Source organism: Acidovorax sp. 100 (assembly GCF_003688355.1).
In the GTDB taxonomy this organism is placed as follows: Bacteria; Pseudomonadota; Gammaproteobacteria; order Burkholderiales; family Burkholderiaceae_C; genus Acidovorax; species Acidovorax delafieldii.
In genome coordinates this window covers 2,042,529-2,497,864 of the sequence record NZ_REFD01000001.1, presented here as the reverse complement: position 1 = coordinate 2,497,864, position 455,336 = coordinate 2,042,529, and the positions used below count along the sequence as shown (strand labels likewise).

At 65.6% G+C, this 455,336-nt stretch carries 397 protein-coding genes, 1 tRNA gene, 3 pseudogenes and 1 riboswitch (2 of these 402 cut by a window edge); of the genes and pseudogenes, 216 read left to right on the top strand and 185 right to left on the bottom strand.

Annotated features, from left to right (window positions below; all coding sequences use genetic code 11):
* Window positions 1–834: the 5' portion of a malate dehydrogenase gene (locus tag C8C96_RS11520; RefSeq protein WP_056064888.1), read on the bottom strand. Its footprint begins 153 nt before the window's first position; 834 of the gene's 987 nt are visible here — the first part of the coding sequence; it begins with the start codon at window positions 832–834; the stop codon falls past the left edge of the window.
* 236 nt (window positions 835–1,070) lie between these two features.
* On the opposite strand from C8C96_RS11520, the gene C8C96_RS11515 reads away from it, so the two are divergent.
* The 11 genes from C8C96_RS11515 to C8C96_RS11465 all read left to right on the top strand — a co-directional run bounded on the left by C8C96_RS11515 (window position 1,071) and on the right by C8C96_RS11465 (window position 11,584).
* On the top strand, window positions 1,071–1,859 hold the full coding sequence (locus C8C96_RS11515; protein WP_056064891.1) for a GntR family transcriptional regulator: 789 nt from the start codon (window positions 1,071–1,073) through the stop codon (window positions 1,857–1,859).
* 133 nt (window positions 1,860–1,992) lie between these two features.
* Complete coding sequence (gene sdhC / locus C8C96_RS11510) at window positions 1,993–2,427, top strand: succinate dehydrogenase, cytochrome b556 subunit (protein ID WP_056064896.1); 435 nt, start codon at window positions 1,993–1,995, stop codon at window positions 2,425–2,427.
* Window positions 2,428–2,490: 63 nt separating this feature from the next.
* A complete protein-coding gene (gene sdhD, locus C8C96_RS11505) occupies window positions 2,491–2,856 on the top strand; it encodes a succinate dehydrogenase, hydrophobic membrane anchor protein (protein WP_121942398.1) in 366 nt (121 codons plus the stop codon).
* 22 nt (window positions 2,857–2,878) lie between these two features.
* Window positions 2,879–4,684 (top strand): succinate dehydrogenase flavoprotein subunit, encoded by a 1,806-nt coding sequence (gene sdhA, locus C8C96_RS11500; RefSeq protein ID WP_121942397.1) that lies wholly within the window; start codon window positions 2,879–2,881, stop codon window positions 4,682–4,684.
* Window positions 4,685–4,709: 25 nt separating this feature from the next.
* A complete protein-coding gene (locus tag C8C96_RS11495; protein WP_056642496.1) occupies window positions 4,710–5,414 on the top strand; it encodes a succinate dehydrogenase iron-sulfur subunit in 705 nt (234 codons plus the stop codon).
* A gap of 25 nt (window positions 5,415–5,439) precedes the next feature.
* Entirely contained in the window at window positions 5,440–5,766 is a 327-nt protein-coding gene (locus C8C96_RS11490) for a succinate dehydrogenase assembly factor 2 (RefSeq protein ID WP_121942396.1), read from the top strand.
* A gap of 59 nt (window positions 5,767–5,825) precedes the next feature.
* Complete coding sequence (locus tag C8C96_RS11485; protein ID WP_056064903.1) at window positions 5,826–7,136, top strand: citrate synthase; 1,311 nt, start codon at window positions 5,826–5,828, stop codon at window positions 7,134–7,136.
* A 218-nt stretch (window positions 7,137–7,354) separates the two neighbouring features.
* Window positions 7,355–7,621 (top strand): metal/formaldehyde-sensitive transcriptional repressor, encoded by a 267-nt coding sequence (locus C8C96_RS11480; RefSeq protein ID WP_056064906.1) that lies wholly within the window; start codon window positions 7,355–7,357, stop codon window positions 7,619–7,621.
* Window positions 7,622–7,667: 46 nt separating this feature from the next.
* Complete coding sequence (locus C8C96_RS11475) at window positions 7,668–8,783, top strand: S-(hydroxymethyl)glutathione dehydrogenase/class III alcohol dehydrogenase (RefSeq protein WP_015015063.1); 1,116 nt, start codon at window positions 7,668–7,670, stop codon at window positions 8,781–8,783.
* Between the two features lie 173 nt (window positions 8,784–8,956).
* Window positions 8,957–9,829, top strand: coding sequence for an S-formylglutathione hydrolase (gene fghA / locus C8C96_RS11470; protein ID WP_121942395.1), 873 nt, complete (start codon window positions 8,957–8,959; stop codon window positions 9,827–9,829).
* A 36-nt stretch (window positions 9,830–9,865) separates the two neighbouring features.
* Entirely contained in the window at window positions 9,866–11,584 is a 1,719-nt protein-coding gene (locus C8C96_RS11465) for a phosphoethanolamine transferase (RefSeq protein WP_121942394.1), read from the top strand.
* A gap of 76 nt (window positions 11,585–11,660) precedes the next feature.
* Here the strand turns inward: C8C96_RS11465 and C8C96_RS11460 are convergent, their stop codons facing one another.
* A complete protein-coding gene (locus C8C96_RS11460) occupies window positions 11,661–12,695 on the bottom strand; it encodes an NAD(P)H-quinone oxidoreductase (RefSeq protein ID WP_233584221.1) in 1,035 nt (344 codons plus the stop codon).
* 137 nt (window positions 12,696–12,832) lie between these two features.
* Between C8C96_RS11460 and C8C96_RS11455 the strand changes: the two genes are divergently transcribed.
* The 3 genes from C8C96_RS11455 to C8C96_RS11445 all read left to right on the top strand — a co-directional run bounded on the left by C8C96_RS11455 (window position 12,833) and on the right by C8C96_RS11445 (window position 15,316).
* The gene (locus C8C96_RS11455; RefSeq protein ID WP_056064917.1) at window positions 12,833–13,702 is read left to right on the top strand and encodes a LysR family transcriptional regulator; all 870 of its coding nucleotides are present in this window, start codon (window positions 12,833–12,835) and stop codon (window positions 13,700–13,702) included.
* A gap of 100 nt (window positions 13,703–13,802) precedes the next feature.
* Window positions 13,803–14,090 (top strand): GNAT family N-acetyltransferase, encoded by a 288-nt coding sequence (locus C8C96_RS11450; protein WP_121942393.1) that lies wholly within the window; start codon window positions 13,803–13,805, stop codon window positions 14,088–14,090.
* A 185-nt stretch (window positions 14,091–14,275) separates the two neighbouring features.
* Window positions 14,276–15,316 carry a DMT family transporter gene (locus tag C8C96_RS11445; RefSeq protein WP_121942392.1) on the top strand — a complete coding sequence of 347 codons (1,041 nt, stop codon included), beginning with the start codon at window positions 14,276–14,278 and terminating at the stop codon, window positions 15,314–15,316.
* Window positions 15,317–15,438: 122 nt separating this feature from the next.
* On the opposite strand, the gene C8C96_RS11440 is transcribed toward C8C96_RS11445, so the two are convergent.
* Complete coding sequence (locus tag C8C96_RS11440) at window positions 15,439–16,338, bottom strand: LysR family transcriptional regulator (protein ID WP_056064920.1); 900 nt, start codon at window positions 16,336–16,338, stop codon at window positions 15,439–15,441.
* 89 nt (window positions 16,339–16,427) lie between these two features.
* Here C8C96_RS11440 and C8C96_RS11435 point away from each other — a divergent pair, with 89 nt between their 5' ends.
* Window positions 16,428–17,510, top strand: a complete 1,083-nt coding sequence (locus C8C96_RS11435; RefSeq protein ID WP_121943981.1) for a sodium-dependent bicarbonate transport family permease — start codon at window positions 16,428–16,430, stop codon at window positions 17,508–17,510.
* Between the two features lie 61 nt (window positions 17,511–17,571).
* Here C8C96_RS11435 and C8C96_RS11430 read toward each other — a convergent pair whose 3' ends face one another.
* Window positions 17,572–18,831 (bottom strand): PA0069 family radical SAM protein, encoded by a 1,260-nt coding sequence (locus C8C96_RS11430; RefSeq protein WP_233584220.1) that lies wholly within the window; start codon window positions 18,829–18,831, stop codon window positions 17,572–17,574.
* A 211-nt stretch (window positions 18,832–19,042) separates the two neighbouring features.
* Between C8C96_RS11430 and C8C96_RS11425 the strand changes: the two genes are divergently transcribed.
* Both C8C96_RS11425 and C8C96_RS11420 read left to right on the top strand, forming a co-directional pair.
* Window positions 19,043–20,245, top strand: a complete 1,203-nt coding sequence (locus C8C96_RS11425) for an ammonium transporter (RefSeq protein WP_056064922.1) — start codon at window positions 19,043–19,045, stop codon at window positions 20,243–20,245.
* 148 nt (window positions 20,246–20,393) lie between these two features.
* The gene (locus C8C96_RS11420) at window positions 20,394–22,331 is read left to right on the top strand and encodes a phospholipase D family protein (protein ID WP_121942391.1); all 1,938 of its coding nucleotides are present in this window, start codon (window positions 20,394–20,396) and stop codon (window positions 22,329–22,331) included.
* Window positions 22,332–22,351: 20 nt separating this feature from the next.
* On the opposite strand, the gene C8C96_RS11415 is transcribed toward C8C96_RS11420, so the two are convergent.
* Window positions 22,352–23,329 carry a tRNA-dihydrouridine synthase gene (locus tag C8C96_RS11415; protein ID WP_121942390.1) on the bottom strand — a complete coding sequence of 326 codons (978 nt, stop codon included), beginning with the start codon at window positions 23,327–23,329 and terminating at the stop codon, window positions 22,352–22,354.
* A 270-nt stretch (window positions 23,330–23,599) separates the two neighbouring features.
* Here C8C96_RS11415 and C8C96_RS11410 point away from each other — a divergent pair, with 270 nt between their 5' ends.
* Complete coding sequence (locus C8C96_RS11410) at window positions 23,600–24,133, top strand: hypothetical protein (RefSeq protein WP_056064929.1); 534 nt, start codon at window positions 23,600–23,602, stop codon at window positions 24,131–24,133.
* A gap of 16 nt (window positions 24,134–24,149) precedes the next feature.
* Here C8C96_RS11410 and C8C96_RS11405 read toward each other — a convergent pair whose 3' ends face one another.
* The 3 genes from C8C96_RS11405 to C8C96_RS11395 all read right to left on the bottom strand — a co-directional run bounded on the left by C8C96_RS11405 (window position 24,150) and on the right by C8C96_RS11395 (window position 26,786).
* Complete coding sequence (locus C8C96_RS11405) at window positions 24,150–25,316, bottom strand: class I SAM-dependent methyltransferase (protein ID WP_121942389.1); 1,167 nt, start codon at window positions 25,314–25,316, stop codon at window positions 24,150–24,152.
* Between the two features lie 175 nt (window positions 25,317–25,491).
* Entirely contained in the window at window positions 25,492–26,013 is a 522-nt protein-coding gene (locus C8C96_RS11400) for a GNAT family N-acetyltransferase (protein WP_056065189.1), read from the bottom strand.
* 167 nt (window positions 26,014–26,180) lie between these two features.
* On the bottom strand, window positions 26,181–26,786 hold the full coding sequence (locus C8C96_RS11395; protein ID WP_056064932.1) for a hypothetical protein: 606 nt from the start codon (window positions 26,784–26,786) through the stop codon (window positions 26,181–26,183).
* A gap of 163 nt (window positions 26,787–26,949) precedes the next feature.
* On the opposite strand from C8C96_RS11395, the gene C8C96_RS11390 reads away from it, so the two are divergent.
* Window positions 26,950–27,585, top strand: coding sequence for a response regulator transcription factor (locus tag C8C96_RS11390; protein ID WP_099730786.1), 636 nt, complete (start codon window positions 26,950–26,952; stop codon window positions 27,583–27,585).
* Window positions 27,572–29,470 carry an ATP-binding protein gene (locus C8C96_RS11385; RefSeq protein ID WP_121942388.1) on the top strand — a complete coding sequence of 633 codons (1,899 nt, stop codon included), beginning with the start codon at window positions 27,572–27,574 and terminating at the stop codon, window positions 29,468–29,470. Before C8C96_RS11390 ends, C8C96_RS11385 begins: the two co-directional genes overlap by 14 nt.
* On the opposite strand, the gene C8C96_RS11380 is transcribed toward C8C96_RS11385, so the two are convergent.
* The 3 genes from C8C96_RS11380 to clpB form a co-directional block, all read right to left on the bottom strand.
* Window positions 29,442–30,881 carry a coniferyl aldehyde dehydrogenase gene (locus C8C96_RS11380; RefSeq protein WP_121942387.1) on the bottom strand — a complete coding sequence of 480 codons (1,440 nt, stop codon included), beginning with the start codon at window positions 30,879–30,881 and terminating at the stop codon, window positions 29,442–29,444. The two genes, C8C96_RS11385 and C8C96_RS11380, sit on opposite strands and share 29 nt — an antisense overlap.
* A 146-nt stretch (window positions 30,882–31,027) precedes the next feature.
* Window positions 31,028–31,381, bottom strand: a complete 354-nt coding sequence (locus tag C8C96_RS11375) for a hypothetical protein (RefSeq protein ID WP_099730789.1) — start codon at window positions 31,379–31,381, stop codon at window positions 31,028–31,030.
* 75 nt (window positions 31,382–31,456) lie between these two features.
* The gene (gene clpB, locus C8C96_RS11370) at window positions 31,457–34,063 is read right to left on the bottom strand and encodes an ATP-dependent chaperone ClpB (protein ID WP_121942386.1); all 2,607 of its coding nucleotides are present in this window, start codon (window positions 34,061–34,063) and stop codon (window positions 31,457–31,459) included.
* A 522-nt stretch (window positions 34,064–34,585) separates the two neighbouring features.
* On the opposite strand from clpB, the gene C8C96_RS11365 reads away from it, so the two are divergent.
* From C8C96_RS11365 to C8C96_RS11330, 8 genes are all read left to right on the top strand, one after another.
* Window positions 34,586–35,140, top strand: coding sequence for a GspH/FimT family pseudopilin (locus tag C8C96_RS11365; protein ID WP_121942385.1), 555 nt, complete (start codon window positions 34,586–34,588; stop codon window positions 35,138–35,140).
* Window positions 35,141–35,155: 15 nt separating this feature from the next.
* A complete protein-coding gene (locus C8C96_RS11360; protein WP_121942384.1) occupies window positions 35,156–35,734 on the top strand; it encodes a GspH/FimT family pseudopilin in 579 nt (192 codons plus the stop codon).
* Window positions 35,722–36,399, top strand: coding sequence for a type IV pilus modification protein PilV (gene pilV, locus C8C96_RS11355; RefSeq protein WP_121942383.1), 678 nt, complete (start codon window positions 35,722–35,724; stop codon window positions 36,397–36,399). The genes C8C96_RS11360 and pilV overlap by 13 nt, the downstream gene beginning before the upstream one ends.
* Before the next feature lie 64 nt (window positions 36,400–36,463).
* On the top strand, window positions 36,464–37,357 hold the full coding sequence (locus C8C96_RS11350) for a PilW family protein (protein WP_121942382.1): 894 nt from the start codon (window positions 36,464–36,466) through the stop codon (window positions 37,355–37,357).
* Window positions 37,358–37,393: 36 nt separating this feature from the next.
* Window positions 37,394–38,206 (top strand): PilX N-terminal domain-containing pilus assembly protein, encoded by an 813-nt coding sequence (locus C8C96_RS11345; protein ID WP_121942381.1) that lies wholly within the window; start codon window positions 37,394–37,396, stop codon window positions 38,204–38,206.
* 108 nt (window positions 38,207–38,314) lie between these two features.
* Window positions 38,315–41,995 carry a pilus assembly protein gene (locus C8C96_RS11340; RefSeq protein WP_121942380.1) on the top strand — a complete coding sequence of 1,227 codons (3,681 nt, stop codon included), beginning with the start codon at window positions 38,315–38,317 and terminating at the stop codon, window positions 41,993–41,995.
* 13 nt (window positions 41,996–42,008) lie between these two features.
* Entirely contained in the window at window positions 42,009–42,458 is a 450-nt protein-coding gene (locus C8C96_RS11335; protein ID WP_121942379.1) for a type IV pilin protein, read from the top strand.
* Window positions 42,459–42,735: 277 nt separating this feature from the next.
* On the top strand, window positions 42,736–43,128 hold the full coding sequence (locus C8C96_RS11330) for a hypothetical protein (protein ID WP_233584219.1): 393 nt from the start codon (window positions 42,736–42,738) through the stop codon (window positions 43,126–43,128).
* A gap of 78 nt (window positions 43,129–43,206) precedes the next feature.
* Here the strand turns inward: C8C96_RS11330 and C8C96_RS11325 are convergent, their stop codons facing one another.
* The 9 genes from C8C96_RS11325 to C8C96_RS11285 all read right to left on the bottom strand — a co-directional run bounded on the left by C8C96_RS11325 (window position 43,207) and on the right by C8C96_RS11285 (window position 54,012).
* Window positions 43,207–44,289: an acyltransferase gene (locus tag C8C96_RS11325; RefSeq protein ID WP_233584316.1), complete on the bottom strand. Its 1,083-nt coding sequence runs from the start codon at window positions 44,287–44,289 to the stop codon at window positions 43,207–43,209.
* Between the two features lie 276 nt (window positions 44,290–44,565).
* Complete coding sequence (locus C8C96_RS11320) at window positions 44,566–45,696, bottom strand: ABC transporter substrate-binding protein (RefSeq protein ID WP_108498993.1); 1,131 nt, start codon at window positions 45,694–45,696, stop codon at window positions 44,566–44,568.
* A 281-nt stretch (window positions 45,697–45,977) separates the two neighbouring features.
* Window positions 45,978–46,931: a nitronate monooxygenase family protein gene (locus tag C8C96_RS11315; protein ID WP_099730798.1), complete on the bottom strand. Its 954-nt coding sequence runs from the start codon at window positions 46,929–46,931 to the stop codon at window positions 45,978–45,980.
* A gap of 134 nt (window positions 46,932–47,065) precedes the next feature.
* Window positions 47,066–48,856 (bottom strand): acyl-CoA dehydrogenase, encoded by a 1,791-nt coding sequence (locus tag C8C96_RS11310; protein ID WP_099730799.1) that lies wholly within the window; start codon window positions 48,854–48,856, stop codon window positions 47,066–47,068.
* A gap of 76 nt (window positions 48,857–48,932) precedes the next feature.
* The gene (locus C8C96_RS11305) at window positions 48,933–49,865 is read right to left on the bottom strand and encodes an electron transfer flavoprotein subunit alpha/FixB family protein (protein ID WP_121942004.1); all 933 of its coding nucleotides are present in this window, start codon (window positions 49,863–49,865) and stop codon (window positions 48,933–48,935) included.
* A complete protein-coding gene (locus C8C96_RS11300) occupies window positions 49,866–50,615 on the bottom strand; it encodes an electron transfer flavoprotein subunit beta/FixA family protein (RefSeq protein ID WP_015015119.1) in 750 nt (249 codons plus the stop codon). It lies immediately after the preceding gene.
* 225 nt (window positions 50,616–50,840) lie between these two features.
* The gene (locus tag C8C96_RS11295; protein WP_121942377.1) at window positions 50,841–52,163 is read right to left on the bottom strand and encodes a mechanosensitive ion channel family protein; all 1,323 of its coding nucleotides are present in this window, start codon (window positions 52,161–52,163) and stop codon (window positions 50,841–50,843) included.
* An 11-nt stretch (window positions 52,164–52,174) separates the two neighbouring features.
* Window positions 52,175–52,966 carry an enoyl-CoA hydratase gene (locus C8C96_RS11290; RefSeq protein ID WP_121942376.1) on the bottom strand — a complete coding sequence of 264 codons (792 nt, stop codon included), beginning with the start codon at window positions 52,964–52,966 and terminating at the stop codon, window positions 52,175–52,177.
* 140 nt (window positions 52,967–53,106) lie between these two features.
* Window positions 53,107–54,012, bottom strand: coding sequence for a histone deacetylase family protein (locus C8C96_RS11285; RefSeq protein WP_056058384.1), 906 nt, complete (start codon window positions 54,010–54,012; stop codon window positions 53,107–53,109).
* Between the two features lie 101 nt (window positions 54,013–54,113).
* Here C8C96_RS11285 and C8C96_RS11280 point away from each other — a divergent pair, with 101 nt between their 5' ends.
* The 6 genes from C8C96_RS11280 to C8C96_RS11255 all read left to right on the top strand — a co-directional run bounded on the left by C8C96_RS11280 (window position 54,114) and on the right by C8C96_RS11255 (window position 61,422).
* Window positions 54,114–55,034, top strand: coding sequence for a MoxR family ATPase (locus tag C8C96_RS11280; protein WP_015015123.1), 921 nt, complete (start codon window positions 54,114–54,116; stop codon window positions 55,032–55,034).
* A 3-nt stretch (window positions 55,035–55,037) separates the two neighbouring features.
* Window positions 55,038–56,081: a DUF58 domain-containing protein gene (locus C8C96_RS11275; RefSeq protein ID WP_121942375.1), complete on the top strand. Its 1,044-nt coding sequence runs from the start codon at window positions 55,038–55,040 to the stop codon at window positions 56,079–56,081.
* Between the two features lie 115 nt (window positions 56,082–56,196).
* A complete protein-coding gene (locus C8C96_RS11270) occupies window positions 56,197–58,236 on the top strand; it encodes a DUF3488 and transglutaminase-like domain-containing protein (RefSeq protein WP_121942374.1) in 2,040 nt (679 codons plus the stop codon).
* A gap of 137 nt (window positions 58,237–58,373) precedes the next feature.
* Window positions 58,374–59,486, top strand: coding sequence for a lytic murein transglycosylase B (gene mltB / locus C8C96_RS11265; RefSeq protein WP_121942373.1), 1,113 nt, complete (start codon window positions 58,374–58,376; stop codon window positions 59,484–59,486).
* A 176-nt stretch (window positions 59,487–59,662) separates the two neighbouring features.
* Window positions 59,663–60,655, top strand: coding sequence for an ABC transporter ATP-binding protein (locus tag C8C96_RS11260; protein ID WP_121942372.1), 993 nt, complete (start codon window positions 59,663–59,665; stop codon window positions 60,653–60,655).
* A 5-nt stretch (window positions 60,656–60,660) separates the two neighbouring features.
* Entirely contained in the window at window positions 60,661–61,422 is a 762-nt protein-coding gene (locus C8C96_RS11255; RefSeq protein ID WP_056640850.1) for an ABC transporter permease, read from the top strand.
* Between the two features lie 60 nt (window positions 61,423–61,482).
* Here the strand turns inward: C8C96_RS11255 and C8C96_RS11250 are convergent, their stop codons facing one another.
* Entirely contained in the window at window positions 61,483–62,826 is a 1,344-nt protein-coding gene (locus tag C8C96_RS11250) for a branched-chain amino acid ABC transporter substrate-binding protein (protein ID WP_121942371.1), read from the bottom strand.
* Between the two features lie 92 nt (window positions 62,827–62,918).
* Here C8C96_RS11250 and C8C96_RS11245 point away from each other — a divergent pair, with 92 nt between their 5' ends.
* Window positions 62,919–63,317, top strand: a complete 399-nt coding sequence (locus C8C96_RS11245) for an Hsp20/alpha crystallin family protein (protein WP_121942370.1) — start codon at window positions 62,919–62,921, stop codon at window positions 63,315–63,317.
* Between the two features lie 130 nt (window positions 63,318–63,447).
* Here C8C96_RS11245 and C8C96_RS11240 read toward each other — a convergent pair whose 3' ends face one another.
* From C8C96_RS11240 to C8C96_RS11215, 5 genes are all read right to left on the bottom strand, one after another.
* Entirely contained in the window at window positions 63,448–64,653 is a 1,206-nt protein-coding gene (locus C8C96_RS11240; protein ID WP_015015131.1) for an ABC transporter permease, read from the bottom strand.
* A complete protein-coding gene (locus tag C8C96_RS11235; protein ID WP_121942369.1) occupies window positions 64,653–65,429 on the bottom strand; it encodes an ABC transporter ATP-binding protein in 777 nt (258 codons plus the stop codon). The genes C8C96_RS11240 and C8C96_RS11235 overlap by 1 nt, the downstream gene beginning before the upstream one ends.
* Complete coding sequence (locus C8C96_RS11230; RefSeq protein ID WP_121942368.1) at window positions 65,426–66,790, bottom strand: efflux RND transporter periplasmic adaptor subunit; 1,365 nt, start codon at window positions 66,788–66,790, stop codon at window positions 65,426–65,428. Before C8C96_RS11230 ends, C8C96_RS11235 begins: the two co-directional genes overlap by 4 nt.
* Window positions 66,791–66,946: 156 nt before the next feature.
* Complete coding sequence (locus tag C8C96_RS11220; RefSeq protein ID WP_370107354.1) at window positions 66,947–68,398, bottom strand: efflux transporter outer membrane subunit; 1,452 nt, start codon at window positions 68,396–68,398, stop codon at window positions 66,947–66,949.
* Window positions 68,399–68,595: 197 nt separating this feature from the next.
* The gene (locus C8C96_RS11215) at window positions 68,596–69,591 is read right to left on the bottom strand and encodes a helix-turn-helix domain-containing protein (RefSeq protein ID WP_121942366.1); all 996 of its coding nucleotides are present in this window, start codon (window positions 69,589–69,591) and stop codon (window positions 68,596–68,598) included.
* Between the two features lie 220 nt (window positions 69,592–69,811).
* Here C8C96_RS11215 and C8C96_RS11210 point away from each other — a divergent pair, with 220 nt between their 5' ends.
* From C8C96_RS11210 to C8C96_RS11180, 7 genes are all read left to right on the top strand, one after another.
* The gene (locus tag C8C96_RS11210) at window positions 69,812–71,029 is read left to right on the top strand and encodes an amino acid ABC transporter substrate-binding protein (RefSeq protein WP_121942365.1); all 1,218 of its coding nucleotides are present in this window, start codon (window positions 69,812–69,814) and stop codon (window positions 71,027–71,029) included.
* A 4-nt stretch (window positions 71,030–71,033) separates the two neighbouring features.
* Window positions 71,034–71,912 carry a branched-chain amino acid ABC transporter permease gene (locus C8C96_RS11205; protein ID WP_057270748.1) on the top strand — a complete coding sequence of 293 codons (879 nt, stop codon included), beginning with the start codon at window positions 71,034–71,036 and terminating at the stop codon, window positions 71,910–71,912.
* Entirely contained in the window at window positions 71,909–72,838 is a 930-nt protein-coding gene (locus C8C96_RS11200) for a branched-chain amino acid ABC transporter permease (protein WP_121942364.1), read from the top strand. Before C8C96_RS11205 ends, C8C96_RS11200 begins: the two co-directional genes overlap by 4 nt.
* On the top strand, window positions 72,831–73,589 hold the full coding sequence (locus C8C96_RS11195; protein WP_121942363.1) for an ABC transporter ATP-binding protein: 759 nt from the start codon (window positions 72,831–72,833) through the stop codon (window positions 73,587–73,589). Before C8C96_RS11200 ends, C8C96_RS11195 begins: the two co-directional genes overlap by 8 nt.
* Entirely contained in the window at window positions 73,586–74,296 is a 711-nt protein-coding gene (locus C8C96_RS11190) for an ABC transporter ATP-binding protein (RefSeq protein WP_121942362.1), read from the top strand. The genes C8C96_RS11195 and C8C96_RS11190 overlap by 4 nt, the downstream gene beginning before the upstream one ends.
* Before the next feature lie 47 nt (window positions 74,297–74,343).
* Window positions 74,344–75,795: an aldehyde dehydrogenase gene (locus C8C96_RS11185; protein WP_121942361.1), complete on the top strand. Its 1,452-nt coding sequence runs from the start codon at window positions 74,344–74,346 to the stop codon at window positions 75,793–75,795.
* Between the two features lie 551 nt (window positions 75,796–76,346).
* A complete protein-coding gene (locus C8C96_RS11180; protein WP_158605753.1) occupies window positions 76,347–78,071 on the top strand; it encodes a choice-of-anchor J domain-containing protein in 1,725 nt (574 codons plus the stop codon).
* A 22-nt stretch (window positions 78,072–78,093) separates the two neighbouring features.
* On the opposite strand, the pseudogene tsaD reads toward C8C96_RS11180, so the two are convergent.
* Window positions 78,094–79,125: pseudogene (gene tsaD, locus C8C96_RS11175) on the bottom strand (tRNA (adenosine(37)-N6)-threonylcarbamoyltransferase complex transferase subunit TsaD); the annotation flags it as partial.
* A 44-nt stretch (window positions 79,126–79,169) separates the two neighbouring features.
* Complete coding sequence (locus tag C8C96_RS11170; RefSeq protein WP_056743995.1) at window positions 79,170–80,330, bottom strand: branched-chain amino acid ABC transporter substrate-binding protein; 1,161 nt, start codon at window positions 80,328–80,330, stop codon at window positions 79,170–79,172.
* Between the two features lie 257 nt (window positions 80,331–80,587).
* On the opposite strand from C8C96_RS11170, the gene C8C96_RS11165 reads away from it, so the two are divergent.
* The 5 genes from C8C96_RS11165 (at window position 80,588) to C8C96_RS11145 (ending at window position 87,386) form a co-directional block, all read left to right on the top strand.
* A complete protein-coding gene (locus C8C96_RS11165; RefSeq protein ID WP_056058325.1) occupies window positions 80,588–81,214 on the top strand; it encodes an ANTAR domain-containing response regulator in 627 nt (208 codons plus the stop codon).
* A gap of 516 nt (window positions 81,215–81,730) precedes the next feature.
* Window positions 81,731–82,975, top strand: a complete 1,245-nt coding sequence (locus tag C8C96_RS11160; RefSeq protein ID WP_056743994.1) for a CmpA/NrtA family ABC transporter substrate-binding protein — start codon at window positions 81,731–81,733, stop codon at window positions 82,973–82,975.
* A 63-nt stretch (window positions 82,976–83,038) separates the two neighbouring features.
* Window positions 83,039–84,001 carry a nitrate ABC transporter permease gene (gene ntrB / locus C8C96_RS11155; RefSeq protein ID WP_099730821.1) on the top strand — a complete coding sequence of 321 codons (963 nt, stop codon included), beginning with the start codon at window positions 83,039–83,041 and terminating at the stop codon, window positions 83,999–84,001.
* Window positions 83,998–84,831 carry an ABC transporter ATP-binding protein gene (locus tag C8C96_RS11150; RefSeq protein ID WP_121942359.1) on the top strand — a complete coding sequence of 278 codons (834 nt, stop codon included), beginning with the start codon at window positions 83,998–84,000 and terminating at the stop codon, window positions 84,829–84,831. Before ntrB ends, C8C96_RS11150 begins: the two co-directional genes overlap by 4 nt.
* 128 nt (window positions 84,832–84,959) lie before the next feature.
* Complete coding sequence (locus C8C96_RS11145; RefSeq protein ID WP_121942358.1) at window positions 84,960–87,386, top strand: tetratricopeptide repeat protein; 2,427 nt, start codon at window positions 84,960–84,962, stop codon at window positions 87,384–87,386.
* Between the two features lie 55 nt (window positions 87,387–87,441).
* Here C8C96_RS11145 and C8C96_RS11140 read toward each other — a convergent pair whose 3' ends face one another.
* Window positions 87,442–87,879, bottom strand: a complete 438-nt coding sequence (locus C8C96_RS11140) for a CBS domain-containing protein (protein ID WP_121942357.1) — start codon at window positions 87,877–87,879, stop codon at window positions 87,442–87,444.
* A 42-nt stretch (window positions 87,880–87,921) separates the two neighbouring features.
* The gene (locus tag C8C96_RS24620; protein ID WP_147455664.1) at window positions 87,922–88,176 is read right to left on the bottom strand and encodes a hypothetical protein; all 255 of its coding nucleotides are present in this window, start codon (window positions 88,174–88,176) and stop codon (window positions 87,922–87,924) included.
* Between the two features lie 240 nt (window positions 88,177–88,416).
* Between C8C96_RS24620 and C8C96_RS11135 the strand changes: the two genes are divergently transcribed.
* Both C8C96_RS11135 and C8C96_RS11130 read left to right on the top strand, forming a co-directional pair.
* Window positions 88,417–88,707 carry a DUF4148 domain-containing protein gene (locus tag C8C96_RS11135; protein ID WP_121942356.1) on the top strand — a complete coding sequence of 97 codons (291 nt, stop codon included), beginning with the start codon at window positions 88,417–88,419 and terminating at the stop codon, window positions 88,705–88,707.
* Between the two features lie 84 nt (window positions 88,708–88,791).
* Window positions 88,792–89,085 carry a hypothetical protein gene (locus tag C8C96_RS11130; protein WP_056058309.1) on the top strand — a complete coding sequence of 98 codons (294 nt, stop codon included), beginning with the start codon at window positions 88,792–88,794 and terminating at the stop codon, window positions 89,083–89,085.
* Between the two features lie 163 nt (window positions 89,086–89,248).
* On the opposite strand, the gene C8C96_RS11125 is transcribed toward C8C96_RS11130, so the two are convergent.
* From C8C96_RS11125 to C8C96_RS11110, 4 genes are read right to left on the bottom strand one after another with little or no spacing between them, the layout of a single operon-like run.
* Window positions 89,249–90,268: a TRAP transporter substrate-binding protein gene (locus C8C96_RS11125; RefSeq protein WP_056058306.1), complete on the bottom strand. Its 1,020-nt coding sequence runs from the start codon at window positions 90,266–90,268 to the stop codon at window positions 89,249–89,251.
* A gap of 48 nt (window positions 90,269–90,316) precedes the next feature.
* Window positions 90,317–91,609, bottom strand: a complete 1,293-nt coding sequence (locus C8C96_RS11120; RefSeq protein WP_056058302.1) for a TRAP transporter large permease — start codon at window positions 91,607–91,609, stop codon at window positions 90,317–90,319.
* A 2-nt stretch (window positions 91,610–91,611) separates the two neighbouring features.
* Complete coding sequence (locus C8C96_RS11115) at window positions 91,612–92,124, bottom strand: TRAP transporter small permease (RefSeq protein WP_121942355.1); 513 nt, start codon at window positions 92,122–92,124, stop codon at window positions 91,612–91,614.
* Window positions 92,121–92,642, bottom strand: coding sequence for a gluconokinase (locus C8C96_RS11110; RefSeq protein ID WP_233584217.1), 522 nt, complete (start codon window positions 92,640–92,642; stop codon window positions 92,121–92,123). The genes C8C96_RS11115 and C8C96_RS11110 overlap by 4 nt, the downstream gene beginning before the upstream one ends.
* 168 nt (window positions 92,643–92,810) lie before the next feature.
* Between C8C96_RS11110 and C8C96_RS11105 the strand changes: the two genes are divergently transcribed.
* The 7 genes from C8C96_RS11105 (at window position 92,811) to C8C96_RS11075 (ending at window position 100,703) form a co-directional block, all read left to right on the top strand.
* A complete protein-coding gene (locus C8C96_RS11105; RefSeq protein WP_121942353.1) occupies window positions 92,811–93,836 on the top strand; it encodes a LacI family DNA-binding transcriptional regulator in 1,026 nt (341 codons plus the stop codon).
* A 534-nt stretch (window positions 93,837–94,370) separates the two neighbouring features.
* Window positions 94,371–95,138 carry a 2-hydroxycyclohexanecarboxyl-CoA dehydrogenase gene (gene badH, locus C8C96_RS11100; protein ID WP_121942352.1) on the top strand — a complete coding sequence of 256 codons (768 nt, stop codon included), beginning with the start codon at window positions 94,371–94,373 and terminating at the stop codon, window positions 95,136–95,138.
* A gap of 37 nt (window positions 95,139–95,175) precedes the next feature.
* A complete protein-coding gene (gene badI, locus C8C96_RS11095) occupies window positions 95,176–95,958 on the top strand; it encodes a 2-ketocyclohexanecarboxyl-CoA hydrolase (RefSeq protein WP_099730828.1) in 783 nt (260 codons plus the stop codon).
* Window positions 95,959–95,978: 20 nt separating this feature from the next.
* On the top strand, window positions 95,979–97,136 hold the full coding sequence (gene aliB, locus C8C96_RS11090) for a cyclohexanecarboxyl-CoA dehydrogenase (protein ID WP_056058286.1): 1,158 nt from the start codon (window positions 95,979–95,981) through the stop codon (window positions 97,134–97,136).
* A 70-nt stretch (window positions 97,137–97,206) separates the two neighbouring features.
* Window positions 97,207–98,850: a cyclohexanecarboxylate-CoA ligase gene (gene aliA / locus C8C96_RS11085; RefSeq protein WP_121942351.1), complete on the top strand. Its 1,644-nt coding sequence runs from the start codon at window positions 97,207–97,209 to the stop codon at window positions 98,848–98,850.
* 60 nt (window positions 98,851–98,910) lie between these two features.
* Window positions 98,911–99,903, top strand: a complete 993-nt coding sequence (locus C8C96_RS11080) for a tripartite tricarboxylate transporter substrate binding protein (RefSeq protein WP_121942350.1) — start codon at window positions 98,911–98,913, stop codon at window positions 99,901–99,903.
* A 23-nt stretch (window positions 99,904–99,926) separates the two neighbouring features.
* The gene (locus C8C96_RS11075) at window positions 99,927–100,703 is read left to right on the top strand and encodes an enoyl-CoA hydratase-related protein (RefSeq protein WP_121942349.1); all 777 of its coding nucleotides are present in this window, start codon (window positions 99,927–99,929) and stop codon (window positions 100,701–100,703) included.
* Between the two features lie 50 nt (window positions 100,704–100,753).
* On the opposite strand, the gene C8C96_RS11070 is transcribed toward C8C96_RS11075, so the two are convergent.
* The 3 genes from C8C96_RS11070 to C8C96_RS11060 form a co-directional block, all read right to left on the bottom strand.
* Window positions 100,754–101,251 carry a MarR family winged helix-turn-helix transcriptional regulator gene (locus tag C8C96_RS11070; RefSeq protein ID WP_056743974.1) on the bottom strand — a complete coding sequence of 166 codons (498 nt, stop codon included), beginning with the start codon at window positions 101,249–101,251 and terminating at the stop codon, window positions 100,754–100,756.
* An 18-nt stretch (window positions 101,252–101,269) separates the two neighbouring features.
* Window positions 101,270–101,476, bottom strand: a complete 207-nt coding sequence (locus tag C8C96_RS11065; RefSeq protein WP_121942348.1) for a hypothetical protein — start codon at window positions 101,474–101,476, stop codon at window positions 101,270–101,272.
* An 89-nt stretch (window positions 101,477–101,565) separates the two neighbouring features.
* Window positions 101,566–103,215: a methyl-accepting chemotaxis protein gene (locus C8C96_RS11060; RefSeq protein WP_121942347.1), complete on the bottom strand. Its 1,650-nt coding sequence runs from the start codon at window positions 103,213–103,215 to the stop codon at window positions 101,566–101,568.
* 488 nt (window positions 103,216–103,703) lie between these two features.
* On the opposite strand from C8C96_RS11060, the gene C8C96_RS11055 reads away from it, so the two are divergent.
* The gene (locus tag C8C96_RS11055; RefSeq protein ID WP_121942346.1) at window positions 103,704–104,918 is read left to right on the top strand and encodes a nitrate/nitrite transporter; all 1,215 of its coding nucleotides are present in this window, start codon (window positions 103,704–103,706) and stop codon (window positions 104,916–104,918) included.
* A gap of 266 nt (window positions 104,919–105,184) precedes the next feature.
* On the opposite strand, the gene C8C96_RS11050 is transcribed toward C8C96_RS11055, so the two are convergent.
* Window positions 105,185–106,966, bottom strand: a complete 1,782-nt coding sequence (locus C8C96_RS11050; protein ID WP_121942345.1) for a bifunctional protein-serine/threonine kinase/phosphatase — start codon at window positions 106,964–106,966, stop codon at window positions 105,185–105,187.
* A gap of 332 nt (window positions 106,967–107,298) precedes the next feature.
* On the opposite strand from C8C96_RS11050, the gene nirB reads away from it, so the two are divergent.
* The 7 genes from nirB to C8C96_RS11015 all read left to right on the top strand — a co-directional run bounded on the left by nirB (window position 107,299) and on the right by C8C96_RS11015 (window position 116,889).
* Complete coding sequence (gene nirB, locus C8C96_RS11045) at window positions 107,299–109,746, top strand: nitrite reductase large subunit NirB (protein WP_121942344.1); 2,448 nt, start codon at window positions 107,299–107,301, stop codon at window positions 109,744–109,746.
* Between the two features lie 20 nt (window positions 109,747–109,766).
* Entirely contained in the window at window positions 109,767–110,579 is an 813-nt protein-coding gene (locus tag C8C96_RS11040; protein ID WP_121942343.1) for a type IV pili methyl-accepting chemotaxis transducer N-terminal domain-containing protein, read from the top strand.
* Between the two features lie 68 nt (window positions 110,580–110,647).
* Entirely contained in the window at window positions 110,648–111,049 is a 402-nt protein-coding gene (gene nirD, locus C8C96_RS11035; protein ID WP_005798149.1) for a nitrite reductase small subunit NirD, read from the top strand.
* Between the two features lie 127 nt (window positions 111,050–111,176).
* Complete coding sequence (locus tag C8C96_RS11030; RefSeq protein ID WP_121942342.1) at window positions 111,177–114,023, top strand: nitrate reductase; 2,847 nt, start codon at window positions 111,177–111,179, stop codon at window positions 114,021–114,023.
* A 166-nt stretch (window positions 114,024–114,189) separates the two neighbouring features.
* On the top strand, window positions 114,190–115,113 hold the full coding sequence (gene ybiB, locus C8C96_RS11025) for a DNA-binding protein YbiB (RefSeq protein ID WP_121942341.1): 924 nt from the start codon (window positions 114,190–114,192) through the stop codon (window positions 115,111–115,113).
* Window positions 115,110–115,943, top strand: coding sequence for a uroporphyrinogen-III C-methyltransferase (gene cobA, locus C8C96_RS11020; RefSeq protein ID WP_099730841.1), 834 nt, complete (start codon window positions 115,110–115,112; stop codon window positions 115,941–115,943). The genes ybiB and cobA overlap by 4 nt, the downstream gene beginning before the upstream one ends.
* Before the next feature lie 241 nt (window positions 115,944–116,184).
* The gene (locus C8C96_RS11015; RefSeq protein WP_121942340.1) at window positions 116,185–116,889 is read left to right on the top strand and encodes a type IV pili methyl-accepting chemotaxis transducer N-terminal domain-containing protein; all 705 of its coding nucleotides are present in this window, start codon (window positions 116,185–116,187) and stop codon (window positions 116,887–116,889) included.
* 88 nt (window positions 116,890–116,977) lie between these two features.
* Here the strand turns inward: C8C96_RS11015 and C8C96_RS11010 are convergent, their stop codons facing one another.
* On the bottom strand, window positions 116,978–117,466 hold the full coding sequence (locus C8C96_RS11010; RefSeq protein ID WP_121942339.1) for an acyl-CoA thioesterase: 489 nt from the start codon (window positions 117,464–117,466) through the stop codon (window positions 116,978–116,980).
* 118 nt (window positions 117,467–117,584) lie between these two features.
* Here C8C96_RS11010 and C8C96_RS11005 point away from each other — a divergent pair, with 118 nt between their 5' ends.
* On the top strand, window positions 117,585–118,718 hold the full coding sequence (locus C8C96_RS11005) for a sterol desaturase family protein (RefSeq protein WP_056743951.1): 1,134 nt from the start codon (window positions 117,585–117,587) through the stop codon (window positions 118,716–118,718).
* Window positions 118,719–118,737: 19 nt separating this feature from the next.
* Here the strand turns inward: C8C96_RS11005 and C8C96_RS11000 are convergent, their stop codons facing one another.
* The gene (locus C8C96_RS11000; RefSeq protein WP_056058397.1) at window positions 118,738–119,220 is read right to left on the bottom strand and encodes a DUF4124 domain-containing protein; all 483 of its coding nucleotides are present in this window, start codon (window positions 119,218–119,220) and stop codon (window positions 118,738–118,740) included.
* A gap of 233 nt (window positions 119,221–119,453) precedes the next feature.
* Between C8C96_RS11000 and C8C96_RS10995 the strand changes: the two genes are divergently transcribed.
* Both C8C96_RS10995 and C8C96_RS10990 read left to right on the top strand, forming a co-directional pair.
* On the top strand, window positions 119,454–120,638 hold the full coding sequence (locus C8C96_RS10995) for an ABC transporter substrate-binding protein (protein WP_121942338.1): 1,185 nt from the start codon (window positions 119,454–119,456) through the stop codon (window positions 120,636–120,638).
* 319 nt (window positions 120,639–120,957) lie between these two features.
* The gene (locus C8C96_RS10990) at window positions 120,958–123,180 is read left to right on the top strand and encodes a TonB-dependent siderophore receptor (protein ID WP_121942337.1); all 2,223 of its coding nucleotides are present in this window, start codon (window positions 120,958–120,960) and stop codon (window positions 123,178–123,180) included.
* Window positions 123,181–123,266: 86 nt separating this feature from the next.
* Here the strand turns inward: C8C96_RS10990 and C8C96_RS10985 are convergent, their stop codons facing one another.
* Window positions 123,267–125,363: a hypothetical protein gene (locus C8C96_RS10985; protein WP_147455663.1), complete on the bottom strand. Its 2,097-nt coding sequence runs from the start codon at window positions 125,361–125,363 to the stop codon at window positions 123,267–123,269.
* Between the two features lie 186 nt (window positions 125,364–125,549).
* Here C8C96_RS10985 and C8C96_RS10980 point away from each other — a divergent pair, with 186 nt between their 5' ends.
* Window positions 125,550–126,800, top strand: coding sequence for an NAD(P)/FAD-dependent oxidoreductase (locus tag C8C96_RS10980; protein ID WP_121943977.1), 1,251 nt, complete (start codon window positions 125,550–125,552; stop codon window positions 126,798–126,800).
* A gap of 115 nt (window positions 126,801–126,915) precedes the next feature.
* On the opposite strand, the gene C8C96_RS10975 is transcribed toward C8C96_RS10980, so the two are convergent.
* Window positions 126,916–130,167 (bottom strand): EAL domain-containing protein, encoded by a 3,252-nt coding sequence (locus C8C96_RS10975; protein ID WP_121942335.1) that lies wholly within the window; start codon window positions 130,165–130,167, stop codon window positions 126,916–126,918.
* A 309-nt stretch (window positions 130,168–130,476) separates the two neighbouring features.
* Here C8C96_RS10975 and rpsU point away from each other — a divergent pair, with 309 nt between their 5' ends.
* Together rpsU and C8C96_RS10965 are read left to right on the top strand one after the other, a co-directional pair.
* Window positions 130,477–130,689: a 30S ribosomal protein S21 gene (rpsU, locus tag C8C96_RS10970; RefSeq protein WP_007833691.1), complete on the top strand. Its 213-nt coding sequence runs from the start codon at window positions 130,477–130,479 to the stop codon at window positions 130,687–130,689.
* Window positions 130,690–130,902: 213 nt separating this feature from the next.
* Window positions 130,903–131,349: a GatB/YqeY domain-containing protein gene (locus C8C96_RS10965; protein WP_121942334.1), complete on the top strand. Its 447-nt coding sequence runs from the start codon at window positions 130,903–130,905 to the stop codon at window positions 131,347–131,349.
* Window positions 131,350–131,438: 89 nt separating this feature from the next.
* On the opposite strand, the gene C8C96_RS10960 is transcribed toward C8C96_RS10965, so the two are convergent.
* A complete protein-coding gene (locus tag C8C96_RS10960; RefSeq protein WP_121942333.1) occupies window positions 131,439–132,383 on the bottom strand; it encodes a LysR substrate-binding domain-containing protein in 945 nt (314 codons plus the stop codon).
* A 124-nt stretch (window positions 132,384–132,507) separates the two neighbouring features.
* On the opposite strand from C8C96_RS10960, the gene C8C96_RS10955 reads away from it, so the two are divergent.
* Complete coding sequence (locus C8C96_RS10955; protein ID WP_121942332.1) at window positions 132,508–133,611, top strand: tartrate dehydrogenase; 1,104 nt, start codon at window positions 132,508–132,510, stop codon at window positions 133,609–133,611.
* A gap of 91 nt (window positions 133,612–133,702) precedes the next feature.
* Here the strand turns inward: C8C96_RS10955 and C8C96_RS10950 are convergent, their stop codons facing one another.
* A complete protein-coding gene (locus C8C96_RS10950) occupies window positions 133,703–134,092 on the bottom strand; it encodes a VOC family protein (protein ID WP_121942331.1) in 390 nt (129 codons plus the stop codon).
* Between the two features lie 435 nt (window positions 134,093–134,527).
* Here C8C96_RS10950 and C8C96_RS10945 point away from each other — a divergent pair, with 435 nt between their 5' ends.
* Window positions 134,528–135,424, top strand: a complete 897-nt coding sequence (locus C8C96_RS10945; RefSeq protein ID WP_121942330.1) for a LysR family transcriptional regulator — start codon at window positions 134,528–134,530, stop codon at window positions 135,422–135,424.
* A gap of 22 nt (window positions 135,425–135,446) precedes the next feature.
* Here the strand turns inward: C8C96_RS10945 and C8C96_RS10940 are convergent, their stop codons facing one another.
* From C8C96_RS10940 to C8C96_RS10930, 3 genes are read right to left on the bottom strand one after another with little or no spacing between them, the layout of a single operon-like run.
* Entirely contained in the window at window positions 135,447–135,704 is a 258-nt protein-coding gene (locus tag C8C96_RS10940; RefSeq protein WP_121942329.1) for a hypothetical protein, read from the bottom strand.
* The gene (locus tag C8C96_RS10935; protein ID WP_121942328.1) at window positions 135,701–136,126 is read right to left on the bottom strand and encodes a VOC family protein; all 426 of its coding nucleotides are present in this window, start codon (window positions 136,124–136,126) and stop codon (window positions 135,701–135,703) included. The genes C8C96_RS10940 and C8C96_RS10935 overlap by 4 nt, the downstream gene beginning before the upstream one ends.
* Window positions 136,126–136,659, bottom strand: a complete 534-nt coding sequence (locus C8C96_RS10930; RefSeq protein ID WP_121943976.1) for a helix-turn-helix domain-containing protein — start codon at window positions 136,657–136,659, stop codon at window positions 136,126–136,128. Before C8C96_RS10930 ends, C8C96_RS10935 begins: the two co-directional genes overlap by 1 nt.
* 237 nt (window positions 136,660–136,896) lie before the next feature.
* Between C8C96_RS10930 and C8C96_RS10925 the strand changes: the two genes are divergently transcribed.
* The gene (locus C8C96_RS10925; RefSeq protein WP_056058204.1) at window positions 136,897–137,658 is read left to right on the top strand and encodes an NAD(P)-dependent oxidoreductase; all 762 of its coding nucleotides are present in this window, start codon (window positions 136,897–136,899) and stop codon (window positions 137,656–137,658) included.
* Between the two features lie 115 nt (window positions 137,659–137,773).
* On the opposite strand, the gene pmbA is transcribed toward C8C96_RS10925, so the two are convergent.
* Window positions 137,774–139,216, bottom strand: coding sequence for a metalloprotease PmbA (gene pmbA / locus C8C96_RS10920; RefSeq protein WP_121942327.1), 1,443 nt, complete (start codon window positions 139,214–139,216; stop codon window positions 137,774–137,776).
* Window positions 139,217–139,280: 64 nt separating this feature from the next.
* On the opposite strand from pmbA, the gene yjgA reads away from it, so the two are divergent.
* The 3 genes from yjgA to C8C96_RS10905 all read left to right on the top strand — a co-directional run bounded on the left by yjgA (window position 139,281) and on the right by C8C96_RS10905 (window position 141,663).
* Window positions 139,281–139,952 carry a ribosome biogenesis factor YjgA gene (gene yjgA, locus C8C96_RS10915; protein ID WP_099730855.1) on the top strand — a complete coding sequence of 224 codons (672 nt, stop codon included), beginning with the start codon at window positions 139,281–139,283 and terminating at the stop codon, window positions 139,950–139,952.
* Complete coding sequence (gene mog / locus C8C96_RS10910; RefSeq protein ID WP_121942326.1) at window positions 139,945–140,544, top strand: molybdopterin adenylyltransferase; 600 nt, start codon at window positions 139,945–139,947, stop codon at window positions 140,542–140,544. The genes yjgA and mog overlap by 8 nt, the downstream gene beginning before the upstream one ends.
* Window positions 140,545–140,607: 63 nt before the next feature.
* A complete protein-coding gene (locus tag C8C96_RS10905) occupies window positions 140,608–141,663 on the top strand; it encodes a hypothetical protein (RefSeq protein WP_121942325.1) in 1,056 nt (351 codons plus the stop codon).
* 32 nt (window positions 141,664–141,695) lie between these two features.
* Here the strand turns inward: C8C96_RS10905 and cysE are convergent, their stop codons facing one another.
* Window positions 141,696–142,478: a serine O-acetyltransferase gene (gene cysE / locus C8C96_RS10900; RefSeq protein ID WP_056058188.1), complete on the bottom strand. Its 783-nt coding sequence runs from the start codon at window positions 142,476–142,478 to the stop codon at window positions 141,696–141,698.
* A 36-nt stretch (window positions 142,479–142,514) separates the two neighbouring features.
* On the bottom strand, window positions 142,515–143,327 hold the full coding sequence (locus tag C8C96_RS10895) for an RNA methyltransferase (RefSeq protein ID WP_121942324.1): 813 nt from the start codon (window positions 143,325–143,327) through the stop codon (window positions 142,515–142,517).
* A gap of 176 nt (window positions 143,328–143,503) precedes the next feature.
* Here C8C96_RS10895 and C8C96_RS10890 point away from each other — a divergent pair, with 176 nt between their 5' ends.
* A complete protein-coding gene (locus C8C96_RS10890) occupies window positions 143,504–144,457 on the top strand; it encodes an inositol monophosphatase family protein (protein WP_121942323.1) in 954 nt (317 codons plus the stop codon).
* Window positions 144,458–144,657: 200 nt separating this feature from the next.
* Here C8C96_RS10890 and C8C96_RS10880 read toward each other — a convergent pair whose 3' ends face one another.
* Genes C8C96_RS10880 through C8C96_RS10870 form a run of 3 tightly spaced genes read right to left on the bottom strand, consistent with a single transcriptional unit; the run spans window position 144,658 to window position 153,273 of the window.
* A complete protein-coding gene (locus C8C96_RS10880) occupies window positions 144,658–145,788 on the bottom strand; it encodes a two-component system response regulator (RefSeq protein WP_121942321.1) in 1,131 nt (376 codons plus the stop codon).
* 24 nt (window positions 145,789–145,812) lie between these two features.
* Window positions 145,813–150,681 carry a PAS domain S-box protein gene (locus C8C96_RS10875; protein WP_121942320.1) on the bottom strand — a complete coding sequence of 1,623 codons (4,869 nt, stop codon included), beginning with the start codon at window positions 150,679–150,681 and terminating at the stop codon, window positions 145,813–145,815.
* A gap of 45 nt (window positions 150,682–150,726) precedes the next feature.
* Window positions 150,727–153,273, bottom strand: a complete 2,547-nt coding sequence (locus tag C8C96_RS10870) for a bifunctional diguanylate cyclase/phosphodiesterase (protein ID WP_233584216.1) — start codon at window positions 153,271–153,273, stop codon at window positions 150,727–150,729.
* Between the two features lie 198 nt (window positions 153,274–153,471).
* Between C8C96_RS10870 and mutS the strand changes: the two genes are divergently transcribed.
* Window positions 153,472–156,090, top strand: a complete 2,619-nt coding sequence (gene mutS / locus C8C96_RS10865) for a DNA mismatch repair protein MutS (protein WP_121943974.1) — start codon at window positions 153,472–153,474, stop codon at window positions 156,088–156,090.
* Window positions 156,091–156,130: 40 nt separating this feature from the next.
* Here mutS and C8C96_RS10860 read toward each other — a convergent pair whose 3' ends face one another.
* Window positions 156,131–156,595 (bottom strand): hypothetical protein, encoded by a 465-nt coding sequence (locus C8C96_RS10860; RefSeq protein ID WP_147455662.1) that lies wholly within the window; start codon window positions 156,593–156,595, stop codon window positions 156,131–156,133.
* Between the two features lie 198 nt (window positions 156,596–156,793).
* Between C8C96_RS10860 and C8C96_RS10855 the strand changes: the two genes are divergently transcribed.
* The 8 genes from C8C96_RS10855 to C8C96_RS10820 all read left to right on the top strand — a co-directional run bounded on the left by C8C96_RS10855 (window position 156,794) and on the right by C8C96_RS10820 (window position 168,046).
* Window positions 156,794–157,621: a proteasome-type protease gene (locus C8C96_RS10855; protein WP_056067065.1), complete on the top strand. Its 828-nt coding sequence runs from the start codon at window positions 156,794–156,796 to the stop codon at window positions 157,619–157,621.
* Between the two features lie 81 nt (window positions 157,622–157,702).
* A complete protein-coding gene (locus C8C96_RS10850) occupies window positions 157,703–158,524 on the top strand; it encodes an alpha/beta fold hydrolase (RefSeq protein WP_121943973.1) in 822 nt (273 codons plus the stop codon).
* Window positions 158,525–158,698: 174 nt separating this feature from the next.
* Window positions 158,699–159,520: a carotenoid biosynthesis protein gene (locus C8C96_RS10845; RefSeq protein WP_056067063.1), complete on the top strand. Its 822-nt coding sequence runs from the start codon at window positions 158,699–158,701 to the stop codon at window positions 159,518–159,520.
* Entirely contained in the window at window positions 159,517–161,040 is a 1,524-nt protein-coding gene (locus C8C96_RS10840) for an oxygenase MpaB family protein (RefSeq protein ID WP_121942318.1), read from the top strand. Before C8C96_RS10845 ends, C8C96_RS10840 begins: the two co-directional genes overlap by 4 nt.
* A 116-nt stretch (window positions 161,041–161,156) precedes the next feature.
* Window positions 161,157–162,839, top strand: coding sequence for a diguanylate cyclase domain-containing protein (locus C8C96_RS10835; RefSeq protein WP_370107353.1), 1,683 nt, complete (start codon window positions 161,157–161,159; stop codon window positions 162,837–162,839).
* Window positions 162,840–162,844: 5 nt separating this feature from the next.
* A complete protein-coding gene (locus tag C8C96_RS10830) occupies window positions 162,845–164,635 on the top strand; it encodes a diguanylate cyclase (protein ID WP_121942316.1) in 1,791 nt (596 codons plus the stop codon).
* Window positions 164,632–166,428: a diguanylate cyclase gene (locus C8C96_RS10825; protein ID WP_121942315.1), complete on the top strand. Its 1,797-nt coding sequence runs from the start codon at window positions 164,632–164,634 to the stop codon at window positions 166,426–166,428. The genes C8C96_RS10830 and C8C96_RS10825 overlap by 4 nt, the downstream gene beginning before the upstream one ends.
* Window positions 166,429–166,558: 130 nt before the next feature.
* A complete protein-coding gene (locus tag C8C96_RS10820) occupies window positions 166,559–168,046 on the top strand; it encodes an FAD-binding oxidoreductase (RefSeq protein ID WP_121942314.1) in 1,488 nt (495 codons plus the stop codon).
* 44 nt (window positions 168,047–168,090) lie between these two features.
* On the opposite strand, the gene C8C96_RS10815 is transcribed toward C8C96_RS10820, so the two are convergent.
* The 3 genes from C8C96_RS10815 to C8C96_RS10805 all read right to left on the bottom strand — a co-directional run bounded on the left by C8C96_RS10815 (window position 168,091) and on the right by C8C96_RS10805 (window position 171,314).
* Complete coding sequence (locus C8C96_RS10815; protein ID WP_056067042.1) at window positions 168,091–169,416, bottom strand: diguanylate cyclase domain-containing protein; 1,326 nt, start codon at window positions 169,414–169,416, stop codon at window positions 168,091–168,093.
* Window positions 169,417–169,585: 169 nt separating this feature from the next.
* Entirely contained in the window at window positions 169,586–170,479 is an 894-nt protein-coding gene (locus tag C8C96_RS10810; RefSeq protein WP_121942313.1) for a MipA/OmpV family protein, read from the bottom strand.
* 10 nt (window positions 170,480–170,489) lie between these two features.
* Window positions 170,490–171,314 (bottom strand): undecaprenyl-diphosphate phosphatase, encoded by an 825-nt coding sequence (locus C8C96_RS10805; protein WP_121943972.1) that lies wholly within the window; start codon window positions 171,312–171,314, stop codon window positions 170,490–170,492.
* A 216-nt stretch (window positions 171,315–171,530) separates the two neighbouring features.
* Between C8C96_RS10805 and C8C96_RS10800 the strand changes: the two genes are divergently transcribed.
* From C8C96_RS10800 to C8C96_RS10770, 7 genes are read left to right on the top strand one after another with little or no spacing between them, the layout of a single operon-like run.
* Window positions 171,531–171,941, top strand: a complete 411-nt coding sequence (locus tag C8C96_RS10800; protein ID WP_056067036.1) for a DUF2306 domain-containing protein — start codon at window positions 171,531–171,533, stop codon at window positions 171,939–171,941.
* 40 nt (window positions 171,942–171,981) lie between these two features.
* Window positions 171,982–172,551: a DUF6622 family protein gene (locus tag C8C96_RS10795; RefSeq protein WP_121942312.1), complete on the top strand. Its 570-nt coding sequence runs from the start codon at window positions 171,982–171,984 to the stop codon at window positions 172,549–172,551.
* 36 nt (window positions 172,552–172,587) lie between these two features.
* Window positions 172,588–172,881, top strand: coding sequence for a 2TM domain-containing protein (locus C8C96_RS10790; protein ID WP_108499812.1), 294 nt, complete (start codon window positions 172,588–172,590; stop codon window positions 172,879–172,881).
* Between the two features lie 37 nt (window positions 172,882–172,918).
* Entirely contained in the window at window positions 172,919–173,995 is a 1,077-nt protein-coding gene (locus tag C8C96_RS10785) for an alpha/beta hydrolase family protein (RefSeq protein ID WP_370107352.1), read from the top strand.
* Between the two features lie 57 nt (window positions 173,996–174,052).
* Window positions 174,053–174,343, top strand: a complete 291-nt coding sequence (locus tag C8C96_RS10780) for a 2TM domain-containing protein (RefSeq protein ID WP_056748347.1) — start codon at window positions 174,053–174,055, stop codon at window positions 174,341–174,343.
* Entirely contained in the window at window positions 174,340–175,428 is a 1,089-nt protein-coding gene (locus C8C96_RS10775; RefSeq protein WP_121942310.1) for a sensor histidine kinase, read from the top strand. Before C8C96_RS10780 ends, C8C96_RS10775 begins: the two co-directional genes overlap by 4 nt.
* Window positions 175,425–176,300, top strand: a complete 876-nt coding sequence (locus C8C96_RS10770) for a LytTR family DNA-binding domain-containing protein (RefSeq protein WP_121942309.1) — start codon at window positions 175,425–175,427, stop codon at window positions 176,298–176,300. The genes C8C96_RS10775 and C8C96_RS10770 overlap by 4 nt, the downstream gene beginning before the upstream one ends.
* A gap of 16 nt (window positions 176,301–176,316) precedes the next feature.
* Here C8C96_RS10770 and C8C96_RS10765 read toward each other — a convergent pair whose 3' ends face one another.
* From C8C96_RS10765 to C8C96_RS10710, 11 genes are all read right to left on the bottom strand, one after another.
* Window positions 176,317–177,780 (bottom strand): efflux transporter outer membrane subunit, encoded by a 1,464-nt coding sequence (locus C8C96_RS10765; RefSeq protein ID WP_199737466.1) that lies wholly within the window; start codon window positions 177,778–177,780, stop codon window positions 176,317–176,319.
* Window positions 177,777–180,950, bottom strand: coding sequence for an efflux RND transporter permease subunit (locus tag C8C96_RS10760; protein WP_121942308.1), 3,174 nt, complete (start codon window positions 180,948–180,950; stop codon window positions 177,777–177,779). Before C8C96_RS10760 ends, C8C96_RS10765 begins: the two co-directional genes overlap by 4 nt.
* Window positions 180,951–181,812: 862 nt before the next feature.
* The gene (locus tag C8C96_RS10750; protein ID WP_121942306.1) at window positions 181,813–184,923 is read right to left on the bottom strand and encodes an MdtB/MuxB family multidrug efflux RND transporter permease subunit; all 3,111 of its coding nucleotides are present in this window, start codon (window positions 184,921–184,923) and stop codon (window positions 181,813–181,815) included.
* Between the two features lie 54 nt (window positions 184,924–184,977).
* On the bottom strand, window positions 184,978–186,762 hold the full coding sequence (locus tag C8C96_RS10745; protein ID WP_121942305.1) for an efflux RND transporter periplasmic adaptor subunit: 1,785 nt from the start codon (window positions 186,760–186,762) through the stop codon (window positions 184,978–184,980).
* 150 nt (window positions 186,763–186,912) lie between these two features.
* The gene (locus C8C96_RS10740; protein ID WP_116747667.1) at window positions 186,913–187,554 is read right to left on the bottom strand and encodes a LysE family translocator; all 642 of its coding nucleotides are present in this window, start codon (window positions 187,552–187,554) and stop codon (window positions 186,913–186,915) included.
* A 143-nt stretch (window positions 187,555–187,697) separates the two neighbouring features.
* On the bottom strand, window positions 187,698–188,318 hold the full coding sequence (locus tag C8C96_RS10735; protein ID WP_121942304.1) for an ABC transporter ATP-binding protein: 621 nt from the start codon (window positions 188,316–188,318) through the stop codon (window positions 187,698–187,700).
* A gap of 30 nt (window positions 188,319–188,348) precedes the next feature.
* Window positions 188,349–189,266, bottom strand: coding sequence for an EamA family transporter (locus C8C96_RS10730; protein WP_121942303.1), 918 nt, complete (start codon window positions 189,264–189,266; stop codon window positions 188,349–188,351).
* Window positions 189,263–190,273: an SDR family oxidoreductase gene (locus C8C96_RS10725; protein WP_121942302.1), complete on the bottom strand. Its 1,011-nt coding sequence runs from the start codon at window positions 190,271–190,273 to the stop codon at window positions 189,263–189,265. The genes C8C96_RS10730 and C8C96_RS10725 overlap by 4 nt, the downstream gene beginning before the upstream one ends.
* Window positions 190,270–191,205, bottom strand: coding sequence for a bile acid:sodium symporter family protein (locus C8C96_RS10720; protein WP_082565127.1), 936 nt, complete (start codon window positions 191,203–191,205; stop codon window positions 190,270–190,272). The genes C8C96_RS10725 and C8C96_RS10720 overlap by 4 nt, the downstream gene beginning before the upstream one ends.
* A gap of 4 nt (window positions 191,206–191,209) precedes the next feature.
* A complete protein-coding gene (locus tag C8C96_RS10715; protein WP_121942301.1) occupies window positions 191,210–192,559 on the bottom strand; it encodes an NAD(P)/FAD-dependent oxidoreductase in 1,350 nt (449 codons plus the stop codon).
* 33 nt (window positions 192,560–192,592) lie between these two features.
* Entirely contained in the window at window positions 192,593–193,423 is an 831-nt protein-coding gene (locus C8C96_RS10710) for an SDR family oxidoreductase (RefSeq protein ID WP_121942300.1), read from the bottom strand.
* Window positions 193,424–193,512: 89 nt separating this feature from the next.
* Here C8C96_RS10710 and C8C96_RS10705 point away from each other — a divergent pair, with 89 nt between their 5' ends.
* The 6 genes from C8C96_RS10705 to C8C96_RS25010 all read left to right on the top strand — a co-directional run bounded on the left by C8C96_RS10705 (window position 193,513) and on the right by C8C96_RS25010 (window position 197,964).
* A complete protein-coding gene (locus C8C96_RS10705) occupies window positions 193,513–194,265 on the top strand; it encodes an IclR family transcriptional regulator (protein WP_121942299.1) in 753 nt (250 codons plus the stop codon).
* Between the two features lie 45 nt (window positions 194,266–194,310).
* Window positions 194,311–194,679: a hypothetical protein gene (locus C8C96_RS10700; RefSeq protein ID WP_056066989.1), complete on the top strand. Its 369-nt coding sequence runs from the start codon at window positions 194,311–194,313 to the stop codon at window positions 194,677–194,679.
* A 162-nt stretch (window positions 194,680–194,841) separates the two neighbouring features.
* Window positions 194,842–195,810: an MBL fold metallo-hydrolase gene (locus C8C96_RS10695; protein WP_121942298.1), complete on the top strand. Its 969-nt coding sequence runs from the start codon at window positions 194,842–194,844 to the stop codon at window positions 195,808–195,810.
* The gene (locus C8C96_RS10690) at window positions 195,782–196,456 is read left to right on the top strand and encodes a histidine phosphatase family protein (protein WP_233584215.1); all 675 of its coding nucleotides are present in this window, start codon (window positions 195,782–195,784) and stop codon (window positions 196,454–196,456) included. Before C8C96_RS10695 ends, C8C96_RS10690 begins: the two co-directional genes overlap by 29 nt.
* A gap of 306 nt (window positions 196,457–196,762) precedes the next feature.
* Window positions 196,763–197,686 carry a transglutaminase family protein gene (locus tag C8C96_RS10685; RefSeq protein WP_121943970.1) on the top strand — a complete coding sequence of 308 codons (924 nt, stop codon included), beginning with the start codon at window positions 196,763–196,765 and terminating at the stop codon, window positions 197,684–197,686.
* A 107-nt stretch (window positions 197,687–197,793) separates the two neighbouring features.
* On the top strand, window positions 197,794–197,964 hold the full coding sequence (locus C8C96_RS25010) for a hypothetical protein (protein ID WP_008902830.1): 171 nt from the start codon (window positions 197,794–197,796) through the stop codon (window positions 197,962–197,964).
* A gap of 88 nt (window positions 197,965–198,052) precedes the next feature.
* On the opposite strand, the gene C8C96_RS10680 is transcribed toward C8C96_RS25010, so the two are convergent.
* From C8C96_RS10680 to C8C96_RS10665, 4 genes are all read right to left on the bottom strand, one after another.
* Window positions 198,053–200,590, bottom strand: a complete 2,538-nt coding sequence (locus tag C8C96_RS10680; RefSeq protein WP_121942296.1) for a PAS domain S-box protein — start codon at window positions 200,588–200,590, stop codon at window positions 198,053–198,055.
* A gap of 1 nt (window position 200,591) precedes the next feature.
* Window positions 200,592–201,404 carry an ABC transporter substrate-binding protein gene (locus C8C96_RS10675; protein WP_121942295.1) on the bottom strand — a complete coding sequence of 271 codons (813 nt, stop codon included), beginning with the start codon at window positions 201,402–201,404 and terminating at the stop codon, window positions 200,592–200,594.
* Window positions 201,405–201,475: 71 nt separating this feature from the next.
* Window positions 201,476–202,252 carry an HD-GYP domain-containing protein gene (locus C8C96_RS10670; protein ID WP_199737465.1) on the bottom strand — a complete coding sequence of 259 codons (777 nt, stop codon included), beginning with the start codon at window positions 202,250–202,252 and terminating at the stop codon, window positions 201,476–201,478.
* On the bottom strand, window positions 202,249–202,620 hold the full coding sequence (locus C8C96_RS10665) for a response regulator transcription factor (protein ID WP_116747678.1): 372 nt from the start codon (window positions 202,618–202,620) through the stop codon (window positions 202,249–202,251). The genes C8C96_RS10670 and C8C96_RS10665 overlap by 4 nt, the downstream gene beginning before the upstream one ends.
* Before the next feature lie 148 nt (window positions 202,621–202,768).
* Between C8C96_RS10665 and C8C96_RS10660 the strand changes: the two genes are divergently transcribed.
* The 5 genes from C8C96_RS10660 to C8C96_RS10640 all read left to right on the top strand — a co-directional run bounded on the left by C8C96_RS10660 (window position 202,769) and on the right by C8C96_RS10640 (window position 206,479).
* The gene (locus C8C96_RS10660; protein WP_199737464.1) at window positions 202,769–203,443 is read left to right on the top strand and encodes a response regulator; all 675 of its coding nucleotides are present in this window, start codon (window positions 202,769–202,771) and stop codon (window positions 203,441–203,443) included.
* On the top strand, window positions 203,440–204,174 hold the full coding sequence (locus tag C8C96_RS10655) for a response regulator (protein ID WP_121942294.1): 735 nt from the start codon (window positions 203,440–203,442) through the stop codon (window positions 204,172–204,174). The genes C8C96_RS10660 and C8C96_RS10655 overlap by 4 nt, the downstream gene beginning before the upstream one ends.
* A 251-nt stretch (window positions 204,175–204,425) precedes the next feature.
* Window positions 204,426–205,193, top strand: a complete 768-nt coding sequence (locus C8C96_RS10650) for an MHYT domain-containing protein (RefSeq protein ID WP_121942293.1) — start codon at window positions 204,426–204,428, stop codon at window positions 205,191–205,193.
* 71 nt (window positions 205,194–205,264) lie between these two features.
* On the top strand, window positions 205,265–205,954 hold the full coding sequence (locus C8C96_RS10645; RefSeq protein WP_199737463.1) for a glutathione S-transferase family protein: 690 nt from the start codon (window positions 205,265–205,267) through the stop codon (window positions 205,952–205,954).
* 15 nt (window positions 205,955–205,969) lie between these two features.
* Window positions 205,970–206,479, top strand: coding sequence for a low molecular weight protein-tyrosine-phosphatase (locus C8C96_RS10640; RefSeq protein WP_121942291.1), 510 nt, complete (start codon window positions 205,970–205,972; stop codon window positions 206,477–206,479).
* Between the two features lie 13 nt (window positions 206,480–206,492).
* Here C8C96_RS10640 and C8C96_RS10635 read toward each other — a convergent pair whose 3' ends face one another.
* From C8C96_RS10635 to C8C96_RS10605, 7 genes are all read right to left on the bottom strand, one after another.
* Window positions 206,493–207,566, bottom strand: a complete 1,074-nt coding sequence (locus tag C8C96_RS10635; protein ID WP_121942290.1) for an XdhC family protein — start codon at window positions 207,564–207,566, stop codon at window positions 206,493–206,495.
* Between the two features lie 29 nt (window positions 207,567–207,595).
* Window positions 207,596–208,228, bottom strand: a complete 633-nt coding sequence (locus tag C8C96_RS10630; protein WP_121942289.1) for a CoxG family protein — start codon at window positions 208,226–208,228, stop codon at window positions 207,596–207,598.
* Window positions 208,229–208,322: 94 nt separating this feature from the next.
* A complete protein-coding gene (locus C8C96_RS10625) occupies window positions 208,323–209,537 on the bottom strand; it encodes a VWA domain-containing protein (RefSeq protein ID WP_121942288.1) in 1,215 nt (404 codons plus the stop codon).
* Between the two features lie 10 nt (window positions 209,538–209,547).
* A complete protein-coding gene (locus tag C8C96_RS10620; protein WP_121942287.1) occupies window positions 209,548–210,474 on the bottom strand; it encodes a MoxR family ATPase in 927 nt (308 codons plus the stop codon).
* A gap of 109 nt (window positions 210,475–210,583) precedes the next feature.
* A complete protein-coding gene (locus C8C96_RS10615) occupies window positions 210,584–211,375 on the bottom strand; it encodes a xanthine dehydrogenase family protein subunit M (RefSeq protein WP_121942286.1) in 792 nt (263 codons plus the stop codon).
* An 11-nt stretch (window positions 211,376–211,386) separates the two neighbouring features.
* Window positions 211,387–213,774 (bottom strand): xanthine dehydrogenase family protein molybdopterin-binding subunit, encoded by a 2,388-nt coding sequence (locus tag C8C96_RS10610; protein ID WP_056748176.1) that lies wholly within the window; start codon window positions 213,772–213,774, stop codon window positions 211,387–211,389.
* A 46-nt stretch (window positions 213,775–213,820) separates the two neighbouring features.
* Complete coding sequence (locus tag C8C96_RS10605; RefSeq protein ID WP_056748178.1) at window positions 213,821–214,291, bottom strand: (2Fe-2S)-binding protein; 471 nt, start codon at window positions 214,289–214,291, stop codon at window positions 213,821–213,823.
* 488 nt (window positions 214,292–214,779) lie between these two features.
* On the opposite strand from C8C96_RS10605, the gene C8C96_RS10600 reads away from it, so the two are divergent.
* Complete coding sequence (locus tag C8C96_RS10600; protein WP_110960363.1) at window positions 214,780–215,928, top strand: helix-turn-helix domain-containing protein; 1,149 nt, start codon at window positions 214,780–214,782, stop codon at window positions 215,926–215,928.
* A gap of 150 nt (window positions 215,929–216,078) precedes the next feature.
* Here C8C96_RS10600 and C8C96_RS10595 read toward each other — a convergent pair whose 3' ends face one another.
* Complete coding sequence (locus tag C8C96_RS10595) at window positions 216,079–216,525, bottom strand: helix-turn-helix domain-containing protein (protein ID WP_015015242.1); 447 nt, start codon at window positions 216,523–216,525, stop codon at window positions 216,079–216,081.
* 116 nt (window positions 216,526–216,641) lie between these two features.
* On the opposite strand from C8C96_RS10595, the gene C8C96_RS10590 reads away from it, so the two are divergent.
* From C8C96_RS10590 to C8C96_RS10580, 3 genes are read left to right on the top strand one after another with little or no spacing between them, the layout of a single operon-like run.
* Window positions 216,642–217,106, top strand: coding sequence for a DUF2938 domain-containing protein (locus C8C96_RS10590; RefSeq protein WP_121943967.1), 465 nt, complete (start codon window positions 216,642–216,644; stop codon window positions 217,104–217,106).
* A gap of 47 nt (window positions 217,107–217,153) precedes the next feature.
* Window positions 217,154–217,762: a flavodoxin family protein gene (locus C8C96_RS10585; protein WP_121942285.1), complete on the top strand. Its 609-nt coding sequence runs from the start codon at window positions 217,154–217,156 to the stop codon at window positions 217,760–217,762.
* The gene (locus tag C8C96_RS10580; protein ID WP_099730902.1) at window positions 217,759–217,989 is read left to right on the top strand and encodes a DUF2798 domain-containing protein; all 231 of its coding nucleotides are present in this window, start codon (window positions 217,759–217,761) and stop codon (window positions 217,987–217,989) included. The genes C8C96_RS10585 and C8C96_RS10580 overlap by 4 nt, the downstream gene beginning before the upstream one ends.
* 118 nt (window positions 217,990–218,107) lie before the next feature.
* Here C8C96_RS10580 and arsB read toward each other — a convergent pair whose 3' ends face one another.
* Genes arsB through C8C96_RS10560 form a run of 4 tightly spaced genes read right to left on the bottom strand, consistent with a single transcriptional unit; the run spans window position 218,108 to window position 220,547 of the window.
* On the bottom strand, window positions 218,108–219,172 hold the full coding sequence (arsB, locus tag C8C96_RS10575; RefSeq protein ID WP_121942284.1) for an ACR3 family arsenite efflux transporter: 1,065 nt from the start codon (window positions 219,170–219,172) through the stop codon (window positions 218,108–218,110).
* Window positions 219,169–219,675: an arsenate reductase ArsC gene (locus tag C8C96_RS10570; RefSeq protein ID WP_121942283.1), complete on the bottom strand. Its 507-nt coding sequence runs from the start codon at window positions 219,673–219,675 to the stop codon at window positions 219,169–219,171. Before C8C96_RS10570 ends, arsB begins: the two co-directional genes overlap by 4 nt.
* Before the next feature lie 9 nt (window positions 219,676–219,684).
* The gene (locus C8C96_RS10565) at window positions 219,685–220,188 is read right to left on the bottom strand and encodes an ArsI/CadI family heavy metal resistance metalloenzyme (protein WP_121942282.1); all 504 of its coding nucleotides are present in this window, start codon (window positions 220,186–220,188) and stop codon (window positions 219,685–219,687) included.
* A 32-nt stretch (window positions 220,189–220,220) separates the two neighbouring features.
* Window positions 220,221–220,547 carry a helix-turn-helix transcriptional regulator gene (locus C8C96_RS10560; protein WP_056748191.1) on the bottom strand — a complete coding sequence of 109 codons (327 nt, stop codon included), beginning with the start codon at window positions 220,545–220,547 and terminating at the stop codon, window positions 220,221–220,223.
* A gap of 180 nt (window positions 220,548–220,727) precedes the next feature.
* Here C8C96_RS10560 and C8C96_RS10555 point away from each other — a divergent pair, with 180 nt between their 5' ends.
* From C8C96_RS10555 to C8C96_RS10530, 6 genes are read left to right on the top strand one after another with little or no spacing between them, the layout of a single operon-like run.
* Window positions 220,728–222,434, top strand: a complete 1,707-nt coding sequence (locus C8C96_RS10555) for an EAL domain-containing protein (protein WP_121942281.1) — start codon at window positions 220,728–220,730, stop codon at window positions 222,432–222,434.
* 5 nt (window positions 222,435–222,439) lie between these two features.
* On the top strand, window positions 222,440–223,564 hold the full coding sequence (locus C8C96_RS10550) for a saccharopine dehydrogenase NADP-binding domain-containing protein (RefSeq protein ID WP_121943966.1): 1,125 nt from the start codon (window positions 222,440–222,442) through the stop codon (window positions 223,562–223,564).
* Between the two features lie 4 nt (window positions 223,565–223,568).
* Window positions 223,569–224,093, top strand: a complete 525-nt coding sequence (locus C8C96_RS10545; RefSeq protein ID WP_121942280.1) for an SRPBCC family protein — start codon at window positions 223,569–223,571, stop codon at window positions 224,091–224,093.
* Window positions 224,090–224,488 (top strand): DoxX-like family protein, encoded by a 399-nt coding sequence (locus C8C96_RS10540; protein WP_121942279.1) that lies wholly within the window; start codon window positions 224,090–224,092, stop codon window positions 224,486–224,488. The genes C8C96_RS10545 and C8C96_RS10540 overlap by 4 nt, the downstream gene beginning before the upstream one ends.
* Window positions 224,485–224,979, top strand: coding sequence for a DUF2269 domain-containing protein (locus C8C96_RS10535; protein ID WP_121942278.1), 495 nt, complete (start codon window positions 224,485–224,487; stop codon window positions 224,977–224,979). Before C8C96_RS10540 ends, C8C96_RS10535 begins: the two co-directional genes overlap by 4 nt.
* A 15-nt stretch (window positions 224,980–224,994) precedes the next feature.
* The gene (locus C8C96_RS10530; RefSeq protein WP_121942277.1) at window positions 224,995–226,692 is read left to right on the top strand and encodes an AarF/ABC1/UbiB kinase family protein; all 1,698 of its coding nucleotides are present in this window, start codon (window positions 224,995–224,997) and stop codon (window positions 226,690–226,692) included.
* A 100-nt stretch (window positions 226,693–226,792) separates the two neighbouring features.
* On the opposite strand, the gene C8C96_RS10525 is transcribed toward C8C96_RS10530, so the two are convergent.
* Genes C8C96_RS10525 through C8C96_RS10510 form a run of 4 tightly spaced genes read right to left on the bottom strand, consistent with a single transcriptional unit; the run spans window position 226,793 to window position 229,931 of the window.
* Window positions 226,793–227,626 (bottom strand): molybdate ABC transporter substrate-binding protein, encoded by an 834-nt coding sequence (locus C8C96_RS10525; RefSeq protein ID WP_121942276.1) that lies wholly within the window; start codon window positions 227,624–227,626, stop codon window positions 226,793–226,795.
* Between the two features lie 9 nt (window positions 227,627–227,635).
* Window positions 227,636–228,472 carry an extracellular solute-binding protein gene (locus C8C96_RS10520; protein ID WP_121942275.1) on the bottom strand — a complete coding sequence of 279 codons (837 nt, stop codon included), beginning with the start codon at window positions 228,470–228,472 and terminating at the stop codon, window positions 227,636–227,638.
* On the bottom strand, window positions 228,469–229,197 hold the full coding sequence (locus C8C96_RS10515; protein WP_056066886.1) for a phosphate ABC transporter ATP-binding protein: 729 nt from the start codon (window positions 229,195–229,197) through the stop codon (window positions 228,469–228,471). The genes C8C96_RS10520 and C8C96_RS10515 overlap by 4 nt, the downstream gene beginning before the upstream one ends.
* Entirely contained in the window at window positions 229,194–229,931 is a 738-nt protein-coding gene (locus C8C96_RS10510; protein WP_099730913.1) for an ABC transporter permease, read from the bottom strand. The genes C8C96_RS10515 and C8C96_RS10510 overlap by 4 nt, the downstream gene beginning before the upstream one ends.
* 63 nt (window positions 229,932–229,994) lie before the next feature.
* Between C8C96_RS10510 and C8C96_RS10505 the strand changes: the two genes are divergently transcribed.
* From C8C96_RS10505 to C8C96_RS10495, 3 genes are all read left to right on the top strand, one after another.
* Complete coding sequence (locus C8C96_RS10505) at window positions 229,995–231,122, top strand: substrate-binding domain-containing protein (RefSeq protein ID WP_056066877.1); 1,128 nt, start codon at window positions 229,995–229,997, stop codon at window positions 231,120–231,122.
* A 182-nt stretch (window positions 231,123–231,304) separates the two neighbouring features.
* A complete protein-coding gene (locus C8C96_RS10500; protein ID WP_056748212.1) occupies window positions 231,305–231,925 on the top strand; it encodes a TRAP transporter small permease subunit in 621 nt (206 codons plus the stop codon).
* 27 nt (window positions 231,926–231,952) lie between these two features.
* The gene (locus C8C96_RS10495) at window positions 231,953–233,740 is read left to right on the top strand and encodes a TRAP transporter large permease subunit (protein WP_099730915.1); all 1,788 of its coding nucleotides are present in this window, start codon (window positions 231,953–231,955) and stop codon (window positions 233,738–233,740) included.
* A gap of 536 nt (window positions 233,741–234,276) precedes the next feature.
* Here the strand turns inward: C8C96_RS10495 and C8C96_RS10490 are convergent.
* From C8C96_RS10490 to xseB, 4 genes are all read right to left on the bottom strand, one after another.
* Window positions 234,277–235,359, bottom strand: a complete 1,083-nt coding sequence (locus tag C8C96_RS10490; RefSeq protein WP_015015263.1) for a TRAP transporter substrate-binding protein — start codon at window positions 235,357–235,359, stop codon at window positions 234,277–234,279.
* Between the two features lie 244 nt (window positions 235,360–235,603).
* Entirely contained in the window at window positions 235,604–237,499 is a 1,896-nt protein-coding gene (gene dxs / locus C8C96_RS10485) for a 1-deoxy-D-xylulose-5-phosphate synthase (protein ID WP_121942274.1), read from the bottom strand.
* A gap of 91 nt (window positions 237,500–237,590) precedes the next feature.
* Window positions 237,591–238,565 (bottom strand): polyprenyl synthetase family protein, encoded by a 975-nt coding sequence (locus tag C8C96_RS10480; RefSeq protein ID WP_121942273.1) that lies wholly within the window; start codon window positions 238,563–238,565, stop codon window positions 237,591–237,593.
* Complete coding sequence (gene xseB / locus C8C96_RS10475) at window positions 238,562–238,804, bottom strand: exodeoxyribonuclease VII small subunit (RefSeq protein WP_056066864.1); 243 nt, start codon at window positions 238,802–238,804, stop codon at window positions 238,562–238,564. The genes C8C96_RS10480 and xseB overlap by 4 nt, the downstream gene beginning before the upstream one ends.
* Window positions 238,805–239,079: 275 nt before the next feature.
* On the opposite strand from xseB, the gene C8C96_RS10470 reads away from it, so the two are divergent.
* The 5 genes from C8C96_RS10470 to flhC all read left to right on the top strand — a co-directional run bounded on the left by C8C96_RS10470 (window position 239,080) and on the right by flhC (window position 243,554).
* Window positions 239,080–240,234: an aromatic ring-hydroxylating dioxygenase subunit alpha gene (locus C8C96_RS10470; RefSeq protein ID WP_121942272.1), complete on the top strand. Its 1,155-nt coding sequence runs from the start codon at window positions 239,080–239,082 to the stop codon at window positions 240,232–240,234.
* A 140-nt stretch (window positions 240,235–240,374) separates the two neighbouring features.
* The gene (locus C8C96_RS10465) at window positions 240,375–241,286 is read left to right on the top strand and encodes a DMT family transporter (protein WP_121942271.1); all 912 of its coding nucleotides are present in this window, start codon (window positions 240,375–240,377) and stop codon (window positions 241,284–241,286) included.
* Between the two features lie 101 nt (window positions 241,287–241,387).
* Window positions 241,388–242,293: a sulfurtransferase gene (locus C8C96_RS10460; RefSeq protein WP_121942270.1), complete on the top strand. Its 906-nt coding sequence runs from the start codon at window positions 241,388–241,390 to the stop codon at window positions 242,291–242,293.
* 326 nt (window positions 242,294–242,619) lie between these two features.
* Window positions 242,620–242,946, top strand: coding sequence for a flagellar transcriptional regulator FlhD (gene flhD / locus C8C96_RS10455; protein WP_015015270.1), 327 nt, complete (start codon window positions 242,620–242,622; stop codon window positions 242,944–242,946).
* A 44-nt stretch (window positions 242,947–242,990) separates the two neighbouring features.
* On the top strand, window positions 242,991–243,554 hold the full coding sequence (gene flhC / locus C8C96_RS10450) for a flagellar transcriptional regulator FlhC (protein ID WP_015015271.1): 564 nt from the start codon (window positions 242,991–242,993) through the stop codon (window positions 243,552–243,554).
* Between the two features lie 167 nt (window positions 243,555–243,721).
* Here the strand turns inward: flhC and C8C96_RS10445 are convergent, their stop codons facing one another.
* Together C8C96_RS10445 and C8C96_RS10440 are read right to left on the bottom strand one after the other, a co-directional pair.
* On the bottom strand, window positions 243,722–244,303 hold the full coding sequence (locus tag C8C96_RS10445; protein WP_121942269.1) for a FlgO family outer membrane protein: 582 nt from the start codon (window positions 244,301–244,303) through the stop codon (window positions 243,722–243,724).
* A complete protein-coding gene (locus C8C96_RS10440; protein WP_121942268.1) occupies window positions 244,300–245,034 on the bottom strand; it encodes a hypothetical protein in 735 nt (244 codons plus the stop codon). The genes C8C96_RS10445 and C8C96_RS10440 overlap by 4 nt, the downstream gene beginning before the upstream one ends.
* Before the next feature lie 140 nt (window positions 245,035–245,174).
* Between C8C96_RS10440 and C8C96_RS10435 the strand changes: the two genes are divergently transcribed.
* The 3 genes from C8C96_RS10435 (at window position 245,175) to C8C96_RS10425 (ending at window position 248,403) form a co-directional block, all read left to right on the top strand.
* Window positions 245,175–246,422 carry a spherulation-specific family 4 protein gene (locus C8C96_RS10435; protein WP_121942267.1) on the top strand — a complete coding sequence of 416 codons (1,248 nt, stop codon included), beginning with the start codon at window positions 245,175–245,177 and terminating at the stop codon, window positions 246,420–246,422.
* 238 nt (window positions 246,423–246,660) lie between these two features.
* On the top strand, window positions 246,661–247,758 hold the full coding sequence (locus C8C96_RS10430) for an AI-2E family transporter (RefSeq protein WP_121942266.1): 1,098 nt from the start codon (window positions 246,661–246,663) through the stop codon (window positions 247,756–247,758).
* 351 nt (window positions 247,759–248,109) lie between these two features.
* Entirely contained in the window at window positions 248,110–248,403 is a 294-nt protein-coding gene (locus C8C96_RS10425; RefSeq protein ID WP_116747710.1) for a DUF4148 domain-containing protein, read from the top strand.
* 206 nt (window positions 248,404–248,609) lie between these two features.
* Here C8C96_RS10425 and ppc read toward each other — a convergent pair whose 3' ends face one another.
* Window positions 248,610–251,399 (bottom strand): phosphoenolpyruvate carboxylase, encoded by a 2,790-nt coding sequence (ppc, locus tag C8C96_RS10420; RefSeq protein WP_121942265.1) that lies wholly within the window; start codon window positions 251,397–251,399, stop codon window positions 248,610–248,612.
* A 128-nt stretch (window positions 251,400–251,527) separates the two neighbouring features.
* On the opposite strand from ppc, the gene hemC reads away from it, so the two are divergent.
* The 8 genes from hemC (at window position 251,528) to C8C96_RS10380 (ending at window position 258,875) form a co-directional block, all read left to right on the top strand.
* Complete coding sequence (gene hemC / locus C8C96_RS10415; protein ID WP_121942264.1) at window positions 251,528–252,460, top strand: hydroxymethylbilane synthase; 933 nt, start codon at window positions 251,528–251,530, stop codon at window positions 252,458–252,460.
* A 1-nt stretch (window position 252,461) separates the two neighbouring features.
* Entirely contained in the window at window positions 252,462–253,289 is an 828-nt protein-coding gene (locus tag C8C96_RS10410) for a uroporphyrinogen-III synthase (protein WP_121943965.1), read from the top strand.
* Window positions 253,286–254,419 (top strand): uroporphyrinogen-III C-methyltransferase, encoded by a 1,134-nt coding sequence (locus C8C96_RS10405; RefSeq protein ID WP_121942263.1) that lies wholly within the window; start codon window positions 253,286–253,288, stop codon window positions 254,417–254,419. The genes C8C96_RS10410 and C8C96_RS10405 overlap by 4 nt, the downstream gene beginning before the upstream one ends.
* A gap of 4 nt (window positions 254,420–254,423) precedes the next feature.
* Entirely contained in the window at window positions 254,424–255,701 is a 1,278-nt protein-coding gene (locus C8C96_RS10400; protein ID WP_056066830.1) for a heme biosynthesis protein HemY, read from the top strand.
* Between the two features lie 377 nt (window positions 255,702–256,078).
* Window positions 256,079–256,651: a cytochrome b gene (locus C8C96_RS10395; RefSeq protein ID WP_121943964.1), complete on the top strand. Its 573-nt coding sequence runs from the start codon at window positions 256,079–256,081 to the stop codon at window positions 256,649–256,651.
* A 119-nt stretch (window positions 256,652–256,770) separates the two neighbouring features.
* A complete protein-coding gene (locus C8C96_RS10390) occupies window positions 256,771–257,346 on the top strand; it encodes a YceI family protein (RefSeq protein WP_121942262.1) in 576 nt (191 codons plus the stop codon).
* Between the two features lie 117 nt (window positions 257,347–257,463).
* Window positions 257,464–258,039 (top strand): YceI family protein, encoded by a 576-nt coding sequence (locus C8C96_RS10385; RefSeq protein WP_121942261.1) that lies wholly within the window; start codon window positions 257,464–257,466, stop codon window positions 258,037–258,039.
* A gap of 212 nt (window positions 258,040–258,251) precedes the next feature.
* Window positions 258,252–258,875, top strand: a complete 624-nt coding sequence (locus tag C8C96_RS10380; protein ID WP_121942260.1) for a VOC family protein — start codon at window positions 258,252–258,254, stop codon at window positions 258,873–258,875.
* 80 nt (window positions 258,876–258,955) lie between these two features.
* On the opposite strand, the gene C8C96_RS10375 is transcribed toward C8C96_RS10380, so the two are convergent.
* The 3 genes from C8C96_RS10375 to C8C96_RS10365 all read right to left on the bottom strand — a co-directional run bounded on the left by C8C96_RS10375 (window position 258,956) and on the right by C8C96_RS10365 (window position 263,376).
* Window positions 258,956–260,269: a choice-of-anchor Q domain-containing protein gene (locus C8C96_RS10375; RefSeq protein ID WP_121942259.1), complete on the bottom strand. Its 1,314-nt coding sequence runs from the start codon at window positions 260,267–260,269 to the stop codon at window positions 258,956–258,958.
* A gap of 113 nt (window positions 260,270–260,382) precedes the next feature.
* Window positions 260,383–261,363: a helix-turn-helix transcriptional regulator gene (locus tag C8C96_RS10370; protein WP_121942258.1), complete on the bottom strand. Its 981-nt coding sequence runs from the start codon at window positions 261,361–261,363 to the stop codon at window positions 260,383–260,385.
* A 156-nt stretch (window positions 261,364–261,519) separates the two neighbouring features.
* Window positions 261,520–263,376, bottom strand: a complete 1,857-nt coding sequence (locus C8C96_RS10365) for a M48 family metallopeptidase (protein ID WP_121942257.1) — start codon at window positions 263,374–263,376, stop codon at window positions 261,520–261,522.
* A 467-nt stretch (window positions 263,377–263,843) separates the two neighbouring features.
* Between C8C96_RS10365 and C8C96_RS10360 the strand changes: the two genes are divergently transcribed.
* Window positions 263,844–266,741 carry a valine--tRNA ligase gene (locus C8C96_RS10360; protein WP_121942256.1) on the top strand — a complete coding sequence of 966 codons (2,898 nt, stop codon included), beginning with the start codon at window positions 263,844–263,846 and terminating at the stop codon, window positions 266,739–266,741.
* A gap of 126 nt (window positions 266,742–266,867) precedes the next feature.
* Window positions 266,868–267,755 carry a UTP--glucose-1-phosphate uridylyltransferase GalU gene (gene galU, locus C8C96_RS10355; protein WP_116747721.1) on the top strand — a complete coding sequence of 296 codons (888 nt, stop codon included), beginning with the start codon at window positions 266,868–266,870 and terminating at the stop codon, window positions 267,753–267,755.
* Window positions 267,756–267,838: 83 nt separating this feature from the next.
* Here galU and C8C96_RS10350 read toward each other — a convergent pair whose 3' ends face one another.
* The 3 genes from C8C96_RS10350 to cysM all read right to left on the bottom strand — a co-directional run bounded on the left by C8C96_RS10350 (window position 267,839) and on the right by cysM (window position 269,683).
* A complete protein-coding gene (locus tag C8C96_RS10350) occupies window positions 267,839–268,066 on the bottom strand; it encodes a sulfurtransferase TusA family protein (protein WP_121943963.1) in 228 nt (75 codons plus the stop codon).
* A gap of 5 nt (window positions 268,067–268,071) precedes the next feature.
* Window positions 268,072–268,656, bottom strand: coding sequence for an NUDIX domain-containing protein (locus C8C96_RS10345; protein ID WP_056748250.1), 585 nt, complete (start codon window positions 268,654–268,656; stop codon window positions 268,072–268,074).
* Window positions 268,657–268,780: 124 nt separating this feature from the next.
* Window positions 268,781–269,683, bottom strand: coding sequence for a cysteine synthase CysM (cysM, locus tag C8C96_RS10340; protein WP_015015341.1), 903 nt, complete (start codon window positions 269,681–269,683; stop codon window positions 268,781–268,783).
* 39 nt (window positions 269,684–269,722) lie between these two features.
* Between cysM and C8C96_RS10335 the strand changes: the two genes are divergently transcribed.
* Window positions 269,723–269,807 (top strand) — tRNA-Leu (locus tag C8C96_RS10335).
* A gap of 272 nt (window positions 269,808–270,079) precedes the next feature.
* Here C8C96_RS10335 and C8C96_RS10330 read toward each other — a convergent pair.
* From C8C96_RS10330 to C8C96_RS10320, 3 genes are all read right to left on the bottom strand, one after another.
* Complete coding sequence (locus tag C8C96_RS10330) at window positions 270,080–270,958, bottom strand: DUF6279 family lipoprotein (protein ID WP_121942255.1); 879 nt, start codon at window positions 270,956–270,958, stop codon at window positions 270,080–270,082.
* 175 nt (window positions 270,959–271,133) lie between these two features.
* Entirely contained in the window at window positions 271,134–271,349 is a 216-nt protein-coding gene (locus C8C96_RS10325; RefSeq protein WP_121942254.1) for a hypothetical protein, read from the bottom strand.
* Window positions 271,350–271,436: 87 nt separating this feature from the next.
* Window positions 271,437–272,381, bottom strand: a complete 945-nt coding sequence (locus C8C96_RS10320; protein ID WP_121943962.1) for a LysR family transcriptional regulator — start codon at window positions 272,379–272,381, stop codon at window positions 271,437–271,439.
* A 179-nt stretch (window positions 272,382–272,560) separates the two neighbouring features.
* Here C8C96_RS10320 and C8C96_RS10315 point away from each other — a divergent pair, with 179 nt between their 5' ends.
* From C8C96_RS10315 to C8C96_RS10305, 3 genes are all read left to right on the top strand, one after another.
* Window positions 272,561–273,757, top strand: a complete 1,197-nt coding sequence (locus C8C96_RS10315; RefSeq protein WP_015015345.1) for an acyl-CoA dehydrogenase — start codon at window positions 272,561–272,563, stop codon at window positions 273,755–273,757.
* A 109-nt stretch (window positions 273,758–273,866) separates the two neighbouring features.
* A complete protein-coding gene (locus C8C96_RS10310) occupies window positions 273,867–275,141 on the top strand; it encodes a CaiB/BaiF CoA-transferase family protein (protein ID WP_121942253.1) in 1,275 nt (424 codons plus the stop codon).
* 333 nt (window positions 275,142–275,474) lie between these two features.
* Window positions 275,475–277,076 carry a methyl-accepting chemotaxis protein gene (locus C8C96_RS10305; RefSeq protein ID WP_233584212.1) on the top strand — a complete coding sequence of 534 codons (1,602 nt, stop codon included), beginning with the start codon at window positions 275,475–275,477 and terminating at the stop codon, window positions 277,074–277,076.
* A gap of 89 nt (window positions 277,077–277,165) precedes the next feature.
* Here C8C96_RS10305 and C8C96_RS10300 read toward each other — a convergent pair whose 3' ends face one another.
* From C8C96_RS10300 to C8C96_RS10290, 3 genes and pseudogenes are all read right to left on the bottom strand, one after another.
* Entirely contained in the window at window positions 277,166–277,714 is a 549-nt protein-coding gene (locus C8C96_RS10300) for a 6,7-dimethyl-8-ribityllumazine synthase (RefSeq protein WP_056066768.1), read from the bottom strand.
* 150 nt (window positions 277,715–277,864) lie between these two features.
* Window positions 277,865–278,034, bottom strand: a riboswitch (FMN riboswitch).
* Window positions 278,035–278,173: 139 nt separating this feature from the next.
* Window positions 278,174–278,656 (bottom strand): annotated as a pseudogene (locus C8C96_RS10295) (hypothetical protein); the annotation flags it as partial.
* Between the two features lie 115 nt (window positions 278,657–278,771).
* Window positions 278,772–279,746 carry a LysR family transcriptional regulator gene (locus tag C8C96_RS10290; RefSeq protein ID WP_121942252.1) on the bottom strand — a complete coding sequence of 325 codons (975 nt, stop codon included), beginning with the start codon at window positions 279,744–279,746 and terminating at the stop codon, window positions 278,772–278,774.
* Window positions 279,747–279,901: 155 nt separating this feature from the next.
* On the opposite strand from C8C96_RS10290, the gene C8C96_RS10285 reads away from it, so the two are divergent.
* The 5 genes from C8C96_RS10285 (at window position 279,902) to C8C96_RS10265 (ending at window position 285,965) form a co-directional block, all read left to right on the top strand.
* Complete coding sequence (locus tag C8C96_RS10285) at window positions 279,902–280,921, top strand: TRAP transporter substrate-binding protein (protein WP_121942251.1); 1,020 nt, start codon at window positions 279,902–279,904, stop codon at window positions 280,919–280,921.
* Between the two features lie 70 nt (window positions 280,922–280,991).
* Window positions 280,992–282,773, top strand: a complete 1,782-nt coding sequence (locus C8C96_RS10280) for an IlvD/Edd family dehydratase (RefSeq protein WP_121942250.1) — start codon at window positions 280,992–280,994, stop codon at window positions 282,771–282,773.
* A gap of 52 nt (window positions 282,774–282,825) precedes the next feature.
* Window positions 282,826–284,055, top strand: coding sequence for a fumarylacetoacetate hydrolase family protein (locus tag C8C96_RS10275; RefSeq protein ID WP_199737462.1), 1,230 nt, complete (start codon window positions 282,826–282,828; stop codon window positions 284,053–284,055).
* Between the two features lie 26 nt (window positions 284,056–284,081).
* Window positions 284,082–284,651, top strand: a complete 570-nt coding sequence (locus C8C96_RS10270; RefSeq protein WP_121942249.1) for a TRAP transporter small permease — start codon at window positions 284,082–284,084, stop codon at window positions 284,649–284,651.
* Between the two features lie 33 nt (window positions 284,652–284,684).
* Window positions 284,685–285,965, top strand: a complete 1,281-nt coding sequence (locus C8C96_RS10265) for a TRAP transporter large permease subunit (protein WP_121942248.1) — start codon at window positions 284,685–284,687, stop codon at window positions 285,963–285,965.
* Between the two features lie 92 nt (window positions 285,966–286,057).
* Here the strand turns inward: C8C96_RS10265 and C8C96_RS10260 are convergent, their stop codons facing one another.
* Complete coding sequence (locus C8C96_RS10260; protein WP_121942247.1) at window positions 286,058–286,699, bottom strand: NAD(P)-dependent oxidoreductase; 642 nt, start codon at window positions 286,697–286,699, stop codon at window positions 286,058–286,060.
* Between the two features lie 113 nt (window positions 286,700–286,812).
* Between C8C96_RS10260 and C8C96_RS10255 the strand changes: the two genes are divergently transcribed.
* The 7 genes from C8C96_RS10255 to C8C96_RS10225 all read left to right on the top strand — a co-directional run bounded on the left by C8C96_RS10255 (window position 286,813) and on the right by C8C96_RS10225 (window position 292,320).
* A complete protein-coding gene (locus C8C96_RS10255) occupies window positions 286,813–287,715 on the top strand; it encodes a LysR family transcriptional regulator (protein WP_121942246.1) in 903 nt (300 codons plus the stop codon).
* A 261-nt stretch (window positions 287,716–287,976) separates the two neighbouring features.
* Complete coding sequence (locus tag C8C96_RS10250; protein ID WP_121942245.1) at window positions 287,977–288,381, top strand: hypothetical protein; 405 nt, start codon at window positions 287,977–287,979, stop codon at window positions 288,379–288,381.
* A 29-nt stretch (window positions 288,382–288,410) separates the two neighbouring features.
* A complete protein-coding gene (locus C8C96_RS10245; protein ID WP_121942244.1) occupies window positions 288,411–289,289 on the top strand; it encodes a LysR family transcriptional regulator in 879 nt (292 codons plus the stop codon).
* Between the two features lie 34 nt (window positions 289,290–289,323).
* Window positions 289,324–289,626, top strand: coding sequence for an antibiotic biosynthesis monooxygenase (locus C8C96_RS10240; protein WP_121942243.1), 303 nt, complete (start codon window positions 289,324–289,326; stop codon window positions 289,624–289,626).
* A 139-nt stretch (window positions 289,627–289,765) separates the two neighbouring features.
* Window positions 289,766–290,725, top strand: a complete 960-nt coding sequence (locus C8C96_RS10235; protein WP_015015359.1) for a chemotaxis protein — start codon at window positions 289,766–289,768, stop codon at window positions 290,723–290,725.
* Between the two features lie 339 nt (window positions 290,726–291,064).
* Complete coding sequence (locus C8C96_RS10230) at window positions 291,065–291,616, top strand: hypothetical protein (RefSeq protein WP_121942242.1); 552 nt, start codon at window positions 291,065–291,067, stop codon at window positions 291,614–291,616.
* A gap of 44 nt (window positions 291,617–291,660) precedes the next feature.
* Window positions 291,661–292,320 carry a DUF4124 domain-containing protein gene (locus C8C96_RS10225; RefSeq protein WP_121942241.1) on the top strand — a complete coding sequence of 220 codons (660 nt, stop codon included), beginning with the start codon at window positions 291,661–291,663 and terminating at the stop codon, window positions 292,318–292,320.
* Window positions 292,321–292,370: 50 nt separating this feature from the next.
* Here the strand turns inward: C8C96_RS10225 and C8C96_RS10220 are convergent, their stop codons facing one another.
* Entirely contained in the window at window positions 292,371–293,315 is a 945-nt protein-coding gene (locus C8C96_RS10220) for an SDR family oxidoreductase (protein ID WP_121942240.1), read from the bottom strand.
* Between the two features lie 48 nt (window positions 293,316–293,363).
* Here C8C96_RS10220 and C8C96_RS10215 point away from each other — a divergent pair, with 48 nt between their 5' ends.
* The 4 genes from C8C96_RS10215 to C8C96_RS10200 all read left to right on the top strand — a co-directional run bounded on the left by C8C96_RS10215 (window position 293,364) and on the right by C8C96_RS10200 (window position 298,413).
* On the top strand, window positions 293,364–294,428 hold the full coding sequence (locus C8C96_RS10215; RefSeq protein ID WP_121942239.1) for a CDP-6-deoxy-delta-3,4-glucoseen reductase: 1,065 nt from the start codon (window positions 293,364–293,366) through the stop codon (window positions 294,426–294,428).
* A gap of 42 nt (window positions 294,429–294,470) precedes the next feature.
* Entirely contained in the window at window positions 294,471–296,702 is a 2,232-nt protein-coding gene (locus C8C96_RS10210) for an ATP-binding protein (RefSeq protein WP_233584211.1), read from the top strand.
* Window positions 296,671–297,357 (top strand): response regulator transcription factor, encoded by a 687-nt coding sequence (locus C8C96_RS10205; protein WP_121942238.1) that lies wholly within the window; start codon window positions 296,671–296,673, stop codon window positions 297,355–297,357. Before C8C96_RS10210 ends, C8C96_RS10205 begins: the two co-directional genes overlap by 32 nt.
* A gap of 72 nt (window positions 297,358–297,429) precedes the next feature.
* On the top strand, window positions 297,430–298,413 hold the full coding sequence (locus tag C8C96_RS10200; protein WP_056748292.1) for a tripartite tricarboxylate transporter substrate binding protein: 984 nt from the start codon (window positions 297,430–297,432) through the stop codon (window positions 298,411–298,413).
* Window positions 298,414–298,690: 277 nt separating this feature from the next.
* Here C8C96_RS10200 and folK read toward each other — a convergent pair whose 3' ends face one another.
* From folK to hda, 4 genes are all read right to left on the bottom strand, one after another.
* Window positions 298,691–299,218, bottom strand: coding sequence for a 2-amino-4-hydroxy-6-hydroxymethyldihydropteridine diphosphokinase (gene folK / locus C8C96_RS10195; protein WP_233584210.1), 528 nt, complete (start codon window positions 299,216–299,218; stop codon window positions 298,691–298,693).
* Window positions 299,215–300,804 (bottom strand): polynucleotide adenylyltransferase PcnB, encoded by a 1,590-nt coding sequence (pcnB, locus tag C8C96_RS10190; RefSeq protein WP_121942236.1) that lies wholly within the window; start codon window positions 300,802–300,804, stop codon window positions 299,215–299,217. The genes folK and pcnB overlap by 4 nt, the downstream gene beginning before the upstream one ends.
* 37 nt (window positions 300,805–300,841) lie before the next feature.
* Window positions 300,842–301,546 carry an HAD family phosphatase gene (locus C8C96_RS10185; protein ID WP_233584209.1) on the bottom strand — a complete coding sequence of 235 codons (705 nt, stop codon included), beginning with the start codon at window positions 301,544–301,546 and terminating at the stop codon, window positions 300,842–300,844.
* 179 nt (window positions 301,547–301,725) lie between these two features.
* On the bottom strand, window positions 301,726–302,424 hold the full coding sequence (gene hda, locus C8C96_RS10180; RefSeq protein ID WP_056748298.1) for a DnaA regulatory inactivator Hda: 699 nt from the start codon (window positions 302,422–302,424) through the stop codon (window positions 301,726–301,728).
* A gap of 268 nt (window positions 302,425–302,692) precedes the next feature.
* Here hda and C8C96_RS10175 point away from each other — a divergent pair, with 268 nt between their 5' ends.
* The 3 genes from C8C96_RS10175 to C8C96_RS10165 all read left to right on the top strand — a co-directional run bounded on the left by C8C96_RS10175 (window position 302,693) and on the right by C8C96_RS10165 (window position 306,171).
* On the top strand, window positions 302,693–303,910 hold the full coding sequence (locus C8C96_RS10175) for an MFS transporter (protein WP_121942234.1): 1,218 nt from the start codon (window positions 302,693–302,695) through the stop codon (window positions 303,908–303,910).
* A 77-nt stretch (window positions 303,911–303,987) separates the two neighbouring features.
* Entirely contained in the window at window positions 303,988–305,037 is a 1,050-nt protein-coding gene (gene purM / locus C8C96_RS10170; protein WP_056066695.1) for a phosphoribosylformylglycinamidine cyclo-ligase, read from the top strand.
* A 33-nt stretch (window positions 305,038–305,070) separates the two neighbouring features.
* Entirely contained in the window at window positions 305,071–306,171 is a 1,101-nt protein-coding gene (locus tag C8C96_RS10165; RefSeq protein WP_056066692.1) for an AI-2E family transporter, read from the top strand.
* A gap of 109 nt (window positions 306,172–306,280) precedes the next feature.
* Here the strand turns inward: C8C96_RS10165 and C8C96_RS10160 are convergent, their stop codons facing one another.
* A complete protein-coding gene (locus tag C8C96_RS10160) occupies window positions 306,281–307,402 on the bottom strand; it encodes a PHB depolymerase family esterase (RefSeq protein ID WP_121942233.1) in 1,122 nt (373 codons plus the stop codon).
* Window positions 307,403–307,726: 324 nt separating this feature from the next.
* On the opposite strand from C8C96_RS10160, the gene C8C96_RS10155 reads away from it, so the two are divergent.
* The 5 genes from C8C96_RS10155 (at window position 307,727) to C8C96_RS10135 (ending at window position 310,912) form a co-directional block, all read left to right on the top strand.
* Entirely contained in the window at window positions 307,727–308,287 is a 561-nt protein-coding gene (locus C8C96_RS10155) for a cysteine hydrolase family protein (protein ID WP_121942232.1), read from the top strand.
* The gene (locus tag C8C96_RS10150; RefSeq protein WP_121942231.1) at window positions 308,284–308,901 is read left to right on the top strand and encodes a DJ-1/PfpI family protein; all 618 of its coding nucleotides are present in this window, start codon (window positions 308,284–308,286) and stop codon (window positions 308,899–308,901) included. Before C8C96_RS10155 ends, C8C96_RS10150 begins: the two co-directional genes overlap by 4 nt.
* Window positions 308,902–308,930: 29 nt before the next feature.
* A complete protein-coding gene (locus tag C8C96_RS10145; RefSeq protein WP_056066681.1) occupies window positions 308,931–309,926 on the top strand; it encodes a GlxA family transcriptional regulator in 996 nt (331 codons plus the stop codon).
* A gap of 93 nt (window positions 309,927–310,019) precedes the next feature.
* Complete coding sequence (locus C8C96_RS10140; protein ID WP_056748308.1) at window positions 310,020–310,526, top strand: GAF domain-containing protein; 507 nt, start codon at window positions 310,020–310,022, stop codon at window positions 310,524–310,526.
* Window positions 310,523–310,912, top strand: coding sequence for a histidine kinase (locus tag C8C96_RS10135; RefSeq protein ID WP_056066676.1), 390 nt, complete (start codon window positions 310,523–310,525; stop codon window positions 310,910–310,912). Before C8C96_RS10140 ends, C8C96_RS10135 begins: the two co-directional genes overlap by 4 nt.
* 35 nt (window positions 310,913–310,947) lie before the next feature.
* Here the strand turns inward: C8C96_RS10135 and ppk2 are convergent, their stop codons facing one another.
* Window positions 310,948–311,862, bottom strand: a complete 915-nt coding sequence (ppk2, locus tag C8C96_RS10130; protein ID WP_056067080.1) for a polyphosphate kinase 2 — start codon at window positions 311,860–311,862, stop codon at window positions 310,948–310,950.
* Window positions 311,863–312,011: 149 nt separating this feature from the next.
* Here ppk2 and C8C96_RS10125 point away from each other — a divergent pair, with 149 nt between their 5' ends.
* Window positions 312,012–313,052, top strand: coding sequence for a transporter (locus tag C8C96_RS10125; protein ID WP_233584208.1), 1,041 nt, complete (start codon window positions 312,012–312,014; stop codon window positions 313,050–313,052).
* A 95-nt stretch (window positions 313,053–313,147) separates the two neighbouring features.
* Entirely contained in the window at window positions 313,148–313,993 is an 846-nt protein-coding gene (locus C8C96_RS10120; protein WP_121942230.1) for a plasmid replication/partition related protein, read from the top strand.
* Window positions 313,994–314,020: 27 nt separating this feature from the next.
* On the opposite strand, the gene C8C96_RS10115 is transcribed toward C8C96_RS10120, so the two are convergent.
* Window positions 314,021–314,872: a SirB1 family protein gene (locus tag C8C96_RS10115; protein ID WP_056066673.1), complete on the bottom strand. Its 852-nt coding sequence runs from the start codon at window positions 314,870–314,872 to the stop codon at window positions 314,021–314,023.
* Window positions 314,873–314,963: 91 nt separating this feature from the next.
* On the bottom strand, window positions 314,964–316,523 hold the full coding sequence (gene murJ / locus C8C96_RS10110; protein WP_121942229.1) for a murein biosynthesis integral membrane protein MurJ: 1,560 nt from the start codon (window positions 316,521–316,523) through the stop codon (window positions 314,964–314,966).
* 244 nt (window positions 316,524–316,767) lie between these two features.
* Between murJ and rpsT the strand changes: the two genes are divergently transcribed.
* On the top strand, window positions 316,768–317,067 hold the full coding sequence (gene rpsT, locus C8C96_RS10105) for a 30S ribosomal protein S20 (protein WP_056066666.1): 300 nt from the start codon (window positions 316,768–316,770) through the stop codon (window positions 317,065–317,067).
* A gap of 251 nt (window positions 317,068–317,318) precedes the next feature.
* Here rpsT and C8C96_RS10100 read toward each other — a convergent pair whose 3' ends face one another.
* Window positions 317,319–317,645: a DUF3579 domain-containing protein gene (locus tag C8C96_RS10100; protein WP_056066664.1), complete on the bottom strand. Its 327-nt coding sequence runs from the start codon at window positions 317,643–317,645 to the stop codon at window positions 317,319–317,321.
* A 242-nt stretch (window positions 317,646–317,887) separates the two neighbouring features.
* Here C8C96_RS10100 and C8C96_RS10095 point away from each other — a divergent pair, with 242 nt between their 5' ends.
* The 3 genes from C8C96_RS10095 to C8C96_RS10085 are packed head-to-tail and all read left to right on the top strand — an operon-like array spanning window position 317,888 to window position 320,720.
* Window positions 317,888–319,084: an aspartate aminotransferase family protein gene (locus C8C96_RS10095; protein ID WP_056066661.1), complete on the top strand. Its 1,197-nt coding sequence runs from the start codon at window positions 317,888–317,890 to the stop codon at window positions 319,082–319,084.
* A 17-nt stretch (window positions 319,085–319,101) separates the two neighbouring features.
* Entirely contained in the window at window positions 319,102–320,031 is a 930-nt protein-coding gene (argF, locus tag C8C96_RS10090; RefSeq protein WP_121942228.1) for an ornithine carbamoyltransferase, read from the top strand.
* Between the two features lie 8 nt (window positions 320,032–320,039).
* Complete coding sequence (locus C8C96_RS10085) at window positions 320,040–320,720, top strand: hypothetical protein (protein ID WP_121942227.1); 681 nt, start codon at window positions 320,040–320,042, stop codon at window positions 320,718–320,720.
* 325 nt (window positions 320,721–321,045) lie between these two features.
* On the opposite strand, the gene C8C96_RS10075 is transcribed toward C8C96_RS10085, so the two are convergent.
* The 4 genes from C8C96_RS10075 to C8C96_RS10060 form a co-directional block, all read right to left on the bottom strand.
* Window positions 321,046–322,971, bottom strand: coding sequence for a ferrous iron transporter B (locus tag C8C96_RS10075; protein WP_121942225.1), 1,926 nt, complete (start codon window positions 322,969–322,971; stop codon window positions 321,046–321,048).
* Window positions 322,968–323,297: a FeoA family protein gene (locus tag C8C96_RS10070; RefSeq protein ID WP_121943959.1), complete on the bottom strand. Its 330-nt coding sequence runs from the start codon at window positions 323,295–323,297 to the stop codon at window positions 322,968–322,970. The genes C8C96_RS10075 and C8C96_RS10070 overlap by 4 nt, the downstream gene beginning before the upstream one ends.
* A 133-nt stretch (window positions 323,298–323,430) precedes the next feature.
* Window positions 323,431–323,865, bottom strand: a complete 435-nt coding sequence (locus tag C8C96_RS10065) for a copper-binding protein (RefSeq protein WP_233584207.1) — start codon at window positions 323,863–323,865, stop codon at window positions 323,431–323,433.
* Complete coding sequence (locus C8C96_RS10060; protein ID WP_158605752.1) at window positions 323,853–325,838, bottom strand: S9 family peptidase; 1,986 nt, start codon at window positions 325,836–325,838, stop codon at window positions 323,853–323,855. Before C8C96_RS10060 ends, C8C96_RS10065 begins: the two co-directional genes overlap by 13 nt.
* Before the next feature lie 122 nt (window positions 325,839–325,960).
* Here C8C96_RS10060 and C8C96_RS10055 point away from each other — a divergent pair, with 122 nt between their 5' ends.
* The 6 genes from C8C96_RS10055 (at window position 325,961) to kynA (ending at window position 331,554) form a co-directional block, all read left to right on the top strand.
* Complete coding sequence (locus C8C96_RS10055) at window positions 325,961–326,626, top strand: response regulator transcription factor (RefSeq protein WP_121943957.1); 666 nt, start codon at window positions 325,961–325,963, stop codon at window positions 326,624–326,626.
* Window positions 326,623–328,047, top strand: a complete 1,425-nt coding sequence (locus C8C96_RS10050; RefSeq protein WP_233584206.1) for a HAMP domain-containing sensor histidine kinase — start codon at window positions 326,623–326,625, stop codon at window positions 328,045–328,047. The genes C8C96_RS10055 and C8C96_RS10050 overlap by 4 nt, the downstream gene beginning before the upstream one ends.
* Before the next feature lie 54 nt (window positions 328,048–328,101).
* On the top strand, window positions 328,102–328,449 hold the full coding sequence (locus C8C96_RS10045) for a YkgJ family cysteine cluster protein (protein ID WP_121943956.1): 348 nt from the start codon (window positions 328,102–328,104) through the stop codon (window positions 328,447–328,449).
* 125 nt (window positions 328,450–328,574) lie between these two features.
* Entirely contained in the window at window positions 328,575–329,231 is a 657-nt protein-coding gene (gene kynB / locus C8C96_RS10040) for an arylformamidase (protein ID WP_121942222.1), read from the top strand.
* Window positions 329,232–329,328: 97 nt separating this feature from the next.
* A complete protein-coding gene (gene kynU / locus C8C96_RS10035) occupies window positions 329,329–330,639 on the top strand; it encodes a kynureninase (RefSeq protein WP_121942221.1) in 1,311 nt (436 codons plus the stop codon).
* Between the two features lie 18 nt (window positions 330,640–330,657).
* Window positions 330,658–331,554: a tryptophan 2,3-dioxygenase gene (gene kynA, locus C8C96_RS10030; protein WP_121942220.1), complete on the top strand. Its 897-nt coding sequence runs from the start codon at window positions 330,658–330,660 to the stop codon at window positions 331,552–331,554.
* 137 nt (window positions 331,555–331,691) lie between these two features.
* Here the strand turns inward: kynA and C8C96_RS10025 are convergent, their stop codons facing one another.
* On the bottom strand, window positions 331,692–333,707 hold the full coding sequence (locus C8C96_RS10025) for a beta-propeller domain-containing protein (protein WP_158605751.1): 2,016 nt from the start codon (window positions 333,705–333,707) through the stop codon (window positions 331,692–331,694).
* Between the two features lie 180 nt (window positions 333,708–333,887).
* Here C8C96_RS10025 and C8C96_RS10020 point away from each other — a divergent pair, with 180 nt between their 5' ends.
* Both C8C96_RS10020 and C8C96_RS10015 read left to right on the top strand, forming a co-directional pair.
* Window positions 333,888–334,715 (top strand): DUF6502 family protein, encoded by an 828-nt coding sequence (locus tag C8C96_RS10020; RefSeq protein ID WP_056066629.1) that lies wholly within the window; start codon window positions 333,888–333,890, stop codon window positions 334,713–334,715.
* Window positions 334,699–335,241 carry a hypothetical protein gene (locus tag C8C96_RS10015; protein WP_147455660.1) on the top strand — a complete coding sequence of 181 codons (543 nt, stop codon included), beginning with the start codon at window positions 334,699–334,701 and terminating at the stop codon, window positions 335,239–335,241. Before C8C96_RS10020 ends, C8C96_RS10015 begins: the two co-directional genes overlap by 17 nt.
* A gap of 96 nt (window positions 335,242–335,337) precedes the next feature.
* Here the strand turns inward: C8C96_RS10015 and C8C96_RS10010 are convergent, their stop codons facing one another.
* The gene (locus tag C8C96_RS10010) at window positions 335,338–335,700 is read right to left on the bottom strand and encodes an MliC family protein (protein ID WP_056066623.1); all 363 of its coding nucleotides are present in this window, start codon (window positions 335,698–335,700) and stop codon (window positions 335,338–335,340) included.
* A 674-nt stretch (window positions 335,701–336,374) separates the two neighbouring features.
* Here C8C96_RS10010 and C8C96_RS10005 point away from each other — a divergent pair.
* The gene (locus tag C8C96_RS10005; RefSeq protein ID WP_121942217.1) at window positions 336,375–337,553 is read left to right on the top strand and encodes a nitrate/nitrite transporter; all 1,179 of its coding nucleotides are present in this window, start codon (window positions 336,375–336,377) and stop codon (window positions 337,551–337,553) included.
* On the opposite strand, the gene C8C96_RS10000 is transcribed toward C8C96_RS10005, so the two are convergent.
* A complete protein-coding gene (locus C8C96_RS10000; protein WP_121942216.1) occupies window positions 337,525–338,007 on the bottom strand; it encodes a hypothetical protein in 483 nt (160 codons plus the stop codon). The genes C8C96_RS10005 and C8C96_RS10000 overlap by 29 nt on opposite strands.
* 93 nt (window positions 338,008–338,100) lie before the next feature.
* Between C8C96_RS10000 and C8C96_RS09995 the strand changes: the two genes are divergently transcribed.
* A complete protein-coding gene (locus tag C8C96_RS09995; protein ID WP_121942215.1) occupies window positions 338,101–338,487 on the top strand; it encodes a MerR family transcriptional regulator in 387 nt (128 codons plus the stop codon).
* Between the two features lie 98 nt (window positions 338,488–338,585).
* Here C8C96_RS09995 and C8C96_RS09990 read toward each other — a convergent pair whose 3' ends face one another.
* The 8 genes from C8C96_RS09990 to C8C96_RS09955 all read right to left on the bottom strand — a co-directional run bounded on the left by C8C96_RS09990 (window position 338,586) and on the right by C8C96_RS09955 (window position 354,606).
* On the bottom strand, window positions 338,586–340,217 hold the full coding sequence (locus C8C96_RS09990; RefSeq protein WP_121942214.1) for a SpoVR family protein: 1,632 nt from the start codon (window positions 340,215–340,217) through the stop codon (window positions 338,586–338,588).
* Window positions 340,214–341,482 carry a YeaH/YhbH family protein gene (locus C8C96_RS09985; RefSeq protein WP_121942213.1) on the bottom strand — a complete coding sequence of 423 codons (1,269 nt, stop codon included), beginning with the start codon at window positions 341,480–341,482 and terminating at the stop codon, window positions 340,214–340,216. The genes C8C96_RS09990 and C8C96_RS09985 overlap by 4 nt, the downstream gene beginning before the upstream one ends.
* 47 nt (window positions 341,483–341,529) lie before the next feature.
* Window positions 341,530–343,452 (bottom strand): PrkA family serine protein kinase, encoded by a 1,923-nt coding sequence (locus C8C96_RS09980; protein WP_015015409.1) that lies wholly within the window; start codon window positions 343,450–343,452, stop codon window positions 341,530–341,532.
* A 317-nt stretch (window positions 343,453–343,769) separates the two neighbouring features.
* Window positions 343,770–344,981 (bottom strand): FAD-dependent monooxygenase, encoded by a 1,212-nt coding sequence (locus tag C8C96_RS09975; protein ID WP_121942212.1) that lies wholly within the window; start codon window positions 344,979–344,981, stop codon window positions 343,770–343,772.
* A gap of 49 nt (window positions 344,982–345,030) precedes the next feature.
* Window positions 345,031–347,544, bottom strand: a complete 2,514-nt coding sequence (locus C8C96_RS09970) for a bifunctional diguanylate cyclase/phosphodiesterase (RefSeq protein ID WP_099730986.1) — start codon at window positions 347,542–347,544, stop codon at window positions 345,031–345,033.
* Window positions 347,541–350,873 carry an EAL domain-containing protein gene (locus tag C8C96_RS09965; protein WP_233584205.1) on the bottom strand — a complete coding sequence of 1,111 codons (3,333 nt, stop codon included), beginning with the start codon at window positions 350,871–350,873 and terminating at the stop codon, window positions 347,541–347,543. Before C8C96_RS09965 ends, C8C96_RS09970 begins: the two co-directional genes overlap by 4 nt.
* A gap of 209 nt (window positions 350,874–351,082) precedes the next feature.
* Complete coding sequence (locus tag C8C96_RS09960; protein ID WP_121942210.1) at window positions 351,083–354,001, bottom strand: aconitate hydratase; 2,919 nt, start codon at window positions 353,999–354,001, stop codon at window positions 351,083–351,085.
* Between the two features lie 197 nt (window positions 354,002–354,198).
* Window positions 354,199–354,606: a hypothetical protein gene (locus tag C8C96_RS09955; RefSeq protein WP_121942209.1), complete on the bottom strand. Its 408-nt coding sequence runs from the start codon at window positions 354,604–354,606 to the stop codon at window positions 354,199–354,201.
* A 110-nt stretch (window positions 354,607–354,716) separates the two neighbouring features.
* Between C8C96_RS09955 and C8C96_RS09950 the strand changes: the two genes are divergently transcribed.
* On the top strand, window positions 354,717–355,592 hold the full coding sequence (locus C8C96_RS09950) for a helix-turn-helix domain-containing protein (RefSeq protein ID WP_121942208.1): 876 nt from the start codon (window positions 354,717–354,719) through the stop codon (window positions 355,590–355,592).
* A 249-nt stretch (window positions 355,593–355,841) separates the two neighbouring features.
* On the opposite strand, the gene C8C96_RS09945 is transcribed toward C8C96_RS09950, so the two are convergent.
* On the bottom strand, window positions 355,842–356,144 hold the full coding sequence (locus tag C8C96_RS09945; RefSeq protein WP_056058651.1) for an H-NS histone family protein: 303 nt from the start codon (window positions 356,142–356,144) through the stop codon (window positions 355,842–355,844).
* A 159-nt stretch (window positions 356,145–356,303) separates the two neighbouring features.
* Window positions 356,304–357,599 (bottom strand): hemolysin family protein, encoded by a 1,296-nt coding sequence (locus C8C96_RS09940; RefSeq protein WP_121942207.1) that lies wholly within the window; start codon window positions 357,597–357,599, stop codon window positions 356,304–356,306.
* 35 nt (window positions 357,600–357,634) lie between these two features.
* Here C8C96_RS09940 and C8C96_RS09935 point away from each other — a divergent pair, with 35 nt between their 5' ends.
* Window positions 357,635–358,477 carry a symmetrical bis(5'-nucleosyl)-tetraphosphatase gene (locus C8C96_RS09935; RefSeq protein ID WP_121942206.1) on the top strand — a complete coding sequence of 281 codons (843 nt, stop codon included), beginning with the start codon at window positions 357,635–357,637 and terminating at the stop codon, window positions 358,475–358,477.
* Window positions 358,478–358,532: 55 nt separating this feature from the next.
* Here the strand turns inward: C8C96_RS09935 and C8C96_RS09930 are convergent, their stop codons facing one another.
* Both C8C96_RS09930 and C8C96_RS09925 read right to left on the bottom strand, forming a co-directional pair.
* Window positions 358,533–359,579, bottom strand: coding sequence for an FAD:protein FMN transferase (locus C8C96_RS09930; protein WP_121942205.1), 1,047 nt, complete (start codon window positions 359,577–359,579; stop codon window positions 358,533–358,535).
* An 11-nt stretch (window positions 359,580–359,590) separates the two neighbouring features.
* Window positions 359,591–360,001: a cytochrome c5 family protein gene (locus C8C96_RS09925; RefSeq protein WP_121943955.1), complete on the bottom strand. Its 411-nt coding sequence runs from the start codon at window positions 359,999–360,001 to the stop codon at window positions 359,591–359,593.
* 569 nt (window positions 360,002–360,570) lie between these two features.
* Here C8C96_RS09925 and nosZ point away from each other — a divergent pair.
* The 7 genes from nosZ (at window position 360,571) to C8C96_RS09885 (ending at window position 369,596) form a co-directional block, all read left to right on the top strand.
* Entirely contained in the window at window positions 360,571–362,496 is a 1,926-nt protein-coding gene (gene nosZ / locus C8C96_RS09915) for a TAT-dependent nitrous-oxide reductase (protein WP_121942203.1), read from the top strand.
* Between the two features lie 213 nt (window positions 362,497–362,709).
* Window positions 362,710–365,331, top strand: a complete 2,622-nt coding sequence (locus C8C96_RS09910) for a NosR/NirI family protein (RefSeq protein ID WP_121942202.1) — start codon at window positions 362,710–362,712, stop codon at window positions 365,329–365,331.
* Window positions 365,331–366,617, top strand: coding sequence for a nitrous oxide reductase family maturation protein NosD (locus tag C8C96_RS09905; RefSeq protein ID WP_199737460.1), 1,287 nt, complete (start codon window positions 365,331–365,333; stop codon window positions 366,615–366,617). Before C8C96_RS09910 ends, C8C96_RS09905 begins: the two co-directional genes overlap by 1 nt.
* A complete protein-coding gene (locus tag C8C96_RS09900; RefSeq protein WP_121942201.1) occupies window positions 366,592–367,536 on the top strand; it encodes an ABC transporter ATP-binding protein in 945 nt (314 codons plus the stop codon). The genes C8C96_RS09905 and C8C96_RS09900 overlap by 26 nt, the downstream gene beginning before the upstream one ends.
* 2 nt (window positions 367,537–367,538) lie before the next feature.
* Window positions 367,539–368,354, top strand: a complete 816-nt coding sequence (locus tag C8C96_RS09895; protein WP_121942200.1) for an ABC transporter permease — start codon at window positions 367,539–367,541, stop codon at window positions 368,352–368,354.
* On the top strand, window positions 368,351–368,932 hold the full coding sequence (locus tag C8C96_RS09890; protein WP_121942199.1) for a nitrous oxide reductase accessory protein NosL: 582 nt from the start codon (window positions 368,351–368,353) through the stop codon (window positions 368,930–368,932). The genes C8C96_RS09895 and C8C96_RS09890 overlap by 4 nt, the downstream gene beginning before the upstream one ends.
* A gap of 7 nt (window positions 368,933–368,939) precedes the next feature.
* Window positions 368,940–369,596, top strand: a complete 657-nt coding sequence (locus tag C8C96_RS09885) for a nitrous oxide reductase accessory protein NosL (protein ID WP_121942198.1) — start codon at window positions 368,940–368,942, stop codon at window positions 369,594–369,596.
* An 81-nt stretch (window positions 369,597–369,677) separates the two neighbouring features.
* Here the strand turns inward: C8C96_RS09885 and C8C96_RS09880 are convergent, their stop codons facing one another.
* The 3 genes from C8C96_RS09880 to C8C96_RS09870 form a co-directional block, all read right to left on the bottom strand.
* Complete coding sequence (locus C8C96_RS09880; protein ID WP_056746757.1) at window positions 369,678–371,159, bottom strand: DEAD/DEAH box helicase; 1,482 nt, start codon at window positions 371,157–371,159, stop codon at window positions 369,678–369,680.
* Between the two features lie 352 nt (window positions 371,160–371,511).
* Window positions 371,512–374,031, bottom strand: coding sequence for an ABC transporter permease (locus tag C8C96_RS09875; RefSeq protein ID WP_121942197.1), 2,520 nt, complete (start codon window positions 374,029–374,031; stop codon window positions 371,512–371,514).
* A gap of 65 nt (window positions 374,032–374,096) precedes the next feature.
* The gene (locus tag C8C96_RS09870; RefSeq protein ID WP_121942196.1) at window positions 374,097–375,797 is read right to left on the bottom strand and encodes a C13 family peptidase; all 1,701 of its coding nucleotides are present in this window, start codon (window positions 375,795–375,797) and stop codon (window positions 374,097–374,099) included.
* A gap of 407 nt (window positions 375,798–376,204) precedes the next feature.
* On the opposite strand from C8C96_RS09870, the gene C8C96_RS09865 reads away from it, so the two are divergent.
* Both C8C96_RS09865 and C8C96_RS09860 read left to right on the top strand, forming a co-directional pair.
* On the top strand, window positions 376,205–376,444 hold the full coding sequence (locus C8C96_RS09865) for a hypothetical protein (RefSeq protein ID WP_192420591.1): 240 nt from the start codon (window positions 376,205–376,207) through the stop codon (window positions 376,442–376,444).
* 117 nt (window positions 376,445–376,561) lie between these two features.
* A complete protein-coding gene (locus C8C96_RS09860; RefSeq protein ID WP_116747782.1) occupies window positions 376,562–376,912 on the top strand; it encodes an RNA-binding protein in 351 nt (116 codons plus the stop codon).
* Window positions 376,913–377,110: 198 nt separating this feature from the next.
* Here C8C96_RS09860 and C8C96_RS09855 read toward each other — a convergent pair whose 3' ends face one another.
* From C8C96_RS09855 to apbC, 15 genes are all read right to left on the bottom strand, one after another.
* Complete coding sequence (locus C8C96_RS09855; protein ID WP_121942195.1) at window positions 377,111–378,058, bottom strand: formate dehydrogenase accessory sulfurtransferase FdhD; 948 nt, start codon at window positions 378,056–378,058, stop codon at window positions 377,111–377,113.
* Between the two features lie 208 nt (window positions 378,059–378,266).
* On the bottom strand, window positions 378,267–378,659 hold the full coding sequence (locus tag C8C96_RS09850) for a hypothetical protein (RefSeq protein ID WP_121942194.1): 393 nt from the start codon (window positions 378,657–378,659) through the stop codon (window positions 378,267–378,269).
* Between the two features lie 11 nt (window positions 378,660–378,670).
* Window positions 378,671–379,891, bottom strand: coding sequence for a formate dehydrogenase subunit gamma (locus C8C96_RS09845; protein ID WP_121942193.1), 1,221 nt, complete (start codon window positions 379,889–379,891; stop codon window positions 378,671–378,673).
* An 8-nt stretch (window positions 379,892–379,899) separates the two neighbouring features.
* Window positions 379,900–380,142, bottom strand: a complete 243-nt coding sequence (locus C8C96_RS09840) for a hypothetical protein (protein ID WP_056058622.1) — start codon at window positions 380,140–380,142, stop codon at window positions 379,900–379,902.
* Window positions 380,139–380,756 carry a formate dehydrogenase FDH3 subunit beta gene (gene fdh3B / locus C8C96_RS09835; protein WP_055402827.1) on the bottom strand — a complete coding sequence of 206 codons (618 nt, stop codon included), beginning with the start codon at window positions 380,754–380,756 and terminating at the stop codon, window positions 380,139–380,141. The genes C8C96_RS09840 and fdh3B overlap by 4 nt, the downstream gene beginning before the upstream one ends.
* A 23-nt stretch (window positions 380,757–380,779) precedes the next feature.
* On the bottom strand, window positions 380,780–383,746 hold the full coding sequence (locus tag C8C96_RS09830) for a formate dehydrogenase subunit alpha (RefSeq protein ID WP_121942192.1): 2,967 nt from the start codon (window positions 383,744–383,746) through the stop codon (window positions 380,780–380,782).
* A gap of 14 nt (window positions 383,747–383,760) precedes the next feature.
* Complete coding sequence (locus tag C8C96_RS09825) at window positions 383,761–383,970, bottom strand: hypothetical protein (protein ID WP_056058615.1); 210 nt, start codon at window positions 383,968–383,970, stop codon at window positions 383,761–383,763.
* Window positions 383,971–384,118: 148 nt separating this feature from the next.
* A complete protein-coding gene (locus C8C96_RS09820) occupies window positions 384,119–384,751 on the bottom strand; it encodes a molecular chaperone (protein ID WP_056058612.1) in 633 nt (210 codons plus the stop codon).
* Window positions 384,748–386,817: a 4Fe-4S binding protein gene (locus C8C96_RS09815; protein WP_121942191.1), complete on the bottom strand. Its 2,070-nt coding sequence runs from the start codon at window positions 386,815–386,817 to the stop codon at window positions 384,748–384,750. The genes C8C96_RS09820 and C8C96_RS09815 overlap by 4 nt, the downstream gene beginning before the upstream one ends.
* A complete protein-coding gene (locus C8C96_RS09810; protein WP_121943953.1) occupies window positions 386,777–387,511 on the bottom strand; it encodes a DUF3306 domain-containing protein in 735 nt (244 codons plus the stop codon). Before C8C96_RS09810 ends, C8C96_RS09815 begins: the two co-directional genes overlap by 41 nt.
* Window positions 387,504–388,118 (bottom strand): DUF3305 domain-containing protein, encoded by a 615-nt coding sequence (locus C8C96_RS09805; protein WP_121942190.1) that lies wholly within the window; start codon window positions 388,116–388,118, stop codon window positions 387,504–387,506. Before C8C96_RS09805 ends, C8C96_RS09810 begins: the two co-directional genes overlap by 8 nt.
* Window positions 388,119–388,201: 83 nt before the next feature.
* Window positions 388,202–391,105, bottom strand: a complete 2,904-nt coding sequence (gene fdhF / locus C8C96_RS09800) for a formate dehydrogenase subunit alpha (RefSeq protein ID WP_121942189.1) — start codon at window positions 391,103–391,105, stop codon at window positions 388,202–388,204.
* Complete coding sequence (locus C8C96_RS09795; RefSeq protein ID WP_121943952.1) at window positions 391,102–393,084, bottom strand: NAD(P)H-dependent oxidoreductase subunit E; 1,983 nt, start codon at window positions 393,082–393,084, stop codon at window positions 391,102–391,104. The genes fdhF and C8C96_RS09795 overlap by 4 nt, the downstream gene beginning before the upstream one ends.
* 192 nt (window positions 393,085–393,276) lie before the next feature.
* Window positions 393,277–394,233 carry a LysR substrate-binding domain-containing protein gene (locus C8C96_RS09790; protein ID WP_121942188.1) on the bottom strand — a complete coding sequence of 319 codons (957 nt, stop codon included), beginning with the start codon at window positions 394,231–394,233 and terminating at the stop codon, window positions 393,277–393,279.
* Between the two features lie 24 nt (window positions 394,234–394,257).
* Window positions 394,258–395,349 carry an iron-sulfur cluster carrier protein ApbC gene (gene apbC / locus C8C96_RS09785; protein WP_056746768.1) on the bottom strand — a complete coding sequence of 364 codons (1,092 nt, stop codon included), beginning with the start codon at window positions 395,347–395,349 and terminating at the stop codon, window positions 394,258–394,260.
* Window positions 395,350–395,469: 120 nt separating this feature from the next.
* On the opposite strand from apbC, the gene C8C96_RS09780 reads away from it, so the two are divergent.
* Together C8C96_RS09780 and C8C96_RS09775 are read left to right on the top strand one after the other, a co-directional pair.
* The gene (locus C8C96_RS09780) at window positions 395,470–396,042 is read left to right on the top strand and encodes a restriction endonuclease (protein ID WP_056746975.1); all 573 of its coding nucleotides are present in this window, start codon (window positions 395,470–395,472) and stop codon (window positions 396,040–396,042) included.
* 385 nt (window positions 396,043–396,427) lie between these two features.
* Window positions 396,428–397,699 carry a patatin-like phospholipase family protein gene (locus C8C96_RS09775; RefSeq protein WP_121942187.1) on the top strand — a complete coding sequence of 424 codons (1,272 nt, stop codon included), beginning with the start codon at window positions 396,428–396,430 and terminating at the stop codon, window positions 397,697–397,699.
* Between the two features lie 12 nt (window positions 397,700–397,711).
* Here C8C96_RS09775 and C8C96_RS09770 read toward each other — a convergent pair whose 3' ends face one another.
* Window positions 397,712–398,827: an SMP-30/gluconolactonase/LRE family protein gene (locus C8C96_RS09770; RefSeq protein ID WP_199737459.1), complete on the bottom strand. Its 1,116-nt coding sequence runs from the start codon at window positions 398,825–398,827 to the stop codon at window positions 397,712–397,714.
* A 174-nt stretch (window positions 398,828–399,001) separates the two neighbouring features.
* Between C8C96_RS09770 and metG the strand changes: the two genes are divergently transcribed.
* On the top strand, window positions 399,002–401,101 hold the full coding sequence (gene metG / locus C8C96_RS09765) for a methionine--tRNA ligase (RefSeq protein ID WP_121942185.1): 2,100 nt from the start codon (window positions 399,002–399,004) through the stop codon (window positions 401,099–401,101).
* A 116-nt stretch (window positions 401,102–401,217) separates the two neighbouring features.
* Here metG and C8C96_RS09760 read toward each other — a convergent pair whose 3' ends face one another.
* The 3 genes from C8C96_RS09760 to C8C96_RS09750 form a co-directional block, all read right to left on the bottom strand.
* Entirely contained in the window at window positions 401,218–403,554 is a 2,337-nt protein-coding gene (locus C8C96_RS09760) for an integrin (protein WP_121942184.1), read from the bottom strand.
* 251 nt (window positions 403,555–403,805) lie between these two features.
* Window positions 403,806–404,447 carry a YitT family protein gene (locus C8C96_RS09755; protein ID WP_121942183.1) on the bottom strand — a complete coding sequence of 214 codons (642 nt, stop codon included), beginning with the start codon at window positions 404,445–404,447 and terminating at the stop codon, window positions 403,806–403,808.
* A gap of 154 nt (window positions 404,448–404,601) precedes the next feature.
* Window positions 404,602–405,114, bottom strand: a complete 513-nt coding sequence (locus tag C8C96_RS09750; protein ID WP_121942182.1) for an outer membrane protein assembly factor BamE — start codon at window positions 405,112–405,114, stop codon at window positions 404,602–404,604.
* A gap of 76 nt (window positions 405,115–405,190) precedes the next feature.
* Here C8C96_RS09750 and C8C96_RS09745 point away from each other — a divergent pair, with 76 nt between their 5' ends.
* The 10 genes from C8C96_RS09745 to C8C96_RS09700 all read left to right on the top strand — a co-directional run bounded on the left by C8C96_RS09745 (window position 405,191) and on the right by C8C96_RS09700 (window position 413,109).
* Window positions 405,191–405,397: a DUF3460 family protein gene (locus C8C96_RS09745; protein ID WP_056058580.1), complete on the top strand. Its 207-nt coding sequence runs from the start codon at window positions 405,191–405,193 to the stop codon at window positions 405,395–405,397.
* Window positions 405,398–405,461: 64 nt separating this feature from the next.
* Entirely contained in the window at window positions 405,462–406,325 is an 864-nt protein-coding gene (locus tag C8C96_RS09740) for a ScpA family protein (protein ID WP_199737458.1), read from the top strand.
* 62 nt (window positions 406,326–406,387) lie between these two features.
* Window positions 406,388–407,977: an L-aspartate oxidase gene (nadB, locus tag C8C96_RS09735; RefSeq protein ID WP_121942181.1), complete on the top strand. Its 1,590-nt coding sequence runs from the start codon at window positions 406,388–406,390 to the stop codon at window positions 407,975–407,977.
* On the top strand, window positions 407,974–408,609 hold the full coding sequence (gene queE / locus C8C96_RS09730; protein ID WP_056746775.1) for a 7-carboxy-7-deazaguanine synthase: 636 nt from the start codon (window positions 407,974–407,976) through the stop codon (window positions 408,607–408,609). Before nadB ends, queE begins: the two co-directional genes overlap by 4 nt.
* A gap of 25 nt (window positions 408,610–408,634) precedes the next feature.
* Window positions 408,635–409,009: a 6-carboxytetrahydropterin synthase gene (locus C8C96_RS09725; RefSeq protein ID WP_121942180.1), complete on the top strand. Its 375-nt coding sequence runs from the start codon at window positions 408,635–408,637 to the stop codon at window positions 409,007–409,009.
* Window positions 409,010–409,076: 67 nt separating this feature from the next.
* Window positions 409,077–409,457 (top strand): aspartate 1-decarboxylase, encoded by a 381-nt coding sequence (gene panD / locus C8C96_RS09720; protein ID WP_056058565.1) that lies wholly within the window; start codon window positions 409,077–409,079, stop codon window positions 409,455–409,457.
* A gap of 2 nt (window positions 409,458–409,459) precedes the next feature.
* Window positions 409,460–410,785 (top strand): adenosylmethionine--8-amino-7-oxononanoate transaminase, encoded by a 1,326-nt coding sequence (gene bioA, locus C8C96_RS09715; protein ID WP_121942179.1) that lies wholly within the window; start codon window positions 409,460–409,462, stop codon window positions 410,783–410,785.
* Window positions 410,785–411,456: a dethiobiotin synthase gene (gene bioD, locus C8C96_RS09710; RefSeq protein WP_121942178.1), complete on the top strand. Its 672-nt coding sequence runs from the start codon at window positions 410,785–410,787 to the stop codon at window positions 411,454–411,456. Before bioA ends, bioD begins: the two co-directional genes overlap by 1 nt.
* Window positions 411,453–412,673 (top strand): 8-amino-7-oxononanoate synthase, encoded by a 1,221-nt coding sequence (gene bioF / locus C8C96_RS09705; protein WP_121942177.1) that lies wholly within the window; start codon window positions 411,453–411,455, stop codon window positions 412,671–412,673. The genes bioD and bioF overlap by 4 nt, the downstream gene beginning before the upstream one ends.
* Before the next feature lie 76 nt (window positions 412,674–412,749).
* Window positions 412,750–413,109 (top strand): 5-carboxymethyl-2-hydroxymuconate Delta-isomerase, encoded by a 360-nt coding sequence (locus tag C8C96_RS09700; RefSeq protein WP_110960097.1) that lies wholly within the window; start codon window positions 412,750–412,752, stop codon window positions 413,107–413,109.
* A gap of 21 nt (window positions 413,110–413,130) precedes the next feature.
* On the opposite strand, the pseudogene C8C96_RS09695 reads toward C8C96_RS09700, so the two are convergent.
* The 6 genes and pseudogenes from C8C96_RS09695 to nadC form a co-directional block, all read right to left on the bottom strand.
* Window positions 413,131–413,417, bottom strand: a pseudogene (locus C8C96_RS09695) (SDR family oxidoreductase); the annotation flags it as partial.
* 195 nt (window positions 413,418–413,612) lie between these two features.
* Window positions 413,613–414,362 (bottom strand): hypothetical protein, encoded by a 750-nt coding sequence (locus C8C96_RS09690; protein ID WP_121942176.1) that lies wholly within the window; start codon window positions 414,360–414,362, stop codon window positions 413,613–413,615.
* 96 nt (window positions 414,363–414,458) lie between these two features.
* Window positions 414,459–414,659, bottom strand: coding sequence for a hypothetical protein (locus C8C96_RS09685; RefSeq protein WP_056746779.1), 201 nt, complete (start codon window positions 414,657–414,659; stop codon window positions 414,459–414,461).
* 440 nt (window positions 414,660–415,099) lie between these two features.
* A complete protein-coding gene (locus C8C96_RS09680) occupies window positions 415,100–416,932 on the bottom strand; it encodes a chorismate-binding protein (RefSeq protein ID WP_121942175.1) in 1,833 nt (610 codons plus the stop codon).
* Between the two features lie 75 nt (window positions 416,933–417,007).
* The gene (gene nadA / locus C8C96_RS09675) at window positions 417,008–418,138 is read right to left on the bottom strand and encodes a quinolinate synthase NadA (RefSeq protein WP_121942174.1); all 1,131 of its coding nucleotides are present in this window, start codon (window positions 418,136–418,138) and stop codon (window positions 417,008–417,010) included.
* A complete protein-coding gene (nadC, locus tag C8C96_RS09670; protein WP_121942173.1) occupies window positions 418,135–418,986 on the bottom strand; it encodes a carboxylating nicotinate-nucleotide diphosphorylase in 852 nt (283 codons plus the stop codon). Before nadC ends, nadA begins: the two co-directional genes overlap by 4 nt.
* A gap of 166 nt (window positions 418,987–419,152) precedes the next feature.
* On the opposite strand from nadC, the gene panB reads away from it, so the two are divergent.
* Complete coding sequence (gene panB / locus C8C96_RS09665; protein ID WP_121942172.1) at window positions 419,153–420,034, top strand: 3-methyl-2-oxobutanoate hydroxymethyltransferase; 882 nt, start codon at window positions 419,153–419,155, stop codon at window positions 420,032–420,034.
* Window positions 420,035–420,070: 36 nt separating this feature from the next.
* Window positions 420,071–420,910, top strand: coding sequence for a pantoate--beta-alanine ligase (gene panC, locus C8C96_RS09660; protein WP_121942171.1), 840 nt, complete (start codon window positions 420,071–420,073; stop codon window positions 420,908–420,910).
* 70 nt (window positions 420,911–420,980) lie between these two features.
* Here panC and C8C96_RS09655 read toward each other — a convergent pair whose 3' ends face one another.
* Window positions 420,981–421,703 (bottom strand): alpha/beta fold hydrolase, encoded by a 723-nt coding sequence (locus C8C96_RS09655; protein ID WP_121942170.1) that lies wholly within the window; start codon window positions 421,701–421,703, stop codon window positions 420,981–420,983.
* 161 nt (window positions 421,704–421,864) lie between these two features.
* Between C8C96_RS09655 and C8C96_RS09650 the strand changes: the two genes are divergently transcribed.
* From C8C96_RS09650 to C8C96_RS09635, 3 genes are all read left to right on the top strand, one after another.
* A complete protein-coding gene (locus C8C96_RS09650; protein WP_121942169.1) occupies window positions 421,865–425,362 on the top strand; it encodes a DUF2126 domain-containing protein in 3,498 nt (1,165 codons plus the stop codon).
* Between the two features lie 161 nt (window positions 425,363–425,523).
* The gene (locus C8C96_RS09645; RefSeq protein ID WP_121942168.1) at window positions 425,524–428,169 is read left to right on the top strand and encodes a circularly permuted type 2 ATP-grasp protein; all 2,646 of its coding nucleotides are present in this window, start codon (window positions 425,524–425,526) and stop codon (window positions 428,167–428,169) included.
* A 168-nt stretch (window positions 428,170–428,337) separates the two neighbouring features.
* Window positions 428,338–429,318 carry a transglutaminase family protein gene (locus C8C96_RS09635; RefSeq protein ID WP_121942167.1) on the top strand — a complete coding sequence of 327 codons (981 nt, stop codon included), beginning with the start codon at window positions 428,338–428,340 and terminating at the stop codon, window positions 429,316–429,318.
* On the opposite strand, the gene C8C96_RS09630 is transcribed toward C8C96_RS09635, so the two are convergent.
* From C8C96_RS09630 to C8C96_RS25285, 9 genes are all read right to left on the bottom strand, one after another.
* Window positions 429,284–430,243 (bottom strand): alpha-E domain-containing protein, encoded by a 960-nt coding sequence (locus C8C96_RS09630; protein WP_116747811.1) that lies wholly within the window; start codon window positions 430,241–430,243, stop codon window positions 429,284–429,286. The genes C8C96_RS09635 and C8C96_RS09630 overlap by 35 nt on opposite strands.
* Complete coding sequence (locus C8C96_RS09625) at window positions 430,237–430,392, bottom strand: alpha-E domain-containing protein (protein WP_082522527.1); 156 nt, start codon at window positions 430,390–430,392, stop codon at window positions 430,237–430,239. Before C8C96_RS09625 ends, C8C96_RS09630 begins: the two co-directional genes overlap by 7 nt.
* Window positions 430,393–430,394: 2 nt before the next feature.
* Window positions 430,395–431,927, bottom strand: a complete 1,533-nt coding sequence (locus C8C96_RS09620) for a circularly permuted type 2 ATP-grasp protein (protein ID WP_121942166.1) — start codon at window positions 431,925–431,927, stop codon at window positions 430,395–430,397.
* 92 nt (window positions 431,928–432,019) lie between these two features.
* Window positions 432,020–433,201 carry a putative zinc-binding metallopeptidase gene (locus C8C96_RS09615; protein WP_121942165.1) on the bottom strand — a complete coding sequence of 394 codons (1,182 nt, stop codon included), beginning with the start codon at window positions 433,199–433,201 and terminating at the stop codon, window positions 432,020–432,022.
* 184 nt (window positions 433,202–433,385) lie between these two features.
* Window positions 433,386–433,703, bottom strand: a complete 318-nt coding sequence (locus tag C8C96_RS09610) for a BON domain-containing protein (protein ID WP_056066545.1) — start codon at window positions 433,701–433,703, stop codon at window positions 433,386–433,388.
* A gap of 169 nt (window positions 433,704–433,872) precedes the next feature.
* Window positions 433,873–434,265 carry a hypothetical protein gene (locus tag C8C96_RS09605; RefSeq protein WP_056065917.1) on the bottom strand — a complete coding sequence of 131 codons (393 nt, stop codon included), beginning with the start codon at window positions 434,263–434,265 and terminating at the stop codon, window positions 433,873–433,875.
* Between the two features lie 78 nt (window positions 434,266–434,343).
* Complete coding sequence (locus C8C96_RS09600; RefSeq protein ID WP_010463174.1) at window positions 434,344–434,508, bottom strand: DUF1328 domain-containing protein; 165 nt, start codon at window positions 434,506–434,508, stop codon at window positions 434,344–434,346.
* A gap of 362 nt (window positions 434,509–434,870) precedes the next feature.
* A complete protein-coding gene (locus C8C96_RS09595) occupies window positions 434,871–436,277 on the bottom strand; it encodes a CHASE3 domain-containing protein (protein WP_121942164.1) in 1,407 nt (468 codons plus the stop codon).
* Window positions 436,278–436,281: 4 nt separating this feature from the next.
* On the bottom strand, window positions 436,282–436,407 hold the full coding sequence (locus tag C8C96_RS25285) for a hypothetical protein (protein WP_255424896.1): 126 nt from the start codon (window positions 436,405–436,407) through the stop codon (window positions 436,282–436,284).
* Between C8C96_RS25285 and C8C96_RS09590 the strand changes: the two genes are divergently transcribed.
* Window positions 436,400–437,032: a response regulator transcription factor gene (locus tag C8C96_RS09590; protein ID WP_056065924.1), complete on the top strand. Its 633-nt coding sequence runs from the start codon at window positions 436,400–436,402 to the stop codon at window positions 437,030–437,032. The two genes, C8C96_RS25285 and C8C96_RS09590, sit on opposite strands and share 8 nt — an antisense overlap.
* A 125-nt stretch (window positions 437,033–437,157) precedes the next feature.
* Here C8C96_RS09590 and C8C96_RS09585 read toward each other — a convergent pair whose 3' ends face one another.
* The 4 genes from C8C96_RS09585 to gpmA form a co-directional block, all read right to left on the bottom strand.
* Complete coding sequence (locus C8C96_RS09585; RefSeq protein WP_099732203.1) at window positions 437,158–437,595, bottom strand: response regulator; 438 nt, start codon at window positions 437,593–437,595, stop codon at window positions 437,158–437,160.
* Window positions 437,596–437,707: 112 nt separating this feature from the next.
* Window positions 437,708–438,457, bottom strand: a complete 750-nt coding sequence (locus tag C8C96_RS09580; protein ID WP_121943950.1) for a HesA/MoeB/ThiF family protein — start codon at window positions 438,455–438,457, stop codon at window positions 437,708–437,710.
* Window positions 438,458–438,562: 105 nt separating this feature from the next.
* A complete protein-coding gene (locus C8C96_RS09575) occupies window positions 438,563–439,999 on the bottom strand; it encodes a S41 family peptidase (protein WP_121942163.1) in 1,437 nt (478 codons plus the stop codon).
* Window positions 440,000–440,121: 122 nt separating this feature from the next.
* On the bottom strand, window positions 440,122–440,865 hold the full coding sequence (gpmA, locus tag C8C96_RS09570) for a 2,3-diphosphoglycerate-dependent phosphoglycerate mutase (RefSeq protein ID WP_015015479.1): 744 nt from the start codon (window positions 440,863–440,865) through the stop codon (window positions 440,122–440,124).
* Between the two features lie 87 nt (window positions 440,866–440,952).
* On the opposite strand from gpmA, the gene C8C96_RS09565 reads away from it, so the two are divergent.
* From C8C96_RS09565 to C8C96_RS09550, 4 genes are all read left to right on the top strand, one after another.
* A complete protein-coding gene (locus C8C96_RS09565; RefSeq protein ID WP_121942162.1) occupies window positions 440,953–441,360 on the top strand; it encodes a rhodanese-like domain-containing protein in 408 nt (135 codons plus the stop codon).
* A 78-nt stretch (window positions 441,361–441,438) separates the two neighbouring features.
* Window positions 441,439–441,696 (top strand): glutaredoxin 3, encoded by a 258-nt coding sequence (grxC, locus tag C8C96_RS09560; RefSeq protein WP_015015481.1) that lies wholly within the window; start codon window positions 441,439–441,441, stop codon window positions 441,694–441,696.
* A gap of 108 nt (window positions 441,697–441,804) precedes the next feature.
* The gene (gene secB, locus C8C96_RS09555; protein ID WP_056746795.1) at window positions 441,805–442,263 is read left to right on the top strand and encodes a protein-export chaperone SecB; all 459 of its coding nucleotides are present in this window, start codon (window positions 441,805–441,807) and stop codon (window positions 442,261–442,263) included.
* A gap of 52 nt (window positions 442,264–442,315) precedes the next feature.
* Entirely contained in the window at window positions 442,316–443,332 is a 1,017-nt protein-coding gene (locus tag C8C96_RS09550) for an NAD(P)H-dependent glycerol-3-phosphate dehydrogenase (RefSeq protein ID WP_121942161.1), read from the top strand.
* A 328-nt stretch (window positions 443,333–443,660) separates the two neighbouring features.
* On the opposite strand, the gene lysA is transcribed toward C8C96_RS09550, so the two are convergent.
* On the bottom strand, window positions 443,661–444,905 hold the full coding sequence (gene lysA, locus C8C96_RS09545; protein WP_121942160.1) for a diaminopimelate decarboxylase: 1,245 nt from the start codon (window positions 444,903–444,905) through the stop codon (window positions 443,661–443,663).
* A 236-nt stretch (window positions 444,906–445,141) separates the two neighbouring features.
* On the opposite strand from lysA, the gene C8C96_RS09540 reads away from it, so the two are divergent.
* A complete protein-coding gene (locus tag C8C96_RS09540) occupies window positions 445,142–446,080 on the top strand; it encodes a LysR family transcriptional regulator (protein WP_233584204.1) in 939 nt (312 codons plus the stop codon).
* A 112-nt stretch (window positions 446,081–446,192) separates the two neighbouring features.
* On the opposite strand, the gene coaD is transcribed toward C8C96_RS09540, so the two are convergent.
* The 4 genes from coaD to C8C96_RS09520 all read right to left on the bottom strand — a co-directional run bounded on the left by coaD (window position 446,193) and on the right by C8C96_RS09520 (window position 450,335).
* Window positions 446,193–446,699: a pantetheine-phosphate adenylyltransferase gene (gene coaD / locus C8C96_RS09535; RefSeq protein ID WP_056065946.1), complete on the bottom strand. Its 507-nt coding sequence runs from the start codon at window positions 446,697–446,699 to the stop codon at window positions 446,193–446,195.
* Window positions 446,700–446,819: 120 nt separating this feature from the next.
* Window positions 446,820–447,524, bottom strand: a complete 705-nt coding sequence (rsmD, locus tag C8C96_RS09530) for a 16S rRNA (guanine(966)-N(2))-methyltransferase RsmD (RefSeq protein WP_121942158.1) — start codon at window positions 447,522–447,524, stop codon at window positions 446,820–446,822.
* Window positions 447,521–448,879: a pitrilysin family protein gene (locus C8C96_RS09525; protein WP_121942157.1), complete on the bottom strand. Its 1,359-nt coding sequence runs from the start codon at window positions 448,877–448,879 to the stop codon at window positions 447,521–447,523. The genes rsmD and C8C96_RS09525 overlap by 4 nt, the downstream gene beginning before the upstream one ends.
* 22 nt (window positions 448,880–448,901) lie before the next feature.
* Entirely contained in the window at window positions 448,902–450,335 is a 1,434-nt protein-coding gene (locus tag C8C96_RS09520) for a pitrilysin family protein (RefSeq protein WP_121942156.1), read from the bottom strand.
* A gap of 28 nt (window positions 450,336–450,363) precedes the next feature.
* Here C8C96_RS09520 and ftsY point away from each other — a divergent pair, with 28 nt between their 5' ends.
* Together ftsY and C8C96_RS09510 are read left to right on the top strand one after the other, a co-directional pair.
* Window positions 450,364–451,791: a signal recognition particle-docking protein FtsY gene (ftsY, locus tag C8C96_RS09515; protein ID WP_121942155.1), complete on the top strand. Its 1,428-nt coding sequence runs from the start codon at window positions 450,364–450,366 to the stop codon at window positions 451,789–451,791.
* A 70-nt stretch (window positions 451,792–451,861) separates the two neighbouring features.
* Window positions 451,862–454,246 carry a glycosyltransferase gene (locus C8C96_RS09510; RefSeq protein WP_158605750.1) on the top strand — a complete coding sequence of 795 codons (2,385 nt, stop codon included), beginning with the start codon at window positions 451,862–451,864 and terminating at the stop codon, window positions 454,244–454,246.
* A gap of 356 nt (window positions 454,247–454,602) precedes the next feature.
* On the opposite strand, the gene C8C96_RS09500 is transcribed toward C8C96_RS09510, so the two are convergent.
* Window positions 454,603–455,336, bottom strand: partial view of a UbiA family prenyltransferase gene (locus C8C96_RS09500; RefSeq protein ID WP_121942153.1) — the 3' portion only. 334 nt of this gene lie beyond the right edge of the window; only the last 734 of its 1,068 coding nucleotides appear in the window; its start codon lies beyond the right edge, outside the window; the stop codon is at window positions 454,603–454,605.

Below are 455,336 nucleotides of genomic sequence, written 5' to 3'. Positions count from 1 at the left end.
GGGAATGCCGTATTCGCCGTTGGATGGAACACCCATGGTGACCCACTTGCCGTTGGTGCCCAGGGCCCAGTCGCGCATGTGGTCGATGGCTGCATTGGCTGCAGACGCTGCCGACGACAGGCCACGGGCTTCAATGATGGCGGCGCCGCGCTTGCCAACGGTGGGCAGGAATGTGTTGGCGTTCCACTCCTGGTCGTTGATCATCTTGGCCACGCTCTCGCCCTTGATGGTGGCAAAACGGTAGTCAGCGTACATCGTGGGCGAGTGGTTGCCCCACACGGTCAGCTTTTCAATGTCGGCCACAGCCTTGCCGGTCTTGGCAGCGATCTGGCTGGCAGCGCGGTTGTGGTCCAGGCGCAGCATGGCCGTGAAGTTCTTGCGTGGCAGGTCAGGGGCCGACTTCATGGCGATGTAGGCATTGGTGTTGGCAGGGTTGCCCACCACCAGCACCTTCACGTCACGCGAAGCCACGGCATTCAGGGCCTTGCCTTGTGCCGTGAAGATGGCGCCGTTGACGGCCAGCAGCTCGGCACGCTCCATGCCAGGGCCACGTGGGCGCGAGCCGACCAGCAGTGCGTAGTCGGCATCCTTGAAGGCTGTCATGGGATCGCTGTGGGCGGTCATTTCGACGAGCAGCGGGAAGGCGCAGTCGTCCAGCTCCATCATCACGCCCTTGAGCGCCTTTTGAGGGCCTTCGACAGGGACTTCGAGCAATTGCAGAATGACCGGCTGGTCCTTGCCCAGCATTTCGCCGGAGGCGATACGGAACAGCAGTGCGTAACCGATTTGACCGGCGGCGCCGGTGACAGCAACGCGAACGGGCTTCTTGCTCATGGTGAAAACTCCAGGAAGTGAGGAAAACAGGTGTGAGTGCAACGCAAGCACCAGCGCCTGTCACCAGTAGCCCGTGCCCCGCAAAACAGCATTGGAGTTTACCCCTGATTGGACACCCCGGTCAATTTGTCTTATGTCTTATATAAGATATGATTGCACCCCGTTTGTCGTTCGATTGTCATGTGGCAACCGCACTGCCGCACCACAACACACGCACAACTTACAGATCCCACACCATGTCATCGCTTCCGTTCGCAGCAGACAGCCCCGCGCCCCCCCAGAGCGCAGCGGGAGCCGCCACGCCAGCGTTCAGCCCGCTGTACCAACAGATCAAGGGGCTGATCCTGCAAAGCCTGCAGCAGGGCGAATGGAAGCCTGGCGAGGCCATTCCGAGCGAAATGGAGCTGGCTGCACGTTTTCGCGTCAGCCAGGGCACCGTACGCAAGGCGATTGACGAACTGGCCGCAGAGAACCTGGTGATGCGCCGGCAGGGCAAAGGCACTTTTGTTGCCACCCACGCCGAGCAGCATGTGCAGTACCGATTTCTCAAGCTGCTGCCCGACACCGGAGACGCGCGCGTGGAAGGCCCTGCGCAGCGCCGCGTGATCGATTGCCGCCGCGTGCGGGCCAACGCCGATGTGGCCCGCGCACTGGCGCTGCGCAGCGGCGATGCCGTCATGCAGGCCCGGCGCATCCTGTCGTTTGCTGGAGTGCCCACCATTTTGGAAGACATCTGGCTGCCCGGACAAGCCTTCAAAGGCCTCACGGCCGAGCAGCTCGCCAACTACCAGGGACCGACCTACGCCATGTTCGAACTCGACTTTGGCGTGCGCATGGTGCGGGCCGAAGAAAAAATCCGCGCCGTGCTGCCCGACGAGGAACAAGCCCAACTGCTGCAAATCACACCCGTGACACCGCTGCTGAGCGTCGAGCGCATTGCCTACACCTACAACGATGTTCCCATGGAGTTACGCCGTGGGCTGTATCGCACCGATACCCACCACTACCGTAATGAATTGAGCTGACAGCAGGCTGGCACCCGAGCATTAACGTCGAAAATTTCAAGCCCGGCTAAACCCTTGTGTTGCGTTGCAATAGAATTTTGCGTTCTTTGCATCTTCAAATTACAAAGCAGTTACATCCACGAAAGCACCAGAAATGACAGAACTAGCCAAAAAACGGCCTGAATTCCGCAACATCAATGCCTTCAAGGACTTGACGACCTACCGCATGACACCTGCCGCGTGGGTTTCGATCCTGCACCGCGCCAGCGGACTGATCATGTTCCTGCTGCTGCCTTTCATCATCTGGATGTTCGACACCTCGGTGTCTTCCGAAATCTCGTTCGCCAAATTCTCGGCGGCCTTCAATATCGGCATCGGTTTTGTGCCCGGCTGGTTCATCAAGCTGGTCGCTCTGGCCCTGATCTGGGCCTATCTGCACCACTTCACTGCCGGCCTGCGCCACCTGTGGATGGACGTGAGCCACAGCGCCGTGAACAAGCAATTTGGCAAAAGCTCTGCCCTGACCGTTCTGGTCATCAGCATTGGGCTGGCCCTGGTGCTGGGCGCCAAGCTTTTCGGCCTGTACTGATCAACCCACAAAAACGGCGGTCGCTGCCAGCCAGCGCCTGTTGAAGAACGAGAGGAAATTTCCATGTCCGTCAATTACGGTTCCAAGCGCGTCGTCGTCGGCGCCCACTATGGCCTGCGCGACTGGCTCAGCCAGCGTGTCACGGCAGTCCTGATGGCACTGTTCACCCTGGCCCTGCTGGCCCAGGTCATCTTCTCCAAAGGCCCCATCGGCTACGACAAATGGGCGGGCATTTTCTCGGCCCAATGGATGAAGGTGCTGACCTTCTCCGTGATCATTTCTCTGGCTTGGCATGCCTGGATCGGCCTGCGCGAAGTCCTGATGGACTACATCAAGCCCGTGGGCCTGCGCCTGGCACTGCAAGTGCTCAGCATTGTCTGGCTGGTCAGCTGCGCTGGCTGGGGCATCCAGGTTCTGTGGCGTCTCTGATTCCCGCGATTGAAGGTACACAATGAGCTATACAAAAGCCAATATCACTAAGCGCAAGTTCGACGTTGTCATCGTCGGGGCCGGCGGCTCCGGCATGCGTGCCGCGCTTGAACTCTCCCGCGCAGGCCTGAACGTGGCCTCGCTGTCCAAGGTGTTCCCTACCCGCTCCCACACCGTGGCAGCACAAGGCGGCGTGAGCGCATCGCTGGGTAATATGTCCGAGGACAACTGGCACTACCACTTCTACGACACCATCAAGGGCTCTGACTGGCTGGGCGACCAGGATGCCATCGAGTTCATGTGCCGCGAAGCACCCAACGTGGTGTATGAGCTGGAACACTTCGGCATGCCGTTCGACCGCAACCCCGACGGCACGATCTACCAGCGCCCCTTCGGCGGCCACACCGCCAACTACGGTGAAAAGCCCGTGCAACGCGCCTGCGCTGCCGCTGACCGCACCGGCCACGCGATGCTGCACACGCTGTACCAGCAGAACGTGAAGGCCAAGACGAACTTCTTCGTGGAGTGGATGGCCCTGGACCTGATCCGCGACGCTGACGGCGACGTGGTGGGCGTGACCGCCATCGAGATGGAAACCGGCGACCTGTACATCCTGGAAGCCAAGACCGTGCTGCTGGCCACCGGTGGTGCCGGCCGCATCTTCGCCGCATCGACCAACGCCTTCATCAACACCGGTGACGGCCTGGGCATGGCCGCACGCGCGGGCATCCCGCTGCAGGACATGGAGTTCTGGCAGTTCCACCCCACCGGCGTGGCCGGCGCTGGCGTGCTGCTGACCGAAGGCTGCCGTGGCGAAGGCGCCATCCTGCTCAACAGCAACGGCGAGCGCTTCATGGAGCGCTATGCGCCCACACTGAAGGACCTGGCACCGCGCGATTTCGTATCCCGCTCGATGGACCAGGAAATCAAGGAAGGCCGTGGCTGCGGCCCCAACAAGGACTACGTGCTGCTCAAGCTCGACCACCTGGGCGCAGACACCATCCACAAGCGCCTGCCCTCGGTGTACGAAATTGGCGTCAACTTCGCCAACGTGGACATCACCAAGGAACCGATCCCTGTGGTGCCCACCATCCACTATCAGATGGGTGGCGTGCCCACCAACATCAACGGCCAGGTCGTCACCCATGACGGCACCGGCAACAAGGTCGTCAATGGCCTGTACGCCGTCGGCGAATGCTCCTGCGTGAGCGTGCACGGCGCCAACCGCCTGGGCACCAACTCGCTGCTGGACCTGCTGGTGTTCGGCAAGGCCGCTGGCCGCCACATCGTCGAGTTCAACAACAAGAACAAGGAGCACAAGCCCCTGCCAGCCGATGCGGCCGATCGCACGCTGGAGCGCCTGAACCAGCTCGACCAATCCACGGGTGGCATCTACTCGCAAGCCCTGGCAGGCGACATCCGCTCTGCCATGCAGCAGCACGCTGGCGTGTTCCGCACCCAGGTCAGCATGGACGAAGGCGTCAAGAAGATCGCCGAACTGCGCAGCCGCGTGGCCGGCATCACGCTGCAGGACAAGTCCAAGGTGTTCAACACCGCACGCATCGAAGCGCTGGAAGTGGACAACCTGATCGAAGTGGCCCAGGCCACGATGGTGTCGGCCGCTGCCCGCAAGGAATGCCGTGGCGCCCATACGGTGTACGACTACGAACAGCCTGCCGACCACCCCACGGCACCGCTGGGCCGCAACGACGCCGAGTGGATGAAGCACACCCTCTGGCACAGCGCCGACAACAGCCTGACCTACAAGCCAGTGAACCTCAAGCCCCTGACGGTAGACAGCGTTCCCCCCAAGGTCCGGACGTTCTAAACAGTAGCCCCACGAGAGCAGAACCATGCAAAAGCGCACATTCCAAATCTACCGCTACGATCCGGACAAGGACGCCAAGCCCTACATGCAGACCATCGAGATCGAACTCGACGGCCACGAGCGCATGCTGCTGGACGCCCTGGTCAAGCTCAAGGAACAAGACCCTACGTTGTCGTTCCGCCGCTCCTGCCGCGAAGGCGTGTGTGGCTCTGACGCCATGAACATCAATGGAAAGAACGGCCTGGCCTGCTTGACCAACATGAACACGCTCAAGGGTGTTATCACGCTCAAGCCATTGCCCGGCCTGCCCGTGATCCGCGACCTGATCGTGGACATGACGCAGTTCTTCAAGCAGTACAACTCGATCAAGCCCTACCTGATCAACGAAGGCCTGCTGCCCGAGAAAGAACGCCTGCAAAGCCCCGAAGAGCGCGACGAGCTCAACGGCCTGTACGAGTGCATTCTTTGCGCGAGCTGCTCCACCAGCTGCCCCAGCTTCTGGTGGAACCCTGACAAGTTCGTGGGCCCTGCCGGCTTGCTGCAGGCCTACCGCTTCATCGCCGACAGCCGCGACGATGCCACGGGCGAGCGCCTCGACAACCTCGAAGACCCGTACCGCCTGTTCCGCTGCCACACCATCATGAACTGCGTGGACGTGTGCCCCAAGGGCCTGAACCCCACCAAGGCGATTGGCAAGATCAAGGAACTGATGGTGCGCCGCGCCATCTGACCCTGCACCCTCCGAGCCACCGGCCATGCAATCACCGTCCACCACCTCCATCGCACCAGAGGCGGCGTCGCCGCTGCTGGACGAGCGTGAGTTGAGCAAGCTGCACTGGCGCTGCCGGCGCGGCCTGCTCGAGAACGATCTGTTCATCGAGCAGTTCTTCACCCGCTACGAGTCCACGTTGACCCAGCGCCACGCGCAAGGCATGCGTGCGCTGATGGATCTGGCGGACAACGACCTGCTGGACCTGCTGCTGCGGCGGCGAGAGCCCTCGGGCGAACAAGACACACAAGAAGCGCGTGAAGTGCTCGGCATGCTGAGACAAAGCGGTGGCGCCACGGCAGTGCATGCCTGACACCCAGCCCTCGCACCAAGACCGGATTCGTATCGGCAACCTACCCAAGGAAAGTAACAATGAAGCTAGCTGACAACAAAGCCACCCTGTCGTTCAGTAACGGCAGCCCCAGCGTGGACCTGCCGGTCTATCAGGGCAGCATCGGCCCGGACGTCATCGACATCCGCAAGCTGTATGCGCAGACGGGCATGTTCACCTATGACCCGGGCTTCCTGTCCACAGCAGCCACCCAGTCGGCCATCACCTACATCGATGGCGACAAGGGCGAGTTGCTGTACCGCGGCTACCCCATTGAGCAGTTGGCTGAGAACTGCGACTTCCTGGAAACCTGCCACCTGCTGCTGTACGGCGATCTGCCCAACGCAGCACAAAAGACCGACTTCACCAGCCGCGTGACCAACCACACCATGGTCAACGAGCAGATGCAGTTCTTCCTGCGTGGCTTCCGCCGCGACGCGCACCCCATGGCTGTGCTGACCGGTCTGGTGGGTGCCCTGTCGGCCTTCTACCACGACAGCACGGACATCAACAATCCGCAGCACCGCGAGATCGCCGCGATCCGCCTGATCGCCAAGATGCCTACCCTGGTCGCCATGGCTTACAAGTACGGCATGGGCCAGCCTTACATGTACCCGCAGAACCACCTGAGCTACGCAGGCAACTTCCTGCGCATGATGTTCGGCACGCCCTGCGAAGAGTACAAGGTCAACCCCGTGCTGGAACGCGCGCTGGACCGCATCTTCATCCTGCACGCTGACCACGAGCAGAACGCCTCGACCTCCACCGTGCGCCTGTGCGGCTCGTCGGGCACCAACCCGTTCGCCGCCATCGCCGCGGGCGTGGCCTGCCTCTGGGGCCCTGCCCACGGCGGCGCCAACGAAGCTGCACTGAATATGCTGTACGACATCCAGGCCCAAGGCGGCGTGGAAAAGATCGGCGACTTCATCAAGCAGGTCAAGGACAAGAACTCCGGCGTCAAGCTGATGGGCTTTGGCCACCGCGTGTACAAGAACTACGACCCCCGCGCCAAGCTCATGCAAGAGACTTGCAATGAAGTGCTGGCCGAGCTGGGCCTGGAAAACGACCCGCTGTTCAAGCTGGCCAAGGAACTGGAAAAGATCGCCCTGGAAGACGACTACTTCGTGCAGCGCAAGCTCTACCCGAACGTGGACTTCTACTCCGGCATCGTGCAGCGCGCCATCGGCATCCCGGTGAACCTGTTCACCGGCATCTTCAGCCTGGCCCGCACCGTGGGCTGGATCGCCCAGCTGAACGAGATGATCGGCGACCCCGAGTACAAGATCGGCCGCCCCCGCCAGCTGTTCACCGGCTCCGTGCGCCGCGACGTGCCTCCCCTGGCCAGCCGCTGATCGGTTCGGCGCACTGCGCCGCTCCCGCACCCCACAAAGCCCGCAGGCAGTGCCTGCGGGCTTTTTTCATGGCTCATCAAGAGGTGCTCACTGCCAGTTCCTGAATACTCCCCCTGAGTAATAGCTCTTTTAATGCCCGTAGCGCAATCAGCATATGTGCTTGTCTTTTATACTGCCACCCAGTACACCCCAGTGAACGACCAGCCAGCCGCCTGACCATGCCCCACACTGCCGAAGACAAACAACGCGCCATCACACGCCTGCGCCGCATCAAGGGCCAGGCCGAGGCGCTGGAGCGCGCGGTGGAGGCGGGCAGTGACTGCGCCCCCATCCTGCAGCAGCTGGCGGCCATGCGTGGCGCCGTGCACGGACTGATGGCCGACCTGCTCGACAGCCACGTGCGAGAGACGCTGGCGGAAAAACCGGCCCCGTCCCAGCAAGCCATTGACGAAACGCTGGCGCTGCTTCGCTCCTACCTCAAATAGACCGCCCACCCGCATTCCCTACCCGATTGACCGAAAGGACCACCCCATGAAATCCCGCGCCGCCGTTGCCTTCAAAGCCGGAGAACCCCTGCAGATCGTCGAGATCGACGTCGCCCCGCCCAAAAAGGGCGAAGTGCTTATCAAGATCACCGACACCGGCGTGTGCCACACCGACGCCTTTACCCTGAGCGGTGACGACCCCGAAGGCCTGTTCCCCGTGGTGCTGGGCCATGAAGGCGCGGGCATCGTGGTGGAAGTGGGCGAAGGCGTGACCAGCGTGAAGCCCGGCGACCACGTCATCCCGCTCTACACCGCCGAATGCGGCGAGTGCCTGTTCTGCAAGAGCGGCAAGACCAATCTGTGCGTGAGCGTGCGCGCCACGCAGGGCAAAGGTGTGATGCCCGATGGCACCACGCGCTTCAGCTACAACGGCCAGCCCATCTACCACTACATGGGCTGCAGCACGTTCAGCGAATACACCGTGGTGGCCGAGGTCTCGCTCGCCAAGGTCAACCCCAACGCCAACCCCGAGCAGGTCTGCCTGCTGGGCTGCGGCGTGACCACGGGCCTGGGCGCCGTGAAGAACACCGCCAAGGTGCAAGAGGGCGACACGGTGGCCGTGTTCGGCCTGGGTGGCATCGGCCTGGCCGTGATCCAGGGCGCCAAGCTGGCCAAGGCCGGGCGCATCATCGCCATCGACACCAACCCCTCCAAGTTCGACCTGGCCCGCACCTTTGGCGCCACCGACTGCGTGAATCCCAAGGACTTCGACAAGCCGATCCAGCAGGTCATCGTGGAGATGACGACCTGGGGCGTGGACCACAGCTTTGAGTGCATCGGCAACGTGAACGTGATGCGCGCGGCACTGGAATGCGCGCACCGGGGCTGGGGCCAGTCGGTCATCATCGGCGTGGCAGGCGCGGGGCAAGAGATCAGCACCCGCCCCTTCCAGCTCGTCACGGGCCGCAAGTGGCTGGGCACGGCGTTTGGCGGCGTCAAGGGCCGCAGCGAGCTGCCCGGCATGGTCGAAGACGCAATGGCCGGCAAGATCCAGCTCGCGCCCTTTGTGACCCACACCATGGGCCTGAAGGACATCAACGAAGCCTTTGACCTGATGCACGAAGGCAAGTCCATCCGCTCGGTCGTCAAGTACGCTGCTTAACCCTGCACAGCGCCAGCGCCCACAGCCCCTGAGACCACAGGGCACTCCGGGTGCTGGCCCCGACGGGCCATGAAAAACGGCTTGGAGCCGTCTTTTAGGGTCCCTACCAGCGAAAACTGCCTCAAGCGCTACGAAATATTGCCTGAGCAGCTATCAATTCAAGAGCAAACACCATGACCACTCCCCTGGACCTGCTCAGCCAGCACGCCTGTTTTGGCGGCGAGCAGCGCTTTTACCAGCACACCTCCACCACCATCGGCCTGCCGATGAAGTTCTCGGTGTACCTGCCGCCCCAGGCACAACAGGGCCCTGTGCCCGCCGTGTTGTACCTGGCCGGGCTGACCTGCACCGAGGAGACCTTTGCCATCAAGGCCGGAGCCCAGCGTCTGGCTGCCGAACTGGGCCTGGCCCTGATCGCGCCCGACACCAGCCCGCGCGGCGAGGCCGTTTTGGCCCTGCCCGGCGCCACGGCCAGCTGGGACTTTGGCGTGGGCGCGGGCTTCTACCTCGACGCTACGCAGAGCCCATGGAACACGCACTGGCGCATGGAGAGCTACCTGCTGCAAGAGCTGCTGCCCTTGGTGGGCCAGCACCTGCCCATCGACGGGCAGCGCCTGGGCATCTTCGGCCACAGCATGGGCGGCCATGGCGCTCTCACGCTGGCCCTGCGCCACCCCGGCCGCTTCAAGACGGTGTCGGCCTTTGCGCCCATCTGCGCGCCCACCCAGTGCCCCTGGGGCGAAAAGGCCTTCACCGGTTACCTGGGCCCCGACCGCACCACCTGGCTGGAGCACGATGCCACGGTGCTGATGCAGCACCAGCCCATCGCGCCCTACCCGGCGGGCATCCTCATCGACCAGGGGCTGGACGACAAATTCCTGGCCGACCAGCTGCACCCCCACCTGTTCGAGGCCGCGTGCCAGGCCATCGGCCAGCCGCTCACGCTGCGCCGGCATGCGGGTTACGACCACGGCTACTACTTTGTGCAGAGCTTTGTGGGCGACCATTTGGCCCACCATGCGCGGGGTCTTGGCGCCGGACATTAATGCGCACTTAAGCAACTGGCAGCACACTAGCGGGCTATGCTTTTGTCCCTGCGGCGCCTGCTGCCCTTTGCCTCGGCTTCACGCTCGGAGCCTCCCTCCGCCTCCCCTACACCCCGCCCCCTGCACCCCGCATGGGTGGTGGTGCTGGTCAGCACCTGGCTGGCCACGGCCTGCAACGTCCCGCTGTGGCAAGAGGTGGCCCAGCTGCCCGGCCAGGGCAGCCTGCGTGGCTGGGGCTTTGCACTGGCGTTTGCGCTCATCGTCGCGGCGGGCAACGCCGCGCTGCTGAGCCTGCTGGCCTGGCGCTGGACGCTCAAGCCCGCCGTGCTGGTGCTGGTGCTGATGGCCGCGTTTGGTGCGTACTTCATGCTGGCCTATGGCATCGCCATCGACGCCAGCATGCTGGTCAACGTGATGCAGACCGACGTGAAGGAAGCAGGCGACCTGCTCAACCTGCGCATGCTGGGCACCGTGCTCATCCTGGCCGTGCCGCCCCTGTTGTGGCTGTACCGCCGCCCCGTGCAGCGCCTGACCGCGCTGCGCCATGTGGCGCACAACGGCCTGCTGCTGGCAGGCTCCATCGCCGTCATCGTGGTGTGCCTGCTGCTGGTGTTCCAGGACTTTGCATCGACCATGCGCAACCACACCAAGCTGCGCTACCTGATCAACCCGCTCAACAGCGTGTACGCGCTGGGCAACATTGCCACCAAGCCCCTGCGCATGGACACCAGCAAAATCCTGCCCCTGGGCCGTGACGCCCAACTGGGCGCCAGCTACGCCAGCCAGGCCAAGCCCCCGCTGCTGGTGCTGGTGCTGGGCGAGACGGGCCGTAGCGGCAACTTTGGCCTGAACGGCTATGAGCGCGATACCACCCCCCGCCTGTCGGCCCGCAAGGACCTGGTGAGTGCACGCAACGCCTGGTCCTGCGGCACCAGCACCGCCGCGTCGGTGCCCTGCATGTATTCGCACCTGGGCCGCACAGGCTACGAAGGCCGCTCGGCCAACTACGAAAGCCTGATCGACGTGCTGCACCACGCCGGCCTTGCGGTGCTGTGGGTGGACAACCAGTCGGGCTGCAAGGGCGTGTGCGACCGGGTGGGCGAGACCATCACCAGCACCCAGAAAGACCCGGCGCTGTGCACTGGCGGCGAGTGCCTGGACCGCGTGATGCTCAAGGACCTGGACGCCCAGATCGCCGCCCTGCCCGCCGAGCAGCGCCAGCGTGGCACCGTGGTGGTGATGCACCAGATGGGCAGCCACGGCCCCGCGTACTACAAGCGCTCTGCGCCCGAGAACAAGAAGTTTGGCCCCGAATGCACCTCCACTGCCTTGCAGGAATGCCAGCGCGAGCAGGTGGTCAACGCCTACGACAACAGCATCGTCGAGACCGATCATTTCCTCGATTCAGTGCTCCAGTGGCTGGGAGCGCAGGAAAAACATGCCCAGACAGCTATGATTTACGTAGCAGACCATGGCGAGTCGCTGGGTGAGAACAACATCTACCTGCACGGCCTGCCCTACTCCATTGCCCCCGACGTGCAAAAACACGTACCCTGGATCACCTGGCTGTCACCCACCATGCAGGCGCGCACCCACCTCGCCACGGGCTGCCTGCAGCAAGACCTGGGCGAGCGACGCATCACGCACGACCACTACTTCCACTCGGTACTGGGCCTGATGGATGTGAAGACCGAGGCGTACAACACCGAGCTGGACATGTTTGCCGCGTGCCGCAAGCCCGCCGCGGCGGGCTGAGGCGGACCGAAGCGGGGCCAGGCGGACGGCCCCGGCAGCCCTGTGCCACAAAGGTGTGGCGCAGGGCGCAGACAGCTCAGCTCCCTTGGGGCAACAACAGAATCTTGCCGATGCTGGCGCCAGACTCCATGCGCCGATGGGCCTGTGCGGCATCGGCCAGTGCAAACGTGCTGTCGATCACCGGCCGGATCACTCCGGCGGCCAAGGCTGGCAGCCACTGCCGGGCAAACCGCTGCACCATGGCCTGCTTGACCTCGGGCGGGCGGGACTTCATCACGGTGCCAAAAATCTGCAGGTGGCGGTACAGCAGCACATCCATGGGCAGCTCCGCACCCTGCGCACCGCCCAGCAGCCCCACCGACACCAGGCGTCCGCCGTTGGCCAGCGACCGCACGTTGCGCTGCAGGTACGGAGCCCCGATAAAGTCGATCACCACATCCACGCCCCGGCCCTGCGTGGCCTGGTCCACCACCGCCTGAAAGTCTTCGCTGCGGTAGTCGATAAACACATCGGCCCCGCAGCCCAGCACAGCGCCGCGCTTGTCGCCCCCCGCCGTGGCAAACACGCGCGCTCCCGCCGCATGGGCCAGTTGCACGGCGGCTGAGCCCACGCCGCCCGCTGCGGCATGGATCAGCACCGACTCGCCCGCGTGCAGGCGGGCCAGGTGGAACAGCGCCTCGTGCGCGGTCACGAACACCTCGGCCACGGCGCCAGCGGCTACCAAGTCCATGCCCGCAGGCACCGGCATGGCCATGCGGTGATCAATGCGTGACAGCTCGGCGTAGGCCCCGCCGCCCACGATGCCCATCACGCGGTCGCCCACGGCAAAGCCTTGCACCTCGAGCCCCATGGCGACCACCGTCCCCGCAATCTCCAGCCCCATGGTGTCGGCATCGCCAAAGTAGGCGCGACCATAGGCCCCTTTGCGGTGCAGCAGGTCGGCCCGGTTGACGCCGATGGCGGCGTTGCGCACCAGCAGGTCGTGCGGGCGCACCTCGGGGACAGGGATCTCGCGCGCCACCAGCACTTCGGGGCCGCCGAAGTCATCGAACACGATGGCTTGCATGGTGCGTTGGGGGTTTGCAGGTTGTTCGGCCGCTGGTGTGGACATGGGTGTTGCTCCTCAAGCAATGGTTTCAGTGCCTTCAAGGATAGGGCGCCCCGCAGTGATTTAAACGCAGCAATTTCGTTCTACAGCGATGCAAATTTGCATCACACTCACCAATCATCCGCAACCTCCATACGGCCATGAACTGGGACGACACCCGCATCTTTCTTGCCCTGACCCGCGCGCCCTCCTTGCGCGCCGCCGCGCGCAGCCTGGGCGTGGACCAGGCCACCGTCGGGCGGAGGCTGAACGCGCTGGAGGCCGAACTGGGCGCCAAGCTGTTTCTGCGTGCCAAGGACGGCTACCTGCTCACCGCTGCAGGCGAGACAGCGCTTGCCGCGGCCCGCCGCATGGAAAGCGCGGCCCTGGACCTGCGCACCCGCATCGAGGGCCAGGACACCAGCCCTGGCGGCCTGGTGCGTGTGACCAGCACCGACTCGATCGCCATCGACCTGCTGATGCCCGCCATTGAGCGCCTGCAGCAGCACTGGCCCCACATCCGCGTGGACCTGGAGGTGTCCACCCAGTTGCTCAGCCTCAGCCGCCGCCAGGTGGACATCGCTTTCCGCAACGTCCGGCCCGAGACGCCCGACCTCGTGGTGCGCCGCGTGGTGTCGTGGCCTGTGGGCCTGTTCGCCAGTGCAGGCTATGTCGAGCGTTTTGGCATGCCGGTGCCAGAGGACGAACTGCGCGGCCACCACCTGGTGGCCTACGCACCTTACCTGGAGCAAAGCCCGTTTCTGACCATGGCGGGCGTGCCTGCGCGCCAGGCCCGGATTGCGCTGGCCGTGCGCTCCAGCCTGCTGGTGCGCAAGGGCGTGGCAGCGGGCATTGGCCTGGGTGAAATGCCGGTGTGGATGGGGGCGCGCGAAGGCCTGGTGCGCATCTGGCCCGAGCGCCGCCGGGCGACCGACTACGAGGTCTGGCAAGTCATGCACCCCGACCTGCAACGCACGGCCCGGGTGCGCGCCACCGCAGAGTTTCTGTCCGAGGCATTCCAAGTCCAGTAGGCGCCCCAAGCCGATGGAGCCCGCCCCGCCGGGCCGGGCCGCCACTGCAGCACCGGATGCACCATACTCTGACGCAGACCCATACCCCTTGCGACCCACCATGCCACACACCATTCACCACCAGGAACAGGACGCCAAAGGTGCGTTCTACATCGAGCACAACGGCCAGCGCCTGGCCGAGATGACCTACAGCCGCACCAACGCCACGATGATCATCGTGGACCACACCGAGGTGGACCCATCGCTCGGCGGCCAGGGTATGGGGCGCGCGCTGCTCGACGCACTGGTCCAATGGGCCAGGGCCACGGGCACCAAGGTGGTCCCGCTGTGCCCGTTTGCCAAGGCGCAGTTCGACAAGGACGCGTCTTTGCGGGACGTGCTGGTGTAAACAGGCCCGCTGACAGCGGTGCCCGCCCGAGGCGGTCCATTGCTGGTCACTGCGGGTCATGGCAAAGAACGCGATTGCCCGTGGATGGGCGGCGCAACCCGCGCGCGTCGATGGTGGAGTGACTCCAGTCCTGTCGGCCCATAGCCGCTGAAGACGCCAGGCGCCTTCAGGTAGAAAATTCCGCCATGAATCAAAGCGTCATTTACGCCCTGAGCGCAGCGGTGCTCTTTGGCGCCAGCACCCCATTTGCCAAGCTGCTGACGGGCGACCTGCCACCGGTGCTGCTGGCAGGCCTTCTGTATCTGGGCAGCGGCCTGGGACTGGCCCTGGTGCGTGTGGTCCGCGATGGCGGGCTCAAGCCCTCTGGCATTCCCTTGAATGAATGGCCATGGCTCCTGGGCGCCGTGCTGTTTGGAGGCGTGGTGGGGCCGGTGGCGCTGATGCTGGGACTGCGCTCCACCAGCGGCGCCACGGCTTCGCTGCTGATGAATCTGGAAGCGGTGCTGACCGCAGTCATTGCCTGGTGGGTGTTCAAAGAAAACGCCGACCGGCGCATCGTGGGGGGCATGCTTGCCATCGTGGCGGGAGGCATTGCCCTGGGCTGGCAGACCGGCTCTCCGTGGCAACCCGGCGGCACGGGCTCCTGGCTGGTGGGCCTGGCCTGCTTGTGCTGGGCCATCGACAACAACCTCACACGCAAGGTTTCTGCCTCCGACGCGCTCTTCGTTGCCAGCATCAAGGGCCTGATCGCGGGGTCGGTCAACACCACGCTGGCCATCAGCATGGGCGCCGCCTGGCCTTCGTGGGCCACACTGTCTGCAACGATGGCTGTCGGCCTTTTGGGATACGGACTGAGCCTTGTGCTGTTTGTGCTGGCATTGCGCGGGCTCGGCACAGCCCGCACGGGAGCCTACTTCTCCACCGCGCCCTTCATGGGGGTGGTTGTGTCCTTGTTGGTGTTCTCGGAGCCAACCTCGTGGGTGTTCTGGATGGCCGCTGCGCTGATGGGCCTGGGGGTGTGGTTGCACCTCACGGAACACCACAGCCATGAGCACCAACACGAAGCGCTGGAACACGAGCACGAACACGAACATGACGAGCACCACCAGCACGCGCATGGCGTAGAGCATCGCGGCAGCGGCAAACACAGCCACCGACACACGCACCTGCCACTGAAGCACACGCACCTGCACTACCCGGACATCCACCATCGGCATGTGCATTGAGACCGAACACCCGCTTGTGGCGGGGCCGTCCCTTTGCAGGCAGTACGGCATTCGGCGTTAAGCGCCCTCCCCCACAGTCATCACCAAGGGACGCGCCGTCGGCGAGCCCGTAGGGTGTGCAATCACCGCAGTGCCATCCAGCCCTCCACCTCTCCCACCAAATGTGCCCGGAACACCTCGGCGATCGGTGACAGCTGCTTGCCCTTGGGCCAGACCAGGTGCCACTGCGACTGGATGGGAAAGCCCTGCACGTTGAGCACGGCAAGCCCCTCGTGGTGCGGGCCCAGGGCGTGGTGGGAGACGATGGAGACGCCCAGCTGGCCCTCCACCGACTCCTTGATGGCTTCATTGCTGCCCAGCTCCAGCAATGCGCTGGGCGCAAAACCCAGTTGGCGCAGGTGGGCGTCGGTGGCCATGCGGGTGCCGGAGCCTTTTTCGCGCAAGATGAAACGCTCCGTCTGCAATTGCGCGAGCTTGATGCGCTTTTTGGCGGCCAGGGGGTGGCCTGCGGGGGCGATGACAACCAGCGGGTTCGGCATGAGGATCTGGTCCTCCAGCGGCAAATCCGCAGGCGGCATGGACATGACGTAGAGGTCGTCCAGATTGCTGCGCAAGCGGGTGATGACGTGGTCGCGGTTGAGTACCTCCAGCGAGATATCGATCTGCGGGTGCAGCTTGCAGAAGCTGCCCAGCAGGCGGGGCACAAAGTATTTGGCGGTGCTGACCACGGCGACCTTGAGGCGCCCGCTGGTGAGGCCCTTGGCGCCCGACACGCGCTGCTCGAACGCATCCCACTCGCCCGCAATGGCACGCGCAGTGCGGGCCAGGGCGTGTCCCGCCTCGGTCAGGTGTACACGGCGTGAGACCACCTCGTACAGCGGCAGGCCCACGGCCTGGGTCACCTCACGCAACTGCATGGAGGCCGTGGGCTGCGTGACATGCATGACCTTGGCAGCGGCGCTGACGCTGCCCGTCTCGGCCAGCGCCAGGAACAGCCGCAGCTGGCGAAAGGTGATGTTCATAGATTTTTATCTATAGATAACTGCGTTCGAATCGATTTTACTTTGCAGCCACACATCCCTAGCATCGGCCCCCAACAAGGAGTTGAATGATGCAAAGCTTGCTGGACCCCGCGATTTTGTTTTTTGCCCTGGGAGTGTTTGCGGGCCTGGTCCGATCCAACCTGGAGATGCCGGCGGCGATCTCGAAGTTCTTGTCCATCTACCTGCTGATGGCGCTGGGCCTCAAGGGCGGGTTTGCCTTGGCGGCTTCAGGCCTGACACCCAGTGTGGCCAGCAGTCTGGGGCTGGCGGTGCTGCTGGCCGTGGTGGTGCCGCTGGTGGGCTATGTGCTGCTGCGGCGGGTGCTGTCGGGCTTTAACGCGGCGGCGGTCGCAGCCACCTACGGATCGGTCAGCGCCGTGACCTTTGTGACGGCCACGCAGTACCTGGAGTCACAGCACATTGCCTACGGCGGCTACATGGCGGCAGCCATGGCGCTGATGGAGTCGCCCGCCATCATCCTGGCGGTGATGCTGGCCAATGCGATGCGGCAGCGGCAGTCAGTGGCTCAGTCGTTGGCAGTCACCCCCTCAAGCCCCCTCCTGCGCGTGTCACCGGTGGTCGCCATGGCGTCGGCAGCGGGCCCCGCACTGGGTGGCGCAAGCGCAGGGGGCGCACCTGGCAAGCCGGGGCCTCACCTGTCGGTGGGCAAGATCCTGCACGAGTCGTTCACCGACGGCACCCAGTTGCTCCTGCTGGGCGCCATGGTGATCGGCATGGTGACTGGCGATGCCGGCAAGGCGGCCATGCAGCCGTTCTCGGGCGATCTGTTCAAGGGCATGCTGTGCCTGTTCTTGCTGGACATGGGCCTGTCCACGGCTCGCAACCTGCCTGCGGTGCGCAAGCAGTCGCCATGGCTGCTGGCTTACGCGGTGCTGGGGCCGCTGACGCACGCCAGCCTGGCCCTGGCGCTGGCCTGGCTGCTGCAGGTGCCCACGGGGGATGCCGTGCTGCTCATGGTGCTGGCCGCCAGCGCGTCCTACATCGCGGTGCCTGCCGTGGTGCGCTATGCCATCCCCGAAGCCGACCCGTCGCTGTACGTGAGCCTCTCGCTGGGGGTGACGTTTCCGCTGAACATCCTGGTGGGTATTCCGCTGTACACCCAGATAGTGCAGCGGGTGTGGGGGGGCTGACGAGGCAACGCATTGCGGCCTGCGGCGCGCAGTGCAAAGTGCACGGAGATGGGCGCGGGATCTAGAAAAGGCTCCCCTGCCCTTTCAGCAGTCCCGGCCTGAACTGCCCCAGGTCCAGCCCCTCGCGCTCCCGGTTGAGCCCCAGGCGGCGGCAGGTGTTGGCAAACCGCTGGCGCAGCAAATCGGCCCACAGCCCGCTGCCCTTCATGCGGGTGGCGAAGTCGCTGTCATAGGTCTTGCCGGCGGCGCGCTGCGCATCGGTGAGGTGGTGCAGGTCTTGCACCCGCGCCATGACGCGCGCTGCACGCTGCGGGTAGTGCACCGTGAGCCACTCGCGAAACAACGCGTCCAGCTCCCACGGCAAGCGTAGCACGGTGTAGAACGCGGTGCGCGCACCGGCATCGCGCGCGGCCTCCAGCACCTGCTCCATGTCTTCGGTGATGAAGGGGATCTGGGGCGCCACGCTCACGCCCACCGGCACTCCCGCCTCGGCCAGGGCACGGATGGTGCGCAGCCGCCGGTGGGGCGCGGCGGCGCGGGGTTCCATGCGGCGAGCCAGCGCAGCGTCGAGTGTGGTGATGGTGATGTACACCGCCGCCAAGCGCTGCGCTGCCAGCGGGGCGAGCAGGTCCAGGTCGCGCTCCACGCCGCTGGATTTGGTGATCAACGAAAACGGGTGGCGCGCCTCGCGCATCACTTCGATCACGCTGCGCGTGAGCTTCAGGTCGCGCTCCACGGGCTGGTAGCAGTCGGTGGCGGAGCCGATGTTGAGCAAACGCGGCAGGTAACGCGGCTGAGCAAGCTCTTGACGCAACACCTGCGCCACGTTGTGCTTGGCCACGATCTGCGTCTCAAAGTCGAGCCCGGGCGAAAAATTGAGGTAGCTGTGCGTGGGCCGGGCGTAGCAGTAAATGCATCCGTGCTCGCAGCCCCGGTAGGGGTTGACCGAGAGCTCAAAAAAGATGTCTGGCGAGTCGTTGGCGCAGATGGCACTGCGTGCCGTTTCGAAATGCACGCGGGTGGCGGGTGAGGGGCTGGCGCAGGCGCCCTCGTCGCCCCCGCCCCATGCATCACCCTCTTCAGCCCCCCCGCCGTTCGGCTTGCCATCCTGAGCCGTACCCGTGCCACCCTGCTCCACGCCCTCGGCCCTGCCAAGGGCGCGCGGATGGTTCCACCCATCATCCTCACGTTCGCGCTGGTCTTTGGCAAAGCGGTGGGCCATGGCCGTGGAGGCACCGCGCCCGCGGATGGCCTGCAGCGGAATCCGGATGTCCTGCGGCTGTGCAGGCAGGTCGTCGTCGGGAGGGTCAAGTGAACTCATGGCCATCGAGTGGTGGAGCAGCATGCACAATAAAACTGTTTATTTATACAGTATTTATCCACCACCTACAAACCTACCCCTCTGGCAAAGCCCCAATTCGGTGCAAAGCCTCGCACCAACTCCTGGCGCACTTCTTGCTTCAACTTGGTGCAAATCTGTGGCGTCGGATGAAAACGCACCAGAGTCGATCAATCACTATCGCGAGGACGTTATGGAAGCACTCAAACAGGGCACAGATGCCTTGTTCATCTTGCTCGGGGCGATCATGGTATTGGCCATGCACGCCGGGTTTGCGTTTCTGGAGCTGGGCACAGTCCGCAAAAAGAATCAGGTGAATGCGCTGGTCAAGATCCTGGTGGACTTTTCGGTGTCCACGGTGGTCTATTTTGTGGTCGGCTACACAGTGGCCTACGGCACGCATTTCTTCATCGGTGCCGAATCGCTGGTGCAGCAAAGCGGCTATGCGCTGGTCAAGTTCTTCTTCTTGCTCACGTTTGCGGCAGCCATTCCAGCCATTGTGTCGGGCGGCATCGCGGAGCGCGCCAAGTTTTGGCCGCAACTGCTGGCAACAGCAGTCATCGTGGGCTTTGTGTACCCGTTTTTTGAGGGTATTGCCTGGAACCAGCATTTTGGTGTGCAGGGCTGGATCAAGGCGCTGACGGGCGAAGAGTTCCACGACTTTGCGGGCTCGGTGGTGGTGCACGCCATGGGCGGCTGGATTGCGTTGCCGGCGGTGATCCTGCTGGGCTCTCGCGCCAACCGCTACCGCAAGGACGGTGCGATCTCGGCCCACCCGCCGTCCAACATCCCGTTTCTGGCGCTGGGCGCCTGGGTGCTGGTGGTGGGCTGGTTCGGCTTCAATGTGATGAGCGCGCAGACCGTGGACAAGCTTTCGGGCCTCGTCGCGGTGAACTCGCTGATGGCCATGGTGGGCGGCACGCTGGCCGCCCTGGTGCTGGGCAAGAACGACCCCGGGTTTGTGCACAACGGCCCGCTGGCGGGTCTGGTGGCCGTGTGTGCGGGCTCGGACCTCATGCACCCGCTGGGTGCGCTGGTGGTCGGCGCGGTGGCCGGAGCCATTTTTGTGCTGATGTTCACCCTGACGCAAAACAAATGGAAGATTGACGACGTGCTGGGCGTATGGCCGCTGCACGGGCTGTGCGGCACCTGGGGCGGACTGGCTGCGGGTATCTTTGGCAGCAAGGCGTTGGGCGGGCTGGGCGGGGTCAGCCTGTCGGCCCAGCTCATCGGTACCGGCCTGGGCGTGCTCTGGGCCCTGGTTGGCGGCGTGGTGGTGTACGGCATCCTCAAGCAGACGGTGGGTATCCGCCTGACACAGGAAGAAGAGTTTGACGGCGCCGACCTGAGCATCCACAAGATCAGCGCCACGCCCGACCGCGAAGTGAGCTGGTAGCCAGCCCAACCGGCGGCGGCCCGGGCCCGGCACCACGCCTGGTGCAAGGCCCAGCCGTCGCCTTGGCGCCCCGTCTGACATCGCCTGGGCCGGCGCACGGCTATACCTGAGCCCTGCGCCCCAGCGGCTCCACGGTCACAATCGCGCCATGTTGTCTTTGCCCTCCTTGTCCTTGACCCTGCCCCTGCGGGCCCGCCCCGGCTGGCTGGGCATGGCGCTGGTGGTGGTTGCCATGGCCCTTGCCGGTTGTGCGGGCCTGCCCAAGGATGTGGACCGCCCGGTGTCGGCAGCCTGGTCGGCCCCTGGCGATACCCCCCTGGGCCAGTTGGTAGCAGCACGCAGGGTCGCCGAAGGGGCGCGGCACGCTTCGGGGTTTGCGCTGCTCAGCGGCCCGCAAGCCGCCTACAGCAGCCGCCTGGCACTGGTGGACGCCGCACAGAAAACCCTGGACCTGCAGTACTACGCGATTCACGCAGACGCCAGCAGCGAACGCCTGCTGCTCAGCGTGATGGCAGCAGCCCAGCGCGGCGTGCGGGTGCGCGTGCTGCTGGACGACTTCCACAGCACCGGGCGTGATGCGCAGGTGATGCGGCTGGCGTTTGTGCCCAACATCGAGATGCGCATGTTCAACCCCCTCACGGGCGCAAGGGGGTCTCCCATTGGCCGCATGCTGGGCCTGCTGGGCGACTTCTCGCGCGTGCAGCAGCGCATGCACAACAAGCTGTTCATTGCCGACAACGCCATGGCTGTGACCGGGGGCCGCAACCTGGGTGACGCCTATTTCGGCAATGCCGACTCGGGCAACTTTGTGGACCTGGACGTGCTGGCTGCAGGCCCCATCGTGCGGGACCTGTCGCGCAGCTTTGACAGCTACTGGAACAACGAACGCGCCTACCCGGTGCAGTCGCTCATCACACAGGGCGAGCTTGACCATCTGCGCGACAGCATCCGTGTGGCTGACGAAGGGCGAAGACGCCGTGTCGCAGGCCAGGGTGGCACCACCGCCCCAGACCGCCTGCCGCCCGACATGGGGCCAGGCACTACCGCAGCGCAGCGCGCACGGATCTGGAACTACGAGCCCATGGACCTGGAGCGCACCCCGTTCGTCTGGGCTGCGGCGGCCGTGCTGGTGGACCAGCCTGCCAAGATCCCGGCCGACAGCGCAGGGATGGGCAATGGGGCTGCTCTGGCCTTGGCAGCACCGCCGCCGGGCCCAGGCGCCAGCGCCGCCGCAGGGGCGACCCGCAGCCCCAAGGCCGCTGCTGCCGCCTTGGTCTCGGGGTCCCGCACGATACCGGCGGCTGACAGCGCGGCAGCCTCCCCACCCCGCGTGCTGCCGGCGGCCGATAGCGCCACCGCATCTTCCAACGGCGCGCCACCCGACAGCCCCCGCGCAAGCCCCGAAGCCACCGAGGCCCAAACCGACACCGTGGTGGACGGGCTGTTGCAGCTCATGGGCCAAGCGCGGCGCGACCTGCTCATCATCTCGCCCTACTTTGTGCCGGGGCCGGACATGGAGGCCGCCTTTGCGGCGGCGAGGGCACGCGGCGTGCGGGTGCGGGTGCTGACCAATTCGCTGGCCTCCAACGACGCGCCCATTGCGCATGCCGGCTATGCCCGCCACCGGCCGCAGCTGCTTGCCATGGGGGTGGAGCTGTACGAGATGCACAGCGAACTACCAGGGGTGCTGCGGGGAGCGCTGGGCGTATCGGGCAGCATGGGCGGCGGCGCGGGTGCCGTGGGTTCGCAAGGCAGCTCGCGCGCCATGCTGCACTCCAAGCTGATGATCGTGGACGGCCGACTGCTGGCAGTGGGGTCGATGAACCTTGACATGCGCTCGCAGCGGCAGAACACCGAGGTGGCGCTGCTGATCCGCAGCATGGAGCTGTCTCGCCGCGCCCTCACTCAGATCGACACGGCGCTGAAAGAATCCGCGTGGCAGGTGCAGGCCACCGACCAGGGCCTGCGCTGGCGCGCCCCCGAGGGCAGCGGGCTGCCAGACGCCACGACCGAGCCCGACGCCAGTGCCCCGCTGCGGCTGATGCTGCAGCTGCTGGGCCCCCTGGCGCCCGACCACCTGCTGTAGCAGCGGCCTGAGAACCTGTCCTAAGCGCCGTGGGCGCTCTGGGCTTGCGCCTGCAAGTCCGCCACCCACACGGTGATCGCCCGCTGGTCCGTCATAGTGCGCACATGCTGGTATGCCACCTCGGCCTCGGCAAACCGGCGGCGCAGCAGATTAAGCCATTGCTTGAGGCGCCCCGCGCGCTGGCGCGGCTCCAGGTCGTCGCACACCAGCTGCCAGAAGGCGGCCAGGTGTGGCACCAGATCGGCCCACACCACGGTGTCCGTGTCCGGACGCCCAGCATCGGCGGCGCGAATGGCGCGTGCAAGACCGGGGTCCGCCACGATGCCTCGGCCCAGCATCAGCGCGTCGCAGCCCGACACTTCACGGCAGCGCTGCGCGTCCGCCACCGTCCAGATCTCGCCATTGGCCACCACCGGGATGGAGACCGCCGCGCGGATGGTGGGGATGTGCTCCCAGTAGGCCGGTGGGCGGTAGCCGTCGGCCTTGGTGCGCGCGTGCACCACCAGCTCTGCAGCGCCCCCTGCCTGCATGGCCTGGGCGCATTCGCGCATCAGGTGGATGTCATTGAACCCCAGGCGCATCTTGGCCGACACCGGCAGGTGCGCCGGCACGGCGCAGCGTACCGCAGCCACTACGGCCGCAATGCGCTCAGGCTCCTGCAGCAGTGCCGCGCCACCGCCGTGGCGGTTGACCACCTTGGCGGGGCAGCCGAAGTTCAGGTCGATCCCCTCGGGGCCCAGCGCCGCCAGGCGCGCCGCGTTCTCGGCCATGCTGACCGGGTCGGAGCCCAGCAACTGGGCCCGCACGGGCACCCCGGCCAAGGTACGGCTGCCGTTGCGCAACTCCGGCACGTAGCGCAGGAACACCTTGTCGGGCAGCAGGGTGCCGGTGATGCGGATGAACTCCGACACGCAGCGGTCCACGCCGCCCACGCGGGTCAGCACATCGCGCAGCACAAAATCCAGAAGCCCCTCCATCGGGGCGAGCAGCAAGGTCATCTCAGGGGGACTGCTGGCTCGATGAGCCCTCTCCGAAAAAAGAGCCTCCACAGGCACTCAGCAGCAAAAATCAAACAAAAATAGCACCAAGCGCTAGTGCAATATGCCCAAGCAGCTATCAAATAAGGAGCAATTGCGCGGGCATGCGGCGCTTGAGGCAGCGCCAGCCAGCCCACGATTGTGATGCAGGACATCCCAAGGGGTCATCACGGCGTCACGCCCGGCTGGTGGAATCGTCGCTCCAGAGACCGACCGCCACGGAGACACCCCATGCTGCTGCAAAAAACCGACAAAGCCCGCCTGGAACTCTCCCCTGGCGTGCGCACCCTGAGCCTGCGCGAACGCTCCCTGCTCCTGCTGGCCGACGGCAAACCGCTGTCAGACCTGCAAGCCATGTACAACGGCATTGGCGCGCAGATTGTCGAGAACCTGATGCGCCAGGGCTACCTGACCGGGCCGGCAGACCTGCCGCCCACGCCGGAGCCCACCGCCCCCTCCATCGAGCGCCCGGCACCGGGTGAGTCCCTGCGGTCGCTGGCCGGTGCGCGCATGTACCTGTTTGACACCTGCGAGCGCCTGTTTGCGCGCCGCGACCCCGTGCTGGCACAGCATTTCCGCGAGGCGCTGCGCGCCGCCAAGGACCGCACCAGCATGCTGGACGTGGGCGAAGCCATGTTTGAAGAAGTGGCACTCGCTGCAGGCGCCGAGCGTGCCGCCAGCCTGCGTGAGCGGCTGGACCAGTTGCTGCCAGCCAGCCCGGTGGCTGAAAACTTTGCCACTACGCAGCCCGCGCTGCTGGATTGAGCCGGTCTGTGCGGGTTCAGGCCGCAGCAAGCCGCCACAGAGACGTGACCTCGGCCGCACGCGCAGCGTGCAGCGCATCCTGCGCGTCGGCAGCCTTGGCATGCACCGGCTTGACGTCGTGGCGGCCACGCACCACCAGGCCCGCCTCGGCAATCCAGGCCAGCAGATGTTCGCGCGGGCGCAGGCCCAGGTGTTCGGCCAGGTCCGACAGGATCAGCCAGCCCTCGCCGCCGGGCTCCAGGTGTGCCGCCAAACCCGCCAGAAAACCCTTGAGCATGCGGCTGCCTTCGTCGTACACGGCGTGTTCGATGGGCGAGTTGGCGCGCGCCGGCACCCAGGGGGGGTTGCACACCACCAGCGGCGCCCGGCCCGGTGGAAACAGGTCCGCTTGCTGCAACTCGACACGGTCGAGCAGCTGCAGGCGCTGCAGGTTCTCGCGCGCACAGGCCAGTGCCCGGGGGTCCTGGTCGGTGGCCACCACTCGCTGCACGCCACGGCGCGCGAGCACGGCCGACAACACCCCCGTGCCCACGCCAATATCAAACGCCAGGGCCTTGCTGGGCAATGGTGCTGCTGCTATCAGCCCCACGTATTCGCCACGCACCGGCGAGAACACACCATAGTGCGGGTGAATGCGGTTGAGCGGCGGGGCACCCAGCGCAGGGATTTCGACCCCTTTCTTGCGCCATTCATGCGCGCCCACCAGCCCGAGCAGCTCGCGCAGCGTGGCCACCGAGCGCTCGCCGGTCGCAGGCCCCCAGGCCTCTGTACAGGCCTGGCGCCAGTCGGGCGCGCGACGCAGCGCAATGCTGTAGTCCCCCTCCAGCGGAATCAGCACCGACGCCAGCACCCGCGCGCGCTGCGCTTGTGCCTGGCGGTGCAGGTGAAACGCTTCGGCCGCCGTGGCCGCCGCCAGTTTCTGGGACGCCTTTGCAGCCGCCTTGCGGGGCTTCTTGTCGGCCCGGCGCATCAGCGCTTGCAGCAGGTGCCGCGCGTTCTGGAAATCACCCTGCCACAGCAACCCCGTCCCCTCACAGGCCATGCGGTAAGCCGTGTCGGCGGCCAGCGTGTCGTCAGCCCCCTCTACCCGGCGCGGCGTTGAGGCGCCACTCTCGGAGCGCCACAGGGCTTGCTGGGGCTGGCCCTGGTGGGTCCAGTGGATGGTGGAAGGATTTGTTGGCATCAGAGTCTGACAGTGCCGCGCACAGTCCGTAGTATGGGAAACAGGCGCGCGGCAGGCCGGGGATGCCGAGCAAGGGCCGCCCTGCAGCGAAGGCATCGTCCCCCTGCCCGCGCAGCGCAGCGAAGCCAGAGCGGAGGGAACGAGCGCAGCGACGCAGGGGGGGTGTCGTCGCACTTTATGCGTTGATCGGGCGCTTCAGGCGCACTTCTTCGATCTTCACGCCGCCGATCACGGCGGTCTTGGCAGTGGACAGCTCGCGCTTGAAGCCGGCCAGCTCATGAAAGCGCAGCGCGCGCTCATTGCGTAGCGGCACCCAGGCGGTGACGTTGGTGCAGCCTTCTTCTTGCAGGCCGTCACGGGCGGCGTCCCACAGGGCCAGGCCCACGCCCTGGTTCCAATGGGTGGGGGCCGCGTAGATGGCCCAGATTTCACCAGTGGTGGGGCGGGACTTTTCATCGCGCGAGCGGTCGTAGCCGACAAAGCCGACGATCTTCTCGCCATCGACCGCCACCTGGACCTGGGGCTCGCAATATTCAATGGCCTCGCGCCAGTAGGCCTGGCGCTTTTCGACCGACATGGATTTCAACTGCTCGTCTGGCACCAGCCCTTTGTAAGCCTCTTGGGCAGAGACAGTGTGGATCTGGGCGATGGCTTTGGCATCGCGAAGCGTAGCGGGACGAACCTGGATACTTGACATGAAAAAACCGAACGAAAACGGGGAATGAAAAAACAAAAGGACCGGCATTGTCGCCGCAAACGGTTTTTCCACCCTGACAGGCGGGTAGCGCAGCCCTGTCGGTCACGCCTCCCAGCCTGGCTTTTCGCCCCCCACGCCCCGCATGCGCAGGGGCCCGCAGCCGACCCTCAGGCCATGACCATGGCGCCCGACAAGGCGCTGCCCGCAGCCGCAGTGGCCGCTGCCGCTGCGCGCTGCACCATCGCGCGCTTGTTGCGGGGGCGGGGCACATGCACTGCCGGTGGGGCGCCGTTGATGGCGGCGAGGCTGAGCACCAGGGTGACGGTGCGCGAACCGCCATCGCGGTCTTCGCTGGCATACGCACGGTAGCTGCCGTTGCCCTGGCCATGGCTGCGCTGCACCGTATGGAACGCCACCCGCGCCCCCGTCACCCGGTGGCCGCCAAAGGGCAGCACGCGCAGGCGCGCGTCGCGGTCCAGCGCCAGGCCCAGGTTGCCCGGCCGGTTGATCAGGTCGGTGCGGATGCCGCGCCAGGTCTGCCCAGCGTCGGCCGAGAACTGCCAGGTGCCAGCCTGGGCGTCCAGGTGCTCGATCACCACGCCGGCTGCCGCCAGCATGTCGGGGCAGTGCTCCTGCACGATGAGCGCCACGCTGTTGCCCCCCAGGCCGGTGCCCGCATGGGCTGCTCCGGGGCTGGCCGCGGGTCGTCGTTCGCTGTGGTGCAGGCCTGCTTCGGAGGTGCTGGCGCCATGGGTGTGTGCATTGATCGTCATGGGAACCCTTTGAAAACGGAGTGTGGTTACGAAGGTTTGCGCATTGGTGCGCACCCAAAGTGCTTTTCAATGCTTGACGGAAAGTCTAGAAAGTGCACATCCGTGCGTCCATCGCACAAATGGACTAGCCCGCAACACCCGGTTGTGCGCAATACTTGGCTGTATGACTGCCCGTCTTTTGCTTGTGGATGACCACACCCTGTTCCGCACGGGGCTACGCCTGATCGTGCAGGACCACCCCAGCGTGGGCAGCATTGCCGAGGCCGGATCGATCGCCGATGCCTGCGCACTGCAGCAGGCGGAGATCGACCTGGTCCTGCTGGACATCCAGTTGCCCGGCATGAGCGGGCTGGACGGCCTGAGGCTGCTGCGACAGGCATGCCCCCGGGCGCGCATCGTTCTGGTGTCGGCCAGCGTGGCACCCGATGCCATCCACGAAGCGCGCGCGCGGGGGGCCGATGGCTTTTTGCCCAAGTCCGCCAGCGCCGAGGACATCCTGGAGGCCATCAGTTGCGCGCTGTCAGGCCAGCCGTGTTTTCCGATCAACAGCGGCAACAGCGCCACGGTGCGGGGGCCCGACACGCCATCCCTCACGGCACGGCAGCTGGATGTGCTGTCGCTGCTGTGCACGGGCAGGCCCAACAAGGTGATCGCCCGCGACCTGGGGCTGAGCGAGAACACGGTGCGTGTGCATGTGGCGGCCATCTTTGCGCAGCTGGGCGTCAACAGCCGCAGCGCTGCGCTGCTGGCGGCCCAGCGCCTGGGCCTGTCCACCCCGCAGCTCCATGACCCCCTCTGAAACCAGTCCGCTGCCCCTCGAACCGGTGATTCCACCCACGCGCTGGGGCTGGCCGGTGTGGGAGCGCGACGAGGTCCTGCGCGAACAGGTGGCCCTGCTGCGACAGAACTTTCCTATGACGCTGCTGGCATCGCTGGCCACGGCCCTGGGCACGCTCTGGGTGATGGCCCGCGTGGCAGACACGCAGGCCATCACCGTATGGCTGGTCTCGCACACGCTGGTGGTGGCCGGGGTGTACCTCGCGCTGCGCAGCATTGCACCGTTTGTGGACCCGGCGCCGCAGGCCGCACGCAAGCTCATCGCCTGCATGGCGGCCATGGGCCTGAGCTGGGGCAGCCTGGGCTATGTGGTGCTGTACTGGGGCAACTCCGACAGCGTCATCTACGCCATCGGCATCATCAGCACCGTCTCGTCGGGAGCGCTCGGGCTCGGCGCGCCGCTGTACCGGGCGTACGTCACCTACCTCTCCAGCGCCATCGGCGGCGTGATGCTGTCAGTGGCGTTGGCGGGTGGGCCCGTGATGTGGCCTGCGCTGTTCCTGACCGGGGTGTATTACGCGCTGACCTGCCTGCAGGCACGCACGGCCGACCGTGCCACCAGGCGCAGCATTGCGCTCAAGCTGGAAAACGAACGCCTCGTCAGCCAGCTGCGGGCCGAATCGCAGCGGGCCCTGGCGGCGCAAGAGGCCGCCGAGCAGGCCGACCGGGACAAATCCCGCTTTCTCGCGGCTGCCAGCCATGACCTGCGCCAGCCCTTGCATGCCATGGGTCTGTTCCTGGAATCGCTGCACCGCAGCCCGCTCAATGACCACCAGCGCACCGTGCTGAAACATGCGCATGCCGCATCAGGCGCTGCGGCCGAGATGCTCACCACCCTGCTCGACTACTCCCGGCTGGAGGCCGGCGTGGTCAAGGTGCGGCCAGCCGCGTTTGCGGTGCAACCCTTGCTCACCGCGCTGGAGCAGGAGTTTGGCGTGCAGGCCGACACGGCCGGCCTGGTGTACCGCACCCGCGAGACCTCTGCCGCCGCGTTTGCCGACCGATCCCTGGTCGGTCTGGTGATGCACAACTTCATCTCCAACGCCTTGCGCTACACCGCCCAGGGCGGTGTACTGATTGCCTGCCGCACGCGTGGAAAACGGCTGGCGCTGGAGGTGTGGGACACCGGGGCGGGCATCCCCGAGCACCAGTGGGAACACATCTTCAAGGAGTTCCACCAGCTCGGCAACCCGGAGCGCGACCGCCGCAAAGGCCTCGGCCTGGGCCTGGCCATCGTGCAGCGCCTGGCGCGTGAAATGCGGACCTCCGTGGAGTTGCGCTCGCAGCCTGGCAAGGGGTCTGTCTTCAGGCTGTGGCTTGACCGCTGGCAGGGAGCGCTGGAGGACGATGCCACCACACCCCAGGACGGCCGCAGCCTGGTAGGCCTGAAGGTGCTGGCCATCGACGATGACGAGGCCGTGCGCCTGGGCATGCAGTCATTGCTGCAAAGCTGGGGCTGCCAGTGCATGACGGCTGAATCCAGCGCAGATGCCCTGGAAGTCCTGGAGGACGTGACGCCCGACATCATCATCACCGACTTCCGTCTGCGCCATGAAGAAACCGGCAAACAGGTACTGCAGGCGCTGCGAGCCTACCTGGGAACCAACGTGCCCGCGATCATCATGACCGGTGACACCTCGCCCCAGCGCCTGCGCGACGCGCAGTCCACCTCCGCGTTGCTGCTGCACAAGCCGGTGTCCACCGGCCAGCTGCGCGATGCGATGGTGCAGCTCATCACCCAGCCGCCGCTGCCTGCTGCCAGGGTGGACGACGAACCGGAAGACGGTCAGACAGCACCCGGGCAACTCACACAAAGCACTACAACCAGCGGCGCAGCAGCCCCATGACCTGGTCGAACTTGGCCCCATAGGGCGGGTAGAACAGCGAGCCCATGGCCCAGCGCGACTGCACCAGCACCGACTTCTGGTGACAGAAGCGCAGGAACCCCTGCTCGCCGTGGTAAGCGCCCCAGCCACTGTCGCCCACGCCGCCAAACGGCAGGTTGTCGTGCGCAATGTGCATCAGCGTGTCGTTCACCGTCACCCCGCCGCTGACGGTGCGGCGCAACACGTCGTCGCGCACGGCCTCGCTCTGGCCAAACCAGTAAAGCGCCAGCGGGCGGGGCCCACTATTGATGTGGGCAATGGCATCGTCCAGGCGCTCATACGAGATCACGGGCAGGATGGGGCCAAAAATTTCCTCCTGCATGAGCTGCATTTGCGACGTGGCACCAAACACCAGCGTTGGCAGCATCTGGCGGCTTGCACCGTCGCCCAGCGTTCCCACGGTGGGCACCATGGGTTTGCCGTCGGTAGGGTCGATGGTGTGCACCTCTGCCCCTTGTGTTTGCGCCTGCTGCAGCATCGTGCGCAGGCGGGCATGGTGGCGGGGCGTGATGATGGAGGCGTAGTCGGCGTTGCCCTCGATGGTGGGGAACAGGCGCGCCACTGCAACCCGGTAAGCCTGCGCAAACTCGCCCTCACGTCCACGCGGCAGCAGCACATAGTCGGGGGCAATACAGGTTTGCCCCGCGTTGAGCAGTTTGCCGTGCGCAATCTTGAGAGCCGCATCCGCCATGTCGCAATGGCCGTCGATAATGCAGGGCGACTTGCCGCCCAGCTCCAGCGTGGTCGGTGTCAGGTTCTGCGCTGCCGCCTGCGCCACCTTGCGGCCCACCGCCGTGGAGCCTGTGAACACCAGATGATCGAAAGGCAACGAGGCAAACAAGGCGGACAGGTTGGCGTCTCCCTGCACCACACAGAATTCGTCGGGGGCAAAGAACTGCGCCACCAGTAGCGCCAATTGGGCCGAGGTATGGGGCGTCAACTCGCTGGGCTTGAGCATCACGCGATTGCCCGCAGCCAGCGCGGTGATGGCAGGTGCCAGGGCCAGTTGCACCGGGTAATTCCACGGTGCAATCACCCCCACCACCCCCATGGGCTGGCGCTGGATGAAGGCGTGGGCCGGCTGAAGGTGAATCGGCGTATGCACCTTTCGGGGCTTGACCCACTTTGCCAAGTGGCGCAGCGTATGCGACAGCAAGGTGCGCAGCACCAAGAAGTCTGCCACCTCCGTGAGGCGGGGTGACCGCATGCCAAAGTCGGCCTGCACGGCCGCCGCCAGCACAGGCCCATTCTCATCGAGCAACTTGCGCAAGCGCAGCAAACGCTCTCGCCGCAGGAGCAGCGGCACGTCCACGTGCGCACGGCTGGCCTGGAACTGAAGATCGAAATGTGCGCGGATATCGGCTGGTGTCATGGACGGATGATAGGAGACACCCCGATGGGCGCGTCACAAAAAGGCAGGCGCCCTAGGGTTGATGCCCGTAGGCTTACGCTCGTACCACGGGACTCTCATGAGATGGGGTTGGTTGCAGCCAAAGTGCAGCGGCCGCCACTGCCACATCAACGCACTTCGCGTGCTTCTACGTCAGTGACCTGTGCCGCCCCCGGCAGGATGCCGCCACGGCGCGATGCGGCGGCGTCTTCACTGGCGCCTTCAGGCGCACTATTGCCTCGGCGGCCAGCAGACCACCGCTGCGTAGACCGAAAGACCGTGCTGAAGCCTGTGCGTGGGTCCACACCCATCACCCACGGCGTCACCGGTCGCCCCGTCAGGCGCGCCCAGCCTGCACGCAGCACCCACACCAGCGCAAGCAACATGGCCGCGACCAAAAGGCTGGCAAACAGGACCAACCCCATGGCAATGACGACCAGACGCAACAGAAAGCTCACGACACCCGCAACAAAATCATTCAAACGACACCTCTCCTTCACAACTTGGGATGCAGATTGCGGTGCTGAATCACACCGCAACCGCCTCCCGAGCCCACATTACTCTTGCGGGGCAACTCCGAACTGGAACACACCAGGCTCCAGGACAGGGTTGACGGTGACCGGAATCACACTCTTGGGCGGGAATCGCCCTTCCAGCAACAGCTTGGACAACGGGTTCTCTATGCGCTGCTGAATCGCCCGCTTGAGCGGCCGCGCACCAAACACGGGGTCGAACCCCACCTTGGCCAATTCTGCCAAGGCAGCGTCGGACACCTGCAACTCCAAATCCATCTTCGCCAACCGGGATTGCAACAGCTGCAACTGGATCTTGGCAATCGAGGCAATGTGCTGGGCATCCAGCGCATGGAACACCACGGTCTCATCGATGCGATTCAGGAACTCAGGCCGGAAGTGGTTCTTGAGTTCACCCCAGACGGCTTCCTTGATGTCTTCCGAATCCTGCCCCACCATGGCCTGGATCAGATGCGAGCCGATGTTGCTCGTCATCACGATCACCGTGTTCTTGAAGTCCACGGTGCGGCCCTGGCCGTCGGTCAGGCGGCCGTCGTCCAGCACCTGCAGCAACACGTTGAAGACGTCCGGGTGGGCCTTCTCCACCTCGTCGAGCAGCAGCACGCTGTAGGGCTTGCGGCGCACGGCCTCGGTCAGGTAGCCGCCCTCCTCGTAGCCCACATAGCCGGGCGGCGCGCCGATCAGACGGGCCACCGAGTGTTTCTCCATGAACTCGCTCATGTCGACACGGATCAGGTGGTCTTCGCTGTCAAACAGGAAGCCCGCGAGCGCCTTGCACAGCTCGGTCTTGCCCACGCCCGTGGGGCCGAGGAACAGGAAAGATCCGGTGGGCCGATTGGGGTCACTGAGCCCTGAGCGCGAACGGCGAATCGCATTGGCCACTGCGGCAATCGCCTCTTGCTGGCCCACCACACGCTCGTGCAGCTTGGACTCCATCTGCAGGAGCTTGTCTTTTTCGCCCTGCATCATCTTGGCCACGGGAATGCCCGTAGCGCGGCTCACCACTTCAGCGATTTCCTCGGCGCCCACCTGCGTGCGCAGCAGGCGGCGCGTGGCGGGCGCGCCGTCCTTGCCAGCCTCTTGCGCTTGGGCTTCCTTCAGCTGCTTTTCCAGCTCAGGCAGCTTGCCGTATTGCAGCTCGGCCACCTTGTTGAAGTCGCCTTTGCGAGTGAATTCCTCGATCTGAAACTTGAGTTTGTCGATGGCCTCGCGCACATGAGCGCTACCTTGCGCCTGGGCCTTTTCAGACTGCCAGATCTCGTCGTAGTCGGCGATTTCCTTTTGCAGCTTGGTGATCTCCTCCTCGATGAGCGCAAAGCGCTTTTGTGAGGACTCGTCCTTCTCGCGGCGCACCGCTTCGCGCTCGATCTGCAGCTGAATCAGGCGGCGGTCGAGCTTATCCATCACCTCAGGCTTGGAGTCCATCTCGATCTTGATCTTGGACGCGGCCTCATCGATCAAGTCGATCGCCTTGTCAGGCAGGAAGCGATCCGTGATGTAGCGATTGCTCAGCTCGGCCGCAGCGACAATCGCCGGGTCGGTAATGTCCACGCCGTGGTGGACCTCATATTTCTCCTGCAGGCCGCGGAGGATGGCAATGGTCGCCTCCACGGTGGGCTCGCCGACCAGGATCTTCTGGAAGCGCCGCTCCAGTGCTGCATCCTTTTCGATGTACTTGCGGTATTCGTCGAGTGTGGTGGCCCCCACGCAGTGCAGCTCGCCACGCGCCAGCGCGGGCTTGAGCATGTTGCCCGCGTCCATCGCGCCCTCGCCCTTGCCCGCGCCCACCATGGTGTGCAGCTCGTCGATAAAGACGATGGTCTGACCTTCGTCCTTGGCCAGTTCGTTGAGCACGCTTTTCAGGCGCTCTTCAAACTCGCCCCGGAACTTGGCACCCGCAAGCAGCGCGGCCATGTCGAGGCTGAGCACGCGCTTGCCCTTGAGGCTCTCGGGTACTTCGCCCGCCACAATGCGCTGAGCCAGGCCCTCAACGATGGCGGTCTTGCCCACACCGGGCTCGCCGATCAGCACGGGGTTGTTCTTGGTGCGGCGCTGCAGCACCTGGATGGCACGGCGGATTTCGTCGTCGCGGCCAATCACGGGGTCCAGCTTGCCAAGGCGAGCGCGCTCGGTGAGATCCAGGCAGTACTTGGCCAGAGCACCGCGCTGGCCTTCGGCCTCTGCGCTGTCCATCTTCTGACCGCCGCGCACGGCGTCGATGGCGGCCTCCAGGCTCTTGCGCGAGAGGCCGTTGTCCTTGGCGATCTTGGCGGCTTCGCCCTTGCTATCGATCACCGCCAGCAAAAACAGCTCGCTGGCGATGAACTGGTCGCCGCGCTTGATGGCCTCTTTCTCGGTGGCTTGCAACACACGCCCCAGCTCGGGGCCGCCTTGTACCTGGTCGTTGCCTTGCACCTGGGGCAGGCGCTTAACCGCCGCCTCGGCCCCTGCCAACATACCGGGCACATTGGCGCCCGCACGCTGCAGCAGCGCCTTCGGGCCATCGTCCTGTTGCAGCATGGCCTGCAGCACATGTACCGGCTCGATGTAGGCTTGGTCATTGCCTAGTGCAATGCTCTGTGCATCGCTCAGGGCTTCCTGGAATTTGGTGGTGAATTTGTCGAGACGCATGGTCTATGTCCTCCGAATTGCACTGAACTTGAGGCAGGGGGTGCCTGATTTCAAGGCAATGCAAAGAAGACGAATTGACATGCCTCAATAAATTTTTGACGCAGAATCGGATTTCGATACTTACTTGCGACACCAACCGCACACAGTGACAACACAATAGAGCGCCACGGCGGCACACGGCAACACCTAATAGGCTGACATCTGAGATCTGTGCCCCCCTATGCCCCCGCCACTGGCAACAATGTCTCGGCCGCAATTTGAGGTATTTCCGAACAGAATGCTTTGCTGAACACGGCCGCTCCCATCAAGGACTGTGGCTACATGCTCACCAATAACATCGTTAATTTGCCCCTTGAAGCAAATTTCAACCACACACCATCCATGCCATAAATGTGTGTATGAACGTCGGAAAAAATCGGCGACCGCTTGGAATCTCCGCAGCCGGTCACCGCTTGTCCCGACCCTGGGACCATTTGTCATCGGCTTCTTGGCGGAATGGTGACGACTTTGTAGGATGAAACCATGCACGCATTGAAGTCCCGCCATACGGTCAACAACGCAGCTGCGATCCGCCCTCACAGTTGGCAGCAAGGATTCACAGCCATTGAGTTGATGGTTGTTGTAGCCATTCTTGCCGTCCTGGCAGCGTTGGCAGGTCCCAGTTTTACTCTCTTGATCGAGCGCTGGCGTGTGCGCGATGCAGCCGAAGCACTGACATCCAGTTTGTATTTGGCCCGCTCAGAGGCAATCAAACGCGGCGGTGGAGTGACCGTCGATGCGACTGGCGGCTGGAATACCGGCTGGAAATTGACTTACACCCAGAACAGCACCACCACCGACATTAAAGTCAACGCGGCCCCCTCGCGCGTGACTATCGCCCAGAACAATAACAAAACAGCACTATATGTGGATCGCTGGGGCATGCTGACAGAAAACAGTGGAGGCGTAGCCGTAGCGATGAGTTTTTTGCTCTACCCTGAAGGCAAATCTTCAACCGACCAGGCGGCCATTAGGCTGTGTGCGAGCATGGGAGGTCGCATCGTGCAAGTGCCGCACGGTGCTGCCTGCCCAGTATGACTTGCAAGCGTAGTCATGAAGTTTGACAACTTTTCCGTATCGCAAAATCCCTGCCATCGTGCGGGAGGATTCACTGCCATCGAGTTGATGGTGGTGATCGGAATTCTGGCAGTGCTGGCGGGTCTTGCAGGGCCCTCCATGACCCTCATGATCGAGAGCTGGCGGGTGCGTGACGCCACAGAGGCGCTTCGCTCATCCCTTCAGATGGCACGCTCTGAGGCTATTAAGCGAGGGGGCATGGTAGCGATACAAAAGCTGCCAAACAACACCAATGGATGCAACACCGCCACAAGCACTCGCGACTGGGATTGTGGCTGGATCATCTGCCACGACACCAATGGCAACGGTGTTTGCAATGCCAGCGAGCCTGTGCTGCAGCGCATAGACACACCATCGAATGTGCAAGTCACCCGCACAGGAGGTGGGGCCGCTATCAAGTTGAACCGCTGGGGCCTGGTGGACGGAGCTTGGCTAGGCTTCAGTTTGGTTCCCTTAGATAAATCCACCACGCACCCTGGCGCTCGGGGTGTCTGCATGAGTTCAGGTGGACGTATACGCACTATTCCCCCAGAGGCTATTCCATGTACCAGCTGACATCTTTAAACCCTGCTACACAACGACGCCAACGCGGCATTAGCCTGATCGAGTCGCTGGTTGCCATCGTGGTGATGGCGCTGGGCATCTTGGGGATATTAGGCGTCCAAATGCGGACCTTGACAGATACGTCCACCACCGTCCGTCGGGCTCAAGCCATCCGTTTGATTGAGGACCTGAGTGAACGCATGAAGGTTAGCCCCAATGCATTGCTGAGTATCAAAAGCTACGAATCGGGGTATAACAAAAAAGCCAGCGATCTGACTGCATCCAACTGCGATAGTGCCACTTGTACCCCAGCAGAGCAGGCAGTTTATGACTTGAAACAGTGGAAAACGACGGTGGAGCAGTCTCTTCCAGGGGGACAAGCCAGCATTTTTCTGGCTCCGGGAGAAACAGTCGAAGCCAACCGTCGTCAATTGGGAATCATGATTGCGTGGCGAGAGAACGAGCGTGACACCGCTGCCGCCTACAAGGACGATATCGATGCGACTAAATTCCGAGCAACGACCAATAACGGTACTGCAGGTGCACTGAGTTCTGGAACCGACGCGGCCAATGCCTGTCCCGCCGACAAAACCTGCCACTTGCAATACATCACCGTCGCGGCGCGCTGCGCCCCTTATGACGACGGGAGTGGCACTAAGACGCTTTATTGCTCATAACTCCGCTCCGTCGCGTTTTTGCAAAAGATAAAGAATTTGGCGCGTATTTGACGAGCCCTAAACCATGAAAACTCTCCACAACCCCCTCCAGCAGCGCGGTGTAACACTGATCGAGTTAATGGTCGGCATAGTCATTGGGCTACTCGTCGTGGCCGTAGCCATGGGGGCGCTGATGGTGTCACGCGGAATCTCAGGCACCGTGAGCGACGCTAGCGCCATACATCAGCAGGGTGCATACGTGATGCGGGTTATTGGCCAACAACTTCGCCAAACCGGTTCGCTGTACCTTAACCCCAACCCCACCGGAGGCAGCAACGCTGATGTGCTTAGCCCTGTGGCTTTTGAAATCAAAGCAGCCGCGGTGAGCGGTGGGAACAGCTTCGCACAAGAAAGCACACTTGCGGGCGCAAGCGATACGGTGACCACTGGCTTCCGACGCTACGCGGACAATGTGTTCATGGTCGCAGGCACGCCTGCCAGCGGGGCCTCCGCTGCGACATTTGGCACCGATTATCTGGCTCGCAACTGCGTTGGCGCCCCTGGCAATAGCAGCACCGATCAGTTGATTGAGAGTATTTTCAGCTTTGACAGTGCCAAAAGCGAGCTGCAATGCCGAGGCAACGGTGTTACCACCCCTCAACCCATTGTGCAAAACGTCGCGCAATTCCAGGCCCTTTACGTGGTCCAAACTACCGATGCCGCTGGATCCAAAGTGCAGTACACCAAGGGAAGCGATATGCCAGCGGCCGCAACTGATCCAACCTGGCGACGCGTGCAAGGCATTCAAGTCTGCCTAGTGCTTTACGGTAGCGAGCCCATCAATATGCCTGCAGGTAGCACCTACACCGACTGCTCAGGCACCAGCGTGGACATGACCACACTTGCCGGCACTCGAAAAAACCGCATGCATCTGGTGTTCCGTAACACCTTCCAATTGCGCAGCCAAGGGCTGATCTGACGCGCGCCCCTTGTAGAACATCGCAAAGCAGCCATCATGCAAAACTTACTGCGCCCTGCCGCCCTCCATCCACTCGCTCGCAGGCGACAACCGACCCCAAACATTGCCAAGCACCAGCGTGGCGTGGCGCTGTTTGTGGTCATTGTCTTCGTCATGCTGTCAATGCTGCTGGCGCTGTGGGCCTCACGCACCTCGCTCTTTAACGAAATGGTGGTGGGCAATGATGCAGATTACCAACGCGCCCTGGAAGCTGCCCAAGCGCTATTGCAAGACGCCGAGCTGGACATTCGTGGCGAAATGGCCAATGGAAGTCCATGTGCGGGACCTCCATGTCGTGCCTACACGAGCGGAGCAATGCAGTTTCCGGGTGACACCAATGAAATCAATCCTCTGATTACCTCGCTGGAGGCGGAAACCAAACGCTGCAAGGATGGACTGTGCACGCGACGCATGGGGCGGCAAGACTTCTGGAACTACGCCACCGACACGACCCCGATTACGCCCAGCGCCGACGCAACCCTTGGAGAAGTACCGCTTTCTGAACTGATAGCTGTCGGTGCCCGCTACGGCCAGTTTACGGGGGCGACTAATAAAACTACTGCCGGCCAACTCAACCCGATCCTCACAGAAACTGCCGCGGGATTGGGGGGGTGGTACTGGATCGAAATCATGCGATACAGCGATGCAGCCAAAAGCGCCAATCTGATTGTCGATACCAGCACTAGCCAGTTGCCTCTGAACCTTGATGTTTATGTGGTCTTCCGCATTACCGCTGTCGCCAAGGGACGCAAGCCCGAGACCACCGTCGTCTTGCAGGAAACATACGCGCGACAACGGACAAAAGATTGAAACCATGGACTCAACTACTACAAATTTAATAGCAAACAACGCTTACAAAGCAAGAGATACAAGCTTGTTTTATTTTTTTTGCTGAACCCATCTCTGAAGGAGCAAGCCATGCCCCGAACCAATCGCATCCCCTTTCGGAAAAACCTACTGGCCATTGCCGTAGGTGCGGTGTTGACCCCTGCCTGGGCACTGAATCTGGTGCAGGAACCACCTCTTCCCACTTCCAAATCGGCTTTTGTAGCGCCGAATGTGATTATCTCTATCGATGATTCAGGGAGTATGAATTTTGGCGTCAAAACGGGCAGTGATGGCTCAACCGCTACCGGCCCAGGCTACACGGAACCGGATGGCAGTGGCAAATGGAAAGATGATGCAAGACGCGTCAAGGTTCTGCAGTATGCATTGAAAAAGGTCTTTAATGACAAAGCCCTGATACCAGAAAATAAACTGCGCATTGCCTGGCAGTCCATGAATAACGGTACCCAAAAGAATGTCAACGCAGCGGGTATGGTCACCAACTCCATGCGCCCTATCGACGCTGTTGTTGGCACCAACAAGGCGCACCGCGATAATTTTCTTGCTTTCGTTGATGGTTTAGCACCGGGCAGTGGGACGCCTTTGCATCGGCTACCCAGTCAAGCAGATGCCTACATGCGACGCACCCTTAACAGCAGTAGTCCATGGGCCACCGATCCTGGTGGTACCGGCAGCAAGGCCACCGAATATTTGGGGTGCCGCCGCAATTACCACATTTTGATGACAGATGGTCGCTGGAATGGCGCTGTCTCCGGCGGCACGCAGGACGGCGTGGATTGGGCGGCCCTAGGTGATCGGAAGGCTTACAGCACTACCTCAGATCAGACTAAGGTTTACTATGATAACTATTCGGACACGATTTCCGACTGGGCATTCAAAAGCTGGATGGAGCCTTTGCAGACGGCGTCTCTTTTGAAAGACTCAAACAAGCTCAAACCCTCAAAAGTTTATGATGAGGCCCCTATTTCTGAATTTTTTACCGCAACCAGACCTAAATACAAATATATAACAATCTCAGGGACCGGCAAAAAAGCCAAATGCGAAGCGTTACCGGGAGTATGGGACAGTGGCACAAGCCTATGCCGGGTGCAAGATGGCACTGAAACCAAATCGGTAAATTTAGAGAAATATTGGAATCCAAAATACAATCCTGCAACATGGCCACACATGGTCACGTACACTATCGGCTTCAGCGATGATGCTACTACGTGGCCTGGTGCAAGCAGCATTATTGGGCCAACGGACAAGGTTCCTTTTGGTTACGATAACAGTTTCATCGATATCGTAACGGGCTTCCAAGCTTGGCCGGCGATGGATAGTGAAGACAAGCGTGCACTAGATTTGTGGCATGCCGCCATCAATGGGCGTGGCCGCTTTTATTCCGTATCAGAGGCTCAAGACCTCGCTAAAGCATTTACCGAAATTATCGGCAAAATCAACGAAGAAAGCGCTCCACTGCCCGACGAGATCGCCGGCGGCGGCAGTACCAGCGGATATAACGTGTCGCAGAGCAATGCAGGAATTTTTGCATCCACCTACAGCCCGAAACGAGGCTGGAGTGGATCAATTACCGCTACGCGCGCCATTGAACCCGAAGAATATGCATGCCCCACTGAAGCAGATCCTGGGCTTAAATGCATTCGTTTTCCAGACACTGTTGCTGGCTGGCAGGGTAAATCCACAGCTGATCGACTCGACGAAGCTTGGCCTGCAGATGGCGCCGTAGACAGCCGTCTTGTTTTAAGCTGGAGTGACACAACCAGCGCTGGCATTCCCTTTAAATGGTCTTCTGGCACCCCGGTAGGTTACAGCACAGAGCAAAAGTGGGCATTGCTGGGTATTACTTCGGGTGACACCACGACCGATCCGTTGAAGACCAATGGCATCAATATCGTTAATTACATCCGAGGTGATCGCAGACTGGAGGGCACAACCCCCGCCAAGCCATTGCGGGAACGGTTCAGCCGTCAGGGTGACGTGGTCAACTCTGAAATCTGGTACACCGGGCGCCCAAGCAGCAACTACGCCATGGGTTATTCGACCTTTGTCGCCGCCCAGAAAAACCGCACGCCTGTTCTTTACGTGGGTGGCAACGACGGCATGCTGCATGGGTTCTCGGCAACCGACGGCAAAGAGTTGATTGCCTATGTGCCCCGTGGCGTGGTCGGCGGGCTGAAAGACCTGACCGATAAGGACTATCAGCACCGCTACTATGTTGACGGCTCACCCATGACCGGTGACATCAAGGACGGTAGCAACTGGAAGACCCTGCTGGTGGGTGCACTGGGTGCTGGTGGCAAAGGCTACTTTGTGCTGGACGTCACCAACCCAGGCAGCTTTGGCACGGCCAACGCAGCTGACTTGGTGGTGCTGGATAAGACCCGTGCCCAAAATGAGGCCGAGCCTAACTGCGGCGCGCTTTCAGGATTGGCAAAAAGCGACTGCGAAAAGGGCGTAGCCGATATGAGGGATATTGGCAACATCACCGCCGTGCCAGGGCGTAACCCCGCCAACAAGCAGGAGGCTACGCAAATCACCCGTCTGAACAATGGGCGTTGGGCGGCAGTGCTGGGCAACGGTTACAACAGCACCAACCAGCGCCCGGTGCTACTGGTGCAATATCTTGATGGAGACAGGACGCTCAAACGTATTCAGGCCGTCCCAGCGACAGTTGCCACGGGCACAGGCAACGCCAACGACAATGGCTTGGCCTCGCCCACGTTGGTAGACCTGGATGGTGATGGCAAGACCGACATAGTCTATGCCGGTGACAACCTGGGCAACCTCTGGAAGTTCGACCTTACCAGCGCCACCGATGGCGATTGGAAGGTCGCCTTCGGTGACAACAAGCCGCTGTTTACTGCCCGTGGTCCGGTCACACTATCCAGCACCACACGCGACCAAGTGCAACCAATCACCGCTCCACCCATCGTGCGCCCTAATGATCGCAGCATGACGGTAGGCTCAGGCCCAAGTGCAAAAACGGTACCCATAGGGGGAATGATGGTCGCCTTCGGCACAGGACGTAACCTTACGGCCAACGACCGCCGAACTGACATCACACAACCGGTACAAACCCTTTATTCGGTGTTAGACAACACGCGTTACCGCATGAAGTCTGACAAGAGTTCACTCGAAGTGCATCCAGGTGCAGGCGACTGTGTCGCTGCACCCACAACCTGCGTGCCAGCTCCCGCGCAGGTCGGCACCATTGCGAACAGTGGGGCTCCGCTGGCCAAACAATCCATCACGACCGTATCTGGCGATGACGCTACCGTAACTGCAACCCAAGAACTGAAAAAAGAGACATGGAAGGATTACAAAGGCTGGTACTTGGACTTGCCGTTCAGCGGTGAGCGTCTGCTCAAACCCATGCAGTTCTTTGATGGCAGTAATATCCTCGCGGTTTACAGCGAATCACCCTCTGGCACCAAGAACAGCGAGAGCGATAACATCAATGAAAGCTGCGTGCCGGTGAAGGTTGACACTAGCGCGGGTAGCCAGTTCCGCACCTTTGTCAATATCATGGATGGCAAAATCCCGACGGTTCAATTGGTGGACACCGACAACAACGGTATTTACAACGCCACTGCCGACAAAAAGGTGGCCCGGGTTGCTGTCAAGACAGGCACACCGGTTCTGATTACTAAGCGTGACCGCATTCAGGACTTAACAGGGGGCGGCGGCGCACGTGATACGTTGAATCGCATGCCCGAGCAATCCATGCGGCCCAGCTGGCGCCAACTGAAGTGAAAGACGCATAATAATGATTCAACCATCGCATGGAGCACAACGTGGCTTCACGCTCATCGAAGTGATGATCGTGGTGGCCATCGTGGGCATTCTTTCGGCCATTGCGTACCCTAGTTACGCTGAATACATCCGGCGTGGTCACCGGGCAGACGCGCGTGCCGGATTGCTACAAGCGCAGCAGTACTTAGAGCGCGCCTCCACGGCTACGGGGGTTTACCCGACGACTCTGCCAAATGCGCTCAGATGGCGCCTTCCCGATGGAACGGTCGACCCGACAAAGCGCTACACCATTGACTTCCAAGCGGGAAATAACAACGCAACCTTCACACTGGTCGCCACGCGCAAAGCGGGAGGGCCTCAGGCAACGGATAGATGCGGAGATTTCACACTCACCAATACTGGTATCCGCAACGTCGTGAATTACGCCAGCGGCACAACAGCGACGGAGTGCTGGAATAAATAGCCGGCCTACCATTTGTGGTAGTTGGGATTGACTTGTTCGACTTGGTGTACCCAATTTCTCTTTGTAGATGGCGAGTTGCAGGTCTTGACTGAATCCCTGTTTGGACTCCGACCGGGGTAAGTCTCCTGCTTCATTGCAAATTGCGTTTAGCCCCACACAAGGATGAGCCTTAATCAGTGTCCCCCTAAGGCGAGCCCCACGGCCGATCCTCATTCCCCGCCAATTGCAGGAGCTACAACCCAAAGTTTGTTTGGCGTTATCAGTTTCTGCGGAGACAATGCTGTGCGTCATGACCTCCCTACAGCACCCCGATACCTGTACCCCAACCGACCCGTTTGACCCGGATTCCACCCTGGCATTCCAGCGCCGCATGGAGCGAGCGCCGGAGTGGTTTTGTTCTTTTCTCGCGGGCAACAGCAGAGAAAAGAGCCGCTTGCGCCGCGAGATGGCCACCATGAAAGGCTCGGTGGTCTGGCTGGCGCAGCAGCGCCGCCAGGGCACCTGGAGTGCCGAGGAACGAGCCCACCTGCGGGATGTGATGCGGTCCGCGTCTTCGGTCAGCCCTTATCTTTTTATCTGGGTGATCCCCGGCTCGATGCTGCTGCTGCCCTTCATGGCGTGGTTTCTGGACAAGCAACGCAAACGGCGGGAACGCAAGCTTTTGCGATAGCACTGCACTAGGCTGAAGGATATAGCGCGCTCAAAAAGACAGCCCAGTCGGCCTGCCCCTGCGGTCTCAGCCTAGGGGCTACGCCCAGTTGCTGGTAATGACCACCAGCATGCCCGCCCCCACCAGCCCCAGTTGCCAGCGCAGGGCCGTGGACCACGATGGCACATGACGCTCCACTCGCAGATACAACAGACGCCCAGCTGCCAGCGACAACCCAAACGCCAGGAGCATGCCCACGGCGTTCAGCGCTGGTGATGTAGGCCAGAGGTGGCTGACCACCGCGTTCACAAGCAAGCACACGGCAAAGTGCACCAGAAACACCGAGTACGACATCTGGCCGAGCTTCACGAGCGGCGACACACCGGAAAAGCTGCGCATGCGCGCAGAGCGCATCGCCACCACCAGGCACAAGGCCGTGACGGCAGCCACGGCAATGCGTGCCCGGAAATCCACTGCCAGCGCTGCCCCCACCAGCAGCGCCATGAGGCAGACCCATGCCTGCGCCTGCGGCGCCCCCACCGCCCAGTAGGCCAACATGCCCAGGCCGTAGGCACCAAAAAAGTACAGCGCCCACATGTCCAACCCCGCGATGCGGTTGAAAACCCATAGCGAGGCAGCAGCCACCAACAGCACCAGCCCCTGCGACAAGACCGCTGCATGGTGCTGTACCCAGCGCACAGGCAGCGCGCGTACACCGGCCAGCATCAGCACAGTCAGCGCAAAGAGTTGAAAGTCGATGGCCACGTACCACACGCCAGCCGACAAAGCACCTTCACCCACGATGTCCTGCAGCAGCAAAGCGTTCGCCAACAGTTGTGACAAGGTGGGTTGATCGGGCACAGAGTGGTGCTCCATCCAAGGCCGCACGAGGGCGGCGACCACCACCGCCAGCATCAATGCCACGGCGTAAGGCACCACCAGCCGCACGAAGCGTTTGGCAATGGCGGTGCCCGCATGGTCGAAACGCGCAAAGCCCTGGGGCGCAAGGCTCGCAGCAGCCAGGTACCCACCCAACACCAGAAACACCTGCACCGCCATGCGCCCATAGTCATATAGCCACGCTATGAGTGCCGGAGCCAAGGGATGGGCGATGTCGGACATCGGGCCATAAAAAGCCAAGTGGTGCCACACGATGGTGGCGCAAGCCATGCCCTTGATCATGTCGATCAAGGGTGTTCGGGATGTGGACGAAGACATAGGGTGAGGTGTTGAATCCCTGCGGACAGTGCGCCGCTGGATATCCGGCTTCCCTCCGCGCTAATTCGCCTGCTGCAAAAAGCAGCAAGACGAACTGGACCGAGGATGGAACAACAAAACCCGCTATTGTCCTCCGTTAGAGGATTTTTTGCACAGCTGCACTGTCTCCCGCTGGTCTGCCATCACCTGCAGCGGGCTCGATGAACAAGAGTCCGTCCACCGCGCGAAGCGTGGAGACCCTCAGTAACGCAGACTGCCTTCCGCGTCCACGATAGCCAGCTCCACATAGGTCGATCCATTGTGGTTGCGCGGCGAATACTTCACGCTGAAACGACCAAAAGCAATTTCACCCGCGTCTTCCATCGTTTTGGAGAACGACTCGGTAGTCAGGTTGCGCCCCGTGCGGCGCAGCCCTTCCACCAGCAAGCGTGCGTGGACAAAACCTTCAAACTGCGAAGCCGAGGGCTGAGCGCCGGGCGACTTGGCACGCAGCAGGCTCAGATATTCGGCCACCACCGGGATAGTGGTGTTGCGCAGCGAAGGCATGATCTGCGCCAGGATGATGCCCCGCGCCTTGTCCCTGAGTTCGCGCTGGATCACGTCCATGCTGGCCACGGAGAACCCGTAGTAGGCAGGACGCGCCGCCGTGGCCTGCACCGCCTTGATGTAGCTCGTGAAAGTGGTGCCGCCGGTCGCCACGATCACAGCCTGGGGCTGGGCTTTTTCGGTCGCCTGTGCGGCGGCGGCAAAGTCGGGCTGTTTGGGGTCCACCTTGATCTCGGCCACAAAGGGCAGCTTCTCCTCGTCCGAAGCTTTCTTGAGCTCACCTGCCAGAGTCTTGCCCAGGCCGTCGTCCTGAAAGAACACCGCCACACGGGTGATGCCTTGCTGACGCAGCTGCGACACGATCTTGCTGGCCTCGTTCGCATAACCCGCACGCACATGGAACACATACGGATTGAACGCCTCCCGGAACACCGAGGCACCTGTGACGGGGCCAAACAGCACAGTGCGCTGCTCCTTGATCAGCGGCAGGATGGCCGCCGTCTGCGCCGTACCGGTGCTATGGAAAATCATGAACACCTTGTCGTTCTCCAGCAGCTGGCGCGTGTTTTCCACGGCCTTTTGCGGGTCGAAAGCATCATCGAGCGTGGTGTACCGGATCATGCGGCCATGTACCCCGCCCTGCGCGTTCACCGCGTCGAACAGCAGTCGCGAGCCCTCGCCATACTGCGCCGTCTGCGGCCCGAGCGGCCCCGACAGCACGACCGAGGCACCCAGCCGGATTTCATCGGCGGTCACGCCTTCATTGCGGGCATGAACCAGGGTGGTGGCGCATACGGCCAGCAGGCACACAAAAGCACGGAACATCAGGCATCTCCCTCGCAATATGGTGACAAGGCCGGCAAACGTGGCACCGGCATTCATTGATTATTTTTCATCACCATTATCTGTAGGGGACTTCTCCCCCTCACGCGGGTTTCCCCTTGGGTGCGTCACCGCAAAGACACCGCACAAACACCTCCCACAAAGACATTCGCCCGCCTTGTGAGATACACATGGCGGGCGAAACAAACGACGGGGTGAGGGAAGAAAGATGGCCGAACGCCCCTAGAGGCACAAGGCCACCGCCCCTTACACAGAGCGCAGATTCAGAGCTTGAGACGGGCGCGGGCCGCCTCGTATTCACCGCGCAGCTTGGCGACCAGTTCGGCGGTGCTGGTCACGGCGTTGATGGAGCCGATGCCCTGGCCGCAGCCCCAGATATCTTTCCATGCCTTCTTGGCGTCGCCGCCAAAGTTCATCTTGCTGGGGTCGGACTCGGGCAGGTTGTCCGGGTCCATGCCGGCCGCGCGGATCGAGGGCGCCAGGTAGTTGCCATGCACGCCCGTGAACAGGTTGCTGTAGACGATGTCGTCCGAGTTGCCGTCCACGATGGCTTGTTTGTAGGCCTCGCTGGCGCGGGCCTCATGGGTGGCGATGAAGGCCGAACCGATGTAGCCAAAGTCTGCCCCCATGGCCTGTGCAGCCAGCACCGCGCCGCCACTAGCGATAGAGCCGCTGAGCGCCAGCGGGCCGTCGAACCACTGGCGGATTTCCTGGATCAGCGCAAACGGGCTCTTGGTGCCAGCATGACCACCAGCACCGGCCGCCACGGCGATCAGGCCGTCAGCGCCCTTCTCAATCGCCTTGTGTGCGAACTTGTTGTTGATGATGTCGTGCAGCACCACGCCGCCCCAGGCGTGTACGGCCTGGTTCACGTCCTCGCGCGCCCCCAGGCTGGTGATGATGATCGGCACCTTGTACTTGGCGCACACCTGCATGTCGTGCTCCAGCCGGTCATTGCTCTTGTGCACGATCTGGTTGATGGCGAAGGGCGCTGCGGGCTTGTCCGGATTCGCCTTGTTGTAGGCGGCCAGCGTCTCGGTGATCTCGGCCAGCCATTCGTCGAGCAACTCGGCGGGGCGGGCATTGAGCGCGGGCATGGAGCCCACCACACCGGCCTTGCACTGCTCGATCACGAGCTTGGGGTTGCTGATGATGAACAGCGGCGACCCGATGACGGGCAGCGACAGGTTTTGCAACACGGGAGGCAGTTTGGACATGGCAACAACTTCCAGAACAAGAATAGGGATGGAACAGGCCGGATGCGCTAGTGAATCATGCGTCCGTAGCTATCATTTTTATATCAAGGCCCCTGCCCCGCAGGTGGCCTGTCTCCTCACGGCACGTCAGTCCTTCAGAAGGCTTCCAGCGCCAGCTCGGTCACGCTGGCCGCGCCTTCCACAATGCTGTCGCGCAGGCCCGGGGCCTTCACCAGGATGTGGTCGGCATAGAACTGGGCCGTGGTTATTTTTGCGCGCATGAAGGCTTCGTCCTGTCCCTTGTGCAACAGGTCTTGCGCCACCAGCAGGCTGCGTGCCAGCTGCCAGCCCGCCACCACATTGCCCGCCAGCATCAGGTAGGGCACGCTGCCCGCAAACACGGCGTTGGGCTGGGCCTTGGTGCCACCGGCCACGAAGTCGATCACGTCGAGCAGCGCCTTGCGCGCCGCCGTGAGGCGTTTGGCCACGGCCAGCGCAGCGGGCGTGCCGCTGGCCAGCAGGTCGGCCTCGGTCTTCTCGATCTGCGCGGCGATGCCCTTGGCCACTTGGCCGCCGTCCCGCGCCGTCTTGCGGCCCACGAGATCGTTGGCCTGGATGGCGGTGGTGCCTTCGTAGATGGTCAGGATCTTGGCGTCGCGGTAGTACTGCGCCGCACCGGTTTCTTCGATGAAGCCCATGCCGCCGTGCACCTGCACGCCCAGGCTGGTCACTTCCAGGCTGGTCTCGGTGCTGTAGCCCTTGACCAGCGGCACCATGAATTCATAGAACGCCTGGTTCTGCTTGCGCGTGTCAGCATCGGGGTGGTGGTGTGCGGCATCAAACGCCGCCGCCGCCACCGTGGCCATGGCGCGGCAACCCTCGACGGTAGCGCGCATGGTCATGAGCATGCGCTTGACGTCAGGGTGGTGAATGATGGCGGCGCTGGCGTTGATGCTGCCGTCCACGGGGCGGCTCTGCACGCGGTCTTTCGCGTACTGCACAGCCTTTTGGTAGGCGCGCTCGGAGATCGCGATGCCCTGCATGCCCACGGCGTAGCGGGCTGCATTCATCATGATGAACATGTACTCCAGGCCCCGGTTCTCCTGGCCAACCAGGTAGCCCACCGCGCCGCCGTGGTCGCCAAACTGCAGCACGGCCGTGGGCGATGCCTTGATGCCCAGCTTGTGCTCGATGCTCACGCAATGCGCGTCATTCCGCGCGCCCAGGCTTCCATCCTTGTTGACCATGAACTTGGGCACCACGAACAGGCTGATGCCCTTGACGCCCTCCGGCGCGCCCTGCACGCGGGCCAGCACCAGGTGGATGATGTTTTCGGCCATGTCGTGCTCACCGTAGGTGATGAAGATCTTGGTGCCGAAAATCTTGTAGGTGCCGTCGGGCTGGGGTTCTGCACGCGTGCGCACCAGGGCCAGGTCCGAGCCCGCCTGGGGTTCGGTCAGGTTCATGGTGCCAGTCCACTCGCCGGTCACCAGCTTTTCGAGGTAGGTGGCCTTGAGTTCATCGCTGCCTGCTGTCAGCAGCGCCTCGATGGCGCCGTCGGTCAGCAGCGGGCACAGCGCAAAGCTCATGTTGGCGCTGTTGGTCATCTCGATGCAGGCCGCGCCGATGGTCTTGGGCAGGCCCTGGCCGCCAAAGTCGGCGGGGTGCTGCAGGCCTTGCCAGCCGCCTTCGCCATATTGGCGGAAGGCTTCCTTGAAGCCGGGGGTGGTGGTGACCACGCCGTCTTTCCAGCTCGACGGGTTCTTGTCGCCTTCCCAGTTGAGCGGCGACAACACCCCTTCGTTGAACTTGGCACACTCTTCCAGCACGGCGGCGGCCGTGTCCAGCCCGGCATCTTCAAAACCAGGGATTTGCGCGATCTGTTCAATGTTGGCCAGGTGCTCGATGGCGAACAGCATGTCCTTGACGGGGGCGGTGTAGCTCATGGGTGTCTCCGGGAAAGCGAAATTTCGTCAAAAAAAAGGCATCGCGAGCGATGCCTTTGTGTGCACAGGGGCGTTCTTACAGGGCCTTGACCAGTTCAGGCACAGCCGTGAACAGATCCGCTTCCAGCCCATAGTCGGCCACGCTGAAGATCGGTGCCTCAGGGTCCTTGTTGATCGCCACGATCACTTTGGAGTCCTTCATGCCCGCCAAGTGCTGGATGGCGCCCGAGATACCGGCGGCCACATACAGCTGCGGTGCCACGATCTTGCCCGTCTGGCCCACTTGCCAGTCGTTCGGTGCGTAGCCTGCGTCCACCGCCGCGCGGCTGGCACCCAGGGCGGCGCCCAGCTTGTCGGCCAGGGGCGTCATGACTTCGTCGAACTTTTCCTTGCTGCCCAGCGCACGACCACCGGAGACGATGATCTTGGCAGCGGTCAGATCGGGGCGGTCGCTCTTGGCGATTTCGCTGCCCACGAAGCTGCTCTTGCCTGCGTCGGCCGTGGCAGCGGCGGTTTCAACTTGTGCGCTGCCACCGGTGGCGGCTGCGGCGTCAAAGCCGGTGGTGCGCACGGTGATGATCTTGACGGCATCTTGGCTTTGCACGGTGGCAATGGCGTTGCCGGCGTAGATGGGGCGCTCAAACGTATCGGCTGCGATCACTTTGGTGATGTCGCTGATCTGGGCCACATCGAGCTTGGCCGCCACGCGGGGGGCCACGTTCTTGCCGCTGGCAGTCGCGGGGAACAGGATGTGGCTGTAGTTGGATGCGATGGCGAGCACTTGCGCGGCCACGTTTTCTGCCAGGCCGTGTTCCAGGCCAGGGGCGTCGGCGTGGATGACCTTGGCAACACCGGCTATTTTGGAGGCGGCTTGTGCAGCAGCGCCGGCGTTGTGGCCGGCCACCAGCACGTGCACGTCGCCACCGCAAGCCACTGCGGCCGTGACGGTGTTCAGCGTGGCGCCCTTGATGGACGCGTTGTCGTGTTCAGCAATAACGAGTACCGACATTTAGATCACCTTCGCTTCGTTCTTGAGTTTTTCGACCAGGGCGGCCACGTCGGCCACCTTGATGCCTGCGCCGCGCTTGGCAGGCTCGGTCACCTTGAGGGTCTTCAGGCGCGGCGCCACGTCCACACCGAGGTCTTCGGGCTTGACGGTATCGAGCTGCTTTTTCTTGGCCTTCATGATGTTGGGCAAGGTGACGTAGCGGGGCTCGTTCAGGCGCAGGTCGGTGGTGATGACGGCGGGGAGCGTGAGGGCCAGGGTTTCCAGGCCGCCGTCGACTTCACGGGTCACGCTGACTTTGTCGGCTGCGAGTTCGACCTTGCTGGCGAAGGTGGCCTGGGGCAGGTCGGCCAGGGCTGCCAGCATCTGGCCGGTCTGGTTGGCGTCGTCGTCGATGGCTTGTTTGCCCAGGATGATGAGAGAAGGTTGCTCTTTGTCCACCAGGGCTTTGAGGAGCTTGGCCACTGCCAGGGGCTGCAGTTCCACGTCGGTCTCGACCAGGATGGCGCGGTCGGCGCCGATGGCCATGGCGGTGCGCAGGGTTTCCTGGCACTGGGCCACGCCGCAGGAGACTGCGATGACTTCGGTCACCAGGCCTTTTTCTTTCAGGCGCACGGCCTCTTCAACGGCGATTTCGTCAAAGGGGTTCATGCTCATCTTCACGTTGGCGATGTCCACACCCGTGTTGTCCGACTTCACGCGGACCTTCACGTTGTAGTCCACCACGCGCTTGACAGGGACCAAGACCTTCATTGCTGCGGCTCCTAGAGAGTTGGTTGAATTGACGTTTACGTAAACTAGAACATTCTATGTCGCACTGCAGCGAAAGCGCTACGGAGCCACCACACAGACTGCACAATCACAAAAAAGAACGATCGTGCTTTTTGTGAATTATAGGCGAGTGAACCAGGCCAGTGTCTAGAGTTTGCTGTCGCCTGCGCTACCGAGCACCCGCCGGGGTATCACCCTGCAACCGGATCAACTCGCCGAAGCCGGTGCTGGCGCCCCGCCCGGCGACATCGCTGCAGGGACTGCGCCATCGACCTGCACATGCATGACCCGCTGGGGGTAAGGGATTTCGATCTGGTGGGCCCGCAGCGCACTCAGGATGGCCCGGTTGATGTCCGAGCGCAGTCCCAGGGATCCGTTTTCAGGGTCTGCAATCCAGAAGCCCACGGTGAACTCCAGCCCATCGGCCCCGAAGGCCGACAGCGCGGCGCTGGGGGCGGGGTCGCGCAGCACGCGCGGGCTGACCAGGGCGGCATCGGTGAGCAACTGGGCCACCTGGTCCACATCGCTCTCATAGGCCACGCTGACCACGGTGGACATCCACACGCGCGGGTCTGACAGCGACAGGTTTTCCACCCGCTGGGTGATCAAGAGTTCGTTGGGCACGATGGATTCGCGCCCCGAGGGCGAGCGTATGACGGTGTAGCGGGCATTGATCTGCGTGATGCGCCCCTCGAACGTATCGAGCTTGACGTTGTCGCCGATGCGCATGCTGCGCTCGGCCAGGATTACAAAACCGCTCACATAGTTGGCCGCCAGCTTCTGCAGGCCAAAGCCAATGCCCACGCCGACCGCACCGCCCAGCACCGACAGCGCAGTCAGGTCGATGCCCACCGACGACAAGGCCACCAGCAAGCCCACAAACACCAGCAGCGCCCGCACCGCGTTGCTCACCGCCTTGCGCAGCGACAGCTCGGCACCTGTGGCCGAGCGCAGCAGCCGCGACTCGATGGCCGCCGAGATCCACAGGGCAATCAGCAGCACTGCCGCTGCGGTGACCGCCCCTTCGATGATGGTGCGCACCGACAGCGTCGCCCCGCCCACTTTCCAGTGGATCTGGTCCAGCTCGTCCAGCACCAGCGGCAGCAGCCCGGTGACCCACAGCACCATGCCCAGCCACGCCATCCAGGAGATGGAGCGCTCGATGGGCCGCACCCAGGCCGCGTCCGGGTAGGCCACCTGCAGCACCTTCACGCCAATGCGAATGACCACCAGCGCCACCAGCACCGGGATCGCAATCTTGAAAGCCGCCAGCGCCACCCAATGGTGCAGCAGGGTGCGCGCGATGTAGGCCAGACTCAGCAGCACCAGCGGGAACAGCGCGCCATCCACGATGCGCACACCAAACAGGATGGAGCGCGGGTCGCCCCGGCGCAGGCCGCGCTGCAGCAGCGCCACCAGCCCCCAGGCCAGGCCCACGCAGACTGCCAAAACAGCCAACTCCACCAGCACCGTGGGGCTGAGAAAGGCCTGCACCCACAGGCCCACATCGTCGAGCATCGGCTTGTCCATCGTGCGGCGCCTCAACGCTTCCAGGCGGGCTGGCGTTTTTCGGCAAACGCACGGGCGCCCTCCTGGGCGGCCGAGTCCATCATGTTGGTGGCCATGGTCTGGCCTGCCAACTGGTAGGCCGCGTCCATGCCCAGCTCACGCTGCTGGTACACCAGCGCCTTGCCCATGGCCACGGCCACACGGGGCTTTTGCAGGATGGATTGCACCAGTTGCTCGACCTCGGCATCCAGCGCATCGGCGGGCACCACCCGGTTCACCAGCCCTTGCGCGAGTGCAGTGGGCGCATCCATGAAGTCGCCGGTGAGCAGCATTTCCATCGCACGCTTGGCGGGCACATTGCGCACCAGCGGCACGCTCGGCGTTGCGCAGAACAGGCCGTAGTGGATGCCACTGGTGGCAAAACTCGCGCTGTCGGCCGCCACGGCCAGGTCACACTGCGCCACCAGCTGGCAGCCTGCGGCCGTCGCCATGCCCTGAACCCTGGCAATCACGGGTACTGGCAGCTTGTGGATGGTCAGCATCATGCGGCTGCATTGCGCAAACAGCTTTTGGTAGTACGCCAGGTCCGGGTTCGCCGCCATGTCCTTGAGGTTGTGCCCCGCACAGAAGGCCTTGCCTGCTGCGGCCAGCACCACCACGCGCACAGATTCGTCGCGGCCCGCTTCGTCCAGCGCCTGTTGCAGGGCTGTCAGCATTTCAGAGCCCAACGCATTGAAGCGTGCAGGGTCGTTCAAAGTGAGGGTGATCACACCGCGCGTATCACGGGTGATCAGCAGCAGCTCGTCAGAATTTGGAATCGTCATGTTGTTTCTCCTGTGCACAGCAATGCGAGGGGCGTTTGAAACAGGCGCGCATGAGGCCAGTGCCACCGTGGACCTGGCTCCGCCAGGCCACGGGTGGCGTCCCCCTCCGGGGGAAGACGCCGCAGGCGGCTCAGGGGGAGTCAAAGATCAGCCAGGACCCGCAAATGCGCCTCCACACTGCGCGCCAGCGGCCCCATCACGTAGCCACCCTCCAGGCACGACACGATGCGGCCCTTGGAGTAGCGCCGGGCCACGTCCTTCACGCGCTGGGTGATCCAGGTGTAGTCCTGCTCGGTCAGGCCCAGCTGGCCCATGTCGTCCTCGCGGTGGCCATCAAAACCGGCGCTCACAAAAATCATCTCGGGCTTGAAGGCCTCCAGCCGGGGCATCCACATCATCTCGATGATCTCGCGGATGTCCATGCCGCGTGTGTACGCGGGCACTGGCACGTTGACCATGTTGGGGGCGGGATCGTGGTCGCCGCTGTAGGGGTAGAACGGATGCTGGAAGATGCTCACCATCAGCGCCCGCGGGTCATTGGCCAGGATGTCCTCCGTGCCATTGCCGTGGTGCACGTCAAAGTCCACCACCGCCACGCGCTGCAGGTTGTAGCGCTGCAGCGCATATTTCACTGCCACCGCCACGTTGTTGAAAAAGCAAAAGCCCATCGCTTTGTCGCGGCAGGCATGGTGCCCCGGGGGGCGCACGGAGCAAAACGCATTTTCGACCTCGCCTGCCATCACCGCGTCGGTGGCGGCCAGCGCAGCACCCGCAGCACGCAGCGACGCCTTCCAGGTGTGGGCGTTGATGGAGGTGTCGGTGTCAATCTGCGCATAGCTGGGGCCGCCGGCCATCAGCTCTTCGTTGAGCCGGTCAGACATCCCGCGCAAGGCCGCGATGTGCATGCGGCCATGGGCCAGTTCGATGTCGGCCAGCGAGGCTTCCGGGGCTTCGTAGCGCTCCAGCGCATCCCCTACGCCAGTGACCAGCAAACGGTCTTCAATCGCATCCAGCCGCTCGGGGCATTCGGGGTGGCCCGGGCCCATCTCGTGCTTCCAACAATCCCGATGGGTGAAATAGCCCGTCTTGCTCACAGTCTTGTCCCCGCGTCTCGCATTTTTTGCCGTTTTTCGGATAACGTCGTGCCATGAATGCACAGCACAAGATCAAATCGCTTCTGGATCAGCTTAACACGGTGATCGTGGGCAAAAAGGCCCAGGTTCAGGACTGCGTGGCCTGCCTGCTGGCGGGGGGGCATCTGCTCATTGAAGACGTGCCGGGTGTGGGCAAGACCACACTGGCGCACGCGTTGTCCCACACCTTTGGGCTGCAGTTTTCGCGCGTCCAGTTCACTGCCGACCTCATGCCCAGCGACCTGACCGGCGTGTCGGTGTACGAACGTGGCAAGGAAGCCTTTGTGTTCCACCCCGGCCCGGTGTTTGCCCAGGTGCTGCTGGCCGACGAGATCAACCGCGCCAGCCCCAAGACGCAAAGCGCCCTGCTGGAAGCCATGGAAGAAAAGCAGGTGTCGGTCGAGGGCGAAACCCGCGCACTGCCCCACCCGTTCTTCGTGATCGCCACCCAGAACCCGCACGACCAATTGGGCACCTTTGCGCTGCCCGAGTCGCAGCTTGATCGCTTCTTGATGCGCATCTCCATCGGCTACCCCGACCGCGCCGCTGAGCGCCTGCTGCTGTCGGGCGACGACCGCCGCGACATGGTGAGCAGCCTGCTGCCTTTGCTGTCGGCCGAGGAGCTGACCGAGCTGCAACGCCAGGTGCAGGCCGTGCACACCGCCGACCCGCTGCTCAACTATGTGCAGGACCTGATCGCCGCCACCCGCTCGGGCCGATGGTTCTTGCAGGGCCTGTCGCCCCGCGCGGGCATTGCCCTGCTGCGTGCCGCCAAGGCCCAGGCCCTCATCAGCGGGCGCGACTACGTGGCGCCGGACGATGTGCAGGCCGTGCTGCCGCAAACCATCGCCCACCGCCTGGTGCCTGTGGGCGACGCCGGGCGCGGCGCAGTCGAGCAGGTGCGCGCCATGGTCGATGCCGTGCCGCTGCCCTGACCGATGGAATCCGCCGCCCCCCCTTCCCTCACCACGCCTACGGGCTGGCGCGGCCTGGCTGCGCGGCTCAGCCCCGTGGCACGCCTTCGCAGGCGCTTCCAGCGCTGGTGGCAGGCGCGCCTGCCGCTGTCCGACACGCTGCAGCTCACCCAGCGCAATGTCTACATCCTGCCCACCAGCTCGGGCTGGATGCTGGCGCTCACGCTCGTGGTGCTGCTGGTGGCCTCCATCAACTACCAGCTCAATCTGGGCTACCTGCTGACCTTTTTGCTGGCCGGCAGCGCGGTGGTGGGCATGCACATCTGCCACGCCAACCTGCGCGGACTGACGCTGCACCTGAAGGCGCCCGAACCGCATTTTCTGGGCACGAGCACGGCGTTCGAGATCCAGCTGTCCAGCGATCGCAAATCGCCCCGCTATGGCATTGCCCTGGCGGTGCACGGCACCGGCAAGGCCGAACACCACTGGGCCTGGACCGATGTGCCTGCCCAGGGCCAGGCCAGCGTGCAGGTCGCCTTCCAGCCCGGGCGCCGGGGGCTGCACCGCGTGCCCACCCTGACGGCCGAGACGCGGTTTCCGCTGGGCACCTTCCGCGTATGGACCTACTGGCGCCCCGCGGCCGAGGTGCTGGTGTACCCCGCGCCCGAGGTGCCGCCACAGCCCTTGCCGCCGGGCGAGCCCCGCGCCGGGGGCACGGGCAATGCGCCGTCGCAGGGCATTGGCGAATTCGACGGGGTGCGGGCCTATCGGCGGGGCGACCCACTCAAACTGGTGGTCTGGAAGAAGGCCGCCAAGTCGCTGGCCACCGGCACCGACGACCTGGTGAGTCGCGATGCGCAGCAGGCGCAGCGGCATGAGCTGTGGCTGGATCTGGCCCACGCCGCGCTCCCCAACCACGAGGCACGCGTGTCGCGCCTGACGGCCTGGGTGCTGCAGGCCGACCGCCTGGGCCTGGACTATGGCCTGCGCCTGCCCGGCACCGAGATAGCGCCCGACACCGGGGCAGCCCACCGCAGGCGCTGCCTGGAGGCCTTGGCCCTGTGTTGACCCGCTGCCGCTCATTTCAGCCCATAGTGGCACCAAGCGCATGTTCATATTGCCTTGACAGCTATTAAATACATAGCAAAATGAAATCCATCGACCTCCACACCGCCACGCAGCCATGAGCCTGCGCCAGACGCTCCACGCCCTGCCGCGCGATGCGCGCGACACGCTGTTTCTGCTCGTCGTGATTGCGTGGGTCATCGCCCCGCAGGTCAACGTGTTGCCCGCATGGGCGAGCCTGCTGGCGGCCGGGCTGATGCTGTGGCGCGGCTGGCTGGCCTTCACGGGGCGCCCGCTGCCCACGCGCTGGGTGCTGGCCGTTCCGCTGGTGATCGCGGTGGCCGGCACGCTGTACACCCACCGCACCATCCTGGGCCGCGATGCCGGGGTGACGCTGATCGTGATGCTGCTGGCGCTCAAGATGCTGGAGCTGCGCGCACGGCGCGATGCGCTGGTGGTCTTCTTTCTGGGCTTCTTCACGATGCTCAGCAACTTCTTCTTCTCGCAGTCGCTGTTCACGGCCGCTGCCATGCTGGTGGCCCTGCTGGGGCTGCTCACGGCCCTGGTCAACGCCCACATGCCCGTGGGGCGCCCTCCGCTGTCGCAGGCACTGCGCACCGCAGGCACCATGGCCCTGCTGGGCGCGCCCATCATGGCGGCGCTGTTCATGCTGTTCCCGCGCATGGCGCCCCTGTGGGGCATGCCCAGCGACACCATGAGCGGGCGCAGCGGCCTGTCGGGCGTGATGAAGGTGGGCAATATCGCCGAACTGGCGCTGGACGACACGGTGGCCATGCGCGTGCGATTTGACACCCCTGACGGCGCCGCGCCACCGCAGAGCGACCTGTACTTCCGTGGCCCGGTGTTCGGCACCTTCGACGGTGTTGAGTGGCACCCGGTGTCGCCCCGCCCTGGCGATTATTCGCAGGCACGCGCCAACACTGTCGCCAATCTGCGCGTGCAAGGCCAGCCCGTGCGCTACGAGGTCACGCTGGAGCCTCACCAGCGCCCCTGGCTGCTGCTGCTGGATGCTGCGGTGGACAAACCCGCCGTCGCAGGCATGGACACCTTCATGACGCAGGACCTGCAGTGGCTGACCACCCGCGCCGTGACGGATGTGGTGCGCTACAAGGCCGAAAGCTACACGCAGTTTGCCCACGGCCCCAGCACCCCCAACGCCGCCCTGCGCATCTACACCGAGCTGCCCACCGGTTTCAACCCCCGCACGCTGGCGCTGGCCCAGCAAATGCGCAACGACCCCGCACTCAACCCCAACCCGGCGCAGGACAACACCGAGGCGCTGGTCAATGCCGCCCTGACCCGCCTGCGTACCGGCGGATATGTCTACACGCTGGAGCCCGGCGTGTACGGCCAGCACACGGCCGACGAGTTCTGGTTTGACCGCAAGGAAGGGTTTTGCGAGCACATTTCCTCGGCATTTGTGGTGCTGATGCGTGCGCTCGACATCCCGGCCCGCATCGTCACCGGCTACCAGGGCGGCGACCGCAACCCCGTGGACAAGCTCTGGACCGTGCGCCAGAGCGACGCCCATGCCTGGGCCGAAGTCTGGCTCTCCGGCCGGGGCTGGGTGCGGGTGGACCCCACGGGTGCCGTGTCGCCAGGCCGCACCGGGGCCTTCCAGCGGCTGCGCGCCCCCCAGGGGGCCTTTGCCACCGCCATGGGCACGGTCATCAGCCCGGGCCTGGCGCAGAACCTGCGCGCCGTGTGGGAGGCCGTCAACAACAGCTGGAACCAGTGGGTGCTCAACTACACCCAGAGCCGCCAGCTGGACCTGCTCAAGTCGCTGGGCTTTGATTCGCCCAGTTGGCAGGACCTGACCATGGTGCTGGGCATCCTGATCATCGTGGCGGCCCTCGGGGGCATGGGCTGGAGCCTGTGGGAGCGCAGCCAGCACGACCCGTGGCTGCGTCTGCTGGCACGCGCGCGTCAGCGCCTGGCCCGCGCCGGGCTGGTGGTGCCCGACACCTTGCCGCCCCGGGCCATGGCCGAGCGGGTGCAGGCACAATTCGGCGCACCCGCTGCGGCGGTGGCCGAATGGCTGCTGCGGCTGGAACGCGTGCGCTACGCCCCCCACCCGGAGACCGCGCTGGGCGATTTGCGGCGGGAGTTCCGCAGCATCGCCTGGCCGAGAAGTTGACCCCCCTGAGCGGCGTTGCCGCTTCCCCCCAGGGGGACGATGCCCTCGCTGCGGGGCGGCCCTTGCTTGGCATCCCTGGTCTTGGAGCGCGCCGGTATCGGACGCTCGAGGGAGCCATAACATGACGAACCATTGACATGAAGAAGACAGCACCATGGACCGCAGCAGCTATTTTTTTGATAGCTGCCTGTGCATTACCCGCTAGCGCAAAGCCCGAAAATCAACCCAAATCAGCAGCCCAGAAGGCGCATGCCAAAGCCGGCCAGGCCCACCAGGGGCAGGCCAGTGCCAAGGCCCCGGTGCTTTACGCATCGCGCCCCGAGGCCATGGAGTTTGCCGACGACCTGGCCACGCGCCGCGACCTGGACCGCGAATGGGTGCGTCAGGCCATCGGCCAGGCGCATTTTCTGCCCCAGGTGCCGCGCCTCATGCTGCCGCCGGCCAAGGGCATGGCCAAGAACTGGCGCGTGTACCGCAGCCGCTTCATCGACCCCATTCGCATCCGTGCAGGCGTGCGTTTCTGGCAAGAGAACCAGGCTACGCTGGAGCGTGCCGAACGCGAGTTTGGCGTGCCGGCCGAGATCATCGTGGGCATCATCGGGGTGGAGACGATCTACGGCCAGCAGATGGGCACCTTCCGCGTGATGGACGCGCTGGCCACGCTGGCGTTCGACTTCCCCTCTGCCCACCCGCGCGCCAAGGAACGCACCGAGTTCTTCCGCCGCGAGCTGGAGCAGTTCCTGAGCCTCACCAACCGCAGCAACACCGACCCCTTGGAGCCACGCGGCAGCTACGCGGGCGCCATGGGCCTGGGCCAGTTCATGCCATCGAGCTGGGTGCGCTACGCGGTGGACTTTGATGGCGACGGCCGCGTGGACCTGTTCAAGAGCCCGGCCGATGCCATTGGCTCGGTGGCCAACTACTTCCGCGGCCACGGCTGGACACCCGGCATGCCCACGCACTTTGGGATGCAGTTCGACAACGCGCGCCTGCAGCTGGACGACCTGCTCGCCCCCGACATCCTGCCCACCTTCAGTGCCGCCAGCATGTTGGCCAAGGGCGCTGTACTCGATGCCCAGGGTGCGCAGCACACGGGCCCGCTGGCGCTGGTGGAACTGCAGAACGGCAACGATGCGCCCAGCTACGTGGCGGGCACCGAGAACTTCTACGCCATCACGCGCTACAACTGGTCCAGCTACTACGCCATGGCGGTGATCGAGCTGGGCCGCGAGGTGGCGGCAGCGCGCTGATGGCGAACCCCTGCGCTGCTAACCCAACACCTACCGGCTGAACCCGGAGGTTTCTGCGGGCACGGAGCCCCTGCCCTGCACGCTTGCGCAAGTCAGTCCACAATGCCCGACTCCGACCGCTTGCACAGCGGCCCGGCCACGGCGGCGCGCCCTGGCCCTCCAAGAGAACCTTCCCCATGCCTGCATCACCTTCTCCAGCACCCGACAAGGACGCCATCGTCAGCGTACGCGGCCTGAGCAAAACCTACGCCGGCGGCTTTCAGGCACTCAAGAACATCGACCTGGACATCCGGCGCGGCGAGATCTTTGCCCTGCTGGGGCCCAATGGCGCGGGCAAGACCACGCTGATCAGCGTGATTTGCGGCATGAGCAATGCCACGGCTGGCACCGTCACGGCAGATGGGCACGACACGGTACGCGACTACCGCGCAGCGCGTGCTGCGATTGGCCTGGTGCCCCAGGAGCTTCACACCGACTCGTTCGAGACCGTGTGGGCCACGGTGAACTTCAGCCGAGGGCTGTTTGGCAAGGCCCCCAACCCCGCTTACATCGAGAAGATCCTCAAAGACCTGTCGCTGTGGGACAAGAAGGACAACAAGATCCTTGCGCTGTCGGGCGGCATGAAACGCCGCGTGCTGATCGCCAAGGCGCTGTCGCATGAGCCCAAGATTCTGTTCCTCGACGAACCCAGCGCGGGCGTGGATGTGGAGCTGCGCCACGACATGTGGCGCCTGGTGCGGGCGCTGCGCGACGCGGGCACCACCATCATCCTGACCACCCACTACCTGGAAGAAGCCGAGGACATGGCCGACCGCATCGGCGTGATCCGCAAGGGCGAGCTGATCGTGGTGGAAGACAAGGCCGTGCTGATGCGCAAGCTGGGCAAGAAAGCGCTGGCCATCACGCTGCAGCAGCCCATGGAGCAGGTGCCCGCATCGCTCGCCCGCTGGCCCCTGGCGCTGAGCCAGGGTGGCACCGTGCTGACCTACACCTTCGACACGCAGCGGGAAGACACCGGCATCGCCGCCCTGCTGCGCGCCCTGACGGAGCACGGCATCGACTTCAAGGACCTGCATTCCAGCGAGAGCTCGCTCGAAGACATCTTCGTGAGCCTGGTGCACCAGGACATGGCCCCCACCCCTTCGGCCCAGAAAGCGATTCCAGCATGACCGGTGTGAACCTGCATGGCGTGCGCGCCATCTACCGCTTTGAGATGAACCGAGCCTTCCGCACCTGGATGCAGAGCCTCATTGCGCCCGTGCTGACTACCGCGCTGTACTTCATCGTCTTCGGCTCCGCCATCGGCTCGCGCATGGGTGACATCGGCGGGGTGAGCTATGGCGCCTACATCATCCCCGGCCTGCTCATGCTGTCACTGCTCTCCGAGAGCATTTCCAACTCGGCCTTCGGCATCTACATGCCCAAGTGGTCAGGCACCATCTACGAGCTGCTGAGCGCGCCGGTCAACTGGGTGGAGGTGCTGCTGGGCTATGTGGGCGCAGCGGCCAGCAAGTCGCTGCTGGTGTCGGTGCTCATCCTGTCCACCGCCCGGGTGTTCGTTCCGTACGAGGTGGCGCACCCGGTGTGGATGGTGGGCTTTCTGGTGCTCACGGCCGTCACGTTCTGCCTGTTCGGCTTCCTGATTGGCCTGTGGGCCGACAGCTTTCAAAAGCTGCAGGTGATACCGCTGCTGGTGATCACGCCGCTCACCTTTTTGGGCGGTGCGTTTTACAGCATCAGCATGCTGCCGCCGTTCTGGCAGACCGTGTCGTTGTTCAACCCGGTGGTGTACCTCATCAGCGGGCTGCGGTGGGCGTTCTACGGCCACGCCGACGTGCACATTGCGGTGAGCACCAGCATGACGCTGGTGTTCATGGCCCTGTGTCTCACCGTGGTGTGGTGGGTGTTCAAGACCGGCCACCGCATCCGGCGCTGAGCGCGATCACCTCGGTCGCCCCGACAGCCCGGGGCGGCCCCACGCATCAGTAGCGCAGCATCAATAACGCTGCATCTGGCAACTGTGCGGCTGCTGCGCCTTGGTGGCTGCAATCTGCCGCACCACGCGGAAGCCGTAGCCCGAGCCTTCCACGTCGAACTTCACGCCGGGCGCGCCTTTCTTGTCCATCACGCCCACCGCCAGCGCCTGCTGGAACTGGTGGTCGGCGGCGCGCATGGTGCCTCCCTGGCCGGCCAGTTGCACGTTGGCCGACTCCATCTGGCGCGCGACGGCCACCACGTCGGTGCTGCCCGCACGCTCGATGGACTGGGCCAGTGCCTCCACCATCAGCTGCATGCGCATGTGCACGTAGTCGTCCTGCGGCTTGGGAAAGCGTGTGCGGAAGGATTGGTAGAACGCCTCGCTCTGCGCGCCCGGCACGTTGGGCAGCCAGTCGGCCACGGCCACTACCTTGCCAATGCCTGCGTCGCCAATGGCTGCGGGCGCACCCAGCGCGTTGCCGTAGAAGGTGTAGAAGCTGCCCTCGTAGCCCACGTCCCGCGCGGCCTTGACCAGCAGCGTGAGGTCGTTGCCCCAGTTGCCGGTGACCACGGCCTGCGCGCCGCTGGTCTTGATCTTGACGGCATAGGGCGCAAAGTCCTTCACGCGGCCGATGGGGTGCAGCTCTTCGCCCACCACGGCCACATCGGGGCGCTGGGCGGCCAGCTGCTTCTTGGCCTCGCGCAGCACGGCCTGGCCAAAGCTGTAGTCCTGGCCGATGAGGTACACGCTCTTCAAGGCCTTGTCCTCGCGCATCACTTCCATCAGCGCGGCCATGCGCATGTCGGCATGGGCATCAAAACGAAAGTGCCAGAAGCTGCACTTTTCGTTGGTAAGGATGGGGTCCACCGCCGAGTAGTTGAGGAACAGCACGCGCTTGTTGGGCTCGCGCTCGTTGTGCTTGTTGATGGCCTCGATCAGCACGGCCGCCGTGGACGACGAATTGCCCTGCAGGATGACCTGCGCACCATCGTCGATCGCGGCGCGCAGGGCAGACAGGGCTTCTTCGTTCTGGCCCTTGCTGTCGTAGCGCTCCAGCACCAGCGGGCGGGGACCGCCACTGCTGGCAGGCAGCTGCACGCCGCCGCGCGCGTTCACACGCTCCATGGCCCAGTAGATGTTGCGGTACACGGCCTCGCCGGTGTTGGCGAACGGGCCCGAGAGGCTTTCGATGAGTGCCAGCTTGACCGGCTTGGCCTGGGCCACGGCGGCAGGGGCTGGGGCCTGCGCCTGCGCGGCAGGCGCCAACGCCACGGCGCCTGCAAGGGCCACTGCGGCCGCCCAAACGGTGTGACGTAATGCCGCAGCGCCTGATTTCAAGCCCACGGATTGCAATTTATTCATGGCATTTTTCCCTTGAAATGCGGCGTGGCCGCACACAACTCTCTGCCATGCGGCGACCACGTCGAGAGCCGCGCAGTGTATAGGAGTTACCCATGATCTTCGCCCCCGTGATCCGCCGCGCCGCTTATGCCCAAGCCCCCCGTTCCGCCGACCTGGCACTGCAACGTTTTCTGATGGGCGCGCTGGCACAGCCTGCATCCGCAGCGGCAGCACCCGCCGGTGGCTGCACCGTGACGCAGGACGAAAAGGCCACCACCTTGCAGCTGGACGTACCCGGCCTGGCCCGCGAACAGCTCTCGATCAGCATTGAGGGCCAGGTGGTGCAGGTGCAAAGCGTGGAAGGCGCACCGCGCAAGGTGCAGCGTGCATGGGAGCTGCCCACCGAGATCGATGCCAGCGCCAGCACCGCCAAGCTGGAAAACGGCGTGCTGACCCTGACGCTGGTCCGCCTGGAGCCCGTGAGCAAGGCCACCACGCTGACCATTCACTGAAGCGGGCAGCTCCCCAAACGATGGCGCGTAACGGCCATCGCTATATTTTCAATAGCATCTAAGGCATGATGCACTAGCGCTTCATGCCTTTTTTGCTTGCATGTCTGCTCAGAACCCTCTGCAAACGCCCTCACTCATGCCGTAGCGCATCGATGGGGTCCATGCGCGCCGCGCGCCGCGCCGGGAAGTAGCCAAACACCACACCGATCCCGGCCGAGAACAGGAACGACAGCAGGTTCACCCCCGGGTTGAACAGGTAGGGCACCCCCATCAGCCCCGACAGCGCGAGCGACGCGCCCGTGGCCAGCACGATGCCGATGAGCCCGCCCAAAGCGGCCAGCACCACGGCCTCGATCAGGAACTGCAGCAGCACCTCGCGCTCCAGCGCGCCAATGGCCAGGCGCAGGCCGATCTCGCGCGTGCGTTCGGTCACGCTCACCAGCATGATGTTCATGATGCCGATGCCGCCCACCAGCAGGCTCACGGCCGCCACAGCGCCCAGCAGCGTGGTCAGCACCTTGGTGGTGCCCGAGAGCGTGTCGGCCAGCTGCTTGGTGTCCAGCACGTTGAAGTTGTCTTCGTCAGAGTCCGACAGCTTGCGCAGCTCGCGCAGCAGTTGGGTGAGGCTGGCCTTCACCCGCTCGGGGTCGCTGCCGTCCTTCATCGACACCAGCAGCGTGTTCACCCGCGTGTTGCCCGTCACGCGGCGCTGCAGCGTGCGCAGCGGCACCAGCACGGTGTCGTCCTGGTCGTTGCCAAACGCACCCTGCCCTTTGGACGCCAACACGCCCACCACCTCGCACGAAAACGCCTTCACGCGCAGCTGGCCGCCCACGGCATCGGCCGTGCCAAACAGCTCGCGCCGCACGGTCTCGCCGATCAGGCAGACGGCAGCACCCGCGCGCAATTCAGCGTCGGTAAAGACGCGGCCCGTGCGCACCGTCCAATTGCCGGTCTCCAGCCAGGCGTTGGTGCTGCCGATCACGCTGGTCGTCCAGTTGCGCCCGCCCACCACCGCCGTGGCGGCGGCACGCGCCTCGGGCGCCACGGCCAGGATGCCGCCGATCTGCTGCGCGATCATGTCGGCATCGGTGTCCTTGAAGGCCGGGGCGCCGGTGCCACCGCCGGGCCCCATGCGCTGGCCGGGGCGTACCTGCAGCAGGTTGGTGCCCAGGCCCGAGATCTGGTTCTGAATGGCCAGCGTGGCGCCATTGCCCAGCGTGACCATGGTGATCACCGCGCTCACGCCGATCACGATGCCCAGGATGGTGAGGAAAGAGCGCATCAGGTTGCGCCGGATGGAACGCAACGCCAGCAGCAGGGTGTTGAGCAACATCAGTGGCCTCCCGCATCCGAACCGGCCACCGCCGGCAGGGCCGATGCTGCATCAGCGTCCAGGCCCTTGGGGTGTGGGTTGGCTGCATCGCTGTCCACCACGCCATCGACAAACCGCACGATGCGCCGCGCGTACTGCGCCATGTCGGGCTCGTGCGTGACCATCAGCACGGTGATGCCGTGGTCGGCGTTCAGGCGCCACAGCAGCTCCATGATCTCGACACTGCGCTGGGTGTCGAGGTTGCCGGTGGGCTCGTCGGCCAGCAGCACATCGGGCTCGGTGACGATGGCTCGCGCAATGGCCACGCGCTGCTGCTGCCCGCCCGACAGCTCGGCGGGCGTGTGGTGTTCCCAGCCCTTGAGGCCCACCGCTTCCAGCGTACGCGCGGCCGCTGCGTGGCGCGCGGTGGCCGACTCGCCCCGGTACAGCAGGGGCAGCTCCACATTCTCTTGCGCCGAGGTGCGCGCCAGCAGGTTGAAGCCCTGGAACACAAAGCCAAAGTAGCGCCGCCGCAGCCGTGCCCGCTCGTCGCGCGAGAGCGACTCCACATGCACGCCCTTGAACAGGTATTCGCCCGTGGTGGGCCGGTCCAGACAGCCCAGCGTGTTCATGGCGGTGGACTTGCCCGAGCCGCTGGGGCCCATGATGGCCACAAAGTCGCCCTGCGCAATGTCCAGGTCCACGCCCTTGAGCGCCTGAAAGGCCAGAGCCCCTTCACCATAGACCTTGGTCACGCCACGCAGGCGGATGATGGGGGTGTCGCCCGCCACGCTCATGGCTTGGCTCCCGCCGCGCGCTGGTCGGTGATCACGGCCATGCCGGGCGTGAGGCCCTCGCCCGTGACCTCGGTGTGGCGGCCATCGCTGATGCCCACCTGCACATCGATGGGCTTGGCGGCACCGTCCTGCAGCACCCACAACTGCCGCGCCTTGCCCGCGCCATCGCCCGCCTCGCCCCCCGCACCCGGTTTGCGTGGGCCCGAGCCAGACCGTGGCATGCGCGGCATGAGCTGCGACATGATGCCGCCACCACTGCCGCTGCCCGACGCGCCGGGCTTGGCGCCACCCGCCCCGGGTTTCGCATCGGCCCCTGCGGCCTGCGCAGGCGTGAAGCGCAGCGCCGTGTTGGGCACCAGCAGCACGTCCTTGCGTTCAGTGGAAGTGATGGTGGCAGCGGCCGTCATGCCGGGGCGCAGGCTCATGTCGCTGTTGTTCACCTCCAGCCAGGTGATGTATGTGACCACGTTGTCCGTCTTGGTGGAGCCAAACGACACCCGCGTGACCTGGGCCGGGTAGCGGCGCGAGGGATAGGCACTGACCGTGAAGCTCGCGTCGTGACCCACCTTGACCGAGCCCACGTCGGCTTCGTCCACGCTCACATCCAGCCGCAGCCGCGTGAGGTCTTCGGCCACGGTGAACAGCGTCACAGCCTGCAGCGATGCGGCCACCGCGTTGCCGGGCTCCACCGTGCGGGTCAGCACCACACCGTCGATGGGCGAGCGGATGGAGGCCTTGGACAGGTTGGTTTCGTCGGTGGACAGCGCGGCGCGTGCGTCTTCCACCGTGGCGCGGGCGCTGGTTTCGTCGGCGCGGGCGCGGTCCAGCGTGGCGCGACCTGCGTCCAGCTCGGAGGCCGAGGGCACCTTGCCGCCGGACAGGCGGGCCACTTCTTCGAGCCGGCCAAAGTTGGCAATGGCCTCCTTGGTGGTGGCCACGGCCTGGGCCAGGCGGGCCTGCGCCGACGCCAGCGAGGCGCGCGAGCGCAGCACCTGCGATTCGAGCTTGGCGGTGTCCAGCTCCACCAGCAGCTGCCCCTTCTTGACCTTGTCGTTCACATCCACCAACACGTTGCGCACAGTGCCCGACAGCTCGCTGCCAATGGTGACCGAGCGCGTGGGCTGCAGCGTGCCGTTGGCCGACACAGTGAGTGTGAGATTGCCCCGGCGCAGCTCTTCGGTGACATAGGTGGGTGCAGTGCTGGCGCTCTGGCGCGATTGCCATGCATACAAGCCACCGCCCACCACCACGAGCGCGGCCACCCCCAGCCACACGGTAGTGCGCTGCCACCAGCGGCGGGGACGGTCGGCACCCAGGAGTGCTTCGAGGCTGGACGGGGGAGAGGAAGGTTTATCAGTCATAAGATCAAATCAGTTACTCATAGCGCATGAAACTGGCGCGGCCAAAGTGCAGGCAGCAAGCCAAGGTCCGCCCCGCAGTGAAGGCTGCGTCCCCCAGCCCGCATTGCGCAGCAATGCGAGAGCGGGGGGAAGGCGCGCAGCGACTCAGGGGGGGCTTCATGTCTTCCAGCCGCCGCCCAGCGCCTTATAGAGGCGCACATGGTCTGCCGCGACCGCAGCGGTAGTGGTGGCCACGCTCTCTTGCGTGGACAGCAGCGTGCGTTGCGTCTCCAGCACCGCTTGAAAGTCAATCAGCCCACTGCTGTAGCGCTGCTGCGCCAGCAGGGCGGCGTTGCGGGCAGCGTCTGCAGCGGCCGTCAATCTTTCCAGTTTTTCCCGGTCGCCACGCAAGGCCACCAGCGCGTTCTCCACATCCTGCAGGGCCGTGAGCACGGTGGCTTCGTAGGCCACGCGGGCCTGCTCCAGCGCGGCAGACTGCACACGCACCTGCGCGCGGGCGGCGCCCCCATCCAGCAGCGGGATAGACACGCTGCCCAGCAAGGCGCTGGTTACCGCACTGCCCGCCGACAGTGCGCCCAGGGTGAGGGCACGCAGGCCCAGCGAGCCACCGAGGGAGAAGCTGGGGTAGCGCGCCGCATCGGCCTGCGACACGCGCGCCAGGGCGGCTGCAATGCGCTGCTCGGCCGCACGCACATCGGGGCGTTGGCGCAGCGTCTCGGCCGGGATTGCCAGCGCCAGTTCTGCGGTGGGCTGCGGCACGGGCGCGCTGGCGGCCAGCGTGGCATCCAGGGCACCTGGCACCTGGCCTGTCAGCACGGCCAGGCTGTAGCGCGACTGCGCCAGGCTGGCTTCCAGGCTGGGAATCTGCGCGGCGGTCTGCTCGGCCGCTGCACGGGCCTGCTCGGTGACGAGCGAGGTGGTGAGCCCGGCCCGCAGGCGCCACTGGGTGAGCTGCAGGGTCTCTTGCTGGCTGGCCAGGTTGCTGCGTGCAATGGCCAGGCGCTGCTGCAGCCCGCGCAGCTCGATGTAGTTGACGGCCACCTCGGCGGCCAGCGATACCTGAACGTCAGCCAGGCTGGCCTCTGCCGCGCGGGCGTCAGCCTCGCTGGCGCTCACGCCGCTGCGCAGGCGGCCAAACACATCGGGCTCCCAGCTCGCATCAAAACCGGCCTGGAACGTGTTACCGGTGCTGTTGCTGGCCCGGCTGCGCTGCGCCGAAGCCGATGCACCCACGCTGGGCAGCAGGCCGGCCGACTGCACATCCACCTGCGCACGCGCCTGCTGCAGCGCGGCCTGGGCGGTGCGCACGCTGCTGTTGGCGCGCAAGGCTTGCTCGACCAGCGAGGTAAGCACCGCATCGTCAAACCGCTGCCACCACTGGGCCAGGGATGTAGCCGTAGCCCCTTGCGCTGTGCCGTTGCCCCCCGCAGACCAGGCCGGGGGAACGGCCACTGCGGGCAATGCGCGATCCGTGGGTGCCAGGCTGGCACACCCGGCGGTAGCTAGCACGCACAAAAACAAGGCCGTTTGCCTCCACGGCACAGCACGCAAAGGTTGCGCTGCGCGGGCAGTGGGTGTGCCGGGAGAGGCCAGTGGGAGAAAACGCATGGGCAATGGCTACGCAGGGGAAAACCCCATTGTGAGCAGCGATTGCGCCCTCAAGGTACCCACTGGGTCAAGCCCGCGTAAAGAATTGATGCAAGGCAAAGCTCACGCCACTGCATGCCGATGCATGCGTATGCGTGGAACGGGTGTGCGTGCTGTGCCGCGCAGACGGCCCCACACGCAAGGGGCCGGGGTGCCGCTCAGTGCGCGAGCCGCGATTCGTCCCGCAACAGCACCACCGGCGCCAATACGCGGGCCCGGTATTCGCTGGGGCTGCACCCCACATGGGTGCGGAACACGCGGCTGAAATGCGCGCTGTTCGAAAAGCCCCAGGACAGCGCGATGTCCGTCACCGACCGCTGCGCCTGCGTGCTGCTGCGCAGGTCGCGCAGGCAGGCCTCCAGCCGCCGCCGCTGGATCATGGCGGCCAGCGTTTCCTCGTCGTCGGCCACCGCGTTGTACAGGTGCCGCTTGCTGCAGTTGAGCGCCTGCGCCATCCGGTCGATGGTGAGCTCGGGGTCGCCCAGGTGCCGGTCGATGAACTGGCCGATACGGTCGCGCAGGGCCTCACGCTGCGACACGGCGCTGTGCTGGCCGTTGCGCTCCAGCAGTGACAGCTGCACCAGGTGCGTGATCACGTCGGCCACCCCGTCGGCAGCGGCGTCGGACATGCTGGGCAGCTCGGTGAACGCCGCGCGCATGGTGTCCCACGCCAGGCGCGACACGCCCGTGGTGCCTGAAAACCGCTGCACCATCAGGTCGTCGAGCTTGAGCTTGCGCTCGGGCAGTTGTTCCTTGGGGATCATCAGCACCATCTGGCGCACGGCCTCGGGGTTGCTCACGGCGTAGGCACGCGTGGTGTCGTACACGCTCCATTCGCCGGGCGACAGCCACACCTGGCGGCCGTTCTGCTCGAAGCATGCGCGCCCTTCGAGCTGCGCCACCACCTTGATGTAGGCCCGGTCGCTGCTGCGGATGAGGCTGGGGGTGCGCACCACGCGGTGGCGGCTCACGTCCAGCTGGCACAGGTTGACGTAGCCCGCCTGGCCCGAGGTGATGTGGCCCGCGAAGGCCTCGTCGCCAAACGCATCGGACTCCAGCCCGCCAATGAGGCGCCACACCGCATCGCCCCACAGGTGCAGGCGGTCGCGCGGTGGCACGGTGTCGGTCGATACCTCTGTCAGAGGGTGGGCCATGGGTGTCTCCAGTCGTCATGCAGACGGTGCCGCCTGTCTCAGCGGGATTATCGGCCGCGCCGCTATTCCTGCGGCGGGCACGGAAATCCGGGTAAACCCCCTGCGCCATGCACGCTGGGACAAGGCTTTTGTGCACGCTCAGCGCAGCGTGCCAGGCGGCGTCTTCCTACGATCCGGGTACGGCCTGCACTGCGCGGGCCTCCATCCGAGGAGACACACAATGACAACGCATTCACCGTCCCAACCCTCCAAGCGCCAATGGATCAAGGGGGCCGCCGCCACCGTGGGCGCATTGGCCGTGGCGCCGCAACTGCTGGCCCAAGGCAATGGCAGCGGCCCTGTGCGCATCGGCTACGCGATCGCCCGCACGGGCCCCTGGGCCGCAGGCGCCCAGGTCAGCCAGGAGCCCAACTACCTGCTGTGGGCCGAACAGGTGAACGCGGCGGGCGGCCTGAGCATCAAGGGCGCCAAGCGCCCCATCGAGCTCATCGGCTACGACGACCGCAGCGAGACCGAGACCTGCGTGCGCACGTTTGAAAAACTCATGGGCAGCGACAAGGTGGACCTGATCCTGCCGCCCTGGGGCTCGGGCGCCAACTTCGCCATCGCGCCGCTGGCCAACCGCTTCGGCTACCCGCTGCTGGCGCCCACGGCGCTGTCGCGCAAGCTGATCGACATGAACCTGCCCTACTTCTTCTCGCTGCTGCAGCAGCCCGACAAGATGATGGGCGCGCTGGTGGACATGCTGGTGGCCAACGGCGTCAAATCGGTCGCCATCGTCTACATGGACGACCTGTTCGGCCTGGAGAACTTCGCGGCGCTGAACAGCGCGCTCAAGAAGACCAGCATCCAGGTGGTGGAACGCAAGAGCTACCCGCTGGGCGTGAAGGACCTGGCGCCCGTGCTGCGCGGTATCAAGGACCTGAACCCCGACGCCTTCATCGGCATCACCTACCCGCCCGACACCATCCTGGCCAGCCGCCAGGCGCGCGAGGTGGGCCTGAACCCCAAGTTCTTCTACGCATCGGTGGGCACGGCCTTTCAGCTGTACAAGAACGTGATGCAGGCCAACACCGAGGGCGTGATCGGCATGGGATCGTGGAGCGTGAAGACCAGCCCCGAGGCCAAGGCCTACTTCGACGCCCACGTGAAGAAGTTCAACAAGGAGCCCGACCGCTGGGCCAGCGGCCATGCCTGGGCGGGCCTGCAGATATTGCAGCAGGCGGTGGAGAAGGTGGGCCTGGACCGCAAGGCGCTGCGCGAGCACATCGCCAAGAACGAGTTCAAGACCATCCTGGGCGGCATCCGCTTTGCAGGCAGCGAGAACGCCTCCATCCCCGGCACGGTGAGCCAATGGCAGGGCAGCGACTTCGAGGTGGTGTGGCCCAAGGACCGCGCCACGGCGCAGCTGAACACCGCAAAACCAGCGTGGAAATAACACAGTGTCTTTGACTTCCTGGGCCGAACTGGTCGCCAGCGGCCTCATTACCGGCGGCATCTACGCGCTGGTGGCCATGGGCCTGAACCTGCAATACGGGCTGATGCGCATCATGAACATCTCGCATGGCGAGTTCCTGATGCTCGGCGCCTTCCTCACCTGGTGGGCGCACACTGCCTGGGGCTGGTCGCCGTTGCTGCTGATGCCCATCGCCTTCATCGCGCTGTTCGTGCTGGGCGTGGCGGTGCATGCGCTGTGCTTCAAGCGCCTGGCGGCGCGCGCACCCAACGTGGATGTCTTCGAGGCGCGCAGCCTGATGGTGGGCTTTGGCCTGATGTTCCTGGTGCAGAACACCGCGCTCTTGATCTGGGGTGGCGACCTGCGCGGCTACGAGTACCTGGCCGACCCGGTGCAGGTGGCGGGCATGCGCTTCACCGAGAACAAGCTGGTGCTGTTCGGCGTGGCACTGGCGCTGTCGGCCGCGCTCATCGCGCTGCTCAAGCTCACGCTGCTGGGCAAGGCCGTGCGGGCGCTGATGCAGTCGCCCACGGGCGCGCAGTTGGTGGGCATCAACACCCGGCGGCTGCACCCGATGATGTTCGGCATTGGCCTGGGCCTGTCGGGCGTGGCCGGGGCCCTGCTGTCGATGACCTACGAGATCTCGCCCTCAATGGGCGAGCCCTACACCGTGACGGCGCTGATCGTGATCACCCTGGGCGGCTTCGGCAGCCTGGCGGGCAGCCTGGCCGGGGGCCTGCTGCTGGGTGTGGTCGAAGCCCTGGGTATGCACTTCAGCAGCCCGTCTCTCAAGATGCTGCTGAGCTACGCAGTCTTCATCGGCGTGTTGATCTGGCGCCCCAACGGGTTGTTTAGCAAAAAATGAAACTCCATTCCAACAAGCCCTGGCTAGCGCTCGCAGCGGGCACGGCCGTGGTCGGCACCCTGCCCTGGCTGGTGTCCGAGTTCATGGCCTCGGTGCTGCTCAGTTGCCTGATGTACATCGCGCTGGCCACGAGCTGGTCGCTGTTCTGCGGGGCCACGCGCTACCTGTCGCTGGCGACGTCGGCCTTCTTCGGCATCGGGGCATATGCCAGCGCCACGTTGCTCGGCAGCCTGCCCTGGCCACTGGTGATCGTGGCCGGCGCGCTGATCGCCGCTGCGGTGGCCATCGTGATGGGTGCAGCGGTGCTGCACCTGCGCGGCACCTACTTCGCCGTGCTGACCTTCGGCATGACGGAGCTGATCCGCCATGCGGTGACCTTTGTCGAGAAGCAGGTCTCGGGCACCGTGGGCCGTGTGCTCACGGTGGTGCCCAGCAACGAGACGGTGTACCTCACGGTGCTGCTGATCGCGGCGGGCGCCATCGCCACGGCCGTGTCCGTGAAGCGCAGCCGCTTCGGCCTGGCGCTCTCGGGCATCGGCGCCGACGAGCAGCGCGCGCAGACGCTGGGGGTGGACACGCGTCTGGCCAAGATCGCGGGCTTTGGCATCACCGCCGCCTTTGCAGGCGCCGTGGGCGCTGCCATGGCCGTGCGCTGGACCTACATCGAGCCCGCAGCCGTGTTCAGCCCGTTCATCGGCTTCCAGACCGTGCTGATCGCACTGATTGGCGGCGCGACCAGCATTGGCGGCCCCATCCTGGCGGCCATCGTGTTCAGCCTGCTGGCAGAAACCCTGCGCCTGCAGCTGCCCTACGGCTACATGATGGTGCTGGGCCTGCTGCTGATTCTGTGCGTGATGTACTTGCCCAATGGCCTGGCCACGCTGTGGCAACGGCGCAAGCCTGCTGCGGAGGCGCACCATGGCTGAAGCACTTTTGACCATTGACAGCGTGACCGTGCGCTTTGGCGGCCTGACTGCCGTGGATGGCGTGAGCGCCGCGCTGCACACGGGCGAGCTGATCGGCATCATCGGCCCCAACGGTGCGGGCAAGACCACATTCTTCAACGCCATCTCGGGCGTGCAACCGCCTACCTCGGGCACGCTGCACTGTGGTGCCGACAACCTGACCGGCAAGGGCCCGCACCACTATGCGGCCCACGGCATTGCTCGCACCTTCCAGACGCCGCGCGTGTTCCCCGACATGACGGTACGCGACAACGTGCGCTTTGGCATGCAGTTCGCGGGCCGCCACCGCCAAGGGCCCGAGGGCCTACGCAGCGAGGAGGAAATCCTCGCCATGCTGGGCCTGGCGCACCTGGCCGACCGCCCTGCCGCCGATGTGACGCCGTCGCAGCAGCGCCTGCTGGAGATCGGCATGGCCCTGGGCACACGCCCACGCCTGTTGTTGCTCGACGAGGTGGCTGCGGGCCTGACAGAAGCGGAGGTTGATGCCATGGCCCAGCGCATTCGCCGCCTGCGCGACGACTGGGGCCTGACGGTGGTGTGGATCGAGCACGCAGTGACCACCTTGCTCAAGTACGTGGAGCGCGTGCTGGTTCTGCACCAGGGCCGCAAGATCGCCGACGGCACGCCCGCCGAAGTGGTGCGCGACCCGCATGTGATCGAGGCCTATCTGGGCGACGAAATGACAGCCACTAGCGAAGGAGTCACGGCATGAGCGGCGCCCACCTGCAAGTGCAGAACCTGACCACGGGCTACCACGGCTTTCAGGTGCTGCAAGACCTGGCACTGGAAGCCGCGCCCGGCATCACCGTCATCGTGGGCCCCAACGGCGCGGGCAAGACCACGCTGCTCAAGGCCCTGGCGGGCCTGCTGCCGCGCCAGGGCGCGGTGACTCTCGATGGCCAGGCCGTGCCTGCGATGAACGCCACGGCCTGCGTGCAACGCGGCCTGGCGCTGGTCGCCGAAGGTCGCCAGCTGTTTCCGCAAATGACAGTGACCGAGAACCTGGAGTTGGGCGGCTGGCTGGTGCCATCGCGCGTGCGCGCCGAGCGGTTGCACCAGGCGTTTGAAGACTTTCCCCGCCTCAAGGAACGCGCCACACAGCTCGCCGGCACCATGAGCGGCGGCGAGCAGCAGATGGTGGCCGTGGCCCGCGCCATGATGAGCGGCCCGCGCCTGCTGATGCTGGACGAGCCCTCGCTGGGCCTGGCACCCCGCATGGTCGATGAGCTGCTCGCCATCGTGCAGCGCATCGCCGCACAAGGCGTCACCGTGCTCATGGTGGAGCAGAACGTGCGCAAGGCGCTGCAGGTGGCCCAGCGTGGCTATGTGCTGGAACGCGGGCGCATCGTGGCCTCGGGCGAAGCATCAACCCTGCTGCAGTCCGACGTGGTGCGCCAGGCCTACCTCGGCGTGGCCTGAATACCTTCCCCCTTTCTTCATCTATTCTTTTTCAGGAGCTTTCATCCATGACTGCCATTGCCATGTTGATCAACGGCGAGCGCGTGCAAGCCACCGGCGGCGCCACGTTTGAGCGTCGCAACCCGCTCGATGGTTCGGTCGCCACCACGGCACCCGCTGCCAGCGTGGCCGACGCCAAGGCCGCTGCAGACGCAGCCGCCAAGGCCTTCCCGGCCTGGTCCGCCCTGGGCCCCAACGCGCGCCGCGCGCTGCTGCTCAAGGCGGCACATGCGCTGGAGGCCCGCACGGCCGACTTTGCGGTGACCATGGCGGCCGAGACCGGCGCGTCGGGCATGTGGGCGGGCTTTAACGTGCACCTGGCTGCAGGCCTGCTGCAGGAAGCCGCAGCCCTGACCACGCAGATTGCAGGAGAAGTGATTCCGTCCGACGTGCCCGGCAGCCTGGCCATGGGCGTGCGCCAGGCAGCGGGTGTGGTGCTGGGCATTGCACCGTGGAACGCACCCGTCATCCTGGGCGTGCGCGCTATCGCCACGCCACTGGCGTGCGGCAACACGGTGATCCTGAAGGGGTCGGAGCTGTGCCCCGCCACGCATGGCCTCATCATCGAGGCGCTGCAGGAGGCCGGTTTGCCCCCCGGTGTGGTGAACTTTGTGACCAACGCACCGGCGGATGCAGGTGCCGTGGTCGAGGCCATCGTGGCCCACCCTGCGGTGCGCCGCATCAACTTCACCGGCTCCACCAAGGTGGGCCGCATCATTGCGCAGACCTGCGCCAAGTACCTCAAGCCCGTGGTGCTGGAACTGGGTGGCAAGGCCCCGCTGCTGGTGCTGGACGATGCGGACATCGATGCTGCCGTGGCAAGCACCGTGTTTGGCGCATTCGCCAACTCGGGCCAGATCTGCATGTCCACCGAACGCATCATCGTGGACAACGCCGTGGCCGACGCGTTCGTGGCGAAGCTCGGCGAGCGCGCCAAGGCCCTGCCCCTGGGCGACCCGCGCAAGGGCCCGGTAGTGCTGGGCTCGGTGGTGGACATGACCACGGTGCAGCGCTGCAACGCCCTCATCGACGACGCACTGGCCAAGGGCGCCACGCTGGTCTGCGGCGGCAAGAGCGACGGCACGCTGATGCAGGCCACGGTGCTCGACCATGTGACGGCCGCGATGGACATCTACCGCGAAGAATCCTTCGGCCCCGTCAAACCCGTGGTGCGCGTGAATGGTGTGGAGGAAGCCATTGCCTGCGCCAACGACAACGAGTTCGGCCTGTCATCCGCCGTGTTCAGCCGCGACGTGGCTAAGGCCTGGAACGTGGCCGCACGCATCGAGTCGGGTATCTGCCACGTCAACGGCCCCACGGTGCATGACGAAGGCCAGATGCCGTTTGGCGGCGTGAAAAGTTCGGGCTATGGCCGCTTTGGCGGCATGGCCGGGGTACGTGAATTCACCGAACTGCGCTGGATCACCGTGCAGACCAAGCCGCGTCACTATCCGTTCTGAGGAAGTTGGAATTGCCCCTGCTCAGAGTAGATGGCCATGGGCATCCACCCAAAAATGTCTGTGCTTGGTCAAGGTCGGCCATACCACTACCGGCCTCCTTTCGTTCGACTTTGAGGGGCATCTTCCAAATCGCCTGATGGAGAGCGCCAAGAATTCAGTGTCCGCCGCACAACACTGCAGGAGGCGCAACACCTGCGCAATTTTTCTTGACAGCTGGCAACCAGCCTCATAAGGTCGTTACCGATTGTTTCAGCATTCATCGGCTAGTGTGCCGTCCCGAAAACAGCTGCATGCAACGACGCCGATGGACTCATGTTCAGTAACAAGGCACAGCCCTTAGTGACCACCCCAGCGGTCTCGAGGATTTTCAGTGCGGTACCGAGTATGAAACCCCGACTTCGTGAACACGTGGGTTGAGGGGCAACAGCACACTAGATTTGCGCTATGTGCTGTCCAGCGTACGTGGCGTGGCAAGCAAACCGCCGCACATGCACCTCCCACTGGAGCGGACAAGCACCGGCGTTGTCAATCACTACAGCGGACCGCCAGACATGAGCAGGATTTGTTTTCGTATTGCCGCATTGATTCTCTTTGTGGTTAGTTTTTCGAGCCACGCCTGGGCCCAGGCGTTCACAGAAGATTTTGACGACATCACGTTGCTTGCGGGTAACGGATGGTTCATACAGAACAACAGCACCCCGGCCGGCTCAACCACCTGGTTCCAGGGAACAGCAACCACTGCTACGCCAACCCCCGGCCCCTTCAACGCATATAACGGCGCAGCCAATGCATACATTGGCGCCAACTTCAACAGCACCGGCAGCACCGGCACCATCAGCAATTGGCTGGGGATGCCAAACCGGACGCTGCGCAATGGAGATGTGCTGACCTTCTTCACCAGAAAACCCACGATAGGCGCGGGTATGACCGACTATCCCGATCGGCTGGAAGTCCGGCTGAGCACCAATGGCGCAAGCACGAATGTTGGATCAGGCGCTGCCGCCGTGGGGGACTTCACAGCACTGTTGCTCAGCGTCAATCCAACGCTGGTGACTGGCGTTTATCCCCAGACGTGGACGCAATACACCATCACCATCTCGGGACTTCCTGCGCCCACCTCCGGACGCATGGCGTTTCGCTATTTCGTCACCTCGGCCGGTTCTCTCGGAACGAATTCCGACTACATCGGTATCGACAATGCGGTTTACACACCCTATGTGTGCCCTGCGTTCACGATGACACCGGGGGGAGCATTGACACCGGCCGTCTGGGGCCAGACCTACAGCAACTCCCTATCACAGACTGGCGCACTGGGAGCGCCAGGCTATGCCGTGACTGCTGGAGCGTTGCCCCCCGGGTTGACGCTGGGCGTTGGTGGCACCATAACCGGCACGCCAACGGCCACTGGCACCTTCAACTTCACAGTGACCGTCGCGGACGCCAGCGGATGTTCGGGTTCGCAGGCCTACTCCATCCAGGTCGGAGCAAGCGTGCCCGGCGCGCCCCAGAACGTTAGCGCCACAGCTGGCAACGGCCAGGCGGCCGTGAGCTGGCAAGTACCAGCCAACGATGGCGGCAGCGCCATCTCCAGCTACACGGTGACAGCGGTACAAGACAGCAGCAAAACATGTGCGACCTCGGGTGCGCTCAGCTGCACGGTTTCTGGCCTCACCAACGGAATGTCGTACAGCTTCCGCGTCGTGGCTACCAATAACAAGGGCCCCTCCGCCGCAGGCGTCAGCAATGTGGTGACGCCAACACTCTCAACCGTCACAGGCACGGTACCTGGCATGTCAGGTACCGCATCCGTCACACTCACAGGTGGAGGCGCAAGCTGTACGCTGGATCCCAGCTCTGCATTCACGGTCCCATCCACCGCCCCTGCCAACCGCAACTTGCCCCATGGCGCTTTTGGATTCCTCGCCACTGGCTGCACTGGCAGCATCACTATCGCCATCAACTACCCTGATCCCTTGCCTGAAGGCGTACAGTTCTGGAAGTTCGGACCTGCTACTGCGGGAGCGCCGACTTCCACCTGGTTCTTGTGGTCGGGAGCAGTACTCAGCCCAGACCGCCGCACAGTAACGTACAGCGTCACCGACAACGGCATCGGAGATTCTGACGCTGCCACAGGGCGTATCCGCGATCCGCTGGCTCCGGCATTAGGCTCTGACCCAACCAACATCCCGGTCAACAACCCTTGGGCGCTGGCTGCACTGGCTGCTGTCCTGGGGTGGGTAGGTCTGCGCAAGCAACGGCGCAGCTTTGCAGGATAGGCTTTATCGGAAGGGCTGAAATGATGGCATCCAGCGGCCAACGCGGCTTCACGTCAAAGGCGTAGTCGGTGTTGGCCTGCTGCTGCCCCGCCTGCAGCCGCATGGCCGCCGCCATGGCAATCATGGCGCCGTTGTCGGTGCACAGGTGCAGCTCAGGGTAGTGCACGCGCACCTTGGCCGCAGCGCAGGCCGCATTGAGTTGCGCACGCAGGTGCCGGTTGGCCCCTACGCCACCGGCGACCACCACACGTTTCAGGCCGGTCTGCTTGAGCGCGGCCAGCGTCTTCTTCACCAGCACTTCGACAATCGCAGCCTCGGTGCTCGCCGCCAGGTCGGCCTTGCGTGCCTCCTGCTCATCGCCCAGCTTCTTGGCCTGCGTGAGCACCGCTGTCTTGAGCCCGGCAAAAGAGAAGTCGAGATTGCCACTGTGCAGAAGCGGGCGTGGCAGCTTGAAGGCCGTGGCATCGCCCTGCTCAGCCAAGCGCGACAGCGCAGGGCCACCGGGGTAGCCCAGGCCCATGAGTTTGGCGGACTTGTCAAACGCCTCGCCAGCCGCATCGTCAATGGTCTCGCCCAGGATCTCGTAGCAGCCCACGCCATCCACCCGCATCAGCTGCGTGTGGCCGCCCGAGACGAGCAGGGCCACAAAAGGGAACTCTGGCGGGTCGGCGCTGAGGAAGGGCGACAGCAGGTGCCCTTCGAGGTGGTGCACGCCCAGCACCGGCTTGTTCAGCGCCGCACCCAGCGCACAAGCCACGCCCGCCCCCACCAGCAGCGCACCCGCCAGGCCCGGCCCGCGCGTGTAGGCCACCACGTCCACATCGGCCAGCGACTGGCCAGACTCGGTAAGCACCTGCGTGGCCAGCGGCAGCACGCGGCGGATGTGGTCACGGCTGGCCAGTTCGGGGACCACGCCGCCATAGGCCTGGTGCATCTCGATCTGGCTGTGCAGCGCGTGCGACAGCAGCGTAGGCACGGCATTGCCCGTGGAACGGACCAATGCCACGCCCGTCTCGTCGCACGAAGATTCAATACCCAGGATCAGCAAGCTCATGCCCCGAGTGTAAAACCCGGGGCCGATCCGTCCCGGAGGGCTGTTTACCAGCGGTCCGACCGCATGCGCAACTCCCAGTTGCCGCTGCGCAGCTCGTACACACCCACGGCACCGTAGCGCTGCTCGCCCTTCTCATCCCAGGTCATGGTGCCAATCACCGGGGCATAGCCGTTGATGCTGTGCAGTGCCTTGGTGATTTCCTTGGGGTCGGCGGACTTGGCTTTCTGGATGGCTGCCGAAAGCACATACGTGCTGTCGTAGCTGTAGTGGCCGCCATAGGCAGGAGGCTTCTTGAAGGCGGCGATGTACTTTTCAAGGAAGGGCTTGCCGGTGGTGAACTCCTTGGCTTCCAGCACTGGCGAGGTGGCGTACAGCCCCTGCACGATGCCTGCGCCCTTGGTCATGTCGGTGGTCTTGATGGTGTCGCCACCCAGCAGGCTGACCTTGGTGTGGTCTACCTTCTTGAGCGCTTCGAGCAGCGCCAGGGCCTGGAAGTCGTTGAGGGTCGAAACAATCACCTCCACGTTGGCGGCCTTGAGTTCTCCGGCCAGCTCGTCGAAGGCCACGGTCTTGTCGTCGAACGACTTGCGCACCACGACTTCCTTTTTCTCGGCCTTGAGCTGTTCGGCAGCGCCATCGGCGAGGCCCTTGCCGTACGGGGTGCCGTCGTCCAGCGCGGCGTAGCGGTTGGCGCCCAGCTGCGTGGCCGCAAAGGAGCCGATGGCGCGCGCCTGCAAGGTGTCGTTGGCCACCATACGGAACGTGGTGGGGAACCCGAGTTGCGTGAACTTGGGATTGGTGGAGATGGCGATCTGTGGAATGTCCTTGGCGGCGTAGATGGGGGCGGTCTCAATGCTCACGCCCGAGTTGAGGTGGCCCACCACGGCTACCACGCCCGCATCCACCAGCTGCTGGGCGACCGCCTTGCCGGTGGTGGCGTCGGCCTTGTCATCCACGGACACAACCTCCAAGGTCACGCGCTTGCCGTCCACGGTGTAGCCGGACTTGTTGAGTTCCTCCACCGCCAGCTTCACGCCATTGAGCAGATCCTGCCCCAATGCGCCCAGCGGGCCGCTCAAGGGCTGTGCAACACCAATTTTGATGGTGTCCGGCACCTTGCCGCATCCGGTCAGGAGTGCAGCAGTCGCCACTGCGGTCAAGGCCAGGCTGGCCGAGAAGCGGCGCCGGTTCATGTGCTTGTTCATGCAAAAAACTCCATTTCAGTGTGTCTGTGTGACCAGATGTATATGCGACGCCCTGCTGAGCGGGCTACCGGGTATGCCCTCCCACGGTGTCAGTATTAGCAACTTTCAGGCCCCACAACGGGGGCCAGGGCACCCAGGCGTGGCGGGCCTGGGGCCGTTATTGCCCCTGGGTGAAAGCCCATCGCAGCGGCCCTCTGAGGCCATGCACCACCCCAGCGCACCAATTTGTGGCGTAAAAATTGCTTATGCTTACGGGTATGAATGAGGCTTTGCGCATCGTGGTGGTTGCCCCGGATCTGGCAGTCGCCGACCCTGACGACGAACACGCCGTGGAGCAGGCGGAGCGGTCGCGGGCGCTGCGCATCGGGCTGCTGGAGAACAACTTCAACCTGGTGGCCACGCTACCCGCCGACGTGTTTCTGAGCGAGCGCATTGCCCAGCTGCAGCCCGACCTGATCATCGTGGACGCCGAGAGCGAGGCCCGCGACGCGCTGGAGCATGTGGTGATGGCCACACGCGACGAACGCCGCCCCATCGTGATGTTCACCAACGATGAAGACACCTCGCACGTGAAGGACGCGGTGGCGGCCGGTGTGTCTGCCTACATCGTGGCGGGCTTGGCACCGCAGCGCATCCGCCCCATTCTGGACGTGGCCATGGCCCGCTTCCAGCACGAACAGGCCTTGCGCGCCGAGCTGGCCGACGCCAAGACCGAGCTCAAAGACCGCAAGACCATCGACCGCGCCAAGGGCCTGTTGATGCAGCGCCAGGGCCTGACCGAACAGGCCGCCTACGAAAAGCTGCGCAAGACCGCCATGGACAAGGGCCTGAAGCTCGTGGACGTGGCCCAGCGCATGCTGGACGTGATGGATCTGCTGGGGTAAAACCAGAGAACAACCCCCTGAGCGGCCGCGCCGCTCCCCCCTTCCCGAATGACTGCGTCATTCGGGAGGGGGGACGATGCCCTCGCTGCGGGGCGGCCCTTGCTTGGCATCCCTCGCCTGGGCCGCGCCCAATTCCAAGGCCCCTCCCAAATGGTGCGCCGCACAAAGGCAGTGCGACCACACTGATCACAACAAGAACATCCCTGCTGCAAGCCCCGCAGGCGTGTAGCGCTTATTGATCAAGCGCAGATAGCTATTCATTCCATAGCAACCAGCGCTCCAACATGGCGCAGCGCGCGCTGGCACGCGCTTTGCATTGCACAGTGCAAGACCAATGCAGGTCTGACCACTGACAGCACTGACCCAACGGCGGGCCGGTGCTGGCAAGGAGCCCCGGACCCGTTCCAGGCTCCACCCAGGACAAAGGCGTCCCCACCCGCTCCCGGCGTTGCTTTGATGCAGCCGGGCGCGGTGTGAGGACGCCTTTTTTGTTTTTCACGCCACCAGGGATGCCCCATGACCGATCTGTTGAAAACCAGCCTCAACCGCCGCACCGTGCTGCAGGCCGCCACCGTGGGCGCTGTGGGTGTGAGCCCCGCGCTGCGCGCACTCGTCCACGCAGCGGGCTCCGACGCCCCCGAGAAGAAGGAGGTCAAGATCGGCTTCATCCCGCTGACCGACTGCGCCAGCGTGGTCATGGCTTCGGTGCTGGGCTTTGACAAGAAATATGGCGTGACCATCGTCCCCAACAAGGAAGCCAGCTGGGCCGGCGTGCGTGACAAGCTGGTCAACGGCGAACTGGACTTTGCCCATGTGCTCTACGGCCTGGTCTATGGCGTGCATCTTGGCACCGCTGGCCCCAAGAAGGACATGGCCGTGCTGATGAACCTGAACAACAACGGTCAGGCCATCACCCTATCCAAGGCCCTGGCCGACAAGGGTGCGGTGGATGGCCCGTCCTTGGCCAAGCTCATGGCCAGCGAGAAGCGTGAATACACATTTGCGGGCACCTTCCCCACCGGCACCCACGCGATGTGGATGCACTACTGGCTGGCAGCGGCGGGCATCAACCCGCTGTCGGGCGCCAAGCTCATCACCGTGCCCCCGCCGCAGATGGTGGCCAACATGCGCGTGGGCAACATGGACGGCTTTTGTGTGGGCGAGCCCTGGAACCACCGCGCCATCATGGATGGCATTGGCATCACGGCCAACACCACGCAGGACATCTGGAAGGACCACCCCGAGAAGGTGCTGGGCACCACGGCCGAGTTCGTCAAGAAGTACCCCAACACCACGCGCGCCGTGATGATGGCCGTGCTCGAAGCCAGCCAGTGGATCGACGCCAGCCTGTCCAACAAAATGAAGATGGCCGAGACCGTGGCCGGCAAGGCGTATGTGAACACGGGCGTGGATGCCATCAACCAGCGTATCCTGGGCCGCTACCAGAACGGTCTGGGCAAGACCTGGGACGACCCCAACCACATGAAGTTCTTCAACGACGGCGCGGTGAACTTCCCCTACCTGTCGGACGGCATGTGGTTCCTGACCCAGCACAAGCGCTGGGGCCTGCTCAAGAGCCACCCCGACTACCTGGCCGTGGCCAAGGAAGTGAACCAGGTGGACCTGTACAAGTCGGTCGCCAGCGCCATGAAGATCAGCGTGCCCAAGGACGTGCTGCGCACCAGCAAGTTCATCGACGGCGTGGTGTGGGATGGCAAGGACCCCGCCAAGTACGCCGACGGCTTCAAGATCAAGGCCTGACGGCAACCCTGCCCCAGAGCCCGCCCGGCCACCCCGCAAGCAAGCCCTGCACAGGAGAACACCATGGTCAGTGCCGTCTTTCATTCCCCGTTGGATGCAGCCCCCGTGGCCGCACAGAATGCTATGAATACTGTAGCTGCAAGCGCATCATCCACTAGCGCAAGAAGCCAAAAGGCTGCGATATCTGCCCCCAAGGCACCTGCAACGCCCTCCAGCGTGGCCACTGGCCGCGACTGGTCCGCCCTCTCGCGCAGCTTCTGGCTGGCCGTGCTGCCACCGCTGTGCGGCCTGGGCCTGCTCATCGGCCTGTGGGCGGTGGTCTCCACCACCACGGGCGGCAGCATCCCCAGCCCCAAGGACACCTGGCTACAGGCGCTGGAAGTGTTCAGCAACCCCTTCTACCGCAACGGCCCCAACGACCAGGGCGTGGGCTGGAATGTGCTGATGAGCCTGCAGCGCGTGGCCATCGGCTTCGGCATGGCGGCGCTGGTGGGCATTCCGGCGGGGTTTGTGATCGGACGCTTCAATTTCCTGTCGCGCATGTTCAATCCGCTCATCAGCCTGCTGCGCCCCGTGTCGCCCCTGGCATGGCTGCCGATCGGTCTGCTGGTCTTCAAGGGCGCCAACCCGGCGGCCATCTGGACCATCTTCATCTGCTCCATCTGGCCCATGATCATCAACACCGCCGTGGGTGTGCAGCGCGTACCGCAGGACTACATGAACGTAGCGCGCGTGCTCAACCTGAGCGAATGGAAGATCGCCACCAAGATCCTGTTCCCCGCCGTGCTGCCCTACATGCTGACCGGTGTGCGCCTGGCCGTCGGCACCGCGTGGCTGGTGATCGTGGCGGCCGAGATGCTGACCGGCGGCGTGGGCATCGGCTTCTGGGTGTGGGACGAGTGGAACAACCTCAACGTCAAGAACATCATCATCGCGATCTTCGTGATCGGCATCGTCGGGCTGCTGTTGGAGTTTGCACTCATCAAGCTGGCCACCGCATTTACGTTTGAAGAGGTGAAAGCATGAACACGACAGCTCCATCCACCCACCCTTCCATGAGCACCAAGTTCATCGAGATCCACGGCGTCGAGCAGACCTTCAAGACGGCCAAGGGCCTGTTCCCGGCGCTGCGCGACATTCACCTGACGATTGCCAAGGGCGAGTTCGTGGCGCTCATCGGCCACTCGGGCTGCGGCAAGTCCACCTTGCTCAACCTGATTGCCGGCCTGACCACGCCCACCAACGGCGCGCTGCTGTGCGCCAACAAGGAGATCAAGGGCCCGGGGCCGGAGCGCGCGGTGGTGTTCCAGAACCACTCGCTGCTGCCCTGGCTCACCTGCTTTGACAACATCTACCTGGCCGTGGAGCGCGTGTTTGGCGCCAAGGAAACCAAAGCCCAGCTCAAGGCCCGCACCGACGCCGCATTGGCGCTGGTGGGCCTGACCCACGCGGGGCAAAAACGTCCGGGCGAGATCTCGGGCGGCATGAAACAGCGCGTGGGCATCGCCCGGGCCCTGAGCATGGAGCCCCAGGTGCTGCTGATGGACGAGCCCTTCGGCGCGCTCGACGCCCTGACCCGCGCCAAGCTGCAGGATGAGCTGCTGGAGATCGTGGCGCGCACCCAAAGCACCGTGGTGATGGTGACCCACGACGTGGACGAAGCCGTGCTGCTGTCCGACAAGATCGTGATGATGACCAACGGCCCGGCCGCCACGATTGGCGAGGTGCTGACCGTGGACTTGCCCCGCCCCCGCAGGCGCGTGGAGCTGGCCGAGGACCCGCAGTATGTGCACTACCGCAAGGCGGTGATCGACTTTTTGTACACCCGGCAGGGGCATGTCGAGAAGGCGGCCTGACCCCGACCCAACGCTTGGCTCACTCGCGAATCGGCGTGACCGCCGGTGGTACTGCACAATTCAGCCTCCCCGCGCCGCCTGCTTGCGGCGTCCGGTAGCAACTTTTTTGTGAACCACCGCGTCACACCATGGCATCGCAGTTCCCATTTTTCCCGCGCTCGCCCGCATCAGGCAACAGCTTCAATATCGATCAGGCGTACCAACAGGCGCTGGCCTTGCATCGGGGAGGGCAAATTCAGAATGCCGCGAACCTGTACCAGCAGATCCTGCGAAAAAAACCTGAGCATGCGGGCAGTCTGCACATGCTGGGAGTGGTCGCACTCTCCAGCAGTGCTTTTGGGAAAGCCAAAGAGCTGCTGACCGAAGCCCGAAGGCTGCTACCCCAGGATGCTGGCGTCCACGTGAATCTGGCGCTGGCTCTGGCGGAATGTGGCCTCACCGACGAAGCACTTCAGTGCATCGACGAGGCTTTGGCCTTGAACCCGGCCATGCCGGCAGCACGCGTCAACCGGTTGGCGTTGCTGGTCAAGGCGAGCCGCTATGACATGGCGCTGCAGGATGCGGAGGCCCTGGCTTCGGCAGGCATTGATCATCCGGAAATTCAGATCAACCGGGGCATAGCCCTGCTGGAGCTCCAGCGCCCTGAAGAGGCGGCCCGTTGCTTCGAAAAAGTATTGCAGGGCACCCCTCAGCATGCCAAGGCCCACAACAATCTCGCCAAAACCCTGATCGCCCTGGACCAGTTCGACGCGGCCATTGGCCACGCCAATCAGGCGCTGTCGATTCAGCCCCACTACCCCGATGCGGTGAGTACCAAAGCCCGCGCATTGGTCAGGCAACGCCTGCTCCCCGAAGCAGAGCTGCTTCTGAAAAACGCCTCGGAGACCTTCCCGCCAACGCCGGCATTGCTTCTGGACCATGCCAACTGCCTGATCGACCTTCGACGGTTCAAGGACGCCATCGCTCAGGTGGAACGCGCACTGGCCGGCGACCCGGAAAACGCTGTGGCCTACACGGTGGGCGGCCGCGCTCTCGCCGCCCTGGGCAGGCACGAGGATGCCATTGGAAATTTCGACAAGGCCTTGTCCATCGACCCCGGGCTGCATGCTGCGCGTTTTGCAAAAGCAGCATCGGAAATTGATTTGAAGCGGTTTCCCCAAGCCATTGCCAATTTGAAGGCCTGCGACACCGATCCATCCACACTGCTTCCCATCCAGATGCAGATTTGTGACTGGCAAGATTTTCAGAAGCGCAGGGAGGAACTGGGTGGGATCGCCATCGAAAACCAACGCAATCCTTTCCCGTTTCTGGCCATGCTGGACAGTCCAGAGACGCATCTGCGGATTGCGCAGGCACACCTCGAACATCTGAATGCACGGCAAGCGCAACTGGTCGATTTTCCCCGGCGCGCGCCGGGGAAAATCCGTGTCGGCTACTTTTCCGCCGACTATTTTCATCATGCCACCACGCACCTGATGATGGAACTGCTGGACAGCCACGATCGAGAACGATTCGAGATACATGCTTTCTCCCTGGGACCTCAACGTTATGACGCTGCCAGAGAAAAAGTGGTCCAAAGTGTGGATGGATTTCACGACATCAGCGGCTTGACGGACAAGGAAGCCGCAGCGCTGAGCAGGTCGCTGAACATTGACATCGCCGTAGATCTCAAGGGATTCACCATGGACGGGCGATTGGGCCTTTTTGCCGAACGCTGCGCTCCCATCCAGGTCAGCTACCTCGGCTATCCGGGCACCACCGGCGCGGATTACATGGACTACGTCATCGCGGATGAAATCGTCATTCCATTAGACAAGCAGCGATTCTTCACGGAAAAGCCGGTCTACATGCCGCACAGCTACCAAGTGAACAACAGCCAGCGGGTGATCTCCTCACGCCAGTTCACGCGCACCGAATTGGGTTTGCCAGAGAACGCCTTCGTGTTCTGTTGCTTCAACAACAACTACAAGATCCTGCCAGATACCTTCGACAGCTGGATGCGCATCCTGCAAGCAGTACCGGGAAGTGTTTTGTGGCTTTTCAAGGACAACGATGCTGCAGCTGAAAATCTGCGTAAGGAAGCCGAGCGCCGCGGCATCAGATCAGACCGCCTGGTGTTCGCGTCACGCCTACCGGCAGACGAGCATCTGGCCCGCCACGGAGCTGCGGACCTCTTCCTGGACACCCTGCCCTATAACGCTCACACCACTGCCAGCGATGCGTTATGGGCTGGTTTACCTGTACTGACGCTGGCGGGCCAATCGTTCGCGGCCCGCGTGGCTGCCAGCCTGCTCACCGCCGTGAACCTGGACAGCTTGATTACGCAGACGCAGCAGGAATACGAAGCCACAGCCATTCATCTTGCAAACCACCGAGAAGCACTCACGGCGTACCGCACGGTGCTCCACGCGCAGCGCTCACTGTCACCCCTCTTCGACGGACGGCGATTCACCCATGACGTGGAGACCGCGTATCGCATGATGGTGGAACGCCACGAGTCAGGTTTACCGGGGGAAACCATTGTGGTACCACCTTGGTCACACACGGGTGGTTGAGTGCAGTGACGGAAGTGGCGTTCTTGGCCCTTTGCGGGAACTGAGCTGAATTCAGTCAGTGCCCCCCGGTGATGTAGTTCTCCAACTGCTCAATGATGAATTTCTGCTCGGAGATGATGTCCTTAACCAGGTCGCCGATGGAAATCATGCCCACCAGCTTGCCGCCATCCACCACGGGCAGGTGGCGCAGGCGGTTGTTGCTCATGAGCTGCATGCACTGCTCGCTGGTCTGATCCGGGCGCACAAACATCACGGCCGAGGTCATCACATCCTTGACCTGGGTGACGGCTGAAGTGCGCCCCATGAGGGCGATTTTTCGGGCGTAGTCCCGCTCGGTAAAGATGCCGACGATGGACGCGCCCTCGGTCACGATGAGCGCGCCAATGCCCTTGTCGGCCATGAGCTGGAGGGCGTCCAGCACAGAAGCAGCAGGGCTGATGGTATGGACGGTGGCGTCGGGTTTGGACTGAAGAATCTTGGCGACTGCGGTCATGGAAACCTCCCTCGTGAAAACGGAAACGGGCACAGGGAGATTTCAGCCCATAAGGCCCGTGCGCGCAACCCACGCAAGCCCCATGTGCAGCGCTTTTTGATCATCTGTTGCACGGCGAATGCAATGGATGTTTCTGCGCCGTTGCATACCGCCTTGCGCGAAACAAACTGAAAAGAAGCGAAACCGCGGCGAGACGACGCCCCCGGCCTGCCCCGGCACGATGGAGCCCATGTTCAACGCACCGACCACGTTCACCTCTGCGGCATCTGTTGCCTGCCTGCGCCCGGCGGATTCCATGGCAAACCGCCAGGGTTCCGAGGGCAGGCAGACACGGCAGACGGCCCGGGAGATTGTTTCCAATACTGGAACAGTTAGTTCGCGACTCAGTGGTTTTTCTCTGAACAGCACCGGCGTACAGTTCATCCCATCGATGAGCCGAACCCGCAAGGCGACTCACCGAACCCGGTGCGAAGCGAGTCGTTTCTGATCTTCACCCGGTTTTTTTGAGACGCTTTTTTAACTTCAAGGATTTCCATCATGAACAACACCGCACGTTTCCTGTCTATCGCCGCTGTTACTGCTTTCGCTTCTTTCGGTGCCCAAGCCGACGAAGCTGACGCTTCGCAGTTCGCCACCCAATTCGAAACCAGCCGCACCCGCGCCGAAGTGATCGCCGAAGCCGCTACGGCTGTGCAAATGCGCAGCCAAGAGCCCGCAGGCTCCCGCGTGGTGACCTACAAGTCCACGGCTGATCGCGCTGCCGTGCGTGCCGAAGCTGCCGCACAAGCCATGCGCACTGGCCGCGTGGGCCCTGCTGAAGGCGGTTGATTCAATTTCTTGAATCCACAGCTTCACCCATCGCGTATTCCAGATACCTCGTCCCCATTTTTCGAATTTCACAGGAGTTTCATCATGAACAAGACTGCCCGTTTCCTCTCTATCGCTGCTGTTGCTGCTTTCGCTTCTTTTGGTGCCCAGGCTGACGAAGCCGATGCTTCGCAGTTCGCCACCAAGTTTGAAACCAACCGCACCCGCGCTGAAGTGGCTGCCGAAGCCGCTACTGTGGCCCAGACCCGCTCCATCGAGCCCGCTGGTTCGCGTGTGGTGACCTACAAGTCCACGGCTGACCGCGCTGCCGTGCGTGCCCAGGCCGCTGAAGCACTGCGCACCGGCCAGATCTCGTCCGGCGAAATCGGCTCCATGTAATTCGCTGGGCCTGCACCACGGTGCAGGTAGAAGGTTGCAAATGCCAAAAAAGGCCGAGGCCCCTGCAGGGGCCTCGGCCATTTTTTGATGGTACTTCGCTAAAAAGAGAAGCTCGAGGCCCGCCCCCGACAGCTTGGCGGCCGCCGAGGGTCTCCGCCAAGATTTACTTGCCCGCGCGCGCCTGGGCCACCGCTGCCTGTACGTCCTTCCACAGCGCTTCGCCCACGTTGGCGGCAATGCTGGCGTTCACGGCACTGAGCTTGTCGCGCATGCGGTTGGCTTCAGCTGCGGGCAGATCATTGACCTGCATGCCTTTGCCCTTGAGGTCAGCCAGCGCCTTGTCGGCCTCGGCACGGGTGTCCTGGCGCTCGAAGTCGCGGCTCTTCTTGGCGGCGTCGAGCAGCACCTTCTGCTCGGCCTTCGACAGGCCATCCCAGTACTTCTTGCTCACCAGCACGATCCAGGGGCTGTAGACGTGGTTCGTCACCGTGAGGTACTTCTGCACCTCATAGAACTTGCTCGACAGGATGGTGTTGTAGGGGTTCTCCTGGCCGTCCACCGTCTTGGTTTCGAGGGCAGTGAAGAGTTCCGAGAACGGCAGCGGCACCGCATTGGCGCCCAGGGTCTTGAAGCTGTCGAGGAACACGTTGTTTTGCATCACGCGCAGCTTGATGCCGTCCATGTCTTCCAGCTTGTTGACCGGGCGCTTGCTGTTCGTGAGGTTGCGGAACCCGTTCTCCCAGTACACCAGGCCCACCAGGCCCTTTTCCTGCAGCTTGTCCATCACCTTCTGGCCCACAGGGCCGTCCAGCACCACATCAGCTTCCTTGGCGTTGTTGAACAGGAACGGCGTGTCCCAGATCGCCATTTCCTTGGTAATGCCCACCAGGGTCGCGGTGGAGCCCACCATCATCTCCTGCGCACCGCCGATCAGGGCCTGCTGCATCTGTACGTCCGAACCCAGTGCGGCGGCACCGATGGCGCGAATCTTCATCTTGCCGCCCGAGGCCTTTTCCACTTCCTGCGCAAACAGCTTGGTGGCCCGGCCCTGGTTGGAGTCTTCGTTCAGGCCGTAGCCAAAACGGATGATGCGCGGCTTGAAGTCTTGCGCTGCGGCCTGGAACGAGCAGGTGATGGCAGCGACCGACAAGGCGGCCAGCAGGGTGCGACGGAAAGTTTTCATGGTTGTCTCCATTGGCAAGAAAAACGGGGAAGAGGAGCAGGCAAACGGCTAGCGCAGCCAGACGACGGGAGCAGTCACGATCTGCGGGAAGACCACCAGCAGCGCCAGGATCAGCACGTAGGTGATAAGAAACGGGTTCACGCCCTTGATGACGCTGTGCATCGAGATGCGCCCCACCCCGGCCACCACGTTGAGCACCGTGCCCACCGGCGGGGTGATGAGGCCGATGGCGCCGTTGAGCACGAACATCAGGCCGAAATACACCGGGTCAATCCCCGCCTTGACGGCGATGGGCAGCATCACGGGCGCAAAGATCAGGATGGTGGGCGTGAGGTCCAGCGCCGTGCCGATGAGCACCAGCACGATCATCATCACAGCCATCAACAGGCGCGGGTTCTCCACCAGGGGGCCCAGCCAGCTCGTCAGCACGTTGGGCAGGTCGGCCAGCGTGATCATGTAGCTGGCCACCTGAGCACCCGCACACAGGAACATCACGATGGAGGTCGTCTTGGCCGCCCGCACCAGCACGCCGTAGATGTCGGCCAGCTTCATCTCGCGGTGGATGAACAAGGCCACCACCAGGGCGTAGAACGCAGCCACCACGGCGGCTTCGGTGGGGGTAAACACGCCCGTCTTCATACCGCCGATGATGATGAGCGGCATCAGCATGGCCCAGAAGGCGCGCACGGTGGCGCGCAGGCGGTCCTTGACGGGCAAGGGCTCGCCCTGGGGCAGGTCCATGCCGCGCAGCACCCAACGCCAGGCAAAGATGAGGCCCACACCCATCATCAGCCCCGGCACGATGCCGGAGACAAACAGCGCCGAGATCGAGGTGTTGGTCGTCACACCGTAGATCACAAAGGGCATGGACGGCGGAATGATGGGCGCGATGATGCCGCCCGAGGCAATCAGCCCGGCGGATGTGTTCATGGGGTAGCCCTGCTGGCGCATCATGGGCAGCAGGATGGTGGCCAGCGCGGCGGTGTCGGCCAGGGCCGAGCCGCTCATGCTGGCCATGAGCACCGCAGCGCCAATGGCCACATAGCCCAACCCGCCCCGGATATGCCCGACCCAGGCCTGCGCCATGTCGATGATGCGGCGGCTGATGCCGCCCGAGTTCATCAGCTCACCGGCCAGGATAAAGAAGGGCACGGCCAGCAGCGGAAAGCTGTCCACCCCCGCCACCAGGTTCTGGGCCAGCAACTGGGCGTCCCAAAAATCGAGCACCCATGCCATGCCAGCGCCTGTGAGCACCAGGGCCAAGCCCATGTTCATGCCCGTGCCCATCAGCACCAGCATGCCCAGCGAAAAAACGAGAAAAGCCTGCGCTTCGGGTCCCATGGTCACTCCACCTCAGCGCCATGACCGAGGTCCAGCGGCTTGCGTTGAATCAATTCGATGGTTGCCATCACACCAATGGCCACCGCGCACAAAAAGGCCGGCAACGGCAGCAGCGCCGCCGGGTAGGCCATGACGACCGAGCGGCTGCCCATGCCCACCACCACCTGCTGCCAGGCACCCCAGGCCAGCATCGCGCTGGCGGTGATCACCAGCAGCCGGATCACGGCCGTCAGCAGGCCAAAGGCCACCGGGCGCTTGGCCAGCAGGCCAGCCAGGCTGGTGAAGGCCATGTGTTCGCCTGCCGGATAGGCCGCTGAGGCACCGATGAACACCATCCAGACGAACAACAGGCGCGACAGTTCTTCACTGGCTGCCACGCCGCTGCCAAAGCCGTAACGCAGCACCACGTTGATGAACACGGCCACGGCCATCACGCCCAGGCAGCTGGCCATGAGCACCTGGGAGATCCGCGCAAAGCGGCTCTCTGGCACGGCATGTTGTGCAGGGGAACTCATGCGGTCTCCTTCGTTGCCAGCCAGGCCGAGGCCTGTTGTTGCAGCGTGGGCAGGTCCAGCAATGCATCCAGGCGCAGCACGCCCGTTTCGCCCACGGGGGATTCCAGCGTGGCGAACTGGCTGTCCACCAAGGCACTGGAGAAAAAATGGGTGCCTGCGCGGGCGGCCACGCGTTGGCCTGCGCTCGCGCGGTCGATTTCCAGAAAGACGAACCGCAACCCGGGGCAGGCGTTGCGCAAGCGGTCGCGGTAGACCCTCTTGAGCGCCGAGCAGGTCAGCACCGCGCCCTGGGGCTGGTCCTGTAGCAGCTGTCCCAACGTGGCCAGCCATCCTTCACGGTCCGTATCGGTCAATGCAATGCCCTGGCGCATCTTTTCGCGGCTGGCGGGGCTGTGGTGGTCGTCCCCTTCGATCAGAGGCAGGCCCTCGGCCTGGGCCAGGGCGGAACCCAGGCTCGACTTGCCGCAGCCCGCCACGCCCATGACGACCACAAAAGCCGGTGACGCTTGAAAACTCATATTGGTAGCGCTATCCAAACAATCCATAAAAAAGGCATCCGCTCTGGATGCCGCTCCATCTGTGGCAACTTCTGCAACTTCATCCAAAATGGCTCCTGTTGCGTTGCCCATCAGCCTGGACAGCGCTATCCTAACCAGATCAAATCCAACCCCCATGAGGGTTAACCCTTGAACAAACCCGAGACAAAACGCCGCTCCAGCGGCCGCATCACGCTGAGCGACGTGGCCAAGGCCGCCGAGGTCAGCCCCATCACTGCCTCCCGCGCCCTGCGGGGAGAACGCGGCGTGGCGCAAGAACTGGTGCAGCGCGTAAAAGTCGCCGCTGAGCAATTGGGCTATGTGCCCGACCCCGCAGCGCGCGCACTCGCTTCACAGCGCAGCGTGCAGGTGCCTGTGCTGGTGCCGCTGCTGTCCAACGCGCTGTTTGTGGACGTGCTGGAGGCCGTGCATCGCACGCTGTTCCCGCAGGGCTACCAGGCGCTGATCGGCGTCACGCACTACGACCCGCAAGAGGAGGAGCAGCTGCTGCGCACCTACCTCGCGCACCGTCCGGCCGGGCTGCTGGTCACCGGCTTTGACCGCACCGAGGCCGCGCGCCACCTGATTGCCGCCAGCGGCGTGCCCTGCGTGCACCTGATGGAGATGACCTCGGCCCCCGGCGTGTTCTGCGTGGGGTTTTCGCAGCAGGATGCAGGCCACAGCATGACGGACCACCTGCTGGCGCGTGGCTACCGAAAGATCGCTTTTGTAGCCGCCCAGCTGGACCCCCGCACCATGCAGCGCGCAGAGGGCTACCGCCGCTGTCTGCGCGAAGCGGGCCTGTACGACCCCAAGCTGGAGCTGCTGAGCCCGCAGCCTTCATCGATGCGGCTGGGTGGGGAACTGCTGGAAGAGCTGCTGCGCACCCGCCCCGGTGTCGATGCCGTGTTCTTCTGCAATGACGACTTGGCCCAGGGCGGCCTGCTGGCCGCGCAGCGCCTGGGTCTGTCGGTGCCCGGCCAAGTGGCCATTGCGGGCTTTAACGACCTGGCAGGCAGCGACCAGATGCTGCCGCCGCTGACCACGGTACACACGCCACGCTCCGCCGTGGGCGAGGCCAGCGCACGCATGCTGCTGGCGCTGATGCGCGGCGAGGTGCCAGAGCACAACTCGGTGAATCTGGGGTTTGAGCTGACGGTGCGCGAGAGCACCTGACCCCTCTCTCCGCGGCGCCCACCGGAAGCCACAGCGCCGCCCAGACCTACGCCAAGACCCGGCGGCAACGCGGTCGCTCGTCTCGCGCAGACAACCCATCCCCTCACTATCGCTCAGGCCAGGGTGAGCGCCGTCGCACGCCACAACCGTCGCGTGCGCCCCCCCTTTGCCCACCTCAGAGCTCACACCTCCCACCGGCTCTGCAGACGGGACGAAACCCTGACAGTCACGCAGCGCACGCCGTCGCAGCGGTACCTCCTACCCAGCATGCGACTCGGAGTCAGCGCACAGAGACCTCACCCCAATTTAAGACAATATATTTTCATAAAAACAACAAGAAGTTTTTATCAAAGGTGTTCTTATCTACGGGAAAATCCATCGCTTATTTCAAAAATTCGGGTTAACACCTACCACGCCGTAAACGACAACTGTTTGACACATCAAATTCGCGTCACTACGATAAGCAAATATGTTGTCTTAATTACCCCTGCTGTTGTAGCAGGGGGTGTGCCCCGAACTACTCAGGAGAGAACCATGCGCAATCTGAATGGAAAGACCGTGATCGTGACCGGCGGCGGCGGCGGCATTGGTGGGGCCACCAGCCGCCGCTTTGCCGAAGAAGGCGCCAAGGTGGCTGTGTTCGACATGAACCTGGAGGCTGCGCAGAAAGTGGCCGAAGGCATCCAGGCTGCAGGGGGCGTGGCCCAGGCCTTCCAGTGCGATATCACCCAGCGCCCCCAGGTAGACACCGCCGTGGCAGCGGCCGAAGCTGCCCTGGGCCCCATCGATGTGCTGGTCAACAACGCCGGCTGGGATGTGTTCAAGCCTTTCACCAAGACCGTACCTGCCGAGTGGGACAAGCTCATTGCCATCAACCTGACGGGTGCACTGCACATGCTGCACGCCGTGCTGCCCGGCATGGCAGAGCGCAAGACCGGCCGCATCGTCAACATCGCGTCCGATGCGGCGCGCGGTGGTTCGTCCGGCGAGGCGGTGTACTCCGCGTGCAAGGGAGGGCTGGTGGCCTTGTCCAAGACGCTGGCCCGGGAGCACGCCCGCCAGAACATCACCGTCAACGTGGTCTGCCCCGGCCCCACCGACACCGCACTGCTGGCCGGTGTGGCTGAAGGCGCCCGCGACCCCGCCAAGCTGCTGGAAGCGTTTCGCAGCGCTATCCCCCTGGGCCGCCTGGGCCAGCCCGATGACCTGGCCAGCGCCATTGCCTTCTTTGGCAGCGATGACGCGGGCTTCATCACCGGCCAGGTCATCAGCGTGTCGGGCGGCCTGACCATGCACGGTTGATCCCCGGATACCTCCTTACCTTTACCGAGAGAACACCATGAATTTCGAAGACATCCTGTACGAAGTGCGCAACGGCGTGGCCTGGATCACCATCAACCGGCCCGACAAGATGAACGCCTTTCGCGGTCAGACCTGCGACGAAATCATCAAGGCGCTGAACAAGGCCGGCTATGACCGTGATGTGGGTGCCATCGTGCTGGCTGGCGCTGGCGATCGCGCTTTCTGCACTGGCGGCGACCAATCGGCCCACAGCGGCAACTACGACGGCCGCGGCACCATTGGGCTGCCTATGGAAGAGCTGCACACCGCCATCCGCGACGTGCCCAAGCCCGTGATCGCCCGCGTGCAAGGTTTTGCGATCGGCGGCGGCAACGTGCTGGCCACCATCTGTGACCTGACCATCTGCTCCGACAAGGCGCAGTTCGGTCAAGTCGGTCCCAAGATGGGCTCAGTGGACCCCGGCTACGGCACGGCTTTCCTGGCCCGGGTCGTCGGAGAAAAGAAAGCGCGCGAGATCTGGTACCTCAACCGCCGCTACAGCGGCGCCGAGGCCGTGGCCATGGGCCTTGCCAACTTCTGCTTCCCGCACGACGAGCTGGATGCAGAAGTGCAAAAAATTGGTGAAGAGCTGTGCGAGCGCAGCCCCACCGCGCTGGCCATTGCCAAGCGCAGCTTCAACGCCGACACCGCCCACCAGGCCGGCATTGCGGGCCTGGGCATGTATGCGCTCAAGCTGTACTACGACACCGAAGAGTCGCGAGAAGGCGTGAACGCTTTGAAAGAGAAGCGCAAGCCCGAATTCCGCAAGTACGTGAAGTAAGCAACCGCCGGAGAAGAACGATGAACCCGAACCCGTACATCAACGAAGACCTGCAGGCACTGGCTGAAACGGTGCGCCGCTTTGCGCAGGAGAAGGTCGCACCTGGCTTTTTGGAGCGCGACAAGACCCGGGTGCTGGACCGCGCCCTGCTGCGTGAAATGGGATCGCTCGGGTTCATCGTGCCGGAGTTGCCCGAGCAGTTCGGCGGACTGGGCATGGGGTGTCTGGCTGCGGGCGTCATCCACGAAGAGATTGCCCGTGCCGACCTGAGCTTCTCGTACCTGAATCTGCTGGCATCGCTCAACGCGCAGATCCTGTCCAAGTATGGCAACCCTGACGTGGTCGGCCCCTGGCTGCAGAAGCTCATTCAAGGCGAAGCGATCTGCGCCATCGCCCTGACCGAGCCGCGCGGCGGCTCCGACGCCGCCAACCTGCGCCTGAAGATCGACCGCGATGGCGACCATTACGTCATCAACGGTGAAAAGACCTCCATCTCGGCCGCCGACCAGGCCGACATCACCGTGGTGTTTGGTCGCACCGGCACACCCGAGCAGGCCGCGCATGGTGTGACCGCCGTGCTGGTGCCCATGGATACACCTGGCATCACCACCAACCGCTTTGACTGCCATGGCCAACGCGCCATTGGCCGCGGCTCGATCTTTTTCGAGAACGTGCGCGTGCCCATCAGCCACCGCCTGGGCGACGAGAACAAGGGCTTCGTGCAGGTAATGCACGGCTTTGACTTCTCGCGCTCGCTCATCGGTCTGCAATGCCTGGCCGTGGCGCGCGTGGCACTGGAGGAAACCTGGGAATACATCACCCAGCGCCAGGCCTTCGGCCAGCCGCTGTCGGCGTTCCAGGGCGTGACGCATCCGCTGGCGCAGTACGACACTGAGGTCGAAGGCGCTCGCCTGCTGTGCCTGCAGGGCCTGTGGCTCAAGGACAAGGGCCTGCCGCACACCGCAGAAGCCGGCATGGCCAAGTGGTGGGGCCCCAAGCTGGCCTACGACGTGATCCACCAATGCCTGCTGTGCTTTGGCCACGGCGGCTACGACCGCGGACTGATGGAGCAGCGCCTGCGCGACGTGCTGGGCTTCCAGATCGGAGACGGCACGGCGCAGATCATGAAAACCATCATCGCCCGCGCCCGAGCCGGCCGCAAGTTTGTGCCTGCCTGAGCGCCCCCCCAAGTCACCACAGCTCACTGCAGGCCACGGATCACCCACAACAACACCAGGAGACAAGACCATGGAATTTGACGCTGTACTGCTCCCCCCGCGCCGCACGCAGCGGGTGGCCGAAGGCCACTGGCGTGACCGCACCATCAACGATGCGCTGGACGCCTGCGTGGCCACCTGCCCCGACAAGCGGGCGCTGACCGCGCTGCAAGTGGAAACGGGAGCCACCACCCGCTTTACCTACCGCGAGTTAGCACGCATGGCTGATCGCATTGCCGTGGGCCTGTCGCGCCTGGGCGTGGGCCGGGGCGACATCGTGGCGTGCCAGTTGCCCAATTGGTGGCAGTTCACGCTGACCTACCTGGCCTGCTCGCGCATCGGTGCCGTAATGAACCCGCTGATGCACATCTTTCGCGAGCGCGAACTCTCGTTCATGCTGCAACATGGCGAGGCCAAGGTGGTGATTGCGCCCCAAACCTTTCGGGGCTTTGATTTTGAGCAAATGATCACCGCCCTCCAGCCCACCCTGCCGCACCTCAAGCACGTGGTGGTGGTCGGTGGCAGTGGTGCCAACAGCTTTGACGCCCTGCTCAGCGGTCCCGAATGGGAACAGCAGCCCGATGCGCAAGCCATCCTGACCGCCCACCGCCCCAGCCCCGACGAAGTCACCCAGCTCATCTACACGTCGGGCACCACGGGCGAGCCCAAGGGCGTGATGCACTCGGCCAATACCGTGATGGCCAACATCATCCCGTACGCCGAGCGCTTGCACCTGGGTGCCGACGACGTGGTGTTGATGGCCTCGCCCATGGCACACCAGACGGGCTTCATGTACGGCCTGATCATGCCCATCCTCCTACAGGCCAGTGCCGTGCTACAGGACGTGTGGGAGCCCACCAAGGCCATTGCACTGATCAATGCAGAGAAGGCCAGCTTCACCATGGCCTCCACGCCGTTCCTCACCGATCTGGCGCGTACGGTGGCCGACAGCGGCGTAGCCGTACCCAGCCTGCGCACCTTTTTGTGCGCTGGCGCGCCCATCCCCGGTCCGCTGGTGGAACAGGCGCGCAAGGCGCTGGGCGCCAAGATCGTCTCGGCCTGGGGCATGACCGAGAACGGCGCTGTCACGCTCACCCGTCTGGAGGACGACGATGAACGCTCTTTCAACACCGATGGCTGCCCGCTGCCTGGCGTGGAGATCAAGGTGGTGGATGTGGACGGCAACGCCTTGCCGCCAGGCGAGCCCGGCAAGCTGCTGCTGCGCTCATGCTCCAACTTTGGCGGCTACCTGCACCGCGCGCACCTGAACGCCACCGACGCCGACGACTGGTTCGACACCGGCGACCTGGCCCGCATCGACGAGCGCGGCTACCTGCGCATCACCGGCCGCAGCAAGGACGTGATCATCCGCGGCGGCGAGAACATTCCGGTGGTCGAAGTCGAGTCGCTGCTCTACCGCCACCCCGCCATCGCCATGGCGGCCATCGTGGCCTACCCTGACGAGCGCTTGGGCGAGCGGGCCTGCGCCGTGGTGGTGCCCAAGCCCGGGCAGACCATCGACCTGCCAGGCCTGGTGCAGTTCCTCAAGGACCAGAAGATTGCCGTGCAGTACATCCCCGAGCGCCTGATCGTGCGAGACGTGATGCCAGCCACACCGTCCGGAAAGATCCAGAAGTTCAAGCTGCGCGAAATGCTGCGCGAACAGGTTGCCTGAAGGTTGCCACCGTTTTCCCGTCGATCACTACTACACAACAAACCAGCAGGAGACAACGACATGCTTACACACCAAGCTTCCCCCATCCGCAGACGCCTCATCCAGTCTGCCGCCCTGGCACTCTGTGCCCTGGGCGCCATCGGCACGGCGCATGCGCAGGCCTGGCCCACCAAGCCGGTCAAGATCGTGGTCGGCTTTGCCCCAGGCGGCACCACCGATGTGATGGCACGCGTCATGGCCCAGTCGCTCACCGAAGCGCTGGGCCAGCCCGTCGTGGTGGACAACAAACCTGGCGCCAGCGGCAACGTGGCAGCGGCCGAAGTGATTCGCGCACCTGCAGACGGCCACACCTTCCTGATTGCGCCTACTTCGTTCGAAACGGCCAACCCTTTCCTCTTCAAGCAGAGCATTGCCCCGGCCAAGGACCTCACGCCCATCGCGGGTGTGGGCCGCAGCCAGATGTACCTGGTGGTCAAGCCCCAGTCCACCTTCAAGGACGCCAGGGAGTTTGTGGCTTATGCCCGCGCCAACCCGGGCAAACTGTCGTACTCCTCCGCAGGCCCCGGCACGCCACCGCACCTGGCGGGCGAGCTGTTCAAGAAGGTCACTGGCGTGTTTGCAACGCACATCCCTTACCGGGGCGCAGCGCCTGCATTGCAGGATGTGATGGCCAACCAGGCGGACTATGTCTTTGACCCAGGCATTGCCTTCCCGCACGTGCGCGCAGGCAAGGTACGCATGCTGGCCGTGGCGGGGGCCAAGCGGTCGTCGTTCTTCCCGGATGTACCCACGCTGGCAGAGCTGGGCTTCAAGGGTGCGGAGCTGGACATCTGGTTTGGCATGTGGGCCCCCAATGGCACGCCTGCAGACGTCACGGCCCGCATGGCCCGGGAGATCGGCAAGGTGCTGGCCCTGCCCAGCACCAAGAACCGATATGAATCGCTGGGCGCCGAGCCCGTGGGCCTGGACAACGCCGAGTTCCGCACCCTTCTGACCGAAGAGACCAAGCTGCTGTCTGGCCTGATCCAGGAAGCCAAGATCAACATCGACTGACCCGGCCACCCGCCACACCCACCATGAATGATGCTTTGGTACTGACGGAAACCCGGGGCCGGGTGGGCGTGATCACGCTCCACAGGCCCCAGCAGCTCAACGCACTCAACGACGCCCTGATGGACCAGCTGGGCGCCGCCCTGCTGGCCTTCGATGCGGAAGACGATGTCGGCGCCATCGTCCTCACCGGCAGCACCAAGGCATTTGCGGCCGGTGCAGACATTGCGGCCATGGCCGACTGGTCGTTCATGGATGTGTACAGGGGCGCCTTCATCACCCGCAACTGGGAGACCATTCGCCAAGTGCGCAAACCGGTGCTGGCGGCCGTGGCAGGCTTTGCCATGGGCGGCGGCTGTGAGCTGGCCCTGGCCTGCGACATCATCGTTGCCGCTGAATCAGCCCGGTTCGCGCTGCCTGAAATCAAGCTCGCCATGCTGCCGGGCGCGGGGGGCACGCAGCGCCTGCCGCGCGCCATCGGCAAGGCCAAGGCGATGGACATGTGTCTGTCGGCCCGCATGCTTGATGCGCAAGAGGCCGACCGCTATGGTCTGGTCTCGCGCGTTGTACCCGACGCCGAGTTACTGGACCGCACGCTTACCCTCGCGGCGCAGATTGCCAGCTTCTCGCTGCCCGCACTCATGGCCATCAAAGCATCGATCAACCGCGCCTGGGAAAGCCCGCTGACTGAAGGCATTCTGTTTGAGCGCCATGCGCTGTACGAGCGCTTTGCCAGTGCCGACGCCCACGAGGGCATGCACGCGTTCCTGGACAAACGCGCCCCAGCGTTCGAACATCGCTGAGCTGAAGGCCCCGGTCACCCCCAACCGGCAGCGGGAAGTCCTTAGCGGGCTCAGCCCTCGGACTCCGCGCCAGTATCCAGCCGCTGCATGTTGTCCAGCAGCTTGAGCAGGTAGTGCAGCGTGTGGGTGATGTCTCCCACCGAGAATTCGTCCAGCGCCTGCTCGTAATATGCATCGATCTTGGGCCGGGCCTTGACCAGCCACGTCATGCGTCCGGACTCGGTCATCTTGATCAGGCGGGAGCGGCGGTCCTTCTCATCGGTCTCCATACAGATGTGGCCATCGCGCTCCAGGCGTCCAATCACCCCCGCGAGGTTCTGGCGGCTGACCAACAGGTAGCGCGCCAGCTCGTTCACCCCCATACCCTGCTGCGCTTCCTCGCGCGAAAGGGCACCCAGCACCGCCCATTGCTGCGTGGTCAGCCCCTCGCTCTCGACCGCTCGCGAACCGGTTTTATGCAACAAGTTCGCACATTGGTACAGCCGAAAAAACAACCGGTTAGCCAGCTCCATACGGGCAATCTGTGCTTTGGAATCAGGGTGGTGCATGCGTGAGTTCTTAGTGGGTTATGCAGACTGCAACCGCGCGGCAATCAAGTCAACATATTGTCTCACTTCAACATCCACCCCGCACCACACCATCACGATCAACCCAACCACCGGCTTTGTCTCTTGCCCTTCGGACTGCATGAATTCAAGCACCCGGTGCGCAACACAATCATTGGCGATCTTCTGCTGATCGAAATCCACAACCCACCGAAAGCGGTCGCGCAACGGGCCAACGCCCTCGGCACTGCGAGCGGGCGGACCATAGGGGCGACAACACCGTCATCGCGCGCTGTAGCGCATGCGGCTGTGTGGGCTCAGGCCGCCGCCAGCGCCCGGCTGCTGGATGAGGCCTTCATCTCCTTGCGCAGCGCTACCGCATCGCGCGACTGGGCGGGCGCCGACGCGTCGATGCGGAACACCTGCACGGTCTCGGTCATGGTCTGCGCCTGGCCATTGAGCTGCATGGCCGATGCGGCGTTCTCTTCCACCAGCGCGGCGTTCTGCTGCGTGATGGTATCGAGCTGCGCCACCGCAGAGTTGACCTGCGAGATGCCGCTGAGCTGCTCGTTGGAAGCACTGTGAATCTCGCCAATCAGTGTGTTGACCCGGCGCACCAGCTCCAGCGACTCGGTCATAGTTTTCTGCGCAGCGTCGGTTTTTTCATGGCCCTCGGTCACCTTGGTGGCCGAGTCGTCGATGAGCTGGCGGATCTCCTTGGCGGCCGAAAGCGTGCGGTGCGACAGGCTGCGCACCTCGGAGGCCACCACCGCAAAGCCCCGCCCCTGGTCCCCGGCGCGCGCAGCCTCCACTGCGGCGTTGAGGGCAAGGATGTTGGTCTGGAAGGCAATGGAGTCGATCAGCTGCGTGATCTCGCTGATGCGGCCGGATGCGGCCTGGATCTGCTTCATGGTGCTGGCCACACCGTCCACAGCGGCACTGCTGCGCTCGGTGACCTGGGTGGCCTGGGTCGCCAACACCGTGGCCTGGCGCGCGGATTCGGCGGTTTGCTTGACGGTGCCGGTGATTTCCTCCATCGACGCGGCTGTCTGCTGCAGGTTGCTGGCCTGCGCCTCGGTGCGCGACGACAGGTCCTGGTTGCCCTGGGCAATCTCGCGGGTGGAGATCTGCATGTGCTCGCTCTCCTGCCGGGCGTCCCGCACGATGGACAGCAGGTTCACGTTGAGCTGCGCCAGCGCCTTTTGCAGCTGGCCCACCGTGTCGCTGCGCGACGCCGATATCTTCTGGGTAAGGTCGCCCGCGGCCATGCGGTTGGCCCACAGCAGCATCTGCGACAACGGCGCCACCGTGACCTGGTGCAGGTAGACCGCCATGCCCAGCGCCAGCACCACCACCCCCAGCCACGCGGCCCCTGACGCCAACGACAGCGTGTGCCCGCCCAGCAAGGCGGCGCACCACGAGGCCACCACCAGCAGCAAGGTACACACCATCATCTTGCCCATGGGCCCCAGCGCCAGAGCCCGGGCCACACGGCCCCACAGGGTGTCTTTGACCAGTTGCCCGGCCGACAGCCGGTGCACCAGCGTGCCCGCCTGCTTTTCGGCCTGCATTTGCTTGTACAGCGACTCGGCCGCCTGGATCTGTTCGCGCGTGGCTTCGGTGCGCACCGACATGTAACCCGTGGGCTGGTCGCCCTGCATGAGCGGGGTGACGTTGGCCATCACCCAGTAAAACGTACCGTCCTTGCGCCGGTTCTTGACTGGGGCCGACCAGGGGATGCCTTTGGCGATGGTCTCCCACATGTCGCGGTAGGCCTCCTCGGGCATGTCGGGGTGTCGCACGATGTTGTGGGGCTGGCCCAGAAGCTCTTCTTTTTCGTAACCGCTGACCTCGATGAACATCGGGTTGCAGTACAGGATGCGGCCCTTGAGGTCCGTGGTGGACACCAGAGTCTGGCCCTTGGGAAACGCATATTCGTGCTGGCTGACCGGCAGATTGACGCGCATGGGAACCCCATTTCGTAGATGCCTTGATGCTCCCTGACCGGGCAACACGGCAGTGGAAAAGCCGAACACATCCTAAGACGAATGCAATGGATTTGAAACAAATAAATAGCGCCTCTATCGCCAACTCACCAACTCAGTGCGCAACACCAACACTGTGCGTCGCACTCCGCTGCAATGCACCAAAGTGAGCACTTGGCAGAAAATGTGCTTCATTTTTGATAGCTAAAAGTACCCAATTTACAAGCGCTTCCTGGCAATTTCATCAAAATTCCTCCCCCATATCGGCACTGGCATAGCCATTGCTTGCCATAAGGCGCGGCCAACGCTGGCCGCGTGTCAGCCCGGTGCAATGGCGGATTGGGCGAACAGGACGTTGGCGTCTTCATGGAGTGCGTTGGGGCTGGTCAGCCCGCGCGGTCCGTGTGGACGCCTTTTTGTTTTCTGGCCGGGCGAAGGGGTCACCCCCTCAGCCCTTTGCACTCACACCCATGCATTACTTCAGAGAGTTCCTCAAATCCGGCCACGCACCCACGCTGTGGGCGTCGTTTCTGTACTTCGGCTTTTCGTGCGCGGTGTGGGTCATCAACGGTGCGATGGCGCCGTTCATCCGCGAGAGCTTCCAGCTCTCCCCCACCCAGATGGGCATGATGCTGTCCATACCGATTTTTGCGGGAGCGCTGATGCGGTTTCCGCTGGGCATCCTGGCGCAGTACATCGGCCGCAAGCGCGCCACCCTGGTCGAGATGGCCGGCATCTTTTTGGCCATGGGCTATGGCTACCTGTTCGTGCACACCTTCAACGATCTGCTGGCGCTGGGCATCCTGCTGGGCGTGGCGGGGGCGAGCTTTGGCGTGGCGCTTTCGCTGGGCTCGGGCTCGTTTCCACCGCGCTACAAGGGCCTGGCCATGGGTATCGTGGGCGCAGGCAATGTGGGCACTGCCGTGGCAGCGCTGCTGGCGCCTGCCCTGGCGCAGAAGTTTGGCTGGCAGGCGGTGTATGGCTTTGCCGCCGTGAGCGTGGCCGTGCCCGCCGTAGTGATGGCGGTGTATGCGAAGGAACCGCCGGACCTCGCGCCCCACGCCACGTTTCGCGAACACATTGCCTGTCTCTTTGAAAAAGATGGCTGGGCGTTCAGCCTGATCTACGCCGTGACCTTTGGCGGCTTCATCGGTCTGACGGCCTTCCTGCCCAGCTACTTCTACGACCAGTTTGGCGTGAGCAAGGTGCAGGCAGGGCAACTGACCATGCTGGCCGCCTTTCTGGGTGCGGCACTGCGGGTGATGGGCGGCTGGCTGTCCGACCATTGGGGCGGCGTCAACACGCTCACTGGTGTGCTGGCCATCACCGCCGTGAGCATGGTGCTGTGCGGCCTGGCCGAAAACTCCTTGCCGGTGACGATGCTGCTGTTCCTGGTGTGTTTTGCGGCACTGGGCGCGGGCAACGGCGCGCTGTTCCAGCTGGTGCCGCTGCGCTGGCCGCTGTCCACGGCCGTCGCCGGCTCGATGATTGGCGAGATCGGCGCGCTGGGTGGCGGCCTCATCCCCAACGGCATGGGCTTTTCGCGCCAGTACACCGGCACCTACCTGTGGGGCTTTGTGGGCATTGCGGTGTGCGCCTCTGCCATGCTAGTGCTGTTGCGGGTCATGCAGATCCGCTGGACCCGTACGTGGGCGGAAAAGGGCGGTCGGGCACGCAGTGCCTGAGCTGGCGTAGCCAGCCAATGCGCAGCATTGCCCGCGCTTTCGCCAGAAGGGTGGCCGTGCGCGCAGCGCATGACTTGCGTTGAGCAAGTAAGCGCGACAGCGACAGCGCTTGCCACACTTTCGCCAGAAGGGTGGCCGCGCCCGGGGCGCGTGAACGTCCGTAGTCAGTCAACGCGCCGGCCACCCCACATTTCAAGCCCAATCGCCGCCAAGCGCATTTCCCATATGCATCGATAGCTATATTTTCAATAGCAAATCAATCACTCTCATCGCGGCAGAAACAGCAGCCAATACACCAGCAACAGGTTCACCAGCACACTCACCGCCAGCGCGATCTTCCACAGCGCCGTGGCATCGCGCTGCATCAGCGGCTGCGGGCCAGGGGCGGACAAGGGACGCGAAGCCCCCCGCTCGAGGGCCAGCAGCAGTTCCTCGGCGGTTTCAAAGCGTTGTGTGCGCTGGCGGGCCACAGCCTTCAACGCGATCTGGTCGAGCCAGATGGGCACGCTGGGGTTGTGGCGGCTGGGGGCCAGGGGGTCGCGGTGGTAGCGGCCCAGCTGGTACTGCACCACCTCGCCATAGGGCAGGCGCCCATGGCTCAGCAGCTGGTACAGCGTGACGCCCAGGGCGAACAGGTCGCTGCCCGCATCGGGCAACTGGCCGGCGGGGTCCCCGTTCTTTTCATAGCCCGGCCACTGCTCGGGGTTCATGTAGCTGGGGGTGCCTGCGTGCAGGCGGCGCGTGGCCTCGGGCTCGCGGCCCGACAGGGCCACGCCCAGGTCCAGCACCCGCAACACGCCGTCGTCGCCCAGGTGCAGGTTGTCGGGCTTGATGTCGCGGTGGACCACCCCTTGCCGATGCAGCCAGCCCAGCACCTGCGCCGCCTGCATCACCACCGACACGGCCTGCGGCACGCCCAGGTGCTGGCGGCCGCGCAGGCGCTGGCCCAGGGTCTGGCCCGCATGCCAGTCATAGAGCAGATAAAACGCACTGGCGCCGGGGCTTGCACCGCCCTGCTCTGGCGGCCAGGTGTTCAGGCGCGCAAGGTGCACCGCCGCATGGCCGGACTGCATGCGCCGGGCCACCCAGGCCTCATGCGCCAAAGTGGCGCGCTCCTGCGCATCGTGCGCGCGGGCGGGCACCAGCGTCTTGAGCGCGTACAGCCGCTGTGTGGCCGGGTCGCGCACCTGGTAGATGCGGTGCACGCCGCTGTCGGCCACCAGCGCGGTCACCACCAGGCCATCCACCGGCTCGCCCACCTTGAGCAACGGCAACACTGGCAAGTGCTGCGCCCGGCGGGACTCATCCTGCAAGGTGGCTTCCAGCGCCCCCTGCACCCGCACCACCAGCGCGGTCACGTTGTCGGTGCTGCCCCGGCGCAGGGCTGCGCGCGTGATCTCCTCGCTCAGCGCCTGGGCGCCGACGGCACTGGGGGTGTTGGCATCCTGCGGCTGCAGCAGCAACTGGCGCAGTTCACGCTCGGGCAGGCTGCCGTGCACACCATCGGATAGCAGCACTAGCAGGTCGCCGCTGTGCAGTTCGCCCTGGCTGTAATCCACCACCACATGGTCGTCCAGGCCCATGGCGCGGGTGAGCTGGTGCGCCAGGTCACGCTGCGCCATCACATGGTCGGTCGTCAGCAGTTGCAGCCGGCCGCCCCGCAGCAGATAGGCGCGCGTATCGCCCACATGGGCCAGCGTGTACGACTGGCCGCGCAGCACCACGGCGGTGAGCGTGGTCAGGCCCACGGCGGGCTGGCGGCGCCGGTTCATCGACGCCAGCCAGCCATTGTGCGCGCTCAGGATGCGGTCCAGCGCCACGGTGGTGTCCCAGGTGTCGGGCGTGGCGAAGTAGTCGTTCACCAGCGTGTTCACCGTGGTCTGTGCGGCTTCGCGGCCCTTGCCTCCGGTGCTTACACCATCGGCAATGGCAGCGATGGCGCCGCGTTCGCGGTCGCGCCCCTGCCCCTGCACCAGGGCGGCAAAGTCTTCATTGACTTCGTTGCGCCCGGCCTGCGAGGTATGGCCGATGTCCAGTTCAAAACTCATGCACCACCTCCATGCAGGTTCCATGCCCAAGGTGGTGCATGCACGCACCGCGCCGCGCAGCCGAGCCACCCGTCAACACCCAAAACTCCGCCCTCTGCAGGGCGGACAACACCGGATCACCCCACATCAGTGCACAAACTCTGGCACGGGCATTGCTTACCCGAAGCAACGGCCCAACTGGGCCACGCAATTCAGCGGTGCAACGGCGCACCAAGGGGTTGTATGGACGAAGGCGTCCCCACATGCGGTTTCGATGGAATGTCGGAGCTGCATCGTGTGGACGCCTTTTTTGTTTTTTGCATCGCCCAGGCGATGGAACCGACGGAGTCACGATGAAAAAGCTCAAACTGGTGATGGTGGGGAACGGCATGGCCGGTGTGCGCACGCTGGAAGAGCTGCTCAAGATTGCCCCCGATCTGTATGACATCACGGTCTTCGGGGCCGAGCCGCACCCCAACTACAACCGCATTCTGCTGTCGCCGGTGCTGGCTGGCGAGCAGACCATCGACGAGATCATCCTCAACGACTGGCAGTGGTACGCCGACAACCACATCACGCTGCACACCGGCTTCACCGTGACCGATGTGGACCGCGTGCGCCGCGTGGTGAGCGCAAGCAGCAAGGACGGCGATGTGATCACCGCCGAGTACGACCGCCTCATCATGGCCACGGGCTCCAACCCCTTCATCCTGCCCGTGCCCGGCAAGGACCTGAAAGGCGTGCTGGCCTACCGCGACATCGCCGACACACAGGCCATGATCGACGCAGCCGCCACGTACAAGCACGCGGTGGTCATCGGCGGCGGCCTGCTGGGCCTGGAAGCCGCCAATGGCCTCATGAAGCGCGGCATGACCGTGAGCGTGGTGCACGTGATGCCCTCGCTGATGGAGCGCCAGCTCGATGACGTGGCGGGCAAGATGCTGCAGAAGTCGCTGGAAGACCGTGGCATGCGCTTTTTGATGGGTGCGCAGACCCAGGAGCTGGTGGGCAATGCCGAAGGCCGGGTGGCCAGCGTCAAGTTCAAGGACGGCACCGAAGTGCCAGCCGACCTGGTGGTGATGGCCGTGGGCATCCGCCCCAACACGCAGCTCGCCGAAAAGATGCGCCTGCACGTAAACCGCGGCATCGTCGTGAGCGACACGCTGCAGACCACCACCGACGCCCGCATCTATGCCGTGGGCGAATGCGCGGCACACCGGGGCATTGCCTATGGCCTGGTGGCCCCGCTGTTCGAGCAGGGCAAAGTGCTGGCCAACCACCTGGCCGAGTTCGGCATCGGCCGCTACCAGGGCTCCCTCACCTCCACCAAGCTCAAGGTCACGGGCATCGACCTGTTCAGCGCGGGCGACTTCCAGGGCGGCGACAACACCGAAGAGATCGTGATGAGCGACCCCTTTGGCGGCGTGTACAAGAAGCTGGTCATCAAGGACGACAAGCTGGTGGGCGCCTGCCTCTATGGCGATACGGTGGACGGCAGCTGGTACTTCAAGCTGCTGCGCGATGGCCGCAGCGTGACCGACATTCGCGACAAGCTGATGTTTGGCGAATCGCACCTGGGCGACACCGGCCACCAAGGCCAGAGCAAGGCCGCCGCCATGCAGGACACCGACGAAGTCTGCGGCTGCAACGGCGTGACCAAGGGCGCTATCTGCAAGGCCATCAAGGACAAGGGCCTGTTCACGCTGGATGAAGTGCGCAAGCACACCAAGGCCAGCGCATCATGCGGCTCGTGCACGGGCCTGGTCGAGCAGATCATCATGTTCACTGCCGGTGGCGACTACAGCGCCACGCCAAAGACCAAGGCCATGTGCGGCTGCACCGACCACGGCCACCAGGCGGTGCGCGACGCGATCCGCGCCAACAAGCTGCTGAGCATTGGCGATGTGTTCAAGTTCATGGAGTGGAAGACGCCCAACGGCTGCGCATCCTGCCGCCCCGCCGTCAACTACTACCTCATCAGCACCTGGCCCAAGGACGCGAAGGACGACCCGCAAAGCCGCGCCATCAACGAGCGCAGCCACGCCAACATCCAGAAAGATGGCACCTACAGCGTCATCCCCCGCATGTGGGGGGGAGAGACCACGGCCGACGAGCTGCGCCGCATTGCCGATGCGGCCGACAAGTACAACATCCCCACCATCAAGGTCACGGGCGGCCAGCGCATCGATTTGCTGGGCGTGAAGAAGGAAGACCTGGTCAATGTGTGGAAGGACATCGGCATGCCCAGTGGCCATGCCTATGCCAAGGCACTGCGCACCGTGAAGACCTGCGTGGGCAGCGAGTGGTGCCGCATGGGCACCCAGGACAGTACGCAGATGGGCAAGGACCTGGAGCGCGCCATGTGGCGCATGTACGCACCGCACAAGGTCAAGTTCGCAGTGTCGGGCTGCCCGCGCAACTGCGCAGAAGCCGGCATCAAGGACGTGGGCATCATCGGCGTGGACAGCGGCTGGGAGATGTACGTGGCCGGTAACGGCGGCATCAAGACCGAGGTGGCGCACTTCTTCACCAAGCTGAAAACCGCCGAGGAAGTGCTGGAGTACACCGGCGCGTTCTGCGAGCTGTACCGCCAGGAAGGCTGGTACCTGGAGCGCACCGTGCACTACGTGAGCCGCGTGGGCCTGGACTATGTGAAAAAGCGCATTCTGGAAGACCACGAAGGCCGCAAGGCGCTGTGGGAGCAGCTGCAGTTCGCGCTGGACGGCGAGCCCGACCCCTGGTTCGAGTTTGACAAGGCAGCCGTGGACACGCGCCAGTTTGCCCCGCTGACCGCTGCCTGAAGCGCCCGGAGCCCCACACCATGCAACGCCGCACCTTGCTGACCGCCGCCGGCTACACCACGGCCTGGAGCACCCTGGGCATCATGTCGCTGGGCACCGCCCAGGCCCAGGTCACCGACCTGAACGACGCCATCAACAAGGCAGGTCGCCAGCGCATGCTGAGCCAGCGCATGGGCAAGGCCTGGCTGGCGTTGGCGCACAAATCCGACACGCCTGCTGCACGCGCCGTGCTGGACCAGTCGTTGGCGCTGTTCGAGCGCCAGCTGGGCGAACTCAAGGCCTACGCGCCCTCGCCCACCATCCGCGACACCTACACCAAGCTGGAATCGGCCTGGACCGACCACAAGGCCACGCTGCTGGGCACCAGCCCGTCGCGCGACGGCGCTGCCGCCTTGCTGCAGGCCGACGCCAAGGTGCTGGCCCTGGCCCACCAGGGCACCGTGCAGTACGAAGCCGCCTCGGGCAAGCCCGTGGGCAAGCTGGTCAACGTGGCAGGCCGCCAGCGCATGCTGAGCCAGCGCATGGCCAAGTTCTGCCTGTCGGCCATGCTGGGGGTGGACACCTCCACCGCCGCCACCGAGATCGCCAAGGCGCGTGACGAGTTCATCAGCGCCACCGAGCTGCTGCGCAATGCCCCACAGGCCACCGATCGCATCCGGCAAGAGCTGCTGCTGGCCGATGGCCAGTGGGTGTTTTTTGACGCCGCGTTGCAACGCCTGGGCACCAGCAACAACACCTTCCGCCAGGTGTCTGAAGTGTTTGTGAGCAGCGAAAACCTGCTCGCCAGCATGGACCGCGTGACCGGCCTGTATGCAGCGCTGGGCAGCAGCTGAAGGCCTGTCCTGCAACGGCCCCCTGCGCGCCCCTGACATCCCACCGAACAACACCAAGGACGATTCCCATGACCACCAACAACCCAACCCCTGAATGGAAGCTGATCTGCCGGGTGGACGACATCCCCGTGCTGGGCTCACGCCGCGTGGCGCGCCCCCAGGGCCTGGACGTGGCCATCTTCCGCAACGACGCCGGTGGCGTGTTCGCGCTGCTGGACCGCTGCCCGCACAAGGGCGGCCCGCTGAGCCAGGGCATCGTGTTTGGCACCCATGTGGCGTGCCCCCTGCACAACTGGACCATTGGCCTGTGCGACGGCCAGGCCTCGGCGCCCGATGAGGGCTGCACGCCGAAGTTTGCCGTGAAGGTGGAAGACGGCGCGGTGTACCTGGACGCGAGCGAGCTGGCGACGGTGGCCACGGATTTGACGCGCCCCATCGCAGGGCCTGCGCGCAGAACGGTGGGCGTGTGAGCGGTGGAGAGTGTTGCGCCCCAGGCGCCGCATGCGTACCCGGCGAGGACACGACAACACTATCAAAACAATAGCTGACAGCGCAACATGCACTAGCGCCTGAGGCCAAAACAACCCCAACCACGCCATGCAAGAAACCAAATCCACCTGCCCCTACTGCGGCGTAGGCTGCGGCGTGATCATCGAAAGCACAGGCACCCAGATCACCGGTGTGCGCGGCGACCCCACACACCCCGCCAACTTTGGCCGCCTGTGCACCAAGGGCTCGACCCTGCACCTCACAGCCACCAGTCCGGTCACCCTGCAAACCCGCCTGCTGCACCCCCTGCAACGCGCACAGCGCAGCGAAGCCGCCCTGCCCGTGACCTGGGATGCCGCACTGACGCTGGCGGCCGACCGGTTCGCCCACACCATCGCCCAGCACGGCCCTGACGCCGTGGGCTTCTACGTCAGCGGCCAGTTGCTCACCGAGGACTACTACGTCTTCAACAAGCTCGCCAAGGGCCTGATCGGCACCAACAACATCGACACCAACTCGCGCCTGTGCATGAGCAGCGCTGTGGCCGGCTACAAGCAAACGCTGGGCGCCGACGCGCCGCCCGCCTGCTACGACGACGTGAACCACGCGCAGTGCCTGTTCATCGTGGGCAGCAATGCGGCCTGGGCCCACCCCATCCTGTTCCGCCGCATCGAAGACGCACGCGCCGCCAACCCGGGCATGAAGGTCATCGTGGCCGACCCGCGCCGCACCGACACGGCGGGCATGGCCGACCTGTTCCTGCCCATCCAGCCCGGCAGCGACGTGATGCTGTTCAACGGCATGCTGCACATCATGCTGTGGGAGGGCTGGGTCGACACCGCCTACATCGCCGCCCACACCACGGGCTTTGACGACCTCAAGGCCCTGGTGCGCGACGCCACGCCCGAGCGCGTGGCGCAGACCTGCGGCATCAGCGTGGCCGACCTGACCACCGCCGCCAAATGGTTCGCCACCTCCAAAGCCACCCTGAGCCTCTACTGCCAGGGCCTGAACCAGAGCAGCAGCGGCACGGCCAAGAACGCCACACTCATCAACCTGCACCTGGCCACCGCGCAGATCGGCAAACCCGGCGCGGGCCCCTTCAGCCTGACGGGCCAGCCCAACGCCATGGGCGGGCGCGAAGTGGGCGGCCTTGCCAATTTGCTCAGCGCCCACCGCGACCTGGCCAACCCGCAGCACCGCGCCGAAGTCGCCGCGCTGTGGGGCGTGGCCGATGTGCCCAGCAAGCCCGGCAAGACGGCCGTAGAGATGTTCCAGGCCGCTGCCGACGGCGAGATCAAGGCCCTGTGGATTGCCTGCACCAACCCCGCGCAAAGCATGCCCGACCAGGCCACCGTGCGCCGCGCTCTGCAGCGCGCCGAGTTTGTGGTGGTGCAAGAAGCCTTTGCCACTGCCGCCACCTGCAACTACGCCGACCTGCTGCTGCCCGCCACCACCTGGGGTGAAAAGACCGGCACGGTGACCAACAGCGAGCGCCGCATCTCGCGCGTGCGCACTGCCGTGCCCGCACCCGGCCTGGCGCGCCACGACTGGGCCATTGCGGTGCAGTTTGCGCACCAGCTGGAGGCACGCCTGCGGCCTGGTGCACCCACGCTGTTCCCCTACGCCACAGACGCTGCCGATATGGGCGCAGAAGCCGTGTGGAAGGAGCACCGCGAGAGCACACGCGGGCGTGACCTGGACATCACGGGGCTGTCCTGGGAGATGCTCGAGGCCCAAGGCCCGCAGCAGTGGCCGCTGGAAGATGGCACCACCACCGGCAAGGCCCGCCTGTACGAAGATGGCGTGTTCCCCACCGCCGACGGCCGCGCGCGTTTTGCTGCGCATGCATGGCAACCCACCGCCGAGCCCCGCGAATCGCGCTACCCCTTCAGCCTGACCACGGGCCGGCTGCGCGACCAGTGGCACGGCATGACCCGCACCGGCACGCTGGGCCGCCTGTTTGGCCATGTGGCCGAACCCAGCCTGCAGATGCACCCGCAGGACATGGAGCGGCGCAAGCTGGCCAGCGGCGACCTGGTGCATGTGACCAGCAAGCGCGGCTCTATCGTGGTGCCCGTGTTGGCCGACACCACGCTGGGCCTGTCGCAGGTGTTCATGGCGATGCACTGGGGCAGTGAATTTTTGAGCGGCGTGTCCTCCACCGGCGAACGGCTGGCGGGCGTGAATGCGCTCACCACCTCGGCGTTCTGCCCCACCTCCAAACAGCCCGAACTGAAACACGCGGCCGTCAAGGTGCTCAAGGCCGAACTGCCGTGGACGCTGCTGGCCATGGCCTGGCTACCTGCTGAAGGTGCACTGGTAGCGCGCGAAACCTTGTCCGCACTGATGGCGCAGTTTCCCTATTTTCAGTACACGAGTTGCGTGCCCTTCAGCAACAACACCCCGCTGGATGAGCCCGGCCGCGAGCGCACTGGCGTGCTGCTGCGCGCCGCCGCCCACGAGGCACCGCCCGATGCGTTGATCGCACAGATCGAAGCCCTGCTGGGCATGGCAGGCGCCGACACGCTGCGTTATGCCGACAAAAAACGCGGCCAGCGCCGCGCCGCACGGCTGGCCCGCCAGGGCGACAACACCACGCTCGAAGGCATCGTGCTCGCTGGCGACACCAGCGCCGAAGGCTGGCTCAAGACCCTGCTGCAGGAAGAGCTTCCTACACAGACCTACGGCCGCCTGCTGCTGGTGCCCGGCGCCAAGGCCCCCGTGGCCGTGCAGTCGCGCGGCAAACCGGTGTGCACCTGCTTCAACGTGACAGACGCCGCCATCACCGCCCAACTGGCGCACTGCCATGGCACTGACGACGACCGCCTGGCGCAACTGCAAGGCCAACTGCGCTGCGGCACCAACTGCGGCTCGTGCGTGCCCGAACTCAAGCGAATGGTGAGATCCACGGGACCGCTGGCATCCAAACCGTTCGCGCAGGCCGTCATATAACCAAAAGTTGTCTGAGCTCAAGGAAAATAGCGCACCAACACCCCACAGCATCAGGATGGGTGCAACAGGGCTCCAGCTAGGCATCGCGGCGCAGACAGTACTTGCGTACGGCAAGCCGAGATAACGACGCTGGAGCCCTGTTTCACCCATCCCGCCAACACAGACCATGGGCATTAGCCAGTACATCAAGGAAATCGGCCGCGGCGCGCGCGGCGCCAAGCCGCTGACGCGCGAGCAGGCCACGGACCTGTTCGGCCAGGTGCTGGACGGTGCCGTGACCGATCTGGAGATTGGCGCCTTCTGCCTGGCCATGCGCATCAAGGGCGAGACGTCCGAAGAGATGTGCGGCTTTCTGGACGCCACCCACCAGCGCCTGGCGTTGCTGCCCGCCACCGACCGCCCGCTAATCGTGCTGCCCAGCTACAACGGCGCACGCAAGCTGCCGGTGCTGACGCCGCTGCTGGCGCTGCTGCTGGCCCGTGAAGGGTTGCCCGTACTGCTGCACGGCATGCGCACCGAGGCGCGGCGCGTTTTGGCATCGGATGTGCTCAATGCGCTAGAAGTACCTGCCCTGATAGCTCCTGAAAAGATAGCAAATGGCACAGTCCGCCATATCCACACCCAGCACCTGCACGCAGGGCTGGCACGCCTGCTGGCCGTGCGCGAGGTGGTGGGCCTGCGCAACCCAGGGCACAGTGTGGTCAAGCTGATGAGCCCGTGCGCGGGGCCGTCGGTGGTGGTCACGGCGTACACACACCCCGAATATTTCGAGATGCTGCAGAGCACCTTCCGCACCCTGGGGATGAACGCCTTGCTCTCGCGCGGGCTGGAGGGCGAGGTCGCCACCGACCCACGCCGCACCCCCCGCTACGACGGCTTTGTGCACGGCGTGCATACGGTGCTGGAGGCACAACAACCGGGCACGGCCAGCGAGGTGCCCGGTCTGCCCGCCGAGATCGATGTGGCCACCACAGCCGCCTACACACGCCAGGTGCTGGCGGGCGATTTGCCCATTCCACACGCCATTGAACGGCAGGTGGAACATATCTTGCGACTGGTCGATCAAACCGTTTCGGAGACATCCCCATGAGCCGCCCCACGCCTTCCACCACATCGCCCACAGCCCCACCCCACCTGGGCACCGGCGGCAGCTGCACGTTGGTGGGCGCAGGCCCGGGCGACCCGGAGTTGCTCACCCTCAAGGCGCTCAAGGCCATCCAGGCGGCCACCGTGCTGCTGGTGGATGACCTGGTGAGCGATGCCATCGTGGAGCACGCATCGCCCACGGCGCGCATCGTCTACGTGGGCAAGCGCGGCGGCTGCAAAAGCACGCCACAGGCCTTCATCGAAAAGCTGATGCTGATGGCCGTGAACGAAGGCGAGAACGTGGTGCGCCTCAAGGGCGGCGACCCCTTCATCTTCGGCCGGGGTGGCGAAGAGGTGGAGCACCTGCGTGCCGCCGGTGTGCAGGTCACCGTCATCAACGGCATCACCGCAGGCCTGGCGGGCCTGACCTCGCTGGGCGCACCGCTCACGCACCGTGAGCATGCCCACGGCGTGGTGTTTGTCACCGGCCACGCCAAGCCCGGTGACGCGGGCACCGACTGGCGCCAACTGGCCGCCACGGCGCGCGACGCCAAGCTCACGCTGGTCATCTACATGGGTGTGAGCGGCGCCGCCACCATTGAGCAAGAACTGCTCACCGGCCTGCCTGCCGACACACCGGTCGCCGTCATCCAGCACGCCAGCCTGCCGCACCAGCGGCATGCCATCACCACCCTGGGCGCGCTGCACGCCACCATCACCCGCGAAGGGCTGGCCAGCCCCTCGGTGATTGTGGTGGGCGATGTGGTGCGTGGTGTCGCACTGGCAGTGCAGGACGCTGGCGCAGTGCCGTTGCAGGCCCGGCGCGCGGGCTGAGCACACACAACGACCCCCACAATTCCACAGTCCCGATTGCGCGCTGCGCAGGTCGGAGATGCACCGTGCGCGAGCGCAAACCAATGTGCTTCAGGGCACGCCCACGCGCTGCGCAGCCGCGTGTTTGATCAAGCCTGGCCTCCCGCTACACAGCACCGCATTGGGTCACGCGGCTGTACACACATTGGCCCGGGTATTGCTTGACGACATGCATCTGAATGCAACACGCACAAGGAACACCATGGCAGCCTTCCCCCTCCCCGCACGCACTTCCAGCATGCCCACGCTGTCGTCCCCTGCACAGGCTCCATCGCGCGATGGGGGTATGTCGCTCGTCAATCTTGCAGCGCGCCAGCGCATGCTGTCGCAGCGCATGGTGCTGCAAACCGTGCTGGCCGCGCGCGGCAGCGACCTGCACCTGAAGGCCGCGCGCAGCTCGCTCACGCTGTTCACCGACAGCCAGGCCCGGCTGGTCGACACGCCCCGCCACCTCGATGCCGTCAGCGGCGAAATCATCCGCAAGGCCTACCACGGCCCCCTGGGCGTGGGCGCCACCATCGACGCGTTTGCCCAGCAGGTGGGCACGGCGCTGGACCTGGCCGAGCGCCAGAGCCCGCGCGTGGAAGACGCCCTGGCTAGGCTGGTCGAAACCACCGACGGTGTGCTCGACGCACTCAACGCGGCCACCACCGCGTTCGACCAGGTGAGCAAGGCGCAGTCCGAAACCCTGATGAAAGAGCTGGCCGGCATCGTGGCCTCGATCCAGACCGTGGCACGCGAGGCCAAGGTGGTCAGCTTCAACGCCCAGGTGATGGCAGCGCGTGCCGGGCAGCACGGGCGCGAGTTTGCGGTGGTGGCCAATGTGCTGTCAGGCATCACCAACGAAATTGACGGCCTGTCCCTGCAGGCGGTGTCATTGGCCGGACGCAGCCGCAACGCGGCCTGAGCAGCACAGCGTGAGGGGCAGAGAAAAGGCCCGGGGCGATGCGCCCAAGGCCTTCGAAGGCGTCCATTCAAGGCGCCCACTCAACGGGTTACTGCCCGGCGGTTTCTCGCACTTGCTGAAACTGCTGTGCCAGTTCCTTGCGCAGCGTCTTGCGGATCACCGCAGCGTCCCAGCGGCGGCGTTCGTCGGGGGTGGAAGGCGACAGTGCCGGCACCTGCACGGGCTTGCGCGCCTCATCCACCGCCACCATGGTGAAGAAGCAGCTGTTCACATGCCGCACCACCTGCGAACGGATCTCTTCGGCCACCACCTTGATGCCGACTTCCATCGACGAGCTGCCCGTGTAGTTCACGCTGGCCAGAAAGGTCACCAGCTCGCCCACATGGATGGGCTGCAAAAACATCACCTGGTCCACGCTCAGCGTCACGGTGTAGCAGCCCGAATAGCGGCTGGCGCACGAGTACGCCACCTGGTCCAGCAGCTTGAGGATGGCGCCGCCGTGCACGTTGCCCGAAAAGTTGGCCATGTCTGGCGACATGAGCACGGTCATGCTGAGTTGGTGTGAAGGGATGTTCATGCAGCGATTTTAGAAAGCTGCGTGTGCTGCGTCGCGTGCAAGTTGAGCCCGGTGCACTGCGGGTGGCAGCTTCGCTACACTCGCGCAGCACCTGCTGACCGGGTGCGAGGAGGAACCGATGATCGAACTAGAAAAACTCAACGAATTCACCGAAAGCCACGGCGCATTGCGCACCGGCAAAGGGCTGGTGTCGGGCGTGATTGCACTCACGCTGGCCATCCTGTGCCTTCTGGGCGTGTTGGCCTTTCACTTCCCCGAGTACCTCACCACGCCGCAGCTGCGCAAGAGCTACGACGTGGCGGTGATACGCAACATCATGCTGGTGGCCATGGCAATTGCGGGCGGCATCTCGTTGGTCAACATCCTGTTCAACCGCGCCCGCTGGCTGGCCACCTTCGCGTTTGCCATCGTGGCCATTGCCGCGCTGCTGGGCGGCCACAAGGTGGAGGTGGACCCGAACTTCCCCGACAACACCCCCTATATCGGCCTCGACTGGTTCATCCTGGACCTGCTGGGCAGCTCGCTGATCTTCATCTTCATCGAGAAGCTGTTTGCGCTGCGCAAAGACCAGCCCATCTTCCGCGCCGAGTGGCAGACGGACTTTCACCACTTCATCGTCAACCACATGGTGGTGGGTTTTGTGCTGCTGGCCACCAACCTCATCGTGCACAAGTTCTTTGGCTGGGCGGCCAGCGACGGCATTCGCGGCTGGGTGCAGGGGCTGAACTTCTGGGTGGCACTGTTCCTCATCATCCTGGTGGCCGACCTGGTGCAGTACTGGACCCACCGCGCCTACCACGAGGTGCCCCTGCTGTGGCGCCTGCACGCCGTGCACCACAGCGTCAAAAGCATGGACTGGATGGCGGGCTCGCGCCAGCACATCCTGGAGCTGCTGATCACCCGCACGCTGGTGCTGGCCCCCATCTATGTGCTGGGCTTCAGCAAGGAAGTGATCGACGCATACATCGTGGTGGTGGGCTTCCAGGCCGTGTTCAACCACGCCAATGTGAGCGTGCGACTTGGGCCGCTGCGCTACGTGCTGGTCACGCCCAACTTCCACCACTGGCACCACAGCCAGGACCAGGAGGCGCTGGACAAGAACTACGCCGCGCACTTCGCGTTTCTGGACTACCTGTTTGGCACCGCCGTCAAAAGCACCAAGCTCTGGCCCGAGCACTATGGCGTGCTGGGCGACTACGTGCCCAACGGCTTTGTGAAGCAGTTCAAGTTTCCGTTCACCTGGAAGGGATGAGGACTCCTCAGCTGCAGGGCTAGGGCATCGCCGCCAGCTCTCGCTCCAGCACCCGCAGTTGCTCGCGCAAGGCCTCGGTCCGTTCTTCACACGCGGCTTTGGCATCGGCGGCCTTTTCCGCACCCTCCTGCACAAACTGGTTGCCCGACGGCAGGTTGCCGCGCCGCAGCGGCCCTGCCGTGGCCACGGCATTGGGCTGGGCTGTGCATTCACGCTGGTTGCGCTCGATAGCGGCGCGCGCCTGGGGGATGCCCTGGGTCTGCAGGTAGTTCTTGCGCTGCCAGGTGGGGCCAAACGCGCCCTCGGCCAAAGGCGCTACGGGTGGCTGCACCGGGGTGGCGCCACGGGTGGTGGGGCGCACGTCGATCTTCTCGCCCTCGCCCGCACAAGGCGCGTCCTGGAACGACACCTTGCCATTGGCGTCCGTGCACTTGTTGATGGCCCAGGCGGGGGCCAGGCAGCCCAGCGCCAGGGCACAGAGGGCGTAGCGGATCAAAGTCATGGTGTTGTCCTCGGCAGGTCCATGCCACATGCTACCGCGCCGCATGGGGCGGGGCGAATCGCACCGTCTTGCGCGGGTGCCGTCAGAGCCGTGGGTGGATAGACACATGTCCCTAAGATGACGCGCCCCCGGTAGAAACCCGGTGCGTGCGGGGCACAGCGCCCTCCTACCATCGCCGCTCTTCGGGGCCTCGCAGCCCTTTGAATCGGTTTTTTTGCTGGAGATGCTGTGTGATGAAGACCCCGAATGCAAATGCATGGCCCGCCGACCAGGGGCTACCCCTGGCGCGCCGCCGCAGCCTGGTCCTTGCGCTGGCCGGTAGCGCGGCCCTGGCTGGCCTGCCCGCCCGCGCACAGCCCGCCGGCGGCGGCAAGGGAGACATCCTCATCGGCCGCTCAACCGCACTGTCAGGCGGCATGGCGCCGTTTTTGTCGCCCATCCACGAGGGACAGGAGGCCGCCGTGGAAGACGCCAACGCCAAGGGCGGCATCGGTGGCCGCAAGATCCGGCTGGTGTCGCTGGACGATGGTTTTGACGCCCGCCGTGCGCTGGACAACGCCAAGCAGCTGAGCGAAAAAGACGGCGTGCTGGCACTGTTTGGCGTGGCCGGCACCTCGCAGGTCATGACGCTGCTGCCCTACCTGGCGCAGGCCAAACTGCCGCTGATCTCCGTGTACACCGGCAGTCCCGCCGTCCGCGCGCAGCAGCACCCCTACCTCTTCACCACCCGCGCCAGCTATGCCGACGAACTGGTGAAGATCGTGCGCAACCTGGTGGCCGTGCAGACCTCGCGCATTGCTGTGGCCTACGAAAACAATGACTTCGGCAAACTGCTGCTGCCCCTGGTCGAAAAAACGGTTGCCGCCGAGGGCGCTACGCTGGCGGGGTCGCATGCGCTGGCCTCGTCGGGTGAAGACGCGAACGAAGCCGCCAAGGCCCTGGCCACACAAAAGCCGCAGGCCGTGCTGCTGGTGGCGGCAGGCCCGTCGGTAGTGGCCTATGTGCGGGCCAACCGGGCTCACCTGGGCGTGCCCATCTACACCCTGTCGCTGGGCGCAGGCACCGCTGTGCTCAAGGCGCTGGGCGACGATGCGCGTGGCCTGGCGGTGGCGCGAACGGGCCCCTCGCCCACCAAGCCCACCATTGCGCTCACGCGCGACTTTCAGGCCTCCATGAAGCGCTACGACAAGCCCGTGGACTACGACCGCTACACCGGCTACATGGACGCGCGCGTGCTCATTGAAGGCCTGCGCGCTGCGGGGCCTGGCGTCACGCGCGCCAGCCTGGTCACTGCCATGGAGGGCCTGGGCAATCTGGACCTGGGCGGCTTCAGCTACCAGTTCAGCCCGCAGAACCACCACGGGTCCAACTATGTGGACATTGCGGTGGTGGGCACGGGCGGGGTGTACAGGCAGTAAGCGCCGCATCAGCAGTCGCTGGCGGCTTCGGCGCCAGCGGGCCTGCAGGACATGGCACACAGCGTGGCCGTGCCGCAGTGACCACCACAGCGCCGCGCAAAGGCATCACTCTGGCTACCGGGTGCAGCGGGCTGCGTCCCACCCGGTGCGTTGTGCCGCCAGAACAACAAAAACCCGCACCTTGGATGCCACAGTGGATGCATTTTTGCGAATAATTCCCATTTGTATTTAAAATTTTACAAATCCCAGCCAGCCGTGCGTCCCGTCGGAGAAGCGTTGCCAGCCAGCCTGTCATCGCATTTCCCCCAGGAGCCCTTTCATGCACGCACCCCGCAGACACCTTGTCTGTGCCCTCCATCCTCTGGCCGTGGCCGCCTTCCTTGCAGCCAACCTAGCGGGCACCGCCAGCGCCCAGACCGCAGCCGAGCCACCAGCGCCCGCCGCCGAAACCTCCCTCTCAGGCGCAACCAGCGCCGACCAGGTCGTGGAGCCCAAGGCGCTGGACAGCGTCACCGTGTCGGGTGCGCGCGAGAGCGCATCCACCCGCCTCCAGCTCACCCCGCGTGAAACGCCGCAGTCCGTCAGCATGGTGACGCGCGCGCAGATCGAGCGCCAGTCGCTCACCAGCATCGACGCCGTGCTGCGCAATGTGAACGGCATTGCCGTGAGCTTCTACGACACGCAGCGCCCGCTGTACTACGCGCGCGGCTTCCAGATCACCGACTTCCAGACCGACGGCCTGCCCAGCTACAGCAGCAGCACCAACCAGGAGTTCGACACCGCGCTGTACGAGCGCATCGACATCGTGCGCGGCGCCAACGGCATCCAGACCGGTGTGGGCGTGCCTTCGGCCACCATCAACATGATCCGCAAGCGCCCACAGCGCGAGTTCGCGGCGTCTGTGGCGCTCACCGCCGGGTCGTGGAACCTGTACCGGGGCGAGCTGGACATCAACGCACCGCTCAACAGCGACGGTAGCGTGCGCAGCCGCCTGGTCGTGGCCCCGCAGAAGAAAGACAGCTTCCGCGACCGCTACTCCGAGGACAAGACCGCCCTGCTCGCCGCGGTGGAGGCCGACATCGGCACCGCCACCGTGGTGTCGCTGGGCTACCAGCGCCAGTCCAACGACCCCAAGGCGCCGATCTGGGGCACCATCCCGCGCTTTGCCACCACGGGCGCGCCCATCGACCTGCCGATCTCCACCAGCTTCTCGCCGCCCTGGACGCGCTGGGAGCGCACCTCGGGCACGCTCTATGCCACGCTGGACCACCAGATCAACGACGACTGGAGCCTGAAGGCCGCGCTGAACCACACCGAGGGCGACACCTTCCGCCTGAGCACCTACGGCTATGGCGCCACCACCGGCCAGGCCCCATTCATCAACCCGGTCACCGGCGCGGGCACCACGCTGTATGCCGCCGTGAGCGGCAGCAGCGAAAAGCAGGACACGGTAGACGCCTACCTGTCAGGCAAGTTCGAGCTGGGTGGCCGCAAGCACGACCTGGTGGTGGGCATGAGCTCCACCCGCACCGCCACGCGCACCGATGACTACACGTCCGTGGCGGGCTGGAGCTATGTGATCCCCAACATCTACACCTGGGACGGCAACGCACCTGCGCCCACGTACTCCAAGACCGGCGCCTGGCGCACACAGATCACGCAGCAGACGGGCCTGTTCGCCTCGGCACGCTGGCGCTTGGCCGACCCGCTGTCGGTGCTCACCGGCCTGCGCCTGACCGACTGGCACCGCCACTCCGACACCTATGGCACCACCGGCAGCTATGCAGGCCGCTCGGCCATCCAGGACGAGAACCGCAAGGTCACGCCCTTCATCGGCGCGGTGTACGACATCACGCCCACCCTGTCGGCCTACGCCAGCTACGCGCGCATCTTCAACCCGCAGAACTACAAGGACCGCAACAACAATCCGCTGTCGCCCGTCATCGGCAGCAATGCCGAGGCTGGCCTCAAGGCCGAGCTGTTCGAGCGCCGCATCCAGGCGCACTTTGCGGTGTTCCAGACCAAGCAGGACAACTTCGGCGTGCGCGACAGTGCCATCACCACCCCGCTGCCCGACGGCAGCCTGCCCTACGTGGCCGTGAACGGCACGAAGTCCACCGGCTTCGAGCTGGAGTTCGCAGGCATGGCCACCCGGCAATGGCGCGTGAGTGCTGGCCTGACCCGCGCCAAGGTCACGCGTGCCCCCACCGACCTGATCTACGCCAACATGCCCGACTACCTGCTGCAACTGGGCACGGACTACCAGCTGTCGGGCGCGCTGGCGCCGCTGTCGGTGGGCGGCAACCTGACCTGGCAAAGCGCCATCGAGGGCTTCAACATCCCGCACCCCAGCGGCACGGTGACGGTGAAGCAGTCGCCCAAGGCCATCCTCAACCTGCGCGCGTCCTGGCAGTTCAACCCCAAGGTCAGCGCGACGGTGGCCGTGAACAACGTGACCAACCAGAAGTACTGGGCCAACCTGGACTACGGCAACTATGCCGACCCGCGCAATCTGAGCGTGACCTTGCGCGCAGCGTTTTAGGTGAAAACTAAACCTTCCGCGTCCGGCCGTTGGTAACACCTGTCGATGCTCGCTGCCAGTGCGTGACGAACGGCCTGCAACGCGGGTTAATCAGGTAGCACCAGCTTCAGCACACTGTTTTCGCTACCCACATACAGGCTACGCCGGTCAACCCCGGGGGCCAGGAACTTCACCAGGTTCAGTCCTGCCGGCAACTGCCCAAGCAAGACGCCGCCGGGCGTGAACTCGGCCTGGCCGGCCAGCAGTTCCAGCCCTTTGGCCTGCGTCCACCGATGCACGCCGCAGGCGCTGGAAAGAAACACCTCGCCGGGCCGACCGGGCAGAACGCAGATTTGCTTGAAGGGTGCCTCGGAAATTGGCAAATTTCGGTCTATTTCCAATGACAACGCGAATCTCTGGATCCCCTGGGTGTCGATGCGCACCAGCTCGGGATGGAACCGCACAAAGTTGGTGGCGCCATCCAGCTCCACACGGTTGCACAACACCCACGACACCTGCGCAGTGCCGCCCTCAAAGGCCATGTCAGCAATGTCCATGTACCAGGGGCGCTGCGCCAGCGGAGGATAGCTCTGAGGTGTGTAGAGAGCCTGCGGATCCCCTGCAACAATCTTCACCTGCCCATTGGCATCGATCGCGCCAACCAGCGCATTCCCATTGGCCCTACCGAAGTACGCATCGCCATCGCCAGGTTGTGGCGAATAGCGCGTGGCAAACCACAGCAGCCCCGTCGTATCGGTACGTAAAACTTGCACGCCAGGATCATGCCTCCCTCCAGACGCGAAATAGCTGGAGCTGACCCAGGTCTGCCACGCGGACTGGCCATTCGTAGAAGTCCGAATCAAAGCGCGGTTCTGGGTGTCATAAGCGATCAGATGCCCATAGGCGATGGCCATGCGGTTCCCACGAGGCTCCAACGACCATGTGCTCACCTGGCCCGAGGCGCTGACCGACCGGAGGGCCGGTGCAGGTGCAGCCTCCGACGAGTTGCCTCGCTGGTTCTCCAACAAGATCAAACCGCCAGCCCCGTCAGGCAACGCCTCGACACCCCTGACAAAGCTGAACCGTGCTTGGCTCTGTCCGTCCACCTCGCCTGCATTGGCTGGCGCTCCCAGCCATCGAGAGACCGCCGTCGTCGGCATCTCCAACCTGCACGCCACAACCTCCGTCCCACCCTCAAGTGGATCGCTGCATGCAACAAACAAAGCGCCCGGAGCCGTGTTCGACGGCTCTCGAACAACCGTTACTTTGCGCCCCCGTAGCTTCCATACTCCCGATGGCGTGACGCCCGACAAATCGATGTGTGCGATGACCCATTCCCGCGTTCCCAGCCCCTCAGTCAGCGCCCAATACACATCCTGGTCCCGCTGGACTTTCATCAAGGGAGTCCAATGATCAAAAGGCCACTGGTTGGGAAGGACGCGCCATTGATACTCACCGCCTACAAGCACCAGATCAGCCCACTCATACGGGTCGCCCGCGAACTTGGTATGACGCCGCACGCCGCCCGTAGCGGACTCGAGCAGCAGGCTACCCCGGGGCAGCGGCAACAAGGTCTTCACCGTGCCATCCGTCCCAAGGGTACGCAACATGGGTTGGAAGCCCTTCTGGGGATCTTGGTCAATGAAGTACACAAGCCCATCTCGGGCCAGCAAGGGTGAGTCAAAGTAGAAAAGAGAAGCGCTCGCGCCCACTCCATCCACCAAACCGGTGTTGGTCCCGCCTCCCGCCAAGAGTACGGGCGTTTCCCCCTGCAAATAGTGCACGCTTCCGCCACCCGTCGTCACAAGGTAACGGTCCATGGCGTCAAACAGATGGCCAGTGAAATAGTGGGGATACGTTGGAGCAAACGAAGACACACCATCATGGGTTCTGCGCCCCACACGACTGTCCCGGCCATACACCCCAACAAACTGAAGATCGCGCTTGCTATCGAAGCTCAGTCCCGTCAGCTCTGCGGGTAGCCGCACCATTTCGCCCTTGCTGATTGCAAATCCGCCACCGCCCAAGGCGCCAGCCACTATTTCCAGTGTGCCGGCTTTGGCGGGCGGCTCCACGATGGGCTCTCCCCCCCCTCCACCGCCACAGCCGGCTACGCCGGAGGCTGCTGCTGCCAGGCCCCATTGACCAAATCGGCGGCGCGTGATGGCCTGTACTTGGATATCGAATCGAGACGTCATGTCCACAGGTTCTCCTTTGATCGATCGCCCATTATTGGTGCGTCACAGCAGAGAAAAGCCACGGCTGCCGATTCGTTACCAACAGAAACACTCCCAATGCGGCACGTACCCATCAGCTCCCTTGGCCAGAGCACTGCCACAAGCAATGGCGGCACAATCAGCCTCTTTTTGCGCCCCACGCATCCGAACGAAGTGCCGACGACTCCATTTTTTGACGCCATCATCATCGGCGCCGGCGCTGCCGGCCTGTTCTGCGCGGGCCAGGCGGGCCAGCGGGGCCTGAAGGTCTTGCTCATCGACCATGCCGACAAGGTGGCCGAAAAGATCCGCATCTCGGGCGGCGGGCGCTGCAACTTCACCAACCGCGACCTGGACCCGGCCGCGCCGCACAAACACTTTGTGGGGCAGAACCCGCAGTTCTGCCGCTCGGCGCTGTCGCGCTACACGCCCGCCGACTTCATTGCGCTGGTGCAAAAGCACGGCATCCCGTTTCATGAAAAGCACAAGGGCCAGCTGTTTGCCGACCGCTCGGCCGAGGACATCATTGCCATGCTGCTGGCCGAGTGCGAGGCGGGTGGCGTGACCCGCTGGCAGCCCTGTAGCGTCAAAAAAATAGACTTTTTGGCATCAAGCGCTAGTGAATCATGCCGGGGCAGCTATCAAATTGATACTGATCGTGGGCCGGTGTCGGCGGGTGCGCTGGTCATTGCCACCGGCGGCTTGTCCATCCCCAAGATCGGCGCCACCGACTTTGGCTACCGGCTCGCGCAGCAGTTCAGCATCCCGCTCATCGAGCGCAAGCCGGGCCTGGTGCCGCTGACCTTTGACGGCGCGGGCTGGGCGCCGTATGCGCAGCTGGCGGGGCTGGCGCTGCCGGTGCAGATCAGCACAGGGGCCAAGAAAACCCGCATGGCGTTTGACGAAGACCTGCTGTTCACCCACCGGGGCCTGTCGGGCCCCGCGGTGCTGCAGATCTCCAGCTACTGGCAGGAGGGCACGCCCCTGGCCATCAACCTGGCGCCCACGGTGGACCTGCCCGCTGCGCTGGCGCAGGGCAAGGCCCGCTCGCGCAAGCTGGTTGCCAACGAGCTGGCCACCTTGGTGCCCAGCCGCCTGGCCGACGCCTGGGCCGGCCGCGAGGCTGATTGGCAGCGCCCCATCAACGAGGCATCTGACAAGGCCCTGGCGCGCCTGGCGGAGCAGCTGGCGCGCTGGGAGCTGACGCCCACGGGCACCGAGGGCTACAAGAAAGCCGAGGTAACGCTGGGCGGCGTGGACACGCGCGCGCTGTCGCAGCAGACCATGGAGTGCAAGACGCAGCCCGGCCTGTACTTCATTGGCGAGGTGGTGGACGTGACAGGCTGGCTGGGCGGCTACAACTTTCAGTGGGCCTGGGCCAGCGCGCATGCCTGTGCGCAGGCGCTGGCAGTGACACCCCCCTGAGGCCCTACGGGCCTTCCCCCTGCTCTCGCTACGCTGCGCGGGCAGGCGGACGACGCCCTCTCTGCGGGGCGGCCCTTGCCCGGCGTCCCGCGCGTGCGCAGCGCCCGCTTGACCGTTACGCTGCCGCTGCCTCTCGCGTCAACAATCCGCAATGCTGTCGGGCCCAGGCCTCCAGCTCCGGCACCGGCAGCGGCCGGCTGAAGTGGTAGCCCTGCAGCTCCTCGCAATCGAGCGCACTCAGCACCTGGGCCGTGGCCAGGTCTTCCACGCCCTCGGCCACGATGCGCAGGCCCAGCGTGTGGCCCAGCGCGATGATGGCGCGGGTGATGGCCATGTCGGCAGGGTTGGCGAGCATGTCGCGCACAAAGGACTTGTCCACCTTGAGGCGGTCGATGTCAAAGCGCTTGAGGTAGGCCAGGCTGGAATACCCGGTGCCAAAGTCGTCGATGGACAGTTGCACACCCAGCGCCTTGAGCGCCGCCAGTTGCTGCTCAGCCGCATGGGCGTTGTCCATGAGCTGGGACTCGGTGATCTCCAGCTCCAGCCGGTGCGCCGGCATGCCGGTGCGCAGCAGCAGTGCCTCGATGTCGGTGACCAACGCGGGGTCGGACATCTGCGCGGCCGAGAGGTTGACCGAGATCGACACCCGGGCCAGCGGGTGTGGCATCAAGGCATCGCCCGGGCCCGCCTCCAGCGCCAGCTGCTGCCAGCGCACCCACTGCTCGCAGGCTTGCTGCAACACCCAGCTGCCAATGGCGCGGATCATGCCGGTCTCTTCGGCGATGGGGATGAACTCGCTGGGAGGGATGGAGCCCAGCACCGGGCTGGTCCAGCGCAGCAGTGCCTCCACGCCCAGCAGCTGGGTGCCCTGGGCGCTCAGGCGGGGCTGGTAGTGCAGGCTCAGCTCGTGGCGCTCCAGCGCGCGGCGAAGTTGCTGCTCCATGGTCTGGCGGGCCACCGCACGCTGGTCGGTCTCCATGGAATAGAACAGCGCCATGTCGCGGCCGGTGGTCTTGGCCTCGTACATGGCGGCGTCGGCGCGGCGCATGAGTTCGTCAATGTCGCTGCCATCCTCGGGGTACACGGCGATGCCCACGCTGCAGGACACATTGAGTTCATGCCCCTCCACCGGGTGGCTCTGGCGGATGAGCGGGATCAGCCGCCGCTCCACCAGCTGCTGCACATCCTCGCGCCCGGCCACGTCGCGCATCACCACCACAAACTCGTCGCCGCCCAGGCGGCTCACGGTGTCGCGGCTGCGCACGGCCTGCGTGAGGCGCGCGGCCACCGAGCGCAGCAGGCCATCGCCAATGTGGTGGCCCAGCGTGTCGTTGATGGCCTTGAAGCGGTCCAGGTCGATGAACAGCACCGCGACCTTTTCACCCGTGATGGGCGCCTGCGCCAGCGCCATCTGCAGGCGCTGCACGCACAGTGATCGGTTGGGCAGCTCGGTGAGCACATCGTGGTGCGCCAGGAACTGGATGCGCTCCTCGTTGAGCTTGCGGTCGGTGATGTCGATGGCAATGCCGATGTGGTTGGCCACCGCACCGCCCTTGCCCTCGCGCACAGCCGACACCATGAGCCAGGCCGGGTAGGTCTCGCCCGAGCGGCGGCGAAACCGCACCTCGCCCTGCCACGACTCCTTGTCGAGCATGGTGCGCTGGATCTGCACCGACAGCGGCTCGGCGCCCGCCTCTTCCAGCAGAAAGCCCAGGTCTTCGCCAATGACCTCGTAGAAGTCGTAGTGCGTGCTGCGGCAGAACGCCTTGTTCACGCTGATGATCTGCTGCTCGGCGTTCATGATGATGATGCCCTCGGACGAGGCCTCGAACACCTTGGCCCAGAGCTCCAGGCGCTGCTCCATCACCTTGAGCACGTTGATGGGCGTGAAGGCCGTGAGCACCGAGTCGCGCCCCTGGAACTGCAGGCGCCGCGCCGACAGCACGGCCCACGAAGGCTCGGGGCTGCCCTTCCAGCGCACTTCAAATTCATCGACCGAGCCCTGGTCCGCCAGGCGCTGGAAGAAGCGCGCGCGCACGCCGGGCTCCAGCCCCACGGCCCATGGGTCGGTCTTGCGGCCCCCCAGCCAGTGGGCTGCGGGTGCGTTGGAGTGCAGCACCTCGTGCTCGGGAATCGACGTGACCACCATGGGGATGGGGAAGGCCTCCACCAGTTCACGCTGCGCCTCGGCCGCACGGGCGCTGGCGGCCAGCTCCTGCTGCAGCACGCGGTCGCGGTCGAGTTGGGACAGCATCTCATTGAACGCGGTGACCAGGCGGCCGATCTCGTCGCGGCTGGCCCAGTGCGCACGCAGCGTGTGGTCACCGCTCTTGCGCACCTCGTCGGCCACACGCGCCAGCTGCTGCAGCGGCTTGGCGATCTGGCGCGCGACCAGGGTGACGAGCGAAAGGATGCAGCCCAGCAGCACCAGCGCCGTGCCCAGGTGCAACCACATGCGGGCAAACAGGCTGTCGGCGCGCTGGTTCAGCAAACGCTCCAGGTCCACAATGCCCACCGACCAGGCATCGCGCAGCGCGCCCAGCACCTGTGCCTCCTGCACACCCACTTGCGCCACCGTCAGGCGCGACTCGCCCGACGCAATGCCCTGCAGCAAGGCCTGAAAGCCCTCCTGCGCCGCCTTGAGCGCCTCGCGCTGGCGCACCAGCGCGGCCCGCATCTCGGGCGAGCCTGCAATGAAGGCCTGGTTGTAGTCCGACTCGATGCCCAGCATCACCGCATCCAGCCGCCCCACCAGCGTCAGCAGCTCGGACGACCACTGCGGCCCGCGCCGCGACGGCGCCGCGTTCAGGAAGCTGACGGTGTCATGCACCGCCTGCAGCAGCTCGGGAAACCGCAGCACCACCAGCGACATCACGTAGTAGCTGTCCAGGTCCGGGTCCAGGATCAGGTTGGACTGGTTGCCCACCGTGGTGAGCAACTCACGCCCCTCGCGCAGCAGCTGGCTGCGCAGCCGGGTGAGCGTCTGCGGATCAGCAGCTGGAGCGCCCCCTTGGGGCTGGCCCGTCAGCTGCTGCAGCGCCACGCCAAACCGCTGCCCCACATCGGCCGTGTGCAGTTGTTCGTCGTGGGCTGCCCGTACGGCGTCCAGGCGGGTCAGCACGTCGGCCACCAGCGGAGGCTGCTGCGAAGCATCCAGGAACTGCCCCATCAGCCCATCGCGCACCACGGCCGCGTAGGTCGTGCCCACCACCTCCTTGCGCGTGAAATCAATCGCCAGGTACTTTTCGTGGATCAGGATGCTGGAGACGTAGATCACCGCCGTCAGGTCCAGCAGATAGATGAGCATGAGCTTGCGGCCCACACTGAGCCGGCCCAGCCAACCCGATACGCGGTGCATGAATGCCATGGTGTCTGCGGCGGGGCCGCCCGGGCGGATGGCCAGGGCTCTCCACCGGTGAATAGGAGTGTTACAACGTGAAGCAACTTCCGCGCCATTGCGGTGCGGCCCGGCTGTCAGCAGCCCACTGGACGCCCTGTTCGGGGACAGACCGGCAATCCTTGCGCTCTGGGCGTGGATAAAGGCTATAATCTCCGGCTTTGCTGGCAATGCCCCGTCGGCCAAATACTAGTTACAGACGGGGAAACCGCTTTGTACGGACTTGAGGCCCGATCTCCCCAAGCCCCTCTGCAGGCACCATTTGGAAAACATTAGCTAATGACTACGATCCGCGTAAAAGAAAACGAACCCTTTGACGTTGCACTGCGCCGCTTCAAGCGCACCATTGAAAAGCTCGGCCTGCTGACCGACCTGCGCGCCCGTGAGTTCTACGAAAAGCCCACCGCCGAGCGCAAGCGCAAGAAGGCTGCTGCCGTGAAGCGTCACTACAAGCGCGTTCGCAGCATGCAACTGCCCAAGAAGCTGTACTAAGTACCGCTTTGGCCCCGTCCTGATACGGAGTGCCGACAAACCCGCGCTAGGGACGCCAAGCGCGGGTTTTTGTTTTTGGGGTTTGCCAAAAGGCTTTCTGGCGTCGTTGCAACGCCTTGCCGTAGCAGCACTACTGTCTGCGGCGTTGACGCCTAGCCAGAAAGCCTTTTGGCAAACCCCTGTTCTTGTCTAAAACCAACCAAGGAAGCCGCCATGAGCCTCAAGGACCAGATCACCGAAGACATGAAAACCGCCATGCGCGCCAAGGACAGCGAGCGCCTGGGCACCATCCGCCTGCTGCAGGCCGCGATGAAGCAAAAGGAAGTGGACGAGCGCATCGTGCTGGACGACGCGGCCGTGGTCGCCATCGTGGACAAGCTCATCAAGCAGCGCAAGGACTCGATCACCGCCTTTGAGGGCGCAGGCCGCCAGGACCTGGCCGACAAGGAAAAGGCCGAGATGGCCGTGCTGCAGGCCTACCTGCCCGAGCGCATGTCGGCCGAAGAAACGCTGGCTGCCGTGAAGGCCATCGTGGCTGAGGTGGGCGCATCGGGCCCTGGCGACATGGGCAAGGTCATGGGCGTGGTCAAGACCCGCCTGGCGGGCAAGGCCGATATGGGCCAGGTGTCGGCCGCCGTGAAAGCGGCACTGGCGGGCTGATCGCCCCTGCGGTCGTGCCCACGGTACGACCGGTATCTTTTTGATAGCTGTCAGCGCATGTGAGACGTGCGCTGGCAGCTATTTTTGCTTCAAACCGAGGCGTTTGCGCCCACACCGGTCTTTGCGCTGCGCGACGCCCACCCGTCGCGAAAGAGCGCCTGCAAAAACTCCACGCACACCCGCACTTTGGCCGAGCGCTCCAGCCGCGTGGGGTAGACGGCCCACACATTGGCTTCTTGCTGCCACTGCGGCAACACCTGCACCAGGCGCCCGGTCTGCAGGTGCGCGCCCACATCCCACAACGAGCGCAGCACCACGCCACGTCCGTCCACCGCCCACTGCACGGCCATCTCGCCGTTGTTGGCCGACAGCGGGCCACGCACCTTCACCGACTCCTCCTGCGCACCGCTGCGCAGGCGCCACACGCCAAATGGATGGTCACGCTCCTTGATCACCAGGCAGTCGTGCGCGGCCAGGTCGGCCACCGTGCGCGGCGTGCCCTTGCGCTGCAGGTAGGCAGGCGCCGCGCACAACACACGGTGGTTGTCCGCCAGGCGGCGTGCGATCAGGTGCGGCGCAATTTCGTCGCCCACGCGCACGTCCAGGTCAAACCCTTCGCCCGCCACATCCACCAGCCGGTCGAACACTTCCAGGCGCACCTGCAGCCCCGAGTGCTGCTCCACCAACCGCGACAGCGCGGGCGCCACGATCTGCCGGCCAAAACCAAAGCTGCTGCTCACCCGCAACAGCCCGCGCGGCTCGCTGCGCGTCACCGCTACCTCCTGCATCAGCTGCTCCATGTCGTCCAGGATGCGCTGCGCCCAGTGGAAGACGCGCTCGCCCTCCTCCGTCACCGCCACGCGGCGGGTGGTGCGGTGCAGCAGCTTGACCTGCAGGTCCTGCTCCAGCAGGCGGATGCGTTTGCTGACGTAGGCGGGCGAAGTGCCCAGCTCGGTGGCGGCGCCGCCAAAGCTGGCCTTGCGCACCACGGCCGTGAACACGCGCAGGTCTTCCGCTGCAGGATTTTTATGCACGATGTGTGAAGGATAAGGCCACAGTTAGCGGATTGTAGTTATCGGAAGCGTTGGGAACAATGCAGGCAATGCCGCTGGCTGCGCCCTTCAGCCGCACCCTCGAAGCCATTGCAAGGACCGCTTGATGACCTCCTCCACTGCCCCCAAAACCTACCGCATCGCCCTCATCGCCGGAGACGGCATTGGCAAGGAGGTGCTGCCAGAAGGCCTGCGCGTGGTGCAAGCCGCCGCAGCGCGTTTTGGCATTGCACTCGAAACCACTGCCATCGACTGGGCCAGCTGCGACTACTACGCCGCCCATGGAAAAATGATGCCCGACGACTGGAAGGCGCAGCTGGCGGGGATGGACGCTATCTTCTTCGGTGCCGTGGGCTGGCCCGCCACCGTGCCGGACCATGTGTCGCTGTGGGGTTCGCTGCTCAAGTTCCGCCGCGAGTTCGACCAGTACATCAACCTGCGCCCGGTGCGCCTGTTCGAAGGCGTACCCTGCCCCTTGGCGGGCCGCCAACCCGGCGACATCGACTACTGCGTGGTGCGCGAGAACACTGAGGGGGAGTACACGTCACTGGGCGGCCTCATGTACGAGGGCACCGACCGCGAGATCGTGATCCAGGAATCCGTCTACTCCCGCCACGGCGCCCACCGCCTGCTGAAGTTCGCGTTCGACCTGGCGCAAAGCCGCCCCAAAAAGCACGTCACCCTGGCCACCAAAAGCAACGGCATCGCCATCAGCATGCCCTGGTGGGACCAGCGTGCCGACGACGTGGCCCAGGCCTACCCCGAGGTCACGCTGGACAAGCAGCACATCGACATCCTCACCGCCCGCTTTGTGCTGCAGCCTGGGCGCTTTGACGTGGTGGCCGCCACCAACCTGTTTGGCGACATCTTGAGCGACCTGGGCCCGGCCACCACCGGCACCATTGGCCTAGCGCCCTCGGCCAACCTGAACCCCGAGCGCACGTTCCCCAGCCTGTTCGAGCCCGTGCACGGCTCGGCACCCGACATCTATGGCCAAAACATCGCCAACCCGATTGCGATGATCTGGTCGGGGGCGCTGATGCTGGACTTCCTCACCCAGGGTCAGGGCGCAGGACGGGCAGCGCACGATGCCATCGTCAACGCCATCGAAGAAGTGATCAAAAGCGGGCCGCGCACGCCGGACCTGAGCGGCACGGCCTGCACCACGCAGGTGGGCGAGGCGATTGCGGCGCGGGTGGCTGGGCAATGAGCCACGGCCCTCGTCAAAAATGCTCCTGTTTTTTATAGCTTAAAAGGTATACCCACCAAGCGGTAACGGCCTTTTTGCTTGAAAAAAAGGGTTATGTGGCAATGTCCTCGTGCAGACAGAGGTAGTTGCCCTCGGTGTCCTTGAACCACGCAGCCTTCTCGGCGCCCAGCACACACACGTGATTGACGGTCTTGAGGCCCGGGAAGTCGTAGTCCTCGAAGACCACCTTCGCGCGTTTCAGTGCCTCGATGGTGGCGGCCATGTCGGCCACCTGAAAGCTGATGGCCGTGTGGTCGGCCTTGGTGCCTTCCGGCTTGGGGAACAGCGCCAGCGTGCTGCCCCCCACCGCATAGACAAACTTGCCATCGGGCCGGAACCCGCCGGGCTTGAGCCCCAGGCAACCCTCGTAGAAGGCGCGGGCGCGGTCCATGTCCATGTCCATCACAGGCAGCATGGTGGTTACGGAAGCATCGGACAACATACCAGGTCCTTTCGCTCAATCCGGCCCCGGGCCTTGCAGCCCCCTGGTGCACACCAGGCCCCGGTCCGGGCCGCCTGACCGGTGGTGCAGTGTAGGCCGATCCCCTCCGCCTCACCAGTGCAGGCAGTGAGGAGGCCCGCCCCCGTCACCCCCCATGGGGCGGCACCCGGAAATTCTCGCTGATGTGTTTTTCCGCCCGCGCGAGGGCGGCACCCAGCGCCCGCAGCCACCGCCCGCCCAGACGCCGCATCCGCCGGGGCCATCGGCCCCCACGGGCCGGGTGCCCTGGCACAACCCCCGGCGGCTGGCAGGCCTGGGATTGGCGGGTCGTGCTTTCGGGGTCCAAACGGGTGGGATGCAACATGGCCCGCATGCTCGGGCTTGGCTTACCATCTGTAAAGTTGAATTCAATGACGATTCACTTCATAAAAGCTGATGCGTAACCTCAATCTCGACCAGTTGCAAACCCTGATCGCCATCACCGACCTGGGCACCTTTGCGGCCGCCGCGCAGGCGTTGCACCTCGCGCCGCCCACGGTGAGCATGCACATCAAGGAACTGGAATCGCGCCTGGGCGCCGAGCTGGTGGTGCGCGGACGGCGGCAGGCCGACCTCACCCCCGCTGGCGAGGTGCTGGTGCGCGAAGGCCGCCAGCTGTTGCTGGCCAGCGATGACCTGGTGGAACGCGTGCGGCGCCACGCATCGGGCCGCGAAGGCATGGTGCGGGTGGGAGTGTCGGCGGGTGTCAGCACCCGGTTGCTGCCACGCATGCTGGAGGCGCTGGCGGCACGCAGCCCCGGGGTTGAAATCCGCCTGGAGGCAGTGGGCTCGGCCGAGTCGATGCAGCGGCTCAAGGCCGGTACGCTGGACATTGCCATCGTCGCCAGCCCCCAGCCGCCGCTGGCAGAGGTGCGCCAGACCCCCTGGCGCAACGACCCCATGGTGGCCCTGCTGCCCGCCGCGTGGGACGCGCCAGACCACGTCGGCCCCGACTGGCTGGCCAGCCGACGCTGGGCATCGTTTGCGCCCGCCACGCAGATGCACGGATTGATTGCCAACTGGTTTGGTCAGGCTGGGCACCATCCGCGCCCGTTTCTGGCGCTGAGCTACCCTGGCGCCCTCAAAAGCCTGGCCGTGGCCAGCCAATGCGCCGCACTGCTACCGATGGAGGAGGTGGAGGACCTGCAGGGCACGCCCGATGTACAGATCCGCCCGCTGCAACCGCCGCTCATGCGCCCCATGGCCGTGGCGCACCGCCACCAGCCACCGCCCTCGCCCGCCGTGGAGGGCGTGCTGGAGTTGCTGGCGGACTTTGCAGATTTCGCAGAGTGATGGCGGTACACACCGCGCGCCGTCACGCGGGCGGCAAGCCCTGGGCGCCCGGGGCAGGCCGAACAGAAGACCGGACAGCAAGCCGCTGCAGGTAGGGTTGCACGAACAGGTACAACCCCGTCAACAGCAGCAGTGCCAGCGGCGGCAGGGGCGCGTACGTGACCCAGTCCGGCGGGTTGCCTGCACCCTGGGCGCGAGCCAAAAAATTGGCGATGACGGCCAACGTGAACGCCATCGACACCCAGCGATGGAACCGCCGAATTCCCGCACCGGCGCTCATTGCACACCTCCAGCGGCGAGCTGGATCATCTTCCAGCCGTTGCCCGCCGGGTCCCGGAAGCCCGCGTCCACGTTGCCGTACCGGTCCACGGGCTCCTGTGTGAACTCCACGCCCAGGTCGCGCAGCCGGGTATACGTGCCGCGGCAGTCCGACACATGCAACACCAGCGGCGGCATGGCGCCCTTGGCCACCATGGCGCGCAGGGCTTGCGCCGTGGCCTCGTCGTGGATGGGAGGGCCAGGCCTGAACAACCCCAACTGAAAGCCCGGCTGGTCGGGGTGCTGCACCGTCAGCCAGCGGTAGGGGCCATTGCGCACATCCGTGTGCACCTGAAACCCGAGCTTGCCCACATAGAACGCGAGCGCTTCGTCCTGATCGTCCACATACACGCCCACCACGCCAATGCCTTGGTTCTTCGCCATCAGATCTCCTTGGTTGTTGCTGATGTCGGCTTTGTACCTGCGGGCTGGCGGCGGCGCTTCTCCGAAACTGCGGTGGTGAGGTCAGGGCGTTGTGCGGCTTTCAATACGCAGGCCGGCACCTTGTCCAGTGGCTCCAAGCGGGCCTGGGCCTGAAGGCGCACCGCACTGGGGCTCTGCCCCGTGATGTCGCGAAAGGTGCGGCCGAAGGTGCCCAGGCTCTCCCACCCGGTGGCAAACGCAATCTCGGTGATGGGCAAGTCCGTGTCGCGCAGCAGCGTGGTGGCCTGTTCGATGCGGCGGGTCAGCAGGTAGCGGTGGGGCGGGATGCCAAACGCCTGCCGGAAGGACCGTGCGAAATGCGCGTCGGAGACGCCGCTGACCTCGGCCAGCCGCTGCACCGGCCAGGCCTCATGCGACGCAGCGTCCATGCGGTCCTTGGCGCGCAGCAGACGGCGCAACAGGGCCGGGTCTTGCGGCGCAATGGGGTCAGCGGTATGGCCGTTGGCTGGGGGCTTCGAGGGCACGACAGGCATGGTGGGCACAGCATATCGCGTGTCCGTCGGCGTTCCTGCACCACCTGTACGGCGGCAGGCAAGACCCGCGAGAACCCGCAGGCAAAGACAAGCACTGTGAACAAAGTCACCGTCTTCGCGATGGACCTCACCCGCCGTTAGTGCTGCAGAGACGATGGCATGGAATCATCGCGGCATCGCCCGTCGATGACTACCCGGCCATCGGCAGACCTTTCCTCAATCCTCTCGCGAATCATCATGAAGCGTCTTCTCATCCTGGGAGCCACGGGCTCCCTCGGCCGCCACGTACTGCAGCAAGCTGTTGCGGCGGGCCACCAGGTGTCAGTGCTAGTGCGCAACCCTGCCCGGCTGCCCCAGGACCTTCGATCACGCATCACGGTGCACCAGGTGGACCTGGGGTCCGTGGCAATCAGCGCCTTGGCAGACATCATCCGGGGCCACGAGGCGTTGATCAACTGTGCGGGGCTGGTCACCGAAGGTCGCGCGTTTGTCGACCTTGTGGACCGCATTGTTTCCAGCGTGGAGTCCCTGGCCCCCGCAGAGCGGCCAACCTGCTGGTTTCTAGGGGGCGCTGCGGTGCTCGACATCGGCCAGACAGGCCGCCGGGGTGTTGAACTGCCCAAGGTGCGCGACACCTATTGGCCGCACAAGAAGAACTTTGAGCGCCTGAACACCTCGTCCCTCGATTGGCGCCTGCTGTGCCCGGGACCGATGGTCGACCAACCCGCGCTGGGGATCGCCCGGCTGCGCATCGCCGCGGACCAGCTGCCGGTCTCCGTGCCAGCCTTTGCGGGCAGGCTACCCAGCCCATTGATGCTGCTGCTGTTCGCATCGAAGGTGCCGCAGATGATCGTTCCCTATGCCGACGCAGCTTCTCTGATGCTGGCCCATCTTGAGCCCCGGGATGCGATGTCCCGGCACCGCGTCGGACTCGCGCTGCCCGTGGGCATGCGTGGGAAGAAAGACACCTGGGCGGCCAAGCCCCGCAGTGCCACCTGACGAAACCCTCCATGAAAAAAGGCCCTCGCAGTCACGAGGGCCTGGGGCGGGAGAGTTGCAGAAAACCCGCATCACAACAGCAACTGGCGGTATCCGCCTGCTGCGGGCACGAAGATCAGCTGCCCGCCACCTTCATGCGGTTGACCAGGATCGAACCCACCGTCTTGGCACCATAGTTGTAGGCATCGGCACCCACGGCCTCGATGCCCTTGAGCATGTCCTTGAGGTTGCCTGCAATGGTGATCTCGTGCACTGGGTAGGCGATCTTGCCGTTCTCGACCCAGAAGCCGCTCGCGCCGCGCGAATAGTCGCCCGTGACGTAGTTCACGCCCTGGCCCATCAGCTCCACCACAAACAGGCCCGTGCCCAGCTTTTGCAGCATGGCGTCCAGGCTGTCGCTGGCTTGCGTGAGGCGCGATGTCATCACCAGGTTGTGCGAGCCTCCGGCGTTGCCCGTGGTCTTCATGCCCAGCTTGCGGGCCGAGTAGCTCGACAGGAAGTAGCCCTGCACGCGACCACCCTGCACCACCTTGCGCGGTGCCACGCGCACGCCTTCTTCGTCAAACGGCGAGCTGCCCTTGCCACCCAGGATGAAGGGGTCTTCCAGGATGTCGATGTGCTTGGGAAAGACCATCTTGCCCAGCGAGTCGAGCAAGAAGCTGCTCTTGCGGTACAGCGAGCCGCCACTGATGGCCTGCACAAAACCGCCCAGCAGGCCAGCGGCCAGGGTCGACTCAAACAGCACGGGGCATTGCGTGGTAGGGATCTTGCGGCTGCCCAGGCGGCTCAGCGCACGCTGCGCGGCGTAGCGGCCCACGGCCTCGGGCGAGGCCAGATCGGCTGCGTTGCGCATCGAGCTGTACCAGGCGTCGCGCTGCATTTCGGCGTTCTTGCCGGGCAACGAGGCGATGGGAGCCACCGAGAAACTGTGGCGCGAGCTGGCATAGCCCCCGCGAAAGCCGCGTGTGTGAGCGCTGAAGAAATGGCTTTGCTGGGCCGACACGCCAGCACCTTCGCTGTTGGTGATGCGGCGATGCGTCTTGAAAGCCGCGGCCTCGCAGGCCTTGGCCATCTCTGCGGCTTCTTCGCTGGTGATGGCCCAGGGGTGGAAGAGTTGCAGGTCGCGGTGCGTCTCCTGGGGCGCGATATCGTCGGCATCGGGCAGGCCAGCCACGGGGTCTTCGGCCGTGAAGCGGGCGATGTCGTAGGCCGCTTGCACGGTCTGCTCGATGGCCTTGGTAGAAAAGTCCGACGTGCTGGCGTTGCCTCGGCGGTGGCCGATGTAGACCGTCACGCCCAGCGACTTGTCGCGGTTGCGCTCCACATTCTCCAGCTCGCCCTTGCGCACGCTGACCGACAGGCCACAGCCCTCTGACGCCTCGGCGCCCGCGTCGGTCGCACCGAGCTTTTTGGCATGGGCCAGGGCGCGGTCCACCAGGTCTTCAAAAAACGGGCGGCTGTAGCTGAAGCCGCTGTCAGGGGTGCGGGAGGTGGCAGCTGCGGGCACAGCAGCCAGCGCGCCGGGGGTGCGCGGGGCGCGGTTGGAGGGTTTGTTCATAGCGGCAGCTATGATACTTGCCACTGCGGCGCACCCTGCGCCCGCCTCTCTTTGCCCCCACCCCATGTCACGCAAACCCAAAAAAGGCTACTTTGTGCGAGGCCAGTTTGTTGCCGAAGGCAGCGAACTGGACATTCAGCTCAAGGCCGAACTCAAAGGCACGCCCGATGCCAGCCGCACCGATCTCAAGCGCGAGAGCGACGAACTGCAGGACCTGGGCAAGGAGCTTTTGAACCTGCGCGCCGACCTGTTCGACGCCGTGGGCCTGCCCGACAAACTGGTGGAGGCGCTGGCCGAGGCCAAGCGCATCACCAACTTTGAAGGCAAGCGCCGCCAGATGCAGTATGTGGGCAAGCTCATGCGCAAGCTCGAACCAGAGCTGGTGCAGGCCGCCCGCCAGGCGCTGGAAGAACAGCACAAAGGCTCTGCCACCGAAAAGCTGCAACTGCATCTGGCCGAGCAATGGCGCGACCGCCTGATTGCCGACGACGATGCACTGGCCCCCTGGATGGCCGAGCATCCCGACACCGACACCCAGCAACTGCGCGCGCTGATCCGCCAGGCCCGCAAGGATGCGCAGCCTGCGGGCAAGGAGGCCAACGTCCAGGTCTCGCAAGGCCTGGCGCCCCGCAAGGGCCGTGCATACCGCGAGCTGTTCCAACTGGTGCGCGAGCACCTGGGCGGCACCGGCACGGCAGATGCCAGCGACACCGACGAGGACAACGACGATGAGTGAAGCCGTCCACGACGCCGTCAAGATCGGCATCGTCTCGATCAGCGACCGCGCCAGCACCGGTGTCTATGAAGACAAGGGCCTGCCTGCCTTGCAGGACTGGCTGACGCGCGCGCTGCACAACCCCATCACCTTCGAGCCTCGCCTGATCCCCGATGAGCAGGCCGGCATCAGCGCCACGCTGATCGAGCTGGTGGACGCTGGCTGCAGCTTGGTGCTGACCACCGGAGGCACCGGCCCCGCGCTGCGCGACGTGACGCCGGAGGCCACGCTGGCCGTGGCACACAAGGAGATGCCGGGCTTTGGCGAGCAGATGCGCCAGATCAGCCTGAAGTTTGTGCCTACCGCCATCCTCTCGCGCCAGGTCGCTGTGATCCGAGACCAGAGCCTGATCATTAATCTGCCTGGTCAGCCGAAGGCGATTGCCGAGACGCTGGAGGGGCTGAAGGACGCCAACGGCCAGCAGATCGTGCCGGGCATCTTTGCCGCCGTGCCTTACTGTGTGGACCTGATCGATGGGCCGTACCTGGAAACGCGGGATGAGGTCTGCAAGGCGTTCCGGCCCAAAAACGCTGTCCGACCCAAGACCGCCTGAACCGCCTGCGGGCCAGCGCTGGCCCACGGGCGGAAGCTCCCCCCATCGCCCATCACGCAGACGATGAAGTACCTTGCCTTCGCCCTCCCCCATCTGCTGATAGTCGCCCTGGCCTTGTGGATGTATGTGCGCATACGCGCCATGAAACAGCGCCAGGATGCGCTGGTGAAAGACCTCAAGGGCCGGCACTACTGGCGTATCAACCTGGCCCGCCCCGCATTTTTTGGACGCTGGATGCGGCTTATGGCTTTCGAAGCCAAGGGCGTGCTGATCGACGATGGAGAAGCATTCCGCATCCGGGGGCATTGGGCCAAGACGGGCAAGGCTTTCGAGTCGTTGGTGCCCAAATCGGGGCTGAAGGTCGAGTGGCTGGGCAACCAATCCATCAAGACGGGCAACATCCACTGGGCTCGGCTGGACACCCCCAAAGGCCAGGTGCTGTTCACCGCCGATACCGGCTGGAGCGCCGGGCCGTCGCGCGAGGCCTTGTGCGACATCTTCCGCTCGGCGTTCCCCGACTATCCGCTGGACGAAGAGAACACACACGATTTCGCACTGGAGAAGAACCCTCGCAGCCTAGGCGCGACGGTGCTGTTCCTGGGCCTGATGCTGTTTGCGCTGCTCGACAGCTTTGTGTTCTCCGGCTACGAGCTGACGGATGCGCAGCTCTTCAGCATCCTGCGCTCGCCCCTGACCTGGCTGGTGGCGTCGGTGGGCATCGCAGCGTTGGTGGCACTGTGCTACCGCTTCTTCGCTGCAGGGCGCATCCCCTCGCGCGAATCGATGGCGCTGGCCCTGATGCTGGGCGCCGTATCGGCCGGGGCTGCCCTGCCGGTGCTCAAGCGGGTAGACCAAATGCTGGCAGGCTCGGTGTCAGAAGACCACGCATACCGCCTGTCGGGCACCTATCGGCTGGAGCCCATCGACACCGCGCAGGGCCTGCCGCCACTGAAGTTTCCGCGCATGCGGGACTATTGGGAGCAATGGCCCGATGGCAGCGAACACCGCATTCCGCTGATGCACGGACCGCTGGGGCTGTGGCAACTGGACCACGCAAAGTTTGATCCGCCCATCGTGGCTTTCTACGAAAAGAAGAGCAGCAAGCCTGGCAAGCACTGAGCCCGCAGTGCCCCCACGCAACGGCAGGAAGCCTACTTGCCCACCAGCTCGTTGAGCTTGCCCGCCTCGAACTGCTCCTTGATCGCCGCGTCACAGGGCACGCAGTCCTTGGCCTGCAGGTTGGCGGCAGAGAGCTTTTCGATCGCCTGCCACAAGAGCGCGATCTGGTGCTCTTGTGACGAGGCGTTGTCGATCAGCCCACGCATGGCCTGCGAGAGCGGATCGTCCTCCTGCGTGATGCCATAGGCCGTGAATTTGCGCGATGGCTGGGGTTCGGTCACGTCGGCGCTCTGGCCTTCCTTGGACGGAATGATGCGTGCCGGGATGCCCACGGCCGTGGCGCCAGCGGGCACGGGTTTGATGACCACGGCATTGCTGCCGATCTTGGCGCCGTCGCCCACTTCAAAGCCGCCCAGCACCTTGGCGCCTGCACTCACCACCACATCTTTGCCCAGCGTGGGGTGGCGTTTGGTGCCCTTGTAGAGCGAGGTACCGCCCAGGGTCACGCCCTGATAGATGGTGCAGCCATCGCCGATCTCGGCGGTTTCGCCCACCACCACGCCCATGGCGTGGTCGAAGAACACGCGCTCGCCGATCTTGGCGCCGGGATGGATCTCGATGCCGGTGAACCAGCGCGCAAAGTGCGAGATGAAGCGCCCCAGCCACTTAAGGCCGTGGTGCCAGCACCAGTGCGCGGGGCGGTGCAGCCAGATCGCGTGCAGGCCCGGATAACAGGTGATCACCTCCCACGTGCTGCGCGCGGCAGGATCGCGGTCGAGGATGCACTGGATATCGGAGCGCAAGCGGGCGAGCATTGGTTGTTATGGTTATTTGTAAATGGGCTGCACAGTCTATCGTTTCGCCTGCGCCGTCTCGATCATGGCTTTGGCGACACCTCTCAAGATGTGGATTTCCTCGGGGCTGAGCTGCGCGCGGTTGAAAAGCTGGTTAAGGCGGGGCATGAGCTTCTTGGGCGCGGCCGGGTCCAGGAAACCGATGGATGTGAGCGCCTGCTCCCAATGGCCCAGCATGCCCGCCACCTGGGCAGCGTCGGCCAACGCACGCGGCGGGGTGGCGTCCTGCACCGCAAAGCCGCCCAGCGCCTGGCGCCACTCGTAGGCGATCACCTGGATGGCCGCCCCCAGGTTGAGCGAGCCGAAGCCGGGGTTGGTGGGAATCGACAGCGCCACGTGGCAGCGGTACACATCCTCGTTGGTCATGCCAAACCGCTCCGAGCCAAAGAGAAAGGCCACACCGGCCTGTGGGGCTGCACTTGGGTCTGCAGCGGTGTCGTCGGCTGCGTTTTGAGGGGTTTTGGCCTCTTGTGCCAGTGTTTCATGCCTGAGTAGCTCACTTTTTAATAGCGCTTCAAAGTGCGTGCGCGGCGCTGCGGTAGGGGGGCCAAAATCGCGTGGCGTCATGGCCGTGGCGCACAGGTGGCTGATACCGTCGAGCGCCTCGTCCAGCGTGGCGACGATGCGTGCGTTGTTCAGCACATCGAGGGCGCCGCTGGCGCGCTGGATGGTTTCCTCGCGCCTGAGCACGTTAGCCCAGCGGGGAGCGACCAGCACCAGGTCGTCAAACCCCATGGTTTTCATGGCACGGGCGGCGGCGCCCACATTGCCGGCGTGGCTGGTGTTGATCAGGACAAAACGGGTCTTCATGGACAGGCGGAGCGAGAGGGGGGAAAGCGGCCGGTTAGGCAAAAAAGGGCACTGCGGGTAAAATCCCGCCCTCTATTGTCGCCGCCCGCATCGCCGGGACGGGTCGGACCTCCCCGCTCATCCTGTACGCAGACGCCCGCGCCATCTTGGCCGCGCGCTGCCAACCACCACAATTTATGTCGTCCAATCTGCACCCCATGCTCAACGTGGCCATCAAGGCCGCACGCGCCGCCGGCGCCATCATCAACCGCGCGGCCCTGGACGTGGAATCGGTGCGAATCTCGCAAAAGCAGATCAACGACTTTGTGACCGAGGTGGATCACGCCTCCGAAAAGATCATCATCGAGACGCTGCTGACGGCCTACCCCGGCCACGGCATCCTGGCTGAAGAGTCGGGCAAGGAATACGGCGCCAAGGATTCAGAATTTGTCTGGATCATCGACCCGCTGGACGGCACCACCAACTTCATCCACGGCTTCCCTGTGTACTGCGTGAGCATCGCGCTGGCCGTCAAGGGCAAGATCGAGCAGGCCGTCGTGTACGACCCCACCCGCAACGACCTGTTCACCGCCACCAAGGGCCGCGGCGCCTACCTCAACGAGCGCCGCATCCGCGTCTCCAAGCGCACCCAGCTCAAGGACTGCCTGATCTCCACCGGCTTCCCCTTCCGCCCAGGCGACAACTTCAAGAGCTACCTGAACATGATGGCCGATGTCATGCAGCGCACCGCCGGCCTGCGCCGCCCCGGCGCCGCTGCTCTGGACCTGGCCTACGTGGCTGCGGGCTTCACCGACGGCTTCTTTGAAACGGGCCTGTCGATCTGGGACGTGGCAGCGGGCTCGCTGCTGGTGACCGAGGCCGGCGGCCTGGTGGGCAACTTCACGGGCGAGGCTGAATTTCTGGAGCAGCGGGAGTGCCTGGCAGGCAACCCCCGCATCTACGGCCAGCTGGTGCCGATCCTGGGCAAGTACAGCAAGTTTGCGAGTGCTGGCGACAAGGCGGCTGTGCGCCAGGCGGCTGCGGCTGATGCGCCTGCCACCGACACCCAAGACACCAATGAAGGCGCGGAAGCAGCAGAACCAGCAGCCCCGAAGGCCGACGCCGCCAAGGGCGAAGACGCGCCCTTCTAAATCCATTCCCGCACGCAGCCATGAAGCCTGGGCACGATGTGCCCTAGGCGGGTCTCGTAGCTGGACCGTGCAGCGGGCGGGGCATACACGAGTGCAGCGGCGCAAGGGCCGCCCCGCCGCGCTGGCTGCGTTCCCCTTCCCGCATTGCGCAGCAATGCGAGAGAAGGGGGAAGCGACGAAGTCGCTCAGGGGGTTGTCCGCTACGCCGGGTCGGGATACTTCTGCGCGATGCTGCGGAAGTCTTCTGCAATGTCCACAAACGCGTCCACCATGTCGGGGTCAAAGTGCGTGCCCTTGCCCCGCACGATGGTGTTACAGGCCTGGTCGTGCGAAAACGCAGGCTTGTACACGCGTTTGCTGATGAGCGCGTCGTACACATCGGCCACCGCCATCAGGCGCGCCGACACCGGGATGGCGTCGCCCGCCAGGCCCTGCGGGTAGCCAGAGCCGTCCCACTTCTCCTGGTGGCTGTAGGCGATCTCCTTGGACACGCTCAAAAAGGCCACGCGCATGCCCAGGCGCCGCTCGGCCTCGTCAATGGCATTGCGGCCCAGCGTGGTGTGGGTCTTCATCACCTCGAACTCCTCCACCGTGAGCTTGCCGGGCTTGAGCAGAATGCTGTCGGGGATGCCGATCTTGCCGATGTCGTGCAACGGGGCCGACTTGTACAGCAGCTCGATCATGCGGTCATTCAGCACATGCTCAAAACGCGGGTGGTGGCGCAGGCGCTCGGCCAGGGTCTTCACATACAACTGGGTGCGGCGGATGTGGTTGCCGGTCTCGTTGTCGCGCGTTTCGGCCAGGGAGGTCATGGCCATGATGGTCACGTCCTGGATGGCCTGCACCTCCAGCGTGCGCATGGCGACCTCCCGCTCCAGGTAGGCGCTTTTGTCGCGCAGAAAATCGGCCGTGGCCTTGAGCGCCAAGTGCGTGTTGACGCGCGCGAGCAGGATCGGCGGACTGATGGGTTTGGTGATGTAGTCCACAGCACCCAGGGCCAGTCCCATGCGCTCGTCGTCGGTGTCGGAACGCGCCGTCAGGAAGATCACCGGGATGTCGCGGGTGGCAGGCGCCTCCTTGAGGCGACGACAGACCTCGTAGCCATCCACCTCGGGCATCATGATGTCCAGCAGGATCAGATCGGGCGGCGTGGCCGACTGGGCAATCTTGAGGGCCTTCTCTCCATGGTTGGCCACCTTCACCAGATAGTGCTCGCGCAGCAGGCTGCCCATGAGCGTGAGGTTCTCGGGCGTGTCGTCCACCACGAGCACGGTGGCAATCGGCTTGTCAACCAAGGTCGCCGGGCTGGAGGCAAAAGGCGCGTTGTCCATGCAAATGTCCTGCGTGAATGCCGTTCATGGGGTTTCGAGGGCCGGAGATTCAGAGCCTGGCACCGCAGCCAGGGCTTCCAGCGCCTGCTCGAAATCGAAATTCAGGGTGTGCTTTTCAACGACCTGGAAGGCGCTGCCCAGCGCCGCCTTGAGCACCACACCATTGTGTTGGAAAAATTCAGTGGCTGCAGGATCGTCCTGCTCCAGCAGGTGGCGCAAGTGCTGCCCTGCCTCGGCGGGCGTCATGCCGGCCCCCGGCGCCCTCGCAGTGGGCGCCAAACCTGATTCAGGTGTCGTTCCCGCCTGCACGGCCTGCAGCACCCAGTCCTGCAGCCCGTGCAGCAAGGGCTGCAGCGCAGCCCGCAGCTCAGCCAGCAGCGGCACGATGGCCTCGTTGCCATGGCGAAAGCGCAGCGCGTGCTCCAGCGCCTGCGCGCGGTCCGACACGGCCTGTGCGCCAATATTGGCTGCCACTGACCGCAGCGTGTGGGCCAGGCGTTCGGCCAGTGCGACATCGTGCACCGCCAGCGCACGCTGCAGCTCTGGCAACACCGGAGCCTGCCCTTGCACAAAGCGGCGCAGCATCTCGGCGTACAGCCCTGTCTTGCCCAACGCGCGCTGCAGGCCCAGTTGGGTGTCCAGCCCCGGCAGATCAGGGACATCCACCGGCAGCCACCCTGCGGCCGCTGCACTGGTGGCCGCTACCGGCGCGGCCACTGGAGCCGCACTGCTGCGAGCGGGCACAACCGCCGCACCGAGACCCTGGCGGGGGCGGATCCAGCGTGCCAGCGCGGCCCACAGGGCCGCAGGTTCGATGGGCTTGGCAACATGGTCGTTCATGCCCGCCGCAAAGCAGCGCTGGCGGTCCGCCTCCATGGCGTTGGCCGTCATGGCGATGATGGGCAACTGCGCGTAGCGCGGGTTGCCGCGCAGCAGTCGTGTGGCCGTCTCGCCATCCATGATGGGCATCTGCATGTCCATCAGCACGGCGTCGTAGTGCTTGCGCTCGATGTGGTCGATGGCGATCTGCCCGTTCTCGGCCACGTCGACGGCAAAGCCCGCGTCAAGCAGCAGCTCCATGGCCACCATCTGGTTGAGTTCGTTGTCCTCGACCAGCAGCACGCTGGCGCCCCGGATGTCCAGCGGCAGCTCGTCAGCAGCGGGGGCGGGAGTGGCCGCACGGCGCCCCTCCGTGCCCGATGCCTCCAGCGGCTGCATCAGGGTGTCGAACAGCAGCGAGGCATTCACGGGCTTGATGAGCACGGTTTCGATGCCCTGCGCACGCGCGGCCCGCATCACGTCCTCGCGCCCGTAGGCCGTGACCATCAGCATCTGCGGCACCTTGGGCATGCCCAGGCTGCGAATGTGGCCCGCCAGCTCCACGCCGTCCATGCCTGGCATGTGCCAGTCCAGCAGCAACAGGCCAAACGTCTGGTGCTGTGCCATGGACTCGCGCAGCCGGTCCAGCGCCTCCAGGCCCGAATGCGCCTGCTCCACCACAAAGCCCATCGCCTGCAGCATGTCGGACAGCACCGTGGCAGCGGTATGGTTGTCGTCCACCACCAGCACCCGGGTGCCCCGCAGGTCGGGCGGAGGTAGCAGCACACGCGCCGCTGCACCACGCTCCAGCGGCACCGACACCCAGAAGGTGGAGCCCTTGCCGAAACGGCTCTCCACGCCCACCTCTCCGCCCATCAGCTCTGCCAGGCTCTTGCAGATCGCCAGCCCCAGGCCCGTGCCACCATAACGGCGCGTGGTCGAGGTGTCGGCTTGCTGGAAGCTCTGGAACAAGCGCCCCATCTGCTCGTCCGTGAGCCCGATGCCGGTGTCGCGCACCTCGAAACGCAGCCGGACCTGGTTGCCCATCTCCTCCAGCAAGCGCACGGCAATGCTGATCTCTCCGGATTCGGTGAACTTGATGGCGTTGTTGGCGTAGTTGATGAGGATCTGGCCCAGGCGCAGCGCATCGCCCACGAGGTTAGGGGGCACATCGCTGGCTACATCGCAGACCAGCTCCAGCCCCTTGGCTCCGGCCTTGTAGCCCACCACATCGGACACGCTCTCCAGCATGCGGTCGAGCAGAAACGGCTGACGCTCCACCACCAGCTTGCCCGCCTCGATCTTGGAGAAGTCCAGGATGTCATTGATGACCCCCAGCAGGTGCTGGCCCGCCTGCTGGATCTTGCTCACGTAATCGTGCTGGCGTGGACTCAGGCCCGACTTGAGTGCCAGGTGCGACATGCCGATGATCGCGTTCATGGGTGTGCGGATCTCGTGGCTCATGTTGGCCAGGAAGTTGGACTTGAGCGCGGTGGACTCCTCGGCCAACTCCTTGGCACGGCGCAGCTCCTGTTCAGCACGCTGGCGGTCGGTGATGTCCACGAACGTACCAATGGTGCCGCCGGGTGTGCCATCGGGGCGCGCAAAGCCATGCAGCCAGAACAGCGTATGGTGCAGCTCGCCGTCGGCATAAGGCAAATCGACCTCGCGGTGCACCTTGCGCTCGCCCTCCATGGCCTGTATCGCGTCCTGCTCGAAGCGCGTGCGGGTCTCCTGCGGCAGATAGTCCAGATCCATCACCGTCTTGCCGATGAGCGCCTCGCGCGAAACGCCAAAGGCGTGCTCATAAGCACGGTTCACGCCGATGTAGCGCCCGTCCGCGCCCTTGTAGAAAAGGGGCACCGGGATGGCGTCGATCAACGCCTGCTGGAAATCGAGCTGCCCGGCCACCTGCTCCTCCAGGAGCTTCTGGTCGTGGATGTCCACATTGACGCCCACCACCCGCACCGGCTGGCCCTGGGCGTTGCGGAAGATGCGCGCGGCCTCCAGAAACCAGCGCACCTCGCCATCGGGGCGCACGATGCGCCAGGAGTCGCGCAGGTAGTCCTCGGTGCCTGCAAGGCAACTGTCGAAATAAGCGCTTGCCTGGTCGCGGTCTTCCGGGTGCAGGCAGTTGAGCCAGAAGTCGCGCCCATCAGGCTGGGTTCCGGGGGGCAGGCCCATCATCTGGGCCAGCTTGTCCGACCAAAGGATCTCGCCGGTGACCAGGTTCAGGTCGAACACCCCGATCTTGCCCGCTTCCTGCGCCAGCTCCAGGCGTTCCTGGGCCTGCTGGATCACGCGCTCGGCACGCCGCTGCTCGCTGACATCTTCAATGACCCAGATCGAGGCGGTGCCAAAGTCGTCCATCTTGACGCTGCGGCCCGCCAGGCGCGCCTCGAACTGGCTGCCATCCAGCCTGCACAGGGTAGCGGTCTCGCGCAAGGCCTGGCCCGAGGCCAGTGCCGGCGTGACGCGGGCAGTGAACAGGTCGGCATGGCCCGTCCCGCCAAACAGCACCGACACCCCCAGACCCAGCAGCTGTGATGCGGTACCACCCATGAGATCCACAAACGCCGGGTTGAACTGGCGGAACTGTCCGTCGCACACCATCACGATGGGCGGTGCGTTGTCGAAGATGGCAGTTTGCTGCTCCAGCAGTTCGTTGAGCAGGCGTTCGCGACGCTCCAGCTCCTTTTGCGCCTGGATGCGTTCGGACACGTCCTCGTGAAGGCCCACGATGCCGATGCGCTTGCCCCGCCCATCAAACACGGGCGATAGCGTGGCCTCGTCGTGGTAGATGCTCCCGTCCTTGCGCCGGTTGACGAACTGGCCCTGCCAGGACTTCCCCGACAGCAGCGCGGACCACATCAGCTGGTAGGTCTGCGCGGGCGTCTGTCCACTGGCGACCAGCGATGGCTTTTTGCCACGCACCTCGTCCAGCGAATAGCCCGTGTTGCGCTCATACTGGGGGTTGACCCAGTCGATGCGGCCGTCGCCATCGGTGATGACCACGGACACCGGGCTGCTCTCCAGCGCCGTACCCAGCACCCTGAACCGCTCCAGTGCACTGGCCACCCGGGCACGACTGCGCAGCAAGTCCAGCAGCAGCAGGCCCAGCAGGCACAGCAGCACAAAGGCCACCGCCCCAATGCGCGCGCGCTGCGTCGACGACATCAAGGCGCTGATATCGTCCAGCGCCACCAGCTGCCACTCGCCCCCCGGGTCGTGCCAGTCAATGGCCCGGCGTTCGACAGCGTAGGTCACGCCGTTGATCTGGACATCTCCGGTATCGGCCGCAAAGGGCAACGCCGAAGCCACGCCATTGTCGAAATGCCGGCCGAACTGGCGTGTGGCGCGGATGGCATCGATACGCGCCTGCGTGAGCGGCGGCGCCACCGCGAACTGCCATTCGGGGCGCGTGGCGGCAAACGCCACGCCCTGCGGCGACAGCAGCACCATGGGCAGGCCCGCGCGCTTGAGCAGCAGGTCCACCGGCTCAAAACCCACCTTGAACATCACCACACCGATGATGTTGCTCGATGGCGTGTCGCTTTCATAGAGTGGCGCTGCGTAGTACAGCCCACGCTCCTGGGTATTGCTGCCAATGGCGGCATACACACTGTTGGCGCCCTGGATGGCCTGCTGGAAGTACGGGCGGAATGCAAGGTTCAGGCCCGTGGATCGTTCGCCAGGCGTCTCGTGCGCTACCACGGTGCCATCGGCAGACATTACGTACACGCCTTGCACCAGAAAGCGCCCGCGCGCCACGGCCAGGCGGGACAGTGCCTCGGGGTGGTCAGGGGGCAAACGGCCCAGCGCCATGTCCTTGAGCAAAGGCTCGCTCAGGCCCATCAGCGACACCGCCCCGAGCATGGAGCCGCCAGTGGTCTGGGCTTGCAGGGCATCTGCCGTCTGGTGCAACACGCGTGAACGCTCGGTCGCCCGCTCGCCCGCACGCCAGTGCTGTGCACCCTGCACCACCATCACTGCGCCGATCAATGCCAGGGCCACCACCAGCAGCAGGCCACGGATGCCGGGGGCGTTACGGTCCACAAGCTTGTCAAACCACATGCCTACGCCCTTGCCACGCAGGCCAGCCACACCGCAGACGTACCGTCAACCAGCTGGATACAGCAATGCATCGATAGCCTCCGCTGGCCCCGGCCTTCCAAACAGATACCCCTGGAACCCCTCGCACCCGTGCAGCCTCAGGAACGACAGCTGCCCCGTCGTCTCCACCCCCTCCGCCACCACCTCCAAATCCAGGCTCTTGGCCAGCGCCAGGATCGTCCGCACGATCGCCGCGTCGTTCGGGTCCGTCAGCACGTCCCGCACGAAGCTCTGGTCGATCTTCACCTGGTCCAGCGGCAGGCGCTTGAGGTAACTCAGGCTGGAATAGCCAGTGCCAAAGTCATCGAGCGCAAAACCCACGCCTTCGCTCTTGAGCTGCACCATGCGCGCGATGGTGTCTTCGATGTCGCCCAGCAGCAGGCTTTCGGTGAGTTCGAGCTTGAGTTGCCGGGGGTCTGCGTTGTGGTTCTTCAAGGTTTGCAGCACTTCGGCCACGAAGCCGGGTTGCCGGAATTGACGGGCGCTGACGTTGACGGAGATGGACAGGTGGGCGGTGTCCGGGTGTTGGCTCCAGCGCTGCAGTTGTTCACAGGCGGTCTGGAGCACGTATTCGCCCAGGGGGAGGATGAGGCCGGTCTGTTCTGCCAGGGGGATGAAGTCGCCGGGGCTGATCATGCCGCGCTGGGGGTGGCGCCAGCGCACCAGGGCTTCTGCGCCCAGCAGGCGGGCGTGGTGGTCCACGACGGGCTGGTAGTGCACGAGCAATTCGCCCCGGGCCAGGCCCTGGCGCAGGTCGGCTTCGAGGTTGGAGCGGGCGTTGACGGCCGCCTGCATGTCGGGGTCGAAGAAGCGCTGGGTGTTGCGTCCTGCGGCTTTGGCCTGGTACATGGCCAGGTCGGCGCGCTTGAGGAGTTCGTCCACGGTGAGGCGTTCGTCGCCAAAGAGGGTGATGCCGATGCTGGGGGTGCTGTAGTGCTGGGCGCCGTCCAGGTCAAAGGGCTGGTTCAGGCTGGCCAGGAGTTTTTCGGCGACGGTTTCTGCCTGGGTGGCGGCGTTTTGCAGGTCGGGGGCCAGGGCTTCGAGCATGACGACGAATTCGTCGCCGCCGAAGCGGGCCACGGTGTCGGCTTCGCGCACGCTGCCCACCAGGCGGGCGGCGACCTGGGCCAGGAGCTGGTCGCCCATGTCGTGGCCCAGGGTGTCGTTGAGGTCTTTGAAGTTATCGAGGTCGATGAACAGCAGGGCCCCGAGGTTCCTGGTGCGCTGGCAGGCGGCGATGGAGCGTTGCAGGCGGTCCAGCAGCAGGCGGCGGTTGGGCAGACCCGTGAGCGCGTCGTAGAACGCCAGGCGTTCGATCTCTTGTTCGGCCAGCTTGCGGTCTGTGATGTCCATGGTGAAGCCATGGGACACCACCGAGCCATCGGCCTCGCGGTGTGGAATGGCGTTGGTCATGTGCCAGCGCACGCTCCCGTCATTCATCCGCACACGGTATTCGCACTGCCAGGGCACCAGCTTGCGCACCGACATCATGGCCGAGCGCTGCACCAGCGGCAGGTCTTCAGGCACCACGCGGTGCATGAGCACGCCGTGGTCGGCCGTGACCTCGTGTGGCTCCACGCCCATGAATTCGCGCACGGCATCGCTGATGTACTGCACGCTGGTGCCACCATCGGTATGCAGCCGGTATTCGTAGATGAAGCCGGGGATGCGGCTGGCAATGCGCTGAATGAACAAGAGTTGCTCGCGCAATTGCTCCGCAGCGCGGTGCTCGTCCGTCACATCCTGCACCACCCCCATGACGACCTGCACGCCATCGCGCGGCAGCGTGCGTTGAACCCGCGAACGCATCCAGCGCACCTCGCCATCTGGCCGGCGCCAGCGGTACTCCACATCCAGGCCAGATCCCCGTTCTCGGATCTTGTCGAACACATGCCGGTCTTCCGGCAGGATGCCACTCACCGCGCGCTCGGGGTCCACCCATTCCTGCTGCTCAAACCCGGCGATGTTGCACAGCCCTGGCGACCAGAGCAGCACGGTTTCGCCTGGGTCTTCAATGCGCCGCCAGTGGCCGGTGCGCGCCAGGCTCTCCATGGTGTTGAAAACGTCGGTCTGCTCGCGCAACTCGCGCCGCACTTCTTCCAGCGCACGCTCGGATGCGGCCAGTGATACCCGCAAATTCTCGGCTTCAGAGGCATCGCGCACCGTGACCACGATGCAGTCATTGGTCACGCGGCGGGCCGACAAGTCCCAGGCCAGCAACAGCCGACCGGGCTCGCGCACCACCTGGCGGCACTCCAGCGGAGCCCCCACGCGCACCACGCCGAGCAACTGGTCCAGCAGCGGCGTGTTGGCCAGCAGGTCAAACACCTCGGACGCATCCACGCCCGGATGCCGTACCGCTCCCAGCCCTGGCATTCGCCGTGCCGCAGCGTTGGCGGCCAGCAGCAGCAGGCGGCCGTCTTGCAGACGAAACTCCATGAGCGCCACCGGCACCGCGTCCACCAGCGCTTGAAGGCGCGCCTGCGCCATGGGCTCAATGAGGCCTTCCCCGGTAGGGGCGAGGAGGTCGGTCAACAGTTCGGACGAAATCACGGTCGCTCTGAAGCCTCTGAATCCTGGGGTTGAAACACCAACTCTCGACGGAGGGTGGCTCCGTTCAGGGTCAAGCTGCCAGCATACAGCCAAGAGTATGTCAAAACGTAACATCTTGGCAGAACGCAGTGGAATTGCCCAGGGGGAAACCCGATGACCAAACTGCTACAGTCCACGCCTCATTCCCGCCACCCCTGCATGTCCGACACGCTCGAACACCACACACCCATGATGCAGCAGTACCTGGCCCTCAAGGCCGGGTACCCCGAGACGCTTCTGTTCTACCGCATGGGCGACTTCTACGAGGTCTTCTGGCAGGACGCAGAAAAGGCGTCGCGTCTGCTCGACATCACGCTCACCCAGCGCGGCCAGTCGGGCGGCCAGCCCGTGCTGATGGCGGGCGTGCCGTTCCATGCGCTGGAAAACTACCTGGCCCGCCTCATCAAGATGGGCGAGTCGGTGGCCATTGCCGAGCAGGTGGGCGAGGTCGGTGCGACCAAAGGCCCCGTGGAGCGCAAGGTGGTGCGCGTGGTCACACCCGGCACGCTGACCGATACCGAACTGCTGTCCGACAAATCCGAATCGCTGCTAATGGCCGTGCACCAGGCGCCCCGCGCGCGCTGCGGCCTGGCCTGGCTGAGCGTGACGCAGGGCCGCGTCTTCCTGGCCGAATGCGCGCACGATGAACTCGGCGCCTGGTTGGCCCGCGTGGCGCCCAGCGAGCTGATCTACAGCGCGGGGGTGACCGAACGCTTCGAGCAGCAACTGCAGGTGCTGCGCCAGGGCGGCGCCTTCACCTGCCCCATGAGCCCCCGGCCCGACTGGCAGTTCGACAGCGCCCTGGGCGAACGCAAACTGCTCGAAAACCTGGGCGCCGCTAGCCTGCAGGCCTGGGGCGCGCAAGACCTGGGCGAGGCCCACGCCGCCGCCGCCGGGCTGCTGACCTACGCCGAGCACACGCAGGGCCGCACCCTCACCCACGTGCACAGCGTGCAGGTGCAGCGCAACGACGACCTCATCGACCTGCCCGCCACCACGCGCCGCAACCTGGAGCTGGTCAAGACCCTGCGCGGCGACGACGCACCCACCCTCTTTTCGCTGCTCGACACCTGCATGACCGGCATGGGCAGCCGCCTGCTCAAGACCTGGCTTCTGGAGCCCCAGCGCGACCGCGCCGAGGCGCGCCAGCGCCTGTCGGCCACCACGGCCCTGCGCGGTGCGGGTGGCGCGGGTGGTGGCAGTGGCCCCTGGGCGACGCTGCGCAGCGAACTCAAGGGCGTGAGCGATGTGGAACGCATCACCGCCCGCATCGCCCTGCGCCAGGTGCGCCCGCGCGAATTGGTGGGACTGGGCAAAACGCTACAAAAAGCAGAGCTACTAGCGCTTAATGGACAGGCGCTGGAGCCTTATTTGATTCAAATTTTTGGCCATCTGCAGCCGCCCGAGGGCTGCACCGGCCTGCTGCAGGCCGCCATTGCCGAGGAGCCCGCCGCCCTGGTGCGCGACGGCGGTGTGATCGCCAACGGCTTCGACACCGAGCTGGAGGAACTGCGTGCCATCCAGACCAACTGCGACGCCTTTCTGCTGGACCTCGAAACGCGCGAAAAAGCCCGCACAGGCATCCCCAACCTGCGCGTGCAATTCAACAAGGTGCATGGTTTCTACATTGAAGTGACCGGCAGCCACCTCGACCGCGTACCCGACGACTACCGCCGCCGCCAGACGCTGAAGAACGCCGAGCGCTTCATCACACCCGAGCTGAAAACCTTCGAGGACAAGGCCCTGTCGGCCAACGAGCGGGCCCTGGCCCGCGAAAAGTGGTTGTACGAGCAGATCCTCGACCAGCTCCAGCCCCACGTGCCCGCCCTCACCCGCCTGGCGCAGGCGCTGGCCACGCTGGACGTGCTGTGCGCGTTGGCCGAACGCTCGCTCACGCTGAACTGGTGCGCGCCGCAGTTTGTACCCGAACCCTGCATCGAGATCGAAGGCGGCCGCCACCCCGTGGTCGAAGCCCGGCTGGCCGAGACATCGAGCGGCAGCTTCATCGCCAACCACACGCGCCTGAACGCCAACACGCGCATGCAGGTCATCACCGGCCCCAACATGGGCGGTAAATCGACCTACATGCGGCAGGTCGCGCTCATCGTGCTGCTGGCCAGCATGGGCAGCCATGTGCCCGCCGCCAGTTGCCGCCTGGGGCCCATTGACGCCATCCACACCCGCATCGGGGCAGCCGACGACCTCGCCAACGCGCAATCCACCTTCATGCTGGAGATGACCGAGGCCGCGCAGATATTGCATGCCGCTACGCCGCACAGCCTGGTGCTGATGGACGAGATCGGCCGGGGCACCAGCACGTTTGACGGGCTGGCCCTGGCCAGCGGCATTGCCACGCACCTGCACGACAAGACCCGCGCCTTCACGCTGTTTGCCACGCACTATTTCGAGTTGACAGACCTGCCCGCCAAGGCGCGCCACGCCATCAACATGCATGTGAGCGCCACCGAGAGCGGCACCGACATCGTGTTCCTGCACGAGATCCAGCCCGGACCGGCCAGCCGCAGCTACGGGATTCAGGTGGCCAAGCTGGCGGGCATGCCGTCGCCCGTGCTGCACCACGCAAGGCATGCGCTGGCGGCGCTGGAAGAGCGGGCGGGTGAAGATGAATTGCAGGTGGACCTGTTCGCCGCGCCCGAGGTGCCCGAGAGCGCGGGCGCCAGCCCTCTCGAGGCCGCGCTGGCAGGCATCAACCCCGACGCTCTGAGCCCGCGCGAAGCGCTGGATGCGCTGTACCAGCTCAAGAAGATGGCAGGCTGACCCGTTCCCCACGGGCACAGGCCGGCCCAGCGCACACCCGTTATTGCTTGACCACGGACACCAGTGTGTCTGCCACCATCTTGCCCGTCTTCATATCCATCCAGGGGTTCTGCACCGTGACGTGGTGGGTGCAGCCAGTGCTCATTTTTTTCTTCAGCACGGCGTTGAACTCCTCCTTGCAGCCGGCCGCGAATGCGGCCGATTCCTTGGTCGCGTCGCCCATGGGCTTCATGCCCGGCTGCTGCTGGTAGAAGGCGGCCACTTTCTGCAGGCTGTCGTTCGTGCGGTAGGCCACGCCTTCCACCCCCAACTGGCTGCGCAGGAATTCGCTCACGGCGGCATCCTGCTTAGCCCCCGGATAGGCCGCAATGCCGCCGCCCGCCGCCTGCGCGGCCGCCAGGCCCGGCGATAGCGCGACCAGGACGGTCAGCGCCATTGCAACGCAGGGCTTCCTCAGCACACGGGATGGCAAGGTTTTCGGGGCTTTAGTCATGTTCGGGTTCACATTCTTCTCCTGTGGTGGCTGCAGTGGCTCGGGTGATCCGCCCGATGTCAGGCAGATTATTGGCAGGAGCATGCATCCCGAAAAGCACTCTGCGGCACGCGGCGTGATCTTTTGGGCATATCCGGCGCCCCCGTGGCTGCGCCAGCCCGGCGCAGCGGCACACTACACTCGCAGGTTTTCTCTCTTGCTGCACTTCCCATGACGTACTGCGTCGCCATCAAACTCAACGCCGGGCTGGTTTTCCTGTCCGATTCCCGCACCAATGCCGGCCTGGACCAGATCAGCTCATTTCGCAAGATGATGGTCTATGAGAAGGCGGGTGACCGCTTCATGGTGCTGCTGTCGGCGGGCAACCTGTCCATCTCGCAATCGGTGCGAGAGATCTTGCAGACCGAACAGATCAAGGACGGCGAGTCGGGCGAAGCCATCACCATCTGGAATGCCAAAAGCATGTTCGACGCCGCCCGCGTGCTGGGCGCCGCCGTGCGCCACGTGCACGAGCGCGACGGCGCGGCGCTCAAGCGCTCGGGCGTGGACTTCAATGTGTCCATGGTGTTTGGCGGCCAGATCAAGGGCGAGGGCATGCGCCTGTTCCAGGTGTACTCGGCAGGCAACTTCATCGAGGCCACATCCGAAACACCATACTTCCAGGTTGGCGAATCCAAATACGGCAAACCCGTGCTCGACCGCGTGCTCACGCCCGAGACCCCACTGGACGAGGCTGCCAAGTGCGCGCTGGTGTCGATGGACAGCACGCTCAAGTCCAACCTGTCGGTGGGCCTGCCGCTGGACCTGGTGGTGTACGAGGTGGACCGCTTTGCCACCGACAAGGTCATCTGCATCGACGAGAACAACCCGTACTTTCGGATGCTGCACGACAGCTGGGGACAAAAGCTGCGCCAGGTGTTCGACAGCATCGAAGACCCCGCCTGGACCGGCGGCGCTACCGAGGTGCCGATCATGGTCAGCCCGGCGCGCAGCAAGCCACTCAAGAAGATCACCAACCATACCGACCGGCTGATCTGACGCCCTGCAGGCCAGCGCACTCCACGGCACCTGGCCGCGTGCGCGCCTGCACCCCGGCCCTGCCACCCCGCCATGCCCTCCATGCTCCCCATCGTTTTCTCGCACGCCAACAGCTTTCCGGCCAGCACCTACCGCGTGCTGTTCAAGCACCTCAAGACCCGGGGTTTTGAAGTCAGCGCGGTCGAACGCTATGGCCACGACCCGCAGTACCCGGTGACCAGCAACTGGCCACACCTGGTGCAGCAGCTGGCCGACTTTGCAACGGTGCAGGTGCAGCGCCTGGGGCTGCCGGTGTTTCTGGTGGGTCATTCGCTGGGCGGCTTTTTGAGCGTGATGGCCGCCGCCCGCCACCCCGAACTGGTGCGCGGCGTACTGCTGATCGACTCGCCCCTCATTGGCGGCTGGAAGGCCAACGTGGTCAGCGTGGCCAAGCGCACCCAGGTGGTGGGTTCGATATCGCCGGGCCGGGTGAGCCGCCAGCGGCGGTTCAGCTGGGCCAGCAACGAAGAGGCGCTGGAGCACTTTCGCAAGAAGAAGGCTTTTGCACGCTGGCACCCCGATGTGTTGCACGATTACATCACCCACGGCCTGCAAGACCAGGACGGCAAGCGGGTGCTGGGCTTTGACCGCGCGGTGGAAACCGCCATCTACAACACCCTGCCACACAACCTGGGCCGCCTGCTGAGCAAGCACCCGCTGCAGTGCCCGGCCGCCTTCATCGGCGGGCGCGATTCCGAAGAGATGAAACAGGTCGGCATGGCCATGACGCTGCGTGTCACCGAGGGCCGCACCATGATGCTGGACGGCAGCCACCTGTTTCCCATGGAGCAGCCCGTGGCCACTGCAGCAGCCATTGAAGCAGCACTGCTCAACCTGGCCATGCTCACGCCCCGCCAGACTTAAGTCGTACTGGCAGATCCCCGCGCAGGGTCGCCTGCGTTCCGCCTTACCACCAAATTCGGATCGCAGGGCGCGAAAAAACGCGCCACACCGCCCCCGGATCAGGGCAAACAGGGGACACACACGCCGCGCCAATCCCCTACACTGGCGAAATTGTTACAGCGTGATACACCCGACATGTCTGCACAGCCCCCGACGGCCGGGCGCCTACCCGCGCTCAGCTTTGCCTTGCTGGCCGCCTTTGTCATCGCAACAGCGGTGCGCACCCACAATGACACCACCATCGCCATCGTCATCGCCTCGGTGCTGATGTTTGCCTGCTGCTGGACCAGTGCAGCGCATCTGCTGGGCACCCGCGCTGCCCTGCAGTTTGTGTTGATCGCGGTCAGCCTGGGCTGGTTTGCCGAACAGATGGGCTCCAGCCGGGGCTGGTTCTTCGGGCACTACACCTACACCGATGTGCTGGGCCCCCGTCTGCTGGACGTGCCACTGGTCATTCCGATGATGTGGTTTGCACTGACGTATGCGGGCTATGTGATCAGCAACCTCATCGTCTGGCAATCGGCGGTGGACGGGGCTCCCGGCCTGGGCAATGCCGCCATGCTGTCATTTCTGGCTGCCATGATCGTGACCGCGTTCGACCTGGGCGCAGACCCCTACTTTGTGTACACCCTCAAGGCGTGGATCATGGCCAAGACCGATGGGGCCTGGTTTGGCGAAACCGTGCAGGGCTTCTTCGGCTGGGTGTTCGTGGCCTTTGTGATCATCTTCAGCTTTCGCATGTCGGCGCGCCAGCTCCCCTTGCAACCCGCCAGCCCCTTCCTGCGGCGCCACGCCATGGTGCCGCTGACCATCTACGCGGCTGGCATGGTGTTCCAGATGATTCTCGGCAGCCCGGTGGAAATCCGGACCATTGCAGCCTTTGCCATGGGGATTCCGCTGCTCTGCGCGCTGGCGGGCTTCCAACGCTGGCGCGCACCGGGTAAGGTCGCGGCATGACCAGCAAGCCCCACAACCCTCTGCTGCCAGCTGCCGATCTGGCACCCATGCAGCACCACGCCGACCCCTTGGCTGATGCAACGATTGCCAGGATCCTTGGGCCCTGGCCCCCCGGCGACGTCGCCGCCGACGCTCCGCAATGGGCGCACATCAACACGGTGAACCTGCTGTTCAGCCAGTGGACCGACAACGCCACGCTGGCCACCTGGCAGGCAACCGAAGGCCCGGTGCAGGTGGGGGATGGTGACAAGGCCGCCAAAGGCTATGTGACCGCCGAGATGGCCAAGGCGCTCAACGACTATGTGCAGGCGGCGCAGGTGCTGCCGCCCTGGGCCGATGCCCGCAAGATCGAGCGTGCCGAAAAACTCTTCATGGACCACGGTGCGCTGTCTTGCATCCTGCTGTTCTGTGCCAGCCTGCCCGAGTGTTATGTGGTCCCGGACCTGTCGAGCGTGTTGCACACGACCGGCCAGCTGGAACAGAACACCGAATACCGCATCCGTTCCACAGCGGCCATGATCTTCCCGGTGATGCTGCACGGAGGCCTCAGCCCACGGGGTGCCGGTGTGGCACAGGTGCTCAAGGTGCGATTGATCCACGCCACGGTGCGCAATCTCATCTTGCACGGCTGCCCCGAACATGCCATCGCGCAATGGAAGGCCGGCGGAGACGGCTTGGTCGTGCCACGCGCAGCCCCCGCTGGTGGCGGCCGGTCCGTGATGTACCAGACCCTGTATGCACGTGGCTGGAACCTGGCCGCCAAAGGTCTGCCCTGCAACCAGGAGGAGCTGGCCTATACGCTGCTGACCTTCGGCTACGTGTTCCTGCGCAGCATGCGTCGGCTGGGTCTCGGTCTGCCGCCCGGCGACGAAGAAGCCTACCTCCACGCCTGGAATGTGGTGGGTCACGTTCTTGGCATCGACCGCTCCCTGATGGTGGAAACGATGGCGCAGGGCGATGCACTGATGGCACTGATGCAGGCCCGTGGCCGCGCAGAGCCGGTCACGCCCGACCCGCGCCCGGCCCTGGGGCAGGCCCTGATGCAGACCATGGCCAACGCGCTGCCGTGGCGCATCGTCAAGCCCTTCCCGCAGCTCATGACCCGTTACCTGTGCGGGCGAGAAACCGCCGAGGACCTGGGGTTGAACCAGCCCGTGCCGTGGCTGTCGGCCTTGCTGTTCTGGTGCGTTCTGCTGCTGGCCCGCGCCATCGATGCGGTGGTGGGTTTGCTGCTGCCGCGTTTTTCGATCGTGCGCATGCTCACGCGGGCGCTGGGCTACCACTTCATGAGCCGGGTGCTGATGAGCCAGACGCGCCCGCTGCAACTGCCCACCGAACTGCTTAACCAGGTGGACACCGTGGTGCACAGCTGGAGCGACGACCCCCACGCCCCCGGCTGGCTCAACCGCATCGAGGATAGGCTGACCACCTCTGGCAGCTGGAGCCGGGGCCTGGCTGGCAAGGCAAAGCCCGCGCAGGCGGGCCAGACAGGCCAGGCACAGCAAGCCACATCGCCGTAGCCACCACGCCAATGCAGCCGCTGCCGCGCAACCTCCCGATGCTGGCCCGCTTGCGGTGCATGTGTTGCGGCGTGGCAACGTGGGTGCTGTGTCTGCTGGTACTCCTGGCTGCAACCTTGCCCCGGAGCGCACAGGCGGGCGAACCCTTGGTGCTCACACAGGACAGACCGCAGGTGGATGCCTGGGAGGCCGTCACCCTCAAAGCCGACCCCACCTACGAGCTCTCGGTACAGGACATGCTGGACCGCCTGGACGAGTTCAAGGCTCCAGCACGGAGCAACAACTCGCTGGGCGTACACAAGGCGGCCATGTGGCTGCATATCCCCCTGGTTGCGCCCGAGGCGCTGCGCACCCCGTGGGTGGTCAACATTGGCTACAGCTCGCTCAGGGCCGATTTGTACCTGGCCCGGGGTGGCAAGCTGCTTCAGCAGGCCCGAGCACGCCAGTCCGATCCAGCGCAGCTGGCTGGCCGCACGCCTGCGATGGCCTTCGACCTGCAGCCGGGGCAACGTTACGACCTGCTGATACGGGTCCAGGCCACCGGCCCGCTGATTCTGCCCATCACGGTCAGCGAAATGCCCATTCACCTGCGCCAGGCCCTGCGCGAGCAGATGCTGCAGGGCCTGCTCAACGGGCTGGCCTTCTGCCTCTTCGCGTACAGCCTGATCCAGTGGGTCACTCAGCGTGATCGCATGTTCGGCTTTTATGCGTTGGTGGTGCTGGGCAGTGCGGGCTTTTCGCTGCAGTTCTTTGGCGTCGGCCCGCAGTATCTGTGGCCCGATAACCCGTGGATGGACCGGTATTCGGGTCCGGCAGCAGGACTGATGGCGCTGGCGGGATCGTTTCTGTTCCTGGGCCACACGCTGGCCGGCGACACTCCGGGCAGCCGGTATGCGCGCACCATGCGGGTGGGTGCGGCCGTCACCGCAGCGGTCTGTATCGCGTTGGTGGTGGGCTGGTTGACCGTGCCCCTTGCCATTGCCTTCATGAGTCTGGCGGGCGCCCTTCCCTCGCTCATCAGCCTGCCTGCTGCCATGGCGCGAGTGCGGCACAAGGACCCTATTGGCGCCACCCTGCTGGTGGCGTGGATCGCCTTTGGCGTGGCCGCCGGAACGATGGTGTGCCTGGTGCAAGGCTGGATTCCTGCCAATTTCTGGACACTCCACTCGTTCCAGATTGGCGCCACGCTGGACATGCTGCTGTTCTTCCGCGTGATGGGCTTGCGCGCCCGCGCGGCCCAGGCCCAGGCCCAGGAGGCCATGCGCGAGCGGGATCTGATGCAGTCACTGGCCAACACCGATCCGCTCACCGGCCTGAGCAACCGGCGCGGCCTCCAGCACGCATTGCATGCCGCGCTGGCCCACTGTTCCCCGCAGCGGCTGGTCGCGGTCTATCTGATGGACCTGGATGGATTCAAGCCCGTCAATGACGCGCACGGCCACGATGTGGGCGACGACCTGCTGGTGGCCGTGGGCCACCGCCTCTTGGCCAATGTGCGGCACCAGACCGACCTGGTCGCTCGGCTCGGCGGTGACGAATTCATCATCATGGCCCGCGACCTGGCCACGCCCGAGCAGGCGGAGGACCTGGGCCGCTCGCTGCTGCGGGCCTTTGAGCACCCTTTTACGCTGAGCCATCTGCGCATCCAGGTGGGCCTGACCATCGGGTACGCGCTGGCCCCCCTCGACAGTGACGACCCGCAGGGCTTGCTGCGGCATGCAGACACGGCGATGTACGCGGGCAAACAAGGCGGCAAGCACTCGGTGCGGCGCATCCCCGCCACGGCTGCACTGGCATGACAACGATGCAACGCAACGCCCTGCTCCCCAGTCGGCCGACACCCTGGCACCCCCTGCTGTGGCTGCTGGTACTGGCACTGTGGCAGGTGCTGGCCCTGCCCACTGCGCGGGCCGCTGAACCCGGCCCGCTCGTTCTGCCAGCCGATGCCCGCCCGGTGAACGTGTGGTCGGTGGCCACGTTGCTGGCCGACCCATCTTTGCAATGGGGCGTGCAAGACGCACTGGAACGCTTGCCTGACTTTGCAGAGCCCCCCAGCCGTGGCGGCAGCCTGGGTGTGCGCAAGGAGGCCATCTGGCTGCGCGTGCCGCTGATGTCGCGCGTGGCGTCGGGCAATGAATGGATCGTGAACATCGATTTTGCGGTGCTCAACGAAGTCGACATCTACCTGACCCAGCAAGGCCGTCTGACTCAACACGCCGCGCTGGGCAACCTGCGCCCCTATTCCGAGCGCCCGCTGCGGGGCCGTACTCCGGCGATGACGCTGGACCTGGCGGCCGACACTCCCTATGAACTGCTGATCCGCGTGCAGACCTCGGGCGCGATGATCGTGCCCATCACCCTGAGCAAGGCGCCCTACCTGGTGCACCGGTCACTGCGTGAGCAGATGTTCCAGGGCGTGCTGGCCGGGCTGGCCCTGTGCCTGGTGGTCTACAGCTTCACCCAGTGGGTCAGCCAGCGCGAAAAGCTGTTTCTCTACTACTGCATGCTGGTGGTGGGCAGTGCCGGGTTCTCGCTGCAGTTCTTCGGCGTTGGCACCCAGTTCCTCTGGAGCGACCGGCTCTGGATCGAAGTTCACGCAGCAGGGGCGGCGGGGCTGCTGGCCATTGCGGGCTCGTTCCTGTTCATGGGCCATGCGCTGATGGGCCACATGCCACACAGCCGGTTCCTGAGGGTGATGCAGGCGGGAGCAGTGCTGAGCCTGGTGCTGCTCGCGGCCTTCCTGGTCGATCTGATCAACACCCGGACCACCACCGCCATCATCAGCGTCCTGGGCCCCCTACCCTCTCTCATCAGCCTGCCCATCGCCGTGGCACGGGCGCGCAAGGGAGATTCGGTCAGCGCCACGCTGCTGGCTGCCTGGGTTGCGTACTTCACGGCAGCTGTGGCCATGGTGTGCCTGGTGCAAGGCCTGCTGCCGGTCAACTTCTGGACGCTGCACTCCTTCCAGCTCGGCGCTGCAGCCGACATGCTGCTGTTCCTGCGGGTGCTGGGTCAACGCTCAGCCGCCTTGCGCCACGCGGCCTCTGAAGCGCTGCGCGAGCGCGACACCATGCGCTCGCTGGCCTACACCGACTCACTGACCGGGCTGTGCAACCGCCGCGGCATGCAAATGGCGCTGCAATCGGCGCTGGCGCAGGCCAGCCCCCAACGCCTGGTAGCGCTCTACCTGATGGACCTGGACGGTTTCAAGCCAGTCAACGACACCTACGGCCACGATGTGGGCGACGACCTGCTGGTGGCGGTAGGCCACCGGCTGGAGGCCAATGTGCGACAGCACACCGACCTGGTGGCAAGGCTGGGCGGGGATGAATTCATTGTCATGGCACGCGAACTGGCCACCCCCGAACAAGCCCAGGAACTGGGGCGGGCCTTGCTGCATGCATTTGAAAAGCCGTTCCGGCTGAGCCACCTGTCCATCCAGGTGGGCCTGACCATCGGCTACGCGCTGGCACCGCTGGACAGTGACGATGCACAGCACCTGGTCCGGCTCGCGGATGCAGCCATGTATGCAGGCAAGGAGAGTGGCAAACACTGCATCCGCCGCAACCCGGGCGAACTGGCGCTGGCCTCATGACGTACACGCGCTTGAGTGGGTTTGTGCATCGCCCGGTTCTTGCCAACTGGTGGCAAGTGGCCTGCCTGCTGTCGGCACTGTGTCTTCTGCTGGCAGCCCTACCGACCAGTGCGCGGGCAGCCCCTCTCGAACTGCGGGATGACCTGATTTCCATCGAGGCCTGGCCCGCCGTCACTGTGCTGCCAGACCCCTCCGGCACCCTGCTCGTGAATGATGTCCTTGCGGAGTTGTCACGCTTTCAGGCCCCACCCGGCACCAGCGGCACCCTGGGCGTGCGGGCCGAGCCGGTGTGGGTGCGCATCCCGGTCACCGTGCCCGTTTCATCCAGCGGCCTGTGGGTGCTGGACATCGACTACCCCGTGCTGCAACGCATCGAGGTGTACCTGGCTGCAGACGGCCATGTGACCCAGCAGGCCACGCTGGGCAGCCTGCAGCCTTACACCCAGCGCCCGCTGCGCAGCCGCACCCATGCACTGCCCCTGGCCATGTTGCCCGGACACACCTACGACCTGCTGCTGCGCGTGGAGACCCGGGGTGCAATGGTGCTGCCCATCACGCTGAACAAGCCCACCACCTGGCACAGCAAGGCTCTGAACGAGCAGATGCTGCAAGGCATTCTTACCGGACTGGCGCTGTGCCTGCTGATCTACAGCCTGGCGCAGTGGCTCAATCTGCGCGACGTGCTGTTCATACAGTACGCACTGCTCATTGCGGGGAGCCTGCTGTTTTCGCTGCACCTGTTCGGCCTGGGCACGCAGTACCTGTGGCGCGATATGCCGTGGGTGGAGTTGCATGCAGCCAGTCTGGCTGCGCTCACGGCCACCTGCGGCTCCTTTCTCTTCATCAGCCAGGCCTTGGCGGGTGACAGGCCCCGCAGCTGGCTGCTGCGCAGCATGCGTGGCGGCGCAGTGCTGTGCGTGGTGCTGGCTGCTCTGTATGCCCTCGACCTGCTCAGCACCCGCGCAGTGACAGGCATCGTCAGCATCCTGGGGCTGGTGCCAGCGCTCATGGGCATTCCGGGGGCGGTGCGCCGCGCAAGGCTGGGCGACCCGGTGGGATCCACCCTGCTGCTCGCCTGGCTGTTGTATTTTTTGGCCACCGCCACGGTCATTGGCGTGATCCAGGGTTGGGTGCCGGTGAACTTCTGGACCTTGCACTCGTTCCAGTTTGGCGCCACGCTGGACATGCTGCTGTTCATGCGTGTGCTGGGCTTGCGCACCAAGGCGCTGCGGCTGGAGGCGCTGGACGCCAACCGCGAGCGCGACGTGATGCGCTCACTCGCCCACACCGATCCGCTCACCGGCCTGCCCAACCGGCGCGGGCTCAATATCTCGCTCGCATCGGCCCTGTCGCGCTGTAGCGCAGAAAAAATGCTGGCTGTGTACGTGATGGACCTCGACGGATTCAAGCCCGTCAACGATCAGCATGGCCACGACGTGGGCGACGAGCTGCTCGTGGCCGTGACCCGGCGCCTGCAAGGCCATGTGCGCCAAAGTGACCTGGTGGCTCGCCTGGGTGGCGACGAGTTCGTGGTGATGGCTGGACAGCTGCACAGCCTGCAGCAGGCGCAAGAGCTGGGCCACAAGCTGCTGGATGCATTCCGCTCACCGTTTTCGCTGAACAACGTGCAGGTGGAGATCGGTCTGACCATTGGGTATGCCATCGCGCCGCACGACAGCACCGACGCCATTGGACTGCTCAAGCTGGCCGATGCCGCCATGTACAGCGGCAAACAGGGCGGCAAGTTCTGCCTGCGGCGCAATACGGGCGACCTCGCGCTGTCCTCGTCCTGAGATCGTTTTCACGATCCAGAGGTGGCTGCCCAGCAGCGGGCTGAAAGACACGCCTGCCATTTCCCTCTGGTCAAAGCGCTCCTGCTCCGGTACACCCGGGGCTTCGCAACTTCCTGAAGGATCGCTCGCCATGGCCCATCGCAAAAGTTCGGCCCGCCTTGCCAAAGACGCACGCGTCGCGCACTTTTTATCTTTGGCGGCAAAACAGCCGGCGTTGAGCGCTGCGCAGGCCAGCACGCCGGTGCTCACATGGGAGGCGGTGGCCGCTCTGGAGGCGCGCATCGTAGGACGCATCGTGCTGCCCTCCAGCCCCGACTACAACGCAGCGCGGCAGGAGTCAAACCCCGCCTTCCAGTCGTATCCGGAGATCATCGTCTTTTGCGCCTGCGAAAACGATGTGCTGGAGTGCCTGGCCGTGGCCCGCACCTACGGCGTGTGGGTGGCCGTGCGTTGTGGGGGCCACAGCACCGCGGGTTACTCGGTCAACAGCGGCATGGTGGTGGACCTGAGCGACTTGCAGGGCGTGGTGCTGGACCCTGCGCGCGAACGCGTGCACGTGCTGCCGGGCACCGACTTTGACCACTTTAACGGTGCCATGAACCACACGGGCTGGCATGTGCCCACGGGCGCCTGTGGCAGTGTGTGCGTGGGGGGCTTTGTGCAAGGTGGCGGCTACGGCTACACATCGCGCGCGTTCGGCATCCAGAGTGACCTGGTCGATTCCTTCCGTGTGGCGCTGGCCGACGGCACCATCGTCACCGCCAGCGCGCAGGAGCATTCCGACCTTTACTGGGCCCTGCGCGGCGGCACGGGCGGCAACTTTGGCGTGGTGCTGCAGGTGACCTACCGCATGCAGCGGCTGGACCAGGTCTGGGCCTGGGCCATCAGCTGGGACGCCATGCACGCGGCCCAGGTGCTCACACTGATGCAGGCCGGCTACATGAAGACCGGCGCGCCCGACGCATTGGGCTACATGATGAACCTGGGCTTCCAGAACGGTGTGCCGGTGTACATGGTGCAGGGCATGTTCTGCGGCAGCCGCGAGGACGGGCTGGCAGCCATTGCACCGCTGATGGCCATCCCCAGCGCGCAGCTGCTGGTGGACAAGACCGGCACCTACCCCGACATGAACGTGTGGCTGGAAGACCACCCCTACACGCTGCCCGACAACCTGCCGGACGGGATCGCCGAAACCAAGGCCAGCGGATACATCAATACCCGGCTCTCGCCCGCCGACTGGCAGCGCATCATCGACTACTTCAAGACGTCGCCCAACCCCTGGTCGCTGGCCTATCTGGAGCCCTATGGCGGCGCCATCAACCGCTACCCGGTGGCCGACAGCGCCTTTGTGCATCGCAATGTCGACGCCGACCTGGTGGTGGATGTATTCTGGCGCAACCCGGCGGAGCGCGCCCAGATGGAAGCCTGGCTCGACGGCTTCATGCAGCTCGTGCGGCCCTTCCTGAACGGCCACGTGTACCAGAACTACCCGGATGCGCGGCTGGCCGACTTTGCCTCCGCCTACTGGGGCCCGGCCTACCCGCAGCTTCAGCGGGCCAAGGCGGCCTACGACCCCGGCAACTTCTTCCACTTCCAGCAAAGCATCCGACTGCCGTGATACCTCGCCCCTGCTCTGCGGGGGCGCAGAGGGAGGAAAAGGGCTCAGGCCGTCAACGCGTAATGCAGACGGCCCTTACCCGCCCGTTTGGCAGCGTACATGGCCTGGTCGGCACGGTTCATCAGCGCGTCGATGTCTCCCTCCAGCGGAGGGTACACCGCCACACCAATGCTGGCGCCAATGCGCAGCTCGCGCCCGTCCACCGTCATGCCCTGCTGCAGGGCGTCGATGATGCGGTGGCCGATGGTGTCGGTCACTTCGCGGGTCACCTCGTGGTCCAGCATCACCAGAAACTCATCACCGCCCAGCCGCGCCATGGTGTCGCCCGCGCGCACCGTGCTGGCGATGCGCTGGGCCACGATGCGCAGCACCTCGTCACCCGCGCGGTGGCCTTCGGCGTCATTCACGTGCTTGAAACCGTCCAGGTCAATGAACAACAGCGCCACCGACCCCTCGGTGTGCCGCGCATGCAGCAGCGACTGCTCCAGCCGCCCCTGAAACGCGGCCCGGTTGAGCAGCCCGGTCAGTGAGTCGTGGTTGGCCAGGTAGTGCTGCTGCCGCGCGATCTGGATCTTGGCGGAAACATCCTGAACCAGCGCCATGATGGAGGTCACCTGGCCGTCGGCGTCGGTCAGGGCAGAGTTGAACCACTCGCAGTGCACCTCTGTGCCATCGCTGCGCACAAAACAGGTTTCGGCTCGGTTCTGGGACTCCTGGCCGGACTGCAGCCGCTGCAGCGCCTGCTGCAGGCTGTCGTCCATCGAGGCAGGTGCCAGCAGGTCCGTCAGCAGCCGCCCTTCCAGTCCCGCCACATGCAGCCATCCCAGCAGCTGCACCGCGCGCTGCGAGCAATGCAGCAGCTGCAGCTGGTGGTCCATCTCCACCACGGCCAGGGGGCTGTTCTCCATGTGGGAGGACAGGCGCTGGTTGGCCGCGCGCAGCGCATTCATGGTGACCTGCAGCTCGTGCACGTCCAGCGCCGTGGTGATGAAACCGTCAATCGCGCCTTGCGGGTTGTGCCAGGGCGTCAGGCAGATGGTGCGCCACTCGTCAAAGCCGTAGGGCGTACGCAGCATGCGCTGGTACTGCACCCGCTCGCCGCTGAGCACGCGGTTCACAAACGGCATGAACCGGGCGCAGTCCTGCTCGCCATAAACCTCCACCAGTGTCTTGCCGACCAGCTCCTCCGGCACGGTGCCGAACCAGCGCGCGTATTCGTCGTTCACATAGATCATCGACAGGCTGCGGTCGATCACAGCCATGGTGGCGCCTGCGCTGCGGGTGATCACATCAAGCAGGTCCGCCTTGGACCACACCTTTTGGCGGGCGGTCTCCGGGTGCGTGGACAACTCGGGCGCTTCTGGCGTCATGCGGCAATACCCCAGTGGGGGAGAGGATCAGCGAAGGGGCAGCTTCACACACCACGACAGGGTGATGGCACGGGGTGCGGCCGCCTGGGCGTAACTGTCTGTGAGCGGCAGCTTAGCACTTTCGCCAGGCACAACCGCTCCCGTTGAACCCTTGCCACAGCGGATGCGCCTAGCGGCAGCACCGGTAGGCCAGCCCCACGGAGACCGAATAGCCCACAGGCTGCACGGTCAAGGGGCTGCGGCGCGCATCGCCCTGCAGCTGCGACACGCGGGCCGCGCCCAGCACCACCCAGTGCCGGTTGAGAGCCGTCATCACCTCCACCCCGGCATCTACGCTGTACAGCCCGCCGCGTGGCTCGAACGCAGGCAAGGGGCTGCTGCCACCGGCCGGCACCCCAAAATGCCCCCGCACGTAGGTGCGGTCCCCAAAGCTCGCGCCCGCCCCGAAGCTGACCTTGGTCTGCTCCGTCACGGGCCAGGTGTAGCCAATGCTGGTAGACCATTGCGCGCCACCGTCGCGGCCCAGGATGTCTTGCGAAACCCCGGCCCCCACGGCCCAACGGTCGGTGATGGCATAGCCCGCGCTGATCCGTGCCCGCAGGGTGGACCGCACTGACGGCAACCCCACCAGGATGGGGGCATCCGAGCCGTCACGGCCCTTGTCAATGCGCAAGGCTGCACTCAGGCTGAAGCGGTCGCTTTGCGCCAGCGTGGCGCTGGCGCCGGACTCGCGGGGCCCCAGGCCGTGGCCCATGAAGGCGCTGCCGCGCGAAGTGCTCAGGCGAAACCGGCCGTACTCGATGGCCCAGGCGGGCCGCAGGCTGTTCTTGCGGCCATCGCCCCCGGCGTAGTCGGGGCTGCTGCCCACGATGGCACCAATCGCGTAGTTGAATTTGGGAGCCGCAGCCTGCTGGCTCTCTGCCTTGTCGGACACCGTGGTTTCGGTGCTGGCCGCCTCTGGCAAGCCCTGGGCGCCCACCCAGGGGCTGACCGACAAGCCGGCGAGCGCCAGCGCCCGCAAGGAAATCAAGGGAAAGGAAACCCGACCGGTAGTGAAACGCATGGCCTGATTATCAGTCGGCCCACTGCACCCAGCCGGTCCACGCGGTCACCAGAACGATGACGCCGAACACGATGCGGTAGTAGGCAAACGGCACAAAACTGTGACTGCTGATGTAGCGCAACAACCAGCGCACACACAGCCACGCGCTGAGGAAGGAGAACACCAGCCCCGTGGCAAACAGCGGAATGTCGGTCGCCGACAGCAGCGCGCGCTCTTTGTACAGGCTGTATACCCCGGCGCCAATCAACGTGGGGATGGCCAGGAAGAACGAAAAGTCCGTCGCCGCCTGGCGCGACAGGCCCAGCAGCATGCCTCCGATGATGGTCGCGCCGCTGCGGCTGGTGCCAGGAATCATGGCCAGGCACTGCACCAGGCCGACCTTGATGGCATCGAGCGGCGTCATTGCGTCCACGCTGTGGATGCGGGTGGCCGAGGGCGGCCGCCGCTCGGCCCACAGGATGATGAAGCCACCAATGATGAAGGTGCTGGCCACGACCACCGGCGTGAACAGGTGTGCCTTGATGGCCTTGCCAAACAGCAGCCCCAGCACCACGGCAGGCACGAAGGCGATGAACACGTTGAGCGCAAACCGCTGGGCCTGGCGCTCGGTGGGCAAGGCGACCAGCGTGGAGCGGATCTTGGCCCAGTACACCAGGATCACCGCAAAAATGGCGCCCGTCTGGATGGCAATGTCAAACACCTTGGCCTTGGCATCGTCAAACCCCAGCAGCGACCCGGCCAGGATCAGGTGCCCGGTGGAAGAGATGGGCAAAAACTCCGTCAACCCCTCGACGACCCCCATGATGGCGGCCTTGACCAGCAATACAACGTCCACGCGCACTCCTTGCAAATAGGTGCGGGATTATCCGCCGTGGGCTCCAGCCCCCTGGCAATACGCCCGCCGCGTTGCCTCTGGCGGCCCAATCCGCCCACCACTCACTCCGCGTGGCGGCATTTCACGCCCGGTGGGCTGCATTTCGTCGCAGGGCTGTGGCGCCCCGGGAAGGGCATCGGCACAGTTCGTTCCATCGAACCCGCCAGGAGCCCCGCCATGCAAATCACCCCCGTCATCGCCATCCATCTTGCAGCCGCGCTGGCGGCCGTTGCCATCGGCCCCATTGCCCTGTGGGCCCGCCAAGGGGCCACACAGCGCCCCCGCCTGCACCGCGCGGCCGGCTACGCCTGGGTCACGCTGATGGTGGCCACTGCCGTGTCGGCCCTCTTCATCACCGGCGGCCCTGGCCCGCGCTGGGGCAGCTTCGGACTGATTCACCTGCTGATCCCCGTCACCCTGGGCATGCTGGCCATGGCCTTTGTGTTCCTCGCCCGCCGCAACATCGTCGGCCACCGCAAGATGATGCAACGCACCTACATCGGCGCCTGTGTGGTGGCTGGCGGCTTCACGCTGCTGCCCGACCGTTTTCTGGGCCACACGGTCTGGTCCGCACTCGGACTGATCTGACCCCACCCCTCCATTCATTGTTTACAACAGGACGACCACCATGCTGCTCAACCTCCTTGTCCAACAACCCCAGATGCTGGGTCGCATCATCGAAAACACGCCCTACTGGGTCTGGGCCCTGCTGGCCGGTCTGCTCTGGCTGGGCGGCAGCCAGCTGCTGGCCCGCAACGTGAGTCTGGTGCGGGCCATGGTCATGCCGGTGGCGATGACCGGCCTGTCGGTGTACGGCATCGCCTCGGCCTTTGGCGCTGCGGGCCAGGCCCTGCTGCCGGTGGGCGCCTGGCTGGCCGCCGCCGTGCTGATTGCCGGCGTGGCGCTGTGGCTGCAACCAGCGGCGCCCCAGGGCACGCTGTACGAAAGCAAGTCACGCTGCTTCTACATTCCGGGCAGCGCCATGCCGCTGACCCTGATCCTGGGCATCTTCCTCACCAAGTACCTCGTGGGTGTGGAGCTGGCCCTGCAACCCGCCCTGGCACGCGACAGCGGCTTTGCGCTGCAGATCGCTGCGCTGTATGGCGTGTTCAACGGTCTGTTTGCGGCCCGCGCGCTGCGGCTGTGGAAGCTGGTGCAACGCAGCGCCCCCTTGGCCACATCACCCGCCACCGCCTGAGCCCCCCGTAACGATCCCTCCGCACAGGAGCACCCCATGCGCAACCACACCTTCACTACCGATCCCCTCGAACGTCTGGCACGCCGCCGTGCCGGGGCCAAAATGGGCTGGTACATCCATGCCAGCGTGTACCTGCTCGTCAACCTGCTGCTGGTCGCACTGTCGGTGGGCAGCGGGCGGCACTGGGCGGTGTTCCCGGCCCTGGGCTGGGGCATCGGCCTGGCCATCCATGGCGTGGTGGTGTTCGTTCTTGCGGGTGGCAGCGACCTGCACGAGCGCATGGTGCAGGCGGAACGCGACCGACTGGCTGCTGCGCAAAACCCCCGCTGATCGGCTGATGATGACTCCTCCCAACAAAAACACGGCCATGACAAAAACCTGGATGGCCTGGTGCCTGGCCTTGCTGGCCGCAGCCGTCATCACAGCCAGCCCCGCCCATGCAGGCGTGGGTCTCGCAGAGTTGCCAGGGCAACAGGGCGACGGCCCCGTCACGGTGTTCTATCCGGCACAAGAGGCCGACCAGCCCGTGCAGCGCGGCACTTTTGCGCTGCAGCTGGCCTGGCAGGGCACACCTGTGGCGGGCAACGGCCGTCTGGTGGTGGTGTCGCACGGCTCGGGCGGCAGCCCCTGGGTGCACACCGACCTGGCCCGTGCGCTGGTGCAGGCCGGCTTTGTGGTGGCCCTGCCCGAGCATGCGGGCGACAACTACAAAGACCACTCCACCCCCGGCCCGGAGAGCTGGAAGCGCCGCCCCGCCGAGGTCTCCCGCGCAGTGGATGCCGTCGCACAGGATGCGCGCCTGGCGCCGCTGCTGGCGCTGGACAAGGTGGGCGTGTTCGGTGGTTCGGCCGGAGGCCACACCGCCCTGGTGTTTGCCGGGGGGCAATGGTCTCCCGCCCGCTTCAAGCAGCACTGCGAGGCCCATCTGGCGGAGGATTTTTCGTCCTGCGTCGGCTTCACCACCCGCCTGCACGGCAACTGGCTGGACAGCATCAAGAAGGCCGTGGCCATCACCATCATCCGCCACCGCTTTGACGACGAAACGCTGCATGCACACACCGACCCGCGCGTGGCGGCCACGGTGGCCGTGGTGCCGTTTGCGGCCGACTTCGACATGGACAGCCTGGCCACCCCCCGCATCGCGCTGGGGCTCATCACTGCGGGCAAGGACGTCAACCAGATTCCACGCTTTCACAGCAGTGCCGTGCTGACCACGTGCCAGGACCGCTGCACGCACATTGCCGACCTCCAGGACGGCAGCCACGGCATCATGCTGTCGCCCATGCCACCGCTGGACCGCATGAACGACCTGACCCGCGCGCTGCTGGGCGACCCGCCCGGTTTTGACCGCAGCGTGCTGCCGCAGGTGGACGCAAGCACCGTGGCATTCTTTGCCAAGCACCTGCAGCCGCTCAAGCCGGTCTCACTCACGCCACGCCCATGACAGCACCCGTGCGGACGCGTTGCTGCGCCCATTGAGCCGCCTAGAATGCAAAGCTCCATGCCCATGACACCCGAAGACCTCGACCAACTCGCCCGCCGCCGCGCCAACGCCAAGCTGGGCTGGTACCTGCATGCGATGGCCTTCGTGCTGGTCAACGCCCTCATCTTTGCCATGTCGCGCTATGCGTTTGGCACACGCCCGTGGTCGGTGTACCCGCTGCTGGGCTGGGGGCTGGGGCTGGTGCTGCATGGGGTGTCGGTGTTTCTGCTGGGCTCCGGCAGCGGCCTGCGCGAGCGCATGGTGCAGCGCGAGCGCGAGGCCCTGCAGCGCCGCCAAGACCGGCCATGAAGCTGCGCCACGAGTTCAACGGGGTCAGCAAGCTGCGGCACTACCTGCAGGTGGTGGCCTTCACACTGGTCGTGGCCACTATCCAGTGCACGTTCATGCCCGACAAGCCCTATGGGCCGCCCGTGGTGTATTCGGTGCTGATCGGCACCTTCACCTGGGCCATCATTGACCTGGGGCGGGAGTTGATATCGTCCGCCGCCGAAACGGGCTGGCCACACGGCTGGCAGGGCATTGCGCTGGTCCTGGTGGGCATCGTCGTGGGCTATCTGGCGGGCACCTTGCTGGCCGACGCGCTGTGCGTGCACTACTTTCACTTCTACCCGCCGGGGGCGTTGATCTCCGGAGCAGACCAGCGCACGTCCATCCTCATCACGGCCATTGCCGGGCTGGTGGGCACGTTCTACTTCTACGCCGTCAACAAGTCGGCCTACCTGGAGAGCAAGATGGCCGAGGCGCGCATGCACGCCAGCGAATCGCGCCTGAAGCTGCTGGAGACCCAGCTGGAACCCCACATGCTGTTCAACACCCTGGCCAACCTGCGCGTGCTCATCGGCACCGACCCGGCCCGGGCGCAGCACATGCTGGACCGCATGATTGCCTACCTGCGCGCCACGCTCAGCGCATCGCGCAGCACCCAACACCCGCTGGCGCTGGAGTTTGAGCGCCTGCGCGACTATCTGGAGCTGATGGCCGTGCGCATGGGCCCACGCATGGCCTACACACTGGACCTGCCCGACACGCTGCGCGACGTGCCCGTGCCACCGCTGCTGCTGCAGCCGCTGGTGGAGAACGCCATCCGCCACGGGCTGGAGCCCCAGGTGGAAGGCGGCCACATCACCGTGCGTGCAAGCACCCAGGCAAGCCCCCAAGGCCTGTTGCTGGTCATCGAGGTGCAAGACACCGGGGCGGGCCTGCCCGCCACCCTGCCCGTCCCAGGCCCCGGCCAGAGCTTTGGCCTGGCCCAGGTGCGCGAGCGGCTGGCCACGCTGCACGGTGCTGCAGGCGCTCTTGAATTGATAGCAATAGAGCCAAATGGTACTAGCGCTACCGTCACGTTTCCCTTGAAATCTGCCGCCACACCATGACAGAGCGAGCCCCGCGTGCCCTGATTGCCGAAGACGAACCGCTGCTGGCCGCTGCCCTGCAGCAGGACCTGGCCCACGCATGGCCAGAGCTGCAAGTGGTGGCCCTGGTGGGCGACGGCCGCTCGGCGGTGCGGCAGGCGCTGGACTTGCGGCCCGACGTGCTGTTCTTCGACATCCGCATGCCCGGCCAGAGCGGCATCGAGGCGGCCGCCGAACTGGCCGACGCATGGCCGGATGACATGCCCTTTCCGGCGCTGGTGTTTGCCACGGCCTACGACCAGTACGCCGTGCAGGCGTTTGAAGCGCAGGCGGTGGACTACCTGCTCAAACCCATCCAGGCCGACCGGCTGGCGCGCACCGTGGCCAAGGTGCAGGGCCTGCTGGCCCAGCGCGCCTCAGCCGCTGCAGCAACCGGTGCACCACCCGCTGCACCTTCGGCGGCGTTGCCCTCGCCCGAACTCGAAGCCACCATGGCCCAGCTGCGCGCGCTGCTGGGCGCTCCTGGCGTGGGCACTGCACCCGCCGCCGCGCCCGCCACTGCCGCAACGCGGCTGAGCGTGATCCAGGCCAGCCATGGCACGCAGATCCACATGGTGCCGGTGGCGGACGTTGTGTACTTCGAGGCGGCCGACAAGTACGTGCGCGTGCTCACGGCTGAGCGTGAATACCTGATCCGCACCGCGCTCAAGGAGCTGATCGAGCAGCTCGACCCGCAGGAGTTCTGGCAGGTGCACCGCAGCACCCTGGTGCGCGCCACGGCCATTGCCACCGTCACGCGCGACGAGGCGGGCAAGCAGCACATCAGCCTGCGCGGGCGGCCTGAGCGGCTGCCGGTGAGCCGCCTCTACGCGCACCTGTTCAAGGCCATGTAGGGGCCTGACGTGGGCTTCAAGCGGGCGGCAGCGCCTCCCAGCGCCCCGCCACATTCTTCAACAGCGCATTCACCGCCGTCAGGCGGCGGCTCTTCACGTCGATCAGGCTGCGCTGTGACGACAGCACGGTGGTCTGGGCCGCCAGCACATTCAGGTAACCCACGGTGCCCGCACGGTACTGGTTCTCCACCACGTCCAGCGCACGCTGGGCGGCCGCGGTGGCCTCGCGCTGCAATTGTTCCTCCTGCGCCAGCGCAGCGGCGGCCGTGAGGTTGTCCTCCACCTCCTGCAGCGCGGTCAGCACCGTCTGGCGGTAGGCGGCCGTGACCTGCGCGTGGTTGGCGCGGGCCGTCTCTACGGCGGCACTGCGCGCGCCGCCATCAAAAATCGACGCCGCCAGCGCAGGCCCCAGCGACCAGAACAGGTTGGGCGCGCTGAACAGGTCGGCCAGCGACGCCCCGCGGTATCCACCCGCTGCCGACAGCGTGAGCGTGGGGAAATACGCCGCGCGCGCCACGCCGATCTGCGCGTTGGCCGCGGCCACGCGGCGTTCTGCAGCGGCAATATCGGGGCGGCGCTGCAGCAGGTCGGACGGCAAGGCCTGGGGCACGTCAGCCGGTGCGGGCAACGTGGCGGTGGGCTCCAGCGCAAAGGCAGCAGGCGCCTGCCCCAGCAGCGCCGCCAGCGCGTGCTCCAGCTGGCTGCGCGTGGTTTGGGCCTCCAGCAGCTGCACCTGGGTGGACTTGTACTGCGCCTCCGCCTGCGCCACATCGGCGCTGGACGCCACACCGGCCGCCTGGCGGTTGCGCGTCAGCTCCCAGCTGCGGTCGTAGGCCTTGAGCGTCTCGCCCAGCAGCGCAGCCTGGGCCTCGGCCGCGCGCAGCGAAAAATAGGTCTGCGCCACGGCAGCCTGCAGCGACAGGCGCGCAGCGGCCAGGTCGTCGGCGCTGGCCTGGGCGCTGGCCTGCGCCGCACTCACCCCGGCAGAGATGCGGCCCCACAGGTCCAGCTCCCAGCTGGCAGACAGGCCCAGCGAATGGCTGGTGCTGATGCGCGCGGTGCTGCTGCCATCCGCCTGGTTGCTCAGCTGCGTGCCGCTGCGCGCGCGGCTGCTGCTGGCATTGGCCCCCACGGTGGGCAAGGCCGCAGCGCCACTGCTGGTCACAGCCGCCTGGGCCGCACGCAGGCGGGCAGCGCTCTGCGCCAGGGTGGGGCTGTTGGCCTCGGCCTGCTGCTGCAGGCGGTCCAGCACAGCGTCGCCGTACACGGTCCACCAGGTCTCGGGCAAGGCGGTGGAGGCCTGTGGCTGCGCGGGCTTCCAGATGCCCTGGGCCTGGGCGGCGGCCTGCTCTTTGTAAGCGGCAGGAATGTCCATGGTGGGCCGCTCGTACGGCGACGTCTGCGCGCAGCCCGCCAGCCACAGGCCGCTGGCCACGAGCGCAGGCCAGGCGACCCGACGTGAAAAAGTGAAAGAAGTCATCCGTCGTTTCCTTGCAATACCACCGGGGCCGCAGGCGCGGCGCCCGCTGGCTTGCGGAGCCGCCCCACCGCCCGCAGCACGCGCGCACGCAGCCTGTCGAGCGCCACATACACCACCGGCGTGGTGTAGAGCGTGAGCCACTGGCTTACCAGCAGGCCGCCCACAATCGCAATGCCCAGCGGCTGGCGCAGCTCTGCACCATCGCCCCGCCCCAGGGCCAGCGGCAGGGCCCCAAAGATGGCGGCCACGGTGGTCATCAAAATGGGGCGCAACCGCAGGTTGCAGGCGCGGTAGATGGCCTGCGCGGCTGTGACGGGCGCCCGGCCCGGCTGCCCCTGCTGGCGTTGCCGCGTGAGGGCAAAGTCAATCATCATGATCGCGTTCTTCTTCACGATGCCGATCAGCAGGATCACGCCAATGAGTGCGATGAGCGAGAACTCGGTCTTGAACAGCATGAGCGCCAGCAACGCGCCCACACCCGCGGAGGGTAGCGTGGACAGGATGGTGATGGGGTGCACCAGGCTCTCGTACAACATGCCCAGCACCAGGTAGATGGTGATGATGGCTGCGAGGATCAGCAATGGCTGACCCGCCAGCGCGTCCTGGAACGCCCCTGCCGTGCCGCTGAACGAGCCACGCACCGACACCGGCACGCCCAGCTCGGCCACCGCGTTGTTCACCGCCTCGGTGGCCTGCGACAGCGACACCCCCGGCGCCAGGCTGAAGCTGATGCTGCTGGCGGGTGTGCCCCGGTCGTGGTTGACCGACAGCGGTGTGTTGGTAGTGGTGATGCGCGCAAACGCCGTGAGCGGAATCTGCTGCCCCTGGCTGTTGACGAAAAAGAAGCCGCGCAGCGTCTCGGGGTTCTGCAGGTAGCGCGGCGCGGCCTCCATGACCACGCGGTACTGGTTGAGCGGGTTGTAGATCACGCCCACCTGGCGCTGGCCGAAGGCGTTGTTGAGTGTGGCGTCGATCTGCGCCATGGTCAGGCCCATCCGGGTCACGGCATCGCGGTCGATGACCAGCGAGGTCTGCAGGCCAAAGTCCTGCACGTCGCTGTTCACGTCCTCCAGCTCGGGCAGCTGGCTCAGCACCTGGCGGATGCGTGGCTCCCAGGTGCGCAGGTCGCCAATGTCGTCGGCCTGCAGGGTGTAGTCGAACGAGGCACCGCTCTGCCGCCCGCCAATGCGGATGTCACGCTGCGGCACCATGAAAAGGCGCGCGCCCGGCTCGTTCTTGAGTTGCTCGCGCAGCCGCGTTATCACGGCCTCCGAACTCTCCTGCCCGGGCCCACGCTTGAGGGTCATGAACATCTGCGCCGCATTGCGCTGCCAGCCCCCCGTGAAGCCGGTCACATGCTCCACGGCCGGGTCGGCCTGCACGATGGACAGGAAACGCTGCAGCCGCTGCTCCATGGCTTGGTAGGACGTGGCCTGGTCGGCCCGGATGAAGCCCGAGATGCGCCCGGTGTCCTGCTCGGGCATGAAGCCCTTGTCGATGGCGGTGTAGAGGTACACGTTGAGCCCCACCACACACACCAGCGCCAGCAGGGCCACGGGCTGGTGGCGCAGGCACCAGGCCAGGCTGCGGCGGTACAGGCGCATGCCCCGCACCTGCATACGATCCACCCAGCGACCGATCCGATGGCTGAAGGCCGCAGCCCAGCCCCTGCGCCGCGCCGTTGCCGGACTGTGGGGCTTGAGCAGTGCGGCGCACATCATGGGCGTGGTGGTGAGCGACACCACCATCGACACCAGGATGGCCGAGGACATGACGATGGCGAACTCACGGAAAAACCGCCCCACAATGCCACCCATGAACAGGATGGGCACGAACACCGCAATCAGCGAAATGCTCATCGACACCACCGTGAAGCCGATCTCGCGCGCGCCGTCGAGCGACGCCCGCAGCGCGGTCTTGCCCCGCTCCATGTGGCGCATGATGTTCTCCAGCACCACAATGGCGTCGTCCACCACAAAGCCCGTGGCCACCGTGAGCGCCATGAGCGAGAGGTTGTCGAGCGTGTAGCCCGCCAGGTACATCACGCCAAACGTGCCTGCCAGCGACACCGGCACCGCCACGCTGGGGATCAGCGTGGCACGCCCGTTGCGCAGGAACAAGAACACCACCAGCACCACCAGCGCCACGGCAATCAGCAGCGCGCGCTCCACCTCCTTGACCGAAGCCCGCAGCGTGGGTGTGCGGTCGGACACCACCTCGATGTCGATAGCCGCCGGGATGGACGCCTGCAGCGCAGGCAGCAGCGAGCGCACGCGCTCCACGGCTTCGAGGATGTTGGCGCCGGGCTGCTTGTACACCTGCAGCAGTACCGCCGGCTTGCCATTGGCCACGCCGAAGTTGCGCACGTCCTGCACCGAGTCCACCACGTCGGCCACGTCCTGCAGGCGCACGGCCTGCCCGTTCTTCCAGCGCAGCACCAGGGGCGCGTAGTCGGCCGCCACACGGGCCTGGTCGTTGGTGGCCACCTGCCAGTAGTGGTCTTCCCGCTCCACCGCGCCCAGCGGGCGGTTGGCGTTGGTGCTGACGATGGCGCTGCGCACCTGCTCCAGCGAGATGCCATTGGACGCGAGCCGCACCGGGTCCAGCTCCACACGCACAGCAGGCAACGCGCCGCCGCTCACCGTGGCCTGGCCCACGCCCTCGACCTGCGAGAGCTTTTGCGCCAGCACGGTGGAGGCCGCGTCGTACATCTGCCCGCGTGTGAGCAGGTCCGACGTGAGCGCCAGGATCATGATGGGCGAGTCGGCCGGGTTGACCTTGCGGTAGGTCGGATTGCTGGGCATGCCCGTGGGCAGCAGCGTGCGCGCGGCGTTGATGGCGGCCTGCACATCGCGCGCTGCGCTGTCCACGTTGCGGTCCAGGTCGAACTGCAGCGTGATGGAAGTGCTGCCCAGGATAGAGCGCGAAGTGATCTCGGTCACGCCCGCAATGGCGCCCAGCGACCGCTCCAGCGGCGTAGCGACGGTGGCGGCCATGGTGTCGGGGCTGGCCCCGGGAAGGCTGGCGCTGACCGAGATGGTGGGGTAGTCCACCTGCGGCAGCGGCGCCACGGGCAGCAGGAAGAACGACACCGCACCCGCCAGGGCCAGGCCCAGGGTGAGGAGCATGGTGCCGATGGGGCGGTGGATGAAAGGGGTGGAGAGGCTCATGGGTGGGCTCTCTGGGTGGTTTTTGGATGTTTTTGGCTTGATGCGCTAGTGAAATATGCGCTGGCAGCTATTGATTTTGTAGCGTTTTGTTGCGTGCACTGACTGAGCCGCGTGCCTTTGTTGAGGGCGGAGGCCGGGAGTCGCCCGGCAGGCGAGGTACTTTTCTTTGCTTCGCCAAAGAAAAGTACCCAAAAGAAAGGCGACCCCACTGTCTGCGTCCCCTGCGCTTCGCTACGGGGCAACCTGCGGTGCTCGGGTTTGGCGGGGTCTCGCTCAACTCGCGCCGCTGCGCGTCGCTCAGACACACGCGAGCCCTGATCCGCCAAACCCTGCGCTCCTCGGCGCATCCAGAGGGGCCTGAGGAGCAGAACAGCCACACGGGCCATTGCTGCGCTCGGCCCCGGATCGCGGGCGCAAGCGCCTCGCGCTGCGCAGGCGCGGCCGAGCGCAGCAATGGCCCGAATGGTTGTTCGGCTGTTGGATGTTCGGCTGTCCCACCCCCGCTGGCTGCGCCTGCGGCGGGGCGGTTGTGGGGTGGCACGCGCGTCGGAGCGCGCGTGCTTCGTGAACTGACTCGCAATGGATGTCTGAACGAAGCTGCATCGCAGCGCAGTGAGTTCCAAGGCGCACCCCGCAACCGCCCCGCCAAAGGTTTGCCCCGTAGCGAAGCGCAGGGGTCGCAGACTGGGGGTCGCCTTTCTTTTGGGTACTTTTCTTTGGCGAAGCAAAGAAAAGTACCTCGCCCGCCGGGGCGACTCCCGGCCTCCGCCCCCAGCCAAGGCACGCCTTCTAACCAAGCACACCCCAGCTTCAACAAAACCAGTTCGCAAGGTAGACGACAAAGCGAAACCAACGGAAGCCATCACGCCACCTCACCGTGCCGCCCACGCCACCGCTGCGCCCACCCCTCAAACGTGAGGTAAATCACCGGGGTCGTAAACAGCGTGAGCAACTGACTCAGGATCAGCCCGCCCACCATCGTCACCCCCAGCGGATGCCGAAGCTCACTGCCCACCCCTGTCCCCAACATCATCGGCAACGCCCCCAGCAAGGCCGCCAACGTCGTCATCAAGATGGGCCGGAACCGCAGCAGACACGCCTGATAAATCGCATCGCGCGCACTCAGGCCTTCGTCCCGCTGCGCCTCCAGCGCAAAGTCGATCATCATGATCGCGTTCTTCTTCACGATGCCAATCAGCAGCACGATGCCGATGATGGCGATGATGTCCAGGTCCAGCCGCGCTGCCATCAACGCCAGCAACGCCCCTACCCCAGCCGAGGGCAGTGTGGACAAAATCGTGACCGGGTGCACCGTGCTCTCATACAGCACACCCAGCACGATGTACATGGTGACCACCGCCGCCAGGATCAGCAGCAGCGTGTTCGACAGCGACGCCTGGAACGCCAGCGCCGCCCCCTGAAAACTCGTCTCCACCGACAGCGGCAACTGCCCCTCGGCCTGCACGGCGGCCTTCTCGCGCTCGATGGCCGCCACTGCGTTGCCCAGCGACACGCCCGGCGCGGTATTGAACGAAATGGTGGCGGCGGGCAACTGGCCCACGTGGTTGACCACCAGCGGCATGTTGCGCTCCTCGATGCGCGCCACCGATGACAGTGGCACCGGCGCACCAGTGCTCGACGGCACATAGATGCTCTGCAACGCCTCGGGGCCCACCTTGAACTGTGGCGCCACCTCCAGCACCACGCGGTACTGGTTGGACTGCGTGAAGATAGTCGAAATCAGCCGCTGGCCAAAGGCGTTGTACAGCGCGGCATCGATGCCCGCCACCGTCACCCCCAGGCGGCTGGCCTGGGCGCGGTCGATCTGCACATAGGCCTGGCGGCCCTGGTCCTGCAGGTCGCTGGCCACATCCGTCAGCTCGGGCAAGGCGCGCAGGCGGCGCAGCAGCTCGGTGGTGCTGGTGGTGAGCTGCTGCATGTCGGGCGATGACAGCAGCCACTGGTACTGCGTGCGCGCCACCCGGTCTTCAATGGTCAGGTCCTGCACGGGCTGGATGAACAGCCGGATGCCCGGCAGGTTCTGCACGCGCTCGGCCAGGCGCTGCTGCACTACACCGGCCTTGTCGCGCTGTGCATGCGGCTGCAGGTCGATCAGCAGGCGGCCGGTGTTGAGCGTGGTGTTGGCGCCATCAACGCCGATGAACGACGAGACGCTGCGCACGGCGGGGTCTTGCAGCAGCCGTTCGGCCACCGCCTGCTGGCGCTCGGCCATACCGGCAAACGAGATCGACTGGTCGGCCTCGGTAGTGGCCTGCAGTGTGCCAGTGTCCTGCACCGGAAAGAAGCCCTTGGGGATGAACAGATACAGCACCACGGTGAGCGCCAGCGTGGCCGCAAACACCAGCCAGGTGGTGCCCCGGTGGTTCAGCACCCAGCCCAGCATGCGGCCATAGCCTGCGATGGTGCGATCAAAAAAATGTCCCGTGGCGCGGTACAGGCGGCCATGGCTCTCCTCGGGCGTGTGGCGCAGCAGGCGCGCGCACAGCATGGGGGTGAGCGTGAGCGACACCACGGCCGAGATCAGGATGGACACGGCCAGCGTGATCGCGAACTCGTGGAAAAGCCGGCCCACCACATCGCCCATGAACAGCAGCGGGATCAGCACGGCGATCAGCGAGATGGTGAGCGAGATGATGGTGAAGCCGATCTGCTGCGAGCCCTTGAGCGCAGCCGCGAGGGGTGCCTCGCCCTCTTCCACATAGCGGGCAATGTTCTCGATCATCACGATGGCATCGTCCACCACAAAGCCGGTGGAGATGGTCAGCGCCATCAGCGTGAGGTTGTTGATGGAGAACCCCGCGAGGTACATCACCCCACAGGTGCCGATGAGCGACAGCGGAACGGCCACGCTCGGGATCAGCGTGGCCGAGGGGCTGCGCAGGAAGACAAAGATCACCGCCACCACCAGCAGCACGGCCAGGCCCAGCTCCACCTGCATGTCGCGCACCGAGGCGCGCACCGTCACCGTGCGGTCCGTCAGCACCTGCACATCCAGCGACGCGGGCAAGGTGCTTTGCAGCTGCGGCAACAGGGCCTTGATGCGGTCCACCGTGTCGATCACGTTGGCACCGGGCTGGCGGCGGATGTTGAGGATCACACCGGGCTTAGCGCCCGTGTCTGCCGTCCCCGCCCAGGCCGCGAGGCGCGTGTTCTCGGCATCGTCCACCGTTTCGGCCACGTCCTTCAGGCGCACAGGGGCGCCGTTCTTGAAGGCGATGATGAGGTCACGGTATTCAGCGGCCGACTGCAGCTGGTCGTTGGCATCGATGGTGGACGCGCGGGCCGGGCCGTCAAAGCCGCCCTTGGCCTGCTTGACGTTGGCCGCCGCGATGGAGGTGCGCACGTCCTCCAGCGTCAGGCCCAGCTGCGCCAGCGCCGTGGGGTTGGCCTGGATGCGCACGGCAGGGCGGCGCCCACCCGCAATCGCCACCAGACCCACACCCTGCACCTGCGAGAGCTTGGGCGCGAGGCGGTTTTCCACCAGGTCGTTCACACGGATCACGGGCAGCGAAGGCGAGGTGATGGCCAGCGTGAGGATGGGCGCATCGGCAGGGTTGACCTTGCTGTACAGCGGCGGCATGGGCAGGTCGCTGGGCAGCAGGTTGTTGCCCGCGTTGATGGCCGCCTGCACCTGCTGCTCGGCCACATCCAGCGCCATGTCGAGCGCAAAACGCAGCGTGATCACCGAAGCCCCGCCCGAGCTGGTGGACGACATTTGCGACAGCCCCGGCATCTGGCCGAACTGCCGCTCCAGCGGGGCGGTGACATTGGAAGTCATCACGTCCGGGCTCGCGCCCGGGTACAGCGTGGTGACCTGGATGGTGGGGTAGTCCACCTCGGGCAGTGCCGAGGTGGGCAGCAGCCGGTAGGCCATCAGCCCCGCGATCAGGATCGCCACCATCAGCAGCGCAGTGGCGATGGGGCGCAGGATGAAAAGGCGCGACAGGTTCATGGCGGCGGGTGCGCTGGCAAGACAGGCAGGGGAGAAACCGGGGTGCCGCTGCGCTCAGCGCGCCGGGCTGGCTGCGCCACCCTGGGACGGCGGCTGCTGTTGCAGCCGCTCGCGGATGTAGGCACGGCGCTCCTCCTGCGGCATCGCCATCACGCGGGCGCGCTCGTCGGCGGGCATCTGGTCCAGCAGTGCCTTCACCTGCGGAGGAATGCCCCGTAGGGGTTCGGAGCTACGGTCTGCAGGCGCTGCGGGGGCTGCATGCGGTGCAGGCGGTGCAGCGCCTGGGGATGCTTGCGGTGCAGCTGCTCTGGGTGGTGCTTCGCTGCGCTGCTGTTGTGGCACTGCAGAGGCCTGCGGGGCAGACGCCGGGGCAGCGGCGGGAGCACCCACACCCGACGCCGAAGAGGCTGCAGCAGACGCCGCCGACGCTGGAGCCGCTGCGCCGCTCGCGCCCATCTGCGCTCGCCGCTCGCGCAAGAAGGCGCGACGCTCTTCTGGGCTCATCTTCTGCAGCTTTTCACGTACATCGGGGGGCAGGGATGCCATGAAGGCGCGGCGCTGCGCGGCCTGGTCCTGGGCTGCCTGGTCGGCGCGGGTGACGGCACCGGCATCGATAACCGCGACCTTGGCGCCTTCGCGCAGGCGGTCGATGCCGTCCGTGACCACCTGCTCGCCCTCGCGCAGCTCGCCTTCGACGCTCACACGGTCGCCATCGGTCACGCCCACGCGGATGCGGCGCTGGGTCACGGTGCTGTCTTCCTGCACCAGGTAGACATAGTTGTTCTGCACGGCCGTGGCCGGTACGGTCAGCACGCCCTGGAGCAGGTTGACCTGCAGGCGCACGTTGACGAACTGGTTGGGGTACAGGGCGCCGTCTTCATTCGCAAAAGCGGCCTTCACCTTGATGGTGCCGGTGGCGCTGTCGATGGCGTTGTCCAGCGCCACCACACGGCCCTTGGCCAGCTGGCGGCGGCTGTCGCGGTCCCACAGCTCCACGCTCAGCTCTTCGCCTGCGGCCATGCGGCGACGCATCTGCGGCAGGTGCGCCTCGGGCACGGAGAACGCTGCATCGATGGGCCGCACCTGGTTGATGGTGACGATGCCGTTCGCGTCGCTCGGCCCCACCACGTTGCCCCGGTCCGCCTGGCGCAAGCCCAGGCGGCCGGCAAATGGTGCGGTGACCTGGGTGTAGCTCAGTTGCAGCCGCGCGGCGTCCACCTGCGCCTGGTCCGAGGCCACGGTGCCTTCCAGCTGCCGCACCAGTGCGGCCTGGGTGTCCACCTGCTGGCTGGCGATGGAGTCGCGCGCCAGCAGGTCTTGATAACGCTTGAGGTCGAGCTGCGCATTCTTGAGCAGCGCCTGGTCACGCTGCAGCGTGCCCTGTGCCTGCGACAGCGCCGCCTGGTAGCTGCGCGCATCGATCTCGGCCAGCACCTGGCCTGCACGCACCTCGTCACCTTCCTTGAAGCGCACCGACGTCAGCTCGCCGCCGACCTTGGCGCGCACCACGGCGGTGGCGCGGGCGCTCATGGTGCCGATGGCGCTCACCACCACCCGCACATCGCCCCGCTGCACGGTGCCTACCGACACGGGCTGTACGTTGCCGCCACCAAAGCGCCCGGGCCCACTGCCGGGCTTGCGCGCCGCGTTGGGCCCCGTGGCGGCACCGCCAGCGTTGGTCGCGGCCGCTGCATCCTGGCGCTGCTTCCACCACCAGGCACCACCTCCCACCGCAGCCAGCGCCACGGAGGCCAGTAACAACGCGGAGATCCAGCGCAGCTTGCCGGACTGCAATCTTGCGGGCCTCTGTGGACGGGTCAACGAACGGTTCAGGGGCATGGTGGGGCGCAACGAGGAATGAGCGAACGGGTATGGTAGCCAGCGCACCCCCCGGGGCTGCCGCCCGGCGGGTACCCTTTACCGGGGATTTACGCGCGCTTTGGGCGGGGTTTACCGATGTATCGGCTCAGCCCCGCCAGGGGGCAGCAATCAGCGGTTGGTGGCCAGCAGAAGGCCGCCAGCACCCATGAAGAAACCGCCGGTGGCCTTGTTCAGGCGGGCCACACCGCGCGAGGTGCGGATGAAGCGGCGGATCTGGCGCCCGAAGCTGGCGTACACGGCCGTCGAGACGAATTCGCTGCCCAGATAGATGGAGCCCAGCACCAGAAACTGGCGCGCGGCAGGCTGCGCGGGGTCGATGAACTGCGGAAAGATCGCCGCGAACAGGATGATCGCCTTGGGGTTGGTGATGCCCAGCAAAAACTCCTGCGCAATGAGAGCACGCAGATGGAACTGGGCCTGTTGACCCGATGCCTGGCCACTGCCAGGTGCATCCTCCAGCGCCAGGCCGCTGAACTCGCGGCTGTGCCAGGCCTTCCAGCCCAGCCAGAACAGGTAGGCAGCACCCACCCACTTCACCGCCGTGAACGCCGCTTCGGACGCCAGCAGCATCGCCCCCAGCCCCACCGCAGACACCGTCAGAAAGATCGCGAACGCCGCTGCCCGGCCCACCGTGGCGATCATCGCGGGGCCCACGCCTGCGCGGATGCCGTTGTTGAGGCCACAGAAGTTGTTGGGCCCCGGGGTGAGCGAGATGGCGATGGCAACCGGAACAAATAGCAGCGCATCCATGGGACGGTCCTTGCAGGGTGAGGCGTGTGTGAGGGGAAACGGTCAGCACCGCAGTCTACGGCAGACCCTGCCTACACGGCCGACCCCAGGGCACATGCCCCCAAGGCGCCCTCTACCACCTCATAACGCCTTAGAACAGGTTCTTACAGATCCAGCACCGAGCCCCAGGGCACATCGGGCAGGGCTTCGCAATGTGCCACCACGGTCAGGCGGTCTGGTCTGGCCGCTTGGGATGCCAGGGCCTGCGCCAGATAGCGAATGGAGGGCTTGTCCAGCCCGCCCACAGGCTCGTCGATCAAGGTCAGCGGTGCATTCGAGGCCAAGGCCCCTGCCATGAGCACCTTGCGCTTGCTGCCGGTAGAGAGGGCGTAAAAGGGCTTGTCCAGGTGCTCGTGCAGACTGAACCCGTTGATATGTTCCACCAGGGCTGCCGCATCCCACTGGGGGTAGCGCGCGGGCAGGCTGTCGAGCCAACCCCTGGCAGTGAGCCGGTCCCACTCGCTGGATCGCGGGTCCGCCCAGAAGACCCGTGGTGCCGAGGGCTTGGCGGCCAGGTTCAGGTCCACCCCTTGCAGCGTGATGCTGCCAGCCTGCGCCGTCAGCTCGCCAGCCAGCAGACGCAGCAACGTGGTCTTGCCGGTGCTTTCATCACCCCGCACCAGAGCCAGGCCCGGGGGCCAGGCCAGCGACAGGTTGTCCAGCACAGCACACTCCGGGTACGCAAACCGCAACCCCTTCACCCACAAAAACACGCTCTCAGCCACCCTGTCTCCTCGATGCGGAAAGCGAACATTCTAGGAAGCTGCCGCACGCCGGGCCCACCACAAGCCTCCCACCTGGTTCACCACCAGCCCGCAGAGCACTGCGGCTGCGCCCAACCACTGCAGAGGCGCCGGGGTTTCACCCAGAAAGGCATAAGCCGCCCACAGCCCCACCACCGGCACCAGCAGCGAGAACGGCGTGACCCGCCCCGCCGCATGGCGTTGCAGCAGCTGCGTCCACAGCGTGTAGGCCAGCAGCGTGGCCAAGAAGGCCAGGTAGGCCACGGCCAGCAACCCGGTGCCGTTCAAAGACTGCAGCTGTGCCCACACGGCGGTGGAGCCCTCGCTCCAGAACGCCAGCGCAAAGAACGGCCCAATGGGCACCACACTGCTCCACACGATGAACGGAAACGGCGCATACGCCCCGGCCTGTGCCGCGCGGCGCGCCACCAGATTGGACACCGCCCACATGAATGCTGCGCCAAGGGTGAGCACAAACCCCGCCAGCGTCATCTGGCCCGGCCCCTCACCATGCGCGAGGCCGATGGTCATCAAGCCGCCGAACGCCAGCAACAAGCCCCCCCACTGCCAGGGCTTGGCACGCTCTCCCAGCAATGGCGCGGCCAGCAGCAAAGTGAAGAACGCCTGGGTCTGCATCACCACCGACGCCATGCCCGCCGTCATGCCCAGCTGCAGCCCCAGAAACAGAAAGCCGAATTGCCCCAACCCCTGCGCCATCCCGTAGCCCACCACAAAGTGCCAGGGCAAGGCCGGACGCGGTACGAACAACAAGAAGGGCAGCGATGCCGCCGCAAAGCGCAGCGCGCCCAGCAGCATGGGACTCAGGCCCTGCAGGCCGAGCTTCATCACCACAAAGTTCAGCCCCCAGATGACCACCACCGCCAGGGCGCGCAGCAGGTCGCCACGGCTCAAGGCCGCTGGCGTACTCATGCGGCCGCCACGGACACGCCCGCAGCTACGGGGCGGCCCTGCAGCGCCCGGGCAGCGACGAAGGCGTCAAACGCCTGGCCACTGGTCTTGCCCGGCACATAGCCCAGCACCTCCTTGAGTGCAGTGTTCAGCAACACGGGCCGGTAGCGCAGAAAGTCGAGCTGTTCGGGGCCGTAGCGGCTCACGCCGAGCGCGGAGCCCACGGCCAGCGCGATGCGCAGCAGCCCGGCGGGCAGCTCCAGCACGGGCTTGCCCAAGCGCTGGGCAATCTCGCGCAAGGGCAAGGCACCGTCGCCCGCCAGGTTGAAACAGCCAGCCCGCTGCGTGCGCAGTGCATGCAGGATGGCACCAGTCACGTCTTCGTCCCAGATGAACACGAACGGGCTCTCGCTGCCCCGGATGGCGAGCAGGCGCGGCTTTTCAAACAAGGCGGTGATCTGGTTGTCCACCCGCTCGCCCAGGATGGTGCCGATGCGCAGCACCGTCTGCGCCAGCGCCGGGTGCTGCGTGCGGTATTGCGCCAGCATCTCTTCCACCAGCCGCTTGTGGTGCGAATAGGCAAAGACCTCGTTGCCCCGCAGCGCGTCCGTCTCGCGCAACCACGCGGGGTTGTCGGCGTGGTAGCCATACGCGGCACCGCTGGAGCTGACGACCAACTGCGTCACGCCGGTGGCCACACAGGCATCCAGCACGTTCTGGCTGCCCAGCACGTCCACCGAATATTCAAACTCGCGGCTGGAGCCCTTGCCGGGCGTGACGATGGACGCCAGGTGCACCACGCTATCGATGGCATGGTCCGCCAGCGTCTGCGCCAATGCGGGGTCGCGCACGTCCTGCACCCGGTACGTCACACCGGGCAGGCGACGCTCGGCGGGCACATCGCGCACATCGGTCGCCACAATGGTCCCGACCCCTTCACGCGCCAGTGCAGCCACCACGCTGCGGCCCAGAAAACCGTCGGCGCCTGTGACCAGAATGCGGCGGCTTATCCACCCCATGCCGGTCATGTGCGCTGCTCCTTGCGGGCATCGGCCGCCGGTAGTTCGGCGGGCCTGCGCCCCCACCAGCCTGCCAGCGCCAGCCCCGCGATGATGTCCCAGAAGCCCCACACGCCCGCCACCACGGCCATCCCGCCTAGCCCGCCAAAGAAGCTGAAGATCAGCACCAGACCCAGCCCTGCGTTGCGGATACCCACCTCGATGCTCACCGCGCGCCGGTCGTAGTCCGGCAAGCCGCTGAGCCGCGCGCAGGCGTAGCCGGTGCCGAAGGCCAGCGCATCGTGCAGTGCCACGGCCAGCAGCACCAGGCCGACGTAGTCCAGAAAGTAACGCCAGTTGCCCGCCACCGCGCCCACGATGAAACCGATGAGACACAGAAAGCTGAGGATGCGCACGGGCTTGTTCACGCGCTGTGTGAAGCGCGGCAGCTTTTCTGCGCACAGGATGCCCAGCACAAAAGGCAGCCCGATGATCACCACGATGTGACCCGCCATCTCCAACGGGTCAAGCGCAATACTGCGCAGCAGCGGCGCCGCCGTGGGGTGCATGCCGCCCCAGAACGCGAAGTTGAGCGGCATGAGCACGATGGCCAGCGCGTTGGAGATGGCCGTCATCGACACCGACAGCGCCACATTGCCTCCTGCGCGGTGCGTGAGGATGTTGCTCACATTGCCGGGCGGGCAGCAGGCGACCAGAATCATGCCCAGCGCGATGCTGGGCCCGGGCTTGAGCAGCAGCGTGAGCACAAAGGTCACCGCAGGCAATACGATGAACTGCGCGGCAATGCCCACCGCCATGGCACCGGGCATGCGCAGCACGCGCTTGAAGTCCGCCACGCGCGTATCCAGCGCAATGCCGAACATGAGAAAACCCAGCACCACATTGAGCACCACCAGCGACGCGGGGTTGAAGTTGAGGCGAATTTCGTCCACAGGCAGCATGGCGTCAGTCCTTTCTGGCGAGGGCTGCGGCGGCAGCGCGCACCGCGTTGCGGTAGGTGTCCTTGTGCACGTAATACGCCATGCGTTCGAGCTGGAGGTACTTGAAGCCACCCGACAGATCGGGCGGCGGCCCGGCCTTGGCCTGTCGTAGCGCCTCGGCGCGCGGCGATCCCTCGGCCTGCGCCTTGAAAAAGCGCGCCACCAGCTCTGCCTGTTCATAGCGGCCCTGCCAGCCGATACCACTGGCCTCGATCATGCCCATCACGGCCAGGTTGTCGAAACGGGGTGACAGGATGTTGAGGTAGAGCTGCGGCGCCATGCCCTGCCAGTTGAGCAGGTTGTGGTCGATGAAGGGGTAGTGCAGCTTGTAGCCCGTGGCACAGAGCACCAGGTCATAGTCCTGCGCGCTGCCGTCCTTGAAGTGCACCGTATGGCCTTCAAAACGCGCGATGTCGGGCTTGACGTGGATGTCGCCATGGCCCAGGTGGTGCAGCACCAGCGAGTTGACCACCGGGTGCGACTCGTACATCTTGTAGTCGGGCTTGGGCAGGCCAAAGCGCGCAGGGTCGCCAGTGAACCATTGCAGCACCACGCTGTCCACCTTTTGCTTGAGCCAGGGCGGCATCTTGAACTTGCCGCCCAGCGTGTCTGCGGGCTTGCCGAACACATACTTGGGCACGAAGTAGTAGCCGCGCCGCACCGAGATGTCCACGCTGCGCGCGTAGTGCACCGCATCCACCGCAATGTCGCAGCCCGAGTTGCCCGCGCCCACCACCAGCACGCGCTTGCCTTTGAACAGCTCGGCGCTCTTGTAGGCGCTGGTGTGCAGCAGCTCCCCGTCAAAGTGCCCCTCAAAGCGCGGCATGCTGGGTTCGGCCAGCGTGCCGTTGGCAATCACCACGCCCTTGAACTCTGCCGTTTGCGCGGGCCCACCGTGCTGCGTCCACGTCACGCGCCACAGCGGCGCAGTGCCCTCCCCCACCGGTTCGACCCGGAGAACGCGCGTGCCAAACCAGAAGTGCTGGCGCAGGCCAAAGTGCTCTGCAAAGTCGAAGAAATACTGGCGCATGTCCCGGTGGCTCGGATAGTCGGCCACTTCGGGGCGCATGGGGAACTCGGTGAACTCGGTGGTGTGCTTGCTGGAGATCAGATGCGCCGATTCGTAGACCGTGCTGCGCGGGTTGTCGATGTTCCACAAACCACCCACGTCGGTGTGTGCTTCAAAGCCCTGGAAAGGCACGCCCAGCTTCTGCAGATTGCGCGCGGCGGCCAGCCCACTGGGGCCGGCGCCGATGAGGGCGATGTGGTCGCGCATGTCCTGTGCGAGCGGCGTCGAAGGGCTTGTCTCCGGCATCGTTGTTGTTGTCGTCATTCGCTTTGTTCTCTCTCAGGTGTCGATGTTCTTGTCTGCGCGCACTGGCAACCCCGGAATGGCGGTGGCCCCCGCCTCGCCCACGCGCGGCTTGCGCGGCTGGCCCAGCAACAGCCGGTCGTGCAGGGCATCAGGCAACAGGTTCAACAGGCGCGCCAGCCAACCGATGCGCGCGGGCAGCACGATGTGGGTGCGCCCCCGGGCCACAGCGGCCAGCAGGGCACGCGCGGCGTCCTCGGGCTCCATCAGGCCGGGCATGGCAAAACGGTTGCCTGCCGTGAGCGCGGTGCGCAGGTAGCCAGGGCTGACCGTGCTCACCACGATGGAATCGCCGCGCAGCTCGGCACGCAGACTCTCCAGGTAACGGATGAGCCCGCCCTTGCTGGCGCAGTACGCACCATTGCCCGGCATGCCCCGCCAGCCCGCAATGCTGGCCACCCCCACCAGCGCGCCGCGCCGCTGCGCGCGCAGGGCCGACACAAAGGGCTGGAAGGTGGTGGCGGCGCCCAGCAGGTTGATCTCCAGCATGCGCCGCATCACAACCAAGTCGTCGACCTGGGCGGTGTCAAACCCCCCGGCCACCCCAGCATTGGCGATGACGAGGTCAGGCGCTCCCCGGCGGCCCATCCAGTCGACGGCCATGGCCTGCATGGCGGTAGCGTCGGCCACGTCGGGCGTATAGACAGCGCAGCGCTCTGGCGCCAGTGCGGCCAGGGTTTCCAGCGCGGGCCGGTTCAGGCCCACCAGCGCCACGGCAGCGCCCTGGCCGATCAGCTCGCGCGCCAGCGCCTGGCCCAGCCCACCACAGGCGCCGGTGAGCACTACGTTCTGGAAAAAGGCGGACATGAAGCTCCCGGTGAATTGGGTTTGCAGCTTAGCCACAATGCTGAATAATCCCGAAATGTTTTATGAATTCGTCTCGAATTCCGAGATTTATGACCAACACACCGCCCAGCCTGCGCTTGTTTGAACTGCTGGAAACGATGTGCGCCCAGGGCCAGCCCTTCAGCCTGGGCGATGCCATCGAGGCCACCGGCTGGCCCAAGCCCAGCGTGCACCGCATGCTGGGCCAGCTGGAGGCCGGTGGCCTGCTGGCGCGCGAGCCAGACGGGCGGCGCTACACCCCCGCACCACGTCTGCTACGCCTGGCCGAAAGCACGCTGAGCGCGGGCACCCAGCATGGAGTGCGCCACGCTGTGCTGCGGCAACTGGTGGCGGACATTGGAGAAAGCTGCAACCTCACGGCGTTGAGCGGCGCAGAAGTGATCTACCTGGACCGGGTGGAGTCAGCCTTTCCGCTGCGCATGGAGCTACGGCCCGGCACCCGCGTGCCCATCCACTGTTCGGCCAGCGGCAAGCTGTTTCTTGCCCACCTGTCGTCCGCACGCCGGGCCGCCATCCTGGACGGCCTGCCCCTCACCCGCCACACGGCCACCACCCTGACCGACCGCGCCGCCCTGGAAGCCGAACTGGAGCAGATCCTGCGGCAAGGCTATGCCACGGACGCCGAGGAGTTTGTGGACGGCCTCGTCTGTGTGGCCGTGCCCGTGTTGGCCGGCGGGCGGCGCCAGGTGCGCAGCGCCGTGGCACTGCAGGCACCCTCTGCCCGCATGCCGCTGGCGCGCGCGCTGCAACTGGTGCCCCGGCTGGGAGAAGCCGCGCAGGCCCTGGGCCGGACCTGGGCTTGATCCATCGCGCAGCAACTCCCGACACATTCATAACCTGCTCTCACCATGCAACTGAACTACCTCGACTTTGACTACAGCGAAGACGCTGACGGCAACGGCACCCTGGATGCCATGGCCAGCGTCTTGCCCGCGCAACTGCCTGCCTTGCAGAACGAGATCGCTGCCGTGCTGGCCTGGGCGCATGCACACTGGCCCGGCGCTTGCGCACCGCAGGAAGACGGCGGCGCGTGGCACTATGACCTGCACGGCGTGCAAGAGGTGCAGAGCCCCTTGACCTTGTCCTTTGACGATGCGACGGGGCAACTGCACATGACCACAGGCAGTGCCGCGCCGCCGCGCACCACGCTGACCCTCACCCTCAGTGGCAGCAGCGACTTCTGTACCGCTTTGCGCGAAGCCTTCGATATGGAATGAGCCTCCTCTTCATGGCCTCCAACCCGGTCAACCCAAAGGGTTAACCCCAATTAGCGACCAAAAGCCCCACGTTGCAAACAGGTTAGTGCGCCAGCCCACGCTTTCCTGAGGTCCAGCGCTACAGTTGCGACTCATTAGTTCAACCCGAGACTGGAGAGTTTCATGCTGTCACGCCGTCACTTCCTGGGCGCAAGCCTGGCCACCACCGTTTACGCTGCGGGCTCGTTCGTGCCCGTGTGGGCGCAGAACGCACCCAATTTCAGCACGCCCACCTTGCCCAGCCCTGGTTTCCGTCGCATGAAGGTGGGGGACGTGGAGGTGATTGCACTGAACGATGGCATCACTCGCCGCCCGCTGGGAGAAGAATTTGTGAAGAACGCACCGCTGGCCGAAGTGCGTGCGCTGCTCGCATCGCAAGGCCTGCCCACCGACTACATCGATGTGCCGTACACCCCCTTCCTGGTGGTGGCGGGCGCACGCAAGATCCTGATCGATACCGGCCTGGGCGAGTTTGGTGGTGCCACCACCGGCAAGCTGCTGGACAGTCTGCGCGCTGCTGGCATGCAGGCCTCAGACATCGATACCGTGCTCGTCAGCCACTACCACGGCGACCACATCAATGGAATCCGCAACAAGGCGGGTGAGCTGGTGTTCCCGAAAGCCAAGGTGATGGTGCCTGCAGCCGAACATGCCTTCTGGATGGACGACGCGCGCATGGCCGCCGCCCCCGCCGGCATGAAGGGCGCGTTTGACAATGTGCGCCGCACCTTTGCCACCATGCCAGCCGATACGCTGTTGCGGTTTGAAGCGGGCACCGAGGTTGCACCGGGCATCCAGTCGGTGGCCGCCTACGGCCATACGCCGGGCCACACGCTGTTCGAATTGAAGTCGGCAGGCCAGAACTTCTTCTATGTGGCAGACCTGACCAACGTGCCCGCATTGTTCGCGCGCAACCCCGACTGGGCCGTGACCTTTGACATGGACGCAGAGGCTGCGCGCAAGGTCCGCCGCGAGGTGTTCCAGCGCATTACCACCAGCAACGCCATGCTCGGCGGCTTCCACTTCCCCTTCCCTGCGTTTGGCCGCGTAGCAGCGGCGGGCAATGGCTATGCCTTCCAGCCAGCTGCCTGATGCCGAAGCAGCCGGGGATCAGGCTGCAACGCAAGGTACGCGCGTCACACGGCGCACCTTGCTGGGCAGTGGCGTGGCAGGCGCATTAGGTGGCGGACTGGCCCTCACAGCCCTGCAGACCTGGGCGACCCAGGAAGCGGGTGCCGAGGTCTTACTGCGCCAGGGCGGAGTGGTGGCGTTGTTTCGCCACGCGCTGGCCCCCGGCACCTTCGACCCCCCGGGTTTCCGCCTGGGCGACTGCGGCACCCAGCGCAACCTGAACGATGAAGGCCGGACCCAGGCCCGGCGCATTGGCGAGTGGTTCCAGACGCGGCAATTGCGTCCGGAGAAGGTGCTGTCAAGCCCCTGGTGCCGCTGCATCGACAGTGCCACCCTGGCTTTCGGTGCACCACAGGTGTGGACGGCTCTGGGTTCGCCCACGGGCTACTCCGAGACCACGGGGGAGAGCCACCTGCGCGAACTGCGCCAGGCGCTGGCCGCAGCGTCTGCGCGCAATGGCCGGTTTGAGGTGTGGTTCAGCCACATGTTTGTGCAGTCCGATCTGGCACGCGACAGCACCAGCTCGGGCGATGCGCTGATCTTGCGAGCCCCCCGAGGTGGCGACGTGCAGGTGCTGGCGAAGCTCTCGGTCACAGGATCAACCTGACCAGCGCCTGCTGATGCTGGCGGGAGATCGCGCTCCCGCGCACCGTGGTGCACGGGCCATCGGACTACACGCTGGCGATGCCCTGGGGCGTATCCTGAAGATTCCCAGCCCTGCCAGATACCCCGGCGCGGCGCACACCCAGGAGCCGCCGATGACACCGTCCCACACACTGGGTGAACCCGCAGCCTGCAGGCCCCGTCGCTGAGAGCTGCTATGGCCTTCCTCTCCAGCGCCCCCCGCCTTACCACCGCGTCCAACGAGCCTGCGCGATGGCCCGCGACTGCCGGCGCGCCCCTGGCGCAGGCAATGCCAGGCAGCCAGCGTGGTGTTCGCATGGACCTGCAGATTGACCTGCGCTATGAGATCGACAGCTACGGTGCCGATTTCGTGTTCAACATCCACGCCGCACAAACACCCCACCAGATCGTCCACAACGAGCGCCTGGTGCTCAGCCAGGACATTCCCCACCAGATCCACACAGACCCTGCGACGGGTAACCGCTATCTCCGGCTGCATGGCGAGCCTGGCATGCTGGAGCTGACCTACAGCGCTACGGTGGACATACGCCACTACCGTGCCGACCCCACCCAACTGGCCGAGGTGCCTGTGCGACACCTGCCGCCGCATGTGATGGGCTACATCTACCCCAGCCGATATTGCCAGTCTGACCGCCTGCTGCGGCTGGCCCTGAACGAGTTCGGCGCCTTGTGGCAGGGCCACAGCCGCGTGCAGGCTATCCGTGACTGGGTGAACCGGCATGTGGCGTTCACGTCCAACACCTCCAACTCCAACACTTCGGCCGTCGACACGCTGGTGGAACAGGTCGGGGTGTGCCGGGATTTCGCCCACCTGATGATTGCACTGTGCCGCGCCGTGAACATTCCGGCCCGCTTCACCACGGGCACCGACTACGGTGCCGACCCAGCGCTGGGCCCGCCAGACTTTCATGCCTACGTGGAGGTGTATCTGGGCGACCGCTGGTATCTCTTCGACCCTTCCGGCACGGCCATCCCCATGGGGCTGCTGCGTTTTGGCACCGGCCGAGATGCCGCCGACGTGGCGTTTGCCACCATCTTTGGCGGAGTGCGGGCACAGCCCCCCACCATCCACACCCGCGCGGTAGAGGCCCCTGCCCAGGGGTGGGTGCTGCCGCACCACTGCGCCGAGGCGCTGTCCACCGACCAGGGGACGTCGTACGGGGCGCGTTTCGTCGCGCAATCGGGAGTTTGACCTTCCGCCTGCCGCCTCTGGCGGGGCGGCAGAAAGGCCTGTTGGCTACCCCTGATTGCGGCTGTGGCCTAATATGCCCCTTTTCTCCACTTTCTCAGAGACCTACCATGGGCAACAAGATCGTCACCGAAGCAGACCGCAAGCGCACCCCCCAACCCAAGCCAATGCCCGGCGTGACGCTGAACACCCCTGGCCGTGGCCAGCGCGTGAGCCTGGAGCGTGGTGTCGCCACGCGCAGCAAGAAGAACCCTGGCAAGCGCTCGCGCAAGGGCGGCTGATCAGCCCTCCGGGGGCGCTGCGGCGCCCCGCCAGCACCCACAAAAAAAGCCCTCGTCAGAGGGCTTTTTTTGTGGGCGATACAGCCGTTTATTGCAACGGGGCCGGCATGGTTTCCACATGGCCTCTGGCGGGCAGGATGATGTGAAACGCTGCACCGCTGGCCGGAACGTTCTCGGCAAAGATACGCCCGCCCATGGCCTCGACGATCTTGCGGCAGATGGCAAGGCCCAGGCCCGTGCCCCCAGATCCATCCTTGGTTTTGCTGGACTGCACAAAGGCCTCAAAAATGCTCTGTAACTCCGAAGGAGGGATGCCCGGGCCCTCATCCCGCACCACCAGATGCGTCTGGCCCTGCGGGTCCGCATAGCCCTCCAGGGTGATCGTGCTGCCAGGCGGCGAAAACTTGATGGCGTTGGCCACCACGTTGCGGATCACCTGCTGAAACCGCAACGGGTCGGCCTTGGCCACCAGCGGAAGGTCAGGCATGCGCAAATCCATCATCAGGTGGCTGCGTTCCAGCAAAGGCTCCAGCTCGCGGATCACCGGACGCACTACGCCGCGCAGGTCGATGCGCTCCATGTGGAACGTTCCCACCGTGCTTTCCAGCTTGGACACTTCCAGCAGGTCGTTCACCAGCGTGAGCATGCGCTGGCCAGCGGAATGGATGTCTTCAAACATGCCCGCCAGCTTGGGCTGCGCGCGACCACGCAGCATGCCCAGCTCGGCAAAGCCCAGAATGGACTGTAGCGGCGTGCGCAGCTCGTGGCTCATGTTGGCCACAAACTCCGACTTGGTGCGGGATGCCTCTTCGGCCGCGTCACGCGCCTCCCGGGTGGCGCGCTCGGCCTCTCGGAACTCGCTCACATCCATCAGGATGGTGAGCACACCGCTGACCTGACCATGCTCATCGGCAATGGCTGCCTTGGCCAGGCGCGTGTCACGGCGCGATCCGTCGCCATGGCGTACCTGGGTCTCGACCAGGGCGCGCCCACCCCAGCGCAACAGCTGCCTGTTCGCCGACTCATGCACCTTGACCTCGTCCGGTGGCAGGCACTCGGCAACGGCCTTTCCCAGCACGGTGGAGCGCGTACGGCCCTTGTATTCCTCCCAGGCCTTGTTGACGCGCACGAAACGGTCCTGTGCGTCGGTCACAGAGATGGGCAGCGGATTGGTCTCCAGCAGCAGGTCCTGGAAAGCGATCTGCGCCTGCAGCTGCTGCTGGGCCATCCAGCGCTCGGTTTCATCCACCGCACTGCCTGCAAAACCGATCACACGTCCAGAAGCCACCAGAGGCACCACCGCCACCTGGAACATCATTTCCTTACCCTCGGCAGAACGGGACACCACCTGGCATACCCGCACTCCATCCGGCGACCGGGGGTCGATGGCCCGGACCACATCATTGCGGCTTTGTGGCTCGACCAGGTCGTGCAGGCGTTTGCCGATGGCACGGTCAGGCGCGGTGCCCGTCATCACAGTCCAATGGGCATTCACGTAGGTGATCACGCCCTGCGCATCGGTGCGAAAAATCAGCTCCTGCACGCTGCGCATCAGCACCGACAGATCCCGTTCGTTGCGGGCAATGCGGGCCTGTGCAGCATCAATGGCCAGCCGCGCCCGCTCGCGGGTGCGCAGGCCACGCCACACGGCAAAGGTCAGGCCCAGCACCAGGGCCACCAGGGCCAGGCCAATACCGATCAGCGCGCGGGCATCCGCCAGCCAGCTCTGCACGGCTGTTCGGTACGAGGTCTCGACCACCACCACCAGCGGCATGGCGGCAGAGGCCCGAAAACTGACGATCTGCCGCTCACCCAGCACACCCACGCCCAGGTAGGTGGCGTGCTCCTGCCGGGGCAGGAACTGGCTGAAGACGGGGATGTTGTTCACCCGCGTACCTGCCAGAGCAGCTGCTGCCCCCGAAGTGGCCAACACCTGGCCGTTGTACGAGGTCACCACCGAGTCAAAAACCTCGGACTCCAGCGTCAGGTGCTGAAAGTTGGACAGCGAATCGGGATTGACCAAAGCCACCAGCACCAGCGCCTGCCCGGCTTCGTTCTTGTAGCCGTGCATCACAGGGATAAAAGCGACACCCGCAGGAGCCGCCGCCGCTGCGCCTCCCAGCCGCACACTTTGCAGGCTGCGGCCCGGTGTGAGGCCGCCCTGAACCGTCCGCCCCATGGCCACCAGGGGGCCGAGCTTGGCCAGGTCCACAAAACTCTCGGCATCGCCCGGCGTTGTGCTTGCAATCACCCGTCCGCCTGGGTCCACGACGGCCAGCCCCCGAAGAAACGACAGTGCGGCCAGTGCCTGGCCCAGGGCGTCCTGCATGCGCCGGGGCTCGGAGGCCACGGCCGTGAGGGCGGGCGATGTGGCCAGTGACTCCAGAGCCAGCTCGGCCGTCTGCATGGTGCGCGTGGCCTGATCTTCCAGCACCCGAGCCAGCATGGCGGCATGGTTCTGGTGGCTGGTACGCACCGTGCGAAAGTCGTTCACGGCCAACGCGCCGACGGCCACCAGTGCCGCCAATGCCGACAGCCCTCCGGTGATGAGGACCAGATGGCTGGTCTGCGACACCCACGTGCGCAGCCTGGTCCAGACCGAAGGGAGCGCCTGGAGGTCGGCCATATCAGCGCACCACGATGGCGTTCAGGCCATTTTGAGAGGCCGCGCGCTGCAGGCGGCCGTCGGCCTTGATGCGCGCCACAAAGGCATCCACCATCGCCAGCCAGGCGGCATCGCCGCGCTTGACTGCATAGCCATAGGGCAGCACCGAAAATGGTTCGGGAGACTCGATGAGCCGGGCCCAGTCGGCGTTGTCCATCAGGCGCCGGCTGTAGGGATAATCGGTCATGAACACGTCAATGCGCCCGGCAGTCAGTTCGCGCTCGCGGGTAGCGGGCGGCTGGATGCGCACCAGCGTGGCCTGCTTGAGGCGCTGGGCCATGATGGGTTCCATGAACGTGCCTGCCTGCACGCCCACCAACACACCCGGCTTGTCAATGTCGCCCCACTGCTTGATGACCGTGTTGGATTTGGTGGTGATGCCGTAAATGTCGCTGCGCATGTAGGGCTGGGTAAAAGCCAGCTTTTCCATCCGCTGGGGCAGCATGCCAATGGCAAACATGGCCACATCGCAACGGTCCTGGTTCAGGTCGTCAATGAGGGTGGGAAAAGAAGAGTCCACATATTCGACCCTGGCCTTGAGGTCTCGCGCCAGCTCGGCAGACAGGTCGATGTCGATACCCCCGAGTTGCTGTGTACGCGGGTGCCTGTAGGTCACGCCGTAGTAGTCCGGCCAGACACACACACGCAACACCGACTGGATCTGGACCCGCTCGGCCACAGGCCCCGCCAGCGCGCTGGTCGCACACACGGCCAGCGCCACGCGGGTGACGGTCAAAGCCCACGGTTTCAGCCACTGCATCATCGTCATCATCATTGAGAATCCTTGGATCAATAACACCACCGTGCCCGCAGTGGCCTGCCGCTGAGCGGTCAGAAAAAAGGGGATCAGGGCGCGTCGATCAGTGCATCAAAAGACGGACATTCCTGCGTGATCTTGCACCGCAGCGCATCGATGGCTTCAGCATGCGCCAAAAACGTGTCCACGATCACCGGGTCAAAAGCACGGCCGCGCTCGGCCGCCAGCATCTCCAGCGCCACCGGCACCGCGAAGGCGGGGCGGTACACCCGGTCCATGGTCAGCGCGTCAAAAAAATCCACCACGGCGGTGATGCGGCCCGACAAAGGAATCGCCTCGCCCGACAGGCCCGCCGGGTAGCCCTGGCCGTCGTAGCGCTCGTGGTGCGTGAGCGCCACCTCGGCCGCCATGCGAAACACCGGAATGTTTGAACGCCCCAGGATCTCGGCACCCATCGCAGCGTGGCAGTTCATGGTCTGGCGCTCCTCTGGGGTGAGCTTGCCAGGCTTCTTGAGTACGCTATCAGGGGTGCCGATCTTGCCGATATCGTGCATGGGCGCGGCCTTGCGCAGCATGCGTGCGTAGCCCACCGTCTGCCCCAGAGCCAGGGCAAGGGCCTCGGCCAGGTAGCCGATGCGCACGATGTGCACGCCGGTGTCGTCGTCCTTGAGGTCGGCCGCAGCCGACAGGTGCAACAGTGCGGCATGGTGCGCGCGGGTGACCTCGCGCAGGGCTTCGTTGCGCTCTCGGTACATGCGTCCGAAATCGCGCACAAACCGCTCCATCTGCGCCGCCGCGGCCTCGTCAAAGCAGCGCGTGTCTGGCGGCACCTGAGACGCAGGTTCCAGCAATGGCAGCGAGGTCAATGCGCTGCCTCCATGCGGTAGATGGTTTCCAGCACCTGCAGGGTGCTGAAGGGCTTCATCAGGTAGTCGTCGGCCCCCGCCGCGAAGCCTGCTGCCCTGTCGTCCGACTGCACCCGGGCCGTCAACATGATCACCTTGGTGTGGCGCATGCCCGGGTCGGATTTGATGCGGCGGCAGACGTCCAGGCCGTTCAGGGTGCCCGGCATCATCACATCCAGCAGCACGATGTCGGGCTGCAACTCGCACGCCAGCACCCAGCCCGCATCGCCCGTAGCGGCTTCGTGGATCTCAAAGTCATCAAACTCCAGCGTCATCTTGAGCAGTTTGCGGATATCGATGTGGTCTTCGACGATCAGGATCTTTTTCATTGCGGTAGCCTTTGTGGGGCGGGGAATCGGCTTGGAATACAAAAAAACACGTTTTAACGTGATTTCTTGCCATTGATTGAATCATATCAATCATTTTTATCAAATGCAAGTCGAGTAAAAATAAAAATTAGGAGAAAATGCGCGATCTATGCAATCTGACAATTCCCTCGCGGAGCACGCCATGGCCGACCACTACACCACGCTAGGAGTCGCCAAGATGCTGGGCATGGCCGTGCGGTCGGTCCAGCTGATGGTGGACCGCAACGAACTTGAGGCCTGGAAGACCCCTGGCGGGCACCGCCGCATCTCGCGTGCATCGGTGGAACGCTGGATGACCGCCCATGGCGCCGGTGGCGCTGCCCAGGCACCCGCCGTCGGCGCTCCGGTCGCCGCCCGCGCGCCCCTGGCCGCACCGGTGGGACCAGCCAAAGGGCGTGCACCACAAATCCTGCTGATCGAGGACTCCATCCATTTCCAGAACCTCGTGGGCCTCATCGTGCAGCAGCACCTGCCAGGAGTGCAGCTGCAGGTGGCGAACGATGGCATCACCGGCCTTGCGCTGTATGGGCAGATACAGCCCGAGGTGCTGATCGTGGACATCCTGCTGCCAGGCATCGACGGCGCCACCCTGATCACCACGCTGCGCTCGCACCCTCAATTTGCGCGCAGCCACCTCATCGTGGTCACCTCGCTCGACGAGCAACAGCGCGAGCCTTATGCATTTGCCTTGCAGGGTGTGAAGGTGATCCACAAGCCCCGGCTGGTGGCCGAGTTACCCAGCGCTCTGGCCGCGTGCATTCCACAGGCCCAGGTACCCGCATGAGCGCGCCTAAGGTCCTGCTCGTGGAAGACGACAGCTCCATCGCACGCTTTGTGCAGATGGCGCTGGAGGAACTTCCCATCGAGCTGGTGACCTGCGCCAACGTGCCTGACGCCATGCAGGCGCTGCATGCAGGGGGTGTGGAACTCATCATCACGGACCTCATGCTGCCGGGCGAATCCGGCATTGACCTGGTGCAGCGGCTGCTGCAGGAGCCTGTGCACGAACGCCGAATTCCGGTGGCGGTATTCAGCGCGGGCCTGACGCCGCCAGTGCGCGAGCAACTCCAGGCCATGAAGGTGTGGCGCATGCTGTCCAAACCTGCATCGGTGGCAGAACTGGAGGCCTGCGTGACGGATGCGCTGGCGTTGGTGGCGGATACCCCTGCCAATGCGCCAGCCACAACAGCCACGCCTGCCGATGAAGCGGCCGACGATGAGGCAAAGGCCATTGCCACCCACTTTGCGGGCGACGAGTTTCTGTTCAAGGCGTACCGCGCCAGTTGCCTGCAGCAGTTCCCCGCCGACGTGCGGCAAGGTGACACGGCCAGCGCAGCGCAAGACTGGCCGGCGCTGCGGCGCTTGGCTCACAGCCTGGCCACCGTGCTGCTCACCCTGGGCCACCCGACCCAGAGCGTGCGCGCCCGCCAGCTGGAAAACGCAGCCGCCCAGTCTGCCGCAGAGGCATGCCAGGAACATTGGCGCATGCTGCGCGCTTTCCTGCTGCAGCTCTGACCCAACGCCAGCAGCGCGGCTGGCTGAACACCCTTGCCTTGAGAACCCCGATGGCGGGCGATTGACCCACCCCATCGCCTTCTGGAAGGCGAATGTGAAGACCCATGAACAAGCCGGGGTGGGCTCTTATTTCTGAAACATAACCATTCAGAGCAAAAAATAACCAATTGGTCTAATATATAAACAATTGGTTTCAATCGCCTCAGATGCGGTGTGAAGCTCTCCTCCACCCCCTTCTCAGGCAGCGCTCCATGGACCCCACCGTCGTTTCCGAATACCGCCCCCACCTTGTCGCCATCTCGTTCGCATTGGCGTTCATTGGTTCATTGATCGCACTAATGGTCACACGCCGCATCCGCCACAAGGACGGATCGCTCAACCGCGCAGCGACTTTGACGGCCGGCGTGGCGCTGGGCGGCATCGGGGTGTGGTCCATGCACTTTGTGGGCATGGTGGCGCTGCGGCTGGATGTGGCCAGCAGCTACGGCATCGTTGAAAGCGCTGTATCTCTGCTGGCGGCCGTGGGCTGCACCTCGGCTGCACTCATCGTGGTGTCCAAGGCCCCCCGGGAGCCGGCACGGATTCTGGGCGCAGGACTGCTGCTGGGCCTGGGTGTGGCGGGCATGCACTACCTGGGCATGTCCGGCATGAAGATTGGCGGCTACATCCACTGGGACCTGCGCACCGTGGCGCTGTCGGTGCTGATTGCGGTGGCAGCAGGCACGGCCGCCCTGTGGCTGGCCTTCAACACCCGCCGCCTGGGCAGCCGCGTGGGGGCCTCCCTGCTGATGGCCGCCGCCGTGTGCGCCATGCACTACACCGGCATGGGCGCGGCCGAATTCGTCTGCACCACCCCCAACCGTTTTGCCACCGTGCAGGGCGTCGGGCTGGTCAGCTCGCTGGGCCTCGGCCCCATCGTGGCCGCCTGCGCATTTGCCATGGCCGTGCTGATTTCGGTGGATCTGTATGTGCAATGGATGCAACGCTCCATCGGCCAGCAGCGCCGCCGTGCGGCCTGAACCAGACAGCAACCGCAAAACAAGGGCTGCACCAGGGTGCATTCGGCCCACTCTTCAATAAGATGGCGACCATGATCACCCTGCACCACCTCGAAACCTCGCGCTCGCAACGCATTCTCTGGCTGCTGGAAGAGCTGGGTGTGCCCTACGAGCTCAAGATCTACCCACGCGACAAGGCCACCAAGCTGGCCCCGCCTGCGCTCAAGGCCATTCACCCCCTGGGCAAGTCGCCAGTCATCACCGATGGCGACGAAGTGATTGCCGAGTCGGGCGCCATCATCGAATACCTGGTGGACACCTATGGCGAGCAGGCCCGGGGCGACCTGGCCCACCTGCAGCCAGCACCCCGCACCGCCGAACACCGCCAGTGCCGCTTCTGGATGCACTATGCCGAGGGCTCGCTGATGAACTGGCTGGTGATGAAGCTGGTGTTCAAGACCATCCCCACGCAGCCCATGCCGTTCTTCGTGAAGCCCATTGCACGCGCCCTGTGCGGCACGGTGCAGCAAAAGCTCATCGACCCCAACGTGGACACGGCGCTGGCGTTCATTGAAGCGCACCTGGGCACCCACCGCTGGTTTGCGGGGGAGCACCTGACCATGGCGGACTTTCAGATGAGCTTTGCGGTCGAGGCGCTGATGTCACGCGCCAACGACGCAAGCCGCTGCCCGCACCTGCAGGCCTACCTGGAGCGCATGCACGCACGCCCGGCCTACCAACGGGGCATCGCCAAGGGCGGCCCAGTGGTGATCGAGGCCTGAACGCACGCCACCACCATGTCTCGCTACGCCATTCTCTTCGTGTGCATGGGCAACATCTGCCGCAGCCCCACAGCCCACGGTGTGTTCCGCCACAAGATCACCCACAGCGGCCTGGCGCACAGCGTGGTGGTGGACTCGACCGGCACGCACAACTACCACCCCGGCGAGCCGCCCGACACCCGCACCCAGCGCCACGCGGCGCAGCGCGGTTATGACCTGTCAGACCTGCGGGCCCGGCAGATCATTGATGCGGACTTTGCCCGCTACGACCTGATCCTGGCCATGGACTGGGACAACCTGGCCCTTGCGCAGGACCAATGCCCGCCCGCACACGCGCACAAGCTGCGGCGCATGACGGAGTTCTGTCTGCAATTCGACAGCCCGGTGGTGCCTGACCCGTACTACGGCGGCAGCCAGGGGTTTGAGGAGGTGCTGGACCTGGTGGAAGACGCCTGCGAAGGGCTGCTCAGGCACGTGCAGCGGCAACTGCAGGCGCAGGCGCAGGAACCCAAAGCCCGACACTGACCTGCCTGCGTGGCTACCGCACTCCGCACACCAGAGCGCCGGGGTCGTTGTGCGCCTGCTCGCGGTCGTTCTTGGCCTGGGCCACTTCCATGTCGCGCGGCAGGGTCACGCCGTTCTTGACGGCCAGGATCTCGGCCATCACGCTCACCGCGATTTCGGGCGGCGTCTTGCTGCCGATGTAGATGCCAATGGGCCCACGCAGGCGTTGCAGGCTGGCTTCGGTCTGGTCAAAGTGCTCGATCATGCGGGCACGCCGCGCCTCGTTGTTGCGGCGCGAGCCGATGCCGCCCACGTAGAACGCCTCGGTGCTCAAAGCCTCCAGCAGCGCCAGGTCGTCCAGCTTGGGGTCGTGCGTGAGGGCCACCACGCAGGTGCGGCGATCGGGCTTGAAGGCCAGCACCACATCGTCGGGCATGTCGCTCACCACGGTGGCACCCGGCACGCTCCAGCTGCCCCGATACTCCTCGCGCGGGTCGCACACCGTCACGGCAAAGCCGTTGAACAAGGCCATGGTGGCCAGGTACTCGGTGAGCTGCCCCGCCCCGATCAGCAGCATGCGGTACTCGGGCCCGAAGGTGTTGGTGAGCTGCTGTGCATCCACCTTCAGATCCTCGGGTGCCTGCGCAGGCGCCAGGGTCACGGCGCCATCGGACAGGCGCACGGTGCGCTGCACCAGGCGCCCGGCGGACAGCTGGGCAATCAAATCGGCCAGCAGCGCGGGATCTGGGTCGTATTCCAGCAGCAGCTCCAGCGTGCCGCCACAGGGCAGGCCAAAGCGGTGGGCCTCGTCGGCGCTGATGCCGTATTTGACAAACGATGGCGGCCCGCTGGGGATGCGGTGCTCGGCACCGTCTGCCGCAGCGCCCGCCTGGGCATAGGCGCGGGTGTGGCGGTCGATCAGGTCGTCCTCAATGCACCCGCCCGACACCGAACCCACCACCGCGCCGTCTTCGCACAGCGCCATGATCGAACCCACCGGCCGGGGCGACGAACCCCAGGTGCGCACCACCGTGGCCAGCAGCGCACGGCGCCCTGCGGCACGCCAGCCCTGCAGCGTGCGCAGCACGACGACGTCCAAATTTTCCATGACTCACTTCCTTCCGGTACCCATAGCACTCAACCCCGATTGAACCACCAGGCCAGCAGTACGAGGGCCGCCACGCCAACACCCCACATCCACGCAGGGATACCGCCGCCCTGGGTGGCACTCCCCCCTTCCACGGTGCCTGGCTGAGTGACGGCATCGGCACTGGCTGCTGCATCTGCCGGGGGGGCTTCAGCACGCGGAAAGCGGCGCTGCATCTCGTCATCAAACCGCTTGAAGAAGTCTTCGGCCATGCTCTTGGCGGCGCCGTCGATGAGGCGCTGGCCCAGCTGCGCGATCTTTCCGCCCACGGAGGCATGCACGGTGTAATGCAGCTCGCAGCTGGCCTGCCCCGCCGCATCGGCAGGCAACGGCACCAACTTGACCTGGGCATTGCCCTTGCCAAAGCCCGCCACGCCGCCGGAGCCATCGAAGGCGATGTTGTAGCTCTCGGGCGGCACGATGTCGGACAGCGTGATCTTGCCGGCGAACTTGGCCGACACGGGCCCGATCTTGAGCGCCATGGCCACCGAATACTGGTTCTCGGCCGTGGGCTCGACCTTGTCGCAGCCGGGAATGCACAGCTTGAGCACCTCAGGGTCATTGAGCGCCTCCCAGGCCTGTTGCTGGCTGACGGCAAGGGTTCGGCTGGCTTGCATTTCCATGGTGGGTCCTCTCGGTCTTCAATGGGTGTGAATGTTGTGGGAATTCAATCGGTCCGCTGCATGGCTGGGCTCGATGCGGTGCGGTGCCGCGCCCTCATTGCCGCAACACGCTTGCCAGGCTGGCGGCCAGGTCCTTCAGGTGGCTCAGGTTGTGCACGGCCACCATGCCGTGGGCCTGGCGGTGCAGGGCCGACGCACCGCGCGCCGTGGGGGCATACCCCTCGTAGCGCAGCAACGGGTTGAGCCACAGCAGGCGGCCACAGTGGCGACGCAGCCAGGCCAGCTCGCGCTCCAGCACCTCGGGGGCGCCCGTGTCCAGCCCATCGCTGATCAGCAGCACCAGCGTGCGCCGCCCCACCAGGCGCCGCGCATGCTGCAGGCGCAATTGGCCCAGGCTGTCGCCCATGCGGGTGCCGCCCGCAAAGTCGGTGATGGCATGGCTGGCCGTCTCAAGCATGGCGTCGGTGTCGGCGAGGCGGAAGGCGGGCGTGAGGTCGGTCAAGCCAGTGCCAAAGGCAAACACGTCCCGGCGCACGGCAGCCCCGGTGTGGCGCGGCGCGGTGGCGGCGTGCAAGAAGGCCAGCAGTAAACGCGCGTAGCGCTCCATCGAGCCCGACACGTCCACCAGCACCAGCAGCGGCAGCGGTTGCTGGCGGCGCTGCAGCAAGGGGATGTGCAGCACCTCGCCCCCACTGCGCGCCGCATGGTGCATGGCGCCGGGCCAGTGCGGGCGGCTGCCGCGCACACCCGGCCGGGTGCGGCGGGCCGCAAAGCGCGGCAAAGGCAAAGGCACGTCGCGTGCCAGGCGCTCCACCAGGATGTATTCGCTGGCCGAGAGCTGGTTGAAGTCCGCCTGCCGCAGGCGCTGCAGGTCACTGGCCGTCATGGCGGCATCGAATTCGATCTTGTCTTCTTCGCGCGCGGGCGGTGCGTTGCGCGCGGCACGCACGGGCGCCAGTGCCTCGCTCACGCGCGGGCGGCGTTTGACGGGCTCGGCCTTGGATTCTGCGCTGGGCAGCATCTGCGCCAGCAGCTTTTGTGCGACGTTGGGATTGCGAAAGTAGGCATCGAACAGCTCGCGGAACACCACACGGTCTTGCTCGCGGCTGACCAGCACGGCCTCCAGCGCAGCACCGAAGTCCTCGCGCTGCAGGCCCACCAGCATCACCGCCTGCTGGGCCAGCGCCATGCGGGCCGCATCCACCCGCACGCCAGCGCGGCGCAGCGTGCGGCCAAAGCCGCTCAGGTTGTCGGCCAGCTTGCCAGTGCGGGCATCGCCGAGTTGGGAGAACATCGCGCCCTCGGCCATCGGCCGGTTCTCATGCATCGGCATCGGCGGGCTGCAGCAACTGCACCGCCATGTCGCGGGTGAGCGCAGCCACATCCTCGCGCTGCTTGAACAGGATGCCTGCGGTATCGGACACCACCTCGGGGTCCACCACGATGGTGTCGAGCGCCACCAGCGCCTTGGCCCATTCCACGCTCTCGGCAATGCCCGGTGCGCGCTGGAAGGCGTTGGCAAACGGCTGGCTGCGCAGGCGGCCCACAAACTCTGCAACCTGCACGGCCAGCGCCTCGCTGGCACCGGGCACCTGCGCGCGGACGATGGCCAGCTCGCGCTCGCGCTCGGGGTAGTCCAGCCAGTGGTACAAGCAGCGGCGCTTGACGGCGTCGTGCAGATCACGCGTGCGGTTGCTGGTGAGCAGCGTGACCGGTGTGGCCGTGGCGCGCACCGTGCCGATCTCGGGGATGCTGACCTGGTACTCGCCCAGGTATTCGAGCAGGAAGGCCTCAAAGGGCTCGTCCGCGCGATCCACCTCATCGATCAGCAGCACGGCGCCCGGCGCTGGTGCCTGCAGCGCCTGCAGCAAGGGGCGGCGGATGAGGTAGCGGTCTTGGTAGACCTCGCGCTCCACCTGCGCCATGTCGGCACTGCCCTGCCCTTCCGCTGCCCGCATGTGCAAGAGCTGGGCGGCGTAGTTCCACTCGTACAACGCCTCGCGCTGCTCCAGGCCGTCGTAGCACTGCAGGCGAATGAGGCTGCGCGACAGCACTTCCGAGAGGGCTTTGGCCAGCGCCGTCTTGCCCACGCCAGGCTCGCCCTCCAGCAACAAAGGCCGCTGCAGCGTGAGCGCCAGAAACACCGCCGTGGCCAGGCGACGGTCGGCAAAATAGCCCACGCTTTGCAGGGCCTGCACCAGGGCGTCGATGGAAGCCGGAACCGGCGCGGCGTTCAACGAGTTCATTGCTATCCAATTCATAGCTGCCAGCGCTTATTCCTCTAGCGCTTGCAGCCAATTTCACTCAAAAACCCGCCAACGGGTGCCGTACCACGGTGGCGGGGTTGCCTTCACGTCATCCCAGCATTTGCTGCACAGCGCGCTGCGTTTGCACGCTGATGAGGTTGGCGCGGTAGGCGGCACTGGCGTGGATGTCGGCGTTCAGATCGTTCGCGTCGATCTTCACGCTGGCAGCCGACTGCGGGGTGAAGCTCTGGTTGAGCGCCGCCTCCAGCCCCGCATGGCGGAACACGCTGCTGGCCGCACCGGTCACGGCCACGCGCACGCCGCTGTCGGTCTGCGCCACAAACACCCCCACCAGCGAGAAGCGCGAAGCCGCCTGCTTGAACTTCATGTACGCAGCGCGTTTCGGGATCGGGAAGCGGATGGCGGTGATGATCTCGCCCTCATCCAGTGCCGTGGTGTACATGCCCACAAAGAAATCGTCGGCCTTGATCTCGCGGCGGTTGGTGATGACCGTGGCGCCCAGGCCCAGCACCGCACTGGGGTAGCAGGCGGCAGGGTCGTTGTTGGCCACCGAGCCGCCCAGCGTGCCGCGTGCACGCACCTGGCGGTCGCCAATGTGGGCGGCCAGGTCGGCCAGCGCAGGGATGGCGGATTTCACATCCGCACTGGCTGCCACGTCGGCATGGCGCGTCATGGCGCCGATGACCAGCGCGTTGCCCTCGCGGCGGATGCCCGCCAGTTCGGCAATGCTGTTCAGGTCCACGATCTTTTCAGGGTTGGCCAGGCGCAGCCGCATGGACGGCAGCAGGCTTTGCCCGCCCGCGAGCAGCTTGCCGCCCTGGTCGATGAGCTGCGCGGCAGCGGCGGTGGAGGAAGGCGCTTCAAAAGTGAATGCGTACATGGTGGATCTCCTTATGCCTTGGCGTGTTGAATCGCTTCCCAGACGCGGTGCGGCGACGCGGGCATGTCGAAGTCCTTCACACCCAGGTGTCGCAGCGCATCCAGCACGGCGTTGATCACCGCCGGTGGCGAGCCAATGGCCCCGGCCTCGCCGCAGCCCTTGGTGCCCAGCGGGTTGTGGGTGCAGGGCGTGCACACATGGCCCAGTTTGAACTCGGGGAAGTCATCGGCACGCGGCATGGCGTAGTCCATGAAGCTGCCGGTGAGCAGCTGGCCCGTTTCGCGGTCGTACACGCAGTTCTCCAGCAGCGCCTGGCCAATGCCTTGCACCAGTCCGCCATGCACCTGCCCTTCGACGATCATGGGGTTGATGATGGTGCCGAAGTCGTCCACCGCCGTGAACTTGTCCACCCGTGTGTGCCCGGTGGCCGGGTCCACCTCGACCTCGCAGATGTAAGTGCCTGCCGGGAAGGTGAAGTTGGTCGGGTCGTAGAACGCGGTTTCGTTCAGGCCCGGCTCCAGCACGTCCAGCGGGTAGTTGTGCGGCACATAGGCTGCCAGCGACACCTGGCCGAACGGGATCTTCTTGTCGGTGCCACGCACCGTGAATTCGCCATTCGCAAAGTCGATGTCGGCATCGCTCGCTTCCATCAGGTGCGCAGCAATCTTTTTGGCCTTGGCCTCGATCTTGTCCAGCGCCTTCATGATGGCCGCGCCGCCCACGCTGATGGAGCGTGAGCCATACGTGCCCATGCCGAACGGCACGCGGCCCGTATCGCCGTGCACGATGTCCACGTTCTCCACCGGGATGCCCAGGCGCGCGGCCACCACCTGCGCAAAGGTGGTCTCATGCCCCTGACCGTGGCTGTGCGAGCCGGTGAACACCGTCACGCTGCCGGTGGGGTGCACACGGACCTCGCCGCATTCGAACAGCCCTGCGCGTGCGCCCAGGGCGCCGGCGATGTTGGACGGCGCGATGCCGCAGGCCTCGATGTACGACGAATACCCAATGCCCCGCAGCAGCCCCTTGGCCGCACTGGCGGCCTTGCGCTGCTCGAAGCCCGCCACGTCGGCCAGCTTGTTCGCCCCATCCATGCAGGCCTGGAAGTCGCCGGTGTCGTACTGCAGCGCTACCGGCGTCTGGTACGGGAAGGCCTTGATGAAGTTGCGGCGGCGGATCTCGTCCTGCGGCAGTCCCATCTCCCACGCGCAGCGGGTGACCAGACGCTCCAGCAGGTAGGTGGCCTCAGGGCGGCCTGCGCCCCGGTAGGCGTCCACCGGTGCGGTGTTGGTGAACCACGAGTCCACCTCCACATACACCTGCGGCGTGCTGTACTGCCCCGCCAGCAGCGTGGCATACAGGATGGTGGGCACCGCGCTGGCAAAGGTGCTGAGGTAGGCGCCCAGGTTGGCGTGGGTGTGCACACGCAGCGCCAGGAACTTGCCGTCCTTGTCCAACGCCATCTCGGCGTGGCTCACGTGGTCGCGGCCGTGGGCATCGCTCAAGAACGCCTCACTGCGGTCGGCCACCCACTTGATGTTGCGGTTGAGCTTTTTGGACGCCCAGGTCAGGCACACGTCTTCGGCGTACAGATAGATCTTGGAGCCAAAGCCGCCGCCCACATCGGGTGCAATCACGCGCACCTTGTGCTCGGGCAGGCCCATCACAAAGGCCGTCATCAGCAGGCGCTCGACGTGCGGGTTCTGGTTGCTGACGTACAGCGTGTATTCGTCGCTGGCCCGGTTGTAGCTACCGATGGCCGCACGGGGCTCCATGGCGTTGGGGATCAGGCGGTTGTTGATCAGATCGAGCTGGGTGACATGCGCTGCGTTGGCAAACGCGGCGTCCACGGCGCCCTTGTCGCCGATGGCCCACTTGAAGCAGTGGTTGTCAGGCGCGATGTCGTGCAGCGCCGCACCTGCCACGGCGCCCGATGCGGCGTCGGCCACATTCACCACGGCGGGCAGCACGTCGTAGTCCACTTCTACCAGCTCGGCCGCATCGCGTGCCTGCTGCTGGGTCAGCGCAACCACCATGGCCACGTGGTCGCCCACATAGCGCACCTTGCCCTGCGCCAGGATGGGGTGTGGCGGCTCCTTCATGGGCTGGCCGTCAGTGCTGGTGATGAGCCAGCCGCAAGGCAGGCCGTTGATGTTGTCGGCGGCCACGTCGGCACCGGTGAACACGCCCAGCACGCCGGGCGCGGCCTTGGCAGCGTCAATGTTGATGCTGTTGATCTTGGCGTGGGCGTGCGGTGAGCGCACGAACACCGCATGGCTCTGCGCGGCCAGCACCACGTCGTCGGTGTACTGGCCCGCGCCGGTCAGGAAGCGGTAGTCTTCCTTGCGCTTGAGCGATTCGCCGATGTGCGGCAGCTTGGAAAAGTCGGATGCACCCATGGTCTTGTCTCCTTGGATTGTTCTGGCGTGGGGACGGCGGGCGCGCTCAGGCGCCGGCCATGGCCTTCTGGCCGACCTGCACCGCGCGCACGATGTTCTGGTAGCCGGTGCAGCGGCAGATGTTGCCTTCGAGCAGCTCGCGGATCTCGCCTTCGCTGGCGTTGGGGTGGTTCTTGCACAGGTCCACCGCACTCATCACCATGCCCGGCGTGCAAAAGCCGCACTGCAGGCCATGGCACTCCTTGAACGCAGCCTGCATAGGGTGCATGGTGCCGTCAGGGGTGGCCATGCCTTCAATGGTGGTCACCTCGGCCCCCTGGGCCTGGACCGCCAGCATCGCGCAGGATTTGACGGCCCGGCCATTCACATGCACCGTACACGCCCCGCACTGGCTGGTGTCGCAACCCACGTGGGTGCCAGTGAGCAACAGGTGCTCTCGCAGCGCATGGACAAGCAGGGTATTGGGGGGGACGTCAACACTGGCAGCGCGCCCGTTGACCGTGAACTGGACTTGCATCTGGCTGTCTCCTGGAGTGGTTTTGGCTGGATAGGAGCGCGCTCACGACCTCGCGGAGGGATCGGGATCACGCTCATCGCTCGCGCATCTTCTGCCGCGCCCCAACGCGCATCCCTAGGGACAACCCTAGATTTCCGGCGGCCCTGGCTGGATATTCTCAAAATGAAACATGCTGCAATGCACACTAGTCCACTGAATCCGGGAAATCGGGGGTGCGCCAGGGCTGCGGCGGGATGCACGGCAAGACGCCTGGCGCTGCCAAGGCTGGCTGCCTTGGCAAGTCAGGCAACGCCGCCGGGTACCCGCCGCAGCCCTGGCCCGCAGGGTGAGGGTCTGGCAAGGCCGCACTCGTTGTTGCCGTGCTCGCCGGGTGTACAACACGGCTGCGCCCGGCGCCTAGATTGCGGCCTTGCCAGACCCTCACGCACCCCCGATTTCCCGGATTCAGTGGACTACCGCATCATGCGGACCTCCAGGAGCCCATTCACATGCTGATCTCCGCGCCCCACCCCGCTGCTGACCGCCACGCGCTGATTGCGCAGGCGCGCCAGAGCCTGCTGTCCGACGGTGCAGCGCCCGTGCGCGCCGAGGTGGAGCCGTGGATTGCACGGTCCTGGCAACGCTGCCTGGCACGGGGCCTGGAGCCCACACGGCGCGTGGCGTTTGACGCCGTCAGCGCCACGGCGCTGCGCCACAGCCAGGAGCAGAACCACCACCTGCTGCGCGCGGCCCGGCCGGTGCTGGAGCAGCTGACCCGGGCCATTGCGGGCATGCGCTACTTCGCCATGCTCACCGACGCACGCGGCATCGTGGTCGATGTGCAAGGCCATTGCGACCGGAGCGACCCGCGCGCCAGCGCCATTGGCCGCGTGGGCATTGATTTATCGGAAGCAGCCGTGGGCACCACCGCCATTGGCGCCGCACTGGAAGAGCTGCAGCCTGTGTGGTTGCACCGGGGCGAGCATTTTTTTGACGATAACGCCAGCTACAGCTGCGCCGGAGCCCCGCTGTTCGACCCCCAGGGCCGCTGCATGGGCATGCTGGACCTGACGGGTGTGGATGTGCCCGAACGGCCCGAGCTGCGCCACCTGGTGGCCCGGTCGGCCCGCGCCATGGAAGACGCACTGCTGCTGCAACTGCCCCATGCCCTGCTGCTGCGTGTGAACTGGCCAGGCTGCCCGCTGGGCGGCGAAGGCGACGGCCTGCTGACGCTGGACGCCGACGGCTGCGTGGTGGGTGCCAACAGCATGGCCCGCCAGCTGGTGCCACAGCCCCTGCGCGCCCCCGGCCTGCCCGGTGCCCGCACCCACTGCAGCGACCTGCTGGCCATGCCCTGGACCATGCTGTTCGACGCGGCCCGCCAAAAGCGTAGGGAGCCGCTGGATTTGCCGCTGTGGTCGGGCCTGCGGCTGCACGCGCTGGCGCAGTTGCCTGCGCACGCCCGCACCGTGGGCGACACCCACACAGCGGCGGTGCCAGGCATTGCATCCGCGCCCGCCCCGCTGCGCGAGGCCGAAGTGGCCATGATCCGTCGCGCGGTGCAGGAAGCGCGCGGCAACGTGGCCGAGGCGGCGCGCGCGCTGGGCATCAGCCGCGCCACGGTGTACCGCAAGCTGGGCGCCCCCAAAGGCGGGTGACGGGCCCGCGCCGCTGCCCACACCGCTGTGCAAGCTTCCAACGCCTCCACTTCAAGCCTTTTTGGCCGATAGCGCTAGTGCAATATGCCTGAGCAGCTATCAAATAGGTAGCAACTCAATCACCCAATCAACCGAGGCGTCTCGGGCCGCTCAGGCACGCGGCCGGCGCAGCCCCACCACCGGCTGCGCGCTGCGCCGCTGCTGACGCTCCAGCGCTCCGTCAGCGGCGGCTTTCAGCAGCCGCTGGAAGGACGGGCACTGGGCGTGGCTCTCGGCCGGGCAGGCGGCCGCATGCCGCAGGCCGTTGCTCATGGCCTTGAGGCGCTTGACCATGGTGTCAAGCTCGTCGGCCTTGCTTGACAGCAGCTGCCGGTCAATGTTGGGCTCGCCGCTGGGCAAGAACATGGACCGGATGTCGTCCAGCGAGAACCCGGCCGACTGCCCCAGCGCAATCAACGCCAGCTGGTCCATCACGCCGGGAGCAAACCGGCGGCGCTCGCCGGGTTGCCCCACCGACTGGATCAAGCCCTTCTCTTCGTAATACCGCAGCGTGGACGCCCGCAGCCCGGAGCGTTTGGCGACTTCGGCAATGTCCATGAAAAAACCTCTTGACCTCAAGTTGACTTGAACTTCTATATTCCGTTCAAAACCTTCTTCCGTCAACTTTCCGAGGTGTTTTGATGACTCTCTCACTGCAAGACATTCCCCTCGCCATGCTCCTGGGCATCGGCGCCACCGCCGTCATGGATGCCTGGCTGTTGCTGCTCAAAAGGCTGGGGGTGCCCACGCTCAACTTCGCTTTCATCGGCCGCTGGGTGGGCCACCTGTTGCGCGGGCAGGTCGCCCACGCGGCCATTGCCAAGGCGGCTCCGGTGCGCGGGGAGCTGGCCTGGGGCTGGCTCACGCACTACGCCGTGGGCGTGGCCTTTGCGGGGGTGCTGCTGTCTCTGCAGGGCGCCACCTGGGTCCACAGCCCTACCCTGTGGCCCGCGCTGGCCGTGGGCATGGGCACCGTGGCGGCGCCGCTTTTGGTGATGCAGCCCGCCATGGGCTCTGGCTTTGCGGCATCGCGCACGCCCACCCCGCTCAAGAACTGCCTGCGCAGCCTTGCCAACCACACCGTGTTTGGCCTGGGCTTGTATCTCTCCGCGCTGGTCATCGCACTGATTTCACGCTGACCTGCCCCGCGCCTCCTCCCCGAAATCACTCCCAAGGAACCCACACCATGCAACACATTGCCATCGTTTATCACAGCGCCCACGGCCACACCGCACACATTGCCCACCACGTGTTGGACGGCGCCCGCGCCGTGCCGGGCGTCCTCGCCGAACTGGTCTGGGCCGAAGACCTGGCGCAGGCGCCCGACCGCCTGCTGAGCTACGACGGTGTCATCCTGGGTTCGCCCACCTACCTGGGCGGGGTGTCCGGGCCGTTCAAGACCTTCATGGATGCCACGGGCCGCCTGTGGAAGACGCAGCAGCTCAAGAATAAGCTGGCGGCGGGCTTTACCGTGTCGTCGCTGCCCGCGGGCGACAAGCAGTCCACGCTGATGTCGATGTGGGTGTTTGCCATGCAGCACGGCATGGTGTGGGTGGGCAACCCCATCCTGCCCGAGCAACACGCCGGGGTGCCGTACGACGAGGCGGCCAACCGCCTCGGCTCCTGGTCGGGCCTGATGGCGCAGGCGGGCCATGGGACGGCCGCCGATGCGTTTGTCCCCGGCGACACCAAGACCGCCCGCATGTTCGGCCAGCATTTCGCAGAGACACTGCAGCGCCTGGGCGGTGCGGGCGGTGCAGACGCACGCCAGACTGGCGAAGAGGTGGCGGCATGATCCCCGCGCGCTACGGCCCGGTGCTGTTCAGCTTGATCTTGTCGGGTGCGATGTCGCTGCTGGTGTCGGGCATCTCCACCTTTCGCGCGCTGCAGCCGCAGCAGGACTTTGTGAGCCTCTGGGCGGGCGCGTGGCTGACCGGGTGGCTGTTCGCCTTCCCGGCGGTGATGCTGGCAGCGCCGCTGGCCCGCAAGGCGGTGGCGTTGCTCACCACCGCCAAGGGCTGAGCACCTGCGAGCGGCTGACAAAACTCAGCGAAGCGGCCCTGGCTAGGCGTTTCGTAGCAGGCAGTACAAGCAGTACGACAAGGCGAGACAACGACGCCAGGGGAGTTTTGTCAGTCGCTCACGCCCGCTCGTACCAGCCCTTGCTGCGGTTGACGATGTGCACCACCAGCAGCATCACCGGCACCTCGATCAGCACGCCCACCACGGTGGCCAGCGCGGCGCCGGAGTGAAAGCCGAACAGGCTGATGGCGGCCGCCACCGCCAGCTCGAAAAAGTTGGAGGCGCCGATCAGTGCCGATGGGCAGGCCACGCTGTGCTTCTCCCCCACCGCGCGGTTGAGCCAGTAGGCCAGCCCCGCGTTGAAAAACACCTGGATCAGGATGGGCACGGCCAACAGCGCAATCACCAGTGGCTGCTGCAGGATGGCCTGGCCCTGGAACGCAAACAGCAGCACCAGCGTGGCCAGCAATGCGGCGATGGACCAGGGCCCCATGCGCGCCATGACGGCATCGAACACCGCCTGCCCCTTGGCCAGCAGCGACCGGCGCAGCCACTGGGCCAGCACCACCGGGATCACGATGTAGAGCACCACCGAGGTCAGCAGGGTGTCCCACGGCACGGTGATGGCCGAGATGCCCAGCAAGAACGCCACCAGCGGCGCAAACGCAACCACCATGATGCTGTCGTTCAGCGCCACCTGCGACAGCGTGAACAGCGGGTCGCCGCCCGTGAGGCGGCTCCATACAAACACCATGGCCGTGCAAGGCGCAGCCGCCAGCAGGATGAGGCCTGCGATGTAGCTGTCCAGTTGGTCCGCAGGCAGGTAGGGCGCAAACCAGTGGCGAATGAACAGCCAGCCCAGCAACGCCATCGAAAACGGCTTGACCAGCCAGTTCACCACCAGCGTCACGCCAATGCCCCGGGCGTGCTGGCGCACCTCGCCCAGCGCGCCGAAGTCCACCTTCACCAGCATGGGGATGACCATCACCCAGATCAGCAGGCCCACGGGCAGATTGACCTTCGCGATCTCCATGCGGCCGATGGCCTGGAACACTGACGGCAAGTACTGCCCGAGCGCAATGCCCACCACGATGCACAACAGCACCCACACGGTGAGGTAGCGCTCGAACACGCTCATAGGGGCCGGGACGGCGGCTCCGGCCGGGTTGCACTGCGCCGTCATGGCGTGGCGGCGGCACGCGACAGCTCGCGCGCGGTGTGCTGCAGCAGGGTCTTTTCGAGCTTGTCGGCGGGCAGGTTGATGAGCAGCTCCAGCCGCTGGTGGATGGCATGCAAGGTCTTGCGGAAAGCCTCGCGCTTTTCATCGTCCGTGCCGTCCCCTGCGGACGGGTCGGCGTAGCCCCAGTGCGCAGTGGCGGGGTGGCCGGGCCAGATGGGGCAGACTTCGCCGGCCGCGTTGTCGCAGACGGTGATGATGAGGTCCATCACGGGTGCGCCCGGGGCGGCAAACTCGTCCCAGCTTTTGCTGCGCAGGCCTTCGGTCGAGATGCCCGCGGCACGCAGCACCTCCAGGCCCAGCGGGTTGGGTTGCTGGTTGTCGCGCGGGCTGCTGCCCGCCGAGTACGCGTGGAACCGGCCCGGTGCCATGTCGTTGAGCAAGGCCTCGGCCAGGATGCTGCGGGCCGAGTTGTGGGTGCAAAGAAAAAGAACGTTTAAAGCGGTCATGCGGCGCTCTCAGCAGCAGCTGGTTTTGGCGGTTGTGGCCGTGGCCGGGCCGCAGCACGCCGCCCGAGGGGCCGCAGGTGCAGGGGCTGCCACCGCCGCTGGCGCGCAGCAGGCGCCCGCTGATGAAGACGGTGTGACTTCGTTGAAAACGGGGATGTCGCCCAGGGTGTGAAAGTGCTCCCATGCAATGCCCTGCGGGTCGGTCACCCAGTGCTTTTCGCTGCGGGCGTAGCAGCAGGTGGTGTTGCCCTCGTCGAGCAAGGCCATGTCGGCGGCCTCGGCGCGCGCCTTCAGTTCGGCCAGCTCCTGAGCGTCGTCGGTCTGCATGCCAAAGTGGTCCAGGCCTGGCTTGGCGCCGCGCGTGGAGATGGCGAAATTGACGCGCGGGTCCTCCAGCATCCACTTGGCATAGTCCGCCTCCACCCGCGCGGGGGCGGCGGCAAACAGCTTGGAATAGAAGGCGATGCTCTGTGCCAGATCATCGACATGCACATGGGCGTGGAAGCGTTTCATGGGGTTCTCCTTGGGGCAACGGTGAGGAACGGTCAGCAATGGCAGGAAGCAACCGCGCCGTCAGGGGTACAGGCCTGGCCTTCGCAGCAGTTTTCGGTGAGGTAGGCCAGCAGCGCATTCATGGTGTCGAACGCGGCGCGGTAGATGAGGTTGCGGCCCTGTCGCTCCTGGCTGATGAGCCCGGCATGCGACAGCTCCTTGAGGTGAAAAGACAGGGTGTTGGGCGCCACCTCCAGCTGGGCGGCCAAGTCGCTGGGGGTCAACCCTGCAGGGCCCGCCACCACCAGCGCACGGAAGACCCGCAGGCGGACCTCCTGGGCCAAGGCTGCGAGGGCACGGACAACATCGGTTTCTTGCATGAATCGATAATACAACGATTGTTGAATTATTGTAAATGGCATCAAAAAAATCACTGGAAACCCACGCCCTTCCCAGATGGCAGCCAATCGCCCGGGAGCACGCACCCGCCACAGGCTGTTACGCGTTGGCCCCGCCCCACGGTCGTATGATGACCCGCATACAAAAAAGGGCGGGAGCACGTGGACGATTTGGTTTCAATCTGGCAGGGCGCCATGCAGGTGTTTGTGGTGGGGTTTCCGCCACTGCTGCAGAGCCTGCTGTTCTGGGTTTTTGCGGCACTCGTCGTGCACGTGTGCCAGCAGTTGGTGGAGCACACCGCGTATTCCGTGGACCCGTCCAGCCGCCGCATCAGTGCATCGCACGCAGCCCTGTGCATTGGCTCCATCGTGTGGGCGCTGGATGTGGTGGGCCTGTTCCTGTACAACGAGCTGTCGCACCATGTGCTGGAGCTGGTGCCCGCGCTCAGCGGCCTGGTCATCATGGTGGTGAGTGCGCGGCTCACCATCCCCACCCTCAGCACCGGCGCCAGCAAACGCCGCATTGCGCTGGCCAGCTTGTGGCTGGCGATGGGCACGCTGGCAGGGCACTTCACCATCACCAGCAGCCACGTGCAGAGTTTCGGGCAGATCAACCTGCTGGCCACTGCACTGTCGCTGGGCATTGCCACCGGCATTTCGTGCTACTGCGCCATCCGCCATCGCGCCGCCAAGCTCAGCGTGCTCACCCCCCGCTACCGGGCCCAGAACTGGGCGGACAAGCTGCTGTGCGGCGGCGCGATCCTGGTGCTGCACTGGCTGTTGGTCAACACCTTTGCCATGCACCTGGGCGACCTCGAGGGTGCGTCCGATGGCGCCGCGCTGCTCTTCGTGATGCTGGTGTTTGCGATGGCAGTGGCCATGGAGCATCTGAGCAACCTGCGCTCGGACGCGGGACGCCAGCAGTTGCTGCGGCGGGGGTTGTCGATGATGCGTACGTCGGCATTGGCCCACAACGCCCACAGCGATATTCAGCAGTCGCTGATTGCCGACCACCTGGACCGTCTGCTGCATCCCGACAACCTGGCCCTGCATTTCCAGCCCATCATCCACACCCAGCGCAGCGGGGTACAGCTGGAGGCGCTGCTGCGCGTGACCGACACCACCCTGGGCCGCATCAACCCCGAAACCTTCTTGCTGGTGTGCGAGCTGCAGGGCAAGACGGCGGAGGTGGACCGCACGATTGTGTGCAACGCACTCGATCATCTGTGCCACTGGCGAGCGCAGGGGATGGACGCACTGTCCATCAGCGTCAATGTGGCGCCGGTCACGCTGATGCACGAAAGCTTCGCGCCTTGGCTGGGCCTGCAGCTGGCCCAGCGCGCCCTGCCCCCGCGCACCCTGAAGCTCGAAATGACCGAGCATGCCGTGATTGCGCTGGGCCCCCAGATGGTGGCGGCCATCAGCGCGCTGAGCGCCCTGGGTGTGGCCGTTTTGATGGACGACTTTGGCGCCGGGTATTCATCGCTGGGCATGCTGGCCGAGCTGCCGATTGCGGGCATCAAATGCGACCGCCTGTTCGTACGCCAGCTGCCACACGACCGCCGCCGCCAGAAGCTGCTGCGGCACATCAGCTCGCTGGCGCGGGACCTGGGCCTGTCGGTGGTGGTTGAAGGCGTGGAGACGCCCGAAGAGCTGCGGGCCCTCGCCGCCGCCGGGCTGCACCACATCCAGGGCTACCTGTTCAGCCGCCCCATTGCAGCGCCTGACGTGCCCAATTGGCACCGAACGCAACTGCAGTCGCAGCGTGCCGCATTGCAAGTACTGCTGCACACGCCGGGCAGTGGCCGGGACAGCGATACCTCTTTTGTGCCCACGCAGCCCAGCATGCATTGGGCATCAGGCGCATGACCCCCATGGCTGCATTCAAAACCCTGGTCCTGGGCGGCTACGGCAACTTTGGGGCACGCATCTGCCGCGCCCTGGTGAGCGACGAGGCCACACGCCACCACATGGCCCTGCTGGTGGCGGGCCGGGACGCCTCGCAAGCGAAGGCCCTGGCCGCCACGCTGGGCCACGGTGCACAGGGCGTGGCGCTGGACCACCAGGCGCCGGGCATGGCCGCCACCTTGCACGAGTGGGGTGTGGGTCTGGTGATCCACACGGCGGGCCCTTTTCAGGCGCAAGCCTACAACGTGGCCCAAGCGGCGGCCGAGGCGAGGGCGCACTACATCGACCTGGCCGACGGCCGCCGGTTTGTGTGCGACTTTCCGGCCGCCATGCAGGCTGCATTCGCTGCCGCCGGGCGCACGGCCATCGCTGGCGCCAGCACGGTGCCCGCGCTGTCCTCGGCCGTCATCGAGCACCTGTGCGCGGACTGGCGACACATCCACAGCATCGACATCTGCATTGCCCCGGCGCAACGGGCGCCCCGGGGCCAGGCCACGCTGGCGGCCGTGCTGAGTTACTGCGGCCTACCCATCGAAGTTTGGGACGGTGGCCGGTGGCAGCCGTACCGGGGCTGGGCGCGGCCCAGCCCCGTCCAGTTCCAGCGGCTGCGCCCTCGCCTCGGGGCGGTCTGCGACATCCCGGACCTGGAGATCTTTCCCGCCCATTACCAGGTCCGCGACCGTGTCACCTTTCGCGCGGCCCTGGAGGTCGGCCTGGCGCAAAGAGCCTTCGCCACCCTGGCAACGTTGCGCCGTTGGGGCGTGCTGCCCCACCCCGAAAAGCTGGCCTGGCTGATGCACCACGCGGGCGGCGCGCTGGACTTTCTGGGCACGCCGCTGGGCGGCATGGTGGTGCGTGTGGCGGGCGCGGATGCGCAAGGCCAGCCCCGGCGCCGCGCATGGCACGTTGCGGCCGACCACGACCATGGCCCCGAGATCCCCTGCATGGCCGCCATCCTGCTGGCCCGCCAGCTCGCAGCCGGGCAACCGCTGCCCAGCGGGGCGCACACCAGCACCAGCCTGCTGCTCCTGGAGGCCTTTGCCCCCGAGTTTGCGAAGTGGGGCATGGTGACCGATGTGGTGGAGGAATGACGCCATGGCCCACCGGAAATTGACCTTCCCCATGCCAGCGCGTGCCGACATTGTTTTTGATGCCTTCCACTACCACGAGTGGCGGTGCCAGTGGGATTCGCTGGTGCGCCGTACCAGCGTGGAAAGCGGTGCGCCCTGCCCCAGTGTGGGCGCCACCACCGAGAACCTGGGCGCCGGCGCGTTGCGGGCGCTGTCCATGCGCACACAGTTCGTCAGCTATGACCGCCCCGTGCTCGCAGCTGCGGCCATGGTTGGCCGTTCGTTCCCTTTCTCCCAGTGGGCCGCCTCCATGCGCCACCAGGAGCAAGGCCCCCACCAGTCCCTGCTGATCTACACCTATACCTTTCAAGTGGGCCCCGCAGCCTTGCGGGCGGTCATGGAGCCTGTGGTGGACTGGGTCTTTGTCCGCAAGACGCGCCAGCGGTTCCAGCGCCTGGCGCAGTTCCTGGCGGTCCGTGCTGCCGACATTGCAGCCTGGCAACAGGCGCAGGGCCCTGCGCCCTCTGCAGCGCAGAAGGCCAGCCCATGAACCACGCGTCAGCCCGCCTGCTGCGCGCCAGCCTCGTGGTCGTCTGGCTTGCCACCGCCGTGGTCAGCGTGTGGGAACTGCACGGCCAAAGCCGCGAGCTGCTGGCGGGCCTGCCCACCGCGTGGACCGAGGGCAACACATCGTGGCTACCCACCGCCATCATCCTGGCCGGGGCGGCTGCCGATGCGGTGCTGGGGCTGTGGCTGGCGCTCCGCCCCGGCCGCAAGGCATATGGTGCGGCCCTGATGGTGATGCTGGCCATGACAGTGCTGGCCACAGCCATACATCCTGCATGGTGGCTGCACCCCTTCGGGCCGCTGACCAAAAACCTACCGATTGCCGCCATCCTGTGGGTGCTGCTGCAAGACGAGGCCACTTCATTGCAAAACCCATGAGCCTGTACCTCACCCTCAAATGGCTGCACATCATCTCCAGCGTGCTGCTGGTGGGCACCGGCCTGGGCTCGGCGTTCTACATGTTCTTTACCAACCGCAGCGGCAATGTGCAGGCGCAGGCGGTGGTCACGCGCCTGGTGGTGCGGGCGGACTGGTGGTTCACCACGCCCACGGTGTTCCTCCAGCCCGCCACGGGGCTCGCCATGGCTGCGATGGCAGGCCTGCCCTGGAGCACGCCGTGGCTCGCGGTGTCTATGGCGCTGTACCTGGTGGCCGGTGCCTGCTGGCTGCCCGTGGTGTGGCTGCAGTTGCGCATGCGCGACATGGCGATAAAGGCGGCAAAGGCGGCGCAGTCCGCACAAGGCGACGGCGTGCTGCCGCCCTTGTACTGGCGCTACGCCCGGTGGTGGGAGGCGCTGGGCTACCCGGCCTTTGTGGCCATGGCCGTGGTGTTCTACCTGATGGTGAACAAACCCGCCCTGAACTTCTGAACCTATCATCGCCCCATGCTGATCGAGACGCTGGACACCGCCCGCGACCTGGGGCGCCTGAAGGAAATCCTGGGCGTGATGGTGCGCCACGGGTTTGGCGACACCGTGCGCCGCCTGGGCCTGGCCGACCGGCTGGAGCGCGCGGGCCAGGCGCTGAACTGGACCCACGCCGCCGACCTGGCCCGCGTGGAGCCCCCCGTGCAGGTGCGGCTGGCACTCGAAGAGCTGGGCCCCGCGTTCGTCAAGTTTGGCCAGATCCTTGCGGGCCGGGCTGACCTGTTTGGCCCGGAGTGGATTGCAGAATTCGAGAAGCTGCACAGCCAGGTGCCCGCCGTGCCCATCGATGCCCTGCGCCCGCAACTGCGCGAAGACCTGGGCGCCGATCCCGAAGCCGTCTTTGCCTGGTTTGACACGACACCGCTGGCCGCCGCATCGATTGCGCAAGTGCACCGCGCGCGCCTGCAGGACGGCAGCGAAGTCATCGTCAAAATCCGCCGCCCCGGCATTGCGGACACCATCCAGGCCGACCTGCGCCTGCTGCAGCGCCTGGCCGCGCTGGCCGAGGCAGAGCTGCACGCGCTCAAGCCCTACCGGCCCCAGCAACTGGTGCGCGAGTTCGCGCGCTCGTTGCGCCGCGAGCTGGACCTGGCCGCCGAATGCCGCCAGGCCGAACGCATTGCCACCAACATGGCCGCACTGCCCTACATCGTGATCCCGCGCGTGCACTGGGCCTACACGCGCGAGCGCATCAACGTGCAGGACTTCATCGACGGCACACCCGGGGGTGCGCTGGCCGCGCTGACCCCCGAGGCAGGCTTTGACCGCACGGTGCTGGCGCAGCGCGGCGCGCAGGCGGTGCTGCAGATGATCGTCAAGGACGGCGTTTTCCACGCCGACCCGCACCCGGGCAACGTGTTCTACCTGCCGGGCAACCGCATTGCCTTCATCGACTTTGGCATGGTGGGCCGCCTGTCGCAGCGCCGGCGTGACGAGCTGCTGCAGCTACTGCTGGGCTTGGTGGAGCACCAGCCCCAGGCCGTGGCCGATGTGCTGCTGGACTGGACGGGCGACGCGCAGGGCCTGAACCTGGGCCAGCTCGAAACCGAGATCGAAGCCTTTGTGGACCAGTACCACGGCGTGCCCCTGGCGCAGCTGAGCCTGGGACAGATGCTGGCAGATGTGACGGCCATCCTGCGTGAACACCACCTGGGCCTGCCGTCCGATCTGGCGCTGCTGATCAAGGCCTTTATCTCGCTCGAAGGCATGGGCCGCAACCTCGATCCGGACTTCCACATGGCGACCGAAGCCTTGCCGCTGCTCAAGCAGGTGGTGCGCGCACGCTACGAGCCCAAGGTGCTGGCCGGGCGGGCCTGGAGCACCTTGCGGCGCGCACTGGCCACGGTGGAGCAGTTGCCGGACGACATCGGGCGGCTGCTGCGCAATGCGCGGCGCGGGCACCTGCAGGTGGGCATCGAGCTGGCCCACCTCAAGCGTGTGGGCGACCAGATCGACCGGTCGGCCAACCGGCTGGCGATGGCGCTGGTGATTGCCGCGCTCATCATTGGCTCGTCCATCGTGATGACCGTGAAAGGCGGGCCCACGCTGTTCGGCCTGCCAGCGTTTGGGTTCCTCGGTTTCTTTGGTGCGGTGGTGTGTGGCCTGTGGCTGGTGCGGGCCATCTGGCGCAGCAGCCACCACCGCGATGATGACTGAACGCTGCATACCACTGGTTTAAAAAGCACACGCCGCGCTACCCCACCAGGCAGACAGACGCGGCGTGTGCACACACTCGCAACCAGACGGCCGCCCGCGTTCAGGGCAGCCCAAACCCCAACCGTTGCAATACCGCCTGAGCAGGCGGTTGGCGCAGCGCACTGGCAAATGCCTGGGCCGCAGCGGGCGCATCTGAACGCACAGTCAGGCCGTAGGCGGCGCCTACTTGCAGCGCGACTGGCAGCTGCACCACGCGCAGGCGCGGCACCTCGGCCTGGGCGGCCACTGCGTTGGTGCAGTAGGTCAAAAACACATCGGCCTGGCGCTGGTCCATCACCCAGGCATAGGTGCCCCGGCCCGCAGGCGGCTTGGGCGAATCCGCACCGCCGGTGAGTTTCAGGGCCTTGGCGTCCAGCTGGGCATACGCACCCGGCTGAACCTTGTCGGCCTGGCGGAACAGCGCCCACGCGTAGTCGCCCGACGGGTCGGCCTTGGGTGTGGAGGTGCCCACGCGCACGTCACTGCGCAGCAAGGTGGCCAGCAAGGTGTCGGGGGTGGCGCTGATCTGTTCGCTGGTCAGCGCACACAGCGCGTTGCGCGTGAACACCACGGGCGCCTGCCAGCCGCCCCGGGCCGCCAGGTGCTGTGGGTGGTCGGTGTCGGCCGAGGCAAAGACCTGTGCGGGCTCGCCCTTCTCGATGCGCTCGCGCAGCAGGCCCGAGGCGCCAAAGGTCAGCGCCACCTTCTGGCCGGTGCGGGCCTCTTGGTCGCGCGCGATCTCGGTGAACGCTTCGCGCAGGCTGCCAGCGGCATACACCTGCACGGGGGCAGCGTCAGCCATGGGCGCCTGGGCGGGCGCGGCCACACAACCGGCCACGGCCCAGGCCAGCCCGGCAGCGGCAGCGGCTACCGCCGCGGGTGAACGGGTTGCCATGGAGACCGCTCACTGCGCTGCGTTCGGGAAGAACAGCTGCTCGCCACCGATCTTGTAGCCCGCAATGGCCTGCTGGCCAGTGGGCGACACCACCCAGTCCACAAACTTCTGCGCGTCTTGTGTCTTCACATGCGGGTGCTTGGCGGGGTTCACCACCATCACGCCGTATTGGTTGAAGAGCTTGGTGTCGCCCTCGACCAGAACGGCCAGGTCCGCGCGGTTCTTGAAGTTGAGCCAGGTGCCACGGTCGGCCAGCACATAGGCGCCGCTTGACGCCGCGATGTTGAGCGCGGGCCCCATGCCGCAGCCGCATTCCTTGTAGCCGCTGCCTTTTGATGTATTTGCAGCCTCTGCACCGGCCAGCTTCCAGTAGCGCAGCTCGGCCGCGTAGGTGCCGCTCTTGTCGCCGCGCGAGATGAAGTTGCCATTGGCGGCAGAGAGCTTCTGCAGCGCTTGCACGATGTCCTTGCCTTTGGTGCCCACCGGGTCGTTCTTGGGGCCGATGAGGATGAAGTCGTTGTACATCACGGGGTAGCGCTTCACGCCCCAACCATCGGCCACAAACTTTTCTTCGGCCACCTGGTCGTGCACGAACAGCACGTCCGCGTCGCCCCGGCGTGCCATATCGAGCGCCTGCCCCGTGCCCAGCGCCACCACTTTGATGTCCAGGCCGCTGGCCTTCTTGAACTCTGGCAGCAGGTAGCCAAACAGGCCCGACTGCTCGGTGGAGGTGGTGGATGCCATGGTGATGCTCTGCGCAAACGCTGAACCCGACGCTACCAAAACAATAGCTGCCAGCGCTTTGGAAACTAGCGCTCCCGCGCGAAAAGGCTTGAAATCCGTCATACCAGCTCTCCTTTGACAAACAATCGGGCGGCCTCCGGCAAGGGGCCATTGAAAAAGTCATGCACCGGCAAGTCCGCCACCAGACGGCCGTGCTCCATGTAGATCACGCGGCTGGCCAGGCGCTTGACCTGGCCCAGGTTGTGGCTGCTGAACACCATGGTCACGGGGTGCGCCGGGCCGGCCGCGCCATGGCTGGCCGCAAAGTCGGCCATCAGGGCCTCGACCTCGCGCTTGGCATGGGGGTCGAGGCTGGCGGTGGGCTCATCGAGCAGCAGCACATCGGGCCGCAGGGCCCAGGCACGGGCCAGCGCCACACGCTGCTGCTGGCCGCCCGACAGGGTGCGCGCGTTCTGCGCTGCAATGCCCTGCAGGCCCACCCGCTGCAAGGCCGTCAGGGCCAGCGGACGCGCATCGCGCCAGCGGGTGCCGCGCAGCCACAGGGCCAGGGCCACGTTGTTCTGGGCACTGGTGCGCAGCATGTGCGGGCGCTGGAACAGCATGGCCTGGCGCAGCGACGCATCGCATTGCAGGCCGCCCCCATGCGTGTCGGCCAGGCCATGCAGCACGCGCAGCAAAGTGCTCTTGCCACTGCCGTTGGCGCCCACCAGCGCCACGCGCTCGCCGGGTGCGATGCGCAGCGTGACCTGGTCCAGCGCCTGCACGCGGCCGTAGCGCACGGTCACCTGCCGCAGGTCCACCCAGGGGGTTGGCAAAGGCCCGCTCATGCAGCCACTCCCACCGGCGTGCTGGAGGCCGAGCCATCCACCCGCTCGCGCCAGCGCCTCAGCAACGCAATCAGCACATTGAGCGCCAGCACCACGGCCAGCAGGATCATGCCCAGCGCCAGTGCCAGCGGCAGGTCGCCCTTGCTGGTCTCCAGCGCGATGGCGGTGGTCATCACGCGCGTGAAGCCGTCGATGTTGCCACCCACGATCATCACGGCGCCGACCTCGGAGATCGCGCGGCCAAACGATGCCAGCAGCACGGTGAGCAGCGCATACCGCTCGTCCCATGCCAGCAGCAGGCTGCGCAGCAGCGGGCCGGCGCCCATGGAGCGCAGCTGCTCGCCATGCGCGCGCTCGGCGTCTTCCACCGTCTGGCGCGTGAGCGCGGTGACCACCGGCAGCACCAAAATGGCCTGCGCCAGCACCATGGCCTTGAAGCTGAACAGCCAGCCCAGCGACCCCAGCGGCCCGCTGCGCGAGAGCACCAGGTACACCACCAGCCCCACCACCACCGAAGGCACGGCCAGTAAGGTGTTGAGCACCGCCAGCACGGCGCCACGGCCAGTGAAGCGGGCCACGCCCAGCCAGGCGCCCAGCACCAGGCCCACCCCGCAGGCCATCAGACAGGCGGTGGCGCTGACAGACAAGGAACGGCCCACGATGGTCCAGAGGACAGGGTCGGACGAGAGGGTGAGTTCAAGCGCTGTGCTCGCGCTTTCGGTGAGGGTGGACATGGGCCAGGGGATCGGTTTGGGCTATCGTAGGCACCCATCCAATATCCAGCGATATGAACTCCCGTGCATAGGGTCCAACTTCACTACACACTCAGCCGCGACGCGGGCACTGCGCTCATCCGCAATCCGTTGCCCGAGCTGTTGCAGGCGGTGGCCGAGCGTGGCTCCATCTCGGGCGCTGCGCGCGCGCTGGACCTGTCCTACCGCCATGTCTGGGGCGCCCTCAAACGCTGGGAAGACCAGCTGGGCGGCGAATTGATCATCTGGGGCAAGGGCCAGTCGGCGCAACTCAGCGAGTTCGGCAGCAAGCTGCTGTGGGCCGAACGCCAGGCCCAGGCCCGTCTGGCGCCCCAGATTGCCGCGCTACACGCCGACCTGGAGCGCGCGTTTGCCGTCGCCTTCGACCCCAACGCCCATGTGCTCACCCTCTACGCCAGCCATGACGATGCATTGGCGGCGCTGCGTGCACATGCCGCAACGCAAACCGATGCAGGCGCGCTGCACCTCGACATCCGGTTCACCGGCAGCGTGGACGCCATCCGTGCGCTGAACGAGGGGCGTTGCACCCTGGCGGGCTTTCACACCGTGGCTGACGCAGCCGCACAGTCGCTCACCGCGCGCACCTACCAGCCACTGCTACAGCCCGGGCTGCACAAGATCATTGGATTCGCACAGCGCACCCAAGGGCTCATCGTGGCCCCCGGCAATCCGCTGGGTCTGCGCAGCCTGGCCGATGTGGCCCGCACCGGCGCCCGCTTCATCAACCGGCCGCTGGGCTCGGGCACGCGGGTGCTGCTGGACGACCTGCTGGCCCAGGCCAGCATGGACCCAGGGAGCATCGTGGGCTACGCGCTCAACGAACCCTCCCACACCGCCATCGCCCAGGCCGTGGCTGCAGGGGCTGCCGATGTGGGCATGGGCATCGAGCTAGCGGCCCGCGCGCGCGGGCTGGACTTTGTCCCCCTGGTGCACGAGCGCTACCACCTGGCATGCCTGAAAGCCAGCCTGGACCAGCCCGCCACGCTGGCACTGCGCACCCTCTTGCAAACACCTGAATGGCTGGCACACATGACCACACTGCCGGGTTACACCGCCTGGCACTGCGGCGAGGTGCAGGCCATGAGCACGGTGTTGCCGTGGTGGCAATTTGCGCGGAAAAAGCGTGCTTCCACGCCTAGGAAGAAACCCTAATTGCTGCAGTTTTGATAGCTGAAGAATGAGCAGCTGCTGCGGGATAACACCGTCACGCTGCTGTCAGACTCCGCCTACAGTGCTCCGTAGAATCGCGCCGTCGTCAAAGTGTGCCCTGCCTCAGCGCCTACCCGCGCGGGGCCCGGGCATCTCGCACACACAGCCTTTTTATTGGAGACACCATGCAGGCTCTATTGAAGTTATCAAGAGGGATCGACTGGATTAACACCCAGGTCGGCAAGTACGTGGTCTGGCTGATCCTGGCCTCCACGGTCATCAGCGGCGTGAACGCCGTGGTGCGCAAGGCGTTCAACATCAGCTCCAACGCATTCCTGGAAGTGCAGTGGTACCTGTTTGCTGCATCGTTCCTGCTGGCAGCTGGCTACACGCTGCTGCAGGGCGAGCACGTGAAGGTCGATGTGATCTCGAGCCGCTTTTCCAAGCGCACGCAGATCTGGATCGATGTGTTCGGCTACATCGTCTTTCTCACCCCCATGTGCCTGGCCGTGCTCTGGTATGGGGTTCCGTTCTTCACGCGCGCACTGGCATCGGGCGAAATGTCCAACAACGCAGGTGGCCTGATCCGCTGGCCCGTGTACCTGATGATGCCCCTGGGCTTCACGCTGCTGTGGCTGCAAGGCATTTCTGAACTCATCAAGCGCCTGGGCTTCCTGCAAGGCCTGATCGAAGATCCGACGGTCAAGAAGGTCGAAAAGACGGCCGAGGAAGAACTGGCTGAATCCATCCGCAACCTGGCCGAAGCCGCCAAGGGCAACGGCAAGAACAAGGCCGAGGCTCACTGAGCGGCCCTACCAAGCGGAGCACACACCATGGAATTTTTGACCCATAACCTCGCCCCCATCATGTTCGCGGGGCTCATCTGCTTCTTGCTGGTGGGCTTCCCGGTCGCATTCAGTCTGGGCGCCTGTGGACTTTTCTTCGCCTTTATCGGCATTGAATTGAACGTACTTCCCGAAGCGCTGCTGCAAGCCGTGCCGCTGCGCATCTTCGGCATCATGCAGAACGACACCCTGCTGGCCATTCCGTTCTTCACGCTCATGGGGCTCATATTGGAGCGAAGCGGGATGGCGGAAGACCTGCTGGACACCATTGGCCAGCTGTTTGGCCCCATCCGGGGTGGCCTGGCACTGGCCGTGATCTTTGTGGGCGCGCTGCTGGCAGCCACCACGGGCGTGGTGGCTGCGTCGGTGATCTCGATGGGCCTGATCTCGCTGCCCATCATGCTTCGCTATGGCTATGACCGCCGACTGGCTGCGGGCGTGATTGCCGCGTCCGGAACCCTGGCACAGATCATTCCGCCGTCGCTGGTGCTGATCATCATTGCCGACCAGATGGGCCGCAGCGTGGGCGACATGTACAAGGGCGCCTTCCTGCCCGGCCTGATGCTCACCGGCTTCTATGCGCTGTACGTCATACTGCTGGCAATCTTCAAGCCCCAATGGGTGCCTGCGATCCCGCCCGAAGCCCGTACGCTGCGCGACGACAACGGCAAGAGCGGTGTGACCTCCCTGCTGGTGCTGACCGGCATCTGCGTGGCAGCCTCGATGTATGTGGCCAAGAACATGGCCGCCCTGCACACCTGGTGGTCGGGCGAGGCGGTGGAACGCGTGGCGCTGGACGAAACCATCGTGGTGGCCATGTGCTTTGGCGTGGCCCTGGCCTTCGTGGTCGCCAGCGTCAACAAGATCACCCGCCTGGGCCTGCTGTCCAAGGCTGCGGAACGCGTGACGTTCGTGCTGATTCCCCCGCTGCTGCTGATCTTCCTGGTGCTGGGCACCATCTTCCTGGGTGTTGCAACCCCCACCGAAGGCGGCGCCATGGGCGCGCTGGGCGCAGGCATCATGGCCATCATCCGTGGTCGCCTGAGCCTTTCGCTGCTCAAGCAGGCCGTAACTACCACCACCAAGCTGTCGTGTTTTGTGGTGTTCATCCTGGTGGGCGCGACCATGTTCGGCCTGACCTTCCAGGGCGTGGACGGCCCGCTGTGGGTGGAACACCTGCTGACCGGCCTGCCTGGTGGACAGCTGGGATTCCTGATCGTCGTGAACATCATGGTGTTCTTCCTGGCGTTCTTCCTGGACTTCTTTGAGCTGTCCTTCATCGTGGTGCCCCTGCTGGCCCCGGTGGCCAACAAGCTGGGCATCGACCTGATCTGGTTTGGCGTGCTGCTGGCCGTGAACATGCAGACCTCGTTCATGCACCCACCGTTCGGCTTCGCGCTGTTCTACCTGCGCAGCGTGGCCCCGGCGAAGGAATACCTCGACAAGGTCACCAAGAAGATGATTGCGCCGGTGACCACGCCGCAGATCTACTGGGGTGCCATCCCATTCCTGATCATCCAGTTGATGATGGTGGGCCTGATCATCGCCTTCCCAGGCATCGTCTCCAGCGGCCTGGACAAGGCCGAGGTGTATGACCTGGACAAGGTCCGTATGGAAATGGAAGCCACCATGCCCGACGCGGCCGGAGCCCCCGAGGCAACCGACCCCACGGCTGGCATGGAAGGCGCTGGAGCTGCCCCTGGCGATACTGCGGCCCCCGCTGCAGACGACCCACTCAAGGCCCTGCAGGATTCGCTGGCCAACGAGAAGAAGTGATCCGAACCGCACAGGGCTGTTGACCAGCCCCTGAAGCAACCAGAGCCCCGGCAGATGTCATCTGCCGGGGCTTTTTTCATGGGCCTATGGCGTGCAGAGCGTGCTCAAAGACAGGACCGTCAACGAACGGCTCGACGTTGCCGTCCCCAAAACCTAAGGACCTACAGCAAAACGACCGCCACGCGTTGAGACGTTGGCTTCTTCGCACCACTTAACCCGCTGGCAAGCGTCTGCCTGTGGCGCTAAACGGACTTCGCACACCACGGGAAGCGATGGCCTCAACCACCCCTGGTATCCCATCAGAAACGTTTGCGCCGAGGGATCACGCAGACCTGCCGATCACAGCAACAAGGGCGACACCTTGAACGCCAGCCGACCGAACATCGCCGGGCATCCCGGCGGCATCATCTGCCCCGCAGTACGGCGGGACCGAGCACCCCACCCCATACCACCCACCAGACGCAAAAAAACCCGCCAGGCGAACCAGGCGGGTTTTCTGATCGACACGCCCTGCGACTTGCGCCGCAGCCGGGCTATCAGATCTTCTGTGCAGACATGAAGGTGTCGTAGCGAGCTTCGGCAAAGCGGAACCAGAGAATCTGGTCGCGCTGGAAGGCACGCATGTCGGCGTAGATCTTCTTCCACTCGGGGCTCTTGGCGTCGTTCTCGGCGAACACTTCCATCGAAGCCTTGAACGAAGCGTCCATCACAGCTTGCGAGAAAGGCAGCACCTTGGTCTTGGCAGCCACGAGCTGCTTCAGGGCCGTGGGGTTCAGCGCGTCGTACTTGGCCAGCATGTCCACGTGGGCCACGTTGGTTGCGGCTTCGATGATGGCCTTGTTCTCAGCCGACAGGCCGTCGAACGCCTTCTGGTTGACGAAGAAGTCCACTTCAGGACCGCCTTCCCACCAGCCGGGGTAGTAGTAGAACGGAGCGACCTTGTTGAAGCCCAGCTTCTGGTCATCGTACGGCCCCACCCACTCGGCGGCATCCAGCGTGCCCTTTTCGAGGGCTTGGTAAATTTCGCCGCCAGGGATGCTCTGGGGCACAGCACCCAGCTTCTGCATCACTTCACCGATCAGGCCGCCGCCCAGGCGCATCTTCATGCCCTTGAAGTCGGCAGGCGACTTGATTTCCTTGCGGAACCAGCCACCCATCTGCGTGCCGGTGTTGCCACCTGCAAAGCTGATCATGTTGAAGCCGCCGTAGAACTCGTTCATGAGCTTGCGGCCATTGCCGTGCAACATCCAGGCGTTCATCTGGCGGGCATTGAAGCCGAAAGGCACTGCCGAGCCCAGCGCGAATGCGGGGTTCTTGCCGTAGAAGTAGTAAGGCACGGTGTGTGCCATTTCCACGGTGCCTTGTTGCACGCCGTCCACAACACCAAAGGGAGGCATCAGCTCGCCACCAGCGTGCACGGAGATTTCAAACTTGCCGCCCGACATGGCCTTGACGGCCTTGGAGAACACATCAGCGCCGCCATAGATGGTGTCCAGCGACTTGGGGAAGCTGGAGGCCAGACGCCAGCGAATGGCAGCCTGGGCGTGGACGGCGGGCGCAGCGCCTGCAGCCAGCACACCGGCAATGCCAGCATGCTTGATGATTGAACGACGATCCATGAGGTTCTCTCCGATATATTGATTGCAAAACTTGGTGCGCACGCGTTGTGCACGGCCGACCAAGGACATGTTTCAGCCGGGACCATTGTAGGAACATGCCCCCCAGGACTTTTGCGGGTTTTCCCGCGAAATTCCGGCGCCAACACACACCTTCAGGGTTCTGCAAGCATCTGCGCGACAGCAGTGCGAAAGCCCTCACGGCACCCACGGCCAGCGCGGCGCGCTGCCCGCAGCCCGCCTCCGTTCAGCCCGCGTTGCCAGGCAAAAACCGGGCGTTAATCGATGCGCGAATGCCCGCCGCATCCAGCCCCTGCAACGCCAGCAACTTGGCCGGGTCGCCATGCTCGATGAAGACATCGGGCAACCCCAGCTGCAACACGGGGCGCACGATGCCCATGGCGTTGAGTGCCTCGGTCACTGCGCTGCCCGCCCCACCCATGATGGCGCCCTCTTCGACCGTCACGAGGGCGTCGTGCCGCTCGGCCACCTCGCGCAGCAAGGCCTCATCGATGGGCTTGGCCCAGCGCATGTTGACCACGGTGGCATCGATCGCCTCGCCCACTTCGAGCGCGGGATACAGCAAGGTGCCAAACGCCAGGATGGCAATGCGGGGCGCCTTGCCGTCAGCATCACCCTTGCGCTCGCGGCGGATCTCGCCTTTGCCGAACGGCAGGCCATCGAGCGCAGCCAGCGGCGCCACACCTGCGCCGCTACCACGCGGGTAACGCACGGCCACGGGGTGGTCCTGTTCAAACGCACTGCTGAGCAACTGGCGGCATTCGCGCTCGTCGGCGGGGCAGGCCATGCTCATGTTCGGAATGCAGCGCACGAACGGGATGTCATAGGCGCCTGCATGCGTGGCACCGTCGGCGCCCACCAGGCCCGCACGGTCCAATGCAAACACCACGGGCAGGTTCTGCAAGGCCACGTCGTGGATCAACTGGTCGTAGCCCCGCTGCAAGAAGGTGGAGTAGATGGCCACGACCGGCTTCACACCTTCGCAGGCCATGCCAGCCGCGAATGTAACGGCATGCTGCTCGGCAATGCCCACGTCGTAGTAGCGGTCCGGAAAGCGCTTTTCGAACTCGACCATCCCCGAGCCCTCGCGCATGGCGGGCGTGATGCCCACCAGGCGCGCGTCCTGCGCCGCCATGTCACACAGCCACTGGCCAAACACCTGGGTGAAGGTCTGCTTGGGCGGCGTGGCAGGCTTGGTCAGGCCCACGGAGGGATCGAACTTTCCGGGGCCGTGGTAGGCCACGGGGTCGGCCTCGGCCAGCTTGTAGCCCTGCCCTTTCTTGGTGACCACGTGGAGGAACTGCGGGCCCTTGAGGCTCTTGATGTTCTCCAGGGTGGGGATCAGCGAATCGAGGTCGTGCCCGTCGATGGGGCCGATGTAGTTGAAGCCGAATTTCTCGAACAGCGTGGCGGGCACCACCATGCCCTTGGCCTGTTGCTCGAAGCGCTTGGCAAATTCGAGCAGGGGCGGCACTGGGCGCAAAACGGTCTTGCCCACGTTCTTGGCGGCGGCGTAGAACTGCCCGCTCATCAGTTGCGCGAGATAGCGGTTGAGCGCGCCCACGGGTGGGCTGATGCTCATGTCGTTGTCGTTCAGCACCACCAGCAGGTTGCAGTCGGCCACACCCGCGTTGTTGAGCGCCTCGAACGCCATGCCGGCACTCATCGCGCCATCTCCAATGATGGCCACGGCATGGCGGCTGTCGCCCTTGCGCTTGGCAGCCAGCGCCATGCCCAAGGCTGCCGAGATGCTGGTGCTGGAATGCGCTGTGCCAAACGTGTCGTAAATGCTCTCCGCCCGTTGCGGAAAGCCCGAGATACCGCCCATCTGGCGCAGCGTGTGCATGCGGTCGCGGCGGCCGGTCAGGATCTTGTGCGGGTAGGTCTGGTGGCCCACATCCCACACCAGGCGGTCTTCCGGGGTGTTGAAGACATGGTGCAAAGCCACGGTCAGCTCTACCGTGCCCAGGTTGGAGCTGAGGTGGCCACCGGTCTGCGACACGCTCTGCAGCACGAACTCGCGCAACTCGGTCGCCAGCACCTTGAGGTCCGCGCGCGAGAGCCGGCGCAGGTCTGCCGGGTCATTGATGGTCTGCAGCAAGGGGAAGGGTGTCGTGGACATTGACTATTCTTTTGATAGCTACGAGCGCAAGAGATTCAAGCACCAGCAGGCATTTGGACATTGAGAGAGTCGCCGGGGACCAGGGCCGGGCTCAGTGGGAGCGGCGCACGACCATGTCCGCCAGGGCTGCCAGGGCACGGGTGTCGGGCAAGCCACTGCGTCCCAGGGCCGCATGGGCCTCGGCCAGCAACTCCTGCGCGTAGGCCTGCGCACGCTCCAGACCGAGCAACGATACGTAGGTGGGTTTGTCTGCGGCCGCGTCCTTGCCCGCCGTTTTCCCCAGGGTGGCCGAGTCCGCCACCACATCCAGGATGTCGTCCACCACCTGGAACGCCAGCCCCATGGCAGCGCCATAGTCTGACAGGGCCTGGTAGGCGGTGGGCGCCGCGTGGCCACACAGGGCCCCCATGAGCACGCTGCCCTGGAGCAAGGCGCCTGTCTTGAGACGGTGCATCTGGCGCAGTTGCGCTTCGGTCAGCGCCACGCCCACGCTGGCCAGGTCAATCGCCTGACCGCCCGCCATGCCGGCCGAGCCCGCAGCCCGCGCGAGCAGCCGGCACAGGGCCGCCTGCATGGCAGCGGGGATCAGGGTGTTGTCGGGGGTCAGCAGTTCAAACGCGAATGCCTGCAGTGCGTCGCCCGCCAGCAGGGCCTGGGCTTCACCAAACTGCACATGCACGGTGGGTTTGCCACGGCGCAGCACGTCGTTGTCCATGCAGGGCATGTCGTCGTGGACCAGTGAATACGCGTGGATCAGCTCCACCGCGCACGCGGCACGCAGGGCAGCTTCGTTCAGAGCTGCCTGAACCGCCGCGCCCTCGGGTGCCACGGAGTCCGAGGTGCCGCTGCGCGCCGCCTCGTAGGCAGCCAACACCAGCAAGGGCCGCAGGCGCTTTCCGCCGTCCAGGACGGCGTAACGCATGGCGTCGCCCAGCCCTGCCGGAGCGCCGTCGCCCACCCACAAGGACAGCGCCTGCTCCACACGGGCGAGGTGATTCTGGCTCCAGAGATTCGTATCCAGGGGCGGGTTCGACGCCGTCGAGGAAGTCATCGGCAATGCGCTCATTCCTGGTTCCATGGTTGCAGCTGGCCGTCGTCCAGCACCTTGATCTGGTCCTGCACGGCATCGAGCCGGTGGCGGCAAAAAGCCAGCAAGGCGGCGCCGCGCTGGTAGCCAGCCAGCATCTGGTCCAGCGGCAACTGGCCCGATTCAATGCGGGCCACGAGTTGCTCCAGCTCCTCCAGGGCCGCCTCGTAGCTGGCAGGTTCGGCGGGAGGAGCAGGGGTTGCGGGGGCCTTGGGCATGGAGGGGGCGGCAGTGCGCGGGTGAAAAACCGGTGATTTTAGGCGCAGCGCTGTGGCGCCCGTGTCAGACAGTGACCGATCCGTGGGAGGTCTCTATTTTTCGGGAACCGGTGTTTTCTATTCACGTAGCGGGGGTGCGGGAATAACCCCACCGCCTATAATCCCATTCCCGTCGAGCCGGCTACCCACCCTAGCCGGTTTTCTTTTTCCAGATGCGCCTTCGCGGGCGCACCTCCCGCACTCTCTCTGTGGGGAGTCTTTAGGTCAGGTCACCCATGTCTGATTTAAGTCTTCAACTGCAGCAGGCCGCAAGCCAACTACCAGTTTCGAGCTACTTTGACGATGCGCTGTTCCAGCGCGAGCTGGAGACCATCTTCCAGCGCGGGCCCCGCTATGTGGGGCATCAATTGGCTGTGCCCAACGCGGGCGACTACTACGCACTGCCCCAGGAGGGCGAGGGCCGCGCGCTGGTGCGCAACGCCCAGGGCGGTATCGAGCTGGTCTCCAACGTCTGCCGCCACCGGCAGGCGGTCATGCTCAAGGGCAAAGGGTCGCTGAACACCCAGCAAAAGGGCAGCGCGGGCGGCAACATCGTGTGCCCACTGCACCGCTGGACGTACAACGCCAAGGGCGAGCTGCTGGGCGCACCGCATTTCGCGCACGACCCGTGCCTGAACCTCAACAACTACAAGCTGCGCGAGTGGAACGGCCTGCTGTTTGAAGACAACGGCTACGACGTGGCTGCCGACCTCGCCCAGATGGGACCACGCGCCGACCTGGACTTTGACGGCTACGTGCTCGACCACGTGGAGCTGCACGAGTGCAACTACAACTGGAAGACCTTCATCGAGGTCTATCTGGAGGATTACCACGTGGGCCCCTTCCACCCGGGCCTGGGCAGTTTTGTCACCTGCGACGACCTGCGCTGGGAGTTCGGCAAGAACTACTCGGTGCAGACCGTGGGTGTAGCCAACCGCCTCGGCAAGGCCGGCAGCCCCGTGTACGAACGCTGGCACGAAGCCTTGCTCGCCTACCGCGAGGGCAAGCCGCCCAAGCATGGCGCCATCTGGCTCACGCTGTACCCGCACATCATGGTGGAGTGGTATCCGCATGTGCTCACCGTGTCCACGCTGCACCCCATCAGCCCGACCAAGACGCTGAACATGGTGGAGTTCTACTACCCCGAAGAAATCGCTGCGTTCGAGCGCGAGTTCGTCGAGGCGCAGAAGGCCGCCTACATGGAGACCTGCATCGAGGACGACGAAATCGGCGAGCGCATGGACGCGGGCCGCAAGGCCCTGATGGCACGCGGCGACAACGAGGTGGGCCCCTACCAAAGCCCCATGGAAGATGGCATGCAGCACTTCCACGAGTGGTACCGTGAGGCGATGGGCTCGGACACCATCGACCCGGCCACGCCAAAACGCTGAATACGGCGGCAAAACCCTGCCAATCTGCAGGCCCGCCGTGGTCTGCTCTCATTACAATAGCTGCCAGTGCTTAAAAAATAAGCGCTGGCAGCTATTTTCATTTTTGCGCCCCACGGCGCGCTTCAAGAGATCACAACCCGATGCAAGCCCTCTGGATGGTGTTGGCCGCGTTCCTGTTTGCCAGCATGGGCGTGTGCGTCAAGATCGCCTCGGACTTCTTCAACTCCGCCGAGCTGGTGTGTTACCGGGGCCTCATCGGCATGTTGATTCTCTGGCTGCTGTCACGCTCGCAAAAAGTGACGCTGTCCACGCGGTACCCCGGCATGCACGCCTGGCGCAGCCTCGTGGGGGTGGCGTCGCTGGGCGCATGGTTCTACGCCATTGCGCACCTGCCGCTGGCCACCGCCATGACGCTCAACTACATGAGCAGCGTGTGGATCGCAGCTTTCCTGGTCGGCGGCACGCTGCTGGCCTGGCGGCCCTCCGCCGCCACGCCCCGGCCTGCCCTGCAAGGCCCTCTGGTGCTGACGGTGCTCACCGGGTTCGTGGGCGTGGTGCTGATGCTGCGCCCCAGCCTGGACCAGAACCAGGCGTTCGCCGGGATGATTGGCCTCATGTCCGGCTTGTCAGCCGCATTTGCCTACATGCAGGTGGTGGCGCTGTCGCGCCTGGGCGAGCCTGAGTCGCGCACCGTCTTCTACTTTGCGGCGGGCTCCGCGGTGGCGGGCGGCTTTGCCATGCTGTTCACCGGCATGTCGGACTGGCCGGGCTGGCAAGCGCTGTGGCTGCTGCCCATCGGGGTGCTGGCGGCTGGCGGGCAACTGTGCATGACCAAGGCTTACGCCAGCGCCAAGACCCAGCGCGGCACACTGGTGGTGGCCAATCTGCAGTATTCGGGCATCGTGTTTGCCGCCGTCTACAGCGTGCTGTTGTTTGGCGACAAGATCCCACCCATCGGCTGGATCGGCATGGCCCTCATCGTGGGCAGCGGCATTGTGGCCACCATCTTGCGGGCCCGGGCCGCGCCCGGCGCACCGGCCGAAGAACACTGACCGATACAAAAACCAATGCGCGCAGGCGAGGACAGTCCCCATCGGGATGGCCACAATGGAGGCCTCCCCGCCCAACCGGTTGCTTTGCACCTGATCTGCCGATGACCACCTACACCACGCTCATCTCCGCCCCCGACCTGCAAGCCCTCATCGCCAGCGGTGCGCCGCTGATGGTGTTTGACTGCAGCTTCGAACTCATGCAACCGACGGCCGGCGCGCAGCAATATGCGCAAGCCCATATCCCCGGCGCCGTGTACGCCAACCTCGACAATGACCTCAGCGCCAAGCACGGCGCACCTGGGGCCACCGGCACTGTGACGGCGCAGGAGGCCGACCAGCCCGCATCCGGCGGCCGCCACCCGCTGCCCAGCCGCGAACGTTTTGCCATGTGGCTGTCCGGCGTGGGTTTTGCCAACAACATGCAGGCCGTGGTGTACGACCGCCAGGGCGCCAACTACTGCGGCCGCCTGTGGTGGATGCTCAAATGGGCAGGCCATGACGCCGTGGCCGTGCTCGACGGCGGGCTGCAGGCCTGGCAGGCCGCCGGCGGTGCGGTCCACAGCGGAGGAGAGCCGTCGCACTTCCAGTCCCACTTTGCACTGAACGAGCCCTTGCGCCAGCTGGCCACGGCCAGCGATGTCCTGGCCCGCCTGCAGCGCCCCGAAGACCAGACCGTGATCGACGCCCGTGCCGGCGCCCGCTACCGGGGCGAGGTGGAGCCGCTGGACCCGGTGGCCGGCCACATTCCGGGTGCGCTCAACCGACCCTTTGCCGAGAACATCGGTGCCGACGGCCGCTTCAAACCCGCAGCCACGCTGCGCGCAGAGTTCGACGCCCTGCTGGCGGGCCGTGACCCGGCGACGGTGGTGCACCAGTGCGGCAGCGGTGTGAGCGCCGTCCCCAATCTGCTGGCCATGGAGATTGCCGGCCTGGGGCACACCGCGCTGTTCGCGGGCAGCTGGAGCGAATGGTGTTCAGACCCCACGCGCCCGGTCGAAAAAGGATGAACAACGCCCGCTGCGGCGTCTAAGAACGCCGCCAGTTGCAAAAGCGCAAAAAAGATGGTTTTGCAGGCGCTATCAAAACCATGAGCAGAATTCCGGGGTGGCTGTCTGTCAGTGCAGCAGACACGGCCCCCTGAAAAGCCAGCCGGCGCCTGATCTGCGTGTAGGGCAAATTCCTACACAGCCCACCGCGAAACCAGACACGCGGCACAGCCAAACCCCGACTTAATTTCTGATTGGGGCGGTTTCACAATCCATTTCAACGGATCACGCAAAACCTGCAGTCAGCAGGCAACGCAAGACCCGGTACTGGAAAAAAGGAAGCCGCCATGACCAACGAACAAATCCTCGCTGAAATCCGCGAAGCCAACCTCACCTACCTGATGCTGGCCCAAACCCTGATCCGTCAGGACAAGGCCGAAGCGGTTTTCCGTCTGGGCATGAACGAGGAGTCTGCCGATATTCTCGCTTCGCTGTCGGCAGCGCAAGTGATGAAACTGGCCTCCCGCAACACGCTACTTTGCAGCTTCCGCGTGGACGACAACCTCGTGTGGAGCTTGCTGACCAACCACTCGGCCAAGAAGGTGGGCAACGACGCCACCAACACCCTGCACGCCAACATACTGATGGCCAGCCGCGTGTCGGAAGTGCTCTGAAGCACTAGCCCGCAGCGTTGTCCCGTTCTCACCGAAAGCCCGCCATGTCCTCCACCACCACCGCCGCCGCCAAAGCCCCTGTCAAAAGCGTTCTGAATGAATCCAAGCAGATCGAACGCGCAGCCATGCTGATCCAGATGGGCGCCCGCATGCAGGTGCTGGAGTCCGAGACCACGCTGTCGTATGAACGCCTGATCCGCCTGTACAAGGAGATCGCGGGCAAGTCGCCCTCCAAAGGCCAGCTGCCCTTCTCCACCGACTGGTTCCTGACCTGGCAAGAGAACATCCACAGCTCGCTGTTTTTGAACATCTACGAGTACCTGTCCAAGGGCGTGGACCTGGATTCGGTGGAGCTGCTGACCAAGGCCTACCGCCTGTACAACGAGCAAGTCGCCACGGCCGAGATCGAACCCCTGCTGTCCTTCACCCGCGCCTGGCGCCTGGTGAAATTCGTGGACGCCGGCATGTTGACCCGCACCAAGTGCAGCCAGTGCAGCGGCCAGTTCGTGACCGAGCTGTACGAAAACCGCCATTTCACCTGTGGCCTGTGCAACCCACCCGCCCGTGCCGGCAAGAGCAAGACCGCCGGCGCGCTGATGCTGCATTGATTGACACCTTGGCGTGATTTTTGAGCCAAAAGTGCCCGATGCGCTAGTGCGTATTGCCGCTCTAGCTATTGATTAGATAGCAAACAAACAAGGCCCTTTTCGGGGCCTTTTTGCTTTCTGCTGTCTGCCGATGGAATGTGGTGCAAGGCAGAACGCCGAGCCACCCATCAACGCCCCGCAAGCAAGGTGCGCACGTTCTCGTCCACGGGCACTGCGTAGTTGTGCGCCGCAATCACATGGTTGCCCACCGGGTTCACCAGCTTAAGGCTGATGTACACCACCGAGGCCGACACCGCGTACGTGCCCACAACCACGGCCTGCGCGTTCTGCGCCTGGCTGACCTCCCGCACCTCGCGCGACAGCAGCAACTCGCCCTGTTCCCGGTGCAGCACCAGGTTGTCGCGCAGCTTCACCTCCGTCACGCGCAGCCCGCGCTGCACCATGCGCCCCGCGATCTGCTCCGAAAAGATGCGCCCCAGCCGCGACGACTCGTTGAGCCGGTCCACATTGACCAGGGTGGCCACCAACAGCGGCTGGCTCGCGTCCAGCGGAGCGTTGAGCAGCAAGGCATCCGTTGCCCGGTCGTTCACCTCGATCAGGTCGGTGCGCGACACGCCACCCGCACGGTCGCCGTAGTAATAGCTGTGGACCGGGTTGGTCGAGCAGCCCTGCACCGCCAGGGCCGACACCACCACCATGCCCAAGCACCACGCGGACCTGAGCTTGCCGGGATGGAAACGGCGCATCATGGTGCCACCACCCGCCAGGTTTTAACGGGGGTGGGCGCCGGTGCGGGCACCAAGACCTCTGGCTGGTACAGCGCGGCATCTTCGCGCTCGATGTAGTACAGGTCTGCGGAACCAGCCAAATAACGGTCACGGCTCTTGAGTGTCGTAGTGATCAGAACTTCAGTCCGCGTGGGCCCGCCCGCTGCGGCACCTTGCGTGTACAGATGGGCCATGTCCAATGCCAAACCCGCCCCCACCCCCAGTGCTGTCGCAACGCCTGGGAGCAAAGTGCGATCCGAATAGTGCACCTTCCAGTCACGCCATACCCCCACGCCGGTCCCGATGAGGGTCCCAGCGATCGGGACAGGGAAATTGGGCGGAACACCGGCCAGGTGTTGGACCACCTGGGTCTGCACCTCCAGCTCCACCGCAGTAGGAACCGTGGAAAGGACAACGCCGCGGTTCAACAAATGCACTGTCAGCAGTTTGAGGAAACCCGCGTTGAAGCTGGATTTGTCCGCCACCGTCACGTGAACGGGGTACTCGCCTGCAGGCCAGGACGCGATCTTCTCGGCAACTCGCCCAGCCACATCGCCAGCCAGCACATCCCAGTGGTGCACGGCGCGGGCCTTTTTCTGACCAGTAGCAGGATAGTTGTCGGCGCGTGGCACGTCCAGGGTGCCGCAGCCAGCCAGCAGCGTTGCTGCCAGCAACGGCACAACGGTCGAAATGCGCAGGAGGGAAGATCGCATGGGGCCATGTTAGTGGCGCCAGCCATCCGTGATCGGCATAACAAAGCCGTCTTTCCCCACCTTAAGCCGCGATTTCAGCGCTTGGTGACGCCACTACAAGCACTCACAATAGCCGTACACCCAATAAACCCCGGAAGACCATGCACACCAAGAACACGACACAACGCCTCGCGTCCCTGCTGGCCTTGACCGCCGCGCTGGCTGGCTGCGGCGGCGGATCGGACAAAACTGCCACGCCCGCGCCGCCTGCACCGCCACCTCCGCCTGCTGCGGCCCCCGTCAGCGTGAGTTTCGTGCAGTCCGCCAACAACGTGCTTGAACCCAGCAGCTCGGAGCCTCTGTCCGTCAATGTCTCTACGAACGGCAGCGCCGCGCCAAACGGCACCGCTGCCACCTTCGCCGTGAACCCCAGCACTGCCGGCACCCTGGCCCCTGTGGCACCCACAACGGTTGGTGGTGTCGCCAGCACCACCTTGACGGTCAGCAGCTTGCCGCCCACCGCGACATTTCAGGTGACAGCCACTGCCACCAGCAGCGCCAACTCGGCCAGTGACAGCCTGACGTACTATGTGCGCCCCGCTCACAAGCCGCTGCAGGTGTTGGTCCCCGCCTATTTCACGGCCACCGGTACATCGTCCCCCTGGGCCACGCTGACGAGCGGAGCGACCAGCTATCCCGATGTTCAGATCAACGTCATCGCCAGCACCAACAGCGGCATCCTGACAGCGTCCACCAAGGAAGACACCGACCTCACCACCGCAGTCAAAGCCTTCAGGGCGGTGTCAGGCACCAGCAACCGCGTGATCGGGTATGTGGCAACCTCATCGAGCAGCGGCGGCACACTCTCCGTCGCCGACATCAAGGCCACCATCGACAACTACATCAGGCTCTATCCCAAACTGCTTGATGGCTTTTTTCTGGACGGCATGGCCACCGACAGCGCGCGGGTCGCTTACTTCCAGGACATCTACAACTACGTCAAGGGATTGACCTCGGGCATGAGTACGGGTGCCAGCGCTCCAGGCACCCCTCTCCTGGTTGGCAATCCTGGCACCTACCCTGTCCCGGCCTACGCCGCGGTTGCTGATACGCTGGTGACCTACGCGGGCAATTCAGCCGCGTACCAGAACGTGGATCCACAGCCGTCGAGCACCTGGGTCTATGCCAAGGCCAACACAGCGCAAGCGATGCTGGTGCACTCGGCCAGCACCTGCACCGAGATGCAAGCGGCCGTAAAGAATGCGAACCGCCCACGCCTGAACACGGGCATGGTGTACGCCACCAACCTGGCTATCGGAGCCCCATGGTCGGCGCTGCCCACCTATTGGCCACAGTTGCTGGGCACCGTAGATGCCCTCAACAAGGAACGCACCTTGCCGCTCTGCTGAGGACCGTGGGCCATGCCGTACCAAGCGCTGAACGCCTACATGCATTGTTTGTAGGCCCCCTCACAATCGGCGCATGACGACTGAGCCCACTACCACGCCCTCCTCGCAAACTCCCCTGGAGGAGGGGCAAGCAACAGCCGCATCGGCAGCAGACGCTGCACCCCGCCAGGACTCCGATGCCCCTGAAATAGCAGGGTACGCCCCGGCAGCCGGTCCGGCGTCCCACGCAGCCCCTCTCATGCTCCACATGCCCGTGGACGTGCGCAACCTCTCCCTCGCGTTGCTGGCACTGTTCGCCAGCGTCGCGCTGCTGCACTGGGCCAGTGCGGTGTTCATCCCGATCATGCTGAGCTTGTTGCTGACCATTGCGCTGCGGCCAGCGGTGGAGATGATGGCCCGGTGGCATGTGCCGCGGGCGCTGGGGGCAGGCTTGTTGCTGGTGGCCATCGTCGCCGGGCTGGCCAGCACGGCCTGGTCGCTCAGCGACGGGGCGGCCCAACTGGTGGACTCGGTTCCTGTCGCCGCCAAGAAGGTCCGCGACAACCTCAAGGCACGCGCGGGTGGCAGCAGTCCGCTGGACACTGTGCAGAAGGCGGCCACCCAGATCGAGCAGGCCGCCAACGAAAACAGCGCCGCCAGCACAGCGCCCCGCCGGGGCGTGCAGCGGGTGATCGTGGAGCGCCCGCCCTTCAACATCCGCGACTACCTGTGGAGCGGCACCATGGGCCTGATGTCGGCGCTGGGGCAGCTGATGGTGGTGGTGTTCCTGACCTACTTCGCTCTCGCCTCGGGCAACCTGTTCCGGGACAAGCTGCTGCGCATTGCGGGCACCAGCCTGGAGCGGCGCAAGGTCACCATCCATGTGCTGCAGGACATCACCCAGCAGATACAGCGTTATCTGCTGCTGCAGGTGTTCACCAGCGTGCTGGTCGGCCTGGCCACCGGCGCGGCCTATTGGGCATTGGGGCTGGAAAACGCCGCCGTATGGGGGGTGGTGGCAGCCGTGCTCAACCTCGCGCCATACATCGGCTCGGCGCTGGTTACGGGGTCCTCGGCCCTGGTGGCTTTCTTGCAGTTTGGCACGCTCGACATGGCCATGGCCATTGGCGGTGCCTCGCTGGTCATCCACACACTGATCGGCAACCTGCTGACCCCCTGGCTCACCAGCCGCACCAGCAGCATGAGCCCCGTGGCCGTGTTCATCAGCGTGCTGGCCTGGGGCTGGCTGTGGGGCCTGTGGGGACTGCTGCTGGGCATCCCGGTGATGATGGCCGTGAAGGCCGTGTGCGACCGGGTGGAAGACCTGAAGGCCGTGGGCGAGTTGCTGGGCGACTGAGCGACTTGGCCACCGAGCGACGCAGCGTCTGCCACTGACGCCGTCACTGCGGCTCGGGCCGTCCGGATCTCTGCACCTGTTCCACACGTGGACTCTGGCCTCGCACCAGAGATGCAGCTCCCCGAATTACCGAACACCAGGGCGCAACTGCGCCACCCAACTGTCGTTGGTGATTGTTTCCAATACTGGAACAGTTAGTTTGCGACTGGGTGGTTTTTCCCTGAACACCATCGGCGTACAGTTCATCCCATCGATGAGCCGAACCCGCAAGGCGACTCACCGAACCCGGTTCAGAAATGGTTTTTGACCCGGCTTTTTTGAGACGCTTTTTAACTTTCAAGGATTTTCATCATGAACAAGACCGCCCGTTTCCTCTCCGTCGCTGCTGTTGCCGCTTTCGCCGCTTTTGGTGCCCATGCTGACGAAGCCGATGGCTCGCAATTTGCACTGAAGTTCGACACGAACCGCACCCGCGCTGAAGTGGCTACCGAAGCTGCCACCGTGGCTCAAACACGCAGCATCGAGCCTGCTGGCTCGCGTGTGGTGACCTATAAATCCACCGCTGACCGTGCTGCCGTGCGTGCCCAGGCCGCTGAAGCCGTGCGCACCGGCCAGATCCCTTCGGGCGAATTCAGCGCCATGTAATCGCATGACCGATTGACGCAGTTGCGGGACTTCCCATGGTGGTGGCACTTCGCGCGGTGCGGATGCTGCTGCCATGGGAGGTGTTTTAGACACACAGTTCCACACTGGCCAAACAAACTGGGCTCCCATTGGGAGCCCTTTTTGTTGTGGGTGCCCGCGATAGCAGCAGGCTGGAAAGTGCGGGTTCGGACCGCTGTGCCCGCAGATCAGCCCGTATTGCGCAGCCCCGCTGCAATCCCGTTGATGGAGATGTGGATCCCGGTCTGCACCCGCTCGTCGCCCTGCCCTGCGCGCCAGCGGCGTACCAGCTCGACCTGCAAGTGATGCAGCGGATCGATGTACGGGAAGCGGTGCTTGATGGACCGCGCCAGCGCGGTGTTGTGCGTCAGGCGCTGCTTGTCGCCGGTGATGCGGGTGAGCGCATCGGCCGTGCGGTGCCACTCGGCCTCGATGCTGGTAAACACCTTTTTGCGCAGGCGCGCATCGGTCACGAGTTCGCTGTAGCGTGACGCCAGGGCCAGATCACTCTTGGCCAGCACCATGTCCATGTTGGACAGCAGGGTGCGGAAGAACGGCCACTGGCGGTACATCTTCTGCAGCAGCGCCAGCTGGGCCTTGGGGTCCTTGCCTTCGGTGTTGATGAAGGCTTCCACCGCAGAACCGAAACCGAACCAGCCGGGCAGCGTGAGGCGGCACTGGCCCCAGCTGAAGCCCCAGGGGATGGCGCGCAGGTCTTCGATCTTCTGGCTGGCCTTGCGCGATGCGGGGCGGGAGCCGATGTTCAGCTCGGCAATCTCGCGGATGGGCGTGGAGTTGAAGAAGTAGTCGGTAAAGCCCGGGGTCTCGTACACCAGCGCACGGTAGCTGCCCATGCTGGCCAGCGAGAGCTGCGCAGCAGCATCCAAAAACGCCTTGGTGGCGGGCTTGGTGGGCTGCAGCAGGGTGGCTTCGAGCGTGGCGGCGACCAGAGTTTCCAGGTTGCGTCGGCCGATTTCGGGGTTGGCGTATTTGGAGGCGATGACTTCGCCCTGCTCCGTCAGACGGATCTGGCCGCGCACGGTGCCAGGGGGCTGCGCCAGGATGGCCTGGTAGCTCGGGCCGCCGCCCCGGCCCACGGTGCCGCCCCGGCCATGGAACATGCGCAGCTGGATGCCGTGGGTGGTGGCGAGTTCATCGAAGAGTTCGACGAGGGCGATCTCGGCGCGGTACAGCTCCCAGTTGCTGGTGAAGATGCCGCCGTCTTTGTTGCTGTCGCTGTAGCCCAGCATGATGTCCTGCTCGCCGCCGCTGCGCTGCACCAGCGCGGCCACGCCGGGCAGGCTGTAGAACTCGCGCATGATGGGCGCGGCATTGCGCAGGTCTTCGATGGTTTCGAACAGGGGCACCACGATAAGGTGGTTCTTCGACTCGGCATCCAGGGTGCCGCTCATCAGGCCCACTTCCTTTTGCAGCAGCAGCACTTCGAGCAGGTCGCTCACCGTTTCGGTGTGGCTGATGATGTAGTGGCGGATGGCCTCGTGGCCAAAGCGCTCGCGCATCACACGGGCGGTTTCAAAAATGGCCAGCTCGCCCTGGGCATGGGCGGAATACTCGGCCCCCACCACGCGCAATGGGCGCGCGTCGTTCAGCAGCTTGATCAGCAGCGCGCGCTTGGCGGCCTCTTGCAGGTTGGCATAGTTGGGCTCGATACGGGCCTTGGCCAGCAGCTCGGCCACCACCTCTTCGTGCTTGTCGGAGCTTTGGCGCAGGTCCACCGTGGCCAGGTGGAAGCCAAACACTTGCACGGCGCGGATCAGCGGGTGCAGTCGCTCGGCAGCCAAGGCCTGGCCATGGTGGGACTGCAGCGAGGCCTCGATCACCCGCAGGTCGGCCAGGAACTCCTCGGCACTGGCATAGGCGTTTTGTGGCGCCACCGCATGGCGCGCGGCCTCGCCACCGGTCAGATCCTTGAGCGATGCGGCAAGGCGCGCATAGATGCCGGTGAGCGCACGGCGGTAGGGCTCGTCCACGCGGTGTTCGTTCGTGTCGGGCGAGCGCTGGGCCAGGGCCTCCATCTCGGCCGACACCTGCACCAGGCGGGCCGACAGCGACAGCTCTCCGCCCAGGTAGTGCACCTCGGTCAGGTAGTGGCGCAGGGCCACTTCGGCCTGGCGGCTCAGGGCATATTGCAAGGTCTGCGCGGTGACGTTGGGATTGCCGTCACGGTCGCCACCAATCCACTGGCCCATGCGCAAGAAGCTGTGCACAGGGTACTGGCCCAGCTCGTTTTCCAGGTCCGCATAGATCTTGGGGATCTCACGCAGAAAAGTGGCTTCGTAATAAGAAAGCGCGTTTTCGATCTCGTCAGCCACCGTGAGCTTGCTGTAGCGCAGCAGGCGCGTCTGCCACAACTGCGCCACGCGGGCCCGCAGCAGGGCTTCGTTGGCAGCCAGCTCGCGCGGGGTGAGCGCGTCCTTGGCACTGTTGTAGAGCTGGGCGCGCACCTGGATGTCGTCGCGCGTGGCCAGCAACTGGGCGATGTCGCGCTCGGCATCCAGAATGCTCTTGCGCTGCACCTCGGTGGGGTGGGCCGTGAGCACGGGGGCCACGTAGCTGCCCGCCAGCGTCTGCGAAATCGTCTTGGGCGCAATGCCAGCCCAGCGCAGGCGCGAGAGGGCGACCTCGATGCTGCCCTCTTGCGTGTCGCCTGCGCGCTCGTGCACAGCGCGGCGGCGGATGTGGTGGCGGTCTTCGGCCAGGTTGGCCAGGTGGCTGAAATAGGTGAAGGCGCGGATCACGCTCACCGTCTGGTCGCCCGACAGGGACTTGAGCAGCTTCTTGAGCGCGCGGTCGGCCTCCTGGTCGGCGTCGCGGCGGAAGGCCACGGAGAGCTTGCGGACCTGCTCGACCAGCTCATAAGCCTCCACCCCCTCCTGCTCACGGATCACGTCGCCCAGAATGCGGCCCAGCAGGCGGATGTCATCAATCAGGGGCTGGTCCTTGTCGGATCGTTTCATGCAGGAGTCTCCGGGATGGGTGGGATGGCCTGGCGCGTTGAGCCCGCATGGCCGCAGGCCGCACCAGCCCCAGTGCGGGCGCATGCTAGCATCCTGCGCCGCTGAATAATTACAAACAGGTTACGAACTTGAGCCCCTCGCCAACGCCCCCCATCGTCATCGCCACCCGCGAAAGTCGCCTTGCGCTGTGGCAGGCCGAGCATGTCAAAGCGCTGCTCGAAGCCCGTGGCCACAGCGTGCAACTGCTGGGCATGACCACCAAGGGCGACCAGATTCTGGACAAGTCCCTCAGCAAGGTGGGCGGCAAGGGCCTGTTTGTGAAAGAGCTGGAAGTGGCGCTGGAAGAAGGCCGCGCCCACATTGCCGTGCATTCGCTCAAGGACGTGCCCATGGAGCTGCCCGAGGGCTTTGCCCTGGCCTGCGTGATGGAGCGCGAAGACCCGCGCGATGCCTTTGTCTCCCCCCGCTACGAGAACCTGGACGCCCTGCCGCAGGGTGCCGTGGTGGGCACGTCGAGCCTGCGCCGCCAGGTGCTGCTGCAGGCTCTGCGGCCTGACCTGAAGATCGAGCCCCTGCGCGGCAACCTCGACACCCGCCTGCGCAAGCTGGACGAAGGCCAGTACGACGCCATCGTGCTGGCCGCCGCAGGCCTCAAGCGCCTGGGGCTGGAAGCCCGCATCCGCACCACGTTCGAGCCCAGCGCCATGCTGCCCGCTGCAGGCCAGGGCGCGCTGGGCATCGAGGTGCGCAGCGACCGGCAAGACCTGATCGACGCGCTGGCGCCGCTGGCCCACCAGACCACCTGGCTGACCGTGGCCGCCGAGCGCGCCGTGAGCCGCGCCATGGGGGGCAGCTGCTCGATGCCCTTGGCAGCGCACGGCACCTTCACCCACGGCGTGCTGCAGCTGGACGCCGCCTGGGGCGACCCCGAGGACAAAGCCCCGCTGGTGCGCGCCCAGGCCTCTGCCCCGGTCACCACACTCGCGCAAGCGGAAGCACTGGGCGACGCGATTGCGCAGCGCCTGCGTGCTGGGGGTGCGCGCGGCGTCACCCCGGCCTGACATGGCCGCAGCCGCGCCCCGCGTCATCGTCACACGCCCTGCCCGCGAAGCGGCACATTGGGTAACGCAACTGGGCGCACACGGCATTGAGGCCGTGGCACTGCCCCTGATTGCGATTGGCCCCTGCACGGACGCTGCCCTGCGACAGGCGCTGGACGCGGCCCGCGCCAACGTCGGCACCTACCGCGCCCTGATGTTTGTCAGTGGCAATGCCGTGGCGTACTTTTTTGAGCCAAATCACCCTGTAGCGCTTGATATTCATGCCCTGGCAGCTACAAAAACAAGAGCATGGGCGCCCGGCCCAGGCACCACCCGCGCGCTGGAGCAGGCCGGCGTGCCGTCCAACGCCATCGACGGGCCAGCGCCCGATGCACCGCAGTTCGACTCCGAGGCTCTGTGGCAGCAGGTGGCCCCCCAGGTGCGGCCTGGCGACCGCGTGCTGATCGTGCGCGGTCGCTCTGCCACACCGCAGGGCGCACACGAATCGCCCCAGAGCAATGGCCGCGAGTGGCTGGCCCAGCAGATCGAGGCGCGGGGCGGCCAGGTGGAGTTTGTGGTGGCCTACCAACGCGGCGCGCCCCGCTTCACGGCCCACGAGGTGGCGCTGGCGCAACAGGCGGCGCACGACGGCGCTGTCTGGCTGCTGAGCAGCTCCGAGGCGGTGGCCCACCTGGCCGAGGCCCTGCCCGGCCAATACTGGGGCGCTGCACAGGCGCTAGCCACCCACCCGCGCATCGCCGAAGCGGCCCGCGCAGCGGGCTTTGGCACCGTGCGGGAATGCCGTCCGGCGCTGGAAGATGTGGTGGCCTCGATAGAATCGGCCACATGAGTTCTGCGCCCCCCGACGATCTGCCCTCCACGCCCCCTGCAGCCCCTGTGGCCGCCGCTGTGGGCGCGCCAGCAGTGAGCCCGGCCCCCTCGGCCGCTGCGCCAGCCGCTGCCACCGGCCGCAGTGGCGCCATGACCTTGCTGTTGGGCACCGTGGCGGTGGCCGCATTGGTCAGCAGCGGCCTGCTGTGGCAAAAGCTCAGCGCCATTCAGGAGCAACTGGCCCGGCAGTCCGCCGACTCGGGCGCCCTGGCCATCGAGGCCCGCACCATGGCCCGCCAGGCCGAAGAGCTGGTGCGCGACACGGCGGCACGCCTGTCGGTGGCGGAGGCCCGCGTGAGCGAGGTCGCCCTACAGCGCAGCCAGCTCGAAGAACTCATGCAAAGCCTTTCGCGTTCGCGCGATGAAAACCTGGTGGTGGACATTGAGTCGGCCATCCGCCTGGCGCAGCAACAGGCCCAGCTCACCGGCAGCCTGGAGCCGCTGGTGGCAGCGCTCAAAAGCGCCAACCAACGCATCGAGCGCTCTGCCCAGCCCCGCCTGGCCCCCGTGCAGCGCGCCATCGGCCGCGACCTGGATCGCCTGACCCGCGCCACCGTGACCGACACCGCCGGCCTGCTGGCCCGCCTGGACGACCTGGTGCGCCAGGTGGACGACCTGCCCGTGCTCAATGCCGTGGCCCAGGCCGCCTCGACCAAGCGCCTGTCCGCCGGCCCCGCAGCCCCTGGCAGTGCCCCCGCCCCCACCGAGGGCCTGGCCTGGTGGCAAGTGGCCCTGCAGCGCAGCTGGGAGGTGGTGCGCGACGAGGCCCGCAGCCTGGTGCGCGTGAGCCGCATCGACCAGCCGGAAGCCATCTTGCTGGCCCCTGAGCAGACCTTCTTTTTGCGCGAGAACCTCAAGTTCAAGCTGCTCAATGCACGCCTGGGCATCCTGGCACGCCAGTTCGAGTCGGCCCGTGCCGACCTGACCGCAGCCACCGCAGCGCTCAACAAGTATTTCGACCCCGCATCGCGCCGCACCCAGAACGTGGCCTCCACCCTGCAGCAGGCCCAGGCCAGCATGAAGGCGGCCGAGCTGCCGCGCCTGGACGAAACGCTGTCGGCCCTGGCCACCGCCGCTGCGGGACGTTAACGATATGCGTGCTGCACTCTGGCTTTTGGCGTTGTTTGGCGTGGCAGTGGCGGCCGCGCTGTTTGCGGGTAACAACCAGGGCACAGTCACCCTGTACTGGCCGCCTTATCGCATTGACCTGTCGCTCAACATGGTGGTGTTGCTGCTGGTGGGCGGTTTTGTCACCGTTTATGCGGCGCTGCGGGCCCTGGCGGCGCTGCTGGCGCTGCCGCACCAGGCACGCCGCTGGCGCGTGCAGCAAAAAGAGCGTGCCATGCACGGCGCACTGCTCGACGCCTTGACCCACATGCTGGGAGGCCGGTTCATCCGCTCGCGCAAGGCCGCTGTGGCCGCGCTGTCGCAAGAACACGCGCTGGAGGCCAGCGGCGAGGCGGTGCCCCACGGCAAGCAGCTGCGCGCGCTCGCCCACATGATCGCCGCCGAGGCGTCACACGCACTGCAAGACCGCGCCACCCGCGAAAGCCATCTGCAGGACGCACTGCAGGAAGCCCCCATGCGCGGCTCCATCAACGAGCAGGAAATGCACGAAGGCGCCCAGATGCGCGCCGCCCGCTGGTCGCTGGACGACCGCGATGCCAACGCGGCGCTCGACCGCCTGGCAGCCCTGCCCCAGGGGGCCGCGCGGCGCACCCTGGCGCTGCGCATCAAGCTCAAGGCCACCCGTCTGGCGCGCCAGACGCAAGAAGCACTGGACACCGCACGCCTGCTGGGCAAGCACCGTGCGTTCTCACCCAATGCCGCACAGAGCATCGTGCGCGGCCTGGCCACCGAACTCATCAACAGCGCGCACGATGTCGCTCAGTTGCAGCAGATCTGGCTGTCTCTGGAGACCAGCGAGCGCAACATGCCCGAGCTGGCCATCCACGCCGCGCAGCGGCTGGCCGCACTGGGTGGCGATGCCACGCAGGTGCGTGCCTGGTTGCTGCCCGTGTGGGAACGCATGGTGGAGCTGCCCGATGCCTTGGCCGAGCAACACGCCCTCAAGCTGGTGCGCGCCCTGGAGGCGGGGCTGGATGCGCTCGACGGGCCCTGGCTGGCCCGCATCGAGTCCGCCCAGCAAGCCAACCCACGCGACGCCCGCCTGCAATACCTGGCGGGCATGGCCTGCCTCAAGCGCCAGCTGTGGGGCAAAGCCCAGCAGCTGCTGACCCAGGCAGCCCAACAGCTCAACGACGCTCCAATGCGCGCCAGCGCCTGGCGCCACGTGGCTGAACTGGCCGAGCAACGCGGCGACGACAGCGCCGCCGTCAGCGCCTGGAAACAGGCCGCGCTGGCCCGATAACCGGGGCATCGCGGGGTGCTCTGGCGCCCGCCCCCGTACAGCCCGCCATCGCTGCACTTGATGCGGCCACCTCCCCCATTCGCCAAGGTGTCTCCACAGGGGCACCGGCGCACCAGCAAGGTTCAGGCAGGCGCCACGCCGGTGCCCTGCGGATGCCAGCAAACAGCCGCTCCGCAGAAATTGCACAGCATTGGGGAACTTTGAGCGCTCAAGGCATATCGATTCAATAAATTTGAATCAAGGCATCAATCTGCCTGAAGCAGATCACGGCCAGCGCTTCCTACACTGCGCCATCGCCCAGCGCGTTGTGCCGCCAAGTCCGGCGGCCCTTGCAGCCTTTGCTCACCTTCTTTGTGCACCGACCTCCAGATTCGCTGATGACAGCCACTTCCACGACGACCCTCGACACCCCGCGCCGGTACACGCGCACTGCCATGCTGTTGCACTGGGTGCTGGGCCTGGCGCTGATCGCTCTGTTTGGCGTCGGCGTCTACATGGCCGACCTGCCCTTTTCGCCCCAACGGCTGAAGCTGTACAACTGGCACAAATGGGCCGGCGTGACCATCCTGGTGCTGTCGGCGCTGCGCCTGCTGTGGCGCGCCACGCACCGCCCACCGGCGCTGCCCAAGGCGGTAGAGAAGACCATGCCCGGCTGGCAGAAGCTGGCACACCACGGCACCCACCACCTGCTGTACGTGCTTTTCTTCGCCGTGCCCCTGATTGGCTGGGCCTACAGCTCGGCGGCGGGGTTCCCCATCGTGTTCCTGGGCCTGTGGCAGCTGCCCGACTTTGTGCCGGTGAGCAAGGACCTGGCCGAGGCCATCAAGCCCTGGCACCAGTACACCGCGTTTGCATTGGCCGCGCTGGCGCTGCTGCACATCGCCGCAGCGCTCAAGCACCAGCTGGTCGACCGTGATGGCCTGCTGACCCGCATGCTGCCCGGGAAATAACCAGCCTCCACCTTCAGGGCGCCATGGCAACCCCTGGTGGGTGCCTTGCCCACCTCAAAGGTCGCTCGCCCCCCTGCGACCACCGCATCCACCTTTTGTGAATTGAACGGAGTTTCTCCATGCATCTGTCTTCTACCTTGTCCCGCATCGTGATCGGCGCTGCCCTCGTTGCGGGCGCGCAAGCCACCCTGGCCCAACAGCAGCTGGTGCCCGCACAGAGCGAGGTGCAGTTCACCGCCCGCCAGATGGGCGTGCCACTGGAAGGCCAGTTCAAGAAGTTCAGCGCCCAGGTAGCGTTTGACCCGGCCAAACTGGCCACCAGCAAGATCGCCTTCACGGTGGACACTGGCAGTGCCACGCTGGGTTCGCGCGAGACCGATGCAGAGCTGCCCAAGCCCGCGTGGTTCAATGTGCCCAAGTTCCCGCAGGCCCAATTCGTGTCGTCCAGCATCAAGGCCCTGGGCGGCGGCAAGTTTGAAGTGGCGGGCGCGCTCACCATCAAGGGCAACAGCCAGAACGTGGTGGTGCCCGTGACGCTGACCCAAAGCGGCCCCGCCACCACAGCCACAGGCGCGCTGCCCATCAAGCGGCTGGCCTTCAAGATCGGCGAAAACGAGTGGGCCGACACCTCCATGGTGGCCGACGACGTGCAGGTCAAGTTCAAGCTCGCGCTGACCGGCGTCGGCAAGCTCTGAGCGCCACCCCTCTGCCCGGGCCCCACCGGCCTCCGCCTGTCGTCCGGGCACGGACCCGGCGGGTGGCGCCTTCCCCTTTTCCCTTGTCCTTTCCTTTTTGATCTATCAGGAGTTTCCATGCGCAAGTCCCTCTTCGCCCTGGCTGCCGCCGCCACCCTGTTCGCCGGTGCTGCCCAAGCCCAATCGGCCAACTACGCCATCGACCCGACGCACACCTTTGCCTCGTTCGAGATCAGCCACTTTGGCGCCGCCGTGAACCGCGGCCGCTTCGACAAGAAGGAAGGCACCGTCCAGCTCGACAAGGCTGGCAAGTCGGGCAAGGCAGAGATCACGTTCGACGTGACCTCGGTGAACACGGGCACCCCCGCGTTTGACAAGCACCTGCAAAGCGCCGACCTGTTCGACGCTGCCAAGCACCCCACGATGAAGTTTGTCTCCAGCAAGTTCGTCTTCAACGGCGACAAGGTCGCCAGCGTCGAAGGCCAGCTCACACTGCTGGGCAAGACCTCCCCCTTGACCCTCAAGGCCAACCAGTTCAACTGCTACGACAGCCCCATGCTCAAGCGCGAAGTGTGCGGCGGCGACTTTGAAGCCACCATCGACCGCACCCAGTGGGGCATGAACTACGGCGTGGAATGGGGCTTCCCCAAGAACGTGCGCCTGGTGGTGCAGATTGAAGCCGTGAAGCAGTAAACCAGGCCGAGCAGACCTGGGGTGCAGCGGGCTGACTTGCTCCGCCCTGCCTCCGGCTGCTTGCGACCAGCCACCCGTGCACCTTGCGCCGGGTGGCTTTTTTTTGGGGCCAGCCCGTCCTCATCTGCCAGCCTTCTAGGCATCAAAAATTAACTTAACGTAAATCAATTACGAATAGTAGAATTGCGTTCACCGATTTGAGGAGACTCTGCATGAACGCCGTTCTGAACCCGACCGCCCTGGCCAACCTGCCGGCACCCGCCGCCATCCAGCAGTTGCACCACTACGCCTACAAGGCCCGCGACGCCGAGGAAACGCGCCAGTTCTATGAAGACATCCTGGGCTTGCCGCTGTACCACATCATCCAGAGCGACTATGTGCCCAGCACCGGCGAATACTGCCCCTACACCCATTTCTTCTTCCGCCTGCAGGACGGCTCGTTCATCGCCTTTTTCGACCTGGGCGACGATGTGAAGGCCGAGCCCTCGCCCAACACGCCCCTGTGGGTCAACCACATTGCGTTCCGCGTGAACACCGTGCAGGAGCTGGAGAACACCAAGCAGCGCCTGGAGGCGCATGGCGTGGAAGTGCTGGGCGTGACGGACCACCACATCTTCAAGAGCATCTATTTCTTCGATCCCAACGGCATTCGCTTGGAACTGTCGGCCCAGCTGGCCAACGACGAGCAGATGGAAAAAGACAGCACCGTGGCCCACGCCCGCCTGCGCGAGTGGACGGCGCGCAAGGAGCAATGGCGCAAGGAACGCGCCGAAGGCAAGGTGGCCGCGCCGCTCAAGCCCGAGAACAATGACCGGCCGGAGTTCGTGCCCCACTGAACTGCACGCCGCGTGCGTTCCTCGAACCCGATTTGCCTCTGGCGTTTTCGTGTTAAACGCCAATAGCTATCAAGAAATAGTCAGTCGCCCGTTCGGCGACGCACGGCCCCCAGACCTGCCACCAGCGCAGACAACGCGATCAGGCCCGCCCAGTCCAACGCAGGCACGGCTACTGCGCCATTGCCGGACTGCGGCACCAGCGGGGCCTCGAAAGCGCCGATATCGCAGGCGGGTCCGATAGGTCGTGCCACGAAACGCTGGTCTGTCGCCTCACAGCCGGTTCCAGCATCTATGGCGGGGCTACCAGCCTGCAGGGCCATGGTGTAGCTGTAGCCTCCGTTGTCGGCCAGCGGGGCAAGTAGCGGGTCCCCCACGGGAATGCCGGAGCCACACGACTGCGCGGCAACACTGCCAAATTGCAGGTTGTGGCCACCGTCGGTGATGGCGCCGGAGCTGACATGACAGTTCTCATCCACCGATGGGTCGCTGCTTATGATCGTATTTCGCAGCACCAGGGTCGCACCGGTCCAGGCAGCAATAGGGGACCGGCCCACGTTCCCGGAAAAGGTGCTGTTGTCAATACTGCCATTGGATGAAAGCGTGGCGGCAGAGAGAGCACTGCCTTCGTAGGGCGCGGAGTTGCCATAAAAGGTGCTGTTAACAATACGAAGACTGCTGCCCGACGCGGTGATCTGGATCGCACCACCCACGCCGTCCACGTCCTGCACAACGTTGCCCACAAACAGGCTACGGTCCACAGTTAAAGCGCTGCCGCGATGGGAGATGGCCCCACCTTCCATGACAGCAGGGTTGGTATTTGCCACGAACTCGCTGAGCCACAAGCTCGTGCCGGCCTGCGCCCAAATGACACCGCCGGACCGAGCTCGGTTGCCGGCAGCCGTCACCTGGCTCAGGGTGATTTGCGCACCATCACGTGCAAAGATCGCACCACCCCGCCCGCCAACGAACCCCGTTGTATCTGACACGTTATCCAAAAGGCTCACATTGCTCATCAACAGAGTGGCGCCGATCACATAGACGGAACCACCGTCCAGATTGGTCGCCCGCCCATTGATCAAGGTCAGCCCCGCTAGGGTGTAGTTGGCTGCACTGTTCAGCACGAAATGCCGACTAGCGCCCTGGGCATCCAGCCTGATCCGAGCAGCACCGTCGATCTGGGTCGCCTGGCTTAGGACTTTTTCGCTGGTCAGCGGGATGGTATGGAGTGCGGCACCGCAATCAAACGTGACCGTGCCGCCACCCGACAGGGCCGCGTCAAGGGCACTTTCGGTGCAACTGCTCGGTGTGCCATTGCCGACAATGGCTGAGTAGGCAGGTGAAGTGCAGACAATGGCCGCAAACAGCGTGGGCCGGGCGAAACGGTGAAGGCGCATGGGGTTGTTCGTGACATTCGGAAAACTGCCGCGATTCTTGGGAAACCGCCCCGCCCCGTCCGTGCCCAAAATGACAATCGCTGTGCCCAAAGTGACATGGGCACACCGTGCCGTCAGCCGCTGCGCGCCTCGCTGGGCGACATGCCGAACTGCCGCCGGAAGGCGCGGCTGAAGGCCGATACGTCGTCGAACCCGCTGTCCAGCGCGATCGCCAGCACACGGCGGTGGCGCTGCGCGGGATCGGCCAGCATGGCGCGGGCGCGCACCAGCCGCTGTTCCCGCACAAAGTCGGAAAAGTACGTGCCCTCCCGCGCGAACAGGCGCTGCACTTGGCGCGGGGTGAGGTGGTGCAGCCGTGCGATCTGCACCAGGCTCAGGTCGGCCCGGTCGATGCGGGCCAGGATGTCGCGGCGGATCAGCGCCAGGCGGGGCACGTCCACGGCATCCTGCGCAGGGGCCTGCGCAGTGGGTGCCAGCACACGCGCCACCAGCTCCTGCAGATGCGACAGGGCCGACTGCAGCAGCGGCGCGGAAAGCTCGGGGCTGCGGGCCAGCAGTTGCGCATAGCCGATCGCCAAGGCGGGCTCTGGCATGTCGGGCGACAACATGCGCATCGGCGCCTCCTCCAGCCCCGCGACACGCCTTGCCATGGCGGCATGCGGCACCTGTATGCAGGCGCTGGCCCCGCCACGGAGATTGATGAACTCGTGCGCACGGGCCTTGGAGACGATGGCGTACTGGCCGCCGGCCAGGCAGTGGCTTTCACGCGGCGTATGGAAAACACCGCCGCCCCAGGCCACGGCCAGGTACAGGGCGTCGTCCCCGTCGCGAAGCATCTCGGGCGAGCGCCACATGCGGCTGGGTGTGCACTGGGTATGGACGTAGATGGAGTCACCGCCCAGGGGCAGCATGGTGCTGGCGAAGTCCAGCCCGTCCTGGGCCGCCTGGACGGAGCCCGCGCCTTCAAACGGCTGCAGTTCCACGCGCATCAATTCGCGCCCGTAAAACTCGCGCAGCGCGTCGGTCTTGTCACGCCCAGTGTAGTCGCGCGAGCTCAGGTGGAGGCACTGGGGGGCGATAGGTGCTTTCGGCATGGCGGCTGGGAAGAGTGGGCAGTCACAGTGTAAAAGCTTGTGGGGCTCGGAAGAAGAACTGCCACGGATGACCGCCCACAAGGCACAAGAAGCTATCAGATAGATAGCAAACGACCCATCGCGCACACGCCGGGCGCGATGGGTCGCGAACACGCTTCAGCCGCCCCGCTGCTGCGCCCGCATGATCTGGTGGCGCTGCCAGTAGTGGCTGACCACTGCGTTGAACTGGTCCTTGTCCTTCTTGAGACCTGGCAGCTTGATCTTGCTGGTCTTGGCGCCCAGGCCCAGGGCGTTCTTTTCGGGGTGGGTCACGATCAGCGCGTTGCCAAAGCTGCTTTCCTTGAATTCCAGCCCCTTGATGGCGTCCCAGAACACCGTGGTCTCGTCGGCCGAGGTGCGGATACCGTCAATGCTCACCTCCACTGTCGCGTCGCCCTTGAGGGCAAACACCACGGGCGGGAAGTACTGCAGCACCAGGGCCCGCTCCTCGTCGTTCGCGGGCTCGTAGCGGTAGGCCAGGCTGCGCTCGTGGTCTTGCGCAAACTGCTGCTCGTAGGCGCTCCACAGCCGCAGCTCGATGGCGTCGGCAGTCAGGATCTCCTGCACCCAGGTGGTGGCAGGCACGCGCACGGCGATGGCGCCGTAGTCGCGCTCTTTCAGGGCCATGCCCACGTTGCGCAGGCGCTCGGGCATGGCGGGGTGTGAGTCGAAGGGGTGCGGCACATTGGCCGTCTTCATCGCATCCACAAAGTCGGGCGATGCCGCGTAGGGCGCCAGCCCCTGGGCCACAAAACTGGCAATGCCCAGCGTGCTGTTGTCGTGCCGCTCGTTGCGGCCAAACAGTTCATCCTCGATGCGGTAGCGGTACTGGGCGTAGGCGGCAATCTTGACCAGCGACTGTGCAATGGCCGCCGGGCTCACCAGCTTGGCCGCCAGGCGGTCGGCCTTGAACTCACGCTCGCGGCTGTCGCTGGCCAGGGCGATTTCGAAAATGGTGCGGTACAGGTCCAGCAGCGGCGACGCCATGGCCGACAGCCCGCCCGTGCGGATGGCGTGGCGGTAGTGGTCAAACTGCACCAGCTTGGGCCCCAGCTGTGCGCTGCGCCGCGTGTCGCCCCCGCGCAGGTGGGCCAGTTCATGGCCCAGCACGGCGTCGGCCTCGGTCTGGTCCAGAATGCGCAGCAGCGGCAGGCTCACAAACAGCGTGCGGCCCGTGAGGGTCTGTTGGCCCACGGTGATCGGGGCCTCGGTCACGAAGAAGTTGGCATCAATGCCAGCCACGATGTGCCGGGGCGGCTCTGTCTTCAGGCGCTGCGCCAGGTGGCGGATGCGCTGCCACAGCAGCGGCGCATCGGCCTCGGCCACCAGCTCGCCCACCACCTGGTTGCTGGACTGCACCCGCTTGAAGATGCCCGCCACCGCGACCAGCACCCCCGCCGCCACGGCAAACCCCACAAACAGCACCAGCTTGGGCGAGTACTTGTGGAAGAAAAACGCCGTCACCCAGAACGACAGCCACACTGCCATTGCCCCTTGCACCACCAGCGCCGTGGCGCTGGCCCAGGAGGTCAGGCGCCAGCCCGCCACAAAGCTCGCGTACTGCAGCGTGCGGTCAGCAAACGCCAGCGCCCCCAGCCCCAGCACCGCCAGCAGCAGCGCCGCACTGGCCACCAGCGTCCACAGCGACAGCTTGCGCGCCATGTGGAACTGCCAGACGTCGGAGAAGGTGTCGCACAGCGCCTCGCGGTATTCGCGGGCCTCGGGGTCTGCATTGCTGCAGATGGTGGACGGCGGGTTGCTGCGGTAGTAGTCCTTGCGCGCCTGCTTCTCGTCGGCGGGCAGGCCCTTTTCGGCATCGATGCGCTGGCTGATGCCGGCCACAAAACGGGTGTCCTGGTCGGTCTGGACATGGCGGGTGAACACGTAGGTCACCGCAGGCACCAGAAACAGCGCCAGCAGCGCATAGGCAAAGACCTTGACCAGGCCCAGGCGCCAGGCAGATTGAAACGTCATAGGTTCGGATGGTTGTGACGGCCCGGCACTGTGGCACCGGAAGGCTGAACGCCCCCCGCAAGCCACCGCATCAGTCCTTGTTGTAAATCGTGATCCTTAGAGCGGCTAACAAAACTCAGCGAAGCGGCTCTGGCTAGGCGTTTCGCCGCAGGCAGTACAAGCAGTACGACAAGGCGAGACAACGACGCCAGGGGAGTTTTGTTAGCCGCTCTCAGAGCCTGGTCCGCGTTGCCGCGCCCTCCTCGCTCTGTGGGGCGGGATTATCAGGACGCATTCACCCGCGCACCCAGGCTCAAGGTAACCATTGGAAAGAATCGGCCGACAGACGGCGCGCGATTGCCAAACGGCCCAAGCCCCCGCGGGGCCAGCGCCGGGGTGGCGGTCCCTTAAAATGTGCGGCTCACCCTCTTGTTCGTCGGAGCGCTCCCTGCGGCCGCTCCGTCCCACTGCCCCCACTGCGACACCCCATGAGCACGCCCCAACCACAACCCGGCCTCGAAAGCCTGTCCAAGTCGTTTGAACCTGCCGCGCTGGAAGCCCACTGGGGCCCCGAATGGGAAAAGCGCGGGTATGGCACCGCAGGCCACCATGGCACAGGCCAGCCCCAGGCGGGCGAACCCGCCTTTTCCATCCAGCTGCCGCCCCCCAACGTGACCGGCACGCTGCACATGGGCCATGCGTTCAACCAGACGATCATGGACAGCCTCACGCGCTACCACCGCATGCGCGGCTTCAACACGGTGTGGGTGCCGGGCACCGACCACGCGGGCATCGCCACGCAAATCGTGGTGGAGCGCCAGCTGCAGGAGCAAGGCATCAGCCGCTACGACATGGGCCCCACCCCGCCCGAGGCGCGCAAAAACTTTGTGAGCAAGGTGTGGGAGTGGAAGGAAAAGTCGGGCAACACCATCACCACGCAGATGCGCCGCATGGGCGACAGCGTGGACTGGAGCCGTGAATACTTCACCATGGACGACAAGCTCTCCACGGTGGTCACCGACACCTTCGTGAAGCTGTACGAGCAGGGCCTGATCTACCGCGGCAAGCGCCTGGTGAACTGGGACCCGAAGCTGCAGTCCGCCGTGTCCGACCTGGAAGTCGAGAGCGAAGAAAAAGACGGCTCGCTGTGGCACATCGCCTACCCCCTGGCCGATGGATCGGGCAGCCTGACGGTGGCCACCACCCGGCCTGAAACCATGCTGGGCGACGTGGCGCTGATGGTGCACCCCGAGGACGCGCGCTACACCCACCTCATCGGCAAGATGGTGAACCTGCCGCTGTGCGACCGCCAGATCCCCATCATTGCCGATGACTACGTGGACAAGGAGTTCGGCACTGGGGTGGTCAAGGTCACCCCCGCGCACGACCAGAACGACTACGCCGTGGGCCAGCGCCACAAGCTGCCGATGATCGTGGTGCTGACGCTGCAGGCCACCATCAACGAAAACGCGCCCGCCAAATACCAGGGGATGGACCGCTTCGTGGCCCGCAAGGCCGTGGTGGCCGACCTCGAAGCCCTCGGCGCGCTGGTCGAGGTGAAGAAGCACAAGCTCATGGTGCCGATCTGCACCCGCACCGGCCAGGTGATCGAGCCCATGCTGACCGACCAGTGGTTCGTGGCCATGAGCAAGGTTTCCGACCAGGACCCCACGGGCAAGAGCATCGCGCAAAAGGCCATCGACGCCGTGGCCACGGGCGAGGTGACTTTCGTGCCCGAGAACTGGGTGAACACCTACAACCAGTGGATGAACAACATCCAGGACTGGTGCATCAGCCGCCAGCTGTGGTGGGGCCACCAGATTCCGGCCTGGTACGACGAAGAAGGCAACGTGATCGTGGCCCGCGACGAAGCCGAGGCCCAGGCCAAGGCGCCCGGCAAAAAGCTGCGTCGCGACGAGGATGTGCTGGACACCTGGTACTCGTCCGCCCTCGTGCCCTTCAGCACCATGGGCTGGCCCAACCAGGGCGACAGCGCCACCGACGACTTCAACCTGTACCTGCCCAGCACCGTGCTGGTCACGGGCTACGACATCATCTTCTTCTGGGTCGCCCGGATGATCATGATGACCACGCACTTCACGGGCCGCGTGCCGTTCAAGCATGTGTACATCCACGGTCTGGTGCGCGACGCGCAGGGCAAGAAGATGTCCAAGTCCGAAGGCAACGTGCTCGACCCCGTGGACCTGATCGACGGCATCGCGCTGGAGCCGCTGCTCGACAAGCGCACCACCGGCCTGCGCAAGCCAGAGACCGCACCCACCGTGCGCAAGAACACGCAAAAGGAATTCCCCGAAGGCATTCCGGCCTATGGCGCCGATGCGCTGCGCTTTACCTTCGCGGCACTGGCCAGCCTGGGCCGCAGCATCAACTTCGACAGCAAGCGCTGCGAGGGCTACCGCAACTTCTGCAACAAGCTCTGGAACGCCAGCCGCTTCGTGCTGATGAACTGCGAGGGCCAGGACTGCGGCCTGAAAGAGCACACCAAGGAAGAGTGCCAGCCCGGCGGCCGCGCCCACGGCTACATGCACTTCAGCCAGGCCGACCGCTGGATCACGTCGCTGCTACAAAAGACCGAGGCCGAAGTCGCCAAGGGCTTTGCCGAGTACCGCCTGGACAACGTGGCCAACACGCTCTACGACTTTGTCTGGAACGAGTACTGCGACTGGTACCTGGAGATCGCCAAGGTGCAGATCCAGAACGGCACCGAAGCGCAGCAACGCGCCACGCGCCGCACGCTGATCCGCACGCTGGAAGCCATCCTGCGCCTGGCCCACCCCATCATCCCGTTCATCACCGAGGCCCTGTGGCAGGTGGTGGCACCTGTGGCCGGCATCCCGGGCGAGTCGGTCAGCATTGCGCGCTACCCCCAGGCCCAGCCCGAGAAGATCGACGAGGCCGCGATTGCCCACATGGGCCGCGTGAAGGGCCTGGTGGACGCATGCCGCGCGCTGCGGGGCGAGATGAACGTGTCCCCCTCCACCCGCCTGCCCCTGTACGTGGTGGGCGACACCGAGTTCATGCGTGGCGTGGGCCCGGTGCTGCAGGCGCTGGCCAAGCTCAGCGAGGTGAAGGTGTTTGACGACGAGTCCGCCTGGGCCGCCGCCGCACAGGCCGCGCCTGTGGCCGTGGTGGGTGACGCCCGCATGTGCCTGTACATGGAGATCGACGTGGCGGCCGAGAAGGCGCGCCTGTCCAAGGAAATCGCCCGCATCGACGGCGAGATCACCAAGGCGAACAACAAGCTGTCCAACGAAGCCTTTGTGGCCAAGGCCCCTGCGGCGGTGATCGAGCAGGAGAAAAAGCGCATTGCCGACTTCGGCGCCACGCTGGGCAGATTGCGCGATCAGCTGACACGGCTGGGCTAAAACCCGGGCCATACTGCGCCATGGCAGCCCGTCCCGTAGGGGCTGCCCGCCCCGTTTTCATGTTTTGCCAGTGCGGGCTGCAGTGCAGCCCGGGCACACCGCCACCCATCCGTCCAGAGGAGCCCCATGACTGTTGCCACGACCGTTCGCAAAGCCGTTTTCCCCGTTGCCGGACTGGGCACGCGTTTTCTGCCCGCCACCAAGGCCAGCCCCAAGGAGATGCTGCCCGTGGTGGACAAGCCGCTGATCCAGTACGCAGTGGAAGAGGCCTACGCCGCCGGCATCCGCCACATGATTTTTGTGACTGGCCGCAGCAAGCGCGCCATTGAAGACCACTTCGACACCGCCTACGAGCTGGAGGCCGAGCTGGAGGCAGCCGGCAAGAAGGAACTGCTGGAGCTGGTGCGCTCCATCCAGCCCAGCGACATGGACTGCGCCTTTGTGCGCCAGCCGCGCTCGCTGGGCCTGGGCCACGCGGTGTTGTGCGCGGAGCCCCTGGTGGGCAAGGAGCCCTTTGCCGTGCTGCTGGCCGACGATTTGATGGTGGGCCCCCAGGGTGGTCAGCCCGTGCTGGCGCAGATGGCGACCGCGTTCCGCCAGCAAGGCCGCTCGGTGATCGCCGTGCAAGAGGTGCCCGAGGACCAGGTGCACAAATACGGCATCGTGGCGGGCGAGCCTGCCGGTGGCCCGTTGATCCGCATCCAGCGCATTGTCGAAAAGCCCAAGGCGGCCGATGCCCCCTCGCGCATGGGCGTGGCGGGCCGCTACATCCTCACGCCCGGCGTATTTGACGAGATCCGCAACCAGCCACGGGGCGTGGGCGGCGAGATCCAGCTCACCGACGGCATTGCGCGCCTGATGAACAATGAAGCCGTGTACGCCTTCCAGTACGAAGGCAAACGCTACGACTGCGGCAGCAAGGAAGGGTTTCTGGAAGCGACGGTGGAACTGGCCCTGCAACACCCGCAGGTGGGGACGCACTTCCGGGACTACCTGAAGAACCTGGCGCTGTAAACGCAGCCGGCCAAGCCCTCTGAAACTTCAAAATCGATAGCTGCCTGTGCTTATTGGATAAGCGCTGGCAGCTATTTTTACGTTCAACGGCGGCGCAGGATGTGGATGAACTCGTCGCCCACCGTCTGCTGCTCCACCAGCTCGTTGCCGGTCTGCTTGGCAAACGCCTGAAAGTCGCGCAGCGATCCGTTATCCGTCGCCACCACCTTGAGCAGCTGGCCGCTGGCCATGTCCGACAGCGCCTTCTTGGCCTTGAGGATGGGCAGGGGGCAGTTCAGGCCCCGGGTGTCGATTTCTTTGTGAATGTCCATGGTCATCAATCCTTTGGCGGCGTCGCGGCTGGGGCTTGTTCGTCCAGCCCACGGCGGCGTTCAGCATTTTCTTCGGCCGTGAAAAACACGGGCTCGTGGCCCCGTGTGCGCAGCCAGTCGGCCAGCGCGTAGCCCGTGCCCGCAGGCCAGCATTTGAGGTCTGGCAGATCGTACAGTCGGTAATCCACCAGCTCCGGCGACAGTTGCACCTGCCCGGTGGCCACCACGTGGTAGGCAATGATGACCTGGTTCATGCGCAAAAACTCGTAGGCACCCACCAGGGTGGTGGACTGCACATCGAGGTTGGTCTCTTCCTTGACCTCGCGCGCAATGCCCTCCTGGGGCGACTCGCCCGCCTCCATGAAGCCGGTGATCAGCGCAAACATCTTGCCCGGCCACGCCGCATTGCGCGCCAGCAGCACCTTGCCGTCGATCTCCACAATGGCAGCCAGCACGGGCGTGGGGTTGTTCCAGTGCGTCCAGCCGCAGGCGGGGCAGCGCAGCCGCTCCTTGTCGCCGCCGTCTTCGGCCAGCGTGATGGGCTGCAACTCGGTGGCACAGTGGGGGCAAAAACGGACTTCGTAGGGCATATGCTATCTTTTATGTAGCTGCTGAGGCATGTTCAACTAGCACAAGCAGCCATTCTGATTCAAAAACCTGCGAAGAGGCACCCGGCAATGCCCCTGGAGCCCACTGCGCAGGCCGTTTCACAGGTCACGCAGGAAACACCCCGGTAGACAAATACCGGTCGCCCCGATCGCACACGATGAAGACGATGGTGGCATTGCTGTCGCGCGCAGCGATCTGCTGCGCCACCCAGCACGCGCCTGCAGCCGAGATGCCGGCAAAAATGCCCTCTTCGCGCGCGAGACGGCGGCACATGTCTTCGGCGCTGTCCTGGCTCACATACACCAGCTCATCGACCGTGCTGGCGTCATAAATCTTGGGCAGGTACTCCTGCGGCCACTTGCGGATGCCCGGGATGCGCGAGCCTTCTTCGGGCTGGGCGCCAATGATCTGGATGGCAGGGTTCTTCTCCTTGAGGAACCGCGACACGCCCGTGATGGTGCCCGTGGTGCCCATGGCGCTCACAAAGTGGGTGATGCGCCCGCCGGTCTGCTCCCAGATCTCGGGGCCTGTGGTTTCGTAGTGAATGCGGGGGTTGTCGGGGTTGCCAAACTGGTCCAGCACCTTGCCCTCACCACGCTTTTGCATGGCCTCGGCCAGGTCGCGGGCGTGCTCCATGCCGCCGCTCTTGGGTGTGAGCACCAGCTCGGCACCAAAGGCCTTCATGGTCTGCGCACGCTCGATGGACAAATCCTCGGGCATCACCAGCACCATGCGATAGCCCTTGATGGCCGCGGCCATCGCCAAAGCGATGCCGGTATTGCCCGACGTGGCCTCGATCAGCGTGTCGCCAGGGCGGATGTCGCCGCGCTCTTCGGCGCGGCGGATCATCGACAGTGCAGGCCGGTCCTTGACGGACCCCGCCGGGTTGTTGCCTTCCAGCTTGCCCAGCACCACATTGCCCCGCGCTGCGTTGTCCTGGGCCCCAATGCGCTGCAGCGCCACCAGCGGCGTGTTGCCTACCGCGTCTTCAATCGTCGGATATTTCATACGCCCTACTGTGCCATAATTCAGGGCTTCACATATTCCGCCCGGGTGGTGAAATTGGTAGACGCAGGGGACTCAAAATCCCCCGCCGCAAGGCGTGCCGGTTCGATTCCGGCCCCGGGCACCACAGTCAACAAGGCCGGTAGCTTCCACGAGCTATCGGCCTTTTTGTTGTGCCCGCCGCTGTGGCGGCGGCACGTGATTTCTGCACACCTCCACACCCAGCCACCGCCATGACCGCCCAGGATCTGATCGCGCACGCCACTGTGCTGGCCTACCGGCTGGCGGGTTATGCCCTGCAGAACATGGCCGAGGATGCGGCCCTGCTGGCGATGATGTTCTGCTGACCTTCACGCCCCTGCGGCAGCAACGCTTGCGGATGGCCGATGGCACGGCACATCAGCGCGCAGCCAGCAACAAGAAGTCCTGCTCATAGCCTTTGAGCGATTGCGCCGCACGCAGCCGGTGCGCAGGCGTCATGGCGTTGTGCAGGCGCGCAAACCCCTCGCAGCCCTCGGCCACCAGCGCTTGTGCGTAGCGCTGGTAGGCGCCGTCCGGTGACGTCACCACGCGGTCCAGAAAGCCCAGCATCAGCGTGCGGGCCTGGGCGGTGTTGCCACGGTCGGCCTGGATGCGGCGCAGCACCTGCACCAGGTCTTTTTGCCTGCGCACACGCTCGGCGTAGGTGCGCTGCGGGTCGAAGGCCGACTGGGCGATAAAGGCGCGCAGCACGGCCTTCTGGGGCTCGTCCAGCGCGCCATAAAAGGTTTCGAGCCGCGACGAGAGGTCCTTGAAGCGGCGCTCGCGCATCTTGTCGGGCGGTGGGTCCAGCCATTCGGATTTCCAGTCAGCGTTGCTATCGGCCTGCTTGCGCTCCAGGTTGCGGATCTGCGCCTCGGACAGCTGGGAGGCCAGCCACACCACCTTGGGCTCGGCCTGGGCCAGCACCTTGTCCAGCTGTGTACGTGCCTCGTCATAGATGCGGCAGGCCTGCTCGGGGGTGATGGTGGCGAGCAACTGCTGCTGCACCTTTTGCAACAGCTCGGCATGCTGGGGCAGCATGGTGTCGCGGTGCCAGCGGTGCAGGTCGCCCAAGTCGCCCCGCACGCGCTCCGTCTGCGCGTCCGACAGGTCAAGGTAACGGTTCAGTTGCCAGTACGCCAGGTGGGGCACCTGGTTGTACGCCAGCCGCACTGTGCTGCAACCCGCCAGCAGCACACCGGCAACGGCCAGCGCGGCGATGCACAGGGTGGTGCGCAAACGGGACAAAGCGGGCACGGCGGCTCCAGACAAAGGGAATTGCACAGGATAGGCCCAACGCTGCACACGGCGGGCACAGGGCCCAGATACCCCAGCCCGCGCACCAGGATTTAGCCAAAGGCACCCACCCGCACGGAGGTCCCACGCCACACCCTGCGATGGATGCGCACAAGGGGCCGGCTGACGCGCGGGGTCAGTTTTCCTGTCGCCGGATCAGCTGGCGGCCACTGGCGGTGATGGCCAGCTCACCCCCCGTCCCCTTGGTGATAAAGCCCCATTCGAGCAGTCGCCCCGACACATGGTCCTTGAGCGCGTGGGGCAGCGTGATGACTTCGCCCATCTCCAGTTGCTTGAGGGTCTCGATCTCGTCCACGGTGGGGTCGAAATGCGGAGCGTGGTAAGTGGTCATGGTGGTCGCTCTCCAACAAGGTTGCTGAATGAAAGACAGACTTCCGCGCGGCCAGATTAGTTCACAGCCCCCGTGGGCGCAAGCGCGTCATCCCGCAACCGGCGGGCTACCCACCTCGGCCATGTGCTGCAGCCAGCGCGCAAACGTGGCCAGCACCGGGGGCTGGGCCTGCGTGGGGCTGATGAGGTAGTACGCCCGCTCGCCGCGCAGCGGGCGGTTGCAGGCCACCACCAGTTCGCCACTGGCAAGCTCGGCCTCGATGAGCAGCGGCGGGATCAGCGCCACGCCCATGCCGTGCGTGGCGGCCACGGCCAGCATGGAGAACAGCTCGTAGCGCGGGCCATCCAGCGCATGCGGTGCCTCCACCTCCATGGCATCGAACCACTGGCGCCAGCCGTAGGGGCGCGTGCTTTGCTGCAGCAGCGGCAGCTCGGCCAGCGCCTCGGCCGCCACGGGCTGGTGGGCGCGGCCCCGGCCCCGCGGCGCGGCGGATTCGAGCAGACGCGGGCTGCACACGGGCACCACGTCTTCGTGCATCAGCAGCTGGGCCTGCACACCGGGCCAGTTGCTCACCTGCTCGGGCGTGCCCGCGTACAGCGCGGCATCAAACGTGGTGTCGGCAAACAAAAAAGGCCGCGTCTGCGTGTCGATGTGCACCACGATGTCGGGGTGCGCCTGCGCCAGCTGCGGCAGGCGCGGGATGAGCCAGCGCGTGGCAAAGGTGGGCACCGCCGCCAGCGTGATCGTGCCGCCCTCGCCCTGGTGGGCCATCACGTCCAGCGTGTCGCGCTCCAGCCCTTGCAGCCAGCGCGCCACCTGGCGGCCATAGTGCGCGCCCGCAGGCGTCAGCACCACGCCGTGGCGCGTGCGGCGGAACAGCGCCACGCCCAAAAACTCTTCCAGCGCCTGGATCTGGCGCGACACCGCGCTTTGGGTGAGCGACAGCTCCTGCGCGGCGCGGGTGTAGCTCTCGTGGCGGGCGGCCACTTCAAAACAGGCCAGGGCCTGGGTCGATGGAATGTTGCGGCGCATGATGAAGAGGAACTTGTGAAGAAGCCACCAGCCCTTGAAGCTGGCTGCGACAAGTATTCCATACATTCCATAAACGCATGTCTGGATGAAAAGAACTCGCTTGCGGGCCACCGCCCCCAGGCCTACGATACGTTCCAGATTCGTTTTTTGTTCACCCTTTTTCCGACCTGGAGACACACATGGCCCACGCCGCTTTTCAATGGGATGACCCGTTCCTTCTGAGCCAGCAACTGACCGACGACGAGCGCGCCATCCGCGACGCCGCCGCAGCGTATTGCCAGGACAAGCTGGCACCCCGCGTGCTGGACGCCTTCCGCCACGAAAAGATGGACGTGAGCATCTTCCGCGAAATGGGCGAAGTGGGCCTGCTGGGCCCCACCATCCCCGAGCAGTACGGCGGCCCCGGCCTGTCGTATGTGGCCTACGGCCTGATCGCCCGCGAAGTGGAGCGTGTGGACTCGGGCTACCGCTCGATGGCCAGCGTGCAGTCGTCGCTGGTGATGGTGCCCATTTATGAATTCGGCAGCGAAGCCCAGCGCCAGAAGTACCTGCCCAAGCTCGCCAGCGGCGAGTGGATCGGCTGCTTTGGCCTGACCGAGCCCGACCACGGCTCTGACCCTGGCAGCATGGCCACGCGCGCCTACAAGGTCGATGGCGGCTACAAGCTCAAGGGCAGCAAGATGTGGATCACCAACAGCCCCGTGGCCGACGTGTTCGTGGTCTGGGCCAAGGAAGTGTCTGAAGGCGGCGCCGTGGGCCCCATCCGCGGCTTTGTGCTGGAAAAGGGCATGAAGGGCCTGACAGCCCCCGCCATCCACGGCAAGGTGGGCCTGCGCGCCTCCATCACCGGCGAGATCGTGATGGACGATGTGTTCGTGCCCGAAGAAAACGCGTTCCCTGAGGTGCAGGGCCTGAAGGGCCCCTTCACCTGCCTGAACAGCGCGCGCTACGGCATCGCCTGGGGCGCCCTGGGTGCGGCCGAGTTCTGCTGGCACACCGCCCGCCAGTACACGCTGGACCGCAAGCAGTTCGGCCGCCCCCTGGCTGCCAACCAGCTCATCCAGAAGAAGCTGGCCGACATGCAGACCGAAATCGCCATCGGCCTGCAGGCCTGCCTGCAGTTCGGCCGCATGAAGGACGCGGGCACAGCCAGCGTGGAAGGCACCTCCATCATCAAGCGCAACAGCTGCGGCAAGGCGCTGGACATTGCCCGCCTGGCGCGCGACATGATGGGCGGCAACGGCATCAGCGACGAGTTTGGCGTGGCCCGCCACCTGGTGAACCTGGAAGTGGTGAACACCTACGAAGGTACGCACGATGTGCACGCGCTGATCCTGGGCCGCGCCCAGACGGGCATCGCCGCGTTCGCCAACTGATCGGCCTGCGCCCCGAAAACCGGCAAAAACACCGCCTTTGCGGTGTTTTTGCCTTGTAGCGCTAGTCAATCATGCGCTGACAGCTATCAATTTCATAGTACACCACACCATGACCACCCCCTCTACCTCTCCCGGCGCCCTCGCAGGCATCAAGGTGCTCGACCTCTCCCGCGTGCTGGCCGGGCCGTGGTGCACGCAGATCCTGGCCGACCTGGGCGCGGACGTGGTCAAGGTGGAGCGCCCCGGTGTGGGCGACGACACGCGCCAGTGGGGCCCGCCCTTCTTGAAGGACGCAGAGGGCAACGACACCAACCAGGCCAGCTACTACACCGCCTGCAATCGCAACAAGCGTTCCGTCACCATCGACATGGCCTCGCCCGACGGGCAGGCGCTCATCCGACAGATGGCGCAAGAGGCCGACATCGTGGTGGAGAACTTCAAGGTCGGTGGCCTGAAGCAATACGGCCTGGACCATGAGAGCCTGCGCGCGCTCAACCCGCGCCTCATCTACTGCTCCGTCACCGGCTTCGGGCAAGACGGCCCCTACGCCGAGCGCGCGGGCTACGACCTGATGGTGCAGGCCATGACGGGCCTGATGAGCATCACCGGCCAGGCCGACAGCCAGCCCGGCGGCGGCCCCATGCGCGTGGGCGTGGCCGTCATCGACCTGTTCACCGGCCTGTACGCCAGCAACGCCATCCTGGCCGCGCTGCACGTGCGCGACAACGCGGTGAACGGCACCGGCCAGGGCCAGCACATCGACATGGCACTGCTCGATGTGGGCATGGCCGTGCTGGCCAACCAGGCGTCGGGGTTCCTCGCCACCGGCAAGGCGCCCGGCCGCATGGGCAACAGCCACCCCAGCCTCGCGCCCTACCAGGACTTCCCCACGCAGGACGGCAACATGCTGCTGGCCATTGGCAACGACGGCCAGTTCCTGCGCTTTTGCGCCGCCGCCGAGCAGCCCCAGTGGGCCAGCGACCCGCGCTTTGCCACCAACACGCTGCGCGTACAAAACCGCACCGCGCTGATCCCCGCCATGGAGGCCGTGACCCGCACGCGCACCACAGCCGACTGGATCACGCTGCTGGAAGACAAGGCCGTGCCTTGCGGCCCCATCAACACCATCGCCCAGGCGTTTGACGACGCGCAGGTGCAGGCCCGTGGCCTGGCCGTGACGCTGCCGCGCTGGAAGGACGGCGAGGCCGCCACCGACAACGTGTTGCAGATCACCGGCGTGGCCAGCCCGCTGCGCCTGTCGGCCACCCCACCCGTGCTGCGCAATGCGCCGCCGGCACTGGGCCAGCACACCGACGAGGTGTTGCGCGAGATGGGGCTGGACCCAGCGCGCATCGCGGCACTGCGGGCCAGCGGGGTTTTGTAGCCAGACCCTCGCGGCATCGGCCTGCGCCATGCCCTGACCACTGCACGGCCTTGCCCTCACCGGCAAGGCCGTTTTGTTTGTGCTGTCTGCATTGCACCGGCCCCTGGCGCTTGTCTGGCTTGCGCTATCCGCTATCCATCGGATGACAAAGCGAGGGACTAGGAGCCGCTTGCCTCGGCCCCACGGCAAAAAAGACATGTACAAAAAATTACATCCGTCTCCATAATCCCAAAGACACCCTGTCTGCGGCCCCGCGCACGGCGCGCCGCTGGACCAGGGTGCTGGGCCCATGGCCCAGCACTGCGGCGTTTCTGGACCCTCAAGGAGTTCCTCATGAAGCTCAGCCTCAAGCTCCCCCTGGCCTTCACCGTGTCGCTGCTCTTGCTGTTTGCAGCGGCCCTGTTTGGCATCAGCCGCCTGAACCAGGCGCTCGACACCTACCAGACCACCGTGGCCCAGAGCTTCGAGCACGAGCGCATGGCGGCGGGCATGCTCAACAACTTCAAGGTGCAGGTGCAGGAGTGGAAAAACGTGCTGCTGCGTGGCAAGGACCCGGCCCAGCTCACGCGCTACTGGGCCGCGTTTGAAAAGCAGGAACAGGCCATCAAGGACGATGCGCAAAAGCTCGTCGCCGCCCTGCCCCCGGGGGAGGGCCGCGAACGCGTGTTGCAGTTTGCCCAGGCCCACGAACGCATGGGCACCGCCTACCGCAAGGGGTTTGAAACCTTCAAGGCGGCCGACCACGACCCGCAAGCGGGCGACAAGGCCGTGGCGGGCATGGACCGCGAGCCCTCACAACTGCTGGACCAGGCGGGCGACCTGATCGCCAAGGCCAGCAGCGCCGTGGCCGAACGTGCCGCCGCCACTGCGCAGCGCGCCACCACCATCAGCCTGGTGGTGATGCTGGTGGTGTGCGCGCTGGGCATAGCAGGCGCCATTGCCTTCAGCCGCACCGTGGTGAACCCGCTGGACAACGCGGTGCGCGTGTCGCAGGCCGTGGCCAGCGGCGACCTGACGGTGGCGCGGCACGTGCAGGGCAAGGACGAGATCGCACTGCTGCTCAATGCCTTGCACGACATGCAGATCAGCCTGTCGCACGTGGTGAGCAATGTGCGCAACAACGCCGACAGCGTGGCCGCCGCCAGCACCGAAATCGCGCAGGGCAACAACGACCTGAGCGCCCGCACCGAACAGCAGGCCAGCGCGCTGGAGCAAACATCGGCATCGATGGAAGAACTCAGCTCCACCGTGCAGGCCAACGCCGAAAACGCGCGCACCGCCAACCAGCTGGCCGTGAGCGCCAGCACCGTGGCCGTGCAGGGCGGTGATGTGGTGGCCGAGGTGGTGACGACCATGAAGGGCATCAACGACAGCAGCCGCAAGATCGCCGACATCATCAGCGTGATCGACGGCATCGCCTTCCAGACCAACATCCTGGCGCTGAACGCCGCCGTAGAGGCCGCACGCGCAGGTGAACAAGGCCGGGGCTTTGCGGTAGTGGCCGGTGAGGTGCGCAGCCTCGCGCAGCGCAGTGCCGAGGCCGCCAAGGAGATCAAGACCCTGATCCACGCCAGCGTGGAGCGCGTGGAACTGGGCACCACGCTGGTGGACAAGGCGGGCGCCACGATGAACCAGGTGGTGAGCGCCATCCGCCGCGTGACCGACATCGTGGGCGAGATCAGCGCTGCCAGCAGCGAGCAAAGCGCCGGTGTGGCCCAGGTAGGGGACGCCATCACCGAAATGGACCAGGCCACGCAGCAGAACGCAGCGCTGGTCGAACAGAGCGCCGCCGCCGCCGACAGCCTCAAGGTGCAGGCGCAGCAGCTGGTGCAGGCAGTGGCGGTGTTCCGGCTGGCAGACACCGACGCCAACACCCCCAGGGAGGCCAGCATGCCCGCACAGGGCCACCACCAGCCCCGGTTGGCCGCAGGCTGAAGTGGCGCAGCCATTTCAAGCCAAATCGGCTTGAAGCGCTAGTGCATCATGCGCCAACAGCTACATAAATAGTAGCAAATAGTACCTTCTCAGGCTTCAGCCAGCGCAGGGGTTGCCTGCTGCACGGTGGCCAGCGTGGGCGAGGCCAGCTTGCGCAGGTAGGCCATGGTCTGCAGGCAGGCCTGGGCCACCTCGGTGCCCTTCTTCACAAAATGCTCGCGGAAGAAGCGCACATGGTCCTCGTGGTCGTGGAAGTCGCGCGGCGTGAGCACGGCCGACATCACGGGCACCTCGGTGTCGAGCTGCACGCGCATCAGGCCGTCGATGACGGCGGTGGTGACGAACTCGTGACGGTAGATGCCGCCGTTGACCACCAACGCACAGGCCACGATGGCGTCGTAGCGCCCGCTGCGCGCGAGCTTGCGTGCCAGCAGCGGAATCTCGAACGCGCCGGGCACATCGAACAGCGCCACCTGCGCGGGGGGCAGGCCGTGGCGGTCAAACTCGGCCAGGGCCGCGTCGCGGGCCTGGTGCACGATGTCCTGGTGCCAGCTGGCACTGATGATGGCCACGCGGGCGCCACGGTGGGCGGCGACGGGAGCCAGGGGGGAAACGGAAGGTGAAGAAGACTGATTCATGGGTTCCTCAGAACAGGGTTGGCCAGAATCAGGGCGCGCGCGAACACGGCACCTGCACAGGGCGGCGCAGGCCCTGCGCCATGCCAGCGCGCAACAAAGCACGCAGGCAAACGCCGAGGGCCCAGCCACCCATGGCGGGAGCTGTGGGTTTCGCGATCTCTTTCATCCGGACTGTGACCGTCGGCTCTGGTTTCGCACCAGATCTGCTGACCCTGCAGGCCAATCCGAAGAACGGAACCGCAGGCGCTCGCGGGCTGTTGCCGACTTTTCAGCCAACAAATACCGCCGGTGGGGAATTCCGCCCCGCCCTGAGAACGCTGTCGGCCCCGAAGGTCATCCGGGGCCGACGGGTGGGATTTTAGGCGGCGGGCACGCGGCACGCCGTCGCGCAGGCGATTGCCTGCACTGGCAGTGCCAGTTTCTGCGGATGGGGCCGTGTTGAACGCCGAAGTCTGCTAAGCGCACGCGCTGAAACCCGCCTTCGGCCCAGGCCGCTGCGCTGGCAGGCGTGAGCTTGAAGGTGGGCGGGGCGGACGCACGGGCAACCTCTTCACCCAGCTCGTCCTGCGCGCTCAGCGTGGCCGTGGCGCCTTCGTCATCGGGCACGATGGCCAGCGCCACGCGCAGGCGCTGGCCGTCTGCGGTGGTGATGTGAATGCTCTTGTTCAGCTGCGCGTGGAGTTGCTGCTCGTGGCGGCGCACCACTTCGCTGGCGGTCTTGACCAGGGTGTGGAAGGCCGACACATCGAGCGGCTTGGGGTTCTTCTTGTCGCGGCCCATGGTCCAGGGGCCCACCAGCGCGGGTTCGGCCTCGCCCTTCAGCGTCATGGACACGGCCCAGCCATCGTCGTCTTCGTTCTTGATGACCTGCGCCGTCCAGCGCCCGTCGCTCCAGTAGCGGGGTTCCTGGATGGTGTCGGGCGTGTCGGGTGCGTCGGTCATGGAGAAAAAGGTCTGGATGGCGGGAAAGGGCGCAGAGCATAACGGCAGGGCTTGGCGGCCCCAACTTCCAATAACCATTGGTTATCGAAAAACGCCATGCATAGCGCGGGCCTTGCTACTCCCCCACAACGTCCGGCGCCACACCCGCCGTGTCGCGCAACACCTCGATGAAGGCCTGTGCCGAGGGTGTGGGCGGCTCGCCCAGGCGGGTGATGAGGCCATAGCTGGGCATGCGGTCGGGCAGCTCGACGGGAATGCGCGAGAGCAGGCCCCGGTCCACATATTTCTGGATCAGCGCAGCGGGCTGCAGCGACATCATGTGGGTGGTGTTCATCAGCTCCAGCGCAAACAGGAAGGACGGCGTCTCCACCACCCCCGCCGTGAGCGCCAGGCCCGCGCCGCCGAACAAGTCGTCCGACACCTTGCGCACCGCCGTGGAGGCGGGGTACAGAATCCAGGGCCAGTGGGCCAGCTCGGTCAGCGACAGGTCGGTGGCGCCGCGCAGCGGGTGGTGCTGCCCGCCCACCACATGCAGCGGCTCGGCCGACAGGTGCTCGTAGTGGAACTGGCTGCGCTGGTCCTCGGTGGTGAAGCGGCCGATCATCAGGTCGATCTTGCGCTCGGCCAGCCAGGCGATGAGCTGGTCGCTGCTCTGCTCCAGGATCTTGATGACCAGCAGGGGCCGCAGGCGCTGGATCTCCACCACCGACGCCACCAGCACATGCGCGGCTGACCCGGTGATGGCGCCCACCGTTACATGGCCGTGGCCGCCCTGCTTGAGGGCGTTGAATTCATCGACAAACTTGCGCTGCCCATCGAGCGCCGCGCTGGCGTAGCGCAACGTAAAAAGCCCCAGCTCGTTGGGCCGCATGCCGCGCGAGAGGCGGTCAAACAAACGCGCCTCCAGGATCTCCTCGATGTCCATCAGGATCTTGGTGGCCGCAGGCTGCGTGACGTGCATCTGCTCGGCCGTCAGCCGCAGGTTGCGCGTACGGCCCAGGATGTCCAGAAACTGCAAATGCCGAAAGCGCAGCCGCGCGCAGGCCTGCGCCAAAGACAAGGGTTTACCCGGAAATTCGTCTGGACTCATAAGCGTTTGGAATGGATTGTCGCAAAACATTCAGTGGACCCGGCAGGGCGCGAAACCTAACCTTCGCTTTGCGTTCATGACGGCTTGCCCAAAAAAGCTGCACACGCCGACGGCCTCGCCAGCGGGGTCAGCCATTCCAACGGAGACAAGACACCATGCAATTCACATCACTCGCCAAATCCTTGGCACTCGCCGCCACGCTGCTGGCCGCCCTCGCCGCACCCGTCTCGGCCCAAGTCAAGGAACACACCTTCAAGGTCGGCATCGGCCTGAGCGACGACCACCCGCAGGCCCAGGCCGTGCGCCACTTTGCCGAGCGCCTGCAGGCCAAGAGCGGCGGCAAGATGAACGCCAAGCTGTTTGCCAGCGGCGCGCTGGGCAACGACGTGAGCATGACCTCGGCCCTGCGCGGCGGCACGCTGGAGATGACGATTCCGGATTCGTCCACGCTGATGTCGCTGATCAAGCCCTTTGGCGTGCTGAACCTGCCGCTCACCTTCAACACCGAGGCAGAAGCCGACGCGGTGCTGGACGGCCCCTTCGGCCAGAAGCTGCTGGCCATGCTGCCCGACAAGGGCCTGATCGGCCTGGGCTTCTGGGAAAACGGCTTCCGCCATGTGACCAACTCGCGCCGCCCCATCAACAAGGCGGACGACCTGGCGGGACTGAAGCTGCGCGTGATCCAGAGCCCCTTGTTCCTCGACACCTTCAATGCCCTGGGCACCAACGCCACGCCCATGCCGTTCACCGAGCTGTACACGGCCATGGAGCAGTCTGCCGTGGACGGGCAGGAAAACCCGCCCGCCACCATCCTGGCCAGCAAGTTCTATGAGGTGCAAAAGCATCTGGTGCTGTCGCGCCACATGTACAGCGCCTGGGTGCTGCTCATCTCCAAGAAGACCTGGGACGGCCTCTCGGCCGACGAGCGCAAGATCGTGCAGGAGGCTGCGCGCGAGGCCACGCTGTTCGAGCGCAAGACCATCCGCGCCTTCAGCGAAACCGCCCTGGGCGAGCTGAAGAAGGCGGGTATGCAGATCACCGAGCTGCCCGCCGCCGAGCAGGCCAAGCTGCGCACCAAGCTGCAGCCCGTGCTGGCCAAGTACGGCAAGGAGTTTGGTGAAGAGACCACCAACGAAATGATGGGCGAGCTGGCCAAGGCACGGGGCAGCAAGTAAGCGCTTGGTTCGTTCCCTAGGGCGCAGCTTCCGGCTGCGTCCAGCCCCTCTGTTGCGACGCCCCGACCCCATGACCCAAACACCCCGCCGCCCCTTCCGCTCCCGCGAATGGTTTGCCGCGCCCGAGCGCTCGGACATGACCGCGCTGTATCTGGAGCGGTTCATGAACTACGGGCTCACGCCCGAAGAGCTGCGCTCGGGCCGGCCCATCATCGGCATTGCGCAGACGGGCAGCGACCTGTCGCCCTGCAACCGCATCCACCTGGACCTGGCGCGCCGCGTGCGCGACGGCATCCGCGATGCGGGCGGGATTCCGATGGAGTTCCCCGTCCACCCCATCTTTGAAAACTGCCGCCGCCCCACGGCCGCGCTGGACCGCAACCTGGCCTATCTGGGGCTGGTGGAGATCCTGTACGGCTACCCCATCGATGCCGTGGTGCTGACCACGGGCTGCGACAAAACCACGCCTGCAGGCATCATGGCCGCGTCCACCGTGGACATCCCGGCCATCGTGCTCTCGGGCGGGCCGATGCTGGACGGCTGGCACGAAGGGCAGCTGGTGGGCTCGGGCACCGTGATCTGGCGCAGCCGCCGCCAGCTCGCGGCGGGCGAGATTGATGAGGAAGAATTCTTGCAGCGCGCCTGCAACAGCGCGCCCTCGGCCGGGCACTGCAACACCATGGGCACGGCATCGACCATGAACGCCGTGGCCGAGGCGCTGGGCCTGTCGCTGCCGGGCTGCTCGGCCATTCCAGCGCCCTACCGCGAGCGCGGCCAGATGGCCTACGAGACCGGGCGTCGCATCGTGGAAATGGCGTATGAAGACCTCCGCCCCTCGCGCATCCTGACGCGCGAGAGCTTTCTGAACGCGCTCTCGGTGGTCAGCGTGGCCGGCGGCAGTAGCAACGCGCAGGTGCACATCATGGCCATGGCGCGCCACGCGGGCGTGCAGCTGGACGCGCAAGACTGGACCAACCACGCCTACGACCTGCCCCTGCTGCTGAACATGCAGCCTGCGGGCCAGTTTCTGGGCGAGCGCTTCTTCCGCGCAGGCGGTGTGCCCGCGCTGATGTGGGAGCTGCAGCAGGCGGGCAAGCTACATGCCGACTGCGCCAGCGTGACCGGCAAGACGGTGGGCGAGAACCTGCAAGGCCGCGAGACCCACGACCGTGATGTGATCCGCCCCTTCAGCAACCCGCTCATGCACAAGGCGGGGTTCATGGTGCTCAGCGGCAACCTGTTCGACTTCGGGATCATGAAAACCTCGGTGATCTCCGAAGCCTTTCGCCAGCGCTACCTCAGCCAGCCGGGCGCGGAAGGCATCTTTGAAGCCCGTGCTGTGGTGTTTGAAGGTGCGGACGACTACCACGCCCGCATCAACGACCCGGCACTGAACATCGACGAAGGCTGCATCCTGGTGATGCGCGGCGCGGGCCCCATCGGCTGGCCGGGCTCGGCCGAAGTGGTGAACATGCAGCCGCCCGATGCGCTGATCCGGCGTGGCATCAACACCCTGCCCACGCTGGGCGACGGACGCCAGTCGGGCACGGCAGACAGCCCTTCCATCCTCAACGCATCGCCCGAGAGCGCCGTGGGCGGGGGCCTGTCCTGGCTGCAAAGCGGCGACACCATCCGCATCGACCTGAACACCGGTCGCTGCGAGGCGCTGGTCGCCCCCGAGGAAATCGCGCGCCGACAACGCGACCTGCCCGCCCCACCCGTGCCCGCGAGCCAGTCGCCCTGGGAGGCGCTGTACCGCGAGAAAACAGGGCAATTGGCCGATGGCGCCACGCTGGACTTTGCGCTGGAATTTCAGCGCATCTCCGAAAAGACGCCACGCCACAACCACTGACAACGAGCGGGTAGGCCACTGGCGCCTTCCCGGACTTTTCGAAGGACTCTCCATGAACAACATGACGGCAGCGGCAGTTGCCGAACGGGCCCGTGCGCCCCAGGCCGCATTGCAAGTGCTTCCCGACGATGGCGTGCAGGGCACGCTGGTGGGCCGTGTGTGGGCCCCCCAAGGTGCTGTGCCCGGCCCGGCGGTGGTGGCACTGCGGCCCGAAGGTGTGTTTGACCTCAGCGCGCACTACCCCACCATGAGCACGCTGCTCGACACACTGGCGCCCGCCGAGGCAGTGCGTGCAGCCAGCGGCCAATACCTGTGCAGCGTGGACGACCTGCTGGCCAACAGCCTGCCCGGCACACGCGACACCACGCGCCCCTGGCTGCTAGCCCCTTGCGACCTGCAGGTGGTGAAGGCCGCAGGCGTGACATTTGCGGCCAGCCTCATCGAGCGCGTGATCGAAGAGCAGGCGCGCGGCGACGCCACCCGCGCGCAGGGCCTGCGCACCCAGGTCATCGGCCTGATCGGCCAGAACCTGGCGGACATCCGCCCGGGCTCGCCCGAGGCCATGCGCCTGAAAGCGCTGTTGCAAGACAAAGGCCTGTGGTCGCAATACCTGGAGGTGGGCATTGGCCCCGATGCCGAGGTGTTCACCAAGGCACCGGTGCTGGCCTCGGTGGGCTGCGGCGACGACATCGGCATCCGCTCCGATTCGGCCTGGAACAACCCCGAGCCCGAGGTGGTGCTGGCCGTGAACAGCCGGGGCCAGATCGTGGGCGCCACGCTGGGCAATGACGTGAACCTGCGCGACATCGAGGGCCGCAGCGCCCTGCTGCTGGGCAAGGCCAAGGACAACAACGCATCGTGCGCGCTGGGCCCGTTCATCCGCCTGTTCGACGCGAGCTTCGGGCTGGAACAGGTGCGCAATGAAACCGTGCACCTGCGCGTGGCGGGCACGGACGGCTTTGAGCTGCGCGGCATCAACACCATGGCCAGCATCAGCCGCGACCCCACCGACCTGGTGGCACAGACGCTGGCCGCGCACCAGTACCCGGATGGGTTCATGCTGTTCATGGGCACGCTGTTCGCGCCCATCGAAGACCGCGACCAGCCGGGCGGCGGCTTCACCCACCACCTGGGCGACCTGGTGTCCATCCAGAGCGCCTGGCTGGGCGGCTTGCACAACCGCGTGACCCACAGCGAGGCCGCCCCGCCCTGGCGCTTTGGCCTGCGCGCCTTCATGGCCAACCTGGCGCAGCGCGGGCTGCTGCAGGGCACGGCCCTCTGACTGAAAAAGAAAAACAGGAGACACCCATGCTGAATGCCTTCATCGACCGCTGCTGCCGCTGGATCAACCTGCTCATCGCGCTCGCGCTGGCCGTGATGGTCGCCATGGTGTTCGGCAACGTGGTGCTGCGCTATGCGTTCAACTCCGGCATTGCCATCAGCGAGGAGGTCTCGCGCTGGCTGTTTGTGTGGATCACCTTTCTGGGCGCCATCGTGGCGGTGCGCGAGCGGGGCCACCTGGGCACGGACTTTCTGCTGGCGCGCCTGCCGCCGCTGGGCCAGCGCATCTGCCTGGCACTGAGCTACACGCTGATGATCTGGTGCACCTGGCTGCTGTTCAGCGGCGCGCTGGCGCAGGCGCGCATCAACTGGGATGTGGATGCACCGGTCACGGGTGCGTCCATGGCCATCTTCTATGCGTCGGGCGTGGTGTTTGCCGTGGCGGCGGGCCTGCTGCTGGCGCTGGACCTGTGGCGCATTGTGTCGGGGCAGATGCCGGACAGCGAACTGGTGCAGATCTCCGAGTCCGAAGAACTGGCCGCCGTGGGCAGCCAGCTGCCACACGCAGCCCCCGCGCCCACGGCCTCGCGCCCGTGAGCCCCACACCGCAATGACCTGGAGCGCTCTCCCATGACCGTTTTTATCTTCCTCGGCTCCCTGCTGGCCGCCATGGCCATTGGCGTGCCGATTGCCTACGCGCTGCTGGTGTCCGGCGTCGCGCTGATGTGGCACCTGGACCTGTTTGACGCACAGATCCTGGCGCAGAACGTGATCAACGGCGCCGACAGCTTTCCGCTGCTGGCCGTGCCCTTCTTCATGCTGGCGGGCGAGATCATGAACGTGGGTGGGCTGTCGCAGCGCATCGTCAAGCTCGCGCTCACGCTGGTGGGGCACAAGCGCGGCGGGCTGGGCTTTGTGGCCATCCTCGCGGCCTGCATGCTGGCGGCGCTGTCGGGCTCGGCCGTGGCCGACACGGCGGCACTGGCAGCCCTGCTGCTGCCCATGATGGTGAAGGCCGGGCACGACAAGGCACGAGCGGGCGGACTCATCGCCTCGGCGGGCATCATCGCACCGGTCATTCCGCCCTCCATCGGCTTCGTGGTGTTTGGCGTGGCGGCCAACGTGTCGATCAGCAAGCTGTTCCTGGCCGGCATCGTGCCGGGGCTGCTGATGGGAGTGGCGATTGCCATCACCTGGTACTGGGTCTCGCAGCGCGAAAACGTCACGCCACCGCCCAAGGCGTCCACCGCCGAAAAGCTGCAGGCGCTCAGGGAATCGACCTGGGCACTGTTCCTGCCGGTGATCGTGATCGTGGGCTTGAAGATGGGCGTGTTCACCCCCACCGAGGCGGCGGCCGTCGCTGCCGTGTACGCCCTGCTGGTGGCCACGCTGGTCTACCGCGAGCTGCACTGGCGACAGCTGACCGATGTATTCATCAGTGCCGCCAAGACCACCGCCGTGATCATGTTCCTGGTGGCGGCCGCCATGGTCAGCGCCTGGCTCATCACCGTGGCGGATATCCCGCGCCAGCTGGTGAGCCTGCTCAAGCCCTTGATGGAACACCCCACGCTGCTGCTCATCGCCATCATGGTGCTGGTGATGGCCGTGGGCACGGCCATGGACATGACGCCCACCATCCTCATCCTCACGCCCGTGCTGATGCCGGTGGTGAAGGCGGCAGGCATCGACCCGGTCTACTTCGGCGTGCTGTTCATCATCAACAACGCCATCGGGCTCATCACCCCGCCAGTCGGTACCGTGCTGAATGTGGTGGCGGGCGTGGGCAAGATGCGCATGGATGACGTGACGCGGGGCGTCATCCCGTTCATGGTGGCGCAGTTTGCGGTGATGTTCCTGATGGTGCTGTTTCCATCGCTAGTGCTGGTTCCGATGCGGTGGTTTGCAGGCTGAATCTGAGGATTTGAAGCAAAAGATGCTGCAAGCGCTAGTGGATATTGCGCTGGCAGCTATCAAATCAGGAGTCATTCACTCCCGAGCACTGTTCAGTTCGCCACCGTGAACCGCTTTTGCACATGGCGTGGCGTCTCCAATTCGTCGGCCATCGCCACCGCCAGGTCGGCCACGCTGATGCTGCCAGGCTGGTCGCCGTTCATCAGCGGGGCCTCGTCGCCCAGGCGGTACTGGCCGGTGCGCTCGCCGGGCTGCAGCAGGATGGGGGGAGAGAGGAAGGTCCAGTCCAGCGTGCTTTCGGTGCGGATCCAGTTCAGCGCCTCGCGCGCGGCCAGGGCGCCCTGCTTCCATTCGGCGGGAAACTGGGGCGTGTCCACCAGTTGCACACCGGGCGCCACAAACAGGCTGCCCGCGCCGCCCACCACCAGCAGCCGGCGCACACCGGCCGCCTTGGTGCCGTCGATGATGGCGCGCGTGCCTTTGAGGAACTGGTCGTGGATGTCTGGCACCGTCCAGCCGGGGTTGTAGGCGCTCACCACCGCGTCGTGGCCTGCAACGGCCTTGGCCACCTGGGTGGCGTCCTGCGCGTCTGCGGCGACCACGGTCAGACCTTCGCGGGCCGTGAGCTTTGCGGGATTGCGGGCCAGCACGGTCACGCGGTGGCCGCGTTGCAGCAGTTCGTTCAGCACGGCCGAGCCGACAAAGCCGGTGGCGCCAATCAGGGCGATGTTCATATCGATGTCCTTGGGGTCAAAGTTGTGATGTAGTGAGAATAGGAGCTTGTCAAAACAGGCGGTAGATGGCTAAAACCGCCTTATCTTTGAAGCTGTACTTCACAATCGAACACATGGAAGACCTCAAACGCATGGCTGTTTTCGCCGCCGTGGTGCAGCACGGCTCGATGAGCGGCGCCGCGCGCGCCCTGGGCATGAGCACTTCGGCGGTGAGCCAGCAGGTGCGCAAGCTCGAAAGCGACGGCGGCGTGACGCTGCTGCACCGCTCCACGCGCAAGTTAGCGCTCACCGAGGCGGGCCAGCGTTACCACGCGCGCTGCGCTGCCATGTGGGCGGCGGCGGAGCAAGCGCGCGCCGAGCTGGCCGCCTCCCGCGATGCGCCCAGTGGCGAATTGCGGATGTCGGCCACCGTGGGTTTTGCGCGGCACATCGCACCCGCCCTGGGTGAACTGCTGGCCGCGCACCCGGCGCTGCGCCTGCGGCTGCTGGTGGACGACTCCACCATCGACCTCATCAACGCCCGCATCGACCTGGCCGTGCGCTACGGGCGCCTGGCGGATTCGACCTGGGCGGCCCGGCGCCTGGGGGGCATGAGTTGGTACCTGTGCGCATCACCCGAATGGGTGGCCGCACACGGCGTGCCCCAGCACCCGGATGCGCTGCTGTCTCATAGCTGGCTGGGCTTTGCGCGGGAGGGGGGTGGGTTGCTCGTCGACCTGCGCAGTCCCAGCGGCGAGCCGCGCGCACTGCGGGTGGAGCCGCGCATTGCCAGCAACAACCAGCTCTCGATCCAGCAGATGTGCGAGGCCGGGCTGGGCCTGGCGTTGGTGGGCAGCATGGATTCGCACGAAGCACTGCAGGCCGGGCGGCTGGTGCGCCTGCTGCCCGACTGGTCGTTTGGCACGCTGGACATCTGGGCCGTCACGCCCCAACGCGATGCCCAGCCCGCCAAGGTGCGCCAGTCGATTGCGGCACTGCATGCCTACCTGCGGCAGGTGCCCGGGATTTCGGACTGAGAGCGGCCAACAAAACGCTTCTGGCGTCGTTGCCGCGTCTTGTCGTACTGCTCGCACTGCCTGCGACGCAGCGCCTGGCCAGAACCGCTACGCTGGGTTTTGTGAGCCACTCCGAGCCTTGCTCTTCGGCACCCATCGATTTTTTATCGCACGGGCCCACAAATTCCATCGTTGTGTGGGCGCCGTGCTCTGCCTACATTTGCGGCTCCCTGGCCAGGGTTTGTTTGATGGATTGACCCCACCACCCACCGGAGACCCGACATGACGACCAACCCGCCACTGATCTTCCCCATCGACCGCGTGCTGACCGCCTTCGAGCAGCAGGACGTGCCCACACTGCTGGCCACCATTGCCGACGATGTGGACTTCCGCATCGACCACTACCGCGATGACGCCGATACCCGTTGGCAAATCGCCCGCAACAAGGCCGAGGCGATGGCCGTGGTGCAGCGCCTGGGGGTGGAGGTGTTCCCGCGCGGCACGGAGATCCTGCACACCCACAGCCAGCCGCTGGGCAATGACTGGGTGTTCACGCACTTTCACCAGCGCTTCTTTTATGCGGTACAACAGCGCGAGGTGGAATCCGTGACCTGGATCACCAGCCATTCGCAGAACGGCCAGGTGGACTATTTCCGCGAGACCGTCACCACCATCACCCCGGTCTGACAACCCGATCCAAGAAAGGCTCCGCCACCATGCTGTTTGACCTGCGCGCCCTGGGCTACTTTGTAGCGGCCTATGAAGAGCGCTCGGTCACGGCCGCATCGCGCCGCTGTTTTGTGGCGCAGCCGTCCATCAGCATGGCCATCAAGGGGCTGGAGGATGCGCTCGAAACCACCCTTTTCGAGCGCAGCCGCCAGGGCCTGGCCCCCACACCTGCCGCGCACCGGCTGTACCCCCGCGCCTGCAGCCTGCTGGCCCAGTCCAGCGCCATGGTGCGCGACTTTCGCGATGCACCGCGTGAAACGCTGGGCATCTTCCTGCAGGACGACCTGATGGTGCAGCAGGCCGCGCCCCTGTTCGCACACATCGCGCTGGAGCTGCCCCACACCATGGTGCGGCTCACCGCCAGCGCGCAAGAAGCGCGGCTGCGCATGGTGGCCGAGCACTGCAAGCCGCCGGGCGACACGTTTGTGCCGCTGTGGCACGAGCCTTATGTGATGCTCGTGCCCGAGCTGCACCCGCTGCGCTTCAAGAAGCGCTTTGGACTGGCAGACATTGAAAACCTGCCCCTCATCGAGTGGCCCTATTGCCCGCTGCACCAGTCCTTCATCCGTCTGCTGGCCGAGCGGGGGATTGCGCTGCAGGTGCAGGCCAGCGCCGCGCGCGAGGAGCTGCTGCTGCACATGGTGGACGCGGGCATGGGCTTGGCCGTGGTGCCGCAGTCGCATGCAGCCCAGGCGCGCCGCGCGCTCACCCGCCCGCTGGACGGGCCCCTGGCCTTCTCGCGCCACATCGGCCTGGCCTGCGACGCGTCGGACGCGCCCCTGCTCGGTCTGCTGCACCGCCTGGCGGACGGCATGAAGGCCACCGCAGCCCAGCCCGAGCCCACGCAGCGCAGCAATGTGGTCTGATCCCCTGCCCCATCCACCCCTCAGGCCACCCCCCATGATTCTGGAAATTGCCCACCTCACCGTCCGCCCCGGCCAGAACAGTGCGTTTGAGCAGGCGTTTGCCCTGGCGCAGCGCATCATTGCCTCCATGCCCGGCTACCTGTCCCATGAGCTGGGGCATTGCATGGAGCGACCACAGGACTATGTACTGCTGGTGCGCTGGGCCACCCTGGCCGACCACGAGGTGGGTTTCCGCCAGTCCGCCCAGTACCAGGAGTGGAAACGGCTGCTGCACCATTTTTACGACCCGTTCCCCACCGTTGTGCACTTTGAGCCGGTCACGCCGGACAGGGTGTGACGGCGCCGCCACGCACGGATGCTGCAGCGCACTATTCGGGTATTGCCTGAAGATTTAGCGCACTGCGCGTGCCGTTTGGGTCCTAGAATTTGTAAAAGCGCGTATCTTCGTATCTTCATTACCGCGCGAAGGATCCAACATGAAAGCCATCCAGCAGGACATCGACGAGCGGACCAACCTCACCAGCACCAACAAGTTCGAGCTGCTGCTGTTTCGCCTGGGCATCGACAGCGCCTTGGGCAAGTCCGAGCTGTTCGGCATCAATGTCTTCAAGATCCGCGAGATCGTGGCCATGCCCAGCATCACGCCGATTGCGGGCACCACGGCCCATTCGCTCGGGGTGGTCAACCTGCGCGGACAGGTGATTCCGGTGCTGGACCTGCCCTCCATCGTGGGTTGCAAGCCACAGACGGGCCTGAACATCATGCTGGTGACAGAGTACGCACGCACCACCCAGGCGTTTGCGGTCGAGTCGGTGGAAGACATCGTGCGCCTGGACTGGAAACAGGTGCTGTCGGCGGAAACCAGCGGCGCTGCTGGCAAGCTGGTGACCAGCATTGCCCGTCTGGACGGCAACACCGACGAGTCCCGCCTCGCGCAGGTACTGGACGTGGAAGCCATCCTGCAGATGATCTCGCCCTCTGACGGTCACGAGGTCACAGAGGAAAAGGTGGGCGCCAAGCTCAAACTCAAGCCTGGTTGCATCATCCTGGCGGCGGACGACTCGTTCGTGGCCCGCTCGCTCATCGAGCAAGAGCTCAAGGTGCTCAACGCGCCGTATGAAATGGTGAAATCCGGCAAGGAGGCCTGGGACCGGCTCAATGCCATCGCCAAAAGTGCCGAGGCCGAGGGCAAGACGGTGCTTGACCGCGTGGCCATGGTGCTGACCGACCTGGAAATGCCGGAGATGGACGGCTTCACGCTGACGCGCAACATCAAGCAGGACGCCCGCTTTCATGGGCTGCCGGTGGTCATCCATTCCTCGCTGTCGGGCTCGGCCAACGAAGACCATGTGCGCAGCGTTGGGGCCGATGGCTATGTGGCCAAGTTTGTGGCGGAAGACCTGGCGGAGACCATCCGCCGCGTACTGCCCAAGTAAACCGGCGCCCTATCCGCTGGAACACAACGGCCTTGCGGGGCCGTTTGTTTTTTGGGGGTCCGATTTTTTGGTTGAATCAGTTGATTGCGTCCGTAAAACGTACTCTGATAGCTATCATTTTTGACGATATCAAGCAGCAGGCGTGCCCCATATTCACGGGTTGTTACAGCCTCCATCGGCACCTGTGCATGCGCCGAGTCAACCAAAAGCCGTCCCCACGCGCTAAAGTGATTGGCCCCCTGTGCCAGACCCCTGAAATTTGTAACGCTCCACCGGAGCGCTTTTCATGGGCTTTACGGACAAGGCGGAACGCCCCCACCCGGCCGGAGTCTGATCACCATGACCTACACCATCACCCGCATTCTTTCCGCCACGGTCCTGGGGGCCCTGGTGACGGGGTGTGCCACCGTGCCGGGCGACCCTTATTACGACTCTCCGCGCTACCCGGTGTACGAACAGCCAGGCTACATCTACAGTGCCCCGCCGCCGGTGTACCAGGCGCCGCCTGTGTACCGTGCGCCTGGCGTGATCTATTCGGCCCCGCCGCCACCGCCCTCCATCTACTACGGCGGACGTGACCGCGACGACAACCGGTGGGACAACGACCGTAACCGCAATGACTGGCGCGAAAGAGAGCGTGACCGTGACCGCGCTGAGCGCGACCGGGCAGCCCGCGAACGCGAACGCCGCGACCAGCAGGCCCGTGAACTGGATCGCCGAGCCCGAGAACAGGACCAGGCCCGCCGGGAGCAGGCCGAACGGGATCGCCGCGCTGCCGAAGACCGCCGCAACCGCGAAAACCGCCCCGGCCGCCTGGCACCCGACAGCTACACCCCGAGCCCGTACGACTGGCGCTCGCGCCAGCAGTCCAACAGCCCGGACAAGCCGTGATGGCCTGGCGCTGACCCCGCTACCCCCACAACTCTCCAGCCACCATGAAGCCACGTACCCACTCCCTCATCGCCGGCCTGTGCGTGGTCTTTCTGGGCGCACTACCTCCATTGGGTGCCCAGGCGCAGGTGGTGCGCTGCACCGACGCTGCCACGGGCAAGGTCACCTACACCGACGGCAAATGCGCCAGCGGCACCACCGTGCGTGAGGTGGAGGCCCGCAAAACTCCGCAGGAGATCCAGCAGGAGCGCGAAGAAGCCGCCGAGGCGCTGGCGCGCAAACAGCAGCGCTTGCAGGCCGAGGCGACCGCCGCCGAGACCGAATCACGGCGCAATACACAACGCGACCAGACCGCTCCTGCCAAAACCACAGACTACGCACGCTCCCCGGAGTGCGCCCGTTCACGGCGCAACCTGGATGTGGTGTTGAGCAGCGTCACCGGCGGCGGCTACGAACAAAACCTGCGGGTGGAGGCGGCGCAGCGGCAGGTCGACCTGGACTGCCTGGGCCCTCAGGGCTATGCGGAGGTGGAGAAGTCACGCCCACGGTCAAACAGCACCACGACGCCCGTAGTCGTCGTGCCCCCACCGCATTACCCGGTGCGGCCTACGCCGGTGCAACCGCCGGCGCCCACCCCCAAAAAATTCACACAGTGCAACGTGTTCCGCTGCTACGACGCCCAGGGCAATAGCTACCCCCGCTGATCGGGCGCCCATGTGGGCAAGGTGAGGAGAGCGCGGATTTCTCCAGCCTCTCAGGCTCGCAACCCCTCGGCCACACTGGGGTACCGCAACCGCAGACCCAGCTCGCGCAGCATGCGCTGGTTGTCCAGCCGGCGCGATTCGCTCATGAAACTCAGCAGCATCAGCGACAGCTGCTCTTGCGCTGTACTACGAGGCACGCGCGGTGGGCGAGGCAGGCCATACAGATCAGCCGCCAGATCAAAGTAGTCGCCCATCTTCATGTGGGTGGAGTCGCTCACGTTGTAGGCGCGCTGCGGGCGCCCCTTCCACACAGCCGCCATGCAGGTGCGCGCCAGGTCTTCGGCATGGATGTGGTTGGTGAACACATCGTCCTCGGCCACCAGCACAGGCGTGCCCCGGCGCAAGCGGGCCTCAGGCGTACCGCCCTCGCGGTCGGGGGCGTAAATGCCCGGAATGCGCAACACGGTGGCCCGCACGCCGGCACGGCCCAAGTGGCGCACGGCGCGCTCGGCATTCACACGGCGCTGGGCGCGCGGGGTGCCGGGGGCCACGGCCCGAGTCTCTGGCACCAGGGCCCCCTGGCAGTCGCCATACACACCGCTGGTGGACGCGTAGGCCAACGACATTGGCAAGGTGCGCAGCCGCAGCGCGCGGGTCAGCGCCACGGTACGGGGGTCACGCCACCAGGCATCGCCCCCTGCGCCCTCCCCCGGCGGGGGCGCCAGATGCAGCACCCGCGTCGCCAGGCCGGACAGCCTGCGCAAGGTGCCTGCATCGTCCAGATTGCCCACCAGAGGCCGGGCCCCTTGTGCCCGCAGCTCCGCCACCCGCCCAGCGCTGGAGGTCAGTGCCAGCACCTGCATGCGCCCGGCCCCGGGGCCCGTCTGCAGATGGCGCAGCACCCGTTGACCTACATCACCACAGCCCACGATGAGCAGGCGTTCGCGACGAAAGCGCGCTGGCAGCGCGCCGAGGGGGTTCTGGTTTGAGGGCAAAATCGGGTCCGTTTGCTTAGCTAGAGACGACTCCAAGGATACCCACACATGACCAGCGCCGAGGCTGCCACCACCGCAGCGTTTCAGATCACCGTGCAGCCCAGTGGCCGCGCTTTCAGTGCCAATGCGGGCGAAGCCATCCTGGCCGCCGCCATCCGCAGTGGCGTGGGCCTGCCCTACGGCTGCAAGGACGGCGCCTGTGGCTCGTGCAAGTGCAAAAAACTCAGCGGCACCGTGCAGCACGGCGCCCACCAATCCAAGGCCCTCACGGCCGACGAAGAGGCCGCAGGCCTGGTGTTGACCTGCTGCGCACAGCCACTGTCCGACGTGGTACTCGAATCGCGCCAGGTCACCGACGAAAGCGCCTACCCCGTCAAGAAGATGCCAGTGCGCGTGGCCTCGCTCGAAAAGAAATCAGACGATGTGATGCAGGTGCGCCTGCAGCTACCTGCCGCAGACACCTTCCGATACCACGCGGGCCAGTACATTGAGTTCATCCTGCGCGACGGCGCCCGACGCGCTTACTCGATGGCCAACGCGCCGCACACCCAGGCAGAGGCACCGGGTGTGGAGCTGCACATTCGACGCATGGCCGGCGGCAAGTTCACCGACCATGTGTTTGGGGCGATGAAGGAGAAGGAAATCCTGCGTGTCGAAGGTCCGTTTGGCAGTTTTTTCCTGCGCGAAGACTCCGACAAGCCCATCGTGCTGCTGGCATCCGGCACCGGCTTTGCCCCCATCAAGGCGCTGATCGAGCACCTGCAGTTCAAGGGCATCAGCCGCCCCACCGTGTTGTACTGGGGCGGCCGTCGCCCTGGCGATCTGTACCTGGCCGACTGGGTGCAGGCCCGCGTGGCCGAATTGCCGTGGTTGCGCTACGTTCCGGTCATTTCCAACGCGCTGCCCGAGGACGGCTGGACCGGCCGCACAGGCTTTGTGCATCAGGCGGTGCTGGACGACTTTGCGGATCTCTCAGGTCACCAGGTCTATGCCTGCGGCGCGCCCATCGTGGTCGAGTCCGCCCGTGACGCCTACAGCGCCCAGCGCGGCCTGCCGCCGGAAGAGTTTTTTGCCGACGCATTCACGTCGGAAGCCGACAAACACGGCGGCTGACACGCCCCCGCAAGGCCGATAAAGACACCTGGACCACGACCCATGGTGCGTGCAGCGCCCGCCCCGCCAGCCCCGCAGGGCGCGCCCCGCCGCTGGCATCAAGTCCGGCGCGGAGGCTTCATTGCCACGCTGCTGTGCCTGGCGGCCCTGCTGGTGTGGGGCGCGGGCGAATGGGCAGAACAGAGCGAACGCGACGCCCAGTGGGACAACCTGCGCCGCCTGGGCGAGGTGCAAGCCCTGGCGCTGCGTGGCGTGGCCACGCGCTACAACTACCTGCCCTTCACCACCGCGCAGCACCCGCTGGTGCGCCAGTTATTGCAGCAACCTTCATCGCAGGCCGTACGCGACGCAGCCAACGCGTACCTGCAGGCGGTGAACCAGCATGCGGGCTCCGACATGCTGTACGTGATGGACCCGCAGGGCCTCACCCTCGCATCCAGCAACTGGGACACCCCCAACAGCTTTGTGCACCAGAACTACGGCAACAGGCCGTACTTTCGCGATGCCCTGGCGGGCCAGACGGGCCGCTTTTATGGCGTGGGCAAGACCACGGGCGAACCCGGCCTGTTTGTCTCAGCCCCCGTGGTCGATGCGGGCCGCGTGATCGGCGTGGTGGCGGTCAAGGTGCGCATGGAACCCATCTCGGACCCATGGGCCCAGCTGCGCGATCCAGTGTTCGTGACGGACGAACGGGGCATCGTCTTTCTCGGCTCCGTGCCCAGCTGGCTCTACCGCACCAGCCAGCCCTTGCCCACCCCACTCGTGCAGCAGCTGCAGCACAACGAACAGTACGGCACAGGATGGACCCCGCGCGCCGTGCCCTGGACCCTGCGCCCACAAGACGACCCGCCCGGTGCCGAACTGCGCCTGGACGGCACGGGCGGCAAAAGCTACCTGGCGTTCGAAGAGAAGCTGCCCGACCTGGGCTGGACCCTCACCGTCACTGCCGACAGCCGCGTGGTGGCCCTGGCGCGGCAACAGGCCTGGGCACTGGCCACGCTGGCGTCGGGCCTGCTGGTGCTGGGTGCGCTGTACTGGCAGTTGCGCGAGCGGCGCCTCGCCGAAAACCGGTTGGCCCGCATCGAACTGGAGCAGCGCGTGCAGGAGCGTACCCACGCGCTGCAGCAGGCACAGGCGTTCCGCCAGTCCATGGAGGACTCGCTGCTGGTGGGCATGCGCGCCCGCGACCTCGAAGGGCGCATCGTCTATGTCAACGCGGCCATGTGCGATATGGTGGGCTACCGGGCCGACGAACTCATCGGCCAGCTGCCGCCCTACCCGTACTGGCACCCTGACGAGCTGGACCGCCACTGGAACGACAGCGACACGGTGCTGGCCGGCAACGCGTTTCCGCAGGGGCGGGAGAACCGGCTGAGGCACCGTGACGGGTCGGACGTGTACACGATGTTCTACACCACACGCCTGATCGACGGCAGCGGCCAGCACATCGGCTGGATGAGCTCGGTGGTCAACATCACCGCGCAGAAGCGGGCCGAAGAGCAGCAGCAGCAGCGCGAGACCCAGCTGCAGCGGGTGCAGCGCGTGATCACCGTCGGCGAGATGGCATCCACCCTGGCCCACGAGCTGAACCAGCCGCTGGCCGCCCTGGTCAACTATGCGGCTGCCGCACGGGCGCTGGCCGCCCAGGGCAAGATCGGCCCCCTCCGCGACAGCCTGGAGGCCCTGTCGACCCAGGCGCTGCGGGCCGCCGACATCGTGGGTCGTATCCGCCGCTGGGTGCGCCAGCACCCTGAAAGCCGCGAGCCTTGCGATCTGTCTGCCATCGTGGAGCAGTCGCTGGAGCTGCTCTTGCGCGCCGAGGCTCGCCGCCAGGGGATCCCTGTGCGTGTGGAACAAGCCGGAGCCCCTTTGTCGGTGAACGCAGACCGTGTGCTGCTGGAGCAGGTGGTGATCAACCTGGGCCTGAACGCCCTGCAGGCCATGCAGACCCACCAGCCCCCGCCCGGCGGGCACGAATTGCGGCTGCGCATAGCCGCAGAAGATGGCCAAGCGCTGGTGCAAGTGCTGGACCGGGGCCCAGGCCTGCCGCCCGGCATCGCCGAGCGCCTGTTCGAGCCTTTCTTCACCACACGTTCCGACGGTCTCGGCCTGGGTCTCAACATCTGCCGCTCCATCATTGAAAGCATGGGGGGCCAATTACAGGCCCGCAATCGCGAGGGCGGCGGCGCGGTCTTCGAGATCCGCCTGCCCTGCCCCCCGCCACCGAGAATGCCACCGCGCCATGACCTACGACACTGCCCCCATCGCCGCTGACTCGCCGGACCCCACCGTGGTCTACATCGTGGACGACGACGAAGGCGTGCGCCAATCGCTGGCCGCACTGCTGCTCGCACGCGGGTACACGGTGCGTGCCTTCGACGGCGGCGAGGCCTTTCTGGCGCAGGCTGCACTGGACCACCCCGGCTGCGTGCTGCTGGACCTGCGCATGGAAGGCTTGAGCGGGCTGCAGGTGTTCCACGAACTCGGCCAGCGCCACAGCGCGCTCAAGACCGTGTTCCTATCGGCGCACGGTGAGCTGTCCTCCGCCGTGGCAGCCGTCAAACAAGGGGCGGTGGACTGGCTCGAAAAACCGTGCAACGAAGCCACCTTGCTGGCCGCTGTCGAAAAGGCCTCCACGCTGTCGCAAACGCAGGCACGGCAGACACAACGGCAGCACCAGCTGCGCGAGCGCTGGAACGCCCTGAGCCCACGCCAGCAAGAGGTGGCCCAGCTGCTGGGCACGGGCCTCAGCAGCAAGGAAGTGGCCCGTGCACTGGCGCAGCGTGACCCGGAGCGCCCCATCGACCCGCGCACCGTGGACACACACCGGTCCGCCATCTTCCTGAAGCTGGACATCCGCTCGTCGCACGAACTGGGCATGCTGGTGGAAGACCTGGGCGTGGCGCTCAGCGCGCCTCGCACGGCATGAACGTCCCCGCCTGACCATCACCCCCTCAGGGCTTCATAAGCTTTCTTACGATTTTTTTGCACAATGGCGCCCATGAACCGCAGAAACCTCATCCTCCTCGCCACCGCCGCTGCTACCGCAACGGCTTTTTCGTCCCCCGCCGTCTGGGCTCAGGATGCCGGCCAGCCCATCCGCCTGATCGTGCCGTATGCCCCAGGCGGCCCCATCGACGTCACGGCCCGCGCACTGGCCGAGCGCGTGCGCGAATCGCTGGGCACGGTCATCATCGACAACAAGGGCGGCGCGGGCGGCAACATTGGCGCCGACGCGATTGCCAAGGCTGCACCCGATGGCCTGACCATCGGCATCGCGGCCACCGCCACCCACGCAGTCAACCCCTGGCTGTATGCCCGCATGCCCTATGACGCAGGCAAGGACTTTGCCGGCATCACGCAGATGGTGCGCGTGCCCAATGTGCTGGTCATGAACGCCGCCAAGGCCGAGCAGCTCAAGATCCATACCGTGACCGACCTCATCGCCTACGCCAAGGCCAACCCCGCCAAGCTCAACTACGGTAGTGGCGGCAACGGCAGCGCGGGCCACCTGGCGGGCGAGATGTTCAAGCAGCGCGCCGGCATCTACGCGCTGCACATCCCCTACCGGGGCGCCAACCCGGCCCAGCTGGCACTGCTGGCGGGCGAGGTGGACTTCAACATCGACAATCTGGCCGCCGCAGCGCCCAACATCCGCGCGGGCAAGCTCAAGGCGCTGGCCGTGACCTCGCTCGACGCCTCGGCCTCGCTGCCCGGCGTGCCACCGCTGTCCGCGACTTTCAAGGGTTTTTCTATCGACACCTGGTGGGGCCTGGTGGCGCCGGCCGCTACGCCCAAGCCCATCATCGACAAGCTGAACAAGGCTTTTGTGGCGGCACTGAACGCGCCCGAAACGAAGACCCGCTTTGCCGCATTGCTGGCGGAGCCCGTGGCCACCACGCCGCAGCAGTTCGACAGCTTCATGGCCAGCGAGCGTGCCAAGTACCAGCAGGTGGTGAAGGCGTCCGGGGCAAAAGTCGATTGACTCTCTGAGACGCAATCCGCTCGGTGCTGCCGCCTGAGGCGGCACCTCTTCGATGCCGTCCACGCCTGCGCGGGCAGGCTTGCGGCTGCGGCTTCCCAGCCCCCGAGAGAGACGCCACCCGAGGCCCGGCGGAGCCGGTTCCACGGCGGCACTGGCGTTGGACCGCGTCCGTTTCATCTGTCGCCCGCAAAGCCAATGCAGATGGGAGTATTTTTAAGCCTTTTCAGGCCCTGGCGCTTATCTATAAAGCGCAAAAAGCTCCCAATTTAGGAGCAAATTATTCACCCACCAAAGTGCCCACCCAAGCCGGGCCTTCCAGCTGGTGGATGTCCTGAGTCGCTACGGCCTGCAACGCCGACGCATCCACCCGCCCAAGCACCAGATCGGCCAGGGGGCGCAGCACGAACGCGCGCTCGGCCATGCGGGGGTGGGGCACGGTGAGTGTGGGGGTGTCGATCACCTGGTCACCAAACCACAGAATGTCGAGGTCCAGCGTGCGCGGCGCGTTGCGGTAGGGGCGCTCGCGGCCAGCAGATAGCTCGATGGCTTGCAGGGCACCCAGCAGGGCATCAGGTGCCAGAGTCGTTGTCAGCTCGGCCACGGCGTTGAGGTAGTCCGGGCCACCGGCATCGACCGGTGCGCTGCCATAGAGCGGCGACACGCGCAGGACCCGCGTGCCGGGCAATTGACCCATGGCCGCCAAAGCATTGCGCAAGGCGGCTTGCCGCTCTCCCAGATTGGCCCCCAGGCCCACATAGACCCGAGAGGGCCGCTCAGCCTGCTCCCCCACGTCCGGCCAACTCACTCGCCAGCCGCAGCAGGTGCTGCACCTTCGCCGCCACCACCACCGGGCTTGCGGCGACGACGGCGGCGCTTCTTGGGCGCGCCGCTTTCGGCGGCCCATTCGGTCTCGCCGCCCGCATGGTCAGTGTCTTGGACGGTGCCAGGGGCACGTGGTGCCGCAGCAGGTGCACTGCGAGGCACACGCTTGACCACAGGCTGCGCTTTCTGGCGGGCCTTCTGCTCTTCCTTGGCCTGGTCCATCAGGTCGTCGCGGCGCTCATCGTCCGCCGCCTGGAAGTCCTGCCACCACTCGGCCAGGGCTTCCTCGACTTCGCCCACATCGGCGCGCAGGCGCATGAAGTCGAACCCGGCGCGAAAGCGCGGCTGCATGACCATGCCGAACGGCGTGTTGCCCACGCGCTTTTCAAAACGCGGCTGCATCACCCAGATCTCACGCATGTCGGCGGCCAGCTTGCCGCGGCCCGACACGTCGCCAATGCGTTTGTCGAACACCTCGTCGATGGCCTCTTGCAGCGCGGGCAGCGGGTGTTGGCGCTGGTTCAGGCGCTCCTGCCAGACATTGCGCACGTCTTCCCACAGCACGCAGGCCAACAAGAAGCTGGGGGCCACGGGCTTGCCTTCGTTCACGCGGCGGTCGGTGTCCACCAGGGCCGCCTTCACAAACGGCGTGTCGGCGCGCTCCACGGCCACGTCCAGCAGCGGGTAGATGCCCTTGGACATGCCCAGCTTGCGCAGCTGCTCGATGGTGGCGATGGCGTGCCCGGTCTGCAGCAGCTTGAGCATTTCGTCAAACATGCGGCTTTGGGGCACCTCGGCCAGCAGGGCCTGCGACTGCACCAGCGGCGCGGCCGACTTGGCATCGATGCTGAAGCCCAGCGGGCTGAGCTTGGCCGCAAAACGCACGGCGCGGATGATGCGCACCGGGTCTTCGCGGTAGCGCGTGGCGGGGTCGCCAATCATGCGCAGCGTCTTCTTCTTCGCGTCCTGCAAACCCTTGTGGTAGTCGACCACGATCTGGCTGACCGGGTCGTAGTACATGGCGTTCACGGTGAAGTCGCGGCGCGTCGCGTCTTCGTCCTGCGGGCCCCAGACGTTGTCGCGCAGCACGCGGCCGCTGGCGTCCACGGCATGCTGCATGCCCGACAGCTGCGCCTTGCTGGTCTTTTCGTTGCCAGCCACCTGACCCGCTGCGGCATTGTCGAGGTAGGCGCGGAAGGTGGAGACCTCGATCACCTCGTGCTCGCGGCCCCGGCCGTGCACCACATGCACGATGCGAAAGCGCTTGCCGATGATGAAGGCGCGGCGAAACAGGCCCTTGACCTGCTCGGGCGTGGCGTTGGTGGCCACGTCGAAGTCCTTGGGGCGCAGGCCCAGCAGCAGGTCGCGCACAGCGCCACCCACGATGTAGGCCTCGAAGCCAGCGTCCTTGAGCGTCTGCACCACCTCGGCGGCGCGGCGGTCCACCAGCTCGGGGTTGATGCCGTGCACGCTGGCGGGCACCTCTTCGCGCTTGCCAAAATGGGGCTTGCCGCCGGAGGTCCCGGGCGTCGATTTGCCCAGCAGTTTGTCGATGAACTTCTTGATCATGGGTAGGGAGATATCAGGGGACTGCGAGCGCAGGGGGTCAGGAGGCCGTCTGGCTGGCAGGCTCGGCAAACAGGTCCAGTATGCGCCAGCCGCGCTCCTGGGCCAGGGCGCGCAGGCGCGGGTCGGGGTTGGTGGCGACCGGGTGGTTCACCTTCTCCAGCAGGGGCACGTCGTTCATGGAGTCGCTGTAGAAGGTGCTCTCCACGTCGGCCCAGCTGAGCTGCCGCTCGGCCAGCCATTGTTCCATGCGGCGCACCTTGCCTTCGCGCATGGTCGGGATACCGTCAATCTCGCCGGTGTACCAGCCACTGGCGTCGCGCACCAGCTGCACGGCCAGCAGTTGCGGCACCCCCAGCGCCTGGGCGATGGGGGTGGTCACGAACTCGTTGGTGGCAGTGACGATCACCACCTCGTCGCCCGCTGCCTGGTGCTGGCGGATCAGGTCGAGCGCCTGGGGCTGGATGGCGGGGGTGATGACCTCGCGCATGAACTGCTGGTGCGCCGCCGCTGCGGCATCGGGCCCGCGCAGGCGCACGGCCTCGGTCGCAAAACGCACGTAGTCGTGCACATCGAGCGTTCCCGCCTGGTAGTGGGCATAGAACTCGTCGTTGCGGCGCGCGAACTCCACCGGGTCGTTCCAGCCGATGCGGATGGTGAACTCGCCCCACTCGTAGTCAGAGTCGAGTGGCAGCAGCGTGTGGTCCAGGTCAAACAGCGCCAAGCGAAGGCGGCTTCTTTGCATTTCAATCATTCAATAAGTTACGCTAAGCGAGCGGTTGCAAAAACTGTCGCTGCCCAAACCCAGCGGCCGCCGCGCAAGGGCCGCCCCGCCGCGCTGGCGGCGTCCTCCTTCCCGCGGTGCTCAGCACAGCGAGAGAAGGGGGAAGCGGCGCAGCCGCTCAGGGGGTTGTCCCTCATTTTTTATTCCGACTCGAGCATTGTCTTGAGCAGCGGAATCGTGATGGCACGCTGGGTGCGCAAGGCAAAGGCGTCGAGCTGGTCCAGCAGCTGCATCAGGCTGCCCAGGTCGCGCGAAAAGCGGTTGAGCATGTAGTCCATGACTTCGTCGCCCAGGAACACGCCGCGCGCATCGGCCTCCTGGCGCAGCACGGCGCGGCGCTCGGCCTCGCCCAGCAGTTGCAGCTGGAACACATGGCCCCAGCCCAGACGGCTGCGCAGGTCGTCGCGCAGCGGCAGGTCGGCGGGGGGCAGATCGCCAGCCGCCAGCACCCAACGCTGGCTACCGCTGGCGGGGCTGATGGCATTGACGAACCAGTTGAAGGCCGTGGCCTGCTGGGCGGTGCTGTACAGGTGCACGTCGTCCATGACCACGGCGGCCCAGCGTTCATCAAAATCCGGCGGCTCGCCCACCGAGGGGTCGAGCCAGCCCACGCTGGAGCCCTGCTCGCGCAGGGCCTGGCGCACGGCCTGGAGCAAATGGGTCTTGCCGCTGCCCGGCTCGCCCCAGAGGTAGGTGGGCACCGGGGAGCGGGTGGCTTCGCTGCTGCCCGCCCCGGCGGCCAGGCGCAGGTGCTGCAGCGCGGCCTCGTTGGGCCCGGCAAAAAAACGGTCGAGGGTGGGCCCGGTGGCCAGGCCGATGTCCAGCGCCAGTTGCTTCATCGTCATGCGCGGCGCCCGCACAGTGCAGGCTGAACCGTGGCGGAAGGTGCGGAAGCGGCGGTCAGGAAGAGGGTCAGCAGCGGCATCACAAGTGGGTGGGAAGGCACCGGGCCGTCGATGACTGCGGCCAGGCGCGGCGACAAAGTGGCATACGGCGCGTGGTCACCGACCGGCTCCCTCGCAGGGGCTGGGCGACAATGGCCGCGATTTTAGTCTGCTGCCAGCCCCCTGGGCCGCCGCCCGGCACCACCGTACCCTGCCTTGCACCATGACACCTCCCACCTCCCCTGCAAAGCGCCTGCCCGCCAGCATATGGGCGCTGGGCTTCGTCAGCCTGCTGATGGACGTGTCGTCCGAGATGATCCACAGCCTGCTGCCGGTGTTCCTGGTCACCACGCTGGGCGTGAGCATGCTCGCGGTGGGCCTGATCGAGGGCGCGGCCGAGGCCACGGCGCTGGTACTCAAGGTGTTTTCGGGGGTGTTGAGCGACTGGTGGGGGCGGCGCAAGCCACTGGCGGTGCTGGGCTATGGGCTCGGTGCACTGTCCAAACCCCTGTTTGCCATCGCGCCCACCGTGGGCCTGGTGGTCACGGCGCGCCTGCTCGACCGGGTGGGCAAGGGCATACGCGGCGCGCCGCGCGACGCGCTGGTGGCCGACCTTGCGCCGCCCGGCATGCGGGGCGCGGCATTCGGGCTGCGGCAGTCCCTGGACACCGTGGGCGCCTTTTTGGGCCCACTGCTGGCCATGGGGCTGATGCTGCTGTGGGCCAATGACTTCCGCGCCGTGTTCTGGGTGGCCGTGATTCCGGCCGCCCTGTGCGTGGCACTGCTCCTGGTGGGCGTGCGCGAGCCCGAGCGCGCCGCCAGCGCCGTGCGCACCAACCCAATCCGCCGCGAGAACCTGCGTCGCCTGGGCGGCGCCTACTGGTGGGTGGTGGCGCTGGGCGCCGTGTTCACGCTGGCGCGCTTCAGCGAGGCGTTTCTGGTGCTGCGCGTGCAACAGGGAGGCCTGCCGCTGGCCTGGACGCCCTTGGTGCTGGTGCTGATGAACGTGGTGTTTGCACTGGGCGCCTACCCGCTGGGCAAACTGGCAGACAGCACCCGCCACACTACGCTGCTGGCCTGGGGGCTGGTGGCGCTGATCGCTGCCGATGCGCTGCTGGCCTTCAGCGACCGGGGCGCCGCCGCCTGGCTGGGGATTGCGCTGTGGGGCCTGCACATGGCCATGACGCAGGGGCTGCTGGCCACCATGGTGGCCGACACCGCACCGGCCGACCTGCGGGGCACGGCGTTTGGCATGTTCAACCTGGTCAGCGGCGTGGCACTGCTGGTGGCCAGCGGGCTGGCAGGCCTGCTGTGGGACCGGCTGGGCGCCAGCGCCACGTTTGGTGCCGGAATCCTGTTTGCCACGCTGGCTCTGGCCGGTGTACTGGTGCAATCTGCCCGGCATGGCTCTACCCCAAAGCCCCCTTCCCCACAGGGCTGAGAAAGTGCGTCGGGGCGTGCCCCTTAAAATCCCCGGATTCCAGCCCGCCCGGCGGGCCTACCAGCACCACACCACCCATGAGCTCTTCTGCCCCCTCCACCCCCATCTCCTACAAAGACGCCGGCGTTGACATCGACGCGGGCGACGCCCTGGTCGAGCGCATCAAGCCGCTGGCCAAGAAGACCATGCGCGAAGGCGTGCTGGCGGGCATCGGCGGCTTTGGCGCGCTGTTTGAAGTGCCCAAGCGCTACAAGGAGCCCGTGCTGGTCTCTGGCACGGATGGCGTGGGCACCAAGCTCAAGCTGGCGTTTGAATGGAACATGCACGACACCGTGGGCATCGACCTGGTGGCCATGAGCGTGAACGACGTGCTGGTGCAGGGCGCCGAGCCCCTGTTCTTCCTGGACTACTTTGCCTGCGGCAAGCTCGACGTGGACACGGCTGCGGCCGTGGTCGGCGGCATCGCCAAGGGCTGCGAACTCTCCGGTTGTGCGCTGATCGGCGGCGAAACTGCCGAAATGCCCGGCATGTACCCGGCAGGCGAATATGACTTGGCCGGCTTTGCCGTGGGCGCGGTCGAAAAATCCAAGATCCTGACCGGCAAGGACGTGGCCCCTGGCGACGTGGTGCTGGGCCTGGCCAGCCACGGCGTGCACTCCAATGGCTTCTCGCTGGTGCGCAAGTGCATTGACCGCGCTGAAAGCCAGGGCACCGTGCCCGCCACGCTGGACGGCAAGCCCTTCAAGCAGGCCATCATGGAACCCACCCGCCTGTACGTGAAGAACGTGCTGGCCGCGCTGGCCGCTCACCCCATCAAGGCCCTGGCCCACATCACCGGCGGTGGTTTGCTGGAGAACATCCCCCGCGTGCTGCCCGACGGCACCGCCGCGCACCTGAAGAAGGGCAGCTGGCCCCAGACCGAGCTGTTCGCCTGGCTGCAGAAGACGGCGGGCATCGACGACATCGAGATGAACCGCACCTTCAACAACGGCATCGGCATGGTGGTGGTGGTGGATGCGGCCAACGCCGAAGCCACGGCCGCCACGCTGCGAGCTGCCGGTGAACAGGTCTACGCGATTGGCACGATCGCAGCGCGTGGCGAAGGCGCCGCCGTGGTGGTGGCCTGATACCCGGCCAGCAACACCGCCCCCTCACCGCGCATGGCGCAGCGCCCCGCTCCACCCCCCTCAGCGCAACCTGAGCCCACGCCCACCACCCTGCCCCCGCGCGCCCTGAACCAGGGCATTGTGGTGGCCAGCTATCTGCTGGTGGCCGCTGCGCTGCTGCTGGTGATGTGGCGTGGCCTGCTGCCCGGCCTGCTGTGTGTGTGCCTGGGCTTTTTGCTCACCCGGGCGCTCACGGGCTGGTTTGCAGCGGGGCTGGGCCGGATCCAGCGCCAAGCCGCCCCATCCCCCACCAGCCTGCGCGTGGCCCAGGTCACGGCCGCTGGTCTGGTGATGCTGCTGCCCCTGGCGCTGCTGGCGCTGGGCCTGACCCATTCGCGTGGCTACCTGGTCAGCGCACCGCAGCAGTACCAGGAACTGCTCACCTACATGGCCCGCACGGTGCTGGAGCTGCGCCTGAAGCTGCCCGCCGACATGGCCTCCCACCTGCCCGAGGGCGTGGCCGACATCCAGCGCATCATTGCCAGCTATCTGGGCGCCAAGGCCGGTGCGCTGGCCATGGCGGGGCGGGCCTGGCTCGCCGGTGTGCTGTTTGCCTATGTGGGCCTGCTCATCGGCGCGCTCGCCGCCGTGCGCCCGCCGGTGCTGGCGCGTGGCCCGCTGGCCCAGCAGCTCAAGCTGCGCATCACGCTGTTTGGCGAGGCGTTCCGCCAGATCGTGGCGGCGCAGTTCTGGATCGCGGCGTTCAACACCCTGCTCACCGCCCTGTTCCTGCTGTTCGTGCTGCCGGTGTGGGGGCTGCAGCTGCCTTACACGCCGGTGCTGATCACCTTCACCTTCGTGGCCGGGCTGGTGCCCATTGTGGGCAACCTGGTGTGCAACGTGGTGATCACCATCGTGGGGCTTTCGGTGTCGCCGCTGGCGGCCGCCGCCTGTCTGGGGTTTTTGATCCTGATCCACAAGGCCGAATATGTGATCAACGCCAAGGTGGTGGGCCGCCGCACCCAGATGGGCGTGTGGGAGCTTCTGAGCGTGATGTTCGTGGCCGAGGCCGTGTTTGGCCCTGCGGGGCTGGTGGCGGCGCCGCTGTTCTACGCCTACCTCAAGAAGGAACTGGTGGCCGCTCGGCTGGTGTGACCGCAGCCGGGCAGTGGCCTGCGGGCTCCTCCGGAGCCACCCGCACGGATAGTCACTTTTTGATAGCAGCAAGCACAATCAGCACTAGCGCTTGCGGCCATTTTCTCGATTATTTTGCGAATTGACGGGCCACAAAGGCCCAGATGAGCGCCGACGCATCGGGCCCGGCCGGGTCGCTGTAGGGCAACTGCGCGGCGCCGCCGCTCCAGGCATGGGCCAGCCCGACCACCTCGCGCAGCGCCACCACGGTGCGGCCCCGGGCCTTGAATTCGGTCACTCGCATGGGGTATCGCCGGCCCCTCTGCAAGGTGCGGATGGCACCCGCCCGCGCCCCCAACGCACCGGCCCACAACAAGGCGGTCGCCGCCGCGTTGCGCACCGACACCACACCATCGGCATCGCCATGCACGATCAGCAGCGGTGGCAAAGCCGCAGCGGCGCTGACGGGCAGCACGGTAGCGTCTGCCTGTGTGACCGCAGCGGCAACCGCAGGAGGGTCCGGCAGATGGGCCTCGCGGCGGCCATGCATGGCCGCCAGAGCAGTGGCGGCGGATTCGGCCGTGCCAGGCGCCACACCGGAATGCATGGCCACCGCGCAGAACCGGTGGGGGTAAAGCGCCGCCATCAGCACCGCCATGCTGGCGCCTGCCGACAACCCGGCCACCGCCACCCGCGCCAGGTCCACCGGCAGGCGGCGCGCCACCTTGTCCACGGCGGCCAGCAGCGTGGCGGCTTCGGCCTCGGCCCGGCCATTGCGGCGTTCAAACCAGTTCCAGCAGCCGTGGGCGTTGGCCATGCGCTCCTGCTCGGGGTACAGCACCACAAACCGATAGCGCGCCGCCAGCCGGTTCATGCGCGACACGGCGGCAATGTCCCGCCCCGTCTGGCCGCAGCCGTGCAGCATGACCAGCAGCGGCAGCTTTTCGCCCGGGCGCAGGGCCAGCCCGGCAGGCACATAGGCATGAAACCGCCGCGCCCCCGCCGGGCCCGGGGCCACGCCAGACATCCACTCGCCCCGCGACGGCACCAGCTTGCCAGCGGGGCGCGGTGTGCGGGCCGTGGAGGGCATCTTGGCAACCGCCGCCTTGCGCGGCGCTGTCCGCAGTTTGGACGCTGCCTTGGCCCGCACCGGCCGGGTGCTGGCCCGCGCAGCCCGCGCGAAGGCCTTGAGATTGCGCTGGTAGGCCCGCGTCAGGGATGACAGCGAGAACAGGCGGGAGCGGCGGGGCATAGGCGGGCAGGTGGTCTGGCGGTCGATGTTCAAAAATCAGGGAAAACCCTAGCCACCTTAACAGCTTCCCGCATGGCTCGGATAGCGCTATGTCTTTGATAGCTTGAAAGGCAATATGTACCGGCGCATAACGCTGATATGGCTCCAAAACCCGCTTCACAGGGCCAGCGCAGCACATGAAATGGCCTGGGGCGTCAGCCAGGCCCGTCATTCGCCACAGAATGATGGCTGAAATTGATCGAATCCTGTCTCCGTCAGTGCGGACCGTCGGCCGCTGTGCAGCGAACATAAGCACATCCAAACCACTGCCTCTGTGAGCACGCCATGAAAACCTGTCTGATAGTGATTGATGTCCAGGAATCGTTCCGCCACCGCCCCTTTTTCACCGAGCGCGACCTGCCTGCCTACCTGCAAGCGCAGAACACGCTGATCGACGGGTGTGTCGCCCAGGGTATCCCGGTGGTGCGCGTGTTCCACAGCGACGGCCCCGAAGTCGCCGAGAACCCGTTTTCGCAGGCCTCGGGCCAGGTGCGGCCGCTGAAAGGCTTGGCCAACTTCGAAGCAGCAGCCACCTTCACCAAGTCGCGCCACAGCGCGCTGGTGGGCACGGGCCTCGATGTGTGGCTGACACGCCATGGCATCCAGCGCCTGATCGTGAGCGGCATCCGCACCGAACAATGCTGCGAAACCACCACCCGCCACGCGTCCGACCTGGGCTGGGACGTGGACTACGTGACCGATGCCACGCTGACCTGGGACATGCTGCAGCCCGACGGCCAGGTGCTGGCGGCGGCCGACATCAAGACCCGCACCGCCACCGTGCTGCAAGGCCGCTTTGCGACCCTGTGCACCGTGCAACAGGCGCTGGACCGGGCGGCCGCATGAGCAGCACCCAGCCATTGCAGGTCGCCATCCTGGTGTTCGACGACGTGGAGGCCCTGGACCTGGGCGGGCCCTATGAGGTCTTCACCACCGCCAGCCGCATGCACCAGCGGCAACACCCTGGCGCGCCGGCACCGTTTGTGGTGCAGTGCGTGGCCCGCAGCCTGGACCCGGTGCGCGCCCGGGCGGGTTTGCGCGTGTTGCCCGATGCGGACTTTGCCAGCGCCACCGCGCCCGATGTGCTGATCGTGCCCGGCGGCGTGGTCGATGCCGCTGCGGCCTGCCCTGCCACCCGCGCCTGGGTCGCCCAGGCGGCAGGCCGTGCGCAGATCACGGCCTCGGTGTGCACAGGGGCCTTCATCCTGGCCACAGCCGGTGTGCTGACCGAAGGCCCGGCCACCACCCACTGGGAGGACACCGCCGACCTGCGCACGCAGTACCCCGCGCTCGACGTGCGGGAGAATGTGCGATGGGTGGACCGGGGCGCGCTGGTGACTTCGGCCGGCATCAGCGCCGGCATCGACATGAGCCTGCACCTGGTCACCCGGCTGCTGGGCGCGGCGCTGTCCGAGCGCACGGCCCGCCAGATGGACACGCCCTGGAACCCCCAGCCCTGACACGCTTTTAGCCTAACCCAAAGCCATCGATGCAGAACCCGGCCTCGTCCCCCATCCACGTCTATTTCGCCCTGCTGCCGGGCAGCCTGGTGCTGGACTGGGCGGGCCCGGCCGAAGCGCTGCGCATCGCCAATCAGACGCTGGCCAAGCAAGGCCAGCCCGAGCGGTTTGTGCAGCACTTTGTGAGCCCCACGCCCGAGTCTGTCTCGTCGGTAGGTGCCGTGCTGACCCAGCTGGAGCCGCTGCCTGCCAACTTGCCCAGCCCCGCCTGGGTGGTGCTGGTGGGCCTGGCCGGGCAACACATCGCGGTGGACGGCGACGAGGCCCGCGCGCTGCTGCACTGGCTGCGCGGGCTGCGGCCCGTGGCGGGGCAGCTGGAGCTGATCACCGTGTGCGCGGGCTCGGTGCTGGCCGCCCATGCCGGCCTGCTCACGGGGCGCCGCGCCACCACCCACCACCAGCATCTGGACGAGCTGGCCGCCGTGGACCCGCGCTGCGACGTGGTGGCCAACCGCGTGTTTGTGGCCGACGGCGCCGTGTACAGCAGCGCGGGCGTGACCACGGGCATCGACCTGCTGCTGCACCGCATCTCCGACACCTGCGGCCCCGCGCTGGCCGCGCAGGTGGCACAGGCCATGGTGGTGGCCCTGCGCCGGGGGCCCAACGACCCGGAGTTCTCGCCCTTTCTGCACCACCGCAACCACCTGCACCCGGCCCTGCACCGCGTGCAGGACGCCGTAGGCCAACAGCCCCAGGCCGACTGGAGCGTGCCGCAAATGGCCGAGGTGGCACACACCTCGCCAAGGCACCTCACACGGCTGTTTCTGGAGCATGCGGGCATCGCCCCGCTGCAATACCTGCGCCGCATCCGCCTGGCCACGGCCGAGGCCGCGCTGCGGTCCGGCCAGAACGTGACGCAGGCGGCGCTGATGGCGGGGTTCAGCTCCGACACGCAGCTGCGCCGGGCCTGGCACCAGTTCGGGCGTGGCGGCACCCCGTCGCAAGGCAGTGCGCGCAGCCACTGAGGGAGGTGGCCCAGGCCATGCCATACCGTGCAAACCACCCGGCACCGGCTGATAATCAGGCCCTTTGCCGCACCACCCGCCTGGGTTGCCTCCATGCAAGAACCACCCCGCCCTGCCAACGAGCCCGACCGCCTGCAGGCGCTGCGCCAGCTGCTGATTCTGGACACGCCGCCCGAAGAGCGGTTTGACCGCCTGACGGCCTTTGCCGCGCAGGAGTTCGATGTGCCCACGGCGCTGCTCTCGCTGATCGATGACGACCGCCAGTGGTTCAAGTCGCGGGTGGGTATGGACCAGTGCGAGACCTCGCGAGGCATCTCGTTCTGCGGCCACGCCATCCTGCAAGACGACATCATGGTCGTGCCCGATGTGAACCAGGACGAGCGCTTCATCGGCAACCCGCTGGTCACAGGGGAGCCCTACATCCAGTTTTATGCGGGCGCGCCGCTCAAGCTGCCCAATGGGCACAACGTGGGCACCCTGTGCCTGCTGGACAGCAAACCCCGCACACTGGACGCCATCGACCTGGCCATCCTCGGTTCCCTGCGCGACCTGGCAGTGGAAGAACTGGTGCGCCGCGAGCAGGGAGCCTCCGCCCCATGAGCGATCACAGCCCCCAGGACATCCTGCTGATCGAACCCAGCTCGCTGACGGGCAGCATCATCGTCTCCACGGCCCGCCAGCTGAACCTGCCCGCCGTGCGGCAGGTGAACAGCGTGCGCATGGCCCAGCAGCGGCTGACGCACCAGGACTTTGCGGGTGTGATCGTCTCGATCGATGAGCACCAGCAGGAGGCCGTCGCCCTGCTGGAGCAAGTGCGCAACGACACGCTGGCCGTCAGTGCCAGCGTGCCGGTGGCGGTGACCACCACGCAGGTCGATGCCTCCACCGCCGTGAAAATGAAGGCCCTGCAGGTGCGACGGGTGCTGATCAAGCCCTTCAAGGTGCGGGATGTGATCGCCACCATTGCACTGCTGAAGGACGCGTAGCCTCCCTCGGCCCCGCAGGGGGCGCGTCAGATGTCTTAGTAGATCTCCGGCACGTACATGCTGGCAGGCACGGGCTGGCGCAAATACTCGGGGTTGCGCACGCGGTCGGGCAGCACCACGGGCGGGTGTGGCACCTCCTGGTAGGGCAGCTGAGACAGCAGGTGCGCAATGCAGTTCAGGCGCGCCTTTTTCTTGTCCACCGCCTGCACAACCCACCAGGGGGCTTCAGGGATGTGGGTGCGCTCCAGCATCGTTTCCTTGGCCTTGGTATAGGCCTCCCAGCGCACGCGGCTTTCCAGGTCCATGGGGCTGAGCTTCCACTGCTTGAGCGGGTCGTGAATACGGCCCAGAAAGCGCAGGTGCTGCTCTTCATCGGTGATGGAGAACCAGTATTTGACCAGCGTGATGCCCGAACGCACCAGCATCTTTTCAAACTCGGGCACGGTGCGGAAGAACTCTTCGTATTCGTCGTCGGTGCAAAAGCCCATCACCCGCTCGACGCCCGCGCGGTTGTACCAGCTGCGGTCAAACAGCACCATCTCGCCCGCCGCAGGCAGGTGCGCTACATAGCGCTGAAAGTACCACTGCGTGCGCTCTCGGTCGTTGGGTGCGGGCAGTGCCGCCACCCGGGCCACACGGGGATTCAGGCGCTGCGTGATGCGCTTGATGACGCCCCCCTTGCCCGCCGCATCGCGCCCCTCGAACAGGATCACCACCTTCTGGCGGCTGTGCTGCACCCAGTCCTGCAGCTTGACCAGCTCTCCCTGCAGGCGGAACAGGTCCTTGAAGTATTGCTGGCGCGCCAGCTTGTCGCCAGGGCTGGGGGCGCCGATGTCATCGACCTCGCGGTCTTCGATCTCCAGTTCCAGCTCTTCGTCGTAGCTGTCGATGAGGTCGTTGGCGATGCGTTGCATCAGCTCCTGCGTGTCAAGGGCGTTGTTGTAGAACATGGGCAAGCATCCGGCGGTAGTGCAAATCAGATGCGCGATGGTGGACCGCTGCAGTGACAGCGCCATGACACTGGTGTGATCTGTCACAACGCTGTCATACCCAGAGGCCAGCATGCGAGGCCGTGCCGCCCGCAGACCACCCCGCCGCTTTGTCAAATCCCATCGCCCCCAACGCCAGCCTGAACTACGGCGGAGATGCCGCCGGGCTGATCTGCGGCTACCTGCTGGGTACCGACACCCCGCCGCAGGAGGTGGATTCGGTCCAGGCCGCGCAATGGCTGGCCGGCCTGCAGGCAGGCGCCGCGCCGTCAGGGCAGTTTCTGTGGCTGCACTTCAACCTGAGCCACGCGCAGGCGGTGCGCTGGATGGAGCGGCACGCCCATCTGCCGGAAGCCTTTTTTGATGCGCTGAAGGACCGCTCGGTATCGACCCGCATCGAGCGCGACGACGACACGCTGATTGCCGTGCTCAACGACGCACACTTTGATTTTGCGTTCGAGCCTTCGGACATTGCGACCCTGTGGACCAGCGTGGCGCCGCACCTGATGGTGACTGGCCGCACGCGCCCGCTGCGGTCGGTGGACGTGTTGCGCACTGCCGTGCGCACCGGCAATGCCCCCTGCTCCAGTGTGGCGCTGCTGGCCGAGCTGATGCGCACCCAGGCCTCGGGCCTGGTGGACATCGTGCGGGGCGTGACACAACGCATCGACGATGTAGAAGACGCACTGCTGGCCGGGCGCCTGGACCACAAGCGCGCGCGGCTGGGTGTGCTGCGACGCTTGCTGGTGCGACTGCAGCGGCTGCTGGCGCCCGAGCCGGCGGCACTGTTTCGCCTGCTGCAGCACCCGCCCGCGTGGATGGGCGCCGACGATGCACAGGAGCTGCGCGATTCGACCGAGGAGTTTTCGGTGGTGCTGCGCGACATGCAGGGCCTGCAGGAGCGCATCAAGCTGCTGCAGGAAGAAATCGCCGCCAGCGTGCAGGAGGCCAACAGCCGCAGCCTGTTTGTGCTGACGGTGGTGACCGTGCTGGCCTTGCCCATCAACATTCTGGCCGGCCTGTTTGGGATGAACGTGGGCGGGGTGCCGCTGGCCGACAACGGCCACGGCTTCTGGATCATCGTGGCCGTGGTGGCGGCTTTCACGGCGGTTGCGGGCTGGCTGGCCCTGCGAGGCACGCGCGATCAGTAGGTGGGACCGTGCGGCAGGTGTGATCGCCCGACAGGCCCGGTGGCAAGCCCCACTACAATGCCGCCCCTTGCCCAGCTCCCCGGACCCCTGCCACCATGAACATCGTCGTCAACGAAGAACTCAAAGCCTACATCGAACCCCTGACCCCCGACGAACACGACGCGCTGGAACGCAGCATCCTCACCGAAGGCTGCCGCGACGCACTGGTGCTGTGGGGCGATGTGCTGGTGGACGGGCACAACCGCTACGGCATCTGCCAAAAACATGGCCTGCCGTTCCAGACCGTGCAGAACCCGCGCTTTCAGTCGATGGAAGACGTGCACCTGTGGATGATCGACCAGCACCTGGGCCGCCGCAGCGTGTCGGATTTCCAGCGCGGCGTGCTCGCCCTGCGCAAGCGCGAGATCATGGCCGAGCGCAAGGCCCGCGCAGCCACCTCCACAGAGACCGCCGAAGCCACCCCCACGGCTGACGTGCCCGAAGCCGTGGCCACCCTGCCCGCCCCCGACCCTTTGAGCAGCCGCGAGGCCATTGCCAAGGCTGCGCGGCTGAGCAGCAGCCAGGTGGTGATGATCGAAAAGATCCAGAAACAGGCGGCCCCCGAGCTGGTGGCCGCTGTGAAGTCCGGCACCATCTCCATCAACGCCGCAGCCGCTGTGGCCACCCTGCCCGCCGAGGAACAGGTGGCAGCGGCCGTGGCCGGCAAGGACGAACTCAAGCAGGCGGCCAAACGCGTGCGCGAACTCAACAAGCGCAAGCCGCGCGAGGAGTCTCCGTCAGAAAGTAGCCCGGCAGACACCCCCACGGACTCCGTTCCAGCCAGCGACGAGTTGCACACACTGCGCATCCGTGTGGCGGAACTGACGGCGGAGAACACCGAGCTGCGCCGCCAGGTAGCGCAATTGCAGGCAGCGCTGCCTGCAGACAGCACGCCGTTCTAGAACTATTTTTGAGTCAGGCGCCGGACATCAGCCGTTGGCGTTGCGCAGCGCGCTCAGCCGGTCGGCGATGAGGTCGAGATCCAGCCCGTCTTCGCTGTGGGCCAGATAGGCCTCCAGGTCGGCCACGGCCTCGGCTGTGTTGCCACGCTCGGCGTGCGCCAGCCCCCGGTCGCGGCGCTCGCCCCAGGCCTCGGGCAACAACACGATCAACCGGTCCAGCACGGCGACCAGCCGTTGCCAGTCCTGCTGGGTGCGGTGCACCTCCTTGAGGTTGCGCAGCATGCGCGCAATGATGTCGCGCGGTGTGGCGGCCTGCAGATACAGGCCGAGCGGTACGTCGTAGTCGTCCACCAGACCATTGCGGCGCTTGTAGGGCTCCAGCCGCTCGGCCAGCTCCTCGCGGCTGAGCGACTGGCCCGAGATCGGGTCCAGCACCACCTGGCCCTTGGGCAGCAGCACCTTGACCATGAAGTGCCCCGGGAACGCAATGCCCCGCGCATGCAAGCCCAGCCCCTGCGCCAGCTCCATCCACAGCACAGCCAGGCTGATGGGGATGCCCCGGCGCGTGCGCAGCACGGCGTTGAGGTAGCTGTTCTCTGGGTCGTAGTAGTTGTTGATGTTGCCGCCAAAACCCAGGTCGGCAAAAAAGAACTGGTTGAGCGTGCGCAGCCGTTGCAGCGCCGGCGCATCGGCAGGCAGGCGGCGCTTGATGCGGGCCTGCAGCTGGTCCACATCGCCCAGCAGTTGCTGCACGTCGAACTCGGGGTATTCATCCTGCGCGAGGCTGGCGGCGGCTTCGAGCAGCGGAAAGTGGTCGTCGCTCTGCACCAGCGATGCAAAGTACTCCAGCGAGGTGGGCACGGAAAGGCTCAAGGACATGGCAGCTTTGTACGGGGCCGTCGCCATGGCGTCAAGCCACAGAAGCGCGGGCTTTGCGGGGTATTTCGGGGTCCAGGCCTGCCGCAGATATTCAGCGGCGCAGCAGCTGGCGCAGCTTCAGGCCGGCCGCCCACAGGGCGCCAAAGTACAGCACTGCGGCTGCAGCCATCATCGCGGCCAGCATGCCGATGCGCTGCAGGCGCTGCGCCTTCATTTCCACCCAGTCGAAATGCTGGGCGCCCCACGCCAGCAGCACTGCCAGCAAGGCGCTGGCCGCCACCACCTGCAAGGCAAACCGCCCCCAGCCGGGCAAGGGCCGGTAGCTGCCGCGCCGCAGCAGCCCCACCAGCAGCCAGGTAGCGTTGATGACCGCCCCCACGCCAATCGACAGCGTCAGCGCCGCATGCTGCAAATAGGGCACCAGCACAAAGTTCATCACCTGCGTGAGCACCAGCACCGCCACGGCAATCAGCATGGGTGTGCGCATGTCGTGCTTGGCAAAGTAGCCCGGCGCCAGCACCTTGATGGCCACGATACCCACAATGCCAACCCCGTAGCCCGCCAGGGCCAGCGTGGTCTGCTGCACGTCCCGGTCGGCAAAGGCGCCGTAGTGGTAGAGCACGGCCACCAGGGGCTTGGCAAACACCAGCAGCGCCACCATGCAGGGCACCGACAGCACCACCACCAGCCGCAGCCCCCAGTCGAGCATGGCCGAATAGCGTTCGTCATCCTGCTTGGCGCGGGCACTGGCCAGCTGCGGCATCAGCACCACGCCCAGCGCCACGCCCAGCAGGGCGGTGGGCAGCTCCATCAGGCGGTCGGCATAGGTGATCCAGCTCACGCTGCCAGTGGCCAGGTGCGAGGCAATCTGCGTATTGATGAGCAGCGAGACCTGCGCCACGCTCACCCCCAGCAAGGCGGGCAGCATCAGGCGCGCCACCTTGCGGGTGGTCGGGTCCGCCCACGCCGCGCGGATGGCAGACCAGCGCACGCCAATGCGGGGCAGCAGCCCCAGGCGCAGCAGCGCAGGCACCTGGATGCCCAGTTGCAGCAGGCCGCCCAGCATCACACCCGCCGCCTGCGCATAGATGGGCTCGATGCCATGGCGCTTGAACAAGGGCGCGCCCAGCGTGATGGACAGGATGAGCGCAATGTTGAGCAACACCGGCGAGGCGGCGGGCACCGCAAACTTCTTCCACGTGTTGAGAATGCCCCCCGCCAGCGCCACCAGCGACATGAAGCCGATGTAGGGGAACATCCAGCGGGTCATCGTGACTGCGGCGTCAAACCCCTGGGGCTGGAGCCCACTGGCCATGGCCCACACCATCCAGGGCGCACCCAGCACGCCCGCGATGCACAGCAGCACCAGCGTCCAGGCCAGCAAGGTGCCCACGTGGTCGATCAGCGCCTTGGCGCCCTCGTCGCCGTCCTCGGCCCGGGTGGCAGCCAGCACCGGCACAAAAGCCTGGCTGAAAGCGCCCTCGCCCAGCACCCGGCGGAACAGGTTGGGAATGCGGAACGCCACATTGAAGGCGTCGGTCATGGCACTGACCCCGAACACGGAGGCCATGAGCAACTCGCGCACCAGCCCGGTGATGCGGGAGACGAGGGTCAACAGGGAAACGGTGGAGGCGGCTTTGAACAGTGACACCGGCGGGAGTGTATGCGCTTGCAGGCGCGCACTTTCAGCAGGCAGGGCAGCCCCAGTAGGCGGCAGAAGCTTCAAGGGATGATCCTTCATGAGGGAGTGGGTCACCCACTGTGAGCAGTGCACGTGAGGCGGGCAGGAAGTGGGTGAGGTGGGCGTGAAGCGTTGTCGCGGTGGCGCAACGAAAGGCTCTGGGCTATAATCGCGGGCTTTGCTGGCATCATCCACAGACCCAAGGAACTAAACAATGGCATCCGCAAAACCCAAGAAGAAGAACCCGCGCCTGGCGTCGGGCCGCAAGCGCGTCCGTCAGGACGTCAAGATCAACGCCGCAAACACCTCGCTGCGTTCCAAATACCGTACCGCTGTCAAGAACGTCGAAAAGGCTGTTCTGGCTGGCGACAAGACCAAGGCGACCGAACTGTTCGCCAAGATGCAAGCCGTGGTGGATACCGTGGCTGACAAGGGCATCTTCCACAAGAACAAGGCTGCTCGCGACAAGAGCCGTCTGTCTGCCAAGGTGAAAGCCCTGGCAACGGCCGCCTGACCCACTTCAGGCAAACAGCCCGAACGGCACCTGCCGTTCGCCGTTTGTAACGGGTGCGCTGCCAGCAAAAAACGAACAAACCGCCTTCGGGCGGTTTTTTCGTTGGGGGTTCAGAATTGCGCCGAGCGACCTGAAGTGCATCAAAGGGTGGATGGGGAGTGCCCCCGCTGGCTGCCGGGCGGGCATGCCCCTGCGCAGCGACGCTTCGGGCCCGACGCGGCAGGCAGCGCCGGAAGCCAGGCCGTGGCCGGTCAGGGCTTGGCGGGAGGAGGCGGGTCGGGCAGCAGGCAGGCCTCGGCCACCTGCAGGTTGTTGTCGCGGGCGAAATTGATCACGAAGTCCCAGGCCATGGGCTCGTGCCCCTGCAGGTCGCGGTGCACGACCACACATTTCACGCCGTTGAGCGTGGTGGGAATGCACCAGGGCGAATAGCTCAGATGACTGCCCGGCCGTGCTCCACCGGGTCGAAAGCTGCTCATCACCCCGGCCAGCCGCTCGGCCCAGTCGCTGGGACGAAAGGTTTTCCCGTCATGGGTGATGCCCTGGATGAAGACTTCTTTGGAGGAGGGGGAAACCATCGGGGATTGGAGTGGTAGTGAGGGCACAGACGCAGGATCACTGCATGTTGCACCGCAACGCGACATTCTAACTCTTATATAAGAGCTAGCTCCCTAATCCCTCCGGCGCGCTACACATAGGCACCCCGAAGAGGGTAAGGGCCCCGCATTGCAGTGATGCGCAATCGTCAACAGACCGAACCCCTGCTCCCCCTAGAATCGTGACTCGCTTTTTCGCCACCGTACCGTCTGGAGATTTCCGCATGACCGCTTCCATCCCGGCAGCTTCGCCCCACGTGATGAACACCTATGGCCGCGTACCCATCGCGCTGGCCCGTGGGCAAGGCAGCCGCGTGTGGGACGTGAACGGCAAGGAATACCTGGACGGCCTGGGCGGCATTGCCGTGAACACACTGGGCCACAACCATGCCAAGCTGGTGCCCGCGCTGCAGGACCAGATCACCAAGCTGATCCACACCTCCAACTACTACCACTCGCCCCTGCAGGAGCAGCTGGCCGCCAAGCTGGTGGAGCTGTCGGGCATGACCAACGTGTTCTTCTGCAACTCGGGCCTGGAGGCCAACGAGGCGGCCCTGAAGATTGCACGCAAGTTCGGCGTGGACAAGGGCATCGCCAAGCCCGAGATCGTGGTTTACGAAAAGGCCTTCCACGGCCGTTCGATTGCCACCATGTCGGCCACCGGCAACCCCAAGATCTACAGCGGCTTCGGCCCGCTGGTCGAGGGTTTTGTGCGCGTGCCGCTCAACGACATCGAAGCCATCAAGCAAGCCACCGAAGGCAACCCCAACGTGGTGGCCGTGTTCTTCGAGACCATCCAGGGCGAGGGCGGCATCAACCCCATGCGCGTGGAATACCTTCAGCAGCTGCGCAAGCTGTGCGACGAGCGCGGCTGGCTGATGATGATTGACGAAGTGCAGTGCGGCATGGGCCGCACCGGCAAGTGGTTTGCCCACCAGTGGGCCGGCATCGTGCCCGACGTGATGCCCCTGGCCAAGGGCCTGGGCTCGGGCGTGCCGATTGGCGCGGTGGTGGCCGGCCCCAAGGCCGCCAACGTGCTGCAGCCCGGCAACCACGGCACCACCTTTGGCGGCAACCCGCTGGCCATGCGCGCCGGGGTCGAAACCATTCGCATCATGGAAGAAGACGGCCTGCTGCAAAATGCCACCACGGTGGGTGAGCACCTCAAGGCGGCACTGCAGCGCGAGCTGGGCGGCCTGCCCGGTGTGAAGGAGATCCGGGGCCAGGGCCTGATGCTGGGCATCGAGCTGAACAAGCCCTGCGGCGCCCTGATCGGCCGTGCGGCCGAGGCAGGCCTCTTGCTGTCGGTGACGGCCGACAGCGTGATCCGCCTGGTGCCGCCGCTGATCCTCACCACCGCCGAAGCCGACGAAATCGTCGCCAAGCTGACCCCGCTGGTCAAAGCCATCCTGGCTGAATGAAGAATAGCCCCACTGCCATGACGACGCTGAAACATTACCTGCAGTTCACCGACCTCTCCGCCGACGAATACGCCTACCTGTTCGAGCGCGCCGCGCTCATCAAGAAGAAGTTCAAGGCCTACGAAAAGCACCACCCGCTGGTGGACCGCACGCTGGCCATGATCTTCGAGAAGGCCAGCACCCGTACGCGCGTGAGCTTTGAGGCGGGCATGTACCAGCTCGGCGGCAGTGTGGTGCACCTGACCACGGGCGACAGCCAGCTGGGCCGCGCCGAGCCCATCGAGGACAGCGCCAAGGTCATCAGCCGCATGACCGACCTGGTGATGATCCGCACGTATGAGCAGGCCAAGATCGAGCGTTTTGCCGCCAACTCGCGCGTGCCCGTGATCAACGGTCTGACCAACGAATACCACCCCTGCCAGATCCTGGCGGACATCTTTACCTTCATCGAACACCGTGGCTCGATCCAGGGCAAGACGGTGGCCTGGGTGGGCGACGGCAACAACATGGCCAACACCTGGCTGCAGGCGGCATCGCTGCTGGGCTTCAAAGTGCATGTGAGCACGCCACGCGGCTACGAGGTGGATGAAAAATTGGCCGCTGGTGCCCATGGAATCAGCGCTGACAGCTATCAATTCTTCAGCAACCCCATGGAAGCCTGCCGGGGCGCAGACCTGGTCACCACCGACGTGTGGACCAGCATGGGCTACGAAGCCGAGAACGAAGCGCGCAAGAAGGCCTTTGCCGACTGGTGCGTGGACACCGAAATGATGGCTGCGGCCCAGCCCGACGCCCTCTTCATGCACTGCCTGCCCGCGCACCGGGGCGAGGAGGTCGAGGCGGATGTGATCGACGGGCCGCAGTCGGTGGTGTGGGATGAGGCAGAGAACCGCATGCACGTACAAAAAGCACTGATGGAATATCTGCTTCTGGGCAAACTGGCCTAAAAGCCCCCATGCCCTGGCGCCGCCAGCCCGCTCACAGCGCCGAATTGCTGGCGCACTGGCATGCCCTGGGCCAAGCGCTGGGGCGCGACACGCCCGCCTGGCGGGCCGAGGGCAGGCGCCTGCTGCGCAGCTGGGCCCGCTGGCCCCGCGCCTACCACGACACCACGCATCTGCGGGCCTGCCTGCGGCACCTCCAGGCAGTGCAGGACCAGCAGCCCGGAGCGCTTCACAACCCCCCTGCTGTGGCCCTCGCCCTTTGGTACCACGACGCCATCTACTGGCCGTGGAGCGGACACAACGAGGCGCGCAGCGCCGACTGGGCGCGACAGTTCCTGCTGGGCCAAGGGCTGCCCACCACGCTGGCCGAAACCGTGCGCCAGCATGTGATGGACACCCGCCACACCCCGGGCCCGCTCACCGGCGATGCGCTGTGGGTGGTAGACATCGACCTCGCCATCCTGGGCCAGAGTGACGCGGTGTACCGACAGTTCGAACGCAACGTGCGGCGTGAATACTTTTTTGTGCGCTGGCCGCGTTATGTGGCGGGGCGAAGCGCAGTGCTGCGAGGCTTTCTGGACCGCCCGCACATCTATGGCACAGCCTACTTTGCGCAGCGCTATGAGGCACAGGCGCGCGTCAACCTGCAACAGGCGCTGATCGCGCTGGGCCAGGGCCAGCTGTACCAGTAGACAATTTGAGTCAAAACGGCTTGTAGCGCTAGTGAATCATGCGCTAGCAGCTATATAAAATATAGCAACTACTGAGAAGCAGGCCCGCGACGGACGGGCATGGCCACGGGTTTTTCAGCGGCCGCCGCGGACGGCGCCGCGCAACTGCCGCAGCTGCTGCACCCACCATCGCCTCCCCCACAGCCCGGCGACTGGACGAGCCCCGGGTGGACCTTGCCCAACCCTTGGCGCCAGCGCCCGGGCAAATAACGCCAGAGCACATAGAGCGCTGCGGCAAGGACGATCAGACCGACCATGAGTTGCTGGACCATCACAACGTTTCCCTTCAGCCGCCGCCCAGCGCCAACGCCACGCGGTAGGTCACAAAGCTGGCGGCATACGCCATGGCAAACAGGTACCCCACCATGAGTAGCGGGTAGCGCCAGCCGTTGGTCTCGCGCCGCACGGCGGCGATGGTGGAGATGCACTGGGGCGCAAACACATACCAGGCCATCAGCGACAGCGCGGTAGCCAGCGACCACGAGCCCGCAATCAGCGACCCCAGCTGGCTGGCCACCTCGTCGCCCGTGGCGGACAGCGCGTACACCGTGCCCAGCGCACTCACCGCCACCTCGCGGGCCGCCATGCCGGGCACCAGCGCAATGGCAATCTGCCAGTTGAAGCCAATGGGCGCGACGATGACCTCGAGAAGGCGGCCCAACTGGCCGGCCAAGCTGTAGGTGATGGCAGGCTGTGTGGCGCCTTCCGGCGCACCGGGGTAGGTGGACAAGAACCACAACAACACCGTGACGGCCAGGATGATGCCGCCCACCCGTTTGATGAAAATCACCGCCCGCTCGTACAGGCCGTAGGCCAGGCCCCGCACGCTGGGCCAGCGGTACGCGGGCAGCTCCATCATCAGCGGCGTAGCCCGCGTATCACTGCGGGCCAGCTTGGCCACTGCCGCCACGGCCATGGCGCTGACGATGCCTGCCACATACAAGGCGAACAGCACCACACCCTGCAGGTTGAACACCCCTGCCACAGAGCGCTCGGGGATGAAGGCAGCGATCAGCAGCGCATACACCGGCAGGCGCGCCGAGCAAGTCATGAGCGGCGCGATCATGATGGTCACCAGCCGGTCGCGCCAGTGGGTGATGGAGCGCGTGGCCATCACGCCCGGCACGGCACACGCAAAGCTCGACAGCAGCGGGATGAACGAGCGGCCCGACAGACCCACCGTACCCATCACGCGGTCCAGCAAGAACGCCGCGCGCGGCAGGTAGCCGGAGTCCTCCAGCGCCAGGATGAACAGGAACAAGAACAGGATCTGGGGCAAAAACACCAGCACCCCGCCCGCACCCGCCAGCACCCCGTCGGTCAGCAGGCTGCGCAAGGGGCCGTCGGCCATGTGGCTGTTGACCAGGGCTGCCAGCCAGCCCACGCCATCTTCAATCCATGACTTGGGAAGCTCGGCCCAGCTGAACACCGCCTGGAACATCAGGAACAGCGTGGCGGCCAGGATCAGCAGGCCCCACACCGGGTGCAGCACCACTGCATCGATGCGGTCGTCAGTCCGCAGGCTGACCACCGGCACGCGCACAGCCCGGTCCAGAATGCGCCGCACCTCCTGGTGGGTGCGGATCACGTCGTTCTGCGCCTCCAGGTCGCTCGCATCCAGGCGCGCCGCCGCGTCGGGCGCCACCACCGGGCGCTGCAGCTGCTGCAGGTTGGCGCCATCCAGCCACTGCACCAGCTCCTGGGCGCCGTTGCCGCGCACGCCCACGGTGGCCAGCACAGGCATGCCCAGCTCGCGCGACAACGCCTCGCGGTCGATGGCGATGCCCTGGCGCTCGGCCACGTCCATCATGTTGAGCACCAGCACCATGGGCAGGCCCAGGGCGCGCGCCTCCAGCACCAGGCGCAGGTTCAGGCGCAGGTGGGTGGCGTCGGTCACACACACCAGCACATCGGGCACGGGCTCACCCGCGCGGCGCCCGCGCACGATGTCGCGGGTGATGGCCTCGTCCACGCTGTGTGCATGCAGGCTGTAGGCACCCGGCAGGTCCAGCACGCGCACGCGGCGGCCGGCGGCGGTCTGCAGCAGGCCTTCCTTGCGCTCCACCGTCACGCCCGCGTAGTTGGCCACCTTCTGGCGTGCGCCGGTGAGCAGGTTGAACAGCGCGGTCTTGCCGCAGTTGGGGTTGCCCAGCAGCGCCACGCGCAGGGGCGCATCGGCGGCGGTGGGCTGCACAGTAGCCTGGGCGTTCATGCCAGCTCCTTGGCAGACAGGCTGGTGTCATCCAGCGGCTGCACCTGCACCATGGAGGCCTCCTGGCGGCGCAGCGCAAACGTGGCCTGCCCCACCCGCACCGCGATGGGATCGCCGCCCCAGCCGCCGCGTGCGACCACCTGCACGGTTTCACCGGGCAGGAAGCCAATCTCCAGCAAGCGCAGCAGCATGCCGTGCTCTTGCGCGTCCTGTGCGGGCAACAGGCCCGTGACCCGGCCCGAGGCACGGCGCGGCAATTGGTCCAGCCGCGAGGACAGGTTCTGCTGCGTAGGAAGATGCAACCGCGCCGCAGCGCCATCGTCCATGGTTTTCATGGTGACTGGCCTCGATACAAATAATAGTGATTCTCATTCTACCAATATCTGCATCGTGCTGGTTGCCGTCCCACTCTCTCCTTGACGCAACGCAAGCCGCAGCCCCGCTGCCCTGCCCGGGTGGTCAGTCACATCGCTCAAACCGCTTGCACTCCGCAGTAGCCCGGATGGATGTGAGCGTGTTTTCGCCGTCGATGTGCCGGGCAGTGAACTGCACCCAGGCCCCCTGCGGAATGCCGTGCATCAGGGCGGGGTTGACCACCCGGAAGGTCTGTGTGGTGAACGGCAGCTTGGCGCGGGGCAGCAGCTTCAGCCGCACATGCGTGGTGTTGCCGCCCGCATCCGCCTCCACAGACACCACCCGCGCCCGGGTGTAGACCGGCGGCGCCGCAGGCGCTGCAGCCTTCACGTCCACGGAGGCCGCGCCCGCCGGAGCGACCGGCTGGGCACCCGCCACAGCACACCCTGCGGCCAGAACCAGTGCAATGACCAGCCTACCGCTGCGCAGCCCCTTGCGCGCAAGCAACGAAGCGAAGGCCTGCGTCATCAGAACGCCCATGCACCCAGCTGGTAGTAATCAAAACCGCTGGTCCGCCCACCCAGGCATTGGGCGAGGAAGTCCTCGGTCTTGCGGTACATGGTGAGGTTGTTGGGCCAGCGCTGGTTGCCATGGCCATCCCCGGTGAAGGTGACGTAATCCACCGGCTTGCCCGCCTTGCGCAGGGCCGCCACCATCCATTCGGACTGCTCCAGCTTCACGCGCGGGTCGTTCACGCCGTGCATGATGAGGATGGGTTTTTGCGCGTGCTCAGCCCGGTACAGGGGCGACTTCGCGTCCATGCGCGCACGGTCTTCCGGCGCGGCCGGGTTGCCCACATAGCGGTGCCACCACGGCAGGCCCAGCTCCCAATAGGGCGGAGCAGCTTCCAGCAGGCGTGCGATGTCCGTCACGCCCACCACATCCACGGCGCAAGCAAAGACTTCGGGCGTGAAGGTGGCGCCCACCAGGGCCGAATAGCCGCCGTAGCTGGCGCCATAGATTGCCACGCGCTGCGGGTCGGCCACGCCGCGCTCCACCGCCCAGCGCACGCCGTCCACCAGGTCGTCGTGCATGCGGCCTGCGAACTCGCCACGGGCCTTTTCCATGTGGTTGCGGCCATAGCCGCTGGAGCCCCGGTAGTTGACCTGCAGCACCGCATAGCCCCGGTTGGCCAGAAACTGCTGCATGGCGCGGCTGGTGGCGCCATCGCCCCAGCGGTCACGCGCCCAGGGGCCGCCATGCACCAGCAGCACGGTGGGCAGCCGCTGCGGCGCTGCGCCTACGGGCAGCGTGAGGTAGCCGTGAATGGTGAGACCATCGCGCGCGGTGTAGGTGATGGGCGCGGTGGGGGCCAGGTCCTTGGCAATCAGGCTCAGCCGGTTCTCGCCCAGAAAGCGGGGTTCGTGCCCATCGCGCAGCAGGTAGTTGCGGGTGCCACGGTCGGTGGCCACCGCCACCGTGAGCACCTTGTCCGTCTGGTCCAGGCTGGTCACCAGCACCTCTGCGGGCTTGTCTCCGGCCAGCGCGGACAGCCGGGCATCCAGCGCGGGGTCGAACACCTTGCGCGCCGGGTATCCCGGCATGAAGTGCACCAGCAGCGGCTCGCGGGTGCGGCGGCTCAGCGTCACGCTGTCCAGGTCCACGTCGGGCGAGGCAAACCGCTCTTCCTCGGAGCCCGTGGTCAGGTCCAGCCGCACCAGCGCCAGCTTGTCGCGCCCCAGGTTCGACAAGGCCCAGGCCTTACGCCCCTCATCGTGCAGGCCAAAGATGTTCAGCGTGTCCCACCGGCTGCGCTCTGCCACCGTCACCCAGCTGCCCGGCTCGGCGCCAGGTCGCTCCAGCAGCACCTGGTCGCCCTTGATCTGTGCCCGGGCGCGCAGCTGGCCCGTGGTGTCCACGCCCCACCAGCCCACGTTGCCGGGGTTGGTGGCCATCAGCACCGGCGGCCCGCCCGCAGGGTCCACGCGGTACAGGTCAAACACCTTTTTGTCGCGCTGGTTGGAGGTGACGATGAAGTCGGACGAAGCATCCACCGCCTCTGCAAAATGCGCCACCGAACGCGGTGCAGGCATCAGCTCACGCAAGTCGGTCCCGGGGCCCTCGACCGGGCCCACATAGATGCGGGTGTTTTCATCGCCCGTAGGGTCGGCCGTGATGCCGAGCCAGCGGCTGTCGGCACTGAAACGGATGGCGCGCGCACGGATGCGGAACGCCTTGGCGTCGCCCCCATCGATGGACTGCACCCAGATTGCGGGCACCACCCCGTCGGTGCCAAACCAGGCGATGCGCTTTCCATCCGGCGACACGCGATACCCCCCGGTGGACTGCCGGCTGGCCACAAAGTCGCGCACGGGCACCAGGTCGGGCAATTGCGCCCCAGCCAGCGAAGGGTGCGTAGGCCCGGAGGCACAGCCCACCAAGGCCAGTGCAGCAGCAAGCGCTGCGCTGCACCACCATCGCCGCACCATCGCCTGTTTGGTTGTCAATGCCATCGTTCCCCCCCCATGTGTTGAGCCATTGAATGCGCCCATTGTGCAAAGTCCCGCCTTAAGGCCAGCCAAAGGTGGCGGCTGCGGCACTGCGCAACGGCCACCACTCCCGCCACAATCGCCCCATGCACATCCTGCTTATCGAAGACGATCTGGACCTGGGCCGGGCGCTGCAGTCCGCGCTGAAGGTGGAGGGCCTGACCAGCGAGTGGCTGCGCCGCGCGGTGGATGCCCCGGCCACGGTGGATGCCACCACCATCGACTGCGTGCTGCTGGACCTGACGTTGCCCGACGGCAGCGGCTTCGATCTGCTAGCGCGCTGGCGCAACCAGGCAGGCCAGGGCGGGCAGGTGCCCATCATCGTGATCACGGCCCGCTCGGCCGTGGAGGACCGGCTGGCGGGCCTGGACGGTGGGGCGGACGACTTTGTGATCAAGCCCTTTGCCACGGCCGAGCTGATGTCCCGCATCCGCGCCGTACTGCGCCGCAGTGCGCGCCAGGCCAGCGAGCGCTGGGTGCTGGGCGAGCTGGTGATCGAGCCGCGCCGCCATGCGGTGCAACGCAAGGGTGCAGTGCTGGATGTGTCGCCCCGCGAGTTCCAGCTGCTCCTGGAACTGGCGCGCGAGCCCGGCGTGGTGGTGTCCAAAAGCGTGCTGTCGCAGCGGCTCGACCCGCTGGGCGAGCCCGTGGACTTTGCCGCCATTGAAGTGCATGTGTCCAACCTGCGCCGCAAGATCGGGGCGGAGCTGATCCGTACGGTGCGGGGCGTGGGCTATCTGCTGCAGGCATGACCACGACGATGAAGCACGCGTTGCGCAGCACATGGACCTGGCTGGCCGAGCCCACGCTGATGCGTCGCAGCGTGGCCTCGGTGCTGGTGGCGTTTGTGGTGGTGTGGGCGGTGCTGCTGGGCTACAATTTCGTCAACTACAAACACACCATCACCCGCGACCCCGGCCTGCTGAAGTACGGTGACGCGGTGCTGGACTCGCTGGTCTCCGTGACCGACCCCGCGCACGCTGCCACGGCCGTGGCGGCCACCGACCACTGGACCAACATCCGCCGCCGCCAGATCGGGCTGCTGCCCGGGGTGCAGATGCACGAGCTGCTGGATGCGGCATCGGGCCAGCGCATGTTTGCATCGCCGGGGCTGCAGAACGTGGCCGTGCCGCCCGCCACACCACGCGCTGAGCCTTTTATTGAAGAAGCCGCTCTGCAAGGCCGGTCATTCCGCATCTACACCGGCCGCAATGCGCGCTGGGTGCTGCGGGTGTTCGAGACCAAGCGCACCGACTCCAACTTTCTGCAGTACAACGGCCGCGCGCTGCTGCCCTACCTGTTGCTGGCGTCACCCTTTGTGCTGCTGGCGGTGTGGCTGTCGGTACGCCATGGCCTGCGGCCGCTGCAGCAACTGGCCAGCCGCATTGCGCAGCGCGGGCAGGACGACCTGCAATCGGTGGGCTTCAACGCCCGTCATCGCGAACTGAAGCCGCTGGAGCAATCGCTGGACCACCTCTTCGCCCAGCTGCGGCAAAAGGTGGACCGCGAGCGCGCCTTTGTGCAAGACGCGGCGCACGAGATCCGCACGCCGCTGGCCGTCATCACCGCCCAGGCCCATGTGATGGCCCGCTCGCCCAGCGAAGAGGAACGCACGCAGGCCCAGGCCCATCTGGAACAGGCCATCGCCCGCACCTCGCACCTGGCGCAGCAACTGCTGGACCTGGCCGCGCTGGACGACGCGCAGCGCCCCGCACCACGCGACCTGGACGTGGCGCAATGGCTGCGTGGCGCGCTGGCACAGGCTGCGCCGCAGGCCATCGCGCGGCAGATCGAGCTGTCGCTGGACGCGCCCGACACCTTGCCCGCCCGCCTCGACCAACCCGCGTTCGAATCCATCGCCCACAACCTCATCGACAACGCACTGCGCTACACGCCCCACGGCGGCAACGTGGCGGTGGCGCTGCGGCGCGAGGGCGCGGCACTGCAACTGTCGGTGCAGGACGACGGGCCGGGCATCCCGGCCAGCGAGCACCAGCGGGTGTTCGAGCGCTTTTACCGGGGCGCGGGCCATGCCGCCAGCGGCTCGGGCCTGGGCCTGGCCATCGTGCGGCAGGCGGTGCTGCGCATGGGCGGGCAGGTGCAGATTGGCTTGGGTGTGAATGGCAAAGGCGTGGGCTTTTTCGTTAGCATTCCCCTCCCCCCCAGCGCCTGACGCCCCCCGCCGCAGGCCGAACGCACGCACTGCATGTCCGACGACGCGACCACCATGACCACCGCCGATTCCGCCCACCCGTGCCTCAGTTGCGGCGCCTGCTGCGCCAGCTTTCGCGTGGACTTTGCCGTGTACGAGATGCAGGCCATGGGCGGCACGGTGCCCGACGATCTGGCACTGGATGTGAACGGCAGCACCTGCCGCATGCGGGGCACAGAGCAGGTGCCCATCCGCTGCGCCGCGCTGACCGGCCAGGTGGGCCAGCAGGTGGCGTGCAGCATTTACGAACTGCGCCCCGCGCCCTGCCGCGAGTTCTCGGCGGGCGACTACGCCTGCCACAAGGCGCGTGCGCGGCACGGGCTGGCGCCGCTGGCACCACTGGCGGAAGGCCTGGTTCTGTGAAGCTGGCGCCCGTCCAGCAGCCAGGCTACTGCCGCATCAAAATAGTTTAGGTTTCAACAAAAAATCGACACGGTGTTGGAAATAACCGACACCACGGGTTTTTCGGGACATGCAAACTTTGTCCCATGTCAACGCCTTCCTCCCCCACCGCCCGCCAGCTTTGGGACATCTCGCCGCCCGTGCATGCGGGCAGCCCCGTGTTCCCCGGCGACACGGCCTACAGCCAGCAGTGGTGCGCCACCATCGGCCCCGGCTGCCCGGTCAATGTGAGTGCGATCACGATGTCGCCCCATGTGGGCGCGCATGCCGATGCGCCGCTGCACTACGATGCGCAGGGCGCCACCATCGGTGACGTGTCGCTCGACGCGTTTCTGGGCCCCTGCCGCGTGATCCACGCCATCGGCTGCGGGCCGCTGATCACCTGGGAGCACATTGCCCACGCGGTGAACGGCACCCTGCCGCAGCGCGTGCTGGTGCGCACCTACGAACACATGCCGGTGGACCGCTGGGACGGCCAGCTGGCCGCCTACGCGCCCGACACCATCGAGCGCCTGGCCGACCTGGGCGTGCTGCTGGTGGGTATCGACACCGCCAGCATCGACCCGGCCGACAGCAAGACGCTGGACAGCCACCAGGTCATCCGCCGCCGGGGCCTGCGTGTGCTCGAAAACCTGGTGCTCGACGCTGTGCCCGAGGGCGACTACGAACTCATCGCCCTGCCGCTGAAGCTGACCACGGCCGATGCATCCCCCGTGCGGGCCGTGCTGCGGGCGCTGGACTAGCGCGATACACAGAATTTCAAGCATTTTTGGCTGGAAGCGCTAGTACAACATGCGCCAAAAGCTATCAATAACATAGCAATCACCTCTCCCAACGCCCATGCCCATCACCCTTCAAGACTGCCGCACCCGCGACGCCCAAGACCCGCTGCGCGCCCTGCGCGACCACTTTGCCCTGCCACCGGGCGTGATCTACCTCGACGGCAATTCGCTGGGCGTGGCCCCCAAGGCCGCCGCCGCGCGCGTGGCCGATGTGGTCACCCGCGAATGGGGCACCGACCTCATCAAATCGTGGAACACCGCCAGCTGGTTTGACCTGCCCCAGCGCCTGGGCAACCAGCTCGCCCCACTGATCGGCGCGGGCAAAGATGAAGTGGTGTGCACCGACAGCACCTCCATCAACCTGTACAAGGTGCTGAGCGCGGCGCTCAACATCGCGCGGGAAGACGGCTCCGCGCGCAAGCGCATCGTGAGCGAGCGCAGCAACTTCCCCACCGACCTCTACATTGCCGAAGGCCTGTGCAAGGAGCGCGGCCTGGAGCTGGTGCTGGTGGAGCCCGAAGAGATCACCGGAGCACTGACCAGCGACCTGGCTGTGCTGATGCTCACGCACGTGAACTACCGCACTGGCGCCATGCACGACATGGCCGCCGTCACCGCCGCCGCGCACGCCCAGGGCATCTTGTGCGTGTGGGACCTGGCGCACAGCGCGGGCGCAGTGCCGGTCGATCTGAACGGCGCAGGCGCGGATTTCTCGATTGGCTGCGGCTACAAGTATTTGAACGGTGGCCCTGGCGCCCCGGCGTTTGTGTGGGTGCACCCGCGCCATGCCAGCCGCTTCTGGCAACCGCTGTCCGGCTGGTGGGGCCACGCTGCACCGTTTGCCTTCACACCCGACTACCAACCCGCCCCGGGCATCACGCGCTACCTGTGTGGCACGCAGCCCATCATCAGTTTGTCGGCCCTGCAGTGCGGGCTGGATGTGTTCACCGCCGCACAAAGCCTGGGCGGCATGGCCGCGCTGCGCGCCAAGTCGCTGGCGCTCACTGATCTGTTCATCCAGCTGGTGGAAGAGCGTTGCGCAGGCCACGGCCTGGGTCTGGCCACGCCGCGTGAGCATGCCCAGCGCGGCTCGCAGGTGTGCCTGACGCGCGATGAAGGCGCGGGCGTGAACGGCCAGGGCAGCGGGGCCTACGCCATCGTGCAGGCGCTGATTGCGCGCGGCGTGATTGGCGACTTCCGCAAGGGCGATGGCGGCACGGGCCGCCACAAGGACATCCTGCGGTTTGGCTTTACGCCGCTGTACCTGGGCTTTGAAGACGTGTGGAACGCTGTGGAGCACCTGCGCCAGGTGCTGGAGAGCGGCGAGTGGCAGAAGGCCGAGTTCAACCAGACGCACGCCGTCACCTGATCGGAAAGGCAAACCACCATGTGCCCTTTCTCGCAAACCCCTGCCGACGGCAACAACCCGGCGTCTGCCGCCCTGCCCGAATCCATCGTGCACGAAGAGCGCGCCCAGCTCGACTTCAGCCAATCCATGAGCTATGGCGACTACCTGCAGCTCGACGCCATCCTCACCGCACAAAAGCCGCTGTCGCCCGCGCACGACGAGATGCTGTTCATCGTGCAGCACCAGACCAGCGAGCTGTGGATGAAGCTCATGCTGCACGAGCTGCGCGCGACCATCGACCGCATTGCCAACCCCGATACGGGCACCCGCGCCGAGGCCTTCAAGATGCTGGCACGCGTGAGCCGCATCATGGAGCAGTTGGTGAGCGCATGGAGCGTGCTGGCGACCATGACGCCGCCCGAGTACACGGCCATGCGTCCGTACCTGGCCAGCTCCAGCGGCTTTCAGAGCTACCAGTACCGCGCCATCGAGTTCTCGCTAGGCAACAAGAACGCCGCGATGCTCAAGCCGCATGAGCACCGCCCCGACCTGCTGGCTCAAGTGCGGTCGGCGTACGAAACGCCCTCGCTGTACGACGTGTCGCTGCAATTGCTGGCCAAGGAAGGCCTGCACATTCCGGCAAGCCACCTGGAGCGCGACTGGACGCAGCCGTACATGGAAAGCGAAGCGGTCAAAGAGGCTTGGCTGGCGGTGTACCGCGACCCGCAGAAGTACTGGGACCTGTACCAGCTCGGCGAAAAGCTCACTGACATCGAGGATGCTTTCCGCCTCTGGCGCTTCCGCCACGTGACCACGGTGGAGCGCGTGATCGGTTTCAAGCGCGGCACGGGCGGCACGGGCGGGGTGAGCTACCTGCGCAAGATGCTGGATGTGGTGCTGTTCCCCGAGATCTGGAAGCTGCGCACCGACCTGTAAGGACAAAGCCACGCAAAAAAATAGGCCTGTTCACCACCCCGGTGAACAGGCCTTTGAACTGCCGCTTGGGCCCTACAGAAAGGCGCAAGCGGCTATCGTTTTTATAGTTCTCTCCCTGATTCGCAATCGGCGGCGTTTCAGTCCCCGGCCCTGGTGAACACCTGCCCGCCCGAGAGCTGGTAGGCCACGTTGTCCACCTGCAGGCTGCGCTCGTTGGCAATGTCAAAGCGGCTGTACAGCCCGGGCGTATCGCCGTTCAAGATGGCGGTAGACACCACCATGGAGCGCTGGGCCAGCGCGCCGGTGGTGGTGTTCACCTCCAGCCGCAGGGCGCCCTGGTAGCCCCGCACGGGTGGTGGCGTGCCTACGCCCGTGGGCGCTTGGTAAACGCGTGCAGGGAACGCTATGCGCACCTTGCCCTCCACCGCCTGCAGGTTGAGCACGGGGCGGGTGCTGTCGAGCGTGGTGATACTGCCCCGGCCGCCCGCCGTCTGCGCGGCCAGCCGCTTGCCCTGCGCTGCATTGCGCACATCGAACACCGCGAGCTGGATGCCATCGGCAACGCCGCCCAGGGCGCTGTCCTTGCCCACGCCCAGCAGCAGTCCGTTCGGAAGCGGAACCAGGTGGTCGGCATAGCCGCCCGCAGCCAGCTCGCCTGCCACCGTAGGGTTCGCAGGGTTGGCAAGGTCCAGCACCCACACGGGTTCGGTGTTGGTAAAGGGTGTGGCATAGGCCCGGGCGCCTGCAAAGAACAGGTTGTCGATCTGCTGGTCGCCCCGCGCCGTGCGCAGCCGAATGGGCAGCTTGGCCTGCGGGCCCAGATAGCTGTCCCGACCGCTGTCGCGCAGCACGGTCAGCAGCGCGGGGGAGGCCTGCTGGGCCTGGATGGTCACCGGCGGCATGCCGCTCTGGCCCGTCTTGCCGGTGAAGGTCAGCACGCGCAGATCGTTCTGGTATTCGTTCAGGCGCGATGGCAGGCGGCGCAGGTCCCAGCCCAGGTGGCCGTCCACGCTGCCCGATGCGTCGTAGTCCACCTGCGCGCCCCGGAAGCTGAACTTGTGGATGTCGGTGCGGCTGTCGGCGGGGAACACAGCGTTGGCAACGTCACCGCCATAGCGGTACTGCCGCGAGCTGGCGACATACACGCTGCGCGCGCCCAGGTGCACCGCTTCGCTGCCGCCCGCAAAGCAGCGGCTGGTGCGCGCCAGACTGGACGAGGTGAGGTCGATGGCCGTGATGGACGTGAGCTGCAGCGACAGCGAGGCATTGCCCGTCTGCACCAGGCAGTCTGCCTCGTTGACCAGCGGCTGCGGCTGGCCGCCATCCACGCGCAGGGTGGGGATCAGCGCGGCGGTGTTGAGGTCCTTAAGTGCCGCGTCCACCGCCGATGCCGTGGCCCCTGCCGGCACGGTGAAGCGCGTAAGGTCGGGCGACCAGGTGGTGACCAGGTACAGCATGTTGCCAATCAGGCGGCTGCCGACCAGCAGGCCATCGATGCGCATCTGCTTGAGCTGCGCGGGCGCCATGTCCTTGTGGATGGCAAACAGGTCCAGCGACAGCGTGCGACTGTACTCCGGCAACACGGTGATGCTGGCGTCGGCCGCAGCCACCACGGGCTGGCGGTCGGCATACGGGTCTTGCTGCGACAGCACGGCAGCGCGCGTACCACCGCCCGCCACATAAAAGCCCTGGGGGATGTACTTGGCGTCCAGCGTGGCGCTGCCCACGCTGGTCAGGCTGCCGTCGGCCGCGCGGGCCATGGCGGCCAGGCGCGGCGGCTCGCGGCCAGTGTCGGTGGCATAGGCGCGGTGCAGGCCGTACACCATGTTGCCCTCGGCCTTGATGAGGCCGTCTTCCTCCACCACAGTACCCGCCAGTGGCGCGCCGGTGTGGGTGACCACGCTGCCCGCGCTGCTCAAGCCCCCCACGGTGGGCACGGTGATGGCCGTACCCGGATAGCCCAGCGCCACCCGCTGCGCAATCTTGGCCTTGAAGTAGGCCACCAGATCGCCGGAGCGCGCCACCTGCAGCCGCGCCTCGTTGGGGGTCTGCGGATTGCCGCCCTCCCCGCCACCGCAGCCCGCCACGAATGCAGCGGTGGCCACGGCCAGCCATGCGGGCGACGCATGGGATATGCCCGCCAATGTGTTCATCAACCCTCGGTTCTTCATGTGATTGTTCTCCCTGTGAATGCGTATACCCACGGCGCGGCGTCGGCTTCGGCCCACACCCCATCGCAGATAAGTGGGATAATATCCCACATAATTTCAAACCGTCAACCAGATGACAATCACAGCCTGACCCTGACACCCGCCGCGCCTCGGCCTTCTTTCATGCCCTCCCGCTCCGCCATCGTTCTGGCCTCTGCCCTGCACGTGCTGCGCCCTCTGGCGCGCCTGCTGCTGCGCAATGGCGTGGCCTACCCCGCGTTTGCCGCGGCCATGAAGAAAGTGTTTCTGGACGCTGCGCACGACGAGCTGCAGCGCACAGGCAAGAAGACGACCGACAGCGCGGTGAGCCTGATGTCGGGCGTGCACCGGCGCGATGTGCGCAACCTCGGCCGTCTGGCCGAGCCCGCTGCTGAGGAAGAAGCGGGCGAAACCCCGTTGAACATGGCCAGCCAGGTGGCCGCGCGCTGGCTGAGCCAGACGGATTGCCTGGACGACGAGGGCCAGCCCCGCCCCCTGCCCCGCAGCGGCGAGCCTCCGCACTTCGATGGCCTGGTGGCCAGCATCAGCAGCGATGTGCGGCCCCGCGCGGTGCTCGACGAACTGGTCCGCCTGGGCATCGCCGAGGAAGGTGAGGATGGACTCATCCGCCTGCTGGCCGCCGGCTTTGTGCCGCGCCAGGGCTTTGCCGAGATGGCACAGCTGATGCAGGACAACCTGCACGACCATTTGGCGGCGGCCAGTCTCAACCTGGAGGGCGAGCACAACTACCTGGAGCAGGCCGTGTTTGTGGACCAGCTCAGCGAAGAATCAGCCCACCGCCTGCACGTCGTGGCCGCCAAGGCCTGGCGCCAAGCCTTCAAGACCGTGATGACCGAGGCCCAGGCCCGCTACGACCACGACCAGCAAAACACCCCGCCCGGCGAGCGCAACCGGCGCGCCCGCTTTGGCAGCTACTTCTATGCCGCAGACCAAGATGAACGTCCTTCCTGAACTCTGGGCCCGGGTGGGCCGGATGGCCCTGCTCACGGCCCGACGGCTGGTGGCTGTCACCACCCTGCTGGTGCTGGCCGCCTGCGGTCCCGGCACCGGTGGCACGGGCACCGGCCCGATCAACGGAGCGGTTTATTTTTCGGGCGCGGGCTTCACGGTGGGCGCCCCCTGCGCTCTGCATTGCGGTGGTACGGATCTGCTGTTGGAAAACGAGCGGGTGGAACTCAACATCACCTGCCAGCGCTTTGTGTTCACCGGCCCGTGGGAGATCAATGCACAGGGCCTGGCACTCTTGAAGGGCACCCTGGAAACCACGGAATTTCCCAACGGGGGTGAAGCCCAAACCCGCACTGTGGCCGCCGAGATGCAACTGCAGTTCAGCGACACCCGCGCCGACAGCAGCCGCGAGGTGGTCGTTACCGTGCGGGACGCACAGGGCAACCTGCTGGTCGCCCCCCGCACGCTGGAGCAGCGCCCTGCTTCTGCAGCAGCCGCCCCCGGGTCCTGCACGCCCGAGGCGCGCTGAAACGACACAGGGCCTGTGCAGACAGGCTGCACAGGCCCTGAAAAAACCAGAAACCCGAACCAGCCCCGAACAGGCCGGTGACAAAGAGGGGTGAGGTTACTGGACGCCCGCCACCATCATGCCGCGGTTGCTGCGGCACCAGATCGGTGCCAGGTGTCCAATCTGGATCGTCAGCTCATTGCCCTTGCCCAGCACCGTGGTGGGGCCGTTGCTGTAGGCGTAGCCGCTGTCGGCAGCCTGCTTGGGCAGCTCCACCGTCCAGCCGCTGCGGCGCATCACGCTGCGGCCTTGCTCGGGGTAGAACTGCATCTCCACTTTTTCACCGTTGCCGCAGGCGTATTGCATGCTGCTGCCATCGGTCGGTGCGCTGAACGCCTGCATCGCGGGGGGCTGGCTTGCGCAGCCCGACAACAAGAGGGTAGCCAACGCACCCGAACCCAGCAAAACCATCGTCTTCATCGGTCACTCCTGACATCGCGGCGCCGCCTGACGGCGCCCGACAACTTCCATCCAACGGCTTGTGGCCACCGGCCACCAGGACCCATTCAAAGCCCCGTGGTGATCACCCAAGCACAAACCTTGCCACTCACCACTGCCTGCACCATCCTGATTGCGAGAGACCGAAACCTGCGATTCCAGAGCCGTGACCAACACCCGGTGCAGCGCATGGACACAAGAGTGCCCCAGGCCCCCGGCACCGTCATTGGGGTGATCCCCACATCGAGAGCCTCCTCTAAAGTCTGCCCGCGCCCTGTGGCGCCCTCATGACGGCCCCAGCCACCTGCAGACGGGGCAGGATTGGAAGCACCGAGGAGTCCAATCCGCGGTAGAAACATCCGATTACAAGCACCCACACCCCAAAATCCGCAGCATCCGACGCGTTTGGTCGGTTATGGATGGGAGGGACTGGGACATACCCTAGGAGCCTGCCTGTACGGCAGCTCCGCCCACCGGGCCGGCTCCCCGCCGTCCATGGGTGACAGCAGCGCCCGTGCTCAGCGGATAACCTCGCGGGGCCCAGTCGCCGGCAGAGAACCCCTCTCGACCGCCACGGGCATCCGCTCTGGAGACTTGCCCCCGTGCCCACCCCCTTGCCAGCCCCCCCTCTCCTCGCCCCCCGCACTGCCTGGGCCATGCTGCTGGCGCTGGTGGCGGGCTTTGCACTGAGCCAAGCGTTTCGCACCATCACGGCCATCATGGCGACGGGCTTGCGGGCCGAGTTCGGTCTGTCGGCGCAGGCGTTGGGGGTGTTTGCCGGGGCGTTTGCGTTTGCCTTTGGCACCATGCAGCTGTTCATGGGCATTGGCATCGACCTGTATGGCGTGCGGCGCACGCTGCTGGTGGCGTTTCCGCTGACCATTGCGGGCGCGGTGCTGTCGGCACTGGCGCCGGGCTATGGCGCGGTGCTGCTGGGGCAGGTGCTGATCGGTGTGGGCTGCGCACCCGCATTTTTGGTGTGTACGGTGTTCATCGCACGCTACTTTCCCGCGTCACGGTTTGCCATGGTGTCCGGAGTGGCCATGGGGGTGGGCGGACTGGGCATGCTGTTCACCGGCACGCCACTGGCCTGGCTGGTGCAGCAGTCGTCCTGGCGCATGGGGTTTGGCGTGCTGGCGGGCCTGGCGGCGCTGGCCTGGCTGCTGATCTTCTGGAAGGTGCATGAACCCGCACGACCCATCGACGAGGCCGCTCCGCGCGAATCGATGCTGCAGGCGGTGCGCGGCTTCGGCGCGCTGTTCCTGCTGCCGCACACCGCCGGCATCATGCTGCTGGCGCTGATGACGTACGCCTCGTTCCTCACGCTGCGCGGGCTGTGGCTGGGGCCGCTGCTGATCGAGCGGCACGGCTATTCGCTGGTGGCCAGCGGCAATGTGGCCATGCTGTCGTCGCTGGTGTCACTGTTCAGTCCAGCCCTTTTTGGTCGGCTGGACCCTGGCCCCACACGGCGCAGGCGCTGGCTGCTGGGCTTTACCGCCCTGCTGGCGGCCTTGTTTGCGGCCATGGGCTTTCTGCATGCTGAATGGCTGGACGTGGGCGGCTCCGTGGCCGTGGGCCTGCTGTCCGGCTACATGGTGCTGCAGTATTCGGATGTGCGCTCGGCCTACGCCCCTGCGGTCACGGGGCGGGCCATGGCGGTGTTCACCATGGCGCTGTTCCTGGGCGTGGCGCTGATGCAGTGGGTGACGGGCGCGGCGGCCTCCATCGCCGCCGCACAGGGTGCAGACCCGTACGTGGCGGTGATGCTGACCATTGCGGCCATGCTGGTGGTGGGTGCACTGGCCTTCAGGCTGCTGCCCGCGCCCGCCCATTGACCAGCTCATTCACCCGTGCGGGGTCAGGCGGGCACAGCGCCGCGCGGGCACCTGCTACACGCCACCATTGCAGCACGCCAAACAACAACTCGAAGGCGGTGAAACCCAGCACGATGGCATTGGCGCCGTGTGCCACCGCGTAGATCTGCCAGGCCGCAAACAGAAACCGCGCCACGCCATCCAGCCGCCCCAGCAGCACCGTGGGCGCCACGATGCGCGCCACTGACCACACCACCACCACCGAGCCCAGCAGGTTGGCCAGCAGCATGTGCGTGGTGTCCAAGGGGTGCAAGGTGCCAGGCAATGCGAGCGCCTGGGCCAGCAGGTTCAGCTGGGTGTAGAGCCAGGCAAAGGTCCAGGGCAAGGCAAACGGCCAGGTGACGAGCAGGTCGTACCAGCCGCTGGCGCGCACGATGCGCAGATAACGGCCGGAAGCGAAAGCGGGGATGTGCATGACAGGAAACCTCTGTGAATGGATCAATGAGGCCCCGAGCTTCCACCTTGAAGTACGCTTCAGGGTCAAGCACTTTGTGAGGGGAACGGGATCATGCTGATCGGTGAACTGGCCACGGCCTCGGGCCTGAGCCGCGAGGCGCTGCGCTTTTATGAACAGCAGGGCCTGATTCGCGCGCGGCGCCTGGACAACGGTTACCGGGACTACCCGCCCGAGGTGGTGACGCTGGTGCAGTACATCCGCACTGCGCAGCAGCTGGGCTTTACCCTGGCGGAGATCGGCGACCGGCTGCCCGCCATCTGGGACGCCGCCGAGCCCGGCCCCACATTGGCGCAAGTGCTGGCCGCCAAGCTGCAGGAGATTGATGACCGCATTGCCGCACTGCAGGCCCTGCGCCAGACGTTGGCCGAGCGTGTGGCCACCGACTGCCCGCTGCAGGCCCGGGCGCCACGGGCCAAGGCCTCTTCGCCCGCTTTTTGAGCCAAATCGGGCGGTAGCGCTAGTACATCATGCGCTGGCAGCTATCAAAAACAGAGCAATCTTTCTTCAACCGCCGCGCAGGTGCCAGCGCAGCCCGGTCAGGTGGCTGAGGCGGGCACCTGGTGCAGCAGCACCGGGTGGTTGCCATCGGCGTCCGCACTCTCGATCTGCACCCCAAAGCCCCACAGCCGCGCCACGTGCTTGAGCACCTCCTGCGTGTCGTCGGCCAGCGGGCGGCCCTGGTACTGGGTGTGGCGCAGGGTCAGGCTGCGGTCGCCGCGCAGGTTCACGTTCCACACCTGGATGTTGGGCTCGCGCGTGCCCAGGTCGTACTGCTGCGACAGCATCTGGCGCAGGCTGCGGTAGCCGTTTTCGTCGTGGATCTCGCTGACCACCAGATCGCGCTCGCCAGCGTCGTCATGCAGCGCAAACAGGCGCATCTCGCGCATCAGGTGCGGGCTGAGGTACTGGCCGATGAAGCTCTCGTCCTTGAAGTTGCGCATGGCATGGTCGAGCGCAGGTAGCCAGGGGCTGCCTGCGATGTCGGGGAACCAGTGCCGGTCCTCCTCGGTGGGGTGCTGGCAGATGCGCTGAATGTCGCGGTACATGGCAAACCCCAGCGCGTAGGGGTTGATGCCGCTATAGGCACGGTGCCCCACGGGTGGCTGGTAGACCACGTTGGTGTGCGAGCCCAGCCATTCGATCATCACGCCATCACTCAGATACCCCTCGTCGTACAGCGTGTTGAGCAGCGTGTAGTGCCAGAACGTGGCCCAGCCTTCGTTCATGACCTGGGTCTGGCGCTGGGGGTAAAAATATTGGGCGATCTTGCGCACGATGCGCACGATCTCGCGCTGCCAGGGCTCCAGCAGGGGCGCGTTTTTTTCGATGAAGTACAGGATGTTCTCTTGCGGCTCCCTGGGGAAGCGGTCTGCCTCTTGCGCCGCACCTTCCTTGCCGGGGCGCGTGGGCAGGGTGCGCCACAGCTCGTTCACCTGCTGCTGGGCGTAGGCCTCGCGCTGCGCGCGTTCAAGCCGCTCGCGCGCCAGGTTCTTCTTGGAGGGGCGGCGGTAGCGGTCCACGCCAAAGTTGGCCAGAGCATGGCAGGAGTCGATCAGGCGCTCCACTTCGCCCGTGCCGTAGCGCTCCTCACACTGGGCCACATAGTCCTTGGCATACACCAGGTAGTCGATGATGCTGGACGCATCGGTCCACATGCGAAACAGGTAGTTGCCCTTGAAGAAGCTGTTGTGGCCATAGGCGGCATGCGCAATCACCAGCGCCTGCATGGCGGTGGTGTTCTCCTCCATCAGGTAGCTGATGCAGGGGTTGGAGTTGATGACGATCTCGTACGCCAGGCCCATGTGCCCGCGCCGGTAGCGCCGTTCGGTGGCCAGAAACTCCTTGCCGTAGCTCCAGTGCCGGTAGTTCACCGGCATGCCCACGCTGGAGTAGGCGTCCATCATCTGTTCGGCGGTGATGATCTCCAGCTGGTTGGGGTAGGTGTCAAGACCAAAGCGCTCGGCCGTGGCGGCAATGGCCGCGTGGTAGCGCTCGATCAGCTCGAACGTCCAGTCGCTCGGGTCGGGCAACGGCTCGGCCGGCCGCGCGCCTGCAGGCAGGGGCTGGCCGGGCACGGCACGGTGGCGGCGCTCGCCCACGGCAGCGGCCTTCCAGGGGTTGTCGCTGAGGCGGCGCTCCAGCACGGGGTACTGCACAACGTTGTTCATGCGGCCACCCCCTCTTTCTTGAAGAGATCGCGGAACACCGGGTAGATGTCACCGGGTGCGGAGACCTTGCGCATCGCAAAGTGGGAATACAGCGGCGCGAGCTGGCTGTACTCGTCCCACAGGTTCTGTTCTTCCTCGGCCACCTGCACATAGGCAAAGTAGCGCACCAGCGGCAGGATCTTGTCCACCAGCAGGTTGCGGCAGACGCCGCTGTCGTTGGTGAAGTTGTCACCATCGCTGGCCTGGGCCACGTAACTGTTCCAGTCGCCCTGCGGGTAGCGCGCACGGATGATCTGGTCCAGCAGCACCAGCGCGCTGCTCACCACCGTGCCGCCGCTTTCGGTGGAATGGAAGAACTGCTCCTCGCTCACCTCGGCCGCCTGAGTGTGGTGGCGGATGAACACGATGTCGATGGTCTCGTAGTGCCGCGTGAGGAACAGGTACAGCAGGATGAAGAACCGCTTGGCCAGGTCCTTGCGCGTCTCGTCCATGGAACCCGACACATCCATCACGCAGAACATCACCGCCTGGCTGCTGGGCACGGGCACCGGCGTGCGCGCACGAAAGCGCAGGTCGATGGGGTCGAGGTAGGGAATCTTGCCAATGCGCGCCGCGAGCGCATCGATGCGGCGCTGCAACTCAGCCACCGCCTCGCTGGTGCCGTCGTCCTGCGCCAGCAGGGCGTCCAGTTCGGCCTGCAGCGCCAGCAGCTCGCGGTGCGCCGACTTGCCCAGTGCAATGCGCCGGCCCAAAGCGCCGCGCATGGTGCGCAGCACGGCCAGGTTGTTGGGGATGCCGTCCTGGCTGTAGCCTGCGCGGCGCGACTTCCACTGAGGGTTCTCGCCAATGTGGGTGCGCAGCAGGTGCGGCAGTGCGAGGTCTTCGAAAAAGAGCTGCATGAACTCTTCCTTGGTCAGCGTGAAGGTGAAGTCGTCTTCGCCCTCGCCGCTGTCGCTGGCCTGCGAGCCGCGCCCGCCCGCCCCGCCCTGGGGCCGCTCGATGCGGTCGCCACGCACATGCTCTGCATTGCCGGGGTGCACTGTGTCGCGGATGCCGCCCTGGCCATGGTGGAATACGGGCTCGCTGATGTCCTTGCGCGGGATGGTGATGCTCTCGGCCTGCTCCATGTCGCGGATGCCGCGTTGCGAGACGGCGCGGCGCACCGCATCCGCGATCTGTTCCTTGTAGCGGCGAACAAATCGCTCGCGGTTGCCCACCGACTTGTTCTTGCCAGCGAGCCTGCGGTCGATGATTTGCAATGCCATCCGTTGCTCCCGTTCCCCATGCAGGGCCTGTGGCCCAGGCACCGACCCTAGCTACTCTTGCGCACGCGCAGGTACCACTCGCACAGCAGCCGCACCTGCTTGGGCGTGTAGCCCTTGTTCACCATGCGGGTGACGAAGTCCTCGTGCTTGCGGGCCTCTTCGGCGCTGGCCTTGGCGTTGAAGCTGATCACCGGCAGCAGCTCTTCGGTGTTGGAGAACATCTTCTTCTCGATCACCAGCCGCAGTTTTTCGTAGCTGGTCCAGCTCGGGTTCTTGCCCTGGTTGTTGGCGCGCGCCCGCAGCACAAAGTTGACGATCTCGTTACGGAAGTCCTTGGGGTTGGCGATGCCTGCGGGCTTCTCGATCTTCTCCAGCTCGGCGTTGAGCGCACTGCGGTCGAACACCTCGCCGGTGTCGGTGTCGCGGTACTCGTTGTCCTGGATCCAGTAGTCGGCGTAGGTGACGTAGCGGTCAAAGATGTTCTGGCCGTACTCGCTGTAGCTTTCCAGGTAGGCCGTCTGGATCTCCTTGCCAATGAACTCGGCATAGCGCGGCGACAGGAACTCCTTGATGTAGCCGGTGTACTTGGTCTCCAGATCGGTGGCGAACTGCTCGCGCTCGATCTGCTGCTCCAGCACATACATCAGGTGCACCGGGTTGGCGGCCACCTCGGCGCTGTCGAAGTTGAACACCTTGGACAAAATCTTGAACGCAAAGCGGGTGGAGATGCCCGTCATGCCCTCGTCCACGCCCGCGTAGTCGCGGTACTCCTGGTAGCTCTTGGCGCGCGGGTCGGTGTCCTTGAGGCTCTCGCCGTCGTACACCTGCATCTTGCTGAAGATGCTGGAGTTCTCGGGCTCCTTCAACCGCGTGAGGATCGCGAACTGGGCCATCATCTTGAGCGTACCGGGCGCACACACGGCGTTGCCCAGCGACGATTCGCGGATGAGCTTTTCGTAGATGCGGATCTCCTCGCTCACGCGCAGGCAGTACGGCACCTTGACGATGTAGATGCGGTCGAGAAACGCCTCGTTGTTCTTGTTGTTGCGAAACGCCTTCCACTCGCTTTCGTTGCTGTGGGCCAGCACCACGCCGTCAAACGGAATCGCCCCAAAACCTTCGGTGCCCTTGTAGTTGCCCTCCTGCGTGGCCGTGAGCAACGGGTGCAGCACCTTGATGGGCGCCTTGAACATTTCCACGAATTCGAGCAGCCCCTGGTTGGCCAGACACAAGCCGCCGCTGTAGCTGTAGGCGTCGGTGTCGTCCTGCGCAAAGGTTTCGAGCTTGCGGATGTCCACCTTGCCCACCAGGCTGGAGATGTCCTGGTTGTTCTCGTCGCCCGGCTCGGTCTTGGCAATGCCCACCTGCTTGAGCACGCTGGGGTAGCGCTTGACCACACGGAACTGGCGGATGTCGCCGCCGTACTCTTCCAGCCGCTTCACCGCCCACGGCGACAGCACACGCTGCAGGTAGCGGCGCGGAATGCCGAACTGCTCCTCCAGCACCGGGCCGTCTTCTGCGGCGTCGAACAGCCCCAGCGGTGATTCGTTGACCGGCGAGCCCTTGAGCGCATAGAACGGCACCTTCTGCATCAGCGCCTTGAGGCGCTCTGCAATGGAGCTTTTGCCACCGCCCACAGGGCCCAGCAGGTAGAGGATCTGCTTGCGCTCCTCCAGCCCCTGCGCGGCATGGCGGAAGAAGCTCACCACCTGCTCGATGGACTCCTCCATGCCATAGAACTCGGTGAATGCGGGGTAACGCTTGATGACCTTGTTGGCAAAGAGCCGCGACAGGCGCGGGTCGTTGCGCGTGTCCACCATCTCGGGCTCGCCAATCGCTGCCAGCATGCGCTGGGCCGATGTGGCATAGGCCATGGGGTCACGCTTGCACTCGGCGAGGTACTCGTCGATCGACATTTCCTCTTCGCGGCTACGGGCATAGCGCGCGGCGAAGTTGCTGATGGCATCCATACGACCTCCTGTAGCGGCACCCCTGGCGGGCTCAGGTGGTACCACGGTGTTGCATTGGCAATCGCTACCGGCTTGGCTCTTTGTAGCACCACGACCTGCGCTTGAACAGCAAATTCGCGGGCGTGTGGCCGGCCTTTTTGTGGCATTGCACACACAGGGATAGAGCGTGGCACACTGCGCAAAGTTCACCCTGCAAAACGCGCTCGCGGGTTGCACCGGATAGGGAATGTCCTGACAACTGGAATGTCCGGTTGATACCGCATGCATGGGCCATGCGCCAACGGCTTATCCGCAGTGCGCCTCCCGCACGCCAACCGTCACAACGAACTGGCGCTGGAGCCGTCGCCCCGGTACAACCAGGGCACATCCAGCAGGCGCTCGCCCAGCAGGCGCAGCGACAGGTCGCGCCCCCAGCGCACCGGCCCCGTGGCGTGGAAGATGCGGCCATTGCGCGTCGACCGGGCCTGCACCCGCGCGTTGCGCTGCCAGCGGTTGAGCGCATAGCGGCGCAGACGCAGCGGCACATCGAGGTCGTGCATGGCCAAAGCACGCTGCAACTCGGCCGCGTCTTCAATCGCCATGCCCGCGCCCTGGGCCAGGTACGGCCGCATGGGGTGCGCGGCATCGCCCAGCAGGCCCACCAGGCCTTGTGCCATCTCGTCGGCGCTGCGCACCGGCGGGCGGTCACACAAGGGCCACAGGCGCCAGCCCGCCCCACCTGCGGCACTCACGCTGCGCACCACGTCCTGCAGCGCGGTGCAGGTGCCTTGCAGTGCGTGCTCCAGGCCTGCGGCATTGGCGGCGTGGTCCCAGCTCTCCAGGTCTTGCGGTGCGGGCCCTTGCACAATGACCACCAGGTTTTGCAGTTCGCCCCGACGCACGGGGTACTGCACCGCGTGCAGGCGTGGGCCCAGCCAGGCGGTGACCTGCGCCGTGCGCAAGGCGTCGGGCAGCGCATGCTGCGGCACCAGCGCGCGGTAGGCCAGGTGCCCCGTCACGCGTGGCGGTACCGCGCCCAGAAGCTGGGTGCGCGTGCGGCTCCACAGGCCATCGGCACCAATCAGGGCATCGCCCTCAACCTGCTTGCCCCGGCTGGTGCGCACGGTGACCACGCCGTCGGCATCGGCAAAGCTGTCGATCGCATGCTCCAGATGCCATTGCGTGTCGGTGTACTTGGTCACGGCGGACAGCAACAGGCCATGCAGGTCCGCTCGGTGAATGGTGGCGTAGGCCGCGCCATAGCGCTCCACCGCCGTGGGACCCAGGGGCAACACGGCCAGCTCTTGGCCGCTAACGGCGTTGCGCACCTGCAACCGGCTGGGGAAGGCAGCCACCGCCTGCAGCGGCTGCTGCAGACCCCAGGCCTGCAAGCGGCGCACGACGTTGGGCCCGATCTGCACGCCCGCACCCACTTCGCTGAACGCGGCAGCGCGCTCGTACAGCCGCACCTCCCACCCGGCCCGGGACGCGCCCAACGCAGCAGCCAAGCCGCCAATGCCGCCACCGGCGACCAACACCTGTTTTTTCATGGCGCGATTGTGAACTGCGCGCGCCGGCGGACCTTTGCCTTAGCGCAGGTCATAGCGCAGGCCGTAGCGCACGCTCCAGCACTTCGGCGGGCATGGGCCGGCCAAACAGGTAGCCCTGAAAGGCCTTGCAGCCGTAGCGCTGCAAGAACTCCAGCTGGCCCGTGGTCTCCACGCCCTCAGCCACCACCGCCAGGTCCAGGCTGTCGGCCAGGGCCAGGATGGTGCGCACAATGGCGGCGTCGTTGGGATCGGTCTGCAGGTCGCGCACAAAGCCCTGGTCGATCTTGAGCTGGTCGAGCGGCAAGCGCTTGAGGTAGCTCAGGCTGGAATAGCCGGTGCCAAAGTCGTCCAGCGAGAAGCCTACGCCATAGCGGCGCAGATGCTCCATGCGCGCAATCACATCTTCGACATCGGCCATCAAGAGGCTCTCGGTGAGTTCGAGCTTGAGGCGCTCCGGGTTGGCGCCCGTGGCATCGAGCACGCCCAGCACTTGCTCCACAAAGTCGGGCTGGCGGAACTGCCGCACGCTCACGTTCACCGACAGGAAGAACTGTCGCGTGAGCGAGCTGCGCTGCCAAGCCACCAGCTGTGCACAGGCCGTCTCCATCACCCATTGCCCCAACGGCAGGATGAGTCCGGTCTGCTCCGCCAGCGGTATGAATTCGGCGGGTGAGACCATGCCCCGTCGTGGGTGGCGCCAGCGCACCAGGGCCTCGGCGCCCTGCAGGCGGCCCTTGCCGTCCACCACCGGCTGGTAGTACAGCACCAGCTCCTTGTCTTGCAGGCCGCGGCGCAGGTCGGCCTCCAGGGCCGAGCGGTTGCTCACGGCCGCTTGCATGTCGGGGTCGAAGAAGCGCTGGGTGTTGCGCCCCGCCGCCTTGGCCTGGTACATGGCCAGGTCGGCATGTTTGAGCAGCTCATCTACGCTCACGGTCTGCTGGCCAAACAGCGCGATGCCTATGCTGGGTGTGCTGTGGTGGCTGGCATCGCCCAGCGCATAGGGCTTGCCCAGCGTGGTGATGATGTGGCTGGCCACCAGCGCAGCCTCGGCGCTTGCGTGGGCGGGGTCGGGGCTGAGGCCCTCCACCAGCACCACGAACTCGTCGCCACCAAAACGGGCCACGGTGTCGGACTCCCGAACGCAGCCCTTCAGGCGCTGCGCCACCTGCAGCAGCAATTGGTCGCCGGTGTCATGGCCCAGCGTGTCGTTGAGGTCCTTGAAGTTGTCGAGGTCAATGAACAGCAGCGCGCCCTGGGTGTCGGAGCGCGCAACCGCCAGCGTGGCGTGTTGCAGCCGGTCCACCAGCAAGCGGCGGTTGGGCAGACCGGTCAGCGAGTCATAGAACGCCAGGCGTTCGATCTGGCTCTCGACCTGCTTGCGTTCGGTGATGTCGCGGCCCACACCCCGGTAGCCACGCAGCGCGCCATTGGCATCAAACACAGGCACGCCGCTGACCGAGATCCAGTGCATGCTGCCGTCCGCTCGCCGGCGTTGCAGCTCCAGGTCACGGAACGGCTGGTGCGCGGCCAGCACCGCGCGGTGCGCAGCCCAGTCGGCATCGGTCATATTCAGGGCGCCGATCTCCCAGCGCGTGCGCCCCATCACGTCCGACAGCGGGATGCCGTTCACGCTCAGATCGCCCGCCAGTTGCACAAAGCGGCCCTCGGCATCGTGCTCCCAGTACCAGTCGGACGACAGGTCGCTCAGGGACCGAAAGCGCGCCTCGCTCTCGCGCAGCTCGTTCTCCACACGCACGTAGTCGCTCACATCGGCAAACGTACGCACCAGGCTGCCATCGGCCAGCGTGGTGGTGCGGACCTCGAACGTACGGCCATCGCGTGTGGTGCGCCAGTACAGCGCCGGGGCAGCAGCGACAGCACCCTGTGCCACGTAGTCGTGTCCGCGACGGTCCACCAGGCTATAGCCCTCGCCAAAGTCACCGCGCTCGGCCTGCACGCGCGTCAGGTCAGCCAGCGTGGGGCGGGTGGCCATCAGCGACTCGGGCAAGTTCAGCAGCTCCAGCACGCGCTCGTTGTAGACGGTGATGCGGCCATCGGGCCCGGTCTTGAAGATGCCCTGGCTCATGCTGGCCAGCGTGGCCTGCAGGGCCGAGCGCTGCTCCTGCAGCATGGTCAGAGCCTCTTGCCAGATGCGAGCATCCACCATGCGCACGGGCTGGCCCTGCCCCTTGGCGCCTTGCACCAGCGCCACCAGGCGGTTGAGCAGCTCGCTCAGGTGCGCTACGCCATCGGCCTCGCGCAGCACATAGTCGCCCAGCCCGCAGCGAAAGGCGCGCGCAGCCAGGGCCTCTTGCGCTGCATCGATGCACATCAGCACAGGGCGGCCAGCGCACAGCTCCAGCAGGCCGGGCAGTTCCTGGTCGGTGGGCTTGAGGCACAGCACCACGGCATCCCAGGCCTGGCTTGCGAGGGGAGCCTTGGCGGTTTCTGGCGTGGGGCTGTTGACCACCCGCCAGTCGGGGTAACGCGTTGCCATGAGCCGCCGCGCGGCCGCCGCATGCTGGGTATCAATGTCCACCCACAGGATGCCCACACCGTTCATGGCTGCGGCTCCTGCGGTGCGGGCAGAGCGGTCGGCAGCGAGGGGGCCCAATGGCCCGGCAGATGCTCACGCTCGAACAACTCGACGGGCCCAGGCCTTCCAAACAGATACCCCTGGAACCCCTCGCACCCGTGCAGCCTCAGGAACGACAGCTGCCCCGTCGTCTCCACCCCCTCCGCCACCACCTCCAAATCCAGGCTCTTGGCCAGCGCCAGGATGGTCCGCACGATCGCCGCGTCGTTCGGGTCCGTCAGCACGTCCCGCACGAAGCTCTGGTCGATCTTCACCTGGTCCAGCGGCAGGCGCTTGAGGTAGGACAGGGACGAGTAGCCGGTGCCAAAGTCATCGAGCGCAAACCCCACGCCTTCGCTCTTGAGCTGCACCATGCGCGCGATGGTGTCTTCGATGTCGCCCAGCAGCAGGCTTTCGGTGAGTTCGAGCTTGAGTTGCCGGGGGTCTGCGTTGTGGTTCTTCAAGGTTTGCAGCACTTCGGCCACGAAGCCGGGTTGCCGGAATTGGCGGGCGCTGACGTTGACGGAGATGGACAGGTGGGCGGTGTCTGGGTGCTGGCTCCAGCGCTGCAGTTGTTCGCAGGCGGTCTGGAGCACGTATTGGCCCAGGGGGAGGATGAGGCCGGTCTGTTCTGCCAGGGGGATGAAGTCGCCGGGGCTGATCATGCCGCGCTGGGGGTGGCGCCAGCGCACCAGGGCTTCTGCGCCCAGCAGACGGGCGTGGTGGTCCACGACGGGCTGGTAGTGCACGAGCAATTCGCCCCGGGCCAGGCCCTGGCGCAGGTCGGCTTCGAGGTTGGAGCGGGCGTTGACGGCCGCCTGCATGTCGGGGTCGAAGAAGCGCTGGGTGTTGCGTCCTGCGGCTTTGGCCTGGTACATGGCCAGGTCGGCGCGCTTGAGGAGTTCGTCCACGGTGAGGCGTTCGTCGCCAAAGAGGGTGATGCCGATGCTGGGGGTGCTGTAGTGCTGGGCGCCGTCCAGGTCAAAGGGCTGGTTCAGGCTGGCCAGGAGTTTTTCGGCAACGGTTTCTGCCTGGGTGGCGGCGTTTTGCAGGTCGGGGGCCAGGGCTTCGAGCATGACAACGAATTCGTCTCCGCCGAAGCGGGCCACGGTGTCGGCTTCGCGCACGCTGCCCACCAGGCGGGCGGCGACCTGGGCCAGGAGCTGGTCGCCCATGTCGTGGCCCAGGGTGTCGTTGAGGTCTTTGAAGTTATCGAGGTCGATGAACAGCAGGGCCCCGAGGTTCCTGGTGCGCTGGCAGGCGGCGATGGAGCGTTGCAGGCGGTCCAGCAGCAGCCGGCGGTTGGGCAGACCCGTGAGCGCGTCGTAGAACGCCAGGCGTTCGATCTCCTGTTCGGCGCGTTTGCGGTCTGTGATGTCGCGGCACACGCCCAGGATGCCTGTCACGCGCCCATGCAGGTCGCGGATGGGCGTCTTGATGGTCTCGAACTGGCCCTGGTAGCCGTCTTCGGCGAAGGTGAGCGTCTCCTCATACACCAGCGGCTGCCAGGCCTGCATGGCGCGCTGGTCGTACTTGCGAAAGCGCTCTGCGTCGGCAGGCGCTACCAGGTCAAAGTCGCTGCAGCCCACGATCTGGTTCTCCGGACGGCCGGCAAAACGCTCGAACACCGGGTTGACCGACAGGTACACCCCGTTGGTGTCTTTCATGAACACCATGTCCGGCATGGCGTTGACCACGCTGGCCAGATGCGCCTTCTGCTGGGCGAGTTCCTGTTCGATGCGCTTGAGGGCGGTCAAATCGTAGGCGAACAGCACCACGGCAGCCACCCCCTGCTCCGTCACGCTTTCGGGCGCAATGGTGGTGTGGCGAAACTGTGTGCCGTCGGGGCCGTCAATGCGGTTTTCAAACACCGCTGTCTCGCCCGCAAAGGCTTTTTCAAGATGCGGGTGGATGCGCGCGAACACTTCGGGCGGGATCACATCCTGCAGCAGCTGCCCTTCCAGCTCCTGGGGCGTGGTGTACAGCCAGCGTGCCTGCTGTTCATTGACGTACAGCACGCGCAAGTCCCGATCAATCCGCGACACACCACCCGGCACATGGCGCAGCGTGTTGGCCATCCGAGCCTGCTGGGCGTGGGCGGCCTCTTCGGCCTGGTGGTGGGCGGTGATGTCGGTCTGCACGCCGTCCCACAACACCCGGCCATCCTGCAGTCGGCGTGGCGACGAACTCAGGTGCATCCAGCGCACCTGGCCGTCGGTGCGTCGCAGCCGAAACACCGCCTCCAGACTGGTCATGGACAGGTAGGACTGGCGCTCTGCCTGCCGCAGGCGATCTATGTCTTCCGGGAGGATCTGGCGGTACAGCACGCGTGGGTCCTGCAGCACGTCTTCGACGCGTACCCCATTCAGCCGTTCGATGGCGTCGCCCATGTGCACAAAATGCACCCGGCCATCCAGCTCGCGCACGATCTGGAACAACACGCTGTGCGGCAGGTTGCGCCCCAGCAATGACAGACGCCCCTCGCTCTCGCGCAACCGGCTCTCGGCCTCCTGGATGCGTGCGAACGGGCGGCGGATGCCTGCATCAAACACCGCCTGGTACAGCAGCGCATACGCCACCACCCGAAAGCCATGGGACAGCACTCCACCCAGCATCGAATGCCCGCCCAGCGCGCCCACCGTGACCTCGCCGCACACGAACGCTCCGGCCGCCCAGGCAAACAGGCGTTCACGCGGTGCCTCTTCGCTGCGGCTGCGGCGATGCAACACCACGGCGCTGGCGGCCAGGGCCAGGGCGAGCCCCACGGCCACCACCTGGCGCAAGGCACCGTCTGCAGCATGGGCAAACCAGTGGGGCAGCGGCCCCAGCGACGACCCTGCCAGCACCAGCGTGACACCCCCCGCCGCTGCCAGCCAGGCGCGGGCCGGCCCGGGGGCCGACAAGCGCGTGGCGGTGAGCCCCAAGGTCAGGGCCTCGGCCACACGCGCCCAACTGCTCAGCCACAACGACATGTCGGCACTGCCCGGCGGCATGTGCACAGGGCCGGAGTGCACCAGCACCCCGTGAAGAAAATTGCAGGCCGCCGCTACGCCAAAACCCACCACCAGGACATTGGCGCGCGCCTGCTCCTGCGCCTCCAGGGCGTGCAGGGACACCGACACCACCAGCAGTCCCAGCAGCACCGCCACCAGCTCCAGCAACGGTTCCAGACCGTGCTGGGCGCCCGCCCCATCCCCCAGCATCTGCGCCAGCGGCACCACGACCAGCGCCAGCACTGCCACCACCAGCACCACTGTGATGGCGGGCGCATCCGACCAGGGCATGCGCGCTGTCGGAGAGCTGTTGGGAGGTGGCATGGACGAAGGGGTGAATGGCAGTGCCAGCGAAATGGCCGCACAACGTCACAAGTGTATCTACGCGTAAGGAAATGACCAGAGCGCTCGCACCATGAAAAACGGGGCCGAAGCCCCGTCCAAGACAACCCTGGACGGCGCTGCGCCCAGGCGTTGCGTGCACGCATCAGCGCAGAGTGCAATGCGGCAAGGAAGAAGGATGCAGCGGGCCTTCAACCCTCCAGCAGCTGGCGCAGCACAAACGGCAAGATGCCACCGGCCTGGTAGTAGTCCACCTCAATGGGGGTGTCGATGCGCAGGGTCACCGTCACTTCCTGGCGCGTGCCATCGGCACGGTGAATGACCAGCCTCGCATCGCTCTGTGGCGTGAGTGCGGCATCAGGCACCACATCAATCACCTCATTGCCCGTCAGGCCCAGCGTTTCCCAAGAATCGCCCGCCTTGAACTGCAGCGGCAACACGCCCATGCCCACGAGGTTGGAGCGGTGAATGCGCTCAAAGCTGCGCGCCACCACCGCCTTGATGCCGAGCAGTTGCGTGCCCTTGGCGGCCCAGTCGCGGCTGGAGCCGGTGCCGTACTCTTCGCCCGCAAAAATCACGGTGGGCGTGCCCTGCGCCATGTACTGCATGGCGGCATCGAAGATGAACATCTTCTCGCCCTGCAGCGGACCATCGTTCTGGAACAACGTGACGCCGCCCTCTTCACGCGAGCCATCGGCGGTGGGCGGAATCATCAGGTTCTTGATGCGCACATTGGCAAAGGTGCCGCGCATCATCACGTCATGGTTGCCCCGGCGGGCGCCGTAGCTGTTGAAGTCTGCCTTTTGCACGCCATGCTGCAGCAGCCACTGGCCTGCGGGTGAGCTTTCCTTGATGGAGCCTGCGGGCGAGATGTGGTCGGTGGTGATGGAGTCGCCGAACAGCGCCATGATGCGCGCGCCATGCACCGCCGACGCGGCCGCAGCGCCTTTGTCGAGTGCGAACTGGGCAAAAAACGGCGGCTCGGCAATGTATGTGCTGGCGGGCCAGGTGTAGGCCGTGCCGCTCACGCCCTTGATCTTCTCCCACAGCTTTCCGGGGTCGGTCGCCACCTTGGAATAGTTCTCGCGGAAGGCCTTGCCGTTCATGGCGAACTTGAGCAGGGCGTGGACTTCATCGCTGGTGGGCCAGATGTCGCCCAGGTAGATGTCCTTGCCACCCTTGCCCTTGCCCACGGGTTCGGTCATCAGGTCTTTGAGCACCGTGCCCGCGATGGCATACGCCACCACCAGTGGCGGGCTGGCCAGAAAGTTCGCCTTGAGGTTGGGATGGATGCGCGCCTCGAAATTGCGGTTGCCCGACAGCACGGCTGCGCAGACCAGATCGTTGCTGGTGATGACCTCGTTCAATTCCGGGGTGAGGTCGCCCGCGTTGCCGATGCAGGTGGTGCAGCCATAGCCCGCCAGCGCAAAGCCCAGCTTTTCCAGGTACGGCAGCAGCCCGGTCTGCGTGAGGTATTCGGTGACGATGCGCGAGCCGGGGGCCAGCGAGGTCTTGATGTGCGGCTGCACCTTGAGGCCTGCCTCCACCGCTTTCTTGGCCAAGAGGCCTGCAGCCAGCAGCACGCTGGGGTTGCTGGTGTTGGTGCAGCTGGTGATGGCGGCAATCAGCACGTCGCCATTGCCCACTGTGGGGTCAGCCCCCTTGGCGGGCAGCGTGGCTGCGCGGGCCTCGCCGTGCGCAGTGGCCAGTGCGGGTTTGTTGGCCTCCATCTCGACCACCGAGCGCGGTGCGCCGGCCGGCGTGGGCTTGCCGTCTGGCGTAGCCTCTTCGGCGGCAGCTTCGCCATGGCGGTGGATGTGATGGCGCGTGTGCAGCAGCTCTGCCGGGCGGTTGAAGCCGTTTTGCGCGTTGGGCTTGCTGAACAGCTCAGCGAACTGGCTGCTGACCTTGCCCAGCTCGATGCGGTCTTGCGGGCGCTTGGGGCCCGCCAGGCTGGGGGTGACGCTGCCGAGGTCGAGCTTGACGACCTGCGAATAGTCCACCTCACCGGCCAGCGGCACACCGAACAGGCCCTGGGCCTTGAAGTAGGCCTCGAAGGCTTCGATCTCGCCCTTGGTGCGGCCCGTGCCCTTGAAGTAGTCAATCGTCTTTTCGTCCACCGGGAAGAAGCCCATGGTGGCGCCGTACTCCGGCGCCATGTTGCCGATGGTGGCGCGGTCGGGCAGCGCCAGGGTGCGCGTGCCTTCGCCAAAAAACTCCACGAACTTGCCCACCACCTTGTGCTGGCGCAGCAGCTCGGTCACCGTGAGCACCAGGTCGGTGGCGGTCACGCCCTCGCGCAGTTGGCCGGTCATCTCAAAGCCCACCACATCGGGCGTGAGGAAGTACACCGGCTGGCCCAGCATGGCGGCCTCGGCCTCGATGCCGCCCACGCCCCAGCCCACCACGCCGATGCCGTTGATCATGGTGGTGTGGCTGTCGGTGCCCACCAGGGTGTCGGGGTAGTAGACGCCATCCTTGCGCTTGTGCACGCCGCGCGCCAGGTATTCGAGGTTGACCTGGTGCACGATGCCAAAGCCCGGGGGCACCACACCAAAGGTGTCAAAGGCCTGCATGCCCCACTTCATGAACTCGTAGCGCTCTTTGTTGCGCTGGAATTCGAGCTTCATGTTCAGGTCGAGCGAATTCTTCTTGCCGTAGTGGTCGACCATGATCGAGTGGTCCACCACCAGGTCCACCGGCACCAGGGGCTCGATCTTCTTGGGGTTCTTGCCCAGCTTGGCGGCCACGCTGCGCATGGCGGCCAGGTCGGCCAGCAAAGGCACACCGGTGAAGTCCTGCAGCACCACGCGCGAGACGACAAAAGGGATCTCGTCGGTGCGCGCGGCATTGGGCGCCCAGTGCGCAAGCTGTTGCACATGCTCGGCCGTCACCTTGCGGCCGTCACAATTGCGCAGCACCGATTCGAGCACGATGCGGATCGACACCGGCAGACGCTGGATCTGCGGAAACTGCTTGGCCAGCGCGGGCAGAGAGTAGAACTTGCCCTCCTTGCCCGACGCCGTTTTGAAGCCCTTGAGCGTGTTGGCAAAGGCGTGGCGTGCGGGTCGGGACGACGGTTTGGCTAGCGGCTTGGACGATGAGGCCATGGCGAACTCCTTGATAAGGCAACAGCGTCTATTCTGGCAGTCCCCCATGACGGCGCAATCGTTGGGGGTATGCCGCTGTGCCCCGCCGCCCTGGCGCAGAGGCTCATACGACGCTCTTTTCACCATTTTTGCGAAAAAACCGCCCAAGCGCTACATCCTTATGCCTCAATAGCTATCAAATATATAGCACAAAAGAACTAAGCAGCAGCCCATGCAGGCAAGCGGCGCACACCCATCCACTGCAGCTCCGCAATGAGCGCCACCGAGACCACGTGCGCCACCAGGTACGCCTGACCCAGCAACGTGGGTGCCACGGCGTTACCGAGCAGCAGCACCAGGCTGGCCAACGCCCATCCAAAGTTGGCAGCGATCAGCGCCCACAGCCCTCCGCGCGGCATGGTGCGCGCGCGGGCTATGCGGGTGGCCAGTGCTGCGTAGCCCAGCAGCAAAACGCCGGACACCACCAGCAGTCCGTGCGGCAGCCCCAGCCATTCGGCCAGCGACGCCGTCAACAGCAGATGCAAGGCGCCCAGCAGCAGCCCGGTGGACGCATCGAACCAGACCACGGCACGCAAAAGGGAGGGGGAAGACAACAGGTTCAACATGGCAAGCTCCTTGGGGGTTGAAGAAGACTGCATCGTTGCCGCTGCGGTGCATGGCGTCGATGACATGGCAGGTAATGGCCTGCGGCCTGGTTGGGCCTAGGATGCGAGGCATGACGTCCGCACCCTCCACCCCCTCTCGCCGCACCCCGCGCCATCCGCTGCCGCACCGCAGCGCAGCGGCGGGGCCTGCCAGTTTTGGCGACCACCTGCGCACCTGGCGCCAGCAGCGGCACCTGAGTCAGCTGGAGCTGGCCGACGAGGCAGACATCTCCACGCGGCACGTGAGCTTCATGGAAACCGGCCGCACCAATCCCAGCCGTGACATGGTGCTGCGCCTGTGCGAGCGCCTGGCCATCCCACTGCGCGAACGCAACGCACTGCTGGTGGCAGCCGGCTACGCCCCCATGTACCGAGAACGCGCGCTGGACGACCCGGCACTGACCGCAGCGCGCCAAGCCGTCGAGCTGGTGCTCAAGGGCCATGAGCCCTGCCCCGCCATCGCACTCGACCGCTGCTGGAACGTGGTGGCTGCCAACCGCGCAGCGCAGGCCTTGCTGGCCGCGCACGTGAGCCCTGAACTGCTCGTGCCCCCCATCAACGTGTTCCGCCTGAGCCTGCACCCCGACGGCCTGGCGTCACGCATCGCCAATCTGGCGCAATGGCGCCACCACCTCTTTGAGCGCCTGCGCCAGCAAATTCATGCCACGGGGGACCCGGCATTGCTGGCCCTGCAGGCCGAACTGCTGGAATACCCCGCGCCCGATGAATCCACACCACTCGTCATGGCGGGAGAAATGCTGGGTGTGGTGATGCCGTTTTGTTTCAATAGCATGCACGGCATGCTGTCGCTCATCAGCACCACGACGATATTCGGCACGCCAGTGGATGTGACGCTGCAGGAGCTGGCGGTGGAATCGTTTTTCCCGGCCGACGCATTTACTGCCCAGGTACTGCGGGAGATGGCGCAGCAATATGCTGCGGACTGATCGCCTGGGGTGGTTTGAACCACAACACGCAGACCGAATTTTTGGGTTCCGTGGGCAGTGGCTGGTTGGGATAGCGTGATTTTGCGGTATCCACCCAGTGAATGCAGGGCGCAGATTTTGTGCCGCCAGCGAGGTATGAAGGCTCCAGATGCTGGGCCAGGCTGGGTAGTTCGGCGCCCCATGCCAGGCCACCCAAAAAAATAGCCCGCAGTTGCGGGCTATTTTTTTGAGTGCAGCGAATGCCGGTTCTCAGATGGCGAACTTTTCGCGGTTTTCGTTCTGAATCCACTTGGGCGCCTTGCCACGGCCGGTCCATGTCTGGCCAGTCGCCGGGTCGCGGTATTTGGGGGCCACTTTGGTGCCTGCGGTAGAGCTGCGGCCGGTTTTCCCTGCGGCCTTGCCCGCAGGGAACACATCCTGCGCGGTCAGACCATATTCGGCCACCAAGGCGCGCACTTGGGAAACAGCGTCCGACAATTCTCGGCGACGGGCTTCGCTGATTTGTTGCTCAAGCGCTTCACGCTGCTTCAAAAGTTCTTTGTAGCTGGTCATGGTGTCTGAATAAGAAAATGGGGTTGGTGACAGCACTATTATATGGATAACCGCTGCAAGCACACGCCGGGGTAAAGATTTTGCATTAAGAAACCACAAAAATACTGCCTGGCATATTCAGCACCTGGACAGACGGTGGTCCAAGAAGCCACAAAGGCTTCAAAGTGCGCCGTCAGGCAGTGCCAATACGCGGTCAATGCGTTTTCCCTCCAGGGCCAGCACCTCGAATATCCAGCCCACGCACACAATCTGTTCGCCTACGGCAGGTAAATGCCCCGTTTCTGCCATCAAAAACCCCGCCAGGGTGTTATACCGCCCACGGTCTTCCTGCGGCAGATCTCGAATATCCAGGCGCGCCTTGAGTTCGGACACAGGCATCAGCCCATCCAGCAGCCATGCGCCATCATCACGCGGGGTAGCCCAGGCATCGGCGGCAGCGCCGGGCTGCAATTCACCGGTAATGGCTTCGAGCAGATCGTGCGGGGTCATGATGCCCTGCACCACGCCATATTCGTCCACCACAAACACCATGCGCCCCGAGCGCGCTCGAAACTGCTCCAGCAGCTCCATGCCGCTCAAGGTCTCGGGCAAAAAGGCGGCGGGCTTCACATACTGTTCCAGCGTGCCGGGCGCACTAGGCCCCAGCTCCAGCAACCGGGCCACGCTCACAATACCCACCACCTCGTCCAGAGAGTTGCGACACACGGGGTACCACGAATGCGCGGCATGCTCACCGCCACGGCCCGCCTGCTGCAAGCCCTGCAATACCGACCACCCTGCATCGAGCCAGCCCACATCACTGCGCGGCACCATCAGCGAAGTCAATGGCCGATCATCCAGGCGAAAGACGTTTTGCACCATCTGGTGCTCATGGTGCTCGATCACACCGGCCTCGCGCCCTTCTTCCAGGCTGGCAACGATTTCTTCTTCCGTGACCGAACGCCCTGCTGTGTTGTCCACCTGCACCAGGCGCAGCACTCCTTGGGTGGAGAGCGACAACAGGCGCACAAAAGGCTTGGCCACCCGGGCCACCCAGGCCATGGGTCGCGCCACCAGGCGGGACACCGCCTCGGGATAGAGCTGTCCGATGCGTTTGGGCACCAGTTCGCCAAACACGATGGTGACGAAAGTGATGACGGTTACCACCAGCGCGGTGGCGGTGATGCTGGCGGCCCGCACAGGCATCCCGAGCTGCTGAAGCCACAGCCCCAGGTCATCGCTGAAAGCAGCCTCTCCGAGGATCCCGTTGAGCATGCCAATGGAGGTGATGCCCACTTGCACCGAGGACAAAAACTGCGTGGGGTTCTCAAGCAGCGCCAGAGCGGCCTGTGCGCCCTTGTCACCCGCCTCGGCCATGGCGGTCAGCCGCGACCTGCGACTTGACGCCAGCGCCAGCTCGGACATCGCGAACACGCCGTTGAGCAGGGTCAGCAGCGCGATCAGCAGAAAATCCATGCTTCACTCAATCAGGTTTGCAACCGACGACCATCATGGCACTTTACTGTATCGGCGACATTCAGGGCTGCGACGACGCCCTGGGGCGCCTGCTGGACACCATCGGCTTTTCTGCCAGCCGTGACACGGTGTACCTGCTGGGGGACCTCGTCAACCGCGGCCCCGACTCCGCCGCCGTGCTACGCCGCTGCATGCAGCAGGGCGACGCCATCCGCTGCCTGCTGGGCAACCACGACCTGCACTTGCTCGCTGCCGCACACGGCGCGCGCAAACCCTCACGCCGCGACACCCTGGCCTCGGTGCTCGACGCCCCGGACCGCAGCGCTTTGCTCGAGTGGCTGCGCCACCAGCCATTGGCACGGGCCCACGAGCATGCCGGCCAGACCCTGCTGATGGTGCATGCGGGCGTGGTCCCCACCTGGACCCCCACAGACACCCTGGAACGCGCGCAGGAGGTCCATGCCGTGCTGGGTAGCCCGGACCTGCCCGCCTTCTTGCACAGCATGTATGGCAACACGCCGGACCACTGGAGCGATACCCTCACAGGCTCCGACCGGCTGCGCGTGATCGTGAACGCGCTGACGCGCATGCGCTTTTGCTCATCCGAGGGTGTGATGGATTTTGAAAGCACCGAAAGCGCCAGCGCTGCCCCAGAGGGCCTGATGCCCTGGTTCGATGTGCCGGGCCGGCGCACCGCTGGCACGCTGATGGCCTTTGGCCACTGGTCCACCTTGGGGTGGCTCAACCGCAGCGACCTGCTGGGCCTGGACACTGGCTGTGTATGGGGCGGCTGCCTGAGCGCCGTGCGTTTTGGCGCGACGCTGGAAGAGCGGGAGCTGCTGCAGGTGCACTGCGAGCAGGCCCAGGCCCCGGGCTGAGTGTCTGGAGACCATCTCGCCAAGACCCGCCAGCTCGCTCAGAGCCGCAACCGACTCAAGACGGTATAGGCTCGAGCAAGGCCGACATGGCGGCAGACTGCCAGACACCACCATCCTGCCCGGCGATCAGCACAGCCAGCCCCGGCATACGCTGCGCCAGGGCCCTGCCCGCCTGCGGGCCCTTCACCATGAGCGCGGCGCCCAGTCCGTTGACGGCCGCCACATCCCGCGCCACCAGACTCACGCCATGCACCCCGAATGCCGGGCGCCCCGTACGCGGGTTGAGTACATGGTGCTGGCGCTGGCCTTCGTGAAAGAAGAAGCGTTCATAGTCCCCTGAAGAGGCCACCACACCGGTGCCTGCCACCGCCACGACGCCCAGCAAGCGCTCGGGAGACCGCGGGTCGCGCAAGCCCACACGCCAGGGTCGGCCTTGCCACAACCCCTGGGTCAGCACGTCACCGCCGCCATTGATCATGGCATTCTCGACCCCTTCGGAGCGCAGCATGTCCATGCCGGCTTTCAGAATCGGGAGTTTGGCGATGCCACCCAAATCCAGCGCCATGCCCTGGCGAGCCAGGTAGGCAGTGCCTGCGGCCACATCCAGCACCAGACCGCGTGCATCCACCAGCGGCAGTTGCCGCGCGATCTCGCTGGCGCCTGGCACCACCTTTTCGCCCGGGCCAAAGTTCCAGGACCTGAAAGCTCCCACGGTGGCATCGAAGGCCCCACGGCTCGCTGCCGACACACGCTGTGCGCTTTGCAGTACCGCCATGACCTCGGCCGGAACCTGCACCGGCGTCACGCCCGCAGCCAGGTTGATGCGGCTGACCACGCTGCGTGGCTGGTAGCGGCTCATGAGCGCCTCCAGCCTCTGCATCTCGGCATAGGCCCGGTCCATGGCGCGGCGCAGCAGCAGGGCGTCAACACCCTCCACAGCCATATCCACCTGCGTGCCCATCAGTGGCCGCGAGCTGCGTTCAGACACCACCCTCGCGTGGGCTGCCGCGCCGGCGCCCCAGGTCGCACCACCTAGCAAAGGCAGCGCCATCACCATGCGACGGCGCAACAGACCGTGGGAATGCAGAGAAGCTTGCTGCATGGCGTCTGCGCTCAGAGCGATTTGTCGGCCATGAAGTCCACGGCGGCCTTGACCTCGTCATCGGTCAGGTTGGCAGAGCCTCCCTTGGCAGGCATCATGCCTTTGGCCCCGGTAAAGCCCTCGATCGCGTGCTTGTACAGCGTGTCCTTGCCCTGGGCAATGCGCGGACCCCAATCGGCCTTGTCGCCTGGCTTGGGGGCACCGGCCACGCCCGCGGCATGGCACATGGCGCAGGTCTTGCCGAACACGCCCTTGCCCACTTCGTTTTCTGCGACAGCCGGGGCGGCAGGGGCCGCCGCGGGCGCCGGAGTCGTCGCTGCGGCGGGTGCGGCAGCAGGTGCAGGTTCCGACTTCTTGTCGCCACAACCGGCCAGCAGCGCGGCCAAGATCGCTACGGCGACCCACACGGTTTTCTTTTGCATCGCATACATCCTGTTCTTGATGGTTAAAAACATCTGAGGGGGCCTGTGACTGCGCACGAAATGCATGCAGCGCCACTTCAGACCGGTGCATGAACTTTAGAGGCAACAGGCCCTTTTGGGCAGTTACAGGCCTCGCCAGAACATGATCCAGATCAAATTGATTCATATTACATGAATCTATTATCCGCCCCATGCAAAGCCATCCAACCGTCCGAACCCTGCGCCTTTGGTTGCTGGCGTGGTTTGTCATGGCGCTGGCTGCAGCAGCGGCTTCGCCGCTGATAGCGCCCCGTGCCCTGGAGCTGGTCTGCTCCGGCACAGGTGGCACCCGCCTGGTGGTGAAGACCGCAGAGGGCCTGGTGGCGGCAGATAGCGCCGGCCTTGATTGCCCCTTGTGCCTGGCCGCCGACGCTCCACCCGCTACCCCGATCACAGCAAACACCACCGCGGCAGTGCCCCCATTGGCGCCCCTCTTTCACACATCACTTTCCGCTCGCACAGGGATGGCGCTCAGCCCCCCTGCGCGTGCACCACCCCTTTTCAACTGAGCGATCCCAAAGAGGAAAACCATGACCGAGAGAAAAGACAGTTCCCTTCCCGCTGCTGGCCTGGGCCGACGCAGTTTCATCAACACGGCAGCCCTGGTGGGCCTGACCGCAGGCGTTGCCGCCTGCAACGAAAAGCCCAGCGCCGCCACACCTGCGGCACCGGCATCGGCAGCCCCTGCCGCCAGCCACGCGGCCGGCGGTGCCAACCCCCACCTCAAGCCCGGCGAACTGGACACCTACTACGGTCTGTGGAGCGGCGGCCACACGGGCGACATGCGCGTGCTGGGCCTGCCCTCGGGCCGCGAAATCACCCGCATCCCCTGCTTCGTGCCTGACGCGCTCGTGGGCTGGGGCATCACCAACGAGTCCAAGGCCGTGATGGGCACCAAGGCCGATGGTCACCTCGAATACACGGTGGCCGACACCCACCACACGCACGCCTCGTACAAGGACGGCAACTACGACGGCCGCTACGCCTGGATCAACGACAAGATCAACAGCCGCATCGCGCGCATCCGCCTCGATTACTTCGTGTGCGACAAGATCACCAAGCTGCCCAACGTGCAGGGCTTTCACGGCATCTTCCCGGACAAGGCCGACCCGGTGGACCCGGCCATCAACTACACCACGCGCGTGTTCTGCGGCGGTGAGTTCGCGATTCCCATGCCCAACACGGGCACCGAAGACTCCAGCAAATACCGCTCCATGTTCAGCTGCGTGGATGCAGAAACGATGGAAGTGCGCTGGCAAGTGCTGATCGACGGCAACTGCGACCTGGTGGCCACGTCGTACGACGGCAAGCTGGCCGCCACCAACCAGTACAACACCGAGATGGGCGCAAAGTACGAGGACATGATGTCCGCCGAGCGCGACGCCTGCCTGTTCTTCAACGTGGGCCGCATTGAAGCCGCCGTGAAGGCTGGCAAGTTCAAGACCATCGGCACCAGCAAGGTGCCCGTGGTGGACGGCACGCACGAAGCCAACAAGGATCCCAAGACCGCCCTCACCGCCTATGTGTCGGTGCCCAAGAACCCGCACGGCGTGAACGCCAGCCCCGATGGCAAGTACTTCATCTGCGCCGGCAAGCTCTCGCCCACTGGCACCGTGATCGAGCTGGCCAAGGTGCTGGACTACTTTGACGGCAAGCTCGAAAAGCTGGACTCCGCCATCGTGGCCGAAGTGGAGCTGGGCCTGGGCCCACTGCACACCGCGTTCGACGGCCGTGGCAATGCCTACACCACCCTGTTCCTGGACAGCCAGGTCGTGAAGTGGAACGTGGAGGCTGCCATCAAGTTCCACGCAGGCGACAAGACCGCCAAGTACGTGGTGGACCGCCTCGATGTGCAATACCAGCCCGGCCACTTGAACGCCTCGCAGTCCGAAACCAAGGCCGCCGACGGCAAGATCCTGGCGGTGGGTTGCAAGTTCTCCAAGGACCGCTTCCTGCCCGTGGGCCCGCTGCACCCCGAGAACGAACAGCTCATCGACATCTCGGGCGAGAAGATGGTGCTGCTGGCCGACCACCCTGTGCGTGGCGAGCCCCATGACTTCATCATCTTCAAGCGCGACCTGGTGCGCCCCAAGCAGGTCTACACGCTCGACGAGTTCCCGCTGGCCGTGAAGGACCCCAAGGAGTCCGGCGTGTTCCGCAATGGCAAGAAGGTCACCGTGAAGATGACCTCGCAAGCCCCGGCGTTCAGCCTGCGCGAGTTCAAGCTCAAGAAGGGTGACGAGGTCACGCTGATCCTGACCAACCTGGACAAGATCGAAGACCTGACCCACGGCTTTGCGATCCCGAACTACAACGTGAACTTCATCGTGAACCCGCTGGAGACCAAGTCGGTGAGCTTCGTGGCCGACAAGCCCGGTGTGTTCTGGTGCTATTGCACGCACTTCTGCCATGCGCTGCATTTGGAAATGCGCACCCGCATGATCGTGGAGGGGTGATTCGGAGCATCCCCCTGAGGCGCTGCGCGCCTTCCCCCTTCCCGAATCGCTGCGCGATTCGGGAAGGGGGACGCAGCCCTCGCGGCGGGGCGGCCCTTGCTTGGCTGCTCTCGCCTGGGGCGCGCCAGTTGTCACGTTTGTGCCCCATTTCGAATCATATTGGCCGCTAGCGCTTGAAGAATATGCGCCGGCAGCTATCAAAAAGATAGTTTCATGATTTCCCTCCGTCGGCAGTTCGCCACGCTTCTTCTGGTCTTGTTGGCAGCACTTTGGCTGGCGCCGCGCGCGCATGCTGCGGCAGGCGCCTACGAGGCCGAACTGCCTGCGGACCTGCCTACCGCGCGCGACATGTGCGCGCTGGTGCCGTGCAAGGACGTGTTTCCCGGCGCCAGCCATTTCTCTGAACGCAAGGGCCAGCCGCCCTACGTAGAGGCTTACGACAACGACAGCGCGCAAAAGAAGCTGCTGGGCTATGTGATGCTCTCCACCGACATCACCGACACCCCCGCCTACTCCGGCAAACCCGTGGTCACGCTGATCGGCATGGACACACAGGGCCGCTTTGTGGGCGTGAAGGTGCTCAAGCATTCCGAGCCCATCCTGCTGCTGGGCATCCCTGAATCCGCACTGCTCAAGTTCAACGCCCAGTACCTGGGCAAGTCGGTGGCCGACAAGATCGAGGTGGGCCAGTCGCGCCCCGATGAGAACGTGCTGGGTCTGGACGCCATCTCGGGCGCCACCGTCACCGTCATCGCGCAGAACCAGGTCATGATGGCCTCGGGCTCGGCTGTGGCGCGACAGGTGGGCATCCTTGCGCCCACGGTGCGCGAGCCCGCTCGCTATGCCGAAACCGGCAAGCGCATGACCTGGGCCGAGTTGGTGCAGCAAGGCACCGTGCAGCGCCTGCGGGTGGCGCCCGAACAAGTGGGCCTGGACAAGGGCCCCGACCCGTTCATCGAGCTGTGGTTTGGCGACCTGAACCACCCCGACATTGGCAAGAGCCTGCTGGGCGAGAACGGCTGGAACAACCTGCGCCTGCAGCTCAAGGAGGGCGAACACGCCTTCTTCATCGTCCGCACCGGCGGCAAGGAATCGTTCAAGGGCTCGGGCTTTGTGCGCGGCGGCATCTACGACCGCGTGCAGGTGCGCCAGGGGGCGGATTCGTTCACCTTCCGCGACCTGGACGCGCTCAACCTGTACGGCATCGAGGCCGCAGGTGCACCCAGCTACAACGAGTCGGTCATCTTCATCATCCGCTCGAGTGCGTTCTCGGCGGCTTATCCGTGGAAGCTGAGCTTTCTGGGCAACCGCGTGGACCGGGCCACGGGCACACGCAGCTTCACCAGCTTTGACACGCCCTACTGGCTGCCCGCCGCCACGCTGCAAGGCGGGCGCCCCACCATTGAGGAGCCCGACGCCCCCTGGGTGCGCGTGTGGAAATCTCGCGCGGTCGAGATCGCACTGTTCGCCGTGCTGCTGGTCGCCGTGAGCGTGGTCTACGCCCTGCGCGAAAAGCTCACCCGCCTGTCCACCCACAAGAACAAGTGGCCCGTCAACGCCTTCAAGTACAGCTTCTGGGCACTCAGCATCGGCTGGATCGGCTTTGGCGCCATGGCGCAGCCCTCCATCACGCAGGTGCTGACCTGGTTCCATTCGCTGCTGTTCCAGTGGACCTGGTCGCTGTTCCTGTCCGACCCGTTCATCTTCCTGTTCTGGATCTTCATCATCGTCACGGTGTTCCTGTTCGGGCGCGGGTTGTTCTGCGGCTGGATGTGCCCGTTTGGCTCGCTGCAGGAGGGCATCTACAAGATCGCGCGCACGGTGGGCCTCAAGCGGTTCCAGACCCAGCTGCCGCAGAAGTGGCACGACCGGCTCAAGTGGGTCAAGTACGCGGTGTTCTTCGGGTTGCTGGTGGTGTCGATGTTCTCGATGGGACTGGCTGAGAAGCTGGCCGAGGTGGAGCCGTTCAAGACCACCTTCCTCGTCGGTGTGCTGAACCGCGCCTGGCCCTACAGCCTGTTTGTGGCGGCCATTCTGGGCGTGTCGATCTTCATCGAGCGGCCCTATTGCAAATACATCTGCCCGCTGGGCGCCTCGCTGGCCATGCCCAGCACGTTCCGCTGGTTTGGCCTCAAGCGCAAGCAGGACTGCAACAGCTGCAAGGCCTGCACCGTGGGCTGCGGCGCCCAGGCGATTGACGCCGATGGCCGTATCGACCACCGCGAATGCCTGCATTGCCTGGACTGCATGGTGCTCTACACCGACACCAAGGGCTGCCCGCCCCTGGCAAAAGAGCGCAAGCGCCGCGAAAAGGATGGCCTGGAGATCACGCCCATCGGCGCCAACGGCTACTTCATCCCGATCCACCCCGCCACGGTGCAAGACCAGATTTCGGCCAAGGCTGCCCAGGGGCCGGACCCACGCATGCCCACCACGCCAGCACTGCCCGCACACAAGGCCGACGCCAAAGGCCTGCGCTGGGTCGTTCTGGAGCTGGTGGACCACCTGTGGCCCTGGAGCCGTGAAGGCTGGGCCTCAGGCCGTGGCCTGCAGATCGCAGGCTTCTCGCTGGCCGTCGCCGCCAGCGTGGCCTGGGTGATGACCGCCATGGGCACGTTGTCGTCGGGCGCCATCATCGGCTGGTGGTTTGGCTGGAGCGTGTACGAAGTGCTGATACGCCTGTCGGGCAAGCGCTATGTGAAGGACGGCCCGTGGTGGCAGGGCCAGTACCGCCGGGCGGGCGTGATGGACATGCTGAGCTACGTGGGCTTCAAGAACCTGCTGATCGGCGCAGCACTCTTCCTGGCCATCAAGGCCGTGGTGGGACTGGCGTGATGAAGCCCCCCCTTGCTGCCACCGCATTCACCGCATTCGTGGCGCTGGCTGCGTGCCTGCTGGCCCTGCCCGCCCACGCTGCCACCGTGCAGGTGCGCCCCGGGCAGGACCTGCAGGCCGCCATCCAGGCCGCCAAACCGGGCGACACGGTGGAGGTGCTGCGTGGCGCCTACCGTGTGAACCTGCGCATCGACAAAGCCCTGACGCTGCGCGGCATCGACCGACCCACCCTCAGCGGCGGGCAGCAGGGCGACACCATCCGCGTCACCGCGCCCGACGTGGTGATCGAGGGCCTGATCGTGCGCGACTCGGGCACCAGCCTCAAGGACCAGAACGCGGGCATCTACATCTTCCCTGGCGCGCACCGCGCCGTGGTGCGCCACAACGACCTCACCTACAACCTGTTCGGCTTGTGGATCGAGAAGGCCAACGACGTGCAGGTGCTGCACAACACCATCACCGGCCTGCGCGATGTGGGCTCGTCCCAGCGTGGCAACGGGGTGCAGCTGTACAACACCACGGGCGCACGCATCGAGGGCAATCACATCAGCTTTGTGCGAGACGCGCTGTATGTGGATGTATCCCACCACGCCGTGTTCCGGGGCAACAAGCTGCACCACAGCCGCTACGGCACACACTACATGAACTCCTACTACAACCTGTGGGAGGACAACGACACCTACTACAACCGGGGCGGCCTGGCGCTGATGGAAGTGCGCGACCAGGTGGTGCGCAACAACCGCGCCTGGGGCAACACCGACCACGGCATCATGCTGCGCACCATGCAGGACTCGGTGATCGAAAACAACGTGGTGGCCGAGAACAACCGGGGCTTCTTCATCTACGACGTGGAGTACGTCACCCTGCGCGGCAACCTGGTGGCGCGCAACACGGTGGGCGTGCACCTGTCGGCCGGCTCGACCCGCAACAAGGTGGACAACAACGACTTCATTGGCAACCGCGAACAGGTGCGCTACGTGGGCGCCCGCGACGAGCGCTGGGGCACCGGCGGCGGCAACCACTGGAGCAACTACCTGGGCTGGGACCGCGACGGCAACGGCGTGGGCGATGTGCCCTACGAAGCCAACGACATGGTGGACCGCCTGACCTGGCGCCACCCCAGCATCAAGCTGCTGCTGGCCAGCCCCGCCGTGCAGGCACTGCGCCTGGTGGGCCAGCAGTTTCCGGTGCTGCGCGTGCCCACCGTGGTGGACCCCCAGCCCCGCATGCAACCGAACCAACCCCAACGGAATTTCCAGCGTGACACGCAACCCTCCCCCCATTGACCTGAGCGATCCCCCCGCCATCGAGGTGCGGGGCGCGCACAAGCACTACGGCGCACTGCACGCCGTGGACGGCATCGACCTGCGCATCGCGCGCGGCGAGATCTTTGGCCTCATCGGCCACAACGGCGCGGGCAAGAGCACGCTGTTCAAGATGATCCTGGGCCTCACACCCGCCACCTCGGGCGAGATCCGGGTGGGCGGCGCCACGGTGCAGGGCCGCGACTTTCGTGCCGCCCGCCGCCACCTGGGCTACCTGCCTGAGAACGTGGTGCTGTACGACAACCTCAGCGGGCTGGAAACCCTGCGCTTTTTTGCAAAGCTCAAAGGCGCGCCGCTGGCCCAATGCCCTGAGCTGATGGACCGCGTCGGCCTGGCCCATGCCGGCAACCGCGCCGTGCGCGACTACTCCAAGGGCATGCGCCAGCGCCTGGGGTTTGCACAGGCCCTGCTGGGCGAACCCCAGGTGCTGCTGCTGGACGAGCCCACCAACGGCCTGGACCCGCAGGCCATCCGCGACTTCTACGCCACGCTGCGCGGACTGCAGGCCCGGGGCGTGACCATCGTCATCACTTCGCACATCCTGGCCGAGCTGCAAGAGCGTGTGGACCGCCTCGCCATCCTGGCCGCTGGCAAGCTGCAGGCCCTGGGCAGCGTGCAAGCGCTGCGCGAGCAGACACACATGCCGCTGGCCATCGCCCTCACGCTGGCCGCCACGGACCAAGCGGCGGGTGTGCTGGCACTGGCCGCGCTGCCCGGCATCACGACCACGGCCACCCCCAACGGCCTGCACGTGGAATGCCCCCGCAGCGCCAAGATGGCCGTGCTCGCCGCAGTGGCGCCGCTGGGCGCACGGCTGCTGGATGTGAACATCCACGAACCTTCGCTCGAAGACGTGTACTTCGGGCTGCGCGGAGACTGACCATGGAATTCACCCAAATCTTCACCATCGCAGGAAAGGAGTTCCGCGACCGCATGCGCAACCGCTGGGTGCTGGCCGTGGCGCTGGTGTTCACCGTGTTCTCGCTGGCCATTGCCTACTTTGGCGGCGCTCAGCAGGGCACGGTGGGCTTTCGCTCCATCGAGTTCACCATCGCCAGCCTGGTCAGCCTGGTCATCTACCTGATCCCGCTGATCGCGCTGCTGCTGGGCTTTGACGCCATCGTGGGCGAGCGCGAGCGCGGCTCGCTCGATCTGCTGCTGTCATTGCCCATCACGCGGCTGGAGCTGCTGCTGGGCAAGTACCTGGGGCTGGCGGCGGCGCTTACGCTCTCGACGCTGGCGGGGTTTGGCCTGGTGGCCGTGCTGCTGGTCCGGCAGTTCAGCGGGGCTGCGCTGTTCCACTACGGCGGCTTCATGCTCAGCTCGGTGCTGCTGGGGCTGGCGTTCCTGAGCATGGCGGTGCTGCTCTCGGTGCTCACCCACGAACGCACACGCGCTTCAGGCCTGGCGATTGCCGCCTGGTTCTTTTTTGTGCTGGTGTTTGACCTGCTGCTGCTAGGCGCCCTGGTGGCCACAGGCGGCAGCTATGGCGGCGAGGCCATGGCCTACCTGCTGCTGCTCAACCCGGCCGACGTTTTCCGCATCCTCAACGTGTTCTCGCTGGACGACGTGCGCACCCTGTACGGTCTGACCAGCATCGTGCCCCCTGCCCTGGCCAAGCCATGGCTGATGGGCGCGGTGATGGCGGGCTGGATCGTAGTGCCCCTGGGTCTGGCGAGCTGGAGATTCAAGCCATGACGAAAAAATCGCACAACCAATACCAATGCGCGTGCGCCACACGGCGCCAACTGCTGGGCTGGGCGGCCCTTACATCGCTGGGCACGCTCACCGGCCTCACGGGCCTGACCGGCTGCAGCCAGGCGGACAACAGCGCGCAGTCCCTGAAACCCGTGGAGATCGACCGCACCACCAGCTGCGAACTCGACGGCATGCTGCTGGCCGACTACCCCGGCCCCAAGGCGCAGGTGCGTTTCGCGGGGCAGGACAAGCCCTCGTTCTTTTGCGACACGGTGGAGCTGTTCAGCACCCTGCTGGCCGGCGAGCAGGTGCGCGCCGTGCAGGCCGTGTATGTGCAGGACATGGGCAAAGCCGACTGGAATGCACCACAGGGCCACTGGATCGAAGGCAAGACTGCCCTCTACGTGGTGGGCGGCAAGCGCCACGGCTCCATGGGCCCCACCATCGGCAGCTTTGCGCAAGAGGCCGACGCGAAGAAGTTTGCTGCTGAATATGGCGGCAAGGTGCTGCGCTTTGCCGAGATCAAGCCCGCCATGGTGGACCTGAGCGGCGGGGCCCAGCAAGACACACGCATGTGAGCCACCCGTGTCGGCATTGATACCGCCCCCCCCACGCCCCGCCGCTCGGCGCGCCGTGCTCGCAGCCCTGTTGCTGGGCTCGACAGGCCTTGTGGCGTGGCAATGGCCCCAGCGCACCCCGCCCCCGCCATCCGGCAACGCCGCCCTGGAGGGAGTGGGCGACGATGTGTGCGTGGTGGCGCCTCCCACGCCCTACGACCCTGCGCTGGGCCAGCCCCTGGCCGCTGCGCGCGAGGTGCCCGCCGACGCGCGCTGCCCGGTGTGTGGCATGTACCCGGCCCGCGCACGGGCGTGGGCGGCACAGGTCATTTTTGCGCAAGGGGACGCATATTTCTTCGACTCCCCGCTCAGTCTCATGCTGTACCTGGGCAACGTGGACCACTACACGCGGGGCCGCACGCCCGACGCCATCGTGGCCCGCTACGTGACCGATACCGACACGGGGCTGTGGCTGAACGCGCAGGAAGCGGTGTACGTGACAGGTTCGTCGGCCCTGGGGCCCATGCGGGCCGGCAACCTGCCCGCCTTTGGCAGCGCGGGGGCGGCACAGCAGTTTGTGCAGCAGCGTGGTGGGCAGGCCGTTCTGTTCGGCGGCATCGACACGCGCTTGCTGCGCGGCCTGGCCCCCAACCTCAGGGCCGACCACCACCTTCACGCAAGTTGAAGGGAACTTGACCGCTATTGAAAATATAGCTACCAGCGCTTATTCTTCTAGCGCCACAGGCCCAAAAAGACCTGTTTTTTATCACTGCACCGAAGTTTCTGGCTGAGTGGCCTTGAAGAGGGCCGCCACCTTGCGCTTGGGCTTGATGTTGGCCGAAATGCTGCTGCGCGCAGGCGATTTGGCGGCGGCCTCCCAGGCGGGGGCGGTATCCGCACTGCTCGGTTCGTAAGGCTTTTCGAAGAAGGGATCGCGCGAGGCCACGGCAGGGCGGAAACCCCGGTGGTGTTCACGCGACTCGCGGGGTTCGCGGCGCTCGCTGCGTTCACGCACGGCCCCTGGAATCGCATCGCGCGGATCACCGGTCTCGCCTGCTTCACGCCATGCGCGGCGGCCGTCGTTGATGCGGCCGCGGGGGCGGTCTTCTTCGTATTCGATGGCTTCGAGATCGATCTTCTTCTTGATCAGCTTCTCAATGTCGGCCACCAGGCGGGCATCGCTGCCCGACACCAGCGTGACGGCCAGGCCGGACGCGCCCGCACGGCCTGTGCGGCCAATGCGGTGCACATAGTCTTCCGCATTGAAAGGCACGTCGAAGTTGAACACCGCCGGCACGTCCTTGATGTCCAGGCCGCGCGCAGCCACATCGGTACACACCAGCAGATCAACCTCGCCGCTCTTGAAGGCTTCCAGCGCCTTCAGTCGCTCGTCCTGGCTCTTGTCGCCGTGCAAGGCTGCGGTCTTGAGGCCCTCACGCTCCAGGCTGCGCGCCAAACGGGCGCATCCGAGCTTGCTGTTCACGAAGATGAAAGCCTGCTTGATGCCGCGCGTCTTGAGCACCTGGTGGATGGCTCGGCGCTTGTCGTCATCATTGGCGCTGTAAAAGCGCTGCTCCACCGTGGAGGCCGTTTCGTTCGGGCGGGCCACCTCAATGGTGATGGGGTTTTGCAGATAGCTGCTGGCCAGGCGCTTGATCTCGGGCGAGAAGGTGGCGCTGAACAGAAGCGTGGTGCGCTGCTTGGGCAGGTAGCTCAGGATGCGCTGCAGGTCGGGCAGAAAACCGATGTCCAGCATGCGGTCGGCCTCGTCGAGCACCACGTACTCCACCTGGTTGAGCACCGCATTCTTGGCCTCGATATGGTCGAGCAGGCGGCCCGGCGTAGCCACCAGCACTTCGACGCCTTTTTTCAGCTCGATGGTCTGGGGCTTCATGTCCATGCCGCCAAACACCACGGTGCTGCGCAGTTTGGTGTACTTGGCGTACAGCGCAATCTGCTGGGCCACCTGGTCGGCCAGCTCACGGGTGGGCAACAGCACCAGAGCGCGCACAGGGTGGCGAGCGGGGGATGTGGAACTGCTCTCGTGCTTGAGCAGGCGCTGCAGCAAAGGCAGCGAGAACGCGGCGGTTTTGCCGGTGCCGGTCTGGGCTGCCCCCATCACGTCCTGGCCGGTGAGCACCACCGGGATGGCCTGCGCCTGGATGGGCGTCATGGACTCGTAGCCCATTTCGGCTACGGCGCGCGCCAGCGGCTCAGCCAGCGATAGATTGGAAAAGGAACTTGTCATTTAGCCCTCTATTGTCGCACCGGTGGCCCAAAAAACGATTTTTCGGGCCCGCAGCAGCAAAAATGCAGTAGGCGCAGTCAGCGCATTGGCGAGTATTTGCTATCCATTTGATAGCTATCAGCGCATATGAATTCGGCGCTATCGTCTGTTTTTATTCAAACTCTGGGCCGGCGATGCCGATGGCCGCAACCCCTTGCGCCGCGTGCGGTCGTTGCATCGCGGGGCGAACAATGTCCCGCAGCTGCCACAACAAACGCCCTCGGAAAGCGCTTGGCACCGGCCAAAGGCAGAGGGCGCTCGTGCGGACTCTCACCCTTTCCGGACGCAGTGCAGTGCGTCTGCTGCTGTCCAGTTACTCGGCAGACCGCCTGAGCGTGTCCACCACCGGGCGCAGCAGCACCTCGCGCAAACCCCACCAGCCTGCGGCCAGCGCCAGCACCGCGCCCGCGAGCGCACCGGCCAGCGGCACCCAGGGGGCGGCGGTCCAGGTGAAGTCAAACACATAACGCGCCAATGCCCAGCCCACGCCCACCGCCACCGCGCTGGCCAGAAAGCCCGCCAGCAGGCCCACACCCACCAGCTCGGCCCGCTGCACCTGGCGCAGCAGGCTGGCACGGGCCCCCACGGCACGCATGATGGCGTACTCGCGTGCGCGCTCTTCGCGGGTGGCCGTGACGGCGGCAAACAGCACCACCAGCCCAGCTGCGAGCGTGAAGGCAAACAAGAACTCCACCGCCCGGATCACCTGCTCCAGCACCCGCTGCACCTGGGCAATGGTGGCGCCCATGTCCACGTTGGTGATGTTGGGAAACTGGCGCACCAGCGCGTTGTCGAAACCGTGGGTTTCTGGAGCGCGGTAGGCGGCCAGGTAGGTGACCGGGACATCCTTGACCTCGGCCACCGGGTACATCACAAAGAAGTTGGCACGCATGGAGCCCCAGTCCACCTTGCGCAGGCTGGTGATGCGGGCCTCGTCCTGCACGCCGCCCATATCGAATTGCAAACGGTCACCCAGCTGCAGGCCCAGCGTCTGGGCGATACCTTCTTCCACGCTGATGGCGCCCTCCTCGCCGGGCGTCCAGCGTCCTGCTACCACCTGGTTGTGGGGCGGTGCCTCCACAGCGTTGGACAGGTTGAATTCCCGGTCCACCAGGCGCTTGGCGCGGTCGTCGGTGTAGTTGTCGGGGCCCACTGGCTTGCCGTTCACGGCCACCAGCCGGCCGCGGATCATGGGGTACCAGTCGTAGCGACCCACTCCGCTGTCCTTGAGCGTCTGCTGAAAGGCCTCCGACTGGTCAGGCATCACGTTGATGACAAAACGGTTGGGGGCATCGGGCGGGGTCGCCTTGCGCCAGCTGCTGATGAGGTCGGTGCGCAGCAGCACCAGCAGCACCAGGGCCAGCAGACCCACCGCCAGGCTGCTGACCTGGACCACGGCATAGGCCGGGCGCGCAGAAATCTGCCGCGTGGCCAGCACGAGCCAGCGCGGGGCTGTGCTTTCGTTCACGCTCTTGCGCAGAAGCTTGACCGCCACCCATGACAGGCCTGCAAACAGCGCCACGGCGCCGGCAAAACCACCCACGGCAATCAGACCCAGCTTGATGTCGCTGCTGACGGCCAGCAACAGCGCAGCGAAGCCCGCAATGCCGATACCCAGCACTGCCAGCGATGCAGGCTTGAGCCCCCCCACATCACGCCGTATCACCCGCAATGGCGGCACCTGCGCCAGCTGCAGCACCGGCGGCAAGCCAAACGCAAACAGCAGCGTGAGCCCCATGCCCAGGCCAAACACCACCGGCCACAGACTGGGCGAAGGCAAGGCCGATTCCACCAATCCCGCCAGCAGCAGCACAAACGCGTAGTGCACCACATAGCCCAGCGCCACTCCCAAGGAGCTGGCAAACAGGCCGATCAGCGCGAACTCCGTGGTGTAGGCCCCAGCAATGGTGCGCTGGCTCTGCCCCAGCACACGCAGCATGGCCGAAGCGTCGAGGTGCTCCGCCGCAAACCCGCGCGCCGCCAGCGCCACGGCCACGGCAGACAACAGTGCAGCCAGCAGCGCTACCAGGCTCAGGAATTTCTGCGCGCGGTCCAGCGTCTGGCGCATCTCGGGGCGGCCGCTTTCCAGCGACTCCACGCGCACGCCATGCACTTCGGGCTTCTTGGCCTCGACCACCGCCCAATCGTTGAACGCCTTGATGGCCGACGCCGGGCCGACCACGGCAAAGCGGTAGGTCAGGCGGCTGGCAGGCTGCACAAGCCCCGTGGCGGGCAGGTCGCGTTCGTTCACCATCACACGTGGTGCAAAGCTCATGAAGCCCGCCCCCCGGTCAGGCTCGATGACGATGATGCGCGCGATGCGCAGTTGCGCATCGCCCAGCAACAGCTTGTCGCCCATGGCGAGGTTGAGCGATTCGAGCAGTGGCGCGTCCACCCACACCTCGCCGGGCGCCGGGATGTCACGCGTCGGCTGCTCCAGCGCGCCGGGGGCATCCGCCACCGTGAGGCTGCCGCGCAGCGGGTAACCCTGCTGCACGCTCTTGAGTGCCACCAGCTTGCTGGCGCCGCCCTGCGCATCGCTCGCGCGGCCCATGGTCGGAAAGCCCAGCGTGGTCACCGATTGCAACCCCAGCGCCTTGGCGCGCTCCACGAATGTAGCGGGCGTTGGGTTGTCGCTGGCCACGACTGCATCCCCCCCCAGCAGCTGCAGGGCATCGCGCTGCAGTCCGCCTTGCAGGCGATCGGCAAAAAAACCCACAGATGTGAGCGCGGCCACTGCCAGGGTGACCGCCACAATCAACAGGCGCAACTCGCCCGCGCGCAGGTCCCGGGCCAGGGTGCGCCAGCCAAGGCGCAGGAAAGACAGGTTCATGGGCAGACCTTAGCGCAAAGCGAACGGGCTGGCGGGCCGTGGGGTGTTAGAACGTGTTCAACCCATCAGGGCCGTGGGGGTGGCGCTGTGGCGGTGTCGGTCGCCGCAGCTGTCGCCGGCACCGGACTCGGCGCTTCGGCCGCCAGCGCCGGGGCTGCGCTGGCGGCATTTGGTGCCTCCGTCTGCAGCCGCTGTTCCAGCGCCTGCAACACCGGGGCGATCTGTTGGCCCACGCGGATCTGCGGGTTCGAAAAGCCGTCGGCCTTGCCGGCCTCGACCTCACGCTGCTGAATCAGCGGCACAGCCTTGGCAAAGGCCTCGGTGAAGGAATGGGTCTGGCGCAGTTGTTCATGAAACACCGCGCGGCCGAAGAAGGTCAGCTCAGACAGCCTGCCGCAGCCATACGAGGTGTGGGTGGCATCGGCCGCCGTCATGATCAGGGTGCTGTCGGTAGCCAGCGGTTCGATCCAGCCTCCCGAAAAGCAGGCAGACACTGCGATCACGCGGTTGCGGATGCCCGATTCGTCCAGCGCTGCGCGCAGCATCTCCGGCGTCACCGGGGGCACCTGCAGCGGCCAGTGTGCGGCGGCCAGTTCATGGTTGCGTGCGCCATGCGAGGTCATGTAAATCACCAGCACATCATGCTCGCGATCCATGCGCGCGGCCAGCGCGGCAATGGCGCGTTGCAGATTCTCGGGCGTCGCCCAGGGGTGGGTCTCGGCAGTTTCAGCATGGTTGAGCAGGTGCAGAACCCGGCCCTGGGCGTCAAACCGCTCCTGCAGCAGCGTGTTGACCATCGTGCTTTCGCGGCGGAACACGTTTTCATCCGCATAGGGCGCGAACACCAACCCATAGACATCCACAACGCCGGGACGCTGAGGCAACAAAGCATCCACCTGCTGTTGCCACAGCAGCTGCTGGTTCTCAAAAAGGCCTTGCGATAGCGCTAGTTGCGCAGGCTCTGGAGGCTGTGCTCCGTCGGCGGACGCGGCCGACGCATCGGCCACCGCCAGGGCGTCTTCCTCCCAGGGCTGGTCCTGAAACTGCCACATGCCCACCCCGACCACCACAGCCATCGCCACGCCAAAGACCGCAGTGCGCACCCGCGATCGGATGAAGCGGGCACTCACCACCACCAACGTGGCCAGCACCCATACCGTGAGCACGCCGTAGGCCACCCAGAAAAGGATGCTTGCCACCGTCCCATTCCACAGCGCAGGTTGGTGAACCGCCAATCCCATCAGGACATAGAGCACCAGCAAAGGGGCCAAGGGCGCCCACGCCGACAGCACATACCACGCGGCCAGCCCGCCCGAAGGGCCGGGCACACCCCGCTCGGGCGCAGGGGTAGGAGCACGCTGTGCTGGCGCCATGGCCCACCAAGCCAGCCACAGCAGCACCAGGCTGCTCCACATGGGGGTGAGCCAGCCACGCATGCTGAACTGGGCCGGGCCTACGACCTGTAACCGTGCAGCGCCCAACAGCAACGCGCCGCTGATCAACGACAACACCAGCAACTGCCAGGGCGTGGGTGCCGCAGCCCCTGTACGCGGAGCCAGAAACAGTGCAGCGCGCAGTCCTTCGCGCATCCAGCCCCACAGTGAAAGGCGCTCCGTGGCGGAAACGGCCCTGATGGCAGACGATGTGGGCAGGTCTTGCGGCGACCGGCTCAAAGGAACTTCAATTTCCGTGTGGGCCAGTTCTGGTCCCCACTGGCTGGGCAACGTGTCGGCCCAGGTGCTACTGCTGGCGTTCAGGTCTTTCATGCGCGCATCATGCCATCGCGGGGTGACGCCTTCTGTGGCCGCGGAATCCGTCGAAGGCAGGACGCAAGAGGCTGCGGGAACGGACCAAAAGACGACGGAGAGCGGTGGACGAGCTCGCTATTGCGCCAGCGCCCCTCGGCCTTCGTAGGAGGAATCGAAGGACTGGCACCGTCTTTTTTAAAACGGAAAATAATATTAAATAAAAATTAAATAACCAATCGCATATACTCAGCTTTGTTGCAGTCACGGCTTTTGACGCCAGCAGTCACCGCAACGCCTGCCTCCCAGCGGTCTACCGCGCCACGGCAGGCTGCCTTTTGCGACCTTGTCGCCCAGTGGGTCTGAAGAGCTGCAGCCCACCGAGTCCCTCGATGCTCACGCAGGTCGATGCTGGCCTGCGTTCCCGAATGCACCAGATTTCAAACAACGCCATTTCCATGGGCCAATACGTCGTTTCGCCCGCGACACACCCGACCGACTGCGGCCGCTTCCGCGCCTCCTTCTCGGTCCATCGTTCAAGTGGCAACGGCAGCTACTGCCGAGTGTTCCGTTTTGACAAAGCCTTTGCATCGCGCGAAGCTGCCAGGCTCTTTGCCGTCACCCAGGGCTGGCTGCAAGCGTGCATGTCCCATCCCCCTGTGTGCTGAAGCTCTGCTGACCGCAGGCTCCATTTCCTCATCCCAGTTGCCGTGGGCTCCCGCTCACAGTGCTGTACCCCAACGGTGCGCCCTTCGTTGCGTGCCATCCTTCAGAAAGGCTCTTCCATGAGCACCAAGATCTACGTGGGCAACCTGCCCTATTCCGTGACCGATTCCAGCCTGCAAAGCAACTTTGCCGAGTTCGGCAGTGTGTCCTCCGCCAAGGTCATGATGGACCGCGAAACCGGTCGTTCCAAGGGCTTCGGCTTTGTTGAAATGGCGTCGGCCGAAGTGGCCCAAGCCGCCATCAGCGCGCTGCACGGCATGTCCGTCGATGGGCGCTCGATTGTGGTGAATCTGGCCCGCCCCCGTGAAGAAGGTGGCGGCGCAGGGGGCTACAGCGCCAATGGCTACAGTGCGAGCAAACGCTCGGACGTTGGCTATGGCACGGGCGGCTACGGCGGCGGCCGCTATTGAGCCCTGTGGCTCATGAAAAAAGCCGGCTCGCTGCAGCCGGCTTTTTTTCGTCTCGCTCCATGCCCTTGCATGGGCCGCAGGCCAAGGCGGGCCGAAGGTGCTCGACGCCGCTGCGGTGGCCGACTCAAAGACTATTGAGCGGCAACAGCCCTAGCACCACCCCGTCTGCGCGGGCGCTAACCATTGAGCGCTGCAGCCTCACACTTCACCATCAGCCCGGGCGGGGGGCACTACGGGTGCCTGGGCCAGTTCTGGCTGCAGTACCAGCCGGTGCGTACCGCTGTAGCACACAAACCGGCGGTTGGTGGCGCGCCCGATGGCGCACAGGCCCAGCTGCTGGGCCACGGCATGGCCCATTTGGGTCATGCCGCTGCGAGACACCACAATGGGCACCCCCATCTGCGCGGACTTGATGACCATCTCGCTGGTGAGGCGGCCGGTGGTGTAGAACACCTTGTCTGCCCCCGACATGGGAGAGGTTACGGGGTCTCCTGCACAGTCGCTGGATGAGCACGTCTCAGGATTCATCCACATCCAGCCGGCGATGGTGTCGATCGCATTGTGGCGGCCGACGTCTTCCACAAAAATCAGCAAGTCCTCCCCTTTGAACAGGGCACAGCCGTGCACCGAACCGGACGACTTGTAGGTGGTCTCCTTGAGGCGAATCGCGTTGACGATGCCGTACAGCTGGCCCTGGGTCAGGCGGGCGTCGGGCAACTGGATGCGGTCCACTTCGTCCATGAGCCCGCCAAACACGCTGCCCTGTCCGCAGCCCGTGGTGACGACCTTGCTGGCCGTGCGCTCTTCGATCCGTGCAATGCCATGGCGCGTGCGCACAGCGGCGGCGTGGACCTCCCAATCGACCGTGATCGATTCGATGTCGAACACCGATTCGACCAGCCGCTGGTTGCGCAGATAACCCAGCACCAGCAGCTCTGGTTGCGCGCCCAGTGTCATCAGCGTCACGAGCTCGCGCTTGTCCACGTAGATCGTGAGCGGACGCTCGGCGGGGATCTGTACCTGCTCCCGTGCGCCCAGTTCGTTGACGACCTCCACTGCATGGGTCAGCGGGGCGTGGGCCTGCGTCAGGCGCGGCAGAGAGGGCGAGGACAAAACGGAAGGAGTGGACAAAGAACTGGAACTCATGGGGCAAATATACGCAGTGTGGTGCTACAGCGGTTAGCGCACGGGAATGAACCGCTGCGTGGCCCGGTCCACTGCACCCAGGGGGCAGGCTGGTGCCGTATCGCTCTGCGAGTGCTGGCTCGGCGATGCACTTGGCACATCGCGCCCAGAAAAAAAGCCGCGCCCCACCAGGGAACGCGGCTTCGAGCCCAGCGCGGCAGGGCGCGTGTCAGGACTTGGAGGCCGGTGCAGCTGCAGCGGCAGGTACCTGCGTGCTGGGAGGGCTGCTGGCTGTGCCAGGTGGCGAGTGTGCACCAGCAGCCTCTGCAGGCTTAGCCGCTGGCGGCGTGTAGGCGAAGGGACCAGGGTCCGTGCAAGCAGCACCAGTAGCAGCCGCGGGCTTGGCCGAAGGCGTGGTCTTGCGGTAGTGCGCGGCCACCTTGTCTTGCGACAGGCACAACTTGTAGTTGTCCACCTTGCCAGCCCATGCAGCCTTGGCTGCCGCTTCGGCGGCCTTGGCGGCCGCCTCGGGGGACGGGGCCGGCAGCTTGGCGGATGCCACAGTGCATGCGGCTGCCGCGCACAGCGCCAGCAAAGAGGTGCGGATGCTTGATCTCGTCATGGAGTGGACCCTCATACCTGGGCGGGCTGCTGGCCCGCAGATGCTGTTACGTCGGTCGCTGACTGGCTGGCGCTGCGCTGGCGCGGGATCTTGCCGGCCTGCACATCGTCGTACCACAGCTCATGGTGTTCCTTGGCCCAGCCCTCGCTCACATAGCCGGTGCGCATGGCCTTGTAGGCACCCTTCATGCCCACTGTGCCCATGTAGATATGACCACAGATCAGCGCCATCATCCAGATGGCCAGAGTGGCATGGATCATGTGGGCGATCTGCATGTCGCCACGCACGTCGCCAAAGCCGGGGATGAGTTTGTCGAGCACCAGGCCAGTGGCCACCACAACGATGCCGGGGATGGTGATGCCCCACCAGAACAGGCCTTTCTCGCCCGCATTGAAGCGGTGTGAGGGCACCTCGTGATTGCCCTTGCCCAGCATGCCACCGCCCTTGGCCAACCAGACAAAGTCAGCGCGGTTGGCGATGTTGTCCTTGATGAACGTAAGAATGATCACCAGCAGCGACACGGCAAACAACGGACCCACAAAGTTGTGAACGTTCTTGAGCGCATAGGTCAACCAGCCAAACAGCGTGGTCCCCAGGATGGGCAACAGGAAGAACTTGCCAAACGCCATCACGATGCCGGAGATGGCCAGCGCGATGAATGCAAACGCATTGGCCCAGTGGGCCGCGCGCTCGAACGGGGTGAAACGCTCGATACGGCGGGGGCCGGTGCCGTCGGGATGCTCATGCCCCAGCGGGCCTTTCACAAAGTAGAAGATGCCCAAAGCCAGCAACACGATGGCAAACAGCGCCGCACCGTAGGGGATGATCCAGTGGTTGCGCACTTGCCGCCACGCCTCGCCCGCATTGGTGTAGCGCGAGCCGGGGTACTGCACAAAGCGCTGGATCAGGTTGCCCGCCTCGGGCGCCTGGGTCACAGGCAAGCTGCTGTAGCCTGTCACGCCCTGCCCCACCTGGCGCCACATGGGCGCGTTGTTGCCGGGCTGCACCTTCATGCGCTCGCCATTGGTCTGTTCCGCGTATTTGGGATCAGCGCTGGCGTCGGGTTTGACCTGAAAGATATTCTGGCTTTGTACACCCCCCACCGCAGCCGGTGCAGCCGTGGCTGCAGGAGCTGCCGCAGATGCGTCGGGCGCAGCAGGCGGCGTCTGGGCGCCAGCCAGCCCACAGGCCAGGCTGGCCGCCAAGGCCATGGACCACACGATGTATTTCATGGTGGACCTCACTTCGCCTGGGTGCGGGTGTATTCGTTCTGGCCGTACTGCTGGCGCGCTTTCAACTGCGCTTCCCAGCTGGTTTTGTCGCCGGCTTTCCAGCCAGGCTGCGTGAAGTTGCTGCCGGTGCCGGCGTAAGACGGAGCATCGCTGCGAATGCCCGCGCCGGTCTGCGGTTTCTCGCCGCAGCCCGTCAATGCCAGGGCGGCCACCGCAGCGGCCAAGGTCATGTGTATGGTGCGCTGCATCATGACTTGCCTCCTGCAGGCTGACCTGCCTGTTGTGAGCCGTAGGCCGTGCCCCAGCCCCACACTTCGGCGCCCTTGCCACGCTGCACCACGCGGTTGCGGAAGATATCCGCCACCACATCGCCGTCACCGGCCAGCAGGGCTTTGGTAGAACACATTTCTGCACAGGCGGGCAGCTTGCCTTCGGCCAGGCGATTGCGGCCGTATTTTTCAAACTCGGCCTGGCTGCCATGGGTTTCAGGACCACCGGCGCAGAAGGTGCACTTGTCCATCTTGCCGCGCACACCAAAGGTGCCGGACGATGGGAACTGCGGCGCGCCAAACGGGCAGGCATAACTGCAGTAGCCGCAGCCAATGCACACGTCCTTGTCGTGCAGCACCACACCCTCTTCGGTGCGATAGAAGCAGTTGACAGGGCAGACCGCCATGCAGGGTGCGTCGCTGCAGTGCATGCAGGCCACCGAGATGGACTTTTCGCCCGGCACACCATCGTTCAGGGTTACCACGCGGCGGCGGTTCACGCCCCAGGGTACTTCGTGTTCGTTCTTGCAGGCGGTCACGCAGCCGTTGCATTCGATGCAGCGCTCTGCGTCACAGATGAATTTCATTCGTGCCATGTGTGTCTCCTTGCGTGGCGCGATCAGGCGCGTTCCACGTTGCAGATCGTGGTCTTGGTTTCTTGCATCATGGTCACGCTGTCGTAGCCATAGGTGGTGGCCGTGTTCACGGCTTCACCGCGCACCACAGGTGCCGCACCCTTGGGGTAATACGCCAGCATGTCCGCCCCTTGCCAGCGGCCCGAGAAGTGGAACGGCATCCACACGGTATCGGGTGCCACGCGCTCGGTGACGAGTGCTTGCACGTTGATGCGGGCACCGGTGGGAGAACTGAGCCATACGCGCTCGCCGTTGCGGATGCCCCGGTCGGCGGCCGTCTTGGGATTGATCTCGACGAACGACTCCTGCTGCAGCTCCGCCAGCCAGGGGTTGGAGCGGGTTTCCTCGCCGCCGCCTTCGTACTCCACGAGACGGCCCGAGCTCATGATGAGCGGGAATTTCTCGTGCACCTTGTCGGCCACGTTTTTCTCCTGCACGCTCTTGTACAGGGTAGGCAGGCGCCAGAAGGCCTTCTTGTCGTCGTGGGTCGGATACTTGGCCATGAGGTCGGGACGTGTGCCATACAGAGGCTCACGGTGCTGCGGAATGGCGTCAGGGAAGTTCCACACCACAGCGCGCGCCTTGGCATTGCCGAATGGATGGCAACCGTGCTTGAGGGCCACCCGGATGATCGCGCCCGTGGGGTCGGTCTTCCAGTTCTTACCCTCGGCCTTGGCCTTTTCGGCATCGCTCAGATCGTCCCACCAGCCCAGCTTCTTGAGCAGCACGTGGTCGAACTCGGGGTAGCCCGTGGTGATCTCGCTGCCCACCGAATGGGAGCCGTCCTCTGCCAGCAGGTTGACGCCATCCTTTTCCACGCCGAAGTTGGCGCGGAAGTTGCCGCCGCCTTCCATCACATGCTTGGAGGTGTCGTACAGATTGGGCGAGCCTGGGTGCTTGAGCTCCGGCGTGCCATAGCAGGGCCATGGCAGGCCAAAATAGTCGCCGCCAAAGTCGTAACCAGTCTCCTTGTCCTTGCCGCCCTTGGCCTTTAGGGTCTTCACATCGAACAGGTGCATGTTCTTCATGTGGGCCTTCAGGCGCTCAGGGCTCTGGCCGGTGTAGCCAATGGTCCAGACCGACTTGTTGATCTCGCGCAGGATGTCCTCGGGCACGGGCTCGTCCATGCCCTTGACCTTCTGCATCTTGTAGTTCTTGGAGAGCTCGGCGGCAAAGCCCAGCTTTTCGGCGAACTGGTGCATGATCATGTGATCGGAGCGGCTCTCCCACAGCGGCTCGATCACTTTTTCGCGCCACTGCAGCGACCGGTTGGATGCCGTGCACGAACCACTGGTCTCGAACTGCGTGGCGGCGGGCAGCAGATACACCGCACGGTTGGGGTTCAAATCTTCGGCCTTGCCTGGCATGGCAGCCATCGCGGCGGTGGCCGATGGATAAGGGTCCACCACCACCAGCAGGTCCAGCTTGTCCATGGCGCGCTTCATCTCCAGACCACGGGTCTGCGAGTTGGGCGCATGGCCCCAGAAGAACACGCCGCGCAGATTGGAGTCCTGGTCGATCAGCTCGTTGTTCTCCAGCACACCGTCAATCCAGCGCGACACGGTGATGCCGTTCTTGGTCATCATCGCGGGCGACGCATACTGCTTCTTGATCCACTCGAAGTCCACTCCCCACACAGCGGCGAAGTGCTTCCACGAGCCTTCGGCCAGGCCGTAGTAGCCAGGCAGCGAGTCTGGGTTGGGACCCACGTCGGTTGCGCCCTGCACGTTGTCGTGGCCGCGGAAGATATTGGTGCCGCCACCGCTCTTGCCCACGTTGCCCAAAGCCAACTGCAAGATGCACGATGCACGCACGATGGCATTGCCGATGGTGTGCTGCGTCTGGCCCATGCACCACACGATGGTGCCAGGGTTGTTCTCGTGCAGCATCTTGGCGACCTTGAAAACCTGGTCTTCCTTGACGCCACAAGCCTCTTCCACCTTGTCAGGCGTCCACTTGGCCAGCACTTCGTCGCGCACCTTGTCCATGCCATAGACACGGTCGTTGATGTACTTCTTGTCTTCCCAGCCGTTCTTGAAGATGTGGTGCAGCACACCAAACAGGAAGGGAATATCGGTACCGGAGCGGATGCGCACGTACTCGTCCGCCTTGGCGGCCGTGCGGGTGAAGCGCGGGTCCACCACGATCATCTTGCAGCCGGTTTCCTTGGCGTGCAGCATGTGCAACATGGACACCGGATGCGCTTCGGCCGCGTTGGAGCCGATGTACAGAGCGACCTTGCTGTTTTGCATGTCGTTGTACGAATTGGTCATGGCGCCGTAGCCCCATGTATTGGCCACCCCCGCCACCGTGGTGGAGTGGCAGATACGCGCCTGGTGATCGCAGTTGTTGGTACCCCAGAAGCTCACGAACTTGCGCAGCAGGTAGGCCTGCTCGTTGTTGTGCTTGGACGAACCCACAAAGTACACGCTGTCAGGACCGCTGGCCTTGCGCAGCTCCTGCATCTTGGCCGTGATTTCGTTCAGGGCCGTGTCCCAGCTGATGCGCTCGTATTTGCCGTTGACCAGCTTCATGGGATAACGCAGGCGGTACTCGCCATGGCCGTGTTCGCGCAGGGCAGCGCCCTTGGCGCAGTGGGCACCCAGGTTGATGGGCGAGTCGAACACCGCCTCCTGGCGCACCCACACGCCGTTCTCGACCACGGCATCGACTGCGCAGCCCACCGAGCAGTGGGTGCACACCGTACGGCGCACTTCGATCTTGCTGTCGCCGATGCCGACCTTGGCACCTTCGGCAGCGTTGGATTTCTTGACCAGCGTGAGCTGCGAGGCCGCGATGCCCACGCCCACTCCCAGGCCAGAGCGGCGCAGGAACGAGCGACGGTCCATGGTGGGCAGGGCCTGCGACAGGCCACGGCGCAGGCTGTGCACAAAAGGCGATGCAGAGCCGTTGCCCTGCACAGAATGGGAAGACTTCTTGGTTAGCAACATGGCGTGCCCCGATGTCAAAGTTGGGTGGTCTTGTAGTACTGCTTCACGCGGGCAGACAGGTGGTAGCCACCGCCCTTTTCGGGTGCGACGCGCGCGGGCTCGGACACCACGGCATCGGACGGCGCGACATGGGGGAGTGCCACCACGGCTGCTGCGGCAGCCCCTACGGTGGCGGCGCCGGAAAAGAAGCTCCGGCGGGAGGAATTTGGCTGGCTGTTCTGCATGCTTGTCTCCAGAAAGGCTGGCAGCTATGAAACGGAATTCATACAGTCTATGTCAGTGTGTAAAAACCCGCCATCGGGCTTTACAACTCCCAGTAACACACTCATCTTTTGTAGCGGCATATCGAGGGTTTACGAGCATCTGGAGGGATCAATCCAACATGTCGAAGCCCTGGGTCTCCACCGACACAAAGGCCCGCGTGAAGTGCGCCACAGCCGCATAAAACCGTGCTTGCGGCTGTGCGGCCAAGGCATCGCAGAGCTGAAGAACCCAGGGCTGCAGATGCGTTGAAAAAAATTCACGCTGCGATGTCAGGTTGCAGACAGCTACATCGTCTCCAGCGATCAGGTAGCGCATGACCTCCAGCAGGTAGGCCACATGGTCCTCGGTCTCGGGCATGGTCTCGTCCCGCGCCAGGCCCAGCTGCTGCAGATCGGTACGCAGACGCGCCAGCGGCTTCTCGTTGAGAAACCCGCTGAGGTAGTGCGAGCCATACAAAAACACCTCGGGCTTGCCCACACCACCGAAGAGCCGGTCAAACTCTTGCGCAATGGCAGCATCGCTGAGCGCACGCGACGCCGCCACCAGTTGCTGCCAGGGCTCCTGCAAAAAGCCGCCATCGGCAGGCGCCTCCGTCACTGCCACCCGCAAGGCCGACAGCAGCTCCGGGCCGGGCGCTGCGTAGTACAGCTGCGACAACAAGCCATACAGCTCGGCGCGGGCGGTTTCTTCATCTAGCGCAGAGCTGCCGCCCAGGGGGGTCAAGGTGGATGGAGCGCTCACAGGTCAGTCACTTTCGTCTCGTTTTGTGCGGAATACAAGTCAATCACGCGGCAGTCACTGCACATCTTCAGCCGCTCCAGCGCCTCGCCCTGGAACATGGGGTGGCCCGACAGTTTGCCCAGCATGGCCTCGATAGCTTTCACCGTGCCAAAGGGTTTGCTGCAGCGCACACAGGCCCAGGGCTTGGCCTCGTTGAGCACACGCAGCTGTGCACGCTCGGGCGTGAGCAGCAGGCGCGGCTGCAGGGTGATGGCGTCTTCGGGGCAGGTGGTGGCGCACAGGCCACACTGCACGCAGTTCTTTTCGATGAAGCGCAGCTGCGGCATCTGCGGGTTGTCCTGCAGCGCACTGGCGGGGCAGGCGCTCACGCAGCTCAGGCACAGGGTGCAGCGATCTTTGTTGACTTCGATCGTGCCCAGCGGCGACCCCACGGCAGGCAGAGCAATGGCCGCAGGCCGCTCGTCTACGGGCATCGGGGCCTGCTCGATCAGGTGGTCGAGTGCCATCTCCAGCGTGCTGCGCTTCTCTTGGGCCACCGCAAAGCGTGCAGCCACGGCCGGGGTCTTCTGGCGCGTCTGGCCCAGGGTCTGCAGTGCAGCATCCAGCGCGGTGGGGTGGTTGGCATGCAGCAACTGCACATGGGTGCCGGTGTAGCCCAGGCCGCGCAGGATGGCCTGCGCCACGTCCATTTGCGCCTGCAGGCCTTCAAGGTACTGCGGGGCTTCTTCATCGGTACTCAACACCACCACCTGCGACGCACCATAGGCCATGGCACTCAGCCACAGGTCCACCCCCGTGCTCGCCGTGTGCCACAGCGCCACCGGGATCACGTTGGCAGGCACGCCGTGCGCCAGCTTCAGCTGAGCAGCACGGCCCAGTTCTTCCACCAGCGCCTGGCCGCGCTCCTGGCTGTGCAGCAGCAATACCGCATCCTTGCCGCCGGCGGCGGTGTAGGTAGACAGCAGCGTCTTGAGCTCGGTGCCCTGCTCCGTCGCACTGGGGTAGGCATAGGTCAGTGCGCCCGTGGGGCACACGGTGGTGCAGGCGCCACAGCCCACACACAGGTTGGGGTTCACCTTGATTTGCTGGCGGCCCTTGTCGCTGCTGATGGCCTCGGCCGAGCAAATGTCCACGCAGGCATTGCAGCCCACGGTTTCGTTGCGGCTGTGGGCGCAGAGCTTTTGTTTGTAGACAAAAAACTTGGGTTTCTCGAACTCGCCCACCAGCTCGCGCAGCTTGAGCAGCGTGCCCAGGTCCCGCCCGTCCCAGCGCAGGTAACCCTGCGGCAGCGCGTGCTGCAGGAAGGTGGGCGTGGCAGTGGATGAACGCAGGTCCAGCACCAGGTCAAAACGCTCGGTCTGCGCCGTGGCATCTCGGGTGAAGTCGATGGCGCCCGCCACCTGGCACACCTTCACGCAGGCGCGGTGCGACTGGCAGGCGGTCAGGTCGATCTGGTAATCCAGGCCAATCGCGTTTTCAGGACAGGCCGCCACGCAGGCGTTGCAGCGCGTGCACAGGTCCAGGTCGATGGGGTTGTCGGCCGCCCATTGCAGCTCAAACGCACCCAGCCAGCCGGTGAGGCCCGTGATGCGACCACCCAGCACCGGATAGCGCCGCGCCTGCGCGCCACCGGCATTGCCAGGGCCTTGGGTGAACAGCGTCACATCCAGCACATCCGACACCAGGGAAGCCGCCTGCTCGGCCTGGTCGAGCGGTCCGATGATCAGCAAGCGGCCCGTGCTTTTGTAGGTGACCGTGGGTACGGGCGGAGGGTCGGGCAGCCGGGCGGCCGCCAGCAGAGCGGCGATCTTGGGGCTGGCCTTGGCGGCATCGCGGCTCCAGCCCCCGGTTTCGCGGATGTTCACAAACCGGATGGGCGACACCGCGCCCTCGGTCTGCTGGCCCAGGTCGCCAAACAGGCGCTGCTCCTGGGTGCAGGCCACCACCACGTCCTGCCCGGACTGGATGGCCTTTTGGAACGCCCCCGCGTCGCGCCGGCACAGGGTGGAGTGAAGGGTCAGGTCTTCATGCAGTGCCTCGCCCAACGCCTTGGCGTTGAGGGGCATCGTCTGGTTGCAATCGCAGATGAGCGTCGTGGTCATTGTGGGTATGGCTGGCTGGCGTGACCACCGCATCCTGGGCAGAGCGTGGGGCCACCTCAGGCTCGCTAGAGGGAACGCTAGGAACAGCGTTGCATACCTGGGACTGTGCCACGTCTGCGGGGCTTTGCGCCTCCGCATCATCCCGAGGCTGACTGCCCGGCGGGGATATTGCGGCCGCAGGGGCCGCGTCCGGCGCAGCATCACCTGGCAAACCCTGCGCAGCGGTCGCGGCCTTCTTCTCGTGGTCAAAAAAGCCCAGTGCATGCGCACTGGCCATCTTGCGCAGCATGCCTGCAGGCAGCGGGTCGGGCTGGGTGTAGTCGCCGATGTAGATGTCCAGGCCGTCCATCACATTGAAGTGCGGGTCGGTAAACAGCTTTTTCATGGCCAGATTGCGCACCTCAGGCGACACGGCACGGGCCAAAAACGGTTTGAAGTCGGACGCGGGCGTGAGTGCCTCAGCATCCGCCAACGTGGGCGGCGGTGGCGCCTCCGGGGCAGGGACAGCAGGGGCTGCAGGTGCGACGGGCGCTGCCACAGCGGCCACCGGCGCGGGGGTTGCCACCTGGGGGGCAGGCGGCGGCGGGTCCTGCACGGGCTTGCCTGCCAGCACATCCTGCTTGCGCCGCGACCAGCGGCCGAGGAATCCGTCAGCCATGGTCGCCACCTCCTCGCGCGCCTCCCGCATGGCCGCCACCACCACCACCACCACCACCACCACCACCACCACCGCCGCCACGCGGCTTGTCGGTGGACACGGACGCAGGGTTGCCAAAGCGGTCCTGCAGCGTGCGAAAGCTCTCGGGGCGCTTGCGGCGCTTGGGCTCAGGCTGGTAATGCTCGGCCACAAAGGCGCGCAGTGCCTCCACCACCTCGGCATCGGCGGGCACTTGCTCCACGGTTTCCTGTGCGTCCAGCCAGCGGCCAGCGTCGTGGTAGCTCAGGCTCACCGCCACCGGGCGGGCCATGGGGACCTCGCCCGCGCCGGTGTCTTCATCCTGGCGCCACATCACAAACCAGCAGGGCGCGGGCGAAGTGAGGTTCAGGTGATAACCCTCGGCGTCGTCGCGGAACAGCTCCACGCGAAAGCCCGGGAACAGCCAGCGCTGCTCGCGCTCGTCCTGGATCAGCGGGCGGGGTTCGGTCCCAAAGGCGGGCTCGTGGATCACCACCTCGGCCAGCGACCACCGCCAGGGCTGCCAGCGGTTGTCGATGTGCTCGCGCCGCATGATCACGGCAACGTCGGTATAGGGGCGCTCTGTCATGGGCTGCGACTGTACCCCGGAGTAACCCCTTGCCCGCAGCGCGCGGCGCAAAGCCCCACAGCCAGCGTACGGATCGCGCGGTGTCAGCCCGGCACGCCAGTGGCCTGCATGACCTCCACCGCCACCGCGCAATATTTGAATTCGGGGATCTTGCCGAACGGGTCCAGCGCCGCGTTGGTGAGCAGATTGGCCGCCGCCTCCACATAGGCAAATGGCATGAACACCGTGCCGCGCGGCGTGCCATCGTCGCGGCGCACGCGCACCTGCACCATGCCGCGCCGCGAGCGGATGCCCACCAGCGCGCCGGGCGCCACGCCCAGCCGCGCCAGTTCGTCACCGTGCAGCGACGCGGTGGCCATGGGCTCGATCGCGTCCAGCACGGTGCTGCGCCGCGTCATGCTGCCGGTGTGCCAATGCTCCAGCTGGCGACCGGTGATGAGCACCAGGGGGTAGTCGGCATCGGGCTTCTCTGCCGCCGGGATCACGCTGGCGGGCACCAACTGCAGGCGGCCCGTGGGCGTGGGGAATTTCTCGGTGAAGACGATGGGCTGGCCGGGGTCGCCCTCTGTGAGGCACGGGTAGGTCACGCTGGACTCGCGCTCCAGCCGGTTCCAGGTGATGCCCTCGATGCTCGCGTACATGGCCTGCCGCATTTCGTCGTACACGGCGGCTACGCCCGACTCTTCGCCTTCGTAGTTCCAGCCAAGGCCCATCCTCTGGGCGATCTGCTGAATGATCCACAGGTCCGGCTGCGCATCGCCCGGCGGGTTCAACGCGCGACGCCCCATCTGCACCATGCGGTCGGTGTTGCTGGCGGTGCCGGTCTTTTCGGGCCAGGCGCTGGCGGGCAGCACCACGTCGGCCAGCCAGGCGGTTTCGGTCATAAAGATGTCCTGCACCACCAGGTGCGACAGGCTGGCCAGCGCGTGGCGCGCGTGGTTCAGGTCGGGGTCGCTCATGGCGGGGTTCTCGCCCATGATGTACATGCCGCGCACCTTGTGCGGGTCGCTGTCAGGCGCCAGGGCCTTGTGCATGATCTCGACCACGGTGTAGCCGGGGGTCTCGTCCAGCGGAGTGCCCCAGAACTGTTCAAACCACGCATGCGCCCCGGCGTTGTCCACGCGCTGGTAGTTGGGGAACATCATGGGGATCAGCCCCGCGTCGCTCGCGCCCTGCACGTTGTTCTGGCCGCGCAGCGGGTGCAGGCCCGAGCCGGGCTTGCCAATCTGGCCGGTGACGGCGCACAGCGCAATCAGGCAGCGCGCGTTGTCGGTGCCATGCACATGCTGGCTCACGCCCATGCCCCAGAGAATCATCGATGCCCTGGATGTGGCAAACGCACGCGCCACCTCGCGCAGCGTCTCGGCCGGGATGCCGCACACGGGCGCCATGGCCTCGGGGCTGCAGCCCATCACGTTGGCCTTGAGCGCCTCAAAGTTGTTGGCGCGGTCGCGGATGAAGGCCTCATCCACCAGGCCTTCGTCGATCACCGTGTGGATCAGCGCGTTGAGCATGGCCACGTCAGTGTCGGCCTTGAACTGCAGCGTGCGCCAGGCATGGCGGCCGATGTCCGTGATGCGCGGGTCGGCCAGCACGATCTTCGCGCCGCGCTGTGCAGCGTTTTTCATCCAGGTGGCGGCCACGGGGTGGTTGGCCGTGGGGTTGGAGCCGATCACAAAGATCAGCTCGGCATGCTCCACGTCGTGCACCGGGTTGCTCACCGCGCCGGAGCCTACGCCTTCGAGCAGCGCGGCCACGCTGGACGCGTGGCACAGCCGCGTGCAGTGGTCCACGTTGTTGCTGCCAAAGCCGGTGCGCACCAGCTTCTGGAACAGGTAGGCCTCTTCGTTGCTGCCCTTGGCCGAGCCGAAGCCCGCCAGCGCCTTGGGGCCGTGCGTATCGCGCAGCGACCTGAGCGTGCCGGCGGCCAGGCCCAGCGCCTCGTCCCAGGTCGCTTCGCGGAAGGTGTCGCGCCAGTCGGCACCGTAGGGGCGCACCTCCTTGGGCACACCGGGTTTGCGGATCAGCGGCACCCTGAGGCGGTCGGGGTGGTGGGCGTAGTCGAAACCGAAGCGCCCTTTCACGCACAGGCGGCCGTGGTTGGCCGGGCCGTCGCGGCCTTCGACGCTGATGATCTTTTCATCGCGCACGTTGTAGGTGATGAGGCAGCCCACGCCGCAGAAGGGGCAGACCGAGTCGACCTTGCGGTCCACCTTTTGCGAGCCGACGTGGGTCTTGGGGCTGAGCGCGCCCGTGGGGCAGGCCTGGACACATTCGCCGCAGGCCACGCAGGTGCTCTCGGCCATGGGGTCATCCAGGTCGAAGACGATCTTGCTGTCGGCACCGCGCAGCGCGTAGCCGATCACATCGTTCACTTGCTCTTCGCGGCAGGCGCGCACGCAGCGGTTGCACTGGATGCAGGCATCCAGATTCACAGCCATGGCCGGATGGCTCAGATCGGGCGCGGGTTGCTCGCGGCGCAGGGCTTGGAGCGCGGGGCGCACGGTGACGCCCAGGCGGCTGGCCCAGCGGCTCAGCTCGCCGTGCTGGCCTGCCGCTGGAGCAATTTTTGAATCCAATGGGCCTGTAGCGCTAGATGAATATGCGCTAACAGCTATTAATTCAGGAGCATATTCAGCCCCATCGTTCCATTGGTAGCCCACGTCCGGCATGTCGGACAGCAGCATCTCCACCACCATCTGCTGGCTCTTGCGGGCGCGGGGGCTGGCGGCCTGCACTTTCATGCCCTCGGTCGGCGCGCGGCAGCAGCTGGGGGCCAGCGTGCGCTCGCCCGCGATCTCCACCACACAGGCGCGGCAGTTGCCGTCGGGGCGCAGGCCGTCGGAGTAGCAGAGGTGCGGAATCTCCACGCCATGGCGCTGCGCAGCCTTCAGGATGGTTTCGCCAGGATGGGCGGTGACGGGCTGGCCGTCCAGCTCGAAAGCCACGCCGGGCTGAGCTGCGGCAGAAGTCAACACGGCGCTCATGGCTTCACCCCGGTAGGCAGTTGTTCGGTCAACGGGCTGTTACGCGGCTTGGGCAAATCGCCCGGCCAAGGCCCCTCGCCCACTTCGTGCGCAAAGTATTTGTGGATGCAGCGGATGGGGTTGGGCGCAGCCTGGCCCAGGCCGCAGATGGAAGCGTCGGCCATTACCTGTGCCAGATCGTCGAGCAGTTCTTCATCCCACTTCGGCGCTTGCATCAGCGTGGCCGCCTTGGCCGTGCCCACACGGCAGGGCGTGCACTGGCCGCAGCTTTCATGTTCAAAAAAGCGCATCACGTTCAGCGCCGCGTCGCGCGCGCGGTCGTGCTGGCTGAGCACGATGACGGCGGCCGAGCCGATGAAGCAGCCGTAGGGCTGCAACGTGTCGAAGTCCAGGGGAATCTGGTTCAGGCTGGCGGGCAGGATGCCGCCTGAGGCGCCGCCGGGCAGGTAGGCATAGAGCTGGTGGCCGTCCAACATGCCGCCGCAGTATTCGTCGATGAGTTCCTGCACCGTGATGCCCGCCGGAGCAAGCTTGACGCCCGGGTGCTTAACCCGGCCGCTCACGCTGAAACTGCGCAGGCCCTTGCGGCCGTGGCGGCCGAAGCTGGCAAACCACTGCGGGCCGCGCTCCACGATGTCGCGCACCCAGTACAGCGTCTCGAAGTTGTGCTCCAGCGTGGGCCGGCCGAACAGACCCACCTGCGCGATGTAGGGCGGGCGCATGCGGGGTTCGCCACGCTTGCCTTCGATGCTCTCGATCATGGCCGACTCTTCGCCGCAGATGTAGGCACCCGCGCCGCGCCGCAGCTCGATGTGGGGCAAGGGGCACGGCGGCTCGGCACGCAGGTCATCCAAAGCCCGCTGCAGCAGCGCACGGCAGCCGTGGTATTCGTCGCGCAGGTAGATATAGATGGCCTCGGTGCCCACCACCTGGGCGGCGATGAGCACGCCTTCCAAAAAGCGGTGCGGGTCGCGCTCCAGGTAGGTGCGGTCCTTGAAGGTGCCGGGCTCGCCCTCGTCGATGTTGACGGCCATCACGGCCGTGCCCCCACGCTCCCCCGCTTCGCGTGGTCCGCTGCCCCCCGAGGGGGCCGTCGCCTCGCTTGGGGCGGCCCGGCGCTCGGCGAGCGCGGCCTGCTCGCGCACGATGCGCCACTTGCGCCCGGCCGGAAAGCCTGCGCCCCCCAATCCGCGCAGGCCGGAGTCTTCCATGGCGGCCAGCACCGCCTCGGCGTCCATCTCGCCATTGACCAACGCAGCGGCGGTCTGGTAGCCACCATGCGCACGGTAGGTGGCCAGGTCGGTGTGTGCGGGGCTGATTCCATCCGGCTGCGCAGGCACGCTCGCCTCCACACACTCAGCAATATCAAAATTGATAGCACCTTGGGCATATGGATGTAGCGCCACCGCCCGATTGGGCTTCAAATCAATAGCTTCCAGCACCCCACCGACCGTGGCGTGGGGCACCGGGCACTGATGCACCACCGCCACGGGCGCCTGCTCGCACCGGCCCACGCAGGGCACAGCCAACACCTGCACATCGCCCTGCCCGGCCGCGCGCAGGCGCTCGGGCAGCGCGGCCAGCAGGTCGCGGGCGCCCGCCATGCTGCAGCTCAGGCTGTCGCACACCCGCACCACCAGGCGGGGCGCCTGGGCCTCTTCACCACGCACGATCTCGAAGTGGTGGTAGAAGCTCGCCACCTCGTACACCTCGGCCATGGGCAGGTTCATCTGCTTGGCGAGTGCCACAAGGTGCCGGTCGTGCAGCACGCCAAAGTGGTCGTTCAGGCGGTGCAGGTATTCGATGAGCAGGTCACGCCGAAAGCCGGTGGCCAGGCGCGGGCCCAGCAGTTGCGCCACCTCGGCCATGGCCGCGTCTTCGGGCTGGCGGCCCTTGAGACGGCTTTTGCGGCGAATACGTTCGCGCATGTCGTTGACGGACACGGCGGCGACGGTGGGGGCTTCTGGGGCAAGGTGCATGGACCGGGGGCGTGGGGCGTTGATCTGGTTGTATGCAGGCACCTGCATAGGGTGCCCGGGCCGCCGCAGTGTCGGCCACGGGCGCCTGCGGCGTCAAATTGCCGATGCACATGGGTCGATCACAAAAACAAATGAAACGGCCGTTTTTGCAGCCGCCCATGAATCACCCACCGCAACCCGTGCGGTCAGTGCTCAATCTGCGACCAGAAGCCCACTGTGTGCGGCGGCGTGCTGCAGCCAGTCGGGGCTCTGCGCCAGTGCCAGCGCTGCATCGAGGGCGCGGGTGGGCTGCACCTGGCGGTGCGACATGAATCCGATGGGGGTGGTCAGCACCGGGCCCTTGAGCGGCAGGGCCTCCAGCCCCTCATGGCCGCGCACGGCATCGACCAGCGCCCCGGGCAGGACGCTGCACAACTGGCCCGCCACCACGCTCAACGCCAGGGTCAGCACCGAATCGGTTTCCATGGCGGGCATGACCGTGGCGCCTGCCGCGCGGAAGGCGCCATCGACCAGGCTGCGGTTGTGCATCTCCGGGGTGAGCAGGCACAGCGGCAAGGCCGCTGCATCGGCCCAGGCCATGGGCGGGCCGATCTGCAGCCCACGCGCCGGGCCCTGGGGCGGGCGCGGTGCGCGGCGCAGCAGAAAGTAGTGCTCGACATACTGCGGCCAGGCCTGCAGCGGGCCGCCGCGTGCGGGCATGCGCTCGGTGTAGCCCAACGCCAGGTCCAGCGAAATGTTTTCCAGCCCGGCCTCCAGCGCCTGCGAGCTCATCGACAGTGCCACCGGCACGATGCCCGGGTGCCGCGCCTGCAGCTGCGCCGCAAACCGCGCGAGGATGGGCATGGCCGTGGGCACCGCGCCCAGGCGCAGCGTGCCGCGCGGGTGGGCGGCGTCGCCGCTCAGGTCCTGCTGCAGCACCTGGTGCTCGTGCAGCATGCGCTGGGCGGATGCCAGTACACGCTCACCCTCGGGCGTGAAGCCCTCGAAGCTGCGCCCCCGGCGCACCACCACCACGCCAAACTCCTTTTCCAGCGCGCGCAGCGCGTTGGAGAGCGCCGGCTGCGTGATGTGGCAGGCCTGCGCCGCCCGGCCAAAGTGCCGGTGCTCGTGCAGCGCCACTAGGTAGCGCAGGGACGCGAGCAGGTTCATGGCGCGGTGGGCGACTCGGGAGGATCAGGTGTTCTTGCTGATCGAGATGGTGGGGAACTTGTTCGAGAAGTCCTTGGCCTGCTGGGCGATCTTCACCGCCACATCGCGCGCCACCTTCTTGTAGATCTTGGCCACGTCCCCGTCCGGGTCGGCCACCACGGTGGGCTTGCCGCTGTCGGCCTGCAGGCGGATGCTCATGTCCAGCGGCAGCGCGCCCAGGTAGTCCATGTGGTATTCGGCTGCCATCTTCTTGCCGCCATCGGCGCCAAAGATGTGTTCCACGTGGCCGCAGTTGCTGCACACGTGGGCTGCCATGTTCTCGACGATGCCCAGGATGGGCACGCCCACCTTCTCGAACATCTTGATGCCCTTCTTGGCGTCCAGCAGAGCGATGTCCTGCGGTGTGGTCACGATCACGGCGCCGGTCATGGGCACGCGCTGGCTCAGCGTGAGCTGGATGTCGCCAGTGCCGGGCGGCATGTCGATGATGAGGTAGTCCAGGTCTTTCCAGTTGGTCTGGCGCAAGAGCTGCTCCAGCGCCTGGGTGGCCATGGGGCCGCGCCAGATCATGGCTTCGTCCTGGTCCACCAGGAAGCCGATGGACATGACCTGCACGCCGTAGTTTTCGAGCGGCTCCATGGTCTTGCCGTCGTCGCTTTCGGGGCGGCGGTTGATGCCCAGCATCATGGGCTGGCTGGGGCCGTAGATGTCGGCGTCGAGCACGCCCACACTGGCGCCTTCTGCAGCGAGGGCCAGGGCCAGGTTGGCGGCCGTGGTGCTCTTGCCCACGCCGCCCTTGCCCGAGGCCACGGCGATGATGTTCTTGACCTGGGGCAAGAGCTGCACGCCGCGCTGCACGGCATGGGCGATGACCTTGGTGGTGATGTTGACCGACACGTTGTCCACGCCCGCCACGCCCTTGGCGGCAGCCACCAGGCTGCGGCGCAGCTCGGGCACCAGGCTCTTGGCGGGGTAGCCCAGTTCCACGTCAAACGCCACGTCGCCACCGGTGATCTGCAGGTTGCGCAGGGCGCGGCTGCTGACAAAATCCTTGCCCGTATGGGGGTCCAGCACGCTGGAAAGTGCGGCCAAAAGGCCCTGTTCGGTGACTGCCATTCAAATAACTCCTGTGGGGCCGGTAGTCTATTCCCAAGCTCCCGCCCCCTGCCGCTGAAGGACAATGCGCACCGCATTGCATCGTCGCTCTCTCCAAAAAGGCCTCCCGTGAAATTCAAGATGTCCGAAAACTCCCTGTTTGCCGTCCTGCTGCGCTCGCCGTGGTGGATCAGCTTTGTGGTGGTGGGCCTCATCACGCTGGCGGCCGGGGCGTTGTTGCCCAAGGAGTACTTTGTCGTGGGCGCGCTGGCAGGGTTCCCCATCTTTGTGGTGGGCTGCATTGCAGCCTGGAAGCAACTGCGCGCGCCCAACCCCGCCAAGGTGGTGGAGATGCTGGAGGCCGTGGGCAGCATGCCCTGGCGCAGCTTCGCCGACACCCTGGCCACCGCCTGGGAACGCGCAGGCTACAGCGTGGAGCGCCTGACCGGCAGCAACGCCACCGGGGCCGACATGCGCCTGAGCCAGGGGGGCAAGACCACGCTGGTCAGCGCCAAGCGCTGGAAGGCCGCTACCCACGGGGTGGAGCCCCTGCGGGAGCTGCACACGGCCATGACCGCTGCCGATGCGTCGGCGGGCGTTTACGTGGCCGCCCTCGGCCAGGTCAGCGAGAACGCCCAGGCGTTTGCCCGGGAGCACGGCATCGTGGTGCTGCAAGGTGACGCGGTGGCGCAACTGCTGCTCAAGCAGCGTTAAGAACCTGTTCACAGTCTTTTTGGAGTTGCACAAGTGCCTTGCCGGGATGGGATGCAAGGCGCGGTGCGCTGCCAATAGCCCGTGCTATTGGCAAGATTTGCTCCGCCGCAGACCGCCCGGCAAGGCACTTGCCCGAAGGGTTGGAGTGAAATCGGGCCGATGAACTCGGAGTTTTGGCGCCCCGGCTGCTTGCATGGGCATGAGCCCATGCGGCGCATCCGAAGCTTCCACTCCTCCCGATTGCACTCCAATGTAATCTCCAAAAAGACTGTGAACAGGTTCTAAGACCACCCCCCTGTGGGGTGGCCCGCACATGCGGGTTTTCCCACATGAGCTGCGCCCGGGCGCCCCTCCACACTGGGAGCCTTACACCGCCCCACCGTCCATGCCCCCCACAACCCCTACCGCAGCCCCTGGCAACGTAGCTGCCACACCCGCCACGGGCCTGCTGCTGACCGGCGGCGGTGCCCGCGCTGCCTACCAGGTGGGGGTGCTGGAAGCCATTGCCGACCTGCGCCAGGCCTGTGGCGAAGGCGGCGGCCCCAACCCCTTTCCCATCATCACCGGCACCTCGGCGGGGGCCATCAACGCAGCCGCCCTGGCCTGCGGAGCCGACCACTTTGACCGTGCGGTACGCCGCATTGCACGCGTGTGGCGGCAGTTCCATGCCAGCCAGGTGTATGGCGCCGACTCGCTCAGCGTGATGCGCAGCGGCGCGCGCTGGCTCACGCTGGTGTCGCTGGGCTGGGCGCTGGCACGCTGGCGGCGCATGCGGCCGCGCTCGCTGCTGGACAACTCGCCGCTGGAGAAGCTGCTGGTCAAGATGGTGCCCCTGGTGCGCCTGCCCCGGCTGATTCGCAAGGGGCATCTCACCGCGCTCGCCGTGACGGCGTCCAGCTACAGCTCGGGCGAGCACGTCACCTTTTTTGAAGCGGCCACGCCCGTCAAGCCCTGGGTGCGCTCCCAGCGCAAGGCGGCCAGCGACCGCATCACGCACGAGCATCTGCTCGCGTCCTCGGCCATTCCCTTCATCTTTCCGGCCAAGGGCATCGAGGTGGATGACCACATCGAATACTTCGGCGATGGCTCCATGCGCCAGTCGGCGCCTATTGCCCCGGCCATCCATCTGGGGGCCGAGCGCATCCTGGTGATCGGCGCGGGCCGCATGCACGAGCCCAAGGGCGATGCCGCCGCCAACCCCACGGCCACCTACCCCACGCTGGCGCAGATCGCGGGGCATGCGCTGTCCAACATCTTTCTGGATGCGCTGGCGGTGGACGTGGAGCGCGTGCAGCGCATCAACCAGACCCTGTCGCTGATCCCCGAAGAAAAGCGCCTGCATAGCGCGCTGCGCCCCATAGAGCTGCTGGTGATCGCCCCCTCGCAGCGCCTGGACGCCGTGGCTGCGCGCCATGTGGGCGATCTGCCGGGCCCCGTGCGCACCATGCTGGGCGCCCTGGGGGTCACGTCCAACATGGCCGATGTGCGCGGCGCGGCGCTGGCCAGCTACCTGCTGTTCGAGTCCGGCTACACGCAGGAGCTGATGGCCCTGGGCCGGGCCGACACCCTGGCCATGCGGGCCGAGGTGTGCCAATTTTTTGGATGGACGGATACCGGTGCCGAGGTGCGGACGAAGCACCACGGAGCGGAGGACTGAACCGCTGGCCCCCTACGGTTTTGGCAACCAGCCCAGGCCGTGTGCGTGCAGGCTTTGCACATACAGCCGGTCGGCCGTCTCGGTGATGGCCGTGGTCTCGGGGTAGGCGCCGCTCGGGTCCTGCAGGTCGGCCACCACCTTGCCATCGTCGGTGAACGCGATCACGTGGCCGTAGGGCTGGGGAATGGGCCAGAGCGCGCGCGGCAGGCGCAGGGTCAGGCTGCGCAGCCAGGGCTTGCCCGCCATGTTGTCGATGGCGGCTCCGCGTGGCTTGGCAAAGCCCAGCCACACCTTGCCGTCCTGCCCGCGCATCAGGTTGTCGGGGTAGCCGGGCAGGTTGTCGAGCAGCACGCGGGCCTGGGGGCTGGCCTGACCAATGTCGAGGTCATTCGCATCCACCGCAATCTTCCACACCCGGTATTTGCCGGTTTCGTTGACGAACAGGCTTTTCTCGTCCTGGCTCAGCGCCACGCCGTTGGCAAAGCTGATGCCCCGGGCCACCACGCGTGCGGTGCGGGTGGCGGGGTCATATTCGATCACCCGGCCCGTACTGGCCTGCTCGAGGATGTCGAGCACACTGGCCTCAAACGTACCGCCCCAGTCCTTGGGGGCAAACCGGGTGGAGGCATCGCTCAGGTACATCTTTCCGCTTTGGGCCACCACCACGGCGTCGGCATAGCGGATGGGGTCGTTGCCCACCTTGTCGGCCAGCACGGTGACCTTGCCATCGGGCGCAATGGACAGCAGGCCCTTGATGGCATCGGCCGCGATCAGGTGGCCCGCCGCATCGAAGTCGAACCCCAGCACCCGCCCGCCGGTGTTGGCAAACACCTCCTGCCCCGAGCCGTCGGGGTTCATGCGCAAAATGTTGCCGCTGAGCACGGTGGTGTAGAGCTTGCCGTCCTTGCCAAAGGCGATGTGCTCGGGGCCCACCTCGCCTTTGAGATCAATGATGTTCAGCTGGGCCAGGCGCTGGTTGGGGGCGTGTACGCCCTGGTAGCCAGGGGCGGCAGGTGCAGTCCAGGCCACCGGCTGAATGGGCACAGGCCACATCGCCAGATAGGCAGCCACCACCAATATCGCGCCACCCACGCCCCACCCCACCCCTTTTGCCCATGTTCTGGCCATGTGTTGTCTCCTCATGATTATTTGACTGCGGGGCAGTGTGGCGCCGTCAGAGGCTGGCGCACAGGCCACGGCTGGCACCTGCGCGACCGGGCCTATCCGGTGCAGCGCCTGCAGCGGTCAAGGACACTGCCGACCGCCTAAAATCACGGGTTCCGCCTGAGAAAGCCGCATTCCATGACGACCTCCGCCCGCAAACTCTTCGTTACCACCGCCCTGCCCTATGCCAACGGCAACTTCCACATCGGCCACATCATGGAATACATCCAGGCCGACATCTGGGTGCGGTACCAGCGCATGCAGGGCCACGCGGTGAACTTTGTGGGGGCCGACGACACCCACGGCGCGCCCATCATGATTGCCGCCGAGAAGGCCGGCAAGACGCCCCAGCAGTTCGTGGCCGACATTGCTGCCGGCCGCAAGCAGTACCTGGACGGCTTTCACATCAGCTTTGACAACTGGCACAGCACCGACGCGCCCGAAAACCACGAGCTGGCCCGCCAGATCTACCGCGACCTGCGCGACCGCGCCGACGGTGGTCTGATCGAGGTGCGCACCATCGAGCAGTTCTTCGACCCCGAGAAGAACATGTTCCTGCCCGACCGTTACATCAAGGGCGAATGCCCCAAGTGCCACGCCAAGGACCAGTACGGCGACAACTGCGAGGTGTGCGGCACGGTGTACGCGCCCACCGACCTCATCAACCCCTTCTCGGCCCTGTCGGGTGCCAAGCCCGAGCTGAAGAATTCGGAGCACTTCTTCTTCAAGCTGTCGGACCCACGCTGCGTGGAGTTTCTGGAGAACTGGACGCAGGACGGCAAGCTGCAGCCCGAGGTGGCCAACAAGATCAAGGAGTGGTTCACCGTCCGCACCAACCCCGACGGCACCACCAGCGAAGGCCTGGGCGACTGGGACATCAGCCGCGACGCGCCCTACTTCGGCATCGAGATCCCCGACGCGCCCGGCAAATACTTCTACGTGTGGCTGGACGCGCCCGTGGGCTACCTCGCGTCGCTGAAGAACCTGCTGGAAAAGCGCGGCGAAAGCTACGACGCCTACATGGCCGACCCGGCGATGGAGCAGTACCACTTCATTGGCAAGGACATCGTCACCTTCCACACCCTGTTCTGGCCCGCCATGCTGCACTTCAGCGGCCGCAAGACGCCCAACAACGTGTTTGTGCACGGCTTTTTGACCGTGAACAACGGCGAGAAGATGAGCAAGAGCCGGGGCACGGGCCTGGACCCGCTCAAGTACCTGAGCCTGAACATGAATGCCGAATGGCTGCGCTACTACCTGGCGGCCAAACTGAGCGCACGCAACGAAGACATCGACTTCAATGCCGAAGACTTCATGCTGCGGGTGAACAGCGATTTGATCGGCAAGTACGTGAACATTGCCAGCCGGGCGGCGGGCTTCTTGACCAAGCGCTTTGACGGCAAGCTGACCGACCAATTTGGCACCACGGGCGCAGCCCTGCTGGCCGAGGTGCGCGGTGCCAGCGACGCCATCGCGCAGATGTACGAAACGCGGGAATACAGCAAGGCCACGCGCGAGATCATGCTGCTGGCCGACAAGGTCAACGCATATGTGGACCAGAACAAGCCCTGGGATCTGGCCAAGGACGCTGCCAACAACGAGGCCCTGCACCAGGTGTGCTCGGTGCTGGTCAACGCCTTTGCCACGCTCACCCGCTACCTGGCCCCCGTGCTGCCGGGCCTGGCCCAGGCGGTGCAAGGCTTTGTGGGCGTGAACATGCAGCAGTGGAACGTGGCGGGCGACGTGCAGGCCATCCAGCCCTACCAGCACCTGATGCAGCGCGTCACCCCCGAGCAGCTTGAGGCCTTGTTTGAGGCCCCAGCGCAAGCAGAACAAGCGCCAGCAGCTACAGAAACCGTAGCAACCAACTCCCACCCTGGCGGCGAAGAACTCGCCCCCACCATCACCATCGACGACTTCACCAAGATCGACCTGCGCATTGCGCTGATCGTGAACTGTGAGCCGGTCGAAGGCTCCACCAAGCTGCTGCGCCTGACGCTGGACGTGGGCGAAGGCCGCACGCGCAACGTGTTCAGCGGCATTGCCAGCGCTTACAAGCCCGAAGACCTGGTGGGCAAGCACACCGTGATGGTGGCCAACCTCGCCCCGCGCAAGATGAAGTTTGGCGTGAGCGAAGGCATGGTGCTGGCCGCCAGCCATGGTGACGAAAAGGCCAACCCCGGCATCTACGTGCTCAACCCCTGGCCGGGCGCCACGCCCGGCATGCGGGTGCGGTAAGGCGTGCAACGCTCATAGACAAAGCAACCGTCAAGGATGCCGAGGGGTGCTGAGCCCCTCGCCATTCGCTGATAGCGGAAGGGGCGGCATGTTGACTGCCACCCTTCATCCAGTTTTCAGTACAGGTACACCGCGCCGGCGTTGGTGCTGCTTTCGTCCGACTGATTGCCGCCAATGCCAGTCGATCCACTGTCTTCGGTGGATGCCCCCACGGCCAGCGTAGTGCCGTCACCCGTTATCGCCACACGTCCACCAAACCGGTCCCCAGCGCCCGTATTGGGTGCCTTCAGGTAGGCTTGCTGCGCCCAGGTGCCCGCGCTGCGGCGAAACACCAGCACAGCGCCCGCATCCGCAGCGGCGGTGTTGGCCTGGTCGCCATTGAATCCGCGCGCATTGCTGTCGTCGCGGTATGACGGCACCACCAGCGTGTTGCCGTCGCTGGACATGGCCAAGTTGTTGCCAAACCGGTGGGGGGTGCGGGTGTTGGAGGCTTTCAAGTACGCCTGTGACTGCCAGACGCCACCTGCGCGAATGAACACAAACACCGCGCCAGAGTTGAGTGCCAGGGTGTTGCGCGGTGGCGGCACGACGAAGGTGCCTGTGTAGTTGCTGCTGTCTCCATCCATGCCAACCGCCAGCGTGTTGCCGTCGCCTGACAGGATGACCGACACACCGAAGCGGTCCTGCGCTTGGGGACTGGGGGCCTTCAGATAGGCCTGCTGCAACCATGCCCCCGCATTGCGCTGGAACACATAAGCCGCACCGGCATTGGTCAAGGTGTCGTCCGCAGGATCACTCGCCAGGGCGCTGCGCTCAAAGAACGCACCCACCGCCAGGGTGTCGCCCGCGCCAGACAGGCTGAGGTAGATGCCGAAGAAATCTCCCGCACCGGCGTTGGCGGCCTTGAGGTAGCTTTGCTGTGCCCAGCTGGTGCCCGTGCGGGCAAAGACGTAGGCGGCCCCAGACGCAGCATAGGCTGCATTGCCGTGTGTTCCGGTCAGGTCACCATCCTCGTTATAGGCCCCCACCGCCAGGGTGTTGCCGTCGTTCGAGAGGGCTACGAATGAACCGAAAAGATCGTCGGCATCTGCGTTGCTCGCCTTGATGAATGCCTGCTGCGACCAGACGGCGCCCGTGCGGGAATACACATAGACGGCGCCTGAGTTGCTGGCCAGGTTGTTGGTGGCGGGCATCGTCGCAAACGTGCCCTTCTGGTCGCCGCTCTCGCCATCCGCGCCGATGGCCAGCGTGTTGCCGTCGGCAGACAGCGCCACGGCATTGCCAAAATAATCGTTGGCCTCGCCGTTGGGGGCGGCAATGCGCGCCTGCTGCGACCACGTGGCGCCACTCTTCGTGAAGACGTACACCGCGCCGGTGTTGCCTCCCTCGCCATAGGCCCCCACGGCCAAGGTGGTGCCGTTGCTGGACAAGGCCACGCGGTTGCCAAAGCGGCCTTCGGCGGTGGTCGCCGACGCTTTGAAGTACCCAACGGCGCGCACCATGTCGGCCGCCACAGAAGTCGACGGGGCGCTGCAACCACCCGCATTGCAGGCCAGCACGGTGTAGGTGGCATTCAGCCGCAGGTGCAGCAGCACCGGTACTGCATAGGTCAGCCCTGTGGTGGCGGTGGACCCGATCTGCACGGGTGTCAGCGGGCCTGCGCCATCCGGGTCCTCGTACACCGTGTAGCTGGTTGCACCCGGCGCCGAAGTCCACGAAAAGATCAGCGCCTTCGTCCCGTAGCCAATGCCCAGGCCACCCGGCGCCGGAGGAGCTGGCGGCGGTGGGGGCGGTGGCGGAGGCGGCGTATAGATCGCGCTGCAAAGCACCCTCACCTGGGTGACCGGCGCCACGGCGACTCCGGTGCCAGCTTCGACCGTACAGGCCTGATCCACAGGCTGCGCATACACCGTGACCGCATAGGCGCTACCGTGAGGCACCGGCGATTCAAACCGGAAAGCGCCGTTGTCAGTCAGCAGCAAATCTGCAGCGCCGTTCAGCCGCAGCCTCAGCCCCCCCACCAGGCCCGTGACGGTCCCACCCACCACATAGGTGTTGGTGGTGCAGGTCACCAGGATGTTGGTGACCGGGCCCGTCACCACACCCGAGCCGTTTTCCACCACGCAGGTCTGCCCCACCGGCTGGGTGCGCACAACAATGTTGTAAGCCTGCCCCTGCGCAACGTTGGTGACGTAACTGCCGCTGGCCGTGATGCTCACTTCCTCACCCGTTCCGTTGGCGAGTACCAGGGTGCCCGTCAGCCCCGTCACCGTACCCCCCACCGGATGCTGCACCACGGCAGGCGGTGGTAGGGGAGGCGGTGGCTCGGCAGAGTCCCCACCACCGCCGCCGCAAGCTGCCAGGGCGCCTGCCATGACCAGAGGCAACGCCCATGCCGCACCGGCAAGCCTCGCACGCAGGGCCTCGGCCATGGCAGAAAAATTTCGATACATCAAGGGTTCTCCGGGTCTGTGAACTGCATGGACACTTCAACCCCTCGGGAGGCACGAATAGGTCCGGCTCCCTCGCGCGGGTGCAGGCGGGGTGCCTGGAACTCTATGGCGGGAGAACGCGCAAGCGCACCCCACTGAAGCAGGGTTGACGCAGAGAATGGAATGGCCCCGTAGCGTTTGGCGGGACTCAGAACCCCGGGGTCTTGTTCAACCGACGAGACTGTCAGCCACCGCGCTGGCGGCTGTCTCGCTCAATGGCCCACGTAGCGCCCTGGCCGGTGGCTGATCCACAAAAACCCGCTCATCACCAGCACCGCCAGCACCGAATACGCCACACGGTCTACCGGCACCACCCACAGTGCGAGCAGCACGACGGTGCCATCGATCATCATCTGCACCTTGCCCGCACGCATGCCGTAGCGGCCTTGTAGGTACAGCGACACCACGGTGGCGCCACCCAGGCTGGAGCGGTGGCGTGCCAGGAACAGGCAGCCCGTGCCCAGCAGCAGCCCGCCCAGCAACGAGGCGAACAGCGGGTTCAGGTAGTCCACATGCATCACGTGCGGGAACAGCTCGGTCAGCAGCGACAGCAGGCCCACGCAGACAAAGGTCTTGATCGTGAACTCGCGCCCCATGCGCGTCCAGGCAAACCAGTAGAACGGCAGGTTGACCACAAAGAACAGCTTGCCGAACGAGATGCCGGTGACGTAGTGCAGCAAGAACGCCGCGCCCGCCGTGCCGCCCACCAGCAGCCCCGCCTGGTTGAACAGCATGAGCGCCATGGCCACAAACAGGGTGCCCGCGAACAGGGCCTGGGCGTCTTCAAAGGTGCCATGGCGCAGGGCGGATAGCGGCGGTGCGGCGTCGTGGGCGGGGGGCTTGGTATCGGGCATGGGCGTTCAGCGATGGGGAGCGTGGCAAAGGCGCGGAGGCTTTCCGCCGGGGGAGTGCTGGGCACTTGGGGGCAGCCCGGCGCGCGTCCAGCGTTCAGTCTGCAAGATGAGAAGCAAGCAACGCGCCAGTGCGGGCCAGTGCGCGAAGGTGCCGCTACTTCCCGCCCTTGAACTCGGGCGCGTCCGTGTCCGCACCCGTCTGCGTGCGCAGCACAAACTGGTCGGGCCCATAGACCACCGTGAAGACCTTGGACTGGTTGGGGGCCTCCAGGTAGCGCCAGTCGGCCCAGGTCTCCTTTTTCAGCTCGTAGGGCGTGACCTTGGCGGGCTTGCCCAGCAGGCGGCGCACCTCGTCCATGCGCATGCCGGGCGACACACGCGCAAAGGTCTCGGGCGTCAGCACCTGGCGCAGCGCGGTCATGTGGCCGTCGGGGCCGATGGTGATCATGTAGTTGACCTGGCCGGCAGGCTGGCGGTTGTACTCGAAGGTGCGCGCGCCACCGGGCTCGTCCCACACGTTCTCGGGGGCGCCGAAGCGGTCGCGCACGTCGGCTTCGGTCGAAACGCCCTCCTTGAGTTCGCTGATGCGTTGCGGGTCGCAGGCGGCAAGCACCAGCAGGGAAAGGGTGGCGGCCGCCAGGGCAGCGGAGCGATATATCAAGCGCATAAATTCGTCCCGGTAAAATCTTGGACCTTCGGTGCATCACTGTGCCTGACGCGTTCCAAGAAAGAGTTCACAGTCCATGTCTATTTTCCGCCGCCCCGACTACCAATCCGACGCCACCCAGTTCATCAACCAGCTCAAGGCGAGCCGTCCCGAACTGGACCAGCAGCAACAAGCCGGCCGTGCCCTGCTGTGGGACAAGCAGGTGGACCGCAAGATCTGGGGCGAGTACCGCGACGCCCAGGTGGCCCAGAAGCCCTACGTGTACCAGACCAACGCCGATTGAGCATCTTTTTAGCCGCAAGCGCAGGTATTTATTGCGCTGATAGCTCCTGATTCAATAGCAAACCATGACCACTGCGAACGCAGCCGAAGCGGCAGACTCGCCCGGCGCGCCCTCGCTGGACGCGGCGGGTATGCCCGTGGTGGTGGACCAGGTGGCCTTGGCGCGCCTGTACGGCGAGCCGCTGTTTGCGCTGCCGCAGGACCTGTACATCCCGCCCGACGCGCTCGAGGTCTTCCTCGAAGCCTTTGAAGGCCCGCTGGATTTGCTGCTGTACCTGATCCGCAAGCAGAATTTCAACATCCTCGACATCCCCATGGTGGGGGTGACCAAGCAGTACCTGGCGTATGTGGACGAGATCCGCAGCCGCAACCTGGAACTGGCGGCCGAGTATTTGCTGATGGCCGCCATGCTGATCGAGATCAAGTCGCGCATGCTGCTGCCGCCCAAGAAGCAGGCAGAAGGCGAAGAACCCGAGGACCCACGCGCCGAGCTGGTGCGCCGCCTGCTCGAATACGAGCAGATGAAGATGGCCGCAGCCCGCCTGGGGCAGCTGCCGCAGTACGGCCGCGACTTCCTCAAAGCCCAGGTCTACATCGAACAAAGCCTGCAGCCGCGTTTTCCCGACGTGCATGTGGTGGAGCTGCAGGAGGCCTGGCGCGACATCCTCAAACGCGCCAAGCTGGTACAGCACCACCGCATCACGCGCGAGGAACTGAGCGTGCGCGAATACATGAGCATGGTGCTCAAGACCCTGCAGGGCCGGCGTTTTGTGGAGTTTGAAGAACTCTTCGAGCCCGAAAAAGGCAGCACCGTGCTGGTGGTGACCTTCATTGCACTGCTGGAGCTGGCCAAAGAGACGCTGATCGAGATCACGCAGGCCGAAGCGTTTGCGCCCATCTACGTGCGCCTGGCCTACACGCCGGCCTAGGGCCGCCTTCCACTGTTCACCGCCCTGGCCGGTGGCCGTGGCATTACCCCCTTCACACGCCCATGGCATCCCACGACTTCGACGTTCTCATCGTAGGCAGCGGCCTCGCCGGCCTCTCGGCCGCCCTGCACCTGGCGCCCACGCACCGCGTGGCCGTCATCACCAAGCGCACGCTGCAAGATGGATCGAGCGGCTGGGCCCAGGGCGGTATTGCCGCAGTGCTGGCCGACGACGACAGCTTTGCTGCCCACATCGAAGACACGCTGGTGGCCGGCGCAGGCCTGTGCGACCTGGCCACCACGCGCTTTGTGGTGGAGAACGCGCCCGCATCGATCGCCTGGCTGCGCCAGCTGGGCGTGCCCTTCACGCTCGAAGGCGACCAGTTGCACCTCACGCGCGAAGGCGGCCACAGCGCGCGCCGCATTGCCCACGTAACCGACGCCACCGGCGCGGCCGTGCAGCGCACACTGATCGACGTGGTGCGTGCCACGCCCGGCATCACGCTGTTCGAGCAGCACACGCTGGTGGACCTGATCACCACGCGCAAGCTGGGCTTGCCGGGCCACCGCTGCCTGGGGCTGTATGCGCTGGACAGCGACACCGACGAGGTCGTCACCTTCCGCGCCCCGCAAACCATCCTGGCCACGGGCGGCGCAGGCAAGGTGTACCTGTACACCACCAACCCCGACACCGCCACGGGCGACGGCATTGCCGCCGCCTGGCGCGCGGGCTGCCGCGTGGCGAACATGGAGTTCATCCAGTTCCACCCCACGGGCCTGTACCACCCGCACGAAAAATCCTTCCTCATCAGCGAGGCGGTGCGTGGCGAAGGTGGACAACTCAAGCTGCCCCCCTCTGCCGGCGGCACGCGCTTCATGCTCGACCACGACCCGCGCGCCGAACTGGCCCCGCGCGACGTGGTGGCCCGCGCCATCGACTTCGAGATGAAGAAACACGGGCTGGACTGCGTGCACCTCGACATCTCGCACCAGAGCCCCGCGTTTTTGCAGGAGCACTTCCCCAACATCCTGGCCCACTGCGCGTCGCTGGGCATCGACATCACGAAGGAGCCCATCCCGGTGGTGCCCACCGCCCACTTCACCTGTGGCGGCGTGCTGACCGACCTGGCGGGCCGCACCGACCTGCCCGGCCTGTACGCCGTGGGCGAGGTGGCCTGCACCGGCCTGCACGGCGCCAACCGCCTGGCCAGCAACTCGCTGCTCGAATGCATGGTGTTTGCACGCGCCGCCGCGCAGGCCATCGCCGCAGCGCCGACCACAGAACTGCCCACCGTGCCCGCCTGGGACGACAGCCGCGTGACCGATGCGGATGAATCCGTCGTCATCTCCCACAACTGGGACGAGCTGCGCCGCTTCATGTGGGACTACGTGGGCATCGTGCGCACCAACAAGCGCCTGGAGCGCGCCGCGCACCGCATTGCGATGCTGCAGGGCGAGATCCAGGAGTTCTACGCACACTTCCACGTCACGCGCGACCTGCTGGAGCTGCGCAACCTGGTGCAGGTGGCCGACCTCATCGTGAAAAGCGCCCAGCTGCGCCGCGAAAGCCGGGGCCTGCATTTCAGCCGCGACTACCCCGAGGTGGCAGCGCCTGCCGCCCCCACCCTTCTCGTACCACCGGTGGCCCGATGACCTACAGCGTCAAAGAAATTTTCTACACCCTGCAAGGCGAAGGCGGCCAGGCGGGCACACCCGCCGTGTTCTGCCGCTTTGCAGGCTGCAACCTCTGGACGGGCCGCGAGCAGGACCGCGCGCAGGCCATCTGCCAGTTCTGCGACACCGACTTTGTGGGCACCGATGGCACGCTGGGCGGCAAGTTCGAAACGGCCACAGCACTCGCAGAGCTGATCGCCGCCCAATGGCCTGCAGGCGCGGGCCACCGCCTGGTGGTGCTGACGGGTGGCGAGCCCCTGCTGCAGGTCGATGCAGCGCTGATCGACGCGCTGCACGCCCAGCAGTTCCGCATCGCCGTCGAAAGCAACGGCACGGTTGCCGCCCCCGAAGGCATCGACTGGCTGTGCATCAGCCCCAAGGCCGGTGCCCCGTGGGTGCAGCGCAGCGGGCAGGAGCTGAAACTGGTCTGGCCCCAGCCCGGCTTTGACCTGCAGGCGCTGGAGCAAGACACGCAGTTCACCCACCGCTTTCTGCAGCCCATGGACGGCCTGCTGCAGCGCCAGAACACTGCCGCCTGCATTGACGCCTGCCTGGCCCACCCTGCATGGCGATTGAGCCTGCAAACCCACAAGCTCACCGGCATCCGGTGACGCGGTTTTCTTTTCGGGTTTCCGTATGTTGTTCACCATCTCCCAGCGCTTTTTCTTCGACGCCGCCCACACCCTGCGCCGCGAGATCGAGGCCGAAGGCAGCCGCCGCGTACACGGCCACACCTACCATGCCGAAGTGTTCCTGACCGGCCCGCGCGACCCTGCCACCGCCATGGTGCTGGACCTGGGCCTGCTGCGCCAGGGCCTGGCCGTGGTGCGCGAGCAGCTGGACCACCACATGCTCGACGAAGTGCCCGGCCTGGGCACACCCACGCTGGAGAACCTGTGCCTGTTCATCGCCCAGGCGCTGCCCGCCGACCTGCGCGCCAGCCTGAGCCGCGTGCGCGTGTGGCGCGAGGCGCTGGGCGACAGCTGCGCGCTGGACTTTCCACAGCCCTGACCGGCCATGGCCCTGCCACCGGCAGGCCACCCCCCAAAAGTTCACAGACTTCACCCAAGGAAGCCCGATGTTCCGCACCCTGCTCAAATCCAAGATCCACCGCGTGGCCGTGACCCAGTGCGAGCTGCACTACGAAGGCTCCTGCGCCATCGACGAAGACCTGCTGGACGCCGCCAACATCGCAGAGAACGAGCAGATCCACATCTGGAACATCAACAACGGCGAGCGCTTTGTCACCTATGCCATCAAGGGCCAGCGCGGCAGCGGCATGATCTCGGTGAACGGCTCGGCCGCACGCCGTGCTGCAGTGGGCGATCTCATCATCATTGCGGCCTTCGCCCAGGTGCACGAAGACCAGGTGGCCGCGCACCAGCCGCAACTGGTGTTTGTGGACGACCACAACCGCCAGACGGAACTGCGCCACGCAGTGCCCACGCAGGCCCTGTAACGATGGCACCGACCCATGACGCTCTGGTGGCCCGCAGCCTGGCTGCCGTCTGGCACCCGTGCACCCAGATGAAGCGGCACGAGGCCCAGCCCCCCGTGGCGATTGCCCGCGCGCAGGGCCCGTGGCTCTACGGCACCGATGGGAAGCGCTACCTGGACGGCATCAGCTCCTGGTGGGTCAACCTGTTCGGCCACAGCCACCCGCATATCCAGGCCGCGCTGGTGGACCAACTGGGCCAGCTGGACCACGTGATGCTGGCGGGCTTTACCCATGCGCCCGTGGTGGAGCTGTCCGAGCGCCTGGCCGCCCTCACCGGTCTGGGCCATGCGTTCTACGGCAGCGACGGCGCAGCCGCCACCGAGATCGCTCTGAAGATGAGCGCACACTGCTGGCGCAACACCGGTCGCCCCGCCAAGAGCCGCTTTGTGGGTCTGGCCGGTGGCTACCACGGCGAAACCGTGGGCGCGCTGGCCGTGACCGACATTGCGATCTTTCGCGAAGCCTATGCCCCGCTGGTGCGCCTGGCCGACACCGTGCCCAGCCCTGACGCACGCGGTGCGGCACCGGGGGAGACCGCCCAGGACGTGGCCCGACGCGCAGCTGCCGCGCTGGAAGCATGGCTGCAGGAGCACCACACAACCACCGCCGCCTTCATCGTCGAGCCCCTAGTGCAATGCGCGGCCGGCATGGCGATGCACGACCCCGAATACCTGCGCCTGGCACGTGCGCTGTGCAGCCGCTACGAGGTGCACCTGGTGGTAGACGAAATCGCCGTGGGCTTTGGCCGCACGGGCACCATGTTCGCCCACCAGCAGGCCGGAATCCGGCCGGATTTCATTTGCCTGTCCAAAGGCCTCACGGGCGGCACACTGCCGCTGTCGGCCGTGCTCACCACCGATGCGGTGTACGCCGCGTTCTACGACGACGATGTGGCGCGGGGCTTTCTGCATTCGCACTCGTACACCGGCAACCCGCTGGCCTGCCGCGCAGCGCTGGCCACGCTGGAGTTGTTTGAACAGTTGGATGCGCTGAAAACCAACAAGGCACTGGCGCAGCGCATCGATGTGGCCTGTCCCCCCCTCACGCAGCACCCGCGTGTGCAGCATGCACGCCATCTTGGAATGATCTGGGCCTGGGATGTAGACACTACCCTGCCCGACTTTGCGCGCCGTTACCACCAGCACGCGATGGCACGCGGATTGGTACTGCGACCCATTGGCAAAACGCTGTACGCCATGCCGCCCTATGCGCTCGACGACGAGGCCGTCCAGTGCCTTGCCAGCGGCGCGCTTGATGCGCTGAACGCCACCCTGCAGGAGGAAAGTTGATGATGGGATGTTTTGTGACCGGCACCGACACCGGTGTCGGCAAGACGCTGGTGGCCGCCGGGCTGCTACACGCTCTGGCGCGCCACCACCGCCGCGTGGTGGGCATGAAGCCCGTGGCGGCTGGCCTGGTGCCCTGGGGGGACGACTGGGCCAGTGAAGACGCGATTGCGCTGCGCTCGGCCTCTACCCTGGCCGTGCCGCCATCGCTGGACAACCCCGTGCTGCTGCCCGACCCGCTCTCGCCCCACATCGCCGCGGCGCGGGCGGGTGTGCAGATCGACATCGCTGCCATCGTCGCCAGCTACCAAACGCTGGCCGCTCAGGCCGACGCCGTGGTGGTGGAAGGAGCAGGCGGCTTTCATGTGCCGCTCACCGATACGCTGACTGGCGCAGACCTTGCCCAAGCCCTGGCCTTGCCGGTGGTGCTGGTGGTGGGTTTGCGGCTGGGCTGCCTGAACCATGCGTTGCTGACCGCTGAGGCCATCCGTGCGCGGGGCCTCACGCTGGCGGGCTGGGTGGCCAACCGGGTGGACCCCGACATGGAGGCGATGGAGGACAACATTGCCTACCTGCGCACCCGGCTGGGTGCACCGCTGCTGGCCGATGTGCCGCACCAGGAGCTACCCGAACCCGGCAGCCTGGTGTTTGATTTGCCCAAGGACTGGCGATGACAAGCGCCACGGCACCACAAACGTCGTGGCTCGACGAGATCCCCGCGCGCCTGGCCGACATCGAACGCGCCCACCTGCTGCGCCGCCGCCGTGTGGTGCAGCCCGCCGGCGGTGCCCGCCTGCTGGTGGACGGCCAGCCCATGCTGGCCTTTTGCAGCAACGACTACCTGGGCCTGGCCGGCCACCCTGCGCTGGCCGAAGCCGCGCGCGAGGCCACACACCACTATGGCGTGGGCTCGGGCGGCTCGCCGCTGGTCAGCGGCCACAGCGCTGCCAACGATGCGCTGGAGCACGATCTGGCGGCCTATGTACAACTGCCCCGGGCCCTGTACTTCTACGCGGGCTATGCCACTAACACCGGCATCGTCCCCGCGCTGGTGGGTGACGGCGATGCGCTGTTCTCCGATGCACTCAACCACGCCTGCCTGATCGACGGTGCCCGCCTGTCGCGCGCCACCATCCACCGCTATCCCCACGCCGACCTGGCAGCGCTGGAAGCGCAGCTTGCCGCCAGCCCCGCTCGGCGCAAGCTGGTGATCAGCGATGCGGTGTTCAGCATGGACGGCGATCTCATCGACATCCCAGCCCTGCTCGCGCTGTGTGAGCGCTACGACGCGCTGTTGTTGCTGGACGATGCCCACGGCTTTGGCGTGCTGGGCCCCCAGGGGCGCGGCAGCCTGGCACAGGCGGGGCTGACGGGCCCCCACGCCTCGCGCCGCGTGCTGTACATGGCCACGCTGGGCAAGGCAGCGGGCGTGGCGGGCGCTTTTGTGGCCGGCGATGCAGCCCTCATCGAATGGCTGCTGCAAAAAACGCGCACCTACATCTTTGCCACCGCCGCGCCACCGCTGCTGGCGAGCGCACTGCGCCAAAGCCTGCAGCTCATGGAGGAAGCCGACGACCGGCGTGCAAATCTGGACGGACTCATCGCGCAACTGCGCCAAGGCCTGTCCACGCTGCCTGCATCGCTGGGCTGGCACCTGCTGCCGTCGCACACCCCCGTGCAGGCCCTGATCATCGGCAGCAACGAAGCGGCGCTGGCGGTGATGGAAGGCCTGCGCGCCAAAGGACTGTGGGTGCCTGCCATCCGCCCGCCCACCGTGCCAGCGGGCACGGCGCGGCTGCGCATTGCGCTGTCCGCCGCGCACACCACCGACGATGTGGCGCAACTGCTGACCGCGCTGCATGCGCTGGCGACACCGTTGGTGAGTCGTTGACAAGCCGCAGTACCATGCACAGCCCAGGCGCCCTGCCAATGCAGGCCCTCCCCAATCCTTCCAGCGAGACGATTCCATGCCCCACCTGACCATCGAATACTCGGCCAACCTGCCCCACTACCCCGAAGCCGAAACGTTGACGGCCCTGAACGCCGCCCTGTGCGCCCATCCCCAGGTGCAGGACGAGGCCGACCTGAAGACGCGCTTTATCGTGGCCGACAGCTTCGAGATCGGCATCGCGCCCGCCAACCGCGCCTTTGTGCACGCACAGCTACGCCTGCTGTCAGGCCGCACGCCCGAGGCCAAGAAGGAGCTGTCCGACCTCATTGCCGCGGTGCTGCGCGAGCGCACCCCCAAGCCCCAGGGCGTGATGGTGCAATTGAGCGTGGAGATCGTCGATATGGACCGGGGCTCGTACGCCAAAGAGCGGCTCTGACGCTGCGCTCCTGCCCCCGCCTCAGGCCCCGTCGCCTGCGTTGCCGGTGATGGGCTGCACGATGCCCGTGATGTAGCTGGAACAACACGGGGCCGCCAGGAACACGTCGGCGGGCGAGATCTCCTCGGGTTGCGCCGGGCGGTCCAGACGCGTTGTGACGCCAACCTTTTCCACTTCCTTGGCCAGGCGCTCCGCCGGGATCAGCGGTGCCCACACCAGCCCTGGCGCCACCGCTTTCACGCGGATTCCCCGGTCGGCCAGTTGTGCTCCAGCACCTGGGTAAAGGCATGGATCGCACCCTTGGTGGCCGGGAGCGAAGGGGACGGAGGCGGTCACAGCGGAATGTCTTTCTGCCGAGAGGCGCTCCAGGTCAACCGGAGCCAAAAAAAGGGGCGCCTGGGCTTCCAGGCCAGTGCGCCCACGGCGGTACGGACGGCGAGTTCAACGACCGGGTCGGGACAGTACACACTGCCCCGGCCCGGCCGCGTCAGTCGCAGCAACGGTCAGCTGGCATCCTTGGACTTGCCGGTATTGCCCTGGTTGCCGCCAGACGCAGTGCTGGATGCGCTCTGGGAGCCCGCGCCTTTTTGGTTCTGCTGGCCAGGCTGCTGCTGGCCCGAACTGCCGCTGGTGCGTGTGGATCGCCACTGGCTGAAGTCATCCGAGAACTTCTGGTAGCGCTCCTTGCGCCAGCTGTCGTAGTCGTCGTCCAGCATGCGCAGTTGCTCGTCGCGCCACTGCTGGTAGTCGGGATCGCGGTGGCCCCGGCTCTGCTGGGCGGGCGGTGCGTTGCGGGTGAAACCATAGGCGTTGCCGTAGCCACCCTGGCCGCGTTCATCATCGCGATAGGGCGAGGCAAAACGCCCTTCGTCATCGCGAAAGCCCTGGCTCTCGTACGGGGCGCCCCAGGCCTGGTGCTGACGGCCGGGGCCGTTGTCGTAGCCCGAGCGGCCCTGAGGCCCATACGCGCCAAAGCCCTCACGCCCGGTGCGTGGGTAGCCCTGCGATTCGCCACGGCTGCGGTTCAGGCCGTACTGGCCGTAACGTTCCTGGCCATAGCGTTCTTGCTCATAGCGGTCGCTGCGGTCATTGCGGTTCTCGAACTCCTGGCGGTAACCGCCAGGGCTGCTGCCGCGATGGTCTTCGCTGCCGTAGCCCTGGTGGTCACCGCGCTCGGTAAAGCGCATGTCGTCGGCATCGCGGCCCATGCCATGGCGGGAAAAGTTGCTGTCGTCGCTGTCTCGGTAGCCCATGGTGTTCTCCTTGCGGTCAATGGGAATATCAAAAATTGAAAGTGAATAGGAATGAAAGGGTGCGGCTGGCCACGTGCTGTTGTGGCCCGCCCGGTCTCAAGGCTGGCTCTTGTGCGAATCGCGGCTGCCTTGCTGCTTCTGGTCGCGGCCCTGCGCGTGTGTGTCGGCGTCATTGCGAGCGCCTTGCTGGCGGTGGGTGTTGCCGCCCGTGCTCTGCTCGGCCTGCTGCTGCCCGGCGGGCGACTGGCGCTGAGACGAAGGGATGTTGGGCTGGTTCTGCGGGTTGTTTTGAGACATGGTGGCTCCTGTCGAAGTGGTTGAACAAAGGGTGCACACAAAGCCTTCAAAGGCGTCTTGTGTGGGTTCATGTTCGAGGGGCACCGCAGCGCTTTTTGTAGGCCGTGTCCTATAGGCCTGTGGGCCAGGTGCGATGCGGTGTAAGCAAGCGCACAGCAGGTAGCGGGATGCAAAAGGGGGCATTTGTCAGACCGCAGCAACAGGCCTTGCCAGGCCGGTGCGGTCAGGCTGGGTGGGCGCCATGCAAGCGCCTATAGCCCGGGCAAGCAGCGTCACATCCTGATGCACAGGATGCGCGTTGGAACGCTCGGCCCGCTGACTGAACGACCACCGAAGGCAACACACCCACGGCCTGATCCATTGCGCTGAACGGCCCCTGCGGCGGCCGCCAAACACCTGGGGACGGGACGCCAACAGGGAGGTTGCGGGAGAAGGACTGGCTACGCGTCCAGCGTGGCGTCCAGCCAGCCGCGCAGGCTGTTGATGAACGCCCAGCCTTGCACGCGGGGGACGTCGGCCACGCGCAGCACGGCCTCCACCACGTGGCCGTCCTGCAGTGCCACGGCGCGGCCCACGCCGGGCAGCAGGCCGCAGGACAGAGGCGGCGTCACCCAGCGCCCATCGACGAGCGCGGCGATGTTGCCGAAGGTGCCTTCGGTGATCTCGCCCGCCTCGTTCCACAGCACCGTGTCGAACACGCCGGGGGTGGTGGGTGCAAACGCCGCGTAGTGCGCGCGCCGCGTGGTCTTGTAGCGCACAAACTCGCTGTGTGCGGCCGCAAAGGGGCGCGGCGCCAGTTGCAGGCGCACAGGCACTGCCGTGGTCTGCAGCGCAAAGGCCTCGGCGCGGGCGCTGCCATCCGCCGCCAGCAGCAGGCGCACCCGCCAGTCGCCATCGCGGTGTTGCAGGGCGGCAATCTGCAGCTCCTGACGCACCGCATGGGCGTTGAACACAAAGCCGAAATGCGCGGCCGCCTCGCCCATGCGGCGCACATGCTGGTCGGCGTGCACGAATTTGCCGTGGTGCAAGCCCAGGGTTTCGAGCACCTCGAACGGAGCGCTGGCCCGCTCGACAAAGGCGCGCTTGTGGTGCCACTCGGACCATTCGGCGCCCGCCCCGGCACCCGAGGTGATGCCGCTGCCAATGCCGCAGGTGGCTTTGGCAACGCCGGCGGAGGCCTCCGCACCCGCACCCGTACCCACGCCACGCAGCACCACGGTGCGGATGGGCACATTGAACGTGGCCGCCACCGGGTGCAGGCCGTCCGGCCCCGTTGCCCCGCCAGGCCGCACCACACCCACCGCGCCGCAATACACACCGCGCGGCGCGGGCTCCAGCGCGCGGATCATCTGCATGGCGCGCACCTTGGGCGCCCCCGTGACGGAGCCACAAGGGAACAGCGCCGCAAAAACCTCTGTCAGCGTGGTGCCGGGCCGCGTGCGCGCCGTCACGTCCGAGGTCATCTGCCACACCGTGGGCAAGGCCTGCGTGGCAAACAGCGCAGGCACCTGCACGCTGTGCGGCAGCGCAATGCGCGACATGTCGTTGCGCAGCAGGTCCACGATCATCACGTTCTCGGCACGCTCCTTGGGCGCCGTGCGCAGGTGCTCGGCCTGCTGCGCGTCCTGCTCGGGGGTGGCGCCGCGCGGGGCCGTGCCCTTCATCGGGCGGGCCAGCAGGGTGCCGCCTTCAGGCGCGTCCAGCCAGTCAAAAAACAGCTCGGGCGACACCGACAGCACCTGCTCGTCACCCGCCTGCAGGTAGGCGGCATAGCCCCCGGGCTGCGCGCGCAACAGTGCAGCAAACAGGGCCTGCGGCGAGCCCTGAAGCGTGCCGCGAAAGGGCGCGGTGTAGTTGACCTGGTACAGCTCGCCCGCCGCGATGGCCTGCTGGATCTGCGCCAGTGCGGCGTCAAACGCCTCGCGCTCGGGGCTGTCGTCCCACACTACCTGCGCTGGGGTTGCCGCTGCGGCCGCATCCGCCGCGTCGTCGGTCCCGGGCTGGGGCGCGTCGTACACGGCGAACCAGGCCAGCGGGCCGTCGGCCGCATGGGTCTGCAATGCGGCATCGAAGGCCGGGGCGGCCTCGTAGCGCACATGGCCCACGCACCAGCGTCCTTGCTGTGCGGCGGCAAACACGGCGTCGAGCACACCGCGCACCTCGTACAGTGCCTGGGCCACCAGCACCTCGCGTGGGGCCTCGAAACGGTGGCGCAGGCGCGCGGCGCCTGCGCTCAGCGGCTGGGTGAAGTCAATGTAGCAACTAGAAGTCAAAGCAGGCGGAGGCGCTAGTGGATCATGCGCCTGTAGCTATCAAAACATGAGCAAACTTCAACGCGTCGTGCGCACTCAGGCAGCGCCCAGGTGGGGCAACAGTGCGCCGGTGGGCTGACCGTTCCTGAGCGCCGCCGTGAAGGCCAGCATGCGGTCAATCGGCTGACGCGCACGCGGAATCAGTGCGGGGTCCACGTGAACAGCGTTCGCACCGGTCTCCAGCACCCGGGCCACATCGGCCAGGCCGTTCATCGCCATCCAGGGGCAGTGCGCGCAGCTCTTGCAGGTGGCGCTGTTGCCCGCCGTGGGCGCTTCGTAGAAGGTCTTGCCAGGGTTGAGCGTGCGCAGCTTGTGCATCATGCCGTTGTCGGTGGCCACGATGAATTCGGTGGCGTCCATCTCGCGCGCGGCCTTGAGGATGGCGCTGGTGGAGCCCACGGCGTCGGCCAGGGCCACCACGTCGGCGGGGCTCTCGGGGTGGACCAGCACCTTGGCATGCGGGTGCTGCTGCTTGAGCAGCTCCAGCTCCAGCGCCTTGAACTCGTCGTGCACGATGCAGGCACCGTTCCAGAACACCATGTCGGCGCCCGTCTCACGCTGGATGTAGGCGCCCAGGTGGCGGTCGGGCGCCCACAGGATCTTCTGGCCTGCGGCCTTGAGGGCGCTCACGATGTCGAGCGCGCAGCTCGATGTGACGAGCCAGTCCGCGCGCGCCTTCACGGCCGCGCTGGTGTTGGCGTAGACGACCACAGTGCGGTCGGGGTGCTGGTCGCAGAACGCGCTGAATTCGTCGATGGGGCAGCCCAGGTCCAGCGAGCAGGTGGCGTCCAGGTCGGGCATGAGCACGGTCTTTTCCGGGCTCAGGATCTTGGCCGTCTCGCCCATGAAGCGCACGCCGCTCACCACCAGGGTCTGCGCCGCGTGGTCCCGGCCAAAGCGGGCCATCTCCAGCGAGTCGCTCACCAGGCCGCCGGTTTCCTCGGCCAGGTCCTGCAGGTCCGGGTGCACGTAGTAGTGCGAGACCATCACCGCGTTCTTTTCCTTGAGCAGGCGCCGGATCTTGTCCTTGAGCGCGACACGCTCAGCCTGCGAAGGTTCGGGCGGCACACGCGCCCAGGCGTGTTTGGTGGAGCAGACGGCGCCTTCCTCGGTATCGAGCGGCTGCTCGTACTCCACATCGATGCGGTTCAGTACAGCGGTGGTCATGACAGCTCCTGCAGGCGCATCGAAAAGTCCGTGGCCTTCACGTCCTTGGTCAGCGTGCCGATGGAGATGCGGTCCACGCCGGTCTCGGCCAGTTCGCGCAGGCCGTCGAGCGTGACGCCGCCCGAGATTTCCAGAATCGCCCGGCCCGCGTTGATGCGCACGGCCTCGCGCAGCATGGTCAGGGGCATGTTGTCCAGCAGCACCATCTTGGCGCCCACATTCAGCGCCTCGGCCAGTTGCTCCAGGGTTTCGACTTCGATCTCGATGAACTTTGCCTGAGACGCCACCCGCTCGGCAGCGCGCAGCACGGCGGTCACGCCTCCCGCAGCAGCAATGTGGTTCTCTTTGATCAGCACCGCATCGTGCAGGCCAATGCGGTGGTTAGTGCCGCCCCCCACGCGCACGGCATATTTCTGCGCCAGGCGCAGGCCGGGAATGGTCTTGCGCGTGTCCACGATGTGGGCGCGGGTGCCAGCCACCACATCCACATAGGTACGGGTTTTGGTAGCCACCGCCGACAGCAGTTGCAGAAAGTTGAGTGCCGTGCGCTCGGCGCTGAGCAGCGCGCGGGCATTGCCTTCAAGCTCCAGCACCACCTGGTCGGGGGCGCAGCGCTGGCCCTCGGCCACATGCCAGGTGATCTGCACCGTGGGGTCGAGGGCGCGCAGCGCGGCCTCGGCCCAGGGGGCGCCGCAGATGACGGCGGCTTCGCGCGCCAGGATGCGCGCGCGGGCGCGGCGGGCGGGGTCGATCAGGCCGGCGGTGAGGTCGCCGGTGCCCACGTCTTCGGCCAGGGCGCGCGCCACATCGGCCTGGGCCAGGGCCTTCACTTCTTCGTTGTCTCTCATGGTGCTTTTCGCGGGGGGTAACGCTGCTGTCATGGGCCGCGAGCATACCGGGAACGCAAAGGCCACTGCGCAGACACGGGCCGCTGGCCTGGGGGCCGGAAACCAATAAGTACACCCAGTATTGGTCGCATAGACTCGCGGCAATTTTTTGGCTCCCCCGCGCAACATGACCGCCACCAGCCCTGTTTCCGCCACGCCCTACGGCACGCTGCCGCCCGCATCGTCCCTGCCCCAGCGCCGCCCCGTGAGCCTGCCGCGCCTGGCGCAGATGCGCGCGGCGGGCGAGAAGATCACCATGCTCACCGCCTACGACGCCACCTTTGCGGCCGTGGCCGATGCGGCGGGGGTGGAATGTATTCTGGTGGGCGACTCGCTGGGCATGGTGTGCCAGGGCTTGCCCAGCACGGTGGGCGTGACGCTGGACACCATGGCCTACCACACGGCCAGCGTGGCGCGGGGCCTGCACCGCGTGCAGGGCACGGCCTGGCTGGTGGCCGACCTGCCCTATGGCACCTACGCCGAAAGCCGCGAACAAGCGCTGCGCAGCGCCTGCGTGCTGATGCAGGCGGGTGCACACATGGTCAAGCTCGAAGGTGGCGGCTGGACGGCGGCCACGGTCGAATTCCTGGTGCAGCGCGGCGTGCCGGTGTGCGCCCACCTGGGCCTGACGCCGCAAACGGTGCACGCGCTGGGCGGCTACCGCGTGCAGGGCAAAACCGACGACACGGCCCGCACGCTGCGCAAAGAGGCGCATGAGCTGCAGGACGCAGGCGCCGCCATGCTGGTGCTGGAGATGGTGCCCGCCGCGCTGGCCGCCGACATCACGGCCGAGCTGCCGCACTGCCACACCATCGGCATCGGCGCGGGCAACGGCACGGCCGGCCAGGTGCTGGTGTTGCACGACATGCTGGGCATGAACCTCGGGAAGATGCCGAAGTTCGTCCACAACTTCATGCAGGACGCGGGCAGCGTGCGCGGCGCCATGGAAGCGTATGTGCAGGCCGTGAAGCAAGGGCGCTTCCCGGACAACGCTGTGCACACCTGGTGAGCCCTTTTCCTCTCTCCTTCTGACCCCTCCGACCCCATGCTGATTGCCCGCTCCGTTGCCGACCTGCGCCAGGCCCTGACCCCCTACCGCCGCCCCGCCTTTGTGCCCACCATGGGCAACCTGCATGAGGGGCATATCGCCCTGGTGCGCCAGGCCAAGCCCCTGGGCGATGTGACCGTGGCCAGCATCTTTGTGAACCGCCTGCAGTTTCTGCCGCACGAGGACTTTGACAGCTACCCCCGCACCTGGGAGGCCGACTGCGCCCAGTTGCAGGCCGCCGGTTGCGATGTGCTGTTTGCGCCGCGCGAGGCGGACCTGTACCCCGAGCCCCAGACCTTCAAGGTGCACCCCGACCCGCAGCTCGCCGACATGCTCGAAGGCCACTTCCGCCCCGGCTTTTTTGTGGGCGTGAGCACGGTGGTGATGAAGCTGTTTGCCTGCGTGCTGGGCGCCACCGGTGGCGTTGCCGTGTTTGGCAAGAAGGACTACCAGCAGCTCATGGTGATCCGCCACATGGTGCGGCAGTTTGCGCTGCCCATCGACATCGTGGCGGGCGAGACCTGCCGCGCGGCCGACGGCCTGGCGCTGAGTTCGCGCAATGGCTACCTCAGCCTGGAAGAACGCCAGGAGGCCGTGGCCCTGTCGCAGGCCCTGAAGCGGCTGGCGCAGCAGTGGCTGGACGCCAGCGACCGCAGCGCGCTGGAGGCCCAGGCGCAAGATGCCTTGCGCGCGCGGGGCTGGGCGCCCGACTACCTCACCGTGCGTCGCCGTGCCGACCTGCTGCCCGCCACGGCCGACGATGCCGCAGGCACGCTGGTGGCGCTGGGTGCTGCACGGCTGGGCAGCACGCGGCTGATTGACAACCTGGAGTTCTGATTAGCTACTATTTTCATAGCTGCCCAGGCAAATTCCACTAGCGCTTGCAGCCAAAAACTCTTCAATTTATTCAAATCCACCCGTTGCGGGCCAGCCACTGCACCAGCAGGCGGGTCACCACCTCGGGCTGCTCCATGGTCAGCATGTGGCCGCTGTCGGGCAGCAGGTGGTGTTCGGCGCCGGGCACCAGCGCCACGATCTCCGCAGAACATTCGGGCGGCGTGAGCTGGTCGGCCGCGCCACACACCACCAGCACGGGGCAGGCCACCTGGGGCAGATGCACCCGCGCATCGGGCCGATGGATCACGGCGCGGTTCTGGCGCACCAGGTGGTCGGGGCCCGCATCCAGCACAAAGTCCAGGTAGGCCTGCACCAGGTCCACCTTGGCGGCGTTCACGGGGTGGAAGGCCAGGGCCACGTTGGGCTCGATGACCTCGCGCATGCGGCCCTGTTCAAACAGCTCGATGGCGCCTTCTCGCAGGGCGCGCATGTCGGGCGTTTCGGGCCGCGCGGTGGTGCCCAGCAGCGCCAGCCCTACCACACGCTGCGGCGTCTGGCGCGCGGCCTCCATGGCGATCATCCCGCCCATCGACGCACCGGCCAGCACCAGTGGCCCCGCGTGTTGTGCCAGCAGGCGTGCGGCAAAGTCTTCGATGCGGTGCAGGTTCACATCCTGGTGGGCGGTGGCGACCTCGGGGCGCAGCGCGGCGGGCAGCAGCGGCAGCACGCCGCGCCACATGCGTTCGTCGGCGGCCAGGCCGGGCAGGAGCACAAGTTGGGGGAAGTGGGACATGGGTGAAAAGAGGCATCACCAAGTTGGTGCGCGATAAGCCAAAGAGAGACAACCCCAGCAGCGGGGCACGGACCGCACATTGTGAACAGCCGATGACCGCTTGTCACCGCCCCCGGAATAGTTGCCCGCGATGGCTCGGGACTTGCTAGCATGGCCTGCATATGCCCATCCACGCCGCGCTCCACCACGTCACGCATTACCAATACGACCGGCTGGTAGGCCTCGGGCCACAGACCATCCGATTGCGGCCCGCGCCCCACTGCCGCAGCAACGTCATTTCGTATTCGCTCAAGGTCGAGCCTGCGCAGCACTTCATCAACTGGCAGCAGGACCCGTTTGCCAACTACCAGGCGCGGCTGGTCTTCCCCGAGAAGACGCGCGAGTTCAAGGTCACGGTGGACCTGGTGGTGGAGATGGCGGTCTACAACCCCTTCGACTTCTTCCTGGAGCCCGAGGCCGAGAACATCCCTTTCAAGTACAGCAGCGATGTGCAGCAGGAGCTGGCGCCCTACCTGGCCACCGACCCGATGACACCGCTGGTGCAGGCCTATCTGGACAAGGTGGACCGCAGCAAGCAGCGCACCATCGATTTCCTGGTCAAGCTCAACCAGCAGGTATCGCAAGACATCCGCTACCTCATCCGCCTGGAGCCCGGCGTGCAGACACCCGAGGAAACGCTGCAAAAGGCCAGCGGCTCGTGCCGCGACTCGGGCTGGCTGCTGGTGCAGCTGCTGCGCCACCTGGGGCTGGCGGCGCGGTTTGTGTCGGGCTACCTGATCCAGCTCACCCCCGATGTGAAGGCGCTCGATGGCCCCAGCGGCACCGACCACGACTTCACCGACCTGCACGCCTGGTGCGAGGTCTACCTGCCCGGCGCAGGCTGGATCGGCCTGGATGCCACCAGCGGCCTGATGGCGGGCGAGGGCCATATCCCGCTGGCCTGCACACCCCAGCCCTCGGGCGCCGCGCCGATTGAAGGCGGCGTGGACAAAGCCGAGGTGGAGTTCAGCCATGAGATGCACGTCACGCGCATCTACGAATCGCCCCGCGTGACCAAGCCCTACACCGAAGACCAGTGGCAGGCCGTGCTGGCCCTGGGCGAGCAGGTGGACGCCGACCTGGTGGCGGGCGATGTGCGCCTGACCATGGGCGGCGAGCCTACCTTTGTGGCCGTGGGCGACCGCGACGCGCCGGAGTGGAACACCGACGCGCTGGGCCCCACCAAACGCGGCTTTGCCACCGAACTCACGCACAAGCTGCGTGCCGAATATGGACAGGGCGGCTTTCTGCACTTTGGCCAGGGCAAGTGGTACCCGGGCGAGCAATTGCCGCGCTGGGCGCTGTCGATCTGCTGGCGCGCCGACGGCCAGCCCGCGTGGCAGAACCCCGCGCTGTTTGCCGACGAGCGCAACCCCTCGCACTACACCAGCGCCGACGCCGAGCGTTTTGTGCGCCACCTCACGCGCAAGCTGGGCGTGACGGACCGCTACATCCAGCCCGGTTATGAAGACACCTTCTACTACCTGTGGCGCGAGCGGCGCCTGCCGGTCAACGTGGACCCGTTTGACGCGCGCCTGGACGATGAGCTGGAGCGCGCGCGCCTGCGCCGCGTGTTCGAGCAAAAACTCGACAGCGTGGTGGGCTATGTGCTGCCGCTGCAGGCAGGCGAAGGCGCTGGCACGCTGGCGGGCAGCGTGTGGAGTACCGGGCCGTGGTTCTTCCGCGACGACCGCATGCTGCTCATCCCCGGCGATTCGCCCATGGGCTACCGCCTGCCGCTGGACGCCCTGCCCTGGGTGAAGGCATCAGACACCGAGCACCTGATCCCGCAAGACCCGACCGCGCCCCAGAGCCCGCTGGCCGCTGCCACCACGCTGCGGGCGCGGTATTCCGTGCCATCCGGCCCGGTCACTGGCGACCGCGACCTGCCCTACCTGGCCGGCGCCACCGCGCCGGGCGAGGCACGGCGCGTAACGCAGAGCACTGCGGGTGGTGATAACGCGCGCCTGTCCGGTCAGCCCGACCCGCATGCGGGCGTGCAGCCCCCGGGCAAGTTCCAGTCAGCCGCAGGCCTGTCGCGCACGGCGCTGTGCGTGGAAGTGCGCGACCCGCGCCGCGCCAGCGGCCCCAAGGCCGAGAAGGTGGGCGAGAAATACGGCGTGCTCTATGTCTTCATGCCGCCGCTGTCGCGCCTCCATGATTACCTGGACCTGCTGGCCGCCATCGAAGCCACGGCCGAAGAGCTGGGCATGAAGATCGTGCTGGAAGGCTACCCGCCCCCGCGCGACGCACGCCTGAAGGTGCTGGCAGTCACGCCCGACCCGGGCGTGATCGAGGTGAACATACACCCCGCCAGCCATTGGAAGGAGCTGGTGCAGCACACCGAGTTTCTGTACCAGGCCGCGTGGGAGACGCGCCTGTCGGCCGAGAAGTTCATGACCGATGGCCGCCACACCGGCACCGGTGGCGGCAACCACTTTGTGATGGGCGGCGCCACACCGGCCGACTCGCCCTTCTTGCGCAAGCCCGAACTGCTGGCCAGCCTGCTGCTGTACTGGCACAACCACCCCAGCCTGAGCTACCTGTTCAGCGGCCTGTTCATCGGCCCCACCAGCCAGTCGCCGCGCGTGGACGAGGCGCGCAACGACCAGCTGTATGAGCTGGAGATTGCACTGCGCGAGATCGAGGCCAACCGCGCAACCTATGGCCAGGACATGCCGCCCTGGCTGGTGGACCGCACGCTGCGCAACATCCTGGTGGACGTGACGGGCAACACCCACCGCAGCGAATTCAGCATCGACAAGATGTTCTCGCCCGACAGCAGCACCGGCCGCCTAGGCCTGCTGGAGCTGCGCGCGTTCGAGATGCCGCCCCACGCCCACATGAGCGTGGTGCAGCAGCTGCTGCTGCGCGCCCTGATCGCCCGCTTCTGGAAAACACCCTACCGCGCGCCCGCCGCCCGCTGGGGCACCGAGCTGCACGACCGCTGGATGCTGCCCACGTTCATCCAGCAGGACATGCACGACGTCGTGGCCGAGATGAACGCCGCAGGCTACGCGTTTGACGCGGCCTGGTTTGCACCGCAGTTTGAGTTCCGCTTCCCCATGGTCGGCACGGTGAAATCGATGGGCGTGGAGCTGACCCTGCGCAACGCGCTGGAGCCCTGGCATGTGATGGGCGAGGAAGGCTCCGCCGGGGGCACCGTGCGCTATGTGGATTCGTCGCTGGAGCGCATCGAGGTGCGCGTGACGGGCATGAACGAAAGCCGCCATGTGGTCACAGTCAACGGCCAGCCGCTGCCGCTGCAAAGCACCGGCACGACTGGCGAGTTTGTGGCCGGTGTGCGCTACAAGGCCTGGAACCCGCCCTCGGCCCTGCACCCAACCATTGGCGCCCATGCGCCGCTCACGTTCGACATCGTGGACACCTGGATGAACCGCTCGCTCGGCGGCTGCCAGTACCACGTGGCGCACCCGGGCGGGCGCAACTACGACACCTTCCCGGTCAACGCCTATGAGGCCGAAAGCCGCCGACTGGCGCGGTTCTCGCGCATGGGCCACACGCCGGGCAAGCTGGCGGTGCCGCCTGCGACCATTGAACTGCCGGGCAGCCGGGAGTTTCCGTTCACGCTGGATCTGCGGCGCAAGATGCGGAGGTAGAGAAGCCCCCCTGAGTCGCCTGCGGCGCAATCCCCCCAGGGGGACGACGCCCTTGCTGCGGGGCGGCCCTTGCTTGGCGTCTCTGGCATCGGCCCCGCCAGTTTCGACGGTGCGGGTTACCCGCAGAGTGTTGTCGACCAAATGCCCGAAAATCGAGCGCAGTGAACCACCTCAACGACAGCCTCCCCACCCCCGACCCTTCTGACAGCGCAGCCCAGTTGGCGGCTGCACTGGCGCCTGCTGCGGCGGCCGGGCATTTTGACGAGCTGCGGGGTGCCAGCGTGGCGGACGCCCCCGGCGCTGCCACTGCATCAGCCACTCCCAAATCAATAGCAAACAAGCTAGATATCACTAGCGCCTGGGGCCAATTCTTTGATCAATTGGGGCCCGAGGGCTTCCAGGACCTGGACCGGCGCATGCAGAGCCTGCAGCGGCAGGTGCGCGACAACGGCATCACCTACAACGTCTATGCCGACGCCGACGGCCCGCAGCGGCCCTGGTCGGTGGACCTGTTTCCGCTGATCCTCTCGCAGGGCGACTGGACGCACATCGAGCGCGGCGTGTTGCAGCGCGCGCGCCTGCTCGACCGCGTGATGGCCGACGTGTATGGCCCGCAGGAGCTGCTGCGCAAAGGCCTGCTGCCCAGCGCGCTGGTGCAGGGCCACCCGGGCTACCTGCGCGCCATGCATGGCGTGCAGCCCGTGGGCGGCACACATTTGCACATCGCGGCGTTCGACATGGCGCGCGACGCGCAGGGCGACTGGTGGGTGGTGACGCAGCGCACGCAGGCGCCCTCAGGCCTAGGATATTTGCTGGAGAACCGGCTGCTCATCTCGCGCCTGTTCCCCGAGGCGTTCAGCCAGATGCATGTGCAGCGCCTGGCCGCCACCTACCGCGCACTGCTCGACGGGCTGCGGCAGATGAGCCCGGCGGGGGCGGATGCGCGCATCGTGCTGCTCACGCCCGGCCCGTACAACGAGACCTATTTTGAGCACGCGTACCTGGCGCGCTACCTGGGTCTGACGCTGGTGGAGGGCAACGACCTCACGGTGCGCGACGCGCGCCTGTACCTCAAGACGCTGCATGGCCTGCAGCCGGTGCACGGCATCCTCAAGCGCCTGGACGACGAGTTTCTGGACCCACTGGAGCTGCGCAGCGACTCGCGCCTGGGCGTGCCTGGCCTGCTGCAGGCCATCCGCGCGGGCAACGTGCTGGTGGCCAATGCGCCGGGCTCGGCGTTCCTCGAATCGTCGGCGCTGCTGGGCTTCATGCCCGCGCTGTCGCGCCACCTGCTGGGCGAAGAGCTGGCCCTGCCGTCGCTGCCCACCTGGTGGTGTGGCGAGCGCTCGGCCATGCAGGCGGTGCTGCCGCAGCTCGCGCACAGCGTGATCCGCCCCACCTGGCCCATGGCGCAGCGCGTGCCCGTGCTGGGCGGTGCGCTGTCGGCGCAAGACCTGGCGCAGTGGTCCGCACGCATCGAGGCCCAGGGCGACGAATACACCGTGCAGGCCCACCTGCCGCTGTCGCAAATGCCTACCTGGCGCAGTGACGCCGCAGAGGGCGCGGGCCAGGACGGTGGCCCCATCGCCCCCCGCTCGGTGATGCTGCGCGTGTTTGCGGTGTGCGACGGCCCCGGCTCGTGGCGCGTGCTGCCGGGCGGGCTGGCCCGCCTGGCCCAGGGCGACAGCGGCATCACGTCGATGCAGCGCGGCGGCAGCAGCGCTGATGTGTGGGTGCAGACCGATGGCCCCGTGGACACCACCACGCTGCTGGCCCACAACCAGGCCGCGCCCGCCGTGGTGCACCGCAGCCGCCAGGTGACCAGCCGCGCGGCCGAAAACCTGTTCTGGCTGGGCCGCTACACCGAGCGCACCGAGAACGTCACGCGCCTGGCGCGCATCACGCTGCAATGCCTCAATGGCGAGGACCAGACCTCGCAGCCGCTGCTGACCTGGCTGAGCGCCATGGGCGTGAGCCAGGGGCTGGTGCTGCCGACCGTGCCTGCGGCCGGGCAGGCACGGCGCGTGTTCGAGCGCTCGCTGATCGCCGGGCTGACGCAGCCCGCGCAGGTGACCAGCGTGGGCTACAACCTGCGCGGCATCCTGGGTGCGGCCTCGGCCGTGCGCGACCGTTTGTCGCAGGAACACTGGAACCTCATCGTGCGCGCCGAGGCGGAGTTTTTTGCGCCCCGCACGGGGGCCGAAGACGACGGCGACTATTCGCCGCTGGACGCGCTGCGCCAGCTGGAAGGGCTGAGCGGCCACACCGCCGCCATGACGGGCCAGCAGACCGACCGCATGACCCGCGACGACGGCTGGCGCCTGCTGTCCATCGGGCGCCACCTGGAGCGCCTGGGCTTTCTGGCCTCGGCGCTGGAAAGCGGCCTGCAGACCGGCGCCGTGCACGATGAGGGCGGCTTCGAGGCCATGGTGGCGCTGTTTGACAGCACCATCACCTTCCACGCGCAGTACCAGCAGCGGCGCGACATGCCCGCCCTGCTGGACCTGCTGGTGATCGACCGCGACAACCCCCGCTCGCTGGCCTGGGTCGCACAGACGCTGCGCGGGCGCATTGCCAAGATCGAAGTGGCCGCGGGCACTCCCGGCGAATCCGCCGCCACGGGCATCCCTGAGGCGTCCGACCTGTCGCTGGTGGCCCTGTGCGCACAGGACTCCGAGGGGCGCCATGCCGCGCTGGAGGATTATCTGGGCCGGTGTGTGCGGGGCGTGATGGGCTTGTCGGATGTGCTGGCCACGCGCTACTTCACCCACTCCATCGATGCGTTGCGGCACAGCGTAGGAGCTTGATATGGGACATCCCCCTGAGGCGCTGCGCGCCTTCCCCCCGCTCTCGCATCGCTGCGCGATGCGGGCAGGGGAACGCAGCCTTTGCCGCGGGGCGGCCCTTGCTCGGCCGCCCTCGCCTCGGGCGTGCCAGTTTCGCACCCTGCGTCCGACTTCAAGGCCTGGATTTTTATGAAGCTGCGCGTCATCCACGAAACGGTGTACCACTACAGCCCGGCGGTGCAAAACGCCCAGCACATGGCCCATCTGCGCCCGCGCACCGGCGTGGTGCAGCGTGTGCTGACCCACAGCCTGCAGGTGGACCCCGCCCCAACACAGTGCAACATGGTGCAGGACGTGTTTGGCAACACCCGCGCGTTCTTCAGCCTGCCGTTCACCCACGAGCAACTGCGGGTGCGCGCCGAAAGCCTGCTGGAGACCCTGCCCGTGTCCGCCGCACCGCCCGGCGAGCCCTGGGAGGCCGTGCGCGAGCGCCTGGGTTATCGGCGCGGCCAGCCCTACCACGCGGCCACCGAGTTCAGCTTTGCCTCGCCCTACATTCCCCGGCATGCCGACTTTGTGGCTTATGCCGCCGAGAGCTTTGCACCCGGCCGACCGCTGATGCAGGCCGCCCGCCACCTGATGTCGCGCATCCATGCCGACTTTGCCTACACATCCAACGCCACCGACGCGGGCACGCCCGCGCTCGAATCGCTGCGGCTGCGCCGGGGCGTGTGCCAGGACTTTGCCCACGTGATGATCGGCTGCCTGCGCAGCCTGGGCCTGGCGGCGCGGTATGTGAGCGGCTATCTGCTGACCGAGCCCCCGCCCGGGCAACCCCGGCTGGTGGGGGCCGATGCCTCGCACGCCTGGGTGTCGGTGTGGTCACCGGCAGCCGAGGAAAGTGATGGCGCATCAGACGACAACACCTGGTTTGACCTGGACCCCACCAACGACCGCGCGGCGGGCGAGGACTATGTGACCCTGGCCATCGGCCGCGATTTTTCGGATGTGTCGCCGCTGCGCGGCGTGATCCACGGCGGCGACCACCATGTGCTGCAGGTGGGCGTGACGGTGGAGCCGGTGCCCGCCGCCACGGCCGCTATGGCCGCTGCGCCAGACGCACCAGATACACCCCTCACACCGCCGCAGGCACCAGAAAGTCCCGGCTGATCCGCGCGCCCAGGTCGTTCACCCGCTCCAGGAACTGGGTGAGGTAAGCATGCAGTCCATGGGTCAGGATTTCATCGATGCGTGCGAACTTCAGGTGCGCCAGCAGCCGCCCCGCGTGCCGCTGGGTCTCGGCCGACTGGCCGCTGCCCAGCATGTCGAGGTTGCCCAGCACCTCTTTCATGCAAGCGTGCAGTGAGCGGGGCATGTCGGCCCGCAGGATCAGCAGTTCGGCCACACGTTCGGGCGTGATCACGTCGCGGTACACCTTGCGGTAGGTCTCGAAGCCCGACACGCTGAGCAGGATGGCGCTCCAGTGGTAGAAGTCGTAGTCTTGGTCCTGCGCCGTGGCCGCGCCCATGAAGTCGCTCTGCACCGCGTGAAACTTCACATCCAGCAGCCGCGCCGTGTTGTCGGCCCGCTCCAGAAAGGTGCCCAGGCGCATGAAGTGCAGCGCCTCGTCCTGCAGCATGGTGCCCACCGTCACACCCCGCGAGAGGTGCGAGCGGAACTTCACCCATTCGAAGAATCGCGCCGGGTCCTGCTCCAGAGCACCGCTGGCGATCAGGCGGTTCACTTCGAGCCAGGTCTGGTTCTGGATCTCCCAGGCCTCGGTGTTGAGCGCACCGCGCACGGCCCGCGCGTTCTCGCGTGCAGCCTGCAGGCAGGCCACGATGGACGACGGGTTGGACGGGTCCTTGACCATGAAGTCGAGCACCTTGGCGGGCGTCACCTCGCCATGCTGGGCGGTGTAGGCGGGCAGCAGCTCGCTGATGGACAGCAGGCCCTGCCAGCCCAGGGTGGCCACCTCGGTCGATTGGGGTAGCAACGCACTCTGGTAGTTGACGTCGAGCATGCGTGCGGTGTTCTCTGCCCTTTCGGTGTAACGGGCCATCCAGAACAAATGATCGGCGGTGCGGCTCAGCATGTGATCTCCTTCTTGGACGAGGGCAGAGAACCCCGAGCGTGTTGCACACGCTTGCGGTATTTTTTCGAAAGCCCCGCTGCGCAGGGCTTTTCTGCCCGTTCGGTGTAACGGGCCATCCAGAACAAATGATCGGCGGTACGGCTCAGCATGGTCATTCCCTCCCTTGGCGTTGTGTTTGCATTGGTGGTGACGGTATGTGTGCTGCAGCGGGCTGATCGCCCAGCACCCAGGTGTCCTTGGTGCCCCCGCCCTGCGACGAATTGACCACCAGCGACCCCTCCTTGAGCGCCACGCGCGTGAGGCCGCCCGCCACCATCTGCACCTTCTGGCCGCTGAGCACAAAGGGCCGCAGGTCGATGTGGCGGGGCGCAATGCCGCTGTCCACATAGGTGGGGCAGCTGGAGAGGCTCAGCGTGGGCTGGGCGATGTAGCCGTCGGGCTTGGCGATGACTGCGGCGCGGAAGGCCTCGATCTCGGCCCGGGTGGCCGCAGGGCCAATCAGCATGCCGTAGCCACCCGCGCCATGCACCTCCTTCACCACCAGTTCATGCAGGTGGTCCAGCACGTACCGCAGGTCGTCCGGCTTGCGGCACATCCAGGTGGGCACGTTCTGCAGGATGGGCTCCTCACCGAGGTAGAAGCGGATCATGTCCGGCACATAGGGGTAGATGGACTTGTCGTCCGCCACGCCTGTGCCCACGGCGTTGCAGATGGCAACATTGCCGGCCCGGTAGGCGGACATGAGCCCCGCACAACCCAGTGTGGAGGTGGGGCGGAAGACATCGGGATCGAGGAAGTCGTCATCGACCCGGCGGTAAATCACGTCCACCCGCTGCAGCCCGCGTGTGGTGCGCATGTACACAAACTGGTCCTTGACCACGAGGTCCTGCCCCTCGACCAGCTCCACGCCCATCTGCTGCGCGAGGAAGGCGTGCTCGAAATAGGCGCTGTTGTACATGCCGGGGGTCAGCACCACCACGGTCGGGTCGGCCGCGCCGGCCGGGGCGCTGGCGCGCAGGGTGTCCAGCAGCAAGTCCGGGTAATGCGCCACCGGTGCCACCTGGTGCTGCGCGAACAGTTCGGGGAACAGCCGCATCATCATCTTGCGGTCTTCGAGCATGTAGCTCACGCCGCTGGGCACGCGCAGGTTGTCTTCCAGCACGTAGTACACGCCCTCGCCTGCCGCATCCGGTGCCCGCACGATGTCGATGCCGCTGATGTGGGAGTAGATATCGAGCGGCACATGAACGCCGACCATCTCCGGCCGGAACTGGGCGTTGCGCAGGATCTGCTCGGCAGGCACGATGCCTGCGCGCAGGATGTCCTGGCCGTGGTACACGTCGTGGATGAAGCGATTGAGCGCCGTGACCCGCTGCACCAGGCCCCGCTGCATGTGCGCCCATTCCTGCTGCGGAATGATGCGGGGGATCAGGTCGAAGGGGATGAGCCGCTCGGTGCCCGCGCCGTCCTCGTCCTTGGCGCCGTAGACGGCGAAGGTGATGCCCACGCGCCGGAAGATGACCTCGGCCTCGGCGCGCCGCGCCTGCATGGATTCGGCACTCTGGCGCGCCAGCCACTGGGCAAACCGCGCATAGTGGGGCCGTACATCACTGCCCGCCCAGCCTGCCGCACCGCCCAGGCCGGCCAGGGGCAGCCGGGTAACCATCTCGTCGAACTTCTGCATGAGAGCCAATCTCCTGCAAGCCCTCAAGCAAGTTCCAGGCCGTTTTCATGCCCGGCCGACAGCTACCGTCAATATTTCGGCCGAATCGCTCTCTAGCGCCGGTCTTTATTGGCTGTTTTGCTATTCTTTTTGATACCTTGATTCGCAGCCGACGAGGGTGGCGGCATGGGTGCCATGGTGGCCACAGGGGCAGGACGTGCGGCCGCTGCACGCACCATGTCGTGCACAAAGCGCAGCTTGGCCAGCACCTCACCCGCCAGCGCGAACGGGTAGGCATCAGGTTGACCCAGGCTGCGCGTAAGGCTGTTGAGCAGCAGCGTCAGCGGCACCAAGTGTTGCACCATGGACTGAAAGTCGGGCGCCGGGCTGGCAAACGGATCGATGGCGCTGCTGCGCTGCGCGCCATAGATACCGGGAATAGTGACCTCGGTGGCATAGCTGGCCGAGGTTTCCAGCAGGTCGATCATGTGCAGGTAATGGGCCCAGGTTTCAGCCCAGTCTTCCCAGGGGTGGGCGGCGGCATAGGCACTCACATGGTGGTTGGCCCAGTCACTGCCCTCGTTGCCCTTGGCGTAGTGCGCCTCCAGCGCCGCTGCGTAGTCCTGGCGCTCGTCACCAAACATCTGTCTGAAGTCGTCCAGCCGCCCGCCGTCGCGCACCAGCTGGTCCCAATAGAAGTGGCCGGACTCATGGCGCAGGTGACCGATCAGAGTGCGGTAGGGCTCACCCAGTGCGATGCGGCGGCGAGCGCGTTCATCGTCGTCCGCCTCGGCCACGTTGAGCGTGATGGTCCCACTGTGGTGGCCCGTCAGCACGGGCGGTCCGCCCGGCACCTCGGCCAAAAACTCGAACACCGGACCGGTACGCCCGGGCGCCGGCTCCAGGCCCAGGCGGGCCAGGCTGTAGAACAGCCGCCGCTTGGCCGCTTCGATCTGCATCCAGCGCCCCATGTTGGCGGGCTCGGACAGGTCGGGCATCACCCGGGTCTGGCGGCACGACACACACAGCTCCGCAAAGTCGTTGGCGGGTATCGCGAAGTTGCAGGCTTGGTGGTCCGTGTGGTTGCGGCACATGCGGTACAGGCGCCCGCTGTAGTGCGCACTGCCCTGCCCCCCTTGGCGGCGCCACAGGTCGGCACCGTCCTGCGGTGCAGGGGCCAGGGCAGCCATGGTCAGCACATCGGGCAAGAAGGCCAGCGCACTGCCGCAATGCAGGCACTGCACGCTATCGAAAAACACCAGATGACCGCAATGGTCGCAATTGAATACCCGCATGGTGTGGAGCTTATACCCCGTGGACCGGAGCAGTGAGGAGGAACAACGCACGGCCCCCCTTTTGCAGCGCCAAGGTGGGCCCATGAAAAAAGCAGGCCCCGGGACATGCCCGGAGCCTGCTTCAGGATCGAAGCCACTGCGCCAGGGGCGTGGGGCCCCGGGTGCAGGGCGTCAGCCCTACCGGTCAGGGCCGCACAACGATGCTGTTGCGCACTTCGCGCACATGCTTGGTGTTGCGCGCAATGTTTTCGGCCTGGTTCTTTTCAGCCTGCGACTTGGCAAAGCCCGACAGCTGCACCGTGCCATTGAGCGTTTCCACGCTGATGGAGGTGGCAGACACGTTCTTGTCTTCGGCCATCTTGGCCTTCACGGCGGTGGTGATGCCGGCGTCATCCACATAGGAGCCAACTGTTTGCTGTTCGCGGGCCACCGAGCAACCGGTGGCTGTGACGATGGTGATACCGGCAACTGCGGCAAAAGCGAGGGCACGTGCGTATTTCATGGTTTTTTCCTTGTTCAAGAATGGTTGGGAACGCGGGTGCTGGGACATGTTCAGTCCACCGGTCTGTTGCACCCTCCGCGACCGGAGGACTGTGGGAAAAGGACAGCGCTGGCGCATAGCCAGGCGCTGCGGGCAAGGCACCGGCGTGCAAACACCGGCGTGCTAGCCCTCAGTATGCATTGCGCCGGCGGGACATCCACATCGCCACGGTGGCCAGCAAAGCCCCCGATGCGGCGGCGATGACCAGCGACTTGCCGGGCTGCTCGGCCACATACTTGCCGGTGACTTCGGCTGCCTGCTGGATCTGACGGCGTGCACGCGCGCTGGTCTCGGCGCAGTAGTCAATGCTGCGAGCAGCCAGGTCCTGTGCACGGGCGGCCAGGTCATCAATCGCCGGGTCGGTCTGGCGGCGCAGGGCGCGCACGCTTTCTTCGGCCTTGTCCAGCGACTGGTCGGCGGCAGCCCGAGTGGTCTGCACTGCGTCCTGCGCGCTTTGCAGCACGTCGTCGGCCAGGTTGCGAACACCGTGGGTCACTTTGTCGGTAGCGGTCTGAAGGCTCATGGGGAAACTCCTTGGGGTATGGGGTACAGGGGATGCGGGAGGGGGTGAAGGGCAGCAGTCCAGGCGTTGCGGCCTGACTCACCCCTTTTTCAGGAGCCCCAGCACAAAGGTGACGACAGCCATGATCACGAACACAAAGAACAGAATCTTCGCAATGCCCACGGCACCGGCAGCAATACCGCCAAAACCGAAGAGGGCTGCAATCAGCGCGATCACCAGAAAAACAACTGCGTAGTGCAACATTTCCATCTCCTTATGGGTGGCCGGCTTGCCGGCAGATCGGGTGGCGCCAAAACCTCAACGCCTGGGACCAACTGTAGGTATCTCCCTGTGCCCTGGATGCCGGTGCGCGGCGCGCGCCCATGTCGGCGGCGCAGTGGGGGTCATGTAGGACGGCGCGCACTGGCCTGACCGGACGCACGGTAGCGCGCACAAGCGGCTGCAGCGCAGGCACGCCACAACGGGACGATGGCTCCGGGCAGCATGGCGTGCCCACAGCCCACAGCCCACAGCCCGCAGCCCGCAGATGTCGCACGTGGGCCTGCATGCGCTGCGCCACGCAATGCAGGGAATGAGGGAGATGCAGGAAGAGGGCGGCGTATGCCTCAGGCATCGTGTGCAGCGGCGTTGCGGCGCGGCTCCGACGAGGTGCGCGGCAGCGGCAACACGGCCGACAACAAGGTGCCATTGCCAGGCCGCGAAGTGAGCGTGAGACGCCCGCCCGCTGCCTCGACCCGGTGGCGCATGCCAGCCAAGCCGTGCGAGGTGGGGCGCACGGTGCCAGGGTCGAAACCCACACCATCGTCGCGCACCTGCACCGCCACATGCGTGGGGTAGCCGTGCACCGACACCAGCACCTTGCTGGCCTTGGCGTACTTGCCGATGTTGGTCAGCGCCTCTTGCACCATGCGATACACCGTGAGCTGCGCTGCGTCGGGCAGTTGAACGGCCTCCAGACTGGTCTCAACCTCAATGCCTGCGCGCTCGGCGTATTCACGTGTCAGGATCTCCAGTGCGGCCGTAAGCCCCAGGTTCGACAGCGACGACGGCCGCAGGTCTTCGATGATGCGACGCTTGAGCGCAATGCCGCTGTTGAGCGTTTCGGTGAGGTGCTTGAGGCGCTCGGCAATGTCGGGCGCAGTGGCATCGATCTTGGATTTGAGGCGCGCCACATCCAGCTTGGCAGCCGTCAACAGCGCGCCCAGCTCGTCGTGCAGTTCCCGCGCCAGATGGCCCCGTTCTTCTTCGCGCACCTCCTGCAAGTGGTTGGCCAATTCGGACAGCGTGGCCGTGCGGTCGCGCACCAGTCCTTCCAGGCGGTCGCGCTCACGCTCCAGCACCTCTTGCTCGCGCAGGTTGACGGTCTGAACCGCCTGCGTCTGGCGCAGGTACATGTAGAACGCCAGCAGGCCAATGGCAGTGACCGTGGCAATGCCGATGCGCGACAGCATCAGCGACTGCTCGATCTGCTCGCGCCCCTGTTGCAGGCGCTGGTCGCTGCGGGCAATCAGCTCTTGCGCGTGCTGCCGGATCGCCTCCATGTGCTCCTTGCCCACATCCGTGTTCAGAATGAACTTCCATGCGTCTTCGTTGCCCTGGCGGCGCAGGCGCAGGCTCAGCTCCATCTCAGCCAGCTTGCGCGAGATCTGCCGCGACAGCAACGCAAACTCCTGCATGTCCTCGGGCGATGCCATGAACTGGTTGCGCAGGCGATCCAGGTTGGTCTGCACGGTCACTACGGCCTTGTCATACGGTTCCAAGTAGGTCTCGTTGCCCGTGAGCAGATAACCCCGCTGGCCGGTTTCCGCATCCAGCATGCTTTGCAGCAGCTTGTTCACATCGGCCCGCGTGGTCAGCCCCTGGGCCAGTTGTTCCACCGCGTCCTGCGAACGCATGTGCCCCGTTTCATTGATGCCCACCAGCACCATGGCCGCCAACAGCGCCATGGGCAGGCTCAAGGCCATCTGTCGGACTTTTGGTAACCAACGCCGGGTGTTTTCTTGGAGATTCATACGCTTATTCTGGATAATGACCCGTTACCTGCCAGGTGCGCCAGCCATGCAACGACATGCCGAGCGCCTGGACTTCAATACACACCGGCAGCACCTTTGCTGCCGCCTCGAAAGAAGCATCAATGATCAAGATTGGCATTGTGGATGACCACGCGATTGTTCGTTCCGGCCTGCGGCAGTTCTTGTCGGAGCACGTCGACTTGCGGGTGGAAGGCGAGGCCGCCAACGGCCGCGAGGCCATCGACCTGGTGCGCAACAAGGAAATCGATGTGCTGCTGATGGACCTGTCGATGCCTGGCCAAAGTGGGCTGGACGCGCTGGCCATGCTGCGCGCGAAGGCGCCCGACATGGGCATCCTGATCCTGAGTGGCTACCCTGAAGAACACTACGCGATCAACCTGATCCGCCAGGGTGCCAGTGGTTACCTGAACAAGGAGTGCGAACCGTCGGAAATCGTGGAGGCCATTCGCACCATTGCTCTGGGCCGCCGCTACCTGACGCCTGCCGTGGCCGAACTGCTGGCACAGCAACTCAACCGCAAGGACGATGCGCCACCGCACGAGCAGCTGTCTGAGCGAGAGTTCCAGGTGTTCCTGAAGCTGGCCAAGGGAGAGACGGCGGGCGATATCGCCAAGTCGTTGTCGTTGAGCGTGAAAACGGTGAGCACGTACCGCACACGCCTGATGGAAAAGATGAGCCTCTCGTCCAACAGCGACCTGACTTACTACGCACTCAAAAATCGCCTGATCGACTGACATCCAGGATCTGGCCAGAGCCCGGCGCTGCCGGGCGTAGGCAAGCCTTGCTTTTGCGTTGAAAAAGAAGGGAAAAGAAGCACCCCGACTGCCGCATGCACCCACGCACGCGGCGGCGGGTTGTGTCACTGGGATGCGCCCGATGATGCGGCAGACACACCGCCGCCGCTACCGGCCTCCAGCCCGTGGGCCGGGCTACTGTGCTGTACGCAGTAGTCGACCAACGCGTCGATCTCGTTGGATTTGTCAAACACGGCATCCACACCCAGCTGCGCACAGCGCATGCGCACATCCGGCGTGGCGTAATTGCTAAGCACCACCATTTTTTGGCCTGGCCGCCGCGTGCGGCAGGCAGCCAGCACACCCAATCCGCTGCCCTGGCGCAAGAACAGATCCACGATGGCCAAGTCCCATTCCTCAGGGTGCGAGGACAGCCAGTTCGTACCGTCGTCTTCGGTTTCTGCCACGCCCACCGCTTCTACAGACGCCAACTCCTCCAGAGTTCCGATCAGGTTCTCGCGGATGGTCGCGTTGTCTTCAACAATGTAGGTGCGCAGTTTCACGGGCGGGTCCATGTGTACGAACAGTGCGGGTCACGCTGTCCTAGCCTTGAATTTAAGGCTTCCATGCGCCGGATTCTGCCAGCCACAACACGCTGGCCATGTAGGAAAAATCCTACCGCGCAACACACACCTGGCAATGGGCGTGGCGCTGAACGCGCATGGTGCTCCACTCCATGGCCCGGCCATCGAGTATCAGCAGCCGACCCGCCAGCGACTGACCCACGCCCGCTATGAGCTTGAGCGCCTCGGCTGCCTGCATCGCACCCACCACACCCACCAGCGGAGCAAATACACCCATCGTGGAGCAGCGGACTTCTTCAAACTCCGCATCCGGCGGGAAGATGCAGGCATAACAAGGCGACTGCGCATCGCGCGGGTCCACCACCGTGATCTGCCCATCGAACTGGATCACAGCCCCCGCCACCAAGGGTTTGTTATGCCGCACACACGCGGCATTGACCGCCTGGCGGGTCGCATAGTTGTCGCTGCAGTCGAGTACCACTGTGGCATCGCGCACCAGACTGTCGAGAGCCGCCGCATCCACCCGGGCCTGCAGTGCGGTGACCTGCACCTCGGGGTTGATGTCGGCCATGGCCTGCGCCGCCGACTGGACCTTGGGACTGCCCACGCGCGCGGTGGTGTGCGCAATCTGGCGCTGCAGGTTGGTCAGGTCCACCACATCGTCATCGACGAGTGTGATGTGGCCCACACCGGCGGACGCCAAGTACAGCGCAGCGGGCGACCCCAACCCGCCAGCGCCGATGATGAGAGCATGGGCTTCCAACACCCGCTCCTGCCCCTCGATGCCCACCTCGTCGAGCAGGATGTGGCGGGAATAGCGCAGGAGCTGGTCATCGGTCATGGGAAGGCGGGCCTGCAGCGGCCAAAAAATCAACGGTGAAACAGGCGGACATGAAAAAGGCTGGATTCCTCGCGAAATCCAGCCCGGGGTCAGAGCGCGAAAGGCTCAATTCTCTTTCTTTTCTTCCTTGCGCTCTGTCAGCGTCTTGCTGACCAGCACAGGGCGACCCTTGAGCTGGTTGAGGGCCTGCACCAGCTGGAAGTCCTTGTCCGAACCGAATTCGGGCACCTTGCGGTCGGCCGCAGGCTTCTTGGCTTCTTCTTCCATGCGCTTGCGGGCTTCCTCACGGGCTTTTTCACGGGCTTCGTCCTTCTTCTCTTCACCCTGGCCGCTGTTCAAGTGCTTGTCCAGATCTGCCTCGCGCATGCGCAAGGCGGCAAAGATGTTGCCCTCTTCCGACTCGTCAATCATCACGTCGGGCACGATACCCTTGGCCTGGATCGACTTGCCACTCGGCGTGTAATAGCGGGCGGTGGTCAGCTTGATGCCTGTGTCAGGCCCCAGCGGACGCACGGTCTGCACCGAGCCCTTGCCGAAGGTCTGGCTGCCCATGATGGTGGCGCGCTTGTGGTCCTGCAGCGCGCCAGCCACGATCTCGCTGGCGGAGGCAGAGCCTTCGTTGACCAGCACCACCAGCGGCACCGCCTTGAGGGACGCGGGAAGGCGTTTGAGCGGATCACCGCCGCCGCGGCGCTGGTAGTAGTCGGGGGCAGCCTTGTAGGTGGCCTTGCTGTCGGCCAGCTGGCCATTGGTGGTGACCACCGTCACGTTCTCGGGCAGGAAAGCCGCAGAAATTGCCACGGCTGCATCCAGCAGGCCGCCGGGGTCGTTGCGCAGGTCCAGCACCAAGCCCTTGAGGTTGGGCTCCTGCTTGTAGACCTCTTCCACCTTGCGCACAAAGTCATCCACCGTGCGCTCCTGGAATTGCGAGAGGCGGATCCAGGCGTAACCGGGCTCGACCACCTTGCCCTTCACGGACTGGGTCTTGATCTCTTCGCGCGTGATGGTGACGGGGAACGTGCGGTTCTCGTCCTTGCGGAAGATGGTGAGGGTGACCTTGGTGCTGGGCTCGCCGCGCATGCGCTTGACGGCGTCATTCAGCGCCAGGCCCTTGACGGCGGTTTCGTCGATCTTGGTGATCAGGTCGTTGGTCTTGAGGCCGGCGCGGAAGGCAGGCGAGCCTTCGATGGGCGACACGATCTTGATCAGGCCGTCTTCCTGCGTGATCTCGATGCCCACGCCCACGAAGCGGCCCGAGGTGCCTTCGCGGAATTCCTTGAAGGACTTCTTGTCGAAGTACTGCGAGTGCGGATCCAGGCTGGAGACCATGCCGGAGATGGCGTCGGTGATGAGCTTCTTGTCATCGACCGGCTCGACGTAATCGGTCTTGACCAGGCCGAACACGGCGGACAGCTGCTGGATTTCTTCGAGCGGCAACGGCGTCATGGCGCCACGCGCCACCGTTTGCAGTGACACCGTGGTGAGCGCACCCGCCACCACGCCTACCGATACCCATCCTGCAATCTTGAGTTTGTGGCCCATACAACACCTTTTACCGCTTCGAAACCAATATACACCTTGGAAGGGCCAATCCCGCCGCAGTTCCGCATGGATGCTCACTTTGGCGGGGATAAGCGGGGTTTTCCCCGCTCTTTACCTGCGATTTACGCTTTGCCCTGCGATGCCACGGCGGCTGCGGCCTTGGCCGCCGCTTCGGCATCGCCCAGATAGTAGTGACGGATGGGCTTGAGGTCGGCGTCGAGCTCGTATACCAGTGGAATCCCGTTGGGAATGTTCAGACCCACGATGTCGGTCTCGGAGATGTTGTCCAGGTACTTCACCAGCGCGCGGATGGAGTTGCCATGCGCAGCCACCACCACCCGCTTGCCCGAGCGAATGGCGGGCGCCATGGCCTCGTTCCAGAACGGCAGCACGCGGGCCACGGTGTCTTTCAGGCACTCGGTCAGGGGCACATTCTCGGCAGCCACCCCAGCGTAGCGGCGGTCACCACGCTCGCTGCGGGGGTCGGTGGCTTCCAGCGCTGGCGGGGGCGTGTCATAGCTGCGGCGCCATACGAGCACCTGCTCGTCGCCATACTGCTTGGCCATGTCGGCCTTGTTCAGGCCCTGCAGGGCGCCGTAGTGGCGCTCGTTCAGGCGCCAGTCCTTGACCACGGGCAGCCAGGTGCAGTCCATTTCGTCCAGCGTGTACCAGAGGGTGTGAATGGCGCGCTTGAGCACGCTGGTGAACGCCAGATCGAACTCGTAGCCCTCGGCCTTGAGCAGCTTGCCGGCCGACATGGCCTGGGAGACACCGGTGGGCGTGAGGTCCACATCGGTCCAGCCGGTAAAGCGGTTTTCAAGGTTCCAGGTGGATTCGCCGTGGCGGATCAGAACGAGCTTGTACATGGTTTCCCCAGGAAAGGCAGGTCAAAAAAATGCTGGCCAAAACCCAGCATTCTAGAATTACGCTGTTCGCCAACCCAAGGAAGCTTCGTGAAATTCATTATTGATAACTGGTATCTGTTCCTCGTTGCACTGGCTTCGGGCAGCATGTTGCTGTGGCCGGTCCTCAAGAACGCCAGTGGCGGTTCGCTGACGCCAGCACGCGCCGTGCAGCTCATCAACCGCGAAAAAGCGGTGGTCATCGACGTGTGCGAAGCCGAGGAATTCGCCACGGGCCACGTGACTGGCGCCAAGAACGTGCCCGTGTCTCAGCTCGAAGAGCGCCTGCCCACCGTGGTCAAGAACAAGGCCCTGCCCGTGGTGCTGGTGTGCGCCAGCGGCGCACGCGCCAACCGCGCCGTCGCCATTGCCAAAAAACTGGGCTACGACAACGCCCAGGCACTCGCTGGTGGCTTGAAGGCCTGGCGCGAAGCCAGCCTGCCTGTGGAAAAAGCCTGATCCGCCCCCAGTTATTCGGTCAGCGCTAGTCTTGCGACTGGTTTTTCAGTCCCACAGGAAGAAAGAGGAAGGTTCGCCATGCAACCCGTGAAGATGTACACCACCGCCGTCTGCCCCTATTGCATCCGGGCCAAGCAGATCCTCAAGTCCAAGGGCGTGGAGCAGATCGAGGAGATCCGCATCGACACCGACCCCGCCGCCCGCAGCCACATGATGGAAATCACCGGCCGCCGCACGGTGCCGCAGATCTACATCGGCGACACCCATGTGGGTGGCCACGACGATCTGGTGGCGCTGGACAGCCGTGGCGAGCTGATGCCCTTGCTCGGCGCCTGACCCCCTGTCTGGGCGCTGCATAATGCAGCCCCATGTGCCCGCTGCGGGAGCTGCTCCCCGGCGGGTTTTGTTTTGCTAGCAATTTCGTAAGAGCAAAGAGACTTCACCATGGCCGACCAAGAAAACCCCGTGTTCCAGATCCAGCGCGTCTACCTCAAGGACCTGTCGCTGGAGCAGCCCAACTCCCCCGCCATCCTGCTCGAACAAGAGCAACCCAGCGTGGACATCCAGCTGGGCGTGGAAGCCACCCCCGTGGCCGAAGGCATCTTTGAAGTGGCTGTGACCGCCACCGTGCAGACCAAGATCAAGGACAAGACTGTCTTCCTGGTCGAAGCCAAGCAAGCCGGCATCTTCGAAATCCGCAACGTGCCCGAAGACCAGATGGGCCCCATCATGGGCATCGCCTGCCCCCAGATCGTGTACCCCTACCTGCGCGGCAATGTGGCCGACGTGATCAACCGCGCTGGCTTCCCGCCCGTGCACCTGGCCGAAATCAACTTCCAGGCCATGTACGAGCAGCAGCAAGCCCAGGCCGCAGGCCAGGCCTCGCCCATCATCACGCAGTAAGCATTCACAGGCATTTATGCCTGTGGTGCTGGCTGAATAAGCGCATACAGCTATGAAAATCATAGTATTGGGCGCTGGAGCCTGGGGGACGGCGGTGGCCATGAGTGCCGCCCTGCACCCCGCAGGCCATGCCGTCACCTTGTGGGCGCGCGATGCCGCCCAGGCGGCCCAGATGCAGACGCGGCGGCACAACGCGCGTTACCTGCCGGGCATCACCCTCCCCCCCGCCCTCACGCTGGCCCATGGCGACTTTGATGCGCTATGGACCGGCGCCGACCTCGTCATCGTGGCCACCCCCATGGCCGCTTTGCGCGGCATGCTGCAGGCCCTGCAAGGCTGCGTCGCGCCCGTGGCCTGGCTGTGCAAGGGTTTTGAAGCCGTGCCTGCGGGGGCCGACTCGGCATCTTTTGGGCTGCTGGCGCATGAGATACAAGCGCAGATAGCTCCTGATTTGATAGCAGGCGTATTCAGCGGCCCCAGCTTTGCGCAGGAGGTGGCGCTGGGCCAGCCCACCGCCCTGGTGGCAGCCAGCCCCCATGTGCAGGTGCGCGATGCGCTGGTCAGCGCCTTCCACAGCCCGAGCGTGCGCGTGTATGCCAACGAAGACATCGTGGGCGTGGAGGTGGGTGGGGCAGTGAAAAACGTGCTGGCCATTGCCACTGGCCTGTGCGACGGGCTGGCGCTGGGGCTGAACGCCCGCGCCGCGCTCATCACGCGCGGCCTGGCCGAGATGACGCGGCTGGGCCTGGCGCTGGGCGCGCGGCCCGACACCTTCATGGGCCTGTCGGGCCTGGGCGACCTGGTGCTGACCGCCACGGGCGACCTGTCGCGCAACCGGCGCGTGGGCATGCTGCTGGCCGAGGGCAAAACCCTGCCGCAGGCCGTCGAGTCGCTGGGCCATGTGGCCGAGGGCGTTTACAGCGCCCGCACCGTGGCGCAGCGGGCGGCCCAGCTGGGGGTGGACATGCCCATCACCCGCGCGGTGGTGGCGCTGCTCGATGGCCAGCTCACCCCGGCCGATGCGGTCGTGACCCTGATGGGGCGAGGGCCTGCCTCCGAACTGATGTGACCCCATAGTGCCCGCGAAAACAAAAGGCCCCTGCGGAATCCACAGGGGCCTTTTGTTTGGCGGCGCCAATGTCATGCGCGCCGGGGGTGGGGTCAAAACACCCCAAACAGCATCAGCAGCAGCACAACCGACAGCGGGACGCCAAGTAGCCAGGCAATGAGAGGCATGGGGATCTCCTTGAAAGGGTGAGAAGTTCAGGTGGTTTCACTGTATTTCTCACCCCGGCCGCCCCTTGTCCGGCTTTGCACCCCGAACCCGTAGGCCCTCACCTACCTAGACCTGTGGCAGATCCACCCCACAGCGTAGGAGGCCAGCGCTGCGGCCGGGCTTACAGCCCCAGTTCCAGCGCCAGCAGTTCGTCCACTGTCTGACGGCGGCGGATCAGGCGGGCCTGGCCGCCGTCCACCAGCACCTCGGCAATCAAGGGCCGCGTGTTGTAGTTGGAGGACATGCTGGCGCCGTACGCGCCCGTGTCGTGGATCACCAGCAGGTCACCCACCTGGGCGGCGGGCAGGTCGCGCGGCAACACCACGCCGCCGTCGCCCTGGGTGAACACGTCGCCCGACTCGCACAGCGGGCCCGCCACCACCGTGGGCTGCTCGGCGGCCGTGGAGCCGTCGCGGCGCAGCACGCTCATGGCGTGGTAGCTGCCGTACATGGACGGGCGCATGAGTTCATTGAAGCCGGTATCGACCAGCACGAAGTGGTTGCTGCCCGCGTTCTTGGTGGCGCGCACCTGGCCCAGCAGCACGCCCGATTCGGCCACCAGAAAGCGGCCGGGCTCGATCTCCAGGCCGAGCTTGTGGCCCACGATGGCCTCGGCCTGCTGGCGTGCGGCGTCCCACAAGCCGTGGTAGTGCTGCGTATCGACCACCGGGTCGCCGCTGCGGTAGGGAATGGACAGGCCACCGCCCGCCGAGATGGCGTGCAGGTCATGCCCCGCCGCATGCGCCGTGCGCACCAGGTTGACCATGGCACCGCACACTTCCTGCAGGTGGCTGTAGTCCACGCCCGAGCCGATGTGCATGTGCAGGCCCACCAGCTTCAGGCCGTGCTGCTTGATAGCCGCCAGCGCCGCAGGCAGGTCGGTGTGCCAGATGCCGTGCTTGCTGTGCTCGCCGCCCGTGTTGGTCTTGTTGCTGTGGCCGTGGCCAAAGCCGGGGTTGATGCGCAGCCACACCGCATGGCCCGGCGAGCGCACGCCCAGCTGGTGCAGCATGTCGATGGAGCCTGCGTTGACGGGCACGCCGTGCTCGACCACACAGTCGAGCGTGGCGGCGTCGAACAGGTCGGCGGTGAAGACGATCTCCGACGGCTCGCCACCGGCCACGTAGCCCGCCGCCAGCGCGCGCAGGATCTCGCCGCGCGAGACCGCATCCACCTTCACACCCTGCTCGCGCATCAGCTTGAGGATGTGGATGTTGGAGCAGGCCTTCTGCGCAAAGCGGATGGTCTCGAAGTTGGATACCTGCGCGATGCGCTGGCGGATGGTCGCCGCGTCATACACCCACAGCGGGGTACCAAACTGGTCGGCCAGGGCCCAGAGCTGGGCGGGGGAGAAAGGGTTGGACATGGGAGGCTCCAAGGGTACTAAGAGCGGCTAACAAAACTCAGCGAAGCGGTTCTGGCCAGGCGCTGTGTTGCAGGCAGTACGAGCAGTACGACAAGACACAGCAACGACGCCAGAAGAGTTTTGTTAGCCGCTCTAAGCGTGAACGATGCGCGGATGATGCCGCCATCCACGCATTCAGTCGAATGCTTTGATTTACGCCATCCATTCAATATGGATATGCTGTGCGCATGACTGGCATGACCGAGCCCCCCCTAGCCCATCGCATCACCCACCGCCACATCGAGGTCTTCCGCGCCGTGATGACTGCAGGCAGCGCCACCGGTGCGGCCGACCTGCTGCACAGCTCGCAACCCACCGTGAGCCGCGAGCTGGCGCGGCTCGAATCGCTGCTGGGTTATGCGCTGTTCGGGCGCGTGCAGGGCCGACTGCGCCCCAACGCCCGGGCGCTGGCGCTGTGGGACGAGGTACAGCGCTCGTGGCAGGGGCTGGAGCGTGTGGCGGACCGGGCCGTGGCCCTGGGCCGGTCGGGGGCCGTGCAACTGTCGGTGCTTTGCCTGCCCGCGCTGGCCCATGCACTGCTGCCGGGTGCGGCGGCGCGGCTGATGCAGGCGCACACCGAGGCACGCTTGTCCGTCACACCGCAGGAATCGCCCCTGCTCGAAGAATGGATGAGTGCCCAGCGGTTTGATCTGGGCCTGTGCGAACAGACCACCGCCCCGCCGGGCACACGGGCCGAGGTGCTGCTGACCCTGGACGAGGTGGCCGTGCTGCCCGCCCACCACGCTTTGGCACGCCAGCCGGTGCTGCAACTCGGCGACTTTGCCGGTGAATTCTTTGTAAGCCTCTCGGCCGACGACCTCTACCGCCGCCTGATCGACGCCCGGTTTGCCGAGGCGGGCGTGGAGCGCACGCAGCGCGTGGAAACCCACAGTGCCGCCGCAGTGTGCGCCATGGTCGAGCAGGGCCTGGGCATCGCCATCGTCAACCCGGTCACCGCCCTGGCCGCCGCCAGCGAGCGGCTGGTGCTGCGGCGGCTGGCGTTTTCCATCCCGTTCAGCGTAACGGCGCTGCTGCCGCTGTACCGCCCGCCGCTGCCCGAGGTGGTGCCCATGCTGGAGGCCCTGCGCGCGCAGGCACATGCCATTGCGGAGAGGCTACCGCCCGCCACGGACTGAGATCACAGATTCCAAAAACTACTATTTTGATAGCAGCCCAGGCATATTGCACTAGCGCTACCGGCACAAAAGAGCCACAACCGGGGCTCTTGGTGCGTTTCGGACAGTGTCCTCAGCCCCCCGGCGCTGCCAGGCTGCGCACCTTGACGGCCAGCCGCTCCTCGACCGAAGGCGACACGAACTTGGTCACCTCGCCGCCCAACACGGCGATCTCGCGCACAAAGGTGCTGCTGATGAACTGGTACTTGTCGCTGGGCGTGAGGAACACGGTTTCAACCTGCGGCATCAGGCTGCGGTTCATGCCCGCGAGCTGGAACTCGTAGTCAAAGTCGGTCACGGCACGCAGGCCGCGCACCATGGCCTTGCCGCCGCGCGACACCACAAAGTCGCGCAGCAGGCCCGAGAAGGGCTCGACCTGCACCTGGGGATACATCTTCACGGCCTCGCGCACCATCTCGATGCGTTCTTCCAGTGAGAACAGGGTCTTCTTGTGGTGGCCCGCCGCCACGGCCACGATCACACGTTCAAACAACTGGGTGGCCCTGCGCACCACGTCTTCATGGCCCAGCGTGATGGGGTCAAAGGTTCCGGGGTACACGGCGAGCACGTTCTGGGCCATGGCTGGTTGTCTCCTGTCTGGCGATTGACGTTGGCCCCGGCCCCCGGGGCGCTCCCCGCAGGGCCCGCCGGGCCGCGTGCGCGCATTATGCAGTGCAGTGCAACATGAACCGGCGTTGGCTCATTCTGTGGTGGCTGCCACAGGGCGCAGCAGGTGCGCATGCACGGCGCCAGCCTTCAGATGCCGGTACACGGCCAGGCCGCTCCCGGCCAGCTCCTCGTCCGTCCAAGCGCGGGGCGCTTCGAGGTAGATAAAGCCCTGGGCGGCCACGGCCTTGGCTGCGGCCTGCAAAGCAGGGGCAAACAGGTCGCCGTCAAAGGGCGGGTCCAGCAGCACCAGGTCCACACTGGCAGGTGCGGCCTGCTTGAGGGCGGCCACGCCGTCGCCGCGCTGCACGCGCACGGCGCTGGCTTGCAGCTTGGCCTGCAGCACCTGCAGCTGGGCCACCAGCGCAGCGTCACTCTCCACCAGTTGTACCGACGCGGCGCCGCGCGAAGCGGCTTCGAGCCCCAGCGCACCGGTGCCCGCAAAAGCGTCCAGGCAGCGCCAGCCACTCAAGTCCTGGCCCAGCCAGTTGAAGAGCGTTTCGCGCACCCGGTCGGGCGTGGGGCGCAAGCCGGGGCGCTGCGCCACGGGCAGGCGGGTGCGCTTCCATTGCCCGCCAATGATGCGGATTTCGCCCGCGCCCTTGGGGGCGGCCGCCGCAGCTTTGTCCTTGGCGTTTTTCTTGGCGGCCTTGGGGTCCACGGGGGCCGCAGCAGCTGCGGCCTGGGCCTTGCGGATTTCGGCGGTGATGGCGCCGCCGCGCAGGGTCGATCGGCTCATGGCTGCTTGCCTCCCACCACCACCGTCACCATGCGGCCGGGTTGCAGCTTTTGGGCCATGGCAGTGCGCACATCGGCCACCGTCAGGGCCTCGACCTTTTTGGCCCACTGGTCCAGGTAGTCCAGGGGCAGGTCGTTCCAGGCGATGTTGGCCACGTTGCCCAGCAGCTTCTTGTTGCTGTCGATGCGCAGCGCAAAGCCGCCGATGAGGTTGTCCTTGGCGGCGCGCAGCTCGGCCTCGGTGGGGCCTTCGGCCACAAAGCGGGCGATCACGTCGCGCGAGACCTGCACTGCCTGGGCGGCCTGGTCGGGGCGCGTCTGCAAGCCCACGGTGAAGGCCCCGGCATGCAGGCCGGGGGCGAAGTAGCTGTAGACGCTGTAGGAGAGGCCGCGCTTTTCGCGCACCTCGTGGGTCAGTCGCGAGACAAAGCCACCGCCGCCCAGGATGTGGTTGCCCACCAGAAGCGCGAGGAAGTCCGGGTCACGGCGCTGAAAGCCCGGCTGGCCGATCAGCACGTGGGCCTGGGCCGAGGCAAACGGAATGGCCTTCTCGGCAGGTGCCGTCAGCGCCGCCACTTCGCTCACGGGCGGCAGCGGTGCGCAGCCCGCACTGGCAGGCAGGCGCGACAGCAGCGTAGCCACCAGCGTCTGCGCCTGGGCGCGCGATACGGCGCCCACGATGCTGACCTTGGCGCGGCAGGCGGCCACGTACTGCGCGTGAAAGGCCTGCATGTCGGCCACGCCGATGCGCGCCAGCGTCTCTTCGGTGGTACGCACGCCATAGGGGTGGCTGCCATACACCGCAGCGGCGAACGCATGGTTGGCCACGGTGGCGGGGCGCGTGTTGGCTTCTTTCAGGCTGGCGCTCCAGCGGGCGCGGTCGCGTTGCCAGACGTAGTCAGTCGTCGTGGGCTCGGCAATCTGGCGGGCTGCCAGCCGTGCAGCGCGCTCCAGCAGCGGCGGGTCGGTCAGCGAGCGCAGCACGTAGTGCAGCGTGTCGTTGTCGGCATTGGCTTCAAAGCTGGCGCCCAGATCGGCCCAGGCCTCACCCAGGCCGTTTTCGTCCAGCGCGGGCTCGGCGCTGGCGTCGCGCCCGGCCTTCACGCCCTTGCTGGCCATGGCGGCGACGGCGTTGGCCAGGCCGGACTGGCCCGCCGGGTCGCGGCGCGTGCCAGCGTCAAAGTCGATTTGCACGTCCACCATGGGGATGACCGGGCTTTCGACCAGATAGACCTCGGCGCCGCCCGGCTCCGTCCAGTGCTGAATGGGCAGCAGCGCCCAGGCCGAATTGGAGGAAAAAAGGGCGATAGCGCTAGTGCATAAAGCACGGACAGCTATGTTTTTGATAGTAATCATGGGCAATTTCCGCAGGGCGGGTTCAGCGGATGGCAGCGCCCGGGGGCAGCTGGGGACGGGCGCGGGGGGCGTCCAGGGGCTGGGGCAGCAGCGTGGCCACGGTGAGCTGGTCGTCGCCAAAATACTTGGCAGCCACGGCCTGCACCTGCGCCGGGGTCACGGTGCGCAGCAGGGCCAGCAGGCGCTCGTTGGCGTCCAGCGGAAAGCCCTGCACCCAGTTGCCCCCCAGTTCCTGCGCCTGGCTCATCACCGAGTCGCGCTCGTACACCGTAGAGGCGATCCATTGCGTCTTCACGCGGTTCAGCTCGGCCTCACTCACCCCATCCTTGGCCACACGGGTCACCTCGGCGCGCAGCGCGTCTTCGACCTGTTGGGCGGTCTTGCCCGCAGCGGGCACGCCGCTAAGCATGAACAGGCTGGGGCCGCGCCCGGTGACCATGGCGGAGCTGCTGGCGCTGTCGGCCACGCGGTTGGGCCCCTGGGTCAGTGCGCGGTCCAGCCGGGCACCGTCATAGCCATTGAAAACGGCCGACAGCACCATCAGCGCGAGGGCGTCGCGGTCTTCGTCGGTGAGGTTGTCCACGCGGTCCAGGCTGGGCGCGCGGAAGGCCAGGGCCACGTAGGCCTGCTCTGCCGGGGCCTTGACGGCAATGCGGCGCAGGCCCTTTTGCTCGGGCTCGGTGCGCGGTTTGCGCGCGGGCAGCGCGTGCACGGGCAGGCTGCCGTAATACTTTTCGGCCAGCGCACGCACCTGGGCCACATCCACATCGCCCGCCACCACGACGGCGGCGTTGGTGGGGGTGTACCACTGGCGGTGGAAGGCGCGCACGTCATCGGGCGTCATCGCATCCAGGTCGCTCATCCAGCCCACGATGGGGCGGCGGTAGGGCGACGCATTGAAGGTGGCGGCAAACAATTGTTCGGCCAGCACGGCCCGGGGCTGGTCTTCGGTGCGCAGCCGTCGCTCTTCCTTGACGACCTCGATCTCTTTCTTGAACTCCTCGTCGGGCCAGTGGTTGTTGGCAAACCGGTCCGATTCGAGCTTCATCACGTCCTCCAGCCGGTTGGACGGGATCTGCTGGTAGTAGCCCGTGTAGTCGCGGCTGGTGAATGCGTTCTCCCGCCCGCCCAGCGCCGCCACGCGGCGCGAGAACTCGCCCGGCGGCAAGGTCTTGGTGCCCTTGAACATCATGTGCTCCAGCGCATGGGCCACGCCCGAGGTGCCGTCCACCTCATCCATCGAGCCCACACGCACCCAGACCATGTGCACCGCCGTCGGGGCGCGGCGGTCGGGCTGCACGATGAGCTGCATGCCGTTTTTGAGCGTGAACTGCTGCGCGCCAGAGGCCGTGGCAGACGGCGTGGTGGAGGGTTGAGACACCGGGGTGGTGGCCGCAAAGGCAGCCCCGGACGAGAGGCAGGCCAGCAGGCCCAGTAGGGTGAAAGCGCGTTTCATAGAATGGGGTGATTCTAAGAACCCGCCAATGTTCAGTTTTTTCAAGAAAAAGCCCGCTCCTTCGCCCGCCCCCACCGATGTGCCCGCCCCGGCCCAGCCGGTAGGCGCACCGGCGCCCGCCGTGGTTGCGCCCGTAGCGCCCCCCCTGCCCTCCACGCCGCCCGTGGCTACCCTCAACCCGCCAGCGCCCGCTACACCGGCTCCCGTGGCGGCGCCCGCCCCGGCAGGCTTTGGCTGGCTGCGCAACCCGTTTGGCAACAAAGCCCCTGAGCCCGCTGCGCCGCCCCCCGCAGCACCAGCGCCCGTCACGGTGACCCCGCCAGCGCCCGTGGCGATGCCTCCAGTGGCACCGGCCGTCACCCCACCGCCCCCTGCAGCGCCGGCCGCCACAGCGCCCGCCGCTGCTCCAGTGGTTGCAAGCCCTGCATTGCCCCCCGTGGCGCCCCCGATTTCCGTTGCTGCACCTGCGCCGGTTGCACCACCCACGCCCGCCACACCACCGGCTGCGCCAGCGGCAGCATCTGCAACCTCGGCTGCGCCCACTGCCCCGGCGCCTGAACGCAAAGGCTGGCTGGACCGCCTCAAGGCGGGCCTGCGCAAGACTGGCAGCAGCATTGCCACCGTCTTCACCGGCACGCAGATTGATGACGCGCTGTATGAGGAGCTGGAAGAGGCCCTGCTGATGGCCGACACCGGCGTGAAAGCCACCACGCACCTGCTGACGGACCTCAAGCGCCGCGTGAAGGACAGCAAGACCACCGACCCTGCGGCAGTCAAGGGCCTGCTGGCCGACGCGCTGGCCGACCTGCTGCGCCCGCTCGAAAAAGCCCTGGTGATTGGCGAGCACACCCCCACCGTGATCATGGTGGCCGGCGTGAACGGCGCGGGCAAGACCACCTCCATCGGCAAGCTCACCAAGCACCTGGCCGGTGAAGGCGCCGCCGTGCTGCTGGCCGCCGCCGACACCTTCCGTGCCGCTGCCCGCGAGCAGCTGGGTGTGTGGGCCGACCGCAACACGGTCGAGATCGTGAGCCAGGAAGGCGGCGACCCTGCCGCCGTGAGCTTTGATGCCGTGACCGCCGGCAAGGCGCGCGGCAAGGACGTGGTGCTGGTGGACACCGCCGGCCGCCTGCCCACACAGCTGCACCTGATGGAGGAGCTGAAAAAGATCCGCCGCGTGGTCACCAAGGCCGACGCCACGGCCCCGCACGAGGTGCTGCTGGTGATCGACGGCAACACCGGCCAGAACGCGCTGGCCCAGGTGCGCGCGTTTGACGATGCGCTGCAGCTCACCGGCCTGATCGTCACCAAACTGGACGGCACGGCCAAGGGCGGCGTGCTGGCCGCCATCGCGCAGGAACGCCCCATCCCGGTGTATTTCATCGGTGTGGGCGAAAAGCTCGAAGACCTGGAAACCTTCAACGCCCGCGAATTTGCCCAGGCTTTGCTGAGCTGATCGAGTAGGCTCCCCCCATCCGGCGCCAAAGATGACAAGCGGTGATGCTGGTAATTTCTCAAAGAAACCAATGGCCGCACAACGCGCAATCTTCACCATTTGCTCTAACAACTATGTGCCTATGGCCAAGGTACTTTTGGAGAGCGTCCGGCGACACCACCCGGAAGCCGCTGTCTACCTCTGTCTCGCCGACGAGATGCAGCCGGAGATGGTGGACTATCCCAATGCATGCAAGGTCATCACGGCTGCAGAGCTGCGTATCGATGACTTTGAATCATTCGCGTTTCGCTACGACATCATGGAATTCAATACGGCAGTCAAGCCGTTCATGTTCCGTGCGTTAAGAAACCGCCGCCACGACCACATCGTCTATCTAGACCCCGATATAGAGCTGCATGCGCCCTTGGACAAGGTTTTCGAACTGCTGGACGCTGGCGCCTCGTTTGTCCTGACGCCACACCTGACCCGACCTGCTGAACGCGATACCTTTCCTGACGATGTGGGCATCATGCGCGCAGGTGTCTACAACCTTGGGTTCCTGGGCGTCGGTGCAACCGAAGAGACCGAGGGACTCCTGCGCTGGTGGGCTCGGAGACTCCAATACGACTGTGTCAATGAACCAGACTCGGGCCGGTTCGTCGATCAGAAATTCATGGATCTAATTCCTGGATTTGCGGCCAAGGTTCAAATTCTCAGGGACACCGCCTACAACGTCGCCTACTGGAACCTTCACCAGAGAAAGCTGACGGGCACGGTGGGCGCATGGGAAATTGACGGACGACCACTTCGATTTTTTCATTTCAGCGGCATTGATCCGCACAATTTGCGCCGCTTGTCCAAATATACCCAGGCCTTCTGTGACTCGGACATTCCCCAGCCGTTGGCTGATCTCATGCGGGGCTATGCATGCCGGGTGCTGGCCAACGGGCACGGAAGTATCCCCACAGGGGCCTACGCCTATGGGCGTTTTGCTTCGGGCACCCCCATCCCTCAATGCGTCCGCCGCATGTTCCGCGATCGGCATCTACGTTGGCTGGGAGGCGATCCCTTCTCCACCTATGAGGACTACCTACATCTGCCAAGCCCCACCGCAAGCAGTGGCGCGTCGGGCCAGGTAACACGCCTGAGCGCCGAGTTACACCGCAACGAATCTTGGCTCCGCCACACTTTTGATTTATCCACGGCACAAGGCACCGACAATTATCTGGAATGGCTCCGTACCCATGGACGGTCTTGGTTCGAGGGTCGATCCATGATGACGCCCAGACAGGCCGTCGCGGAGCCAAGGGTATACCAACACTTGGAGCCTCAGCCACTGGAAGCGTCTACCCCGCCCACTGTCACCGTGGTGGGCTATCTGAGACTGGCGCTCGGGGTGGGCGAAGCTGGCAGGCAGGTGCTGCGCTCACTCCATCAAGGCCAAATCCCGGCACGTGGGCTGCCGATTGACATCAGTGCCTTGTCCGACAAAGTGGAACAGCCGCTGGAAGAATTGTTTGTGGATCGGTCGCGTGCGCCCATAGAGATCTTCAACATCAACGCGGATCAGTTGCCACTTGTGCTCAAAACCCTTGAGTCCTCCCTGCATTCCAAGGCGTGGCGAACCGTCATGCCCTTCTGGGAACTAGAGAATTTCCCCGCCCCCTGGCTGAAAGCTCTGGAGCTGGTGGACGAAGTGTGGGCCCCAACACGTTTCATCCAGTCCATGCTGAAGCACAGGACTCGCAAGCCGGTACGCTACATGCCGCTGATGCTCACTTTTGATGCTCCCGCGTCAGTGGATCGGGCGCAATTTGGATTGGATGCAGGAGGATTCATCTTTTTCTTTTCCTTCGACTGCCTTTCATTTGTTGAACGCAAGAATCCCATGGCAGTGGTCCGAGCGTTCCGCCGAGCCTTTCGACATCGCAACCCCATTGCACAAGCAAAGTTGGTTATCAAAGTACTGAATGCAGATAAGCTGTCGACCGAAAAGCCGCCGGCTTGGGTGGAGGAGTTGCGCAGCGACCCGGACGTTCAATTGATCGAAAATACCTTGAGCCGTGAAGCAACTCTGCAACTTATAGGGTGTTCCGATGCGGTTGTTTCATTGCATCGCAGCGAAGGCCTCGGGTTGTTGATTGCAGAAGCCATGGAACTAGGCAAGCCAGTGATCGCCACTGACTACTCAGCCACCACGGAGCTGATTTCGAACCAGACTGGTTGGCCGGTGGACTATAGATTGGTCCCTGTCCCCGAGGGGCATTACCCATTTTACACCGACCAAGTGTGGGCAGAGCCAGATGAGGTGCACGCAGCATGGCAGATGCGTTCGGTATACGTTCTTCAAGAAGAGGCCGCGCGCCGGGCACGCAACGCTCGTGATCTGTTGCACCAACAGCACGGTCTGGCTGCATGTGCTCAACGGCTGCGCAGCCGAATTGAGGAAGTGCTCAGATTGCAACCAGCCGCATGATGGACAGCGCCCAAGATGGGCCCGTAACGGAACTCTCCAGCGAAAGGGAATGTGCAGTGGAGCATGCGATCGACAATCACCGCACCGCTGAACTTGCGGAAGCCATGGGCCGACCAAGTGGGGCAGCAGCCTTCGTCCCGGGGACTAAGAGGACCGTACTTTGCGAGGATTCCCTACTGAGCTCACCGACAGCTGAATCGATGTACGCCCCCAACTGCCAGGATGAGAAACTCGACCTATTGGACGCTCAGGCAGAATGCCGACGCCTTGTTCGCGCGGGCGTGCAAATGCACGAAGAAATTCTCTTGCTGCATCGCGAGCTGTCCGCCACAAGGCTGCAAGTGCAGGCACTTTTGTCAGACCAGCGGGAGTCCGCCCAAGACAAGGTCAAACTGCAATTTCTCGAAGCGCGGGTAGACGCGCTCCTGCACTCGGCGTCCTGGCGCATCACCAAGCCCTTGCGATTGCTGTACAGGCTTTTGGTCGGCCACGCTTGACAATACGCCGCGAATGGAAGGCTGAGTAAAAGTAGCCAACAGTGCAATACCGATCACTGCAAAGTTGAACCGGTATTGCGACTGCAGTTGAAGCATGGAGTGCAGTTCAAGCTTTGATCGGAGTGCATGCCAAGATTTGACTACATGCAACCCGTAGGTACCCGCAGACAGGCACACCAAACCCCAGTGCTGTACCAAGGCGCTACACACAGCGAGCAGCAGATAAGCCAAGCTGAATAGCGCTAGGGCAGATATGAAAGTGACCTTTCGCCCAAAAGCTACAGCGTTGGTGCGGATTCCGTTGGCGAGATCTGCATCATGGCCCCGAACTTCATGCATGAGGTGCCCAGCTGCGAAAACCACACCAAAGTAGCATGCAAAAATAACGCTTGGAAAATCCAGCGGGGCAATTGCCAGATATCCCAACAGGAAATGCAGACTGCCTCCCACAAGATGCATCAAGGACCCTGCAACCGGCGCACTCTTGAGGTGCAAGGGGGGGGCAGAGTAACTAGCACTGGTTGCCAGCATGCCTGCGGCAATCCACAACGCTGGCGCCCCCAAGTGGGCAGCGACCACCAGCCCTGACACCG

Excerpts from the sequence above, each read along its gene's own strand:
- clpB (WP_121942386.1), bottom strand. The coding sequence starts at position 34,063 with ATGCGTCTCGACAAATTCACCACCAAATTCCAGGAAGCCCTGAGCGAT.
- C8C96_RS11305 (WP_121942004.1), bottom strand. The coding sequence starts at position 49,865 with ATGTCGGTACTCGTTATTGCTGAACACGACAACGCGTCCATCAAGGGC.
- C8C96_RS10785 (WP_370107352.1), top strand. The coding sequence starts at position 172,919 with ATGACAAAAACCTGGATGGCCTGGTGCCTGGCCTTGCTGGCCGCAGCC.
- C8C96_RS11270 (WP_121942374.1), top strand. The coding sequence starts at position 56,197 with ATGAGCCTGCGCCAGACGCTCCACGCCCTGCCGCGCGATGCGCGCGAC.
- C8C96_RS10140 (WP_056748308.1), top strand. The coding sequence starts at position 310,020 with ATGCAAGAACCACCCCGCCCTGCCAACGAGCCCGACCGCCTGCAGGCG.
- C8C96_RS10965 (WP_121942334.1), top strand. The coding sequence starts at position 130,903 with ATGAGCCTCAAGGACCAGATCACCGAAGACATGAAAACCGCCATGCGC.
- C8C96_RS11245 (WP_121942370.1), top strand. The coding sequence starts at position 62,919 with ATGATCTTCGCCCCCGTGATCCGCCGCGCCGCTTATGCCCAAGCCCCC.
- C8C96_RS11055 (WP_121942346.1), top strand. The coding sequence starts at position 103,704 with ATGCATTACTTCAGAGAGTTCCTCAAATCCGGCCACGCACCCACGCTG.
- C8C96_RS09975 (WP_121942212.1), bottom strand. The coding sequence starts at position 344,981 with ATGAAAAAACAGGTGTTGGTCGCCGGTGGCGGCATTGGCGGCTTGGCT.
- C8C96_RS10975 (WP_121942335.1), bottom strand. The coding sequence starts at position 130,167 with ATGGCATTCATGCACCGCGTATCGGGTTGGCTGGGCCGGCTCAGTGTG.
- fghA (WP_121942395.1), top strand. The coding sequence starts at position 8,957 with ATGACCACTCCCCTGGACCTGCTCAGCCAGCACGCCTGTTTTGGCGGC.
- C8C96_RS09550 (WP_121942161.1), top strand. The coding sequence starts at position 442,316 with ATGAAAATCATAGTATTGGGCGCTGGAGCCTGGGGGACGGCGGTGGCC.
- C8C96_RS10150 (WP_121942231.1), top strand. The coding sequence starts at position 308,284 with ATGAGCAGCACCCAGCCATTGCAGGTCGCCATCCTGGTGTTCGACGAC.
- C8C96_RS11070 (WP_056743974.1), bottom strand. The coding sequence starts at position 101,251 with ATGCACCACCCTGATTCCAAAGCACAGATTGCCCGTATGGAGCTGGCT.
- C8C96_RS10570 (WP_121942283.1), bottom strand. The coding sequence starts at position 219,675 with ATGACCGCTTTAAACGTTCTTTTTCTTTGCACCCACAACTCGGCCCGC.
- C8C96_RS11485 (WP_056064903.1), top strand. The coding sequence starts at position 5,826 with ATGAAGCTAGCTGACAACAAAGCCACCCTGTCGTTCAGTAACGGCAGC.
- C8C96_RS10925 (WP_056058204.1), top strand. The coding sequence starts at position 136,897 with ATGAAGCGTCTTCTCATCCTGGGAGCCACGGGCTCCCTCGGCCGCCAC.
- queE (WP_056746775.1), top strand. The coding sequence starts at position 407,974 with ATGACCTACAGCGTCAAAGAAATTTTCTACACCCTGCAAGGCGAAGGC.
- C8C96_RS10305 (WP_233584212.1), top strand. The coding sequence starts at position 275,475 with ATGAAGCTCAGCCTCAAGCTCCCCCTGGCCTTCACCGTGTCGCTGCTC.
- C8C96_RS10890 (WP_121942323.1), top strand. The coding sequence starts at position 143,504 with ATGTCGTCCAATCTGCACCCCATGCTCAACGTGGCCATCAAGGCCGCA.
- C8C96_RS10850 (WP_121943973.1), top strand. The coding sequence starts at position 157,703 with ATGCTCCCCATCGTTTTCTCGCACGCCAACAGCTTTCCGGCCAGCACC.
- C8C96_RS10065 (WP_233584207.1), bottom strand. The coding sequence starts at position 323,865 with ATGGGCGTTCTGATGACGCAGGCCTTCGCTTCGTTGCTTGCGCGCAAG.
- C8C96_RS11365 (WP_121942385.1), top strand. The coding sequence starts at position 34,586 with ATGCACGCATTGAAGTCCCGCCATACGGTCAACAACGCAGCTGCGATC.
- C8C96_RS09985 (WP_121942213.1), bottom strand. The coding sequence starts at position 341,482 with ATGGCATTGCAAATCATCGACCGCAGGCTCGCTGGCAAGAACAAGTCG.
- C8C96_RS10255 (WP_121942246.1), top strand. The coding sequence starts at position 286,813 with ATGGAAGACCTCAAACGCATGGCTGTTTTCGCCGCCGTGGTGCAGCAC.
- C8C96_RS09775 (WP_121942187.1), top strand. The coding sequence starts at position 396,428 with ATGCCCCCCACAACCCCTACCGCAGCCCCTGGCAACGTAGCTGCCACA.
- C8C96_RS10545 (WP_121942280.1), top strand. The coding sequence starts at position 223,569 with ATGGCCCACCGGAAATTGACCTTCCCCATGCCAGCGCGTGCCGACATT.
- C8C96_RS10135 (WP_056066676.1), top strand. The coding sequence starts at position 310,523 with ATGAGCGATCACAGCCCCCAGGACATCCTGCTGATCGAACCCAGCTCG.
- C8C96_RS10935 (WP_121942328.1), bottom strand. The coding sequence starts at position 136,126 with ATGGCGAAGAACCAAGGCATTGGCGTGGTGGGCGTGTATGTGGACGAT.
- panB (WP_121942172.1), top strand. The coding sequence starts at position 419,153 with ATGACCGCCACCAGCCCTGTTTCCGCCACGCCCTACGGCACGCTGCCG.
- C8C96_RS10565 (WP_121942282.1), bottom strand. The coding sequence starts at position 220,188 with ATGAAACGCTTCCACGCCCATGTGCATGTCGATGATCTGGCACAGAGC.
- arsB (WP_121942284.1), bottom strand. The coding sequence starts at position 219,172 with ATGACGGCGCAGTGCAACCCGGCCGGAGCCGCCGTCCCGGCCCCTATG.
- C8C96_RS11465 (WP_121942394.1), top strand. The coding sequence starts at position 9,866 with ATGCTTTTGTCCCTGCGGCGCCTGCTGCCCTTTGCCTCGGCTTCACGC.
- C8C96_RS10595 (WP_015015242.1), bottom strand. The coding sequence starts at position 216,525 with ATGGACATTGCCGAAGTCGCCAAACGCTCCGGGCTGCGGGCGTCCACG.
- C8C96_RS10705 (WP_121942299.1), top strand. The coding sequence starts at position 193,513 with ATGACCAACACACCGCCCAGCCTGCGCTTGTTTGAACTGCTGGAAACG.
- C8C96_RS09790 (WP_121942188.1), bottom strand. The coding sequence starts at position 394,233 with ATGAACCTGCTCGCGTCCCTGCGCTACCTAGTGGCGCTGCACGAGCAC.
- C8C96_RS10655 (WP_121942294.1), top strand. The coding sequence starts at position 203,440 with ATGAGCGCGCCTAAGGTCCTGCTCGTGGAAGACGACAGCTCCATCGCA.
- C8C96_RS09830 (WP_121942192.1), bottom strand. The coding sequence starts at position 383,746 with ATGTTGCTAACCAAGAAGTCTTCCCATTCTGTGCAGGGCAACGGCTCT.
- C8C96_RS10525 (WP_121942276.1), bottom strand. The coding sequence starts at position 227,626 with ATGGCAACCCGTTCACCCGCGGCGGTAGCCGCTGCCGCTGCCGGGCTG.
- C8C96_RS09960 (WP_121942210.1), bottom strand. The coding sequence starts at position 354,001 with ATGGCCTCATCGTCCAAGCCGCTAGCCAAACCGTCGTCCCGACCCGCA.
- C8C96_RS10530 (WP_121942277.1), top strand. The coding sequence starts at position 224,995 with ATGCTGATCGAGACGCTGGACACCGCCCGCGACCTGGGGCGCCTGAAG.
- C8C96_RS10605 (WP_056748178.1), bottom strand. The coding sequence starts at position 214,291 with ATGCAAGTCCAGTTCACGGTCAACGGGCGCGCTGCCAGTGTTGACGTC.
- C8C96_RS11475 (WP_015015063.1), top strand. The coding sequence starts at position 7,668 with ATGAAATCCCGCGCCGCCGTTGCCTTCAAAGCCGGAGAACCCCTGCAG.
- C8C96_RS11440 (WP_056064920.1), bottom strand. The coding sequence starts at position 16,338 with ATGAACATCACCTTTCGCCAGCTGCGGCTGTTCCTGGCGCTGGCCGAG.
- nadC (WP_121942173.1), bottom strand. The coding sequence starts at position 418,986 with ATGAGAGACAACGAAGAAGTGAAGGCCCTGGCCCAGGCCGATGTGGCG.
- ppc (WP_121942265.1), bottom strand. The coding sequence starts at position 251,399 with ATGAAACGATCCGACAAGGACCAGCCCCTGATTGATGACATCCGCCTG.
- C8C96_RS09965 (WP_233584205.1), bottom strand. The coding sequence starts at position 350,873 with ATGCCACCTCCCAACAGCTCTCCGACAGCGCGCATGCCCTGGTCGGAT.
- C8C96_RS10440 (WP_121942268.1), bottom strand. The coding sequence starts at position 245,034 with ATGCGATCTTCCCTCCTGCGCATTTCGACCGTTGTGCCGTTGCTGGCA.
- C8C96_RS09755 (WP_121942183.1), bottom strand. The coding sequence starts at position 404,447 with ATGCCCGATACCAAGCCCCCCGCCCACGACGCCGCACCGCCGCTATCC.
- C8C96_RS11170 (WP_056743995.1), bottom strand. The coding sequence starts at position 80,330 with ATGAACAAGCACATGAACCGGCGCCGCTTCTCGGCCAGCCTGGCCTTG.
- C8C96_RS10750 (WP_121942306.1), bottom strand. The coding sequence starts at position 184,923 with ATGAACCTGTCGCGCCTTTTCATCCTGCGCCCCATCGCCACTGCGCTG.
- C8C96_RS10830 (WP_121942316.1), top strand. The coding sequence starts at position 162,845 with ATGCAACGCAACGCCCTGCTCCCCAGTCGGCCGACACCCTGGCACCCC.
- C8C96_RS11010 (WP_121942339.1), bottom strand. The coding sequence starts at position 117,466 with ATGAACATCCCTTCACACCAACTCAGCATGACCGTGCTCATGTCGCCA.
- C8C96_RS09925 (WP_121943955.1), bottom strand. The coding sequence starts at position 360,001 with ATGCAAAAGAAAACCGTGTGGGTCGCCGTAGCGATCTTGGCCGCGCTG.
- C8C96_RS11250 (WP_121942371.1), bottom strand. The coding sequence starts at position 62,826 with ATGAATAAATTGCAATCCGTGGGCTTGAAATCAGGCGCTGCGGCATTA.
- C8C96_RS09810 (WP_121943953.1), bottom strand. The coding sequence starts at position 387,511 with ATGGCTGACGGATTCCTCGGCCGCTGGTCGCGGCGCAAGCAGGATGTG.
- C8C96_RS10100 (WP_056066664.1), bottom strand. The coding sequence starts at position 317,645 with ATGGTTTCCCCCTCCTCCAAAGAAGTCTTCATCCAGGGCATCACCCAT.
- C8C96_RS11130 (WP_056058309.1), top strand. The coding sequence starts at position 88,792 with ATGAACAAGACTGCCCGTTTCCTCTCTATCGCTGCTGTTGCTGCTTTC.
- C8C96_RS10905 (WP_121942325.1), top strand. The coding sequence starts at position 140,608 with ATGAAGTACCTTGCCTTCGCCCTCCCCCATCTGCTGATAGTCGCCCTG.
- C8C96_RS10070 (WP_121943959.1), bottom strand. The coding sequence starts at position 323,297 with ATGGACGATGGCGCTGCGGCGCGGTTGCATCTTCCTACGCAGCAGAAC.
- nirD (WP_005798149.1), top strand. The coding sequence starts at position 110,648 with ATGACCACCAACAACCCAACCCCTGAATGGAAGCTGATCTGCCGGGTG.
- C8C96_RS11235 (WP_121942369.1), bottom strand. The coding sequence starts at position 65,429 with ATGAGCGTGGCGGGCGACACCCCCATCATCCGCCTGCGTGGCGTGACC.
- C8C96_RS11075 (WP_121942349.1), top strand. The coding sequence starts at position 99,927 with ATGAATGATGCTTTGGTACTGACGGAAACCCGGGGCCGGGTGGGCGTG.
- C8C96_RS11395 (WP_056064932.1), bottom strand. The coding sequence starts at position 26,786 with ATGACGATCAATGCACACACCCATGGCGCCAGCACCTCCGAAGCAGGC.
- C8C96_RS09930 (WP_121942205.1), bottom strand. The coding sequence starts at position 359,579 with ATGCAGCAAGCTTCTCTGCATTCCCACGGTCTGTTGCGCCGTCGCATG.
- dxs (WP_121942274.1), bottom strand. The coding sequence starts at position 237,499 with ATGTCCACGACACCCTTCCCCTTGCTGCAGACCATCAATGACCCGGCA.
- C8C96_RS10955 (WP_121942332.1), top strand. The coding sequence starts at position 132,508 with ATGACCTCCTCCACTGCCCCCAAAACCTACCGCATCGCCCTCATCGCC.
- C8C96_RS10630 (WP_121942289.1), bottom strand. The coding sequence starts at position 208,228 with ATGGAAATGCAAGCCAGCCGAACCCTTGCCGTCAGCCAGCAACAGGCC.
- C8C96_RS10790 (WP_108499812.1), top strand. The coding sequence starts at position 172,588 with ATGCGCAACCACACCTTCACTACCGATCCCCTCGAACGTCTGGCACGC.
- C8C96_RS11495 (WP_056642496.1), top strand. The coding sequence starts at position 4,710 with ATGCAAAAGCGCACATTCCAAATCTACCGCTACGATCCGGACAAGGAC.
- C8C96_RS11325 (WP_233584316.1), bottom strand. The coding sequence starts at position 44,289 with ATGATCAAGGGCATGGCTTGCGCCACCATCGTGTGGCACCACTTGGCT.
- C8C96_RS10990 (WP_121942337.1), top strand. The coding sequence starts at position 120,958 with ATGCACGCACCCCGCAGACACCTTGTCTGTGCCCTCCATCCTCTGGCC.
- C8C96_RS09795 (WP_121943952.1), bottom strand. The coding sequence starts at position 393,084 with ATGCACCTTGCCCCAGAAGCCCCCACCGTCGCCGCCGTGTCCGTCAAC.
- C8C96_RS11430 (WP_233584220.1), bottom strand. The coding sequence starts at position 18,831 with ATGAGTTCACTTGACCCTCCCGACGACGACCTGCCTGCACAGCCGCAG.
- C8C96_RS10285 (WP_121942251.1), top strand. The coding sequence starts at position 279,902 with ATGCAATTCACATCACTCGCCAAATCCTTGGCACTCGCCGCCACGCTG.
- yjgA (WP_099730855.1), top strand. The coding sequence starts at position 139,281 with ATGTCACGCAAACCCAAAAAAGGCTACTTTGTGCGAGGCCAGTTTGTT.
- C8C96_RS10940 (WP_121942329.1), bottom strand. The coding sequence starts at position 135,704 with ATGAGCGCCGGTGCGGGAATTCGGCGGTTCCATCGCTGGGTGTCGATG.
- C8C96_RS11120 (WP_056058302.1), bottom strand. The coding sequence starts at position 91,609 with ATGGGACCCGAAGCGCAGGCTTTTCTCGTTTTTTCGCTGGGCATGCTG.
- nirB (WP_121942344.1), top strand. The coding sequence starts at position 107,299 with ATGAAAAAGCTCAAACTGGTGATGGTGGGGAACGGCATGGCCGGTGTG.
- C8C96_RS10815 (WP_056067042.1), bottom strand. The coding sequence starts at position 169,416 with ATGACGCCAGAAGCGCCCGAGTTGTCCACGCACCCGGAGACCGCCCGC.
- C8C96_RS10725 (WP_121942302.1), bottom strand. The coding sequence starts at position 190,273 with ATGACCGGCATGGGGTGGATAAGCCGCCGCATTCTGGTCACAGGCGCC.
- kynB (WP_121942222.1), top strand. The coding sequence starts at position 328,575 with ATGTCAACGCCTTCCTCCCCCACCGCCCGCCAGCTTTGGGACATCTCG.
- ftsY (WP_121942155.1), top strand. The coding sequence starts at position 450,364 with ATGTTCAGTTTTTTCAAGAAAAAGCCCGCTCCTTCGCCCGCCCCCACC.
- C8C96_RS11335 (WP_121942379.1), top strand. The coding sequence starts at position 42,009 with ATGATTCAACCATCGCATGGAGCACAACGTGGCTTCACGCTCATCGAA.
- C8C96_RS09840 (WP_056058622.1), bottom strand. The coding sequence starts at position 380,142 with ATGATGCAGCGCACCATACACATGACCTTGGCCGCTGCGGTGGCCGCC.
- C8C96_RS10380 (WP_121942260.1), top strand. The coding sequence starts at position 258,252 with ATGAACGCCGTTCTGAACCCGACCGCCCTGGCCAACCTGCCGGCACCC.
- C8C96_RS10395 (WP_121943964.1), top strand. The coding sequence starts at position 256,079 with ATGACAGCCACTTCCACGACGACCCTCGACACCCCGCGCCGGTACACG.
- C8C96_RS11005 (WP_056743951.1), top strand. The coding sequence starts at position 117,585 with ATGATCGAACTAGAAAAACTCAACGAATTCACCGAAAGCCACGGCGCA.
- C8C96_RS10015 (WP_147455660.1), top strand. The coding sequence starts at position 334,699 with ATGAACGTCCTTCCTGAACTCTGGGCCCGGGTGGGCCGGATGGCCCTG.
- C8C96_RS09635 (WP_121942167.1), top strand. The coding sequence starts at position 428,338 with ATGAAGCTGCGCGTCATCCACGAAACGGTGTACCACTACAGCCCGGCG.
- C8C96_RS11385 (WP_121942388.1), top strand. The coding sequence starts at position 27,572 with ATGACCCCCTCTGAAACCAGTCCGCTGCCCCTCGAACCGGTGATTCCA.
- C8C96_RS11410 (WP_056064929.1), top strand. The coding sequence starts at position 23,600 with ATGCTGCTGCAAAAAACCGACAAAGCCCGCCTGGAACTCTCCCCTGGC.
- C8C96_RS10280 (WP_121942250.1), top strand. The coding sequence starts at position 280,992 with ATGACCCAAACACCCCGCCGCCCCTTCCGCTCCCGCGAATGGTTTGCC.
- C8C96_RS10650 (WP_121942293.1), top strand. The coding sequence starts at position 204,426 with ATGGACCCCACCGTCGTTTCCGAATACCGCCCCCACCTTGTCGCCATC.
- C8C96_RS10660 (WP_199737464.1), top strand. The coding sequence starts at position 202,769 with ATGCAATCTGACAATTCCCTCGCGGAGCACGCCATGGCCGACCACTAC.
- C8C96_RS11080 (WP_121942350.1), top strand. The coding sequence starts at position 98,911 with ATGCTTACACACCAAGCTTCCCCCATCCGCAGACGCCTCATCCAGTCT.
- ybiB (WP_121942341.1), top strand. The coding sequence starts at position 114,190 with ATGGGCATTAGCCAGTACATCAAGGAAATCGGCCGCGGCGCGCGCGGC.
- C8C96_RS09770 (WP_199737459.1), bottom strand. The coding sequence starts at position 398,827 with ATGGCCAGAACATGGGCAAAAGGGGTGGGGTGGGGCGTGGGTGGCGCG.
- C8C96_RS10880 (WP_121942321.1), bottom strand. The coding sequence starts at position 145,788 with ATGGACAACGCGCCTTTTGCCTCCAGCCCGGCGACCTTGGTTGACAAG.
- C8C96_RS10470 (WP_121942272.1), top strand. The coding sequence starts at position 239,080 with ATGTCTGATTTAAGTCTTCAACTGCAGCAGGCCGCAAGCCAACTACCA.
- C8C96_RS09650 (WP_121942169.1), top strand. The coding sequence starts at position 421,865 with ATGCCCATCCACGCCGCGCTCCACCACGTCACGCATTACCAATACGAC.
- C8C96_RS10585 (WP_121942285.1), top strand. The coding sequence starts at position 217,154 with ATGCAACACATTGCCATCGTTTATCACAGCGCCCACGGCCACACCGCA.
- metG (WP_121942185.1), top strand. The coding sequence starts at position 399,002 with ATGACGACCTCCGCCCGCAAACTCTTCGTTACCACCGCCCTGCCCTAT.
- C8C96_RS10690 (WP_233584215.1), top strand. The coding sequence starts at position 195,782 with ATGGCTATGCCTTCCAGCCAGCTGCCTGATGCCGAAGCAGCCGGGGAT.
- C8C96_RS10350 (WP_121943963.1), bottom strand. The coding sequence starts at position 268,066 with ATGGACATTCACAAAGAAATCGACACCCGGGGCCTGAACTGCCCCCTG.
- C8C96_RS09590 (WP_056065924.1), top strand. The coding sequence starts at position 436,400 with ATGATCAAGATTGGCATTGTGGATGACCACGCGATTGTTCGTTCCGGC.
- C8C96_RS11230 (WP_121942368.1), bottom strand. The coding sequence starts at position 66,790 with ATGACTGATAAACCTTCCTCTCCCCCGTCCAGCCTCGAAGCACTCCTG.
- C8C96_RS09870 (WP_121942196.1), bottom strand. The coding sequence starts at position 375,797 with ATGAAAGACCTGAACGCCAGCAGTAGCACCTGGGCCGACACGTTGCCC.
- C8C96_RS10095 (WP_056066661.1), top strand. The coding sequence starts at position 317,888 with ATGACCGCTTCCATCCCGGCAGCTTCGCCCCACGTGATGAACACCTAT.
- C8C96_RS10175 (WP_121942234.1), top strand. The coding sequence starts at position 302,693 with ATGACACCTCCCACCTCCCCTGCAAAGCGCCTGCCCGCCAGCATATGG.
- C8C96_RS09875 (WP_121942197.1), bottom strand. The coding sequence starts at position 374,031 with ATGAACCTGTCTTTCCTGCGCCTTGGCTGGCGCACCCTGGCCCGGGAC.
- cysE (WP_056058188.1), bottom strand. The coding sequence starts at position 142,478 with ATGCTCGCCCGCTTGCGCTCCGATATCCAGTGCATCCTCGACCGCGAT.
- C8C96_RS10715 (WP_121942301.1), bottom strand. The coding sequence starts at position 192,559 with ATGCCGGAGACAAGCCCTTCGACGCCGCTCGCACAGGACATGCGCGAC.
- C8C96_RS11390 (WP_099730786.1), top strand. The coding sequence starts at position 26,950 with ATGACTGCCCGTCTTTTGCTTGTGGATGACCACACCCTGTTCCGCACG.
- cysM (WP_015015341.1), bottom strand. The coding sequence starts at position 269,683 with ATGAAATATCCGACGATTGAAGACGCGGTAGGCAACACGCCGCTGGTG.
- lysA (WP_121942160.1), bottom strand. The coding sequence starts at position 444,905 with ATGTCCAACCCTTTCTCCCCCGCCCAGCTCTGGGCCCTGGCCGACCAG.
- C8C96_RS10300 (WP_056066768.1), bottom strand. The coding sequence starts at position 277,714 with ATGAATCAGTCTTCTTCACCTTCCGTTTCCCCCCTGGCTCCCGTCGCC.
- C8C96_RS11315 (WP_099730798.1), bottom strand. The coding sequence starts at position 46,931 with ATGTCCAAACTGCCTCCCGTGTTGCAAAACCTGTCGCTGCCCGTCATC.
- C8C96_RS10560 (WP_056748191.1), bottom strand. The coding sequence starts at position 220,547 with ATGCAAGAAACCGATGTTGTCCGTGCCCTCGCAGCCTTGGCCCAGGAG.
- C8C96_RS10490 (WP_015015263.1), bottom strand. The coding sequence starts at position 235,359 with ATGGATCGTCGTTCAATCATCAAGCATGCTGGCATTGCCGGTGTGCTG.
- C8C96_RS25010 (WP_008902830.1), top strand. The coding sequence starts at position 197,794 with ATGGGCAACAAGATCGTCACCGAAGCAGACCGCAAGCGCACCCCCCAA.
- C8C96_RS11000 (WP_056058397.1), bottom strand. The coding sequence starts at position 119,220 with ATGACTTTGATCCGCTACGCCCTCTGTGCCCTGGCGCTGGGCTGCCTG.
- C8C96_RS11515 (WP_056064891.1), top strand. The coding sequence starts at position 1,071 with ATGTCATCGCTTCCGTTCGCAGCAGACAGCCCCGCGCCCCCCCAGAGC.
- C8C96_RS09625 (WP_082522527.1), bottom strand. The coding sequence starts at position 430,392 with ATGCTGAGCCGTACCGCCGATCATTTGTTCTGGATGGCCCGTTACACC.
- badI (WP_099730828.1), top strand. The coding sequence starts at position 95,176 with ATGAATTTCGAAGACATCCTGTACGAAGTGCGCAACGGCGTGGCCTGG.
- C8C96_RS11220 (WP_370107354.1), bottom strand. The coding sequence starts at position 68,398 with ATGCGTTTTCTCCCACTGGCCTCTCCCGGCACACCCACTGCCCGCGCA.
- C8C96_RS11195 (WP_121942363.1), top strand. The coding sequence starts at position 72,831 with ATGGCTGAAGCACTTTTGACCATTGACAGCGTGACCGTGCGCTTTGGC.
- C8C96_RS09945 (WP_056058651.1), bottom strand. The coding sequence starts at position 356,144 with ATGACCAGCTACAAAGAACTTTTGAAGCAGCGTGAAGCGCTTGAGCAA.
- panC (WP_121942171.1), top strand. The coding sequence starts at position 420,071 with ATGCTGATTGCCCGCTCCGTTGCCGACCTGCGCCAGGCCCTGACCCCC.
- C8C96_RS11435 (WP_121943981.1), top strand. The coding sequence starts at position 16,428 with ATGCAAAGCTTGCTGGACCCCGCGATTTTGTTTTTTGCCCTGGGAGTG.
- C8C96_RS11490 (WP_121942396.1), top strand. The coding sequence starts at position 5,440 with ATGCAATCACCGTCCACCACCTCCATCGCACCAGAGGCGGCGTCGCCG.
- C8C96_RS09825 (WP_056058615.1), bottom strand. The coding sequence starts at position 383,970 with ATGCAGAACAGCCAGCCAAATTCCTCCCGCCGGAGCTTCTTTTCCGGC.
- C8C96_RS09605 (WP_056065917.1), bottom strand. The coding sequence starts at position 434,265 with ATGAGCCTTCAGACCGCTACCGACAAAGTGACCCACGGTGTTCGCAAC.
- C8C96_RS10425 (WP_116747710.1), top strand. The coding sequence starts at position 248,110 with ATGAACAAGACCGCCCGTTTCCTCTCCGTCGCTGCTGTTGCCGCTTTC.
- C8C96_RS09865 (WP_192420591.1), top strand. The coding sequence starts at position 376,205 with ATGCACCAGATTTCAAACAACGCCATTTCCATGGGCCAATACGTCGTT.
- C8C96_RS09780 (WP_056746975.1), top strand. The coding sequence starts at position 395,470 with ATGTCCGAAAACTCCCTGTTTGCCGTCCTGCTGCGCTCGCCGTGGTGG.
- bioA (WP_121942179.1), top strand. The coding sequence starts at position 409,460 with ATGGCACCGACCCATGACGCTCTGGTGGCCCGCAGCCTGGCTGCCGTC.
- C8C96_RS09520 (WP_121942156.1), bottom strand. The coding sequence starts at position 450,335 with ATGAAACGCGCTTTCACCCTACTGGGCCTGCTGGCCTGCCTCTCGTCC.
- C8C96_RS10740 (WP_116747667.1), bottom strand. The coding sequence starts at position 187,554 with ATGGATGCGCTGCTATTTGTTCCGGTTGCCATCGCCATCTCGCTCACC.
- sdhC (WP_056064896.1), top strand. The coding sequence starts at position 1,993 with ATGACAGAACTAGCCAAAAAACGGCCTGAATTCCGCAACATCAATGCC.
- C8C96_RS11445 (WP_121942392.1), top strand. The coding sequence starts at position 14,276 with ATGAATCAAAGCGTCATTTACGCCCTGAGCGCAGCGGTGCTCTTTGGC.
- C8C96_RS09890 (WP_121942199.1), top strand. The coding sequence starts at position 368,351 with ATGACGAAAAAATCGCACAACCAATACCAATGCGCGTGCGCCACACGG.
- C8C96_RS09880 (WP_056746757.1), bottom strand. The coding sequence starts at position 371,159 with ATGACAAGTTCCTTTTCCAATCTATCGCTGGCTGAGCCGCTGGCGCGC.
- rpsT (WP_056066666.1), top strand. The coding sequence starts at position 316,768 with ATGGCATCCGCAAAACCCAAGAAGAAGAACCCGCGCCTGGCGTCGGGC.
- nadB (WP_121942181.1), top strand. The coding sequence starts at position 406,388 with ATGGCATCCCACGACTTCGACGTTCTCATCGTAGGCAGCGGCCTCGCC.
- C8C96_RS09745 (WP_056058580.1), top strand. The coding sequence starts at position 405,191 with ATGTCTATTTTCCGCCGCCCCGACTACCAATCCGACGCCACCCAGTTC.
- C8C96_RS10800 (WP_056067036.1), top strand. The coding sequence starts at position 171,531 with ATGCAAATCACCCCCGTCATCGCCATCCATCTTGCAGCCGCGCTGGCG.
- secB (WP_056746795.1), top strand. The coding sequence starts at position 441,805 with ATGGCCGACCAAGAAAACCCCGTGTTCCAGATCCAGCGCGTCTACCTC.
- C8C96_RS10085 (WP_121942227.1), top strand. The coding sequence starts at position 320,040 with ATGCCCTGGCGCCGCCAGCCCGCTCACAGCGCCGAATTGCTGGCGCAC.
- C8C96_RS11115 (WP_121942355.1), bottom strand. The coding sequence starts at position 92,124 with ATGAGTTCCCCTGCACAACATGCCGTGCCAGAGAGCCGCTTTGCGCGG.
- C8C96_RS10045 (WP_121943956.1), top strand. The coding sequence starts at position 328,102 with ATGACCACCGCCGATTCCGCCCACCCGTGCCTCAGTTGCGGCGCCTGC.
- C8C96_RS09615 (WP_121942165.1), bottom strand. The coding sequence starts at position 433,201 with ATGCGGGTATTCAATTGCGACCATTGCGGTCATCTGGTGTTTTTCGAT.
- C8C96_RS10310 (WP_121942253.1), top strand. The coding sequence starts at position 273,867 with ATGACCACCCCCTCTACCTCTCCCGGCGCCCTCGCAGGCATCAAGGTG.
- C8C96_RS09860 (WP_116747782.1), top strand. The coding sequence starts at position 376,562 with ATGAGCACCAAGATCTACGTGGGCAACCTGCCCTATTCCGTGACCGAT.
- C8C96_RS10615 (WP_121942286.1), bottom strand. The coding sequence starts at position 211,375 with ATGTACGCATTCACTTTTGAAGCGCCTTCCTCCACCGCCGCTGCCGCG.
- C8C96_RS10055 (WP_121943957.1), top strand. The coding sequence starts at position 325,961 with ATGCACATCCTGCTTATCGAAGACGATCTGGACCTGGGCCGGGCGCTG.
- C8C96_RS10360 (WP_121942256.1), top strand. The coding sequence starts at position 263,844 with ATGAGCACGCCCCAACCACAACCCGGCCTCGAAAGCCTGTCCAAGTCG.
- sdhA (WP_121942397.1), top strand. The coding sequence starts at position 2,879 with ATGAGCTATACAAAAGCCAATATCACTAAGCGCAAGTTCGACGTTGTC.
- C8C96_RS09575 (WP_121942163.1), bottom strand. The coding sequence starts at position 439,999 with ATGGGCCACAAACTCAAGATTGCAGGATGGGTATCGGTAGGCGTGGTG.
- C8C96_RS10210 (WP_233584211.1), top strand. The coding sequence starts at position 294,471 with ATGGTGCGTGCAGCGCCCGCCCCGCCAGCCCCGCAGGGCGCGCCCCGC.
- C8C96_RS10460 (WP_121942270.1), top strand. The coding sequence starts at position 241,388 with ATGACCACCTACACCACGCTCATCTCCGCCCCCGACCTGCAAGCCCTC.
- C8C96_RS09845 (WP_121942193.1), bottom strand. The coding sequence starts at position 379,891 with ATGAAATACATCGTGTGGTCCATGGCCTTGGCGGCCAGCCTGGCCTGT.
- C8C96_RS10435 (WP_121942267.1), top strand. The coding sequence starts at position 245,175 with ATGCACACCAAGAACACGACACAACGCCTCGCGTCCCTGCTGGCCTTG.
- C8C96_RS11460 (WP_233584221.1), bottom strand. The coding sequence starts at position 12,695 with ATGTCCACACCAGCGGCCGAACAACCTGCAAACCCCCAACGCACCATG.
- aliB (WP_056058286.1), top strand. The coding sequence starts at position 95,979 with ATGAACCCGAACCCGTACATCAACGAAGACCTGCAGGCACTGGCTGAA.
- rpsU (WP_007833691.1), top strand. The coding sequence starts at position 130,477 with ATGACTACGATCCGCGTAAAAGAAAACGAACCCTTTGACGTTGCACTG.
- C8C96_RS11165 (WP_056058325.1), top strand. The coding sequence starts at position 80,588 with ATGAATGAGGCTTTGCGCATCGTGGTGGTTGCCCCGGATCTGGCAGTC.
- flhC (WP_015015271.1), top strand. The coding sequence starts at position 242,991 with ATGTCCTCCACCACCACCGCCGCCGCCAAAGCCCCTGTCAAAAGCGTT.
- C8C96_RS11050 (WP_121942345.1), bottom strand. The coding sequence starts at position 106,966 with ATGAGTTTTGAACTGGACATCGGCCATACCTCGCAGGCCGGGCGCAAC.
- pmbA (WP_121942327.1), bottom strand. The coding sequence starts at position 139,216 with ATGAACAAACCCTCCAACCGCGCCCCGCGCACCCCCGGCGCGCTGGCT.
- C8C96_RS11135 (WP_121942356.1), top strand. The coding sequence starts at position 88,417 with ATGAACAACACCGCACGTTTCCTGTCTATCGCCGCTGTTACTGCTTTC.
- nadA (WP_121942174.1), bottom strand. The coding sequence starts at position 418,138 with ATGACCACCGCTGTACTGAACCGCATCGATGTGGAGTACGAGCAGCCG.
- C8C96_RS09630 (WP_116747811.1), bottom strand. The coding sequence starts at position 430,243 with ATGCTGAGCCGCACCGCCGATCATTTGTTCTGGATGGCCCGTTACACC.
- C8C96_RS10060 (WP_158605752.1), bottom strand. The coding sequence starts at position 325,838 with ATGGCATTGACAACCAAACAGGCGATGGTGCGGCGATGGTGGTGCAGC.
- C8C96_RS10465 (WP_121942271.1), top strand. The coding sequence starts at position 240,375 with ATGCAAGCCCTCTGGATGGTGTTGGCCGCGTTCCTGTTTGCCAGCATG.
- C8C96_RS10645 (WP_199737463.1), top strand. The coding sequence starts at position 205,265 with ATGATCACCCTGCACCACCTCGAAACCTCGCGCTCGCAACGCATTCTC.
- ppk2 (WP_056067080.1), bottom strand. The coding sequence starts at position 311,862 with ATGTTCTACAACAACGCCCTTGACACGCAGGAGCTGATGCAACGCATC.
- C8C96_RS10515 (WP_056066886.1), bottom strand. The coding sequence starts at position 229,197 with ATGAGCGGGCCTTTGCCAACCCCCTGGGTGGACCTGCGGCAGGTGACC.
- C8C96_RS11280 (WP_015015123.1), top strand. The coding sequence starts at position 54,114 with ATGAATGCACAGCACAAGATCAAATCGCTTCTGGATCAGCTTAACACG.
- C8C96_RS09895 (WP_121942200.1), top strand. The coding sequence starts at position 367,539 with ATGGAATTCACCCAAATCTTCACCATCGCAGGAAAGGAGTTCCGCGAC.
- C8C96_RS10825 (WP_121942315.1), top strand. The coding sequence starts at position 164,632 with ATGACGTACACGCGCTTGAGTGGGTTTGTGCATCGCCCGGTTCTTGCC.
- C8C96_RS09905 (WP_199737460.1), top strand. The coding sequence starts at position 365,331 with ATGAAGCCCCCCCTTGCTGCCACCGCATTCACCGCATTCGTGGCGCTG.
- C8C96_RS11125 (WP_056058306.1), bottom strand. The coding sequence starts at position 90,268 with ATGAAAACTTTCCGTCGCACCCTGCTGGCCGCCTTGTCGGTCGCTGCC.
- C8C96_RS11340 (WP_121942380.1), top strand. The coding sequence starts at position 38,315 with ATGCCCCGAACCAATCGCATCCCCTTTCGGAAAAACCTACTGGCCATT.
- sdhD (WP_121942398.1), top strand. The coding sequence starts at position 2,491 with ATGTCCGTCAATTACGGTTCCAAGCGCGTCGTCGTCGGCGCCCACTAT.
- C8C96_RS09850 (WP_121942194.1), bottom strand. The coding sequence starts at position 378,659 with ATGACGAGATCAAGCATCCGCACCTCTTTGCTGGCGCTGTGCGCGGCA.
- panD (WP_056058565.1), top strand. The coding sequence starts at position 409,077 with ATGTTCCGCACCCTGCTCAAATCCAAGATCCACCGCGTGGCCGTGACC.
- C8C96_RS11030 (WP_121942342.1), top strand. The coding sequence starts at position 111,177 with ATGCAAGAAACCAAATCCACCTGCCCCTACTGCGGCGTAGGCTGCGGC.
- C8C96_RS10400 (WP_056066830.1), top strand. The coding sequence starts at position 254,424 with ATGCGTGCTGCACTCTGGCTTTTGGCGTTGTTTGGCGTGGCAGTGGCG.
- C8C96_RS11240 (WP_015015131.1), bottom strand. The coding sequence starts at position 64,653 with ATGTTGCTCAACACCCTGCTGCTGGCGTTGCGTTCCATCCGGCGCAAC.
- C8C96_RS10345 (WP_056748250.1), bottom strand. The coding sequence starts at position 268,656 with ATGCCCTACGAAGTCCGTTTTTGCCCCCACTGTGCCACCGAGTTGCAG.
- C8C96_RS10875 (WP_121942320.1), bottom strand. The coding sequence starts at position 150,681 with ATGTGGTTTGACAAGCTTGTGGACCGTAACGCCCCCGGCATCCGTGGC.
- bioD (WP_121942178.1), top strand. The coding sequence starts at position 410,785 with ATGATGGGATGTTTTGTGACCGGCACCGACACCGGTGTCGGCAAGACG.
- C8C96_RS10320 (WP_121943962.1), bottom strand. The coding sequence starts at position 272,381 with ATGCGCCGCAACATTCCATCGACCCAGGCCCTGGCCTGTTTTGAAGTG.
- C8C96_RS11350 (WP_121942382.1), top strand. The coding sequence starts at position 36,464 with ATGAAAACTCTCCACAACCCCCTCCAGCAGCGCGGTGTAACACTGATC.
- C8C96_RS11185 (WP_121942361.1), top strand. The coding sequence starts at position 74,344 with ATGACTGCCATTGCCATGTTGATCAACGGCGAGCGCGTGCAAGCCACC.
- C8C96_RS10845 (WP_056067063.1), top strand. The coding sequence starts at position 158,699 with ATGTCTGCACAGCCCCCGACGGCCGGGCGCCTACCCGCGCTCAGCTTT.
- C8C96_RS11040 (WP_121942343.1), top strand. The coding sequence starts at position 109,767 with ATGCAACGCCGCACCTTGCTGACCGCCGCCGGCTACACCACGGCCTGG.
- C8C96_RS10405 (WP_121942263.1), top strand. The coding sequence starts at position 253,286 with ATGAGTTCTGCGCCCCCCGACGATCTGCCCTCCACGCCCCCTGCAGCC.
- C8C96_RS10930 (WP_121943976.1), bottom strand. The coding sequence starts at position 136,659 with ATGCCTGTCGTGCCCTCGAAGCCCCCAGCCAACGGCCATACCGCTGAC.
- C8C96_RS10685 (WP_121943970.1), top strand. The coding sequence starts at position 196,763 with ATGCCAGGCAGCCAGCGTGGTGTTCGCATGGACCTGCAGATTGACCTG.
- flhD (WP_015015270.1), top strand. The coding sequence starts at position 242,620 with ATGACCAACGAACAAATCCTCGCTGAAATCCGCGAAGCCAACCTCACC.
- C8C96_RS09855 (WP_121942195.1), bottom strand. The coding sequence starts at position 378,058 with ATGAGTTCCAGTTCTTTGTCCACTCCTTCCGTTTTGTCCTCGCCCTCT.
- C8C96_RS11145 (WP_121942358.1), top strand. The coding sequence starts at position 84,960 with ATGGCATCGCAGTTCCCATTTTTCCCGCGCTCGCCCGCATCAGGCAAC.
- C8C96_RS10325 (WP_121942254.1), bottom strand. The coding sequence starts at position 271,349 with ATGACCACTTACCACGCTCCGCATTTCGACCCCACCGTGGACGAGATC.
- C8C96_RS11360 (WP_121942384.1), top strand. The coding sequence starts at position 35,156 with ATGAAGTTTGACAACTTTTCCGTATCGCAAAATCCCTGCCATCGTGCG.
- C8C96_RS09980 (WP_015015409.1), bottom strand. The coding sequence starts at position 343,452 with ATGGATGCCATCAGCAACTTCGCCGCGCGCTATGCCCGTAGCCGCGAA.
- ntrB (WP_099730821.1), top strand. The coding sequence starts at position 83,039 with ATGGTCAGTGCCGTCTTTCATTCCCCGTTGGATGCAGCCCCCGTGGCC.
- C8C96_RS10245 (WP_121942244.1), top strand. The coding sequence starts at position 288,411 with ATGCTGTTTGACCTGCGCGCCCTGGGCTACTTTGTAGCGGCCTATGAA.
- C8C96_RS10480 (WP_121942273.1), bottom strand. The coding sequence starts at position 238,565 with ATGAGCGCATTGCCGATGACTTCCTCGACGGCGTCGAACCCGCCCCTG.
- C8C96_RS10730 (WP_121942303.1), bottom strand. The coding sequence starts at position 189,266 with ATGAGTACGCCAGCGGCCTTGAGCCGTGGCGACCTGCTGCGCGCCCTG.
- C8C96_RS10855 (WP_056067065.1), top strand. The coding sequence starts at position 156,794 with ATGACGTACTGCGTCGCCATCAAACTCAACGCCGGGCTGGTTTTCCTG.
- bioF (WP_121942177.1), top strand. The coding sequence starts at position 411,453 with ATGACAAGCGCCACGGCACCACAAACGTCGTGGCTCGACGAGATCCCC.
- mltB (WP_121942373.1), top strand. The coding sequence starts at position 58,374 with ATGAAGAAGACAGCACCATGGACCGCAGCAGCTATTTTTTTGATAGCT.
- C8C96_RS09525 (WP_121942157.1), bottom strand. The coding sequence starts at position 448,879 with ATGATTACTATCAAAAACATAGCTGTCCGTGCTTTATGCACTAGCGCT.
- rsmD (WP_121942158.1), bottom strand. The coding sequence starts at position 447,524 with ATGAGCCGATCGACCCTGCGCGGCGGCGCCATCACCGCCGAAATCCGC.
- C8C96_RS10200 (WP_056748292.1), top strand. The coding sequence starts at position 297,430 with ATGAACCGCAGAAACCTCATCCTCCTCGCCACCGCCGCTGCTACCGCA.
- C8C96_RS11210 (WP_121942365.1), top strand. The coding sequence starts at position 69,812 with ATGACAACGCATTCACCGTCCCAACCCTCCAAGCGCCAATGGATCAAG.
- C8C96_RS10160 (WP_121942233.1), bottom strand. The coding sequence starts at position 307,402 with ATGCCCCGCCGCTCCCGCCTGTTCTCGCTGTCATCCCTGACGCGGGCC.
- C8C96_RS10765 (WP_199737466.1), bottom strand. The coding sequence starts at position 177,780 with ATGACTTCTTTCACTTTTTCACGTCGGGTCGCCTGGCCTGCGCTCGTG.
- C8C96_RS10390 (WP_121942262.1), top strand. The coding sequence starts at position 256,771 with ATGCATCTGTCTTCTACCTTGTCCCGCATCGTGATCGGCGCTGCCCTC.
- C8C96_RS10510 (WP_099730913.1), bottom strand. The coding sequence starts at position 229,931 with ATGTCCACCCTCACCGAAAGCGCGAGCACAGCGCTTGAACTCACCCTC.
- C8C96_RS09760 (WP_121942184.1), bottom strand. The coding sequence starts at position 403,554 with ATGTATCGAAATTTTTCTGCCATGGCCGAGGCCCTGCGTGCGAGGCTT.
- C8C96_RS10075 (WP_121942225.1), bottom strand. The coding sequence starts at position 322,971 with ATGAACGCCCAGGCTACTGTGCAGCCCACCGCCGCCGATGCGCCCCTG.
- xseB (WP_056066864.1), bottom strand. The coding sequence starts at position 238,804 with ATGCCCAAGGCCCCCGCAACCCCTGCTCCTCCCGCCGAACCTGCCAGC.
- C8C96_RS11420 (WP_121942391.1), top strand. The coding sequence starts at position 20,394 with ATGTTGTCTTTGCCCTCCTTGTCCTTGACCCTGCCCCTGCGGGCCCGC.
- C8C96_RS11425 (WP_056064922.1), top strand. The coding sequence starts at position 19,043 with ATGGAAGCACTCAAACAGGGCACAGATGCCTTGTTCATCTTGCTCGGG.
- C8C96_RS10025 (WP_158605751.1), bottom strand. The coding sequence starts at position 333,707 with ATGAACACATTGGCGGGCATATCCCATGCGTCGCCCGCATGGCTGGCC.
- C8C96_RS10680 (WP_121942296.1), bottom strand. The coding sequence starts at position 200,590 with ATGGCCGACCTCCAGGCGCTCCCTTCGGTCTGGACCAGGCTGCGCACG.
- C8C96_RS10590 (WP_121943967.1), top strand. The coding sequence starts at position 216,642 with ATGCTCCTGGGCATCGGCGCCACCGCCGTCATGGATGCCTGGCTGTTG.
- C8C96_RS10635 (WP_121942290.1), bottom strand. The coding sequence starts at position 207,566 with ATGGAAAATTTGGACGTCGTCGTGCTGCGCACGCTGCAGGGCTGGCGT.
- C8C96_RS10410 (WP_121943965.1), top strand. The coding sequence starts at position 252,462 with ATGGCCGCAGCCGCGCCCCGCGTCATCGTCACACGCCCTGCCCGCGAA.
- C8C96_RS10430 (WP_121942266.1), top strand. The coding sequence starts at position 246,661 with ATGCTCCACATGCCCGTGGACGTGCGCAACCTCTCCCTCGCGTTGCTG.
- coaD (WP_056065946.1), bottom strand. The coding sequence starts at position 446,699 with ATGGCCCAGAACGTGCTCGCCGTGTACCCCGGAACCTTTGACCCCATC.
- C8C96_RS10535 (WP_121942278.1), top strand. The coding sequence starts at position 224,485 with ATGAGCCTGTACCTCACCCTCAAATGGCTGCACATCATCTCCAGCGTG.
- fdh3B (WP_055402827.1), bottom strand. The coding sequence starts at position 380,756 with ATGGCACGAATGAAATTCATCTGTGACGCAGAGCGCTGCATCGAATGC.
- C8C96_RS09700 (WP_110960097.1), top strand. The coding sequence starts at position 412,750 with ATGCCCCACCTGACCATCGAATACTCGGCCAACCTGCCCCACTACCCC.
- galU (WP_116747721.1), top strand. The coding sequence starts at position 266,868 with ATGACTGTTGCCACGACCGTTCGCAAAGCCGTTTTCCCCGTTGCCGGA.
- C8C96_RS10500 (WP_056748212.1), top strand. The coding sequence starts at position 231,305 with ATGCAGGCTCTATTGAAGTTATCAAGAGGGATCGACTGGATTAACACC.
- C8C96_RS10675 (WP_121942295.1), bottom strand. The coding sequence starts at position 201,404 with ATGATGATGACGATGATGCAGTGGCTGAAACCGTGGGCTTTGACCGTC.
- C8C96_RS11060 (WP_121942347.1), bottom strand. The coding sequence starts at position 103,215 with ATGCGCGTCAATCTGCCGGTCAGCCAGCACGAATATGCGTTTCCCAAG.
- pcnB (WP_121942236.1), bottom strand. The coding sequence starts at position 300,804 with ATGATCAAGAAGTTCATCGACAAACTGCTGGGCAAATCGACGCCCGGG.
- C8C96_RS10050 (WP_233584206.1), top strand. The coding sequence starts at position 326,623 with ATGACCACGACGATGAAGCACGCGTTGCGCAGCACATGGACCTGGCTG.
- C8C96_RS09910 (WP_121942202.1), top strand. The coding sequence starts at position 362,710 with ATGATTTCCCTCCGTCGGCAGTTCGCCACGCTTCTTCTGGTCTTGTTG.
- grxC (WP_015015481.1), top strand. The coding sequence starts at position 441,439 with ATGCAACCCGTGAAGATGTACACCACCGCCGTCTGCCCCTATTGCATC.
- C8C96_RS10230 (WP_121942242.1), top strand. The coding sequence starts at position 291,065 with ATGACCTACACCATCACCCGCATTCTTTCCGCCACGGTCCTGGGGGCC.
- C8C96_RS10370 (WP_121942258.1), bottom strand. The coding sequence starts at position 261,363 with ATGCCGAAAGCACCTATCGCCCCCCAGTGCCTCCACCTGAGCTCGCGC.
- C8C96_RS09685 (WP_056746779.1), bottom strand. The coding sequence starts at position 414,659 with ATGTCTCAAAACAACCCGCAGAACCAGCCCAACATCCCTTCGTCTCAG.
- C8C96_RS09935 (WP_121942206.1), top strand. The coding sequence starts at position 357,635 with ATGGCACTTTACTGTATCGGCGACATTCAGGGCTGCGACGACGCCCTG.
- C8C96_RS09620 (WP_121942166.1), bottom strand. The coding sequence starts at position 431,927 with ATGCAGAAGTTCGACGAGATGGTTACCCGGCTGCCCCTGGCCGGCCTG.
- C8C96_RS10260 (WP_121942247.1), bottom strand. The coding sequence starts at position 286,699 with ATGAACATCGCCCTGATTGGCGCCACCGGCTTTGTCGGCTCGGCCGTG.
- aliA (WP_121942351.1), top strand. The coding sequence starts at position 97,207 with ATGGAATTTGACGCTGTACTGCTCCCCCCGCGCCGCACGCAGCGGGTG.
- C8C96_RS09595 (WP_121942164.1), bottom strand. The coding sequence starts at position 436,277 with ATGAATCTCCAAGAAAACACCCGGCGTTGGTTACCAAAAGTCCGACAG.
- argF (WP_121942228.1), top strand. The coding sequence starts at position 319,102 with ATGACGACGCTGAAACATTACCTGCAGTTCACCGACCTCTCCGCCGAC.
- C8C96_RS09610 (WP_056066545.1), bottom strand. The coding sequence starts at position 433,703 with ATGAAATACGCACGTGCCCTCGCTTTTGCCGCAGTTGCCGGTATCACC.
- C8C96_RS11345 (WP_121942381.1), top strand. The coding sequence starts at position 37,394 with ATGCAAAACTTACTGCGCCCTGCCGCCCTCCATCCACTCGCTCGCAGG.
- C8C96_RS11415 (WP_121942390.1), bottom strand. The coding sequence starts at position 23,329 with ATGACCTTGCTGCTCGCCCCGATGGAGGGGCTTCTGGATTTTGTGCTG.
- kynA (WP_121942220.1), top strand. The coding sequence starts at position 330,658 with ATGTGCCCTTTCTCGCAAACCCCTGCCGACGGCAACAACCCGGCGTCT.
- C8C96_RS09990 (WP_121942214.1), bottom strand. The coding sequence starts at position 340,217 with ATGAACAACGTTGTGCAGTACCCCGTGCTGGAGCGCCGCCTCAGCGAC.
- C8C96_RS10770 (WP_121942309.1), top strand. The coding sequence starts at position 175,425 with ATGACAGAGCGAGCCCCGCGTGCCCTGATTGCCGAAGACGAACCGCTG.
- C8C96_RS10185 (WP_233584209.1), bottom strand. The coding sequence starts at position 301,546 with ATGCAAAGAAGCCGCCTTCGCTTGGCGCTGTTTGACCTGGACCACACG.
- C8C96_RS09510 (WP_158605750.1), top strand. The coding sequence starts at position 451,862 with ATGGCCGCACAACGCGCAATCTTCACCATTTGCTCTAACAACTATGTG.
- C8C96_RS10365 (WP_121942257.1), bottom strand. The coding sequence starts at position 263,376 with ATGACGTTTCAATCTGCCTGGCGCCTGGGCCTGGTCAAGGTCTTTGCC.
- C8C96_RS11140 (WP_121942357.1), bottom strand. The coding sequence starts at position 87,879 with ATGACCGCAGTCGCCAAGATTCTTCAGTCCAAACCCGACGCCACCGTC.
- C8C96_RS10945 (WP_121942330.1), top strand. The coding sequence starts at position 134,528 with ATGCGTAACCTCAATCTCGACCAGTTGCAAACCCTGATCGCCATCACC.
- C8C96_RS11290 (WP_121942376.1), bottom strand. The coding sequence starts at position 52,966 with ATGACGATTCCAAATTCTGACGAGCTGCTGCTGATCACCCGTGATACG.
- C8C96_RS10010 (WP_056066623.1), bottom strand. The coding sequence starts at position 335,700 with ATGAAGACGATGGTTTTGCTGGGTTCGGGTGCGTTGGCTACCCTCTTG.
- C8C96_RS10000 (WP_121942216.1), bottom strand. The coding sequence starts at position 338,007 with ATGCACATCCCCGCTTTCGCTTCCGGCCGTTATCTGCGCATCGTGCGC.
- purM (WP_056066695.1), top strand. The coding sequence starts at position 303,988 with ATGAGCTCTTCTGCCCCCTCCACCCCCATCTCCTACAAAGACGCCGGC.
- C8C96_RS10640 (WP_121942291.1), top strand. The coding sequence starts at position 205,970 with ATGTCTCGCTACGCCATTCTCTTCGTGTGCATGGGCAACATCTGCCGC.
- C8C96_RS10995 (WP_121942338.1), top strand. The coding sequence starts at position 119,454 with ATGAAGACCCCGAATGCAAATGCATGGCCCGCCGACCAGGGGCTACCC.
- C8C96_RS10145 (WP_056066681.1), top strand. The coding sequence starts at position 308,931 with ATGCAGAACCCGGCCTCGTCCCCCATCCACGTCTATTTCGCCCTGCTG.
- C8C96_RS09600 (WP_010463174.1), bottom strand. The coding sequence starts at position 434,508 with ATGTTGCACTACGCAGTTGTTTTTCTGGTGATCGCGCTGATTGCAGCC.
- C8C96_RS11400 (WP_056065189.1), bottom strand. The coding sequence starts at position 26,013 with ATGTCAAGTATCCAGGTTCGTCCCGCTACGCTTCGCGATGCCAAAGCC.
- C8C96_RS09995 (WP_121942215.1), top strand. The coding sequence starts at position 338,101 with ATGCTGATCGGTGAACTGGCCACGGCCTCGGGCCTGAGCCGCGAGGCG.
- C8C96_RS11300 (WP_015015119.1), bottom strand. The coding sequence starts at position 50,615 with ATGAAGGTCTTGGTCCCTGTCAAGCGCGTGGTGGACTACAACGTGAAG.
- C8C96_RS09750 (WP_121942182.1), bottom strand. The coding sequence starts at position 405,114 with ATGCGCTTGATATATCGCTCCGCTGCCCTGGCGGCCGCCACCCTTTCC.
- C8C96_RS11380 (WP_121942387.1), bottom strand. The coding sequence starts at position 30,881 with ATGACACCAGCCGATATCCGCGCACATTTCGATCTTCAGTTCCAGGCC.
- C8C96_RS11180 (WP_158605753.1), top strand. The coding sequence starts at position 76,347 with ATGAGCAGGATTTGTTTTCGTATTGCCGCATTGATTCTCTTTGTGGTT.
- C8C96_RS10780 (WP_056748347.1), top strand. The coding sequence starts at position 174,053 with ATGCCCATGACACCCGAAGACCTCGACCAACTCGCCCGCCGCCGCGCC.
- C8C96_RS11455 (WP_056064917.1), top strand. The coding sequence starts at position 12,833 with ATGAACTGGGACGACACCCGCATCTTTCTTGCCCTGACCCGCGCGCCC.
- C8C96_RS11405 (WP_121942389.1), bottom strand. The coding sequence starts at position 25,316 with ATGCCAACAAATCCTTCCACCATCCACTGGACCCACCAGGGCCAGCCC.
- C8C96_RS10950 (WP_121942331.1), bottom strand. The coding sequence starts at position 134,092 with ATGTTGTCCGATGCTTCCGTAACCACCATGCTGCCTGTGATGGACATG.
- badH (WP_121942352.1), top strand. The coding sequence starts at position 94,371 with ATGCGCAATCTGAATGGAAAGACCGTGATCGTGACCGGCGGCGGCGGC.
- C8C96_RS10710 (WP_121942300.1), bottom strand. The coding sequence starts at position 193,423 with ATGTCCGCCTTTTTCCAGAACGTAGTGCTCACCGGCGCCTGTGGTGGG.
- C8C96_RS11110 (WP_233584217.1), bottom strand. The coding sequence starts at position 92,642 with ATGAGTTTTCAAGCGTCACCGGCTTTTGTGGTCGTCATGGGCGTGGCG.
- C8C96_RS10620 (WP_121942287.1), bottom strand. The coding sequence starts at position 210,474 with ATGAACTCGTTGAACGCCGCGCCGGTTCCGGCTTCCATCGACGCCCTG.
- C8C96_RS10225 (WP_121942241.1), top strand. The coding sequence starts at position 291,661 with ATGAAGCCACGTACCCACTCCCTCATCGCCGGCCTGTGCGTGGTCTTT.
- gpmA (WP_015015479.1), bottom strand. The coding sequence starts at position 440,865 with ATGTACAAGCTCGTTCTGATCCGCCACGGCGAATCCACCTGGAACCTT.
- C8C96_RS11480 (WP_056064906.1), top strand. The coding sequence starts at position 7,355 with ATGCCCCACACTGCCGAAGACAAACAACGCGCCATCACACGCCTGCGC.
- pilV (WP_121942383.1), top strand. The coding sequence starts at position 35,722 with ATGTACCAGCTGACATCTTTAAACCCTGCTACACAACGACGCCAACGC.
- C8C96_RS10580 (WP_099730902.1), top strand. The coding sequence starts at position 217,759 with ATGATCCCCGCGCGCTACGGCCCGGTGCTGTTCAGCTTGATCTTGTCG.
- C8C96_RS11330 (WP_233584219.1), top strand. The coding sequence starts at position 42,736 with ATGCTGTGCGTCATGACCTCCCTACAGCACCCCGATACCTGTACCCCA.
- C8C96_RS10625 (WP_121942288.1), bottom strand. The coding sequence starts at position 209,537 with ATGGCCGAGGGCGCGATGTTCTCCCAACTCGGCGATGCCCGCACTGGC.
- C8C96_RS09815 (WP_121942191.1), bottom strand. The coding sequence starts at position 386,817 with ATGCCCCTCAACGCCAAGGCGTTGGGCGAGGCACTGCATGAAGACCTG.
- mog (WP_121942326.1), top strand. The coding sequence starts at position 139,945 with ATGAGTGAAGCCGTCCACGACGCCGTCAAGATCGGCATCGTCTCGATC.
- C8C96_RS10495 (WP_099730915.1), top strand. The coding sequence starts at position 231,953 with ATGGAATTTTTGACCCATAACCTCGCCCCCATCATGTTCGCGGGGCTC.
- C8C96_RS09950 (WP_121942208.1), top strand. The coding sequence starts at position 354,717 with ATGACGTCCGCACCCTCCACCCCCTCTCGCCGCACCCCGCGCCATCCG.
- C8C96_RS10445 (WP_121942269.1), bottom strand. The coding sequence starts at position 244,303 with ATGATGCGCCGTTTCCATCCCGGCAAGCTCAGGTCCGCGTGGTGCTTG.
- C8C96_RS10165 (WP_056066692.1), top strand. The coding sequence starts at position 305,071 with ATGGCGCAGCGCCCCGCTCCACCCCCCTCAGCGCAACCTGAGCCCACG.
- C8C96_RS11285 (WP_056058384.1), bottom strand. The coding sequence starts at position 54,012 with ATGGGCCCGGGCCACCCCGAATGCCCCGAGCGGCTGGATGCGATTGAA.
- mutS (WP_121943974.1), top strand. The coding sequence starts at position 153,472 with ATGTCCGACACGCTCGAACACCACACACCCATGATGCAGCAGTACCTG.
- fdhF (WP_121942189.1), bottom strand. The coding sequence starts at position 391,105 with ATGAGCGCCGTGTTGACTTCTGCCGCAGCTCAGCCCGGCGTGGCTTTC.
- C8C96_RS10745 (WP_121942305.1), bottom strand. The coding sequence starts at position 186,762 with ATGCCCCTGAACCGTTCGTTGACCCGTCCACAGAGGCCCGCAAGATTG.
- C8C96_RS10700 (WP_056066989.1), top strand. The coding sequence starts at position 194,311 with ATGCAACTGAACTACCTCGACTTTGACTACAGCGAAGACGCTGACGGC.
- C8C96_RS10520 (WP_121942275.1), bottom strand. The coding sequence starts at position 228,472 with ATGACGGATTTCAAGCCTTTTCGCGCGGGAGCGCTAGTTTCCAAAGCG.
- C8C96_RS11450 (WP_121942393.1), top strand. The coding sequence starts at position 13,803 with ATGCCACACACCATTCACCACCAGGAACAGGACGCCAAAGGTGCGTTC.
- C8C96_RS10235 (WP_015015359.1), top strand. The coding sequence starts at position 289,766 with ATGAAAGCCATCCAGCAGGACATCGACGAGCGGACCAACCTCACCAGC.
- C8C96_RS10665 (WP_116747678.1), bottom strand. The coding sequence starts at position 202,620 with ATGAAAAAGATCCTGATCGTCGAAGACCACATCGATATCCGCAAACTG.
- C8C96_RS10600 (WP_110960363.1), top strand. The coding sequence starts at position 214,780 with ATGCTGATCTCCGCGCCCCACCCCGCTGCTGACCGCCACGCGCTGATT.
- C8C96_RS10265 (WP_121942248.1), top strand. The coding sequence starts at position 284,685 with ATGACCGTTTTTATCTTCCTCGGCTCCCTGCTGGCCGCCATGGCCATT.
- C8C96_RS10215 (WP_121942239.1), top strand. The coding sequence starts at position 293,364 with ATGACCAGCGCCGAGGCTGCCACCACCGCAGCGTTTCAGATCACCGTG.
- C8C96_RS10895 (WP_121942324.1), bottom strand. The coding sequence starts at position 143,327 with ATGAAGACCCGTTTTGTCCTGATCAACACCAGCCACGCCGGCAATGTG.
- C8C96_RS10120 (WP_121942230.1), top strand. The coding sequence starts at position 313,148 with ATGAACATCGTCGTCAACGAAGAACTCAAAGCCTACATCGAACCCCTG.
- hda (WP_056748298.1), bottom strand. The coding sequence starts at position 302,424 with ATGAAGCAACTGGCGCTGGACATCGGCCTGGCCACCGGGCCCACCCTC.
- C8C96_RS11160 (WP_056743994.1), top strand. The coding sequence starts at position 81,731 with ATGACCGATCTGTTGAAAACCAGCCTCAACCGCCGCACCGTGCTGCAG.
- cobA (WP_099730841.1), top strand. The coding sequence starts at position 115,110 with ATGAGCCGCCCCACGCCTTCCACCACATCGCCCACAGCCCCACCCCAC.
- C8C96_RS10005 (WP_121942217.1), top strand. The coding sequence starts at position 336,375 with ATGCTGCTGGCGCTGGTGGCGGGCTTTGCACTGAGCCAAGCGTTTCGC.
- C8C96_RS11295 (WP_121942377.1), bottom strand. The coding sequence starts at position 52,163 with ATGGACAAGCCGATGCTCGACGATGTGGGCCTGTGGGTGCAGGCCTTT.
- nosZ (WP_121942203.1), top strand. The coding sequence starts at position 360,571 with ATGACCGAGAGAAAAGACAGTTCCCTTCCCGCTGCTGGCCTGGGCCGA.
- C8C96_RS11215 (WP_121942366.1), bottom strand. The coding sequence starts at position 69,591 with ATGGCCCACCCTCTGACAGAGGTATCGACCGACACCGTGCCACCGCGC.
- apbC (WP_056746768.1), bottom strand. The coding sequence starts at position 395,349 with ATGGCAGTCACCGAACAGGGCCTTTTGGCCGCACTTTCCAGCGTGCTG.
- C8C96_RS10810 (WP_121942313.1), bottom strand. The coding sequence starts at position 170,479 with ATGCGTTTCACTACCGGTCGGGTTTCCTTTCCCTTGATTTCCTTGCGG.
- C8C96_RS10610 (WP_056748176.1), bottom strand. The coding sequence starts at position 213,774 with ATGGGTGCATCCGACTTTTCCAAGCTGCCGCACATCGGCGAATCGCTC.
- C8C96_RS10720 (WP_082565127.1), bottom strand. The coding sequence starts at position 191,205 with ATGCTGCCTGTGGACGAAATTCGCCTCAACTTCAACCCCGCGTCGCTG.
- C8C96_RS10760 (WP_121942308.1), bottom strand. The coding sequence starts at position 180,950 with ATGAGCCTCTCCACCCCTTTCATCCACCGCCCCATCGGCACCATGCTC.
- C8C96_RS09655 (WP_121942170.1), bottom strand. The coding sequence starts at position 421,703 with ATGTCCCACTTCCCCCAACTTGTGCTCCTGCCCGGCCTGGCCGCCGAC.
- C8C96_RS11320 (WP_108498993.1), bottom strand. The coding sequence starts at position 45,696 with ATGTTCCGTGCTTTTGTGTGCCTGCTGGCCGTATGCGCCACCACCCTG.
- C8C96_RS11150 (WP_121942359.1), top strand. The coding sequence starts at position 83,998 with ATGAACACGACAGCTCCATCCACCCACCCTTCCATGAGCACCAAGTTC.
- C8C96_RS10290 (WP_121942252.1), bottom strand. The coding sequence starts at position 279,746 with ATGAGTCCAGACGAATTTCCGGGTAAACCCTTGTCTTTGGCGCAGGCC.
- C8C96_RS09580 (WP_121943950.1), bottom strand. The coding sequence starts at position 438,457 with ATGACCGATGACCAGCTCCTGCGCTATTCCCGCCACATCCTGCTCGAC.
- C8C96_RS10315 (WP_015015345.1), top strand. The coding sequence starts at position 272,561 with ATGGCCCACGCCGCTTTTCAATGGGATGACCCGTTCCTTCTGAGCCAG.
- C8C96_RS11015 (WP_121942340.1), top strand. The coding sequence starts at position 116,185 with ATGGCAGCCTTCCCCCTCCCCGCACGCACTTCCAGCATGCCCACGCTG.
- C8C96_RS09540 (WP_233584204.1), top strand. The coding sequence starts at position 445,142 with ATGACCGAGCCCCCCCTAGCCCATCGCATCACCCACCGCCACATCGAG.
- C8C96_RS09970 (WP_099730986.1), bottom strand. The coding sequence starts at position 347,544 with ATGAACGGTGTGGGCATCCTGTGGGTGGACATTGATACCCAGCATGCG.
- C8C96_RS09690 (WP_121942176.1), bottom strand. The coding sequence starts at position 414,362 with ATGGGCTACCGAGACAGCGACGACAGCAACTTTTCCCGCCATGGCATG.
- C8C96_RS10250 (WP_121942245.1), top strand. The coding sequence starts at position 287,977 with ATGACGACCAACCCGCCACTGATCTTCCCCATCGACCGCGTGCTGACC.
- C8C96_RS09940 (WP_121942207.1), bottom strand. The coding sequence starts at position 357,599 with ATGGATTTTCTGCTGATCGCGCTGCTGACCCTGCTCAACGGCGTGTTC.
- C8C96_RS09740 (WP_199737458.1), top strand. The coding sequence starts at position 405,462 with ATGACCACTGCGAACGCAGCCGAAGCGGCAGACTCGCCCGGCGCGCCC.
- C8C96_RS10795 (WP_121942312.1), top strand. The coding sequence starts at position 171,982 with ATGCTGCTCAACCTCCTTGTCCAACAACCCCAGATGCTGGGTCGCATC.
- C8C96_RS11260 (WP_121942372.1), top strand. The coding sequence starts at position 59,663 with ATGCCTGCATCACCTTCTCCAGCACCCGACAAGGACGCCATCGTCAGC.
- C8C96_RS09955 (WP_121942209.1), bottom strand. The coding sequence starts at position 354,606 with ATGTTGAACCTGTTGTCTTCCCCCTCCCTTTTGCGTGCCGTGGTCTGG.
- C8C96_RS10550 (WP_121943966.1), top strand. The coding sequence starts at position 222,440 with ATGGCTGCATTCAAAACCCTGGTCCTGGGCGGCTACGGCAACTTTGGG.
- C8C96_RS10275 (WP_199737462.1), top strand. The coding sequence starts at position 282,826 with ATGAACAACATGACGGCAGCGGCAGTTGCCGAACGGGCCCGTGCGCCC.
- C8C96_RS10155 (WP_121942232.1), top strand. The coding sequence starts at position 307,727 with ATGAAAACCTGTCTGATAGTGATTGATGTCCAGGAATCGTTCCGCCAC.
- kynU (WP_121942221.1), top strand. The coding sequence starts at position 329,329 with ATGCCCATCACCCTTCAAGACTGCCGCACCCGCGACGCCCAAGACCCG.
- C8C96_RS10205 (WP_121942238.1), top strand. The coding sequence starts at position 296,671 with ATGACCTACGACACTGCCCCCATCGCCGCTGACTCGCCGGACCCCACC.
- C8C96_RS10020 (WP_056066629.1), top strand. The coding sequence starts at position 333,888 with ATGCCCTCCCGCTCCGCCATCGTTCTGGCCTCTGCCCTGCACGTGCTG.
- C8C96_RS09805 (WP_121942190.1), bottom strand. The coding sequence starts at position 388,118 with ATGACAGAGCGCCCCTATACCGACGTTGCCGTGATCATGCGGCGCGAG.
- C8C96_RS10375 (WP_121942259.1), bottom strand. The coding sequence starts at position 260,269 with ATGCGCCTTCACCGTTTCGCCCGGCCCACGCTGTTTGCGGCCATTGTC.
- C8C96_RS10115 (WP_056066673.1), bottom strand. The coding sequence starts at position 314,872 with ATGTCCTTGAGCCTTTCCGTGCCCACCTCGCTGGAGTACTTTGCATCG.
- C8C96_RS10820 (WP_121942314.1), top strand. The coding sequence starts at position 166,559 with ATGGCCCATCGCAAAAGTTCGGCCCGCCTTGCCAAAGACGCACGCGTC.
- C8C96_RS10240 (WP_121942243.1), top strand. The coding sequence starts at position 289,324 with ATGATTCTGGAAATTGCCCACCTCACCGTCCGCCCCGGCCAGAACAGT.
- C8C96_RS11275 (WP_121942375.1), top strand. The coding sequence starts at position 55,038 with ATGGAATCCGCCGCCCCCCCTTCCCTCACCACGCCTACGGGCTGGCGC.
- C8C96_RS10540 (WP_121942279.1), top strand. The coding sequence starts at position 224,090 with ATGAACCACGCGTCAGCCCGCCTGCTGCGCGCCAGCCTCGTGGTCGTC.
- C8C96_RS11190 (WP_121942362.1), top strand. The coding sequence starts at position 73,586 with ATGAGCGGCGCCCACCTGCAAGTGCAGAACCTGACCACGGGCTACCAC.
- C8C96_RS10775 (WP_121942310.1), top strand. The coding sequence starts at position 174,340 with ATGAAGCTGCGCCACGAGTTCAACGGGGTCAGCAAGCTGCGGCACTAC.
- C8C96_RS11310 (WP_099730799.1), bottom strand. The coding sequence starts at position 48,856 with ATGAGCTACACCGCCCCCGTCAAGGACATGCTGTTCGCCATCGAGCAC.
- C8C96_RS10270 (WP_121942249.1), top strand. The coding sequence starts at position 284,082 with ATGCTGAATGCCTTCATCGACCGCTGCTGCCGCTGGATCAACCTGCTC.
- C8C96_RS10840 (WP_121942318.1), top strand. The coding sequence starts at position 159,517 with ATGACCAGCAAGCCCCACAACCCTCTGCTGCCAGCTGCCGATCTGGCA.
- C8C96_RS10695 (WP_121942298.1), top strand. The coding sequence starts at position 194,842 with ATGCTGTCACGCCGTCACTTCCTGGGCGCAAGCCTGGCCACCACCGTT.
- C8C96_RS11200 (WP_121942364.1), top strand. The coding sequence starts at position 71,909 with ATGAAACTCCATTCCAACAAGCCCTGGCTAGCGCTCGCAGCGGGCACG.
- C8C96_RS24620 (WP_147455664.1), bottom strand. The coding sequence starts at position 88,176 with ATGGAATCCGCCGGGCGCAGGCAGGCAACAGATGCCGCAGAGGTGAAC.
- C8C96_RS09725 (WP_121942180.1), top strand. The coding sequence starts at position 408,635 with ATGTTGTTCACCATCTCCCAGCGCTTTTTCTTCGACGCCGCCCACACC.
- C8C96_RS10385 (WP_121942261.1), top strand. The coding sequence starts at position 257,464 with ATGCGCAAGTCCCTCTTCGCCCTGGCTGCCGCCGCCACCCTGTTCGCC.